Source organism: Pseudomonas sp. D3, from assembly GCF_029320995.1.
Taxonomy (GTDB): Bacteria; Pseudomonadota; Gammaproteobacteria; order Pseudomonadales; family Pseudomonadaceae; genus Aquipseudomonas; species Aquipseudomonas paraveronii.
In genome coordinates this window covers 1943995-2405367 of the sequence record NZ_CP119772.1, presented here as the reverse complement: position 1 = coordinate 2405367, position 461373 = coordinate 1943995, and the positions used below count along the sequence as shown (strand labels likewise).

Sequence of the window (461373 nt, the reverse complement as noted above, 5' to 3'; positions counted from 1 at the left end):
AATGATGTCGGATTCATCGTCCACACCTGATTCGGTAGATGAAGACACCGATAGCCATTCAACGGCTGACGGCAATGTCCTCGTGGTAAAACCTCGCAAGCGGTTCCTGCCTGGTTGAAGTGGTGCTTCCTGCTCAACACGCTTGCCAACCTATGCCGCGGGTGACGCGGCATTCGGCTGTGCCAGAGTTAACGCAGTTGTTGCAGCAGTTGCAGCAATTCGCGTCGCGAAACCTTGCCGTCACGCTGCCACTCGTCAACATTATCCATCCGCCCCTGCAGAATCGAACGGGACATGACTTCCTTGACCAATTCGATGAGATGGTCAGTGGCCGGATTGCCCGTCAACGGTTGCTTCGCAAGTTCTTCGAGTTTGTCGAGCGTGATGCTGTTGCCCCGGCCTTTCCTCTTCAACTCTTCGAAATGGCCGAGCATTTCTTTGACCAGTTCTTTGTCATCTTTGAGTTTAAAGGGGTTATCGGAACGAATGACGCTCAGAATATCCTCCCTGGACAAGCGGCCATCCGAAGCACCGGTACTCATGTTTCGATCGAGCGCCCGAATCAGATCGGGACGCCGCAGCAGTTCCTTCGCCAGACGAACATTGGCGTCCACCGGCAATTGATCTGCCATCTTTTGCAGGCTTTCGCGCGTGACTTGCCGCGAATACTGTCCACCCTTGAACGCGCCATAATTGGTCAGCAGCGCCTGGGCCAGTTGTTGGTTGCTTAGCTTCGAATAATACGGGTCCGGCCGCTCGGGAGTCGGGCGCGGAGGTGGGCCTGGGTTCGGGCACACACCATCAGGCAGCGGACGTGGCGGCGGCCCCGGGTTAAAATGACCGTGGCCAAGGTGCGGGCGTGACGGCGCGCTGCCGAATGCCGAGCCGAAGTGATACGAATCCCAGAACAAGCTCTGGCTGGCAGACGAGGTCGTAGACCGCTCGGCATTGGACATGGAGCCTCTGAGAGACTTCTCATCAGAGGAATGAGCGACAGACTGATGGAATACTGATACCGACATTTAGTTCTCCAGTTCGGTTTGATCAGACGCCTTACCTCACCGTCCCAGCCGCCCGACGATCAACAAATCGTGAAGGAAACCAGCGGAAGCAGGCTTATCCTGTGTGGCAGAACTGTGGGAGTCGGTTCCTGAGAGAGCTGAAAGTTTCCAACTGCCGGGTAGGAAGAGCATCTGCCGGGATAAGGAACTCATCCCCCTCCCAAGCGATTTCGGCGCAACCCGCACCGTCGCCGCCCGACCCGGTCAGCGAGCGCAAAAGTGCCTTGCTTCAGAAATCTGAAGAATCAGCGTGGCTGGGTAAATGACGTTGCCGAACGGGTACGTGGGCAAGTGAGATCGAAGAGCGTCTACCTCATATGTGGAGCGCATCACACCCGGACTGGATGGGTGAACGCTACGCCCCGAATAAGGCCATTCCATGCGATGGGTGAGAGTAGGAAGACGACGACAAGGAAAGCTACCTGGGACAGGTAGAACGGCTCCAGCCACTGCTGCTTCAACGCCACGTAAAAAGTGTTATGAGCGACGTCGACCAAAATAATCACCGCCGTCAGCACGATTCCGGCTCTTGGCTTGATGAACAGTAGCAATGCTGCAAGCGGGTCAAAAAACGTAAGCGCCGCCCAGAAAATACGGCTAGCCAAGTAAGTGCTAGGCCCGTATCCGTAGTCCCAGAGCAAGCCATGCGAAACGTCCGCACGGATGTGATTAACGGTTGCGATGAGAAGGCAGCAGGCGAACAAAACTCTGACGGCGAATGACAATCTTGGCATAGCGTTATCTACATTCGTGATCTGTGCCCTGCATGATAGCGGGATCGACCAACGACGCACACCGCGCCGGGCTCTGACCGGCGACAGAGTGTAGGAGATACCCTCCGGCTCGCCGGGGGTAGGCGTAAAAGCTCAGTCATCAAGCGCGCGCTCAATCGGCGAATGCCAGCCGGCTGGGCTGACGGGCTTTTTTACGTGAACTTGTGCGGCGCCTTGCCAGTCAGCTAACTGAACGCAACTCAAAGGTGGGTAGCTGATGCATCTCTCGCTGGAGCAACAAGTCGCTCAGGTCACCGCTGCCCGTTCCGGCAGCACCTTGTTTGTCGAGGGCGGCTTGCGCCTTTTCCCGGAGTATCGCGGCAATGGTTGATTTCAAGAACGAGCCTCAGAGCGCCATCGATGCCCACGGCATCATCGGCGACATGCGCAGTGCCGCATTGGTGAACGACAAGGGCAGCATCGACTTTTTCTGCTGGCCGGAATTCGACAGCCCCTCGATTTTCTGCGCGCTGCTCGACACCCCCGACGCCGGCATTTTCCAGCTGACGCCGGACCTGCCCAACGCCCGCCGCGAGCAGATCTACCTGCCTGACACCAACGTGCTGCAAACCCGCTGGCTCAGCGATGACGCCGTGGTGGAAATCACTGACTTTTTGACCATCAGTGAGGAGGTCGACGACCTGCCCCTGTTGATTCGCCGCGTGCGTGCGGTCAGCGGCCGGGTGACGATTCACCTGCGCTGCGCCGTGCGTCACGACTATGCGCGCACGCCCACCCACGCCAGCCTCGACAACGGCACCGTGTGTTTCGCCGCCGACGGCCAGCCCGGCCTGCGCCTGTCGAGCAGCCACCCCATGCAGATCGACGACAACGCCGCAGTGGCCAGCTTCGTCCTGGCCCAGGAAGAAGGCGCCGAATTCGTCCTCGGCGGGCAAGACGACCCGCGCGTCGACAGCCGTTGCACCGACCTGGCGCTGGCGCATAGCTTGAAATTCTGGCGTGGCTGGATCGCGCAATCGAACTACCGTGGGCGCTGGCGCGAAATGGTCAACCGCTCGGCCCTGGCCCTGAAACTTTTGACCTCGCGCAAACATGGCGCGATCATCGCCGCCGCCACCTTCGGCCTGCCGGAATCGCCCGGCGGCGAGCGCAACTGGGACTACCGCTACACCTGGATCCGCGACGCCTCGTTCACCGTCTACGCCTTCATGCGCCTGGGTTTTGTCGAAGAAGCCAATCACTACATGCGCTGGCTCAGAGGCCGGGTCAGCGACTGCTGCGACCAGCCCGCCAAGATCAACATCCTGTATGGCATCGACGGCCGCCAGGAACTGCCGGAAGCCCAACTGACGCACTTGCGCGGGCATGGCGGCGCGACGCCGGTGCGTATCGGCAACGAGGCGTTCGACCAGGTTCAACTGGACATCTACGGCGAGTTGATGGACGCGGTTTACCTGGTCAACAAATACGGCGAAGCCATTTCCCACGAAGGCTGGAAACACACGGTAGAACTCGCGGATCAGGTCTGCGATATCTGGAACCGCAAAGACGTGGGTATCTGGGAAATGCGCGGCGAGCAGCATCACTTCCTGCACTCGCGGCTGATGTGCTGGGTCGCGCTGGACCGTGCGATTCGCCTGGCGTCCAAGCGCTCGTTGCCGGCGCCGTTCGCGCGCTGGGACCAGACGCGCCAGGCGATCTACGCGGATATCTGGGGTAACTTCTGGAACGAAGAACGCGGGCACTTTGTGCAGCATACCGGCAGCACCGCGCTGGACGGTTCGATGCTGCTCATGCCGCTGGTGCGCTTCGTCGCCGCCACCGATCCGCGCTGGCTCTCGACCCTCGCAGCGATCCAGAAAAGCCTGGTGCGCGACGGCATGGTCTATCGCTATCGCAACGACGACAGCCAGATCGACGGCCTGCAAGGCACCGAAGGCGCGTTTGCCGCCTGCTCGTTCTGGTACGTCGAATGCCTGGCCCGCGCCGGGCAGGTGGAAAAGGCGCATCTGGAGTTTGAACAGTTGCTGCGGTATGCCAACCCGCTGGGGTTGTACGCCGAAGAGTTCGACAACCAGGCGCGGCACTTGGGCAATATGCCTCAGGCATTGAGCCATTTGGCGCTGATCAGCGCGGCGACGTTTCTGGACCGCAAATTGAGCGGCGAGAAGACGGTGTGGCAACCTTGAACACCACCCGTCGAGGCCGTGACGGCGGTGAGTCAGCCAACCTGAATGCAGGACACACTTGATCCTCGACGCTCTCAGACTTGTGGCTTTAGCGGATCGGCATTAGTTTCATCAGCAGTCATCGCCCAGCCGACAGGAGCCCACCATGCGCATCGCCCCTCCGCTGCTTCACATACGCACCTCTATGCTCGATGTGGCGTATGAAGCCCACGGCCCCGTCGGCGGTGAGCCGGTAATCCTGCTGCATGGCTTCCCCTACGACCCTCGCGGCTATGACGACATCGCCCCGGCCCTGGCCGAGCGCGGTTGCCGGGTGTTGGTGCCGTACTTGCGCGGCTATGGCCCGACGCGGTTTATCAACGCGCACGTGATGCGCTCCGGGCAACAAGCGGCGTTGGCCAAGGACCTGTTGGACTTCATGGATGCGCTGAGTATCCCGCGGGCCACCCTCGCAGGTTATGACTGGGGCGGGCGCGCGGCGTGTATTGTCGCGGCGCTGTGGCCGGAACGGGTGCGCGGGTTGGTGAGCGGCGATGGCTATAACATCCAGGACATTGCCAAGTCTCTCGAACCCAGGTCGCCGGAAACGGAGCATCTGTTGTGGTACCAGTTCTACTTCCACACCCCGCGTGGCGTGGATGGGTTGACCGCCAATCGCCGGGCGTTTTGCCAATTGCTGTGGTCACTGTGGTCGCCCTCCTGGGCCGCAGGGCCAAGCCTGTACGGCCAAAGCGCGCCATCGTTCGATAACCCGGACTTTGTCGACGTGGTGATTCACTCCTACCGTCACCGCTTCATGTACGCGCCGGGCGATCCCGCACTGGCGTCCATCGAACAGGCGCTGGCGCTGCAACCGACGATCACGGTGCCGACGATTTCGCTGTGCGGCGCCGACGATGGCGTGGGCCCGCCGCCGCTGGAGGATGACGATGCGCAGCACTTCAGCGGCGTCTATCGGCGGCAGGTGCTGCCCGGCGTGGGCCACAATATTCCTCAGGAAGCGCCGCAAGCGACCCTTGCGGCGCTCCTGGAACTGCTCGCCTAGGCCACTGGCGAAAAGCGCTCGCGATAGGCCTGCGGCGTCACTGACAAGACCCGCAGGAAGCTGCGCCGCAAGGTCTCTTCGCAGCCGAACCCGCACTGCACGGCGATGCGTTTGATCGATGCGCTGCTGTCCGCCAGTTGCCGGCGGGCGGTTTCGACGCGGATCAACTCGACGGCACGCGCGGGGGTCTGGCCGGTTTCGGCGCGGTAATGGCGCACGAAGCTGCGCTCGCTCATGCCGGCCTGGGCGGCCAGGGTGGCGAGGGTCAGGTCGAGGGTCAGGTGTTCCGCGATCCACGCGTGCAACTCGGCGAAGCGGCTGTCGCCTTTTTGCAATGACAAGGTCACGCTGAATTGCGATTGCCCCCCGGGACGCTTGAGGAACACCACCAGGTGCCGCGCCACTTCCAGCGCCACGGCACGGCCCAGGTCTTCTTCCACCAGGGCCAGGCACAGGTCGATACCGGCGGTCACACCGGCCGACGTCCACACCGCACCCTGCTGGATGAAAATCGGGTTGGACTCCACCGTCAGCGCCGGGAATTTGCGCGCCAGTTCTTCACAGCGCGTCCAGTGGGTCGCCACGCGGCAACCGTCAAGCAAGCCACTGGCCGCCAGCAAAAAAGCCCCGGTACACACCGACGCCATACGCCGGGTGTGCCGGGCTTTTTCGCGCACCCAGTCCACCAGCGCCGGGTCTTCGGCGGCGCCGTACACGCCCCAGCCACCGGCGATGATCAGGGTGTCGCAAGGCGTGTCGACGGCCGGCAACGGCTCGGCCACCAGCGCCAGGCCGGCGGAGGTCATCACCGGCGCCGTCTGGGCGGCGATCACCGCGACCGCGTAGGGCAACGGCGCACCGCGCTGGCGCGCCAGGTCGTTGGCGGACGCGAACACCTGCAAGGGCCCGGTCACATCGAGCACTTGGGCATTATCAAAAGCGAGTACGTGAATGAGTCGAGGCATGATTGGCGTGATGTGTGGGTTCAATGGCGTATTCGCCAAAGCCTAGGCCTCTAGAGTGAAGCCGTCCACCCTTTATCGGAGCTTCGTTCATGACCTTGCAGATCGGTTTTCTGTTGTTCCCCGGCATCCAACAACTGGACCTCACCGGCCCCTATGACGTGTTGGGTTCGCTGCCGGATGTGAAATTGCACCTAGTGTGGAAAGACCTCGCGCCGGTCACGTCCAGCACCGGATTGGTGTTCACGCCGACCATGACTTACGCCGACTGCCCGACCCTGGATGTGCTCTGCGTCCCCGGCGGCAGTGGCGTCGGCCCGTTGATGGAAGACCCGCAAACCCTCGACTTCCTCAGGGCCCAGGCGCTCACCGCGCGTTATGTCACCTCAGTGTGTACCGGTTCGCTGGTGCTCGGTGCGGCCGGCTTGCTGCGCGGTCGCAAGGCCACCACCCATTGGGCGTACCACGACCTGCTCGCCCCGCTCGGCGCCATCCCGGTACAAGCACGCGTGGTGCGTGACGGCAACCTGTTCACTGGCGGCGGGATTACTGCAGGGATCGACTTCGCCCTAACCCTGGCGGCTGAGCTGTACGACGAAGCGACCGCGCAACTGGTGCAGTTGCAGATCGAATACGCACCGGCGCCGCCGTTCAATTCAGGCCGGCCGGATACCGCGCCCACGTCGGTGTTGGAAGAAGCCAACAAGCGCACGGCCGAGTCGCGCAAGGTCCGGGGCGAGATCACTGCGCGGGCGGCCGCTCGACTGGGTTGACACTGGCCGATGTTCGTCGTGGGCGGTCGCGCTGAACGGCAACCCGCTCTTCGACGCCGCGCTCTCGCACAGCGTTTCAGCGACGTGGACGGCATCCTGATGCTCAACACGTCACAGTTGCCGCTGCGCGGCTAGTCGCCGATGATGCGGGTCACCGCGATTGCGATCAGGCTTGATCCCAAAGGCGTGGGCCGTCCTTTCCACCCAAGAAGTCCATTGATGAATACCCACGACGGATTAATTCCCTGCATCATTTCCGGCGGTTCGGGTACCCGACTGTGGCCAGTGTCCCGGCAGAACATGCCCAAGCCGTTCATGCACATGCGCGATGGCCAGAGCCTGCTGCAGAAAACCTTCCTGCGCGCCAGCCGCCTGCCCGGTGTGGAAAACGTGCTCACCGTCACCAACCGTGACCTGCTGTTTCGCACCCTGGATGACTACCGTCTGGTGAACAAGGCCCAGCTGCCCCTGGACTTGTTGCTGGAGCCCTTCGGCCGCAACACGGCAGCGGCGATTGCCGTGGCGGCGCTGCATGTGCAGGAGCACTTTGGCGACGATGCCCAGTTGCTGGTGATGCCCGCCGACCATTTGATCCTCAATGAAACCGCGTTTGCCGTGGCCGTGAGCCAGGCCCGCGAACTGGCCGAAGCCGGCCATCTGGTGACCTTCGGTATTGAGCCTGATCGCCCCGAAACCGGCTTCGGCTATATCGAACAAGGTGCCGCGCTGGGGGCGGGAAACCGGGTCAACCGCTTTGTCGAAAAACCCGACCGGGCCACCGCGCAAGGCTACCTCGACGGCGGCAAGCACCTGTGGAACGCCGGCATATTCTGCTTCAAGGCCAGCACCCTGGTGAACGAGCTGACCACCCATGCCCCGCAGGTGATGGCGGCCGCCAAGGCTGCGCTGGCGCACAGCCAGAGTTTGCAGAATACAACCTCGCGCCAGCGTGAACTGGATGCCGAAGGCTTCGGCAGCGCACCGGACCTGTCCATCGACGTGGCGCTGATGGAGAAGTCCGCGCAGGTGGCCGTGGTGCCCTGCGACATCGGCTGGAGCGATATCGGCTCCTGGGAAGCCCTGCGCCAGCTCACCCCCAGCGATGCCCAGGGCAACCAGGTCAATGGCGAAGCGATTCTGCATGACGTACACAACTGCTACATCGACTCGCCCAAGCGCGTACTCGGCGCGGTGGGCGTGCGCGATCTGATCATCGTCGACACCGCCGACGCCCTGCTGATCGCCGATGCCAATCGCAGCCAGGATGTGCGCCACATCGTGGCCGAGCTCAAGCGCCAGAACCATCCGGCGTACAACCTGCACCGCACAGTGACGCGACCATGGGGCACCTACACCGTGCTGGAGGAAAGTGCGCGCTTCAAGATCAAGCGCATTGTGGTCAAGCCGCTGGCGTCACTGTCGTTGCAGATGCATCACCACCGCAGCGAACACTGGGTGGTGGTCAGCGGTACCGCACAGATCACCAATGGCGAGCGGGAATTTCTGATCAACGCCAACGAGTCCACCTACATTCCGGCCGGGCACAAACACCGCCTCACCAACCCCGGCATCATCGAGTTGGTGATGATCGAGGTGCAGAGCGGCGAGTACCTGGGCGAAGACGACATTGTGCGCTTTGACGATATCTACGGGCGCGCGCCCGCAGAAGGATAGGCCTCAGTCATCCAATGGCTGAGGGGCCGGTTTGCTGCCAGGTTTCGCCGGCTTGGCGGGCTTGGCGCCCTTGGCCGGAGCGGGTGCGACAGGTTCGGGCTCTGCAGCGGCGGCGGCTTCTTTCTCGGCCATCGGCATCTGATCGATGGCGCTGAAGAAGTCCTTCAAGTCGAGGGTATCCGGTGGCACGGTCTTCTCAACTTTCTTCTCACCATCCTTGCCCACCAGGATCACTTTGGTGCCGCTGCCGGCGCCTAATTTGAGGGCGCGGATCAGCGCGTTGGTTTCAGGCGGTGTGAGCTTCTTGTTGTCCTTGGGGTCCTTGGCGAACTTCTCCCCTTCGGCACCGATGCTGCCAAACTTCACGGTGTACAACACCATGCCGCGCTCTTCAAAGGACTGCTTGGTGGCAGGCTCGTCCAGCTGTTTCTTGAGCTTGACCAATGTTTCATTGCCGGAATCAAGCTCCACCACCACCAGCGGTCGGGCCTTGCCCAAATCCTGCTTGAGCGGGTTGATATCAGCAGCAGCCAACAGCGGCCCCGTAAAAGCCATCAAGGTAGCCAGGGTCAGCGACCGGATGAGCATGCGCACCTCCTTTGAATTCCATGCAGGGTTCTTGAGTTTCATGTCTGCGACAGCCAAATTCAAGGATGATTCCTACACCACCTTGAGAAAGCGTAGGCCAGGACACCTGCTACGCAAGGGATTGGGTCGGTTTGGCGGCCATTGTTTCTTTTGGTTGCCGAAATATTAAGAGACCTCGCACTCCGGCCAATGCCGAGCAAACACAGGCGCCACGAGCGGATCGGCATCCACCCTGTCCAGGGTCTGCGCAAACGCCGACCGCGAGGCGTGCAACGCCTCTCGCGCCGCATCCCAGCGCGACACCGCCGCCGCCATGATGCCCAGGGCATTCGGCTGCTGATCGGCGGCGAACAATTGGTCGGCAAACTGATCGGCGAACACCAACCAGGCCCGGTGCAGGTAGTGGCGCGTGCCGCTGATCAATTGTGCTTGCGCGGCCTCATCGGCGTCGCCCAGCCAGCGCGTCGGGTAGTCGATGATGCCGATTGCCGAGTAGCAATTGGCGGCGATGTACACCAGGCCGCGGAGGATCTGCGCACGGTTGTCGGCGAGTAGATTGGCGGCAGGGAATTCCAGGCCCAGGTGGATCAGGATCGCCGCGCTTTCCGTCAGCACCTGGCCATCGGGCGTTACCAGCGTGGGGATCTGTTTGAGCGGGTTGATACGCGCGAGCGCTTCGCTGCCCTCGCCGTCCTGCCAGGAGCTGGCGTCTACCCGATGCCATGGCACCGCGCAACGCTGCAGGGCAATTTCGATCATGCATGAGCCGGAGTCGTCGGTGCCGTAGAGCGTGTACATGGGGGACCTCCTTGGTATCACGTAGCAATTGCCGAGCACGCCAACAGCGTAGACGCTCACCCGCGCGAGGCAAATAGTTTAGAACAGGCCCATTTGCCCGCCGACCAGGGTGCCGAAGTCGTCATTCACAAACGGCAGGATCGCATCGGCCACTGGCTGCAATTGCCGGGTGACGTAGTGGTCATAGTCGATCGGTGCCTGGCGCACTTCCAGCGGTTCCGGGCCGTTGACGCTGATCACGTAGCTGATCCAGCCACCGCGCTGGTACTGGCGCGGGCGGTTCATGCGGTCGTTGTAGTCGTCGGCCAGGCGCGCAGCGCGCACGTGCGGCGGGACGTTGCGCTCGTAGTCGTCCAACCGCCGGCGCAGGCGCTTGCGGTAGATCAGCAGCTCGTCGAATTCGCCGCTCAAGGTGCGCCGCACGTAGTCGCGCACGTAATCCTGATAGGGCTGGCGGTGGAAGATACGATGGTAGAGCTCCTGCTGGAATTGCCGGGCCAGGGGCGACCAGTCGCTGCGCACGGTTTCCAGGCCCTTGTAGACCATCTCTTCGCTGCCGTCGCCGCGCACCACCAAGCCGGCGTAACGCTTCTTGCTGCCCTCCTCGGCGCCGCGAATGGTCGGCATGAGGAAGCGCGTGAAGTGGGTTTCGTATTGCAACTCCAGGGCGCTGTGCAGGCCGAATGCAGTGTGCAAATGCGCGCGCCACCAATCGTTGACGTGTTGCACCAGCGCCTGGCCGATGCGGCTGGCGTCCTCCTGGGAGTGCGCGCCACCGAGCCAGACGAAGGTGGAATCGGTGTCGCCGTAGATCACTTCATAGCCCTGGGCTTCGACCAGTTCGCGGGTCTGGCGCATGATCTGATGGCCGCGCAGGGTGATCGACGACGCCAGGCGCGTATCGAAGAACCGGCAACCGCTGGAACCGAGGACGCCGTAGAAGGCGTTCATGATGATTTTCAGCGCTTGGGACAACGGCGCATTGCGTTCGCGCTTGGCCTCTTCGCGACCTTCGGAGATGCGCGCAACAATGGCCGGCAGGCAGTGCCGGGTGCGGGAAAACCGGGCGCCGCGAAAGCCTTCCACTGACTCGCTGTCATCGGGGTGCTTGAGGCCTTCGATCAGGCCCACGGGGTCGATCAGGAAGCTGCGGATAATCGACGGGTAAAGGCTTTTGTAGTCCAGCACCAACACCGATTCGTAGAGGCCGGGGCGTGAATCCATGACAAATCCGCCGGGGCTGGCCTGGGGCGGTTTGTCGCCCAGGTTCGGCGCGACGAAGCCTTGGCGGTGCATCAGCGGCAGGTACAGGTGGGTGAATGCGGCCACGGAGCCACCGTTGCGGTCGGCCGGCAAGCCGGTGACGCTGGCCCGTTCCAGCAGGAATTTAAGCAGCTCGGTCTTCTCGAAAATCCGCGTGACCAGCTCGCAGTCCTTGAGGTTGTAACGCGCCAGGGCCGGCTTGTCCTCGGCGAACATGCGGTTGATTTCGTCCATTCGCTGGTAGGGCGTGGAGATGTCCTTGCCTTCGCCGAGCAGGGTTTGCGCGACGTTTTCCAGGCTGAAGGATTCAAAACTCCAGGTGGCCGAGCGCAGCGCTTCGATACCGTCGATGATCAGCCGCCCCGCCGCGGCCGCGAAGTAATGATTGCGGCTGCCGTGCTCGCGCCAGGCCATGGGCTCATCGCCCCGGCCGAGCAAGAGTGGCACGTTGAGACGCTGGGCGTGTTCGTGGAGCACGCGCAGGTCGAACTGCACCACATTCCAGCCGATGATCGCGTCGGGGTCATGCGTGGCGAGCCATTGGTTGAGGCGCTCGAGCAATTGGCCGCGGGTGTCGCAATAGTCGAGTTTGAAGTCCACCGCATCGGTTTTGTTCGGCGGGCCGAGCATGTACACCTGGCGCTCGCCACAGCCTTCGAGGGCGATGGAATACAGATCACCCTGGGCGGTGGTCTCGATGTCCAGGGACACCAGCTTGAGCGGCGGGCGATAGTCGGGCGCGGGTTTCATCTGCGCGTCGAGCAGCGCGCCCGTGGCGTCGGGGGTGCCGTCGAACCACACGGGGGCGGTGATGAAACGCTCCATCATGTAACGCTCGGGCGGGCGCACGTCACCTTCGTAGACATCGACACCGGCGGCGCGCAGGCGTTTTTCCAGGTCCATCAGTTGCCGATGCTGGCGGGTGTAGAGGCCCAACACCTTGCGGTGATGGAAATCGCACAGCTCCAGCGGGCGCAATTCGACATCGCGCTCGCCCTTGAGCAGCCAATCCAGCGGCTTGCGATGGGCTTCGGGGATGAACATCACCGAGGTTTGCACAGGGAGGCGGATAAACCTCGGCCCCTGGTCGGTGGCCAGCCAGAAACTGACCTGCGTCCCCGCCGGGGTATCGCGCCAATGCCGGGTCAGGACAAAACCCTGCTGTAAATCCACCGTGACGCACCTCAGGAATCGCTTTCAGGGCGTGATTCTACTCGGCATCCGGCCAAACGCGGCACGTTAACGCGCACACAGCGCGCAATCGCCTCAGGCGATGCCTTGGTGGAAGTGGCTCAGGTAGCCTTCGATATTGCGCATTTGCTCGTCCCATCCGCGGGAATTCATTTTGAAGGCTTTCAGGCGGCGGGCTTCGGGCACTGCGTCGAAGCCGGATTCAACGACCCGCAGCAAAATGCCCGGGGCGCGGTCTTCAACGGTGAACTCCACCAGCGTCGGTGTTTCCTTGTCGTAGTCGATGCCTTTTTCTACGGCGAAGGGGTGCCACGAGAACGAAAACCGCGTCTGCGGCAAGATGTGTTCGATCCTGGCCTTCCAGATCACGTGTTCGTAACCTGGGTAAGTGATCGGCGCTTCGATCGTTTCCCCGGCGACAAAGGTCTTGCCCTTGAGGGCGATGCCAAACCAGCGGCCGAATTGCTCGGCATCGGTGAGCGCCTCCCACACCTTTTTGCGTGGAGCGTTCAGTAGGACTTTCCGTTCGATTCGATCTGATACGTGCATACGTCACCTCCTCCATTGACAGTAGGCGACATCGACCAATGCGCAACCTTGGGTTCTGCGCGATGATGATGCCCCCATCGTTGACCCGGCCATAGGTTATGACTGACCCGTTGAATGGAAGTTGCTTCTGTAAAGCCGTGCGCTACCAGGTGGACAGCCTGGACATGCCCATCAGCCACTGCCACTGCGATAGCTGTCGCAAGGTGCATGCGGCGGCGTTTGTGAGCACCGCCGGCGTGATGCGTGAACATTTTCGCTGGACGCAGGGCGAGGAACTGTTGGCGGCCTTCGAATCTTCGCCAGGCAAATTCAGGCGTTTCTGCTCACGCTGTGGCTCACATCTGATGGCCGAGCGTGGGCATCAGCCCCATGTGATTGTGCGGGTGGCGACGCTGGACGATGATCCGGGTGTCAGGCCCACCGCGCATATCTGGACGGCCCATGATGTGCCGTGGCTGGCACATGAGGGCGTGGAGCAGTGGGACGAATGGCAGGTGTGAGTCAGACGTGAGGGTCGCCGGGGGCTTTGCTCGGCGTCGCATATTGCGGCTTCAGGTGGCCTTCGTGGTCGAGCAGCCAGGCGTCCATGATCTGGCGCACCACCGGGCCTGCGACGCGGCCACCGGCCTCGCCGTTTTCGATCATCACCGAAATCACGATTTGAGGGTGCTCCGCCGGCGCAAACCCGACAAACAGCGCGTTGTCACGGTGGCGCTCCAGGGTTTTGTCGCGGTTGTAGCGCTCACCCTGCTTGATCGCCACCACCTGCGCGGTACCACTCTTGCCGGCAATCCGGTATTGAGCACCCTGCGCGGCCGCCCGAGCGATCCCGCGGGGGTCGTGCATCACCAGTTGCATCCCGTGGTTGACCTGTTCCCAGTCACGCGGGTCCTTGAGGACCACGTTAGGCATCGGGTGCTCATCCACTGGCGCCACGCCGTTGATAGTCTTGGCCAGGCGCGGTCGATTCCATACGCCTTTATTGGCAATCAACGCGGTGGCCTGGGCCAATTGCAGCGGCGTGACCTGCATATAACCCTGGCCGATGCCGAGGATCACCGTTTCGCCCGGGAACCAGGGTTGGCGCCGTGTCGCGCGCTTCCAGGCCTGGGACGGCATCAGGCCAGCTGACTCTTCGAACATGTCCAGGGAGACTTTCTGGCCGAGGCCAAATTCGGCCAGGTAGTCATGTAGGCGGTCGATGCCCAGCTTGTGGGCCAGGTCGTAAAAATAGGTGTCGTTGGAGCGCATGATGGCCGCGTCCATATCCACCCAACCATCACCGCTGTGGTTCCAGTTGCGGTATTTGTGGTCAAAGTCGGGCAATTGGTAGTAACCGGGGTCGAACACACGGGTCTGGGCGGTCACTACCCCGCTGTCGAGACCCGCGATGGCCACTTCCGGCTTGATGGTCGAGCCCGGCGCATAGAGACCGCGCAGGACGCGGTTGAACAGCGGACGGTCGATAGAATCATGCAGGGCCGCATATTCCTTGAAGCTGATGCCGGTGACGAACAGGTTGGGGTCGAAGCTGGGCTTGCTGACCATAGCCAGTACTTCGCCGGTTTGCGGGTCGAGTGCTACCACCGAGCCACGGCGATCGCCCAAGGCTTCTTCAGCCGCTTCCTGGAGTTTGACGTCGAGGCTCAGCACGATGTTTTTGCCGGGGATCGGGTCGGTATGCTTGAGCACGCGCAGTACGCGTCCCTGGGCGTTGGTCTCGACTTCTTCATAGCCGACATGGCCATGCAGCTCTGACTCGTAGAACCGCTCGATGCCAGTCTTACCGATGGACTGCGTGCCGCGGTACTCCACCGAGTCGAGGGTCTTGGATTCTTTTTCGTTGATGCGGCCAACGTAACCGATGGAGTGAGCGAAGTGCGCGCCCAGGGGATAGTGGCGAACGAATTGCGGTTCGACGTCTACGCCGGGCAGACGGAACTCATTGACGGCGAGTTCGGCGATCTGTTCTTCGGTCAGCTCATAAAACAACGTAACCGGCACAAAAGGATGCCGCGCCTGCTTCAGCGCCTTGTCGAACACGGCGCGGTCTTCTGCCGGTAGGTGCAGCAGACTGACGATCTCGTCCAGCTCGCCCTTGAGGTCGGTGGTGCGCTCACGGGTGATGATCAGGTTGTAGCTTGGGCGGTTGTCAGCCAGCACAACGCCGTTGCGGTCATAGATCAAGCCACGAGTCGGCGTGATGGGCAGTACGTGGACACGGTTGTTTTCAGAAATCGTCGAGTGATAGTCGAATTGCACCACCTGTAGGAAATACAGGCGGCCCACCAGAGCACAGGTGATGCCGATCACCAACAAGGCGCAGGCGAACAGGCGTTTGTTGACCAGGCGGTTTTCGTTTTCGTGGTCTTTGATCGGTATCGGTTCAGGCATTTCTACAGCATCTCGTTGAAAAAGGTCGACGCCGCGTCCTGCGGATGAAAGATCAATCCTTGTGAAAATGTGCTGCACCATAGCAAAAATGCAGAAACACTTTGCATCGATTTCCCAAACGGTAGCCTGGAAGGGTCGTGTGGTGCAGGCGGTACCGAGCGTCGGGGGACGAGGCCACTGTTGCCAGATGGCGACGGTGGCCTGGAACAGCAGGATGGATTTCAGATCCACTGGTCGTTCATGGCGGTGCGGTCTCCCCCTTCATGGCCGGTGTTCAAGATGCCGCGAGGTTCGATCATCATCAGTTTGGCTTCGCCTTCGGCGGCCGTCCGGTGTTCTATTCCGCGAGGAACGACATACAACTCCCCCGGCGCCACATACACGGGACCTTCCGGAAGGTCGATACGCAGTGTCCCTTCAAGCACGAGAAACGCCTCGTCGGTTTCTGGATGTGAGTGCCAGATGAACTCGCCTTCGATGCGTACAACCTTGAACTGGTAGTCGTTCATCTCGGCTACGACTCTTGGGCTCCACTGTTCACTGATGAGTGAAGCTTTTTGCGCGAGATTTACAGGTTGTGCTGAGTGCTGTTGCTGAGCCATGACCAATCCTCTGGTAGATGAGAGTTGTCAGACTATCGAAGGAAGGGGCAACCGTTCTTGTATGATCTTGCAGTTTGAGGATCGCGGCACAAACACTCAAAGAGCCGTTACTAAACCACGACAAGGACGCACCGAAGACCACCGCAGTGGCGCTCTTCGCACTTTTCGAGCGGACAAACAAAACCCCTGTCTGCGTAAGCAAACAGGGGTTCTGGAATTTAATCTTGACGATGACCTACTCTCACATGGGGAAACCCCACACTACCATCGGCGATGCATCGTTTCACTGCTGAGTTCGGGATGGGATCAGGTGGTTCCAATGCTCTATGGTCGTCAAGAAATTCGGGTACTGAGTCGTGGCCAGCTGGCCTCGCTTCAGCAAATTGGGTATGTGATAGCTTTCGGTGTTTTGTGAGATTCGAACTTTCGGTTCGTTTCGTCTTCACACACCGCAATCTGATGCTCTTTCGAGTAGTCAAATTGCTTGGGTGTTATATGGTCAAGCCTCACGGGCAATTAGTATTGGTTAGCTCAACGCCTCACAGCGCTTACACACCCAACCTATCAACGTCGTAGTCTTCGACGGCCCTTCAGGGGACTCAAGGTCCCAGTGAGATCTCATCTTGAGGCTAGTTTCCCGCTTAGATGCTTTCAGCGGTTATCTATTCCGAACATAGCTACCCGGCAATGCCACTGGCGTGACAACCGGAACACCAGAGGTTCGTCCACTCCGGTCCTCTCGTACTAGGAGCAGCCCCTCTCAAATCTCAAACGTCCACGGCAGATAGGGACCGAACTGTCTCACGACGTTCTAAACCCAGCTCGCGTACCACTTTAAATGGCGAACAGCCATACCCTTGGGACCGGCTTCAGCCCCAGGATGTGATGAGCCGACATCGAGGTGCCAAACACCGCCGTCGATATGAACTCTTGGGCGGTATCAGCCTGTTATCCCCGGAGTACCTTTTATCCGTTGAGCGATGGCCCTTCCATACAGAACCACCGGATCACTAAGACCTACTTTCGTACCTGCTCGACGTGTCTGTCTCGCAGTCAAGCGCGCTTTTGCCTTTATACTCTACGACCGATTTCCGACCGGTCTGAGCGCACCTTCGTACTCCTCCGTTACTCTTTAGGAGGAGACCGCCCCAGTCAAACTACCCACCATACACTGTCCTCGATCCGGATAACGGACCTGAGTTAGAACCTCAAAGTTGCCAGGGTGGTATTTCAAGGTTGGCTCCACGCGAACTAGCGTCCACGCTTCAAAGCCTCCCACCTATCCTACACAAGCAAATTCAAAGTCCAGTGCAAAGCTATAGTAAAGGTTCACGGGGTCTTTCCGTCTAGCCGCGGATACACTGCATCTTCACAGCGATTTCAATTTCACTGAGTCTCGGGTGGAGACAGCGCCGCCATCGTTACGCCATTCGTGCAGGTCGGAACTTACCCGACAAGGAATTTCGCTACCTTAGGACCGTTATAGTTACGGCCGCCGTTTACCGGGGCTTCGATCAAGAGCTTCGCGTTAGCTAACCCCATCAATTAACCTTCCGGCACCGGGCAGGCGTCACACCCTATACGTCCACTTTCGTGTTTGCAGAGTGCTGTGTTTTTAATAAACAGTCGCAGCGGCCTGGTATCTTCGACCGGCATGAGCTTACGGAGCAAGTCCTTCACCCTCACCGGCGCACCTTCTCCCGAAGTTACGGTGCCATTTTGCCTAGTTCCTTCACCCGAGTTCTCTCAAGCGCCTTGGTATTCTCTACCCAACCACCTGTGTCGGTTTGGGGTACGGTTCCTGGTTACCTGAAGCTTAGAAGCTTTTCTTGGAAGCATGGCATCAACCACTTCGTTAACTAAAAGTTAACTCGTCATCAGCTCTCGGCCTTAGAATCCCGGATTTACCTAAGATTCCAGCCTACCACCTTAAACTTGGACAACCAACGCCAAGCTGGCCTAGCCTTCTCCGTCCCTCCATCGCAATAACCAGAAGTACAGGAATATTAACCTGTTTTCCATCGACTACGCTTTTCAGCCTCGCCTTAGGGACCGACTAACCCTGCGTCGATTAACGTTGCGCAGGAAACCTTGGTCTTTCGGCGTGGGTGTTTTTCACACCCATTATCGTTACTCATGTCAGCATTCGCACTTCTGATACCTCCAGCAAGCTTCTCAACTCACCTTCACAGGCTTACAGAACGCTCCTCTACCGCATCACCTAAGTGATACCCGTAGCTTCGGTGTATGGTTTGAGCCCCGTTACATCTTCCGCGCAGGCCGACTCGACTAGTGAGCTATTACGCTTTCTTTAAAGGGTGGCTGCTTCTAAGCCAACCTCCTAGCTGTCTAAGCCTTCCCACATCGTTTCCCACTTAACCATAACTTTGGGACCTTAGCTGACGGTCTGGGTTGTTTCCCTTTTCACGACGGACGTTAGCACCCGCCGTGTGTCTCCCATGCTCGGCACTTGTAGGTATTCGGAGTTTGCATCGGTTTGGTAAGTCGGGATGACCCCCTAGCCGAAACAGTGCTCTACCCCCTACAGTGATACATGAGGCGCTACCTAAATAGCTTTCGAGGAGAACCAGCTATCTCCGAGCTTGATTAGCCTTTCACTCCGATCCACAGGTCATCCGCTAACTTTTCAACGGTAGTCGGTTCGGTCCTCCAGTTAGTGTTACCCAACCTTCAACCTGCCCATGGATAGATCGCCCGGTTTCGGGTCTATTCCCAGCGACTAGACGCCCTATTAAGACTCGCTTTCGCTACGCCTCCCCTATTCGGTTAAGCTCGCCACTGAAAATAAGTCGCTGACCCATTATACAAAAGGTACGCAGTCACCTAACAAAGTAGGCTCCCACTGCTTGTACGCATACGGTTTCAGGATCTATTTCACTCCCCTCTCCGGGGTTCTTTTCGCCTTTCCCTCACGGTACTAGTTCACTATCGGTCAGTCAGTAGTATTTAGCCTTGGAGGATGGTCCCCCCATATTCAGACAAAGTTTCTCGTGCTCCGTCCTACTCGATTTCATGACTAAGAGATTTTCGCGTACAGGGCTATCACCCACTATGGCCGCACTTTCCAGAGCGTTCCGCTAATCTCAAAGCCACTTAAGGGCTAGTCCCCGTTCGCTCGCCACTACTAAGGGAATCTCGGTTGATTTCTTTTCCTCAGGGTACTTAGATGTTTCAGTTCCCCTGGTTCGCCCCTTACACCTATGTATTCAGTGTAAGGTAACCATCTTATGATGGCTGGGTTCCCCCATTCAGACATCTCCGGATCAAAGTCTGTTTGCCGACTCCCCGAAGCTTTTCGCAGGCTACCACGTCTTTCATCGCCTCTGACTGCCAAGGCATCCACCGTATGCGCTTCTTCACTTGACCATATAACCCCAAGCAATCTGGTTATACTGTGAAGACGACATTCGCCGAAAATTCGATAATACTCAATTAAGAGCAACTCACAAATTTTACCTTAGCCTGATCCGTTACCAGTGAAAGTAACGTTCAGTCTATCTTTCTATCACATACCCAAATTTTTAAAGAACGATCTAATCAAAGACTAGAAATCAACATTCACCATCATCACGATGGAATGCTCATTTCTAAGCTCTCAAACTTCAGAAGCAGTAGTGGTGGAGCCAAACGGGATCGAACCGTTGACCTCCTGCGTGCAAGGCAGGCGCTCTCCCAGCTGAGCTATGGCCCCGTATTTCTACAGGTTCCCACACAAAATTGGTGGGTCTGGGCAGATTCGAACTGCCGACCTCACCCTTATCAGGGGTGCGCTCTAACCAACTGAGCTACAGACCCAATTTCGGGCTGCTTCTTATCGTCTTCTTCAATGAATCAAGCAATTCGTGTGGGAACTTATGGAGCAGCTGATGTCGTCGATTAAGGAGGTGATCCAGCCGCAGGTTCCCCTACGGCTACCTTGTTACGACTTCACCCCAGTCATGAATCACACCGTGGTAACCGTCCTCCCGAAGGTTAGACTAGCTACTTCTGGTGCAACCCACTCCCATGGTGTGACGGGCGGTGTGTACAAGGCCCGGGAACGTATTCACCGCGACATTCTGATTCGCGATTACTAGCGATTCCGACTTCACGCAGTCGAGTTGCAGACTGCGATCCGGACTACGATCGGTTTTCTGGGATTAGCTCCACCTCGCGGCTTGGCAACCCTCTGTACCGACCATTGTAGCACGTGTGTAGCCCAGGCCGTAAGGGCCATGATGACTTGACGTCATCCCCACCTTCCTCCGGTTTGTCACCGGCAGTCTCCTTAGAGTGCCCACCATTACGTGCTGGTAACTAAGGACAAGGGTTGCGCTCGTTACGGGACTTAACCCAACATCTCACGACACGAGCTGACGACAGCCATGCAGCACCTGTCTCAATGTTCCCGAAGGCACCAATCTATCTCTAGAAAGTTCATTGGATGTCAAGGCCTGGTAAGGTTCTTCGCGTTGCTTCGAATTAAACCACATGCTCCACCGCTTGTGCGGGCCCCCGTCAATTCATTTGAGTTTTAACCTTGCGGCCGTACTCCCCAGGCGGTCAACTTAATGCGTTAGCTGCGCCACTAAGAGCTCAAGGCTCCCAACGGCTAGTTGACATCGTTTACGGCGTGGACTACCAGGGTATCTAATCCTGTTTGCTCCCCACGCTTTCGCACCTCAGTGTCAGTATCAGTCCAGGTGGTCGCCTTCGCCACTGGTGTTCCTTCCTATATCTACGCATTTCACCGCTACACAGGAAATTCCACCACCCTCTACCATACTCTAGTCAGTCAGTTTTGAATGCAGTTCCCAGGTTGAGCCCGGGGATTTCACATCCAACTTAACTAACCACCTACGCGCGCTTTACGCCCAGTAATTCCGATTAACGCTTGCACCCTCTGTATTACCGCGGCTGCTGGCACAGAGTTAGCCGGTGCTTATTCTGTCGGTAACGTCAAAACAATCACGTATTAGGTAACTGCTCTTCCTCCCAACTTAAAGTGCTTTACAATCCGAAGACCTTCTTCACACACGCGGCATGGCTGGATCAGGCTTTCGCCCATTGTCCAATATTCCCCACTGCTGCCTCCCGTAGGAGTCTGGACCGTGTCTCAGTTCCAGTGTGACTGATCATCCTCTCAGACCAGTTACGGATCGTTGCCTTGGTGAGCCATTACCTCACCAACTAGCTAATCCGACCTAGGCTCATCTGATAGCGCAAGGCCCGAAGGTCCCCTGCTTTCTCCCGTAGGACGTATGCGGTATTAGCGTCCGTTTCCGAACGTTATCCCCCACTACCAGGCAGATTCCTAGGCATTACTCACCCGTCCGCCGCTCTCAAGAGAAGCAAGCTTCTCTCTACCGCTCGACTTGCATGTGTTAGGCCTGCCGCCAGCGTTCAATCTGAGCCATGATCAAACTCTTCAGTTCAAACATCTTTGGGTTTTTAAGAAACCCTAAACTTGGCTCAGCAATCGTTGGTTACATCTTTGATTTCTCGCGGAGTAACTTGTGATGCTGATAATCTTGTTGACTATCAGTCTGACTCCACAAGCACCCACACGAATTGCTTGATTCAGTTGTTAAAGAGCGGTTGGTTAAGATCTTTCGTCTCAACCGAGGCGCGCATTCTACAGCAGCCTCATTTGCTGTCAAGTGATTATTTTCAGAAGTTTTCAAAGTTTCCTTTGTAACTTCAACCACTTGCGCTTCCGATCTCTCGTTAGCGGGAGGCGAATTCTACAGCGTTACACGCTGCTGTCAACACCTCTTTTTCTCCGCTTTCGACCGAGAAGATCGAAACGTTAATAGAGCCAAACAACACTGCTCTACCAACTCCCTCCAGGCTTCGATGAACTGAAGCAGGCCGCTGTCGAATCTCGCATAACTCTTTGTTTACCAAGGAGTTTTCCGTTTCGACTGCGCCGGAAGTGGGGCGAATTATAGACGTACAGGATTTGCCGTCAACCCTTAATTTGGTTTTTCTATCAAACAGCCGAAAATCTCAAAATCCCCTCTATATAGAGGGCCGTCGATTGATAATTGAGCAATATATTGCTCAATATTGCACAGTTAAGCATCATAGGGCTTCTGCTACTCAAATATGACCTCGGACGAACACCCCCAATGACCACCTCCCCCCGCAGCCTGACCTCGGCACTGTTTCCCGTCGGCCTGCTGTTGATCGCCATGGCTTCCATCCAGTCCGGCGCCTCGCTAGCCAAGAGTATGTTCCCTATTGTCGGCGCCCAAGGCACCACCACGCTGCGCCTGATTTTCGCCAGCGTCATCATGTTGCTTATATTGCGCCCGTGGCGCGCCACGCTGACGACCAAATCCCTGCGCACCGTGATCGTCTACGGAATGGCCCTGGGCGGCATGAACTTCCTCTTCTATATGTCGCTGCGCACAGTTCCCCTTGGTATTGCGGTAGCCCTGGAATTCACCGGGCCGCTCGCCGTCGCCCTCTACGCATCGCGCCGGGCGGTGGACTTTCTGTGGATTGCCCTCGCAGTCGTCGGTCTCCTACTGTTAATTCCCATGGGAGAAGCCAGCACTAGCATTGACGTAGTCGGGGCGGCTTATGCATTAGGCGCAGGTGTTTGCTGGGCGCTCTACATTCTGTTCGGCCAAAAGGCGGGGAATGATAACGGCGTACAAACGGCCGCCCTGGGCGTCATGATCGCTGCCTTGTTCGTCGCCCCCATCGGCATCGTCCATGCGGGTGTGGCGCTGCTGACGCCCTCGCTGATTCCGGTCGCCATCGGCGTCGCCATCCTGTCCACCGCGCTGCCCTACACCCTGGAGATGGTCGCGCTGACTCGCCTACCCGCCCGTACTTTTGGCACGTTGATGAGCATCGAACCCGCATTCGGCGCGCTCTCGGGCCTGTTCTTCCTGCAGGAGCATTTGTCGCTTGCACAGTGGATGGCCATCGCCTGCATTATCCTGGCCTCCGTTGGCGCCACATTGACCATGCGAAACGAGGCTAAACCTCTGGTACCAGCCGATTAATCATCTTTGACGGTAGCTCTGGTATTTGCCGCTCATTTAGGCCATGTTTAGGCCGCAAACAGATGTCATTCATGGAGAGTTTCGACAAGGACAGCGCGAACGCTACAATCGAGAGCGAGTAAAGCTGGCTTCATGCATTTTTTCGAAGCCGCTATTAAGGATGGGAATGAAGCGAATTTTGATACTGTTAATGGTCATGGCCATTGCTGGCTGTGCCGCGACCACCAAGACAGAAGTGAAACGGGGCAAAAAAGGGCTGCATATCAACTGTTCCGGCCTGTCCTCCTCCTGGGACCAGTGCTACACCAGTGCAGTCAATTCATGCGGTGCCAAGGGCTACCGGGTTATCGCCAAGTCCGGTGACAACTCCGAGGAGCCTGGGGACTATCCCTTCGGCCTCAACCCTGCCGGCTACACCAGCCGGAGCATGATCGTCATCTGTAAATGACGGCCCGAGCAGTCCACTTCCGACTGCTCCGCACCGCCCACCTTGAACGCCTCGAACTGACGCAGCCCTTCGCGACGCTGCGGCTAACCGCTTGCGCGCAGATCGCAAGCGGCACCTGCCGAGCAGCAACCGATCAAATCGCCGCAGTCCGCACCTGCAACCACTCCAACGCGGCGCCACTGAGCAATGGGCTCAAACGCTGACGCACCTCTGCATGGTACGCATTGAACCACTGGCACTCCTCGGCCGTCAGCAACGACGGCTCCAGGCAACGGGTGTCGATCGGGCACAAGGTCAAGGTTTCGAACTTGAGAAACTCACCAAACTCGGTCTTGCCTGCTTCGCGATTCAACACCAGGTTCTCGATACGCACGCCCCAACGCCCCGGGCGGTACGTACCCGGCTCAATGGAAGTGATCATGCCCGGCTGCATCGCAGTTTGCGGCGCAGTGGCCGCCTGGTAGGCGATCACCTGCGGACCTTCATGCACATTGAGGAAATAACCTACGCCGTGACCTGTGCCGTGCCCATAGTCGACACCTTCGGCCCAGATCGGCGCTCGCGCGATGGCATCCAGCAATGGCGACATAATGCCCTTGGGAAAGTGAGCACGGGACAGCGCAATCACCCCCTTGAGCACGCGGGTGCAATCACGTTTCTGCTCATCACTCGGCGAACCGATAGGCACCATCCGCGTGATATCGGTGGTACCACCCAAGTACTGGCCGCCCGAGTCGATCAACAGCAGGCCGTCACCTTCGATCAGCGCATGCTCTTCTTCGGTGGCGTGATAATGCGGCATCGCGCCATTGGCGTTGAACGCGGCAATGGTGTTGAAACTCAGCGACACATAACCGGGCCGGCGGGTACGTGCAGCCGTCAGGTGTTCGTCGATGGTCAGTTCGGTGATGCGTTCACGGCCCAGCGCACTCTCCAGCCAGGCGAAAAATTCGCACAGGGCCGCGCCATCCTGTTCCATGGCCTGGCGGATATGTTCCGCGTCGGCCAGGCTCTTGCGGGATTTGGCAAGCGTAGTCGGATTCATCCCTTCCAGCAGCTTGACGCTGGCATCCAGGTGTTCCAACAAGCCCGCGGTCACGCGTGCCGGATCAACCTGCACACTCGCGCCCGACGGCACCGCCCGTAGCGCACCGGCGACTTCGCTGTAATCGCGCAAGGTCACGCCATCCTGCTCAAGCACAGCGCGCAGCTCGGCATCGACTTTGCTCAGCGCCACAAACAAAGTGGCCTGTTGTGCACTGATCAGGGCGAAGGACACAAACACCGGGTTGAACGATACATCGGCACCGCGCAGGTTAAACAACCAGGCGATGTCATCCAGGGTCGCGATGAAATGCCAGTCGGCGCCCTTTTCTTTCAAACTGGCGCGCAGCGCCGCGAGTTTTTCCCCACGGCTGACGGTGGCCTGCGGTGGCAGATGCTGGTAGATAGGCTGATTCGGCAACGTCGGGCGATCTTTCCAGACTTCATTCAACAGGTCGATATCGGTACGCAGGCGTGCGCCGCGCTCTGCCAGCTTGCCGCCCAAAGTACGCGCCGAAGCCACGGCCATTACCGCACCATCAACCGCCACCACACCGCCATGCGGCGTCTGCTCGGCCAGCCATTCCAGCGGACCAGGTTGACCCGGCTGCAGTTTCACCAGTTCGATACCGCTGCCCTTGAGCTCCTTGGTCGCTTGTTCCCAGTAGCGGCTGTCGGCCCAGACACCGGCGAAATCCGCGCTGACGATCAGCGTCCCCACTGACCCGTGGAACCCCGACAACCATTGACGCCCCTGCCAGTAGCCCGGCAAGTATTCGGACAAGTGCGGGTCAGCCGACGGCACCAGCAAGGCGTGAATGCCCTCGCGGCGCATCAGTTCACGGGTATGCGCCAGGCGCTGGGGAACCGTTCCATGGGTCAAAAGCTGCGTACTCATTGTGTCTCCTGCTAACCACTAATAATTGTTATGGGTTACGAATGAGGAATCAAACCGCCCAGAACGCCGGCGCACTGGCAAGGGCGGCCTTGATCAATTGCACGGCCTGGTCGATGTCCTGTTCGGTGGTGAACCGCCCCAGGCTCAAGCGAACGGTACGACCGGCGCTGCGGGCGTCATGCCCGAGCGCCAGCAGCACGTGGGAAGGCGCATTGCTTGCCGAATTGCAGGCCGAGGTCGCGGAAAAAGCCATGCCCACGCTTAAGGCCGCAGCGTCGAACTCGCCTTCACCGAACGTGAGGCTGAGGGTGTGAGGAATGCGCTGGGTGGCGCTGCCATTGAGACGCACACCGGCAACCGTCGTCAGTTGATCCAGCAAACGCCGGCGCAAGGCCACGATCGCCGCCTGCTCCTCGCTGAAAGCCTGCGCCGCCAGGGCGAACGCCGCGCCCATGCCCGCGATCTGGTGAGTCGCCAGGGTGCCTGAGCGCAAGCCGCCCTCGTGGCCACCGCCGTGAATCTGCGCCATCACCTTCTGCTGCGCCCGCGGCCCGACATACAACGCGCCGATCCCCTTGGGGCCATACACCTTGTGTGCGGAAAACGACATCAAGTCCACCGGCCATTGCGCCAGGTCGATTGCCACCTTGCCCGCGCCCTGTGCCGCGTCCACATGCAACAACGCGCCGTGTTCACGCACCCGCGCGCCGATGGCGGGGATGTCGTTGAGCGTGCCCAACTCGTTGTTCACCAGCATCAGCGAGACCAGGAAGGTGTCTTCACGCAGTGCTTCACTCACCGCTTCGGCACTGATCAACCCATCGGCGTCCGGCACCAGGTAGGTCACGGCTACACCGGCTTCCTGCATCTGCCGCGCGGTGTCCAGCGTGGCCTTGTGCTCGATCTGGCTGGTGATGATATGCCCCCCCGCGACGCCCCGTGCTTGAGTTACACCCTTGATCGCGAGGTTGTTGGATTCAGTCGCGCCGGACGTCCAGACGATCTGCTCCGGCTCCGCACCGACCAACTCGGCCACCTGGCGACGCGCCCGCTCAACCGTTTGCCGGGCCGCTTGGCCGAATGCGTGGGAACTGGACGCAGGGTTACCGAAATTGGCATGGAAGCCCAGACACTCGACCATCACCTGGATGACTCGCTCATCCACCGGGGTGGTGGCGGCATAGTCGAAATACAACGGACGTTTATTCATAACCTTGGGGACTCGCAGAGCTGGTTCCCGAGAGCAACGTCTCAGGGGCATCGACCGGAACAGAGATCGTCAGGTTTACCCGATCGAATGCCATTAAAAAAGGACCACTTGACGTAAATGTGCGTAGGAACGCTCCTGAAATTCAGCTTAACAGGCTGAAGTAGCGCCATGGCAAACAAAAAGCCCGAGGGTTCTTGAGAAACCTCGGGCTTTTTGGCACTGAGCAACGGCTCAACTGGGACGACCATGCAGGGTCACATTACGTTCGGCGTTCATTTCGCCCTGGCGATCAAAGCCGAAAGGCTTCTGTGCCTGGGTCAGGGCAGCCCGCTGCTGTTGATACTCGTCAAACGACAACCCGCGACGGCTCAACGCCTCCAGCGCCAGTTCCCGGGTTTCTTGTGCCGTGTAAGGGCGCAATTCAGGCGAAGGATGGGTCGCACAACCGGCAACGACAGAAGTGACAAGTAATACGCAAACAGCAAGAAATCGGTTCATGGCGGTGGCTCTGCGAAGGAGGTCTCAAGTCAATGAACACAGGCTACTCCCGACCTTGAACGGTGAAAAATCATCATCCGTGATAGTCGCTATCAACCGAGGTCGCACCCTCGATAGGGCAGCACGCATATTCCTATAAGATCTATAAATATAGAAATACGTTAATTTACGGAATAAACATAACCCTCTATAAATGGCTGCACGCGAGCTCAACACTGTTCGCCACGCAACTGTTGTCCAGGCAACAGCCATTCAACAAAACACCAGGCAGACAACAGCAACGTTTTCAGCAGTGAGCCCGCAGCCCAAGCGATTCAAGGCCTGCAGCCGTTGGTACAGCTCTTGCTCAGACCGACTCACTTCTCCTGCGATGAACCACTGTTGAAAAAGGAACTGTTCATGACCCGTCCCCTGAATGTCGTTGCCCTCTCCGGCGGAACCTGGCGCCCGTCCCGCACCCTGGTGTTGACCCAGGCCGTGCTGGCCGAACTGGCAACTGTATTGCCGATCCAGACCACTCTTATCGAACTCGGCGATATCGCCCGGCCACTGGGCGGCGCACTGTCGCGCGATGAGTTGCCGGCCGAGGTCGAATCCCAACTGTTGGCCATCGAACAGGCCGACCTGCTGATCGTCGCCGCACCGGTCTATCGCGGTTCTTATCCAGGCCTGCTCAAACATCTGTTCGACCTGGTTGGCCTAAATTCGTTGATCGACACCCCGGTGCTGCTGGCCGCCACCGGCGGCAGTGAACGTCACGCGCTGGTACTCGATCACCAGTTACGCCCGCTGTTCAGCTTCTTCCAGGCCCTGACCCTGCCGATCGGCGTGTATGCCACCGAAGCCGATTTCACCGATTACCAAATCACCAGCGAAGCCTTGAAGGGCCGTATTCGCCTTGCGGCAGAACGCGCAGCACCTTTGTTCGCCGCGCACTCCCCCTCTCTGCTGAAAATCGCTTAAGGATTCGTCATGGATGTTTTCTGGTTTCTGCCCACTCATGGCGACGGTCATTACCTGGGCACCACCCAAGGTGCTCGCCCGGTCACCCTCAATTATCTGAAGCAAGTCGCCCAGGCTGCTGACAGCCTTGGTTACTACGGCGTGCTGATTCCTACCGGGCGCTCGTGCGAAGACTCCTGGGTGATCGCCTCGGCGCTGGTGCCGCTGACGGAGCGTTTGCGCTATCTGGTTGCAATTCGCCCAGGCATCATCTCGCCCACGGTGTCGGCGCGCATGGCGGCGACCTTGGATCGCCTGTCGAACGGCCGCCTGCTGATCAACGTCGTGACCGGCGGTGACCCCGACGAAAACCGAGGCGACGGCAGCTTCCTCGACCACAGCGAACGCTATGAAGTCTCCGACGAATTCCTCAGGATCTGGCGCCGCGTGTTGCAGGGCGAATCGGTGGACTTCGAAGGCAAACACCTGCGCGTACAGAATGCCAAAGCGCTTTACCCACCGGTGCAGAAGCCTTATCCGCCACTGTACTTCGGCGGTTCTTCCGACGCTGCCCACGACCTCGCCGCCGAACAGGTGGATGTGTACCTGACCTGGGGCGAACCACCTGCCGCCGTCGCCGAAAAGCTCGCGGATGTGCGTGAACGTGCCGCGCGCCACGGGCGGACCGTGAAATTCGGCATCCGCCTGCATGTGATCGTGCGCGAGACCGAAGAAGACGCCTGGAAAGCCGCCGACAAACTGATCGAACACATCAGCGACGAGACCATCGCCGCCGCGCAAAAATCCTTCTCGCGCTTTGACTCCGAAGGCCAGCGCCGCATGGCCGCCTTGCACGATGGGCGCCGCGACAACCTGGAAATCGCCCCCAACCTCTGGGCCGGTGTCGGCCTGGTACGTGGCGGCGCCGGTACGGCGCTGGTGGGCAACCCGCAACAAGTGGCTGAGCGGATCAAGGAATACGCGGACTTGGGCATCGAGAGTTTCATCTTCTCCGGCTACCCGCACCTCGAAGAAGCCTATCGCTTCGCCGAGTTGGTGTTCCCGCTATTGCCGGAACCCTACGCCAGCCTGGCCGGACGCGGCGTCACCAATCTGACGGGGCCGTTTGGCGAAATGATTGCCAATGATGTGCTGCCAGCCAAGGCCTGAGAACGCTGAGATCCGGCTTAGGTGGGAGCGCACAAGCCCGCTCCCACCTTTGATCTTCATTGCCCAATAGATAGCACACGGCATTAGAGCCCTATGAGGAATACCGCGTGACAGCCAAACCCCACAGCGTCCTGCCCTCACCTTTGCAGACCGCCAGACAGCTCGCCGCCGAATTCGCGCTCACCGCCGTCGAACGCGACGAGCGCGGTGGCACGCCAAAAACCGAACGGGATGCCCTGCGCCAAAGCGGTCTGCTGGCGCTGAGCATTCCCGCTCAATACGGCGGCCTCGGTGCGCGCTGGAGCGACACCCTGGGCATCGTGCGTGAATTCGCCAAGGTCGACAGCTCCATCGCCCATGTCTTCGGTTTCCACCACCTGATGCTCGCCACTGTCCGTCTGTTTTCGCGCCCGGACCAATGGCAACCCTGGTTCGAACAGACCGCGCGCAAAAACTGGTTCTGGGGCAATGCCCTCAACCCGCTGGACACGCGCACGTTGGTCAAGGATTTTGGCGGCTGGCGTGAGTTCTCCGGCAAAAAGAGTTTCTGCTCCGGCGCCAGCGATTCGGAAATGCTGATCGCCTCGGCGGTGGATGAGAGCGCCGGCGGCAAGTTGCTGATCGCCGCCATCCCCAGTGGACGCAGCGGCATCACTTTGCACAACGACTGGAACAATATCGGCCAGCGCCAGACCGACAGCGGCAGCGCCAGTTTCGAACGGGTACGCGTCGAGGAATCGGAGTTGCTGCTCGACCCGGGTCCACTGAGCACACCCTTCGCCGGCCTACGCCCACTGATCGCACAGTTGACCTTCACGCACATGTTCCTCGGCATTGCCGAAGGTGCCTTTGACGAAGCGCGCAACTACACCCTCACCGAAACCCGCGCGTGGCACAAATCCACCGCCGAGGATGTGCGCCAGGACCCCTACGTACTGCACCACTACGGCGAATTCTGGGTGGCCTTGCAAGGTGTGCGCCTACTGGTGGAACGCGCCGCCACGCAGCTCGATCAAGCCTGGGCCAAGGGGCCGAACCTCAGCGAAAACGAACGCGGCCAACTGGCCATCGCCATCGCCACCGCCAAGGTCGCCGCCAGCCGCCAGGGCCTGGAGTTGTGCAGCCGCTTATTTGAAGTCACTGGCGCGCGCTCCACCCATGCGTCACTGCGCCTGGACCGCCATTGGCGCAACCTGCGCACGCAAAGCCTGCACGATCCGGTGGACTACAAACTCCACGAACTGGGGGACTGGGCGTTGAACCAGTCCCTGCCGATTCCTACGTTCTATTCATAAAGAGGTGCCCATGCAGCTTTTAACCTTACCGCCCTCGCCCGCCCTCGCCACCTCGATCCGCGCCACGGCCCAGGTCTTCGAAGACCCGAAATCCCAGGCGCTGCTCGACCATATCCAGCAAGTGGCGCCCAGCGAAGCCAGCGTGTTGATCATCGGCGAAACCGGGACCGGTAAAGAGCTGGTGGCGCGCCACATTCATAACCTCAGCGCACGGCGTAACCGGCCCTTTGTGGCGGTGAACTGCGGGGCGTTTTCCGAATCGCTGGTGGAGGCCGAACTGTTCGGCCATGAAAAAGGCGCCTTCACCGGTGCCCTCAGCGCCAAGGCCGGCTGGTTCGAAGAGGCCGACGGCGGCACCTTGTTCCTCGATGAGATCGGCGATTTGCCGATGGCGATCCAAGTCAAATTGTTGCGCGTGTTGCAAGAGCGGGAAGTGGTGCGCCTGGGCTCGCGCAAGAGCATTCCCATCGATGTGCGCGTGCTGGCGGCAACCAACGTGCAGCTGGAAAAAGCCATCAACGCCGGGCATTTCCGCGAAGACCTCTACTACCGCCTCGACGTGGTCAGCCTGGAGCTCAGCCCGTTGCGCGAGCGTCCCGGCGACATCCTGCCGCTGACCCGACACTTCATCCAAGCCTACAGCCAGCGCCTGGGCTACGGCCCGATCACCCTCAGCCGCGAGGCCGAACACAAGCTAAAAAGCTACAGCTGGCCGGGCAATATCCGCGAGCTGGAAAACGTGATTCACCACACCTTGCTGATCTGCCGTAATGGCCTGATCGAACGCGACGATTTGCGCCTGTCGAACCTGCGCATAGAGCGTCAGGACGACAGCCAGCACAGCACCGATAACAGTGCCGAAGCCTTGCTTGAACGGGCCTTTCAAAAGCTGTTCGAGGAACAGGCCGGCGCCCTGCATGAAAAAGTCGAGGACGCATTGCTGCGTGCCGCCTACCGCTTCAGCCACTACAACCAGGTCCACACCGCCAACCTGCTGGGCCTGAGCCGCAACGTCACGCGCACGCGCCTGATCAAGATCGGCGAGCTGGCGGTGAACAAGCGCCGTCCGGGGGAAAACGTACAGGGTGAGCGTATGCTGCACCTATCCATTTAGACGGCAGTGCAACGCATTGTCATGGCTGCGCTCGAAACTGCGCAGCACCTGGAACGAACCGAAGGTCACGGCCGTGGCCTGGTGGGCGCGTATCAGTGCCCAGAAATCTTCCTCGCCGTGCTCAAAACGCTGGAAGGCCGCCTCGCCGTCCTCGCGCGAGCGCCATTGCAGGTAATTGAGTACCCGCCGCCCGTCATCGCTGACCTGCACACTCGCGTTGAGAAAGCCGCCGTGCCCCTGCGCCAGGCGCTCACTCTGGGTGGATAACGCCGCGACCAGGGCGAGCTGTTGTTGGGGCTCGACCTGAAACTCGATCAATTGAGTGAAACTGAGATTCTTCTCTGATACCTGCATGAACACTCCCCTTTCTACGTAGGCAGAATCTTGCGATTCGATGCCACGCAGGGTAAAACCTCTAGTTAAGTCAAGGTCAAGCGTCTATCTGGAGTTTTTCATGGTTACCAAGGAGCTCACTGTCGGCCAACTGTCGGCCCGCAGCGGCGTGGCGGTCACGGCGCTGCATTTTTACGAAACCAAGGGGCTGATTAAAAGCAATCGCAATGCCGGCAATCAACGGCGCTACCCCCGCGACGTCCTGCGCCGGGTGGTGGTGATCAAAATCGCCCAGCGCCTGGGAATTCCGCTGGCGACGATTGGTGAAGCATTGCAGACCTTGCCGGATGGACGCACGCCTACCGCTAAAGATTGGCAGCGTTTGTCGGCATCGTGGCGGCAGGATTTGGACGAGCGCATCAACAAGCTGATGCTCCTGCGGGACAAGCTCAATGGCTGTATCGGTTGTGGGTGTTTGTCGCTGGAGGCATGCCCGTTGCGCAATCAGGATGATCAGCTTGGCGAGCGTGGGCCAGGGGCTCAATTGCTCGAACCCACCACGCGCCAATAGGCTCTGACCGACGCATAAACCCACCAGCCAATACCGACTGCAATGAAAGGCCACATGCTCACTTGATGCGTCGGTATCCGCGCAAGCAACAGCCTCGACCAAAGTCCGCCCCGCCAAGGTGCCACGTCCGACAGCGCGCGGAAAAAAGGGATACCGAACAAACGGGCGGTCATCCCCATCCCCCCGACCATCGTCCCGCCTGAATGTGAACCTGAAACATTTACTTTCATATCTAAGTTAGGGATTTCTCATTCTCATCCGTCTTAACTTAGATACAGCCCGTCGCGTCAGCAAAAGCTACGACCGGCCTTTTTCGGGCCCTCATTGCCCCCTCCGATCAAGACCCCCATTCACATGTCGAAGAAGTCACGCTCAAAACTCTGGTTCCTCGTACACGGCTGGCTGGCATTACCCATCTGGTTCTTTGTACTGATTGTCTGTGTCACCGGCACCCTGGCGGTGGTCAGCCAGGAAATCGTCTGGCTGGCCAACCCGGAAATTCGCGCAAGCAAGCCGTCGGATGATGCCGAGCCGCTGAGCTATGACCAGGTGATCAGCGCCATCAAACGCGCCGATCCCCAGGTCATCGTGCAATCCATCGTCCGCCCGGACGAGTCGCACTTCGCCCTGAGTGTCGACCTCAGCTACCCCGACGGGCGCTCGGTGGAGGTCTACGTCAACCCGTACACCGGGGCGATCCAGGGCATCAGCCCGGCGTTCGACTTCAAACAATTCACCCGAGCCCTGCATGGTTGGTGGCTGGTGCCGTTCAGCAATGGGTTCAGTTGGGGCTGGTACCTGGTCTCCGCGCTCGGCCTGCCGTTACTGGCGTCGTTGATCACCGGGCTGGTGGTGTACAAACGCTTCTGGAAGGGCTTTTTGCGCCCGACCCTGCGCGTCCGCCATGGCGCGCGAATCTTCTGGGGCGACTTCCACCGCCTGAGCGGTATCTGGTCGATCTGGTTTATCGCGGTCATTTCCATCACCGGCACCTGGTTCCTGATTCAAGCGATCCTGGGGGATAACCAGATTTCCATCTCCAGCGAACCCATCGTGCCGGTGATTGCCCGGGAGAACGTGCCAATGTCCGCCCCCGGTGTGCCGGCGCCGATGATTGCCCTGGACGACGCGATCGAAATCGCCAGCCAACGGATTCCGGGGCTGGAGACCAGTTTTGTGTTCCTGCCACTCAACGCCTACAGCCATCTGCAGATCGGCGGGCGGGGCTGGTACCCGTTGATGTACCAGACCGCACAGATCAACCCCTACACCGGCGAAGTGGCGGTTTCGCACCTGCTGTCCAACCGCTCGACACTCGAGTTCGTCACCGAGTCCATGCGCCCGCTGCACACCGGCGACTTTGGCGGGCTGTGGATCAAGCTGATCTGGGCATTCTTCGGACTGGTGCTGAGCATGATGGTCTTGAGCGGCCTGCTGATCTGGACCAAGCGCACAGCCCTGGCCACCCTCCACGCCTTCAAGCGCAGCCACAAGGCGCCACGCCAAGCGGCATCCATCCCGGCCATGCAGGCTGAAACTTCGGAGGGCAACCGATGAGCAAGCTCGCTGCTGCAACGCCTTCGCCGCTGCGGGCCGTTTGGCTGAAATGGCGGTTCCACATAAACGTCCTGCTGTTGCTGGTGCCCCTGGGTTTCATGCCCAAGTACTTTGCCGACGCCGCGCTGTTTCGCGGTGACAGCGGCATCGGCGAGCGGGTGGCCGGCGAGGTGCAGGTAGGCCCCTGGAGCCTGACCCTCGCCGAGTTCCGCAACGAAGGCCCGCGCCCGGACCCGGCCGGCCCGATGAAATTCTTCAACGCAGCCCTGTGCGCCGCCTGCGCCGACCAGGTCAAGGCAACCTACCTGCGTATCGGCAAACCCCGCAGCCTGCGCGCCGCCGGGGTGATCTTCTTCGGCACGCCATACCGCATGGGCGCGCTGCTGCCGGTGCCCGAACGCACGCCGGCCAACGCCGAACTGTGGGTCACCATGGAAGGCTGGGACGGCACGATGCACCAGGGTTCCATTTCGCTGAGCCAGGCCTCGCCTGCCACCATTGCCTGGCTGAACAAGCAAGGAGTCAAACCATGACGTTGATACGCCTGAACCGCGCCTGCATCGCGCTGTTGCTGTGCGCCGGTTTCTGTCCCACCGCCCTGGCCCACAACCCGATGTGCGAATGCAAGGAAATCCCCGGCGAACAGATCCAATGTACCGGCGGTTTTTCCGACGGTAGCGGCGCCCCCGGCGTGACCCTGGATGTGATCGGCTACGACGAAACCATCCTGGTGCCCGGAAAACTCGGCGCGGATTCGACGCTGACCTTCAAGAAGCCGTCCGCTGAGTTCTATGTGCTGTTCGATGCAGGCCCCGGTCACGTCGTTGAAATCGACCAAGCGGATATCCAGCCTCAATGAGCACGACACAGGTTGTACGCCCCGCCGGTGCCGGCCACGAAACCCTCTATGTGCTGCTGCTGTGCCTGATCATCCTGGCGGTGGCCGGTACGGTGGTGGCCCTGCACGGTGAAACCCAAACCGTGGTCGCCGTGCCCAGCCACCAGTTGGACGCTCGCCGCGACCTCAGCGCCGCCGAGCAAGGCATCTACGCCGACCTGCGCGTGACCTTGGATGAAATCCACTGGCTGCAGCAGGAACACAGCGCCCTGCCGACGCCCGCACAACTGGCCGAAGAAGGCTTTGCCCCGTTTGCCCAGGACGCCAGTTCGGTCAGCCGTGGCGACCATCGCTGGCAGTTGCTGGCGCCGTCAGCCTACCTGGGCGTGAGCCAGACGCCGGCCAGCAGCGGCTCGCTGCTGATGCGGGTGACGGGCGCCGAGCCAGACATCTGGCTCAACCGCCGCCCAGACCTGGCCGCCCCCTCCGACCTCACTGACCAGGCACTGATCGCGGCCGGCTGGCAGCAAGTGATCGCGCAATTCGATGCCGGCGTGACCCGCCAGCACCGTCACTGACCGAGAAGACCGAGTGCCCATGTCTATTTCATCGCCCCTTGTACGCCTGCTGCTGGTCAGCCTGATCAGCCTGCTGCTCACCCCGCTGGCGAATGCCGAGACGGCAAAGCGCCTGCGGATCGGCATCACCCTGCATCCTTATTACAGCTACGTCGCCAACATCGTCGGCGACAAGGCCGAGGTGGTGCCGCTGATTCCGGCCGGCTTCAACCCCCACGCCTACGAGCCACGCGCCGACGACATCAAACGCATCGGCACCCTGGATGTGATCGTGCTCAACGGAGTCGGCCACGACGACTTCGCCGACCGCATGATCGCCACCAGCGAGCGGCCGGACATCCCGGTGATCGAAGCCAACGCCAACGTGCCGCTGCTGGCCGCCACCGGTAATGCCGCACGCGGCGCCGGCAAGGTGGTCAACCCGCACACCTTCCTGTCGATCAGCGCGTCGATTGCCCAGGTCAACAACATCGCCCGCGAGCTCGGCAAGCTCGACCCGGACAACGCCAAGGCCTACACCCAGAACGCCCGCGCCTACGGCAAGCGCTTGCGCAAGATGCGCGCCGATGCCCTGGCCAAGTTGACCAGCGCGCCCAACCCGGACCTGCGCGTCGCCACGGTCCACGCGGCCTATGACTACCTGCTGCGCGAGTTCGGCCTGGAAGTCACCGCCGTGGTCGAGCCGGCCCATGGCATCGAACCCAGCCCGAGCCAGTTGAAGAAAACCATCGATGAGTTGCGCGCCCTGGATGTGAAAGTGATCTTCTCGGAGATGGATTTCCCATCCACCTACGTCGAGACCATCCAGCGTGAATCCGGGGTCAAGCTCTACCCGCTGTCGCATATTTCCTACGGTGAATACAGCGCTGAAAAGTACCAAGTGGAAATGACCGGTAACCTCAACACCGTGGTGCGGGCGATTCAGGAGTCGGGGGCATGACGGCCGCGCAACGCTTGAGCCTGGGCAGCATCGGCCCGAGGATTGAGTTCGACACGGTGGCGCTGACCCTGGGCCGCACCGTGATCCTCGATGGCGTGAGCTTCCAGGTGCAGCCGGGCAGTATCCACGCGCTGGTGGGCCCGAATGGCGGCGGGAAAAGCTCGCTGATCAAAACGCTGCTGGGGCAAACGCCGCACCAGGGGCAACTGCGCCTGGTGTGGCCGAGCACGCCCGGCACCATCGGTTATGTGCCCCAGGCGCTGGAGTTTGACCGGGGCCTGCCGATGACCGTGGATGACTTCATGGCGGCCATGTGTCAGCGGCGCCCGGCGTTTCTCGGGCTGTCCAGGCATTACGCCGGCGCCATCGGCGAGGCCCTGGAACGGGTCGGCCTGCAGGACAAACGCAAGCGCCGCATGGGCGCGTTGTCGGGCGGTGAACGCCAGCGCGTGCTGCTCGCCCAGGGGCTGATCCCGGCCCCGCAATTGCTGGTGCTGGATGAGCCGATGTCGGCCCTCGATGAAGCCGGTATCCAGGTGTTCGAACGGCTGCTCAATGACTGGCGCCGCGCCGGGATCACCGTGCTGTGGATCGAGCATGACCTGGAAGCCGTGGGCCGCCTGGCCGACCGCGTCACCGGGCTGAACCGCCGCGTGCTGTTCGACGCCACGCCCAAGGAGGCGCTGACCCCGGACCGCCTGCTGAGCCTGTTCTCCACCCACCCTCGGAGCCCGGCGCCATGAGTTATGAAGCGTTTCGCTTGATGGTCCAGGGCTGGGCCTCTTCCGGCTATCTGCCGGAGGCGCTGGCCTATGGTTTTGTGGTCAACGCCCTGCTCGCCGGCCTGCTGATCGGCCCGGTGCTCGGCGGCCTGGGGACGCTGGTGGTGGTCAAGCGCTTTGCGTTTTTCTCCGAAGCGGTCGGCCATGCCGCACTGACCGGCGTGGCCGTGGGCATTTTGCTCGGCGAACCCTACACCGGGCCCTATGGCGCGCTGTTCGGCTACTGCCTGCTGTTCGGCATCCTGCTCAATTACCTGCGCAACCGCACCGGCCTGGCGCCGGATACCTTGATCGGCGTGTTCCTCTCGGTGTCCCTGGCGCTGGGCGCGAGCCTGCTGTTGATTCTGGCGGGCAAGATCAACGTACACATCCTGGAAAACGTGCTGTTCGGCTCGGTGTTGACGGTCAATGGCAACGACCTGCTGGTGCTGGCGATTGTCGGCGCCCTGGTGATGGCCCTCGCCCTGCCGCTGTACAACCGCATCATGCTCGCCAGCTTCAACCCGCAATTGGCGGCGGTGCGCGGGGTGGCGGTGAAGACCCTGGATTACCTGTTCGTGATCCTAGTGACGTTGATCACCGTGGCGGCGGTCAAGGTCATCGGCGCGATCCTGGTGGGCGCGCTGTTGGTGATTCCGGCAGCGGCGGCACGCCTGCTGAGCCAGTCGCTCAAGGGCTTCTTCTGGATCTCCGTAGGGATCGCCAGCGTCAGCACGTTGTGCGGCATCCTGCTGCCGATCATCTTCGACCTGCCCATCCCCTCCGGCGCCGCAATCATCCTGGTCGCCGGTATCGCCTTCGCCCTAGCCGCCATCGCGCGCGGCACCGTGCCCAGCCTCAAAGGAAATCTTGGATAATGCGCACCGTCTTTCGCCCACTGGCCCTGGCCCTCGCTTGCTTGATCAGCACCTCGGCGCTGGCCGTCGACGGGTTTGATCCCAAGGACTTCAAAGTCAACCTGGGGCTGGGCCATGCGGCCCTGACCAAAGCGAAAAAACCGCTGAAGGTCCTGGCCTCGTTGCCCATCACCCATGGGCTGGCAGACCTGCTGCTTAAAGGTAGCGATGTGCAGCTCGAACGCGCCGCACCGGCCAACCTGCCCGGTTCGCGGCAGGTGTCCTACTTCACCGGCCGTGGCGCCCCGGCGCTGAGCAAGTTGGCGTTGGACGCCGATGCCGTCATCGGCCTGCGCTCGCTGTGGGCCGATGACCCGCTATACCCGGTGGCGCGGCGCAGCAATATCCGCATCGTCGAAGTGGACGCCGCACGCCCGGTGGACGGTGGCTTGCCGGGGATCGCCGTGCTACCGGGCGTCAGCGATGGCTTGAACAGCCAGCCGTGGCAATCGAGCAACAACATGGGGCGCATGGCCGATGTGATGGCCGCCGACCTAAGCCGCCTGGCACCGCGCGCGAAGGCACACATCGACGCCAACCTGGCGGCCCTCAAGCAGCGCCTGCTCAAGCTCAACGCCGACAGCGAAGCACGGTTGGCCCAGGCGGATAACCTGAGTGTGATCAGCTTGAGCGATCACTTTGCATATCTGCTCAGCAGCTTGAACCTGGAAGTGCTCGACACCGACGCACGCCCAGATGCCGATTGGACGCCCGAGGCCTTACAGCAATTGAGCACCCGCCTGAAGGACAACGAGGTGGCCGTGGTGCTGCACCATCGCCCGCCAAGCGCGGCGGTGAAAACCGCAGTGACGGCCGGCGGCGCGCAACTGCTGGTATTGAACGTCGACGGCGCCGACCCGGTGACGGCGCTGGAAACCAATGTGGATCAACTGATCACAACCCTCACGCGCTGATATCGGTTTGTGGCGAGGGCGCTTGCTCCCGCTGGGCTGCGAGCAGCCCCAATAGAGTCAGCGGGTTTTTCCAGATGCAACTCCATGGCAGGTTTTAGGGCCGCTTCGCGACCCAGCGGGAGCAAGCGCCCTCGCCACAGGGTTAAACCACGTCTACCCCTACGTGGATGGCATCATGCCGCCAGAACTCCAGGTCGCAGTCGATCAAGCGCTGATGCTGGTCATAGTTGACCCGGGCGATGCGCAAACCCGGGCTGCCCACCGACACGCGCAACGCGGCGGCGGCTTCCACCGGCAGTGAGGTCGGCACAATCTCGAAACGTACCCGCCCGTAGTGCAAGTCGTACTTGCGGGCGTACAGCTCGGTCATCGACTGGTTCAGGTCGCAGGCCAGAATCCCCGGAAAATACTGCGGGTTCAGGTAGTGCTCCACATACAACACCAGACGCCCATCGATCCTGCGCCGGCGGCAAATCTGGATCACGCTGGACAGCGCCGGCAATTGCAGCCACGCGCACACCGCCGCCGACGCCGGTTGCAGCCGTGCGCTGATCACCTCGGTCGACGCCACGCGCCCCTGGTCACTGACCATTGCGTGAAAGTGGCTGCGCTGCATCAGGTTGTAGGCCAGGCGCGGCGGTGAGACAAACCAGCCACGGCGCTCCTCGCGATAGATTTGCCCTTGGGCCTCCAGTTGTAACAAGGCTTCCCGCACCGTAATCCGGGTGGTACCAAACAACTCGCTGAGCTTGCGCTCGGCGGGCAGTTTGCTGGATGGCGGCAACAGGCCGTGATCGATCTGCTCTTGCAGCGCCAGGCCGATGGATGTCACCGCCTTGATTGCCTCATCACGCATCAACGTTACCTACCTGGACTAGACCAGCACCGTTCAGGTGCATAAATCGCTCGACATTTGGGCTTGTGCTTCTGCGTGCCAGCCTAGGCATTGCAGATGACCGACAGATGACAGCCCCTGTCGAGCCTTGCGACGAACCCTGCAATCCATCGGCCAAGTCCAAGGCCTGCGGGCGCTTTGGCATGGTCTACGCTAAACCTGCGCTGAGCGACATCGGCGCGCTAAAAACGACATCGACACGAAACTGTCATCCATCCCGCCTAGATTGGCTCAGGTATTGCTGACCTAGACCAACACCACCGCTAACGTTCGTATAAAACGCCGCGTTGAAAACGCCCAAAGGAGCTTCGGATGAAACAGCTTTTCCTGGCATCACTGTTAGGCTCGACCATTGCCATGTGCACCGCCGCCATGGCCGCTGATACCGATCTAAAAACGCTCGAAGCCGCCGCGAAAGCGGAAGGCGCCGTCAACAGCGTCGGCATGCCCGATGACTGGGCCAACTGGAAAGGCACCTGGGACGACCTGGCCAAGACCTACGGCCTCAAGCACATCGATACCGACATGAGCTCGGCCCAGGAAATCGCCAAGTTCGCCGCCGAGAAAGACAACGCCAGTGCCGATATCGGCGACGTCGGCGCCGCCTTCGGCCCGATCGCGGTGAAACAGGGCGTGGTTCAGCCTTACAAGCCAAGCACCTGGGCCCAGGTCCCGGATTGGGCGAAAGATAAAGACGGCAACTGGGCGCTGGCCTACACCGGCACCATCGCCTTTATCGTCAACAAAAAACTGCTGCACGGCTCGGACGTGCCAACCAGTTGGGCTGACTTGAAGACCGGCAAATACAAGGTCTCCATCGGTGACGTGAGCACCGCCGCCCAAGCCGCCAACGGTGTCTTGGCCGCCGCCATCGCCAACAAGGGCGACGAGAAAAACCTGCAACCCGCCCTGCTGATGTTCGCCGACATCGCCAAGCAAGGTCGCCTGTCCCTCGCCAACCCAACCATCGCCACCATGGAAAAAGGCGAAGTGGAAGTCGGCGTGGTCTGGGATTTCAACGGCCTGAGCTACAAAGCCAAGATGGCCAACCCGGATGACTACGTGGTGCTGATCCCATCGGACGGTTCGGTGATTTCCGGCTACACCACCATCATCAACAAATACGCCAAGCACCCGAACGCCGCCAAACTGGCCCGCGAATACATCTTCAGCGACGCCGGCCAGATCAACCTGGCCAAGGGCAATGCACGGCCGATTCGCGCCGAACACCTGACGCTGCCAAAGGAAGTACAGGACAAGCTGCTGCCGAACGAGCAATACAAGCGCGTCACCCCGATCAAGGATGCCGATGCTTGGGAGAAGAGCTCCAAGGCACTGCCGCAGAAGTGGCAGGAAGAAGTCATCATCAATATGCAGTAATGCCTGAGCTGTAGATGCGGTCAGTGTGGGAGCAGGCTTGCCTGCTCCCACATGTGTTCCGGTTCCAACCGCAAACCCGATCCAAACCCATCTGTTGCGGAGCGTCTCCCCCTATGAAGCACAACGTCATCCTTGTGGTGCTCGACGGCCTGAACTTCGAGGTTGCCCGTCACGCCATGGGGCATCTGCAAGCCTACGTCGGCGCAGGACGCGCAGCACTGTACAAACTCGAATGTGAACTGCCGTCACTCTCCCGGCCGCTCTACGAATGCATCTTCACCGGCGTGCCGCCGATCGACAGCGGCATCGTCCACAACCATGTCTCGCGCCTGTCCAACCAGCGCAGCCTGTTCCATTACGCCCGCGACGCCGGTCTCACCACGGCGGCGGCGGCCTATCACTGGGTCAGCGAGTTGTATAACCGCACACCCTTTATCGCCGCCCGCGACCGTCATACCGACGACAAGACGCTGGCGATCCAGCACGGGCACTTCTACTGGCAGGACCACTACCCGGATTCGCACCTGTTCGCCGACGCCGAAAGCCTGCGCTGCAGACACGCACCGAACCTGCTGGTGGTCCACCCGATGAACATCGACGACGCCGGCCACAAGCACGGCCTCGACAGCGCGCAATACCGCAACAGCGCACGCTCGGCCGACATCCTCCTCGCCGACTACCTGCAAGGTTGGCTCGACGCCGGCTATCAAGTGCTGGTGACCGCCGACCACGGCATGAACAATGACCGCTCCCACAACGGCCTGCTGCCGGAAGAACGCGAGGTGCCGCTGTTCGTGCTGGGTTCGGCCTTCACCTTCGATGCCAACGCCACGCCCAAGCAAACCGAGCTGTGCGGCACCGTCTGCGCGTTGCTGGGCGTGCCCCACGACAAACCTGTCTGCCGGGAGCTGTTGAAGTGAGCGCCATGACCCGCAGCAAATGGCTCGCGATCCTGTGCCTGGTGCCCTTCGCGCTGTTCTTTATCGTGTTTGAAATTGCCCCGCTGGTGTGGGTGATGATCAACAGCCTGCAGTCGGAAGAGTTCGGCTGGGGCCTGGCCAACTTCAGCAAGATCTTCAGTTCGAAGTTCTACCTGCAGGCGATCCAGTACAGCCTGGAGATCAGCTTCTACTCCAGCGTGTTCGGCATCATCATTTCGGTGCTCGGCAGCTATTCGCTGCGCCGCGTGGATTCGCCGCTGCGCAACTTCGTCACCGCCTTCGCCAACATGACCAGCAACTTCGCCGGCGTGCCCCTGGCCTTTGCTTTCATCATCCTGCTCGGTTTCAACGGCAGCATCACCCTCATGCTCAAGCAAGCCGGGATCATTCAGGACTTCAACCTGTATTCCAAGACCGGCCTGATCATTCTCTACACCTACTTCCAGATCCCGCTGGGCGTGTTGCTGCTCTACCCGGCCTTCGATGCGGTGCGCGAAGACTGGCGCGAGTCCGCCGCCCTGCTGGGTGCCAACGGCTGGCAGTTCTGGCGCCACATCGGCCTGCCGGTGCTGACCCCGGCGCTGCTCGGCACCTTCGTGATCCTGCTGGCCAACGCCCTCGGCGCCTACGCCACGGTTTACGCGCTGACCACCGGCAACTTCAACGTATTGCCGATCCGGATCGCGGCGATGGTCTCCGGCGACATCTCCCTGGACCCGAACATGGCCAGCGCCCTGGCCGTTGTGCTGGTGGCGCTGATGACCGTGGTCACCGTGGTCCATCAACTGCTGCTCAAGAGGAGCTACCATGTCTCGCGCTGAAGCCGGCCCGGCCTCCCTCTACCACCGGGTCGTGGTGTACCTGTTGTTCGCGATCCTGGTGCTGCCGCTGATCGGCACCTTTGTCTACTCCATTGCCAGCAGTTGGTCGGCAACCATCCTGCCGGCCGGCTTCACCGTGAAATGGTACGTGCAGCTATGGAGTGACCCGCGCTTTCTGATGGCTTTCGGCCAATCCCTGTTGGTCTGCGTCGGCGCGTTGATTTTGTCGGTGGTGCTGATCCTGCCGCTGCTGTTCGTGGTGCATTACCACTTCCCCAAGCTCGACGCGCTGATGAACATTCTGATCCTGCTGCCCTTTGCGGTGCCGCCGGTGGTGTCGTCGGTGGGCCTGCTGCAACTCTATGGCTCCGGGCCGCTGGCGATGGTGGGGACGCCGTGGATTCTGATCGGCTGCTACTTCACCGTGGCGCTGCCGTTCATGTACCGCGCGATCACCAACAACCTGCAAGCCATCAACCTGCGCGACCTGATGGACGCCGCGCAACTGCTCGGCGCCAGCACCTGGCAGGCGGCGATCCTGGTGGTGCTGCCGAACCTGCGCAAGGGCCTGATGGTGGCGTTGCTGCTGTCGTTTTCGTTCCTGTTCGGTGAGTTCGTGTTCGCCAACATCCTCGTGGGCACCCGCTACGAAACCCTGCAGGTGTACCTCAACAACATGCGCAACAGCAGCGGCCACTTCACCAGTGCCGTGGTCATTTCCTATTTCTTCTTTGTGCTGGTGCTGACCTGGGCCGCCAACATCTTGAACAAGGACAAAAGCCAATGAGCTTCGTCAGCGTCCAACACCTGCAAAAAGGCTACGCCGGCACCCCGGTGTTCAGTGACATCAATTGCGAGATCGCCAAGGGCGAATTCGTCACCCTGCTCGGCCCGTCCGGCTGCGGCAAATCGACCTTGCTGCGCTGCATCGCCGGCCTGACGTCGGTGGACAGTGGCCAGATCCTCCTCGACGGCCAGGACATCGTGCCCCTGAGCCCGCAGAAACGACAGATCGGCATGGTGTTCCAGAGCTATGCGCTGTTCCCCAACATGACCGTGGAACAGAACGTCGCCTTCGGCCTGCGCATGCAAAAGGTCAACGCCGACGACAGCCACAAACGCGTGCAGGACGTGTTGCAACTGGTGGAACTCAAGGACCTGGCCGGGCGCTACCCGCACCAGATGTCCGGCGGCCAGTGCCAGCGCGTGGCCCTCGCCCGCTCCCTGGTCACCCGCCCGCGCCTGTTGCTGCTGGATGAACCGCTGTCGGCGCTGGATGCGCGCATTCGCAAGCACCTGCGCGAGCAGATCCGCCAGATCCAGCGCGAACTGGGCCTGACGACGATCTTCGTGACCCATGACCAGGAAGAAGCGCTGACCATGTCCGACCGGATCTTCCTGATGAACCAGGGCAAGATCGTCCAGAGCGGCGACGCCGAAACCCTCTACACCGCGCCGGTGGATGTGTTTGCCGCCGGGTTTATCGGCAACTACAACCTGCTCGACGCGGACAAGGCCAGCCAACTGCTGCAACGGCCGATCAGCGGGCGCATCGCGATTCGCCCGGAAGCCATCGAACTGAGCCGCAGCGGCGAACTCGACGCCCTGGTGCGCAGCCACAGCCTGCTGGGCAACGTGATTCGCTACCGCATCGAAGCGCGCGGCGTGGAATTGGTGGTGGACGTGCTCAACCGCTCGGCGGACGATCTGCACCCTGACGGCCAGCGCCTGGCACTTTCCATCGACCCAAGCGCACTGTGTGAAGTAGCCTGAGCGGCATTGCATTAATGAGAGAGCGTAACGGATGGCATTGGTAATTTTTGATTTGGACGACACCCTGATCCACGGCGACTGCGCCACCCTGTGGAGCGAGCAGATGGGCCGCCTGGCCTGGGTCGACCCCGAATCGTTCATGCGCAAGAACAACGAACTGATGGACGCCTACAGCCAGGGCAAGCTGGCCATGGAAGCGTTCATGGACTTCAGCCTGGAGCCGATGATCGGCCGCACGCCGGAGGAAATCGAGCATCTGGTGGAGCCCTGGGTGGAGGACGTCATCGAACCGCTGATCTACAGCGACGCCACCCGCACCATCGCCCGCCACCGCGCGAACGGCGACCGGGTTCTGGTGATTTCCGCGTCGGGCACCCACTTGGTCACACCGATAGCGGCGCGTATCGGTATCGATGAAGTATTGGGCATTGAACTGGATGTCAGCCACGGCGTGTACAGCGGCCGTACCGTCGGCGTCCTGACCTACCGCGAAGGCAAGATCACGCGCTTGCTCGAATGGCTGGAACAGGAAGGTGAAACCCTGGAAGGCGCGTACTTCTATTCAGATTCGCGCAATGATTTGCCGTTGCTGCTGAAGGTGGATCATCCGCAGGTGGTGAACCCCGACCCGGTATTGCGTGAGCACGCCGAACAGGCAGGCTGGCCGGTCCACCACTGGGTCTGACTCGACCGAGATCCAAATGTGGGAGGGGGCTTGCCCCCGATGGCGGTGGATCAGTGAAGAATTCTTCATCTGACACACCTCCATCGGGGGCAAGCCCCCTCCCACATTGACCTTATTCCAATTCGAGGTCAGGTCAGGCTGGCGTCGATCACCAACACCAATTTCCCGGAAATCTGGTTGGTCGCAAGCTCAGCAAACGCCGCCTCGGCATCCTTGATCGGGAAGGTCTTGGCCAGTTGCGGGCTCAAGCGACCTTCGGCAAACAACGGCCAGACATGCTGGCTTAGATCACTGCACAGGTCGGCCTTGAACTGATCGTCGCGGCTGCGCAGGGTCGAGCCGAGCAGTTGCACACGCTTGCCCAGTACTTGCGCCAGGTCCAACTGCGCCTCGCGCCCGCCCATCAGGCCGATCAACACCCAACGACCGTCCAGGGCCAGCAGCTTGAGGTCCAGCGCCGCGTAGCTGGCGCCGACCGGGTCGAGGATGACATCGAACGGCCCGAAATCGCGCAGCCCTTCAATACCGTCCGTGCGCACCACACCGCCCTGGGCGCCGAGCGCTTGGCAGTAGGCGAGCCGCTCCGCCGAGCCGACACTGACCCAGCACGGGCTGCCAAAGGCCTTGCACAGTTGGATCGCCGCCGAGCCCACGCCACTGGCGCCGGCATGCAGCAACACCTTTTCACCGGGCCTGAGGCCCGCCAGTTGGAACAGATTCAACCACGCGGTGCTATATACCTCGGGCAAGGCCGCCGCTTCGGTCAACGACAGGCCTTCCGGCACCGGCAGCACATGGCGGGCGTCCACCACCACTTCCTCGGCCATGCCGCCCCCGGCCAGCAGCGCGCAGACGCGGTCGCCGACCTGCCAGGACGAGCCCGCGCCGACCTCGCTGATCACCCCGGAACACTCCAGGCCCAACACCTTACTGACGCCCGGCGGTGGCGGATAAAGCCCCGCACGCTGCAGTAAATCGGCACGATTGAGCCCCGCAGCCGCCACACGAATGCGAACCTGACCTACATCGCATGTAGGACTTGGCTCATCCAACCACTCCACATGACCTTCAACGCCTTGCAATGCTTTCACAGTGCCTCCATAGTGAGTCTGGACTGAGCCCGTAGCTGTATCGCCGGGCTTTTTGCATTATGCGACCGGCCCATATGGAACCGGCGACTTCAAAGACGGCCTAATATGCGTTATCAATTGCCCCCGCGTCGAATCAGCATGAAGCATTTGTTCCCAAGCACCGCCCTAGCTCTTTTCATTGGTCTCGGCTTGTCGTCGATGTCGACCAATACGTTCGCAGCCAACAGCTGGGACAATCTTCAGCCTGATCGCGATGAGGTGATTGCGAGCCTTAACGTCGTCGAGTTGCTCAAGCGCCATCACTACAGCAAGCCGCCGCTGGACGACGCTCGCTCGGTGATCATCTATGACAGCTACCTCAAGCTGCTGGACCCGTCGCGCAGCTACTTCCTGGCCAGCGATATCGCTGAGTTCAACAAGTGGAAGACCCAGTTCGACGACTTCCTCAAGAGCGGCGACCTGCAGCCCGGCTTCACCATCTACAAGCGCTACCTGGACCGCGTCAAAGCGCGTCTGGACTTCGCCTTGGGTGAGTTGGACAAAGGTGTCGACAAGTTCGACTTCACCGAGAAGGAAAGCCTTCTGGTGGATCGCAAGGACGCCCCTTGGCTGACCAGCACCGCCGCCCTGGATGACCTGTGGCGCAAACGCGTCAAGGACGAAGTGCTGCGCCTGAAGATCGCCGGCAAAGAGCCGAAGGCCATTCAAGAGCTGTTGACCAAGCGCTACAAGAATCAGTTGGCACGTCTGGACCAGACCCGTGCCGAAGATATCTTCCAGGCCTACATCAACACTTTCGCGATGTCCTACGATCCGCACACCAATTATCTGTCGCCGGATAACGCGGAAAATTTCGATATCAATATGAGTCTGTCGCTGGAAGGCATCGGTGCCGTCCTGCAAAGCGACAACGACCAAGTGAAGATCGTGCGTCTGGTTCCGGCAGGCCCGGCGGACAAGACCAAGCAGGTTGCACCTGCCGACAAGATCATCGGCGTGGCCCAGGCCGACAAAGAGATGGTCGATGTGGTCGGCTGGCGCCTGGACGAAGTGGTCAAGCTGATCCGTGGGCCGAAAGGCAGCGTGGTGCGCCTGGAAGTGATTCCGCACACCAATGCACCGAACGACCAGACCAGCAAAATCGTGTCCATCACCCGTGAAGCGGTGAAGCTCGAAGACCAGGCCGTGCAGAAGAAAGTCCTCAACCTCAAGCAGGATGGCAAGGACTATAAGTTGGGCGTGATTGAAATCCCGGCCTTCTACCTGGACTTCAAGGCCTTCCGTGCTGGCGATCCGGACTACAAGAGCACCACGCGCGACGTTAAGAAAATCCTGACCGAGCTGCAGAAAGAAAAAGTCGACGGCGTGGTCATCGACCTGCGCAACAACGGCGGCGGCTCCCTGCAGGAGGCCACCGAGCTGACCAGTCTGTTTATCGACAAGGGTCCGACCGTGTTGGTACGCAACGCTGACGGCCGTGTCGACGTGCTCGAAGACGAGAACCCAGGTGCCTTCTACAAAGGCCCGATGGCATTGCTGGTCAACCGCCTGTCGGCCTCGGCTTCGGAGATTTTCGCCGGCGCCATGCAGGATTATCACCGCGCATTGATCGTCGGTGGCCAGACCTTCGGCAAAGGCACCGTGCAGACCATTCAGCCGCTGAACCATGGCGAACTGAAACTGACGCTGGCCAAGTTCTACCGGGTTTCCGGGCAGAGCACCCAGCATCAGGGCGTACTGCCGGACATCGACTTCCCGTCGATCATCGACACCAAGGAAATCGGCGAGAGCGCCCTGCCCGAAGCCATGCCGTGGGACACCATTCGTCCTGCGATCAAGCCGGCGTCGGACCCGTTCAAACCGTTCCTGGCGCAGTTGAAGGCTGACCACGACACCCGCTCCGCCAAGGATGCCGAGTTCGTGTTTATCCGCGACAAGCTGGCCCTGGCGAAGAAGTTGATGGAAGAAAAAACCGTCAGCCTCAACGAAATCGATCGCCGCAAGCAGCACACCGACATCGAGAATCAGCAGCTTGTACTGGAGAACGTCCGCCGCAAGGCCAAGGGCGAAGACCCACTCAAGGAACTGAAGAAAGAAGATGAAGACGCGCTGCCGACCGAGGCGGACAAAACCAAGCCGGAAGACGACGCCTACCTGGCCGAGACAGGCCGGATTCTGCTGGACTACCTGAAAGTGACAAAACAGGTGGCCAAGCAGTAAATGATGGCGATTTAATGTGACCTCTCTGCGGAGTGTCATCATATAGACATCATTCTGTCGTGAAATATAGGACCGCTGGCTCACCGCCTGCGGTCCTTTTTTTTCGATCGAGATCGAGATCGCCATGACCATGACCGAACAGCTGAATGCATTGGGCTCTATCCTGGCTCAAGGCAGTTTGCACAGCCTGTTCCAACCGATCATCAGCCTGTCCGAACGGCGCATCCTCGGCTACGAGGCCCTGAGCCGTGGCCCGTCCAACAGCCCACTGCACTCCCCCGTCGCCTTGTTTGCCGTGGCCAGGCATGCCGGGCGCCTCAGCGAACTGGAAATAGCCTGTCGCGAAAGCGCGTGTCGGCGGTTCAGCGCGCAGAAGTTGCCGGGCAAGCTGTTTCTCAACATCTCGCCGGAATCCCTGATGGAAACCGCGCACCAACCCGGCCGCACCCTGCAACTGCTGCGGGACTTCGGCATCCCACCGAGCCAGGTGGTGATCGAACTCACCGAGCAGACGCCCACCGACGATTTCGACCTGCTGCAAACCGCCCTGCATCACTACCGCGACATGGGTTTCGCCATCGCGCTCGACGACTTGGGCGCGGGGTATTCCAGCCTGCGCTTGTGGTCGGAACTGCGTCCGGACTACGTGAAGATCGATCGGCACTTTATCGACGGCATCCACCAGGACGCGCTCAAGCGCGAATTTGTCGGTTCTATCCTGCAGATCGCTCGGGCGTCGCGCGCCCAGGTGATTGCCGAAGGCATCGAGCTACCGGAAGAGTTGGCGGTGTTGACCGAGATGGGCGTCGATCTGGTCCAGGGTTACTTGCTCTGTCGTCCCCAAGAACACCCGTCGCAGGAAGCGCGCCTGATGCTACCCAAACCCGACAACGCCAACATTGCCCTCAGCGAAGAAGGCAGTGACCTCAGTGCCCTGCTCAACGAGCAGCCGGCAGTGGATCAGGACACCGCCACCGCCCTGGTGCTGGAGTCCTTCCGCCGCCAGGCCAACCTCAACTCCCTGGCAGTGCTGGATAGACACGGCCGGCCGGTCGGCATTGTGCATCGCCATTCGTTGTCCGACGCCCTGCTCAAGCCGTTCGCCACCGACCTGTTTGCGCGCAAGCCGATCAGCCGCTTGATGAGCGATGATTTTCTCGCGGTGGAGTTGAGCCAGTCCCTGCAACAGGTCAGCCGGCTGCTGACCAGTCGCGCCCGGCAACGCATCGAAGAAGACTTCATCATCACGCTGAACGGCGATTACCTCGGCCTGGGCCGGGTGATCGATGTGCTCAAGCTGATCACCGAGCTGAAGATCCAGCAGGCGCGCTACGCCAACCCGCTGACCCTGCTACCCGGCAACGTGCCGATCCAGCAATGCCTGACGCGGCTGTTGCAACAGCAACGCGAGTCGGTGATTTGCTACGTGGATATCGACAGCTTCAAGCCCTTCAATGACATCTATGGCTACGGGCGTGGCGACGAAGTGTTGCTGTGCCTGGCGCAATGCCTGAACGACCGGGTCGACCCCAGCCGCGACTTTGTCGGGCATATCGGCGGCGATGATTTTTTGCTGGTGCTCGGGCCGCAGGATTGGCGCAAACGGCTCAATCAACTGCTGGATGATTTCCACACCCAATGCCGACGCTTCTACCGCGCAGAACATCTGGACGCCGGCTGTTTTGTGGCCTCGAACCGCCAGGGTGTGCGCCAGGAATACGCACTGCTGTCGCTGTCCATCGGCGTGGTGCATTTGTATCCACAGGCCTGTGGACAACTCGATGCCAGCCAGTTGGCGGAGCTGGCATCCCAGGCCAAACACCATGCAAAGAATGTGGCCGGTTACAGCATCCATGTAATCGACAGCCTGGACATGCTGCCCCTGCCGGTTTAAGCCTCGGCGGATTCCGGATACTCGTACTCGAACACGCGCACCACTTCCGAAGCGTGCCAGGACGCGGCGGCCACGCCATCGGAAGGCCCGCAAAAGCGCCCCAGGCGCTCCACGCATTCAAAGAAACCGGTACGCGGCAGGCGGCTGGCGCCTTGGCTGATCACCAGGGAACTGCGCAATGGCTGCTCGGCTTTGGCGTCCAGCGCCGCCAGGTGTTCCAGGGCCGCAGTGAGTGTCTGCATCGCCGGCGTGGGAAATTGCAGGCGTTCCAACAGCGCACGGTAGGTCAGTAAGTGGCGCTGGCGGCGCGCCTGGTCCAGTTCGTTGAGTAACCCATCCCAGTGTTGACGGCTGATACGTAGGCTCAAGATTCATCCCTCCAACCTGCCACGCCCAATTCCCAGGCCAGGCTGCGACGGATCGCGGCATCCGGCTGGCGTTCACCCCTTTCGATCAATCCGAGGTACGAGGGGCTGATCCCCACGGTGCGGGCTAGGGTTTCGATGGCCAAGCCCTTGGCTTCGCGCAAGCCGCGCAGGTCTGCGAGCGGGTGCAGGTCCTGAGGAGGTGCGGCTTGGGCAGTAGAAGAAGGTACTGGCACGGGTTGCTGCTGACCGGCGGCTTTTAGCAGCGCCTGGTACTGATCCCATGGCAACACCGCGTACTCGGGCTCGCCATTCCGTGAAATTATCTGAATATCCATAACAGCCCCGTAGGATAACAACACTTACTAAGTAAGCACTTTCTTAGGAGTGTAATCCTAACAGCCACAAAGGTCGCAGGGGGATATCCGTGTCATGAGGCTTTTTGCGGGTTTTCCTGGGCCAGCAGCGCGGGCGTCGCCGGCAGGCGCTCAACCACGGCGAGCTTTTCCGGACGCTGTGCCTCCCGCCAGGCGCGAAAGGCGCTCAGTTCGGCGCTCAGGCTCTTCATGACCCAGGCCAGCACGGCGATGTCGTCGAGCATGCCGAATACCGGGATAAAGTCCGGTATCGCGTCGATCGGGCTGAGGAAATACATCAGTCCTGCCACGACCGACACCAGCGCCTTCGGGCTGATCGCCCGGTACTCGCCCCGCCAGTAGGCCAGGCATAGGGCCTGGAGCAACTTGAGGTCATCCTTGAGCTTGCCGAGGCGGTTGCCCTGGCTTGCGCCCTTGGCCGCCACGGCGAACAACAACGTCGGCAAGCGCCCACGCCCCAGCAGGCGCGCGGCCATGGGCAGGAAACGGGCGAAATTGAAGGGTGGTTTCATTCGGCACTCCAGTTCCATGGGTCAGAGAAGGTTATCCACACAAATTGTGGATAACCTTGTGAACAGAGCCTGTTTTCATGGCTGAAAGCCACGGTTTACAAGGCTCGTAGTCAGATCGGGCGTTTTTTGCGCACATCAAAAAAACCCAAGAATTCATTGACTTGGCGCTTGCGTCCGGCTACCCGCACTCGAGTCTTTTATCAGACTGTTGCAAGTGGCGGTTGTTCGTTTGGATTTGCACAGGCTGAGTGTGGAAGCACCCTGCACAAACAACAACGCCCCGTCGAGACGGGGCGTTGGGTGTTCAGGCGCCGATTACTTCTTGGCGGCTGGTGCGTCAGGGGCTTCAGCCTTGGCTGGGTCCTTGATGGCCAGCAGTTCCAGGTCGAATACCAGCACGGAGTTGGCCGGGATCGCCGGGCTCGGGCTCTGGGCACCGTAGGCCAGGTCGGATGGGATGTACAACTCGACCTTTTCGCCGACGTGCATCAGTTGCAGGCCTTCGACCCAACCCGGAATCACGCCGCTGACCGGCAGGTCAATCGGGCTGCCGCGATCCACGGAGCTGTCAAAGGTAGTGCCGTTGGTGAGCTTGCCGGTGTAGTGCACAGTGACCACGTCGGTCGGCTTAGGCTGAGGGCCGTCGGCTTTCTTGGTGATCTTGTACTGCAGGCCGGAAGCCGTGGTGACTACGCCATCTTTCTTGGCGTTGTCTTCGAGGAATTTCTTGCCGGCGGATGCCGACTCTTCGCTCATTTTGGTCATGCGTTCTTCAGCACGCTTCTGCAGTGCGGCAAACGCTTCAACCAGTTCGTCGTCTTTCAGCTTCTGCTCTTTCTTACCGACGGCATCTTCAATGCCCTGGGCTACCGCTTTGGAGTCCAGATCGTCCATGCCTTCTTGGGCAAGGCTTTTGCCCATGTTCAGGCCGATACCGTAGGAAGCTTTCTGCGCCGGGGTTTTCAGCTCTACGCTGGTCTGCGAATCACAACCCGCAAGTACCAGGCTAACCAGGGCCACCGCCGCCGCCAACCGATGCTGTTTCATGCTATTTCCTTGTTCATGCGCCAAAAGGGCAATCGAATAAAGTCGCGAGCTTATCAGGCGGCCACGACCAATGGCTACCGGCATCTGAGCAGGAAACTTCTGATAAGTTCACGTGTTTAAAAGCATTTTCATTCATGATGGACGCCCGCGACGGATCGCGGGACCGCCTGTCCGCAGGACCATGGCCACTTGCCGCACCCGTGGCGTAGTGGCATAACAACGCAATCACTCGACAAGGATAGTTATCTTGCGCATTTTTTCCCGTGTTTTACTGCTGATCCTCGCCCTGCTGGGCCTGATCCTGGCAGTGGTGCTCTATTACACCGCCAACCCCAGGCTGCCGGACTACGTCCCCGTGGAGCACGTGCATTACCAGGATCAATGGAGTGCCGCCGACCGCCAGACCTACTACTTCACGCCCCAGGGCACCCAGGTAAAAGGCCTGCATTACGACTGGTTCACCGCGCTGGAACTGCCGTTTTCCGAACAGCGCTTCGCCACGCCGGAGTACCTGGCACGCTTCGGTTTCCTGATCGACCCCAGGCAAGTGCCCAGCCCACAAAACCCCGGCAACCTGCCGGTCGGCTTCGCCCGGCACAAGAACGCCGGCAGCAACACCGAATACCTGGACATCACCTGCGCCGCCTGCCACACCGGCGAACTGCATTTCAACGGCCAGGCCTTGCGCATCGACGGCGGTTCGGCCCAGCACGTGCTGCCCTCCAGCGTGCCGACCTTGCGCGGCGGCAGTTTCGGCCAGGCCCTGGTGGCCAGCCTCGCCGCGACGTATTACAACCCGTGGAAATTCGAACGCTTCGCCCGCCAGGTGCTCGGCCACGATTACGATGACCACAATGAAGACCTGCTGCGCCAAGACTTCAAACAGTCGCTGAACCAGTTCATCAAAGTCGCCTGGAACGATACCCACCGTGGCCTCTACCCCACCGAGGAAGGCCCGGGGCGCACCGATGCCTTCGGCCGCATCGCCAACGCCAGCTTTGGCGACGCGATTTCCCCGGAGAATTACCGAATTGCCAACGCGCCTGTGGACTACCCGCAGTTGTGGGATATCTGGACGTTCGACTGGGTGCAATGGACCGGTTCGGCGCAACAACCGATGGCCCGCAATATCGGCGAAGCCCTCGGTGTGGGGGCGACTCTGGACTTCTTCGACAGCGCCGGCCAGCCGCTTCAGGGCGACGCACGCTACCCGTCGAGCGTGCGGGTGCGCGACCTGAACCTGATCGAAGAAACCCTGCAGCGCCTCAAGCCGCCGACCTGGCCGGAAGACCTGTTCGGCGCCATCGACAAGCCCCTCGCCGCCCAGGGCCGCACGCTGTTCGCCGAAAACTGCGCCGGCTGCCATGTGCCGGCCGTCACCCAGCAAAATGGCCGCCCGGTGCAACAACTGAAAATGCTCCCGGTGGACTACATCGGCACCGACCCCAGCACCGCCAGCAATATCGCCGACCAGCGCTATGACCTCAGCGCCTTGAAGTGGGACCCGGCAGAATTGGCCCAGTTGAACGTCGAGTTGCACCCCACGCCCACCGAACCGCTGGACCTGAAAAAAATCTCCGTGGCCAAGGGGCTGGCCTACGTCACCGCGTTCGTTGAGGACCACGCCTACCGCGCCGCCGGCGTCACCCCGGCCGAGCGCCCGCGCCTGGACGGTTACGGCCTGCCCATCGGCGTGCGCGAGTTGCGCGCCTACAAAGCGCGGCCGCTGGCCGGCGTGTGGGCCACCCCGCCGTTTTTGCACAACGGCTCGGTGCCGACGATTTACCAGTTGCTCTCGCCCCAGGACGAGCGCAACACCACCTTCTATAAAGGCACCTTCAACTACGACCCGCGCCACCTGGGCTTTGAGACCGGCGCGTTCAACAATGCCTTCCTGTTCGATACGCGCATCACCGGCAACCACAACAGCGGCCATGAATTCCGCGCTGGCCAACGTGGCAACGGCGTCATCGGCCGCGGCTTGTTGCCGCAGGAACGCTGGGCACTGCTGGAATACCTCAAAGTCCTCGGCGGCCCGCTGGAGCAACAACTGCCATGATTATCCACTCGCACAACTCGCAACCTTCCATGCTCGCTCGCCTGTGGCTGCGCCTCGGCGCCGTGCTCGGCAAAACCCTGCTATGGCTGACGGCCCTTGGCCTGCTCGGCTGGCTGGCGGCCACCGCTTGGTACGCCTGGCAGCACAGCGGCCCGGTGTCGCCGGACGAGCAGATCCCGTCCGGTGAAGCGGCAATGACCCAGGGCATTATCCAGACGGCAGTGCGTATCGTTGACCAACACCGCGAAGGCACGCGTTACCTACGCGATGCCCATGCCAAGGCCCACGGTTGCGTGAAGGCCGAAGTCAAGGTGCTGGCCGACCTCGACCCCGCACTGCGCCAGGGTGTCTTTGCCGAACCGGGCAAGACCTGGCAAGCCATGATGCGGCTGTCCAACGGCAACGCCTACCCGCAATTCGACAGCATCCGCGATGCGCGCGGCATGGCCATCAAGCTGCTCGACGTGCCGGGCACACAGTTGCTCGCCGACCAGCAAGCACGGGCCGAGCAGGACTTTGTGATGTTCAGCCACCCGAACTTCTTTGTCAGCAACGTGGCCGAGTACGCGCAGAACATCGGCGCCCAGGCGGACGGCAAGAAAGTCCTGGCGTTTTTCCCCAAGCTCGACCCCCGCAGTTGGCAGGTGCGCCACCTGTTCATCGCCCTGGCGACCCTGGCCCCCGCACCGGCCAGCCCGACCCAGACCACGTACTTTTCCGTCTCGCCCTACAAGTTCGGCGCAGCCAACGCCAAGTTCCGCGTCGCGCCCGACCCGCAGAACTGCCCGGACTATGTGCTGCCCAAACAGAATCAGGACCTGCCGAACTTCCTGCGCAGCGCCCTGAACCAGCAACTGTCCACCGACCGCGTGCCCGCGTGTTTCGTGCTGCAGATCCAGCGACAGAACCCGCAGAAGTTCATGCCGATCGAAGACACCAGCATCGAATGGAAAGAAAGCGATGCGCCCTATGAAACCGTGGCCAGGGTGAAGATCCCCGCTCAGGATTTCGATACGCCGGCGTTGAACCTGGCATGCGACAACCAGTCGTTCAACCCGTGGTTCGGGCTGGAAGCGCACCGTCCCATCGGCGGGATCAATCGGTTGCGTAAAGCGGTGTATGAGGCAGTCAGCGATTACCGGCACAGCCGCAACTTGTAAGGCCGGGGGCTGTGTGGGAGGGGGCTTGCTCCCGATGGCGGTGGGTCAGTTATAAATAAGCTGACGGTTTCACCGCCATCGGGAGCAAGTCGAATCGTCGCACCGCCCCTCCCACATTCAGAGTTCATTACATCAGGCAGATGCTGTGTTGTTCTGCTTTTCGTAAAGAGTTCGTATAGTTTGCCGATTCGCCATAACGATTACGTTGCCTCTATTGAGTCACTAAGCCCGAACACTTTACCGTCACTTCCTACCCCCAAACACCCGTAGGAAGTCATCGTGGAAAGTTCAACTTTAGGCATGCTCGTCCTGTCAATGATTGCGCTCTTCGGCACCGCCGCGTTTTGCTTCGAACACCTCTCTACCCGTAGCGAGAAGAAAAAGAAAGCCAAATAAGCGGCGCGTCAACATCAGCAGAACCCCAGTTTTCAAAGGGATACCCGGGCGGCGGGCTATCCCTTTTTTTCGTTCGCCCCGGATAAAGCCGTCTATATACCGTCTTAATACCGCCACCTGTAATCAGTGCCTGGGCTTGATACCCCAGCGATTAACCTCCCCGCGTCCGCCATTGCGGCTTATTCATTCAGGGGAGTTACACCGTGCTCACACTCACGTTCATTTATATCGCCAGCGGCCTCTGCGCCGTGGGGCTGTTCGCTTACTTGGGCTACGCCCTTATTCGCGCAGAAAAATTCTAGGGAGTTCGCCATGTACGACCTGATGTTTATTGGCCTTTCCCTGGTGTTTTTTGTTGCGACTGCCATGGCCATTGTCGCCATGGGCAAGATTTGAACGGAGCCACGACATGTTAAGCACGCTGCTGGAATTTGCGCTGGTCCTGGGGGTAATGACGGGACTCGCAGTACTGATGGGCAAATGGCTGACCCGGGTGTTCACCGGGGCTCACCATGCCTTGCCGGAACGTTATACCTATCGCCTGCTGGGCATTGACCCACGGGAAACCATGGGCTGGGCCCGCTACGGTTCGGCGCTGTTGTTGTCGAACGCGGCGATGATGCTGCTCGGCTATGTGGTCCTGCGCCTGCAGGCGGTGATGCCGATCAACCCGTTGGGGCTGGCCGCACAAACGCCGGACCTGGCGTTCAACACCACCGTTTCCTTTATTACCAACACCAACTGGCAGGCGTACTCGGGCGAGAGCAGCCTGTCGAACTTCAGCCAGATGGCGGTCATCACCTTTCTGATGTGCGTCGGCGCCACCTCCGGGGTGGTCGCCGCAGCCGGTTTCATTCGCGGTTTGAGCCGCTCCAGCTCGGGCGATATCGGCAACTTTTGGGTCGACTTCACTCGCACGCTCTACCGCGTGATGCTGCCGCTGTGCGTGGGTATGGCGCTGGTGTATGTCTGGCAGGGCATGCCGCAGACCTTCGCCTCCCAGGTCTTGGCCACAACGCTGGAAGGCGCGCAGCAACAGTTGATTGTCGGCGCGGTGGCCAGCTTTGAATCGATCAAGCACATCGGCACCAACGGCGGCGGTTTCTTCAGCATGAACGCCGCGCACCCGTTCGAAAACCCGACGCCGCTGACCAACGCGCTGCACATCCTCAGCATGTTGCTGATCCCTTCGGCGTTGACCTACACCTTTGGCAGCATGCTGTTGCAACGTCGCCAGGGCTGGGTGTTTTTCGGCACCTTCCTGGTGATGTTCATCGGCTTCCTCGCACTGGTCTACGGCGCCGAGCAAAACGGCAACCCGCTGCTGACCCAGGCCGGCGCCAACCAGAGCCTGTCGCTGGAACAAAGCGGCGGCAACATGGAAGGCAAGGAACTGCGCTTCGGCATCGCCGACAGCAGCCTGTTCATCGCCACCACCACAGCGGCGACCACCGGTTCGGTCAACACCATGCACGACTCGTTGACCCCCATGGGCGGTTTCGTGCCCCTGGCGCAGATGATGCTCAACTGCGTGTTCGGCGGCGACGGCGTGGGCTTTATCAACCTGATCCAATACGCCCTGCTGACGGTGTTCCTGGTGGGCATGATGATCGGCCGCAGCCCCGAGTTCCTCGGCAAGAAAATCGAGGCACGGGAGATGAAACTGGTGATGCTCTCGGTGCTCGCGCACCCCATCAGCATCCTCGGTTTCACCGCCCTCGCCGCCCTGTGGCCCGACACCCTGGCCAGCCTGAACAACCTCGGCCCCCACGGTTTCAGCGAGGTGCTCTACGCCTACACCTCCGGCACCGCCAACAACGGCTCGGCCTTCGCCGGCTTGAACGCGAATACGCCGTTCTTCAACACCACCATCGGCCTGGCGATGTTGATCGGGCGCTTCTTCACCCTGCTGCCGATGCTCGCCGTGGCCGGTTCCCTGGCAATGAAAAAAACCGTACCTGCCGGTGCCGGCACCATTCCCACCGCGACCCCGCTGTTCATGCTGCTGGTGGTGTTCGTGGTGCTGGTGGTCGGCGGCCTGACCTTTTTGCCGGCGCTCGCGCTCGGCCCGCTGGTGGAGCAACTGCAGTTGCTGTCCGGCCAGACGTACAACTGAGGACACGTGGATGACGACTCAATCGATATTCAAAGGGCTGTTGCGCCCGGTGCTGGTTTCGGCGGTGTTTTTCATGCTGTTGACGGGGTTCGCCTACCCGGCGTTCACCACCGTGACCGCACAAATGATGTTCCCGTTCCAGGCCCGTGGCTCGCTGATTGAACGCGACGGCCTGGTCATGGGCTCGGCCCTGATCGGCCAACACTTCACCCGGCCGGAGTACTTCCATGGCCGCCCGAGCATGACCCTCGGCGCCGACCCGCAAGACCCGAGCAAAAGCGTGTCGCAGCCGTACAACGCCGGTTCCAGCGGCGCCAGCAACCTGGGGCCGACCAGCCAGAAACTACTGGACCAGGTCGCCGCACGCGTCCACGCCTATCGCCAGGACAACGGCCTGGGCGCAGACGCCCAGGTGCCAGTGGACGCAGTCACCGCTTCCGCTTCAGGCCTCGACCCACATATCTCGCTGGCCAATGCGCGGCTGCAACTGCCACGGGTGGCGCGCCTGCGGCAGATCCCCGAAGCCGAGTTGCTGCAACTGGTCGACCAACACACCCGTGCGCGCACCTTCGGCCTGCTCGGCGAACCACGGGTCAATGTGCTGCAACTCAACCTTGCGCTAGACGCCCGCCTGCCATCGCGTCAGCCCCCTATTGCGGCCAGTGAGTAAGAGATTTCCCTCATGAAGAATGCTCGTTTACCTCTGTTTGATCGCACCATCGTGCTCACCGCGTGTGGGGATGCGCTGAAGAAACTGCTGCCCCAGGCGCAATGGAAAAACCCGGTGATGTTCGTGGTTTACCTGGGCAGCATCCTCACCACCCTGCTGTGGTTCCAGTCCCTGGGTGGCCAGGGTGAAGCGCCCAGCGGTTTTATCCTCAGCATCACCTTGTGGCTGTGGTTCACCGTGCTGTTCGCCAACTTCGCCGAGGCCTTGGCCGAAGGTCGCAGCCGGGCCCAGGCGGCCAGCCTGCGTGGGATGAAGCGCCAGACGTTGGCCAAGTTGCTGCAACAACCCCAGCATGGCAGCGCCTGGTTACCGCTCGAAGCCAGCCTGCTGCGCAAGGACAGCGTGGTGCTGATCGAAGCCGGCGACCTGGTGCCGCTCGATGGCGTGGTGATTGAAGGCGTGGCGTCGGTGGACGAAAGCGCGATCACCGGCGAATCGGCGCCGGTGATTCGCGAGGCCGGTGGCGACTTTTCCTCGGTCACCGGCGGCACACGCGTGCTGTCGGACTGGCTGGTGGTGCGTATCAGCGTCAACCCCGGCGAGTCGTTTCTGGACCGCATGATCTCGATGGTCGAATCGGCCAAGCGCCAGAAGACCCCGAACGAAGTGGCCCTAAACATCCTACTGGTGGGCCTGACCCTGTTGTTCCTGCTGGTGATCGCCACGCTCAGCCCTTACTCGATCTTCGCCGTGGCCATGAGCGGCAGCGGCAGTGTGGTCAGCGCCACGGTGCTGGTGGCGTTGCTGGTGTGCCTGATCCCCACCACCATCGGCGGCCTGCTCTCGGCCATCGGCGTGGCGGGCATGAGCCGGATGATGTCGGCCAATGTCATCGCCACCTCCGGGCGCGCGGTCGAAGCGGCGGGCGACGTCGACGTGTTGCTGCTGGACAAGACCGGCACCATCACCCTGGGCAACCGTCAGGCCAGCAGCTTTTTGCCGGCGCCGGGGATAAAAGAGGCCGAGTTGGCAGACGCCGCGCAACTGGCGTCCCTGGCCGATGAAACCCCGGAAGGCCGCAGCATCGTGGTATTGGCCAAACAGAAGTTCGACATCCGCGCGCGGGACATCAACCAGCTCGGCGCCAGCTTTGTCCACTTCACCGCGCAAACCCGCATGAGCGGCGTCGACCTGCCCGAAGGCCGGGCGATTCGCAAGGGCGCGGCGGACGCGATTCGCAACCATATCGAGGCTTTGGGCGGCAGTTTTCCGACAGCCTTGCAGGCCAAGGTCGATGAAGTCGCGCGGCGCGGCAGCACGCCGCTGGTGGTCAGTGACGGCGCCAAGGCGCTGGGTGTGGTGGAACTCAAGGACGTGGTCAAGGGCGGCATCAAGGAGCGCTTCGCCGAGTTGCGGCGCATGGGCATCAAGACCGTGATGATCACCGGCGACAACCGCCTGACCGCCGCCGCCATTGCGGTGGAGGCTGGCGTGGATGACTTCCTCGCCGAGGCCCGCCCGGAAGACAAACTGCAATTGATCCGCGACTACCAGGCCCAGGGCAAGCTCGTGGCCATGACCGGCGACGGCACCAACGACGCACCGGCGCTGGCCCAGGCTGACGTGGCGGTGGCGATGAACAGCGGCACCCAGGCCGCCAAAGAAGCCGGCAACATGGTCGACCTCGACAGCAACCCGACCAAGCTGATCGAAGTGGTCGAGGTCGGCAAACAGATGCTGATGACGCGCGGCGCCCTCACCACCTTCAGCGTGGCGAATGACGTGGCGAAGTACTTCGCAATCATCCCGGCGGCGTTTGTCGCGACCTATCCACAGCTCGGCGCATTGAACGTGATGCACCTGACCAGCCCCAACTCGGCGATTCTCAGTGCGGTGATTTTTAACGCGCTGATCATTGTTGCGCTGATTCCACTGGCCCTGCGCGGCGTGACTTACCGCGCGATCGGCGCGGCGGCGTTGCTCAACCGCAACCTGCTGATCTATGGCCTGGGCGGGGTGCTGGTGCCGTTTGCCGGGATCAAGCTGATCGACCTGTTGCTGACGGGGTTGGGCCTCGTATAACGCGCCAACCACTGTAGGAGCGAGCTTGCTCGCGAAGGGCGTTAACGCTAACGCGGGAAACCTGACACCCAGCGGCACCCTCAGGTTTTTCGCGAGCAAGCTCGCTCCTACAGACAACCAGAGGAATGACATGCCCGCCTTAAACGACGAACGCCCCGACCCCGACGCCCTGCTGGCCCGGGTACAACAGGAAGAACAGGCCGCCTTGCGCGGCAAATTGCGTATCTACTTCGGCTCCAACGCCGGGGTGGGCAAGACCTGCGCCATGCTCGCTGCAGCGCAACGCGAAGTCGCCCTGGGCCGCGACCTGCTGGCCGGGGTGGTGGAAAGCCACGGCCGCACAGAAACCGCCGAGCTGCTGCATGGCCTGGAACAACTGCCCCGCGCCGCGCTGCAGCATCGCGAGTTCGCACTCAGTGAATTCGACCTCGACGCCGCCCTGCGCCGCCACCCCGCCGTGGTGCTGGTGGACGAACTGGCCCACAGCAACGTGCCCGGCTCGCGCCACCCCAAACGCTGGCAAGACGTGGAAGAACTGCTCAGCGCCGGCATCGATGTCTGGACCACCCTCAACGTCCAACACCTGGAAAGCCTGAATGACCTGGTCAGTGGGATCATCGGCATCCGCGTGCGGGAAACCGTGCCCGACCATGTGTTCGACAACGCCCACGAAGTGGTGGTGATCGACCTGCCGCCGGACGATCTGCTGCAACGCCTCAAGGACGGCAAGGTGTACCTGGGCCCGGCAGCCGCGCGTGCGTCGCAAAATTTTTTCCGCAAGGGCAACCTGCTGGCGCTGCGCGAGCTGACACTGCGGCGCACCGCCGACCGGGTCGACGCGCAGATGCGCGTGTACCGCCGCGAACAATCGATCAAGACCCTGTGGCCGGCCCGCGAACGGCTGCTGGTCGGCGTGGCCGGTGACGCCGGCGATGAACGCCTGGTGCGTGAAGCGGCGCGCCTGGCGCAAAAACTGGAAGCGGACTGGATTGTCGTCCACGTCGCTTCGGCCCAAGGGCGCGGCGCCAAGCGCTACCTGAACGCAATGAAAACCCTGGCCCTGGCCAGCGAATTCGGCGCCGACACGGCCACACTGCCGGGCATGGACGTCGCCGAAGCCCTGGTTGCCTGCGCCCGCGAGCACAACGCCAATCGCCTGGTACTCGGCCATCATCCGCGCCGCAGGTGGCAGTTCTGGCATCAGTCGGTCAGCGACCGGATCAGCCGCCACCATCCGCAAATCGATCAGATCGTGATCGCCCACGGCCTGCTGCCGGGCAAGCCCGCCGCGCTCGAAAAACCCACGGCACGGCCCGGCACTCGACTGGCCTACGTCTGGGCCAGCCTCGCCTGTTTCGCCGCCAGCGCCGTCGCCGCCCTGCTGTTGCAGGTGTTCGACCTGGCCAACGTGGTCATGCTGTTTTTGCTCACGGTCGTGCTGGTTGCGCTGCGCTATGGACGCGGCCCCGGCGTGTGGGCCGCGATGCTCGCGGTGCTGTGTTTTGACTTCTTTTTCGTACAGCCGCGCTATTCATTCACCGTCAACGACACCCAGTATTTTTTCACCTTTGCGTTGATGCTCGGCATCGCCCTGATCACCGGCCAACTCACCGCGCGCCTGCGCCACGAAGCGCGCACCGCCGCCGCGCGCGAACGCCGCGCAACCTCCCTGGCGCGCTTGGCCCGCGACCTGTCGGCCGCGCTGACCGTGGAGCACATCAGCGAAGTCGCGCTACGCACCTTCAGCGGCGTCTTCGAAGCACGGGTCGGCCTGGCCTTGCCGGACGCCGCCGATGGCGTACACAGCGTCAGCGCGGGCGGGTTGCCGATCGACGACAGCATCGCCCAATGGACCTACGACCACGGCCACCCCGCCGGCCACGGCACCGACACCCTGTCGGCGGCCAAGGGCTGCTATTTGCCGCTCAAAGCGCCGATGCGCGTGCGCGGTGTGCTGGTGCTGGAACTGGCCCAGAGCGAACGCTTGAACGATCCGCAGGAACGCCGCCTGCTGGAAGCCTGCATGAGCCAGTTGGCGATTGCGCTGGAGCGCGTGCATTTCGTTGAAGTGGCGCAAAGCACGTTGGTGCAGATGGAAGGCGAAAAAATGCGCAACACCCTGCTCGCGGCAATTTCCCACGACCTGCGCACACCGCTGACCACGCTGATCGGCGCCGCCGACACCGCCCTGCCCCACGCCCCGCCGGGGCCACTGACCGAACTGCTGCACGGCATTCACGAACAAGCCACGTCCATGCAGCGCCTGATCGAAAACCTGCTGGACATGGCACGCATGCAAGAGCGCGGCGTGCGCCTGAACCGCCAATGGCACTCGCTGGAAGAAATCGTCGGCAGCGCACTGCGCCAATTGCGCGAGCCATTGGCGCAGCACCGCGTAAACACCACACTCGACGCGCACTTGCCGCTGGTGGAAGTCGACGCGCTGCTGATCGAGCGGGTGCTGGTCAACCTGCTGGACAACGCCGCCAAGTACACCCCGCCGGGCACGCTCATCAGCGTGGCCGCCAGCCAGGTCGGCGAGAGCATTGTGCTGGAGGTCAGCGACACCGGCCCAGGTAGCGCCCCGGCCAATCTGTTCGAACCCTTCACGCGCGGCCAGCAGGAATCGTCCGTCGCCGGCATCGGCCTGGGCCTGGCGCTGGCCAAACGCATCGTCGAGGCCCACGGCGGACGCATCGACGCCAACCCCGGCCGCGTGTGCGGCATGCATTTCATCATCACGCTACCGGCGGGCACCCCGCCATCCATGGAATTCCTATGAGCACTGCACGCATTCTGATTGTTGAAGACGAGGCCAACATCCGCCGCTTTGTCGGCATTGCCCTGCAAGATGAAGGTTTTCAGGTGTTCGAGGCCGACAGCGTCAAACGTGCGCTGATCCATGCCGCCAGCCGTCAGCCGGACCTGGTGATCGTCGACCTCGGCTTGCCGGATGGCGATGGCAAACAACTCATCAGCGAGCTGCGCGGCTGGCTCGCGGTGCCGATCCTGGTGCTGTCGGCGCGTGACCGCGAAGAAGAAAAAGTCGCCGCCCTGGACGCGGGTGCCGATGACTACCTGACCAAGCCGTTCGGCGTGCCCGAGCTACTGGCACGCATCCGCGCCCAACTGCGCCGGCATGGGCAGACCGGCACCGTGGTGGCGACCAGCAAGGTGACGTTTGGCGAGATCGAGGTCGACCTGGCCACCCATGAAGTGTCGCGCTCGGGCCAGCCGGTACACCTGACGCCCATTGAATACCGCCTGCTCTGCGCGATGATTCGCGGTCAGAGCCGAGTACTGACTCACCGGCAACTGCTGCTGGAAGTGTGGGGCCTGGATTACGTCGACCGCGCCCACTACCTTCGCGTGCATATGGCGCATTTGCGGCAAAAGCTGGAGGAGGACCCGGCGCAGCCGCAGTACTTCATTACCGAGTTGCAGGTGGGCTACCGGCTGGTGGGGTGGTGAACAGGCGTGCGGCGGCGAAGTCCAGGAACATCGCCGCCATTGCGTCTTGAGTTGGCAGCGATCCGAGGAAAATGGAAAAATGCCAGCATGAATATTCCAAGAAAGTGGCGTGAGCAATTCCCCTTCGCGCTCATCGAACCCCAAACCATTGGCGAGTCCGGCGCCAATGTCTTTCGCCTGCGCGGTGGTGAGCTCGGGGATTTGTTCCTGAAATCAGAGCCCATCGGGCCTTTGGAGGAACTGGCGGGCGAGATCGAGCGGCTGCGCTGGCTCCAGCAATGCTACGTGCCCGGGCCAACCGTGCTCGATGTGCTGAGCGAAAACCATCGGCGCTGGCTGCTGATGAGCGCCGTCCCGGGACACGATCTGGCCAGCGACGGCCACTTGTCTGCGCTTGAAGTCATTGCCATCGTGGCGAATGCACTGCGTACCCTGCACCAGATACCCGTTACACGATGCCCCTTCGACCACTCACTGGAACAACGCATAGCGGTCGCGAGCCAGCGTGTCCGAGCCGGCGAGGTGGATGAGACTGACTTCGACGATGAGCGCCTGGGCCGGACGGCCGCCGACGTGTTCGCCGAGTTGCTGTCGACGCGGCCCAGCACCCATGACTTGGTCGTGACCCACGGCGATGCGTGCCTGCCGAACTTCATGGCTGAAGGGAATCGTTTCAGTGGTTTTATCGATTGTGGTCGCCTGGGTGTCAGTGACCGCTACCAGGACCTTGCGCTGGCCGCGCGAAGCATCGCGCGTAATTGCGGGCCTGAGTGGGTGGCGCCTTTCTTTGACCAGTACGGCGTCAAGCCCGATGAACAGCGCATTGCGTTCTACTGCTTGCTGGACGAACTCTTCTAACCCGTGCAGGCCGTTGATGTACGCCTACTCCTCAACTGAAAATGTGCGCACCGCAGCGTCTTGATGCAATGCCCGAGCGTCTATCGGAACCTCACATTATCAAACTCAACCGTGCGCACGATGACCCGGTGTAATCGAAGCATCTGGACATGCAAGCAGACGTTCGGGGTGTTCAGCGCCCCTAGTGAAAACTTGGATCACTTCATCATTCGTGAGGCGCCGGGGTTGGCGGGCCGATAGTGACTGGCTCGGCTGTCGCGCTCAATAAAGCCCTGTTTAATAAGGTGGTATTGGCATGCTTATGGGGCATGATGGGCCGCAGTGCTTTGCCTGATATTCAACGCCGATGAGTGCCAATCTTTTGTCAGTGATTCCCCTACTAGTATGTGACGACTCCATCATGGCCCGTAAGCAGGTATTACGGGCTCTACCGGCGGACTGGCCGGTTTCGGTCACAGAGGCGGGGAATGGGCGCGAGGCCATGGATGCCATACGCAGGGGTTTGGGGCAGGTGGTGCTGCTCGACCTGACCATGCCGGAAATGGATGGTTATCAGGTATTGAGCGCCTTACGCGCGGAAGGATTGAAGGCGCAAGTCATCGTGATCTCCGGCGACATTCAGGAAGAAGCGGTGCGCCGCGTGCTTGAGCTGGGCGCGCTGGCGTTCCTGAAAAAGCCTTTCGACGAAAGCGAGCTGCGCCAGACACTCAGTCAGTTGGGGCTCCTGACAGAACCCGGCAACGCGTCGCCGGGGAATCGTCGGATAGCGAACACGGCCATCAGTTTTCACGATGTGTTCCGCGAAACGATCAACGTTGCCATCGGCCGGGCGGCCGCCCTGATAGCCAAGGTGTTGGGCGTCTTTGTGCAGTTGCCAGTACCGAACGTGAACATACTCGAAGTCGGCGAGTTGCACATGGCGCTGACCGATGCCAGCAGTTGCAACGAACTCACAGCCATTTGCCAGGGTTTTATCGGCAGTGGCATCGCTGGCGAAGCCCTGCTGATGTTTCACGACTCGGAAATCACCGACATAGCGCAATTGATGAAGCGCCACAGCAGCGACTATTCGGACATGGAAATGCTGCTAGACCTCTCCAGCGTTCTGATCGGTGCCTGCCTGAGCAGCATTGCCGAACAGATCGATGTGGTGTTTTCTCAAGGTCACCCGCAGATCCTCGGCCAGCACGCAAGCATCGATGAGCTGATCCAGGTCAACCGCAAGCGCTGGAAAAAGACCCTGGCCGTGGAAATCAGCTACAGCCTGGAAGGGCACGATATTCGTTTCGACCTGTTGTTGCTGTTCACAGAAGACTCAATCGAACGATTGACCCACAAACTCGCCTACTTGACGAACTAAGCCATGAACGATTCTCTCGATCTGAACGAGTTTCACTGGTTGCTGGCAATCGTCCAGAACATCGACGTCGGTGTTGTGGTGCTCGACCGCAACTATTGCGTGCAGGTCTGGAACACCTTCATGGAGAACCGCTCCGGGTTGCAGCCCAAGGACGCCCAAAATCAGAATTTCTTGAGTCTGTTTCCCGAAATCGACCCGCAATGGTTCAGCCGCAAGGTGGAAAGCGTCGCGACCCTGGGCACACCCGCGTTCACTATCTGGGAGCAGCGCCCGTATCTGGTGCGGTTCAAGAACTACCAGCCGATCACCGGCCAGGAAGAGTTCATGTACCAGAACACCACGTTGTTACCGCTGCGCTCCACCGACGGCAAAATCAAGCATATTTGCCTGGTGATCTATGACGTCACTGACGTCGCCACCAACCGGCATCAACTCCAGGCCGCCAATGCGCAATTGCAGCAACTCTCCAGGACCGATCGGCTGACGGGCTTGTACAACCGCGGTTACTGGGAAGAAAGCCTGAAAGGCGCCTATGCGCGGCACCAGCGTTATGGCAATGCCACCAGCCTGGTGATGCTGGATATCGACAATTTCAAGCGGATCAACGACACCTATGGTCACCTGGCGGGCGACAAGGTCATCGAAGAAATCGCCAGGCTGATCCATGAACATGCGCGCGAAACCGATATGGCTGGGCGTTATGGCGGTGAAGAGTTCGCCGTGGTGCTATCGGACACCGATAAAACCAATGGATGGGTGTTCGCCGAGCGTCTGCGTAAGGCAGTCGAAGGGCTGGAAGTGCTGCACAACGGCCAGAGCATCCGTTTCACCATCAGCCTGGGGGTGGCCGACCTGAGCCAGCCCTCGATCAACTATGCCGACCTGATCGCCTGGGCGGACCATGCGCTGTTTGCGTCGAAGAAGGCCGGGCGCAATCGGGTGTCGGTGTATGAGTAGCGTGATCGTAGTGCCTGGTTTTACGACGACTGAGCGGCCTCTCTGCGCTGACTAGCCGACTTGAGGCGCGCGTCGGCGATAGGCGCCCAGGGAAATACGCAAGTGCTTGTCCCGCCAATAAACGATGGGATCGCCGAGCTGAATCCCAGGCACAAAAAAGCCCGCTCAATGAGCGGGCTTCCTGTGGTGACCTGGCGTTCAGCGTTCCAGGTAACCGAATATGGCGCAGCGGACGGGACTCGAACCCGCGACCCCCGGCGTGACAGGCCGGTATTCTAACCGACTGAACTACCGCTGCGCGTAACACATAAAGCGAATGGTGGGTGATGACGGGATCGAACCGCCGACCCTCTGCTTGTAAGGCAGATGCTCTCCCAGCTGAGCTAATCACCCTTCACTTTCGGTGTGGGCCGCATCATATACGAAAAATCCGCAATGTGTTGATTTAAATGCAATTTATTTAGAATATTTTCCAATGAGCGGCGCGCCCCGGTAAAAACGGGGTTCTTCTGGGCCAAACGCGGCGCTATTACGCTTACCTGACGCTTGGCGGCGGCGTGGGCTGGTGGACCTGATGACCCGTTATCAGGCCACCCCGCACCGGGTTTTCCAAAGCCCAGACAGCAAAAAGCCCGCTCAATGAGCGGGCTTTTTGGAGTGATCCGTCAGAAGTCGAAGAACACCGTTTCTCCTTCGCCTTGTATCCGGATATCAAAACGATAAGCCAACTTGCCATCAACCGTGCAACGCTTGGCGACCAGCGTCTCCCGACGTTGCGGCTGCTCGATCAGATTCAGCACCGGATCGACCGCATTGGCCTGGGCTTCGTCGTCGAAGTACACACGGGTCTGCAAGTGAATATTGATACCCCGCGCGAACAGCGAAACATTGACGTGCGGCGCCATCCCTACACCCGCAGCGTTCTTCAGGGTGCCCGGCTTGACGGTATGGATCTGCCACTCGCCAGTCTCCGTGGTCGCCGTGCGGCCAAAACTGTTGAAGGGCTTTTCCAGGTTGTAGTCGCTGTCGTAAACGCCTTCGTGGTCAGCCTGCCAGCATTCCAGGAACGCATCGCGGATCAGGTGACCGTTGCCGTCATAGACATGGCCCAGCAACAGGATGTGCTCACCCGGCGCACCGGGTTTGGCCATTTCGTTCCAGATTTCCTGCTCGCGCGGCGGGTTGCCCGCCGCCTCCAGCGCCAGGCCGATATGCACGTAAGGACCGGCGGTTTGCGACGGGGTTTCAGGCAGAAGTTCAACGGGCATGGGCGTGCCTCCTCAACGGTTTTCGAAGTGGGTCTTGCGCTGACCGCGCAGAACGATATCAAAGCGATAAGCCAGGCAATCCATGGGATTGGCCATGCTCATATCAAGCTTTGCGATCAGGCTCTGCACCGCATCCGGATTGGCGATCGACTTGACGATCGGGCACATCGAGATGAGCGGGTCACCTTCGAAATACAGCTGGGTGATCAATCGCGTGGCAATCGACGGGCCGCTGATTGAGAAGTGAATATGCGCCGGGCGCCAGTCGTTGGGACCATTGCGCCACGGATACGGGCCAGGCTTGACCGTGCGAAAACTGTAGTTGCCCTCGCGGTCGGTCAAGGCACGGCCGACGCCACCGAAGTTAGGGTCGATGGGGGCCAGATAGCTGTCTTTCTTGTGCCGATAACGACCACCGGCATTGGCTTGCCACATTTCCACCAGGGTATGGGGAATCGGCTTGCCGTACTGGTCACAGACCCGACCGGCGACGATGATGCGCTCGCCGATGGGCAAACCCCCTTGATTGAAGTTCAGCAGCAGATCGTTATCGTGCTGACCCATCTTCAGGTGGGAAAAGTCCGGGCCGCTGGTTTCCGACTGGGAGAGAGGGATGCTCACCAACGCCTGACGCGGGGAACGCAGGATTGAGGTTTTGTAGTCAGGCGTCAGGGCTTTGGGGTGCCAATTACGGTCACGAATGACGAAACGGCTGTTGTCCGCATCAGACATGTCGGTTTCCTTTTTTGTTATGGATAAAAATCAGCGGTTAACGCTGCCTAAACAGCAATCAACGACCCAGTCTCCCTTGATAAGACGCCATCCAAAACTGAAAAAACCGAGCCTATCCATATCCAAATGGTTATGGATAGCAACCCTCGCGATATTCCTCGCCTACCTCGCGCAACACCTCCACGCACCATTGAGCCGCCATGGACATCGTCAACGCAGGATTGCTGCACAGCCCCACAGAACCACCGGGTTCGCGAATACCCAACTGCAACTCAACCAGGTCACCTCGACTCAGGTCCTGCCTGACCGCGTCAAAAGGCGCGACCCAGATCGCCTGACTGCACTGCACATAACGCCGACTCAAGATCAACGACAGGGTTTCCAGACGCTGGCGCGGTGGGCTGATGCTGTGCTGCACAAACAGGCTGTCGGCGAATTTGCGAATCGTCGTCCCCGCCAGCGGCAACACCAGCGGATAATTTTCGATGTGTTCATGCGCGTGTGGGTCAGCCAATAGCGGATGGCCGTTACGCACCACCAGGGTCATGGACTCGCTGTACAGATGCTCGAACATCAGCCCAAGGATCTGCGGGCTATCCGTCATGCGTCCGACCACCAGGTCCAGCTCCCCCACACGCAATTGCGACAACAGGTACGCGCTTGGCCCGGTCACCACGCTCACGACCAACGCGGGATGTCGGGCATGCAAACGACAGACGACTTCGGGCACCAGCAAACTTTCCACGGTGGACAGCACGCCGAGCCGCGCGGTGAAGGGCTCATGCTCGCCGGAACGCAGGCTATTCACCCCTTCACGCAGCGCTTGTACGCTCGGCCCGGCATAACGCAGGAAAGCCACCCCGGCCTCAGTCAACGCCGCGCCACTTTTACTGCGCACGAATAAAGTGGCGGTCAGCAGGGTTTCGAGTTCTTTGAGGGTCTTGGACAGCGCCGGTTGGCTGATCGCCAGTTTTTCCGAGGCGCGCGCCAGGCTGCCCTGGCGCGCCACTTCGAGAAAGCACACCAGATGACGGAATTTGATTCGGGTATCGATATTCAACGTATTTTGCTGCCTTCGAGGTGTGCCGTGCCGCGAAAGTGTACGCCCGATGTCCGGGCGACGCTGCCGATCAGCGCCGTTGCAATACGTGATGAGCCTTGTCGAGCGCCCTCTTCGCCCGGTCGAACGCGCTAACGCCTTGCTCCAACAACTGCCGAGAGGGGGTCTCCAGGCTCAGCGGGATACCGGCGGGCAGCGCGCTCAACAGGCCATCCAGGTCACAGTCGCCGTCACCCGGGAAACGTCGTTCATTGCGCGCCTGACGCAGGATTTCATCCATATCGTCGGGGCGCGGTCCCGCCACGTCGCACAGCTGTGCGTAGCGGAAACGATGCGGCGCCTTGGCCGTGACGGCGGCCAGTTCCGTGAGCGATGAGCCAGACCGATCGAAGTGGAACGCGTCAATCAGCACCCCACCGTTGCGACGTGCAGCGCTCTCGACGATGCGCCATGCCTGCGAAAGATCGCGTGCGTCTGTCCAAGGCATGAACTCCAGGTGCGGATGGATGCCGAGCGGCGCCGCCATGTCGCACAGCGCCGCGAAGTTGTCGCCCAGGCGGGCTTCGTCCGGGTCGTTGCCGGCGATCAACAATTCCGTCGCGCCAAACTCGGCACCGACTTCCAGAAGGCCAAGGAAATCCTGCACGCGGGTTTCCGGCTTCAATCGCAGGATCTCAATGTCCAGCACCTTGATCCCGGTGTCCCGCAGACGCTGGCGCGTTCGATGCCGCAACTCGGCATCTGCCATCAAGGGGAAGTGATGTTCTTGCGGCGTTGCCGGTTCCAGCCGCAAGCCGACATGGCTATATCCGGCGCGGGCAGCGACCTCGACCATGTCCGGAGGCGACAGCTCCAGCACGGTCAGGGCAGCCAGGGAAAATATCTGTTCGCTCATGGTCGACTCTCGTTCTCGAATTCCAAAAAAAGCGACGTGCTTCGGTCACGAAAAGTGACGACCTGAGCCGCTGTGTTTTTTTAGTTAGAACTGAGTTCCAGTTTTAAATCAAGTGGAAAAAACACGCAGAAAGGAAAGCAATTTGCGCGGTTGGTTTGTGTTCGATAACCGCACAAAAGCCTGATTTTCCGATTGATCATTCTTCCTTAAAAACCGAACACTGAATAAGACTCCCCCCCGAAGCCCCCGTAATCCGGGACTTGCGCCCTGTCGGCGTAACCGGGCGAATTGACACTGCTGGCGTAACTGGAATAGTTTTCCAGAATTATCGAAAGCCAATTCCAGCGAAACGACGGGCGTCACAAAACCACTGAGGAGCCAGGTTATGCCAAGTGCAGCGAGTCACACCGAAAGCAGTTACGTAGGGCGCTTTGACCGTGGTCTGGCCATTCTGGAAATGCTGGCCAACAGCGGTGAAGGGATTCCGCTGACCGCGATTGCGGAACAGCTGCGTATCCCTCGTAGCGCAACCCATCGCCTGCTGAACACCTTGTGTGAAACCGGCTATGCACGCCAGGAGCAGGAACGTGGCACGTATGTGCTGACCTCCAAGTTGCAGGTCCTCGCCTTCACCCACCTGAGCGCGGACGGGACGGTTGATGCGGTGCAGCCGGTGCTCAATCGTCTGGCGGCAGAAGTCGGTGAGCTGGTGCGGTTGTCCGTGGTGGACGAGGATCGGCTGACCTGGGTTGCGCGTGCGCAAGGCGCACGTTCCGGGCTGCGTTATGACCCGGACATGGGCATGGCGGCCAAGCTCTCATGCTCCGCGAGCGGCTATGCCTGGATGGCAACCCTGGATAACGAGCGGGCGTTGGCACTGGTCGGCCGACAGGGCTTCGGTCTGGCCCAAGACTATGGTCCCTCCGCCCCGCAAACCGTTGAGGCATTGCTGCCAAGAATCGAATCGGCACGGACCCTCGGCTATGCGATGGCCATTCAGACATTTGCCGACTGGATGTCAGCCATCGCTGTCCCCCTGTTTCACCCAATCAGCCGCAAGGTGATTGGGGTGGTCAGTGTTGCGGGCCCGGTTTTCCGGCTTTCCGAAGCGCGGCTGCATCAAATCGCCCCGTCACTCATCGCTGCTGTAGCAGAAATCCAGCAGTTGATTCCGGGGTCTCCCGCCCTGATGAGTCCAGGGCTCACCGCAATGAATATCAGTCAAGGTGACTCAGTGTGAACACCCAGAACAACGCCAGGTCAAGACGTCTCGATTGTGATCTGTTAGTGATCGGCTCCGGCGCTTCCGGCCTTGCCGCCGCCGTGACCGCCGCGTCCCAGGGCCTTAAGGTCATCGTGGTGGAAAAGCATGCAACATTCGGCGGCGCGACGGCATGGTCGGGTGGATGGCTGTGGGTTCCCGGCAACCCATTGGCCAAGCGCGCGGGTATTGATGAAGATCCACAGCAACCGCGCACCTATTTGAAGAATGAACTGGGTTCACGCTACAACGCCGAACGGGTCGATGCTTTTCTGGACAATGCGCCACGGATGGTGGCGTTCTTTGAAGAAAACACCGCGTTAAAATGGGTCGATGGCAACGGCATCCCCGACATTCATGGGCATGTTCCCGGCGCCGCCGTTCAAGGCCACCAGGTGATCGCTGCGCCCTACGATGCAAGACACATGGGGCGGTTAATCCGGCGCATGCGCAAACCCATGAGAGAGACGTCTTTCCTCGGTATGCCGATCATGGCCGGCCCCGATCTGGCGGCCTTTTTGAGCATGACCCAATCGCTCAAATCCTTTATCCATGTCAGCAAGCGTTTTCTACGCCACCTGCGAGATCTGGCCCTCCACGGTCGGGCCATGCACTTGGTCAACGGCCAGGCGTTGGTCGCACGCCTGGCCAAATCGGCGGTCGATCTCGGTGTGACGCTGATCGAGTCCGCCCCCGCTCGCCAATTGATCCTGGATCAAGGCAAGGTCTTGGGGGCTATCGTCGACACGCCAGACGGCACGACGCACATCTATGCCACCCGAGGCGTCGTGTTGGCAGCCGGTGGTTTCCCCAACGACATGCGTCGGCGCAAGGCGCTTTTCCCGCGCACGCCGACAGACAACGACCACCTGGCCTTGCCCCCTGTCGATTGTTCGGGCGATGGCATTTCGCTGGGCGAATCTGCCGGCGGCGTGCTGGAGGTAGACGTTGCATCACCCGCCGCATGGGCTCCGGTTTCGTTGCTCCCGCACGCGGACGGCAGCACGGGGCATTTCCCCCACATCATCGACCGCGCCAAACCCGGCCTGATTGGCGTGCTGTCCACTGGCAAGCGCTTCGTCAACGAAGCCGACGGCTACTACGATTACACCGCTGCCATGATGACCGCGGCGCCTGAAGGTGAAGAAGTGGCGTCCTGGCTGATCTGCGATCACCGCTTCCAGCGCCGCTTCGGGCTGGGTCATTCGCGGCCGTTCCCGCTACCTGTGGGGCCGTCGGTACGCAGTGGGTATTTACACCGCGCCGCATCCATCCATGCGCTGGCCGAAGCCTGCGGTATCGATCCTGCTGGGTTGTCTGAAACGGTACGCAACTTCAACGAGCACGCCCGCAACGGTCAGGACCCAGCGTTCGGTCGTGGCTCCACGCCTTACAACCGCAAACAAGGCGATCCCCTTATTACCGAAGGCAACCCCTGCGTGGCCCCGATCGAACACGGCCCTTTTTATGCCGTGAAGGTCCGCCCTGGCAGCTTCGGCACATTCGCGGGCCTCAAGACCAATGGCCATGCCCAGGTAGTGGACCGCAGTGGAGCCGCTATCACCGGTCTTTACGCAGTCGGCACCGACATGGCGAGCGTCATGGGCGGTTACTACCCTTCCGGAGGGATCAACCTCGGGCCAGCCATGACGTTCGGCTATATCGCCGGGCTTCATGCGGCCGCTGCGCAGCATTCAACCGATGCGAGTTCGAACGCCCAGGACGTCGCGTAACGCCGTTCAACTGAAGCCTGTTCTGACATTCAAAGTGTCATGATCGGCCGCAGCAGCGCCTGCCCTTCGTACAGCGGCGACAGATACCGCTCGCGCATGTCCTCAACCGTCATGCGCGACGCGTGAGTCGTCAGCGTCAGCGTTGCCTGCAATTGCCCTTCCCGATCCAGCAGCGGCACGCTCAGCACCCGCATGCCCACTTCATATTCCTGATCCACCATCACGTAACCACGCTCGCCCGCCAGGGCGATTTCGCGGCGGATCAGTGCTTCGTCGGTGAGCGTATAAGGCGTGATGGCTCGAGGCGGGTTGCGTTGGAAGTAAGCGCACAGCGCCTCCTGCGAAAAACTCGCCAACCACAGCCGTCCGCTGCCGGTGCAATACATCGGCACCCGTGAACCGGGACGAATCGACATCGAGGTGATGTGGCTATAGCGACTGCGCACCACATGCACAATGTCATCACCGTCGCGAACACCCACCGACACATGCTCCTGGGTGGTTCGCGCCACCTGCTCGACGATGGGCCGCAGCATGCGCGGCAGTAGCGCGGAATCGACATAAGCCTGGCCAATACGCAAGGCCTTCGCGGTCAGCCAGTAATGGCGGCCATCGGTCTGCGCAAAGTCGTCATGCACCAAGGTCAGCAAAAAACGCCGCGCGGCGCTTTGGGTCATATCGGCCATGCGCGCCACTTGCGGCACGCTCAGGCGCGGATGCTCCTGGGAAAACAACTGCAACAGCGCCAGGCCTTTTTGCAGGCCGACGATCAAATCGCGCGGGTGGATGGTGGGTTTTTTCATCACTCGGATTCTTTATCGTGCATAGACTGCGATTATCGCACTGACACTGCGATTATCAACCTAATCCCTCACAAGCTCGATTGTTCGCTGCCTTCACCGCTTGCAGTATCAGCGGCACAACACAGCTAATAAGCGAGTACCTCCCATGATTCAGGGTTCGACTGAACTGGTCGCCATCGTCGGCTCACCTGTAGCCCAGGTGAAATCGCCGGAAAACTTCAATCGCTGGTTCGCCGACCACCAGCAGAACGTCGCCATGCTCGCCATCGACCTTGCACAGAGCGCCCTGGATGATTTCGTCCAGACCCTGCGCGGCTGGCAAAACCTGCGCGGATGCGTGGTCACCGTTCCTTACAAGCAACTGCTGGCCAGCCGCCTGGACGGCGTCAGTGAACGCTCGGCGGCGCTGTGCTCGGTCAATGTGATCCGCCGCGAGACCGACGGTCGACTGGTGGGCGATATCGTCGACGGCGAAGGCTTTCTCAACGCTGCGCGCAAGCACGGTTTCAACCCCAAGGACAAACAGGTTCTGGTGATCGGTACCGGCGGCGTCGGCAGCGCGATTGCGTATTCGTTGTGCCAGGCCGGGGTCAGCCATTTGGTCATCAGCGACATCAACCATGCGCGCGTCGAGGTGCTCGGCGACCTTCTACGCAGTGCCTTCCCGCAGATTGTGATCAGCGCCAGCCCGGCGTCGCTCGAGCACTTCGACCTGGTCGTCAACGCCTCGCCCGTCGGCATGAGTGCAACCAATGACAACGGCCCGATGCCGTTGCCGACTGCGCTGATGGAAACCCTGAACGCCAAAACCCTGGTGGCAGATGTCGTGACATCACCGGCGGTGACCCCGTTTCTCGCCATGGCCCGACGCCTCGGCTGCCCGATCCAGACCGGGCCGGAAATGGCGTTGGCGCAGTTGGGCAACCTCGGTCACTTCATGGGCGTGACGCCGCTGGAGATCTGACTCTCCGGGGCCTCCCTAACAGGCGATAACAATAATGAACACGAAGACTTCCCTGCCCTCTGCCCATGCCGAGTTGACCTATGACGTGATTGTCCTGGGCAGCGGCGCGGCCGGATTCGCCGCGGCGGTGACTGCCAGTTGCCGCGGCCTCAAGGTGTTGTTGGTGGAAAAGACCGAGGCCTTCGGTGGTACGTCGGCGATTTCCGGTGGTGCAGTGTGGCTGCACGATACCGACCAGGCCCGGGCTGCCGGGCATTGCCTGCCCGCTGAACAGATGCGCCGTTATCTGAAAGAGGTGATCGGCAGCGGCTACAACCCGCCATTGATCGATGCCTTCATCGAACACGGCCGCGAAGCCCTGCGCTACCTGGAAACCCACAGCGAACTCAAGTACAGCCTGCGACCGTTGTCGCCCGACTACTACCCGGACTTGCCGGGTGGCACGCAAACAGGTCGCGCGCTGGAAATCGACGAGTACGACGGTCGCCACCTCGGAGAGCATTTCAAAGACCTCAAACGCCCCCCGGACGGCATGCTTCTTTTCGGCGGCATGATGGTCAATCGTGTCGATATCCAGCACTTCCTCAGCTTCAAGCGTTCGCCAAAATCCCTCTGGCACTGCCTTAAACTGATAGGACGTTACGCCATCGACCGCCTCAACCATCCACGCGGCACCCGCCTGACCGTGGGCAATGCCTTGATCGCACGCCTGGCCACCACTGCGCTGGCCAAGGGTGTCGACCTGTGGCTGCAAGCAACCCCCGAGGCCTTGATCGTTGAACAGGGTTCGGTCAAGGGCGTGCAGATTTCCAGGCGCGGAACAACTCATTCCGTGTTCGCGCGTGGCGGTGTGGTGCTGGCCATGGGGGGGTTTGCCGCAAGCGCACACGCCGCCGAACAGCGGCCATCGACTGATTCGGAGCACTGGAGCATGTCGCCGCCGGCCAACGTCGGTGACGGGCAACGCCTGGCGGCCTCGGTCAACGCGGCAATCGGCGACAACCTGGCGGCGAATTTCTTCTGGGCCCCGGTTTCGGTGCTGCACAAGAGCGACGGCAGCGTGGAGCGCTTTCCGCATCTGGTCACCGACCGCGCCAAACCCGGCGTTATTGCGGTCAACCGTGCCGGGCGGCGCTTCGTTAATGAATCCAACTCCTATCACTGTTTCGTCGAAGCCATGTTCGCCAATGGCGGCGCCAATGCGCCCTGCTGGCTGATCTGTGACAGCGAAGCGATGAACAACTACGGCATGGGCCTGGCGCGTCCGCGCCCCGTCGACAACCGCGCACTGATCGACGCCGGTTATCTGCTGCGTGCCGACAGCCTCGGCGAATTGGCGCTCATCGCCGGCCTGGAGGCGAACACGCTGGAGCAGACCGTGGTGCAGTACAACGCGGATGCCGATCAAGGCGTCGACCGCCAATTCGGCAAGGGCAGTACGGCCTACAACCGCTACATGGGTGACCCGCTGCATCAGCCCAATCCCTGCCTGAAATCCCTGCGCAAGGCGCCCTTCTACGCCGTGTGTTTATTTACCGGCGACCTCGGTTCGGCACGCGGGCTGGTCACCAACGGCCAGGCCAACGTGCTGGATCGCAGCGGCGCACCAATCCCCGGCCTCTACGCGGCGGGCAACGAAATGAATTCAATCATGGACGGCACTTACCCCGGCCCCGGTATCACCCTCGGCCCAGGCATCACGTTCGGTTACCTCGCCGCCAGCGACATCGCTCACCGGCTCGACCACAGCCGCGCACACCCATCCCACACTGGAGAACAGCATGTATTACGAACTGCGCACCTACACGATTAAACCCACCAAGCTCGGCGACTGGCTGGCTCTGTACAAAAGCGCCGCCTTAGCCGTGCAGCAAGAGCACTTGGGCAATCTAGTCGGTTTTTTCACCACCGAAATCGGTGAAGTCAATCAAGTGGTGCACATCTGGGGCTACGCCAGCCTTGACGAGCGCATGACCCGCCGCAACGCCATGGCGGCCGATCCACGCTGGCAGGACTTCGCACGGCAGAACAAGGAGCTGGATGCCGTGGTGACGCTGGAATCACGACTGCTGCGCCCAACCGATTTTTCGCCGCTCAAATAACCCCATCGCAGCGTTGCGCCGCTTCTGATCGGGAGCGGCCAACCTCATTTCTTCTCGCGGTAATGCCTATGTCCATCAGCGCCCCCCTACTGTGTGATGTTCTGGTCGTCGGCTCCGGCGCTTCCGGCCTGGCAACGGCGGTGACCGCTGCGCACCTGAACCTCGACGTCATCGTGGTGGAAAAGGAGCCGCAGCTAGGCGGCACCAGCGCCTGGTCGGGCGGTTGGCTGTGGATTCCGCGCAACCCATTGGCCGTCGCCGACGGTATCGTTGAAGACCTGGAACAGTCGCGGATTTACCTGCGCCATGAACTGCGCAGCAAAGTGCTCGACCCGCGCGTGGAGATGTTCCTCGCACAAGGCCCGCAGATGGTCGATTTTTTTCAACGCCATACCGAGGTGCAGTTTTTCTCCGGCAGCAAAATGCCTGATTTTCACGCCAGCGAAGGCCACGCAAACGGTGGCCGCTCGGTCTGTGCGCAACCGTTCGACGGTCGTCGCCTCGGCCCTTGGATCAATAAACTCCGACGCCCGCTCGACGTGATCAGCCTGGCAGGAATGGGCATCGCCGGCGGTGCCGACCTCAATCATTTTCTCAACGCCCGCCAGTCGCCGTCCTCATTGCTCTACGCCGGCAAGCGCCTGTTACGCCACGCCCGCGACCTGCTGTTTCATGGCCGCGGCCTGCACTTGGTGAACGGCAACGCGCTGGTTGCCCGGCTGCTCAAAAGCGCGCTGGATCGCAAGGTGCGCCTGCTGACTGACACGCCCGTGCGCGAACTGCTGCGTGACGGCGAGCGCGTGCTCGGGGCTCGCGTCGAATCTGCCGGGCGCCTGATCGAGATCCGCGCTCGACGTGGCGTGGTGCTCGCTTGCGGTGGGTTCCCCCACGACCAGCAGCGCATCGCCGATATGTTCAAGCATGCTCCCAACGGCACCGAACATTTGAGCGCAGCGCCCAAGGGCAATACCGGCGATGGCCTGCGACTGGGCGAACGCGTCGGGGCCTGCGTGGCGTCCGACCTCGCCCATGCGGCCGCGTGGGCGCCAGTGTCCCGGGTGCCGCGCGAAGACGGGGGTTTCAGCGGTTTTCCGCACCTGATGGAACGCGCCAAACCCGGCTTCATTGCCGTGCGCCAGGATGGCCGACGCTTCGTCAACGAAGCGGACTCCTATCACGACTACATGTGCGCACTGTTTAACGCCACGGGGCCCGCAGAAACGCCGATGTCCTGGCTGATCTGCGATCACCGCGCCCAACGTCGCTATGGCCTGGGCTGGTCCAAACCCTTTCCGTTTCCGACGACAAAGTACGTGCGCGCGGGCTACCTGTTCAAGGCGCCGACGTTGATCGAACTGGCACACAAATGCGGCATCGATGCGCAACAGTTGGAAGTGACCGTCAGCGCCTTCAATCTGGGGGCGGAACAAGGTCACGACCCGCTCTTGCAGCGCGGTGAATCGCTGTACAACAGAGCACAGGGCGACGCTCTACACGGACCGAACCCGTCCCTCGGCAGCCTGCACAAAGGCCCGTTTTATGCAGTAAAGCTGGTGCCCGGCAGCCTCGGCACCTTCGCCGGCCTGAACACCGACGCCTATGCCCGCGCACTCGACGAACACGGCACGCCGATTCCGGGGCTGTTCGCTGTGGGCAATGATATGAACAGCATCATGAACGGCCATTACCCCAGCGGCGGCATCACACTCGGTCCCGGCATGACCTTCGGTTATATCGCCGCACGCGTTCTTGCCGGCCAGGCCGTCGACGGAAAGCCAGCCGGTCAACCGGACCCTTTCTAAAGGGAAACAGATCGCCGGGGTAGATGAACGCACGTGAAGTCATCGAGAAAAGTCATCGGGAGTCAGTCATGAGCGCCACGAGAGAAAAGACCATTGCTTCGCGCCTGGCCTCCAGCTACCCCGATGTCCAACACGCGTTGAACGCTGGCACCCCGAGCGAAAAAATGGAGGTGGCAACGCGTATCGTCTTGTGGGCGGCCAGCGAAGCCGGCCTGGACAGGGCCGATATCGTCGTCGCGCTGTCAAAAAGAGACCCCACGCTATTCGACGAGCTTTGCGCCGACATGGAGGAGCAACAATTCAAACTGTTTGAGCGTGGAGACGAGACGCACCTAGTGTTTTTCAACAAGGCGCGGGTCTACAACGCAAGCGCTTGGTTAGCGCGTGAAGTTCCACATGAAGCGATATATGAGTCACTTTTCGCCACGGAAAAAATCTTGGTGATTGCTGATTTCTTCTAGATCCAATAAACGGCGATGACCTGATCTTGAGATTGCCGAGCCGACTCCCAGGCCCAAAAAAAGCCACTCAATCAGCGGGCTTTCTGTGGTGATCTGGCATTCAGCGTTCCAGGCGACTGAAATAACGATACCAATCCGTACCGAAATATATTTTGACAGACCTTTTGTGCCAAGCAATACTGTACAGGCTGGTATCGAATAGACCGCCTCTTGCGTGTACTCACCGAAATCAAACGGGACGCCACTCTTCAGGCCGCCGCCAAGTCAACGTTGTATCGCCACTACCGCTCCAAGGAGGAACTCTTCCAGGCGATAAGTCATGAAAACCCTCAATCCGATGAATACTTTTTCTCACTTGATCATCTGTCAGCATTGCGACTCACTGTTCGAGTCGGTGTCGCTGAACAGATGGCAGAAAGCTGAGTGCACACGCTGTGGCGCAGTGCTCAAACGCGGGCAGCGGATGAGCGTGCAGACGCTGTTAGCGCTGTCCATTACCGCCGCCCTGCTCTTCGCCTTTGCCAACGCCTTCCCGGTCATCAGCATCAGCATGGAAGGCTTGAACAACGAAGCCACCTTGTGGGCATCCGTAGAAGCACTGGCTCACGGTCGGATTACGCCGATGGCTGCGGTGGCCGGACTGACCATAATCCTCGCGCCGATGTTGCAGATTGCACTGCTGTGCTGGTTATTGGCGTTTGCCAACGCTGGCCGCGCGGCTCCCGGTTTCAGGGCCTGTATGCGCACACTGGAGCACTTACGTCCGTGGAGCATGCTGGAGGTCTGTTTACTCGGGATATTGGTCGCGATCGTCAAGCTGGCCGGCATGCTGAATGTGCATCCGGGCTTGGGACTGTGGGCACTCGGCATGCTCACCGTGTTGCTCATTTTGATATCGGGCAAGGACATTCACCGTCTTTGGGACGACCTGGCGGACCAACTTATATGAGCCAGCCAGCCTACGCCCGCGAACTGAACCTGATGCCTTGCCACACCTGCGCACAGATTTGCCGGCGGGATGAACACCGCTGCCCCCGCTGCAATGGCCCTGTGCATGCGCGCAAACACAACAGCATTGCCCGCACCTGGGCATTGCTGCTGGCGGCGCTGATGCTCTACATCCCGGCCAATCTGCTGCCGGTCATGCGCACCAACATGTTAGGCAACGCCAGCGACAACACCATCATGAGCGGGGTCATCGAGTTCTGGAAAAGTGGGTCCTGGGATATCGCCGCCCTGATCTTCTTCGCCAGCATCGTGGTGCCGTGTATGAAGTTCCTGATTCTGGGCTTGCTGCTCGTGACCTGCCAGCGCAAGAGCCGCTGGGCCATGCGAGGAAGAAGCCGGCTGTATCGCATGGTCGAGTTGATCGGCTACTGGTCCATGCTTGACGTGCTGGTGGTGGCACTGGTCGCCGCGCTGGTGCAGTTTCGCTCGCTGAGTTCCATCGACCCGATGTTGGGTATCGTCTTTTTTGGTCTGGTGGTGGTGCTGACCATGCTGGCCGCCATGAGTTTCGATCCCCGGCTTATCTGGGATGCAGAGGTTGAAGATGTCTGATCATCACGTTTCCACCGATTCGCCCGCAGCCAAACCCTCAATCAAGACGCGACGCTTCAACGTTTCCCTCGTGTGGATTGTGCCCATCGTCGCGGCGTTGGTTGGCGCGTCGATGTTGATCAACAACGCACTGTCGGCGGGCCCGCAGATCAGTATCAGTTTCCAGACCGCAGAAGGTCTTGAGGCCAACAAGACTCAGGTCAAATACAAGAACGTGGTGATCGGCAAAGTCACGGCCATTGCCTTGAGCAGCGACCGCAGCCACGTGGTCGCGAAAGTCGATCTCGATGCTTCGGAGCGTGCCTTCACCGACGAAAACTCGATGTTCTGGGTTGTCCGTCCGCGCATCGGTGCCAATGGGATTTCCGGGGTCGATACCCTGTTGTCCGGCGCCTTTATCGGGGCCGATGCGGGCAGCTCGGGGAAAACCGGGAAAAACTTCGTCGGTCAGGAAACGCCGCCGCCGATCACTTACGGCGAACAAGGCAAGCGCTTCACCCTGCACACCACCGACCTCGGCTCCCTGGACATCGGCTCGCCGATCTACTATCGGCGTATCCAGGTCGGCCAGGTGGTGTCCTACCAGCTCTCGGAAGACGGTAAGGGTGTCGACGTAGAAATCTTCGTGCGCTCGCCCAATGACCGGTTCGTCAGCACCGATACGCGGTTCTGGAATGCCAGTGGCATTGACCTGACAGTGGGGGCAAACGGCCTGAAGGTTAACACCCAATCGCTCTCGACCATCCTTTCAGGCGGTATCGCGTTCGTTGAACCCAAGTACAGCCCCACCACCCAACCTGCGACCGAGCATGCTCGCTTCGAACTGTTCGGCGACCAGGAGGCGGCCTTGGCGCAGCCCGATGGCGAGCCTCGTTATATCCGCATGAACTTCAATCAATCACTACGCGGCTTGGAGGTGAACGCGCCCGTGGAGTTCATGGGGGTAAACATTGGTCATGTGGTGTCCGTAGATCTGGACTACGACACTAAAACCATGACCTTTCCCAGTATGGTCGGGGCGGTGATCTACCCAAACCGCTTGGGTCATGCCAACGAAACACTCCTCAAGGATCAGGGCTCGGAAGACGAAAACAGCATGGCGCGCCTAATGGCCACCTTCGTCGAGCACGGCCTGCGCGCTCAAGCTCGCAGCGCCAACCTGCTGACCGGCCAGTTGTACATTTCCCTGAGCTTCATCCCCAAGGCAACCCCGACTCCGTTCGACCTCGCGGCGCGACCATTGGTGATCCCCACGGTGCCAGGCAGCTTAGACAAAGTGCAGGGGCAGCTAGAGGGCCTGGTCGACAAGATCAGTAAACTGCCGCTGGAAGACATTGCCAAAAACCTCAACGGCAGCCTCAGCGAAATGCAGAAGACCTTGAAGCAGGTCAACGGCGAGGTACTACCGCAGATGCACGGCGCCTTAGCACAGACACAGAAGACCCTGGACACCGTCAATTCAAGCTTTGCCGAGGACTCGCCCGCACGCCTGCAAATCAGCAATGCCATGGACGAAGTTCAGCGTACAGCCCGCTCAGTGCGAGTGTTGAGCGACTTCCTCAGCCGCAACCCAGAAGCACTGATACGTGGCCGAACAGCGCAGGGCAAACCCGACAGCTACAAGGCCTCGATTCATTCTTCACGTGACGTCGAACCGGAAATACAACCATGAAGACCCCGCTCTTGATCCTGATCACCAATGTTTGCCTAACGGCTTGTAGCGCCCCGGTCATGCACTCCTACACCTTGCAAGGCAGTACCCCGCCGTCAGAGACCCCGGTGGCGGCTCCGGCCTTCCAGCTCGAGATTCGCCCCATACGCGTACCGGTGCAGGTCGACCAACCGCAACTGGTCGTGCGCCTGAACCAAGCCAGTCTGGCCATCATGGAAAACGACCGCTGGGGCGCGCCGCTGGCAGAAGAGTTCCATGACGCGCTCACCGATCGACTTGAATCGCGACTGGGCACCCACGACCTCGCCGGGATGGGCAAAGACGCTAAGCGCCCAGTGCTGTCGATTCAGGCCGAGGTACGCCGCTTTGACTCTTTGCCGGGGCAATATGCGCTAGAGGAGGTGGTGTGGAGCCTTGAGCTGCGCGGTAATGGCCAGGTACGTCGCACACTGACCTGCGCCACCCAGATTCGCCAACCGGCAGGGGTTGAATTGAAAAGCCTGGTGTTGGCCCATCAACACTTGATTGATCTGTTGGCGAAAACTATCGCCGATACCGCTAATGGCTGGACGAAAGACGCAGCCCTTAAATGCCCATCAGAGACATCAACCTGATGTACACCCTGAATAACTTTACCGAGTGCGATCAGTATGGGGATCAGCCGCAGCTAAAACTTACGCCGATGCGGGGCTTTTTGTTTGGACAGGCTCAATCATGGGTGCGTGCCGCACTCATGTGACGCTTCACGATGAATGGACGAACAAAACCGCCACCGCCAGGCGCTGCCGTATTGTTCAATGTTTGAATAGTCGAACGTAATGAGCCGACCGTCCCAACGTAGGCCGCCAGGAACGTGCAAGTCTTCCCGACAAGGGTGAAGCGCAACTCAGTCGAGCGCTTGCAGAAAGTTATGCACGCCGTGGGCGCCGAGGTGTGGCCATTGCGCTGCGCAAGCAGCAGCGCATGGATCACCCGCGCAAGCCATAACACCTCAGCCGTTCACGGATAGGCTCGTTGCGGGTGCATGATTGCTGCATACCGGCGCCGGTCAAAAATCGACAGTTGCCGACAGTTGCAAGGTGCGCGGAGACCCCGGGGAAAATGCACCATAGGAGGCCACGCCCGACCAATACTCACGGTCGAAGACGTTCTGCACCGTGGCGCGGAAGGTCGTCGGCCGCCCTTCAATTTTGGTGGCATAGCGCGCGCCTGCATCGATACGGGTCCAGGCGTCCAGCTCTTGGGTGTTGGCCTGGTTGACGTACTGGCTGTCGGTATAGATTGCACCGCCGGTGAGGGTAAAACCTTCCAGCCACGGGGTGTCGTATTCTGCCCACAGGTTGGCCTGGATATCGGGCACGCCCACCGGTTTATTGCCGCGGTTGGCGGCAGTGGCCGAGTCCGTCAGCTCGCCATCCAGGAAGGTCACACCGCCCATCAAGCGCGTGCCCGGCGCCACCTCACCGAACACGCTCAGTTCGACGCCACGGTTACGCTGTTCTGCCTGCACCGAAAATAGATTGTTCGCGCCCACCTCGCCGCTGGGCTTTTCTATCTGGAACAGCGCCAGGGTGGTCATGAACGTTCCGTGTTCGTACTTCACACCGATCTCATGCTGTTTGGACTCGTAGGGCGCGAAGGTTTCCCCAGAGTTGGCAGCCGTGCCCGGGGCGATATCGCCTTTGCTCAAACCTTCCACATAGTTGTAGTAAAAAGACACGTCGTCCCACGGTTTGACCACCACGCCCACCAGAGGGGTGGTTGCGTTGTCTTTATAGCGGGAGCTGACCGCACCGGCCGCATTGTAGTTACGCGACTCGATGTCCTGGCGGCGCACGCCCAAGGTCAGTTGCAAACGATCATCCAGAAAACCCAGGGTGTCGGTCAGCGCCACGCCGGACAGCTCCGACTCGGAGATGCGCAGCACCTTCGGGGCATTGATGTATTGCTGGGGCGTGTCCACCGGGTGGTAGATGTTGGAGAGAACCTCCATGCCGTTATTGATACCCCGAGACAATTCATCCTGGTAACGGGTGGCCATCAGCGTGGTGATATGAGTCACCGGGCCGGTGGCGAACTGCCCCCGAACCCCCACATCGGCGGTAGAACGATCAACATTGAACTTGTAATAGCCTGGGGTATTGCTGGTGTCGCCAGCGTCATTGAGGATGCGCGGCACCTGGTCGGACATGCGCTTTACGTCCGACCTGCCACCCCCCGCATGGGCGAACACGGTGAGGTTGTCGTTCAGGTCATATTCACCGCCGAGCAATGCGGACTGCTCCTTGGTGTCCGACCAGCCCCATTTTTGCGGCAGACTGGTGCGGCCATTGGGGGCGGATGGCACCTCTACGCCCGGCGCGATGGTGAACGGGCGTGAGGCGCCTTCGAAGCTTTCTTTCTGGCTGATGTAGTCCAGGTTCAGCCGCAACCGCTCGCCGCGATAATCCAGGGCAATCGCACCGATCCCCACGTCGCGATGCTGGTCGTTCACGGCAGTATCACCGCCCTGCAGGCTGCCGTTGAAGCGCACGCCGAACTGGTTCTCCTCGCCAAAACGCCGACTGATATCCAGGTGCCCGCCCGCTTGGGAGTCCGACGCGTAGCTGCCGGTGAAACGGGTCAAGTCTTCCTCCAGTGGCCGCTTGGGGACGATGTTGATGACACCGCCGACGCCACTGTTGGGCGAGATGCCATACATCAGCGCGCCCGGCCCCTTGAGCACTTCGACGCGCTCGGCGTACTCGGTAAAGACCCGGTAATTGGGCGCTACGCCATACACACCGTCGTAGGCCAGTTCACCCAGGTTGCCTTCGCCAATCGCAAAGCCGCGAATGAAAAATGAATCGACGATACCGCCCGTCTGACCGGTCGAGCGCACCGACGGGTCGCGCTCCAGGGCATCGGCAACGGTGACGGTTTGCAAGTCGGCGAGGGTTTTGGCGGTGTAGCTGGTGACGTTGAACGGCGTGTCCATCACGTCTTTGTTGCCCATCATGCCCAGCCGCGCTCCGCGAGCCACTTGCCCACCGGAGAGTACCTCCGGCAGCGCCGTCGGGCCGTTGTAGCGGCCGTCAACCGTGGTGGCGTCCAGGATCAGGCTGGGTGTACTGGTGTCCGTGGCGCCAGGCGTTTGCGTCTCAGCCCAGGCATTGGCGCCTGCTGCGACCATCACAAAATTCAACAGGGCGGTCCGGATGGCGAGTGCTAACACGCGCTCACCGCAAGGTCGGCTGGCAACAGGCATGACGAGAGGATCCTTTCAACGAGAGAAAATGGGAATCACTCCTAATGCCAGTCGACGTGCGAAAAAGTATCACCGCCTAACATGTTTTTTTTGCACAGCTCATTCGTACAGGCGCTCCAACGGTATCGCGATGACCGGTAGCGCCGGGTCAAACACATGCCGCGTGGTCTTGTACGCAAAGATCTCGCCACGTGCGATGGTGGCGAAAATTCGCGCCACCTCGAACGCTTGCCCCGTCTGCCAGTGCCTTACGCACACCCGTGGGTCCGCATAGTCGAGTTGGATGCACGGCACCCGATGCAAACCCAATTGCAACGCCGCGTTCAGGCGATGGTTACCGTCCATCACAATGCCTTGCGAGCGCTCGACGATGATTGGCGCCAGCCAATGCCCTGTGCGGATGATCGAGTCGCATAGCCACTGCACATTGGCCGGGTCCACCTGCTCCGATTGCAGTACTTCGCACACAGGTCGCAGAGCAATCTGATAGGCCTGTTCCAGGGTTCCCCCCTGCCCTGGCGGCATTTTCAGCAGGCCCCGGTCTTGGCGACCGCTGCGTAGCGGTGGGCCATATCCAGCAGGCGTTGCGCCTGTTCGATCAGCGGCAGATCGACCATTTCGCCGTCAACTTGCACCGCGTGGCTACCGCCGGCCACAGCACTCATCACCCGATCCGCCCAGGCCAATTGGTGCGCATCGGGCAGGAAGGCGCGCTGCACCGTCGCCAACTGCGCGGGATGGATGCACAGCTTGGCCCCGAACCCGAGGGAGCGCGCGTATAGCGCGTCCCGGGCGACCACCGCCAGGTCGTTGATCGCAGGGGTCACCCCGTCGATCGGCGCCGGTAAATCCGCCGTGCGGGAGGCCAGCACGATGCGGTTGCGTGCATACACAAACGCCTCAGGCACCTGGCCGCAATTGATATCCAGGGAAAAATCCAATGAGCCAAATGCCAGGCGTGCCAGGCCGGGAATCGCGGCAATCGCCTCCACTTGCTGCAAACCTTTGGCCGTCTCGATGATCGCGACGATGTGCAATTGGGGATGCCACGCCAGCAACTGCTCGACCACCCGTGCCAACGCTTGCGGAGCCTCGGCCTTGGGCAGGAATACCCCGGTGCAACGCTCGGGGTAACGCATGTCGCGCAGCCATGTCAGGTCCTGGCGGAACGATGCGCTGCCGACACTGTTGAGCCGGATAAACCGCTGGCACGCAACGCTCTGCGTACTCTCCTGCCACGCCCAGACGGCGCCTCGGGCAGCGGCTTTGCTCTCGGGATGAACCGCATCCTCAAGGTCCAGAATGATCGCATCCGCCGCGGCCTCAACCGCTTTGGCAAAGCGCTCCGGACGGTTCCCCGGAACGAACAGGTAGCTGATGGGAAGCATCGCAGTGGTGCTCGGACGATCAGTGTTCATTGCATCTCTCCTTGGCGTGCATCAGTCGTGGTTTTTGCAAAATTTTCGGGGGCCTCGGGCGAGTAAATTGCGCCTCTGGCGCCGCCCTCGCCGATCAACGTTTAACCCCTTATTGATCAATGAATTAACGCCGCTTTTAAACTAGGGATGAACGCCCGTAAGCGCAGGCAAATACACGGTCGCGCACTGACCTTCAGCGGGTATTAATTTGGAATATTTGAAAACCTTACTTGATAATCGTTCTCGATAGCAATATTGTTCACGCCGTCGAGAGAAACTTTTCTCGTATACATGCAACTCTTAACGTTCACCGCAAGTGTGGCCTAGCGATATCATTTGCCCATCACTCATCGGTGAATCAGATCAAGAAAACCAGCAGTTAGTGGCCGGTCGCTACATCCGTATAAACCTTAGGGAATTGGGTTCTTATGCAATGGTTTTGTGAACCGATTATCGCCATCAAAGCCACAGTTTCGCCTACTGGGTTCGTGTGGCATCCACCGCCAAACGCATAAACGCTGAAAATACGACGAGTGACAAGACCACATTCATCGATCTCTTTTAATGATCGACATATGAATGGCGATGCTATAAGCGCCAGGGGATAGTTATGTCTATTGCAACGACACGCCTCAATGAAGTGCGGACCGAAGTCCATATTTCGCACATGCTTAATCCATTATTGGACGCCAGCATCGCACAACTGCTACATAGCCAACCCGACAAACTTCTTGAACTTGTCGCACAGCATGGTTCGCCGCTTAATCTTGTATGGCCACATGCCTTTGCGCTGAACACGTGCGCATTGCAATCAGTGCTGGAACAGCATGAGGTTCAGTATTCGATCTTCTATGGCGCCAAAGCCAACAAGTCACACTGTTTGCTGGAAGCGGCTAAAGCGTCCGGGATCGGCGTCGACGTTTCCAGCATTTACGAAATGCGAGCGGCACTGCGCGCCGGTGTGCCCGCCGATCAGTTGTGCGCCACTGGCCCTGCCAAAACCCAGGATTTTCATCGAGCGCTGGTGCATGCCGGCGCACTGATCTGCGTCGATTCACTGGAGGAATTCGACCATTTGAAAACACTGCTCGAAACGCGCGCCGAGGCCACCAAAGCCAGGGTTTTACTGCGTTACAGACCCAAAAGCTGTGCGACCAGCCGCTTCGGAATGGGCCCTTCGGACCTGTTGGTGTGCTTGCACTTACTGACTCGATTTCGGGCCTTTATTGACTTCGAGGGCTTCCATTTCCACCTCGGTGGCTACGGGTTCGACTCTCGCGCACAGGCCTTTCGTGAGGTGGCCGACTTCATCGATGCCGCTCGGGAGATGGGATTGAACCCGAGCATGATCGATATTGGCGGAGGCTTGCCCATCCGCTATATCGAGCCGCAAGCCTACGAGCGCTTTCTACAAAACGACAATACGCCAAGTCACTATTACAACCAGTCAGTACCAAAGTCTTATTACCCTTACGGCAGTAACTTGACGGCAAGCCAATGGTTGACGTTATTCCTGGAAAGCTCATTCTCGCCGCGACAGAGCATTGCCCAGTACTTAAAGGCCAACCGCATCATACTGGCATTGGAGCCGGGTCGAAGCCTGGTGGACCAAGCCGCAATCTCGGTGTTTCGTATTACACGCAGCAAAAAATTGGCCAACAATAAAACCGTCTTATTTGTCGAAGGCAGCAGCTTCAGCGCCTGTGAAACATGGTTCGCGTCCGAATACCTGGTCGACCCGATTTTAATCAGCACGGCGCCCACTTCAGCCACACCGATGCAGGCCTATATTGCCGGGCATAGTTGCCTGGATGATGACGTCATCACCCAACGGCTGATCAACTTCACTGTTTCCCCCAAGGCCGGTGATTTATTGATTTATGCCAATACCGCCGGTTATCAAATGGACTTGCTGGAGAACGAGTTTCATCGTCACCCCCTGCCCCGGCGAATGGTGGCGACCTGTTGCACGCAAGGTAACTACGCGTTTTCACCTGACTACTAAAGGCAGCACTTCATATGATACTGACTAAGGTTTCCGAGCTGATTGGCAATACGCCCATGTTGGGTATTTATATCCCGGGCACTGACGCCCGACTGTTATTAAAGATAGAGAAGAATAACCCCGGCGGCAGTATCAAAGATCGTATGGCGCGCAATATGGTGCTCGCCGCGCTCAAGTCCGGACGTTTGAAACCGGGCGGCGTGGTGGTTGAGTCATCTTCGGGCAATACCGGTATCGGCCTGGCCATGGCCGCCGTCGAATTTGGCCTGCAATTTATCGCCGTGGTCGACCATCACGCGGCACAGGACAAGATCGCAGTGATGAAGGCGCTGGGCGCCGATATTCGGTTTGTCGCGGGGACCTATCGCGAAGACGAAGTCGCGGTGGTGGAGCGCCAGCGCTTGGCGGCCGAACTCGCCGAGCAGATTCCGGGCGCCGTCTTCATGAACCAGTCCGACAATGCTGCCAACGCCGGCGGCTACAGCGACTTTGTGCGGGAAACCATCGTGCAGGCCGAAGGTGTTATCGGAGCGTATGTCGGTTGCGTCGGTACCGGCGGGTCGATGACCGGGATTGCCCGGGGCCTCAAACAGCACAACCCCAACATCGTGACCGTGGCCGTTGAGCCCGCCGGCTCCATCGTCTTTGGGCACCCCGGCTATCCGTACTATCAGTCGGGCACCGGGACGCCCGCCGGGGATACGGTGGGGCTGGTGCTCGACTACAGCTGCATCGATCTGGGCGTGCAGGTTACCGACTCACAAGCCTTCGAGACCTCCCGCTATATCGCCCGCCACCTCGCCCTGCTGGTGGGCGGCTCAACCGGTGGCGCGATTTTCAAGGCCCTGGAGCTGATTCACAAAGGCGTACTGAGCGGCAATGTGGTGGTGCCGATTGCCGACGGCGGCGAAAAATACCTGCACACGGTGTTCGACGATAAGTGGCTTGACGAACGTGACTTGCTGGACCCCGGCGTCGCCTCGCAACTGGATGCCTGGCTGGGCAAGAACCACTGGCAGGAGTCCAGCTCCGCCCCGCTGCAACTCAGCGTCGCATGACCCTCTTTCGACTAAGGAACGCCTCTTAATGAAACCGCTGAAAGTCGCCATTTGTGGCGGTGGCCGGACCGGTCATCTCAACGCCATCCTGTTCAAACAGCTGCCCGACGTCCTGGTTTCGCTGCTGACCAGCAACCTGGAAGTCGTTGACCATCACGCCCGGCAGGTACCGCTCCAGGCACTGCTGCCGGACGGTCGCACACTAAACGCCCGACTGGATCGGGTGACCACCGAGGCCAGGCCCGCCGTCGAAGACGCCGATATCGTCATCATCACGGTTCCAGCCCATGCCCGCGCTAAAACGTTGCAGGCCATCGCGCCGCATCTGAGCACCAGTAAACCGGTGTATATCGGTGCGATCCCGGGCTTCTGCGGGTTCGACTGGCTGGCCGAGGCCACACTGGCCAACCATCCGAACCTGGTGATCTGGGGTATGAAGGACGTGCCTCATACGGCCTTCGAGCTCAAACCTGGCCGGTCGATAAAAATGGGCGGCGGCAAAAGCCAGTTGTATGTCGCAACCCATGCCCGCGAATCCCAGGCGTCGCGCCAGCAACTGCACGATATCCTCACGCGGCTTTACGGCCCTTGCGTCACGCTGCTCGATCACTACCTGGAGATCACCCTGACACCCGGTAACCCGATCATGCACAGCTCGGTGATCTACGGGTTGATCGGCCCCTACGGCCAGTGGCACCGCAAGATTTTCCCGCAGCGCCTGTGCTGGTGGACAGAGTGCCCCGAACTGGGCGCTTACTTCCTGGAGCGCATGGATCAGGAGAGCCAGGCACTGTGCGCGGTCATCAGTGAGCGCATGGGCGTCGACCTGTCGTCCGTCAAATCCTTGAAACAGGAAATCGTCGAGGCTTACGGCGATCAGATTCGCGACCAGAGCAGCATGCTGGCCATTCTGCGCACCAACCAGGCCTACAACGACATCCTCGCGCCCATGGTACCTGCCGGTGATAACCGCGCCGGGTATGTGATCGAGCGTGAGAGCCGCGCGTTCAACGAAGACGTCGCCTACGGCCTGGTGCTGCTGGTGGAAATGGCCAGGCGTTTCGAACTGAAAGTGCCCTATATCGAAGAAGTCTTGCACTGGAGCGTTGCCTATATGCAAGGCCTGCGCGACTCGGCGCTGGATTACTTCCCGAGCCAATGGCCACGCACGGCATAACCCTTTTACTGAATGACTCAACGAGCAGATAGCTGATATGGATGACCTCAAAACCTTGATCGCCTACTCCCGCAAGAACGCCCTGCGCCGGCTGATTCGTTGCTTGTTTGCGGAAAATATTCTGGATCGTGCAGCGCTGGCGTTTACCCACGGGGGCCACCAGGCCACCTACCCGCTCAAGCAGAGCGGTGCGCAGCTGTTTTTCTCCGAGATTGCGCTGGGGCCGGCCGACACACTGGTCAATGACGGTGACGTGGTACTGCTGACGGCCGAGGGCGTGCGCCAGGTGATCACCAGCCACCAGGACCTGCTGGATGTACTGCGTGACAGCTTCGACTTCGAGCCCAGCGACGAAGGCGTGGCCGGGCTCAAGTCGGATATGGAAAACAGCCTGCTGAACGACGCCCACGCACGCCAGTATCGCCAACACTGGAACGCACGCCTGGCCCAGGCCGCTCAAAACCAGGGGCTCACCAGCCTGACCGATTACCTGCGCCACCACTCGAGTACCAAGGACGCCGCCATCCTGCTGGATCAGTGGGGCTCGCTGGAAGGCCACCCCTACTACCCGACCTGGAAAGCCCGCCCCGGGTTGAGCGACGCAGAGGTCGAGCAGCTGTCTCCGGAGTTCAACGCCCAGGTTCCCCTGAGGATTGCCGCCTTGCGAGCCGACATGGCCAAAAGTGAAAGCATGCCTCACGTGACCAGCTACCACAGCTGGTTCGCCAGCAACTTCCCGGCGCACTGGGAACAATGGAAGGCGGCGCTCAACGGTAAAGGCTTGGATGAAACGCAATGGCTGCCACTGCCGATTCATGCCTGGCATTTGCAGGCGTATGTGCTCAAGACGTTTGCTGCGGAAATCGAAGAAGGCCTCCTGATCACTGAGGGGCCGGATATCCAGACGCTGCCGACCATGTCATACCGCACGATGATGCCGGTGTTGGACCACGCTGCGCCGCTGATCAAGTTGCCCATCGCGTTGTGGATGACCAGCGAGTTGCGCAGCCTGCAAGCCAAGTCGATCCATATGGGACCGCGCATCAGCATGCTGATCACGCAAATTTTGGAAGCCGAAAAGGGTTTCGACCAGCAGCTGGAAATCTTCCCGGAAGAAATCGGCGTGCGCTACAGACACGCGATCACCCAGGACGACGTACCGGGCAAACACCTGTCCGTGGTGTTTCGTGCCAGCCGGCAAGCGTTCGAACGCAGCGATGATCGATTGCCAATTACAGTGGCTTCGTTGTTCACCCGTTTGCCGGGCAGCGGTCGGCCACTGTTTACCGACCTGATCGAACGTGACGGGGTGCGTGCCAGCGCCTCCAACGTAGAGAACTGGTTTCGCCAATACGCCAAAGTCGTCACCCATCCCGTGGTGGCGATCTATCTGCTGTACGGTATCGGCCTTGAAGCGCACCAACAGAACACCATGGTGTTGTTCTCGCCCGACGGCCTGCCACGTAGCCTGCTGATCCGCGATTTTGGCGATGGCCGGACCTACGCTCCGCTGCTGGAAGAGCGCGGCTATACCTTACAGCCGCATGTGCAGCCTGGCATTCTGCCGACGGTGTTTGTCGGCGATATCGAACCGGTGCGCATGTTTGTGCTCGATGCCGCGTTTCTCACGCACCTGCATGAAATGGCCCTGTGGCTGACCAAGGAGTACGAAATGGACAACACACGCCTGTGGACGGTATTGCGCGAGGAAACCGAGAACGCCTTTGCTGCGGTGCGCGAGCGGGTATCGCCGCAGCTGTGGGAAGTGGAGCGCCAGGCCTTTGTCGAGGACCCGTGGCCGACCCGTTCGTTGTTACGCATGCACCTGATGCAGTATGCCAACTACCGTTTGCAGCACACCCTGACCAACCCGCTAGCTGCCGTTTAATCGCCGAGGCCGTCTCATGTCCCAAGCAGGTGCCGTCCAGGGTTCGAGTGTAAGAATCCTTATTTACCTTCTGTTCGCGATCCAACTGGTCTCTATGGGCGCGATGGAAATGAGCGGGCCGTTCTGGCCCGTGCACCTGCGCGGGCTGGCCGCCTCGGAGTCGGTATTCAGCTTCGCCAGCATCGCCGTGTACGTCGGGCCGATGCTGGGCATCATGCTGACCAGCGCATTCTGGGGCCGTATCGGCGATCGCTACGGCCACAAATTGATGATGATCCGCGCACTCGCGGGGTTGTCCTTGACCCAGCTGGGGCTAGCGCTTTTCAGTGACATATGGGTAATCCTGGTCCTGCGTTTTCTGCAGGGCGCATTTGCCGGCTACATCGCCCCCGCGCAGGCTTACGGGGTCAGTATCGAAGCCCCGTCGCGGCGGGCCCGGTTGTTTGCGATCCTGCAAATATCGACCAATGTGGGCTCACTGTTGGGTGCGGTCGTTGGCGGCATGATCCTCGATTACGCGACGTTTTTCTGGATCAACATCGTCGCCTCGGTGCTATGCGCCCTCTGTACCGTAATAGCCGCCGTGACGTTACCGGATGTGCCCCCGGTGCAAAAAACCCCGACGGTCAGCGCCAGCACTCCAGCCGCAGGCACCGGCCGCGTGTGGCGCGGTTCTCCGCTGCTGTCGCTGCTGTGCGTCATGGGGATTTTGCTGCTGGCACGCATGCTGCCGCAGACGTCATTCTCGCTGTACGTCAGCTCGACGTTCGAGGTCAGCAACTCAGTGGTCGGCCTGTGCTACGGGCTGCTGGCGCTGGGCTTCATCCTGTCGGCGACGGCATGGTCGCGCTACTTCGAGCATCGCTCGCAACAAGAAACGCTGCAACGCATCACCTACATCGTCATGGGCTGCATCGCATTGACCGCCGTGGCAGGCGTTACGCGCAATCCCGTGGTATTTATCGTCGCCTACTTCATTTGGGGGGTACTGCTGGGAGCGACCACCCCCGTGCTGATGGCATTGATCTCGAAAACCGCCGACAGCTCGCGGCAAGGCTACGTTCTGGGCATTGCGCAAAGTACCGCGCAATTCGCCTCGATTGCCGGCATTTCCATCGGTGGCTTGCTGAGCCAGGTCTACGGCCTGCAATACACCTATCTTTTCGTGTGCCTGGCCTATGCAGTGGCGCTGATACCCATGCTTGCGTTGCGGTACTGGTCGGTGGCCGCGCCCTCCAATCGCATTGCGGGCAGCGACTGAACAAGGAGTTGTGTTTTGAACGTTGAACAACTGCGCGCTGACACTCCGGGTGTCGAGCAACTGATCCATTTCAATAATGCCGGTGCAGCGCTGATGCCTGACCCGGTTATCCAGGTCATGACCAGGCACCTGCAACGGGAAGCCCGCATCGGCGGGTATGAAGCGGCCGCCCAATGCGCACCTGAACTGGAGAATGTCTACGGCGCCATCGGACGCCTGATCAATGCACGCCCCGATGAAATCGCGGTGGTCGAAAACGCCACCCGAGCCTGGGACATGGCCTTCTATTCACTGGCGCTGAAGCCCGGTGACGTCGTGCTGACATCAATGACCGAATACGCCGGCAACTACATCCCGTACCTGCAATTGAGGCAGCAGCGCGGGATCGAGATCCGGGTACTTCCCAACGATGAACAGGGCCAGGTGTGCCTGGTGGCCTTGGCGGCAATGCTCGAAGACGAGCACGTCGCGCTGGTATCGCTGCCGATGATCGCCACCAACGGTGGGCCGGTACAACCCGTCGAACAGATCGGCGCCCTCGCCCGGGCGGCGGGTGTGTTGTTCTTGCTGGACGCTTGCCAGGGGGTGGGGCAGGTGCCGATCGATGTGCAAAAAATCGGCTGCCACATGCTCGCCGCCACCAGTCGAAAATACCTGCGCGGCCCCAGGGGCATGGGGTTCCTGTACGTCGAGCAGTCCCTGTGCCAGCGCCTGGAGCCGGCGTTTCTTGACCTGCATGCGGCCTCGTTGCTCACGGCGGATAGCTTTAAAATTCGCACGGATGCCCGACGCTTTGAAAATTGGGAGTGCAACGTCGCGGCCAAGCTGGGCCTGGGTGCGGCAGTGGAGTATGCGTTGGCGCAGGGCATCAAACCGATGTGGCAGCGCATCCAGCACCTGGCGGGCTACTTGCGCCACCGAATGACCGAAGTAGCGGATATCACCCCGCAGGACCTGGGCCGTGTAAAGTCCGGCATCGTCACCTTCAGTCACCGGCACAACAGCGCCGCGCAGGCTCAACAGTGGCTCGCGGCGCAACCCAAACGCATCAACGTGAGCACCTCGACGGCGGGCTCGACCCTGCTCGACATGCAGCATCGGGGCTTGCTTGAAGTCAGCCGTGCGTCACTTCACGCCTACAACACCGAAGCTGAAATCGACACACTGATTGACGCCTTGATACGCCTGTCATACGCCTGATCACGGGATACGATCGCGCTTGCGCTCAAGTCGGTTTGTCAATTAGCATTGGGAATACTTCTCAATTACAAACAAACCTGCCGCCATGAGCGAAACCTCCTCCGCGAATCACCTCAATCACCTGCGCGCCATCGAGGCCCTGTACAGCGGGCATCACGGCTGGCTGTACGCCACGCTGAAGAGAAAACTGGGGAACGCCATGGACGCGGCGGATCTGGCGCAGGACACCTTCACCCGGATCCTGGCCTCACACATCACGGTGATCGACCAGCCACGGGCTTACTTGAGCTGCGTGGCCAAGGGCATTCTGATCAACTGGTACCAGCGCAAGGCACTGGAACGCGCCTACCTGGATGCACTGGCGAACGTGCCCACCCACGAAGCGCCGTCGCCCGAGGCACACTTCGTGGTGCTGGAAACCCTGTACGAAATCGACGCCATGCTCGATACCCTTGCGCCGCAGGTCAAACGCGCCTTCCTGCTGTCGCAGATCAACGGCCTCAAGTACGACGACATCGCCGAGCAATTGGGTGTATCGCTGATCACCGTCAAGCGCTACATGAAGCAGGCCTTCATACAATGCCTGATGCTGGTGGAGTGAATGCTCGGCCTGCGCAAGGAACCGCCCCTGGCCCCTCAGGTACTCGAAGAAGCCGCCGAGTGGCTGATGCGCTTGAGCGAGCGCGAATTGAGCGAACACGAACGCGCCGAATGGGAACGCTGGAAGGTCAGCAGCCCCGAGCATGATCGCGCGTGGTCGCGTGCGCAATTGCTGCAGAGCAAGTTAGGCGGCCTGCCGCCCTCCCTGGCGATGTCGGCGCTGGACCGGCCGAACAGCCCGGAGCGTCGCGCGGCCTTGGGCAAGCTGGCGATCCTGCTGGCGGTGATGCCTGTGGGTTGGGGAAGTTGGAAGCTGGCGCAATCGCAGCAATGGTCAGCGGACTACCGCACCGACGTTGGCCAGCGCCGCGAACTGACCCTGGCCGATGGCTCGCGTATCACCCTGAACACCGAAACCGCCATCGACGTAGTGTTCGACGACCGCCAACGGCTTATTCACCTGCGCGAAGGCGAAATCCTGGTGCAGACCGCCGTGGACACGGCCACCCTGCCCCGACCTTTCCTGATCAGCACTCGCCAGGGGCGCATGCAGGCGCTGGGTACACGCTTTACCGTTCGGGAATTGAGCCCACGCACTCACCTCGCGGTGCTCGACGGCGCGGTGAGCGTGATATTGGCCGATAACCGCCAGACCCCGCCGCTGATCGTCAACGCCGGGCAGCGCACAGACTTCTCCTCACAGACCTTTGGCAGCCTGACGCCCACGGATCGCGACATTGGCTCATGGACCCGAGGCATGTTAATGGCTGACAAGATGCGCCTGGCCGATTTCGTCGCGGAACTGACGCGCTACCGCAGAGGCTTCCTACGCTGTGATCCCTCGATCGCCGACCTGCGCATTTCCGGGGCCTTTCCAATCAGTGATACCGATCGCACCTTGAACATGCTGGTACACACCTACCCCGTGCTGGCGAGCAGCCATTTGCGCGGTTATTGGGTCACCCTGTCTCCTGCCTGATCTCGCGTAAAAATAAACTGCAGCCGGGGTGATACTTTTTTCGATTTCGGCTGGCAAAGGTAGGAACAGCCTTTTCCTCTCGTCCACTGGGTCATCCTTTCATGCTCGTAGCACGGCCCCAGCGTCCGGCTCGTCCGTTCAAACCGATGGTGCGTGGCGTATTGCTCAGCCTGTTGCTGGCCGGTGCCGTGTGCCTGCAGGCCTTGGCGGGTGCGCCAGCACCATTGGACTCGGTCGCTCTGCGTGCCTACCACATTGCCCCAGGCCCACTCGGCGCGACGCTCTCAAACGTTGCCGTGGACGCCGACATTGCCCTGTCATTCCAGCCGTCGATCACCGAAGGCCTGGTCAGCCCTGAGCTACGCGGCACCTACTCGACACAAGAAGCCGTCACGCGTTTGCTCGAAGGCAGTGGCCTGGAGATGGTGTTACGCAGCGATGGCAGCTACACCCTGGTACTGCGCAGGGTAACGCTATCGGCTACCACGGTGGATGCTCCAGAAAAGCATACCGATAGCCTGCCGCCGGTGTATCCGGGCGGCCAGGTGGCCGAGGGCGGGCGTCTCGGCCTGCTCGGCAATACGGATGTGATGGACGCCCCCTTCAGCCTCAGCACCTATACCGCGTCATTGATCAAAGACCAACAGGCGACCACCGTGGGCGACGTGCTGGAACGCGACGCCTCAGTCCGCTCCACCGGCCAGACGGGGGGCATAGTCGATTCATTCTTCATCCGCGGCTTTCCGGTGGGCGAAGGCAACCTCGGGGAACTGGCGTTCGACGGGGTGTACGGCGTGGCCTCCAATTACCGGGTGTTCACCGACTACGCCGAGCGCATCGAAGTGGTCAAAGGCCCCGGCGCCCTCCTCTACGGCATGTCACCCAACAGCGCCGTCGGTGGCGTGATCAACGTAGTCCCCAAGCGCTCCCTGGACGATGACCTGACTCGGGTCACTGCCAGTTATGCCCAAGACCTACAATTGGGCACCCACATCGACCTGAGTCGACGGTTTGGCGAGGACCGTCGATTCGGCGTGCGCGTCAATGGCAGTGTGCAGCAGGGTGACACCGTGATCGACGAGCAATCACGGGACATCGGTGTAAGTGCCATCTCCCTGGATTACCAGGGAGATCGCCTGCGCACCAGCCTGGACCTGATCGCCCAGAAAGAGCAATTTGACGCGGCCTCACGGCCTTTTCTGATCGATCCTGGGGTACCTATTCCCCACGCCGCCAACGGGCGGACCAACGTCAGCCAGGATTGGGGCTGGTCCAAAACCCGCGATGAATCGGCATTGCTGGGTGGCGAGTATGACGTGAGTGACACACTGACTTTGTTCGCCCATGCCGGCGGTGGGAAGTCGAACGTGGCACGCCTGTCCGACCAGACCCCGACCATCATCAACGCCGCCGGTGACACCTCGTCGATCCCCGGCTATTACACATTCAAGGTCCGGCGCTACACGGTCGACACCGGCGCGCGACTGCGCTTCGACACCGGGCCGATCAGCCACAACACCACGCTGCAAGTCACCCGCTATCGCGATGAGTTGTCGCGCGGCATCATTTCCGGCTCGCCGGTGCTGTCGAACATTTACCACCCGATCGCGCGACCCGAGGTTGATATTGCCACGCCTGCAACGCCAAAAGTCTCGGCGACCGAATTGTCCGGCGTCGCGGTTGCCGACACCTTGTCGATGCTCGATCAGCGCCTGCAGGTGACTGCCGGCCTGCGCAAACAGACCATCCGTTCCAACAACTACAACGAGGCAGGTGCGGTGACCACCGCTTACGACGACGGCAAGACTACGCCGCTGTTCGGGGTAGTTGTCAGGCCTTGGGATCATGTGTCGTTCTACTACAACTACCTCGAAGGCTTGAGCAAAGGCGATATCGCCCCGGCCACGGCCTCGAACGCAGGCCAGATCTTTGCCCCCTACGTCTCACGCCAGCATGAGGTCGGGGTCAAGCTCGACTACGGCACGGTCATGTCCACACTCGCGCTGTTCCAGATCACCAAACCCAGCGGCGAGCTGTCAGGCACAACCTTTTCGGTACAAGGCGAACAGCGTAACCGGGGCCTGGAGCTGAACGTGTCCGGCGAGGCCAGCCCGGGCACGCGCCTGCTCGGCGGCGTGATGCTGTTGGATGCGCAACTGACCGAAACCGGGGTTGCGGCCAACCGGGGCAATCGGCCGGTGGGGGTGCCCAAGGTTCAAGCCAACCTCTGGGCCGAGTGGGACGTGCCCTGGGTCGAGGGGCTGACGCTGACCAGCGGCGCGCTGTACACCGGCAGCCAATACGTGGACCAGGCCAACACCCAACAGCTGGATCCCTGGACCCGCTTCGACGTGGGTGTGCGCTACAGCACGCGCATCGTCCAGCGGCCGACAACCTTCCGCGCCACGGTACAGAACGTGTTCGACCGTGAATATTGGTCGGGCGTCGCCTCGTATGGTGCGTTCTCTCAAGGCTCGCCACGCACCCTTCTACTGTCGACCACGGTCGATTTCTGAAACCTTCGGCCCGGCACGCTGACCCGCCACCCGGCCCGACCACTGCAAAGGCTTTAACCATGGTTACCATTGTTCGACGCAGCCACGCCTTCGCCGCGCTGCTGTTTGCTGGTTTGTTGGGGTGGGCGCTGCCGTCGACGGCGGCCGAGCCGGATACGACGCGCAGCACCGTCACTGATTTGCTTGGGCGCCAGGTCAAGGTGCACCTGCCGGTGCGGCGGGTCATTCTGGGGGAAGGCCGCCAGCTGTACCTGGTCGCCGCGCTGGATACGCAAAACCCCATCGAACGTATCGTTGGCTGGCGCAAGGACTTGATCCAGTCCGACCCGGACACCTATGGCGCTTACCTGCAAAAATTCCCCGCCATCGCCAACATCCCCACCTTTGGCGGTTTTGAAGACGGCACCTTCGACATCGAGCAGGCCATCTCCCAGCACCCTGACGTGATCATTCTCAATATCGAGGCCCAGCACGCTACCGAGGATGCCCGTTATATCGAGAAACTCGACGCCCTGGGGATTGCGGTGGTGTACGTCGACTTTCGCAACCATCCGATGCAAAACACCGAGCCCACCATGCGCCTGTTCGGCCAACTGTTTGGCAAAGAGGCGCGGGCCGAGGCCTTTATCGACTTTCGCAACCAGCAGATTCGCCGAGTCACCGACGTGATCAACGCGCAGCAGCCTTCTCGACCCGCCGTATTCATCGAGCGCATAGGTGGCTACACCGACGATTGCTGCCTGAGTTTCGGCAATGAAAACTTTGGTCTTTTCGTCGATATGGCGGGTGGCAACAATATCGCCAGAAACGTCATCCCCAGCACCTTCGGCCAGTTGAACCCCGAGCAGGTGATCGTCGCCAACCCGGAACAGGTGGTGATCACCAGTGCCAACTGGGAAGCGTTTGCCCCCGGTGGCCATTGGGTCGGTGTGGGTCCCGGCGCCGACATGGCGCAAGCCCGGCGCAAATTGGCCTGGTACACCCACCGCCCGGCCTATGCCGGCATCAAGGCGCAAGATAACCAGGCGTTCCATGCGATCTGGCATCAGTTCTACAACAGCCCTTATCAGTTCGTGGCCATCCAGCAGTTGGCCAAGTGGTTCCATCCGACACTGTTTGCCGACCTGGACCCCGAAGCCTCGTTTCGCGAGTTGCACGAGCGATTCCTGCCCGTACCCTATGAGCCGGGTTACTTCGTGAGCCTCAAGCCATGAGCACCGTGACCCAACGTGACACCTACCGTCACCTGATCCTGCGCAAACGCCTGATCCTCGGCGGCCTGGTCCTGCTGTTGCTGTGCAGTGTGCTGCTTGACCTGGCCCTGGGGCCGGCAAGCTACAGCTTCAGCGAAGTGCTCGGTGCGCTATTGGCGCCCGACACTGCGCCGGCGCAGGTTCGCGTGGTGATGTGGGATATCCGCCTGCCGATCGCCCTGATGGCGGTTGCAGTCGGCGCGGCATTGTCACTGGCCGGGGCACAGATGCAGACCATCCTCAATAACCCGCTGGCCAGCCCCTTCACCCTGGGCATTTCCGCCGCCGCCAGTTTTGGCGCCGCCATGGGCCTGGCGTTTGGCGTGGCCCTGTTTCCGTTGGCGGCGCAGTACATGGTGCCGGTGAACGCGTTCATCATGGCCATGCTCTCGGCGCTGCTGATTCACTTCCTGAGCATGCGTCGCGGGGTCACCGCTGAAACCATCGTGCTGCTGGGTATCGCCCTGGTGTTCACGTTCAACGCGTTATTGGCCCTGGTGCAGTTTTTCGCCACCGAGCAAGCCGTGGCGGCCGTGGTGTTCTGGACCATGGGCAGCCTGACCAAAGCCACCTGGCCCAAACTTGGGGTGATCTGCCTGGTAATCGTGATCACCCTGCCTATCTTTGCCAAACGCGCCTGGGCCATGACCGCGCTGCGACTGGGTGACGACAAGGCGGCCAGTTTCGGCATCAACGTGCGCAGCCTGCGCTTTCAAACGCTGATCATGGTCAGCCTGCTCGCCTCGTTCCCCGTGGCCTTTGTCGGCACCATCGGCTTTATCGGGCTGGTCGGCCCGCATATTGCGCGGATGTTGATCGGCGAGGATCAGCGCTTCTTCCTGCCGGCCTCACTGCTGACCGGCGCACTGATTCTGTCCGCCAGTTCGGTGGTGAGCAAAACCCTGATCCCGGGCGCGATCTTCCCGATCGGGGTGGTCACCTCATTGATCGGCGTGCCGTTCTTCATATCTCTGATCCTCAGCGGGAAGAAAAACTCATGGTGACGATTCAGCTGGAAGACCTGGGTGCCCGCTACGGTGAGCGCACGATCATCCGTGGCGTTACCACCGCCACGTTCACCGGCGGTCAAGTGGTCGCGGTGGTGGGGCCCAATGCCGCAGGCAAGTCCACGCTGTTCAAGCGCATGGCCGGGCTGATCGACGGACCTGGGCAGGTGATCCTGCAAGACGCGAAAAAGGGTAAGCAGGGCATTTGCTACATGCCCCAGGGCTTGAATGCCAGTGCGCGGTTGACGGTCTACGAGTCGGTGCTCCTGGCCCGCAAGCAATTGTCACCGCAATGGACCGTCCACGATGACGAACTGAACCTGGTGGACGAAATGCTCGACGCCCTTGGCATCAGCGACTTGTCCTTTCGCAACCTGGGTGAACTCAGCGGCGGCCAGCAGCAACTGGTGTCCATCGCCCAGACATTGGTGCGCGAACCGGAAATCCTGCTGATGGACGAGCCCACCAGCGCCCTCGATATGCATCGCCAGGTGCAAGTGTTGAACTTCATGGGCGCATTGGCCCGCAAACAGCAGGTCATCGTGTTCATCGCCCTGCATGACCTGAACCAGGCATTGCGCTTTGCCGACCAGGTCTTGGTGATTGCCGACGGCACCGCACAGGGCAGCGGCGCGAGTCATGAGGTGATCACCGAACGCATGCTGCGCGAGGTGTACCAGGTTGAGGCGCGGATTGAGCAGTGCAGTCAGGGACAACGACATATTTTGATCGACGGCATTACTTGACGACGTATCCAACGCTAACCATCTGCAGAACGGCGAGCGGGTGTGCGAAGGCCATCCCCATCAGTCAACGGATAAGGCTGTGCCAGCGGTGTACTTAAAAACCGTGGCGGGCGTTGGGATCGCCGAGCTGAATCCCAGGCACAAAAAAGCCCGCTCAATGAGCGGGCTTTCTGTGGTGACCTGGCGTTCAGCGTTCCAGGTAACCGAATATGGCGCAGCGGACGGGACTCGAACCCGCGACCCCCGGCGTGACAGGCCGGTATTCTAACCGACTGAACTACCGCTGCGCGTAACACATGAAGCGAATGGTGGGTGATGACGGGATCGAACCGCCGACCCTCTGCTTGTAAGGCAGATGCTCTCCCAGCTGAGCTAATCACCCTTCGTTTCGGTGTGGCGCGCATTCTACGGAGCGACCTAAGGTCTGGCAAGCACTTTCTTAAATCTTTTTTTTCAGCCCTTCCAATGGCTTAGGCAGGGTTGGCCTCAGCCGCTATCAAGACAATAATGCCCCCCTTTGTATAAAGGAGAGACTCACCCCATGTGGTTCAAGAACCTGCTTATCTATCGCCTGACCCAAGATCTGCCTGTTGATGCCGAGGCGTTGGAAACTGCAATGGCCACCAAACTGGCGCGCCCTTGTGCAAGCCAGGAGTTGACCACTTACGGTTTCGTCGCGCCTTTCGGTAAAGGCGAAGACGCTCCCCTGGTCCACGTCAGCGGTGACTTCCTGCTGATCGCTGCGCGCAAGGAAGAACGCATCCTGCCGGGTAGCGTGGTGCGTGACGCACTGAAAGAGAAAGTCGAAGAGATCGAAGCCGAGCAAATGCGCAAGGTCTATAAAAAGGAACGGGACCAGATCAAGGATGAAATCATCCAGGCCTTCCTGCCGCGTGCGTTTATCCGTCGCTCGTCGACCTTCGCCGCGATCGCGCCGAAACAGGGCCTGATCCTCGTCAACTCGGCCAGCCCGAAACGCGCCGAAGACCTGCTGTCGACCCTGCGCGAAGTGATCGGCACCCTGCCGGTGCGTCCACTCACCGTGAAAACCGCGCCAACCGCGATCATGACCGACTGGGTCACCACCCAGAAACCGGCCGATGACTTCTTCGTCCTCGACGAATGCGAACTGCGCGACACCCACGAAGACGGCGGCATCGTGCGCTGCAAGCGCCAGGACCTGACCGGCGAAGAAATCCAGCTGCACCTGACCACCGGCAAAGTGGTGACCCAACTGTCGCTGGCCTGGCAGGACAAGCTGTCCTTCATGCTCGACGACAAGATGACCGTCAAGCGCCTGAAGTTCGAAGACCTGCTGCAGGACCAGGCTGAACAGGACGGCGGCGAAGAAGCCCTGGGCCAACTGGACGCCAGCTTTACCCTGATGATGCTGACCTTCGGCGAATTCCTGCCGGCGCTGATCGAAGCCCTGGGCGGCGAAGAGACCCCACAGGGCATCTAAACCTTGTGAAGATCACATTGTGGGAGGGGGCTAGCTCCCTCCCACATTTGATCGCATAGCGATTCAAAAACCGCACAAAAAAGGACCTCCCCATGCGCGCACTCGCCACCTTGAGCCGCTTCGTCGGCAATACCTTCGCCTATTGGGTGCTGATCTTTGCCGTGCTGGCCTTCGTCGAACCCGGCTGGTTCATCGGCCTGAAAAGCGCCATCGTCCCGCTGCTGGGCCTGGTGATGTTCGGCATGGGGCTGACCCTCAAACTCGAAGACTTCGCCGAAGTCGCCCGCCATCCGTGGCGCGTGGCCCTGGGCGTGGTCGCGCACTTTGTGATCATGCCGGGCGTGGCTTGGTTGCTGTGCCAGGCCTTCAACCTGCCGCCCGAAATTGCCGTCGGCGTGATCCTGGTCGGCTGCTGCCCAAGCGGCACCTCGTCGAACGTGATGACCTGGCTGGCCCGTGGCGACTTGGCGCTGTCGGTGGCCATCGCCGCCGTCACCACCCTCCTCGCCCCGCTGCTGACCCCGGCGCTGATCTGGCTGCTGGCTTCGGCCTGGCTGCCGGTGTCGTTCATGGAGTTGTTCTGGTCGATCCTGCAAGTGGTGCTGTTGCCGATCGTGCTCGGCGTCGTCGCACAACGGCTGCTCGGCGAGCGGGTCCGCCATGCGGTGGAGGTGCTGCCGCTGGTGTCGGTGGTCAGCATCGTGATCATCGTCGCCGCCGTGGTGGCCGCCAGCCAGGCGAAGATCGCCGAGTCGGGCCTGCTGATCATGGCCGTGGTGATGCTGCACAACAGCTTCGGTTACGTGCTGGGCTACTTCACCGGCCGCCTGTTCAAGCTGCCGTTGGCGCAACGCAAGTCGCTGGCGTTGGAAGTGGGCATGCAGAACTCCGGGCTCGGCGCTGCCTTGGCCAGCGCGCATTTTTCACCGCTGGCTGCGGTGCCGAGTGCGCTGTTCAGCGTCTGGCACAATATTTCCGGGGCGCTGCTGTCGACGTACTTTCGCCGCATGAGTGAAAAGGAAGACCGCCGCGCACTGGAGAACACCGCGAAAACTTGATCGACCGATCAATCTTCGGCACTCTACCGAGCGCTGCGGGGACGACCCCGCGACGCTATCGCGTACACATCAGGGGACGACCCCGCTTTTATAGAGGAAGGTCATCATGTCCTGGATCATTCTGTTTTTCGCCGGGCTGTTTGAAGTCGGCTGGGCCGTCGGTTTGAAGTACACCGACGGTTTCAGCAAGCCACTGCCCACCGCCCTGACGATTGCCGCCATGGCCATCAGCCTCGGCCTGCTGGGGCTGGCCATGAAGGAATTGCCGCTGGGCACCGCCTACGCCATCTGGACCGGCGTGGGTGCAGTGGGCACGGTGATCGCCGGGATTATCCTGTTTGGGGAATCCATGGCGTTGTTCCGGCTGGCCAGTGTGGCGTTGATCATTTGCGGGCTTGTGGGGCTTAAGATCAGCGCTTAGGCCGCTACCGCCATCGGGGGCAAGCCCCCTCCCACATTTGACCGAGTTGTTCTGACGAGCGCGGTCTAGTGTGGGAGGGGGCTTGCCCCCGATGAGGCCAGTACCTCCAGCACAGAACTACCTGACACCCCCACGCAAAACACCGACCACAGCCTGCAACTGCGCAGGTGTCGCCTCCTCTACCCGAACAGGCTCACCCGCCACCAACACCACCCGCGACCAGATCCGATGAAAGACGCCCTTGTTAGGATCGCGGCTGAAAAAACTCCCCCACAACCCCTGCAACGCCAACGGAATCACCGGCACCGGCGTCTCCTCAAGGATGCGCGTCACGCCGCCACGGAATTCGTTCATCTCACCATCGGCGGTCAACTTGCCTTCCGGGAAGATGCACACCAACTCGCCGTCCTTCAGGTACTGCGCAATCCGTGTGAAGGCTTTTTCGTAGATCTGGATGTCTTCATTGCGCCCGGCAATCGGAATCGTCCCGGCGGTGCGAAAGATAAAGTTGAGCACCGGTAAGCGGTAGATCTTGTAGTACATGACAAAGCGAATCGGCCGACGCACCGCGCCACCAATCAACAGCGCATCGACGAACGATACGTGGTTGCACACCAGCAAGGCCGCGCCCTCGTCCGGGATCAGCTCCAGGTTGCGATGCTCGACGCGGTACATGGAATGGCTGAGCAGCCAGATCATGAAGCGCATGGTGAACTCGGGGACGATCTTGAAGATGTAGGTGTTGACCGCGACGTTGAGCAGCGACACCACCAGGAACAGCTCGGGGATCGACAGTTTGGCCACGCTCAGCAGCAGGATCGACACAATCGCCGAGACCACCATGAACAACGCATTGAGAATATTGTTGGCGGCGATCACCCGCGCCCGTTCGTTCTCGGCGGTGCGCGACTGAATAAGCGCGTACAACGGCACGATATAGAAGCCGCCGAACACCCCCAGGCCCAGAATATCGAACAACACCCACCAGGCCTGGCCGTAACCGAGCACCGCCAGCCAATCGTTGGCCTGCACGTTCTGCGGCATACCGCCGGAATGCCACCACAGCAGCAGGCCGAACACCGTCAGGCCGAAGGAGCCGAACGGCACCAGGCCGATTTCCACCTTACGCCCGGAGAGTTTTTCGCAGAGCATCGAACCCAGCGCGATACCCACCGAGAACACTGTGAGGATCAGGGTCACCACGGTTTCGTCGCCGTACAACCATTCCTTGGCGTAGGCCGGGATCTGCGTCAGGTAGATCGCGCCGACGAACCAGAACCACGAGTTGCCGACAATCGAACGCGACACCGCTGGGGTCTGCCCCAGGCCCAGGCGCAGGGTGGCCCAGGACTGGCTGAAGATGTTCCAGTCCAGCTGCAGTTGTGGCGTAGACGCCGCGGCCCGCGGAATGCGGCGGCTGGCCAGGTAGCCCAACACCGCCACGCCGACAATCGCCCCCGCCACCACGGGCGCGTAATGGGTGGACGACATCATGATCCCCGCGCCGATGGTACCGGCCAGGATCGCCAGGAACGTGCCCATTTCCACCAGGCCGTTGCCGCCCACCAGCTCATCCTCGCGCAGGGCCTGGGGCATGATCGAGTACTTCACCGGGCCGAACAGCGCGGAGTGGGTGCCCATGGCAAACAACGCCAGCAGCATCAGTTCCAGATGATTGAACAAAAAGCCCGTGGCGCCGACGGCCATGATCACGATCTCGCCGACCTTGATCGCGCGGATCAACGCGTCCTTGTTGAATTTCTCGCCAAACTGCCCGGCCAGCGCCGAGAACAGGAAGAACGGCAGGATAAACAACAAGGCGCACAGGTTGACCCAGATGGCGCGGTCACCGTCGATGGTCAACTTGTAGAGAATCGCCAGGATCAGCGATTGCTTGAAGATGTTGTCGTTGAAGGCACCCAGCAATTGGGTAATGAAGAACGGCAAAAAGCGCCGCGTGCGCAGCAAGGTGAATTGTGAGGGGTGGCTCATCGTCCGTGTTCCTGCGTGGCCTGGTTTTTTTTGAGGCCACGACTTTACCTAATCCCGCTTACTTATTCCCTAATCCTGCAATACACGGTGAAACAAAAAGCTCACCTTTATAGGCGCCCTGCACCGTGCGCTTGGCGACGATCAGCCACATCAGCGCCAACGCCAGCACCAGCACACCGCCAAATACGCTGAAGAACCCCAGGTGCAACACGCTCGCCAGCTTCAACGTGGCCAGGGCGTAGACCCCCAACGGAAAGGTGAAGCCCCACCAGCCCAAATTGAACGGGATACCGGCGCGCAAGTAACGCAGGGTAATCAGCACCGCGATCAGCATCCACCACAAACCGAAGCCCCACAGGGTAATACCGGCTATCAGGCCCAGGCCGTTGGCGATTTCACCGACAGCGGGCAAGCCATTGGCAGCGAAGATCGCCGGCGCATCGCCGCCCAGCAGCAACATACCGAGGGCACCGGTGCCGATCGGGCCAAGCGCCAGCCAGCTCGACGCCGCCATGTTGGCGTGGGGCAGCTTATGCAGGGCCATGCGCAGCATCAGGATGGTCAGAATGCTGAACGCCACCGGCAGGGAAAACGCCCACAACACGTAGCTGGTCACCAGCATCACCAGTTGCCCGTGGGCATCCGCCAGGTGCGGCGCCAACAGGCCACCGCTGGCGGCGGCGACTTCGGCCGCGACCACCGGCAACAGCCAGACGGCGGTCATCTGGTCGATACTGTGTTCCTGGCGCGTGAACATCATGAACGGGATCAGCACGCCGCAGGCCACTGCCATCGCCACGTCCAACCACCATAGCGCTTCGGCCAGCGGCACCACGCCAGCGCCCCAGCGCGGCAGGCCGAACAACAGCAAACCGTTGATAAGGGTGGCCAGGCCCATGGGAATGGTGCCGAAGAACATCGACACCGTAGAGTGCCCGAAGATCCGACGCGCCTCGTCGAAAAACATTACCCAGCGCGCCGCATACAAGGCGCTGAACAGGATGAACAGGCCGATGGTGAACAGCCACAACGCTTCGGCGATGGCGTACACCCCCGGCAGATTGACCGGCAGTTGCGCCAGGGCCAGCGCCAACACCCCGGTGCCCATGGTGGCGGCGAACCAGTTCGGGGTGAACTGGCGAATCACTTCCCGCGGTCGGGTCAGGTGGCTGAAGGGTTTGTAGTTCAGGGTGGTCGAGCAGGTCATGATGGCAATCCTCTTCCTCGCATGAGGTTGAGGCCATGGTAGAACCTGAGCACATATCTATATAACGGGTAATATCTCTAACTGTTATCTATTTTACCAATATACCGTCAGGCGCTGCCCTTGCACCCGACCCGCAATGCATCCTGGCGTAGCAACCCGGCCAGGGCGCCGAGGGTCAGCACGATCAGCACGGCGCCGTAGCCGTCCGTGGTAGCGATGAGCCCAAAACTGCGGATCAGATTGCCCGCCAGCAAAGACGGCAGGCAGAACGCCAGGTAGCTCAGCACGTAAAATGCCGACATCAACCCCGCCCGCTCATGGGGTAAGGCCAGCGGCACCACGCTGCGCAAGGCCCCGAGAAAGCCGGCACCAAAACCACTGCCGGCGATCAACGTCGCGATGAAAAACAGCGGCAGGCTGGCGCTGTGAACCGCCACGAGGATCAGCGCCACACCAACGGCCAGCAGGCTCGCGCCCAACCGCAGGACCTTATTGGCCGGGCGATTGCGCAGGCTGAAGATCATCAGCGCGCCGCTCAAGGTCAGCACCGCCACCAAGCCGCCACCGATCAGGTTGGAGGTCGAGCCGGTCGCCGCCCGCACCAGCGACGGCGCCAGGGACAGATAGAAGCCGCCCATGGCCCACACCGCCACGTCCACCGGTAACGACAGCCATAACGCGCGGCGCGCTTGCGGCGGCACGTGCAGGGTCGGACGCAATGACGCCAGCGCGCCGGGGATGCGGCTGACGGTCTCCGGCAGGCGCCACACATACACGGCCTGCCCGAGCATCAGCGCGAGCAGCGTCGAGTAGATCAACTCGGTGGGCAGCGGCGCGAATTCCACCAGCAGGCTGCTGCCCATCGCGCCACAGGCCATGCCCAGCAAGGGCGCAACGCTATTGACCAGCGGTCCCTGTTGGCGGTCGGTGTCGAGCAAAGCCGCGCCCAACACCGCAGTGGCCATGCCGGTGGCGAAACCTTGCAGCGTCCGCGCGGCGATCAGCCAGGCCACGCCGCTCTCATTGATAAACAGCAACATCGCCAGCATATTCAGGACCAGCGCGGCAAAAATCACCGGCTTGCGCCCCAGGTGATCCGACAGCGAGCCCACGGTCAACAGCGCCGCCAACAAGCTCAAGGCGTAAACGCCGAAGATCAGCGTGAGCATGCCCGAGGAAAAATGCAGGCCTTCCTGGTACAGGTGATACAACGGCGTCGGCGCGCTGGACGCCGCCAGGAATGTCAGCAAGGTGATCGCGAGGAACACCAGGCTGGAACGATGAGAAGTGAGGCTGGACATGGGCACGCTCCGCTAAAGCTAATATTTTGCTTTTGTGCAGTGTGCTACTGGCCGCCGCTTAAAGCAAATTCTTTGTGTTAAGGTCGCACGCATGGCGATAAAAGAAGGCCTCCGCCCGGGGGGTCGTAGTGCCCGGGTACAAGAATCCGTCCATTCGGCGGTACGCGAACTGCTGGAAGCTCATGAGCGTTCCAGCGTGACTGTGCCGATGATTGCGGCGCGTGCGGGTGTCACACCTTCGACCATCTACCGCCGCTGGGGCGACCTCTCCGTGCTGCTCGCCGATGTGGCCCTGGCGCGCATGCGCCCGGACAGCGAGCCGGCCCACACCGGCAGCCTGCGCGGCGACCTGCAGGCGTGGGCCGAGCAATACCTGGATGAGATGAGCTCGGAGCCGGGGCGCAACATGATGCGCGACGTGCAATGCAGCCAGACACCGGGGTATTGCGTGAGCATCCTGAGCGGGCAGCTTCAAGCGATTGTCGAGCGCTACCCGAACACCACGCCGTCACCGCCGAGTGTGGACCGCCTGGTCAACCTGCTGGCGGCGCCGACGGTGTTTCGCCTTCTGTTCTCCACCGCACCGCTGGCGGTGGATGAGCTGCACGTGCTGATCGAGTTGGCGCTGCAGGGATAAAGGCGGTACTCAGGACCCAATGTGGGAGCGGGCTTGCTCGCGATTGCGCTAGGTCAGTCACTGTATCGCTGACTGATCCATGGCTATCGCGAGCAAGCCCGCTCCCACATTTTTTCCGCGTGCAATCCGGCGTTACGTGCGCATCCCGCGCCCGCTCACCAGCAACCGCGTACAACCGATGTACAACACCGCCGTGGCCACGACCATGAAGGTGATCGCCACGCTGATCCGGATATCCGACACCCCAAGGATGCCGTAGCGGAAGGCATTGACCATGTGCAGCACCGGGTTGGCCAGCGATACGGTCTGCCAGAACGGCGGCAGCAAGGTGATGGAGTAGAACACCCCGCCCAGGTAGGTCAGCGGCGTCAGCACGAAGGTCGGGATGATCGAGATGTCATCGAAGTTGCGCGCAAACACCGCGTTGATGAAGCCCAGCAACGAGAAGATCGTCGCCGTCAGCACCACCACCACCAGCGTAATACCAAGGTGATGCACTTGCAGGTGGGTGAAGAACAGCGACAACAAGGTCACGATCACGCCGACCATCAAGCCACGCAGCACGCCGCCCAGGGTGTAGCCGATCAGAATGGTGTGCGGCGAGACCGGCGAGACCATCAGTTCTTCAATGGAGCGCTGGAACTTGCTACCGAAGAAACTCGAGACCACGTTGCCGTAGGAGTTGGTGATCACCGACATCATGATCAGGCCCGGCACGATGTACTCCATGTAGGTGAAACCGCCCATGTCACCGATCTGCCGACCGATCAGGTTACCGAAGATCACGAAGTACAGGACCATGGTGATCGCCGGCGGCAGCAGGGTCTGCGGCCAGATCCGGGTAAAGCGTTTCACTTCGCGGTAGACGATGGTTTGCAGCGCGATGAGGTTGGGTTGCAGTTCAGAACTCATACCGCCACCTTCGCCAGGTTTTTTTCCACCAGGGACACGAACAACTCCTCAAGGCGATTGGTTTTGTTACGCAGGCTCAGCACTTCGATGTCCTGTGTGGCCAACTGGCCGAACAGCGCGGTGATCCCCATGGCTTTATCCACCTGGACTTCCAGGGTGCGGCTGTCCACCAGGCGGCACGGATAGCCGAGCAACTGCGGCGGCGCCGACCGTTCGTTCTTCAGGTCGAGCAGGAAGGTTTCCACATGCAACTGGCCCAGCAGGTTGCGCATGCTGGTGTTCTGGACAATGGTGCCGTGGTCGATGATGCCGATGTTGCGGCACAGCTGCTCAGCCTCTTCCAGGTAGTGGGTGGTGAGGATGATGGTGATGCCTTTCTCATTCAGCTCGGTGAGAAAAGTCCACATCGAGCGACGCAGTTCGATATCCACCCCGGCGGTCGGCTCATCGAGGATCAGCAGGCGCGGTTCGTGAACCAGCGCGCGGGCGATCATCAAGCGTCGCTTCATGCCGCCGGAGAGCGAACGCGAAGGCACGTCGCGCTTGTCCCACAGGCCCAGTTGGGTCAGGTACTGCTCGGCGCGTTCCTTGGCGATTTTCGCCGGGATGCCGTAGTAGCCGGCTTGCGTCACGATGATGTCGAAGGTCTTTTCGAACTGGTTGAAGTTGAATTCCTGGGGCACCACACCGATGCAACGCTTGAGCGCCGCCGGGGATTTGTCCAGGTCATGCCCGAAGATATTCACCGTGCCGCTGGTCTTGTTGACCAGGGTCGAGAGAATGCCGATGGTCGTGGATTTGCCGGCGCCGTTGGGGCCGAGCAAGGCGAAGAAATCACCTTCGGCAACGTCCAGATCGATACCACTCAGGGCCTGGAAACCGTTGCCGTAGGTTTTGGTTAGCTGCCGGATGGACAGAGCGGAACTCATATCGGAATACGCACCAAAGAAGGGAATAGAAACAATAGATGAGGCTACACCGCACGTCGTTCAACGGCGGCGCAAGACAAGCATGGTGCTTGCCCGCGCCGCACAAGTACAGTCACCTGTATTAATAGTCAGTATCAGGTCAACGCGGTCATCACCGTTTTGCGGTAGGCCGGCCGCTGTTGCAGGCGCTGGTACCAGGCCTCTAGATGGGGCATGGCAGGCCGTTCGATGGGCATTTCAAACCAGGCGTAAATAAAGCTGCCCAAGGGGATATCGCCCATGCCGATGTCGTCGCCCGACAGGTAGGGCTGTGCGGCGAGCGCCTTCTCCACCGTGCCGAGCGCATCGATGCAGGCCTGGCGCCCGGCGTTGATGGTGTCCCAATTACGCTTTTCCGCCGGGGTGCGCACCATGCCCCAGAACACCGCCTTGAACGGCTCGGCGAGGGTCGAGGTGGTCCAATCCATCCATTTTTCGGCGCTGGCCCGCGCCTTTACATCGCTCGGGTACCAGTTCGACGCCTGCTTGGCGCAGAGGTAACGCACGATGGTGTTGGATTCCCACAGCACGAAGTCGCCGTCTTCGATCATCGGCACCCGACCATTGGGGTTCAATGCACGGTATTGCGGCGTGTCGACCACACCAAAAGCGCCGCCCGCATCGATGGCCTCATAGTCCAGGCCGAGTTCCTCGGCGCACCACAGGACTTTCCTGACGTTCGATGAATTTTTACGCCCCCAGATCTTCAGCATGACCGCGCCTTATTGTTGATGAACATGGCTTGATGAACGCAGCAGCATACGCCGGTTCATGGGCGGCTTAAATCGCCCTGCATATCGCCCAGCACGCTCGGCATCTGCTCGCCAAACAGGTGCGGGTAACATTTCTCCAGGTGGGCAAAGAAGAAATCTTCGGGCACGTCCGCAAATTGCCCATGGTCCACCACGTACTCCATCGAGCGCTTGCCCTGGCGATTGAACGCGTGGAACACACTGTCGTTGATCCCATCGAACGCCAGCGGCGGCACATCGAACAGTTCGCACAATTGCTGGTTGAACGCCGGCGTGGCTTTGACCCAGCGACCGTTCAGGTACAGCTCGGTATAACCGTGCATGGCGAACACATCGCTTTTGAGCAATGCGATCAGGCGCGGCGTCGACAGGTGATTGCGCACATCCGCCAAACCGATGCGCGCCGCAATGCCGCAGTGCCGCGCACACGCAGCGAGCAAGGTGGCCTTGGGCACGCAGTAGCTCTGGCCGGCAGCCAGGGCGAAGCTGGCGTTCAGGGTGTTGGGGTCGCGGCTGAAGGTGTAGGGGTTGTAGCGCACCGCCTCACGCACGGCGTAATAAAGACTGACTGCCTGGTCACCTGAATCCGCGCTGGAACCGCGATGTTTTTCGGCGAACTCCACCACCGCTGGGTGGTCACTATCGATGAAGCGGCTGGGATTCAGGTAGGTTTCCATGCGTTTGATCTCCGGGGGAAGCCTTAAGTCTAACGACAGGTCTGCCACAGAGATAACGACGATTCGGCCAAATGCCGGCGCCTGGTGATCGGTGATCCCAAGGTGCTCCCAGTGCAACGCGTCACACCCTGATCACCGCGCTTTCTCGGATGCCGACTAAGCTCTTTGGTGGTTTCGCCCCTGGTTTCATGGAGGATTGAATATGTTGTTGTTGTGGATATTGGTTCTGGTGGTCGGCATTGCCTATTTGGCACACCGGCGCACCGCGCCCCTGCCCGCCCTGGGCGTGGTCGCCGTTTACCTGCTGGCGATGGGCGCCTGGAGCCACGCACCGGGTTGGCTGCTGCTGATCTTCTGGGTGTTGATTGCGATCGTGGCCGCGCCCCTGCTGCTGCCCGACCTGCGCCGCCAATACTTCACCAAACCGCTGTTCAGTTGGTTTCAGAAGGTCTTGCCGCCAATGTCCGAGACCGAGCGCGATGCCATCGACGCCGGCACCGTCTGGTGGGACGGCGAGCTGTTCAGCGGCCGCCCCGATTGGGACACGTTGCTGGCCTATCCCAAGGTACGTTTGACCGAAGAAGAACAGGCGTTTATCGACGGTCCTACCGAAGAACTGTGCGCGATGGTCAGCGACTGGGAAATCGGCCAGGCCATGGACCTGCCGCCCGCCGCCTGGGAACACATCAAGACCCACGGTTTCTTCGCGCTGATCATTCCCAAGGAGTATGGCGGCAAGGGCTTCTCCGCCTATGCCCACTCCCAAGTGGCGATGAAACTCGCGACGCGCAGCGGTGACCTGGCGTCCACCGTGATGGTCCCCAACTCCCTCGGCCCCGCCGAGCTGCTGCTGCATTACGGCACCGATGAACAACGCAACCACTACCTGCCGCGCCTGGCCCGTGGCGACGATATTCCGTGCTTCGCCCTGACTGGCCCACTGGCCGGCTCCGACGCCGGCGCCATGCCCGACACCGGAGTGATCTGCAAAGGTGAATGGCAAGGCAAGGAAACCCTCGGCCTGCGCCTAAACTGGGAAAAACGCTACATCACCCTGGGCCCGGTCGCGACCTTGCTCGGCCTGGCGTTCAAGGCACATGACCCGGACCACTTGCTGGGCGAAAAAGAAGACCTGGGCATCAGCCTCGCGCTGATCCCCACCGACACCCCCGGCGTCCACATCGGCCGTCGCCACCTGCCGCTCGGCGCCGCGTTCATGAACGGGCCCAACTCCGGCAAAGACGTGTTCATCCCCCTGGACTACCTGATCGGTGGCCAGGACATGCTCGGCAAGGGCTGGATGATGTTGATGAACTGCCTATCGGTCGGCCGCTCGATTTCCCTGCCGGCGGTCGGCACCGGCGCGGCCAAGTTCACCAGCCTGGTGACCGGCCAATACGCCCAGGTGCGTGAGCAGTTCAACGTCCCGCTGGCGGCCTTCGAAGGTATCCAGGAAGCCCTCGCCCGCATCGGCGGCAACGCCTGGCTGATGGACAGCGCGCGCATGCTCACGGCCAACGCCGTCGACCTCGGCGAAAAGCCGTCGGTGCTGTCGGCGATCCTCAAATACCACCTGACCGAGCGCGGCCGCGAGTGCATCAGCCACGCCATGGATGTCCACGGCGGCAAGGGCATCATCATGGGCCCGAACAACTACCTGGGCCGTAGCTGGCAAGGCGCGCCGATTTTCATCACCGTGGAGGGCGCGAATATCCTCTCGCGCAACCTGATGATCTTTGGCCAGGGTGCGATCCGTTGCCACCCCTTCGTGCTCAAGGAAATGGCCCTGGCCAGTCGCGAAGACCACGACCAGGCGCTCAAGGAATTCGACAGCCTGCTGATGCAGCACATCGGTTTTGCCGTGAGCAACGCCGCCAGCACCCTGGTGCTCAACCTGGGTGTCGGCCGCTTCGAAAAAGCCCCGGGCAACCGCTTGAGCCAGGCTTACTTCCGCGCGTTGAACCGCCAGGCTGCCGCGTTCGCCCTGCTCGCCGACCTGAGCATGATGCTGCTCGGCGGCGAGTTGAAACGCCGCGAACGCCTGTCGGCACGCCTGGGCGATGTGCTGAGCCATATGTACCTGGCATCGGCGGCGCTCAAGCGTTATCACGACCTGGATTCGCCGGATCACCTGGAACCGTTGTTCGCCTGGGCCATGGAAGAAAGCCTGGGAGAATCGGAACGCGCGCTGGATGAACTGCTCAGCAACTTCCCGAACAAGCTGCTCGGCTGCTTGCTGCGGGTCATCGTGTTCCCGTTCGGGCGTCGCCATACCGGGCCGTCCGATGCACTGGATGCCGAAGTGGCCGCCGTTATGGGCCGCGCCAAAGGCGACCCGACCCTGGAAGAAATGCTCGCCGGCTGCTACCGCCCGCAAGCGCTGGAAGACCCGGTGGGCGCCCTGCAACATGCCTACGACTTGCTCGGCGCCAGCCATCCGCTGCAGAAAAAACTGCACGTTGCCCTCAAAAGCGGCCAGGTCAAACCGGCTGCCGGCGAACATGCGATCGACGCCGCCCTGCACGCAGGCGTGCTGCAACCGGCCGAAGCGCAAAGCCTGCGTGAGGCCGAAGCGGCAAGGCGCAAGGTGATCGACGTGGATGATTTCAGCAAAGAAGCGCTGACCCAGGCCGAGGGTAAAGTCCGCTGATCCCCTAGGCCATATAATTACGGGCGCTTGGGCTATATACTCTCGCGCCCGTTTTTGCTTTGAGGACTTATCTCGTGTCCAACGTCGTTGCCGATCATCTCGTCTTGCTCGACCACCTGCGCAGCATCCTGGTTGCCGTCGGCGAAGCCGAACAGGTGCCCGAGGAAAGCCACCTGCTGTTCCTGGAACGTTTCGATGAACTGCGCGCCCTGCTGCCGATCGATCCGATCGAGAGCCAGTACCTGGGCCAGGACATGATGAGCCAGGTCATCCTGCGCTACCCGCAAATCGCCCACCTGGTGCCGCGCGACCTGCTGTGGTTCTTCGGCGGCGACTGCCTGCACTTCATGCCCGACGACGAACTGGACCTGTACCAGGCCCTGGAAGAGCGGCGCTTTGAAGCCGAACAGAACGACGAACCGTTCGACTGGAACCAGGAAAAGCAGCTGCTGGCCATGCCTCAGGACCAGAGCAAGCACTGATCATTCAGACGCTGCAGAACCCAATGTGGGAGGGGGCTTGCTCCCGATGGCGGTGTGTCAGCCAATACATGCATGACTGATCCACCGCTATCGGGGGCAAGCCCCTCCCGCACTACCGTCGGCGCAACGTCGGCTCCGTGGCCATGCACGCCACCAGATAATCAATGAACACCCGCACCTTCGGCGGCAGGTAACGCGTCGGCGAATGCAGCAACCAGGCCTCGCCATGGTAGGACGCAATAAAATCCCACTCGGGCAACACCTGCACCAAGCGCCCCTCATCCAACGCATGCCGCGCCGTGAAATACGGCAAGCTGCCAATCCCCACATGCTGCAACACCGCATCCAGGCGCACGCCGGTGTGGTTCGCTGCATAACGCCCACGCACGGCCACGGTGACTGCCTTGCCCGCCCGGCGAAACTTCCAGCGCGAGTCCCCCGGGGTTTCGCCCAGGTAGATGCAGCTGTGCGCGAGCAAGTCATGGGGGTGACTCGGTGTGCCATGCTCGGCCAGGTACTGCGGCGTCGCACACACCACGTGTTCGATGGGCAGTAATTGCCGCCCCACCAGGCCCGGCGGCGGGCTGTCGGTAATCCGGATGCTCAGGTCGACATTGTCATCGATCAGGTCCACCTGCCGATCCTCAAGGATCAGTTGCACATCGACCTTGGGATAGCGCCGCAGAAACGCCGGCATATGCGGATGCACCACGAACCGCCCCACCGCCTTGGGCACGCTGACCCGCACCAGGCCCTCGGCCTCGTGGGTGAACTGACCGCTGACTTCCATCACCGAACGCGCCGCGTTAACCATCTCCTGGCAGCGCTTGAACACCTCTTCGCCGCCCTCGCTCAAACGCAGTTTGCGCGTGGTGCGTTGCAGCAGGCGCGTGGCCAACGCCTGTTCGAGACGCGAGATGCTGCGGCTCACCGCCGACGGCGAAACGCTCAGTTGTCGCGCCGCGGCGGAAAAACTGCCAGCTTCCACCACTCTGACGAAAATCGCCATTTCACCCAGCAGCGGCAAAGGAAGATTGATGCTCATCACGCACAGGTCCATTGATAATTGAACGGATTATCACCCATCGGCGCACTATTTATACTGCCCGCAGAACCTTGATGCGGATGTAGACGATGACCGAGCGCCTGTTTTTCACCCACGACCACCTGACCGCCGAGCTTGAAGTGCTGAGCTGCACCGCCCACGAAGAGCAGTTTGCGGTCACGCTGCAGTCGACGATTTTCCACCCCCAGGGCGGCGGCCAGCCATTCGACACCGGCTGGCTGGGCGACAGCCGGGTGCTGCGGGTCACCCAAGAGGCGGAGCGCGTGGTGCATTACCTCGACCAACCCGTAGAACCGGGCCCGGTCAACGCACGAGTCGATGCACAGCGCCGCGCCTTGCACACCCGCCTGCATTCCGCCGGGCATCTGATCGGCAACGCTGGCGAGGCCTTGGGCTGGATGCCGATCAAGGCCCACCACTGGCCTGGCGAAGGCAAGATCACCTTTATCCGCAGCGAAACCGCACACGCGATGGACGCCGACGCGATTCAACAGCAGATCAACCAATGGATCGCCGCCGACTACCCGCGCCAGATGCGCCTGGAAGACGGCACCCGCGAAGTCGGCTTCGGTGAATTGCCCGCGTATGCCTGTGGCGGCACGCATGTGCAGGCGTTAGGCGAATTGGGCCAGGTGACGATCCTGGCCCTGTCGGAGAAAAAGGGCACGCTGTCGGTGCGTTATAGCCTGGATTAAACCGCGCTCGCCCCGGCTAACCCTGACCTGAACACCATTGAAAACCCACCAAAAACCCATGTGGACGGTTCTCACCAACTGGGCAGCTTGACTAAGAAATTTCCTACACCAACGTCTGCCACTCTCAAGCAAGGTGATGGTAGTGTGTGGAAATATTTCTGACTTAATGATCAGAAACTTCCTACTCACTACCAGCAAAGGAATGCGTCCCGCCATGTACTTTCCACTCAAGCAATTGGCTGCCGCCAGCGTGTTCGCCGCGAGCCTCTCGACCTTCGTCAGCCCCGCTTTCGCCAACATCACCCCACAGCAGAGCACGGCGATTCTCAAGGGCTTCAGCGAAACCTCGGTCACTGACTTCAACAGTTTCCTCGGCACCCTGGCCCAGGGCGAGCTGGGTAAAACCAGCGATGTGGACCCGGCGATCAGCGCCTTTCTCGAGCACAAACCCCTGAGCGCCGAGCAACAGAACGAAATCAATCGCCTGCTGGGCATCTATGCGCGGGTGAAATACGCCAAGGCCGCCACGGAGACCCTGCGCGAGCTGGTGGAAATTCCGACGTTCAACGTCGACGGCCTGCCGCAGTACAAAAACCCGCAATTCCTCAAGATCGCCGACAAGCTCCAGGGCCTGGCGAAAGACTTCAACCTGAACTTCCGTAACATCGACAACCGCGTGTACGAAATCTCCCTGGAAGGCAGCGGCGATGAAGTGGTGGGCATCCACGCGCATGCGGATGTGGTGCCGGTGACGCCGGAAAACTGGGTATTGAAAGACGGCACCCGGCTCGATCCGTTCAAGGTCACGCTGATCGGCGACCGCATGTATGGCCGTGGGACTGAAGACGACAAAAATGGCATCGTGGTGGCGATGTACGCCATGAAGGTGATCAAGGAAGAGAAGCTGCCGCTGGCGCGCACCTTCAAGCTGCTGGTGGACACCACTGAGGAAACTTCCGGCGACGCGATCCCCTATTACTTCGAACGCAACCCGACGCCGCCGTACAACCTGGCGCTGGATGGCGGCTACCCGGTGGTCATTGCCGAAAAAGGCTACGGCACGGTCATGGCCACTTTCCCGCGCCGCAAAGGTGAAGGCAAAGGCGCGGAAATCATCGCCATGACCGGCGGCAAAGCGACCAACCAGATTCCCTCGGCGTCGGTCGCCACGTTGCTCAGCGACACACCCGCCGAGTTGGCGGCCAGCCTGCAAGAGGCCGGTGCGCAATACGCCCAGCGCAATGGCGCTGACTTCCAGGTGAGCGCCAAGGTGGTCGGCAAAGAGGTGCAGTTGACGGTCACCGGGGTCTCCGCGCACTCGTCCGAACCGGAATCCGGCGTGAACCCGGTCGCGCGCATGCTGGATCTGATCCACAGCGTCGACGGCAAGATCGCCCTCAAGCACAACCACATCACCGACGCGGCGCGTTATGCCGCCGACAACTGGGGCCTGGATTACCTGGGCGGCAAATTGGGCGTGGGGTTCGCCGATGACTTCATGGGGCCGCTGACCACCTCGCTGACGTTCGTCGACCTGGACGACAAAACCTTCAAGCTGGCGGTGAACCTGCGCGTACCCAAGGGTAAATCGCCGGAGAAACTCAAAGCGCAAATTGCCGACAAGCTCAGCGCCTGGGACAAGAAAACCAAGGTCAACGTGAACTTCGCCTACTCGGTCGCCGAACCGATGTACCGCAACCCGGAAGGTGAGTGGGTCAAGGCCTTGTTGGCGGTGTCTACGGAAAACCTGGGCATGAAACACGCGTTCGGCAGTTCGGCCGGCGCCACCTCCGTGCATGAACTGCCCAACGGCGTGCAATTCGGCCTGGCACGCCCGGAAGTGAAGTACACCGGGCACACCGACAATGAGTTCAAGACGGTCGAGCAGTTCCTCCTGGACCTGCAGATCGTCACCGAAATGATGGGCCGTGTCGGTCAGCTACCGAAGCTCTAAGTGCAGCAGGAGCCCGCCGCAATGGCGGGCCCCTCACACTGATCGCCTGGCCCGACACCCACAAAAACGCCGCTCACAGCCGAGCGGCTTTTTTACATTGGAAGGCATGCGTAGGAAACATCGGATTCTGCACAGCCTCCGCGTTTATTGGCGATAGAGCCTACTTCTGAACACCTCTCCCCCTACCTCGCAGTGTTAGCTTCGACGGGCAATCACCAACCGCCTACGAAGATAGGAGTGTGACAATAATGAACCCATCACTTACCTGCCTGCTCACCGCCGCTCTGGTAGTCACCAGCCTTGCAACATTCACCCAACCCGCGCATGCCACTATTTCCCCGCCACAGAGCTCGGCCATCCTCGCGAGTTTCAGTGATTCATCGGTCACGGACTTCCGTGAATTCCTGAGACAGCTACGCGTGAGCCGCCAGCCCATGAGCAGAGAACTCGGCCCGGCAATCAGCGGTTTTCTGGACAACGATGAGCTTTCCATCGAGCAGAAAAACCAGATTTATCGCCTGCTTGGCCTCTATACCCGCTTGAAGTACGGCGACGCGGCCATCGAAACCCTGCGCGAACTGGTGGCTATCCCGACCTTCCGGGTCGAAGGCATTGCCCAGCACGACAATCCCGAATTCATCAAGCTCGGCAACACACTCAAGGGCCTGGCCGAGGCATTCAACCTGGCCTTTCGCAACATCGACAACCGCGTGTATGAGATCACCCTCAACGGCGCTGGCGATGAAGTGGTGGGCATTCACGCGCATGCCGACGTGGTGCCTGCCAACCCGCAGAACTGGGTGCTGGAAGACGGCACCCGACTCGACCCGTTCACAGTCACCCAAGTCGGCAACCGCTTGTATGGCCGCGGCACCGAGGATGACAAGAACGGCATCGTGGTGGCGCTCTACGCAATGAAGGTCATCCAGGAGGAGCGACTACCGTTGGCCAGAAACTTCAAGCTGCTGGTCGATACCACCGAGGAAATCGCTGGCGATGCGATCGCCTACTACCGCGAACGCAACCCAACGCCCCACTACAACGTGGCACTGGATGGCGGTTATCCGGTGGTGATTGCCGAGAAAGGCTATGGCACCGTCACGGCAACCTTTGCCCGGCGCGATGCACAGGGCAAGGGCGCCGAAATCATCTCGATGACCGGAGGCCTTGCAGCGAATCAGATTCCGCTGACGTCGGTCGCCATGCTGGTGGCTGAGCACCCCGCTGAATTGGCCGCCAGCCTGCAAAAGGCCGGTAGCGACTATGCCAGGCGCAAGGGTGGCAACTTCAACGTGACCGCCGAGGTCGTCGGCAGGAACGTCAAACTCACCGTTACCGGCGTGTCCGCACACTCTTCCGAACCCGAATCGGCTGTAAACCCCGTCGCCAGGCTGCTGGGCTTCATCCATAGCCTGGACGGAAAAATCGCGCTCAAGTACAACCACATTACCGACGCGGCACGTTACGCCGCCGACAACTGGGGCCTGGATTACCTGGGAGGGCCACTGGGCATCGGCTTTTCCGATGCGTTCATGGGGCCGCTGACCACGTCACTGACCTTTATCGGGATGGACGAAAATACCTTCACGCTGACGGTCAATCTGCGTCTACCGAAGGGCAAGTCTGCAGACGCACTCAAAGCCGAAATGGCAGACAAGCTGGCTGCCTGGAGTGAGCAAAGCGGGGTTGCGGTGGCCTTCGACTACTTGGTCACCGAACCGATGCACCGTGACCCTAAGGGTGAATGGCTTAAGGCTATGTTGGACGTGGCCAGTGAAAACCTCGGCATGGAACGCAAGTTCGGCGCCTCTGCTGGCGCAACCTCGGTGCATGACCTGCCCAATGGCGTGCAGTTCGGCCTGGCCAGGCTCGAGGGCAAGTACACCGGCCACACCCACCATGAGTTCAAGACGGTCGAGCAGTTTCTCCTGGACCTGCAGATCGTCACCGAAATGATGGCGCGGGTCGGTCAGCTAGCGAAGCTCTGAGTGCAGCAGGAGCCCGCCGCAATGGCGGGCTTGTTTCAAGTACAAACCCAGCCTAGACGCCGACGGCGGCCGCCTGCATGGAACCGGTTTCCTGCAGATTGATGTGCCAACTCAAGGCCTTGCTCAACACATGCGGCGTATGCCCACCCTTGGCGCACGCGGCCTTGAAGTAGCTGCGCAACGCCTCGCGATAGTCGGGGTGCACACAGTGGTTGATGATCAACTCGGCCCGTTCTTTCGGCGCCAGGCCACGCAGGTCCGCCAGCCCTTGTTCCGTCACCAGGATATCGACGTCATGCTCGGTGTGGTCGACATGGCTGACCATCGGCACCACGCGGGAAATCGCACCGTCCTTGGCGATCGACTTGGTCACGAAAATCGACAGCAGCGCGTTACGGGCGAAGTCTCCCGAGCCACCGATGCCATTCATGATCTGTGTACCGCAAACGTGGGTGGAGTTGACGTTCCCGTACAGGTCGAACTCCAGCGCGGTGTTGATGGCAATCACGCCTAACCGTCGAATCACTTCCGGGTGATTGGAGATTTCCTGTGGCCGTAACACCAGGCGGTCGGCGTATTTCTCCAGGTTGCCGAACACCCGCTGGCCACAGGGGCCGGACAGGGTAATCGAACAGCCGGAGGCGAACTTCAGCTTGCCCGCGTCGAGCAATTCAAAGGTCGAATCCTGCAGCACCTCCGAGTACTGCACCAGGTCGGTGAACGGAGCATCGATCAGCCCGCACATGACGGCGTTGGCAATGGAGCCGACGCCGACTTGCAGCGGCGCCAGGCTTCTGCCCAAGCGTTTGTGTTCCACTTCCTGCTCGAAAAAAGCCACCAGATGATCGGCAATCGCCTGGGTCTCATGATCGGGCGGCAGCATGGGAATCGCAGATTCCGGCGTATTGCACAGCACGATGGCGACGATCTTGGCAGGGTCAATCGCGATGGCCTGGGTGCCGATGCGATCATCCGCGCTGATGACCGGAATCGGCCCCCGGCCAGGGCGCCCGTGGGGCTGATAAATATCGTGCATCCCTTCAAAATAAGGGCTGCTGGCCAGGTTCAGCTCAACGATGACCTGCCGCGCCGCCTGGGCGAAACTGGCCGAATTGCCGACCGACGACGTCGGCACGATATGGCCCTGCTCGGTGATCGCTACCGCTTCAATCACCGCAATATCCGGATTGGGCAGGCTGCCGTCACGCAGTTGTTCGACCACTTCGCTCAGGTGCTGGTCGATAAACACCACGCGGCCTTCGTTGATCGCCTTGCGCAGCACCGGGTCGCCTTGAAACGGCATGCGCCGCGCCAGCAGCCCGGCCTCGGCCATCTGCCCGTCCAGGCCACGCCCGAGGCTCGCGCCGGTGATCAGGTTGATCTTGAGCGGATGCTCCCGGGCCCGCTCAATGAGCGCCAGTGGCACGGCCTTGGCGTCCCCTGCGCCACCGAAACCACTCATGCCCACGGTCATGCCGTCTTGAATGAACGCGGCGGCCTGCGCCGCGCTCATGATTTTTTCGTGCAAGGAATCCAGGCGGATGCGCTGGTGATGCATGGGGTGAACCTCAAAAAAGTTAGGCACAAAAACCAACGCGGTGTCAGAACTGCTCTTCATCCAACGCCATGATGCTCGCGCTCCCAGCGCTGATCGCCGCCAACAACGCGTGTACCCGTGGCAACAATTGCTCTGCGTAGAAGCGTGCGCTGACGCCTTTGGTCTTGAGGAAGGCTGCATCGCCCGTGCCGGCTTGCAGCTGGGCGTGCGCCTGCAGGGCAGAACGCGCCATGAGCCAGCCGCCCGACAGGTAGCCGAAGAGCATCAGGAAGTTGACGCTGACGCTGCCGGCCCAATCCGCATCGTGCTTGGCGTTGTCGAGTAACCGCGACAAGGCCTCGCGCCCGGCGCCAAGCGCGGCGGCCAACGCCACTGCCTGATAGTCGAGGGCGTCGATGTGACGCAGTTGCTCGACGGTTTGATCCATCTCCTCGAGCAGGCTGTTGAGTAACGCGCCTTGGTTCAGCAGGGTCTTGCGCCCCACCAGGTCAAGCGCCTGAATGCCGGTGGTGCCTTCATAGATGGTCAGGATGCGCGCATCGCGATAATGCTGCGCCGCGCCGGTCTCTTCGATGAAGCCCATACCACCGTGGATTTGCACGCCCAGAGAGGTGACTTCCTGGGCCAGTTCGGTCAACCAGCCCTTGACGATCGGGGTGAACACATCGACCCGCCCCTGATGATGGTGCGCAAGCTCCGGCGTGGGCGCATGCGCGGCACGGTCGACTTCAGCGGCGGCCACCAGCGACAACGCGCGCATCGCTTCGATGGACGCTTTCATCTGCAACAGCATCCGGCGCACATCGGGAAAGCGGATGATCGAGAAACGGCTGCCGTCCTTGCGCGTGCCCTGCAGACGCTCTTTGGCGTATTGACGGGCCTGCTGGTAAGCGCGCTCGGCAATCGACAAGCCCTGTAGGCCAACACTCTGACGGGCGTGGTTCATCATGGTGAACATGCAGGTCAGGCCCGTGTGCGGCTCGCCGAGCAGATACCCGACCGCCCCCTCGGGGTCGCCGAAATTCATCACGCAGGTCGGGCTGCCATGAATGCCCAATTTGTGTTCCAGGGAGAGGCACTGCACGCGATTGCGCACGCCCGGCTGGCCTTGGGCATCCAGCAGGAACTTGGGCACCACGAACAGCGAAATGCCTTTGACGCCCGTCGGCGCATCCGGCAGGCGCGCCAGGACCAAATGCACGACGTTGTCGGTCATCTGGTGATCGCCCCAGGTGATGAAAATCTTCTGGCCAGTGATCAGATAGTGGTCGCCCTGGGGCACGGCGCGGCTCTTGATGGCCGCCAGATCGGAGCCGGCATCCGACTCGGTCAGGTTCATCGTCCCGGTCCACTCGCCACTCACCAGTTTTTCCAGGTAGGCGGCTTGCAGTTCGGCCGAGCCGTGATGGGCGATGGCTTCGATGGCGCCCTGGGTCAACATAGGGCACAAGGCGAATGCCATATTGGCTGAGTGCCAGATTTCATTGACGGCCGTGCCGATCACGTTCGGCAGGTTCTGCCCGCCGTGTTGTTCTGCAGCGGTCAACGAGGGCCAGCCGCCTTCCTGGAATTGCCGATACGCCTCGGCAAAACCCGGTGCTTCTTGCACGCCCTGTTCCCCCAAGTGCGTACCTTGGGTATCACCGACCCGGTTGAGCGGCGCCAGCACGCCGGAACCCAAGCGGCCTGCCTCGCTCAAGATGGCGCTGACCAGTTCGCTGTTGACATCCTGAAGCTGGGCGCTCGCGCACAACTGCTCAAATCCGACCAACGCCTCCAGCACAAATTCGGTGTCGCGGTACGGATGGGCATAACCACTCATTGTTATTTTCCTCATTCACTTGTTAAACAGGCCGCTACACCCTTCGCCCACTCCACCAAGCTGAGCAATTAACCAAAACGGCCACTACTCAAAAAACCTGGGACGGTCGCAAGCAGGGACGGAGCCCGCAGCGCATAGCTCTATTCAGCTTCCTCCGATCCAGCCCTGGGTAGCAATTACCAAATCAGTCTAAAAACAGACATAAACGGACAGCCACTTTTGGCTAAACTAGCCTGCCCTGCTGCCGGACTGCTGAACGATGGGCATCGAGCGCTATTCCATTTCCATGTACTTCGCCCACATCCTGATGACGGCCGCACGCCGCCTCGCGCTGGACGAAGACGTCTTGCTCAAGGAAGCCGGCATCAGCCGAAAGCGCCTGGATAACCTGCACCTGCGCATCACCCCCGACCAGTTCAGTCGCTTGATGCAGGCCGTGTGGCGCTTGAGTGATGACGAGTTTTTCGGCGCGGGTTCACAGCGCTGTCCGAAGGGCTGCTTCGCGATAATGGCCAAGCAAGTGATCCACTCGCATAACCTGCATTCGGTGTATTACAAGCTCAGCCATTTCTACAACGTGATGAACGACTCCCTGCACCTGGAGCTGAAAGTCGTCGGTGATGAGGCCCTGTTTTCAATGGCTTTGAGTGACCCGAGCCTGGACGCCGGCTACCTGCTGAGGGGGTTTTTACTGTTGCTCTGGCATCGGTTCCCAAGCTGGCTGATTGGCCAGCGGATCACACTCAAGCGGGTGACGTTCGATCATCCCGAGCCCGCCCATTCAGCGGAATACCGCTTGATGTTTCCGTGCCCCGCGCATTTTGACCAACCCGAGACTTGCCTGGTGTTCGACGCCGGGATTCTCACCGCGCCGCTGGTGCAAACCGCAGAAACCCTGGCCTATCACCTGCAGCGAGCGCCGGTGGACTGGTTCACCCGTCCCGCCTATTACCCGGTTTACACGCGGCGGGTGCTGGACCACCTGGAGAACGTCGACGATCTCGCCAAGGCCACCATCCAGAGCACCGCCAGCGAGCTGCACCTGACGGAAAGAACACTGCGGCGCAAGCTCTTGGCCGAAGGCAGCAAGTTTCAGAAACTCAAGGACGGGGTACGCCGCGACATGGCCATTCATTACTTGAGCCAGACGTCGATGTCGATCAACCAGACGTCGCAACAGCTGGGGTTCTCAGACCCGTCGGCGTTCACCCGGGCCTTCCGCCAATGGACCGGCGAGTTACCCAGGACTTACCGCGACGCAGCGCTCAACCGCAAATGACTCAAGCGCCCAGGCGCGCAGGCCGAGACACTTTACCCTGGACCCGCTCGCGGTAACGCCCAGGGCTTTCGCCGGTCCACTTCTTGAACGCACGATGGAACGCGCTGGGCTCCTGAAAACCGCATTGCGCGGCGATTTCACCGATGCTCGCCCGCGTCTGACAGAGCAGTTCCAGCGCCAGGCTGCGGCGCACTTCGTCCTTGATCTCCTGAAACGAGCAACCTTCACGCTCCAGACGCCGGCGCAAGGTGCTGGGGCTCATGTGCAAGTCCACGGCCAAGTCCTCCAGCGCCGGCCACTGGCTGTAGTGGCTGCCACGCAGGCGTTGATAGACCTGGGTCGCCACGCCGTCCTGGTTGCGAAACCGGATCACCAGCCATTGCGGCGCGCTGCGCAGAAATACCTTGAGCGACGCCAAGTCCTGCACCACGGCCAGACGCAGGTAGCTGCTGGCGAATTCGATTTCGGTGCGGGCCGCACCAAACGTCAGGTTGTAGCCCCACAGCAACTGATCGTCGCTGAGCGGCGCACGCGCGTGGCGAAAGTCGGCGCGATCGATCGGCACGCGGCGTCCACCCAGCCAGCACAGCAGGCTGATCATCAGCACCAGAAAGGTTTCCTCACCGTAACGCCGTGTGTCCTCATCGCCGCCGCCGACTTCCAGGCGGAGTACCGCACGCTTGCCATGCACGCAGAGGCTGCCGCGAAAGTCGCGCAGGAACAGGGCGAAACTGGCCAGGCACTGGGTGAGCGCTTTGCCCAGGTTCGGCTCCTGGATCAGGCCACGGCAGATCAGGGCAAAACTGCCCGGCGGCATGCCATGGGAATCCAGGCGGAAGAACTCATCGTTCAACTCACGAATCTGAATCAACCATAACGCCGCAAACGCGCTGGCCGGCACCCGGGCCTCGGGCTGGGTCAACAGCGCCGGCGCGATGCCCGCTTCGCACAGCACGGCGGCCAGCCGCTGCGGCTGATCGCGCAGCGCATGGATCATGACCTGCACGAAGTAGACGGCAACCGAATCCTTTTCCCGCGTGGGCTTCATTCTGAGTTCCTGTCGCGTACACATGGTAATAAACGCCAATACAACTGACAGGTTTCGGCATAGGCCGCCCCACTGCCGGGCCCTAGACTCTCGCCCAATAGACCGTATTGCAAGGCATGTCTGCCGTGCAACGGCAGCGCACATTTGAAGAGAGACTGACGATGAATCTGCAGAATATCGGCGTGATCGGCGCGGGCACCATGGGTAACGGCATCGCCCAGATCTGCGCCGTGGCCGGCATCAACGTGACCTTGCTGGACATCTCCGCCGGCGCCCTGGAAAAAGCCCTGGCCACCGTGAGCAAGAACCTCGATCGCCAAGTCAGCAAGGGCATCCTCAGCGAACCCCAGAAGCATACGGCCCTGGACAAGATCCGCACCAGCACCGACTACACCAGCCTGGCCAATGCCCAATGGGTCATCGAGGCGGCCACGGAAAACCTCGACCTGAAACGGCGCGTGCTGCAACAGATCGCCGCTCACGTCGATGAGCAGTGCGTGATTGCCTCCAATACGTCTTCGCTGTCCATCACTGAACTGGCGGCGGGCGTTAACGCCCCCGAGCGCTTTATCGGCCTGCATTTTTTCAACCCGGTGCCGGTGATGGGCCTGATCGAAGTGATTCGTGGCCTGCAGACCAGCGATAAGACCCACGCCCAGGCCATTAAGCTGGCACAGCACCTGGGCAAAACCGCGATCACCGCCGGCAACCGCCCAGGTTTTGTGGTCAACCGGATTCTGGTGCCGATGATCAACGAAGCGATCCTGGTGTTCCAGGAAGGCCTGGCCAGCGCCGAAGACATCGACGCCGGCATGTGCCTGGGTTGCAACCAGCCTATCGGCCCGCTGGCCCTGGCCGACCTGATCGGCCTGGACACCTTGCTGGCGATCCTCGAGGCGTTCTATGAGGGCTTCCAGGACAGCAAATACCGCAGCGCGTCGCTGCTCAAGGAAATGGTGGCCGCCGGTTACCTGGGGCGCAAGAGCGGGCGCGGCTTCCACACCTATGGCTGAGTATCGCTCGCGCTTGTGCGAACACCGCAACAAGGCCCTGGAGTTGCTTGCCAGCAAAGGCTTCGGTCAAGTCGGCATGCGCGAGCTGGCCAGCAGCCTGGGGTTGACCCCGGGCTCGCTGTACCACCACTACCCCAGCAAGCAGCATCTGCTGCTGGATTGGATCGAAGAGTTCTACGAAGAACTGCTGACCACCCTGGGGCGCGTCGAGCAACGGCCGCGCTCACGCCAGGACAATCTGCAACGGCTGATTCATGCCCACCTGAATTTGCATCAAGAGATGCCGTGGCATTTCCGCCTGGTGGAGCGCGATTGCGGCTGCCTCACGGAGGACCAGCAACTGCGGGTCCGGCAGTTGCGCGAACAATACGAGCATCGACTGCTGCAAATGCTCGGGCGACCGCGGCGGCTGAGTGTCCATGCCCTGCAAGCGGCCGGCCACGCCATCGCCACGCTGCTGAACAATGCGCCGAGCTGGCTGGCCGGGCAGACGCTGGATGATGCAGAACGCACCGAGTTACTGGAAAACCTGCTGACCGGCGCCATCGAGCGCGTACTGGCAACACGGGCCAGCGAGCGGCCGAGCCTGCAGATTGCCGTGGCCTGAGGCCGATCAGCGCAATTGCAGGGGGTCTACCAGGCCGGCGGCAATCGCCATGCCCACCAGCTCCGGCAAATGGCTGGCCGCCATGCGTTTCATGACCCGCGCGCGATACAGGTCGATGGTCTTGACGCTGACGCCCAACTGCTCGGCAATTTCCCGATTGGTATAACCCTTCACCAGCGGGAGCAATACATCACGCTCGCGTGGCGTGAGTTGCTGCAACCGCGCCTGCACCCGCGCCGGTCCTTCACCGAGGCTCTGGCGATGATCGGCCTTGCTCAGGGCCTGCAGGACACTGTCGAGCAGCAACTGCTCGTTGTAGGGTTTTTCGATAAAGTCATGCGCCCCGGCCTTGAACGCGCGGACCACAATCGGCACATCGGCGTGGCCGCTGACGAAAATCACCGGCAGGTGCAGGTCGCGGCTGCGCATGTGCTCCTGCACATTCAGGCCGCCCATCCCCGGCATGCGCACATCCAGCAGCACGCAGGCGTTGAGGCGGCTGTCGCAGGCGTCGAGAAACTCGCGGCCACTGGTAAACGGCAGCGCCTTGAGGCCCACCGACTCCAGCAACCAGACGGTCGAATCGAGCATCCCCTGGTCGTCATCCACCACATACACCACCTGTTCCGTCACGCTCACCATCGCTTGATTCCTCTTCTTATTGTGGGGCACCGCTCTGGGCGAGTGCGGGCAAGCGGCAGCACATTTGCAGCCCGACCGGCATCGGCTCGGCCTGCAACTCGCCACCGAAGCCTTCGATGATGCTGCGGCTCATGGACAAGCCCAGGCCCAGGCCATTGGCCTTGCTGGTATAGAACGGGGTAAATATCTGCTCCAACTGCGCCGGCGAGACACCGGGGCCCTGATCGCTCACGTCGATTTGCACCCACCCGTCACGTTGTGCCAGCGCACTCATGACGATGAGCGAAGGCTGGCCGGGATGGGCTTCACGATTCGCATCAATGGCATTGCGCAGCAGGTTCAGCAGCACCTGCTCCAGCAGCACCCGGTCGGCGTAAATCAGCGGCAGATTATCCGGCAAGCGATCCTCGATCGTCACCTGACAATCGCTGGCCTCCCAGGCACACAGGCGGACGGCTTCGCGGGCCACCTCGCCGGGGTTCAGCGCCTCCATGCGCCTACGTCCCTTGCGCAGAAACGCACGCAAGCGCTTGATCACTTGCGCGGCGTGATTGGCATGCACCGAGATCCGCTCCAGGCCTTGAGCCACTCGCTCGGCCGCCGGCGAATCGCTGCCCAGGGCAGCCAGATAACGCTGGCTGGCATTGGCGTAGTTAACCACCGCCGCCAGCGGCTGATTCATTTCATGGGCGATACCCGACGCCAGCTCACCCAGGGTCACCAGGCGCGCAGTGTGCGCCAGTTCGTCCTGGTGATGACGCTGCTGGGCCTCGCGCAACTTGCGCTCGGTCAGGGTGGTTTCCTCGGCCTGGACCCTGGCGGTAATGTCGCGGGACACGCTGACCACCTCCACCACCGCGCCGGTGTAGGTCTCGCGGATCGCCCGGCAGGCGGTTTCGAACCACAGGTAATGGCCCTCGCGATGGCGGATGCGATAGGTCATGGTGTAATAACCGTCCTGCTCCAGGCCCTCCCAGGCACGCCGCACCAACCCCGCCAAGCCCTGCCGATGGAACAGGCGTTGTGCCAGGGTCCCGCGCAATTCCTCCGGCCAGTAGCCCAACAACGCCCAGGAAGCCGGCGAGGCATCGAGAAAACCGCCATCCGGGGTGTGCCGGGAAATCAGGTCGGTGGTGTTTTCGATGATCAGCCGATACAGGCGCCGGGCCTTGGTGGATTCGCGCTCGGCGACAATCTGCGCGCTGGCCTCCCGGCAACGCGCCAGCACGCGGTTTTCGCCAGGGTCAGGAATAAACGTCCACACCAGAATGCGCTCGGCGAACTGCGCCTCGACGTTTTCGATCGCCCGCTGCTGCCCCAGGCACGCCTGCACCAGCGGCAAGCAATTGACCGGCAACAGGCTCACACAATCGGCCAGGGACAACTGCTCAAGCAACGCCTGCAGCGCCGCGTTGAGCTCCAGCGGCCGAGCCTGGGCATCCAGCAGCAGACTCGGCTGCGGGTCATGCCCGAGCAGCGGCGAGCCGCTTGGTAAGCGCACGGAATTGCCGATCATCTTGAAACCTATACAGGGAGGACGACGTCGAGGTCAGCGGAAGCGTTTAAGCAAGATATAGTACATATACTATACAACACAGGTAGTACTTCCATATATCCGCACGAACAGTATATAAAAGCCGCCGGAGAAGTCATTGCGCTTTTCCCGCAGGGACCGGCGCGCCAACGATAAAGCCTCAAGGCCGGCACCGTCAGCTTAACTGCCGTTACCAGCGTCTCGAACAATAGAGCTAATAATCAGCCACCGGGTATCCGCACCATGTCCATTTTCGACCAAGGCCTCGAGCCGACCAGCGTTAATCACATTGCTCTTTCGCCTTTAAGCTTCATTGAGCGCACTGCCAGCGTCTATCCCGATTACCCTGCCGTGATCCACGGATCGATACGCGCCACCTGGGCGCAAACCTACAGCCGTTGCCGGCGTCTGGCCTCGGCCCTGGCCGGTCGCGGGATCGGCAAAAACGACACCGTGGCCGTCATGCTGCCCAACATCCCGGCCATGCTCGAAGTGCATTTTGGCGTGCCGATGATTGGCGCAGTACTCAATGCGCTCAACGTGCGCCTGGATGCCGAGGCCATCGCCTTCATGCTCGCGCACGGCGAAGCCAAGGTATTGATCGCCGACCGTGAGTTCCACGATGTGGTGCATGCAGCCATCGGCATGCTTGACCATCCGCCCCTGGTCATCGACGTCGATGACCCGGAATACGGCGAAGGCCAGCCCGTCAGCGACCTGGACTACGAGGCGTTTCTCGCCGAGGGCGATCCGGACTTCGCCTGGCAGTGGCCTGAAGATGAATGGCAGGCCATCTCGCTGAACTACACCTCAGGCACGACCGGCAACCCCAAGGGCGTGGTCTACCACCACCGCGGCGCCTACCTGAATTCCCTGGGCAACCAAATGATCTGGGCGATCGGCAACCACCCCGTGTACCTGTGGACGCTGCCGATGTTCCACTGCAACGGCTGGTGCTACCCGTGGATCATCACGGCCCTGGCCGGGGTCCATGTGTTTCTGCGCCGCGTCGACCCACAGAAAATCCTCAACCTGATCCGCGAGCACCAGGTCACTCACTTGTGCGGTGCGCCGATTGTGCTCAACGCCCTGGTGAACATGCCCGACTCGGCCAAGGCCACCATCGACCACCCGGTGAACGCCATGGTCGCCGGCGCGGCGCCACCCGCCAAGGTCATCGGTGCCGTGGAAGAAATGGGCATCAAGGTGATCCACGTCTACGGCCTGACCGAAGTGTATGGCCCTGTGACCCTGTGCGCCTGGCACTCGGAATGGGATGCACTGCCCCTGGACGAACGTGCGCAGATCAAGGCTCGCCAGGGCGTGCGCTACCCGACCCTGGAAGGCGTGATGGTCGCCGACCCGAAAACCCTCGAACCCACCCCCCATGATGGCCACACCATCGGCGAGATTTTCATGCGGGGCAATACGGTGATGAAGGGCTACCTGAAGAACCCGACGGCGACGGCTGAAGCGTTCGAAGGCGGCTGGTTCCACACCGGCGACCTGGCGGTGACCCATCCCGACGGCTATGTCGAAATCCGCGACCGGCTCAAGGACATCATCATCTCCGGCGGCGAGAACATCTCCACCATCGAACTTGAAGGTGTGCTGTACCGGCACCCGGCAATCCTGGAAGCCGCCGTCGTCGCCCGCCCCGACGAAAAATGGGGTGAAACGCCGTGCGCCTTTGTCACCCTCAAGGCCGACCACCAGAACATCCGCGAAGCCGACATCATCGGCTTCTGCCGCGAACACCTGGCAGGCTTCAAGGTGCCGCGCACGGTGGTTTTCACTCAGCTACCGAAGACTTCGACCGGTAAGATCCAGAAGTTTTTGCTGCGTGACATGGCGAAAAAGCTCTAGGGCTCTTTCACCAAGCCCGAACGCTGCGCGTACACGGTCGTGTCTGATTGAACGACATGGACGCTAGTTGATAGGGTTGTGCAGCCAGCCTCAAACCGATGCCCTCCTTTATGGAGGGCATTGTTTTTTGGGGTGGCTTCGTGGAGGCGCGCCGGATAGCCCGAGAAGATCAAGCAAGCATCAGGCGCACTGGCTCGCACCGGGACGCAATGTTTATCGCAGAAACGAAAAAAGACGCCGAAGCGTCTTTTTTTCGCTGACCCCCAGGCCCAATGGACACTGCGAATCAAAAATTGGAGCGGGAAACGAGACTCGAACTCGCGACCCCGACCTTGGCAAGGTCGTGCTCTACCAACTGAGCTATTCCCGCAAATGGCGTCCCCTAGGGGACTCGAACCCCTGTTACCGCCGTGAAAGGGCGGTGTCCTAGGCCACTAGACGAAGGGGACACGCTACTGAAACACATGGTGTGTATTTCAGTGCCCAGGGGCCTTGTCCGAAGACTTGGTCCTGGTTTCACTCAATGCCGCCCGAGGGCAACACTGCTTAAAAATGGAGCGGGAAACGAGACTCGAACTCGCGACCCCGACCTTGGCAAGGTCGTGCTCTACCAACTGAGCTATTCCCGCATTGGCGTCCCCTAGGGGACTCGAACCCCTGTTACCGCCGTGAAAGGGCGGTGTCCTAGGCCACTAGACGAAGGGGACACACGTACAACATTCACTCCCTACCGCGTTTCGCTGTGTGCTTTACGCTGTAAGTGGCGCGCATTCTATGGATGGATTGAAAGGTCGTCAACCCCCAAGGATAAATTTATTTAAATCAATGACTTCGCCCCCGTTTTCCGGCCCTTGCGGGCATTCTGCATGTCCGCGCCTTGACGCCTATATTCTGGCGCCCGACAAGACGCTATAGTTCATCCAGCAACTGATGGCATTGTGCATCTACGCAGGGAATGCTTACGTATATAGAAGAAACTACCTGGGCAACTGGTCGAACAGTCCTATCCGACAGATGTCTCAGTCACTACACTTAACAGCAAACCCTATAAAGAGGTCACACCGGTGACACCACTCATGATCACCCTGCTGGTAATAGCCGGGATCGTAATACTGATCGCCATTGGCTACATGAACCACGCGGTGGAAAACAACAAACTGGAAAAGCAACGCACCGTGATCGAGCTTAATGACCGGCTGCGTCGCTGTGGTGAGATCACCGAGACCTTCCCTGGCCAGTTGATGACGCCTGCGCTCAAGCTGCTGTTGACCCGCCTGGAGCTCAACGTCAACCAACGCTTGTTGCACCTCAACAAGACCAGCGCACCGCTCAAGGCGCGGATCGCCGAACTGAATGCGCTGGTGGCCCAAGGCGAATCGATCCCGATCAACAACCCGCCCGGCCCGATCCAGACCGAAGCCAAGGCCAAGGACGTGCGGTTCCTGCTCGAAGCCCTGCACGGCCAAGTCACCCGCGCCGCCCAGGACGGTTTCCTACCGACCAATGAAGCCAAGCACTGGATCAGGGAAATTCGCCACATCCTGGTACTGCTGCACATCGAGTTCTTCAACAACCTCGGCCAGCATGCCCTGCAACAGAACCAGCCTGGCCAGGCGCGCCTGGCCTTCGAGCGCGGCGTGCAGTACTTGCGCAAGCAGCCCGAGCCCGCGCTCTACAGAGAGCAACTGCAACTGCTGGAGAGTCAATTGGTGCGCGCCAACTCTACGGTGCTGACCAACAGCAAGCCTGCGGAAGACGAAGTCAACGAACTGACCGAAGGCCTGAAAGTCGCCGAAACCGACGCCGAGTGGAAGAAAAAAGTCATCTACGACTGACCCTCCCTCCCCATGTGGCGAGCCCTCCCTCGCCACATGCCATCATTTAGTACCTATCCGCTGGCCGTCGACTCGCGTACAAAAGTGTCCCTCACTTCGTGAAGTTGGAGGCCTGTTATGCCTGTCGCCGTGATTGATGGACAACCGTTGCACTATGTTGACCAGGGCTGCGGCCCGGTCGTCCTGCTGGGTTCGAGTTACCTGTGGGACCGAGACATGTGGGCACCGCAGATCGAAGCGCTGTCGCACCAGTATCGTGTGATCGTCCCCGAGCTCTGGGGCCATGGCGAGTCCGGGCCGCTGCCGACACACACGCGATCCCTGGACGACCTGGCGCGCCAGGCCCTGGCACTGCTCGACCAGTTGCACATTACCCGGGTCAACCTGGTGGGCTTGTCGGTCGGCGGCATGTGGGGCGCGCGCCTGGCCCTGCGGGCACCCGAGCGGGTCAACAGCCTGGTGCTGATGGACACCTACCTCGGCGCCGAGCCCGAGGCCACGCGCCAGCACTACTTCTCGCTGTTCAAGATGATTGAAGACGCCGGCGCTATCCCGGAGCCGCTGCTGGATGTGGTCGCACGGATCTTTTTCCGTCCGGGCATCGACCGCGAATCGGCGCTGTACCAAAATTTCCGCAAGGTCTTGCAGGACTACCCCGCGGCGCGCCTGCTAGACAGCATCGTGCCCCTGGGCCGGCTGATCTTCAGCCGTGAAGATGTATTGGAGCAGTTGTCACGCCTGGACGCCGACACCACCCTGGTGCTGTGCGGCGAACAGGACACACCGCGCCCGCCCGCCGAGTCCGAGCAGATGGCCAGCCTGATCGGCTGCAGCCTGAGCCTGATTCCCGACGCCGGGCATATCTCCAGTCGCGAGAACCCGGACTTCGTCAATGAAGCGCTGCTGACCTTCCTCGCCAACCATGCCTGATCGCCCGCCAGCCCTTTGATCGCGGCCTGCCAGCGGCGATCAAAGGCGGAAGTGCCCCACCATGCCCTTGAGTTCCGTGCCCAACTGCGCCAGTTCAATACTCGACGCGGCATTGCCTTGCATGCTCAACGCCGATTGATCGGCACTCGCCCGAATGCTGGTGACGCTGCGGTTGATTTCTTCGGCCACCGAACTCTGCTGCTCGGCCGCCGCCGCAATCTGCTGATTCATTTGTTGGATCAATGACACCGCGGCCGCAATGCTGCCCAGGGCGCTTTCGGTTTCCAGCGCATCACTGACGGCCAGCTTCACCAACTCGCCGCTCTGCTGGATCTGCTGCACCGACGATTGCGCCGCGCTGCGCAAGGCGCCGACCAGGCGTTCGATTTCCTCGGTCGATTGCTGGGTGCGCTTGGCCAGGGCCCGCACTTCATCGGCCACCACTGCAAAACCACGGCCTTGCTCACCGGCGCGCGCGGCCTCGATGGCCGCGTTGAGTGCCAGCAGGTTGGTCTGTTCGGCCACGCTTTTGATCACGCTCAACACGCTACCGATGTTCTGGATTTCGACGCTGAGGCTTTCGATGCTGGCACTGGCGCGGGTACTGGAGGTCGCCAGCAATTCGATGCGCTGCAAACTCTGGCGCACCACCTGCTGGCCGCTGTCGACTTTGTCATCGGCAGTCTGCGCCGCTTGTGCAGCCTCTTCGGCGTTGCGCGCCACATCATGGACCGTGGCGGTCATCTGGTTCATCGCCGTGGCAACCTGTTCGGTTTCTTCCTTCTGGCTGCTGACCTCGATGTTGGTCTGCTCGGTGACGCTGGACAGCGAATGGGCCGAACTGGCCAATTGCTCGATACCCGCTTGCAGCCCGCTGACCATTTGGCTCAAACCGCTGCCCATCTGTTGCATCGCCAGCATCAACTGGCCGATTTCATCGCGGCGGCTGACTTCCATGCGCCCGCTCAAGTCGCCGGCCGCAATCTGCTGGGCCACCGCGATCACACGGCGCAGCGGCGCGACGATCAACCGGGTAATCACCCACGCTGCAATCAACCCCATCAACAGCGCCAGGGCCGACGAGCCGATGATCAGCAGCGCGCTTTTCTTCAGTTGCGCTTGCATCGACTGGTCTTCAGCGGCATACGCCTGGTCGACCCGGCTGACGACTTGGTCGGCGCGATCATGCAATTGTTTGTAGACCACTTTTTCCTGGGCCAGCAGGCCGGTGTATTCGCCGAGTTTTTCGCTGAACGCGGCGATATGCCCGGCGACCTCATTGAGCACCGTCTGGTAACCGGAGTCCTTGACCGAGGTTTTCAGTAGCTCAACTTGGGCCAGCGCCTGCTCGGCCTGTTCGATCTTGCCCTGTTCGGCGCTGTCTTCCTCGCCTTTGCGGCTCTGATCAAGGCGCACATGAGCTTCGTTCATGGCTTGCAGCATCAACCGTGAAACCTGACTGACCTGCCCCGCCTGCTCGATAAACTCGGCGCCCTCCTTGCCCTGGCTTTCCTTTAGGCCATAGGCGCCATCGTCGGCCAGGCCGGCCTGCAACACATCGAGGTTATTGGCCACGCTGGACACCGACCAACTGGCCATTTCCAGCGCCAGGTCCTTGGTCTGGGTCAGCTCGACGAACTCATCGAACGCCTTGCGGTAGGCGGCCAAGGCCTGCTCGACCTCGGTCATCAGCGGCACGTTGGCCGCAGACCCGGCCTTGAGGCTGCCGGCCAGGGCAGCCAAGGCGTCGACACGTTCATGCAGGGCGTCGACGGACTTGGGGTCGGCGTGCAGCGCGTAGTCCTGCTCGATCAAACGCACCTTGAGCAGCCCGCTGTTGAGCGCAGACATGCTCTTGAGGCCCTCGAAACGCAGGCCAACGGTTTGCAGGGACCACACGCCGATCGCTGCCACCAACGCAGTCAACAGCAGCACCAGGCTGAAGCCCAAACCCAGTTTTTTCGCCATACCAAGGTTGGCGAAACGTCGTTGCACGGCCGAAATCATGCGCTTGAATCCTCTTGCAATGGCGGATGCCATCAAGCCCGGTTTCCCAGCAGCGAGATTCGCAACCACGAGGCACTGAACACAAGTCGTTGGCGCCACAATAATGGCAAAAAGCTACATCCGCGTCGTTTTCAGAATGGTCGAGGTCGATCTGGCAGGCCCGGCAGCGCGGAACAACGCCAGGGCCCGCTGATCAGCAGCATAGGCCACATTGATGCGCTGCCACTCGCTGTGTTCACCCGTTGGGCTGAACAGCGCCCCCGGTGACATCAGCACACCCAGTTGCCGTGCATACGCCTGCAACCGCGAACGGTCGCCCACGCAGGGCCGCGCCCAGACAAACATGCCGCCGGCGGGCACGGCGAACACCTGCCATTCCTCATCCTCCAATACCTGCAAGGTCGCGGCCATTTGCGTGTTCAGGCGTTTGCGCAGGCGTTGCACCCATTTGCGATAGGTGCCGTTGGCCAGCAACGTGGCCATCACCGCTTCGGCAAACCGCGAGGTGCCGATGCCGGTGAGGGTCTTGAGGTGTACCAATTGCGCAATGATCGGCGAACTGGCGCTGAGGTAGCCGACGCGCAAGGCACTGCTGAGGGTCTTGGAGAAACTCGAGACATAGATCACCCGATCTTCATGGGGCAGCGCCGACAGTCGCGTGCAACTGGCGTGTTGCAGGTCGGCGTAGACATCTTCTTCGATAATCAGAAAGTCTTCGCTGTGCGCCAGCTCCAGCAAACGTTCGGCCACCTTGCGACACAGGCTGGTGCCGGTGGGGTTGTGATACAGGCTGTTGATAAACAGGCATTTGGGACGATGACGGCGCAGCAGGGCTTCCAGCGCCGGGATGTCCGGGCCGCCCTGGGTGCGCGGCACTTCCAGCAGCGTGACGCCGTGGAAGGCCAACTGACGAAACAGGTTGCCATAACCAGGGGTTTCTACGACCACAGTGTCGCCGGCCTTGAGCAACGTGCGGATCAACAGGTCCTGAGCGTGGCTGGCGCCATGGGTGGTGAGGATGCGGTCGAGGCTGGTGACCACGTGAATTCGGGTCAGGCGCTTGAGCAATTGCTCGCGCAGCGCCGGCAACCCCAGTGGCGTGCTGTAGTTGAACAGGCCTCCGGTATCGGTGCGGCTGACTTCGCGGATCGCGTAGCTGATGTCATCGCTTTCGCGCCAGGCGTCCGGCAACCAGCCGCAGCCCAATTTCAACTCGCCCAACGGGCTGTCGGTAAAAGCGCCCCACTCTCGCTCCGCGCCTTCATACCAGTGGCGTTCCTGAGCCACCGGCGGCTGCGCCACCATAAACCCAGAGCCCTGCTTCGAGGTCAGCAGGCCTTGGGCCTCCATGCGCTCGAATGCCTCGATCACACTGGACTGGCTGAGCAGGTTGTCGAGGGCCAGTTGGCGGATGGACGGCAATCGTGTGCCGGGGCTGACCCCGCTCTTGCGAATCCATTCCGCCACCGCGCTGACGATTTGCTGCACCACCGGTACAAGGGCTTGTCGATCGATCCCTAAATCCATGACCCACTCACTTAACTATCTGTTATTCAACCCAAAACAGTTAAGCACAGAAGCCCGCCAAAACAGGTCGTCAACAGTTACTAAAGTATTGATTTTATTGACTTATTTACCTCCTGATACACATTGGATCACGGCGTTTTGCCAGCTATGGAAACGCCCCACAGCACCTCAAACTTTTTCGAGAGCGGTGCGGCTTGGAGTCCTAGATCGCGGTGGCGCCGCCGTCCACCGCCAGGGCCTGGCCGGTGGTGAAGGCCGCACCGTCGCTGCACAGGTACAACACGGCACTGGCGATTTCCTCGACCTTGCCAATGCGCCCAACCGGGTGCATGGCGGCGGCAAATTCAGCTTTGCGCGGGTCAGCTTCATAGGCACGGCGGAACATGTCGGTATCGATCACTGCCGGGCATACCGCGTTGACGCGGATTTTCTTTTTCGCGTATTCGATGGCCGCCGATTTGGTCAAGCCGATCACGGCGTGTTTGGACGCCGCGTAGATGCTCATCTTTGGCGCGGCGCCCAGCCCCGCCACCGACGCGGTGTTGACGATCGCTCCGCCGCCCTGGGCCAGCAGCAACGGTAATTGGTATTTCATGCACAACCACACGCCCTTGACGTTGACGCCCATGATGGCGTCGAACTCATCGAGGGTGCCGTCCGCCAGCTTGCCTTTCTCGATCTCGATCCCGGCGTTGTTAAAGGCGTAGTCCAGGCGGCCATATGCGGCAATGGTCTGCGCCATCAATTGCTGCACGTCGGCTTCCTGCGTGACGTTGCAGCGCACGAACTGCGCTTCGCCACCGGCCTCGCGGATCAGCGCGACAGTGCCTTCGCCGCCCGCCACGTCGAGGTCGGCAACCACTACCTTCAAGCCTTCGGCAGCAAACGCCAGCGCGGTGGCGCGGCCAATACCGGCGGCGGCGCCGGTGACCAGGGCGACCTGGCCGGAAAACGTCATGCTCATGGGGGATGTCCTATGGGAGAAATAGCCGTGGCGCGAGTCTAGCCAACTCCGGGACGGGCGCGTCAGCACTATCAGAAGGCCGGTTAGCGCTGCATGAATCACAATGATAATACCGGCCGCGCCACTATCATCGAGGCCTATCGACGAGCATTCGCAGCCCTCCGCCGACCTTGCCCGCAAGCCAGTATGGGTCTATCAATCAGGCTTCATTTCTCAAGAGTCCTTGCCATGACTGCCCAGACCAACCGTCAGTTCCTGCTTGCCAAACGCCCGGTCGGCGCGGCCACGCGGGAGACCTTCACCTACCAGGAAGTGCCGCTGGGCACCCCACAAGACGGCCAGGTGCTGGTGCGCAACGAATACCTGTCCCTCGACCCTGCGATGCGCGGCTGGATGAATGAGGGCAAATCCTACATTCCGCCGGTCGGCATCGGCGAAGTGATGCGGGCGCTGGGCGTGGGCAAAGTGATCGCCTCGAACACCCCGAAATTCGCGGTCGGGGACTACGTGAACGGCGCCCTTGGGGTGCAGGATTACTTCCTCGGCGAGCCGCGGGGTTTCTACAAGGTCGACCCCACGCTTGCGCCCCTGCCGCGCTACCTGTCGGCGCTGGGCATGACCGGCATGACCGCCTATTTCGCGCTGCTCGACACCGGCGCACCGAAAGCCGGTGAAACTGTGGTGATCTCCGGCGCAGCGGGGGCGGTGGGCAGCATTGCCGGACAGATCGCCAAGATCAAAGGCTGCCGTGTGGTGGGCATTGCCGGTGGCGCCGACAAGTGCAAGTTCCTGGTCGATGAGCTGGGCTTCGACGCCGCCATCGATTACAAGCACGAAGACCTGCCGGCCGCGCTCAAGCGCGAGTGCCCTAAGGGCGTGGATGTGTATTTTGATAACGTCGGCGGCGACATTCTCGACGCAGTGCTCAGCCGCCTGGCGTTGAAAGCCCGCGTGGTGATCTGCGGCGCGATCAGCCAGTACAACAACAAGGAAGCCGTAAAAGGCCCGGCCAACTACCTGTCATTGCTGGTCAATCGCGCACGCATGGAAGGCTTCGTGGTGATGGATCACGCGGCGAACTTTGCCGCCGCCGGGCAGGAAATGGCCGGCTGGATGGCGCAGGGCAAGCTCAAGAGCAAGGAAGATATCGTGGAGGGGCTGGAGACGTTCCCGGAGACGTTGATGAAACTGTTCAACGGGGAGAACTTCGGCAAGCTGGTGCTGAAAGTCAGCTGATACACAGCAGATGTAAATGTGGGAGCAAGCCCCCTCCCACATTATTGATCGGTGATCGATCAGGCGATCTCGGCGACAACTGCGGCCAACGCTTTGGCTGGATCGGCCGCCTGGCTGATCGGGCGACCGATCACCAAGTAGTCCGAGCCCGCGTCCAGCGCCTGACGCGGCGTGAGGATACGGCGCTGGTCATCCTGGGCGCTGCCCGCCGGACGAATCCCCGGGGTGACCAATTGCAGCGACGGGTGGGCGGTCTTGAGGGCCCGGGCTTCCAGCGCCGAGCAGACCAGGCCGTCGAGGCCGGCTTTCTGCGCCAGGGCCGCCAGGCGCAGCACTTGCTCCTGAGGTTCGATATCCAGGCCGATCGCTGCCAGGTCCTCGCGTTCCATACTGGTCAGCACGGTCACACCGATCAGCAAGGGTTTAGGGCCGCTGCGCTGTTCCAGCACTTCACGGCAGGCGGTCATCATGCGCAGGCCGCCGGAGCAGTGTACGTTAACCATCCACACGCCCATCTCGGCGGCGGCCTTGACCGCCATCGCGGTGGTGTTGGGGATGTCGTGGAATTTCAGGTCGAGGAACACCTCGAAGCCTTTGTCACGCAGGGTGCCGACGATGTCAGCGGCGCAACTGGTGAACAGTTCCTTGCCGACCTTGACCCGGCACAGCTTCGGGTCCAACTGGTCAGCCAGCTTCAGTGCGGCGTCACGGGTGGGGTAATCCAGGGCGACGATGATAGGAGTCTGGCAGACGGACATTGGAATGGGCTCTCAGGCAAGTCGAAATCGGCGCGGATTGTAGCGCAAGCGACGCCGTTGCGGGATCCGATGATCGGTAAATACTGACCAAGCGCGCCCAAGCGGACATTTCGGGCATTTGTATCAAAACAGATACATTCACGACATGCCCTCAACACGCCCTACCGCTAGCCTCGCCCGCACGACCCAACGACCAGCACTTCCAGCCATGTGGCTGGGCGCCTATGCTGACCGCCACCACCAGGCAGATGATCGCACTATGCATACCCCTTCCGTCCCGCTGAACGACGAGCAAAAAGGCGCGGTGAGCGCCGATGAAAAGCGCTGGAACACCCGCGCGCTGATTGTCGACGACGATGTGCCGATCCGCGAACTGCTGATCGACTACCTGGCACGCTTCAATATTCTCGCCACCGGCGTCACCGACGGCGCCGCGATGCGCGTGGCGATGCAAGCCGAAACCTTTGATGTGGTGGTGCTCGACCTGATGCTGCCGGGCGAAGACGGCCTGACGCTGTGCCGCTGGCTGCGCGCCGAGTCGGACATCCCGATCCTGATGCTCACCGCCCGCTGCGAGCCCACCGACCGCATCATCGGCCTGGAACTGGGCGCCGACGACTACATGTCCAAGCCGTTCGAGCCGCGTGAATTGGTGGCGCGCATCCAGACTATCCTGCGCCGGGTGCGTGACGACCGCACCGAGCAGCGCGCCAATATCCGCTTCGATAACTGGCGGCTCAACAGCGTGTTGCGCCAACTGGTGGCCGACGACGGCCTGGTAGTGCCGCTGTCCAACGCCGAGTTCCGCCTGCTGTGGGTGTTTATCGAGCGGCCGCGCCGGGTATTGAGCCGCGAGCAGTTGCTGGATGCTGCCCGTGGTCGTTCCATCGAGGCCTTCGATCGCAGCATTGATCTGCTGGTCTCGCGGCTGCGCCAAAAACTGGGCGATGACCCGAAAGCACCGCAGTTGATCAAGACCGTGCGCGGTGAAGGCTATCTGTTCGACGCACGGGATATCGGCTGATGCGCAATGCCTTCAACACGCTGTTCGGGCGGCTGTTCGGTGTGTTGCTAGTGGCGATTGTACTGGCCCATGCGTTGGCGTTTTTCTGGTTCCACCACTACGACCCGCCTCCGCCGCCGACCAAAGACACCTTCGTCGAGCAACCGGACGGCACGCTGAGACCTCTGCAGAAACGTCCTCGCCCATGGTTTGGCGGGCCGGTGGTGCCCCTGACGTTTCAGTTTTTCTCGCTGATCATCGCCGCCTGGTATGGCGCCAAATTGTTGAGCCGGCCGATCCAGCGCCTGAGCGAGGCCGCCGAGCGCTTGAGCCTTGACCTCGACAGCCCGCCTCTCGACGAATCCGGCCCCCGTGAAGCAAAGCAGGCCGCGTCGACCTTCAACCTGATGCAAAAACGCATTCGCGAACAAGTCGGCCAGCGCGCGCGCATGCTCGGCGCGGTCTCCCATGACCTGCGCACTCCGCTGTCGCGCCTGAAGCTGCGCCTGGAGCAGATCGAAGACACCAAGCTGCAAGGCCAGATGCGCCAGGACCTGAACGACATGATCGGTATGCTCGACGCCACCTTGAGCTACCTGCACGAACAACGCACCAGCGAAAGCCGGCACTGGCTGGATGTGCAGGCGCTGGTGGAGTCGATCAGTGAGAACGCCCAGGACCAAGGTGCCGATGTGCAATGTGCCGGCACCAGTGCGCCGTTGCAGGTACAACCGATGGCGTTGCGCTCGTGCCTCAATAACCTGATCGACAACGCCTTGCGCTACGCCGGCGCCGCCCGCGTGGAGCTGGAAGACGGCCGCGAGGCCCTGGTCATCCGTGTGATCGACCACGGTCCCGGGATTGCCGCCGACAAGCGTGAGGCGGTGTTCGAGCCGTTCTATCGGCTGGAAGGCTCGCGCAACCGCAACTCCGGCGGCGTGGGCCTGGGCATGACCATCGCCAAGGACGCGGTCGAGCGCCTGGGCGGGCGCTTGAGCCTGGAGGAAACCCCAGGCGGCGGGTTGACCGCCGTGATGTGGTTGCCCCGCGCCTAGAAGGCCAACACCGGTCACTGTGGGAGCGGGCTTGCTCGCTCCCACACCGGCCTTCGCCCATCAGCTACAGAATGTTGTCTTCGCGGCGGCCCTGGGCCTGGGTCGCACTCCAATCCATCAGCAGGCTGTATGCCACTGCGAGCAAGGTCGGGCCGATAAACAGGCCGATGAAACCAAATGCGATCAAGCCGCCGAACACCCCGAGCAGCACGATCACCAGCGGCAGGTTGCCGCCACGGCTGATCAGGTACGGCTTGAGCACGTTGTCCACGCCGCTGATGATGAACGTGCCCCACACGCCGAGGAACACCGCGTGGCTGTAATCGCCCTTCCACGCCAGCCAGGCCGTGGCCGGAATCCACACCAGCGGCGGCCCCATGGGGATCAGGCTGAGCAGGAACGTGACCATACCCAGCACCAGCGCGCCCGGCACACCGGCGATCAGGAAGCCGATCAACGCCAGCACGGCCTGCGCGGCCGCCGTACCGATCACGCCATTGACCACCCGTTGCACGGTGCCGGCCACCAGCTCGATGTAGTAACCGGCACGTTCGCCGATCAAGCGCTCCAGCAAGCGGTGTACGAACAGTGCCAGGCGCGGTCCGTCACGGTAGAAAAAGAACACGAACACCAGGCTGAGGGTCAACTCCAGGATGCCACCGCCGATCTGCGCGCTGCGCGCCAGCAGCCAATTACCCATCTGCCCCAGGTACGGCTTGAGGCTGACCATCAGCGCCGCGCCCTGCTCGTCGATGCTCCCCCACATCGCCACCAGCCGTTCTCCGACAAAAGGAATCGACCCCAACCAGGCCGGCGCCGCAGGAAAACCGTCGACCTGAATATCCTTGATCAACGCCACAGCATCGCGCACATGGTCCGCGAGGTTGAACCCCAGCCATACCAGCGGCACCGCCACCAGCAGCATCCAGCCCAAGGTCAGAATGCCGGCGGCCAGGGATTCTCGGCCGCCCAGCCAGCGGGTCAGCAACACCATCAGCGGCCAACTGGCAAACGCCAGCACCGCGCCCCAGAACAGCGCCGACCAGAACGGCGCCATCACCCAGAAGCTGGCACCAAACAGCACCAGCAGCAGGATTTGCACCAGCAGGCGATCGTTATTGAGCATGGATTTTCTCTAGGATAAGGCTGTAGGCAGCTAGTTTAGGCGAACGGCGCGGGTCCGTTCGCCCTGTTACGGTCAGCGTATCAGATGCAGGTGCAGGCCTTTGGCTGGCTCAGTGCCGGTTTCCAGGCGTGCGGCCCGCACCCCCTTGTCAACCAGGGCCTGGCGCCACGCTTCGGCATGGGGTCCGGTCAAGCTGACACGCAGGGTGGTGTCGAGGTTCAACCCGCGGGAAATCAGGGTCAACCAGGTGGCATCCGGGTCCGCGCCCAATGCCGGAAAGTCCAGCTCGCCGGTGCTTCTGAGTTCGCGCAACAGGGTGGCGGAGGTCGGCAGCAGCTCCCCGAGCGGTGCGCTGGCATCAATCTGTTCGACATGCAGGTAAGCCCGTCGATTACCGCGGGTGATGCCGTACAACGCCACCAGGGAATTGTCCTGCGGGGCGGCCAGACGCAGCAGCAGGTATTCCTGCTGGCCATCGGCGCCGACCAGCTTGGCGTTACCGAACACTTCATTGGCCCACAGGCTGCTTTCACCGCAGTCGCGGGCCTGGCACCAGAACAACAGTTGCGCGCCCTGCTGCTGCAACGCTTCACGCGTGGCGGTGAACGCAGCGCTGGATGTGTGCTCGGCGGGCAGTTCATAGGTGATGGCGGTGACCTGGCCACGTGCGGTGGCCTGGGCCTCGTAGCGCAACTGGCCGCTGATCTTGCGGATCGCGCCCATGGGGTAAATGCGCTCTTTTGCTTCGGCGGGGCGGTAGTCGACAATTTGCGCGTCAACCTCGCGGGCCACGGCGGGCAAGTCCTGGCTACCCGGCACATCGGCGGCGAACACCAACGGGCTGAACACACACAGCCCCAGAACACGGATACAGCCTTTACGCACGCTCATCGGATAGTTGAGCCCTGGCCATCGGAGGTCGCAGCAGTTTCAAGATCGGTGTTGAGATCGTTCATGGTTGACTCCCTTTCAATCCGCCCAGCCTCGGCAGTTGACCGCGCCAAGTCAAGGCGCAGAGAAGAACCGATTGAAACAGTCTGCAACAAGGACCGCGCCAGCCTCGTCATTCAAGTGCAAATGATGGCCACCGGGCAGGGTCGTCACCGTAAAGGGTAGCTGGGAAAGCAACTCGGGATGTCTCGCCAGCATGCCATCAGCGGCGACCACCAGTTGTGTAGGGCAACCTACGCGGCGCACGAAAGCCATGGCTTGTTCGTCGGTCAGACGCATCGGCGATGCCAGGGTCAAGCGGCTGTCCGTGCGCCAGGTGTAACCGCCCGGCACTGGCATCAAACCGCGCAGGGCCAGCAGTTCAGCGGCTTCGCGGCTGACCGCCACCAGCCCTTTCATCCGCGCTTCGACGGCGCGATCAAGGCTGCTGTAGACCGGCTTGCGCTTGCCCTGCAGGTTCAATTGCGCCTGCAACGCCATGCCCAGCCGCTCGGCGGCGTTCTCGCCGGTGGCGGTCGGCGGGATCACACCGTCGATCAAACCGAGGTGCGTCACTCGCTCCGGCAAGGCACCGGCCAATACCAGGGAGACAATGGCGCCGAGGGAGTGGCCAAGTAATGCAAAACGTTTCCAGCCCAGTTGTTCAGCGACGTGCAGCACATCGTAGGCGTAATCCCACAAGGCATAACCGGCCCCCGTCGGACGATGCGCCGAATGCCCGTGGCCGGCCATGTCGAGGGCGACGATACGCATCCCCCGCAGTTTCGGCGCCAACCGCGCGAAGCTGTTGGCGTTATCCAGCCAGCCATGCAGGGCGATCACCGGCAGACCGTCTTCGGGACCGAACAGATGCGCGGCCAATTCGATATGCGGCAGGCTCAGGCGCACTTCTTCGACCGGCGTACTCATGCGCAACTGCGCTCACGAGCTTCCCAGCGGGCGAACAGCTGCTTGAGCAAGGTCGCGGTGTCCTGGGGGCGTTCGAGGGGAAACATGTGCCCACCGGGCATGGTGAGCATTTCCCCCATGGGCAGGCGACCGACGCCGCTGGCGTGGTGGCGCATCACCACCCGGCTCTGACGTCCGCGCACCACCGCCAGCGGCACTTTCAACTGGCGTACCTGGCCTGGACTGGTGTGGGGCACGCCCCGGTAGATGCTGATCTCAGTGGCCGGGTCGAAGCGCAGGCGCAAGCGATCACCGACCTGATGCAGGCCATGTTGCAGGTAAGCGTCGAAGCATTCCGGGTCGAAGCTGCGAAACAGGGTCTTGCCGGCGAAGTAACTGCGCGCGGCGTCCAGGTCGGCGAACTCTTCACGGCGGCCCAGGGTGCGCCCGGCCGGGGTGAGGCGGTCGATAAAACCAAAGCGCTTGGCGGCGCGAATCACCCAGCGGTCGGCCCGGGTCAGCACCGGTGAGTCGAGCATCACCACGCCGCGATACAACTGCGGGCAACGCATGGCCGCATGCAAATGCAATACACCGCCGAGGGAATGGCCCACGCCCCACACCGGCTCGGGCTGCTGCTCCAGATGGTGGATCAGTTCGTCCACCAGGTTCTGCCAGTTATCGTCCACCGGAAACCTCGGGTCGTGGCCGTGCTGCGGCAGGTGCGCGACTGCATATTCCGGGGCCAGGCCGGCAAACAGCTTGCCGTAGGTGGCCGAAGGGAAGCCATTGGCGTGGGCAAAAAACACGTGCTGCGACATACCGGTTCCATCTATAAAAACAGACACTGATTGTCACCACGCCCGGCCGTTACAGCAATGACCGTAACCGCCAGGAATGATGACACTCACGCCACGCCTATCGCGCCGGCGGGTTCTCGCCCAGGGGCACCACAGCCATGGTCAGGCGCGAGACGCAGCTGGACTTGCCATCATCATTGGTCAGGCGGATGTCCCACACTTGGGTGGTGCGGCCGATATGAATCGCCTTGGCCACCGCCGTCACCCGCCCGCTGCGCACCCCGCGCAAGTGGTTGGCGTTGACCTCCAGGCCGACGCAATAGAACTTACTCGTATCGATGCACAGGTAGGCCGCCACTGAGCCAACGCTTTCGGCCAGGACTACCGACGCGCCGCCGTGCAGCAGGCCGTAGGGCTGATGGGTACGGTGATCGACGACCATGCTGGCGGTCAGGGACTCTTCGTCGAAACTTTCGAAGCGAATATCCAGCAGCTCACCGATGGTGTTTTTCTGCTGGGCATTGAGTTGCTCGATATCGGGTTGGGTGCGCCACAGGCTCATACCGTTGTCCTATTGGTTTTATGATGGCCCTAATCCTGCCACAGAATGACTTCGGTGCGCTCGCTCCACGCCTGAAACAGTGGGCCATAGGTCGATTCGATCACGTTGCGCTTGATCTTCAAGGTCGGCGTCAGAAAGCCGTTCTCCACCGCCCAACTGTCTTTCACCACCACCAATTGACGCAGGCGCTCATGCTTGTCCAGCGCCGCGTTGACCTGTTCCAGCCAGCGCTCAAGGCTGCTGTGCAAAGCCTGGCGCACATCCGCCGGCCCCACCACCGACAGCACGCACAGGCCCATCGGCGCGGGCAGGCCGTCGCCGACCACACACACCTGTTCGATCCGCGCATGTTCGGCCAGGCGGTTTTCAATCGGCGCCGGGGCCACGTACTTGCCCTTGCTGGTCTTGAAGATTTCCTTGAGGCGACCGGTCAGGCGCAGCCGGCCCTCGGCGTCCTGCTCGCCCTTGTCGCCGGTGCGCAGGAAGCCGTCGGGGGTGAGGGCTTCGGCGGTTTTTTCCGGGTCCTTGAAGTAGCCGAGCATGGTCGCGCCACTGCGCACCTGCACTTCGCCCTGCGGGTCGATCCGCACTTCAACGCCCGGACACGGCAGGCCGATCCAGCCGATCACCTGCTGGCCGGGACGACACACATGGGAATAGCCGCAACTCTCGGTCATGCCATACACCTCCAGCACATCCAGCCCCAGACGCTGATACCAGCGCAGCAAGGCTTCAGGCACCGGCGCCGCGCCGGACAGCGCAATGCGTACCGCGTCCAGGCCCAGACCGGCGAGCACCTTGCGGCCCACGCGCTTGCCGATGAAGGGCAGCCGCAACAGGCGGTCCAGGCGCGTTGCCGGGATCTTGCTGTAGACGCCCATCTGGAATTTGGTCCAGATACGCGGCACCCCGAACAGCGCCGTCGGCCGCGCCCGACGCAGGTCTGTCAGAAAAGTCTCGAGGCTTTCGGCGAAATACACGGTTTGCCCGGTATAGATCGCAGCCATCTCCACAAACATCCGTTCCGCCACATGGCACAAGGGCAGGTATGACAGCAGCCGGTCACCCTCCCCCAGGCCGAACAATTCGGTGCCTCGCGTGGCGGCAAAGCCCAAGGCATCGAAGCTGTGCATCACGCCTTTGGGCAGACCGGTGGTGCCGGAGGTGTAGATGATGGTGGCCAGGTCCGAAGCGGCAGGTAGCGGCTCATCCGGGATCGGTGAGTAGGCTTGCAGGTCGGCCCACCTGAAATCAAAGTCGCCCGCCGGGCACAGCGGCAGGCTGATGGTTGGCACGTCGGCTGGAACCCCGGGCGCCATGGCGGGCCAGTCATCGAGCTTGCCGATCAATACCAGCACCGCCTCGGAGTGCTTCAGCACATGGGCGATGGAATCGGCAGTGAGGTTGGGATAGAGCGGCACCGAGACATGCCCGGCCATCCAGATGGCCAGGTCGGCAATGATCCAGTGCGCGCAGTTTTTCGAGATCAGGGCAATGTGCGAACCCTGGGGCAGCTCCCTGGCGCGCAGCCAATGGGCGGCGCAACGGGCCTGGTGGCCGACCTCGCCCCAGGTCAGGGTCTGCACCTCGCCGCCGCCGACGGGCTGCACCAGGAAGGGTTTGCGCGGATGCCGCGCTTCACGTTCAAAGAAGACCTGCAACGGCAAACGAAAAGCGACGGGCATGGGACGCGCTCCTTTGTGATCCGATGATAGCCAACCAAGCACTTGCTCGGTTGACTATATAGCACACACAAAGCAGCGAAAGAGCCTACGGATGCTTCACGCTGACCAGGCTCATCAGCCCCGCCAGCGGGAATTCCCCCTCCAACTCCGCCAGGCTGGCGGTGTACATCGGCGACGGCTGACGCTGATGGCCATGCTGCAAAAAGCTGATCAGGCTGCCGACCAGCGGCTGATGGCTGACCAGCAGCACATTGTCATCCGTGTCGAGTTTTTCCAGCACCTGCTGCGGATTGCAGTCCGGCGTCAGCCAGGGCACGGTGCGGATGTCCGGCGCGAAGCCCAGCGCCTCACGCACCAGGTGCGCGGTCTGCTGCGCCCGTACATACGGGCTGGCAATGATCGCACTGATGGGCTGGCCGATCAGGTGCGCCGCGCTGCGCAAGACTTCGGCCCGGCCCTGCTCGGTCAGCTTGCGCTCAGCATCGGTGCGTGCGTGCCCTTCGGCTTCGCCGTGGCGCAAAATCCACAGTTTCACAGTTTTGGCTCTTCATCACGTACCGGGTGCGGTGCCGGCGGCACGCTGTGGGCGGCTTCGCCTTCCGGCGCACGCGGCGTCGGCCAGTCAGCGAATGGCCAAGGCTTTTGCTCAGTGTGAAAGCTGCCGAAGCGGCCGATCTGCGCGAGGAACTGGCTCAGGCTGTCGCCAACATTCATCAGGCCCAGGTTCGGCGCGCCGTAGACCAGCCGGTAAATCAGTTGCACCACCACCAGCGCACCGAGCAGGAACTGCGCCACTTGCCACACCAGGGCAAACACCAGCATCCACAGGATGCGCAGGACAATGGACTCGTACTTGGGGGCTGCTTTCGGATCGTTCATGACGCGTTCCTCAGTTGAAACCACTGGTGGAAATAAAGTCGACATCGGTTTTCGGCTCGGCGCGCATCAGCAATTCGATGACCTGGTTCAGGGTGCGCCCTTCAAACAGGATCGCATGCAGCCCGGCGACCAGCGGCATGTACACACCCGCTTCCTGGGACTTGGCTTTGAGCACCTTGAGGGTATTGACCCCCTCGGCCACTTCGCCCAGGCGCGTCACCGCGTCTTCCAGGCTCAAGCCCTGGCCGAGGGCAAAACCGACCTGATAGTTGCGGCTTTTCGGCGACGAGCAGGTGACGATCAGGTCGCCCACGCCCGCCAGCCCCAGGAAGGTCATAGGGTTGGCGCCCTGGCTCACCGCGAAGCGGGTCATTTCCGCCAGGGCGCGGGTGATCAGCATGCTCTTGGTGTTCTCGCCCATGCCCAACGCCACTGCCATGCCGGCAATGATCGCGTAGACGTTTTTCAGCGCACCGCCCAGCTCGACGCCGAAGCGATCGCCACTGGCGTACACGCGAAAGGTACGCCCATGCAGCACGGCCTGGACCCGCTCGCACAGTGCTTCGTCTTCACTGGCGATCACGGTGGCGGTCAGCGCATGTTCGGCCACTTCCCGCGCCAGATTCGGCCCGGACAGCACGCCAATGCGCGCCTGTGGGGCGATCTCTGCGAGGATTTCGCTCATAAGCTTGAAGGTGTGCGCCTCGATGCCCTTGGTCAAACTGACCAGCAGCTTGCCCGCCAGGCGTTCGGCGTGGGGTGCGAGCACCGAGCGCAAGGCACTGGAAGGCAGCGCGACGAAACACAGCTCGCAGGCCTCCAAGGTCGCCTGCAAGTCGGTGACCGGCTCAACCGCCGGATGAATCTTGATGCCTTTAAGGTAGCGCGGATTTTCTCGATGGACGCGAATGGCCTCGGCCTGTTCGGGATCGCGCATCCACTGGCGCACCGGATGACCGTTCTCAGCCAGCAGGTTAGCCACGGCGGTACCAAAACTTCCGCCTCCCAGGACCGCAATAGGGCGCTGTTCAGTCATATGCAATCCGTTAATCCATACCAGTGGCGATGGCAGCATTATACGGAGCCCCCCGCTTGCGGCCAGCCCCCGTATCAATTCACACGCCTGTCGGAAAATGCCATATCGGCGCGGGGGAATTGCAAAGGCGACGACTGGCAAATGGCCCAGCCTCGGTTAACATGGTCGGCTATTCGTAATTATCAAGGCCGTGTCGTGTATTTGGGCCCTCCTCCCCGTTCATCTCTGTGGTTGATGTTGCTGTGCAGCGGCGCGGTGCTTGCCGACGACCTGTTCCTTGACAACCAACCGCTGCCGCAGGTGCTGACCGCCACACGCCTGAAACAATCGGCCGCCGCCGTACCCGGCAGCATGACCGTGATCGACAGCGAACTGATCAAGGCCAGCGGTGCACGGGACATCGCCGAGCTGCTGCGGCTGGTGCCGGGCATGATGGTCGGCTACACCAGCGGCAATCAGGCGGCGGTGAACTACCACGGCACCAGTGCCAGTGATGCGCGACGCATGCAGGTTTTGATCGATGGCCGCTCGGTTTACCGCGCGGGCCTGGCCACGGTGGACTGGAGCGATATTCCAGTGGCCATGGAAGACATCGAGCGGATCGAAGTGTTCCGCGGGCCCAACACCGTCAGCTACGGCGCCAACGCGTTGATGGCGGTGGTGAATATCCTCACGCGCTCACCGGCTAACAGCCACGGTTCAAGGATAAAAGTGGTACGCGGCGAACGCGGGATCAATGATTTCTATGCCAGCCAGGGCGTGGGCTGGGAAACCGGCGACCTGCGCCTGTCCATGTCCGGGCAGCAGGACGATGGCTTTGACAGCAACGCGGTGGGCGCCGACCGCCGTGACGGTCGGCGTCTCAACCGCTTCAGTCTGGCGGTGAGCCAGACGCTGAACGCGCAACAAAGCATCGACTGGCAACTGAATGCCAAGGAAGGGACCAATCAGCGTCCTTATACCTACGTGCCAATATTCGCGGGGGTTACCGAAGGCGGCAACAATTCCGACGTTGCCGCCAAGGACTATGCCGGTTCCCTGCGTTGGAATTTCGATTTCAATCCCGAACACAGCCTGTATATCCAGGGCTCCGCCCAGCAATGGGACCGCCGGCAGATCTGGAAAGCCTGTGATGCCAAGGTGTCGTTCAGCCCGGAACTGACCCGACTGTGGCAGCTCAACCCCAATTACGCCGAACGATTGGCCCGACACATGGACACCTACAGCCAAGGTGTTGCGCCCCCCGGCAGTGTCGACGAACAAGCACTGGGCAACCAAGTACTGGACCAATGGCGCAACGGCGCCAGCCAGAGCGTGTGCGGTGACATCGACCAAAGCACCCGCGAAAGCCGCTACGACCTGGAGGTCCAGGACACCCTGAGCCTGTCCGACAGCCTGCGCCTGGTCAGCGGTATGAACTATCGCTATGACCGCGCCGACTCCGACACCTATTTCAACGGCACCCAGAATGACACCACCTGGCGCCTGTTCGGCCAGCTTGAATGGCGCGCCAGCGAGCATTGGTTGCTGCAGGGCGGCACCATGTACGAAGACACCCACCTGAGCGGCAACTCGCTGACGCCGCGGGTGGCGGTCAACTACCTGATCAACCCGCGCCACGGCCTGCGCGCGGTGTACTCCGAAGCGATCCGCTCGCCGGACATGTTCGAGAACAACGTCAACTGGAGCTACCGCGTCACCAACCTCAGCTCGCCGGCCTACGGACAAAATTCCGGACAGTACTTCGTGGCGACACGCGGCCCGGGCAACCTCGATAAAGAGCTGATGAAATCCCGCGAATTGGGCTATAACGGCTTTTTTGCCGACATCGGGCTGAACATGGACGTGAAACTGTTCTACGACGAAATCACCGACATGATCAGCTCGCCGCTGCGCAATAATCAGTACATTGCCAGCAACGCCAACAGCTCGCGCTTTACCGGCGCGGAATCCCAATTCGACTGGCGCATGAGCAACGCCGACCGCCTGCGGCTGACCTATGCTTACGTCGACGCCAGCTCCAGCAACCCGCTGGACAAGGCGCAAACCGCACGCAACAGCGGTTCGGCCGGCTGGTTGCGCGAATGGGGGCACGGCTGGTCTAGCGCCTTGTTCTACTATGGCGACGACGCCCTTAACCGCTATCGCTTCGAACGGGTCGACCTGCGGGTCGCCAAGCGCATCGCCTTGGGCAAAGCCAACGTGGAGCTGGCCGGCATGTTGCAACAACGCCTGGATGACCAGCCCACCACCTGGGCCGACAACAACTACGACCATCGCCAAGTGCTCTACTTCAGCGCGGAGTTAGAGTTCTGACATGGGCGATCAGTCACGGATGCCCCTCCTCTCTCCCCCCAGACGCTGGCAGCGCGGCCTGCTGCTGCTGTGCCTGCTGCTAAGCATACCGGCCTGGAGCGCCGATATCCTGCTGACCGCCGCCGAAGACGGCGCCGGGGTGCAGGCGTTCGTCCAGGCGCTTGCCCTGCAGCGCCCCGACGACCACGTGACGTTCACGCCGCTCACTGACCTACCCGCGCCAAGCCAATTACCCGCCGGTACGCGCCTGATCCTGTTGGACCTGCCCAGCCTCGACTGGCGCCTGCAGGATGCCCAGGGCCCGTCGACCCTGGTGTTGCGCATCAGCCGCCTGCAGGCCCGCCAGCGCCTGGGCCAGGGCATACCGGCCAAAATCAGCCTGTTGTGGAGTGATCCGCCGCTGGAACGCCAACTGCGGCTAATCGCCACAATCCTGCCCCAGGCCAGGCGCATCGGCGTGCTCTACGGCGCCGACAGTGAATTCCTGCTCCGCGAGTTGCGCCAGTACGCCGCGCCGATGGGCCTGGAGATCGTGCCCCAACGCTGGGACGACATTAACGACAGCCGCCCACTGCTGCATTTGTTCAGAAACAGCGATGTGCTGCTCGGCCTTGACGACCCACAGCTATACAACCCGAAAACCGCGAAGAACCTGCTGCTGAGCAGTTACGCCCGGCAACTGCCGCTGGTGGGGCCCAATGCCGGGTTCGTCAAGGCCGGCAGCCTAGCCAGCACCTACAGCGACCAGACCGACTGGCTGGCCGTGCTCGACCGCCTGCTCGATCACCCGCCAACCGGCTGGGCGCGCACGTTGTACCCGGAACAGTTCAAAGTCATGGGCAACCCGCAAGTCGCACGCTCACTGGGCATCGAACAGGTCGACGAAGCCAACGTCGCCGCCCGCCTGGCCGAAGGAGAAAAACGCCCATGACCTTGCGTCGTCGTTGGGACATCAACACCCGCACCCAGCTCATCACCCTGGGCCCGGCACTGTTACTGACACTGCTATTGATCAGTTTCTTCACCTTCGTGCGCATCCAGGACCTGCGCCAGGAACTGGACCACACCGGCCAACTGATCGCCAACCAATTGGCACCGGCCACCGAATATGGGGTGATCTCCGGCAACAACGACGTGCTCGACAGCCTGCTGCGCGCGACGCTGGCCACGCCCCATGTGCGTTTTCTGGAGATTCAGGACAGCGCCGAGAACATCCTGGTGTACGTCGAGCAACCCTCGGAAAATCACGACCGTTCGCTGTCGGTCAAAGTGTTCCAGGCACCGATCCGCCTGCAACATATCCAACTGGGCAATGACTTTTTCCAGGACAACCTCAACGAACCCAAGGCGCCGCGTGCCGACTACCTGGGCCGGGTGATCGTCGGCATGTCCAACGATGCCTTCAGCCAGCGCCAGCAGGAGATTCTGTTCAAGGCCGGCGTGCTCGCGCTGTTCGCCCTGCTGTTTACCTTCCTGCTCGCGCGGCGCCTGGCCGCCAGCCTGTCGCAGCCGATCAGCGCCATGGGCCATGCGGTCAAGGCGATCCAGCAAGGCGACTACAAGACCCCGCTGCCGATTGTCGATGACTCAGAGCTCGGCGACCTCTCGCGACACATCAACAACCTTGCCGAAGGCCTCAACCAGGCCAGCCGCGAACAGCAGCAGGCTATGGCCCAGTTGATCCAGACCCGCGAGGAAGCCGAGCGGGCGAACAACGCCAAGTCGGATTTCCTGGCGATGATGAGCCACGAGTTGCGCACGCCGATGAACGGTGTGCTGGGCATGCTGCAACTGCTGGAAACCACCGAGATGACCGAAGAGCAGACCGAATATGCGGCGCTGGCCTCCGAGTCCACGGAACATTTACTCAAGGTCATCAATGACATCCTCGACTTCTCGCGCATCGAACGCGCGGCCCTGGAGCTGGAACACATTCCGTTCAACCTCGCGGACCTGATCAACAGCTGCGCCCAGGCCTTCCAGCACAGCGCCCAGCAGCGCGGGCTGAGCCTCGAATTACCGATCCCGCAGGGCCTGGACACGTTGCGCGTGAAGGGCGACCCGACGCGTATCCGCCAGATTCTGGTGAACCTGATCGGCAACGCGCTCAAGTTTACCGAACACGGCAGCGTCAGCGTCGAGCCCCATTGGCAACCCCTCGACCCTGAACTGGTGTGGTTCACCTGCACCGTGCGCGACAGCGGCATTGGCATTTCCGCCGAGCGCCTGGAACGGATGTTCGATGCCTTCCAGCAGGCCGACAGTTCCATTTCAAGACGTTACGGCGGCACCGGCCTGGGCCTGCCCATCGCCCGGACCCTGGCCGAACGCATGGGCGGCACCCTGCGCGCGCAGAGCGAAGAAGGCCGTGGTTCGGAGTTCACCCTGGAAATCCCGCTGGCCATCGACCAGCACAGCGTGCCGGCCATTGCCGCCAACGCCGAAGGCAAAGCCAGCGCGGGCAATGGCCGGCATGTGTTGCTGGTGGAAGACAACCCGGTCAACCGTACCGTGGTCGAAGCCATGCTGCGCAGCCTGGGTTTTGAAGTGAGCCTGGCCACCGACGGCGCCGAGGCGATCCGCAGCGCCGAGAGCCTGATTTTCACTGCGATCCTGATGGACTGCCGGTTACCGCTGATCGACGGCTACGAAGCCACCCGGCAGATTCGCCACCTGCCGGGCTGCGCCGACCTGCCGATCATCGCCCTCACCGCCAACGCCTTGCAGGGCGATCGCGAACTCTGCCTGGCCGCCGGAATGAACGATTACCTGGCCAAGCCGTTCAAACGCACGGATTTGCAGCAAATCCTGCAGCGCTGGGTGCAATAGCGCCGCGCCATTAGCCAACTGCGACTGGCGTGAAAGACGAAAGTGCGGCAGTCTTAGGCACCCGAACGGACCGCTAAACAGGCCCGGTTTATAATTTCAGTGAACAAGTGTACATTGAGTGCCTTGACGCTGTGACTTTCACTACAACGCAATAGTCTATGTGTAGGCTGCCGATATGAGGCATGAACGCGTCGTCGGTATCGGGAAGATTTGCCCTACCCTGCCGCATGGGATTATTGAGGAGCTCGCATGACCAAACAAAACGCCTTTACTCGGGAAGACCTGCTGCGCTGCAGTCGCGGTGAGCTGTTCGGCCCAGGTAACGCGCAACTGCCCGCCCCGAACATGCTGATGGTGGATCGCATCACCCATATCAGCGAAGAGGGTGGCAAGTACGGCAAAGGTGAATTGGTCGCCGAGCTGGATATCACTCCGGACCTGTGGTTCTTTGCCTGCCATTTTGAAGGTGACCCTGTCATGCCGGGCTGCCTGGGCCTCGACGCCATGTGGCAACTGGTCGGCTTCTACCTCGGCTGGCAAGGCTTGCCCGGCCGCGGTCGCGCCCTGGGTTCGGGCGAAGTGAAGTTTTTTGGCCAGGTTCTGCCAAGCGCCAAGAAAGTCACCTACAACATTCAAATCAAGCGCGTCCTCAAGGGCAAGCTGAACCTGGCCATCGCCGACGGTTCGGTGACTGTCGACGGTCGCGAGATCTATACTGCCGAAGGCCTTCGGGTCGGCGTATTCACTTCCACTGAAAACTTTTAAGGGTTATCCGCATGCGCCGCGTCGTTATCACTGGTCTGGGCATCGTTTCTTGCCTGGGCAATGACAAAGAGACCGTCACCGCTAACCTGCGTGCAAGTCGCCCTGGCATCCGCTTCAACCCGGAATATGCCGAAATGGGTCTGCGTAGCCAGGTTTCCGGCTCCATCGACCTGCCCCTCGAAGAATTGATAGATCGCAAGATCTACCGCTTCGTCGGCCACGCTGCCGCCTACGCCTACTTGGCCATGAAGGACGCCATCACCGATTCCGGCCTGAGCCACGATCAGGTCTCGAACGTGCGTACCGGCCTGATCGCCGGCTCCGGCGGCGCGTCCACCCTGAACCAGATGGAAGCGCTGGACATCCTGCGCGAGAAAGGCGTGAAGCGCGTTGGCCCGTACCGTGTCACGCGGACCATGGGCAGCACCGTTTCCGCCTGCCTGGCCACGCCGTTCCAGATCAAGGGCGTGAACTACTCGATCTCCTCTGCCTGCGCCACCAGTGCTCACTGCATCGGTAACGCAGTTGAGCAGATCCAGCTGGGCAAGCAGGACATCGTGTTCGCCGGCGGTGGTGAAGAAGAACATTGGAGCCAGTCGTTCCTGTTCGACGCCATGGGCGCCCTGTCCACCCAGTACAACGACACCCCGGAAAAGGCCTCCCGCGCCTACGACGCCAAGCGTGACGGTTTCGTCATCGCCGGCGGCGGCGGCATGGTGGTGGTCGAGGAGCTGGAACACGCCTTGGCCCGTGGCGCGAAGATCTACGCGGAAATCGTCGGCTACGGCGCCACTTCCGACGGCTACGACATGGTTGCGCCAAGCGGTGAAGGCGCCATCCGCTGCATGCAGATGGCCATGTCCACCGTGGATACCCCGATCGACTACATAAACACCCACGGCACCTCGACTCCGGTCGGCGACGCCAAGGAAATGGAAGGCGTGCGCGCGGTATTCGGCGACAAGGCACCCGCCATCAGCTCCACCAAGAGCCTGTCCGGTCACTCCCTGGGGGCCGCAGGCGTTCACGAAACGATCTACTGCCTGCTGATGATGGAAGGCAACTTCATGGCTGGCTCGGCTAATATCGAAGAGATCGATCCGGTCGTCGCCGATATGCCGATCCTGACCAAGACCGTTGAAAACGTAAAAATCGACACCGTGATGAGCAACAGCTTCGGCTTCGGTGGCACTAACGCCACCCTGGTGCTGAAACGCTGGCAGGGCAAGTAAGCCCCGCAGGTTGATCACATGAAAAAGCCCCGACTGGTTCGGGGTTTTTTTATGGATTTTTGCTGAATCCCGCCGATCATCTGTTCGATTTACTGGCGCTGCCGGTGCAACCCGCGGGTGGCGTCTTCGATCACGCAACTGAGCTCTTCGGGGGCCGACGCGAGCGGGCTGGATGATTCGGAAATGCGCCGCAGGGTATCGCGAAGGTTTTCCTGCATGCCCTTGAGCGCTTGTTGTAGACGCGCCGCCTCATCCCGGCCACTCGGGCTGATCTCGCCGGCCAGATCGCCACCGACGACGTTCTGGGCGGCTCTCAGCGACCGCCCCAGCGACAGCACGATGCTGCAGGCTGTTTTTGACCTGAATGATTTCCTGCTCGTTCTGCGCGAGCGCCTGAAGCTCGCGAATGCTGGGAATCATGCCCGCAGCTTCCTGGAAAAAATCCTGGAACGCCTGAGTGCCAGCATGTTCTATAACTGCATGACTTTCTTCCTGCCACGCTTGTGAGGTTCGCCATGCCTGTTACCGTCAACACCCTGAATGCCGACAACTTCCGCCACAGCCTCAACATCGATAACCACGAGTTGTTCACCGACCTGCCCAAAAGCCTCGGCGGTGACGACTCCGCCCCCTCGCCCCATGGCTATTTCGATGCGGCCCTGGCGTCATGCAAGGCCCTGACCCTGAAGCTGTATGCGCAGAAAAAGGGCATCCCGCTGACCGGCGTAACCGTGGAAGTCACCCACGACGACAGCGAAGAGCAAAAGGGCAAGTACGTGCTCAACGTCAAACTGACGCTCAAGGGCGTGCTCACCGATCAGCAACGCGACGAACTGCACCGCATCGCCGACCGTTGCCCGATACACAAACTGATGACCACCGCCGAGGTGAGCATCGAGACAAAATTGGCGGAAGGTGCCTTCAGCCAGTAGCGGCAACCTCTGGTCGAGCGGGTTATGCTCTGGGCTATCCAACCCGCTCAGACTGGGACGCACCATGACCACCCTCACCGTGATCCGCCCTCGCCTCGAAGATGTCGAAGGCCAGCCCATCCTGCGCCCGCTGCCATCGCGGGAATGTCGCAGCGTCGGGCCGTTCGTGTTTTTCGACCATATGCTGCCGACCCGCTATGCGCCGGGCAGCGGTATGAATATCCGCCAGCACCCGCATATCGGCCTGTCGACCCTCACCTACCTGTTTGAAGGCGCCTTGCAGCACAAGGACAGCCTCGGTTCGGACCAGTTGGTGGAGACCGGCGACGTGAGCTGGATGACTGCCGGCAGCGCGATTGCCCACGTCGAACGTACGCCCGAGGCACTCAAGGCCAAGGGGTTCAGCCTGCATGGGCTGCAAGTGTGGCTCGCCTCACCCAAGGACCACGAGACCGGGCCTGGGCACTACAGCCACCATCCGGCGGCTAGCTTGCCGGCCAGTGACAACCTGGGCGTGCAGATCCGCCTGATCGCGGGCAATGGCTTCTGCCTCAAATCACCGGTGCCGGTCCTGTCGCCCACGCTGTATGCCAACGTGCAGATGCAGACGGCCACCACCCTGCTGATCCCCGACGAGCATGAGGAACGCGCGGTGTACGTGCTGGAGGGTGACGTGCAGTTGGACGGTGAACCACTTGAGGTACACAGCCTGGTGGTGCTGCCGAGCGGACAGGAGATGACTCTGTCTGCCGAGACCGATTGTCACCTGATGGTGTTCGGCGGCGCGCCGCTGGATGGGCCACGCCGGATCAACTGGAATTTTGTGGCGAGCGATCCGGCCGTGATCGAGCAGGCCAGGCAGCGTTGGGCGGCGGCGGATTGGCCGACGGTGCCCGGTGAAACCGAAAGAATTGAGTTGCCTGTGAGATAGCATTCGCGAGCAAGCCCGCTCCCACATTCGACCGCATAACGCGGTTAAATGTGGAAGTGGGCTTGCTCACGATGAGGCCAGGACAGACGCTAGAGACTTAGCCCTTGAACACTTCATCCAACAAGTTATGCATCGACTGGAACGCCCGCGCAGCGGTCTTCGCGTCGTACATCATCATGCCTGGCACATTGGCATGCGGGTCGGTGAAGGAATGCACCGCACCGCCATAGCTCAGCAGCTGCCAATCCACAACGGCCGCGTTCATCTCATCTTCGAACGCCGGCAGTTGCTCTTTCGGCACCAGCGGGTCGGAGGCGCCATGCAACACCAACACTGAACCCTTGATGTTCTTCGCATCCGCCGGGTTTGGCGTGTCGAGGCTGCCGTGGAACGAAACCGCCGCCTTCAACGGTGCGCCGGTGCGCGCCAGCTCCAGCGAGCAGCAACCGCCAAAGCAGAAACCGAAGGTGGCCAATTTGGACGTGTCCACCGCAGCTTCGGTCTGGCCTTGCAGTTGCTCAAAGGCCGCCTGCATGCGCGTGTTCAACAAGGGACGGTCGTTCTTCAACGGCATCATTGCCGCAGCGGCTTCATCGTTATTCGACGGGCGCACGGTTTGCCCGTACAGGTCGGCGATCAGTACCACGTAGCCTTTACTGGCGACGCTCTTGGCGATCTCTTCGGCACCTGCACTCACCCCCATCCAGTTCGGCGCCATCAGCAGGCCCGGTAGCGGGCCGGTTTGGCTGGCATCGAAGGCCAGGCGGCTTTCATAGGACTGGCCATCAATCTGATAGACCACGGAACGCACAGTGACTTGGCTCATCATTTACTCCAGTTAAGGTGCACAAGAACGAAAAAACCCGCCGAAGCGGGTTTTTCTACAACGGGTTTAAACTGACAGTTCAACCAACAGCTTGTTCAGTCGGCGCACATAGGCGGCCGGGTCTTTCAAGCTGTCACCAGCGGCCAGGGCCGCCTGATCGAAGAGGATGTGCGACAGGTCGCCAAAACGCTCTTCGCTCTGTTCGCCGTCGAGTTTCTCGATCAGCGGGTGAGCCGGGTTGAATTCGAAGATCGGCTTGGAGTCCGGCACCTTCTGCCCGCTGGCTTCGAGGATCTGACGCATCTGCATGCCCAGGTCCTGCTCGCCAATGGCCAGGATCGCCGGGGAGTCGGTCAGACGGTGGGAAACCCGCACTTCGCTGACGGCATCGCCCAGGGACGCCTTGATCCGCTCAACCAGGCCTTCCTTAGACTTGGCCACTTCTTCAGCGGCTTTTTTGTCTTCTTCGGAATCCAGGTTGCCCAGGTCCAAGTCACCACGAGCCACGTCGACGAAGGTCTTGCCGTCGAATTCGCTGAGGTAGCTCATCAGCCACTCATCGATACGGTCAGTCAGCAGCAGCACTTCGATGCCTTTCTTGCGGAAGACTTCCAGGTGCGGGCTGTTCTTGACCTGAGCGTAGGTTTCGCCGGTCAGGTAGTAGATCTTATCCTGACCTTCCTTGGCGCGTGCCAGGTACTCGGCCAGGGACACCACCTGCTCGCCGTCTTCGCCCAGGGTGGACGCAAAGCGCAGCAGGCCAGCGATTTTTTCCTTGTTGGCGAAATCTTCAGCCGGGCCTTCTTTCATGACCTGGCCGAAGTTTTTCCAGAAGCCTTTGTATTGCTCAGGCTCGTTCTTCGCCAGTTTTTCCAGCATGTCGAGAACGCGCTTGGTCAGCGCCGACTTCATGGAGTCGATGATCGGGTCTTTCTGCAGGATTTCCCGCGATACGTTCAGCGACAGGTCGTTGGAGTCGACCACGCCTTTGATAAAGCGCAGGTACAGCGGCAGGAACGATTCCGCCTGGTCCATCACGAACACGCGCTGCACGTAGAGCTTCAGACCCTTTGGCGCTTCGCGCTGGTACAGGTCGAACGGAGCGCGGGCCGGTACGTAGAGCAGCGAGCTGTATTCCAGCTTGCCTTCGACCTTGTTGTGGCTCCAGCTCAGCGGGTTTTCGTAATCGTGCCCGATGTGCTTGTAGAACTCCTGGTATTCCTCGTCCTTGATCTCGGTACGCGGACGGGTCCACAGGGCGCTGGCACGGTTGACGGTTTCCCACTCAACGGCCGGCGCTTCTTCGCCTTCGGCGGCTGCTTGCTCTTTCGGCAGCTCGATCGGCAGGGCGATATGGTCGGAGTACTTCTTGATGATATTGCGCAGGCGCCAGCCATCGGCGAATTCATCTTCAGCGGCCTTGAGGTGCAGCACGATACGCGTACCACGATCAGCCTTTTCGACGGTGGCAATTTCAAACTCGCCCTCGCCTTTCGAAGACCAATGCACACCTTCACTGGCAGCGAGGCCCGCGCGGCGGCTGAACACTTCAACCTTGTCGGCGACGATGAAGGCCGAGTAGAAGCCCACACCGAACTGGCCAATCAGGTGCGAATCTTTCTTCTGGTCACCCGAAAGGTGCTTCATGAAGTCGGCGGTGCCGGATTTAGCGATGGTCCCCAGGTGGGTGATCGCATCGTCACGGCTCATGCCGATACCGTTGTCTTCGAGGGTAACGGTCTTGGCGTCTTTGTCGAAGCTCACGCGGATTTTGAGTTCTGCGCCGCCTTCCAGCAACTCCGGCTTGGACAGGGCTTCGAAGCGTAATTTGTCGACAGCGTCAGAGGCGTTCGAGATCAATTCGCGAAGGAAAATTTCCTTGTTGGAATACAGCGAATGGATCATGAGGTGCAGCAGTTGCTTCACCTCGGTCTGGAAGCCCAGGGTTTCCTTTTGAGTTTCCACACTCATGGTCATCAAACTCCAATTGGATGGCAGTGGCCGCGCCCGAGAGGGTTGGCGGCGGGTTGTCATCAAAGTTGGGGGCTAAGACCAGAATTTCAAGGGCGGGGCACTTCCTCGATCTTGAAATGCGCGCGGGCGGTGGCAATGGGTTCGGCCGCAGTGGTTTGCCAGGCGGTGATCGCCACATTTGCCACCCGTCGACCTTGGCGCCAGACCTGGCATTTGGCGTATGTGTCGCGAAACTGGCCGGCACGCAGGTAATCGAGAGAAAAGTCGATGATTTTCGGCAAGCCCGGAGCGCCGGTGAACACCAGCAGGTGCAACGCGGCGCAGAGTTCCATAAAGCCTGCAATCACGCCGCCGTGCAGCGCCGGCAATATCGGGTTACCAATGTTGTCCTTGTTGGCCGGCAGGCGGAACAGCAGCTCATCGCCTATCCGCGTGCATTCGATGCCGATCAGCTTGGCATAGGGGATCAGGTCGAGCAGCGCCTCATAGTTGCCGCACTCATGGGCCTGCTCCAGACGCGTCTTGAATGAGTGAGTCATGCCTGCTCTCCCTTGATCGTGCTGCCCAACCCTTGCGTGCCCTTGAGGCGCTTGCCCATGCGCATGAACGTGCCCACCGCGTGAGCGACGGGTTGTTGCGGGTCGTCCTGGTAAGCGAAACCACGGGTAAAAATCACGTCGCTGGTCACGCGGTAACACTGGGCGAAGCCATATACCGGCTTGTGCGGTTCGGCGGGATGCATGTAGTCGATGCGCAGGTCCAGGGTCGGGCACACCTCGAACTCCGGCAACACACATAGGGTGGCCATGCCGCAGGCGGTGTCCATCAATGAAGTCAACGCGCCACCATGGATGACACCCGTCTGGGGGTCGCCAACGATCGTCGGGCCGTAGGGCAGGACCAGGGTGATCCCCTCCTCGCAGGCGTGATGAACGGTAATGCCCAGCACCTGGCAATGGCGCAGAGCCGAAATAAAGCGTTTGGCACGCTCCAACAAGGAATTTTCGGTCATTCGGTTCAGACTCTTATGAGTGTGGGTCCGGCGGAGTATGGACCGTCGGGGAAAGTTCCTTGGAAAAATGCTTTATATATCTGTGGGATAAAAGGAACTAATGCTGGCCCCATATGCTCGAAAGGCCAGTAGATATCTTCACTAAGGAGAAACACCCATGCGCAAGACTTTAGCTATTTCCATGATGTTGGCCGCCGCCCTCGGTCTGGCTGCCTGCGATAAAAAATCCGAAGACAAAGCCCAAGATGCTGCCGCGCATTCTGAGCAAGCTCAGAAAGATATGGCGAAAGCACAAGATAAAGTGAACGACGCTGCGAAAGAAAACGCCGATGCTGCCAAAGCTCAGGCCGAATCGAACAAAGCCGCAACACAAGAAGCAGCACCGGCTACCCCAGCAACCGGTTCTTGATACCGGGGCTTGAAATAGCTTGGCTGCAAAAAGAAAGCCCGCTTAGATAGCGGGCTTTACTTTGCCTGAGGTATTTAGCCCTTGGGCGAGGCGCGATAAGTCGGCCAAAACCCGCAGCGTTCTATACCAGCGGTTCTTTCGCCAGGTCCGGCAGCGGCGTGTCGGTCTGCGTATACACCATCACTTGCAGTACGTCGGAATGAAACTCCCGGCGATACAGCACCAATACCACCCCGGCACTCATCAACATGAACAGCCAGGGGCTGACAAACCACGCCAGCATGGTCATGCCGAAGTAATAAGCGCGCAGGCCAAAGTTGAACTGGTTGGCCGCCATCGAAATGACCCGCGCCGCCCGCAGGGCAAACGCCTTGCGCTCCTGCTCCGACACGTGCCGCTCACCGATCATCGGCGCCGACCCCACCAGCACGGCCGCGAAGTTGTACTGGCGCATGCACCAACTGAACGTGAAGAACGCGTAGACAAACGCCAGCGCCAGGCATAGCAGCTTGATCTCCGACATGCCCTGGGACGCCTGCTGCACCATGGGGATGTCCGCCAACAACGACACGGCTCGCTCGGACGCCCCCAGCACCGTGAGAATGCCGGCAAGGATGATCAAGGTGCTCGAAGCGAAGAACGAGGCGTTACGCTCCAGGTTGCCGATCACGCTGGCGTCGGCGATGCGGTTGTCGCGCAGCAGCATGCGACGCATCCAGTCTTCGCGATACAGGTGCAGCACACTGGCCAGGCAGGCGGTGTCGCGGGCTTTCCAGGTCGCGTAACGGGTGTAGCCGCCCCAACAGATAACAAACCAGAGTGCGGCAAGCAGGTGGATCAGGTTGGCTTCGATAAACGGCATGCGGGTCCTTATACACAGTAGAGGGAAACTGTGGGAGCTGGCTGGAGCTTTTCGTTACCCCTTCGACGTTAGCCCACTGGAAAAGACACTGCCCGTCACGCAAAAAAATGCCCCATATCGATTGATACGGGGCATTTCGGTACAACGTGAAGCGTGCGTTACGCGATGGCTTCGCTGCGCTTGCCGAGCATCCGGTCCACCACCACAGCAACCACCAGGATCATCACCGATGGCACCAGCCACGCCAGGCCCTGCTCGCTCAACGGCAGGTTAGCCAATTGCGACGGCATCCAACCCGCCAGCCCGGCGCCCTTGAGCGCATCGATGCAGCCAAAGATGAACGAAACCAGCATCACCGGGCCAACGATACGGCTTTGCTCCTGCCAGAAGTCTTTGCAGAAGCTCAAAGCCACCAGCACGATGCACGGCGGGTAGATTGCGGTGAGCACCGGGATCGAGAACGCGATCAGCTTGGTCAGGCCCAGGTTGGACACGAACAGCGAGAACAGCGCCAGGATCACCACCAGGGTCTTGTAGGACAGCGGCAGGATTCGGCTGAAGTATTCGGCGCAGGCACAGGTCAGGCCGACGGCGGTGACCAGGCAGGCCAGGGAGATCAGCACAGCCAGGAAACCGCTGCCCAGAGAGCCAAAGGTGTGTTGCACGTAGGCATGCAGAACAGCGGCGCCATTGGCGGCACCGGCAGCGACTTCATGGCTGCCCGCCCCAAGGCGGAACAGGCTGATGTACACCAGCGCCAAGCCGACGCCGGCGATCAACCCGGCAATGATCGCGTAACGGGTGATCAGCTTAGGCGATTCGACCCCACGGGAACGGATCGCGTTGACGATCACGATGCCGAACACCAGCGCGCCCAGGGTATCCATGGTCAGGTAACCATTGATAAAGCCTTGGGAGAACGGCGCAGCCACGTATTCCGGGGTGGCAACCCCCACTTCACCGGCCGGCAAGGCAAACGCGGCGATGCCGAGGATGGACAGCGCGAGAATTTTCAGCGGTGCCAGGAAACGGCCCACGGTGTCCAGCAGGCGGCCGGGGTACAGGGAGACGAAAAACACCACCAGAAAGTACACAGCGCTGTAGAGGAACAGGGCCAGCGGGCTTTCGCCGGTCAACGGCGCCAGGCCCACTTCAAAGGACACGGTCGCGGTACGCGGGGTGGCGAACAGCGGCCCTACCGCCAGATACGCGGCCGCCGCCAGCACGCCACCGGCGATCTTGCCGATCGGGCTGCTCAACGCATCCATACCGCCGCCGACCTTGGCCAGGGCGATTACCGTGACCACCGGTAGCCCGACTGCGGTGATCAGGAAACCCAACGCCGCCATCCAGACATGGGGCCCGGACTGCAAACCAACGATCGGCGGGAAGATGATGTTGCCGGCGCCCACGAACAGGGCAAAGGTCATAAAGCCCAACGCCAGGATGTCCTGGCTTTTCAACACTTTCATTTGAGGAAATACCACACTACTGAATCGGAATTTAGAGAGGGCTTCCCTATGGATGAGGGAAATGCTGTCGGCCCTTATGGGCACCAACCGGCCTAGCGCGCGGCTTCCTTTTGGGATGCGGGCGCTTTAAAGAGGCGGCAAGGGTACAGAATTTGGCCGATAAACGCACTGTTGCAGGGCGGACTGTCCGATAAGCGACATCCGAATGTCGTGTTTTCATACTTAATTTGGCAATACAGATAAAAATGTGGGAGGGGCTTGCTCCCGATAGCGGAGGCTCAGTCACTGCTGATGTGACTGAACCGCTATCGGGAGCAAGCCCCTCCCACATGGAACCGAGTACATTTCAATAAATGGGCCGCCCAGAATGCACAAAGGCCACCCGAAGGTGGCCTTTGCCTGGTGAAGCGTCAGTTAAGCGCGAGGCTTACTTGACAGCCCAACCGGTCAGCTCGGACAGAGCCTTGCCGATGTCTGCCAGCGAACGCACGGTTTTCACGCCTGCGTCTTCCAGGGCAGCAAACTTCTCGTCTGCAGTGCCCTTGCCGCCAGAAATGATTGCGCCAGCATGGCCCATGCGCTTGCCAGCAGGGGCAGTCACACCAGCAATGTAGGAAACAACCGGCTTGGTCACGTGTGCCTTGATGTAGGCAGCCGCTTCTTCTTCAGCCGACCCGCCGATCTCACCGATCATGACGATCGCTTCGGTCTTCGGGTCTTCCTGGAACAACTTCAGGATGTCGATGAAGTTCGAGCCTGGGATCGGGTCACCGCCGATGCCGACGCAAGTCGACTGACCGAAACCGGCGTCAGTGGTCTGCTTCACAGCTTCGTAGGTCAGGGTGCCGGAACGGGAAACGATACCGACTTTACCTGGCAAGTGAATGTGACCGGGCATGATGCCGATCTTGCATTCGCCTGGAGTGATCACGCCTGGGCAGTTAGGGCCGATCAGGACCACGCCCAGCTCGTCGCACTTGACCTTGGCGTCCAGCATATCCAGGGTAGGAATGCCTTCGGTGATGCACACGATCAGCTTGATGCCGCCGAATGCCGCTTCCAGGATCGAGTCCTTGCAGAAAGGAGCTGGAACGTAGATCACGCTGGCGGTGGCGCCAGTGGCAGCGACTGCGTCTTTCACGGTGTTGAACACGGGCAGGCCCAGGTGCTCGGTGCCGCCTTTGCCCGGAGTTACACCACCCACCATCTTGGTGCCGTATTCGATGGCTTGCTGGGTGTGGAAACTACCTTGCGAACCGGTAATACCCTGGCAGATAACTTTGGTGTCTTTATTGATCAGGACGCTCATTATTTGCCCTCCGCAGCTTTAACAACTTGTTGAGCAGCGTCGGTCAGGCTGGTAGCCGCGATGATGTTCAAACCGCTTTCTGCCAGTACTTTAGCGCCCAGTTCAGCGTTGTTACCTTCAAGGCGAACAACCACCGGGATTTTCACGCCGACTTCTTTCACTGCACCGATGATGCCTTCGGCAATCATGTCGCAACGAACGATGCCGCCGAAGATGTTGACCAGTACTGCAGCGACGTTGGAGTCGGACAGGATGATCTTGAAGGCTTCGGTTACGCGTTCTTTGGTAGCACCACCGCCCACGTCGAGGAAGTTGGCTGGTTTGCCGCCATGCAGATTGACGATGTCCATGGTACCCATGGCCAGGCCAGCACCGTTGACCATGCAGCCGATGTTACCTTCCAGGGCTACGTAGTTCAGTTCGAACTTGGCAGCGTGCGCTTCGCGCGGATCGTCTTGCGACGGATCGTGGAAAGTCTTCAGCTTAGGCTGACGGTACATGGCGTTGGCGTCGATGTTGATCTTGGCGTCGAGGCAATGCAGATCGCCGTCAGCCTTGATCACCAGCGGGTTCACTTCCAGCAGGGCCAGATCGTGATCCTGGAACAGTTTGGCCAGACCTACGAAGATCTTGGCAAACTGGGCAACTTGCTTGCCTTCCAGGCCCAGCTGGAAAGCCAGCTCGCGCCCCTGGAATGGCTGAGCGCCAACCAGTGGGTCGATGGTGGCTTTGAGAATTTTTTCTGGAGTGTCGTGAGCGATCTTCTCGATGTCCACGCCACCTTCGGTGGAAGCCATGAACACGATGCGACGGCTCGAACGGTCAACGACAGCGCCCAGGTACAGCTCTTTAGCGATATCAGTGCACGATTCAACCAGGATCTTGGTGACTGGCTGGCCATTGGCATCAGTCTGGTAAGTCACCAGACGCTTGCCCAGCCACTGTTGTGCGAAGGCCTTGGCGTCTTCTTTGCTGCGAACCAGCTTAACGCCGCCCGCTTTACCGCGACCACCTGCGTGAACCTGGGCTTTTACAACCCATTCGGTCCCGCCGATTTTATCGCAAGCTTCTGCTGCTGCTTCCGGGGTGTCTACTGCGTAGCCCTGGGATACTGGCAGGCCGTATTCAGCGAACAGCTGCTTACCCTGATACTCGTGAAGATTCATGCTTTTTACCGTCTTCGTTAGGTACTGCGCATTCGGCGCTGCGCTCATTATGAGTGCCGCGCCACCTGTGACTGCTGCTTACGCAACTTGCCGGACTTAAGCCCGGTCAAGCTGCGCAAGACTGCGTCCAGCGGACATTCCGCGGTGAGTCTTGCGCACAAGGCTCACGACGGGCAGCCGCCGTGGTTTCTTATTATCTCGTTTTAGCGCTTCTTCTTGTTCGCGATGTGAATGGCATGACCATTCACTGCCAGCGCGGCTTCGTGCAACGCTTCGGACAGGGTCGGATGGGAGAAAACCATCATGCCGATGTCCTCGGCACTGGTGCCGAATTCCATACCGATTGCGCCCTGCTGGACCAGTTCTGCAGCGCCTGGGCCAATCACATGGACGCCCAATACGCGGTCAGTCTTGGCATCAGCGATGACTTTGACAAAACCACCGGTGTCGTTGGCTGCCATGGCACGGCCAGAAGCAGCGAACGGGAAGGTGCCGACGTTAACTTCAACGCCTTCAGCTTTCAACTGCTGTTCGTTCTTGCCAACCCATGCAATTTCCGGGTGGGTGTAGATAACCGATGGTACCAGGTCGTAGTTCATCTGGGTTTTGTGGCCCTTGATGCGCTCGACAACCATGATGCCTTCTTCGGAAGCCTTGTGCGCCAGCATCATGCCGCGAACCACGTCGCCAATGGCGTAGACGCCTGGAACGGTGGTAGCGCAGTGATCGTCAACGTGGATGAAACCACGCTCGTCGATGTTCACGCCGCAGTCGGAAGCCAGCAGGTCGGTGGTCACTGGGCGGCGACCAACGGCTACGATCAACTTGTCGAAAGTAATGGTCTGCTCGCCATCCTTGTCAGTGTAGGTCACGACGACTTCTTCGCCGTTAACCTTCGAGCCGGTCACGCGAGCGCCCAGCTTGATGTCCAGACCTTGTTTAGTCAGGGTTTTCAGCGCTTCTTTGGACACTGCGGTGTCAGCAGCCAGCAGGAACGTATCCAGGGCTTCGAGAACAGTGACTTGGGAACCCAGACGGGACCAGACCGAACCCAGTTCCAGGCCGATCACGCCAGCGCCGATCACGCCCAGACGCTTAGGAACTGCCTGGAATTCCAGGGCGCCGGTCGAATCAACGATCACGTTCTGATCAACAGGTGCTGGTGGAATGTCGATTGGACGCGAACCTGGGGCCAGGATCACGTTTTCGGCTTCGATGATTTCTACCGAACCGTCCGGCTTGGTGATTTCAACTTTCTTGCCGGCCAGCAGTTTGCCGTGACCTTGCAGGGAAGTTACGCCGTTGGCCTTGAACAGGGTCGCAACGCCGGAGGTGAGGCCTTTAACGATGTTGGCTTTACGGCCGACCATCGCGGGTACGTCCATGGTCACGCCAGCGTGGTTGATGCCGTGGATGGCAAAACCGCTTTGCGCTTCGTGGAATTTCCAGGAGCTGTCCAGCAGCGCCTTGGAAGGAATGCAACCAACGTTCAGGCAAGTACCGCCCAGTGCCAGTTTGCCTTCCTTGTCGGTGTATTTTTCGATGCAAGCAGTCGAGAGGCCCAGTTGTGCAGCCTTGATGGCGGCAACATAGCCGCCAGGACCTGCACCAATCACTACAACGTCAAATTTCTGCGACATGAAAATAGTTCCTCTATTTAGCAGCAAGCTTTCAAGCCGCAAGCCCCAAGCCCGACTGCCGTTTCCGGCAGCCTGTCACTTGAGGCCGGCAGCTGCTTCTATCAGATATCCAGCAGCAGACGAGCTGGGTCTTCCAGCAGGTTCTTGATGGTCACCAGGAAAGTCACGGCTTCTTTACCATCGATCAGGCGGTGATCGTAAGACAGCGCCAGGTACATCATTGGGCGGATCACGACTTGGCCGTTGATGGCCATCGGACGCTGGATGATGTTGTGCATGCCCAGGATCGCGGCTTGCGGCGGGTTGACGATCGGGGTCGACATCATCGAACCGAAGGTACCACCGTTGGTGATGGTGAAGGTACCGCCGGTCATCTCGTCGATGGTCAGCTTGCCGTCACGGGCTTTCTTGCCGAAGCCGGCGATGCCGCCTTCGATTTCAGCCAGGCTCATCAGCTCGGCGTTACGCAGAACCGGAACCACCAGGCCACGGTCGCTGGACACGGCAACGCCGACGTCTGCGTAGCCATGGTAAACGATGTCGCTACCGTCGATGGAAGCGTTGACTGCCGGGAAGCGTTTCAGCGCTTCGGTGGCCGCTTTCACGAAGAACGACATGAAGCCCAGGCGCACGCCGTTGTGGCTCTTCTCGAACAGATCCTTGTACTTCGAACGCAGGGCCATGACTTCGGTCATGTCGACTTCGTTGAAGGTGGTCAGCATCGCCATGTTCGACTGGGCTTCAACCAGGCGCTTGGCCACGGTGGCACGCACGCGGGTCATCGGAACGCGCTTCTCGGTGCGGTCGCCAGCGGCGAACACAGGAGCAGCGGCAGCAGGCGCTGCTGCCTTGGCAGGTGCAGCTGCTGGAGCGTTTTTCTTGGCTTCAACTGCAGCAACCACGTCTTCCTTGGTCACACGGCCGTCTTTGCCGGTGCCTTTGATGGAAGCCAGGTTAATGCCGTTTTCTTCGGCCAATTGACGAGCAGCCGGTGCGGCGATTGGATCTTCGCCACCAGCAGCCGGAGCAGCAGCTGGAGCAGAAGCAGCAGCCGGTGCGGCGGCTGGAGCAGCAGCAGCGCTGCCCGCTTCGATCGAGCCCAGTACCTGGTTGGACAGGACGGTATCGCCTTCATTGGCGATGATCGCGCCCAGCACGCCGTCAGCTTCGGCCAACACTTCCAGAACGACTTTGTCGGTCTCGATGTCGACGATCAGTTCGTCACGTTTTACAGCCTCGCCGGGTTTCTTGTGCCAAGTGGCAATGGTGCCATCGGCAACCGATTCCGGGAATGTCGGGGCTTTGATTTCAATAGCCATTATCTATGGGTCCTTAAAATTCGGTTTCAGTCAGCGCGAAGGCGTTAAACAGTGAAAGCATCTTGCAGGAGTTTTTCCTGCTGCTCGGCGTGCATCGATGCATAGCCACATGCAGGTGCGGCAGAAGCATCGCGGCCGGCGTACTCCAGGCCCAAGCCCTTGATGTGGTTACCCATGCTGCGACGCAGATGATGCTGGCTGCTGTACCACGCGCCCTGGTTCATCGGTTCTTCCTGACACCACACTACATGAGTGAGGTTGGTGTAAGGCGCGATGATCTCCATGAGGTCATCTTCCGGGAACGGGTAAAGCTGCTCGATACGCACGATGGCGATGTCTTCGCGGCCTTCGGCACGGCGTTTTTCCAGCAGATCGTAGTAGACCTTGCCGCTGCACAGGACCAGGCGAGTGACCTTGGCCGCATCCAGTGCATCGATTTCTGGAATCACGGTCTGGAACGAACCGTCAGCCAGATCTTCCAGGGTCGAGATGGCCAATTTATGACGCAGCAGCGATTTCGGCGTCAGCACTACCAGCGGCTTGCGCAGCGGGCGAATGACCTGACGACGCAGCAAGTGGTAGATCTGGGCCGGGGTAGTCGGCACGCATACCTGGATGTTGTGCTCGGCGCACAGTTGCAGGTAACGCTCCAGACGGGCCGAAGAGTGCTCCGGACCCTGACCTTCATAACCGTGTGGCAGCAGCATGGTCAGACCGCACAGACGGCCCCACTTGTGCTCACCGCTGGTGATGAACTGGTCAATAACCACCTGGGCACCGTTGGCGAAGTCGCCGAACTGGGCTTCCCAGATCACCAGCGCCTGAGGCGTGGTGGTCGAGTAACCGTATTCGAACGCCAGCACGGCTTCTTCGGACAGGAACGAATCGTACAGGTCGAAACGTGGCTGACCTTCGTACAGGTGTTGCAACGGGATGTAGGTACCCGCGTCTTTCTGGTTGTGCAGAACCGCGTGACGGTGCGAGAACGTACCACGGCCGATGTCCTGGCCGGTCATGCGGATCGGGTGACCTTCGAACGCCAGGGTCGCGTACGCCATGGTTTCAGCGTAACCCCAGTTGATCGGCAGGCCGCCGGCTTGCATTTTTTGACGGTCTTCGTAGATCTTCGCAACCTGGCGCTGTACGACGAAGCCATCCGGAATTTCCAGCAGCTTGGCAGACAGTTCCTGCAGGGTCTTCAGATCGAAAGACGTATCGTGACGTGCAGTCCAGGCGTGGCCCAGGTACGGACGCCAGTCGACGAACAGCTCTTTGTTCGGCTCTTTAACCAGGCTTTTTACAACATGCAAACCATTGTCCAGAGCGTTGCGGTATTCGTCGACTTTCGCCTGAACACGCACTTCGTCAACCACACCGGCCTTGGTCAAGCTTTCGGCGTACAGCTCACGGGTAGTGCGCTGCTTGGTGATCTGCTGGTACATCAACGGCTGGGTGCCGCTTGGTTCGTCCGCTTCGTTGTGACCGCGACGGCGGTAGCAAACCAGGTCGATCACCACGTCACGCTTGAACTGCATGCGGTAGTCGACCGCCAGTTGGGTCACGAACAGCACGGCTTCCGGATCATCACCATTCACATGGAGGATCGGTGCCTGGATCATCTTGGCAACGTCGGTGGCGTACTCGGTGGAACGCGCGTCCAACGGGTTGCTGATGGTGAAGCCCACCTGGTTGTTGATGACGATGTGAACGGTACCGCCAGTCTTGAAGCCGCGGGTCTGCGACATCTGGAAGGTTTCCAGAACCACGCCTTGACCGGCAAATGCCGCGTCGCCGTGGATGGAAATCGGCAGAACCTTCTCACCAGTGGTGTCGTTACGACGATCCTGGCGAGCCCGCACCGAACCCTCGACCACTGGAGAAACGATTTCCAGGTGGGATGGGTTGAAGGCCATGGCCAGGTGAACTTCACCGCCGGTGGTCATCACGTTGGACGAGAAGCCCTGGTGGTATTTAACATCACCGGAACCCAGCTCGACCTTTTTCTTGCCTTCGAACTCGTCGAACAACTCGCGCGGGTTCTTGCCGAAGGTGTTGACCAGCACGTTGAGACGGCCACGGTGGGCCATGCCGATCACGATTTCCTTGGTGCCGTAGGAGCCGGAACGCTGGATCAGCTCATCGAGCATCGGAATCAGGCTCTCGCCGCCTTCCAGGCCGAAACGCTTGGTACCCGGGTATTTGGTGCCCAGGTATTTTTCCAGGCCTTCGGCTGCGGTCACGCGCTCAAGCAGGTGGCTGCGCACATCGGCGGACATAACCGGACGGCCACGCACGCCTTCCAGGCGATGCTGGAACCAGTGACGCTGTTCGGAGTCGGTGATGTGCGTGAACTCAGCGCCAATGGTGCGGCAATATGTCTGCTGCAACGCTTCGTGAATTTCACGTAGGCTCGCTTCCTCTTTGCCGATGAACAGGTCGCCGGCACGGAAGATCGTATCAAGATCGGCATTGGTCAAGCCGTAATGATTGATCGACAGGTCTGCAGGTGCAGGACGCTTCCAGAGCCCCAGCGGATCGAGCTGGGCCGCCTGGTGGCCACGCATACGGTAGGCCTGGATCAGTCGCAATACTTCAACTTGCTTCTTCTCATGCTCACTGCTCACGCTTCCGGCAGAAACCGGTTGGGCGCGGCGCTGGTTCTTTGCCAGCAGCACGAACTGATCGCGAATTGTTGCGTGCGATACATCGGTGGCAGCGTTGCCGTCTGAAGACAACGTCTGAAATTTGGTGCGCCATTCTTCTGGCACAGCGTTAGGGTCGTGCAGGTAGAGCTCATAAAGCTCTTCCACATAGGCAGCGTTACCACCTGAAAGATAGCCGCTGTTCCACATGCGCTGCATCACGCTTTCTTGCATGCTTGGTCACCCTCGATTTGGGGACACCACCGGCGGCGACACCGAGTTTGCTTGCAAAAGGCCCAGTGCAGCGACCAAAACAAGCCACTTAGGATCACGCTGATAGTTCGGGTACCAACCCGAATGCCCCTGCTTGTCTCATTTCTTCAAAATAAGAGCCGCGGCTTTGTAAGTCGCTGCTCAAGTTAAGACTACGGCGCCGGTTGAAGCCTGCGCCGTAGCATTTACGGGCACAACGGTCCTGCTTTGCTACAACGTCAATTACACGCCGCTTTGCAGCAGCATATTACGGATGTGACCAATGGCCTTAGTCGGGTTCAGGCCTTTGGGACATACGTTGACGCAGTTCATGATCCCGCGGCAGCGGAATACGCTGAACGGGTCATCCAGTGAAGCCAGGCGCTCGGACGTATAGGTGTCACGGCTGTCTGCCAGGAAGCGATACGCTTGCAGCAGAGCGGCTGGACCCAGGAACTTGTCCGGGTTCCACCAGAAGGACGGGCAGGAAGTCGAGCAGCAAGCGCACAGGATGCACTCGTACAGACCGTCGAGCTTTTCGCGTTCTTCCGGGGACTGCAGACGTTCGATGGCCGGAGCCGGCGTGTCGTTCTGCAGGAATGGCTTAACCTTCTCGTATTGCTTGTAGAAGATGCTCATATCGACGACCAGGTCACGGATAACCGGCAACCCTGGCAGAGGACGAACGATCAGCTTATTGCCCTTAACCACGGCGGACAGTGGCGTGATGCACGCCAGGCCGTTTTTGCCGTTGATGTTCATGCCGTCGGAACCGCACACACCTTCACGGCAAGAGCGACGATAGGAGAAACCTTCGTCCTGCTCTTTGATCAGGGCCAGCACATCCAGCACCATCAAGTCTTTACCACCGGTATCGACCTGAAAATCCTGCATGAACGGCGCAGCGTCCCGATCAGGGTTGTAGCGATACACACTGACTTTCAACATGGCAGCCACCCTTAGTAAGTCCGAATTTTCGGTTCAAACATCGGAACCGTCTTCGGCGAGAAGTTAACGGCACGCTTGGTTACGCGCTTGTCACCCGGGAAGTACAGGGTGTGGCACAACCAGTTTTCGTCATCGCGATCTTCAAAGTCTTCACGAGCGTGAGCACCACGGGATTCTTTACGAACCTCGGCGGCGATCGCAGTCGCTTCAGCCACTTCCAACAGGTTTTGCAGTTCAAGGGCTTCGATACGAGCGGTGTTGAACGCCTGGCTCTTATCGTTGATCTTGACGTTGGCGATGCGCGTGCGCAGGTCGGCCAACTGGGCGATACCCTTCTGCATGTATTCGCCGGTACGGAATACACCGAAGTAGTTCTGCATGCAGCTTTGCAGCTCGCGACGCAGGGTAGCCACGTCTTCGCCATCGGTACGCTCGTTCAGAGCGTTCAGACGGGCCAGGGCGGTTTCGATGTTGGCGTCAGTGGCGTCATCGTATTCGATGCCGTCGGTCAGCGCCTTCTCGAGGTGCAGGCCGGCAGCGCGGCCGAATACCACCAGGTCGAGCAGCGAGTTGCCGCCCAGACGGTTGGCGCCGTGTACCGATACGCAAGCCACTTCGCCTACTGCGAAGAGACCATGAATGATCTCGTCCACACCTTCGGCGTTCTGGGTGATCGCCTGACCATGAATGTTGGTCGGCACGCCGCCCATCATGTAGTGGCAAGTCGGAACAACCGGAACCGGAGCAACCACCGGGTCAACGTGAGCAAAGGTCTTGGACAGCTCGCAGATACCTGGCAGGCGGCTGTGCAGCACTTCCTCGCCGAGGTGATCGAGCTTCAGCATTACGTGGTCGCCATTCGGGCCACAGCCGTTGCCGGCGATGATTTCCTTGACCATGGAGCGAGCAACAACGTCACGACCAGCAAGGTCTTTCGCGTTCGGAGCATAACGCTCCATGAAACGCTCACCGTGCTTGTTGATCAGATAGCCACCTTCACCACGGCAACCTTCGGTGACGAGTACACCGGCACCGGCGATACCGGTTGGGTGGAACTGCCACATTTCAATGTCCTGCACCGGCACGCCAGCACGCAGCGCCATGCCAACGCCGTCACCGGTGTTGATCAGGGCGTTGGTGGTCGATGCGTAGATACGACCTGCACCGCCAGTCGCCAGAACAGTAGCCTTGGCGCGGATGTAGGTGGTTTCACCGGTTTCGATGCAGATAGCGATCACGCCGACGAATGCGCCGTCCTGGTTTTTCACCAGGTCAACCGCGTAGTACTCGTTCAGGAACGTGGTGCCAGCTTTCAGGTTGCCCTGATAAAGGGTGTGCAGCAGCGCGTGACCGGTACGGTCGGAAGCAGCGCAGGTACGGGCAGCCTGGCCACCTTTACCGTAATCCTTCGACTGACCGCCGAATGGACGCTGGTAGATACGACCTTGCTCGGTACGCGAGAACGGCAGCCCCATGTGGTCCAGCTCGAACACGGCGGCCGGGCCTTCCTGACACATGTATTCGATAGCGTCCTGGTCACCGATATAGTCGGAACCCTTGACGGTATCGTACATGTGCCAGCGCCAGTCATCGTTCGGGTCGGCGGAGGCGATGGCGCAGGTGATGCCACCCTGAGCCGATACGGTGTGGGAACGCGTCGGGAACACCTTGGTGATCACGGCAGTCTTGTGACCGCCCTGAGCCAGTTGCAGCGCTGCGCGCATGCCGGCGCCGCCGCCACCAATGATGATGGCGTCGAAGGAAATAGTTGGAATGTTAGCCATGGATCAGATACCCCAAAGAATCTGCACACCCCAGACGAAGTAAGCGAACATCATGACGCCGCATACTGCCTGGAAGAGAAACCGTACTGCTGTCGCAGACTTGCCCAGCGCCATTGGCGTCAGGTAGTCGGTCGAGATGGTCCACATGCCGACCCAGGCGTGAGCGCCCAGGGCTACAAGGGCCAGCAGACTGAAGATTCGCATCGCGTTATGGGAAAACAGGCCATGCCACTGCTCATAGCCGATGCCCGGATTTGCGACGAGGTATCCGATCAGGAAAATGAAATAAGCCGCGAGAACGACCGCAGACACACGCTGTGCCATCCAGTCATAGAGGCCCGAACGCGACAGATTCGTTACGCTGGTTACCATATCCAAACTCCTGCCAGAACGATCAGCACCACGGAAATGGCGATGACGATTTTCGAGCCCAGGCGGCCGCCTTCCAGCGTCTCACCGATGCCCATATCCATGATCAAGTGGCGCACGCCGGCTACCAAGTGATACAGCAGAGCGGACAAGAGACCCCATGCTACGAACTTGGCCAGCGGACTGGTCAAGCATGCCTTCACCTCGGCATAACCTTCCTCGGAACCCAAGGATTTGCTCAATGCATAAAGCATGAAGCCCAAGCCCAGGAAGAGGATGATGCCGGAAACACGGTGCAGGAACGACGTAACGCCGGTGATGGGGAGTTTGATGGTCCTTAGGTCTAGGTTTACAGGTCGTTGGCTATTCACGGCTTTTTTTCACACTGAAGAGCCCCTAACAATCAGGGCAAAGTTGTTGGGGAGTGTACTGGTCAGGTAACGCCACCCAGGGAGTGCGACCCCCAATGAAAGCAAGCCCAAAAGCCCTTGGCGGTCGGTGGCCGAGTATAGACAGTTAGGCTACTAATGACAACGCGCTGACCTCACGCTAATAGCGCATTGCGCTGGCGGAATAAAAGGCGTAAATGGCGGTAAATTTCGAGGAAAAAGTCCTGTGAAAGCCTTCTGGAGCAAGACTTTAGGCAAATTGACATCTGAATTTATCTCACTATAGTGGTCCGGGCCCTGCGTGGGGGGTCTGTCTGATGATTTGAAGCATAAATAGGAGGCCACATGGCTGACAAAAAAGCGCAGTTGATCATCGAGGGCGTAGCCCCCGTCGAGCTGCCCATTTTAACCGGCACCGTTGGTCCTGATGTTATCGACGTACGGGGCCTTACGGCCACGGGCCGTTTCACTTTCGACCCAGGCTTCATGTCGACCGCTTCATGCGAGTCGAAGATTACCTATATCGATGGCGACAATGGCATTTTGCTGCATCGGGGCTACCCGATTGAGCAACTGGCTGAAAAATCGGATTACCTGGAAACCTGCTATCTGCTACTAAATGGCGAGTTGCCAACCGCCGAGCAGAAAGCCGAGTTCGTCAGCACCGTAAAGAACCACACCATGGTTCACGAGCAGTTGAAGACTTTCTTCAACGGCTTCCGTCGCGACGCCCACCCAATGGCCGTCATGTGCGGCGTAGTCGGTGCCCTGTCGGCTTTCTATCACGACTCCCTCGACATCAATAACCCGCAGCATCGCGAAATTTCCGCGATCCGCCTGGTTGCCAAGATGCCGACCCTGGCCGCAATGGTTTACAAGTACTCCATGGGCCAACCCATGATGTACCCGCGCAACGACCTGACTTACGCGGAAAACTTCCTGCACATGATGTTCAACACCCCGTGCGAGATCAAACCGATCAGCCCGGTGCTCGCCAAGGCAATGGACCGGATCTTCATCCTCCATGCCGACCACGAGCAGAACGCCTCCACCTCTACCGTGCGTCTGGCAGGTTCTTCGGGTGCCAACCCGTTCGCCTGTATCGCCGCCGGTATCGCCGCACTGTGGGGCCCTGCCCACGGTGGTGCGAACGAAGCCGTATTGACCATGCTCGATGAAATCGGCGATGTCTCGAACATCGACAAATACATCGCCAAGGCCAAAGACAAGAACGATCCGTTCAAGTTGATGGGCTTCGGTCACCGGGTCTACAAGAACCGCGACCCGCGCGCCACCGTCATGAAGAAAACCTGCGACGAAGTGTTGAGGGAACTGGGCATCAAGAACGATCCGCAACTCGAACTGGCCATGCGCCTGGAAGAGATCGCCCTGACCGACCCTTACTTCATCGAACGCTCGCTGTACCCGAACGTCGACTTCTACTCGGGGATCATCCTCAAGGCGATCGGCATTCCAACCAGCATGTTCACCGTGATCTTCGCCCTGGCGCGGACCGTGGGCTGGATCTCCCACTGGAAAGAAATGCTCTCCAGCCCGTACAAGATTGGCCGCCCGCGCCAGCTGTACACCGGCTACGCGTCGCGTGACATTACCAAGTTGGAAGATCGCAAGTAAGCATCTGACTGACGCGTAATAAAAAAGCGGCCTCCTTCATGGAGGCCGTTTTTACTTGTGCAGGAACCGAGAAACTGTTTTGTCTGAAATGCCGCTATCGGGAGCTTGCTCCCGATGGCAATACCCTAGCCAACACAAAGTTCCAGGCAAAAAAATGCCCCAGCCTGTCGACCGGGGCATTTCCTATTGAGCTACAACCTCTCACACTTGACTGCATTCCAAGGCGGGTACTCGGTCAAATGTGGGAGGGGGCTTGCTCCCGATGGCAATGCCCCAGCCAACACAAAGTTCCAGGCAAAAAAATGCCCCAGCCTGTCGACCGGGGCATTTCTTATTGAGCTACAACCTTAGTGAGCAACCGCCCCACTCGCCCCCAGGCCAGTCTGCGAACGCACAAACTGCGGGAAGTACAGCGCCCGTTCCTTGACTGCCGCCGCCGACTTGTCGGTGATGGAGAAGAACCAGATACTGACGAACGCGATGATCATCGAGAACAGCGCAGGGTACTCATACGGGAAGATGGCTTTTTCGTGATGCAGGATCGACACCCAGATGGTCGGCCCCAGGACCATCAGGCCCACGGCACTGATCAACCCGAGCCAGCCACCAATCATTGCGCCACGGGTGGTGAGGTTCTTCCAATACATGGAAAGCAGCAACACCGGGAAGTTACAGCTAGCCGCGATGGAGAAGGCCAGGCCAACCATGAACGCAATGTTCTGGCTTTCAAACAGGATACCCAGACCGATTGCCAGCACCGCCAAAGCGATAGTGGTGATCTTCGAGACGCGAATCTCATCCTTGTCGTTGGCCTTGCCTTTCTTGATCACGCTGGCATATAGGTCGTGGGACACCGCCGAAGCACCGGCCAGGGTCAAGCCCGCAACCACCGCAAGGATGGTGGCAAACGCCACAGCCGAGATGAAGCCCAGGAAGATACTGCCACCCACCGCGTTGGCCAGGTGAACCGCTGCCATGTTGTTACCACCGAGCAAGGCGCCTGCAGCATCCTTGAACGCCGGGTTAGTGCTGACCAACAGGATCGCACCAAAACCGATGATAAAGGTCAGGATGTAGAAGTAGCCGATGAAGCCAGTAGCGTACAACACGCTCTTACGGGCTTCCTTGGCGTCGCTCACGGTGAAGAAGCGCATCAGGATGTGCGGCAGGCCGGCGGTACCAAACATCAGTGCCAGGGCCAGGGAGAACGCGGAGACCGGATCTTTCACCAGGCCGCCGGGGCTCATGATTGCCTCACCTTTAGGGTGAACCTTGACTGCCTCGGCGAACAATGTGCTGAAGTCGAAGTTGACGTGCTTCATCACCATGACCGCCATGAATGTAGCACCAGCCAGCAGCAAGACTGCCTTGATGATCTGCACCCAGGTGGTTGCCAGCATGCCGCCGAACAGCACGTACATGCACATCAGGATACCCACCATGATCACTGCCACGTGGTAATCGAGACCGAACAGCAACTGGATCAGCTTGCCCGCGCCAACCATCTGCGCGATCAGGTAGAACGCTACCACCACCAGCGAGCCACAGGCCGACAGGCTGCGGATCTGGGTTTGCCCGAGGCGGTAGGACGCCACGTCGGCAAAGGTGTATTTGCCCAGGTTACGCAAGCGCTCGGCGATCAGGAACAGAATGATCGGCCAGCCCACCAGGAAGCCGATCGAGTAGATCAGGCCGTCGTAGCCGGAGGTGTATACCAGTGCGGAAATACCCAGGAAAGACGCGGCAGACATATAGTCGCCGGCAATCGCCAGACCGTTCTGAAAACCGGTGATCTTGCCGCCGGCCGCGTAATAGTCGGCCGCCGAATTGTTGCGCTTGGACGCCCAGTAGGTGATGCACAACGTCGCGCCGACAAAGACCACGAACATCAGGATCGCTGGAATATTCAGCGGTTGTTTTTGCACTTCACCCGTTAATGCCTCCGCCGCCCATACAGCAGGCGCGAAGACCGAAGCACCGAGTACAGCCAATAGACGACGGATCATTGCGCAGCCTCCTTGAGAATCGCATTGTTCAGGTCGTCGAATTCGCCGTTGGCGCGTCGCACGTAGATCGCAGTGAGGACAAAGGCCGAAAGAATCAGCCCGACACCAATAGGGATTCCCCAGGTGATGGACGAAGTGGGACTGATCTTAGTCCCCAGCAATTGTGGCCCGTAGGCGATCAACAGGATGAATCCGGAGTAAAGCCCTAGCATGATCGCCGAGAGAATCCAGGCGAACCTTTCCCTTTTCCTAACCAGCTCCTTGAAGCGCGGGCTGTTTTGAATCGAGAGGTAAATGCTGTCGTTCATTGTTTTTATCCTCGCAGCACAGCTTTGTTATTATTGAAACAATATCCACTGTATGCGACTGCTGGACACGTTCCAGACGACCTTAGTATTAGGAGGGAGTGTAGCGAGGGTTTGCGAGGGCGCAGAAACATTTACGGGTGACGAAAATAATGCGGGAGGGAGCTTGCCGCCGAGAGCGGTAGACCAGTCAGATCATCAGCGACTGACACACCGCAATCGGGGGCAAGCCCCCTCCCACAGGGGAGTTACATCAAAGGGGGTTACTTACCGGTCCATTCGGCAACCCGCTCAGGGTGCTTGGCGACCCAGTCCTTGGCGGCTGCATCAGGCTTGGCGCCTTCCTGAATGGCGAGCATGACTTCACCGATTTCGTCCTTGGAAGCCCATTGGAATTTCTTCAGGAACGCCACAACTTCCGGCGCTTTCTTCTCCAGGCCCTTGCTGCCGATGCTGTTGACGGTTTCAGCAGCGCCATAAATCCCTTTTGGATCGTCCAGGAAACGCAGTTTCCACTTGGCGAACATCCAGTGTGGCACCCACCCGGTGACCGCAATGGATTCCTGTTTGTCTTCGGCACGGGTCAGTTCGGCGATCATCGCGGCGCCGGAACTGGCTTGCAGCTTGTAGTCCAGGCCATAGGCCTTGATCGCTTCGTCGGTCTTGAGCATCACGCCTGAACCGGCGTCGATACCGACGATCTTGTTCTTGAAGGTGGTATCGGTCTTGAGGTCTTCAATGGACTTGGCCTTGACGTACTCCGGCACGATCAGGCCGATCTTCGCATCCTTGAAGTTGGGGCCGTAGTCGACCACCTTGTCCTTGTTCTTGGCCCAGTATTCACCGTGGGTCACGGGCAGCCAGGCAGAGAGCATGGCGTCGAGCTTGCCGGTGGCAACGCCTTGCCACATGATCCCGGTGGCGACCGCTTGCAGTTTGACGTCATAACCGAGCTTTGCCTTGATCACCTCTGCCGCCACATGGGTGGTGGCAACGCTGTCGGACCAACCGTCCACATAGCCGATGCTCAGGGTTTTGCTGTCGGCGCTGGCCAGTGTGGAGCTCATCGCAACTACCAGAGTGGCAGCTGCGCCCAAGAGTCGTCGCATCTTCATCGTACTTCCCCGAAAGTGCTGCGCCCGACGGATGTCGAGCGACGTCAACCTGTTGTTATGTGGTGCGCCGCGCCCCCTTCACGCGCATCTTTCCGGCCGCTACGACATCAGTGGAGTGCTGATACTTCGATCATCAACCTGCCGGGGCCTTTGTCCTGCTCTGTCAGCGACCTCAGGTAAGCAAGAAACGACATCACATCGCCAGCTAGCGCTTTTATGGGACACTCGCCTCATACCCCGCCCGAACTTTGCATGTCTAAATCATGCAGCCCCACTGGGACGCGACAAATCCGGGTAAGATGCGCGCCTTTGCTCCCCAGATAAGCCGACCATGCCCGCGACTGCCCGCTTCCCTGCCCTGCCCTATTTTTTCGCCTCGATCCTCGGCCTGCTCGCGCTGGTCGGGTACTGGTACGGCCTCGGCCGGCCGGTGGTGTTGCCGGACGTGGCCAGCGCCAGCCATAAGCTGCAATGCGCCTCCTACACGCCCTTCGACAAGGACCAATCGCCGTTCGACCAGCCGTTCACGCTGCGTCCCGAGCGCATGGACGCCGACCTGGCCCTGCTGGCCACTCGCTTCGAATGCATCCGCACCTACTCCATGACCGGCCTGGAAGCCTTGCCGGACCTGGCGCGCAAACACGGGCTAAAACTGATGATCGGCGCCTGGGTCAACGGCAACCCACTCGACACTGAAAAAGAAGTTGACGCCTTGATCGCCTCGGCCAACGCCAACGCCGACGTGGTCACCTCGGTGATCGTCGGCAACGAAACCCTGCTGCGCAAGGAAGTCACGGCCGCACAGTTGGTGAAGCTGATCCATAAGGTCAAAAGCCAGGTCAAGCAGCCGGTCACATATGCCGACGTCTGGGAATTCTGGCTGCAACACCCGGAAATAGCCCCGGCGGTGGACTTCCTGACCATCCACTTGCTGCCCTACTGGGAAGACGATCCTTCGGGGATCGACCAGGCACTCAAACATGTCGGCGATGTGCGCCAGACCTTTGGCAACAAATTTGCGCCCAAGGACGTACTGATCGGCGAGACCGGCTGGCCCAGCGAAGGCCGCCAGCGCGAAACAGCAGTGCCGAGCCGGGTCAATGAGGCCAAGTTCATGCGCGGCTTCGTGGCCATGGCCGAAGCCAATGGTTGGCACTACAACCTGATCGAAGCCTTTGATCAGCCGTGGAAGCGTGCCAGTGAAGGCGCTGTCGGGGGTTACTGGGGCTTATTCGATGCCGACCGCCAGGACAAGGGCATCCTCGCCGGCCCGGTGACCAACGTGCCGTACTGGCCGCTGTGGCTGGGGGTGGGCGGAATCATCCTGCTGGGCACGCTAGCGCTCGGTGGGCGGGTGCGCAGCCCGCGCGCCGCCTGGCTGCTACCGCTGCTCGGGGCCGTCGCCGCCTGCTCCATCGGCACCTGGGCCGAACTGACCCGCGTAACTGCACGCTTCAATGATGAACGGGTGTGGGCGGGGCTGCTGGTCGCGTTGAACCTGCTGGTACTGGCGCACGCGGCCCTGGCCTTGAGCGACCGCCAGGGTTGGCGCGAACGAGCATTCAACTGGCTGGAGCAGCGCGCAGGCTGGTGGGTGGCAATCGCTGGGTTCGCGGGTGCGGTCATGATGCTGGCGCTGGTGTTTGACCCACGTTATCGCAGCTTCCCAAGTGCGGCGCTGGTACTGCCCGCCCTGGTCTATCTGGTTCGCCCCGTGACCGGGCCACGTCGGGAAATCGCGCTGCTGACCTTTATCATCGGTGCCGGCATTGCGCCCCAGCTGTTCCGCGAAGGCCTACTGAACCAGCAGGCGTGGGGTTGGGCGCTGGTCAGTGGGTTGATGGTTGTGGCTTTGTGGCGGTGCTTGCGGATGCGCAAGGCTTAAGAGCGCCATCGGGGGGCAAGTCGAATCGTCGCACCGCCCCCGATTGGCCCTATCAGGCGCCCCGTGGCTTGCGGACCAACCGCAACCCCGCAATCACCACTGCAAACACCGCAAACGTGGTGTTGTACAACGCCAGCGCTGGCAACCCGAACACCAGTCCCAGCACCGCCAACCCCCACCCCGCGCGCCCCGGTACGAAAAACGCCAGCACCGACGTCATCAGCGCAGCCCAGCCCATCATCTTGAAGTGAATCATCAAACCGAGGTTCGAACGCACCTGGCATTCCCAGCGGCTGGCTTCATCCGCGCAAATACCGACCCAGCGGCCATCCTCCATAAAGCCGTAACGCGCGGCATAACTGGCGGCCAGCCATAACGGCAGGGCAATAAGCAGCAAGATCAGCGGAAAGCGGCGGGACATGGAGCACTCCGATAGGCAAAAACGGCGCTCAGCTTAATCCCCCGGCGGCCGTTAGCAAGATATGTACGCAGATAAGTGTTCATCAATGCGTCGCAAAGTGTATCTTCTGGCGACTATCACCCCGATTCCGACGTTTTTTTCCGATTTTTCGTGCCGAAGGCTGGCACTTCGGTGGCAACGCGGTGGTCATAGCCTGCGAACTTCATTCAGCACGTTTCCTCTTAGGGATTAAGTCATGCTCCGTTCCTTGCGCTGCGCTGCCTTGCTAGGCAGCCTTTTTTTGAGTGCGTCAGCACTGGCCGTCGACATCGACCAGGCCAGCTATGGCTTCCCTTTGACCAACCCGTTCGAAGCGACCATTGCCACCACGCCGCCTGACCTTCGGCCCAGCTTGCCGAGCAACGACGAAATCAACCAGTCGGACTACACCCTGAACATGCGCCCCGAGCGCGAATTCAGCCTGCCCGACAACTTCTGGGCGGTGAAGAAACTCACCTACCGCATCGCCAAGCAAGACCACGCCGCGCCGCTGATCTTCTTGATCTCGGGCACCGGTGCGCGGTTTGACAGCAGCATCAACGAATACCTGAAAAAACTCTACTACCAGGCCGGCTACCACGTCGTGCAACTGTCATCGCCCACCAGCTTCGACTTCATGAGCGCAGCCTCGCGCTTTGCCACGCCTGGCATCACCCAGGAAGACGCCGAAGATATGTACCGCGTGATGCAAGCAGTGCGCGCGCAGAACGCCTCGCTGCCGGTCACCGACTTTTACCTCAGCGGCTACAGCCTCGGCGCGCTGGATGCGGCGTTTGTCAGCAAGCTCGATGAAACCCGCCGCAGCTTCAACTTCAAGAAAGTGCTGCTGCTCAACCCGCCGGTCAACCTCTACACCTCGATCACCAACCTCGACAAGCTGGTGCAAACCGAGGTCAAGGGCATCAACAACACCACAACCTTTTATGAGCTGGTGTTGAACAAGCTGACCCGCTACTTCCAGCAAAAAGGCTACATCGACCTTAACGACGCTCTGCTCTACGACTTCCAGAACTCCAAGCAGCACCTGACCAACGAACAGATGGCCATGCTGATCGGCACCACGTTCCGCTTTTCGGCGGCCGACATTGCGTTCACCTCGGACCTGATCAACCGCCGTGGCCTGATCATCCCGCCGAAGTACCCGATCACCGAAGGCACCAGCCTCACGCCGTTCCTCAAGCGCGCGCTGCAATGTGACTTCGATTGCTACCTCACCGAACAGGTCATTCCGATGTGGCGCGCCCGTTCCGATGGCGGCAGCCTGTTGCAACTGGTCGATCAGGTCAGCCTGTACGCCCTCAAGGACTACCTGCACGCCAGCCCGAAAATCGCCGTCATGCATAACGCCGACGACGTGATCCTCGGTCCGGGCGACCTCGGCTTCCTGCGTCAAACCTTCGGCGATCGCTTGACCGTCTACCCGCTGGGCGGCCACTGCGGCAACCTCAATTACCGCGTCAACGCCGACGCCATGCTGGAGTTCTTCCGTGGCTAAATATCTTCTGCTGCTTGCCGCCCTGATGTGCGCAAGCGTGGCCAATGCCGACAACAGCAAGGCTCACGCGCCCACCGTGGTGGGTGCCGACGGTTTCAAGGAGCCACTGAGCAAGCTCAAGTTCAATCCGGGCCTGGACCAACGCGAATTCGAACGTTCATCACTGACCGCCCTCAACGTGTATGACCCGTTGGAGTCGTGGAACCGCCGCGTGTACCACTTCAACTACCGCTTTGACCAATGGGTGTTTCTGCCGGTGGTCGACGGTTACCGCTACGTCACGCCGAGCTTCCTGCGTACCGGCGTGAGCAATTTCTTCAACAACCTGGGCGATGTGCCCAACCTGTTGAACAGCCTGCTGCAACTCAAGGGTCACCGCTCCCTGGAAACCACCGGGCGCCTGCTGCTCAATACCACCCTCGGCGTCGCCGGGTTGTGGGACCCGGCCACCTCCATGGGCCTGCCGCGCCAAAGCGAAGACTTCGGCCAGACCCTAGGCTTCTACGGCGTGCCTGGCGGCGCCTACCTGGTGTTGCCGATTCTGGGCCCGTCGAACCTGCGCGATACCGGCGGCCTGCTGGTCGACTACAGCGCCGAATCGCAGATCAACTTCTTGAACGTCTCCGAAGTAAGCTCCAACCATCCGGAAATCTGGGCCCTGCGCGCGGTCGACAAGCGCTACCAGACCAGCTTCCGCTACGGTCAGATGAACTCGCCATTCGAGTACGAAAAAGTGCGCTACATCTATACCGAATCGCGCAAGTTGCAGATTGCCGAGTAACCGATCCACGCTGTAAAAAAGCCATTCGACGCGCTCGAGTGGCTTTTTTTTGGTTCTTCACGGATTACCGGGAAAGACGCTCTTGATCTTCATGAAAAAGAATTCGCTATCCCGGTAACCATACGCCATACGCTTGATCACCTTTATTCGATTGTTTATTCCTTCCAACTGACCGGTGTGCATTGGCCAGCGAACCCGACTGACGATGCCTCGCCAGTAACCCTTTAGTCTTTTGGCAAACTGCATCAGGGCAGGTATCTCGCTTTCATGGGCGTGACGCAGCCATTGGTTCCAAGCTGATCTCCAGTCCCAGGCGGTGCTCGGCGTCCAGAGCGTTTTGAGTTCAGCCTTCATTAAATAGACCGTCATCAGCGACTGGTTGGCCGCCAGCAGATCCTGCAAATGAACCTGTTGCTCTGGGTTTTTCAGGTTCTCAGGATTGCGCAGCAGTAACCATCGCGCCTGCTTGATGACTTTGCGTGCAGGCCTGTCATGGCGCAGTCGATTGGCTTCGTCGACACGAACCCGGTCAATTACCTCTCGACCATATTTGGCCACCACATGAAAGAGGTCGTAGACCACTCGCGCTTTGGGGCAGTGGTGACGAACCTCCAGATCAAAAGCGGTGTTCATGTCCATCGCCACCGCTTCGATTAGCGCGCAGCCCTCGGGCCCCAGCTCTTCAAAAAAGGGTCTAACCGCCGCCCGACTACGGCCTTCGCCGATCCACAGCACCCGTCGCGTATCCGCATCCAGGACAACGGTGGCATAACGATGACCTTTGAAGAGTGCGAACTCGTCCATGACCAAGCGTCGCGGTTTCGCCTTTGGCAAAACGCTTAATGCTGCTTGCAGGGCTCGACGCTCCAGTAAACGAACGGTCTCCCAATGCAGGCCAAACATCTGCGCCACGTGCAGCGTTGGAAGGCGCTCGCACGCTTGAATGACGGCCTCTGCCAGGCGCCGGGTCATGCGGGCATAGCGATCCAGCCAACTAACGGCCTCCATACGCTTGCCACAATCGCGGCAACCAACGCGCCGGAGCAAAACGCTCAAGCGCACCGCATGGCCGAGAATAGGCAAATCACGAATGATGCGCTCGCAATACTCATGAGTGGTTGAGCAGAGCTTTTGACAGCCGCCACAACATGGGAACCGGGTGGCATGGGGGATCAGGTCGATCTGAAGGGCATCGCCGTCAGGCTTGATGTTGACGACAGAAAAGCCCTCCCAAAAGGGAAGGAAAGTATTAATATCTCGCATAAGAACGCCGGTTTGTTAGATGTGTTTGCTCGCACGAACATCATCAACCAAATCGGCGTTCTTGTTTCTGTGTTTCCCGAGATTCCGTGAAGAACCTTTTTTTTGCCTGCTCGATACCTGACGCCTACCCCAGCACCTGCGCCAGAAATGCTTGGGCGCGTGGCGTTCGCGGCGCAGTGAAAAACGCCTCCGGCGGCTGGTCTTCGATAATCCGCCCGCCATCGAGAAACAGCACACGCCCGGCCACTTGCCGGGCAAAGCCCATTTCGTGAGTGACGCAGAGCAGGGTCATGCCGCTTTCGGCGAGCATGACCATCACGTCCAGCACCTCGCCGACAGCCTCCGGGTCCAGCGCTGACGTCGGCTCATCGAACAGCATGATTTTTGGGGCCATGCACAATGCCCTGGCAATCGCGACCCGTTGCTGTTGGCCGCCCGACAGTTGCGACGGGTATTTTTTCCAGTGTTGATCAATCCCGACTTTTTTCAGCAGCGCCATGGCCTGCTCCTGTGCGCTGTCGCGGGGCATGCCGCGCACGGACATCGGCGCCAGCACGCAGTTTTGCAAGACGGTCAGGTGAGGAAACAGGTTGAAGCCCTGAAACACCATGCCGACCTCACGCAAGGCCGCCCGGCAGTGTGTCGGCGATGCGCTCACGTCGGCTCCCAGCACCTGGATTCGGCCCTGCTGCGCAGGTTCCAGACGATTGAGGCAACGGATCAACGTGGACTTGCCGGAGCCCGAGGTACCGCACAGCACAATTCGTTCGCCCTGCACCACCCGCAGGTCGATGCCGTGCAACACCTGATACGGGCCATACCATTTGCTCAGCCCTTCGACGTCAATCACCACCGGCGCAGGTGGACAGATCAACCGCTTTAACTGCATTGATGACCCCATGTGTGCCCTCTCCTATCATTCGTCAGTTGGCCGCAGATGCTGGGTAAGTCGACGATCAAGACGGTTCACCCCACGCCGGACACACTCGACCACCAGCAGGTAAACCAGCGCCACCCACACATACACCTGGAAATCAAAAGTGCGTGAAAACGCCAGCTTGGCCACGCCCATCAAGTCCAGCAAGGTGACCAGCGACACAATGGCGCTGGCCTTGATGATCAAAATCAGTTCATTGCCCAGCGGCCCTACCGTCACGATGAGCACCTGCGGCAAGGTCACCTTGAAAAACGTGGTGGTGCGATTCAACCCCAACGCCGTCGCGGCTTCATAGTGGGCACGCGGCACAGAGAGCAATCCGCCGCGAAAGATCTCGGCCTGGTAGGCCGCCGTATTCAAGGTGAACGCCAGCAAAGCGCAAAACCATGGGTCGCCGAACCACCCCCATAGGCCCAGGTCGCGCCAGAAACCGTGGAAGGAACCCAAGCCGTAATAAATCAGGAACAGTTGCGCCAGCAGTGGAGAGCCCCTGAAAAAGTAGACATAGGCCCTGCACCCGTACTGCAACGAGCGCCAGCGCGAAGTCCTGCCCAACGCCAACAGCACGCCGAGCACCATCCCGACGCTGCTGGATAGCGCCACCAATTGCAGGGTAAGCAACAAACCATCAAGCAACTGCGCCCCATAGCGCTGAAACAGTTCAAGCCCGAGCCACTCGGCAAAGCGCTCGCCCGCCGTCATGAGGCACGCTCCCGGCCCTGGCCGTAGTGCTTTTCAAGCTGCGCGATGCAAAACCCCGAGATCGATGACAGCAGCAGGTACAGGCAACACGCCGCCAGATAAAACAGCATCGGCTCCTTGGTGGCATTCACCGCCAGGCTGGTCTGGCGCATCAAGTCCACCAGGGAAATGGTCGACACCAACGCCGTGTCCTTGAGCAGGCTCAACCAGTTGTTCGACAGCCCCGGCAAGGCAACGCTCATCACCTGCGGCAGCACCACCTTGAAAAACGTCTGCCTGCGACTCAAGCCCAGTGCCTGGGCGCCTTCATACTGACCGCGTGCGACGGTCTTCAGCGCACCCAGCCACACCTCGCTGGAAAAAGCCGCCAGCACCAGGCTGAACGCGATCACCGCCGCCACAAACGCATTGATGGAAAACTCGGCCGAACCGCCCCAATACGCCTGGAATTTCTGCAGCGCAATCTGGATGCCGTAATACACAATCAATAACGTCAGCAACTCCGGCAGACCACGAAAACAGGTGGAGAACAGTGCCGCCATCGCCCTCACCGTTGCGCTGGGCGATTTGCTGCACAACGCCACCAACAAGCCCAATGGCAACCCCAGCGGCACACACGCCAATGCCAGCGCCATCGTGACCCCAGCGCCCGCCAGCAGCGAGCCGCCCCAACCGCCCGCGCCCAACGAAAACAACCCCAATGACTCGAACATGGAAGACACTCCCGCGCTTAATCATCCTCAAGGCCATGGGCCAACTTGAGCTGTCGATACGTACCGTCGGCGATCACATCCGCGATGGCCTGGTTCAGCCTGGCGCGCAACGCGTCATCGGCCTTGCGCACGGCAATACCGGCGTCGCTTTGCGTACCGGGAATAGCCAGCACCCGGCAACACTGCGGGTCGGTGCTCTTCAACCACTCCTGCATCGGCGCGCTGTCGTTGACCACCGCATCCAGGCGACCATTGAGCAGGTCACTGTTGGCCTCGTCCTGCCCGACATACAACTTGACCCGCGCGCCATTGGCGCCATAGACATCCTGGTTGTAGATGCCCTGGGTCGAGGACGATTGAGCGCCGACCGTCTTGCCGGCCAACGTGGCCGGTGCCGTGTCCTGAATGTCGCTGCCCCTGGGCACTGCCAGGACCATGCGCGTGCGGTTGTAGGGCTGGGTGAAGCTGACGGTCTGCTGGCGCTCTTCGGTGATGGCCATCGAGGCGATGATTGCGTCGTACTTTTTGGCAAGCAGGCCCGGGATAATGCCTTCCCAGTCCTGGGCCACGATCGAGCATTCGACGCTCAGCCTGGCGCACAGGGCGTTCGCCATATCGACGTCAAAACCACGCAGTTGGTTATTCGAGTCCACGTAGTTGAACGGCGGATAAGCGCCCTCCGTGGCGAAACGCAGCGGTTGCGCGTGGGCCACCGACAGCAGCCCGAGGGTGATCGTTACGGCATAGAGCGTCTGTTTGACGTGTTTCATGAAGGCACCTACCGAATTATTTTTATTCTGGGTAGTGCCTGAGGCCTGGTTAACCTGAAGGGACACGGGTAATTGACGCAGGCTCAGTCACTGACCAAGCGGACACTACGCCAACCTGCACAAATAATCTATTTTTTACATACAGTCTATTTCTGAGTTTTTTGTAGGCAAAACCCTGAATGCCCAATCAACCGCGCACGGCCCGCCAGGTTTTGCCCGCCACAGTGACCAGTGCTAACACCAGCGCCCCGGCAATAATGCCGGCCACCGCGTTGAGCAAGGTCGGCATCAACCACGCCAGGCCACCGGTGCTCTGGCTGACCGTCTCGACCCAGTGATGCGCCACCGGCACGCCGTGGGTGAGGATGCCGCCGCCGACCATGAACATCGCCGCCGTACCGATCACCGACAGGCTTTTCATCATGTACGGTGCCGCGCGCAAGATCGCGCCACCGATACTGCGCGCCATCTGCCCAGGCTTCTGGGTCAGCCACAAGCCCAGGTCATCGAGCTTGACGATGCCGGCCACCACGCCGTAAACGCCGATGGTCATCACAATGGCAATGCCCGATAGCACGATCACCTGCTGCGTCAACGGCGCATCGGCAACGGTGCCCAGCGTGATGGCGATGATTTCGGCCGAGAGGATGAAGTCCGTGCGGATCGCGCCTTTGATCTTGTCCTTTTCGAACGCCACCAGATCGGTCGCCGGGTCCACCACGGCGGCGACCAACTGGGCGTGTTCGGCCTGGTCTTCGGCTTTGCTGTGCAGAAACGTGTGAGCGAGCTTCTCAAAGCCCTCGAAACACAAGTAGGCGCCGCCGAGCATCAACAACGGCGTCACCGCCCAGGGCACAAACGCACTGATCAACAACGCCGTCGGCACCAGGATCAGCTTGTTGAGAAACGACCCCTTGGCCACCGCCCACACCACCGGGATCTCCCGCTCGGCGCGCACCCCGGAGACTTGCTGGGCATTGAGCGCCAGGTCATCGCCGAGCACGCCGGCGGTTTTCTTGGCGGCCATCTTTGTCATCAGTGCAACGTCATCGAGTACTGCGGCGATATCGTCGATCAAAACCAACAAGCTGCTTCCTGCCATGAATCGGGCTTCCATAAGGGTGAGATGGCGCGAGCATAACGCGGCCATGGGCGTTGCGGGCACATTGTTGAGGCTCGCGGATGGCCGGTGCTACCATGCGCAACCGCCTGTCATGGCAAGGAACCCTCTGGTTTATGAGCAGCATTCGCGAGCGCAATAAAGAAAAGATCCTGCGGGCGGCGAGCGAGGAGTTTGCCGACAAGGGCTTCGCCGCGACCAAAACCAGTGACATCGCCGCCAAGGCCGGGCTGCCCAAGCCCAACGTCTACTACTACTTCAAGTCCAAGGACAACCTCTACCGCGAAGTACTCGAGAGCATCATCGAGCCGATCCTGGCGGCCTCCACGCCGTTCAACCCAGAGGGCGAGCCGGCGGTGGTACTGAGCAACTACATCCGCTCGAAAATCCGCATCTCCCGCGACCTACCCTTCGCCTCCAAAGTGTTCGCCAGCGAAATCATGCACGGCGCCCCGCACCTGAGCGCCGAGCAGGTCGAGCAACTCAACGCCCAGGCCAAGCACAATATCGACTGTATCCAGCATTGGGTCGATCGCGGGCTGATCGCTGCGATTGAGCCCAATCACTTGATGTTCAGCATCTGGGCGGCGACCCAGACGTATGCGGATTTTGATTGGCAGATTTCGGCGGTGACGGGTAAAGCCAAGCTGGATGAAGCGGATTACGAGGCGGCGGCGCAGACGATTATTCGGTTGGTGCTTAAAGGCTGTGCGCCGGACTGAGATGCCGAGGTGCCTGTGCCAATCGGGAGCAAGCTCCCTCCCACATTTGACGGTATTCACAAATAGAAATGTGTGAACACAGTCAACGGTGGGAGGGAGCTTGCTCCCGATGAGGCCCTGGCAATCATCCAATAATCAGGCTGACACCCCCGCATCCGCCCACAACCCCACCCCCTCAATCGCCGTAATCGCACACTGCTCATCAATATCCGACGTATCCCCGCTGATCCCGATCGCCCCCAGCACCGCCCCATCCTGACCCCGAATCAACACACCACCCGGCGCCGGCACCACGCTGCCCTGCCCCAGGCTGTTCAACGCCGCAATAAATGCCGGGCGCTGCTGCGCATCCAACGCGAGCAAGCGCGAGCCTTTGCCCAGGGCAATCGCGCCCCAGGCCTTGCCGATGGCGATTTGCGGGCGTAGCAGGCTGGCGCCGTCTTCGCGTTGCAGGGTGATCAGGTGACCACCGCTGTCGAGCACGGCGATGGTCAGCGGTGCCGAGGCGATGGTACGGCCTGCGCCGATGGCCTGGCTGGCCAGGTTGACTGCGACTTTCAAGGTTAAAGCGCTCATGGGTGCCGTCCTTATCTTGTTATGGGAAAGCCGTTGGCTCTTCTTTAGCAGCCACAAAACACAACAAATAGAACACAATATTTATATATCATGTATACAGTTTTTTTCGCATACGCCTGCATATCGTCGGAAATCGCCGTTAAAACACGCTAAGACCAACGCAAAGACCGCCGAATAAAATGCATTGACCTACGCCGCTCGCCATGAATACACTTTGCACAGACGCAACTTGTATACAATTATAAAACGCAAGAGGCCGCAAAATAATGAGCAAAATGAGAGCAATCGAAGCCGCCGTTCTGGTGATGCGTCGCGAAGGGGTCGACACCGCGTTCGGTATCCCGGGCGCCGCGATCAACCCGCTGTATTCGGCCTTGCAGAAGGTGGGTGGCATCGATCACGTCCTTGCTCGCCATGTGGAAGGCGCCTCGCACATGGCCGATGGCTACACCCGCACCAAGGCCGGCAATATCGGCGTGTGCATCGGCACATCGGGCCCGGCGGGCACCGACATGGTCACCGGCCTGTACAGCGCCTCGGCCGACTCGATTCCGATCCTGTGCATCACCGGCCAGGCCCCCCGGGCGCGGATGCACAAGGAGGATTTCCAGGCCGTGGACATCACCAGCATCGTCAAGCCGGTGACCAAGTGGGCAACCACCGTCCTCGAACCCGGCCAGGTGCCGTATGCGTTCCAGAAAGCCTTTTATGAAATGCGCTCCGGCCGCCCTGGCCCGGTGCTGATCGACCTGCCGTTCGACGTGCAGATGGCCGAAATCGAATTCGACATCGACGCCTACCAGCCACTGCCCCTGGCCAAACCGCTGGCCACACGCATCCAGGTCGAAAAAGCCCTGGCCCTGCTCGACCAGGCCGAACGCCCGCTGCTGGTGAGCGGTGGCGGCGTGATCAATGCCGATGCCAGCGACTTGCTGGTGGAGTTCGCCGAGCTGACCGGCATCCCGGTGATCCCGACCCTGATGGGCTGGGGCACCCTCCCCGACGATCACCCGCAGATGGTGGGCATGGTCGGCCTGCAAACCTCCCACCGTTATGGCAACGCGACGCTGCTGAAATCGGACGTGGTGCTGGGCATCGGCAACCGCTGGGCCAACCGCCACACCGGTTCGGTGGAGGTGTACACCGAGGGGCGCCGATTTATCCACGTCGACATCGAGCCGACGCAAATCGGCCGCGTGTTCACCCCGGACCTGGGCATCGTTTCCGACGCCGGTGCCGCGCTGAAGATGTTCATCGAAGTCGCCCGTGAGTGGAAAGCCGCCGGCAAACTCAAGGACCGCAGCGCCTGGCTGCATGACTGCCAACAGCGCAAGGCCACCCTGCAGCGCAAGACGCACTTCGACAACGTGCCGGTCAAGCCGCAACGGGTGTACGAAGAGATGAACCAGGTGTTCGGCAAAGATACCTGCTACGTCAGCACCATCGGCCTGTCGCAGATTGCCGGTGCGCAATTCCTGCACGTCTACAAGCCACGTCACTGGATCAACTGCGGCCAGGCCGGCCCGTTGGGCTGGACCATCCCGGCGGCGCTCGGCGTGGTCAAGGCCGACCCGAGCCGCAAGGTGGTGGCGCTGTCCGGCGACTATGACTTCCAGTTCATGATCGAAGAACTGGCCGTGGGTGCGCAGTTCAAGCTGCCGTATATCCACGTGGTGGTGAACAACGCCTACCTGGGATTGATACGCCAGGCCCAGCGCGGGTTCGAAATGGACTACTCCGTGCAGTTGTCTTTCGACAACCTCAACGCCCCGGAACTCAACGGCTATGGCGTCGACCACGTCGCGGTCGCCGAAGGCCTGGGGTGCAAGGCCCTGCGCGTGTTCGAGCCGGGCCAGATCCAGCCGGCACTGCGCCGCGCCCAGGAAATGCTCGAAGAATTCAAGGTTCCGGTGATCGTTGAGATTATTCTGGAGCGCGTGACCAATATTTCCATGGGCACCGAGATCAACGCCGTCAACGAATTCGAAGACCTGGCCCTGGTCGGTAACGATGCGCCGACTGCCATTTCCCTGCTCGATTAAGGAGAACTTTATGCCGCGCTTTGCCGCCAACCTGTCCATGCTGTTCACCGAACAGGCTTTTCTCGCTCGTTTTAAAGCGGCCGCCGATGCCGGTTTCGCAGGCGTCGAGTACCTGTTCCCCTACGCATTCAACTCCGCCGAAATCAAGGCGCAGTTGGACGCCAATGGCCTGACCCAAGTGTTGTTCAACCTACCGGCCGGCGACTGGGCCAAGGGCGAACGGGGCCTGGCGTGCCACCCGGACCGGGTCGAGGAATTCCGCGCTGGGGTCGACCTGGCCATCGCCTACGCCCAGGTGCTGGGCAACACTCAGGTCAACTGCCTGGCAGGCATCCGGCCACAAGGCGTGGACGATGCCGCCGTGGAAAAGACCTTTGTCGCCAACCTCAAATACGCCGCCGACAAGCTGCAAGCGGCGGGTATCAAGCTGGTGATGGAAGCAATCAACACCCGCGACATCCCTGGGTTCTACCTGAACAACACCGCGCAGGCCCTGGCGATTCGCACGCAGGTGGGCAGTGACAATCTGTTCCTGCAATACGACATCTATCACATGCAAATCATGGAAGGTGATCTGGCCCGGACCCTGGCCGCGCACTTGAGTGAGATCAACCATATCCAACTGGCGGATAACCCGGGGCGCAACGAACCGGGGACTGGGGAGATCAACTATCGGTTCCTGTTCGAGCATTTGGATCGCATCGGTTATCAGGGTTGGGTTGGCTGTGAATACAAGCCGTTGACCACCACCGAAGCGGGTTTGGGTTGGCTCAAGACCCACAACGCGATCTGACAGGCACCACACGAAACCAAAAAGTGGAAGGGGGCTTGCTCCCGATAGCGGTGTATCCGTCAACACACAGGTTGAATGAAAGACCGCTATCGGGAGCAAGCCCCCTCCCACATTTGGACCCCATGTGTTTGGCAGACCGCGCTTTATCGAATAAAAAGAGGATTTCTTCATGGCTAAAATCGGATTTATCGGCACCGGCATCATGGGCCAACCCATGGCCGCCAACCTGCAAAAAGCCGGTCACCAACTGTTCCTGTCCGAACACCACGGCAAGGCGCCACACGCGCTGCTCGCGGCCGGCGCCATCGCGCTGGCCAACCCGCAGCAAGTCGCCCAGGAAGCAGAATTCATCATCGTCATGGTGCCCGACACCCCGCAGGTCGATGACGTGCTGTTCCGCACCGATGGCGTAGCCGCCGGTCTGTCGCAGAACAAAGTGGTGATCGACATGAGTTCGATCTCCCCCACCGCGACCAAGGCGTTCGCCGCGAGGATCAACCAGTCCGGCGCGCAGTACCTCGATGCGCCGGTGTCCGGCGGTGAAGTCGGGGCCAAGGCCGGCACCTTGAGCATCATGGTCGGCGGCGAGCCGCAGACCTTCGAGCGTGCCTTGCCGCTGCTCCAGAGCATGGGCAAGAACATCACCCTGGTCGGCGGCAACGGCGACGGCCAGACCGCCAAAGTGGCGAACCAGATCATCGTCGCACTGAACATCCAGGCGGTGGCTGAAGCGCTGCTGTTCGCCGCGAAAAACGGCGCCGACCCGGCCAAGGTGCGTGAAGCGCTGATGGGCGGCTTCGCCGCGTCGAAGATCCTTGAAGTGCACGGCGAACGTATGATCAAGGGCACCTTCGATCCAGGCTTTCGCATCAATCTGCACCAGAAGGATTTGAACCTGGCGCTGGCCGGGGCCAAGGAGCTGGGGATCAACCTGCCGAACACCGCCGGCACCCAGCAAGTGTTCAGCACCTGCACCGCCCTCGGTGGCGGTAATTGGGACCATTCGGCGCTGATCAAGGGGCTGGAGCATATGGCGAATTTTTCGATTCGCGATCAGTAAGCGCGCGATGAAATGCGAGCCAGTGTGGGAACTGGCTTGCCTGCGATGAGGACAACTTGCGCTCATTGACTTACGCATCATGCGCAACCCCTCCTACCCCGACCGGGCCGAAGCCCCGCTCGGCGGGTTCAGCCAGATTATCCTGCAGCGCCGGTCGCCGAATGCGGCACAACGCCTGCGTGGACAGCCCGTTCGAATCCCCCTAGGCTTGCCCGATATCCGACATGGGCGAGAGTTATGGACAGCAACAACGACTGGCACCAGCGTCTCTACGTCATGGTGTTCCAGAGCGACACGCCCGCCGGGCGGCGTTTCGACAGCACCCTGCTGCTGATCATTCTCGCCAGCCTGGTGGTGGTGATCCTCGACAGCATTCAGGAAGTCCACGACAACTACGCGAACGTGCTGGCCTACATCGAGTGGGGCTTCACCGTCATCTTCGCCATCGAGTACGGCCTGCGGCTGTACTGCTCGCCCAAGCCGTTGCGCTATGCCTTCAGTTTCTATGGCTTGGTGGACTTGCTCGCCATCGTCCCCGGCATCCTCGCGCTGTATTACAGCGACGCCCAGTACCTGCTGATCATCCGCATCATCCGCATGCTGCGGATCTTCCGGGTGCTGAAACTCGGGCCGTATCTCAAGCAGGCCAACTACCTGATGTCGGCGTTGCGCGGCAGCAAGCAGAAGATCGTGGTGTTCCTGCTCAGCGTCTGCACCCTGGTGACGGTGTTCGGCACCTTGATGTATGTGATCGAAGGGCCGGAGCACGGCTTTACCAGTATCCCCAAGGGCATCTACTGGGCGATCGTGACCCTGACCACCGTGGGCTTTGGCGACATCGTGCCCAAGACCCCGCTGGGCCAAGTGATTTCGTCCCTGGTGATGATCACCGGTTACTCGATCATCGCCGTGCCTACCGGGATTTTTACCGCTGAACTGGCCAATGCCATGCGCGGTGAACAGTTGCAAACGGACTGCCCGGTGTGCAAGAAAAACACCCATGACGCGAACGCGGCGTTTTGTTCGCGGTGTGGCAACGCGCTGTTTAAGAAACAGGAATAAGCAAAGTTCTTTTTAATCTTTAAACGACTATGCACCCCCGGCTATAGTCGCTGGCACAGTGCCTCTCTCTACTCTCGAACAACAAGGAATGAGCAGTGAAAAAACTCGTTAGCGCCTCTCTCCTGGCCGCAGGCCTCGCACTGGCCGGCGTCGTCCAGGCCGCACCGACCACTCTGCTCAACGTCTCCTACGACGTGATGCGCGATTTCTACAAGGACTACAACGCCGCCTTCCAGAAACACTGGGAAGCCGAGCACCCGAACGACAAGCTGACCTTGCAGATGTCCTTCGGCGGCTCCAGCAAACAAGCGCGCTCGGTGATCGACGGCCTGCCGGCTGACGTGATCACCATGAACATGGCCACCGACATCAACGCCCTGGTCGACAACGGCAAACTGGTGCCGGACAACTGGGTCAGCCGCCTACCGAATAACAGCGCGCCGTTCACGTCGGCCACCGTGTTTATCGTGCGCAAGGGCAACCCGAAAGCCCTGAAAGACTGGCCGGACCTGCTCAAAGATGGCGTGCAAGTGATCGTGCCCAACCCGAAAACCTCGGGTAATGGCCGCTACACCTACCTGTCGGCCTGGGGCTATGTACTGAAGAACGGCGGCGACGAAGACAAGGCCAAGGCCTTTGTCGGCAAGCTGTTCAAACAAGCGCCCGTGCTGGACACCGGCGGCCGCGCCGCCACCACTACGTTCATGACCAACCAGATCGGCGACGTGCTGGTGACCTTTGAAAACGAAGCAGAAATGATTGCCCGCGAATTCGGCCGCGATCAGTTCGAAGTGATCTACCCAAGCGTCTCCGCCGAAGCCGAGCCGCCGGTCACGGTGGTGGACAAAGTGGTCGAGAAGAAAGGCACGCGTGCAGTCGCCGAAGACTACCTGAAGTACCTGTGGTCGCCGGAAGGCCAGGAAATCGCAGCCAGCAACTACCTGCGCCCGCGTGATCCGAAAGTGCTGGCCAAGTACACCGATCGTTTCCCGAAAGTCGACTTCCTGTCGGTCGAGAAGACCTTTGGCGACTGGCGCACCGTGCAGAAAACCCACTTCAATGATGGCGGGGTGTTTGACCAGATCTACAGCGGGCAGTAAGCCGCGCCCACTGAAGGAAGGCGAGCACGTGTGGGAGCTGGCTTGCCTGCGATAGCGTCGCCCTGGTGTGTCTGATACACCGGGGGGTCCACATCGCAGGCAAGCCAGCTCCCACATTTGTTTGGTGTTCAGCGTGATCCTCAGGCTGCCGGATGGCCTGTTTCGGCAGGTGTGTCTGAATGTATCATGGGGGCTCGAAGCCAACGCCAAGGCTTCAGTCATCATTTCACGGCATGAGTGATATCACCGCCAACAGCCTACTCGCCGCCGAGTCTTGTCTTTACTCTCGCTCGCCATCTTCCTTCGCTTTTATGAGAACACCATGAACGCTACTCCCCACGCTACAAGCACCATGACCCGCGGGATGGTGATGCTGTTTGCGTTTTGCTGCGGCGCCATCGTCGCCAACATCTACTACGCGCAGCCGATCATCGAACTGATCGCACCGGACATCGGCCTGACGCTTGCGATGGCCAGCCTGATCGTATCGCTGACACAAATCGGCTACGCCCTGGGCCTGTTTTTCCTGGTGCCCCTGGGTGACTTGCTGGAAAACCGCAAGCTGATGATCAGCACCACGGTGATCGCCATCGCCAGCCTGCTGGCCGCGGCGTTTACCGAGCAACCGAACCTGTTCCTGCTGGTGTCGTTGTTGATCGGTTTCAGTTCGGTGTCGGTGCAGATCCTGATCCCGTTGGCGGCGCACCTGGCACCTGCCGAGTCCCGTGGCCGAGTGGTCGGCAGCATCATGGGTGGCCTGTTGCTGGGAATCCTGCTGGCACGGCCGGTGTCCAGCGTCGTCGCCGACCACTTCGGCTGGCGTGCAATGTTCATGGCCGCTGCCGCGTTGATGGCCGTTATCAGCGTGGTCTTGCTGATGACCATCCCCAAGCGCCAGCCCGACCACAGCGCCAGCTATGGCCAATTGCTGCGCTCCCTCGGCACCCTGCTGCGCGAACAACCGCTGCTGCGCCAGCGCGCCTTTTATCAAGGTTGCATGTTTGCCACCTTCAGCCTGTTCTGGACCGCCGCTCCGCTGGAGCTGGTACGTAACCATGGCCTGAGCCAGACCCAGATTGCCATCTTCGCCCTGGTCGGGGCCATCGGCGCCATCGCCGCGCCCATCGCCGGGCGCTTGGCCGACGCCGGCCACACCCACCGCGCGTCGCTGCTGGCCATGGTGTTTGCGGTGTTGAGCTTCCTGCCGGCCTTCGTACACCCGCTGTACAGCGTGATCGGCCTGGCAGTGACCGGCGTGGTCCTCGACTTCTGTGTGCAGATGAACATGGTCCTCGGCCAACGCGCCATCTACGCCCTCGATGCCAACAGCCGCAGCCGCCTGAACGCGCTGTACATGACCAGCATCTTCATCGGCGGTGCCTTCGGCTCGGCGATTGCCAGCAGCGTGTACGAACACGGCGGCTGGCTGGGCGTGATGCTGGTGGGCAGCGCGTTCCCGCTGGTGGCGTTGCTGCGCTTTCTCAGTGCTTCGCGCCACACCTCGGTGGTCACTGCCTGACGGCATGATGCGCCGCGATCGTGGGTGGGGTTACGACCGCGGCCTTCCACTGGACGATGGGGCGATAAGCTGCATCATCTGTAACAAGAGCGCTGACAGTGTCTTGGCAAGCATTTCGAACAGTGCAGATGGCACGATTGGGGTTTCACCAGGCTGTGGGGTTGGGGTTGGGGTTGGTGTCGGTGTCGGCACAGGCTGAACTTCATGCTGCGGTCCACCCCACCGTACATCGCCCGGTTTGATCTGCCCTTTGCTGTTGATCACCATGTCCGCGTTGCCCGTTCCCTTCAGATCAATGGCCAGGCTCGACCGGCCCGTACTTGCATCGTGCTTGAGCACCGCTTCACCGGCGCGACCGCTGAACCGATCGGTGAACACAAGGGCACGCACACCCGACGCGATTAATGCTCCAGAAACGTCGATCTTATCGGTGCCGCTGGTGAAGTCCTCGATCAGGTCGGGGCTCTGCGCGGTGGAGTCGCTGGCGTTATCGTAGGCAAACGTATCCGCCCCGCCTCCGCCTCTCAACGTATCAGCACCGGCACCGCCCTTGAGCCGATTGGCCGCGTCATTGCCAATCAAAGCATCACGGCCGGCACCGCCGATCGCATTCTCAATAATGCACCCCTTGGCGATGGACACATTGCCCTTCAAGCCGCCCACGTCAGAGAACGACTCCGCATTCAGATCGATCTTCTGATCCTGGGAAAACCCGGAAAAATCCAGCGTATCTTTACCGCCACCATCCCATACGCAGAAGACCGGTTTGTCTTTGGCGCTGCTAAGGCTCATCACTTCCCGCTCGGTATTGGAATTGAAGCCATAGGTGGTGTCGGTCTTGCGGGTCTGGTGATTGGCCCCATACAAGCGTTGGACCGCGGCGATATCGTCCATCATCGGAGCGGACGGATTGAGCGACTTGAAGTCGTGACCGGATTGATGGCGTTCCGACCAGTAACTCATCACAGTGCGTGCCTTGGTGTCCTGCGCATAGACCGCGCCGTTTTGATAGTTGGCGCCGCCGTTATAGTCTCCCGGATGTTGCAGGCCGATGGCGTGACCGATTTCATGAATAGCCGTGACCGAAAAGTGACTGCCCAGCGCCGGCGAACTCGCACTTCCCCCGGTGCCGATCGTGGCCGATGCACGGGTCGTGGCGCCATGAGGCATGTCGGCAACTCCCCGGTCGCCGCGAGGGTTGTTGTGGATACTGAGCGTTCCGTCCGTACTGCCTGACTGCTCGCGGAAGTTGATAGCGGCCACATCCTGCCAGGCTTGAACCGCCTGGCGCACGCGTTGTTGCTGCTGGGCGGTGAAGCTCGCGTCTACCGTGTAGTGCAAATCGATCTTCTGATCGCCGTTACGGTCGCGAAAACGAAGATTTTCCCGGGTGATTTGTTTGGCTGCCTGATCAGTTGTAAAGGACGGTTTCTGAATGGCGCCCGCACCAAACGGGCCGGGGTCCGATATCGGTAAACCAGCACGGGAAGTAACAGAACGCAGATCAAATCCATTCATTGTGCGGCACTCGCTTTGTTAACGAATAAATAAAGAGACCGAATCAAACCGACCCGGAAATTAAGTATCGATAGACGCAAACTAGTAGAGCCAGGCTCATCGTCATCGCTGACAATCTCGCACAGTGAAAAATATCAGACCAACTCCATTTTAGTTTCAGCCGAAACATCCCCACGCCACGTAACACGCGGTTAGACAACCACGATTTCATTTGCAATTTAAACATTCAACTACACAAAAACTTCGCAAATACCGGGTTGTTTTTACACTAAAAAAATACTATCTAAAAAATACCCGAAGATGAGTTACTCCAATCTTCGACTGACAAAGACATAACCCTTTAACCTTCTTCAATACGATAAACGCCGTTTAGGACCGGATGACAAGTCATGACCATTCCTCGTAGGCTTGTGCGCCGCACTGCGTCGCGATGCGCTCAATCAAGCAAGCAAGGGAGACCCGATGGACCGCCTTAGCGCCATGGAAACCTTCGTCCACGTTGTCGAAACCGGCTCGTTTTCCGCCGCTGCCAAACGCCTGGGCATCGGCCAGCCCGCCGTGTCGAAGAGCGTCGCGCAATTGGAAGCGCGCCTGGCGGTGCGGTTGGTGTTGCGTTCAACCCGAGGCCTGACACCGACCGAAGCGGGCCTGGCGTTTTTTGAAAAAGCCAAGCGTGCTATCGATGAAGCCAACGAGGCCGACGACGCCGCCCGAAGCGCGGGCGCCGGGCTGTCGGGTAACCTGCGCATCAGCGCCGCCGTAACCTTTGCCAGCCTGCATATCCTTCCGCACCTGGGGCCGTTTCTGGAGCAGTACCCTGGGATGAACATCGAAGTGGTGCTCGACGACCGCAGCCTAAACCTGGTGGAAGAAGGCATCGACGTCGCCCTGCGCATGGGCAACCTGAGCGATTCAGGGCTGACCGCGCGCAAGATCGGTGAGTCGCCCTGCCATATCCTGGGCACCCCTGCCTACTTCGAACGCTTCGGTGAACCCGCCACGCCAACTGATCTGTTGCAGCACCAGGCGGTCATCTACACCCAGGGCGAAGGCCCGCGCTGGACCTTTACCCAAGGCGCCCGCGAATACCCGATCGTCGCCCGTGGCCGCTTGAACGTCACAGCGGCTGAAGGGGTACGCGCTGCCGTGCTGAACCACCTGGGCCTGACCCTCGCATCGGCCTGGATGTTCACGCAGGAACTGGCCAGTGGCGAGGTGAAACCGGTGTTGACCGACTGGCGTTTACCGGCGCGGGACTTATGGGCCGTCTTTCCGACAGGCCGGATGGCGAGTGCCAAGGCGCGGGCGTTTGTGGAGTATGTGGAACGGTTGTTAAACCCCTGACGGGTGCAGGCAGCGCAGCAAACGCTCGACCGTATGCTCCAGCGGGCCGGAGTTATCCAGCACGAGCAACCCCGCCCCCATGCCGGCCAGCAACTGCGCCGTAAACCGCGCATTACGCGCCAGGCGCGCATCGATATCCGCCACCGACTCACGCCCCCGCGCCAGCAAGCGCTGGCGCAGTGCCGTCTGATCAACACTCAGCAATACCACCAGCAACGTCGGATAGCGCTCGCGGGCCTGCGCCAGGTGGGCACGAGAGCCGTTGACCAGCACATCCGTCCCCGCCGCCATCCACGCACCGATCTCCTTGGGAATGCCATAGGACAAACCATTGGCCTGCCAACTCAGCGCAAACGCACCTTCGGCTTGCATCGCGACAAACTGCTCGGCGCTCACCCCCTGCGCCGCCTCGCCCAGCGCTTCCGCCGAGCGGGTAATCACACGACGCACAATGCGGCAGCCACGCTCGGCCAAACGTGATCGTGCAGCGTCCAACAGGCTGTCCTTGCCCGAACCCGATGGCCCGATGAGATAGATCAACCTGCCCGCCATCAATACACCCTCTTCGCTTATCTGCAGATTTGTTACATAGCCGGCTACGCATCACGGCGCCTGGCCTAGACCAGCCCGGCGGCGGCCACATTATCGGATTACGATGCGCCACGCACCCGGTCAGGCGTGCCCGTCAGCACTTTCATGTTCGGTTGCAGGCAACTGCGTACGATTTCCCGAATGGCAGAGGATCAGCCTCCTGACTAAATGCGCGCACATTGCCAGACCGCAAAGCCAATCAATAATCCACCGCTGATAAAATTGATCACATCCAGATCAGGATGATCGTCCAGCCGGGTCCTGATGATGCTGCCACCCAGCGCATATAACCGCTGGCCTGAAAATGAGCCCACCAGAAAACCCGCCAGGTTCAGGTAGAGTCCAGCCCCGGCATTGGCTCTCCAGTATTTGAAGGCCCACATTACGAAGCCACGAAAAAGGCGACCCAAAGGTCGCCTTTTGTCACTGCGCGTAGTGCTTGCTCAACCCCGGCGGCACGCCCTGCACGTCGGTCTCTTCCCACGGTCCGTCCGGGCTTATGGAGCGGCTCCAGCCGTTGCTCCAGCGGTAGTAAGTGCGCTGGCGGTAGAAGGTGTCGGGCTGGTCTTCCAGCACATACACCTGCATCTTGCCGTCCCAGTGGCTGGCCGCGCCCGGTGGCGGGGCGAAGGTTGACGACTTGCTCGGTGGCGCTTTCGTTGGGGCGGTGACCGGGCTGGAAGGTCGGGTGCCGGGTTGGGTCGACGGGCCCGACGGTGGGATGGTCGGGCCGGTGGGCGCGGGAGGTGGGCGGTGGACCGCACAAGCGCTCAAGCCCACTACCAGGCTGAGCAGGGTGATGCGTGCAAGGGCGGTCATAGGCGTTTCCTCGAATTACTTGTCCGGACTGTCGATGGTCAGCTGCTGCAGCGCAGTGGTGGTGCTGGCCAAGGGTTGGCTGCGGCCGATCCACTCGCCACGGGTCGGTTGACCGGCCCGGGATATGCGCGCAACCAGTTGGACTTCGGGGAAGTTGGACAGTTTCAACTGCGGCATCATTGCGTCGGCATCGCCCAGTTCGACGGTGACGGGCAGGTCGGCGACGGTCACGCGCTTGGCCGCGAGCGGCGCCGGCGGGCCGGAGACGGCGCGGGCAAAGATGAACACGCTGTCGCCAGGCAGGGCCTTGGCCTTGATGTCGGCGGACAGGTCCACACGCACTTTCATCACGGCCTTTTGGGCGACGGTGCCACCGTTCGCTTTCAGCCTTTCTGCCGCGCGATCGATCCCGCCTTGCAGGGCGACGCGGGAATTGTCTTGCGGTGGCAATTGCGCCAGCAGGCGGCTCCAGTAATCGATCGCCTCTTGGTAGCGCTGGCCTTCAAAGGCCACGATGCCGAGCAGGCCGAGGCTGGTGACTTCTCTCGGGTCGAGCTTGAGGGCTTCGTCGGTCAGGGCCTGGACCTTGGGCGACCACTGCTTGTTGTCGGCAAAGTACTGGGCCTGGGCCCACTGGCCCAACAGCTCCGGCTGGCGTCCGGCCAGGGCCACGGTGCGTTCGAAGACCTTGGCGGCATCGGCGGAACGGTCCTGGGCCATGTACGCACGGCCGAGGAAGTACAAGCCTTCCGCCGAATCCGGTTGAGCGGCCGCAGCGCGTTCCAGGCGGTGGGTCATGTCTTCCATGGACACCGGCGGCTGGGAGAATTCGCGGGTCAGTTCGACCTTGTCGCTGGCGCCGAAGTGCATGTACAAGCCAAGGCCCAGCACCGGCACTAAAACCGCAGCGAGCAACGGCAGCGGCTTGCCCAGACGCGATTCGCGAGGTTTTTCTACGCCTTCGGTGTCGGCCAGCAATTCGCGCGCGGCTTCGGCGCGGCCAGTGTCGAGTTGGGCGGCGTTGAGTACGCCTTCGTCCTGCTGGGTTTGCAGTTCGGCCACGCGTTCTTGATAGAGCGCCACGTTCAGCGCGGTGCGATCCTCTTCACGCTGGGCACGACGGCCACGCAATACAGGGATCAACAGGAAACTCAGGGCAATCAGAAGCAGCAAGCCGGCTGCGAGCCAGAAATCAATCATCAGTCTTGGTGTCCAGCAATTGGTCGAGGCGTTGGCGCTCTTCGGCGGATAGCGCGTCGGAACCATCGGTAGGGGCGGCGCGGCGACGGCGGACGATCACCACCATCACCACAATGCCGGCCAGCAGCAGCCCGGCGGGGCCGAACCAGAGCAGCGCGGTCTTGCCGGTGAGCGCCGGTTTGTAGCGAACAAAATCGCCATAGCGGTCGACCATGAAGTCGATGATCTGCTGGTTGTCCTTGCCCTCCCCCAACATGCGAAAGATCTCTTTGCGCAGGTCGGCGGCGATGGGCGCGTTGGAGTCGGCGATGTCCTGGTTCTGGCACTTGGGGCAGCGCAGTTCCTTGGTCAGGTCGCGGAAACGCTCGCGCTCGGCGTCATTGGCGAATTCGTAGGTGTCGATGGCGGCGTGGGCCACGCCCACCAGGCCCAAGGCTAATACGGCAGCAGCTAACCAGCGCTTCATGGCTTGGCCTCGTCGACCAGGGCCTGGTACTTGGCGGCCAGTTGTTCGCGCCAGACCACTTCATCGATCACGCCGACGTACTTATCGCGGATCACGCCCTTGGCGTCGATAAAGAAGGTTTCCGGGGCACCGTAGACGCCGAGATTCAAACCGAGGTTGCCGTCTTCATCGCGGATATCCAACTGGTACGGGTTGTGGAATTCCGCCAGCCACTTCAAGGCCGCCGCGTTGTCGTCCTTATAGTTGATGCCGTAGATCACCACGCCCTTCTCCGCCAGCTTGTTCAGCACCGGGTGCTCGACACGGCAGGAGATGCACCAGGTGCCCCACACGTTGACCAGCGCCGGTTTGCCCAGCAGGTCAGCCTGGGTCAGGGTTTTGTCGCCCTGCACCGTCGGCAGATTGAAGGCGGGGAACGGCTTGCCGATCATGGCCGAGGGCAACTCGGCCGGGTCCAGGTACAACCCGCGATACAGGAACACCGCCATCAGCAGAAACAACCCCAGCGGCACGACCATCAACCAACGCTTCATACCGCCGCTCCTTGCAGACCCAGCGCTTCACGCACCCGGCTCTTGACCTTGACCCGATAGCGCCGGTCCAGCGCCGCGAGCACACCACCAAAAGCGGTGATCAAACCGCCGAACCAGATCCAGCGCACGAACGGTTTGACATGCACGCGCACCGCCCAGGCGCCTTCGCCCAGCGGCTCACCCATGGCGACGTAAAGGTCGCGGGTGAAACCGGCGTCGATCCCGGCTTCGGTCATCATCGAGCTCTGCACGGTGTACAGGCGTTTTTCCGGGTGTAGCACGGCGATTTCCTTACCGTTGCGTACTACGCGCACGGTGCCTTTGTCGGACGTGAAGTTCGGCCCTTCGAAGTGCTTGGCGCCTTCGAAGATGAAGTGGTAACCGGCCAGGTCCATGGACTCGCCGGGGGCCATGCGCAGGTCGCGCTCGGCGCTGTTCTGGCTGGAGAGCACCACGCCGAGGGCACACACGGCGATGCCGATATGCGCGACCTGCATGCCCCAGTAGCTGCGGGTCAGGGTGGGCAGGCCCTTGATCAGGCCTTTGTGGCGGGTCTTGTCGACAATGTCGCGCATACCGGCCAGCAACACCCAGGCGGCGAGCATGAACGTGGCGAGGACCGCCCAGTTGAAATCGCCATAGGCAATACCGGCGATCACGGCCAAGGCCGCGCTGCCCAGCAGCACCGGGGTCAGCATGCCCACCAGCCATTTCACCGGGGTGTCTTTCCAGCGAACCAGCATGCCGATAGCCATTACCACCATCAACAAGCCCATCAACGGGATGAACAAGGCGTTGAAATACGGCGGGCCGACCGACAGCTTGGCGCCGGTCAGCGCGTCCAGCACCAGCGGGTACAGGGTGCCGAGCAGGATCATCGACGCAGCCACCACCAGCACCAGGTTATTGCCCAGCAGCAGGGTTTCCCGCGACCACAGGTTGAAGCCGACCTGGCTCTTGACCACCGGCGCGCGCAGGGCGAACAGGGTCAGCGAACCGCCGACCACACACAGCAGGAAGATCAGGATGAACACACCGCGCGCAGGGTCGGACGCAAACGCGTGAACCGAGGTCAGCACGCCCGAACGCACGAGGAAAGTGCCGAGCAGGCTCAGGGAAAACGCCGCGATGGCCAGCAACACGGTCCAGCTCTTGAACACGCCGCGTTTTTCGGTGACGGCCAGCGAGTGAATCAGCGCGGTGCCCACCAGCCAAGGCATGAAGGACGCGTTTTCCACCGGGTCCCAGAACCACCAACCGCCCCAGCCAAGTTCGTAATAGGCCCACCACGAACCCAGGGTGATACCGATGCCGAGAAAGGCCCAGGCGACGATGGTCCATGGCCGCGACCAGCGCGCCCAGGCTGCATCGAGGCGCCCGCCGAGCAAGGCGGCGATGGCGAAGGCGAAGGCCACGGAGAACCCGACATAACCCATGTAGAGCATCGGCGGGTGGACGATCAGGCCGATGTCCTGCAGCAGCGGGTTGAGGTCATGCCCGTCCACCGGGATCTGCGGCAGGATGCGGCTGAACGGGTTGGAGGTCATGATCAGGAACAGCAGGAAGCCGATGCTGATCATGCCCATCACCGCCAGCACCCTAGCCAGCATGACTTGCGGCAGTTGCCGGGAGAAGATCGACACGGCGAAGGTCCAACCGCCGAGGATCAGGGCCCACAACAGCAGCGAACCTTCGTGGGCGCCCCACACGGCGCTGAATTTGTAATACCAGGGCAAGGCGCTGTTGGAGTTGCTGGCCACATAGGCGACGGAAAAATCGTCGGTCATAAAGGCGTAGGTCAGGCAGCCGAACGCGAACACCAGGAAGGCAAACTGGCCCCAGGCGGCCGGCTGCGCGAGGCTCATCCACAGACGGTCGCCACGCCACGCGCCGAGCAACGGCACCACGGCCTGGACGATGGCGAAGCACAGGGCGAGGATCATCGCCAAGTGGCCCAGCTCCGGAATATACAGTGCGGACGTCATCACTTAGCCCTCCTTGGCTGGAGTTGGGGCGGATTGGCCGCTGTCTTTCAACGCTTTGGTGACTTCCGGCGGCATGTATTTCTCATCGTGCTTGGCCAGTACTTCATCGGCCACTACCACACCGTCGGCATTGAGTTTGCCCAGGGCGACGATGCCCTGGCCTTCACGGAACAGGTCCGGGAGGATGCCGCGATAAGTAATGGTCACGGCCTTGTTGAAGTCGGTGACCACGAAGGTGACGTCCAGGGAATCGCCGGAACGCTTCAAGGAGCCCTTCTCCACCATGCCGCCGGCGCGGATGCGCGTGTCCAGCGGGGCTTCGCCATTGGCGATCTGGGTCGGGGTGTAGAACAGGTTGATGTTCTCCCGCAGGGCGCTCATCGCCAGGCCCACGGCGATACTTACGCCGGCCAGAATGGCAAGGATGATCAACAGACGCTTTCTACGCAGCGGATTCACTTATCGGTCTCCCGGCGCAGACGACGCGCCTCTTGTTGCAGGTAACGCTTGCGGGCCAGGATCGGCACGGCGACGTTGAGGGCCAGTACGGCCAGGCAGATGCCATAGGCCGTCCAGACATACAGGCCGTGGTGGCCCATGGCGAGAAAATCACTGAAAGAAGCAAAACTCATCCACGCGCTCCCAGGCTGGTTTGCACTTCGGCCTTGACCCAACTGGCGCGGGCTTCACGCTTGAGCACTTCGAGGCGCATGCGCATCAGCAGCACAGCGCCAAAGAAGCAGTAGAACCCCAGCACCATCACCAACAGCGGCGCCCACATTTCCACGGGCATGGCCGGCTTTTCGGTCAGACTGAAGGTGGCGCCCTGGTGCAGGGTGTTCCACCACTCCACCGAGTATTTGATGATCGGGATGTTGATCACGCCGACAATCGCCAGCACCGCACAGGCCTTGGCGGCGCTGTCACGATTGCTGATCGCATTGCCAAGGGCAATAAGACCGAAGTACAGAAACAACAGGATCAGCATGGACGTTAGTCGCGCATCCCACACCCACCACGAACCCCAGGTGGGTTTGCCCCAGATCGCGCCGGTGACCAGCGCCACGGCGGTCATCCACGCACCGATGGGCGCAGCGCATTGCAGGGCGACGTCCGCGAGCTTCATCTTCCACACCAGGCCGACGATGCCGCACACCGCCAGCATCACGTAGCAGGACTGGGCCAGCATCGCGGCAGGCACGTGGATATAGATGATGCGAAAGCTGTTGCCCTGCTGGTAATCCGGCGGTGCGAAGGCCAGGCCCCAGACCAGGCCGAGGCCGATAAGCAATACGGCGGCGACGCTCAACCACGGCAGCAGCTTGCCGCTGATGCCGTAAAACCATTTGGGCGAGCCGAGCTTGTGAAACCAGGTCCAGTTCATTGCTGTTTCCATCACGGTTGCGTCTTGTGGTTGCAAGAAGCGTAGGGTCTTTCTTATGTTGAAGAACCGGTTACACGTAACCAGACTTCATTATTCGCCGACGCTGATCTTCAGGCCGGCCGCTATGGCAAAGGGTGTCAGGGTTACCGCCAGGGCGGTCAGGCTGCCAAGCCACAAGAGGTAACCGGTCGCCGGCATGCCCATGAGCGCGGCTTGCAAAGCGCCGCTGCCCAGGATCAACACCGGGATATACAAAGGCAGAATCAACAAGGCCAGCAGCAGGCCGCCGCGCTTCAAACCTACCGTCAGCGCCGCGCCCACCGCGCCCAACAGGCTGAGCGCCGGCGTGCCGAGCAACAAGGACATGAGCAACACCGGCAGGCATTCGCTGGGCAACCCTAGCATCATTGCCAGCAACGGCGAGAGCAACACCAGCGCCAAGCCGGAAAACGCCCAGTGTGCCAGTACCTTGGCCAATACCAGAAGCGGCAGGGGGTGCGACGAAAGGACCCACTGTTCCAGGGAACCATCCTCGAAATCACTGCGAAACAGCCCGTCCAGCGAGAGCAGCACGGACAAAAGGGCCGCCACCCACACCAGTCCCGGAGACAAGGTTTGCAACAGTTTAGTCTCGGGGCCGACCGCCAGCGGGAACAACGCGATGACAATCGCGAAGAACACCAACGGATTGGCCAGCTCGGCCGGGCGACGGCACAACAGCCGCGCCTCGCGGGCCACCAACAGGGCGAACACACTCATACCGACCACCGCCCCAGGTCCAGGTCGCGGTAACCGGCGGGCAGGCGCGTCAGGCTGTGGTGCGTGGTCAGCACGACGAGGCCGCCCTGCTCGCAATGCCGGGCCAGGTGTTCTTCCAACTGGGCGACGCCTTGTTTGTCGAGGGCGGTGAAAGGTTCGTCGAGAATCCACAGCGGCGGGCCGGGCAGATACAGGCGCGCCAGGGCCACGCGGCGCTGCTGGCCGGCGGACAGGGTGTGACAGGGCACGTCTTCGAAGCCCTTGAGGCCGACGGCGGCCAGTGCCTGCCAGATCGCCTCGCGGCTGGCCGGATGATGCAGGGCGCTGAGCCAACTGAGGTTTTCTTCGGCGCTCAGCACGTCCTTGATCCCGGCGGCGTGGCCGATCCAGGTGAGATTGCGGGCCAGCTCGGTGCGTTGTTCGTTCAACGGTTTGCCGTTGAGCCGCACTTCGCCCGCCGTAGGCTGCATCAACCCGGCCAGCAAACGCAGCAGGCTGGTCTTGCCGCTGCCGTTGGGACCACTGATCTGCACCATGTCACCGCCCGCCAGGCACAGGTCGAGGTGCTCGAACAGCAGGCGCAGGTCGCGTTCACAGGCAAGCGCTACGGCTTCAAGAAGAGGGCTGGTCAAAAGATCGCGGGCCTTTACGGTTCAAGTCGGCGGTGCGGCGGCCGTTATAGAAAGAAGCACAATAACGACTTTGGCGACCGATTTTAGAGAGCTGGATCAAATAGTTGTGAGGTTTTTACCGCTCTCATGGCAGACGGGCCGCATTATACATGCGATGCCCTACGCTAAAGAGGGCTATTTCCCCAGAGACGACGCGCACGATGACCGGTGAGATCAACCTTCCTACGCTTCCTCCTGCCCCGACAGCCGGGCCGGCCCCTGCGCCGGCGCCAGCGACCGGTGAGTTGCTGAAACTGCTGGAGCCGCAGATCGGCTTGATCGACCCGGGAAAAACCGCGAACGCCGAAGTCATCGCACTTAAACAAGGCGATGAATCCTTTCAGTTGCTGCTCAAATTGACCCTCGACGGTGGCCGCCAGACGCTGGTCCAGGCCAGCAGCCCGCAACCCTTGCCGCTGGGCAGCAATGTGGCGGTGAGCCAGACGCCTGCCGGCAACCTGACCCTCAGCCTGCAGCAAGCCTTGAGTGCCAACGTCGCCGCCCTCACTCGCATCGACACCACGCAAATGCCGGCAGGCACCTTGCTGCAAGCCAAAGTTCTGACCAGCCAAATGCTGCCCCAAGGCACCACGCAACCGACGATCTACCGCTCGTTGGTGACGGTGCTCAACAACGCCCTGGCCGGTACGACCCTGACCGTGGAGAGCCCGCAACCCCTGCGTATCGGCAGCCTGCTCAGCGCCGTGGTGCAGGATGCGCAGACCCTGAACTTCGTGCCCTTGAGCGGGCTCAAGGATCAACTGGCCGTGACCCAGCAACTCGCCACCCAGCAAAGTCGCCAGGGCTCGCTGGATGCAGTGTTCACCGCGTTGCAAACCCTGCCCCAGGACGACAGCACTTCCGTCGAGCTGCGCGCGGCCGCCGACCGTTTGCTCGCCGCGCTGCCCGACCTGGCACAGGTCAGCAATCCCAAGGTGCTGGCTCAAGTGATCCAGAACAGCGGCGCGTTTCTTGAAGCCAAATTATTGATCGGGCAAACCCCGCAAATTCCACCGCTGGATATAAAAGGTGCCCTGCTGCGCCTGGTCGCCGATCTGCTGCCCGCCCTGCCCGCCAGCACCAACCTCAATGCCATACTCGCCGCCAACACCCTGGCCCAGATGCTGCCCAACTTCGTGCGCAGCCCGCTGAACACCCTCGGGCAAGTCAGCGCGCGCCAGGCACCCGTCGGTTTTCCATTGCCGCAGCGGCTGATGCAACGCCTGGAGGGCGAAGGCGACCTGGAAAACCTGCTGCGCCTGGCCGCCGGTGCCATCTCGCGACTACAGAGCCATCAACTGTCGAGCCTGGAACAGACCGGCACCACTGCCGATGGCCGCCTGCAAACCACCTGGCAGCTGGAAATTCCCATGCGTACCCTGCAGGACATCGTGCCGCTGCAGGTCAAGTTCCAGCGCGAAGACCCCGCGCCGGACAAGGACCAGCCCGAACGCAAAGACAAAAGAGACCCCAAGCAGATGCTCTGGCGCGTGGAACTGGCCTTCGACATGGAGCCGCTGGGCCCGTTACAGGTCCAGGCGCAATTGTCTCAGAGCAAACTGTCGAGCCAGTTGTGGGCGACTCGACCGTTCACCGCCAGTTTGATCGAAAGTCACTTGGGCAGTTTGCGCGAGCGCCTGGTGACGTCGGGCATCAATGTCGGCGACCTCGACTGCCACCTCGGCACCCCGCCACGCGGGCCGAAAACCGGATTGGAGCAACGTTGGGTGGACGAAACCGCATGAACAACGCCAACCCGCCGCGCCAGGCCATCGCGCTCAAGTATGACGGCCAACAAGCGCCGACCCTGACCGCCAAGGGCGACGATGCCCTGGCCGAAGCGATCCTCAAGCTGGCGCGGGAAAATGAAGTGCCCATCTATGAAAACGCCGAGCTGGTGAAGCTGCTGGCGCGCATGGAGTTGGGCGACAGTATCCCGGAAGAGTTGTACCGCACGATCGCCGAGATCATTGCGTTTGCCTGGACGTTGAAGGGCAAGTTTCCGGTGGGGTATGACCCGGACGCCGCGCCGGTGGAGCGCGATGTGACCGAGCGTGGCGACGATTACTGAGTAGCCCCAGACAGACAACAATCCAAATGTGGGAGGGGGCTTGCCCCCGATGGCGGTGTGTCAGTCACTTATTTGTTGGCTGATCCACCGCTATCGGGAGCAAGCCCCCTCCCACACTTGAATCGGTGTTTAGTTGAGGACTTCGCTCAGGGGAATGAAATTCACCCGGTCGCCGATCGCCAGCGTCGTCCCTTCCAACACCTCCACCAACCCTTGCGCCCACGCCGCGCTGCGCAGCACGCCGGAGCTCTGGTTGCGATAGATGATCGCCTTGCCCTGCTCGATACGCCCGCGTAGATACTCGCGGCGATTGCCCGGTTTGGGCCAGACGAACCCTGCCGGCACCTCAAACCGTAGCGGTTCGACTTCAGCCACACCTTGGCGGCGCAGCAGATAGGGGCGCGCCAACAGGGCAAACGTCACCAACGTCGATGCCGGATTGCCCGGCAGGCCGATCACCGGCACGCCACGAAAATGGCCGAAGGTCAGCGGTTTACCGGGCTTGATCGCCAGCTTCCACAAGGCCAGCTCGCCCTCTTCACGCAGGGCAATGCCGAGAAAGTCCGCCTCGCCTACCGACACACCGCCGGTCGACAGGATCAGGTCAACTACGCCCAGGCCGGCCAAGCGCACGCGCGTCTGTTCCAGGTCATCCGGAAGAATGCCCGCATCGATCACTTCACACCCCAGGCGCTCCAGCCAACTGCACAGCACGCGGCGGTTGCTGTTGTAGATCTGCCCCGGGCCGAGGGGCAAACCGGGCTCGATCAACTCATCGCCGGTGGACAGCACCGCGACCTGCACGCGGCGTACCACGGCCAAATGGTCGAGACCGAGGGATGCGGCCAGGCCGAGCTCGATCGGGCCCAGGCGCGTGCCCGCTGCCAACACCAATTCGCCGACGGTGGTTTCCTGCCCTTGCGGGCGAATGTTCTGATCGATATGCAACGGCTCGGTAAAGCTCACCCGCTCATCGGCGTGGACCACGGCGTTTTCCTGCATTTCCACACAGTCAGCGCCTTCCGGCACGGGCGCCCCGGTGAAGATACGCGCGCAGGTGCCGTCGGCCAATGGCGCGGGTGCTTGGCCGGCGAAGATGCGCTGGCTCACCACCAACGGCTCGCCGGCCCAGTCGCAAAGGCGCAGGGCGTAACCGTCCATGGCGCTGTTGGGCCAGGGCGGCAGGTCGAGGGTGGAGATCAGATCCTGCGCCAATATGCGGCCATCGCACGCGGCCAGGGGCAACACCTGCCGCTCACGAATCGGCGCGGCCTCGGCTATCTCGAGCAAGCGTTGCAGGGCTTCTTCCACCGGCATCAAGGCGCCGGTCTTGCCCGGCTTATCCACGGGATTCACAGGGTTCGGCCTGTTTCAGGTGCGGTACGAAGTTGCAGGGGCGGTGACGGTTGTCCAGTTGCTCGGCGAGGATGCCGTCCCAGCCGGTGCGCACGGCGTTGGTGGAACCCGGCAGGCAGCACACCAGGGTGCCGTTGGCCAGGCCGGCCAGGGCGCGCGATTGCACGGTGGAGGTGCCGATGTCGGCCACGGAGATCTGACGGAACAGCTCGCCAAAGCCATCGACCTGCTTGTCCAGCAGGCAGCTCACCGCTTCGGGCGTGCTGTCGCGGCCAGTGAAGCCGGTGCCGCCGGTGATCAGTACGACCTGCACCACGTCTTCGGCGATCCAGTGGGCCACCTGGGCGCGGATCTTGTAGAGGTCGTCCTTGAGCAGCACGCGCTCGGCCAGGAGGTGGCCGGCGGCGATCAGGCGGTCGACAAAAACCTGGCCCGAGGTATCGGTGTCCAGGGTGCGGGTGTCACTGACGGTCAGTACAGCGATATTCAGAGGTACGAAGGGCGCATCTGCCTTGGCGTTCATGGCACGGTCCGGTTGTCGAAGGAACAGCCCGATGTTATATCACAGGCCCCTATTTACCTGCCGCAGCGGAACCCACATGCCCGACGACTCTTCGACCCTACCCTGTTCAATTCTGCTGTTGGCCGGTGGGCGCGGCCAACGCATGGGCGGACAAGACAAGGGCTTGCTGGAATGGCACGGCCAGCCGCTGATTGCGCACTTGCAACACTTGGTGCGCCCACTGACCGACGACCTGATCATCTCGTGCAACCGCAACCTGGAGCGGTACGCGCCCTATGCCGACCAGGTGGTGAGTGACGACAGCGTGGATTTCCCCGGACCGCTGGCCGGTATCCGCGCAGGATTGAGTACCGCCCGCCATGGGCACGTGCTGATCTTACCGTGCGATGTACCGCACCTTGACGCCCGACTGCTCGCCGATCTGCGCGAGACGGCGCAGCGCAATCCGCGGCTGCCGGTGATGGTACGCCACGGAGAATTCTGGGAACCGTTGATCTGCATCATCCCCACCTACCTGCAAAGCGCGGTAGAACAGGCCTGGCAAGCCGGTGAGCGCAGCCCGCGCAAGATTTTCCTGCAGTTGGGTGGCGTCGGGCTGGAATGCCCGGCAGATGATCCGCGCCTGGCCAACCTGAACACGCCTGCGCTGTTACACACAGGGCCTGGCATGTCAGAATGAACCTCGCACAAGGAACTTTGTCGACGCGCCACGCGTCACACTGTCAGCACTCAAAAAGAATTCTCTCGGAGACACACTCATGACTCAACGGACCATCGCCGCTCTCATGCTTGCACTGGGCCTCGCTACCCTTGCCGGTTGCGCCTCGCCAACAGTGATCACCCTGAATGACGGTCGCGAAATCCAGGCTGTCGACACCCCACAATTCGACAAGGCTTCGGGCTTCTACGAATTCGAACAGCTTGACGGCAAGCGTACCCGCATCAACAAAGATCAAGTGCGTACCGTTAAAGACCTGTAAGCCGCAACGCTTGCACACAAGGCCCGCCTCGCGCGGGCCTTGTCGTTTCCGGGGTTACCAGTCGAGGGTGATTTGGCTGCGGAAACTGCGTTCTTCACCCGTTACCGGATCGATAAAACGCACGCCTTGGGCGAGCAGCTTCAAGGGATTGGCGTAGTCGTCAACGGCATCCTTGATTACGTCGGGGTAGAACGGATCATTGCAGATACTCGCCCCGAGGGCCGTCATGTGTACCCGCAACTGGTGCTTCTTACCGGTCACGGGGAACAGGCCATAGCGCCATAAATCGCCGTGGGTTTCGCGCACTTCCACGGCCGTTTCGGTGTTGCTGGTGCCTGGCCCTTCCTGCATGCGAAAGAATGGCTCGCCATCCACCAGGCGGCTTTTATGGACCAGGGGGAAGGTCAGGTTCGACAAGGCTGGGGCGATAGCCTCGTAGAATTTGTCGATTTTGCGAGTGGGAAATAACTGCTGATAGGCCGAGCGGCTTCGCGGGTTAGCCGAGAACAGCACCAGCCCCGCCGTGTGCCGGTCGATGCGGTGCAGGGGCACCAGGGACGGGTTGTCCAGGCGGCGAATAAGGCGGCGCAACAGGGTTTGCTCGACGTACTCACCGGCTGGGGTGACGGGCAGAAAGTGCGGTTTGTCCGCCACCACCAGGTGCTCGTCGGCGTACAGGATGGTTTCCTGCACCGGGATGACTTTTTCGTTCGGCACTTCGCGGAAGTAGTAGATGCACAGGCCTTCCTTGTAGGCCAGGTCCAGGCGGATCGGACTGCCCTGCAGATCCAGCACGCGGCCACGGGCGATGCGGTCCAGCCACTGCGCGCGGCCGATCGCCGGGAAATGCTCGCACAGGCAATCGAGCACCGTCGCCCAAGGGCCAGGCGGCAAGTACAAGGTGCTGGCTTGATGCTGGGACGCAGAAAAACCGGAAGTGGACATGCAGATGCTCGAAGCCTGGGAAACAGGCCGGCATTATCCCGCATGGAGCGGGATTGAGCCTAGGGCGGATCTCAGGCCTTGGCCAATTGTGCCCGCAGGATCGGCGAAGCACTGGCGGCGTCGGTAAATTCCTTGAGCCAGCGCAATACGTCCACCGCTTCCCAACGGCCCGGATCATACAGCGCGTACAGCAAGCCCTGGTAACCCACCACATCCAACTGCCTGTGATAACCGGCGCGCTGGAACAGCGCCTCGATCTCGGCAAAGCAGGTATTGAAATGCACTTTGTTAAACGGCGTCTTGCCTTCCGTGACCAGGCCATCGAGGCGCAGCTCGTTCACCGCGTCGCGCACGACATCGGCGGACATGCGATTAACGCTGCTTTTCAGTTGTTCAACATTCACCACGGGCGTTCCCTCTATTCAATCGCTGTACAAACATACAGTAACCCAATATTGAGAAAGCTGCCATCGCCCAAGCGCTAGAGTAGGAAGGACACGACTTGCTCGGTGTCGAACGGCCAAGCCAGTTCAGCCCCCGTGTCTACCCGGCGCAGCACCGGAATCGTTAGGCCGTAGGCTTCGAACAGGGCTTCGGAATCGGCGATATCCACCAGTTCCACCATCAACCCATGTTCGACCAACGGCATGATTTCTTCTTCGGCGAGCTCACACAGATGGCAGCCCAGAGTAGTGAACAACTGGCATTCAGGAGGCATGACGATAGAACCTGATCAGGAATAGGCGCCCATTTTAGGCCGACTCAATAGCGCTGGCGAGCCGATAAACCCTGACCCAGGTCACCACGTCCTATAACTGATTCAGCGACTCTCGCGGCTTTTTGTCCGCCCCCCCTACAACGGAGATGCTTGTGTTCGCCAACCTGCTGATCATTCTGGCCTCATCCCTGGTGGTGATTGCGCTGTTTCGCCGGCTGCAATTGCCGCCCGTGCTGGGCTACCTGTGCGTGGGCCTGGCTGTGGGGCCGACCGCCCTCGACTGGGTGAATGACAGCGAAGACCTGCCCGACCTCGCCGAACTGGGCGTGGTGTTCCTGCTGTTTTCCCTGGGCCTGGAGTTCTCGCTGAGCAAAATGTTTGCCCTGCGCCGCGTGGTGTTTGGCCTGGGCAGCCTGCAGGTGCTGGGGTGCGGGGTGCTGCTGGGGGGCATGCTGATGGCCTTTGGCGTGTCGCCGAACATCGCCCTGCTGCTCGGTGCGGGGCTGGCGTTGTCGTCCACGGCCATCGTCAGCAAAGAGCTGGGCAGCCTCGGGGAAATCTTCAGCAGCCATGGCCAGAACGCGATTGGGGTGCTGCTGTTCCAGGATGTGGTCGCGGTGTTGCTGCTGACCCTGGTCCCGGTGTTCGCCGGCAGCAGCGAGCAGGCCTGGTATTGGGCCCTGCCGTTGACGCTGGGCAAGACGCTGTTGTTGTTCGTCGGCCTGCTGCTCGCCGCCCGCTGGTTATTGCCGCGTTTGTTCCGTGAAGTCGCCGCCTCCCATTCGGCCGAGCTGTTTGTGCTGCTGGCGCTGGTGATTGTGTTGCTGACCGCCTGGCTCACTCACCTGCTGGGCCTCTCCCCCGCGCTTGGCGCGTTCCTGGCCGGCATGCTGCTGGGGGAAAGCCATTACCGGCATCAGATCGAAGCAGATATCCGACCGTTTCGCGACATTCTGCTGGGGCTGTTTTTCGTCAGCATCGGCATGCTCATCGACCTGCAATTGTTCATCAGCCACAGCCTGCTGATCCTCGGCCTGACCCTAACGCTGATGCTGACCAAGGGCTGCGTGGTCGCGGCACTGGTCAAACTGCGCGGCAGCGACCGAGAAACTGCCTGGCGCAGCGGCCTGGCCCTGGCCCAGGGCGGCGAGTTCTGTTTTGCGCTGATGGCGCAGATGCAGCAGAGCCGGCTGATACCAGATGAGCTCAACGGGTTGCTGCTGGCCGCCACCTTCTGCTCGATGCTGCTGACCCCGCTGTTACTGCGGGCGGCTCCGAGCATTGCCCTGCGCCTGCACCGCAAGCCCAACCAACAGGTGCAACTCGAAGCCATCACCGCGCTCAACGCTGAGTTACGTGATCATGCGGTGATCTGCGGTTATGGCCGCGTCGGGCAATCGATCGGGCGCTTTCTGCACCGTGAACAACAGGCGTTTATTGCACTGGATGACAACCCGGAACGGGTGCAAGAAGCCGCCACCGAAGACAGCAGCGTGCATTATGGCGACTGCCGTCGTGGCGCCCTGCTCAGTGCGGTCGGCCTGGAACGTGCGCGCCTGGTGGTGATTGCCGTGGATAACACGGAGGTCGCTCTCGTGGTACTGAAGGAGGCCCGCCGGATCAACGCCGACGTACCGATCCTTGTGCGCACACGCGACGACAGCCAATTGGCCGAGCTGAAAGCCGCGGGCGCCAGCGAAGTGGTGCCCGAACTTCTGGAGTCGAGCCTGATGCTCGCCTCCCACGCCCTGATCCTGCTGGGCATACCAGACCAGCAGGTGCAAGCGCGGGTCGATGACGTGCGGCATAACCGCTACCGTCTGCTACACGGCTTTTACCCGCGGGCGACCCCTGACGAAGAGGCGCCGATCAATCCTGACTGATCGCACCGATCTTATGGATCGACAGGTCCGCGCCGTAGTACTCCTCTTCCTGGCTCAGGCGCAGCCCGTGTACGCGCTTGATCACGCCGTACACCAGCAGGCCGCCGGCAAACGCCACACCCACACCCAACGCGGTGCCGATCAATTGACTGATCAGGCTGACCCCGCCCAACCCGCCAAGGGCGGTCTGGCCGAAGATGCCACAGGCAATCCCGCCCCACACGCCACACAGGCCATGCAGCGGCCAGACACCCAGCACGTCGTCGATCTTCCAACGATCCTGGGCAGCAATGAAGCACCACACAAACAGGCCGCCGGCGACAACGCCCGTGACCAATGCACCCACCGGATGCATCAGATCGGAGCCGGCACAGATCGCCACCAGCCCGGCCAGCGGGCCGTTATGCAGAAAACCCGGGTCATTGCGGCCAATCACCAGCGCCGCGACTGTGCCGCCGACCATGGCCATCAACGAATTAACCGCCACCAGGCCGCTGACGCCATTCAGGGTCTGCGCGCTCATCACGTTAAAGCCGAACCAGCCGACAATCAGAATCCACGAACCCAGCGCCAGGAACGGAATGCTCGACGGCGCAAAGGCCACCAGGCGACCTTCGCGATAACGCCCGTTACGTGGTCCGAGCAACAGCACCGCCGCCAACGCCAGCCAGCCGCCCATGGCATGTACCACCACGGAACCGGCGAAGTCATGGAAGCTGGCACCGAAGGTCGCGAGCAACCAGGCCTGCACGCCGAAATTGCCGTTCCACACCAGGCCTTCGAAAAACGGGTAGATAAACGCCACGATCAGCGCGGTAGCGCACAGTTGCGGAACAAATCGTGCACGCTCGGCAATGCCCCCGGAAATAATCGCCGGAATCGCCGCGGCAAAGGTCAACAGGAAGAAAAACTTCACCAGGCCGTAACCGTGATCGGCACTGATCACCGCCGCCGGTTGCATGAAGCTCACGCCATAAGAGATCCAATAGCCTATAAAGAAATAGGCCAGGGTGGAGATCGCGAAGTCACTGAGGATTTTCGACAGGGCGTTGACTTGGTTCTTCTGGCGCACGGTGCCGACTTCGAGGAAGGCAAAGCCGGCGTGCATGGCGAGGACCATGACCGCACCGATCAGAATAAATAGGGTGTTAGAACTGTGGACGAGGGTGTCCACTGCACTTTGCAGATTTTCCATGGAGGTTGGCAGGCCTGCGATAAAGGCAAAAAGCACCAAAGCGGTTCAAGCCAGCGTTTCGCGCACTAAATTGGCACCACCGGTCCCACCCCTCTTCAGAGGGCGTGAACCGCTTTAGCGCAGCGATCAGCACAGACGGCCATTCCCGACAGGGTTTTTCCGCGAGTTTCAGTTATATAGGGTAAGGTTTTCACCGGCTTGCGGCCCAACCGCCCAGATTCAGCGCAGGCCTCGGGGTCTGCGCACCAAGACAAAGCAAAAGCTGTACCAGACAATTGCAATGAACCTTCACCGATGCCGGTGACTCGAAACCACACGTACCGATCAGCCACTCACGGAGATAACCATGGCCGGCAAAACAGCACAGACTGCTCAAGAAATACTGATGGCGGATTTTCAGACCCTGGTCAGTGACACCGAAAAGTTGCTGGACGACACCGCCATCCTGGCCGGCGACCAGGCCGACGAGCTGCGCGCCAAGATCCACGACAGCCTGCTCAAGGCCCGTGAAACCCTGCAACTGACCGAAGATTCCTTGCGCGACCGCAGTCAGGCAGCCGTCACCGCGACCGAAGATTATGTGCAGGCCAACCCTTGGCAGTCGGTGGGCATTGCCGCCGGCGTGGGCTTTTTGATCGGCCTGCTTGCTACAAGGCGCTAATCCTATGTCTATCGGCGAATCCGGCTCGTCCACGGGCCCAAGTTCAACGTCCCGACGCCTGGGCGCAGCCGTACTGGGCTTGCTGCACAGCCATGTCGAACTGTTCGGCATCGAGTTGCAGGAGCAGAAGGCCCGCACCGTCAGCCTGCTGCTGTTTGCCGGGCTGGCCTTGGTGTTTGCCCTGCTGTTGCTGGTGGGGTTGTCGACGTTGGTGATGATTCTGGTATGGGACACTGGCTACCGCCTGACCGGAATCATCTGCCTCTGTGTGTTCTATACCCTGGCCGCTGTGTTCTGCGGTGTGCGCTTGAAGGCGGCGGTGTTCGATGAATCCACGCCGTTCCACGCCACGCTCGAAGAGCTGGCCAATGACCGGGAGCGCCTGCTGCCATGAGCCTGACTGAATTCCCGCACACCCACTCGCGCCAGGAAATGCGCAAGGCGCTGATCCGCCTGCGCATGGAAATGCACCGTCAGGAAATCCGCCATGAGTCCCAGCAACTGATGGCGCCCCTGCACAAAGTGCGCAACATGGGCCAGAACTGGCAGGACAGCCTGGGTATCAAGCACGCGCCGCTGTGGGGCGTGGCGGCAGTGACGCTGATAGGTTTTTTCACTGGCAAGGGCGCCAAGGGCGGTAGTATCAGCAGTCTGACCCGCCTGGTGCGGCTGGGCGCCGGCTTGATCCCGCTGATCAAATTGGCCATGCAGGGCGCCTCACGCAAAGGTTGAGGCCTGCTGGCTGCATTCTTGCAAACACCATCGGTCCGGCCCTCGTCAGCGAAGGCCGGGCCTTTTCTTACCAACGTTTTAAGGAGGCCCCGTGATCGACGGGCAACCGCTCGCCTGCTTCCAGCCATTCATTGACACCGCCACCGGGCGCATTGCCGGCGTCGAAGCCCTAGGCCGCCTGCGCCAGGCTGACGGCCGCCTGCTGTCCGTGGGCCCGTTGTTCGCTGACCCGCGCACCCCAGGCGTGGCCTTGCGCCGCCTGGATCGGCAGATCCGCGACGACGCCTTGAGTCGTCTGCACGAGGCGCCGCAGGACTGGTTTCTGAGCCTGAACATCTCGCCGCGCTGGATCAATCGCCTGCGTGCCGGCCAAGCCTTGCCCAGCCTGCAACAAGTGCAGGCCCACGGCGTCGACCCACAGCGCATCGTGTTCGAGATCACCGAACTGGGCGGCGATATCCAACGCCTGGCCGACGTGGTGGCGCGCTATCGCGAGGCCGGCGCACGCATCGCCATCGATGACTTCGGCGCCGGCTATTCGCAACTCGATCGCGTACTGGCGTTGCAGCCGGACATTCTCAAGCTGGACATGCGCCTGTTTCAGGAAGCTGCAAAAGGTGGCCCCAGCAGTGAGGTCGTGCGGGCACTGGCGCAAATGGCGGAAAAAACCGGCTGCTGGATCATTGCCGAAGGCGTGGAAACCGAGGCGCAGTTGAGCTTTGCGCTGGAGTGCGGCTCGCGGTACGTGCAGGGTTATCTGTTTGCCCAGGCGCAATTGGACTGGTTCGCCACCGATGCTTTCGTGCCGCGCTTTGCCCAACTGCGTAGCACCTACGTGCAGAAAAAGCTCGCCGAACGCGGACGCGTCATGCAGCTGCGCCAGCAATTGACCGAACTGATGAAAATCCTCCAGACCTGGGCCCAGGGCCAGGCACCGCTAAGCGATTTGCCGCAATTACCGGATTTTCCCTGGCTGCTGCGCTTCTACCAGTGCGACCGGCACGGCACCCAACTGACCCCCAACTTCGAATGGCGCCAGGATGCCTGGCAAGCTGACAGCCGCTACCTAGGCCACAACTGGTCATGGCGCCCATACTTCTACCATCTGCTGGCCGAAGGCTGGGATGAGCGTCGCCTGACGCTGTCTTCAACCTACCGCGATGCCACCACCAACCAGTATTGCCTGACCGCCGGACAATTTTTCGATAACGGCCAGCGCTTGCTGTTAATCGATATCGACGCGGTCGGCCTGTAGATTTTCGCTTGCCCCGCCCACCCGGTACCGGGAAGCTGGGCGGGTCATTCAGCACAGAGAAGCGTTAAGCCGTAGCCCGTTTTACAAGGACCACGACCGCATCATTTTCTCCGGCACGTTCCACCGCTAGATAGCGATAACAAAATAAATAGATCAGTACTCACACCTCAACGCTCCCCACCCATTCCACTGAATTGGCGAGCCAAGTGGATAGCATAGTTATCCGTCATACCACTCACGTAATCCAAAACCTGCATAATTGCGCCGTACTCTTTTGACACGCCAACATTATCATCTAGCACTTTCAAATCCAGGCCAATAAGCTCAGCCACCCTTCTAGTCTTAGAATCAGCTACACCGCCCTTTTTGACGTAATCCAAAGCAGCAGAGCAGATAACGCTAAGCAACGTAGAGATCGTGCTATAAGCTCCAATTTCCAACTCGACTTTCCGTGGATGTTGGAAGATTTCATCACGAGCAAGACCTTTGGCGGCGGTGACACAATCACGCACGTTCTTATCGCAAAGATCCAAGATGCCTAACACCTTGCCATTCATGATTTCGTTGTGGTTGTTCATGAACGCTGTCGCTCCGGCATCTACAAAAGCTGAAATGACTTTTCCACGCACCATAGAGAGTCTTCGGCCAACCTTCATGCCCTGGATTTCTTTGACAAGCTGATCCTTCTGGTGGTCACCAAGGACAAGGCACAAGATTTCAAAGACCTTATCCCACTCAAGTATCCCCATTTCCACACCATCTTCTAAGTCAAGAATGGCGTAACAGAAGTCATCAGAGACCTCCATCAAGTTAGCCAGAGGATGGCGGCACCGCCAACTTTCACCCAACTTTATCAAACCAGTCGCATCGGCCACTTCATTGAACAACTCCAACTCAGAGCAGTAAATACCATATTTGTTCTGGATAGGCCTTTGCAAGTTAACAGCATCACCCGCCAGCCAAGGATACTTAATGAAAGCCCCGAGTGACGCATAGGTCAGACGCATCCCCCCTTCATTGGGATGATACTCCGAGGTCGTTAAAACCCTGAATCCTTGGGCATTACCTTCAAACCTGCGCAAGTCGGTAGCCTCATGGAATGGCAACTGCTCAATCATCTTTGCCCCCACATCATTGGAGAACCAGTGACGAATAGCCTCTTCACCGGTATGTCCAAAGGGAGGATTGCCAATGTCATGAGCCAGGCAAGCAGTTTGGACAATATCACCAATATCGGCAGCTGAATGTTGCTCGGGGATAAGCCTTTCATTTAGAAGCTCTTGGCCTACTCTCACGCCCAGCGTCCGACCGACACAAGCGACTTCCAAGCTATGTGTGAGGCGATTATGAACATGGTCATTAGTGGCGAGAGGATGAACCTGTGTCTTTCTTGCAAGGCGCCTGAAAGCCCCGGAGAAGATGACCTTGTCATGGTCTGAGTGGAAAGGTGAGCGGCCTAGCTCAGATTTAGGAGGCCGACCACCCAGGCGAGTATTATTCAGCAACCTGTCCCAACTCATGCTTCCCATAGAACCCCCACAAAAACCTCAACATTATAGTTATCTTCCGCAAATAGCAAAAACTCAACGATTCACAAAAATTCAGTCTAAAAAATCGAGCTAAAATGGCCGCAACTCTAAGAACCCAACAGTGTAATATTGCGACAGCGCGAAATACTCAACGCGGTCACACATGACACAAGCCAAATCAGCCTGATAGTTGATTCGTAAACTGCCCAACTGCACTTACGCGCTTTGGCTTTGTGCATAAACACCACGACTATTTATTCAGTCGACTTAGTAGTTCGTAACGCAAACTGTCTAACCTCCCTTGATGTACTTGATGGCGGCTGCGGACGACATCTGCTACGCACTAATCGACCGGGCGATCCTGCCCGCAATAGATGACTGATCCAGCGGCCTGTTCCCTGAACAGAATCTACCTACGAGGGGAACAGAGCGGCCTGATCGAATCAGTACAAACACCCGATGAATAATCACGCACGCTCTTAAAAGGCATGGGGCACCTTCCTACGCCCCGCCCAATCGCCGCTTGACTCACCGTGTGCCCTTCCTATGTTCAAGAATTGCCTTCGCATCCTGCTGGTGGAGGATCACCCCTTTCAGCTCCTGGCAACCCGGTGTCTGCTCAACAGCTTCGGCTTCGAGCACCTGACACTGGCGGAAAACGCCGAACAGGCGATCCGGTTGATGATCCAGTCTGAGCGGCCCTTCGACCTCATGCTGTGCGACCAATGCCTGCCTGATCTGCCCGGGCTTGAGTTAGTCGAGATCGCCAGTCGTCGAGGTTTTATCGCAGGGGCTATCTTGCTGAGCGGGCTGCCCCTACTCGAACTGGCGAATCTGAAGGCTCAAGCATTAAAACGCAACTTACCGTTACTTGGCTATTTATCAAAACCATTAAACCGGGACGAATTAATGACACTGATAAACCCGCTAAACATGTAGGAATTTAAACACCCACCTATAGGAAAAACTTACCAGAAAAAGCGCCTAAAACGTGGACAGAGGTCGTGTTCCTCGCTGCAGACCGAATTCTGACACAAACGCCCACAAAGCCTTGACAGATCGTAAGGCAATACTTTTTTTGATGTAGGAATTTTCCTGTTCTGTACTTACACCCCCTGACCTTCATGCTACCCCCTCGCCTTCTGAGCTAATGTGCCCGCTTTATTTGCACTTGCATGGAATGTAATTATGAACACAGTTTTCATCATTGACGACCATCCTGTTATCAGGTTGGCGATTCGAATGTTGTTGGAACACGAAGGCTATAAAGTCGTCGGCGAAACGGATAATGGTTGTGATGCGATACAAATGGTTCGCGAATGCCTTCCAGACTTGATCATTTTGGATATCAGTATTCCGAAACTTGATGGCCTCGAAGTGCTGTGCCGTTTTAACGCAATGAACACATCGATGAAAACCCTCATTCTGACGGCTCAATGTCCAACGCTGTTCGCCACACGCTGCATGCGCTCGGGCGCCGATGGCTATGTGTGCAAGGAGGGCGACCTGAGTGAACTGCTGAGTGCGATACGCGCGGTATTATCCGGCTACAACTACTTCCCCAGCCAGGCATTGAATGCCGGCGGCCCGGAAGGCAACTCCCAGGAACTGGAATTATTTAAGGCAGTGAATGACCGTGAGTTAATGGTTTTGCAACTTTTTGCACAAGGTCGCACCAACAAGGAAATTGCAAAGGGTATGTTTCTCAGTAACAAAACGGTCAGCACCTATAAAAAGAGGCTTATGCAAAAACTCAAAGCCAAGTCCTTGGTAGAACTTATCGAGTTGGCAAAACGAAACGCGCTAGTGTGAGAAAGCGGATGCCCAGGCGTATAAAGGACTATCTGATCATATTGAGCGCAGGCGTGTGCTTGAGCACCTCTGTGCTCGCTGTTCAAACGGAACCGGAACACTTCACCTTATTGAGCCGCGCAGGCGCCGTTCAACTGGACACTCAACTCGACAAGACGCAACGCCAGTGGCTGCAGAACAAACGCGAACTGGTGCTCGGCACTGCGGCTCCCGACTACCCGCCCTTCGACCTCACGTCCAGCGGACGCGACTATGAGGGGCTCACCGCCGATTACGCCGGGCTGTTGGCCAAGGCGCTGGCGTTACCGGTCAGAGTGCTGCGCTACCCCAACCGGGAAGCGTCCATCCAGGCGCTCGAAGCCGGTGAAATAGACCTGTTGGGCTCGTCCAATGGCTTTGAGGCCGCCAACCCGCTGCTCACCCTTTCAGCACCGTATGCCGTGGACCAGCCAGTGCTGGTGACGCGCGAAGGTGAAACCCGCAGCCTCAGTGACGGCCTGGCGGGGCTGCGTCTGAGCCTGGTCTATCACTACCTGCCCCTGGGCGAAGTCGAGAAGTTGTATCCCGAAGCGATGATTCGCGCCTACCCGTCTTATCAGAACGCCCTGAATGCGGTGGCGTTCGACCAGGCGGACGTGTTTCTTGGCGACACCATTTCCACCCACTACATGATCAACAAGGGCTACCTGAAAAATATCCGCATGGCCAACTTCGGCAAGCACGAGGCCTATGGCTTCAGCTTCGCCGTGCGCCAGGACCAGCACACCCTCTTGAGCATCCTCAACGCCGTGCTGGCGGCAGTGCCGACCAATGAGCAGGACAGCATTGCCAAACGCTGGAGTGCGGGCAGCGATATCCTGCTCACTGCGCAAAAACTGCAACTGACGCAACGCGAGGAGCGCTGGCTGAAGGCGCACCCGGTGGTCAGGGTGATCGCCAACGAAACTTTCGCGCCATTGACCTTTTTCGATGCCGACGGCAACTTCCGCGGTATCACAGCCGACCTCCTGGAGCTGATCCGCCTGCGCACCGGGTTGCGCTTCGAGGTCCAGCGCGCGCGTGATGTCAACGCGATGATCGAGCAAGTCGACGCCGGCAAAACCGATCTCATCGGCGCCATCATTCCCAGCACGGAACGGGAAGCTCAACTGAACTTCAGTCGTCCCTATCTGGAAAACTCCTACGTACTGCTGACGCGCAAAGAGCCCGGCGCGCCATCGAACCTTGAACAGATGGCAGGCAAGCGTCTGGCGATCACCCAGGGCAACCCCCTGGAAACCATTCTGCGCAAGGAGTTCCCGCACATTCACCTGGTGGAAACCAGTGACACCTTCAAGGCCTCGGAACTGCTGGCCCAAGGGCACGTGGAAGGCGCAGTGAATTCGCTGGTGATCGCCAACTATTTCCTGTCCTCCCAAGTGTTTCAGGACAAACTGCAGATCAGCAGCAGCATCGGCACCCTCCCCGCGACCTTCGCGCTGGCCACGTCACGGCGCGCCACCGAGTTGAGCTCGATCCTGGACAAGGCACTGCTCAGCATCGCCCCCGATGAACTCGGTGTGATCAACAGCCGCTGGCGAGGCTACACCGCCGCCTCCGACAGCTACTGGCGCAATTACCACCACCTGATTGCCCAAATCATCATCGTCACCGGCCTGCTGCTGCTGATTTCCCTGACCTGGAACGCGTACATGCGCAGGGAGATCAAACACCGCAAGATGGCCGAGCGCGCCCTCAACGACCAGTTCGAATTCATGCGCGCGCTGGTCAATGAAACCCCGCATCCGATCTACGTGCGCGACCGCGATGGCCTGCTGCAAACCTGCAACGACAGCTATCTGCAAGTGTTCGGCGTCAAGCGCGAAGAGGTCATCGGCAAAAGTGCGATGCAGATGAGCACGGCCCTGGAAACCGAAGCGGCTCAGTATCACGCCGACTATCTGCGCGTGGTCGCCGAGGGCAACCCGCTGATCCTTGATCGCACCCTGCTGATCAATGGCAAAAAACTGACGATCTACCACTGGATACTGCCCTACCGCGACTCCACCGGCGAAGTCCAAGGCGTCATCGGCGGCTGGATCGACATCAGCGAACGACGCCAGTTGTTCGATAAACTGCGGGCCGCCAAGGAGCGTGCCGACGAAGCCAACCGCGCCAAGAGCACCTTCCTTGCGACCATGAGCCACGAAATCCGCACGCCCATGAATGCGGTGATCGGCATGCTGGAGCTGACCCTCAAGCGCGCTGACCAGGGACACCTTGACCGTCCGGCGATCGAAGTGGCCTACCACTCTGCCAAGGACCTGCTGGAGCTGATCGGCGATATCCTGGACATTGCACGGATCGAATCCGGTCGCCTGAGCCTCGCACCGGAACGCGTGAACCTGCGGGAAGTGATTGAGTCGGTGGTGCGGGTATTCGACGGCCTGGCGCGCCAGAAAACCCTCAGTTTGCTGTTGGAGTTCCAGCCTGAGCTCGATGACACCGATGTGCTGATCGACCCGCTGCGCTTCAAGCAGGTGCTGTCCAACCTGGTGAGCAATGCGATCAAGTTCACCGAGCGCGGGCAGGTGAAGATCAAGGTGCAGGTGCAAGCCACCGAATTGCCGCAGCAGGTCGAAATGAAGCTGGTGGTTGAAGACACAGGGATCGGTATCAGCCGCGACGACCAGTTGCGCCTGTTCGAACCCTTTGCCCAGGCCGATAATTCCGGGCACCTGGCCCGCAGCGGCGCGGGCCTGGGGCTGGTGATCTGCCGCAGCCTGTGCGCGATGATGGGCGGGCAACTCAGCCTGAGCAGCGTGCCCATGGTCGGCACCCAGGTGCATGTCAGCCTGAAGATGAACCGCCTGCAGCCCATCCAGGCCGCGGACGAACCCAAGCCGGCCGCGCCCGCACCGGCGCCGGTGCTCAACGTGCTGGTGGTGGATGATCATCCGGCGAATCGCCTGCTGATGTGCCAGCAGCTAGGTTACCTGGGCCACCAGTTCACCGCTGCCCAGCATGGTGCCGCCGGGTTCCAGGCCTGGCGCCAGGCGCGCTTCGACCTGGTGATCGCCGACTGCAACATGCCCATCATGAACGGCTACGAGTTGAGCCGCTCGATCCGCGAGTACGAACAGCGGGAACAGCTGACACCCTGCGTGGTGCTGGGGTTTACCGCCAATGCCCAGCCCGAAGAGAAACTGCGCTGCGCCGAAGCCGGGATGAACGACTGCCTGTTCAAACCGATCAGCCTCACAGCGCTGGAACGGCAACTGGCGCAGATCGCGCCCCAGCCGTCCGGCTCGCGGCTAGACCTCAGCAACCTGGATGCGCTGACGGGCGGCGACCCACAACTGAGTCGGCGGCTGCTTGAGGAACTGCTGAGCAGCAGTTGTCACGATCGCCAGATATTGGTCACGCTGTGGGCCCAGCAGGCCTCACCGCAGGACATCATCGAGCAGGCCCACAAGATCAAGGGCGCCGCGCGCATCGTCCAGGCCGGTGTGCTGGCGGCGCAATGCGAAGCGCTGGAGCAGGCCTGCGCCCGCGACGATGATCGGGCGGTGATCGAAACCGGCATCAAGACCCTGGAAAAGTGCATGCTGGAACTGGAGCGCCTGCTGCACATGCAACTCAACGGCCGGGGTTCTCCAGGATAGGCAGGGGCGAACCGGCCGGCTCGCCCCCGCAACGGTCGATCAGCAGTCGGTCAAGCGCAGGAAAATTGCCGCCAACTGCTCGATACCGGCCTGGTCCTGCGCGGTAAATCGGGCCAGCGACGGACTGTCGAGGTCAAGGACGCCAATCAGTTGGCCATCCTTGACCAGCGGCACCACCAGTTCGCTGTTCGACGCACTGTCACAGGCGATATGCCCGGGGAACGCATGCACATCCTCCACCCGCTGGGTCTGGCGCGACGCGGCCGCCGCGCCGCACACGCCACGACCGAACGGAATGCGCGCACATGCGATCTGGCCCTGGAACGGCCCCAACACCAACTCTTCATGACGATTGAGGTAGAAACCGGCCCAGTTCAGGTCATCCAACTGGTTGAACAAAAACGCAGAGAACTGCGCGCTGTTGGCGATGAAATCCCGCTCGTCGGCCAGCAGCGACTCCAACTGCGCGCACAACATGGCATACCCATCCAGGCCGGTGCCGGCCTGTTGCAAATCGATCATGGTTGACGCTCCAGCAATTTGAGGCCCACCCAGTAACGGGCGAATTGATACGCGCAACGGCCGTTGCGGTTGCCACGCCCGGTGGCCCAGCGCACGGCGAGAATATCGAGGGCTTCATCACGCTGCCACTGCAGGCCGGCCTTGCGCGCCAGCTCGCCGATCCAGTGCTCCACCACGTCGAGGAAATGTTCCTGGGTGAACGGGTAGAACGACAGCCACAAGCCAAAACGGTCGGACAAGGCGATCTTGTCTTCCACCGCCTCACTGGGGTGCAGCTCGCCATCCACACGCTTCCAGTTGTCATTGTCGCTCTGGTTTTCCGGCACCAGGTGACGACGGTTGGACGTGGCATACAGCAGCACGTTTTCCGGCGCCTGTTCCAGGGAGCCGTCCAGCACGCTCTTGAGCACACGGTAATCGCCTTCACCGGCCTCGAACGACAGGTCATCGCAGAACAGGATGAAGCGCTGCGGCAGCTTGAGCAGTTGTTCGACCACACGCGGCAGATCGGCCAAGTGATCGCGTTCGATTTCAATCAGGCGCAAACCGGCGCTGGCATGCTGGGCGAGCAAGGCGCGTACCATGGACGATTTCCCCGTGCCCCGCGAGCCCCACAGCAGCGCATGGTTGGCGGGCAGGCCGTCGAGGAACTGTTGGGTGTTGCGCGCCAATGTTTCACGCTGCTTGTCCACACCGATCAGATCGGACAGGCGCATGTCCAGGCTGACCTCCAGCGGCAACAGGAAGCCGCTGCGGCCTTCGCGCTGCCAACGGGCGGCGAGACACTGGTTCCAGTCAATGACTTGGCGTGGGGCGGGCAACAAGGGTTCCAGGCGGGCGAGTACGGCGTCAGCACGCTCAAGAAAGGCATTCAATCGAGAATCCACGACTATTCCTCTGGCAACTTCTTGCAAAAGATGGCGTATTGGCAACCCTGTGGCTAAGCGCTCCGGGCTACCCTCCAAAAAACTGACGATTCGTGCCGGGCAAGCGTGAGCTTGTGGATGTTCAACTATGCTTGCCGGGCGAAGGGAAACGTGAAGTGGTTCAACACTCGATGGATATCAAGTTCGCCCACCGCTTGTCTTATAAACAAGCCAGATCGACTGTGCTGGTCGGTCTCGTCTTGGGAACCTTGCTCAGCCTGATCCAGATCGGCATTGATTATGCCAGCGAAGACGCGTCCATCAACCGTGAAATTCGTTCACTGATTGAAATCAGCCACAACCCGGCGTCGCGCATCGCCTACAACATCGACGCCGAACTGGCCCAGGAATTGACCCTCGGCCTATTGCACTCCCCCGCCATCATTCACGCACAGTTGACCGACAACAACGGCACGGTGCTGGCCGACGTCGAACGGCCGAGCAAGGAAAGTCCCTACCGGCCCCTCAGCGATTTCCTGTTCGGCGCCAACCGCCAGTTCGAAGACCGGCTGTTTCTCAGCCATATGCCCAACGAGTCCCTTGGCGTACTGCACCTGGACGTAGACACCTACGCTTTTGGCAGCCGCTTCCTGCGCCGCGCCGAGATAACCCTGCTCAATGGGTTTGCGCGCAGCCTGCTGCTGAGCGGCATCTTGCTGGGCCTGTTCTACGTGATGCTGACCCAACCGCTGGTGCGCATCATTCGCGAGCTGAGCACGCGCAGACAGACACGCCTGGATTGCCCGCCTGGGCATGAACACGATGAAATCGGCGTGCTGGTCAGCGTTGCCAACCAGCAATTCGACAGCATGGAAACCGAGATCCAGCAACGCCGCCATGCCGAAGACCGCCTCACCGAATACCTGGGGCAACTGGAAGACATCGTCTCGGCGCGCACGCTGGAGCTCAAGGCCAGCAACCAACGCTTGAGTCAGTCCAACGATGAGCTGGAAGCGGCGAAAATGACCGCCCTCGGCATGGCTCAAGCGCGGGCGGCGTTCCTGGCCAATATGAGTCACGAAATCCGCACGCCACTCAATGGGTTGCTGGGCATGATCGCGCTGTCGCTGGACAGCCCGCTCAACGCCGAACAGCGCCAGCAACTGTCGATCGCCCACGACTCCGGCAAGGTGCTGGTGGAACTGCTCAACGATATCCTCGATCTGTCCAAGTTCGACGCGGGCCAGTTGGAGCTGGAACGCATCCCGTTCGACCTCGGCTCGCTGGTGGAAGACACCGCCAACCTGTTGTCGCAGAACGCCGCGCCGAGTGTCGAACTGACGTGCCTGATCGATCCGCAGTTTCCGGCCCAAGTGCTCGGCGACCCGACACGTGTGCGACAGATCGTCAGTAATCTGCTGTCCAACGCCTTGAAGTTCACGCGCTTCGGCCGCGTGGATGTGCGCCTCAGCGCCCAGGACGGCCGAGTGAAAGTCGAAGTGTGCGACACCGGGATCGGCATTGCCCAGGACGCGCAGGTGAAGATCTTCCAGCCGTTCACACAGGCCGGCGCGGGCATCACCCGCCAGTTTGGCGGCACCGGCCTGGGCCTGGCGTTGACCCATAACCTGTGCGAAGCAATGCACGGCCGGCTGAGCATCAGTTCCGAAGTCGGCTTCGGCAGCCAGTTCTGCGCCGACCTGCCGCTGCCCGCCCATTCGCCCGTGACCCGGCTCGCGCCGTTGGTGGGCGAAGTCATTGTAATCACCAACGGCGACAATGGCCTGACGGAGCTGCTCAGCACCCTGCTACCTCACTGGGGGCTGACGCCCCATTGCTATTCTCTTGATGAGGACTTGAGCGGAAAAACCCCTGATTTGCTAATCACAGATTGCCCGGAGTGCCTGTTTCGCCTGCGGCCGGCCATCACGGCGCCGATCCTGCTGGTGACCGCCTATGGCAATTTCATGCCCAGCGAGGAAGTCGCGGCCTTCGCGCCGTTGCAGCAACAGGCACGCCCTTTGAGCCGCAACGCGCTGTACCAGATACTGCAACGCAATCTGCGTAGCGATCCGCGCTTGATCCAAGATCCGATCCCGCTGGACGCCGCGCCACTCGCCCACCGGGCACGCATCCTGCTGGTGGAGGACAACCCGGTCAATCAACTGGTGGCCAAGGGCATGCTCAGCAAGTTGGGCTGCGAAGTGATCGTCGCCGCCCATGGTGGCGAAGCGCTCAAGTTCCTCGAAGAACAGCGCTTCGACATGGTGCTGATGGACTGCAACATGCCGGTGATGGATGGCTATGAGGCCAGTCGGCAGATTCGTCGCAGCGGGCGTTGGCCGGACCTGCCCATTGTGGCTTTGACCGCCAACGCGCTGTCGGAAGAACGCGAGCGTTGCCGGGCAGCGGGGATGAATGACTACCTGGCCAAGCCGTTTCGCCGCGAAGAACTCAACGCGTTGCTGGACCTGTGGGTGCCTAAGACGACAAGTCTCTGATCTGCGCCAGCAATTGATCCAAGCCCTCGCGCAGGGCGTCTGCCTGGTTGAGGTCGACACCGCTGTCGCACAGCAAGCGGGTTTTCAATTGATGGGCCTGGTCGCGCCGTTGCACACCGGCTTGGCTCAGGCTCAAATGCACTTCACGCTCATCCTGCGCGCTGCGCTGGCGCCTCACTAACCCAAGCTGCTCCATGCGCTTGAGCAGCGGCGTCAACGTGCCCGAATCGAGCATCAGGCGCTCGCCCAGGGCCGTGACCGTGGGTTGGTCCGGGGTTGCGTGGTGCCATTCCCACAACACCAGCATCACTATGTATTGCGGGTAGGTCAGGCCCAACTGATCGAGCATTGGTTTGTACGCGCGGGTCACCGCCCGCGACGCGGCGTAGAGCTTGAAACACAGCTGGTTGTCCAGGGCCAGAGACACGGTGGGCAGGTCGGTCATTTGAGCAGGGCTTCGATCTCTTGGGTCAACTCCTGGGGCTTGGTGGTTGGCGCAAAGCGCTTGACCACCAAGCCGTCGCGACCAATGAGGAACTTGGTGAAGTTCCACTTGATGCCCTTGGAACCCAGCAGACCCGGGGCCTGCTTTTTCAACTGCACGAACAGCGGGTGGGCAGCGCTGCCATTGACGTCGATCTTCTTGAACAACGGAAAGCTGACGCCGAAATTCAGCTCACAGAACTCGGAAATCGCACCTTCGTTGCCCGGTTCCTGCTTGCCGAACTGGTTGCACGGAAACCCCAGCACCACCAGGCCCCGGTCCTTGTACTGCTGCCAGAGTTGCTCCAAGCCTTTGTACTGCGGGGTGAAGCCACATTTGCTGGCGGTGTTGACCACCAGAATGGCCTTGCCGGCGAAGTCGGCCAAGGTCTTTTGCTCACCCTTGATGGTGGTGCAAGGGATGCTCAGCAGGTTGTCGCTCATGGCAATGCCTCGAATATGGGGAAAGAAGGGAAAACATAGCGAGCAATTTAATTGTGCGCAATTGAATTGATCAAACTGATAACCCGGTATACATCGCCCCTGCACAAGACACAGGGGCGACTCATGCTCAGCGCGGTACGAGGTCCAGGCACACCGAATTGATGCAATAGCGCAGGCCGGTCGGCTGCGGGCCGTCCGGGAACACATGCCCCAGGTGTGCATCGCACTTGGCGCAGGTGACTTCGGTGCGGATCATGCCGTGGCTGATATCGCGGATCTCGATCATCGCGTTTTCGCCAATCGGTGCGTAGAAGCTAGGCCAGCCGCAGCCGGAATCGAATTTGGTCGTAGAGTCGAACAGCGGCTCATTGCAGCAGACGCAGTGATACACACCGTCGGTCTTGGTGGCATTGTACTTGCCGGAAAACGGCCGTTCGGTGCCCTTCAGGCGGCACACGTTGTATTGCTCCGGATCGAGCATCGCTTTCCATTCATCAATGGTTTTCTGCAGCTTTTCCATCAGTACACCTCGGCAACTGAAAAACCCTGATCTGTGTCTTTTCCAGGGATCAGGCGGCACGTATGATTGCGCCTCTTCAACCCGGCAGTCTGGCACCCGCGTTAGCTGCATTCAAACGTATTTATGGGTGCGACCAACGCAGGATTCTCAGCACGGTAGGCGCCGCACCGTCTGGATCGTTCATTTTCAGGATCACATCGCCATGCAGGTCAGCAAATCGAACAAGCTCGCCAACGTCTGCTACGACATTCGCGGCCCAGTGCTCAAGCACGCCAAACGCCTGGAAGAGGAAGGCCATCGCATCCTCAAGCTGAACATTGGCAACCCGGCGCCCTTTGGTTTCGAAGCGCCGGACGAAATCCTCCAGGACGTGATCCGCAACCTGCCCACCGCCCAGGGCTACAGCGATTCCAAAGGCCTGTTCAGTGCGCGCAAGGCGGTGATGCAGTATTACCAGCAGAAGCAGGTCGAAGGTGTCGGCATCGAGGACATCTACCTGGGCAACGGCGTGTCCGAACTGATCGTGATGTCGATGCAGGCCTTGCTCAACAATAGCGACGAAGTGTTGGTGCCGGCACCGGACTATCCGCTGTGGACCGCTGCGGTGACCCTGGCCGGTGGCCGCCCGGTACACTACCTGTGCGACGAAGGCGCCGACTGGTTCCCGGACCTGGCCGACATCAAGGCCAAGATCACCCCGAACACCAAAGCCCTGGTGATCATCAACCCGAACAACCCGACCGGCGCCGTGTACTCGCGGGAAGTGCTGCTGGGCATGCTCGAACTGGCGCGCCAGCACAACCTGGTGGTGTTCTCCGACGAGATCTACGACAAGATCCTCTACGACGATGCCGTCCACATCTGCACCGGCTCCCTGGCGCCGGACCTGCTGTGCCTGACCTTCAACGGCTTGTCCAAGTCTTACCGCGTGGCGGGTTTCCGCTCCGGCTGGGTCGCCATCTCCGGGCCTAAGCACAACGCCCAGAGCTACATTGAAGGCATCGACATGCTGGCCAATATGCGCCTGTGCGCCAACGTACCGAGCCAGCACGCGATCCAGACTGCCCTGGGTGGTTACCAGAGCATCAACGATCTGCTGTTGCCTCAAGGCCGCCTGTTGGAGCAACGCAACCGCACCTGGGAACTGCTCAACGATATTCCCGGCGTCAGCTGCGTGAAGCCGATGGGTGCGCTGTACGCCTTCCCACGCATCGACCCGAAAGTCTGCCCGATCCTCAATGACGAGAAGTTCGTGCTCGACCTGCTGCTGTCGGAAAAGCTGCTGGTGGTCCAAGGCACGGCGTTCAACTGGCCGTGGCCGGATCACTTCCGCGTGGTGACCTTGCCGCGTGTGGATGACCTGGACATGGCCATCGGTCGCATCGGCAACTTCCTCAAGTCCTATCGCCAGTAACGACTATGCCGCTGTACGACTGGGATCTGGTCGTACAGCGATTATCTGGCAACACTTCTCTGCCCATTCTCCCGCGCAGCACTGCGGTTGCCCCTCTCCCAGCGCTTGCCCCCTATAATCAAAGGGCCGCGGGGCGACAAGAGGCTGATCAGACGGAGGATTGCAGGTGGGAAATTCCCTTCAAGACTCTACCTTCAGGCTGTAGGACACAGTTTGAAATAGTCGCTCGGTTGAATCACCCCAAGCTGCACCTTATATACCCCGCAGTACGCGACATATTTAGCATGAGGAGAACTCTACAACCATGATGCGCATCCTGCTGTTCTTGGCCACTAACCTGGCGGTCGTGCTGATTGCCAGCATCACCCTGAGCCTTTTCGGCTTCAACGGGTTCATGGCGGCCAACGGGGTTGATCTAAACCTCAATCAGCTGCTGATCTTCTGTGCGGTCTTCGGTTTTGCCGGCTCGCTGTTCTCGCTGTTCATCTCCAAGTGGATGGCGAAGATGAGCACCAGCACCCAGGTCATCACTCAGCCACGCACCCGGCATGAGCAATGGTTGCTGCAGACCGTCGAGCAGTTGTCCCGCGAGGCCGGTATCAAGATGCCCGAGGTCGGGATCTTCCCGGCCTATGAAGCCAACGCCTTTGCCACCGGTTGGAACAAGAACGACGCGCTCGTTGCAGTGAGCCAGGGCATGCTGGAGCGCTTCTCTTACGATGAAGTGAAGGCGGTGCTGGCCCACGAGATCGGCCACGTGGCGAACGGTGACATGGTCACCCTGGCGCTGGTCCAGGGCGTGGTGAACACCTTCGTGATGTTCTTCGCGCGGATCATCGGCAACTTCGTCGACAAGGTGATCTTCAAGAACGAAGAAGGCCGCGGTATTGCCTACTACGTGGCGACCATCTTCGCTGAACTGGTGCTGGGCTTCCTGGCCAGCGCGATCGTGATGTGGTTCTCGCGCAAACGGGAATTCCGCGCAGACGAAGCCGGCGCCCGCCTGGCCGGCACCGGGGCGATGATTGCAGCCTTGCAGCACCTGCGCTCCGAACAGGGCCTGCCGGTGCATATGCCGGACAGCCTGACCGCCTTTGGCATCAACGGCGGCATCAAGCAGGGCCTCGCACGCATGTTCATGAGCCACCCACCGCTGGAAGAGCGGATTGACGCACTGCGTCGTCGCGGCTGACCGCTTGGCAGCAAAACGGAAAGGGGCGATCTGATCGCCCCTTTTTTGTGCGCGCCTCGCCAGCCCCCTAATCAGCGCCTTGTGAGTTGGTAGGCTCGCTCTTCCAACCGGGTTACGCCGTCCTGAACGAACTTCCAGCTCTCACCCAGGACGTCCTGCTCCTCAAGGACTTCAAGGGCCCAGTGCGCCCCCAGCAGCAAGTTCACCTCATCCTCGGTCACCGCAAACGGTGGGCCGGCCTTTTGCGTCTGATCATAGTCGAGGGTAATCAGTAACCCCTTACAACCAGCACCGAGAAGAACATTGAGGTGCTCGGTGTAGCGCGCCCGCATCAGCGGCGGCAACGCGATCAACGCCGCGCGGTCATACAGCGCCGTGCAATCGCGCAACGCATCCGCGTCCAGCGCGAAAAAATCACCGCACCATACCTCGATCACATCCGCCTGGTACACCTTGAACACGCCGCGCTGGCTGATACGCGGTGTCAGCCCCTGCTCGCTGAAGAATGCCTCAACCGCCTGCTCCGACAGCTCCACCCCGAGCACACGATGCCCTTGGCTCGCCAGCCATACCAAATCCAGGCTCTTGCCACACAAAGGCACTAGCACCTTTGCCCCTTGCGCAAGGGCCAGCCGCGGCCAGTGCCGTTGCAGGTACGGGTTGACCTCGGGCAAGTGAAAGCCGATCTGGTTACGCGCCCAGCGCTCCCGCCAAAACTGAGAATCCATACATCACCCTAAAAATTCGATCAAAAAGCGCTAAAACTTATATTAGATTTAGATCATTGATCTGATTGAAGATAGGGCATGTTAACCCTGAGGGCCCTTCCTATGCTCCCCACTCTGTTTATCTCCCATGGTTCGCCCATGCTCGCCCTGCAACCTGGCGCCAGCGGCCCGGCCCTTCAGCGCCTGGCGGCTGAACTGCCACGGCCGAAGGCGATTGTGGTGGTGTCGGCGCACTGGGAAAGCCAGGAATTGCTGGTCAGCGGTAGCGCCACACCGGAAACCCTGCACGACTTCGGCGGCTTTCCCGCCGAATTGTTTGCCGTGCAGTACCCTGCGCCGGGCGACCCGCAATTGGCGCGCAACATCGTCGAGTTGCTGCATGCCGATGGTTTGAGTGCGCGCATCGATGACCGCCGCCCCCTAGACCACGGCACCTGGGTGCCGCTGTCGCTGATGTACCCGGCGGCGGATATCCCGGTGGTGCAAGTGTCCTTGCCCAGCCGTATGGGCCCTGCCCTGCAGACCCGGGTCGGACACGCCCTCGCCGGCCTGCGCGAACACGGCGTGTTGCTGATCGGCTCCGGCAGCATCACCCACAATCTCGGCGAGCTGGACTGGCACGCCGGGCCCGAAAGCATCGAACCGTGGGCGAGGGCGTTCCGTGACTGGATGGTGGACAAGCTCGCGACCAACGACGAGGCCGCATTGCACGATTATCGCCGCCAGGCGCCCAACGCCGTGCGCAGCCATCCCAGCGATGAGCATTTGCTGCCGCTCTACTTTGCGCGGGGCGCCGGAGGCGACTTCAGCGTGGCGCACCAAGGCTTCACCATGGGCGCGCTGGGCATGGACATCTATCGCTTCGGCTGAAAACCAAGGCAAAAAAAATCCCCAAACCAGTCGGGGATTTTTTATGTGCGATCAATCAGCCCAGAGGCAGATCAATCTTCGCGGTAGCGACGCAGCTTGAGCTGCTTACCGGCAACGCGAGTGTCTTTCAGCTTGGTCAGCAGTTTTTCCAGACCGTCTTCCGGCAGCTCCACCAGGGAGAAGCTGTCACGGACCTGGATGCGACCGATGGCTTCACGTGCCAGGCCACCCTCGTTGAGGATAGCGCCCAGCAGGTTCTTGGCGGCGATACCGTCACGCGCGCCCAGCGCGGTACGGCAGCGAGCACGGCCTTCGGCCAATGGCACCGGAGCGCGGCGCTCACGATCACCACGGTCCGGACGGTCGCCAGTACGCTCTGGACGATCACCGCGCGGAGCGTTGTTCGGTACCAGTGGGCGTTCTTTCTCGATCGCTGCCAGGGTCAGGGCCTGACCGTTGGTCGCCTTGCGCAGCAGGGCTGCAGCCAGGGCACGCGGGGTGCAACCGATATCGGCAGTCAGACGATCCAACAGCTCGCCGTGGGTCGATTCAGCGTCAGCCACCAGCGGCGACAAGCTGTTGGTCAGTTTCTTGATGCGGGCATCGAGAACGGCCTGGGCATCCGGCAGGCGGACCTCAGCAACCTTCTGACCGGTCACACGCTCGATCACTTGCAGCATGCGACGCTCACGTGGCGTCACCAGCAGCAGTGCGCGACCTTCGCGACCGGCACGGCCGGTACGGCCGATACGGTGAACGTAGGACTCTGGATCGTAAGGCATGTCAACGTTGAACACGTGGGTGATACGCGGAACGTCGAGGCCACGCGCAGCAACGTCGGTCGCCACAACGATGTCCAGACGGCCATCCTTGAGCGACTCGATCACGCGCTCACGTTGGTTCTGGGCGATGTCGCCGTTCAGCGCAGCGGCTTTGTAGCCTTTGGCTTCGAGGGCACTGGCCAGGTCCAGGGTCGCTTGCTTGGTGCGCACGAACATGATCAGGGCGTCGAAGTCTTCAACTTCCAGCAGGCTCAATACAGCCGAGGTCTTCTGGTCAGCGTGAACCAACAGGTGAGCCTGTTCGATCGCGGTAACGGTCTGAGTCTTGGTCTGGATCTTCACATGTTGCGGATCGCGCAGGTGGCGTTCGGCAATGGCGCGGATCGACTGCGGCAGGGTGGCCGAGAACAGCACGGTCTGACGGGTTGCTGGCAGCGCTTTGAAGATGACTTCCAGGTCATCCATGAAGCCCAGTTTCAACATTTCGTCAGCTTCGTCCAGAACCAGGTGGTTCACGGTCGACAGGACTTTCTCGTCACGACGCAGGTGGTCGCACAGACGGCCCGGGGTGGCGACAACGATCTGTGCGCCGTTACGGATAGCCTTGAGTTGTGGACCCATCGGCGCGCCGCCGTAAACGGCAACAACGGTTACACCCGGCATTTGCTTGGCGTAGGTTTCAAAAGCGGTTGCTACTTGCAGCGCCAACTCACGAGTTGGCGCCAGGATCAGGGCTTGCGGTTCGCGCTTAGCAGGATCGATGCAGTGCAGGATAGGCAGGGCGAACGCGGCGGTTTTACCGGTACCGGTTTGCGCCTGGCCAATCATGTCATGGCCGGCCATGATGATCGGGATCGATTGCTGCTGAATCGCCGAAGGTTCTTCGTAGCCAGTCGCAATGACGGCAGCAAGAATGTTCGGGTTAAGATTAAAAGCGGCGAAGCCGCCGGTTTCCTGGGTCATGGGTCTGCCTCTAAGTGCATCCGCAAAGACCCATGCTCCAAAGCTGCGCGTGCCGTGTTGAGACTCAAGAGTCGCCCTGGCTGCTTTGTCGGCGGGGATTTGCGAAAACGAATGAATGAAAAAGATTCGTCAAGGAAGAGTCCGCTGTACGGACGTGCAGCCGAAGCTGACTTCGGGGAATTGCGCTACCTAAACGCGGCCAGGTTAAAGGCCGGCGCGCACTATACCGGAAATAGCTGAAAAAGGGAGCTTTTTTTATCGCAAAGCGCCGATAAACCGCGCTGCTTCACCGTCTTTGCGCAGATGAGCGCCAAGGTCTATTTTTCAAGTGCCCGGCCTTGTTGGTTAAAACGCTTAAACGGTTCACCCGTCCACTCAGACCCTTTGGTCCGAAACCCTTCCCTGCGCCCGAGGGCACACCCGATGAATCAAGCCAGCAGCAGCCTCGTCAGCCGTGAATACAAGGATCATGTCCTGCTGTTGGGCCTGGATCGAGTCGCCAAGCGCAATGCCTTTAACCTGGAGCTACTCAACGAACTCAGCCGGGCCTATGGCGAATTTGATCGAAATGACGATGCGCGCGTGGCCGTGGTGTTCGCCCACGGCGACCACTTCACCGCCGGACTGGACCTGGCCAACGTCAGTGGGGTGATGGCGGGAGGTTGGCAACCGCCGCTCGGGGGCTGCGATCCCTGGGGCGTGTTCGCCGGCCCACGGGTCAGCAAACCGGTGATCGTCGCCGCCCAGGGCTACTGCCTGACCCTTGGTATCGAGCTGATGCTGGCGGCGGATATCAATCTCTGCGCGAGCAACACCCGCTTCGCGCAGATGGAAGTACAACGTGGGATCTTTCCATTTGGCGGTGCGACGTTGCGCTTTCATCAGATTGCCGGCTGGGGCAACGCAATGCGCTGGCTGCTCACCGGCGATGAGTTCGATGCCCACGAAGCCCTGCGCCTAGGGTTGGTGCAGGAGGTGATGGCCAGCGAAGACCTGCTGCCGCGCGCCATCGAACTGGCCAGCCGCATCGCACGCCAGGCACCGCTCGGCGTGCAGGCCACCTTGATGTCGGCCCGCCTGGCGCGCCTGGAGGGCGAAGCCGTCGCGGCGGCCGCATTACCGCCAGTGGTCGAGCAATTGCTCAACAGCGAAGACGCCAAGGAAGGCGTGCGCGCCATGCTCGAGAAGCGCCCAGGGGTATTCAGGGGAATTTGAGTTGTCTGCGCGGGCGTCATCGCGAGCAAGCCCGCTCCCACATTTGACCGAGCACATCCTGAAGGAATGCGGTCGATGTGGCAGCGGGCTTGCTCGCGATGACGCCCGCGCAGACAACTAGGTGGCTGGCCGAATAGCCTTGATCAGCGCCTGCAACGAATAGCCCAGTCGCGGCGCCAGCGCCTCGGCGCGAGCTGAGAGCGCGGCATGGTCCAGCTCCTGATCCAGCTCCGAAGGCACCAGCAGGATCACATTGCCCTCTTTCACCGGCAGCTCCCAATAATGCCGGTGATACAACCCGCGCAACAAGGCCGCACCCAAGGGCTTGCCATCGTCGGTGGCCCACTGGTTGATCACCAGCCAACCGCCGGGGTTGAGTTTCTTCTGACAATTTTCCAGGAAGGTCCAGGCCAGGTGCCCGACGCCGGGGCCGACGTCGGTGTACAGGTCGACGAAAATCAGGTCGGCCGTTTCAGCGGTTTCGAGCAATTCCAGAGCGTCGCCAATGCGGATGTACAGGCGTGGATCGTCGTCCAGCCCGAGGTACTCAATGGCCAGACGCGGCACGTCGGGGCGCAACTCGATGGCTTCGACATCCTCCAGCGGCAGGAATTTGAGGCACGCCTGGGTCAGCGTGCCGGCGCCCAGGCCGAGGAACAACGCGCTCTCCGGCTGCTCATGGCACAACGCACCGATCAGCATCGCACGGGTGTAGTCGTACTCCAGCCAGCTCGGGTCGGCGGTGAACACGCAGCTTTGCTCGATGGCGTCGCCAAACTCGAGAAAACGGTAATCGGCCACTTCGAGCACACGGACAATGCCGAAGTCATCATGGACCTCGGCCAGCAGGCGCTCGACACGCTCCTCGGTCATCTCAACTCCTAAAGGGTCTAACCCCACGGCAAAGGCGCGATTGTCGGCCAACCAGCGGCAACAGGTCACGCACTAATTGCTGATAACATTGACGCCCGACCGTCAATCACCCTATCGAGTTCACGATGAGCCAACCCTGGAGCCCCGACAGCTGGCGCGCCCTGCCGATCCAGCAACAACCCCAGTACCCGGACGCTGCGCACCTGTTGCAGGTGGAGCAGAGCCTGGCCAGCTACCCGCCGCTGGTGTTTGCCGGGGAGGCCCGCGAGTTGCGCCGTCAGTTTGCCGAGGTGACCCAGGGTCGCGCCTTCCTGCTGCAAGGTGGCGACTGCGCCGAGAGTTTTGCCGAGTTTTCCGCCGCAAAAATCCGCGACACCTTCAAGGTGCTGCTGCAGATGGCCATCGTGATGACCTTCGCCGCCGGCTGCCCGGTGGTGAAAGTCGGGCGCATGGCTGGCCAGTTCGCCAAGCCGCGCTCGTCCAACGATGAAACCATCGATGGCGTCACCCTGCCGGCCTACCGTGGCGATATCGTCAACGGTATCGGCTTCGACGAAAAAAACCGCGTGCCAGACCCCGAGCGCCTGCTGCAGTCCTACCACCAGTCCACCGCCACCCTGAACCTGCTGCGCGCCTTCGCCCAGGGCGGGTTTGCCGACCTGCATCAGGTACACAAGTGGAACCTGGACTTCATCGCCAACTCCGCACTGGCCGAGAAGTACAGCCAACTGGCGAACCGCATCGACGAAACCCTGGCCTTCATGCGCGCCTGCGGCATGGACAGCTCGCCGCAACTGCGCGAAACCAGCTTCTTCACCGCCCACGAAGCGCTACTGCTCAACTATGAACAAGCCTTCGTGCGCCGCGACAGCCTGACCAACGACTACTACGACTGCTCGGCCCACATGCTGTGGATCGGTGATCGCACCCGTCAGCTGGACGGCGCCCACGTCGAGTTCCTGCGCGGGGTACACAACCCGATCGGGGTCAAGGTCGGCCCGAGCATGAACCCGGATGACCTGATCCGCCTGATCGACATCCTCAACCCGGACAACGACCCCGGCCGCTTGAACCTGATTGCACGCATGGGCGCCCACAAGGTCGGCGACCACCTGCCGGCGCTGATTCGCGCCGTACAGCGCGAGGGCAAGCAGGTGCTGTGGAGCTCCGACCCGATGCACGGCAACACCATCAAGGCCAGCAGCGGCTACAAGACCCGCGACTTTGCGCAGATCCTCGGCGAGGTGAAGGCGTTCTTCCAGGTACACGAGGCCGAAGGCAGCTATGCCGGCGGGATTCATATCGAGATGACTGGGCAGAACGTCACCGAATGCATCGGCGGCGCGCGGCCCATCACCGAAGACGGCTTGTCGGACCGCTACCACACCCACTGCGACCCGCGGATGAATGCCGATCAGTCGTTGGAGCTGGCGTTCCTGATCGCCGAAACGTTGAAGCAAGTAAAAAGATGACCCCATTCTGTAGGAGCGAGCTTGCTCGCTCCTACAGTTGTGTGAGCATCGCCGCCCTTAGTCGGCCGCCACTCGGCCGCTGGCAATTCAGCTGCACCTGTTCCAGGCCCAGCCAGTCGGCCATTTGCCGCAAGTTCAGCGCCAACGCACGCATCCCCTCCTCATCCAGCCCCGGCTCTTCTTCGTGTACCGCATGCACGGCCAGGCGCCCGTGCGCACGTTCGGCGCGCAGGTCGACGCGCGCGGCAATGCGCTCGTTGTGCAGAAACGGCAGCACGTAGTAGCCGTACACCCGTTTGTCTTGAGGGGTGTAGATCTCCAGCCGATAACGGAAATCGAACAGTCGCTCGGTGCGGCTGCGCTCCCAGATCAGCGAATCGAACGGCGACAGCAGTGCACTGGCCGGCACCTTGCGCGGTACTTTCGGCTCCGGCAGGCAATAGGCAGGCTGCTTCCAGCCCTGCACCCGGCACGTCAGCAATTGGCCGTCTTCGACCAGCTCGGCCAAGCGGCTGCGAGTGTCGGCAGGCTCCAGACGGAAGTAATCGCGCAGGTCTTTTTCGCTGCCGACGCCCAGCGCGGTCGCGCTGTGCAGCAGCAAACCGCGCTGAGCCTCGGCCTCGCTCAGCGGGGCCTGGTGAAGCCGGTCGCCGGGAATGACGCGCTCAGGTAAATCGTAGAGCCGCTCAAACCCGCGCCGACCGGCAACCGTGACCAGGCCAGCAGCGAACAGCCATTCCAGCGCGTGCTTTTCATCACTCCAGTCCCACCAGGGGCCGGCGCGCTCTTCGCGGGTCGACAGACTGCCCGCGCCCAGGGCGCCCTGTTGTTCGACGGTCTTCAAGACGCGCTGGATGATGACCTGCTGCTCGCGACCAAAGCGCGCCATCTGCGCATAGATGCCCTGGCCCTGTTTTGCCCGTTCCATGCGCCAGCGCATCAAGGGGTACAGTGCCATCGGCAACAACGAGGCTTCATGCCCCCAATATTCGAACAACGAACGCTGTCGACCCTGGCTCCAGGCCGCCTGCTCAAGCAATGACGGGGCGTACTGGCCCAGGCGCGAAAACAACGGCAGGTAATGGGAACGCACCACGGCATTGACCGAATCGATCTGCACCACGCCCAGGCGTTCGATCAAGCGGTTGAGGTGCGTGGCCTTGATCAACGCGGGCGCCTGGCGCCCGGAAAACCCCTGCGCGGCCAGTGCCATGCGCCGCGCTTGTTTGAGGGAAAAAGACAGGTCGGCGAGCATGGGCATCTCCCTATGAACTTGGCGACTACCCTACTGCATCTTCGGTCATTTTCGCAGCGGGTCTTCCCAGAAATGCCGATGGGTTTCGTGCTCCACGTCGGCGCGGTTGAGCCCGATATCCTTGAGCGCCGCATCGCTCAGTGTCGCCAGTAACCGACGCTCATGATGCAATGCCTGCCACCGCGCAACCGCCTGGAGCAGCCCGCAAAGCGGCCGCTTTGCCAATCCTGCAAAACCTGTTTGACCTTTCATCTTCTCGCCCTCCCTTGGGGATGACGCGAGTGTGTGCCGGGGGATATGATCAATCCAACGAATGTTTCTTATGTAATACATCTCAAGGATTGATCAATTGACCGCGTACCCGAGCATCGACACCGATGTGCTGCGCACCTTCGTCGCCATCGCCGATCAGGGCGGGTTTACCCGTGCCGGCGAGCAGGTAAACCGCACCCAATCGGCGGTCAGCATGCAGATGAAGCGCCTGGAAGAAGACGTGCTGCAGCGCAAGCTGTTCGAACGCGACGGCCGGCAAGTGCGGCTGACGCCCGAGGGCCAGGTGCTGCTGGGGTATGCGCGGCGCATCCTGAAACTGCACAGCGAGGTGTTCAACACCTTGCGTGAACCGCATATGGTCGGGCTGGTGCGCATCGGCACCCCGGACGACTATGTGATGCGCTTCCTTCCAGGGATTCTGAAACAGTTTTCCAAGGCATACCCGTTGATCCAGATCGAAATGCACTGCGAGGCGTCAACGGTGCTGATGCAACGGCGCGACCTGGCGTTGACGGTGATCAGCCGCGAGCCCGGCAATGATCTCGGCGAACTGCTACGCACCGAGCGCATGGTGTGGGCGGCGGCGCCGTGCTTCTGCGTGGACGAGCACGATGCCCTGCCGCTGGCGATGTCCGGCTCCGACTGCCTTTACACCCAATGGGCGCGTGCCGCACTGGATGCGGCCGGTCGGGATTATCGCCTGGCCTACCACAGCTCCAACGGGGCGGCGATCCAGGCCGTGGTCAGCGCTGGCCTGGCGGCGATGGTCAGCATGGAAAGCCTGGTGACCGATGACCTGCGCGTGCTCGGCAGCGACGACGGTTTCCCACCCTTGCCGTCGATGAATCTGCGCTTGCTGCGTAACCCGCTGATGACATCGCCCATCACCGACTGCCTGGCGGAGTACATCATCGAAGGCTTCAAACTTTAAACGTCAGCATCACCGCGCACACCACCAGGAAACCGCAGAACAAACCGCGCAACAGGCGCTCCGGCAGGGCGTGGGCGACTTTCACCCCCCAACTGATACTGAGCAGGCCGCCGACCGCCAGGGGGACGCCGACCATCCAGTCCACCTCGTGGTGCCAAGCGTAGGTGACGAGGGTCACCCCGGTGCTGGGCAACGCCAAGGCCAGGGACAAACCTTGGGCCACCACCTGGGTGGTGCCGAACACGCTGGTCAGCACCGGCGTGGCGACCACCGCACCACCGACACCGAACAAGCCGCCCATAGAGCCGGAGACCGCACCCAATACGCCGAGCCACGGCCAGGGATACCGCATCTGTGCCGTCGGCGGTGCATTGCGCGTGAACATGCGCAACAGGTTGTAGGCCGACAGCACCACCAGGAAAGCGATAAAGCCGATGCGCATCGCGCCGGCGTCCAGGCCCACGGCCCAGATCGAACCGAGCCAGGCAAAGCTGAAACCCATCACCCCCAGCGGCAATGCGTGGCGCAATTCAATGCGATTGCGCTGGTGATAACGCCACAGCGCGAGCATCACGTTGGGCACCACCATCACCAGCGCAGTGCCTTGAGCGATCTGCTGATCGAGGCCGAACAGCACGCCGAGCACCGGGATGGCAATCAACCCGCCGCCAATGCCAAACAGGCCGCCCACCGTGCCCAATGCCGCGCCTAATACCAGGTACATCGCTAAATCCAACACCACGCATTACTCCACAATCCCAGGCCTTGCATGCTACGCAGTCCGCTCTGGCGCGGATACGCACAGCAACGCACAATGGCTGTGCCAATCTCGCATAAGCGTCGACCGATGAACCCGAATATCCTGACCGATCAACTCAGCCTGTTTCTCGATGTGTTGGAAACCGGCAGCTTTTCCGCCGCCGCACGTCGCCATCCGCTGACGCCCTCGGCCGTGGCCCGGCGCATCGACAGCCTGGAAAGTTCGGTGGGCAGCCGCTTGTTTCAGCGCAGCACCCATGCGGTGCTGCCGACACCGGCCGGCCTGGCGTTCGCCGAGCGTGCGCGGCGCATCGTCACCGAGTTGCAGTTGGCACGGGCGGAAGCGGTGTCCTTGAGCCATGCGCCGGAGGGCTTGATACGCGTGGATGCACCGGCGGCGTTCGGTCGACGGCATCTGGCGCCGGTGATCGCCGACTTCCTGAACGTCTACCCTGGGCTGGATGTACACCTGCATTTGATCGACAGCTTTGTGGACATGCAGGGCGCACACCTGGGCAAGGTCGACCTGGTGCTGCGCGCCGGGCATATCGTCGACACCCGGCTGATCGCCACGCCGCTGGCCAGTATCGTGCGCATTGCCTGTGCCAGCCCGGCCTACCTGAAAAACCGTGGCACGCCGACCCATCCGCGAGACCTCAGCGAACACGACGGGCTGGACTGGGATGGCTTGGCGCCAATGTTCGCCTGGCGCTTCGAACTGGACGGGCGCCGCGCCACCTATCGCCCGCAACGCATCCGCATGAGCGCCAACAACGCCGAAGCCCTGCTCTCCGGCGCCCTGGCCGGGCTGGGCATCGCGCACCTGCCCACCTGGCTGGCCAGTGAATATCTGGTTCGCGGCGAACTCTTGCCGCTGTTTTGCGAAAACGGCCTGCCCAGTCCGGAAACCACCGGCATCTACGCGCTGCGCCTGGAACAACAGCCGAATGCGCGCAGCCGCTTGTTGCTCGAATACCTTAAATCCCGCTTCAGCCCGGTGCCGCCCTGGGACCTGGCACTGCAAAGCGGCTTGGTCTGACCTATCCGCAGTAACTGGCCATGTTGATGCTGTGGGAAGAGGATGGTTTGACCGTCGGCGAAATCAGCAATCCGCACTGCCTGCCCCCTTGCTCAAGCACCTGGAAGCCGAGAGCTTGCTCAGTCACGCGCAAAGCCTGGGCGACACTGCCACCAAGTCTTCCCGTGGCAACGTCGACGTGCGCCTGCACGTCACCGTCTGACCCGTACTGCTCGTCAACTGCGCGCCGTCCAGCCAAGTGCCGGCGGTGCGGCAAGCATCGGATGATGCTGAAGCCACACCTGAAGTGACAACTAAACGCCCACAAAAAAGCCCGACTCAAGGTCGGGCTTTTTTTCGTATCGGAGGGGCCAGAATTACTTCTTGGCGCGACCTTTGTACGAACCACCTTCACGGGTGTCGATCTCGATCAGGTCGTCGATTTCGATGAAATCGGCCACTTGCAGTTCAGTACCGTTAGCCAGCTTGGCAGGCTTCATGACCTTGCCCGAAGTGTCGCCGCGAGCGGAACCTTCGGTGTAGGCAACCTTACGCACGATAGTGGTCGGCAGCTCTACGGAAACCAGGCGGTCTTCGAAGAAAATAGCTTCGCAGACGTCGGTCATGCCTTCTTCGATGAACGGCAGAACGGCTTCGATATCTTCAGCGTTCAGCTCGTACATGGTGTAGTCGGTGGTGTCCATGAACGTGTAAGCGTCGCCGCTGATGAAGGACAGGGTCGCTTCTTTACGGTCGAGGATCACGTCGTCCAGCTTGTCATCGGCGCTGTAAACGGTTTCGGTCTTGTAACCAGTCAGCAGGTTTTTCAGCTTGGTCTTCATGATCGCGCTGTTACGGCCCGACTTGGTGAACTCAGCTTTCTGAACCAACCAAGGATCGTTGTCGATACGGATTACCATACCGGGTTTCAGTTCTTTACCAGTTTTCATTGCGTATATCCGAAATTTGGATGGGGTTTACAAAAATCAAGGTGGCGTATCATATCCAACTTTCATAAAACTGTACCAGCGCCGTCGCAAGATCCGCCTGCAAGCCCTGTTCCAGACACCATGTTTCGGCGTGTGCAGCCACTTCCGGCCAGTGTGCCAGCAGCATTTTCCAAGGTTGGTCCATATCGCCCTCGGTGTTCCAGGCCTGCCAAAGAGCCACCACTGCGGCTTTTGCCTCCAGCGAGAGGGCTGCTGTGTAGAGCTCCAGAAAGGCGTCGAGCTTGTCCAGGTGGATGTCTTCGTCCTGACGATAGATGTGCCACAGCAACGGGCGCCCGGCCCATTGAGCGCGAACAAAGGAGTCTTCGCCGCGCACGGCGTTGAACTCGCAACACCACAGCAGGCGGTCATATTGCTCCTGGCGCACGAACGGAAGCACCTGCACGGTCAGGGCGTCGCGCTGATAAACATCGCCCGCCGCCAGCCGATCCACGCCGAGCCAGCGCTGCATGTCGCCGAGGATGCGCCCTTCCGGCACCAACAGATGAGTCGCACGCCCGTCCGTCGCCAACACGTCCAGCCAACCGGCAAGCGCGGCATTTTCGTAGGCGAACAGCGACATCAACCGCGCATCGGCTGCGGGAAATACGCCCAGGCTTTGCAGGAATTGTTGCTGTGCGCGCGCATCCTGTTGAAACGCCTGGCGCTGTTGCAGCAACCCCGCCTCACGCAACAGGCCACCGGTGCCCGACCGAAAGCCGGGAAAGAAGAAGTACTTCTGCACGCCCTTGAACTTCACCGACGGCAGGCGATGGCACCCCACCACCCAGTCTTCGGCACTCAGGTAGTCCAGGTTCATCCACAACGGCGCACGCTCGCGCTCGGCCATCGCCTCCATATACTCAGGCGGCAACTGGCAGGCAAACGCGGCGATCACCACATCCGCCGATGGCGTGGACGACCACTGCGCTGGCCAATGACGCACGTCGACGCCCTCTTGCCATTGCTGCTCCCGTTGCACATCAATCTGCGGGCACATGCGCTCGAAGGCCCGCAGGTCATCGACCCACAAGCGCACATCACACGCGTGCTCCACTACCAATTGCCGGGCCAGACGCCAGGTCACGCCAATGTCGCCGTAGTTGTCGACGACGCTGCAAAAAATATCCCAGCGGGCTTTCATTCCGGGCTCCAACGCTCAAAGGCTCGATTGTCCGCATAAATGCCCCGATGCAGAAGGCTTGATCGCGATTATTCTGCACGGTGGCTGTGCGACAATCGCCGCCACACCGCAAATGCCCCCCAGGAGACCGCCATGTCTGACCGCCCGCTGTCGCTGTTCAAGCTTTGTCTCGCCATCGCCCTGGGCGTGTGGCTGGGGTTTATCGCCATTGCGCTGACCACCTGGCTGGCGTCTCGTTATCTGTTCCCGCAAAGCCTGGCGCCCGTCGCCCAGGCCGTTCAACAACTCGGCAAACCCACGCCGGTTGCACCGGAACCGCCGAACCGCATGTTTGAGCAGTATCAAGAGAACCTGCGCAAGCAGGAACAACAGCAAACCCTGGATCAGGCTCGCAACAACGCGCGCAACCTGTCCAACCCCAAATGCCAGTTCTGGCTGCAACAGGACCAGAACGCGCCCAATGAAAAGAGCCGGGCGAATGTCCTGCAATTTTGCGAATGATCAAACCCAACCATGAATAAACACGCCGTCCTCCAGTTGATCCTGGAAAAACTCAGCGTCGACCTCGACATCGCCCAGCGCGCCGCGCAGACCGCCTACGAAACCGCGACCCATGAAGAAAACATCGCGGAAAACAAATACGACACCCTCGGGCTGGAAGCGTCATACCTGGCGGCCGGACAGGCCAAGCGGGTCGAGGAGATCAAGCAGTCGCTGACGCTGTGCCAGAACCTGCAACTGCAGCTGCGTGCATACGATGCACAACGGGGGATAGAAGTCGGCGCGCTAGTGGGCCTGGAAGACGAAAACGGTCGCCAGCAATGGTTGTTCCTGGCGCCGGATGCGGCGGGCTTGAAAGTGGAGGTGGTGGGGCAACCGGTCACCGTCATCACCCCGCGCTCGCCCCTGGGCAACAGCCTGCTGGGCAAGTTCGAAGGTGATGAGGTGGAGATTCTAGTGGCGGGCGCCCGGCAACACTTTACGGTTACCGAGGCCAAATAAACCACTCAGTGGACGGGCAGTTCTACGCCGTCGAACAACTCTTCCAGTTCCTGCTTGTTGTGGCACTGGATCGCCTTGGCCATGACTTCGCGCGTCAGGTGCGGGGCGAATTTCTCGATGAAGTCGCACATGAAACCACGCAGGAACGTGCCGCGACGGAAACCGATCTTGGTCACACTGGACTCGAACAACTCGCTGGCGTCGAGCACGACCAAGTCTTTATCGAGCTGGGTGTCGACCGCCATCTTGGCGACGATCCCCACGCCCAGGCCCAGGCGGACGTAAGTCTTGATCACGTCGGCGTCGGCTGCGGTGAACACCACTTTGGGCGTGAGACCACGATGGCTGAAGGCTTCGTCGAGCTTGGAGCGGCCGGTAAAACCGAACACATACGTCACGATCGGGTATTCCGCCAGGGCTTCCAGGGTCAGCTTCGGCAGCTTGGCCAGTGGGTGGCCTTGCGGCACCACCACACAACGGTTCCAGCGATAGCACGGCATCATTACCAAGTCGCCGAACAACTCCAAGGCCTCAGTCGCAATCGCGAAGTCGACGGTGCCGTCGGCGGCCATTTCAGCAATCTGCATCGGCGAACCCTGGTGCATGTGCAGGGCCACATCCGGGTATTGCTTGATGAAATCGCGGATCACCGGCGGCAATGCATAACGGGCCTGGGTATGGGTGGTGGCGATCGACAGGGTGCCCTTCTTCTCGTTGGAGAACTCCTGGGCGATCTGCTTGATGCTCTCGACTTTGCGCAGGATCTCGCCGGCGGTGGTGATGATGCGTTCACCGGCTGGGGTGACGCGGGTCAGGTGCTTGCCGCTGCGGGCGAACACTTCGACACCCAGCTCGTCTTCGAGCAGGCGGATCTGCTTGCTGATACCCGGTTGCGAGGTGTAGAGGCTTTGAGCGGTAGCGGAAACGTTGAGATCGTGGTGCGCCACTTCCCAGATGTAGCGCAGTTGTTGAAGCTTCATATGTGTCCCTCAAAGCAGATAGACGCCACGGGTATCAGCGACGGTATATAACTATATTAAAGGTTAGACAGATAAATCTAGAACTTTTTATCGACCCTTCCCTTCACACGTCATCACTGCGTTGACGTTGTAACGACGGCACCAGGTAAACCGGCACCGGAGACAGCTGCAACACCCGTGCAGCGGTGCGCCCAAGGGGGGTGGCCGCGGCAGTTGCGTGGCTGTGACTGCCTACGATCAACAGATCCACGGAAAGTTTACGCAGTTGGTCGAGAATCACCTCGCACGGGTCACCCTGGATCACCCGCACCGAGTGGATCAATTGCAAGTCTTGTTCGCCGTCCACCAGCTCCTCGCGAAAACTGTCGAGCACCCGCTGCTCGATCGTCGCCATCACCGTGCTCAGGCCCTGGCTCTGCCATTCGTTCAGGGCCTTTTCATCAAGGTAGCTCTGCAACACCGATTCGGCGAACAGCCCCATGGGTTCGACCACATGAATCACCGACAGCTCAGCCTTGAACGTTCGCGCCAGTGCCAGCGCATGTTGCATCACATAAGGCGCATACAGACCGAGGTCCGTGGCATACAGCATCGACCGGATCATAAAACCTCCTGGACAGCCAGGATGGCGGAGATTGAATGAGCTTAGCAGCGCCTCGGGGAATCCGACTGACTTAGCTCGACGTCTGAATCTTCACCTCATTGCTGATGCCATGGGGCACATGCCCGGTGGCCACCACCTCCCTGGCTTTCTCGCAATGGCCGGCCTGGTCATCGAAAAAAACGTCGGCGGCGAACGCCTCCAGGAACGCAGATTTTTCCAGGCCGCCGAGGAACAACGACTCGTCCAGGCGGATATCCCACTCGCGCAAGGTGCGAATCACCCGCTCGTGGGACGGCGCCGACCGGGCGGTGACCAGCGCGGTGCGGATCGGGCACGCCTCTTCCGGGAACTCACGCTGCAACAAGTTAAGCGCCGCGAGGAAGCCCTTGAAGGGGCCGCCATGCAACGGCTGGCGTGCCGATTCGCGCTCGCTGGCCTGGAACGCTTCCAGCCCACCCAGTTGATAAACGCGCTCCGACTCGTCGGAAAACAACACCGCATCGCCATCAAATGCGATCCGCAGCTCCTCGCTCGATGCCCTGCGCGCGCCGCCTGACAGAATCGTCGCTGCCGCAAACCCGGCATCGAGCGCACTGCGCACGTCTTCAGCATGGGTCGAAAGGAACAGATGGCATCCAAACGCCGCCAAATAAGGATATGGACTACGCCCTCCTACGAAAGCGGCGCGGGAAATGTCCAGGCCGTAATGCTGGATCGAATTGAACACGCGCAGGCCGGTGTCAGCACTGTTGCGCGACACCAGCACCACCTCGACCCGGGCCCGGCCCAGGCTGGCGTTGAGGCTCAGGAGTTTCTTGACCAGCGGGAAGGCATCGCCCGGCTCGAGCGTTTCTTCTTCGTGCTCGATCTGGTATTTGCGGTAGGCCTCCACGCCTTGGGCCAGGTAGACCTTGTGGCTGTCACTCAAGTCGAACAGCGCCCGCGATGAAATCGCCAGTACCAGCTTGTCGCCCAATCCCTTTGCCATGGTGGTTCCCCCCAATCAGCGGTTATGCCGATCAATAAAACTCAAGGCCTGATACAGCGCCTGCATTCGCGGCAACTCGCAGCCGGCGGCCTTGGCGGCGGCGAGTGGGCGGGCGTAGATCGCCGCCAGTTCCAGCGGGCGTTTATGGAGATGGTCGTGGTACATGCTGGGCAGGTAGTCGTCCATGGTTTCGGTCATGGCGAACATTTGCTCGGCATAGCTGGCCGCAATGTCGTGGCCACAGGCGTGGGCGCCCTTCACCACTTCGGCCATCAGCGCCTGGATCAGTTCGCGGCTGGACTCATCCGCCATCATCGCTGTGGTGCCGCTGCCCAACAGCACGGAGAGGCCGTTGTAAGGCACGTTCCACACCAGCTTGTGCCAGCGCGCCTGGTGTACGTTGGCCATGGCCTGAGACTCGATGCCGGCCTGATGAAACAACGCGGCGCCGGCTTCGACAATCGCCTTCTGGCGCGCTTCGTCGTTGGCGGCGGTGCCGCTGTGATAACCCAGGTTGACCCGGCCCAACGCCTGATGCTCGACGACGCCGGGGGCAGAACGGTGTACGCCGATATAGCACAGCCCGCCGAGCAGATGCAGGGAAGCCGGTAGGTGTTCACGCAGGCTGTCTTCGACGTCGAGGCCATTTTGCAGCAACACCACCTTGGCGTCGGGCGCCGCGACCTGAGCGATGGTCGGGGCCAGGTCGACATTGCCCGTGGACTTGGTCCCCACCAGCAGCCAGTCGCACGGCGGCATGTCGGCGGCGCGGGCGTAGGCCTGCACGGGGTTCAGGTGCAAGGTGCCATACACGCTGCTGTTGAGACGCAGGCCGCGCTCACTGACCGCTGCGTATTCGCTGCGCAGCAGGAAATGCACATCGAAGCCGGCTCGCGCCAGCATCAGGCCGTAGAAACCACCGATGGCGCCGGTGCCGATAATGCCAATGCGTGGTGACAATGCGGTCATGGCAAATCCTCTGGAGTACGGGTAAGCGCTTGATGAATAGCGTTGGTAAGGTCGGAAGGCGTAAGGCGTGTCTGTATTTGCCCAAGGAATTGACCCTCGCACACCACGAACAACGCCGGCAAATGAAAGACCTGGTAACGTTCCACCGCACCACCGTTGTGCCCGGCATCCACCCAGCACAGCCGATCCACCGGCAAATGCCAGCCCGGTAGTTGCTGATGCGCCCAACGGCAACTGGAACAGCCCACGCTGGTGAACACCACGAGCGAAATGCCTGGCAATCCCAGCAATTGCTGGTCAATATCCAGGTCGGTCAATGCCTGTTCCTTCACTATACTGCTGCCACCGCCGTCGACTGGACGGTGCTCGGAGTCCGTGTACATGGGTCGTTTTTTACCTCATCCTGATGATGTCGCTGCCCTATTGATCCAACGTCCCTCCCCTCCCATTCCCCGCCAACGCCTGCACACTATCGGCCTGGGTGGCATCGCCTGCAATTGCCCGCGTGCCTGGCGCAAGGGTACGGCGGTTGATCTGCATATCCCATCCCTGGGCGCCGGGGCCCGCTATCCGGGCTATGTGGCATGGTGCCGCAAGGTGGAAAACGGCTATCGTGTCGGCATCTCGTTCACCGATGAACATGCGTTGTTCGGCGCACGCATGGGTGAGCAAGCATGCCGGATAGAACGTTACTGCCGCCAGCACGAAGACGCCGAGTCGACGCCCGAGCAGTTCGAAAGCATGGCCCGCGAGTGGGTAGCGCGGCACGCCGGTGAGTTCTCCCATGAGGCGTTTGTGGCGCCGGCGCTGGATTAAAGCGGGCCTTGCCCATTGTCGCGGGCCGGTATTACGCGCTAAGGTTCCTCCCCCCTGCATTCAAATCATGCTGTGCTCCGCCGCACGGGAATGGCTGGCGGCCGGCACCCGTGACCCTGACGAGTAACACGATGGCTGATTTACCGATCAACGACCTGAACGTCGAATCCAACGAGACCCTGATCACGCCCGATCAGCTCAAGCGCGAAATACCCCTGAGCGACGCTGCACTGCAGACCGTCACCAAGGGTCGCGAAGTCATTCGTGACATTCTCGACGGCACCGACCACCGCCTCTTCGTGGTAATCGGGCCGTGCTCGATCCACGACCTCAAGGCTGCCCACGAATACGCCGAGCGCCTCAAGGCGCTGGCCGAAGAAGTGTCCGACACCTTGTACTTGGTCATGCGCGTCTATTTCGAGAAGCCGCGCACCACCGTCGGCTGGAAAGGCCTGATCAACGATCCGTACCTGGACGACTCGTTCAAGATCCAGGACGGCTTGCACATCGGTCGCAAGTTGCTGCTGGACCTGGCCGAAATGGGCCTGCCCACCGCCACCGAAGCCCTTGATCCGATCTCCCCGCAGTACCTGCAGGACCTGATCAGTTGGTCGGCCATCGGCGCGCGCACCACCGAATCCCAGACCCACCGCGAAATGGCGTCGGGCTTGTCCTCGGCCGTGGGCTTCAAGAACGGCACAGACGGCGGCCTGACCGTGGCGATCAACGCGCTGCAATCAGTCTCCAGCCCGCATCGCTTCCTGGGTATCAACCAGGAGGGCGGCGTTTCCATCGTCACCACCAAGGGCAATGCCTACGGTCACGTGGTATTGCGCGGCGGCAACGGCAAGCCCAACTATGACTCCGTCAGCGTTGCGCTGTGCGAACAGGCGCTGAACAAGGCCAAGATCAAGCCAAACATCATGGTCGACTGCAGCCACGCCAACTCCAACAAGGACCCGGCCCTGCAGCCGCTGGTGATGGAAAACGTCGCCAACCAGATCCTGGAAGGCAACCAGTCGATCATCGGCCTGATGGTCGAGAGCCACCTGAACTGGGGCTGCCAGGCGATTCCAAAAAACCTGGCCGATTTGCAGTACGGCGTGTCGATCACCGATGCCTGCATCGACTGGTCGACCACCGAGACCACTCTGCGCAGCATGCACGCCAAGCTCAAGGAAGTATTGCCCCTACGCAAACGTACCTGAGTCTGATCTGGGCATACAAAAACGCCGGGCTAAGCCCGGCGTTTTTTATGCTGCGGTTGATGCCTTACAGCTTGGCGGCATGGCGCTGGTGGCGCTCCATGTAGCGTTCGACGTAAGAGCACGACGGGATCACCGTGTAGCCGGCCTCTTCGGCAAACTTCAAGGCTTCCTCGGTCAATGCGGCCGCAATACCACGGCCTCGCAGTGCGTTGGGCACGAAAGTCCGGTAGATGTCCAAGGTTTGTTTCCCGAGGTCCATATACGTCAGGTAGGCACGATGACCGTCCACATTGGTCTCGAACTGATGACCAGCCTGGTCATGGTGGATGGACAACGCCTCGCTCATCACTACTCCTCGCGGGTCTTGGATTCTGACCCCTACCTTACCGATGTTTTTCCGGCGAAGGAACATCTACGCCACCCCGTGCCGGTTTCGACAACGAGAAAACCTTGAGCGCTTACAACCAGCACGTAGAGAATAGTAGGCAGCAATCCTGAAATTGCTCAAGACGCACTCGTCCTCCCGGGCGCTGGCGGATATAGAAAGGGCCTCGATCAATCGGTGACCGAAAGCCTGAACATTGCCGGCAGTTGAAGCTTGAGACGAACTGGCGCTGTTAAAGTCACCTCTACATGCGCAAAAGATGCAGGGTTTGGCAAAGTCAACCTGTACAAAAGTGTTAGCCCCGATATATAGATTTTCATCTATTTAGGAGGCTTGACACATGCGGGCCGGCCCTTTCAGGCGGGGTCCAATCTTCAGCAGACTGCAAAAAACCGAACACTTTTTATACAATCCTCCAAAAGATTAGCTAAAATAGATTCGGCACGGCATTTTTTTTTGCTTCTTGCGCTAGGTCAGTTTACTTACTACAAGTAATGAGTAGTATGTACGCCGGCTATTAGCTCACTCTGAGATAGTAGCTATCTAATTGAAATTCCTTGAAGGGGAACACGATGAACAACGTTCTGAAATTCTCTGCTATCGCCCTGGCCGCAGTTCTGGCTACCGGTTGCAGCAGCGTCTCCAAAGAAACCGAAGCTCGTCTGACTGCAACTGAAGACGCAGCAGCTCGCTCCCAGGCTCGTGCAGACGAAGCCTACCGTAAAGCTGATGAAGCTCTGGCTGCTGCTCAAAAAGCACAACAGACTGCTGACGAAGCTAACGAGCGCGCTCTGCGCATGCTTGAAAAAGCTAGCAAGAAGTAATAATCCTTCGGGGTTGTTATCAAGCCGATCCATTTTTGGATCGGCTTTTTTATTGCCGGAATTTCGCGAGCCCTGCGGCGGCAGGCAATAAAAAACCCGCCGCGGCGCAAGGCCGAGGCGGGCTTTGGATCAAGCAGGCTTACTGCTGCAGGTCGATCGGCGTACTCGACACCATCGGCGCCGGGCCCGGCATACCGATTTCAGTCGGCAGGCCATCTTCGGCAGCCACCACGTCACGCACCTGATCCCAATTCACCCGCAGATGATTGGCCAGGTCTTCACGCTTGAGCAGGGCGTTGATCACTGCCGTGTGCTTGTCGACCACCGAGGGGGTGCCGTCATCGTTCAGAGGCGTATGCGCTTCCAGGTAAACCTTGCCACCACTGTTACCGAACTTGTAGGCATCGTTGATGATCCGCACCGACGTCCCCACCGGCACCATACTGGCCATTTCCAGCACGTTATTGTTGAACATGCGGAAGCAGCCGTGGCTGGTACGCGTGCCAATACCGAACTTCTTGTTGGAACCGTGGATCAGGTAACCCGGCGTGCCCAACGAGAACTTGAACGGGCCCAAAGGGTTGTCCGGGCCAGCAGGGACGACATTAGGCAACGGGTCGCCCTCAGCGGCATGCTCAGCCTTGATCGAGGCTGGCGGGGTCCAGGTCGGGTTCGGCGTTTTTGCGACAATGGTGGTATGGGCGACCGGCGAACCCCAGCCCTCACGACCAATCCCCAGCGGGAAGGTGTAGACCACGTTCTGGCCCTTGGGGAAATAGTAGAGCCGGTACTCGGCAAGGTTGATCACGATGCCTTCGCGGGGGCCCGGTGGCAGGATAAACCGCGTCGGCAAAACGATCTCGGTGCCAGCGCCCGGCAACCAGGCATCGACGCCCGGGTTGGCGGCGACCATCTCCGAGTAGCCCAGGTCGTAGGTGCTGCCCAGGTCGGCAAAAGTATCTTCGTACTTGGCCTTGATCACCTGGACCTGGCCAACGATGTCTTCACCCGGTGGCGGCAAGGGCAACTGCAAGGCTGCCGCGGAACCCGCCGCACACAGGGCGGCAAGAGACAGGCAGCAGGTGACGACGGAAAGGCGCGACAACATCCGGAAAATCCTTCGCAGAACAACGTGTAGGTAAAAAACGATTGTATACGTGAAGTGGACTTCTAGCTGCAAGCTCTTAGCCCCCCTTACAACTCGAAGCGCAGTTCCGGCCAGATCGGCGGCGTGCCACGCTTTTGCGACTCCAGAATGGCACGGCACAGGGGGCACAGGCGCTGGTCCTGGAAGATCGAGCGGTCCACCGCCGACCAGCGTGGCTGAGCCGGCAACAACGTGCCACAGAGCGTGCGATCGATCGTGCCGCCCAGCTCCAATTGACGCGTGACCAAATGCACCCGGACTTCCTGGCAGGCGAACAGATCCAGCTGTTCGTCCGGCTCGATCAGTTGGTAATTAAACAGGGACCAGGCAGGACGCGACATCGAGGGCTCCAAATCGGGGGGGCGCCACCTTAGCCGAAAGCCTGCCGGTAGAAAAGCGTCATAACAGCGGTTTTAGCGTCGGCCAGACATTTTCCAGCAACTTGCCCTGGGCGCCGACCGCAGGATGCAGTTGATCGGCCTGCATCAGCTCGGGATGACCGCCCACGCCTTCGAGAAAAAACGGCACCAACGGCACGCTCTTCTCCTTGGCCAGCGCCGCGTAGACCCCGGTAAACGCCGTGGTGTATTTCGGACCGTAGTTAGGCGGCAACTGCATGCCCAGCAGCAACACCTTGGCGCCGACCGCCTGGGACTGCTCGATCATCGACGCAAGATTTTGTTTCAATTGCGCCGGCGGCTGTCCGCGCAGGCCGTCATTGCCGCCCAGCTCGATAATCACCAGGACTGGCTTATGCTCTGCAAGCGCCGCCGGCAGTCGCGCGAGGCCTCCGGCACTGGTGTCGCCACTGATGGACGCGTTGACCACTTCATCGTCGAAACCTTCGTGCTTGAGCCGTTGTCCCAGCAAGGCTACCCACCCTTTACTGGTATCCAGTCCGAAACCGGCACTGATACTATCGCCAACGATCAGGACCGTACCCGCCGCTGCGTTCTGGGCCATGCACATCAAGGCCAGGCCAGCACTCAAAAACCACATTCGCATCGGATTCTCCATGGGCGCAAGCATTCTCACCGCGCGGAACCTTAGCAAAGTGGTTCCCAGCGCGGAAGGTGAACTGACTATCCTGCACGAACTGAGCCTGGAACTGAACAAGGGCGATAGCCTGGCTATCGTCGGTGCCTCCGGTTCCGGTAAATCCACCCTCCTTGGCCTGTTGGCCGGCCTCGACCTGCCCAGCAGTGGCGAAGTCACGCTCGCGGGGCAAGCCCTGAGCACCCTCGACGAAGACCAGCGCGCACGCATACGCGCCGAACACGTGGGCTTCGTCTTCCAGTCATTCCAACTGCTCGACAGCCTCAACGCGCTGGAAAACGTCATGCTGCCGCTGGAACTGGACGGCCGCAAAGACGCCCGCGAACGTGCCAGGCACCTGCTCGAACGGGTCGGCCTGGGCCAACGCCTGACCCACTCGCCACGCCAACTCTCCGGGGGTGAGCAACAGCGGGTGGCGATCGCCCGCGCATTTGCCGCCGAACCTGACGTGCTGTTTGCCGATGAACCCACCGGCAACCTCGACAGCCATACCGGCGAGCGCATCAGCGACCTGCTGTTTGAACTGAATAAAGAAAGCGGCACGACACTGGTCCTGGTCACTCACGATGAGCGCCTGGCCCACCGTTGCCGACGCCTGATCCGCCTTGAAGCCGGCCTGATGGTCGCGCCCCTGGAGCCTTGATGGCACGTTTGCCGCTGCTGCGCCTGTTCAGCCTTGCCATGCGCCAATTGCTGCGCGATGCCCGCGCCGGCGAATTGCGCGTGTTGTTCTTCGCCCTGCTAGTGGCCGTCGCCTCCAGCACCGCCATCGGCTACTTCGGCGCGCGCCTGAATGGCGCCATGCTGTTGCGCGCCACCGAGTTTCTCGGCGCCGACCTGGTGCTCGAGGGCAGCTCACCCGCGCGCCCCGAGCAAATCAGGTCCGGGACCGAACTGGGCCTGGATCACGCGCGCGTCGTCGAGTTCTCCAGCGTTATCGCCACCGATAACGGCATCCAGCTGTCCAGCATCAAGGCGGTCAACGAGCAGTACCCGTTGCGCGGCGAACTGAAAAGCGCAGCCGCGCCGTTCGGTGACGAAACCCCAGGCGGCGGCCCGAAACCCGGCGAAGCCTGGGTGGAGGCGCGGCTGCTCACGGCACTCGACCTGAAAGTGGGTGACAGCATCGACGTGGGCATGAAGCCCCTGCGCCTGACGCGCGTGCTGACCTATGAACCGGACCGCGCCGGCAATTTCTACAGCCTCACGCCAAGGGTGATGATCAACCTGGCCGACCTCGACGCCACCGGCGTGGTCCAGCCTGGCAGTCGCGTCAGCTACCGCGAACTGTGGCGCGGGGCCCCAGCCAGTACGGCACTGCAAACCTATCGCGACCTGGTCAAGCCGGGCCTCGCGGCCAACCAGCGCCTGCAGGATTCCCGGGATGGCAACCAGCAGATCGGCGGCGCCCTGGGCAAGGCCGAGCGCTACCTGAACATGGCCAGCCTGGTGGCGGTGCTGCTGGCCGGTGTGGCCGTGGCGCTGTCCGCCAACCGTTTCGCCAGCCGACGCTTTGATGCCAGTGCGCTGTTGCGCTGCCTGGGTTTATCGCGGCGTGAAACCATGCTGTTGTTCAGCCTGCAACTCAGCGTACTCGGCCTGTTGGCGAGCCTGGCCGGCGCCCTGCTCGGCTGGCTCGCGCAATTTGGCCTGTTCTATTTCCTGCACGACCTGCTGCCGGCGGACGTACCACCCGGTGGGCTACTGCCGGCCATTGCCGGGATCGGCACCGGGCTGGTGGCCCTTGCCGGTTTCGCCCTGCCGCCGTTGGCGGCACTGGGCCGCGTACCACCGCTGCGCGTACTGCGACGCGACCTGCTGCCCATCCCGTCCAGCACCTGGATGGTCTACGGCGCGGCGCTGCTTGCCCTGGGCCTGATCATGTGGCGCCTGAGCCTCGACCTGGTGCTGACCTTCGCCCTGCTCGGCGGCGGCGTGGTCGCGGCCTTGATTCTCGGTGGCCTGCTCCTGCTGCTGTTGCAGAGCCTACGCCGCCTGCTGGCCCGGGCGTCCCTACCCTGGCGCCTGGGCCTGGGCCAATTGCTGCGCCACCCGCTGGCGGCGGCAGGCCAGTCCCTGGCGTTCGGCTTGATCCTGCTGTCCATGGGTTTGATCGCCCTGCTGCGCGGCGAATTGCTGGACACCTGGCAAAACCAGTTGCCCAAGGATGCGCCCAACTACTTTGCGCTGAATATCCTGCCCGCCGACAAAGACGCCTTTGGTGCTCGCCTGCTCGAGCTGCAGGCGCAATCGGCGCCGCTGTATCCAGTGGTGCCCGGCCGGCTGATCAGCGTCAACGGCGAGCCGGTGCAGGAGATTGTCAGCAAGGACTCCAGTGGCGACCGTGCGGTACAGCGCGACCTGAGCCTGACCTGGGCCGCCGACCTGCCGCCGGGCAATGCCCTGACTGCGGGGACTTGGTGGGCGCAGCAACCGGGTGATGAAATACCGGGCGTGTCGGTGGAAGCCAAGGTCGCCGAAAGCCTGAAACTCAAGCTCGACGACCATCTGGTGTTCACGGTGGCGGGCGAAAATCGTGAAGCTCGGGTCACCAGCCTGCGCACCATCAATTGGGATAACTTCCAGCCCAACTTCTTCATGATTTTCCAGCCTGGCACCTTGAAAGACCTGCCAGCCACCTACTTGACCAGCTTCTATCTAGCCCCCGGCCATGACCGGCAGATCGTCGACCTGTCCCGGGCATTCCCGGCGGCCACGATCCTGCAGGTCGAGGCCCTGCTGGAGCAACTGCGCAGCATCCTCGCCCAAGTGACGCTGGCGGTGGAATATGTGCTGCTATTTGTGCTGGCGGCAGGGATGGCGGTGCTGTTTTCCGGCCTGCAGGCCACCCTGGATGAGCGCATTCGCCAAGGTGCGCTGCTGCGGGCGCTGGGCGCCGAGCGCAAGCTGCTGGTAAAGGCCCGACGCATCGAGTTCGGCCTGCTGGGCGCGGTCAGCGGTTTGCTCGCAGCGCTGGGTACCGAGCTGGTGACATGGGTGCTGTACCGCTACGCCTTTGACCTGGCCTGGCACCCGCACGTGTGGTTGCTACTGCTGCCGGTGATCGGTGCGGTGCTGATCGGCGGTGCCGGGGTATTCGGGACGCGCCGCGCGCTGAATGCCAGCCCGCTGACGGTATTGCGCGAAGGTTGAAAGGACGATGGCCCGCAGCTTCAAAGACTGCGGGCCATGATTGCCTATTTCACATACTCGATACCGGTGATCCACCAGCACACCTCGCCGTTTGGTGTCTGCACGATGGCCTCGTCGTCGACTTGCTTGCGCAACAGCGCCCGTGCCATCGGTGAGTCGATGGAGATGTAGTCCATCCGCTCATAGATCTCGTCATAGCCGACGATACGAAAACGCTTGGTCTCGCCCTGCTCGTTTTCAATATCGACCCAGGCACCGAAAAATACCCGCCCCTCCTGCTCGGGCATGTACTCCACCACGCGCATGTCTTCCAGACGCTTGCGCAGGTAGCGTACCCGCCGATCAATCTCACGCAGCAGCTTCTTGTTGTACTGGTAGTCCGCGTTCTCGCTGCGATCCCCCAGGGAGGCGGCCCAAGTCACCTTGCGCGTGGTGTCCGGACGCTTTTCGCGCCACAGGTAATCCAACTCCTTCTTCAGCGCTTCATGACCTTCTTTGGTAATCAGCTTGGTACTCAAACGCGTGCATCCCCAGGCAATGTCCATTGATTCCAATACGCCGCAGCTTGAAGGCCCGGCGTCGACGAACAGAGAGTGATGATAAATGAACGGGCGAAAGTAGCCAGACCCGCCGACGCCTCGCATCACAAGTGGATTGCACCAAGATCGCTGCTGGGTTGAAACGGCTCATTTCTCGCCAGGCCGTCCAACGCCTGGTCGAGTTCAAAGAGGACGGCCTGCACATTCTGGCGCAACCCAGGTAACTGCACGAGCAACGCCGCCAACGTCTCACCCTTCTGGCGCGCCCGTAATTCTTGCACCTCGACTTGAGTGACCCGCTCCTCCAGGACGCGGGCGCGTTCATCCATTTGGCGCTGCCCTTGCTGCTGCGCACCCAAGGCATTTGCCAACTGTGCCTCACGCCCCTCCAGCGCCTGAGCCTGCAACTGCAGGGCGCCCTCCTCCTGCGCCATCCGACGGGTCAGCTCCTGGCGTTTTTGCTCAAGCTCCGCCAGCCCTTGCTGCAGCTGAACCTGGCGCTGCTCAAGCACCTCTTCGCGCTTTTGCATCGCGAGTTTTTGCTGGGTCAGTTCCTGGGCGACGCGCGCGAGGTTGGTCAAGGTGCTATCCACCTCGAACAGCGAATTTTGCTCCGCCTGTTCGCTCAATGCCGGCGGCGCACTGGGTGCAACCACAACGGCCAGCGATTCATTTGGCGCCAAGACCTCTGGCGCCTGCTGCGGAGGTTGAGCCGGCCCCTGGATCATCACGGGCGAGACCTTTTCAGGCTCCTTCGTCACTTTGGGAGCCGAGACCATTCGAGAAGAAAAACGAATGGACGGGACAATCAGCGTAGGACTTTCAATAGCCTCTGACGCTGGGGAAGACGTCCCCAAGGTAATCACCTTCATCACCAAGGCTTTCTTGATGTTCATTGAATGATGATCTTCGGGCCTGGCGGGCGGCAACTTGCAGCCTTTCAAATCGACAAAATGATAAGGAACCTGGCCGTCACCTACACTCCCCGATTTGGTACCGGACGCCGCCAGGGTCAGTATTTGTTTAAATACCCGCATCGCAACTTGCAGATCTTCCTGAGCATCCACCCCGCCCAAGAAGTACCGTTCAACTTTCCTACGTAATGCTGCGACATATACCCGGGAACTACCCGGCTCTATTTCTTCATCCAGACTGTACACAAGAAAGTTCGACGCGATCTGGGGTATAGCAAAACCACAGAGCAGAGCGCCGTTGACCGGCGTATCCTCACCCGAGCGTTCAAGAACTAGGGTACGTAGAAGCATCATAGTAATCGGGCCTCATAACAACAAGCAAAGCGTATATAAACATCAGATAAACATCCGACCATCAACATGCATTTATCACTCAACGATTGTTTCAGCGCGCTAATCGACTGAACGTAGGACTTCTCTTATTAATATACTTCAGTGCTTCCAAGCACGATGCATTGAACGTACCATTTTTAAACCCGAGCCCTGTATCACTCAATAAAGGCGCTTGCCTCTTCATTCTTCTTGCCTTACCCACCGAATAGAAAAGCATAATGATCGAGATAAGCAACCTCACAAAATACTTGAACAAAAAGAGTGTAATCAACGATGTCTCATTTTCTGCCAAACGCCAAGAGTGCCTTGGGTTATTTGGATTGGAGGGGGCAGGTAAAACTACACTTTTGAAGATGATCGCCGGCGCCACCCAGCCCTCCTCGGGGCAGGTGCGGATTTTGGGGCTGGATACACAAACCCATGGGTATCAGGCACGCAAGGCAATAGGCTATCAACCCGAATCCGGCGTCAACCACCCGACCCTGTCAGTCAAGAACTTGCTCAGCTTCATCGCCACCGTTCGTGGATTCCAGGGCGCGGAGAAGCGCAGGCGGGTGGATCGCGCCGCCAGCCGACTCGAACTCTGGCCAGTCCTCGGTTACCCGATCAACACGCTTCCGCCAGGCCTGAAACGCAAAGTCGCATTTGCCCAAGCCCTGCTGCACGACCCCGACGTGCTACTGCTGGACGAACCCGGCGAAGGCTTGGCGCCCCATCAGCAAGGGAAGATCAGCACGCTTATCCAGTCATTGGCCGACGAGATGACGATTATCGTCGCCTCACGCGATTGCGAAGCACTGGCCGGCGTCTGCACCCGTGCCCTGGTCATTGGCGGCGGTCGCCTGCTGGCGGACACCCCAATGCCCGAGCTACAGCGCAGCTCCCGGCACTTCCGGGCGGTCACCCTGGCGGCGAAGTCGGCCCTGGATTTGTTGGCACTCGCCGTGCTGCCCGGCGTGGCAGGTATCGAAGAAGACCGGCACGGTCCAGGCACGGTGACCGTTCTCGCCATGCCGGGACACTCCATCTACCCCGCCATCTGCGCATTGATTGCCAACCGGCGCTGGGAAATACACTCACTGAATCTGGAGCCAGGTCGCCTGAACGATGTCGTTCACCACCTGAGCCAGGAGGCATCCCATTGAACCTGCTGCCACCTGTTTTCAAACGCCAGCTTGCCAGCTATCTATCGGCACCTGCCACCTACCTGAGCATTGCGCTATTCCTGGTGCTGTCCGCCTTACTGGGATTGCACACAAGCCCATTGCTGGAGCGAAGCAGCAGCGACTTGCAGGGCTTTTTTCAATGGCACCCTTGGTTGTACCTGTTACTGATCCCTGCCCTGTCGACTCAACTTTGGGCGGATGAGAACGAGACCGGCTTTGGCGATTTCATGAAAACCCTGCCTGTCAGGCCCGCGGAACTGGTTATTGGAAAATTCCTCGCTGCCTGGGTCGTGGCGGGCCTGGCACTATTGCTGACATTTCCCATCGTGACAGTTGTCAACTTGCTCGGCACTGCGGACAACGCGGTCATTGCCTCACAATTTCTGTCCAGTTGGTTATTAGCCGGGAGCTATCTATCGGTCGGTGTTTTTATTTGCGCACTGACCCGCCAACGCCTGGCCATTTTCATATTGACGCTGAGCTTGCTGTTATTGGCCAGCGGTGTGTCTTCGGTGTTGGATGCACTTGAGCGTCAAGCGCCCATCTGGATCATCGATAGTTTGACGTCTCTCAGCCCACTCCTACGTTTTGGCCTGATTGACCACGGGACACTTACCTTTCAGGACTGCGCGTATTTCATCAGCATGATCATTGCTTTTCTTGCTGCGACGACCGCAATCCTCAACTACAAGAACAGCTGAGAAGGAACACTCTCGATGCGATATCCATTGCGCACCGGCATGACACTTAGCGTCATACTGCTTTTGTTCCTCGCATTCAACTTGGTATGGGCAGTCAAATTTCCCGATCTACGCCAGGATTTTTCTCAACAAAAAACCAACACATTGTCACCCGAGGTAGTGCACTTACTCACCACACTGGAAAGCCCACTGGACTTCTACTATTTCAATTCAAGCCTACCGGCACAAAAAAGCAGCATCCTGAAACACTATGCTAAACGCGTTGAAGAAAAACTGAGGGCTTTCGAACACGCAGCAAACGGCAGGATCAATCTGCACATTATCGATCCTGCTCCCTTTTCAGAGGATGCCTACAAAGCAGGATTATATGGACTACGCGATCAACCGGGATTCTTCGGTCTTATCGGCACGCGGGAGGGCCAAGCCGCACAACGCATCGAATCGTTCAACCCAGAGAACGAACCGTTGCTGGAGTATGAAATCAGCCACCTGATCACCCAGTTGCTGCATCCCGAGCCTGCGGTCATTGGACTGTTATCCGGGTTACCGGCAGACGCGTCCATCGAACCGTTGGTGCTGGAATTGCACCGACATTTCGACCTACTGGAGTTGGAGCCGACTGCAGATCATGTCCCCTCGCGGATCAAAACCCTGATGCTCATAAACCCCCGCGAGCTGCCGGAGAAAACGCTGTACGCGATTGACCAATTCGTCCTTAACGGCGGCAAACTGCTGATGTTTATCGACCCCCTCGGTAAAGGCGACTCAAAGGCAACACCCTCGGCGACCAGACTAGACGGGTTACTCGCCGGCTGGGGGGTCAGCATGCCGAGCAATAAGGTACTGGTCGACCGCACCTATGCCCCATCGGAACATCAACCGGCCACCTTCACCCTGCCACGCCAAGCGATGAATACCGATGATGTCAGCACCTGGAAGCTGGACACGGTGACCGTGTCGAACAGCGGCGCCCTGTTCTCCCTGGATAAAAGCCGGGCCACCTTCACGCCACTGCTGCGCAGTTCCAGACAGTCGTTACTGCTGGATTCAAGCGCCGTAGACAGCGCGTTCCCCACGCGTGGCGAGCGTCATGTGATCGCTGCCCGACTCGAAGGGCCAGCCTATTCAGCGTTTGCTGACGGATTTGGCGGGCAGCCGCCGGGGCGGCAGAAGGCGACGCAGATCCAAGTGGTAGTGGTGGCCGATACGGATATGTTGAGCGAGCCACCCAGCGGTTCCGCGCAAAACGCTAACAAACTGTTTGTAGTAAACACTCTGGATAACCTCGCAGCACCGCAGGCCCTTGCGAATATTCGCCCGCGTGCAGTGGCGGGCCACTCATTGAACCTGCTGGAGAAGCGCCGCGAGGCTGCCGAGCGCGCCTACCAGGATCAGGCCACCGAGCTGGAACGGCGCCTGGTACAAACGGAAAAGGAATGGCAGCGCCTCAACCCTGAGGGCACGACCCTGGGCACCGAGGCTGTCGATACCAACACCCAGTTGCAAGCGCTCAACAAAGAGCGCCTGCGTTTACCGATGGAACTGCATGCGCTGAAAAACGCCCTTCACGCGCCGGTGCAGCGCCTGGAGCGCAACATAAAACTGCTGGTGATTGTGCCGTTGCCGGCACTGCTGGGCCTGATTGCCTGGGGGCTATTTCAATGGCGTCGCCGTCGTTGTCCGGTGCCACCGTCGGCGTTCTATTGAGGGCTCAGCGCCGCGCGATCAAGCCTTGCCGGGCAATGCGCGTCAGTTGATGAATCACCTCGGCAGCATCTCTGGCGCTGGGCGCCTGGATCACCGCAAGGTCAAAGCTGTTGCTGGCAAAGCGCCCCAGGGAATCGCCATCTTCGACAAACTGGATCAGGAACGCCGAAGGCCGCCCGCCACGCCGCGGCCAACCATCCAGGTAACGCAACAGCGTCGGCTGGTGCTTGCCGCCGAGGAGAATTCTTGGATTGCGTTGATTCAGGTCCGCAGTGATCGGGGCCAGGCGTATGAGGGGGTGTGGTGCATTCATCGTGTCGTGTCTCTGCCTCAAAAGTCTGCGGGCAGGTGAGAGGCAACACCGAACCAGCGCTTTAGCGGTATTTCGAAGCCTGCGTCTTCAGTCAGAGCTGGCTTCTGTCGGGCTGCATCGAGTCCCAGTGGCGCCCCGCAATTAGCTGTTTAAATCGGCGCATAACCAACATCCTAGAGAAGCCGATGGGGCGGTGTCAAGAATCCCGCGCAACGAAAAGGCCCGCGCATGGCGGGCCTTCTCCAGGGGATACAGGGCGATCAGTTGGCGATGGCGCGGTCGGCAGACAGTTTGCCAGCACCTTCGAACAGGACGGCCAGGGAGCCGCCGAGCAAGGCCAGGGCGAACTCATAACCGTTGTTCGCCATGAACAGACCGTTATGGATATGCACCGAGAAGATCGCCACCAGCGACAGAAAAGTCAGGCCCAATGCCGCAGGGCGCGCCAGCAGACCGATGATCAGGGCCAGGCCGGCGAAGAACTCGGTACCGCCCGACAACAAGGCCATCAAGGTGCCCGGCGCCAGGCCAATGCTTTCCATCCACTGCGCGGTGCCCGCCAGGCCGTAGCCGCCAAACCAGCCAAAGAGTTTTTGCGAACCGTGGGCGGCGAAGATGATACCGACAACAATGCGCAGAACGGTCAGGCCATAGCCGGCGCGGGTGGACAGGATGCTTTTGATCAGTGGGCTCATGGTGATAATCCTTTTCAAAGTAGGGGTTGGTTGGCCGCTATATTAATCAGTTTATACAATGATAAAAGCCGAAAAATCGCCTGATTAATATCAATAAAATCGATCACTTGCGTGAGGCGATTTTCGGCTCCAACGCCGAAGGCTCCAGGGAGTCCCGTTCCCGATCAAACGCCAGGTAGTACTTATTGACGCTATTCACATAGCTGACGGCGCTCATCCCCACCTGCTCCATGGCAATGCGCTCCACCTGGAAGAACCACTGATTGGGATTAAGCCCACGGCGCTTGGCTTCAGTACGCATGCCTTGCACGCGTTCCGGCCCCATGTTGTAGGCGGCCAGCACGAAAGCCATGCGCTCGCGCTCGTTGAGCTTGGGGCTGGCGAAAAACTTGCGGCGGATCATCGACAGGTAACGCGCGCTCGCCTGCACATTGCTGTCGAGATTCTCGATATTGTTCACGCCCACCCGCTGCGCGGCCGAAGGTGTGATCTGCATCAGGCCGGTCGGCCCACCGCTGCTGCGCGTACCTGGGTCGAGGGCGGACTCTTTGAAGGCCAGCGCAGCGAGGTTCAACCAATCCATGCCTTGCTCGCGCGCATGTTTTTGCAGGACCGGACGCAGTTTCTCGAGGCGCTGGCGGTCGATGCGGGCCAGCGGGTTGCGCACTTGGTAAAGGCGTCGATAAATGCGCTGAAACGCCACGTCCTGGTCGGAGGGCGTGCGGTAGGTCTTGAGAAAGCGATCAATACTTGCCCGCAGCATCGCGGCGTCCTGCCGCACGAACCAGTACTCTTCGCCCGGCTCATTGATCGCCACCTGTTTGTCGAAGCGCAGTTTGGGCAGGATCTTCGACCAACGTTCAGCGATGGGCTTCTCGACAATGGTCAGGTGAAAGATGCCGGCCTGGACCATCTCCAGCACATCCTCCACCGCCAGGCTCGGGTCGACCCATTCCACCTTTATTGGCGGCTGCTTGTGCAGGGCCAGCTTCTGGTTGACCTGATTGATCGCATCCGCCGCCGCGCTGCCGGTGGTCAGCGCCAGGGTGCGCCCGGATAGCTGCTCCAACTTGGTAAACCGCCGCTCACCCTTGACCCCCACCAGCCATAACGGCACGCCACTGGCGATCGGGTCGCTCGCGCTGATCTTGTGCGCGGCCTTTACTTCCAGCAATTCTCCGGGAGCCACCAAGTCGCCTTCGCCACGCGCCAGCGCGCCGAGCAGTTGCCCCTTGGCCTTGGGGATGATCTTGAGATTGATGTTCTGGCCATCGCGGGCTTGGTCGTTGAGGTACTGCTCGAACGCACGCAGGCGATGGTATTCGACACCAATGGCCTGGCCCTGAATTTCACCGGAACTGTTGCGGCTCTGGTTGACCAGTACGCGCAGGGTACGACTGGAGCGAATCTCGGCCAGGTCGCGGACCTTGCTCGGCTTGGTCACTTCCAGCGGCCCGTCCAGCCGCGCGACCGCCGCCATGGGCAGCAATAACGTCAGGCACAACATAAGTAACGCCGAGGGTCGGATCATCCGCTCTCCGGAAAGAATACTGGCCAGCACCTTCGCGAAAAACGAGGGACTGGAGGTCAGAAACAGAGCGCTTTATGCGCTGACAAAGCACGCAACGGCGGCACCAGGGCAGGCGATAGACCCACCACAATGTCGCTTGCGACGTTCAAAGACAGCTATAACTCGTTGTAGTTCTAGGTTTTTCTTATAAATCTACAGCTCTGATATGCTTTCCGTCCGCAGGCGGAGATAGCACCATGCAACTCATTGATATCGGCGTCAACCTGACAAACCCAAGTTTCGACGAGAAGCACCAGGCCGTTCTCGAGCGCGCCTATGCCGCCGGCGTGCAACAATTGGTGCTCACCGGCACCCGTGTCGACGGCAGCGAACAGGCCCTGCAATTGTGCGAAAAACTCGATGAAAGCGGCCAACGGCTGTTCTGCACCGCCGGCATCCACCCCCACTCCGCCAGCGACTGGAACGGCGACAGCGCCCAACGCTTACGCGGTTTGCTCAACGACAGCCGCGTGCGTGCAGTGGGCGAATGCGGGCTGGATTTCAACCGCGATTTTTCCCCGCGCCCGCAGCAGGAAAAAGTCCTCGAAGAACACCTGGCCCTGGCCGTCGAACTGAAACTGCCGGTATTTCTCCACGAACGCGACGCCAACCAGCGCCTGCTGGAGATCCTCAAGGATTACCGTGATCACTTGTCCGCCGCCGTGGTGCATTGCTTCACGGGCGAGCAGCAGGCGCTGTTCAGCTACCTCGACCTTGACTTGCACATCGGCATCACCGGTTGGATCTGCGACGAGCGCCGTGGGACGCACCTGCATCCACTGGTCAGGGAAATTCCTCGGGGCCGCCTGATGTTGGAAAGCGATGCGCCTTACCTACTGCCGCGCACCCTGCGGCCCAAGCCGAAAAACGGCCGCAATGAACCGGCCTACCTGCCGGAGGTGCTGCGCGAAGTTGCTCTGCACCGCAACGAAAGCCTGGAAGACCTGGCCCAACACAGCACCGCCTGCGCCCGCGCCTTTTTCGGGCTGCCCATCGTGGTTTGATGCGACGCATTGACCCATATCAAAGTGACTTTTCTGAGTAACGGCACAATAATGGCACCTTGCCAATGCTGTTTCCGCGATCAGAGAAAACCTTCCATGGGTGCCTGGCTTAGCAATATCTCGCTGAAGTACAAATTCTGGGCCGTCAATGCGGTCGCTTTTATCACCACGCTGCTGTTGGTGTTATACGCCGTGCATCTCGAACAGCAGTCGCGCAGCCAGGCGTCCCAGACCTCTGCACAAGCTCAGGCGCGCTTGCTCAGCGCCTGGCCGACCGACAAGGCGTTGCCCAAGGGTGAGGCTTGGCTGACGTTTGCCCGTGGTCAAGTCCCACAGTTGGCCGATCTAGATCTGTCAGACCTGAGCAGTGCCAGCGGCTGGGTCGAACTCAATCACCTGCCATTGTTCGGCGAAAACCCGTTGATGGGCGCTGAAGTGGTCGCCCGCGCCGACGGGCAACAGATCGCAGTGCTCGCTTACGCGCCAAGCCTGAGCCAGGTGTTCAGTGAACGCTTCACCCACTACGCCGTAGCGGTGCTGATCCTGATGCTGGCAATGCTCTGCGCGTCGCAGTTGCTGATCCGCTTCCTGCTCAGCCAACTCAACACCCTCAAGGACGTGATGCTGCATGTCGAGAAAACCGGCGACCTGTCGGCGCGTGTCCCACTGGCCTGCAAAGATGAAGTCGGCCAGATGGCCAGCGCGTTCAACGCCATGCAAGCCGGCTACCAGCGGGTGGTCAACACCGTGGCCCGCACCGCCAAGCAGTTGGATGAAGGCGCCGCACGGCTGGCCAGCAGCATGAACGAGGTGCAGCACGGCATGCTCGGCCAGCAAAGCGAAACCGACCAGGCCGCCACTGCCATCAACGAGATGACGGCCACTGTCTACCACATCGCCCAGCACGCCGGCGCCACTCGCGATTTGTCCCAGACCGCCGACACCCTCGCCGGCAGCGGCCGCGAAGTGGTAGACCGGGTGCAACGTTCGATCGCCGGGCTGTCCAGCGGCGTGCAACAGACCGCCGAAATGATCCAGAAACTGGCCGAAGACAGCCAGAAAATCAACAGTGTGGTCAGCGTGATCCACAGCATCGCCGAACAGACCAACTTACTCGCGCTTAACGCCGCCATCGAGGCCGCCCGCGCCGGGGAAATGGGCCGCGGTTTCGCGGTGGTCGCCGACGAAGTGCGCAACCTGGCCAAGCGCGTGCAAACCTCCACCGACGAAATCACCCACATGGTCTCGGCGCTGCAAGCCGGCACCCGCGATGCGGTGGACTTCATGCAGGAAAGCTCGTTCAAGGCCGACGACTGCGTGCAACAAGCCCAGGAAGCCGGCGCCGCACTGGCCGAAATCACCGGCGCCGTGGCGCAGATGCGCGAAAGCAACACCCAGATCGCCGTCGCCGCCGAGCAACAGAGCCATGTCGCCGAAGAGATGAACCGCGCAGTCGTGAGTATTCGTGATGTGACCGAAAACACCGTGCAACAAACTGTCGATTCCGCAACCACCAGCAATGAACTGGCCACGTTGGCCGGGGAGCTAAGCAAAGCGATCGGGCAGTTGAAGCTATAAGCAATACAAGGCGAGGCTATGACCCCCATAGCCAGCCTTGATTCGCCGCGCCACCCTACCCGACCTAAACTCTGTTCAAGTTGTTTCAACGGACAGAGGATTCACCATCATGGGCAAACGTCATCCCAATCTCCCCGCCTGGCAATGGCGTCAGTACCCGCAAAACCACCAGCACCCGACCAACCTGGCGTTGCACATGATCGCGGTGCCGCTGTTTATCATCGGGTTTCTGTTGGTCGTTTCCGGGGTGTTCAGCCTGAGCCTGGCCAGTTTGGCCGTGGGCGTTGTCGGTATCCTGGCCGGCCTTGCGCTGCAGCGGCATGGCCACAACCTGGAAGCCCAGGCCAGTGAACCCTTCAGTGATCGTAAAGATGCCGTCCAACGCCTGGTGGTCGAGCAGTTCGTGACCTTCCCGCGCTTTGTGTTGAGCGGCGGCTGGTGGCGCGCCTGGCGTAAGCGCCACCAGCACTGAGGGTCAGGCGAAGACCACCACGGTCTGGCGGCTGATGGCGATCAACTCGCCGGCCGGGCTCCATAGCGCGGCGGCGGCATGGCCGTAGCCGTCGCGGGCGTGTTCGATGGTGACGTGGTACTGGCACCAGTCAAGTGTGCTCAGGTCTTGCAGCGGCTGGATAAACTCGATGGTCCAGGTCAGCGTGCTGCCCGGCGCGGGCTTTCTAAGGTGCGGCAGCACGGCCGGCGGCCAGGCATCCACCAGGGCGAGGATGTGCGACTCGGTCAGCGGCTCTTCTTTCACATCGCCGCGCAACCGCACCCAACCGCCCATGTCGCGGGAGGTGTTGCCGGTAAACGGCAAGCCGCCGACACTCCAGCGCATCGCCAGGTGCCGCATGAACTCCGGGGTGACGCCCTGGATGTAAGGCAGCTCCTGGCATTCCTCCCAGTGTTTGAAGGTCGGCGGCGGTTCGCTCGCCACCACGACTTGCGACTCACGGGAGGCACCGAAACTGGCCTGGACCAGGGTCGCCACTTCGCCGTTCTGCACCACCCGGCCAAGCAATTGACTGACGGCCTTGCCTTCGCGCAACACTTCGACTTGGTAACTGGCGGGCACACCCGGTGCTACCGGGCCGACGAAGGTGATTGCCAACGAGCGCAAAGGCCGGTCGGCGGGGACTTGGGCACGCAGCGCCTCGTATTGCAATGCGGCCACCAGGCCACCAAAGCTCGCGCGGCCCTGTGCCCATTCGGCGGGGATGGTGACCGCCTGAGGGTGGCTACGGGCGGCGTCGAGCAAATCACTAAAGCGCATGGCGACCTCACATCAAAAAGACCAGAGGTGCGATCTTAACCAGCGTGCCCGCCAGGTACAGCGCCTATTCCGGCCAAAAACCGGACCGGTTCAGAAACAATCCTCGCTGAGTTTGTCCAGCACCCGATCCGCCTCGCCTTCGGCCTGGGCCATGGTGCGACGCCATACCGTGACACACGGCTGCAGATCGGCTTGATGTTCAGCCTGGACCAGCCACTGCCAGCAATCATGCCAATCGCCCAGGGCGCCTTGGGCTTCTTTCAAGCGCGACATGGCCTTGGCCGGGAGTTTGTCCAGCTCGGGGTAGGCTTCGGCGGCGTAGCGCACGCGCTTGATCAACAAACGCAGACGATGGCGATCGTGGCTTGGGTCCTGCAGGGCGTCATCGAGTTTGCGCCATTGCTTGACCAGGCGTTTGTCGATACGCAGGCGCAGGCCCTTGAGCAATTTCTGGTGTTGCGACGCACGGATAAAACGCGGGAATGCATCGAGGATTTGCAGCAGGTGGGCCAATTCCGGGCCCTGCGCGACGTGGCGATAGGCATCGGGTTGCAGGCGCAGGCGACGGTCGGCGGCGGCAGGGTGACCATGCTGGAGCAGATACGCGGCCAGCACTTCACGATCACGCAACGGCGTGGTCAATTGGCCGACGGTGCGGGCGGCCAATTCGAGTTGTTCGACGCCCGGCAACCCGCGCAAAGGCCGCAATAGGCTGCGCAGGCGCCGCACGGTGGTGCGCAAATCATGCAGGGCCTCATCGTCGGTGACGGCGGCGAGCCGAGCCTGGCAGCTCAGTAACCCAACTTCCAGGCCGATGACCTGAGCGACTAACTGATCTACCAAAGCTGACATGCTTTACTCCACTGACGACGAATAATCCCTGCATCACTCAAGACCTGTGACGCAGCCTCATTGCACTCGGCAACGGCTACGAATCAGCGGCCGGCGCGAGACTCACGAATATAGAAACGCGCCTTTTCGGCTTTGTTGGCACAGCCTTCAAAGGCTTCGAATTGCTGCTGGGTCTTGGCGCCGGTCAGCAGGGACAAGGCCTTGGAGTAGCTCACGGTACCGGCAAAGCCTTCGGCCTTGGCCAAGTCCAGTTCTTTCCACGCGGCGTCCAGTTGGCTGCCGCAGCTGTCGCGATAGGCGCTTTTCCCGGCACAACCGGCCAGAGCCAACATGATCACAGGCACACACATCCAGGCTTTCATCGATGACACCTCAAAATAAAGAAAAACAGTCGGATTCTGTAGACGTTGCCTACAAAGAAAAGTGCCTTGTCCACTACCTGAAATCAGAAGCGCCTATTGCCAGAGCATACCCGAGCGCGGCCGTTATTCTGGAAAAATATTGCGCGGTTGCGCGAAGATTGAAGCCGCCCCCTCATTGGGTGCATTGTGGGCGCCTGCTTAACGAAGGACATCGACCATGAAGAAGCGTGTTGCCTTGGTGCTGGGCTCCGGTGGAGCTAGGGGCTACGCCCATATCGGGGTGATCGAGGAAATCGAACGGCGCGGCTACGACATCGCCTGTATCGCCGGCTGTTCCATGGGCGCGGTGGTGGGCGGAATCTACGCCGCCGGTAAACTCGACGAGTATCGGAACTGGATCGAAAGCCTGGATTACCTCGACGTATTACGCCTGGTCGATGTGAGCTTTCGCCTGGGTGCGATTCGCGGCGAGAAGGTCTTCGGACAGATCCGCAAGATCGTCGGCGAGATCAACATCGAAGAGCTGCGCATCCCCTACACCGCCGTGGCCACCGACCTCACCAACCAGCAGGAAATCTGGTTCCAGGAAGGCTGCCTGCACCAAGCCATGCGCGCCTCGGCGGCGATTCCGAGCCTGTTCACCCCGGTGATGCAAGGCAACCGCATGCTGGTGGACGGCGGCCTGCTCAACCCGCTGCCGATCGTGCCGGTGGTGTCGAGCCATTGCGACTTGATCATTGCGGTCAACCTCAACGCGACCAACCAGAAGCACTATCACTTGCCGGTGATCCAGCGTCCGCCGGCGTTCAAGAGCCGCTTCAACAGCTTGGCGAAGTCGCTGGGTTCGCACTTGCCGTTTCGCCGCAAACAGGCCGAGCAGTTGATGAAGCTCGAACAGGAAGCCTTGCAGGCCCACGCGGCCGAGATCAACCCGTGGCTGGAGTCGGCCGAACCCGAAGCCCAGCAACCCGCCGCCGCACCGGAAACCGCCGGGGCGCCGAAGTCAGCGACCGGTTCGTTCATCATCGATAACGTCGGCCCGGCATCGTTGCTGGACCTGATCAACCAGAGCTTCGAGGTGATGCAGACATCGCTGGCGCAGTACAAGATCGCCGGCTACCCGCCGGACGTCCTGATCAACGTGCCGAAGCGGGTGTGCCGGTTTTTCGAGTTCTACAAGGCGCCAGAATTGATCGCCCTGGGGCGCGAGATTGCCAGTGATACGTTGGATCGGTATGAAAGTGAGCAGCACTGAGATTGGCGGTGCGACGATTCGACTTGCCCCCGATGAGGCCCTGACAGCCAACGAAAATCCATCAGGCCTTAAGCCCCCAACAACCGATACCCCACCCCCGCCTCGGTCACGATAAAACGCGGCTGGGTCGGATCATCCGCCAGCTTCTGGCGCAGGTGGCCCACCACGATGCGCAGGTAGTGGCTGTCCTCGGTATGGGTCGGCCCCCAGATATCCTTGAGCAATTGCTGCTGGGTAATCACCCGCCCCGGATGACGCGCCAATTGCGCCAGCACCGCGTACTCCTTGCGGGTCAGCGCCACTTCGATGCCGTCCAGCAGCACCCGGCGATACGCCAGGTCGACTGTCAGCGGGCCGAAACACAGCGCCGCTTCCTGGGCCTCCCCCGCTGGCGCCTGGCGCAGCAAGGCGCGCACGCGGGCGAGAAACTCCTGGATGCCAAAGGGTTTGGTGACGTAATCGTTCGCCCCCCCATCCAGCGCTTCGACCTTCTGCACCTCGCTGGCGCGCACCGACAGCACCAGCACCGGCACCGTCGACCACTCACGAAACTCGCGCAGCACCTGCTGGCCGTCCATGTCCGGCAGGCCGAGGTCGAGTACCAGCAGATCCGGCTTGCTCAAGGCGGCCTGGGCCAGGCCTTCGTTGCCGCTGCCGGCCTCGATCACTTTGTAGCCCTGGGAGGCCAGGCTGATGCGCAGGAATTTGCGGATCTGCGGTTCGTCGTCAATGACCAAAATCGTCGCGGTCTGGCTCATGGTGTCCAATCAAAATCCATAAAAAAAAGAGAGTAGCTCACGCCTCGCGTTCCAGGCCAGGCTGTGTCGGCAACGGCAGGAACAGCGTGATGCAGGTGCCCCGCCCGCCAATCCCATCGGCGACGCTGATATGCCCGCCATGGGCGCCGACCATGCCCTGGCAGATCGCCAAGCCAAGGCCAGTGCCCTGCCCGCCGCGGTCACCACGGGCAGCGGTGTAGAACATATCGAAAATCTTCGCGCGCTCGTCTTCAGGAATTCCCGGCCCCTCATCGGCCACGGCGAAGAACAATTGGTTATCCAGCACCCCGGCGCTCACTTGCAAATGGCCTTGGGCCGGCGAGAATCGGGCGGCGTTTTCCAGCACGTTGACCAGCGCCTGCTCGATCAACGCGGCATGCACATACAGCAACGGCAATTCAGGCGGTACATCGATGCTCACTTGCAGCGGCGCCAGCACCGCACGTAAGCGGCCGAGGGCGCTGCCGACGATATCACCGGGCGAGACCCAGTCCCGCGCCAGCTTCAACGCGCCGTGGCCCAGGCGGGTCATGTCCAACAGGTTCTGGATATAGCGATCGAGGCGCTCGGCTTCGTCGCGGGTGCCTTCGAGCAACTCGCGGCGATCCTCCAGCGGGATGGCTTCGCCGAGCGCCAGCAGGCTGTCGATACTGCCGCGCATGGACGTCAACGGCGTGCGCAAATCGTGGGACACCGACGCGAGCAAGGCACTGCGCAGTTGCTCGGTCTCGCCGTGCAGCCGCGCGGACTCCAGTTCCTGCGCCAATTGCGCGCGTGCCAACGCCTGGGCCAGCGGCTGGCTCAAGGCGATCAGCAAGCGACGGCGCTGGCCGCTCAGCTCCTGGCCCGGTTTCGCACTGACACCGAGCAACCCCAGCGGGCCCTCTTCGCTCGACAGCGGCCACCACCACCAGCCCCCAAACGGCAACGTGCCGGTGCCCTTGCCTGCCGGCTGATCGTGCTGCCAGGCCCAGTCGGCGGCGGCGCGTTCGGCTTCGGTGAAGGTCAGCGGTCCGCCGGTCTCGACTTTCCAGCCGCCGTGGCCATCGCGGTTGACTAGGCACAGGTCGAGGTCGCTCCAACCTTCCAGGTGATGCGCCGCCGCGCTGATCACCGCCTGGCGATCGGTGGCCGCGGTGAGCTTGCGCGACAGGTCGAGCAGCTCGCTGGTTTCTTCCTGGGTGTCACGCAACGCCTGCAACTGCCGACGCTGGCGTGCGGCGAGGTTGCCGGTGAGTGCCGCCATCAGCAGAAAAAACAACAGGGTCAGCACGTCTTCTTCACGCTGGATGGCGAAGGAGAATTTTGGCGGAATAAACAGGAAGTCATACGTCAGAAACGACAGCGCCGCGCACACCAGGGACGGCCCCAGACTACTGCGCACCGCCACCAGCAATACCGCCGCGAGAAATACCAGCGAGATATTCGGCAACGGCAACACGCTGGCGACCGCCCAGGCCACCGCCGCCGCAATCACGGTCGCCACCACCGCCAGCGCATAGTCGAACCACACCAGCCCGCGTACATCCGGCAGGCGCGGCGGTGCAGGCACGTCGTCGCTGTCGAGGATGTTGATTTCCAGGCCGCGTGCATTGCGCAACAGGCGCTCGGCCACGCCACCACCGAACAGCCGACGTCGCCAGTTCATCCGCGACTGCCCGACCAACACGAGGCTGGCGCGGCGCTCAGCGGCATGATGGATCAGTGTCTTGGTCACCTCCCCCGCGCGCAGCAGCACCACTTCACCGCCGAGGCGTTCGGCCAGTTGCTGGGCGTTTTGCAGGCGCAGGCGCGCTTGTTCATCGCGCACGCGACCGTTATCGATATGCACCAGGCTCCACGGCAGGTGGCGTCGCTGCGCCACGCGGCTGGCATGGCGCACCAGGCGTTCGGCTTGCGCATCGCCGTCGACGCCGACCAGCAAGCGACCGCGCACCGCCGGCGCGGCCTGGCCGAGTTGGCGATAGCCCTGAGCCAAGTCATCGTCGACGTGGGCGGCGGCGGTCTGCATCGCCAGCTCGCGCAGGGCCGTCAGATTAGTCTGGGTGAAAAACGCATCGATGGCGGCGCGGGCCTGTTCCGGCACGTACACCTTGCCGTCGCGCAAACGCTCCAGCAGCTCGCGGGACGGCAGGTCGATCAGCAGCAGCTCATCGGCCTCCTGCAGCACCCAATCCGGCAGGGTTTCGCGCACCAGCACGCCGGTGATGCCACGCACCTGATCGTTGAGGCTTTCCAGGTGCTGGACGTTGACCGTGGTGAACACGTTGATGCCGGCGGCGAGCAGTTCCTGAATATCCTGCCAGCGCTTTTCATGGCGGCTGCCAGGCGCGTTGCTGTGGGCCAGTTCGTCCACCAGCACCAGTTGCGGCTTGGCGCCGAGCAGGCCGTCGAGGTCCATTTCTTCGAGCATCACGCCACGGTATTCACTGCGCAGCAACGGTTGCTGCGGCAAGCCGCTGAGCAACGCTTCGGTCTCCGCGCGGCCGTGGGTTTCGACCACACCGGCGAGCAACCTGACGCCCTGGCGCAACTGGGTATGGGCAGCCTGGAGCATGGCGTAGGTCTTGCCTACGCCGGGGGCGGCGCCAAGGAAGACTTTGAGCCGGCCACGGCCGTCCCGGGGCAGATCGGCTAACAGGGCATCGGCACGGCCGGAGTCGCTCATGCGCGGGGGTTCCTTCAGGGGTTTATAAAGTCGCAGGCAGATTCACTGAAGATCAAATGTGGGAGCGGGCTTGCTCGCGATGCAAGCGACTCGGTCTAACAGTAATACCGAGGTGATGCTATCGCGAGCAAGCCCGTTCCCACAGGCTGATCAGAGTTTTTCCAGGGCCATATTCAGCGCCAGCACATTCACCACCGGCGGGCCCACCAGCGGGCTTTCGATGTGCTCATCCAGCAAGCGCTGCAGGGTGGACACCGGCACATTCCGTGCGGCGGCTACCCGCGCCAGTTGATAGGCAATCGCCGACGGTGGCAAGTGTGGATCAAGACCGCTGCCGGAGGTCGTCAGCAAAGCTAACGGCACCGGGCCTTGAGCGGGCACGAACTGTTTATTCGCGTCATCGAACACGCGCGTGGCCAGCGCCGGGTTGCTTGGCCCCAGGTTGCTCGCGCTGCTGGAAACGGTCGCGAACGCGCCCGCCGAAGGACGCGGGTGGAACCAGCTGTCACCGGTAAAGTCCTGGGCGATCAGGCTGGAGCCGCGCACCTTGCCGCTGGCGTCGCGCACCAGGCTGCCGTTGGCTTGGTCCGGGAAGGCGACCTGGGCGACGCCGGTCACCACCAGCGGGTAGGCGACGCCGGTGATCAGGGTCATGAGGACCAGCAGGCTCAGGGCCGGGCGGATGATGTTGGACATTTCAATTTCCTCAATTCGGTCATTGCAACCTGTGGCCACCGCTTTGCCGGTGCCCACAGGAATCGGGTCAAACCAGGTGCAGCGCGGTCAGCAACATGTCGATCGCCTTGATGCCCACGAACGGCACCAGCAGGCCGCCCAGGCCGTAGATCAACAGGTTGCGCCGCAGCAACGCCGCCGCACTCGCCGCCTGCACTCGCACACCGCGCAGCGCCAGGGGAATCAGCACGACGATGATCAGTGCGTTGAACACGATGGCCGAGAGGATCGCGCTCTGCGGGCTCTGCAAGTGCATCACGTTGAGCACACCCAGTTGCGGGTAGATCGAGGCGAACAGCGCCGGCAGGATCGCGAAGTACTTGGCCACATCGTTGGCGATGGAAAAGGTGGTCAGCGCGCCGCGCGTCACCAGCAATTCCTTGCCGATCTGCACCACGTCCAGCAGCTTGGTCGGGTCGCTGTCGAGGTCGACCATGTTGGCGGCTTCGCGGGCCGCCTGGGTGCCGTCGTTCATCGCCATGCCGACGTCCGCCTGGGCCAGCGCCGGAGCGTCGTTGGCGCCGTCGCCGCACATCGCCACCAGTCGACCGTCGTTCTGTTCGTGACGAATCCGCGCGAGTTTTTTCTCCGGGGTGGCTTCGGCCAACACGTCATCCACGCCGGCTTCAGCCGCAATCGCGGCCGCCGTCAGCGGGTTGTCGCCGGTGACCATCACGGTACGAATCCCCAGCTTGCGCAGCTCGGCAAACCGTTCGCGGATGCCGGGCTTGACCACGTCCTTCAGATGGATCGCACCGAGCAACTTGCCATCGGCGCACACCAGCAACGGCGTGCCGCCGCTCTGAGCGATCTTGTCGATTTCCCGCGACAGGGCCGGTTGCAGGTCGCTGCGGGGTTGACCGATAAACGCCAGCAGCGAGTCCACGGCGCCTTTGCGAAATACGCGGCCCTGATAGTCGACGCCAGACAAGCGGGTTTCGGCGGTGAACGGTACGGCGGTCAATTCCTCCAGTGAAGGTTCGGCCTGCGGGTGCAAGGCACGCAGGTATTCGACGATGGATTTGCCTTCGGCGGTGTCGTCCGCCAGGGACGCCAGCAGCGCGCCCTCGGCCAATTCCCGACCGCTCACACCCGGCGCCGCAACCACTGCCGAGCAGCGGCGGTTACCAAAGGTGATGGTGCCGGTCTTGTCCAGCAGCAACACATGCACGTCCCCCGCCGCTTCCACGGCGCGACCGGACTTGGCGATCACGTTGAGGCGCACTAGGCGGTCCATGCCGGCAATACCGATGGCCGACAGCAAGCCACCGATGGTCGTAGGAATCAGCGTCACCAGCAGTGCGACCAGGAACACCAAAGGCAAGCTGCCATTGGCGAAGTGGGCGAACGGCTGCAGGGTCACGACCACCAGCAGGAAGATCAGCGTCAGGCCGATCAGCAGGATATCCAGCGCCACTTCGTTGGGGGTTTTCTGGCGTTTGGCGCCTTCGACCAGCGCGATCATGCGGTCCAGCGTGGACTCGCCGGGGTTGGCGGTGATGCGGATCAGCAGCCAGTCCGAAACCAGGCGCGTGTTGCCGGTGACGGCCGAGCGATCGCCGCCGGATTCGCGGATCACTGGCGCGGATTCGCCGGTGATCGCCGCTTCGTTGACCGCCGCGATACCTTCGATGACCTCGCCGTCGCCGGGGATCATTTCCCCGGCGGCAACGCGTACTACATCGCCTTTGCGCAGGCCGGTGGCCGGCACGACCTTGAAGCTGCCATCGGCCTCCTTGCGACGTGCGCTGAGGCCTTCGCTGCCGGCCTTGAGGCTGTCGGCGCGGGCCTTGCCACGCCCTTCGGCCAGGGCTTCGGCGAAGTTGGCAAACAGCACGGTGAACCACAGCCACACGGCGATTTGCGCGGCAACGAAGGTCGGCACGGCGGTGTCGGGTACGAAGCACAGCACGGTGGTGAGGATCGCGGTCAGCTCGACCACCAGCATCACCGGCGAGCGTTGCAGTTGGCGAGGGTCGAGCTTGACGAACGCCTGGACCAACGCCGCGCGCCACAGCGCGGAGATCGCGGTTTTGGCGGGCTCGTGGGTTTTGACCGGCGTCGCGTTTTTTGCAGGCATATTCATTTTCATATCCCTCAGAAGCCCATGCTCAGGTGTTCAGCAATAGGGCCCAGTGCCAGTGTCGGCAGGAAGGTCAGGCCGCCCACCAGCAAAATGGTCACGGTCAACAGGGTCACGAACAGCGGGCCATGGGTGGGGAAGCTGTTCTGGCCAATCGGAGCGGTCTTCTTCATCGCCAGGCTGCCAGCCAGGGCCAGTACCGGGAGGATGTAGCCAAAGCGCCCAATCAACATGCCCAGGCTCATCATCAAGTTGTGGAACGGGGTGTTGCCACTGAAGCCGCCGAACGCCGAACCGTTGTTGGCACTGGCCGAGGTGTAGGCATAGAGCAACTGGCTGAAGCCGTGGGGACCAGGGTTGCTGATCGCACCGGCCGGGCCAGGCAGGCTGGCAGCAATGGCACCGAGCACCAGCACACCCACCGGCATCACCAGCAAGGTCACCACCAGCAATTGCACTTCCTTGGCCTGCAGCTTCTTGCCCAGGTATTCCGGAGTGCGGCCGATCATCAGGCCGGCGAGGAACACCGCGATCAACACGTTGAGCAACATGCCGTACATACCGGCACCGACGCCGCCGAAGATCACTTCGCCGACCATCATGTTGACCAGTGCCACCATCCCGCTGAGGGGGTTGAGGCTGTCGTGCATGCCGTTGACCGAACCGTTGGATGCCGCAGTGGTGGTCACCGACCACAACACGGTGCCGGTGGTGCCGAAGCGCGCTTCTTTACCTTCCAGCGGTGCGGTTTGCTCAACCACCGGGTTGTTCAGGCTCGGGTTGGGCTGGTATTCGGCCCACAGCGAGGTTGCGCCGCCGATCAGGAACAGGGCCAGCATGCAACCGAGGATCGCCCGGCTTTGACGCAGGTCCTTCACGTAATGGCCGAAGGTAAACACCAGCGCCACCGGGATCAGGATGATCGCCGACAACTCGAACAGGTTGGCCCAGGCCGTCGGGTTTTCAAACGGGTGCGCCGAGTTCACGCCAAAGAAGCCACCGCCGTTGGTGCCCAGTTGCTTGATCGCAATCTGGCTGGCCGCCGGGCCCAAAGGGATCACCTGGTCAACGCCCTGCAGGGTCACGGCCTCAACGTAATGCGCGAAGGTTTGCGGCACGCCCTGCCACACCAGGAACAACGCCATCACCAGGCACAACGGCAACAGGCCATAAAGCGTGGCGCGGGTCATGTCGACCCAAAAGTTGCCCAAGGTCTTGGTGGATTTGCGACCGATCCCACGGCACAGCGCGACCAGGACGGCAAGGCCGGTGGCGGCACTGACGAAGTTCTGCACGGTGAGGCCGGCCATCTGGCTGAGGTAGCTCAGGGACGCTTCACCGCTGTAGGACTGCCAGTTGGTGTTGGTGATGAAACTGACTGCTGTGTTGAAGGCCAGGGTCCACTCCAGGCCCGGCAACTTCTGCGGGTTCAGTGGGAAGTAGCCCTGGAACAACAGGATCGCGAACAGCAACACAAATCCGGCGAGGTTGAACGCGAGCAAAGCCAGCATGTATTTCTGCCAGCTCTGTTCCTGCTGCTCGTCCACGCCCGAGAGGCGATAGCACGCGCGCTCCACGGGACCGAGCAGCGGCGTGAGCCAAGTGCGCTGGCCTTCCATGACCTTGTAGTAGAACCGCCCCAGGAAGGGGGCCGGCACCAGCACCAAAGCGAAGAAGGCGATGATCAGCCAATAGTCATAACTGTGCATAGCCTGCTCCTAGTTCCGATCCGCGCGTAACAGCGCAACCAGCAGATAAATGAACAGCGCCACGGCCAATAGCAGTGACACCCCGTCCAGAACGCTCATGGAAGTCTCTCCGTTTAGCGGCGAGTGCCGCGTGTGGGGCAATTGTCGGCAGGAGTGGTGTAAAGGAACGAGAGCGAGGGGGTGGGCGAGGCGTAAAGATGGCGTAAAGAGTGGGTTTATGCGGGGTTTACAGGGGGATTTGTGGCAGCTGGACGGGCGCTATCGGGAGCAAGCTCCCTCCCACACTTGACCGAGTTGTCATGCCGAGCGCCGATCAACCTGTGGGAGGGGGCTTGCTCCCGATAGCGCGAGAGTGTCAGATTTTTTGTGTGCGGGCCGTTAACGGCCTGCCGTTAGGCAGGCCGTAGTTTTACCAGGTCGGCCTGATAAATCGATCTCCATACAAGATCGCAAATTGATTCATCGCACTCTTCCAGTCGTGTGCCGGCTTGCCCCAGTTTGCGGTGATATTGCGTAAGCCCAACCAGATTAGCTTCGTCGCGGCATCGTCCGTTGGGAAATGGCCTCTGGTCTTGATGATCTTGCGCAACTGAGCGTTGATACTCTCGATGGCGTTCGTTGTGTAGATCACTTTACGTATGGCCGGAGGAAACACGAAGAAGGGGATAACTCGATCCCACGCACGCTTCCAGGCCTTTGCGACCGTTGGATATTGCTTGCCCCAAGGGCCGGTTTCGAAGGCTAACAGCGCTTGTTCAGCGGCGTCAGCGTTGAGTGCCTGATAGATCGGCTTCAACGCTTTCGCCAGCTCGCGGCGCTTATCCCAAGGCGCGTAATCAAGACTGTTACGGATCAAATGCACAATGCAGGTCTGCAACGTCGTCTCGGGAAATACCGCGCTCAGCGCTTCAGGCATACCTTTGAGGCCATCAGTTACTGCGATCAAGACGTCCTCGACACCTCGGGTTTTGAGGTCGTTGAAGACCTTCATCCAAAACTTCGCACCTTCGGTTGTTTCAATCCAAATGCCCAAGATGTCTCGGGTTCCATCCGGCAAGACACCCAGCGCCAGGTAGATTGCCTTGTTGCGAACCAAACCTTCGTCGCGAATTTTGACTCGCAACGCATCGAAGAAAATCACCGGGTACATCGGCTCAAGCGGTCGTTGTTGCCAGGCAGTGACTTCGTCTAAAACCGCATCGGTCACTGAGCTGATGAAATCGTGAGAGACCTCTGTTCCGTACTGTTCGGATAGAAATGCACGGATCTCACGGACCGTCATGCCTCGGGCATACATCGCAATGATCTTGTCATCAAAGCCCGTAAATCGGCGTTCGTGTTTTGGGATCAGGATCGGCGCAAAACTTCCATCGCGATCTCTGGGGATGTCCAGGCGAAGCGGGCCGTCATCGGTGAGCACCGTTTTGCCGCTCTTGCCATTGCGCTGGTTACTCGACTCCTCAGGGCGCTCCGCGCCCTGAGGATAGCCAAGGTGGTGACCCAGTTCGGCACCAAGGGCTCGCTCGATCAGCGCCTTTTTGAACGCCATCGACGCATCCTGAATGGCTTCGGCACTCATCGGACCGCTGACGAACTGGTCGATCAGCTCTTTGGGAATGGTTGGAAGATCACGCGGGGCCTCACGGGCCGGTTTCTTTTTGGTCGGCATATATGCACCTCTTCTGCAATGTTATGCCCGAACACAAAATTTATGACAGTCCCGATAGCGCCGGCACAGTCACCGCCGCACCTATCTGGTGCAACGCTGGGAAATTTCAAACGCCAAACCATCCCCCACACGACAGTTGCGCATCTTTACGACACGGTTTTCTGGAGTGGCATGGCCGCTGCAACACCTTGAATCATTCCAAACCGTTCAGGGAGCGCAGCACGATGAACACACAACTCAAACCCACCTTGGGCACCCTGCATTTGTGGGGCATCGCGGTCGGGCTGGTGATTTCCGGGGAATACTTCGGCTGGAGTTACGGGTGGGGCGTGGCGGGAACGCTGGGCTTCCTGGTGACCTCGTTGATGGTCGCCGCGATGTACACCTGCTTTATCTTCAGTTTCACCGAGCTGACCACCGCCATTCCCCACGCCGGCGGGCCTTTTGCCTACAGCCGCCGCGCGTTCGGTGAGAAAGGCGGCCTGATCGCGGGCCTGGCGACGCTGATCGAATTCGTGTTCGCCCCGCCCGCCATCGCCTTGGCCATCGGCGCTTATCTGAATGTGCAGTTTCCCGCACTGGACCCGAAACACGCAGCCGTCGGCGCCTACATCGTGTTCATGGGCCTGAACATCCTCGGCGTAAAACTCGCCGCTACCTTCGAGCTGGTGGTGTGCGTACTCGCCGTCGCCGAGTTGCTGGTATTCATGGGCGTAGTTGCCCCAGCGTTCAGCTTCAGCAACTTCGCCCTGAATGGCTGGGCCGGTTCCGACACCTTTGGCGCGCCGGCGATTGCCGGGATGTTTGCGGCGATTCCCTTTGCGATCTGGTTCTTCCTCGCCATCGAAGGCGCAGCCATGGCCGCAGAGGAAGCGAAAGATCCCAAGCGCACCATTCCAAAAGCCTACATCAGCGGCATCCTGACCCTGGTGGTCCTGGCCATGGGCGTGATGTTCTTCGCGGGTGGCGTGGGCGACTGGCGCACCCTGTCGAACATCAACGACCCGCTGCCGCAGGCCATGAAAACCGTGGTCGGTGAAAGCTCCGGCTGGTTGCACATGCTGGTGTGGATCGGCCTGTTCGGGCTGGTGGCGAGCTTCCACGGCATCATCCTGGGCTACTCGCGCCAATTCTTCGCCCTGGCTCGGGCCGGCTATCTGCCGTCGTTCCTGGCCAAACTGTCGCGTTTTCACACACCACACCGGGCAATCATCGCCGGTGGAGTGGTCGGCATTGCCGCCATCTACAGCGACGGCCTGATCAATCTGGGCGGCATGACCCTGACTGCAGCAATGATCACCATGGCCGTATTCGGCGCCATCGTGATGTACATCATGAGCATGCTCAGCCTGTTCAAACTGCGTAAGACCGAACCGCTACTGGAACGCACCTTTCGCGCACCGGGCTACCCGATCGTGCCGGGCATCGCGCTGGTGCTGGCGGTGGTGTGCCTGGTAGCCATGGCCTGGTTCAATGCGCTGATCGGGATGATCTTCCTCGGTTTCATGGTGGTCGGTTTCATCTACTTCCAGCTGACCGCGCAAGACCGTGCCGATGCACCAGCGGATGCAATGTTGACCGGGCTCTAAGGTTTTGAGGCGGAACAGGCCTACACTGAACTACTCAGAAAGCCTGTAACTCAAAGCAGTTATTACCGTGGGAAAAACCTCCCACGGCAATCTGCCTCAAGGAGAGCGTTATGCCGTGGTATGCATGGTTGATTATGGTGGTTGCGATCGGGTCGATCGTCGGCGGGCTGATGATGTTGCGTGACAGCGCCAACAAAGTGGAACTCACCGACGAACAGCGCAAACGCGTGGCCGAGCGCAACGCCCAGGCGGATGCCAAGGATGGGCAAGACCGCTGATCCAATGGGTGAGACCTATCCTGTGGCGAGGGAGCTTGCTCCCGTCGGGCTGCGAAGCAGCCCTCTCCCCCGGTTACTCCCAATCCGCCTTGGCAATCTGCAACCCGTGCTGTCCCTTATAGGCAGCACGCTCAGGCTGGCGCCAGCCTTGCAGCAACCCCTCCTCCAATTTATAGATCTCAACCCCTAGCGGACGGCACACCGTCAGTGGGTCCTGCGCCTCCGGCCCCCACATCGGCAGCGATAAATCCCCACCCGGGCAGGTCGACAGCGCACATAGCAAATCAATCTCGGCAAAAAATTCCAGGTAATCGCCCTTCTGCGCCGGGCACGCCTTCATGAAATACATGTCGTCGTGATTCAGGCCCGTGCATTGGAAAATATTCAGCACGTCATGCACATCAAACTCCGTCAGACCGTGAGGCAATACCGCGCGGGTCAGGTTCGAGTGGCAGTGATGATGGAAATCTTCGCCGGTGAGCATGCGGTTCACATACGGATCGCAGCGCGTACCGAGTAAATCGTGCAGGCGCCCGCCGTGTTCATCAATGCCGTAGCTGGCCAGGCTGTCGTCGGTAATGGTCACCAGCGGCCGCAGGAACGGCAGGTTGGACCACAGCCGGTCATGGGTGCTGACATGCGCGCCCTGCAACTGGCGCGTGCGCGCGGCCCACAGGCGTTCGCGCGGGTCGTTGGCGTTCCACACGTTGAAGTCACCGACCTGGGGGCCGACCGGCGTGGTCACGCGGAACACATGCCCGGCCGGTACCTTCCACGCCCTGCCCGTGCGAATCGGCACCTCGAACTGTTCGATCAAAGTGCGTTGATCCTTGCGCTCACGAATACGCTCATAAAACGCTGTGTCGACCTGCAACGCCGAACCTTTGCTGACCTGGTAAGCGGCCGGATAGTCTTTGTACATGCTGCGGATCCTCGATCAAGGGTGCGTAAACAGGGCTAACGAAAGGCGTTCGGAATCATCCAGGTACAGGCTCATCGCCTCGCCTGCCGCCGGTTTATTTCCGTGGATCAGTAACTCGTATATTTCACGATCACGCTCCAGCCAGGGCGACTGAAAGCGCTGCTCATCGGGCGCGGCGCAAAACACCAGACGCAATTGCGCGATCACCTGGGCGAAAAACTCATCGAACAACGGGCTGCGCATCAGCCCGACAATCTGCTGGTGAAACAACAGGCTGTGGGTGGCCACGGAGCGCCAATCCTCCCGCTCCCGAGCCAGCGCGGTGGCCTCGATGGCGTTTTGCATACGCTCGGATTGGTCATGGGTCAGCGCACCGCTCTGGGCAATGGCCTGCAATTCAAGGGTGCGACGAACGACAAATAAATCCCGCACCTCTTCGCGTTCCAACCGACGCACCATCACGCCCTTGTTACGCACATACCGCGTCAACCCTTCCTGCCCCAAACGGTGCAACGCCTCACGAATCGTATTGCGCGACGCGTTATAGGCCTTGACCAACTCCGCCTCGACCAGCGCCATTCCCGGCAACAGTCGCCCACCGATGATGTCGGCACGCAGTTCCAGGGCGATCTGGTCGGCTAAGGACAAGCTAAGCGTCATAATTACCTCACGATTGTTGAACAATCCTCCCTGTGTGAGTAATCACTTTTCATGCCAAGAGCTGCGCGGTGTGAAAAGATTCAGTTTGGTTAACATGCATCGTGGAAATCGTGCGTGACGGTTTGAAAGCGCAGAACCCGGATGAAAAAAAGGCCGGTCACTGACCGGCCTCTCTATACTTATTTGATCTCTAACCTGCCCCGATTTTTCTCCAGCAACGCCTTGCCGATACCCTTTACTTCCAACAACTCATCCACCGCCATGAACGGACCGTTGCTTTCGCGATAGGCGATGATTGCGTTGGCCTTCGCGGCACCGATGCCGAAGAGGTCACGACGCAGGGTCTCGGCGTCGGCGGCGTTGAGGTTGACCTTGGTGGATTGTTCGGTTTTGGTCATTTGGGTGGTGATGGGGGTTGGGGGTTCGGGTTTGATCGATGGGGCTGCGGTGGTGGCAACAGAAAAGGTGGCGAGGAAGGCGAAGATTAGCGAGGTTAGGTGGGTGTTTTGCATTGGTGAGGCTCCATGACATCGATGAGGTAGAAAGGCAGCTTTTCCGGAGCTGCTTTTCTACGTTAGGCGATGGATGGAGGGTGTCAAAAGTGGGTGGGTTACAGAGTGTTAACTCATGGTTCCAAGCGACGTTGCTGATAGATCCAGTCGACGATTTCGCCTTCGGGGGAGTAACCACTTACAGTTTCGCGCAAGAGTTGGCGGACGCGGGTGTAGTCGTCCTCCTCCACGGCAGCCAACAAGTCGTCCAGTCTGGCCTTGAGTACGTCCCAAGACAGATGATCTTCATTCGCACTCATGATCATCGGGTGCTGGGTGGCAACGACGTTGTCGCCGATGAGTAACTCTTCGTAAAGTTTTTCGCCAGGACGGAGGCCGGTGAACTCGATGGCAATGTCTCCATGAGGGTTTTTGTCTGAGCGAACGCTCAAACCGGACAGGTGAATCATCTTCTCAGCCAGTTCGACAATCCTCACGGGCTCGCCCATGTCCAGAACAAACACATCACCACCGAGCCCCATAGAACCCGCCTGAATAACCAATTGGGCCGCTTCCGGAATTGTCATAAAGTAGCGTGTGATCTTTGGATGAGTGACCGTCAATGGCCCACCGGATTTGATTTGCTTATGGAATAGTGGAATCACCGAGCCGGAGGAACCGAGCACATTACCAAAGCGAACCATTGTAAAACGCGTTTTGTTGACAAGCGAAATATTAGCTGCATCGCCGAACAAAACAGGAGCCAACTCGCGACTGAGGGCCTGCAGCGTCAACTCGGCCAGACGTTTTGTACTCCCCATGACATTAGTGGGACGAACTGCCTTGTCGGTTGAAATCAAAACGAAGTTGGCCACACCCGCCTGAAGAGCGGCCTGAGCAGTATTCAGCGTCCCGAGCACGTTGTTCAATACACCCTCAGCAATATTGTGCTCAACCATTGGGACATGTTTGTACGCTGCCGCGTGGTAGACAGTGTCCACATGCCAGCTTTTCATAAAATCCAGCAATTGAGTTTGATTGCGAACAGAGCCAAGTATGGGCAACAGCCGAATAGGCAGAGAATCCCGGGAAATCCGCTGCTCCAGCTCAGACAGGATAGTGTAAAGGTTAAATTCACTGTGCTCAAAAAGCAAAAGTGTAGTCGGTCGCAATTCAATGATCTGCCGACACAACTCAGAACCAATAGAGCCCCCTGCACCAGTTACGAGAACGCTTTTTCCTTTAATGCAATGTTCCAGCAGCTTCTCTTGCGCAGGGACCGTATCACGGCCAAGCAAGTCAGCAATATCAACTTCCTGAATATCGTCAACCTTTACTCTCCCGCTGGCGAGATCCATGAAGCCTGGCACGCTTCGAACATGCAGAGGGAACCCCTCAAGAAGCCCAAGAATTTCCCGGCGTCGGCCTCGGTTGGACGAAGGAATTGCTAAAAGAATTTCCTGAGCCCCTGTCAAGGCGATCATCTGTTGAATATGTTTGGGTTTGTATACCTGCAGCCCGGAAATCACTCGGCCGGAGATGTCGATGTCATCATCAATAAAAGCGACCGGCCGCATAACTCGCCCCATACGCAATGCAGCAACCAACTGATTGCCCGCAGCACCTGCTCCATAGATAGCGACCTTACGTAAACCGTCATCCCTGCTGGTGAAAGGAACATGTTGGGTTGCCGCGAACCAGTCTCCTAGAAAATACTGACGCATGGCCAAGCGCAGCCCGCCAATCATGATCATGCTCAACCACCAATAGTTGAAAATAATGGAGCGTGGGACCACATTTTGGTGATTACTGTACCAGTACACCACTACAGCTAAAATCAAAGAAGAAAGACTTACAGCTTTAATAATTACAATGAGCGCATCATTCCCAAAATAACGCATGACAGCGCGGTACATACCGAAACGAATGAACAAGGGGATGGCGACAATCGGGGCAACGATGAAAAGCCAAAAATGCATTTTGACTGGATTGATCATTTCATCAATGCCCAACCGGACGACGAAAGCGAACCACAGCGCGAGCCAAACCAACAACACGTCAGTGGCTACCTGAAGCACGCGCTTTTCTCGCCGTGAAAGGCCGAGTAGGTGCGCTCGTATTTTATCCATGATCCTTTTTACCACCTTCGCCACTCCAGAAAACGACCCGACGCGCTTAACTTGGTTCAACACACTATGATTGCAAATTAGGCAGCTATAATACAGTGGCTTTGCTAAAAATCTCCGCCAAGACTTCACAAGTCAAATTAATTTCTTGCTCCGTCAATGTCGGGTGAACTAAAAACATTATACTCGTGTCACCCAGTTCCCTTGCATTAACCAAGCGCTGTGTGGGCCTCCAACCGGTATCATCAAACGCTTTTTCAAGGTATACCTCTGAGCAAGATCCAGAAAAAGCCGGAACTCCGCGCGAATTGATTTCCTGAAGAATACGATCACGAGACCAGCCTTCCTTCAAACGTTGCGGACGCACAAATACATAGCACTTATACGCAGCGTGGTCGATACCTTCTGGAATAACCGGGACCCTTAGTGCTGGCAACTGTTGCGCAGCGGTCCAAATACGCTCCGCATTTTTAATCCGAGACGTCCGCCAATCCTGCATACGACGCAGCTGAATTCGGCCTATCACTGCCTGAACCTCAAGCATTCGCCAATTGGTGCCGAAGCTCTCATGCAACCAACGGAAACCAGGAGCGTGCTCACGCTCATAAACCGCATCCCAACTCTTACCATGATCTTTGTAAGCCCACATATCGGCCCAGAGCTGCCGATCATTGGTAGTAACCATGCCACCTTCGCCGCCAGTGGTCATTATCTTGTCCTGACAAAACGACCAAGCCCCAACGTGACCTATTGAACCAACCGGGCGCCCATTGTAATAGGCTCCGTGGGCTTGAGCGCAATCCTCAATAACCTTAAGACCGAACTCATTAGCCAGCTGCATAATAGGGTCCATATCACAAGGCCAACCAGCCAAGTGCACGCAGATTAATGCCTTAGTACGAGGTGTAATAACGACCTTGATAGATTGCGCAGTAAAATTCTGAGAGGCCAGGTCTACATCCGCAAAAACGGGGATCGCCCCCGCGTTTACGATGCTTGAAACGGAAGCGAGAAAAGTACGCGACGTAACAATTACCTCGTCTCCGACACCTATTCCGAGAGATTTCAGGGATAGATCCAACGCCACCGTACCATTAGCCAATGCAACAGCGTATTTAGTCCCTGACCACTCCGCGAACTCCTTCTCAAAGGAACGCGCCTCCTGGCCAGTCCAGTAGTTAACCCGATTGGACAAAAGAACATCTCGGACAGCACCTGCCTCTTCTTCAGTAAAAGATGGCCAAGGAGAAAATTGAGTGTTCAGCACAGGTAAACCTCTATAAAAAATCTAAAATCAGATATAAATCTGAAAACTTACCACTTGATTACGCAACCCGCCCAAGAATAACCGACACCAAAGCCTATACCGACAACCGTCTGCCCTTCAGATAATACGCCCTTATTCATTGATTCCTTGAGGGCGATTGGAATACTTGAAGAGACTGTATTACCGCAGTGTTCGAACTCAGAAATGAATTTTTCGATCGGCAGCTTTATACGTCGACGCAGCGAATCCAGCATAAACTTGTTTGCTTGATGGAAGGCAAACAAATCAACGTCGTCAACAGTAAAAGTCTCGTCAAAAATGGAACTGAATAGTTGAGGAATTCGGGTCATCGAAAACTCGAATATTGCGGACCCGTTCATATAAAGATTCGCGTCAGTGCGTGAGTTACCACTAGCATCCGAATAGAGCTCAGGTGATTCATTCATCGCAGAAGGATTACGTGAGCCACCGATAGGAACTATTAAGTTCTTTGCGCCAGAACCGTCGGTTCCATAGCGGAAACGGTCAATATAGGGCCCGTCTGCGGCACACTGAACTAAAGTTGCAGCAGCTGCATCACCAAACAAAGTACGAACACTTTTATCTGCAGGATTAATATATTTACTGTAGGTCTCTGCGGTAACCAAAATAATATTTTTGGCCTGGCCAGTTTCGATTAAGCCCTTAGCAAGTCCAAGTCCATAGATGAAACCAGAACATCCTTGATTGTAATCAAACGCACCACAGTGCGTAGAAAGACCCAATCGATCCTGAAGTATGCAGGCCGTAGAAGGCAAAAAATAGTCAGGACTTTGTGTACAAAGAATAATAAAATCTATTGATGAGCGCTCAAGATCTATAGTGCTGAATAGCTTTTCGCACGCCTGAAACGCCAAGTCGGAAGCGCACTCATCCACCCCGGCGATCTGACGGTTGTTGATACCAGTCTTGCCGAAAATTTTATCCACGTCCCATTCAGGAAAATCCCGGGCCAGATCTTCATTCGACAATGTTTTAATGGGCAACACATATTCAATTGCAGTGATTCTAGCGGACTTTTTCATTTTTCTATCCCGAAATGCGTTTGGCTGGAACACCAAATACCGTAACCCCAGGCGCAACTTTTCTTATCACAACACTGCCCGCACCAACGACCGCGTACTCTCCCACAGTCACGTTCGGGACAATAACTGCTCGAGAACCAAGAAAGGCCCCCTCAAGCAACTTCGCACCGCCGGTAACGTCACAATTTCCACTCAAGGTACAATAACTTGCTATGGAGGTATCATGTCCAATGGTACAGCCTGAGTTAATTGTTACAAAATCCCCGACGACGAGGTCAGTAGACAGCACGGTGAAAGGGCAAATAACACTGCCAAAACCAATAGTCACATTGGTTCCCACCACAGCGCTGGGATGAATAAGAGTAAAAAAAGCAGTTCCTTTCGTAAGCAGCTTGCTAGTTAAAAGTTTTTTTGCAGCAGGATTGGCTATCGCGCAGACAACATATTCATTCAGCGCGGGCATGTAATCTTCTATTTTCGACAAAATCGGCGGAAGCCCTGGAAAAACATCAGGTGCATTGCTGACATCATCAATAAATCCAGCAATTTCCCAAACAACCTTACTTGTCGGCTTACAGGCACCATTCCGAATCGAGTCGATCAGCCAGGCGTGAACCTCACGACCAAAACCTCCAGCCCCCATTATGATGAGTTTCTTAGTCATCATGCCAGATAACCTCCATCGACAACCAAAGCGGTACCGGTAACCCAACGTGCGGCAGGCGACAATAGATAGTTCGCAGCATACGCAACATCTTCAGCCTTACCAAAGCCCAAAGGGTGGCGCTGCTCAATAGCTTTCATCGAGTCGGCTCCCACTAAACTTTCTAAGCTATCGACAAGCTCAGTTTGTACTACGCCCGGCGCAATAGCATTGACACGGATACCTTCACGGGCCAGCTCCACAGCCGCGGCTCGGACCATAGATTCTACTGCCCCCTTACTCGCACAATATCCCAAGAGCGCAGGCTCCCCAGCTTGAGCCATGACGGAAGAAATGAGGACAATACTAGCATCTGGATTACAAACGCCTTTTTGTCGGAACGCCTTGATAAGCGAAAAACCAGAGGTCACATTGGTCGACATGATTTTTTCCCAATGCGCCACGCTAGTTGCACGAATAGGCATTGGTAACTGCACACCAGCCGCGTGAACCAGTCCGTCAAAAGGAGAAGATGACTTCGCAACTGCTTTGAGCCATTGCGGGATATCAGTACCATCCAAAAAATCAACAACCTCAACTGTATGACCACTCCCCTCCATCATACTAAGTGTAGATTTCAACCGCCCTGAGTCACGCGCGGCTAATGTAATTTTTGCGCCCTGTTTACTAAGCCAAACTGAAACTTCACGGCCAATACCCGAAGAGGCACCGGTCACCAGAATATGCTTATCGGTTAGAGAGAAAGGATTAGCCATTATCACTTACTCGTCTCCTTCCCAAAAGTTGAAGTCACAGTCAACGGGCTAACCCAGACGTGATCAAACTCTGCAACACACCCCGCCCATGAGTAACCTACTCCAAACCCCGCTAGCATATAGCGACCAGATACAAAGGCACCTTTTTTACCCTGATGCAAGCTAATTGCCAGTGGAATCGACGCACAGCTAGTATTACCTACATCCTTTATATCAAGCACCACTTTCTCACGATCAAGCTTCATCCTTTTCACAAGGTGATCAAGCATGAAACGATTGGCTTGATGGAAAACATATTTATCAATAATCTTTGAATTTTTTTGATCCGCTTCATGTAATGCCTTTACTAATGCAGGAACGCGAGCCAATGTAAACGCAAAAATTTCAGCACCATTCATATACAAGTCAAAGGGACCACGAACACCTTCCTCGGTAGTTTGCGTGAAGCTACCGTCTGGGTCCCTAAAACCTCCTGATGGCACGACCAGATTTTGTGCACCGCGGCCATCTGTTCCCATAACAAATGGAATGACAGGAGCCCCCGGCTCATAATCGAGCAAAGTGGCAGTTCCCGCATCACCGAACAAAGCAGCCACAGAACGATCGTTAGGAGACACAATTTTGCTTATGGTATCGCCCACCAATAACAAAGCACGCTTACTTCCACCACCCGAAAGTAAGGAAGCGGCCATCCACAAACCGTAAACGTAACCAGAGCATCCTAGGGCCACATCAAACGCAGCCGTATGCATTGACAAACCGAGACGTTCCTGTAAGACACACGCGGTAGCAGGGAGGCTGTAATCATGGGTTTGCGAAACAAATATGAGAGTATCAATGGTATCTTTATCGACTCCCAAATCTTCAATAAGACGCTCTGCAGAGGACAAACAAAGATCAGAAGAGCACTCATCCGAAACGACATGGCGGCGCTCGACTCCTGTACTACCAATAATTTTATTAACACTTTGGGCGCCAAAAATATCACTCAGGAATGCTACCTCTTCAACCTTTCCAGGTATAGAACAGGCGATACCCTTGATACGAACATCTTTGACTAATCGAACCTGACTATTGGCCGCCATCCTACTCTCCTATTTTTAACCCTACAGCTTTATGAAAAACCGAGACTGCCTACTTAATCCATTTTGCACAAGATTCACGAAAGTGAATTAATTTTTCCTCTAGCGTACTTGTAAATCTGGGTGGCAAGATTGACCAGGCTTTGCTTGGAATTCTTTTACAAATTTGATGATCCTCATCAAATATCCTTCGGTTCATCTCGGCACTTGAATGCACAAACCCTTGAGTCATGTCCTTGTACCGAGATTCACTATTTCTGGTCGGGTAAAGACGGCTCGTAAAGAAAGTCGATTCATTCGAAGCAGAAGGAAAAAAATTCTGAATTGAAAAAGAATAACCAAACGTAGAAGAAACCATCGAAAACGGAAATATAAATATACTCATATAACCCTGAAACGCATCGGTTGTCGAATAAAAACGATTCAGGCTTTTAAGACGTTTTTCCACTTTTTCATTTTCAACAGGAGAGTACCAAATAGAGTTTTCACCGTGAAACTCGTTCACTCCCACCCCCAGCTGAAGCGATGCCAACGTGTCAGTATGAATCAAAGGGATATGATAGGGCTCCAAAGCATTTTCAAGTGCAATAGTCCAGTCACATTCGAATGGATAACGATTAAAATCAGCACGAGATTCAATATCAGAACCAATTTTCCGCAAAAGTTCGTATACTTTTACACCTAACTGCTCCTTGAGCTTTGCTTTAGGCGCAATGGAAAAAAACAAGAAATCACCACAAGCTTCCAAATTAAATTCATTTAAGGCAGCATGTTCGATACCACATCCTTGAAAATTTTTTACTCCGGCAACATTGACTTTACCACGAGTATAACTCCAACCATGATAAAGGCACTTTACTACCTCATTACCAAAATCCTCGACAAAAAACCGCGCACCTCTATGAGGACACAAGTTATCAAATGCAACAAAGTTCCCCTTATCATTTATTACTACCACCTCGAAATTTTTTATATTGAAACGAATAAAATCTCGATCACTGGAAAGTTCGGACTTGTGCGCAATAGGGTGCCAGTAACAATTAATTAAATCTTCAGAAATTTTAGTAGATTCCAAAGTAATCATACTTATCCAGGTCTCCCGTCACTCGAAAAAAAATGACCACATTACAAAACGTTCTGTGCCCGCACTTCGGAAACGTCACTGACTTACGTAAGCCAGAAATGCAAATGCCCAGCAGGAAAATCCAGCTGAGCGTTCACACACCTATTTATCCGCTATAGATATATAGTTAAGCCGCAACAAGCTCTACAACCTGATCTACGGTTTCGCACTTATTCAACCGATCGGCGGAAATTGTTTTACCTAGACGCTCATCAACCAACGCCATAAATGTTACGATCGCAATCGAGTCCCAATCTAATTGTTGACCGAAAGAAATAGTATTTTCGTCAGCTTCCATTGACTCTTCTATCAAGCGCAAAATTGTCTCATTCATTACTGCCTCCTATCACATTAGATTTCTTATGTTTCATAACTTCAGCCCCTGTAAAGGGCTCCATAGTCTCATTGCCGCGTTGGGAAATGCCGTCTCTTACTAGCACTTTTTTTACTGTAAGAAAAATAATTTTCACATCAAGCCAAAAAGATTTATTATCGACATACCATGTATCCAGCTCAAACTTTTGATCCCAACTTAACAGGTTTCGACCATTGACCTGAGCCCAACCCGTTAAGCCAGGTCTGACCTCATGACGACGACTCTGTTCTATGGAATACAAAGGAAGGTATTGCATTAACAAAGGACGAGGACCGACCAGACTCATCTCCCCCTTCAAAACATTCCAAAGCTCTGGCAGCTCATCAAGGCTAGTCGATCGTAATGCTCGGCCAAATTCGGTCATCCTCTCACCGTCCGGAAGGGGCTTTCCATTTTTATCAACACCGTGCCTCATTGTGCGAAATTTGATCATTTTGAATGGTTTACCATTCAGTCCAGGCCGAAGCTGAGTGAAAAAAACAGGTCGACCCAGCTTGACTCGAACTAAAATCGACAGCAATAGGATAACTGGTGAAAGCACAAGCAAGCCGAAAATTGCAAGGACTATATCAAATATTCGCTTCAATGCAAAACCCCCCATCATCCCAGACCATGAAATCTGAGAGAATGTCGTTCAGAACTTTTAGCGTCAAAATAATGTTCCCTTTAAACTTTCGACGCGCGTATTTTTAAAACATCCACATCAAATAAAGTAAAGCAAAAATACAAATACGGTAGAAAATTAGCACTGTCCCTCTAGATTTCTGATACTTCAAAACTATGCTGAGGCTACGCACCATTTAGTGCTTTACAAGCGATTTAAATAGTGATCCAAATTTTTCTACACCGCGTTCCATTGAAAGATTTTTTTCATAATAACTCACTCCGTTTTGCCCCATCGCATGTCGTTCGTCAGTCGGTGTATTAAACAGCTGAATAACAGCTTCCGCGATAGAATTCGCATTACCCGACTCAGCGACTAAACCGCTACCGCTGAGTTTGACGAGGTCCGCGGCATCACCATCAACAGCCATAAGCAACGGCCGCCCTGCAGCCATATAAGCCTGGGTCTTGGAAGGGATTGTAATCCTGAACAGCTCATCCTTTTTAAGATGAACTAACAGTGCATCTGCAGAACTCAGATAAGATCCAACCATTCCCATAGGAACAGGGGGAAAAAATTCAACGTTATTTAATTCAAGTTCTTGAGCTAAACGCTTAAGATTATCGACCTCCAACCCTCCTCCCAAAAAAACAAATTCAATGGTAGGAACCTTAGTCGATACGATTCTGGCAGCGTGCAACACTACATCCAGTGCTTGAGCACGCCCCATATTCCCCGCAAAGAGAACACGAAATTTATTATTTACCTTGAACACAGGCTTATTCAAATCCTGTGATTGGCTTACATAATCTTCGGCACACCAGTTATAAATAATTTCAATTTTTTCAGAAGGAACATCTCGCTCTATTAGAAGCGTTTTAAATCCAGGTGATAATACAACTATCTTTGTTGACCGCTTATAGACCCAAGCACACACACTCCCAACTACCGAAAGTACAGACTTGTTAGAAATCATGCCGGTTGACCTCAACGTATCAGGCCACATATCCTGGACATCGTTGACGACTGGCACACGCCGACAAAGCCCGATAATTGCAGCTCCGACACCCACCGTTAAAGGTGGATGATAAGAGTATATAACGTCTGGCCTCTTGCAAAATAGACTATATAAGATCAACGAAATAGAAAAACTGCAATAATTTAAAATTCGGCCGAACTTACTCTTATCATGACTTGGATACAATGGCACTCGAGTTACATTAACGCCATCAATCATTTCTTTCTGCAACATCCTCATTTTATATCCAGGGTAAATTTTCCCACCTGGGTAGTTTGGAAACCCCGTAACAACCTCAACGTCAAATCCTTGACTAACCAGTTCTCGAGCAAAAACCAACCCTTTGAATGTCGGCTCAGGGTCAAACCACTGGGTCATCAATAAAACACGAATCGCCATACTACTTAGTACCTTTTCCAGACTGTACGCATTACATAGTCTCTATAACTGTGAATAATTCGAACAACCTTCTCTGAGACATTAGGCATACTGTAGTCACCTACGAGCCGTAATGATCGGAACTCACCTCGAGCTTGACTTTTTAACACACCAAGAGCCTGCATTACACGCTCCACTTCCAACCCCACCATCATTACCGATGCTTCCTCCATTCCCTCCGGACGCTCATGCGCTTCGCGAAGATTCAGTGCAGGGAAATTTAGAATGGAAGATTCCTCATTAATTGTCCCACTGTCAGACAAGACAGCCTTAGCTTCTATTTGAAGCTTGTTGTAGTCCATAAAACCTAAAGGCTTTAGTAAACGCACATTACGATGGAACTTAACACCCATCGAGTCAACACGTTTTTGAGTTCGAGGGTGAGTAGAAACAATGACTGGATGGCCATAGACCTCAGCAACCTCGTTAAGGATACTCACTAACTTGGTAAAATTATAATCCGAGTCGATATTTTCTTCACGATGGGCGCTGACGGTAAAAAAATTATCTGATTCAAGGCCCAGTCGTTCTAAAATATCAGAGGACTCAATAGCTCCTTTGTAATAACTCAGCACTTCAAACATCGGACTACCGGTCTTGATAACCATGTCCGGGGGAAGTCCCTCGCGCAGCAAGTAATCCCTCGCGATCGTACTATAGGTCAGATTTATATCTGAAGTATGATCCACAATCCGACGATTAATCTCCTCAGGAACTCTCATATCAAAGCAGCGATTACCGGCTTCCATATGGAACGTTGGAATTTTACGCCGCTTAGCTGGAATAACCGCCATACAGCTATTGGTATCACCCAGGACCAGAAGCGCCTCCGGTTGGATTTCCGCAAGCACCCGATCAACCGCAATGATTACATTACCTATAGTTTCCGCACCGCTTTGACCTGCTGCGTTTAAAAAATGATCTGGTTTGCGAATACCCAAATCATCAAAAAAAATCTGATTGAGTTCATAATCATAATTTTGTCCAGTGTGAACCAATACGTGCTCACAGTGCTCGTCAAGACTCGCCATCACGCGCGAAAGACGAATGATTTCAGGGCGCGTGCCAACCACGGTCACGACTTTCATTTTTTTCATGAGCACCTCCGACGGCGGTAGCTTATTTAATGGAAAATAGGTGATTGAAAAGTATCAGGCCGAGCTCGATCAAAAATCTCATTAGCCCAAAGCATTACTACCATCTCACAATCACCAACATTTGTGATGTCATGTGTCCAGCCTGGCACAGTTTCGACTATTTGCGGAGTTTCTCCATTAGTAAATAATTCGTAATATTCATTAGTTACTATGTGACGAAATCGAAAGCATGCCTCACCCTTGATTACGAGAAACTTTTCGGTTTTAGTATTATGGTAATGCCCGCCCCGAGTAATACCGGGGTGGGCGGTAAAATATGAAAACTGCCCTGAATCTTTAGTCTTCAACATTTCAACAAAAGTTCCTCGGGGATCCTCATATTTTTTTACCGGATAAGAAAAAGACTCTGGCGAAGCAAAGCTTAGATACGTAGAATATAGAGCCCGCGACAAACCCACGCCAACTTTTTCAGACAACAGTGTTTCACGGGATTTTTTGTATTTATAAATTTTTTCAGCCAGCGCGCCCACGGTTATCTGGTATTGAGGATTAATACTAAGCCGATGGAGCCCTGCCGTAGGGACATTCATTGCATTAATAAATGACTCGACAACATCATCTACATATACCAAATCGATAATCGAGTCAGGATTATTGATAATAATAGGTATCTCATGAAAAATATTGTGGCAGAAGGTCGCAACAACCGAATTATAATTTGGACGCGACCATTTCCCAAAAACATTCGGCAATCGGTAAATCAATACAGCAGAGCCACTCAAGCGAGTATGCAACTCGAGTACTTTCTCGGCTTCATTTTTACTTACTCCATAAGCATTTTCCTGAGACACTTGTGTCGAAGACGTATAAAGTATCGGAATATTACGTCCGGACTTGCTTACCAACTCACAAATCGAGGCAGTTAAATCAACATTACCAACCGCAAACTCACCAATACTTTGGGGACGATTAACCCCAGCCAAATGAAAAATAAAATCCAACTGAGGTGTATGAACTTCTATATCTGAAAGATTATCCCCCCTGCAAAATTTCACAATTTCGACATCGGGAATTTCGTTCAAATGAGTTGTTAAATTACGACCTAGGAAGCCGTCTGCACCCGTAATTAGAACCTTCATTTTCATTCCTCTGGGGTTACCTGCTCACCATTCCGAATAGCGCGCATAAAATCGAGCTTGAGAAGTAGGGTTTCCATTTCCTTAATCTCCAACCTGGTGGTGTTATGAGAGTTGTAATCCTCCGCACGGGAAATTTTCTCCTCACCTTCTTCCACAAATTTAGTGTAATTCAAGTCTCGAAGATCAGGTGGAATACGGTAATAATCACCCATATCCTCCGCACATGCCATTTCTTCACGACTTAAGAGCGCCTCGTATAGCTTTTCACCATGGCGTGTACCTATCACATGCACCGGATGGTCAGGAACTCCAAGCAAAGAGCACAAGGCTTTTGCTAGCGTCTCGACGGTAGCTGCAGGAGCTTTCTGTACAAAAAGGTCGCCATTATTGGCATGCTCAAATGCATAAATAACTAGATCAACCGCATCAGAAAGCGTCATCATGAAGCGCGTCATATTGGGATCGGTAATAGATAGAGGCTTACCAGCCCTAATTTGGTCAATAAACAAAGGAATGACCGACCCCCGAGAAGCCATTACGTTTCCATAACGAGTACCACAAATAACTGTTTTAGACTCATCGACAGTACGGGACTTAGCTACCATGATTTTTTCCATCATGGCCTTGGAAATCCCCATCGCATTGATCGGGTAAACGGCCTTATCGGTACTTAAACAGACGACTCGCTGTATATCATTTAGTATTGCAGCTTCCAAAACGTTATCTGTACCGATAATATTAGTCTTGACCGCTTCCATTGGATGGAATTCGCAAGACGGAACTTGTTTGAGTGCCGCAGCATGAAAAACATAATCGACTCCTCGCATTGCACTAACTACACTTTGCAGATCGCGAACATCACCGATGTAAAATTTCAACTTAGGACTGTTGTATTTCTTTCGCATATCATCTTGCTTTTTCTCATCCCGACTAAATATTCTAATTTCAGAAATTTCGGTTTTGAGAAACCGAGCAAGAACAGCATTTCCAAAAGAACCCGTACCACCGGTCAAGAGCAAAACTTTATCTTTAAACATAAATACCTCATAAAACTATCTGAAACTATAAATTTGCAGGAAGCTAAATTCAGCCGTGTAACTCATGCCTTATCAAACTCAAATATGATTCTGCTCTATCTTCAGCAGAAGGATATGAACTCACAAAGCGCCGCGCCTGCCCCACAAAATCCGCCTGCTCGTCGGAGGTCTTTAAAAAATATTCCGCAATTACAGCAGCTGCAGACCTGCAATCCTCGGATTTAAAATAATTAGCATAGACCTTACAGCAGTCTTTTATAAATGGGAGATCTGCCGCAAAAAGAGGCTTTTCCATCAACATACTTTCTATTGGAACAGCAGAGAAACACTCCAAAAGACTAGGAAAAACCACACCGTCTAGCGAATTATAGAATGTAGGACATTGCGCAAGCGTCAAAGGCCCTACATTGTTAATGTTAGATCTGAAAAACTCAGAGCATCTATTCCACTCTTCAGGCACAAAAGTCACAAAAAATTCCGCATCAAGATCATGCTCGCTTTTTAATGACTGCTTAATATAAGGGAGGATATCAAGATTTTTATGCACGTAATTTCGGGAAATGACACCCAACTTAAGTACTTTTTTAAATTCCATGGTGCTGTCAATTGATACCCAACGACTGGGCTCAGTAAAAACAGAATCAACTGCGCTATTGACAACATAAATATCTTTTCCGCGGAAGGACGATTTACGTTCCAACCCAACCTTGACATGATTTAGCTCTACGACAAGAGCGTCGGCCTGAGCAAAAAAGTACTCTTGAACCTTGAGTTTCAACCTTAGTAAAACTCGCTTTAAAAAGGGAACCTTAAAAAAAGCTCGACTCTTAGGATAAATTATTGATGGCTGGGCAAACCCTACAAGATGCTTATTCACTTTGTAAATCGAATACGCAGGACCAAATACAGTAAACACCAATTCATACCCGGTCAGATGACGCGACATTCCACTCCAGAGAGCCTCTATTCCTAAAAAGTCGAAAACTGCGACGGTTTTAAACCTTGAAAAATCGACGTCCAACTCATTGAGATTGTTCATCACCTTGGTAGAGGTCAAGATTGAAACATCAAACTCCAGATTATCTTTTAAACTCAAAGACCTAATAAAAGAAGTTGCTACGGCGACAGCACCACCGACATGCAAATTGGAACAATTTATTAGAACATGCATCCTACGATTAATATTCATAGAAGCCCTTCAGAATATTATTTCTCATTTGTGCAACATATTTATCAAGCACTTTGCTCCAATAAGAGCGCGCAAATATAGTATCCTCACGACCAATAAAACCCATGATATCTTGCAGATCTATATCATAAGATTCGCCAGAGTCGAGCAACTCATAGCGCGGACGCGTCGAAAGGATAAGTGCAATATGTTCAACTATCTCCACTACAGAAACCGAATAAGATGGCGCAATGTTTTGAACTGTATTAATACCCTTATCCGAATTTAGCAGAAGCTCGCACACTCGCACAACATCATCTATATCTATCAAACGTCTGCGTGCTTTAACATGGAGTGTCAAAACTGATTTATCTAATATAGCCCTAACCAGATAACTAATTAATGTTGTATTGTTAACCAATCCGACCACCTGTGGAAGCCTGTAGATACACCACTCTTCCGCCAGCGATGAAATCATACTCTCCATAGCAATCTTATGATTGACGTAAGGGGTCTTTATCGATTGATTTACACTACACGTAGAAAAATAAACTACCCGCAAAGCACGGTATTTATATAGCAAGGACTCGACCAGCTCCTTCTCGCGAAGAAATTCGGACGCTCGCGTCTCACCCGAATTAGAAACGCCAGCACCAATTATAAGGCAGCCCGCATCCGTCTTCAGATTGACCATGCTCTTACCAATCAATCCACTGCCAATTATTCTATTCATTGAGAACACTTATCGAAATGATTGCACAAAATCAACGGAACCGATTAGAAATTTATCTCAACCGGCAAGCTAGAGCTCGAAGTTGTCGCTTGGCCACGGCTAAAGCTTGCTTTACAAATGGCCGATCACAACGTATATAGCTTAGCGCACATTTGAGGTCTAGTTTTTTAAGAAAGTAAATGAACATATTATGTGCATATGCAGATTTTAGCTCTTCCCGTCCAACAATACCACCAAAGCGTTTATTGAAGAACACCGAAACCTTATAGGCACTCCTCTCAAACCTTATCTTTCCACTGTGCTCTGAGAAATGCGACGCACTTTGCGAAAGCACCCGATAAGTAGCAGTGCTTTCGTTCAAATAACCTATCTTATAATTACTTGCAACGTGCAGCCAAATAATATAATCAAGCATTTTTGATTTCAGAAAGTTGGCATGCTCACAATAACCGGTCACCGCTTCCAGTCGCAGCAACGCGGTACACGACTTGTAAGGATTCCCTCGAACTAACTTCTCCCTTACATCACCGCTCGCAGGAAAGAAACCTCTCGATGCGTCATGATTTAACGTTAAAGTTTTTGTTGCTTGAACAAGAACATTAGCATCAGTAAATACCGCGCCATAGTCACTATTTTTTTGTAAATAGCTTAGTTGTTTAGATAATTTTAATGGGTCGCACCAAAAATCGTCTCCCTCACAGGGCGCAATGAAAGCGCCCCTGGCATAAGAAAGTGCCACATCAAAAACCCGTTTACCCGTCGAATAGATATTTTGATTCTGTTGAACTACGCGGATAATTTGTGGGTATTGTTCAGCATAAGAGCTCAATATCTCACGTGTGCCGTCAGTAGAAGCATCATCATGGATAATTATTTCATAAGGTACGTTTAACTTCTGTGCGAGAAACGATTCGATTGCCTCAACAATATACTCTCGCTGGTTGTAAGTAGTACATACAACACTAACAATAACAGAATCATTCATCTGCGCACCCTACCTTACTTAATATAACTTTGCTCGCACCGCCTGATAGCTTACTCACGCCCGCCAGAGCAAGAAGACTTAATATATAGAAGAAAGAAGAATATTGCCTATAATAGAAGACCCCCCATGAAACTATCTGAAACACTAAAACAAACAATATAAGGTCAGAGAATTTGATAAAACCATGTCTTTTCACATCACGTAAAATGCAATATACAAAACCACTGAGGAAAACAACCACGCCAAAACCACCGGCTCTGCCGAAATCGTACATAAAAGAGCCAATGAGGGTAGTAAACACCCATGGCATTACACCTTTATCCAAGAACACCTGATTCCAAGCATCCTTATCGAAATGCAAAGAGTCAGCACCCAAAAAATAGGATTCAAATGTCACTATTGGAGCAAACGAAATTGCCCCGTGGGCGAGCGGAGCATCAACTAGATAATGATCGTTAAAATTAAGTAATTGTTGACCTGCATAATCTAATAGAGCGAGCACCACATGTCCCGCACCGCCCCCCCCAAAACGATAAATAGAAATCATCATAAACATCGATACAGCCGGAACGGCTAGCACCATGGCTGAGCGCCTTAGATATCTTCGATTACCTTCAACAATAAAATCCTTGAACAAAAGATAGAAAAAAATCAGAGACATTCCCCAAAATACTACGCCATCTCTGCCAACATACGCCATGATATAAAAAATATAAACAGTACTTAACATCAAGTGCATGAATGCCTTACCAGTGCTGGCACCGGGATAGGACTCCGTTAAATTCAGGAAAGAATACAACATATTCAAAAGAAACAAGTTAGCAACTAGCGAGAAGATAGAGTTAATAACACCCATCCCCCCCAAGTAATTTTCTTCCCCTGCAACCACCGCGTATCTGTTCGCCTCTATATCTCCGCTTAAAACCGTCAGAGCATGCAACATAAAAAAGACTATCGCACCAATTGTAAAAGGGATAATGGCCAACTCTATAAATTTAATAAGTCTTATATTATTCAAAACAACTTTCTTTAATCGATAATCCCGAAACCGAAAAAAACCTATAAGTAAGACACACAAACCTGACGAAAAATAGAATATCGGTTCAAATTCCAAAATATAACTTTCACTGTAATCAAAAAATAAATACAGCACTAAAGAGCAGACTATAGAGCAGAAATAAACAAATATCAAATAGCTAACAACTCCAACCTTAAACTTATTCAGAGCTTGATAAAGGAACAACAGCAGAGCTGTAGCGAACAACGGAAAAAGTATCATCTCAGCCCCTTCATTTTATCAAAAATTGACAATTTCAAAACCCGATGAGAAAACAAAACCATTGCCAACAAAATTGACAGCCCTGCTCCTGCTACAAACAACAAATTTTGTATCACCCCAACAGCCTTGAAGTCCCATAAGCTTATCAATAAGCTAACGGTTATTCCGGGAGTTAATATTTTCAAAACATCATTCAGCAGCCACTCCTTATGCAAGCCCGGCACTAGTTTATGATGCACATATGCAACCCAAAATAACAAAAACAATAGATTAACAACCAACCATACACACCCCGCTCCCACAGGGCCATACAGAGTTGCAGAGAAATACGTCGCTGGTAAGATTGTTACTATCATTATTAAGTTCCCTATTAAATGATAGCTCAAGTCCCCCTTCGCATATTGCATATAATAAGGGAACGCTCCAATTGCTAGAAATCCATTCCCGAGAGCGTAAAGCTTTAATACTAATGCAGTGTTATCTTCCAACTGTGCCCCGCCTGTCCATGCGTATAACAGTTGACTTGAAGCACACATCAGAGTCAGGGTTACAGTACCCGCCAGCAGACTCACTAACTGAGTACAGTTCCGGTACAAATCAATAACTTCGTTATTTTTTTCTTGAGAATATAAGTTGGCCATTCTTGGCATAATCGCAGAGCTTATAGGACCACTAATAACCATCACTACACTTGCCACTAACACTGCGAGAGTAAAAAAACCATACTCTTTCAAAGCCATCAACTTAGACAATAATAATTTGTCTGTTTGAGTCGCGAAAACCCAGACCGATGAGGTGAATGCGATAGTCATTGAAAACCTCAATATGGCCCTGACTGGTTTCATTGACCAACCAACATCTCGCATATCACACTTATAACCACCTATAATATTTTTCGACTTGCACAACAACCCCAAAACCTCCAACAATGCAACAACAAGTTGATAAATAAAAAATATTTCAGCGGCATACCCAAAATACCACATGACAGGGAGTACAACTACAAATCGCAGTGTAGTAAATACAACATTAAAAGCCCCCAGCCACACTTGCTCCTCTACACCACTTATAACACCTCGATACAAGCCACCAATCCAACGCAGCGCCACGCAAATACTCATAATTTGAACGGCTAATGTCACTTGCTTAATTGAAAGAACTTCTACTTTCAACCAACCCGTTGAGATATAGGGGGCAAGTATAAATATGCATCCACCGCCGGCGACTGCGACACCAAAAAAAAGGACACTAAGCCCTCGAAATAGCCGTTTGAATTCGAGAATACTAAGTGCCCGCGCCTTCAGACGTGCTGCTTCTCGACTTATAGTCGGTGTCAAGCCCAGATCTAGTAAATTAAACCAAGCTTGAAGCATCGTAAAGAAACCCAGCAGCCCGTATGTTTCTGCACCCATGTATCGAAGATACAAAGGCAACATAATTATACCCGCGAGTGTCACATAAATTTGGCTGACGTAGTTCGCAATTACATTTTTTTTGACTGACACTTCCTCACCCGCAAGTATAGCTAACAAGTTCTTATTACTGTTACAATACGTTCTAGATCTTCTAAATCAAGCTCCGTATGTATTGGAAGACAAATAATTTGTTTTGCTATTTCTCCAGCCACAGGTAAATTTTGTTTAGATGATGACTCCAAATGATTATACATTGGAAAATCGCTAATCAACGGATAGAAATAACGGCGACTAAAAATATTGACTTCTTTAAAGCGCTGATACAGCTCATCACGCGATACAGGGAAATCCGACATAATTAACAGTGGAAAATACGAGTTATTAGAACGCTCAAAGCTCGCCTGCTCCGTTAACTTGATGCCTTTCACATCTGAGAGCTCGGCCCTATAATAACAGGCAACATTCTTTCTTTTGCTTAGTACAGAATCTATGGTTTTAAGTTGCAACAATCCAAAAGCCGCATTAACTTCGCTCATCTTCCCATTGATACCAGGTGCTGCGACCGTTACCTCATCAACAAATCCGAAATTTTTCAGCTGGTCTATTCGCGCCTTCATTTCTTTAGTTCTACAAACAATTGCCCCCCCTTCAAAAGTATTAAAGACTTTTGTCGCATGAAAGCTCAGCACACTTAAGTCACCATGATTTAAAAGACTGCGGCCATCATGATCCTTAACGGCAAATGCATGTGCAGCATCATAAATAACCTTCAGACTGTGCTTTCTGGCAATATCGCCTATTGCAACAATATCGCACGCATTACCATAACAATGTACCGGCATAATAGCTGTTGTTGCAGGCGTAATTGCTTCTTCAATTTTATTGGGATCCATATTCATACTGATAGGATCAATGTCTACAAAAATCGGTTTAATTCCATTCCACAATAATGAGTGCGCGGTCGCTACAAAAGAGTATGGAGTAGTAATAACGTCCCCTTTTATCCCAAGTGCCTGAATCGCGGTTAAGAGGGCTATAGTTCCATTATTAAATAGCGACACATACTCCACACCAAGATAGTCACACAGCTCTCTCTCCAGAGCCTGGTGCATTTCGCCGCCATTGGTTAGTATCTTACTGCTCCAAATTTTCTCCAGATAGGTATTAAACTCTGCTAACAACGGCAGCGACGGCTGAGTTACGTATATTGGTTTATTGTTCACATCGCATCCTTAATAATATTATTAACATACGCATTAACCTGATTAGAACCTGGCATTAACACAGCAATAAATAGTAACAATGCACTCAAAAAACATACTGAAAATACTCCAGAACTCACCGTTCTAACACTTTTAAAAACTCGACAACCCCCTGATTGACACTCTACGCACTTCGGGCAACACCAGAGATCGCGAAAATCGAGAGTTCATTGAATTACCCAAAATTTATCACCACAGCGTTGACAGTTCCCGCACAGAGGTCACTCGCACGTGAGCGATCGCCGTCAAAAAGGACGGTTCCTCCACAGTCAGTACCAATGATGTCTAAAAAATTCATTTTTCACCAGAGTATTTATATTTGACGTCTGAATACCCACGGCAACGATACCCGTTTAGGATTCACCTGCCTATACAGACTGCTCTTGCTGACTCACCGGAGGCTGCGAGGCCCTACGCGGGTCGCAACCTCAGCCCAAAGAAATCCAAATTTCCCAATTTGGATCGAATGCAACAGCGTCCCTCCCGGATTCTACGAATTGTTCCATCCCGTGTCATGCGTTCAAAATTTCTCTGGCTAAACGGCGCCCATACTTTCGGCCCTAATCACAGCCGCTCCCTCAGGATTACTCACGTCGGTGTCCTTGAGGCCCATCGGTTACCTCAGCCTCGATAGATAAAAATTACAACAGCTAGTTTCCAGTAGAGTGGTAATTTTCAATCCATCAGAGATGCACTGAGGAATATTATAACTAAACTTCTTGGTGGTTTTTTTGTAGATTTTTTTTGCTACCCGTCGACGCTGGCCTATCACATTGCGCTAGTATATCCTTAGCCTGCGCTATATCTTGGTATTGACGCACACTATTAAAATATCGCATTAGGACAAATCCAATCCCTAACAAAGCGCCTAACATAAGCCCGATAAACATAATAAATGTCTTTTGGGGCTTCACCGAATTCAAAGGCTCCAAGGCCTGCTTGTCAATGGTTACTAGTTTAAGCTGACTCATATCCATATTGAGATTTCTCAATCTCGCCTCTTCGGCACGCAGAGGCTCAACACCCGCCAGGAACAAGTCCTCATTCTCACGCTGACCAAGCACCTCAATCTCGCGATTTTTCTGAAGCAATTGAAGCTCTCTGGCTATTTGAGCTATACGTTGTTCAGTGAAATCGTCTGACTTACGCTGAAGTAATGCACTACGTTCAGCTTCGAGCGCGTCAACGCCCATAAAGTAGAGTGGGATTTGTTGGTTATTTATTTCGGCTCGCATAACAGTTGAAGAACCGGTATGGCTAGCGTCCCCAAGAAGAGAAGGGGTACTCGGTTTTTTTATACCCAAAGACTTTGCGATGCCAATGGCTTCATTCAGTTGAGCTATGCGGTTAGCACGCAACATACGGAGTTGTGAGCGTAAGGCCATTAGCTCATCCTGTAATTGGGTACGCCGTACTTCATCTCTCTCTTTTAAATCCGCAATTCTTGCCTCTTTACGAATTTCATAATCCGCTCGCGCAGAGTCGAGTTTTCCTTTTATCTCATCAAGTCGGTTTTGTACGATGACTTTGAGATCAGCTGAAATCTGCTCTCTCTCACTAGCAATAGCATAACCAACGAAATTATTGACGATATCGACACCATCAATACCCTTAGGGTAGCTCATCTCTAGCTTTATGAAAGAGCTCAGAGAATCAACTTTTTTCGGATCGGGTAAAACTAATTTTATCGAGTTACGATTAAACTCTTCGAAGCTTTGCTCTAACGTCCGTCCCGGCCGCTCGAACTTGGCAAAAAAGTTTTGATTAGCGCGAAAAAAACCTAGGCGGGTATCATACGACTCTAAGGCAGCACCAACCTTGAGAAGCGCCTGTCCGGGAGGAAGATTATATATTTCAGAACGATTCAACGCATCTAATTCATTAATGGCGGGGGGGCGTAACACACTACTGACTTGATACTCCGGAGTAACCGAAAAGGCATACGCCGCAGCTATAACACCAAAAGCGGCGGCTATAAAAATTGCGGTTATCTTCTGCTTCCATATGACTTGAATAAGTGCGAAAAGGTCGACGTCATCGGAACAGATGGCTGGGGGTGCACGGAAACTACTACTCACAACAAAAACCTGCCTTCAAAAAAGAAACTGCGGGCTCGTTATGCAGACAAAATTGTGTCTTTTTTATTCTAGTTAGATGACCGTCAAAACCCAGCGTCTCTGCCAAATTTTGAGCGCACAAAATGCCCGTTATCGAGAACAGATTTCATTTTGCCATCTCTCTGACATATTGCAAGTATTGACATAGCCATCAGGTTTTCTTTCGCGTATAGCGCCAAACCTCATGGAACACGTCCGAGGAATCTGAAAACAGAAAGAAAATTCCGAATCATCGAGCTAAAACCCAATGAATCCGAGGGATTTCTACTTGAGGGTGGCCGCATCATTACAAGGCAGTGCTGAAATTGATGGGCTATTTTGATGCTATTTTCTGACGAGCGGTTGCCTCAGCATGCACACGACTTTTGCAGAACGGCAGAGCCCCCTCCTCCTAGCCACGCCCTACAGGAACCGACTTATGACGCCGAGTGCGCACCAATACGCCTAACAATGGCCCTATCAGCATGCCGACAATCAACGCCACGATCACAAATACCGACACCGGCACCTGCCCCGTCGCCAGGCCAAGGAACGAGAGAGACACGCCCTGCTGGTTTTCGAGCACAAACGCTATAACCACCAGTGCAACCACCAGCACTGTCAGCAACACTACGGCGCGCTTAATCCCACGCATACTTTTCTCCTACCCCAAAGACACTCAGACGTTTTCTTCTTCGTCTTCGTTCACTCGATCACGTAATTCCTTGCCCGGCTTGAAGTGAGGCACGAACTTGCCATCCAGGCTGACGGACTGTCCGGTTTTAGGGTTACGGCCTACGCGTGGGGCGCGGTAGTGCAACGAGAAGCTACCGAACCCTCGGATCTCAATGCGATCGCCTGTGGCCAGGCATTGGGACATTTGTTCAAGCATGGTCTTGATGGCCAGCTCCACATCCTTGGATGAGAGCAGCCCTTGATGGGTGACAATTCGTTCGATCAACTCCGACTTCGTCATATTTTTCCCTTCTTTTTCAAGCAGCTAGGAAAAGCGCTTCAAAGGTTTTAGCATGACTTGATGAATTTGAACAGCCCATGCAATAACTTATCTACGCGCTAGATCGACTCCACTATCAAGCGCTTACACGCTCAATTGCAGATCACCAGCATCGTGCGGGTAACTGCGCCTGCCGGGTTCCAGCCGAACAAGTAATCGCCCTCCTCGTCCTTAGCATCACTGGACTTGGTGATGACCTTGTACCCCTGCATCTTGCACTCTCGAGCCGCACGCTTCTCGCACTTCTCCCAATTGGAACCCAAGCCTGAGCAGTCGATCTCGATGCCGCTGACGCCATGCCGGGCGTAAGTCTTGGCATTGGTGGCGGCGCAACCCGCAAGCATTGCGATTGAGAACACTAAAATGAGCCTGTTCATTGAAAATCCTTACTGAATCAGCAACACGTGAATAGCTTCTCTGAAGACTATAATCAGTTCTGACATCAGTCGGCTCTACGTCGTTCTAAGTTGTTGATTCAACAAATTTCAGGCACAAAAAAGGGCGACCGAAGTCGCCCTTTTTCTATGGTCTGACAGAACTTAGTTCTGTTTTTCCATTTGTGCACGCAGCAGGTCGCCCAGAGTGGTCGGACCCGAAGCGATGTCAGAGGTAGCTGGCTTGTCGCGCAGGCTCTGGATAGCTTCTTTCTCTTCGATCTCGTCCTTGGACTTGATGGAGAGTTGGATCACGCGGCTCTTGCGGTCAACGCTGATGATCTTGGCTTCTACTTCCTGGCCTTCTTTCAGAACGTTGCGCGCGTCTTCAACGCGGTCACGGCTGATTTCGGAGGCTTTCAGAGTCGCTTCGATATCGTCGGCCAGGGTGATGATGGCGCCTTTAGCGTCAACTTCTTTCACGATGCCTTTAACGATTGCGCCTTTGTCGTTCTCTTGAACGTACTCGGAGAACGGATCGCTTTCCAGTTGCTTGATACCCAGGGAGATGCGCTCGCGCTCTGGGTCAACCGACAGGATAACGGTGTCCAGCTCGTCGCCCTTCTTGAAGCGACGAACAGCTTCTTCGCCCACTTCGTTCCAGGAGATGTCGGACAGGTGAACCAGGCCGTCGATGCCGCCGTCCAGACCAATGAAGATACCGAAATCGGTGATCGACTTGATGGTGCCGGAGATTTTATCGCCCTTGTTGAACTGGCCAGAGAAATCTTCCCATGGGTTAGATTTGCACTGTTTGATGCCCAGGGAGATACGACGACGCTCTTCGTCGATGTCCAGAACCATAACTTCCACTTCGTCGCCGACTTGTACGACTTTCGAAGGGTGGATGTTTTTGTTGGTCCAGTCCATTTCGGAAACGTGTACCAAGCCTTCAACGCCTTCTTCCAGCTCAGCGAAGCAGCCGTAGTCAGTCAGGTTGGTAACACGCGCGGTGACGCGGGTGCTTTCTGGGTAACGGGCTTTGATAGCGACCCATGGATCTTCACCCAGTTGCTTCAGGCCCAGGGAAACACGGTTGCGTTCGCGATCGTATTTCAGAACCTTGACATCAATCTCGTCGCCAACGTTGACGATTTCGGAAGGATGCTTGATACGTTTCCAAGCCATATCGGTAATGTGCAGCAGGCCATCGACGCCACCCAGATCGACGAATGCGCCGTAATCGGTGAGGTTTTTGACGATACCTTTGACTTGTTGGCCTTCCTGCAGGGATTCCAGCAGAGCTTCACGCTCGGCGGAGTTCTCTGCTTCCAGGACGCTGCGACGGGAAACGACAACGTTGTTGCGTTTCTGATCGAGCTTGATGACCTTGAATTCGAGTTCCTTGCCTTCCAGGTGCGTGGTGTCGCGCACTGGACGGACGTCGACCAAAGAACCTGGCAGGAACGCACGGATGCCGTTAACGTCGACAGTGAAGCCGCCTTTAACCTTACCGTTGATAACGCCCTTGACCACTTCTTCAGCTGCGAAGGCTGCTTCGAGAACAATCCAGCATTCAGCGCGCTTGGCTTTTTCACGGGACAGCTTGGTTTCACCGAAACCGTCTTCAACCGAGTCCAGAGCAACGTGAACTTCGTCACCGACATTGATAGTCAGATCGCCAGCGTCGTTGTAGAACTGCTCAAGCGGGATGAGTGCTTCAGACTTCAGACCAGCGTGAACGGTTACCCAGCGAGCTTGGTAATCGATATCAACGATAACACCGGTGATGATGGAGCCTGCCTGAAGGTTCAGGGTTTTTAGGCTTTCTTCAAAGAGTTCCGCAAAGCTTTCGCTCATTTTAATTCCTGTTGATAAGGGCGAAGAATACGCCCATCTCCACGCCCCAGACGGTGTGGGTTAGTTTCAATTAAAAGAAGCACCGCAGGACTATGACTGGTCCCCTGCAGACTTCTTGGTCACCCGGCGATATCGCGAAGGGCGATTTCACTCAAGATGCGTTCCAGCACCTGCTCGATGGACAACTCCGTGGAATCCAGCTGTATGGCATCAGCCGCCGGTTTGAGCGGGGCTACTGCGCGCTGGGTATCACGCTCGTCGCGTGCACGGATCTCATCTAGCAGACTCGACAGACTAACACCATCGACTTTGCCCTTCAACTGCAAGTAGCGGCGACGCGCACGTTCCTCGGCACTGGCGGTCAGGAAAATCTTCAGCGGCGCCTCGGGAAACACCACCGTGCCCATGTCGCGGCCATCGGCCACCAGGCCCGGCGGCTCCTGAAACGCGCGCTGGCGCTGTAGCAGCGCATCACGCACGGCGGGCAGCGCGGCAACCTGGGAGGCCCAGGAACCGACTTGCTCGTTACGCAGGTCATCGGTCACATCATCGCCTTCCAGGATAATGCGCTGGGGATGACCTTCTGTCGCACCGACGAACTGCACGTCAAGGTGCGCCGCCAGCAGCTTCAGGGATTCTTCGTTGGTCAGGTCGACGCCGTGGTTGCGGGCAGCAAATGCCAGCAGACGGTACAGCGCGCCGGAATCCAGCAGGCACCAGCCCAGGCGCTTGGCCAGGATGCCGGCGATCGTGCCTTTGCCCGAGCCGCTTGGCCCGTCGATGGTAATCACCGGTGCTTTGATATTCACAATTGAGCCTCTTGGGCAACACGGATGCCGACGTGGGCACACAGTGTAAGAAAGTTCGGAAAAGACGTAGCAACATTGGCGCAGTCACGGATACGAATCGGCGCCGTTGCTCGCAGCGAAGCCACGCTGAACGCCATCGCAATCCGATGATCGCCATGGGCATGGACCTCACCACCGCCCATCAGGCCACCGTCAATGATAATCCCATCAGGGGTGGGTTCACACTTCACGCCCAGCGCCAGCAGACCGTCGGCCATGACCTGGATACGGTCAGACTCCTTGACGCGCAGCTCTTGCGCACCACGTAAGACGGTTCGCCCTTGGGCGCAGGCCGCAGCAACAAACAGCACGGGAAACTCATCAATCGCCAACGGCACCAGCGCTTCGGGGATCTCGATCCCTTTCAGCGCGGCAGCACGTACCCGCAGGTCGGCCACCGGCTCGCCGCCTACTTCGCGCGGGTTTTCCAGGGTGATATCCGCGCCCATCAGCCGCAGGATGTCGATTACCCCGGTGCGCGTCGGATTGATCCCGACATGTTCCAGCAACAGTTCGGAACCTTCGGCAATCGAAGCCGCCACCAGGAAAAACGCCGACGAGGAAATATCCCCCGGCACTTCAATATGGGCGGCAGTCAGCGCATGACCCGACTCGACCGTCGCCGTTGCGCCTACCACCTCCACCGGATACCCAAAACCGCGCAACATGCGCTCGGTATGATCGCGGGTCGGGGCCGGCTCGGTGACAGAGGTCTTGCCCTCGGCATACAGACCCGCCAGCAGCAGGCAGGATTTGACCTGCGCGCTGGCCATCGGCAGCGTATAGGTCAGGCCTTTCAGCTTCTGGCCACCACGAATGGTCAGCGGCGGACGCCCTTGCGGGCCCGTCTCGATCACTGCGCCCATTTCCCGCAGCGGCTCGGCCACGCGATTCATCGGGCGCTTGGACAGCGACGCATCGCCGGTCAGCACGCTGTCGAAGCGCTGTGCGGCGAGCAAGCCGGACAACAGGCGCATGGACGTGCCGGAGTTGCCCAGATAGATCGGCCCCGGCGCAGGCTTCAAACCGTGCAAGCCGACACCATGAATGATCACGCGCCCGTGGTGCGGCCCCTCGATCACCACGCCCATGTCGCGAAACGCCTGCAAGGTCGCCAGGGCATCTTCGCCCTCAAGGAAACCCTCGACTTCGGTCACGCCCTCAGCCAACGAACCCAGCATGATCGACCGATGGGAGATCGACTTGTCGCCCGGCACCCGAATACGCCCGCTCAAGCGGCCGCCCGGGTTGGCGAGGAAGGTCAGGTCATCGGCGTTCACAGCGGTTTCCATGTAGGCCCGGCGCGCCAGGATCTTGCTGAAATGTTCACGCGCCACCCGCGCACGGGTAAACACGCCCAATAACTGGTGCCCATCCCCGGCATCGACCGCGTCGCGCAAGGCGTCAAGGTCGCTGCGGAAGGTGTCCAGGGTGCGCAACACAGCCTCGCGGTTGGCGAGGAAGATGTCGTGCCACATCACCGGGTCGCTGCCAGCAATCCGCGTGAAATCGCGAAAGCCACCGGCGGCATAGCGGAAAATCTCGAGATTTTCGTTGCGCTTGGCCAACGAATCCACCAGGCCGAACGCCAGCAGATGGGGCAGATGACTGGTCGCCGCCAGCACTTCATCGTGGCGCTCGACCTGCATATGTTCCACATCCGCGCCCAGCTCGCGCCACAGACGATCGACCACGGCCAAGGCTGCCGGATCGGTTTGCGCCAGGGGTGTCAGAATCACTTTATGCCGACGGAACAACTGCGCATTAGACGCCTCCACCCCGCTCTGCTCGGAACCGGCAATCGGGTGGCCCGGCACAAAACGCGCGGGCATGCCGCCAAAGGCCTGCTGCGCCGCACGCACCACATTGCCCTTGGCACTGCCGACGTCGGTGAGGATCGCCTGGCCGAGGTCCATGCCGGCCAGCACCGTCAGCAACTTCTCCATGGCCAGGATCGGCACGGCGAGCTGGATCACATCGGCGCCCTGGCACGCGAGCGCCAGGTCGGCTTCACAGCGATCAACGACCCCCAGCTCAACCGCCAGCTTGCGCGATTGCGGGTCCAGGTCCACGCCGACCACTTCGCCACACAACCCGCTCTCACGCAGGCCTTTGGCGAAGGAACCACCGATCAAGCCCAGACCGACCACCACCAGGCGACCGATCATAGGCACAGCAGGTTGCAATGCAGTGACATCAACCACGAGCCAGAACCTTGGCCAGCGCCTCCAGGAAGCGACTGTTCTCAGCCGGCAGACCGACGGTGATGCGCAGGTGGTTCGGCATGCCGTAGTTGGCCACCGGACGCACGATCACACCTTCGCGCAGCAAGCCCTGGAACACCGGGGCCGCCACCTGGCCGAGATCGACGCAGATGAAGTTGCCCTTGGACGGAATCCAGCCCAGGCCCAGATCACCAAAGCCGGCCTGCAACTGCAGCATGCCGCTTTCGTTGATGCGACGCCCTTCTTCCAGGTACTCGGCATCCTGCAACGCCGCACAGGCCGCCGCCAGGGCGAGGCTGTTGACGTTGAACGGTTGGCGCACACGGTTGAGCACATCGGCCACCACCGCCGTCGACAGGCCGTAGCCGACGCGCAGCGATGCCAGGCCATAAGCCTTGGAGAACGTGCGCGAAACCAGCAGGTTCGGGTAGGCCGCGAGGAAATCCAGGCCGTCGGGCATGTCGCTGCCTTCGGCGTACTCGATGTAGGCCTCGTCCAGCACCACCAGCACATGCTCCGGCACATCCTGCAGGAAGTCGTTCAATGCCTGCGCATCAAACCAGGTGCCGGTCGGGTTATTCGGGTTGGCGATAAAGACGACACGGGTCTGCGCATCGATCGCCGCCAGCATGGCCGGCAGGTCGTGGCCCCAGTCCTTGGCAGGAATCACCCGCGCTTCGGCACCGACGGCTTGGGTGACGATCGGGTAGACCGCAAACGCGTGCTCGCTGAACACGGCGTTCAGGCCCGGCGCCAGATAAGCACGGCCGACCAACTCAAGAATGTCGTTGGAGCCATTGCCCAGGGTCACCTGATTCAGCTCGACCCGACACTTTTGCGCCAGCAGGGACTTGAGTGCAAAGCCATTACCATCCGGATAACGGGTCAGCTCGGCCAGCTCTTCACGAATCGCCGCCAGCACCTTGGGGCTTGGGCCCAGCGGGTTCTCGTTACTGGCCAACTTGACGATCTTCGACGGGTCCAGGTTCAACTCACGCGCCAGCTCGTCCACAGGCTTGCCTGGCACGTAAGGCGACAGTTGTTGCACGCCCGGCTGCGCCAGGGCGAGGAAGTTGCCACTCATGTTAACGCCTCACAAAACCGCTTTCGGGTAAGAGCCCAGCACCTTGAGTGCCACGGCTTCCTGACTGATTTTCTCGAGCACGCTTTTGACCAGCGGGTCGCGGTGATGGCCGACGAAGTCGATAAAAAACACGTAGGTCCATTTACCGCTGCGCGAAGGACGAGTCTCGATGCGCGTCAGGTCGATCCCGTTGTCGTGGAACGGCACCAGCAGTTCATGCAGCGCGCCGGGCTTGTTGCTCATGGAGACGATGATCGAGGTCTTGTCGTCGCCAGTGGGCGGCACTTCCTGGCTGCCGATCATCAAGAAGCGCGTGGAGTTGTCCGGGCGGTCCTCGATTTTCTCGGCCAGGCGCGTCAGGCCATACAGGCCCGCAGCCATATCGCCGGCAATCGCCGCCGAGTTCCACTCACCCTTGACCCGCTTGGCCGCCTCGGCGTTGCTGGACACCGCCACGCGCTCGACATTCGGGTAATGCGCATCCAGCCACTTGCGGCACTGGGCCAGGGACTGGGCGTGGGAGTAGATGCGGCTGATGCTGTCGGTCTTGGTGTTTTCACCCACCAGCAAGTGGTGGTGGATGCGCAGCTCGACTTCGCCGCAGATCACCATGTCGTGCTCAAGGAAGCTGTCCAGGGTGTGGTTGACCGCGCCTTCGGTGGAGTTTTCCACCGGCACCACGCCAAAGTTCACCGCACCGGCCGCCACTTCACGGAACACTTCGTCGATCGCCGCCATCGGCTTGCTGATCACCGCGTGACCGAAGTGCTTCATGGCCGCCGCCTGGGTGAAGGTGCCTTCCGGGCCGAGGTAAGCCACTTTCAGCGGCTGCTCCAGCGCCAGGCAGGAAGACATGATTTCACGAAACAACCGCGCCATCTCTTCGTTGCCCAACGGCCCCTTGTTGCGCTCCATCACGCGTTTGAGCACCTGGGCTTCACGCTCCGGACGGTAGAACACCGGCACTTCGCCTTCCGCCAGGGACGCCATCTTCACCCGCGCCACTTCCTGGGCGCAGCGCGCGCGCTCACTGATCAGCTCCAGGACTTTCTCGTCCAGGCTGTCAATGCGCACGCGCAGGGCCTTGAGTTCTTGCTCAGACATTAGCCGTGTTCCTTTTCGAACGCTGCCATGTAGGCCACCAACGCGTTGATGGCGCTGATATCGACAGCGTTATAGATGGAGGCGCGCATGCCGCCCACCGAACGGTGACCCTTGAGGTTCAGCAGGCCACGCGCCTCTGCACCCACCAGGAACGGCTTGTCCAGGCGGTCATCGGCCAGGCGGAACGGTACGTTCATCCACGAGCGGTCGGTCAGGTTGATCGGGTTGCTGTACAGGCCGCTGGCGTCGATGAAGTCGTACAGGGTGCGCTTCTTCACTTCGTTGAGCTTGCCCATGGCAGCAACACCGCCCTGCTCCTTGAGCCACTCGAACACCAGGCCCGAGAGGTACCAGGCAAACGCCGGCGGCGTGTTGTACATCGAGCCGTTATCGGCCGCGACCTTGTAGTTGAGCATGGTCGGGCACAGCGAGCGGGCGCGACCCAGCAGGTCTTCACGGACAATGTTGACCACGACGCCGCTCGGGCCGATGTTCTTCTGCGCGCCGGCGTAGATCATGCCGTAGCGGGACACATCGATCGGCCGCGAGAGAATGTCCGAGGACATGTCGCACACCAGCGGCACATCACCCACTTCAGGCACCCAGTCGAATTCCAGGCCGCCGATGGTTTCGTTGGCCACGTAGTGTACGTAGGCCGCATCCTTCGACAGCTTCCACTCGTTCTGACCTGGAATCGCGAAGTAATCGTAAGGCTTGGCGGTACCGGCGATGTTGACGTTGCCGTAGCGCGCGGCTTCTTCGATGGCTTTCTGCGACCAGATACCGGTGTCGATGTAATCGGCGGTGCCGTCTTCCGGCAGCAGGTTCAGCGGCAACTGGGCGAACTGCTGGCTCGCGCCGCCCTGCAGGAAGAGCACCTTGTAGTCGGAGGGGATGTCCAGCAAGTCGCGCAGGTCCTGCTCGGCCTTGGTGGCGATGGACACGAACTCATCACTGCGATGGCTCATTTCCATCACAGAGAGGCCTTTTCCATGCCAATCGAGGAGTTCACCCTGCGCGCGCTGCAGGACTGCTTCAGGAAGCGCCGCGGGACCGGCACAGAAGTTATAGGCTCTCTTGCTCACATCCAATCTCACTCTGATCTGGTGGGGTGGTGCAATAAATCGGTTTTTAATACTTTCACAAGGGACAAACAACAAGGGGGCGAATCTTCATCCGCCCCCTGCTTGTCCGCTTATTCCTGCGGTTCTTCTTCGTCTGCGGCAGCGTCGAGGGTCGGTTCGTCGACGTTGTCATCGCCGGTTGCGATCACCTCGCCGTCAAATCCCTCGCCTTCCAGTTCTTCGCCTTCGACTTCCGACGGTTCCTGAACGCGTTCCAAACCTACCAGCGTCTCGTCGCTGGCCAGCTTGATCAGCGTCACGCCCTGGGTGTTACGACCCAGGCTCGACACTTCGGCGACACGGGTACGCACCAGGGTGCCCTGGTCGGAAATCAGCATGATCTCCTCGCCATCGAGCACCTGGACCGCGCCAACCAGACGGCCGTTGCGATCGTTGCTGACCATGGCGATAACACCCTGGCCGCCACGCTTGTACTCCGGGAACTCGCCGATGGCAGTACGCTTGCCATAACCACGCGCCGAAGCGGTGAGGATCTGACTGCCTTCTTCCGGGATCAACATGGAAATCAGCTTCTGTCCTTCCGGCAGACGCATGCCGCGCACACCGCGGGCGGTACGGCCCATGGCTCGCACGTCGGACTCTTTGAAGCGCGTCACTTTGCCGCCATCGGAGAACAGCATGACTTCACGCTCGCCATCAGTGATGGCCGCGGAGATCAGTACGTCGCCTTCATCCAGCTCCAGGGCGATCAGGCCCACGCTGCGTTGACGGCTGAAGGATTCCAGCGGGGTCTTCTTCACGGTGCCCTTGGCGGTGGCCATGAAGATGAAGTGACCTTCGGTGTATTCATCGACCGGCAGCATGGTGGTGATGTATTCATCACTGTCCAGCGGCAGCAGGTTGACCAACGGACGACCACGGGCGGCGCGGGAGGCTTCCGGGATTTCGTAGGTTTTCAGCCAGTACACCTTGCCCTTGCTGGAGAACAGCAGCAGCGTGGTGTGGCTGTTGGCGACCAGCAGGTGAGCAATGTAGTCCTCATCCTTCACGCCGGTAGCCGATTTACCTTTACCGCCACGACGCTGGGCCTGGTACGCAGCCAATGGCTGGGTCTTGGCGTAGCCACCGTGGGAGATGGTCACGACGCGCTCTTCTTCCGGGATCATGTCACCCAGGGTCAGGTCGAGACGGGCATCGAGTATTTCGGTGCGGCGCACGTCGCCGTATTCGGCGCGGATCACTTCCAGTTCTTCGCGGATCACTTCCATCAGGCGCACGGCGCTGTTGAGGATGCGGATCAGCTCGCCGATCTGGTTGAGGATCTCCTGGTACTCGGCCAGCAGCTTCTCGTGCTCCAGACCGGTCAGGCGGTGCAGGCGCAGTTCCAGGATGGCCTGGGCCTGTTCCGGCGATAGGAAATACTTGCCCTCGCGCAGACCGTATTGCGGGTCCAGGGTCTCGGGACGGCAGGAATCGGCGCCGGCACGTTCAACCATCGCCACGACGGCGCTGGATTCCCACGGCATCTTGATCAGCGCTTCTTTGGCTTCCGACGGGGTCGGCGAAGCCTTGATCAGGGCGATGACCGGGTCGATGTTCGACAGCGCAACCGCCTGGCCTTCCAGGATGTGGCCGCGCTCGCGGGCCTTGCGCAGTTCGAATACGGTACGGCGGGTCACGACTTCGCGACGGTGACGGACGAAGGCTTCCAGCAGATCCTTGAGGTTCAGGATGCGCGGGCGACCGTCGATCAGGGCCACGACGTTGATACCAAACACGCTTTGCAGCTGGGTCTGGGCGTAAAGGTTGTTGAGGATCACCTCAGGCACTTCGCCACGACGCAGCTCGATCACGACGCGCATACCGTCCTTGTCGGACTCGTCGCGCAGCTCGGTGATGCCTTCGAGCTTCTTCTCCTTGACCAGCTCGGCGATCTTCTCGATCAGACGCGCCTTGTTCAACTGGTAAGGGAGTTCGGTGATGACGATTTGCTGACGGCCACCGACCTTGTCAATGTCTTCGATCATCGAGCGGGCGCGCATGTAAATGCGGCCACGACCGGTGCGATAGGCTTCGATGATGCCGGCGCGACCGTTAATGATCGCGGCGGTCGGGAAGTCCGGACCGGGGATGTATTGCATCAGCTCATCGATGGTCAACTCAGGGTTGTCGATGAGGGCCAGGCAACCGTCGATGACTTCACCGAGGTTGTGCGGCGGGATGTTGGTGGCCATGCCCACGGCGATACCGCTGGAGCCGTTGACCAGCAGGTTGGGAATCCGGGTCGGCATGACCGCCGGGATCATTTCGGTGCCGTCGTAGTTCGGCACCCAGTCCACGGTTTCTTTGTGCAGGTCGGCCAGCAGTTCGTGCGCCAGCTTGGTCATGCGCACTTCGGTGTATCGCATGGCCGCGGCGTTGTCGCCGTCGACAGAACCGAAGTTGCCCTGGCCGTCTACCAGCAGGTAGCGCAGGGAAAACGGCTGGGCCATCCGAACGATGGTGTCGTACACCGCAGTGTCGCCGTGAGGGTGATACTTACCGATCACGTCACCGACAACACGGGCAGATTTCTTGTACGGCTTGTTCCAGTCGTTACCCAGCTCGCTCATCGCGAACAGCACACGCCGGTGCACGGGCTTCAAGCCATCGCGCGCATCAGGCAGTGCCCGACCGACAATTACGCTCATCGCGTAGTCGAGGTAGGACTGTTTCAGCTCGTCTTCGATATTGACCGGGAGGATTTCTTTGGCCAGTTCGCCCATGAGAAGCCTGATTCCTTTTTCGGGTGAAACCTCGTCACATCCATATGGGACGAACGAAGCTCGCCGCTGCCGGCATGGTGCCTGGCAACGACTTACGACAAATCAACGAGTTATGACACGGATCTGCACGTTAAGGGCAGCCCCTCGGGGCGGCCCTGGAAACCGCCGGATGTTATCACAATCGCCGCCACGCACCTATCCCCCTGACGGGCATGGAGCGTAGTAAGTTGACGGATGACAGGCTTGAGGACGACGAGAGGGCCTCAGAGCTAGGGTGGTGCTGTTTTTGCGGTGCAGATCCGAAGGATTTATGGCCTTTTAACGCCAATCGGCAGCAAGCGCCCTCCCACACTCCAATTGTGAACACCGTCAAAATGTGGAAGGGGCATGCCCCCGATAGCAATCTGGCAGGCACCAACGCCCTCAATGCAGCCGCTTACGGCACATCAACTGGGCGATTTTGGCGGTGTCCGGCCGTTCGACAATGCCCTTTTCAGTCACGATCACATCGATCAAGTCGGCCGGGGTCACGTCAAATACCGGGTTGAAGGCATTCACATCGGCGGCGAAGCGCTGGCCGGCGACTTCCAGCAACTCGCCCGCATCGCGCTCTTCCAGGGCCACGTCGTCGCCCGCAGCCATCATCAGGTCCAGGGTCGAACTCGGCGCCACCACCATGAAACGCACGCCATGGTGCATGGCGCACACCGCCAATTGATAGGTGCCGATCTTGCCGATCACATCACCATTGGCCGCAATGCAGTCGGCGCCGACGATCACCCAGGTCACGCCCTTGGTCTTGAGGATATGCGCGCCCGCCGAGTCAGCGTTGACCGTGACAGGGATGCCCTCGCCCGACAGTTCCCAGGCGGTCAGCCGCGAACCTTGCAGCCAGGGCCGGGTTTCGTTGGCGTAGACCTGCTCGACCAATCCCTCCAGAAAGGCAGCACGAATCACCCCGAGGGCCGTACCGAACCCTCCCGTCGCCAGGGCGCCGGCGTTGCCGTGGGTCAGGATCGCCTGAGCGTTGCCCTGGTGCTTGCGAATCCGCTCGACGCCCAACTGGGCCATGACGAGGTTGGCTTCGCGGTCGCTTTCATGGATCGCAATCGCTTCGGCTTCCAGCATAGCCAGCGGATTGGCGTGTTTCTTGAGGCGGTCCAGGCGGTCGCGCATGCGTTTGAGGGCCCAGAACAGGTTCGCAGCGGTCGGGCGAGTATCGGCCAGAAGTGCGTAGTCTTCTTCCCATGCGGCCTGCCAATCGCCGCCTTCGGCGATCCGTTCGCGGGCGGCGAGTACCAGGCCGTAGGCTGCACTGATGCCGATGGCCGAGGCGCCGCGCACGACCATCGAACGAATCGCCGTGGCCACCTCCTCGACCGTGGTGCAGATCACCCAGCTTTCCCGGGACGGCAAAACACGCTGGTCGAGCAGGTGCAGTGCGCCATCGCGCCAATCGATGGCCTTCACTTTCTCCGCAGCCAACAGTCGATCGCGCATCCCTCACCCCGCACTCATGAACAAAAGCCGCCGATTATAGCGATCCGCCAGCCAGGACGCTCGGGTATACTTCGCCCTTCTTTTATAGCTGCCCGGGAAGAAGCCTGCGATGACCTCCACTGCCGCCCCGCTCGACTTATTGCTACTGCCGACGTGGCTGGTACCTGTCGAACCCGCCGGCGTGGTGCTCAAAGAGCATGGCCTGGGCATCCGCGATGGGCGCATTGCCTTTATCGGCCCACGGGCCGCGGCGTTGAAACTTTCCGCCGGCGAAGTGCGCGAGCTGCCGGGCATGCTGCTCAGCCCCGGCCTGATCAACGCCCACTGCCACGCGGCGATGAGCCTGTTTCGCGGAATGGCCGATGACCTGCCGCTGATGACCTGGCTGGAAAAGCACATCTGGCCCGCAGAGGCCAAGTGGGTCGATGAAGCCTTCGTGCGCGACGGCACCGACCTGGCCATCGCCGAACAGCTCAAGGGTGGCATTACCTGCTTCTCGGACATGTACTTCTACCCCAAGATTGCCAGTGACTGCGTCCACAACAGCGGGATGCGCGCGCAGATCGCCATTCCGATCCTCGACTTCCCGATTCCCGGCGCCAGCACCGCCGATGAGGCGATTCGCCAGGGCATCGAGCTGTTCGGCGACCTCAAGCATCACCCGCGCATCAAGATCACCTTCGGCCCCCACGCGCCCTACACCGTGAGCGATGCCAACCTGGAAAAGATCCGGGTGATCGCCGAGGAGCTGGACGCCGCGATCCATATGCATGTGCACGAAACCGCGCTTGAGGTACAACAGGCTGTCGAGCGGACCGGCGAACGCCCGTTGGCGCGCCTCGGTCGCCTCGGCCTGCTGGGCCCACGCTTCCAGGCCGTTCACATGACCCAAATCAGCGAGGACGACCTGGCTTTGCTGGTAGAAAGCAACACCAGCGTCATCCATTGCCCGGAATCGAACCTGAAACTGGCCAGCGGCTTCTGCCCGGTGGAGCGTCTGTGGCAGGCTGGCGTCAATGTGGCCATCGGCACCGACGGCGGCGCCAGCAATAATGACCTCGACCTGCTGGGCGAAACCCGCACCGCGGCGATGCTGGCCAAGGCCGTCGCCGGCTCGGCTACCGCCCTGGATGCCCACCGCGCCTTGCGCATGGCGACGCTCAACGGTGCCCGTGCCATGGGCCAGGAGAGCGAGATTGGCTCGCTGGAGGTCGGCAAAGCGGCCGATATCGTCGCCTTTGATCTTTCAGGGTTGGCGCAACAACCGATCTACGATCCGGTCTCACAGCTTATATATGCCACCGGACGCGATTGCGTGAAACACCTTTGGGTCGCCGGCAAGCAGTTGCTCGACAACCGGCAATTGACCCGCATGGATGAACAACAGTTGACCGCCACGGCCATTGCCTGGGGCCAGCGCATCAGCGGGCACCGCGAATAACGCCGGTCCTGAACCCGTGTTCAGGGCCGACAAACCGATTTATCAGATTTAGAGGAACCACCATGAGCAACGTCGACCACGCCGAAATCGCCAAATTCGAAGCCCTGGCCCACCGCTGGTGGGACCGCGAAAGCGAGTTCAAACCCCTGCACGACATCAACCCGCTGCGGGTCAACTGGATTGATGAGCGCATCAACCTGGCCGGCAAGAAGGTGCTGGACGTCGGTTGCGGCGGCGGCATCCTCAGCGAAGCCATGGCTCAGCGCGGCGCTACCGTGATGGGCATCGACATGGGCGAAGCGCCGTTGGCCGTGGCCCAGTTGCATCAGCTGGAATCCGGGGTGAGTGTCGAATACCGCCAGATCACCGCCGAAGCCCTGGCCGAGGAGATGCCCGAGCAGTTCGACGTGATCACCTGCCTGGAAATGCTCGAACACGTGCCGGACCCGTCTTCGGTGATCCGCGCCTGCTTCCGCATGGTCAAGCCCGGCGGCCAGGTGTTCTTCTCCACCATCAACCGCAACCCCAAAGCCTACCTGTTCGCGATCATCGGCGCCGAATACATCATGAAGCTGCTGCCGCGCGGCACCCACGACTTCAAGAAATTCATTCGCCCGTCCGAGCTGGGTGCCTGGAGCCGTCAGGCCGGGCTGACCGTCAAGGACATCATCGGCCTGACCTACAACCCGCTGACCAAGCACTACAAGCTGGCCAGCGACGTCGACGTCAACTACATGATCCAGACCCTGCGCGAGGAGTAAGCCTGTGAAGTTGCGAGCGGTTCTCTTCGACATGGACGGTACCCTGCTGGACACCGCGCCGGACTTTATCGCCATCTGCCAGGCCATGCGCGCCGACCGCAACCTGGCACCGATCAACGACCAGCATATCCGCGATGAAATCTCCGGCGGCGCACGGGCGATGGTCGCCGTGACGTTCTCGATGGACCCCGAATCCCCAGGTTTTGAAGAACTGCGCCTGGAGTTCCTCGAGCGCTATCTCAAGGGCTGCGCGATCCACAGCGTGCTGTTCGACGGCATGGCCGAGCTGCTGGAAGACATCGAAAAGTCCAAGCTGATCTGGGGCGTGGTCACCAACAAACCGCTGCGTTTTGCCGAGCCGATCATGCAGCAGTTGGGCCTGGCCGAGCGCTCGGCACTGCTGATCTGCCCGGACCATGTGACACACAGCAAGCCGCACCCGGAGCCGCTGATCCTGGCGTGCCAGATGCTCAACCTGGACCCGGCCAGCGTGCTGTTTGTCGGCGATGACCTGCGCGACATCGAGTCCGGCCGCGACGCCGGAACCCGCACGGCGGCGGTCACCTATGGCTACATCCACCCGGACGACAACCCGCGTCACTGGGGCGCGGATGTGGTGGTGGACCACCCGCTGGAATTGCGCAAGGTGCTGGATAACGCGCTGTGCAGTTGCTGATGGTCTACCGGTCTTGCTGACCTATGAAGATCCAATGTGGGAGGGGGCTTGCTCCCGATTGCAGTGTGTCATTCAACACATTCATTGACTGAACCACCGCAATCGGGAGCAAGCCCCCTCCCACAGGGGATCTTCAGTGTTTTCCAGCTCCGTGTTGGTCACCTACTGAATTTTGTCGAGGCTATTTATGTTTGATTACTCTGCACGTCCCGAACTGCTAAAAGGCCGCGTCATCCTGGTGACCGGTGCCGGTCGCGGGATTGGCGCGGCGGCGGCGAAAACCTATGCCGCCCATGGCGCGACCGTGCTGTTGCTGGGCAAGACCGAAGCCAACCTGGCCCAGGTGTACGACGAGATCGAAGCCGCCGGCCACCCGCAACCCGTGGTGATCCCGTTCAACCTGGAGACGGCCCTGCCCCATCAGTACGATGAGCTGGCGGCGATGATCGAAAAGGAGTTCGGCCACCTCGACGGCCTGCTGCACAACGCCTCGATCATCGGCCCACGCACGCCGATCGAGCAGCTGTCCGGTGAGAACTTCATGCGGGTGATGCACATCAACGTCAACGCGATGTTCATGCTGACCAGCACGCTGTTGCCGCTGCTCAAGCTGTCCCAGGACGCCTCGGTGGTATTCACCTCCAGCAGCGTCGGGCGCAAGGGCCGGGCGTATTGGGGGGCCTATGGCGTGTCGAAATTCGCCACCGAAGGCCTGATGCAAACCCTGGCTGACGAGCTCGACACCGTTGCGCCGGTAAGGGCCAACAGCATCAACCCCGGCGCCACGCGCACCAGCATGCGGGCCCAGGCCTATCCGGGGGAAAACCCGGCCGACAACCCGGCGCCGGAAGACATCATGCCGGTGTACTTGTACCTGATGGGGCCGGACAGTACCGGGATCAACGGACAGGCGTTCGACGCGCAGTAACCGCTGACACAACCGGAATAAAATGTGGGAGGGGGCTTGCCCCCGATGGCAGGGTGTCAGTCACTGTATCTGTGACTGACCCACCGCTATCGGGGGCAAGCCCCCTCCCACATTTATTTAGCAGTGTTCTTTAGTTTTTCACCACGTCCTCGAGGGTGAAACGGCCCAGCGGGTTTTGCAGGAAGTTGCTCACATTCTTGCGTGAGATGTTGATGTACGGGCTGTAGTACAGGTCGATCCAGTTCACATCCTGTTTCGCCAGTTTCTGCAGTTCGACATACATCTGCTCACGCTTGGCCGGGTCGGCCTCGATACGCGCCGCCGTCACCAACGCCTTGACCTTGTCGTTCTTGTAGCGGGTCATGTAGTTCTGGTTGGTGTCGTGGCCCAGTACGAAGGTGGTCTTCTGGTCCGGGTCGAGGATGTCGTTGGTCCAGTACATCACCGAAATATCGTACTCACCGTCCACCAGCATCTGCCAGCTTTGGGTCGGGTCGACTTTCTGCAGGTTGGCCGTCACGCCGACCTTGGCCAACTGGTCCTTGATGATCACCGCAATCTGCTCGTCGGCTTCGTTGCCAGCGTTGACCACGTAGTTCAGCTTCAAGTCCTTGGCACCGGCATCGGCCAGCAGTTTCTTCGCGGCGGTTGGGTCATACGGGCGTTGCAGGTTGTTGGCGTAGTGGTACAGCGAGCCTTTGGGGATGTAGGAATAGGCCACGGTGCCTTGACCGTAAGTGGCCGTCTTCACCAGCGATTGTTTATCGATGGCCATGTCCAGCGCCTGGCGAACTTCCGGTTTGGCCAGCAGGCCGTGCTCATGGTTGATCAACAGGTGATCTTCACGGGTGGACGGGTCGGAATGGATCACCACGTTTTTGTCTTTTTTCAGCTCTTCAACCCGCGAGAACGGCACGAAGATCGCCGTGTCCAGTTCGTTGTTCTGCACCATGCGCATGCGCGTGTTGTCGTCGGTCACCGAGACCCACTCCACGCCATCCAGGCTGACGTTCTTGGCCTGCCAGAAGTTCGGGTTTTTCTTCAGGATCACCCGATCGCCCTTGCGCCATTCGTCCACGGTGAACGCACCGGAGGTCACCGGGTTTTGCGCGTAGGCGTCTTCGCCCATTTTGGTCATGGCCTTTTCCGACAGGATCGACACCGTCGGCGACGCCAGTTGCGAGAGGAAGGCCACCGCCGGGGTCTTCAGCGTCACCACCAGGGTCTGCGGGTCGGCGGCCTTGGCCGTGTCGATCAGGCTGAATGGGTCGCTCCACAGCGAGGCCTTGTTGTCGCGGATGCGCAACAGGCTGAACGCCGCATCCTCTGCCGTGATCGGCGTGCCATCCGAGAACTTCGCCGCACGCAGCTTGAAGGTGTAGGTCAGGCCGTCCTTGGAAATCTCCCAGTTTTCTGCCAGCCCCGGCTCCATCTTGGTGCCCAGGTTATCCACGCGTACCAGGGTGTCGTAGACGTTGGCAAATACCCAGGTGTCGCGGTTTTGCGCGCTTTTGATCGGGTCGAACGTGGTGCTGTCTTCACGGCAACCGATGGTGAGGACACCGGCGGCCTGGGCAAGACCGGCGGTCAGCGACCAGGCGGTCAATGTCGCGGCGGCGAGCAACTTCAAGTGGTGTGATTGCATGTCATAACTCCTTGTTTATAACGGCGGTTGTTCAAGAATGGCAGGGGTGGGCTGAAGCAAAGGTTCTTCAAGCACGCAACTGTACCGATGCTCGTGCAGGAAATGAGTAGGCGGCAATACCACGGAACACAGGGTTTGGGCATACCGGCAACGCGGGTGAAACGCACAGCCTGTAGGCAAGTTCAGCGGGCTCGGTGGCTCGCCGGGTAACGGTTCTGTGGGCAACGGCCGATGCGGATCGATCTCGGGAATCGCCTGGATCAGCGCCGCCGTATACGGATGACGCGGTGAGGTGAAGACCGCTTCCACCGGCCCCTCCTCGACGATCTTGCCCAGGTACATCACCGCTACCCGGTCACACAGGCGGCGCACGATGGCCAGGTCATGGGCGATAAACAGGATCGCCAGGTTCATGCGCTGTTGCAGTTCCAGCAACAGGTTGATGATCTGGCCCTGGATCGATACATCCAGGGCCGCCACGCACTCATCGGCAATGATCAAGCGCGGTTCCACCGCCAGCGCCCGGGCGATGCCGACCCGCTGGCACTGGCCGCCGCTGAGGGAGCCGGGCTTACGAGCGGCCAATTCAGGGCGCAGGCCGACCAGCTCGAGTAACTCGTCGACACGCCGCGCGATCTGCTGCGGCGCGACTTTGCGCTGTACCCGTAACACTTCGGCAAGGGTTTCGCCGACCGTGTGGCGTGGGTTGAGCGCGGCATACGGGTCCTGGAAGATCATCGCGGTTTCATGGCGCAGGCGGGCGATGTCGATGGCGCTGCCGTGTGCCATGTCGATGCCGTCGAACAGCACCTGCCCGGCGCTGATCGGGTTGAGGTGCAAAATCGCCCGGCCAAGGCTGCTTTTGCCGCTGCCGGATTCGCCCACCAGGCCCAGGGTCTCGCCCGCCGCGAGGTTCAGCGACACACCGTTGACCGCCCTAACCCACTGCTTGTTCAGGCCGAACATGCCGCTGCCGGACGCGGCAAACCGCACCTCCAGGTCCTTGATCTGCAACAGGCTCATGGGCGACCTCCCAACGGATAGTGACAGGCCACCCGCGCACCTTCCGGCAACACTTCGGTACACACGCTGCCGGCCTGCGGACAACGCGGGTGGAAGCGGCATCCGGCGGGCAGCGCATCCAGCAATGGCGGCTGACCCGCGATGGTGCGCAGCAAGGCGTGGCCGCTGCTGTGGGCTGGCTGGCAGTCGATCAGGCCTGCGGTATACGGGTGCCGGGGATGGGCGAGCAGCTCGTATTTACTGCCGTGCTCGCACAGGCGCCCGGCGTACATCACCGCGATGGCGTCGCAGGTTTGCGCCACCACGCCGAGGTCGTGGGTGATCATGATGATCGACAGGCCGCGCTGGTCGCGCAGGTCGAGCAACAGCCGCAGGATTTGCGCTTGCACGGTCACATCGAGGGCCGTGGTGGGTTCGTCGGCAATCAGCACTCTCGGGTTGCAGCCCAATGCCACGGCGATCATGGCGCGCTGGCGCATGCCGCCGGAAAACTCATGGGGGTAGTTGTCGACCCGTGCCTGGGGATCGGGAATGCCCACTTGGCGCAATACCTCGATGGCTTGCCGGCGCGCGTCTTTTTTCGACGCCTCTTGATGCAGGCGAATGCCCTCGGCGATCTGCTCGCCGATGCGCATCAGCGGGTCGAGGTGACTGCTGGGGTTCTGGAAAATCATGCCCAATTGCCCGCCGCGTATTGCGCGCATGCCCGCGTCGTCCAGTTGCAGCAAGTCCTGGCCGGCCAGACGCACCGCCCCGCCCTGCACGCGCAGGTTGGGCGACGGCAACAGACGTATCAGCCCGCGACAGGCCATGGTCTTGCCCGAACCGCTTTCGCCCACCAGACCGAGGATTTCGCCTTCGGCCAAGTCGAAGGAGACGCGGTCGACCAGGGTCACCTCGCGCCCGGCATTGTTGGCAATTACGCTCAGGTCGCGCACTTGAAGCAGGCTCATGCGCGCGCTCCCAGCACTTGCGCCACACCATCGGCCAGCAGGCTGAAGCCCATGGCCAAAGTCACGATGGCCAGGCCCGGGAAGGTGCAGATCCACCAGGCAGTGGTGATAAAGGCTTGCCCTTCGGCGACCATCGTCCCCCACTCGGCGGTCGGCGGTTGCACGCCCAGGCCCAGGTAACTCACGGCCGCGCCATTGAGCAGCACCAGCACCGCGTCAGACATGGAAAACACAATCGAGCCAAACATCGCATTCGGCAGCAAATGCCGGAACAGAATGCGCCCGTGACCAAAGCCGAGGCTTTTCGCCGCCAGGGCGAAGTCACTTTCCTTGAGCACCAGGATCTGCGAACGGATCAACCGCGCATACGACACCCAGCCCACCAGTGCCATGGCGATATAGAAACTCTTCAAGCCCGGACCGAGGATGGCCATGATTGCCAGCATCAACACCAGGAACGGGAACGCCAGGATCACGTCGATGATGCGCATGCAGACGCTGTCGAAACGCCCGCCGATATAGCCGGAGACCGCGCCGATAAAGGTGCCGATCATGAGCGGGAAGATCACCCCGACAATCGCCAATTGCAGATCGATGCGTGCGCCCCAGATCACCCGCGAGAGAATGTCGCGACCGTAATTATCCGTACCGAAGGGATGGCCCAGACTCGGCCCGAGCAAGCTCATATCGGTGTTCTGCGCAATCGGGTCGAACGGCGCGATCCACGGCGCAAATAGCGCCAGGCCTAGCCACGTCAACAGAATCAGTAAGCCCCACGCGGCGGTCAGCCGACCGTCGCGAAAGCCAAAGCGCAGGCGCAAGCGCCATGGGGCAATCAGCGGACGGCTGCTCATTGCATCTTCACCCGCGGGTCCAGGGCGACGGTCACTACATCCGCCACGAAGTTGACCAGCACCGTCGCACAGGCCAGCACCATGGCCACGCCCTGCACCACCATGTAGTCGCGGGTAAAGATGCCGCGCACCAGCAACTGGCCGATGCCGGGAATGGCGAACAGGCTTTCGATGACCACCGTGCCGCTGATCAGCCAACCGATATTCACCGCCAGCAGGTTGACCGCCGGCACCAGGGAATTGGGCAGTACATGCCGGCGAAACACCGCCGCTTCCGACAACCCGCGCGCCCGGGCGGCGGTGACATGGTCCGCCTGCAACTCCATCAACATGCTCGCCCGCAGGTTGCGCACCAGCACCGCCGACAGGGCCAGGGCAATGGTCAGGCACGGCAGGACCATATGGTGCGCCTTGTCCAGCCAGGTGCGACCGTAGCCGGACACCGGAAACAGACCCCATTGCACACTGAACAGCAGGATCAGCATCAACCCCAGCCAAAATGCCGGCATGCCCAGGCCGACGGTGGTGAACACGCGGATCAGGTTGTCCGTCCAACCGCCTTTGTGACGCGCCGCGACGGTGGCCAGCGGCACTGCAATCAGCAGCGCCAGCAGCACACTGCCGAGCACCAGCACCAGAGTCGGCTCGATACGGGTGACGATCAGCTTCAACGCATCGACCTTGTACAGCAGCGACTGGCCGAGGTCGCCCTTGAGTAGGTTTTTCAGGAAGTAAAAATATTGCAGCCACAGGGGCTGGTCGAGTCCGAACTGTGCGCGGATCTTCAGTAACGCATCCGGCGTGCTGCGCGAGCCGAGCAGCGCGCGCGCCGGGTCACCGGGAATCGAGCGCACCAGCACGAAGGTGATCAGGCTGATGCCAAACAGCACCGGCAGCAATTGCAGCGGCCGGGACAGCACGAAACGGTAGCGCGCCAGGTTCATCCGTCAGCCTCGGTGACGCGCGAGGAAGTCCAGCAGTACCGGAAAGTACGCCTGGGGTTCTTCATAAAAGGGCATATGACTGCTGTTGGGGAACACATGCAGCTCGGCGTGCCGGGCGGCCTGCTTCATGCGCAGGGCGCAGGCCGGGGTGAGTTCGTCGTGCTGGCCTGTGGTGATGAGCATCGGCATGTTGAAGTCGGCCATCTCGGCGATGCGGTTCCAGTCCTTGAGGTTGCCGATATACAGAAATTCGTTGGGGCCCTGCATGGTTTCGTAGGGGCCCATGTTCCAGTCGTCGAGGGAGCGCCGGAGCGGCGCCGGCCATTCGTCCAGGCGGCACACGTGGCGGTAGGTGAGCAAGGTGATCGCGGCCTGGTACTGCGGGTGATCCAGCGTGCCCATCGCTTCATGGCGCTGCATCATCGCCACGGTTTCGCTGCCGAGGGCGCCGCGCAGGCGTTCAAGCTCCCGGGAAAGGTGCGGAATGTCGCCGACGGTGTTTTCCAGGATCAGGCTTTTCAGCGCATCGGGGTAACGGATGGCGTATTCGATGCCCAGCCAGCCGCCCCAGGAATGCCCGAGCAGATGCACACGGCCCAGGCCCAGGGTTTGGCGCACGGTTTCGACTTCTTCGACATAACGGCCGATTTCCCACAGGGAAACATCGGTCGGTCTGGCTGAAGCACCGGTGCCAAGCTGGTCGAATGCAACCACTCGCAGGTCATGCTCTTTGAGCCAGCCATGGGCGTCGCGCAAGTAGTCACACGGCAGCCCCGGCCCGCCGTTGAGGCACAACAGCACCTCATCGCCTGCGCCAAAGCTGTAGACCATGAGGTCATGGCCATCGACTTGCACGGTGTACTGCTGGTCGGGGGCAATTTCACGCCACATCCATACATTCCTTGTGTTGTATCAGCCTGGCGGGGTGCGGCCGCTTATGAGGCCAACACTACCGAGGATGCCGTGTATCCATAACCTAGTATTTCTTATAGGTTTGGCCTGGCAGTCCTTCGCCGGGGCGTGGCATTCTACTTGCAGGAAGTCGAGATTCAAATGAATTCGGGAGCAGAACGGATGCTGGCCAAGCTAACTGCCTTCAATCACCGTCTCATGCCGGGCAGGAGCCTGGATGAGCAGATGGACAATACGTTTATCCTCGCCCAACAGCTGGGTTTCGATGCGCTGGTGTATGACTATTCGCCGGTGCCCATCGACCTCAACGGTGCGCTGATCACACCTTCGGTGCTGCAATTGCGCAACACCCCTTCCGATTGGCACGCCTTATGGTGCAGCGAAGGGTTTTACCAGATCGATCCGGTGCAGCACCTGGCCTTGAGCACGGTGTCGCCGTTTGTCTGGTCCTACGAGGCCAAGGCGCAAACCGCGCTGCAGAAGATCATCGACCCGTGCCACGCCCCTGTCTCGTCTTACCTGCATGATCAGCAACTGACCTGCGGCGTCAGCGTGCCGATTCATCTGCCCCGGGGCGGCTTCGCATCGTTGACCGGCTTGCGAACCGGCAAGGCGCACACGGTGCTGGAGGATGCGCAGCAAACCTTGTCGGATTTCAACCTGATTTCCCATGCATTGCAGGAAGCGGCCTACCCGCTGTTCAGCAATGAACTACGCACCTACCCACATATCCGTCTGACCAAACGCGAGCGCGAGTGCCTGAAATGGGCCGCCGACGGCCTGACCGCCGCCGAAATCGCCACGCAACTGAGCCGCTCACTGGCGGTAGTCACCCTGCATCTCGCCTCGGCGATGCACAAACTGGGGGCAAAAAATCGCGTACAGGCCGTGGTGCGCGCCACCCATTACCGCTTGCTGGAGGGTTGACCCCTCGGCAAAACCTAGCTGTTTTGCTAGTTACCTAAACGTTCCGTGCCGATTATCGTGTCCTGATCCTTTTTTTTCAAAGCAGGGTACGAAATGGAATTCATCGAGAAAGTCCGCGAAGGGTATGCGCCCTTCGGCCCCTATCAGACCTGGTACCGCATCACCGGCGACCTGACCTCCGGCCGTACACCGCTGGTGATCATCCACGGCGGTCCCGGCTGCACCCATGATTATGTCGACGCCTTCAAGGACGTTGCCGCCAGTGGCCATGCCGTCATTCACTACGACCAACTGGGCAACGGCCGCTCCACCCATTTGCCCGACAAAGACCCGTCCTTCTGGACTGTCAGCCTGTTCCTCGACGAACTGAACAACCTGCTGGACCACCTGCACATCAGCCAGAACTACGCAATTCTCGGGCAATCCTGGGGCGGCATGCTCGGCAGCGAACATGCGATTCTGCAACCCAAGGGCCTGCGTGCGTTTATCCCGGCCAACTCGCCCACCTGCATGCGCACCTGGGTCAGCGAAGCCAACCGCCTGCGTAAGCTGCTGCCCGAAGGCGTGGATGAAACCCTGCTCAAGCATGAAGCCGCCGGCACCTACCAAGACCCAGAGTATCTCGCCGCCTCGCGAATGTTCTACGACCAGCACGTCTGCCGGGTCAACCCATGGCCGGACGAGGTCGCGCGCACCTTCGCCCAGGTCGATGCAGACCCGACCGTGTACCACGCCATGAGCGGCCCGACCGAGTTTCATGTGATCGGCAGCTTAAAGGACTGGAACGTGATTGGCCGTTTGTCGGCAATCAAGGTACCGACCCTGGTGATCTCCGGCCGGCATGACGAAGCCACACCGTTGGTGGTCAAGCCGTTTCTGGATGAAATCGCGGATGTGCGCTGGGCGCTGTTTGAAGACTCCAGCCACATGCCCCATGTGGAAGAACGCCAGGCGTGCATGGGGACCGTGGTGAAGTTTTTGGACGAGGCGTGTTCAGTACCGCACAAAGCCCTTAAGGCTGGCTGAGGTCCACTGTGGGAGCGAGTTTGCTCGCTCCCACCCATTCAGGCCTCGCTGGTCTCGGCCTTCGGCGCTTTTTTCGACACCTCGGCCAGCAGCGGAATCTCCTTCCCTTCGGCATCAAACAGCTTGCCACCCCTGAAGTAATCGCCTTCGCGCAAGACTGCCACGTCCTGGAAACACAGGCTGCGCTCGGTCCCCGCCACAAACACCGACTGCTGGTCCGAGTTGCCGGCAGTGAAGTGGTTGAACGTCAGGTTCAGCAGAATCGCCATGATCGCCGACGAGCTGATGCCCGAATGAAAAATGGTCGCGAACCAGCCGGGAAAGTGATCATAGAAATTCGGCGCGGCAATGGGGATCATGCCGAAGCCGATCGAGGTGGCAACGATGATCAGGTTCATGTTGTTGCGGTAATCCACCTTGGACAAGGTGCGAATACCGCTCGCCGCCACGGTGCCGAACAACACGATCCCGGCACCGCCCAATACCGAGGTCGGCACTGCCGCAATCACCCGCCCCATAAACGGCAGCAGGCCGAGGATGACCAGGAACAATCCGCCCGTCGCGACCACAAACCGACTTTTCACCCCAGTAACCGCGACCAGGCCTACGTTCTGGGCGAACGCGCTCTGGGTAAACGAACCAAAAATCGGCGCAAACACGCTCGACAGCATGTCGGCACGCAAGCCGTTACCCAGGCGTTTGGAGTCGACTTTGGTGTCGATGATCTCGCCCACGGCCAGGATGTCCGCCGAGGTCTCCACCAGCGTCACCATCACCACAATGCACATGGAAATGATCGCCGCCACATGGAAGGTCGGCACGCCGAAATGAAAGGGCGCAGGGAAGCCGAACATCGGCCCCTGGCTCACGCCGGAAAAGTCCGCCATGCCGAGGAACACCGCAATCACGGTGCCGATCACCATCGCCAACAGGATTGATAACCGCGAGATCGCCGCGCTGCCGATTTTGCTCAGCAACAACACCAGCACCAGCGTCAGCGCGGCCAGGCCAACATTCGCCATGCTGCCGAAATCCGCCGCGCGGCTGTTGCCGCCCATGGCCCAGCGCGCGGCCACCGGCATCAGGGTCAGGCCGATGGTCGTGATCACAATGCCGGTCACCAACGGCGGGAAAAACCGGGTGATCCGCGAGAACACCGGCGTGATCAGTAGCCCGATAAACGACGCAGCCATCACCGCGCCGAGAATCGCCGGCACCCCACCGGCGCCATCACTGCCGACAATCGCCACCATCGTCGCCACCCCGGAAAACGACACCCCCTGCACCAGCGGCAACTGACAGCCAAAGAACGGCAGGCCAAGGGTTTGCAACAGCGTGGCCAGGCCGCCGGCAAACAGCGACGCGGCGATCAACAGGCCAATATCCGCAGGCGACAACCCGGCCGCCTGGCCAACAATCAACGGCACGGCAACGATGCCGCCATACATAGTGAGCACATGCTGCAGGCCGTAAGCCATGTTGGCGGCGACGCCGAGATTCTCATCTTCGGGCCGTTGCGGTGACGCCTTCGGGATAGTCATGGTGAGCGGGTCTCTGTTTTTGTTGTGGGGCCACTGTATGCAATACCGAGACTATATGTCCATAGAGTTGTATACAATCAACCGAACAAGATCCCATCCCACGGCGTTACAAAAACCGCAATCGCACGTCGACGACCACGCTGAATCTGGACGTGACGTTCCAGGGCATATCGCTCAAGACGCTGAAGAAAGCGCAAACACATGTGGGCGCTGGCTTGCCTGCGATGCAGACAACGCGGCGCATCAGGTTCACCGAGCCGCTGCCAGCGCAGGCAAGCCAGTGCCCACATGCTGGAATGCATAGTCAACTCAAGCGTTTTCCAGCTGCGAATGATCGGTTTTCGGCCGCGCCAGCCAATAGCCCAGCACCGCCAGCGGTGCGGTCGCCAGCATCACCATCACGGTGATCAGCAGCGGCTGCTCGAGCATCGACGACACCAACAGGCTGCTGAGAAAACACAGGCCCAGTTGCAGGGTGTTTTGCAGCGCCGCCGCCTTGCCGGAGTTTTCCGCAAACGGCATCAGCGCATTCGCCACCACGATGGGGTAACTGGCACCGTTGACCAGGGCCATCAGGCAGAACGGAATCAGCAAGGTGGTCAGGGTCGGCACGCTCAAGGTGGCGACCAGGTACAACGCAAACATGCTGATGCAGTAGGCCACCAGCAGCCAGGGCAACAACGTCTTGCCCTGAAAACGCTGCAAAGCGCTGCGGCAACTGTAGCCACCGATCAGGAACGCGAGGGTCGGCAGCACATAACTCAGGCCAATGTCATTCGGGCTGTAACCCATGTCGCCAAGGATGAACGGCGAGGCGGTCAACCAAGCGAAAAAACTGGCGGAGCAGGCGGCAAAGATCATGACGTTGCCGGTGAACACGCGGGAGCTGAGCAACTGCCCATAACCGAGGCGCGTAGGTTCGCCCTCCTCCGCCAGCCGTTTCGGCGCAGAACGCAGGAATAGAGTCGGCAGCAGCAACAGCAGCGACACGCCCAGCAACACCGCGAAAATCGCCTGCCAACCAAAATGATTCAACACCATGGCCCCCAGCAGCGGCGCCAGGGCTGGCGACAACGACATCAGCGGCATGATGCTGGCAAACACGCGGTGAGCCTTGTCGGCCGGGTAGCGGTCAATCACCAGCGCCTGCCAGCTCACAGCGGCGGAACACACGCCAATCGCCTGGATAAAGCGCAGTGCCAGCAACTGCGCTGCGGTCTCGACCCAGAACATGCCGATGCAACCCAGCACGAACAAGCTCAGGCCCGCGAGCAGGATCGGTTTGCGGCCCAGTCGGTCAGACAACGGCCCCCACAACAACTGCCCCACGGCAAAGCCGGCGAGGAAAATACTCAAGCTGGCGCCCACTGCGCCCGCGCCGATGTGTAATTGCTCGCCCATGGCGCCGAACGCCGGCAAGTACATGTCCATGGCGAGATAACCGAGCATGCTCAGCCCCGCCAGGTACCAGGTGAAACCAAAAGAATTTTTCATTGAAGCCTTGTAGATCTTGCCATCAAACAATTTGCTGACTACTACCCATTATGAAGCTGACAGTTTCGCTGTGAAGCGATAATAATTGGACACTTCTATCAATTAATTTGAAGGCAGCCGCCATGTGGTCCGAATATTCCCTGGATGTGGTCGATGCCGTCGCGCGCCATGGCAGCTTCAGCGCCGCCGCCCAGGAATTGCACCGGGTGCCGTCAGCCATCAGCTACACGGTGCGTCAGTTGGAAGAATGGCTGGCCGTGCCCCTATTTGTGCGGCGCCATCGTGACGTAGAGCTCACCCCCGCCGGCCGTCTATTTATAGACGAAGCCCGTAGCGTGATGAAAACCATGCTCGGCACACGGCGCCTGTGCCAGCAAGTGGCCAATGGCTGGAGCGGCCAGTTGAAGGTCGCAGTGGACTCCATCGTCAAGCCGCAGCGCTGCCGGCAGTTGGTGCTGGATTTCTATCGGCAGTTCCCAGACGTGGAATTGCTGCTGGAGTACGAGGTGTACAACGGCGTGTGGGATGCCCTCGCCGATGAGCGCACCGACATCGTGATCGGCGCCACCAGCGCGGTGCCGGTGGCGAGTCACTTCACGTTTCGCGATATGGGCCTGTTGAACTGGTTGTGTGTGGTCAGCGCGAAACACCCGCTGGCGGCGCTGGACGGTTTGCTCAGTGACGATCAACTGCGCCCGTTCGCGTCCCTGTGCATGACCGACACGTCGCGCAACCTGCCCAAGCGCGATACCTGGACCCTGGACAACCAGCGCCGTCTGGTAGTGCCGAACTGGGCCTCGGCCATTGACTGCCTGCGCGACGGTCTGTGCGTCGGCATGGCGCCGGCGCATCAGGTGTTGCCGTGGATCGAACGTGGAGAGTTGGTCGCGCTGCAACTGCGCCGGCCGTTCCCGGCCAGCCCGTCGTGCGTGGCGTGGGCGCAGAACAAACTGTCACCGGCGATGAGTTGGTTGCTGGAATACCTGGGGGATAGCGAGACGATGAACCAAGAGTGGTTGAATGGGAGTGACCTCTGAAGATCAGCGGAATCCCTTGTGGAAGGGGGCTTGCTCCCGATCGCTGTGTCAGTCGGCCAATCTGCAACTGACACACCGCCATCGGGGGCAAGCCCCCTCCCACAGGGGCTCTCATTTCAATCCAGCAAGCGGGTGATGGCCCGCACGATCATGTCTACCTCCTTGGCCTCCAGGGTCAGCGGTGGCAGCAGGCGAATCACCTTACCCCGGGTCACGTTGATCAGCAGCCCGTGCTCCTGGGCGGCGCGCAGGGCCAGGTCGCGATAAGGGCTGGCCAATTCGATCCCGATCATCAAGCCTTGCCCACGAATCGCCAGGACCTGCGGGTGCTCACTCAATTCCACCCGCAGCCGCGCCAGCAAGCGTTCGCCTTGTTGCGCGGCGTTCTGTAACAGGCCTTGCGCCTCGATAATGTCCAGCACGGTGCAACCTACGCGGCAGGCCAATGGGTTACCGCCGAAGGTGCTGCCGTGACTGCCCGGCGTGAACAACTCGGCCACGGCGGTCCTGGCCAGACAAGCGCCGATGGGCACGCCGTTGCCGAGGCCTTTGGCCAGGGTCATCACGTCCGGCACGATGCCCTCGTGCTGGAAGGCAAACCAGGCGCCGGTGCGGCCGATGCCGGTCTGGATTTCATCGAGCATCATCAGCCAACCGTGGCGCGTGCAGTGAGCGCGCAGGGCCTTCAGGTAACCGGCTGGCGCCATCTGCACCCCGCTTTCGCCCTGGATCGGTTCCAGCAAGACCGCCGCAATGCGCGTGCCAAACGCTCGCGTGATCGCCTCCAGCGCCGCCAGGTCGCCAAAGCCGACCTTGAGAAAATCCCCCGGCAAGCGCTGGAACCCCAAGCGGACCGAGGGCCCGTCGCTGGCCGCCATGGTGCCCAGCGTGCGGCCGTGGAAAGCGTTCTCCATCACCACCACCAACGGCACCTCAATGCCCTTTTTCCAGCCGTGCAGCCGCGCCAGTTTTAGCGCGGTCTCGTTGGCCTCGGCGCCGGAGTTGTTGAAGAACGCGCGATCCAGCCCGGACAGTTGGGTCAGACGCAGGGCCAAGCGTTGTTGCCAATCGATGCTGTAGAGGTTGGAGGTGTGCAATAGCAACCCAGCCTGTTCGCTGATGGCAGCCACCAGTTTCGGATGCGAGTGGCCGACGTTGGTCACGGCCACGCCTGCCACGGCGTCCAGGTATTCGCGGCCCTGCTGGTCCCACAGGCGCGTGCCCAGGCCACGCACAAAGCTCAAGGCCAAGGGTTGGTAAGTGGTCATCAGGCAAGCGGCGGTCATGGTGGCAAGCTCCAGTGCAGGTTGGGATGGGGACAGTATCGTTAGCCACCCAAGCTGGATAAACTGCGCTTTCATGCAATGACTTTAAACCAGGGTTTGATAATGGACCTGTTCCAGGCGATGTCGGTGTACGTAAAGGTGGTCGAGACCGGCAGCATGACCGCCGCGGCCCAGGCCTGCGGGATGTCGACCACCATGGTCGGCAACCACTTGCGCGCCCTGGAGCAACGCCTGGGGGTCAGCCTGCTCAAGCGCACCACGCGCAAGCAAAGCCTCACCGAATTCGGCGGGCAGTATTACCAGCGCTGCCTGGAAGTGCTGGGGCTGGTGGCCGACTCCGAGCAATTGGCCGAACAGGCCCACAGCGACGTGCCCAAGGGCACCCTGCGCATCACCGCACCGCCCGCCTTCGGCACCGAACGCCTGGCGCCGGCCTTGAGCGAATTTTCCCAGCGTTACCCGCTGATCAAGTTGTACGTGGTGCTCAGTAATCAGCGCATGGACCTGGTCGACAGCGGCTTTGACGTGGCCATCCGCCTGGGCGAGTTGGAACCCTCAAGCCTGATCGCCCGGCCCCTGCAGGACTACACCATCACCCTGTGCGCCGCGCCGGATTACCTGGCGCGACGCGGCACGCCGCAAACGCCGGAAGATCTGCAACAGCACGACTGCCTGGCATTCGCCTACCCCTCAAGCGACGATTGGCGTAACGCCGACAAACTGTGGCGCATGAGCGGCGCGGACGGCGAAGTGGAGATCCCCGTGTCCGGCTCGCTGACCATCAACAGCTCGCAAGCCCTGCGCCAGGCGGCGGTGCAAGGCATGGGCATCGTCATGCTGCCCGATGCCCTGGTGCAGCCCGACCTGCAGAGCGGGAAGCTGGAGGCATTACTGACCACCTATCAACTGCCCTGCCGCCCCATGCATCTGCTGTACGGGCAGGATCGTTATCGCCTGCCTAAACTACGGGCTTTCGTGGATTTCGCCCTGGAGAAGTGGGCGCGCTAAAAGCCCACGCCCAATTCGCGCAGTCGCTCAGCGGTACGCTCGGCGCAAACGTGGTGAATGCCTTGCCAGCCCAGGGCAATGGCCGCGTCGATATTGCCCGCGACATCATCGATAAACACCACTTCGCCAGGCTGGATATCCGGCAGGTGAGCGCGCACCTGGCCAAGGCTGGCGTGATAAATCGCTGCGTCGGGCTTGATCAGCTTCAACTCGCCGGAAACCACAATGTCGCGAAAACACTGCAGGAACGAGTAGTTGGCCCGCGCATAGGGGAACGTCTCGGCCGACCAATTGGTGAGCCCGAACAGCGGCATGTCGGCGTGATGCAGCGCCTTGAGAATAGCCACGCCCTCCGGCAATGGCCCGCGCAGCATTTCATGCCAGCGGTCGTAGTAGGCCGTGATCAAGGTTTCGTGATGGGGGTATTGCGCGACCAGGCTGCGCGTCGCCTCGGCCAGGGTGCGCCCGGCGTCTTGCTCGGTGTTCCAGGCCTGGGTGCAGATGTTGTCGAGGAACCATTGCCGTTCCTGATCATCGGCGATCAGCTTGCGGTACAGGTGCTGCGGGCTCCAATCGAACAGAACACCGCCAAAATCAAAAACGACTGCACGAATCGTCATCAGATCCTCCGTTAGCGTGAGTTGATAGCGGACGGAGTCTGGCAGATCGAGGGCGGCAGCGGGAGCGCGATGGAGTGTAGGAAGACTCCGAAATAGGGAGGCTTATGCAGAACCAATGTGGGGCGGGTTTGCCCGCCCCCACATTTTTTTCGAACGTACTTAGGCTTGCACCAGACCGTTGATCTTCACGGTCGGATTCACGTCAGCCTCGTAGTCCACGCCGTCGATCTCAAAGCCGAACAAGCGCAGGAACTCAGCCTTGTAGCCGGCAAAATCGCTGATTTCGTTGACGTTGTCGTCGGTGACTTGGTTCCACAGCGCGGCCACGGCGTCCTGGACTTTCGGCTCCAGCTCGGCCAGGTCGGCACGCAGGCGGCCGTCGGCGTCGAGCGTCGGCTCGCGGCCGTACAGGCTGTCCTTGAACAGGCCATAGACCTGCTCGATGCAACCTTCGTGGGTGCCCTGCTCTTTCATCACTTTGAACAGCAACGACAGGTACAGCGGCATGATCGGGATCGCGGAGCTGGCCTGGGTGACCACTGCCTTGAGCACCGACACCCGGGCGTCGCCCTTCAATGCAGCCAGATTGTCGCGCAGGGTCAGGACTTTTTTGTCCAAGTCCTTCTTGGCTTCGCCGATGGAACCGTTCCAGTAGATATCCTGGGTCAGCTTCTCGCCGAGGTAAGTGAATGCCGTGGTCTTGGCGCCTTCGGCCAACACGTCCGCATCACGCAGGGCGTCGATCCACAACTGCCAGTCTTCGCCGCCCATGACTTTCACGGTGCCGTCGATTTCTTCCTGGGTGGCTGGCTCAAGGGTGGTGTCGACGACGACGCCCTTGTCGGTGTTGATTCCGCGCAGGGTCACGGCTTTGCCGATCGGCTTGAGGGTGGAGTTGTGCACCACGCCCTGCGGGTCAGTCCTGCGTGGCGCGGCCAGGCTGTAGACCACCAGGTCGATCTTGCCCAGGTCTTTCTTGATGGTCTCGATGGTCAGGCGCTTGATCTCGTCGGAGAACGCGTCGCCATTGATGCTCTTGGCGTACAGGCCTTTTTCGACGGCAAACTTCTCAAACGCGGCGCTGTTGTACCAGCCGGCGGAGCTCAGCTTGCCTTCTTCGCCTTCTTTCTCAAAAAACACGCCCAGGGTATCGGCGCCGCAGCCAAACGCGGCACTGATGCGCGCGGCCAGGCCATAACCGGTGGAAGCACCGAGGACCAGCACCTTTTTCGGGCCGCCTTCGATGACGCCGTGTTGAGTCACGTAGTCGATCTGTTCCTTGACGTTCGCTTCACAGCCAACAGGGTGAGCGGTCACACAGATAAAGCCACGAACCCGCGGTTTGATGATCATAAAATTTCTGCCTCTTCCAAGGTGCCGAAGGCCAATGGTGGCCATTCAACGTAATCGTACCGGTCTATGACGTCCAAAAAACCGAAGCGTCACGATAGTCGCAAATCTTCTGTTTACAAAATCCAATCCAAAACTCGCCGAATAAGCCTCGTCTTGGGTGAAAAACCGTGTCAATTCTTCACAATTTCGCAATATTTAACACGCCCATCTAGCTGAGAACGCCTTATCATGACGGGGTTATTTCAATATGTTTCGCCACCCCACCACTCGCAGCCACGGACCTGGATCTGTCGAATGGCGTCCAGCTGGAGCTGAGTTTCATGAACAAGTCTGCCTTACGCAAAAAAGCCGTGTCGATCGCCTGGGCACTCGGCGTTTTGCTGATTATTTACCTCTTCCCCCTGACCACCGTGGTGTTCCTCGGCCTGGTACTGGTCTGCGGGGTCTATGATTTCCTGCGCAACGGTCTGTATGACGGCGACACGTTCAAGAAATATTTCATCGGCAGCGGCCGCAATACCTGGCTGCTGGCACCGTTCAACACCCTGTTCGACCTGCTGAGCAACCGCAACCGCCACGTCTACACGATGCGCGACCTGCCGCCCGCCTGGCGTGAAGACCTGCAACAGGTGATCGACGACGCCATGGCCCACAAGGATGAAATCATCGGCTACCTGGACGAGCGCATGGCCGAAAAGAAACGCGGCATGCTGTTTTTCCAATGGTACGGCCGACCGATCGAAACCACCCTGGATATCCCGGAGCTGCGCAAGAAGTTGCCGTTCGTGAAGACCATCGGCGTGTCGGTGTTCAACGAAAACCGCTCGACGTCCTTCCACTTCGGCCCACTGCGCATGATGTTCCGGGTGCTCTACAACATGGCCCCGGCGCCCCACCACGAGGGCGTGTACATCCAAGTGGGCAAGCACAAACATTACTGGCACGACGATCCGCTGTTTATTTTCGATGACACGCTGATGCATGCATCCTTCAACAAGAACGACGCCAAACGCTACTGCCTGTTCATTGATATCGTGCGGCCGACCGTGTTGCCCTCCGTCCTCAATGCCGTGATCGCAGGTTTTGCAGGCGTGGTGTTCACGCTGCGGCGGTTTTTCTACAAAAACTGGAAGCTGATTCAGTAGGTTCTGCGGCATGATGGTGCTGGACGGTGTTTGCGCCCTGCCCGCGAGGCGGCCAGAATAACCGTCTCGTGCGACCGAATTCGGCGCCCACCATTCTCAAGCCATCGCGCCACCCTGAAGGGCGCGGTGGCTGCGTTTTCAAGGAATCAGAATGCCCCAACGTCAAGTCATCAATGCCTCCGTCAGCCCCAAGGGCAGCCTCGAAACACTCTCCCAGCGTGAAGTCCAGCAACTGAGCGAAGCCGGCTCCGGCAGCATCTATACCCTGTTCCGCCAGTGCGCCCTGGCCATCCTCAACACCGGCGCACACATCGACAACGCCAAGACCATCCTCGACGCCTATAAAGACTTTGAAGTGCGTATCCACCAGCAGGATCGCGGCGTGCGCCTGGAACTGCTGAACGCGCCGGCCGACGCCTTCGTCGATGGCGAAATGATCGCCAGTACCCGCGAAATGCTGTTCAGCGCGCTGCGCGACATCGTCTACACCGAGAACGAACTGGACAGCCAACGCATCGACCTGAGCAACTCCCAGGGCATCACCGACTACGTGTTCCACCTATTGCGCAACGCCCGCACGCTGCGCCCGGGTGTCGAGCCGAAGATTGTGGTGTGCTGGGGTGGGCACTCGATCAACACCGAAGAATACAAATACACCAAGAAAGTCGGCCACGAACTGGGCCTGCGCAGCCTCGACATATGCACAGGCTGCGGTCCCGGCGTGATGAAAGGCCCGATGAAGGGCGCGACTATTTCCCACGCCAAGCAACGCATCAGCGGCGGGCGCTACCTGGGCCTGACCGAGCCGGGCATCATCGCCGCCGAAGCGCCGAACCCGATCGTCAATGAGCTGGTGATCCTGCCGGACATCGAGAAGCGCCTGGAAGCCTTCGTGCGCGTCGGCCACGGCATCATCATCTTCCCGGGCGGCGCCGGCACGGCGGAAGAGTTCCTCTACTTACTCGGCATCCTGATGCACCCGGACAACCGCGACGTGCCGTTCCCGGTCATCCTCACCGGGCCAAAACACGCGGCGCCGTACCTGCAACAGTTGCACGCATTCGTCGGCGCCACGCTGGGCGAAGCGGCGCAGGCGCACTACCAGATCATCATCGACGATCCAGCCGAAGTGGCCCGCCAGATGACCGCCGGGCTCAAGGCCGTGAAGCAGTTCCGCCGCGAGCGCAACGATGCGTTCCACTTCAACTGGCTGTTGAAGATCGACGAAGGCTTCCAGCGCCCGTTCGACCCGACCCACGAAAACATGGCCAGCCTGCAACTGAGTCACGCGCTGCCGCCCCATGAACTGGCGGCCAACCTGCGTCGCGCGTTCTCGGGGATCGTGGCGGGCAACGTCAAGGACAAGGGCATTCGCCTGATCGAACAGAACGGCCCTTACGAGATCCATGGCGACCCGGCCATCATGAAGCCACTGGATGAACTGCTCCAGGCGTTCGTCGCCCAGCACCGCATGAAGTTGCCGGGCGGCGCGGCGTATGTGCCGTGCTACCGCGTGGTGCAGTAAGTCAGCCCACACATGCTGTAGTGCTTTAACCTTGTGTTCAGGCTTGTCGGCGGGAAGCGTCGGGCTATCGTTTTTACGAAGCCCGACTGACCCACACCCGAGGAGCGACCTATGGACCAACGGATCTTGTTCTCCCACACTCCTTACCCTAAGGTAAGGAGCATCACGCTGGAGACCTTCAACATGGCGACCGCCACGCTTACTTCAAAAGGACAAATCACCATCCCCGTCCAAGTCAGGACCGCCCTGGGCCTGGAAACGGGAGACCGGGTCGAATTCGTCGAAATGGAAGACGGCAAATTTTCCATTATTGCCGCGAGCAAAACCGTTCACGACCTCAAGGGGTTGATCAGCAAGCCTGCCCAGGCCATCTCCATCGAGGACATGAACCGCGCCATTGCGGCACAGGGAGCAAAAGCCCAATGATCGGCCTGGATACCAATGTGCTGGTGCGCTATGTCACTCAGGATGATCCGGTCCAATCCGCCAAGGCGTCCGAGCTGATCGAATCCCTCACCACCCTGTCGCCAGGCTTTGTCAGCCTGGTGTCGGTGGTGGAGTTGGTATGGGTTTTACAAAGTTGCTATCAGTGCGCCAAGAGCGACGTGGTGACGGTGCTGGAAACGCTGCTGCGTACCCGTGAATTGATCATCGAACATGCCGAGATCGTCTGGCAGGCGCTCCGGCGGTTCTCGGCAAACAAAGCCGATTTCGCCGACTGTTTGATCGCGCGCTGCGCCCACGCAGCCGGCTGCGAGTACACCGCCACCTTTGACCTCGACGCGGCCAAGGCCCCGGGCATGAAGCGATTGGCCTGAGCGGGGTTCAGCGAACCCAGCCACCATGCTGCCAGTGGTAACCATCATTTCGCTGCACCCAGTGCGGATGCACATAGCGGTAGCCCTCACGCACCGCCTCCCAATGGCCATGTACAGCCACATAGCGTCCACCTTCCCAACGCCAATACCCGCGTGACCATACATAACCTTCGCGTACAACCGGCTCGACTTCGATCACTTGCATCGGCGGCGGTTGTGGGGCGACCACTTCGACGTACTCACGTTGCACCGGTCGCCGCTCATGCACGACACGCTCTTGCACACAGCCGGATGCCGCGACGACCATGGCCACCAATGCTGCATAACGTAGCAACATATAAACCCCTCGGGCGCTAACGCCCAACACCTGCATCAGTAAAAAATCCCCCTTTGTTGCAGCCGCGCTCCTGCAAGGCCTGGGTACTTTTTAACAGGTGGTGTCTGTCAGGTTGCTGAACCTGCTGACAGTGCATCCACAGGAACAGACGGGAGGCAGCGTCGCGGTTTGAACACTCAAGCCGGGCCGAAACGCTCCAGCACAGCCTCGACAAAGCCTCGCAACTTGGCGGTACGCTGGCGGTTGGCGGTGTAGACCAAATGCATGGGCCGGCTCGGCGCCTCAAAGTCCGGCAGCACCTGTACCAACTCGCCCCTGGCTAGGGCGGGGCGCAGAAAATCTTCCGCTCCGAGCACAATGCCAAACCCGTCCAGCGCAGCCGACATCAAGGCCCTGCTTTCGTTGATCTGCAAACGGCTGGCAACCTGTACGGTGTGCGGGACCGAGCCCTGGTGGAACACCCATTCGCGATCCGCCGGACGTGACCAGAAGGCATAGCCCAAGCATTCATGCTGTTGAAGGTCCGCCGGCCGCAGCGGTGTGCCCCGTGCCGCCAAGTAGGCAGGCGCCGCGCAGGCCACCAGACGATACGGCGCCAGGGGTCTGGCGGTTAACCCCGTGATCGCTGGGGGGCCAATGCGGAAGGCGGCTTCGTAGCCTTCTTCCACCAGATCGACGAAACGATCGGTGAGGTGCAGGTCGATGCTTACCTCAGGGTTGTCACGCAAAAACGCGGTCACCAGAGGCATCAGGCTGTAGGAGCCGAAGGTCACCGGGGCGGTAATTTTCAGCTTGCCGCGTGGGGTGTCATTCATGATCTGCGCCAGGGAGTCGGCGGCCTCGGCCTCCGTCAGGATATGTTTGCAACGCTCGTAGTAAGCGCTACCCAACTCCGTCAGGCTCTGCCGGCGCGTGGTGCGATTGAGCAAGCGCGCGCCCAGGCGCTGTTCCAGCGCGGCGACATGCTTGGCCACCATCTGCGCTGACATGTTCAAACGCACCGCGGCTCGCGCGTAAGAGCCCAACTCAGCGGCAGTCACAAAGGCATTCATGCTCGAAAGACGGTCCATCATTCCCCACTCCCAGTAATAACAGCCACGTCACAACGCTCATTTATCACCCATTGGCTACCAATCATCATAACCGCTCCCCTACTTTGCAGGAGCTAGGCCATGAAGATTGGCGTGATTGGAGCAGGTTTCATCGGGCGCGCGGTGGCCCAACTGGCGCTGGCGGCCGGGCATGAAGTGATGTTGAGCAACTCCCGTGGCCCCCAGACCATGAGCAGCGTACTCAGCGGCATTTGGGGCGTTCAAGTGGGCAGCGCGCAAGACGCGGCACAATTTGGTGACGTGGTGCTCGTGGCGATCCCCCTGGAACATTACCGCAGCGTGCCCGCGCAGTGGCTGGAAGGCAAAACAGTGATGGACGCCAACAATTACTACCCCGATCGCGACGGGCACATCCCTGAGCTGGACCGTTTTGAAACCACCACCAGCCGGTTGCTCGCCGAGCATTTGCCGCATTCGCACGTGGTGAAGGTGTTCAACGCGATCTTCGCGCCAGACCTGGCGCAGGATGCCCGCCCTCACGGCGCCCCCGACCGCCGCGCACTGCCGGTGGCTGCGGATGACGCTGCGGCAAAAGCGCAAGTGATCCAGTTGCTCGATGAGCTCGGCTTTGACGCCGTGGATGCCGGTGGGCTGGATGAAAGCTGGCGGTTTGAGCGGGCCAAACCGGCGTATTGCGTGGCGCTGGACCAGGCCGATCTGAGGGTGGCCCTGGCTGCGGCCGAACGCACCGTTGAGCTGCCTGCGGTCAACCGGGCGCACACCCTGACTTAAACAGCCGCCCACTAAAAAGCTCGCTGACCGTTAACGGTTCAGCGAGCTTTTTATTGGGTGTTTCTTACAGCGCCAGATCAGACGCCGGCTTGCTCGGCTCAGCCGCAGGCTTGGCGGCCTCGGTGGCCTTGGGAGCGGTCATCTGCGGAATCGCAGGTGGTGGGGTCAGTTGCAAGATACCGGCGGTGTAGGCCCATTCTTTGGCAACAGCCTCAGGACTGTCGTTCAGCTTAGTGCCATAGCTTGGCACGATCTGATGCAGTTTTTCCTGCCAGGCCGGGGTCGCCACCTTGTCCTTGAACACTTTCTGCAGCACGGTCAGCATGATCGGCGCCGCGGTCGACGCGCCTGGCGATGCGCCCAACAGGCCGGCGATGGTGTTGTCAGCAGAGCTGACCACTTCGGTGCCGAGTTTCAGCACGCCGCCCTGCTCTTCGTCACGCTTGATGATCTGCACGCGCTGACCGGCTTGCCACAGGCGCCAGTCTTCTTTCTTGGCGTTCGGGAAGTACTCTTTCAGGGCGTTGTAGCGGTCGTCATCCGACAGCATCAACTGGCCAGCAAGGTACTCGACCAGTGGGTATTCACGCACACCGACGCGGGTCATTGGCCAGATGTTGTGGGTGGTAGTGCTGGTCAGCAGGTCCAGGTACGAGCCCTCTTTCAGGAACTTGGTCGAGAAGGTCGCGAATGGGCCAAACAGAATCACGCGCTTGCCATCCAGCACACGGGTGTCCAGGTGCGGAACCGACATCGGCGGCGCGCCAACCGAAGCCTTACCGTAGGCCTTGGCCAGGTGCTGCTCGGCGATGGCTGGGTTATCGGTCACCAGGAACGAACCGCCAACCGGGAAGGCAGCGTAGTCCTTGGCTTCAGGAATGCCCGACTTTTGCAGCAGGTGCAGTGCACCGCCGCCCGCGCCGATGAACACGAACTTGGCGTCGGTTTCGGTCTTGGTGCCGTCTTTCAGGTTTTTGTAGCTCACACGCCACGAACCGTCGGCGTTGCGGGTGATGTCCTGCACTTCGCTCGACAGTTTCAGGTCGAACTTGGGCGTGGTTTGCAGGTGAGCGACGAACTGGCGGGTGATCTCGCCGAAGTTCATGTCCGTACCCAGCGGGCTCCAGGTGGCCGCGATTTTCTGGTTCGGGTCACGCCCTTCCATCATCAGCGGAACCCACTTGGCGATCTGCGCCGGGTCTTCGGAGTACTGCATGCCGGCGAACAGCGGGCTCGCTTGCAAGGCTTCGTAACGCTTTTTCAGGAACTTGATGTTGTCATCGCCCCACACAAAGCTCATGTGCGGTGTGGAGTTGATGAACGAACGCGGGTTCTTCAGCACGCCCTGCTGGACCTGCCAGGACCAGAACTGACGGGAGATCTGGAACGCTTCGTTGATTTCGACCGCTTTCGGGATCTCAACGTTGCCGTTCTTGTCTTCCGGGGTGTAGTTCAGCTCAGCCAGGGCCGAGTGACCGGTACCGGCGTTGTTCCAACCGTTGGAGCTTTCTTCGGCGACGCCATCGAGGCGCTCGACCATTTCCATCGACCAGCTCGGTTCCAGCTCGTTAAGCCAGACACCCAGGGTCGCACTCATAATGCCGCCGCCGATCAGCAGCACATCGACTTTCTTTGCCTCTTCCGCGTGAACGGACGTGATCCCCATCGACAAAGCCAACCCCAGCAGGGCAGTGTTTACTTTCTTAAACATCAGTAGCACCTATGATAAAACGCCATCCGCCCCACTGCCCCTGAGCCTGGCGAACCCTCGATCACGCTGCGCCAGGCAACGCACCGTGGGGTTTGCACATTCATTCAAGGACCGCAGGGTGGGCACACAAGGCCGACGTATCGACCTCACTTTTATGTCCCTTCTGCGCTGACTTCTTATCATTATTGGCTTCAGCTACCTGGGCGACCGCCAGCCGCCGGGACGTATACGGGTGTACGTTCCGGAGAAAGACTAGACCAAGATGGCGCGCAGAATATCACGCCATACCGCCGATATGCGCTGTTTGGCTAATTGACAGCTCTAAAACAGGGGTTTTGACAAGGTTGATCAGGGTTAGTGTCAAGCCCGACGGGCGCGACGTGGGGTCACAGGGTTGTCAGCGGCAGGGAACTCTCGTGTAAAAGGCGGTTCTAGACACCCTCACTGCCGCTTGCGTAGCATCGGCGGCTCCCCCTCGTACACCCTTCAACACAGAGCGATCCATGTCTATCCACCAAACACCCGGGCACGTCCTGCCCGCGCGCAGCGCCGCCAAAATGGAAGCTGCCATGGCCGTGGGCGCTTTCGCGATCGGTACCGGCGAATTCGCCATCATGGGACTGATGCCCGACATCGCCCACAACCTGGGTTTAAGCGAACCCCAGGTCGGCCATGCCATCAGCGCCTACGCGCTGGGCGTGATGGTCGGCGCGCCACTGCTGGCCATCCTCGGCGCCAAGTTGCTGCGCAAACACATGCTCCTGCTGCTGATGGGCCTGTATGCGCTGGGCAACCTCGCCACTGCGTTCACCCCGACCTTCGGCTCACTGGTAGCCTTCCGCTTTATCAGTGGCCTGCCCCACGGCGCCTACTTCGGCATCGCCGCCGTCGTCGCCTCCAGCATGGTGCCCACCGACAAACGCGCCGGCGCCGTGGCACGGGTGATGATGGGCCTGACCCTGGCCATGTTGCTGGGCAACCCAATTGCCACCTTCCTAGGGCAACACCTCGGCTGGCGCTCGGCCTTCGCCCTCGTCAGCGTGCTCGCCCTGTGCACCATCGCCCTCGTCTGGCAGTTCGTCCCCGACCGCCGCGACGAACCGCGCAGCGACCCACGCAAAGAACTGCGCGCGTTCACCAAACCGCAGGTGTGGATGGCCCTGGCCATCGGCGCGATTGGTTTTGCCGGGATGTTCTGCGTGTTCAGCTACCTGGCCCCGACCATGCTCGAAGTGACCAAAGTCACGCCGCAATGGATTCCCTTTGGCCTGGCCGCGTTTGGCGTGGGCGGCATCATCGGCAACATCGCCGGCGGCAAGCTGTTCGATCGCCTGCAGTTTCGCGCGGTGGGTTTGATATTGGTGTGGTCGATGGCGGTGCTGCTGTTCTTCCCCTTCGCCGCCGGCTCGCTGTGGAGCGTGCTGCTGAGCATGGGCCTGGTCGGCACCATGGTGTCCCTGGCCGCCCCGTTGCAGATCCGCCTGATGGACATCGCCCACGAAGCGCCAAGCCTGGCGGCAGCGTCCAACCACGCGGCGTTCAACCTGGCGAACGCGCTGGGGCCGTGGTTTGGCGGGATGGCGATCACCGCTGGGCTCGGCTGGACAAGTACCGGTTATATCGGCGCAGCCACAGCGCTCGTCGGCCTAGTCATCTACCTGATCGCCCGCCGCATGAAAGGCGGCCACTAACCCCACACTTGCGAAACCACTGCACGCGTCAATGTGGGAGAGGGCTTGTTCCCGATAGCGGTGGGTCAGTCAACACATCAATGACTGCCCCGCCCCATCAGTCATCATGCAACAACCCCGAACCGTACTCACCATAACTACTCCCCAGCCCGCTGCCGCCAAAATTCATCTTGGCGGCTTTGTTGGGACTGTGGTCACCAAAAGCCTGGCATCCCCCTGAAAAGCAAGGGTCGCTACTCACGCCCGACGAACCCGACGAACAAGCACCCAGCAACAACGTGCCAGCGATCATCACGACTTTGACGAGGTTCGAGATCATTTTTCAGTTCCCTATGGGCTGGAAGCGCGGGGGGCTTCCCGTGGAGATGATCGTAGGCCTCAAAGGCGCGGGGAATGATGAAACTTCGCCAGGGGACAGGATGGGTTCAGGTTGCCGCCTTGGGGTAAGGCGGCGGGAGGGGGTTGTCAGGCCGTAGCCGGGCGAATGACACGAGCGACTTGGTCCTGGGCTCGGTCAACGAGTAGAGCGCTCAGGTCGATCAGTTGCTGAATGCCCAAGACAATGGCGCGCTGGGAGTCGTCGAGGTTAAAAGCCACTGTAGCGGCCATTTCGCTGGCGGACGCGAGGTTTTCGGAGGCGTTGGCCAGGAGGGTTTCGGTGTCTATGTCGGGGCTGACGAGGAATAGGTTGTGGGTTGGGTGTTCGACCGGTGATTCGTCTTCAGAGGGTGGCAAATAATGAGGAATCGCTCGTTGAGCCGCAGCATGAAGTTTGGCGTCAGCGGGTAAAGCGTTTGAAGCATAAGGCGGATTAGGTGTGACCTTATACATGGCGAAGCTCCTTTAGCGTTTCAGGAACTGCCCATCTCACTTCCACATGAGGGTGGCAGCTGTACGCAGGTGTGGAAGACCAGGGCTAAAGGACCCGGCGCACCGAAGTGCCCCGCGCACAGCCGCCATAACGCAATCATACAGACGTAAAAAAACGCCGGTAGGTGTTTATGGGCGATTGAGCGCCTTCAGCTTGATCGGACTTCCACATCCGGCCGCTGGGTTGGCAGCGGCTTGAGGAGGTTAGCTATGGGAAGTCTGAGGGGCAAGCTGAGAAAAGTGTGGGATATTTCCCGGGGGGAGATACTGGTCTGCCTCCGTAATACTGGGGGTCTGAGCCCGATATTCCCGGCATATGCCACACCCGCCCCCCGCTAGAAGTGTTGAAGTGCACTAAATACACCTCCCCGACACCTAAGAGACATCCCTGATAAACTGCGCCATTCGCCTCGCTGACTCAGATCGCCAATGTCCCTACAAACCGCTCCACTTTCCCGCCGCTTTTCTGTCGCCCCGATGATGGATTGGACCGCCTAAACCCATAAGCCTCACAACGCAAGCTCTACAGCACGACCTTCAATCATCCGTACCACTTTCGTACCAACGCCGCTCGCCCATAACCTCACATCACAAACTTTCCGCCACTTGACGTAGTAGATATCAACTCCGTCCAGCTCAAAGTGCGGGCATTATCACTGCTACGCTTGGCATGATCGTAAGGACCTGGAATCTGCCCAGCAGCAGTATCCGTAGCTTGCAGTCGTTTTCGAATCGATTGACACTGGCCATTGCAATAGGCTTTGCTCCTCTCGGCTCCTTGAGAATCAGGAAAAACTAATGTCTTGTGGGGGGGTATCTGACCGGTCTACAGAGACACAAATGTCAGGCTTTGTTTCGAGGCCGCTATACAAATCTAAAATGGAGAAATAACTTTGCAAAACTCATACATTGAAAGCTTGCACGTAAAAAATGTGAGGCAATTCAGTGAGCTAAATGTAAAGTTCAATAAGGGCTTTAATTTCATAGCGGGACCAAACGGGTGTGGAAAGACATCGATTCTTGCATGCATCTCACACTGTTTTAATTACAACAACATCCTATACTCTCGAATAGGAGAAGGAGCAGAATTCTGGACAGACTTAACATCCAAGGATGAGAAACTTAGATTCGGCTTTGGCACCGGAACTTTTGAGGTAAAAGGTTACAGAAACACTTCCCTTAAGTCATGGAATCACGCCCCTTCGGATGAGGGAAGAAAAACAATACTAAGTCATGACGTAAGCAATTCAGCTGAAATCTTTTGCCCTCTTTTTCTAGGTGCTAATCGAAGCATAAAGTACAAGCAAATTTCTGGAATGCAACGTGAGCAAACAAGAGATCAAACGCTCAACGCTTATAGCAACAGCAGCACACAACAACTCCATGGCGACCATCAACAAGACATTAAGCAATGGTTTGTCAATCGCTACTTCATGATAGATAAACCTTGGGCAATCGAGGAGCGAATCAACTGGGAACACATGGTAAACAGTTTACCTAAGATAGGACCATTCGACAGCGACTTCTCCTATATAAGAACGGGAAAAGATTTAGAGCCTATCTTTTCAATTTATGGTGAAGAGTGTTACTTAGAGGAGCTATCATCAGGCTTTCAGGCCGTGCTTTCTATAATCGCTAACATATTTGAATGGGTGGAAGGTAGTCGACCCGATGGTGATCGTAAAGTAACAGAAGCCTCAGGAACAGTGCTGATCGATGAGCTAGACCTCCATTTACACCCAGAGTGGCAATTCACTCTGAGAAATGGATTGGAGAAGATCTTCCCCAATATCCAATTCATTGTCACCACACATTCGCCACACCTCTTAGCTTCGGCACAGCAAGGAGAGGTCATAGTAATGCCGAAAACATACGGCAGAGAGATATACAACCTCGAGCCTTCTTCAAAAATGTATTCCGGCTGGAATACTGATCAAATTTTATCTGAAGTTATGGGTGTGAGAAGCTTAGACAACAAACAATATGAGCAACTGGTATCTAAAGCTTTTGAATGTGTTGAAAATGGCTTAGTACTCGAGCTTGAAACAGCTATAGATAACCTCTTACTGGTGGCACATCCCAGCGATACGATTGTGATGGTGCTGCAAGCAAAGCTAGCAGCAATGGTGGCGACTAAAAATGATTAAACTCGAAAGAGCCGCCAAACCGAGCATTCTTTATGACAACCAAGAAAAGTGGCAGCAAGCATTGGACTTGGCAATTACTAAGTACGGCAGCTATAGCGCTATCCCCCCAAAAGAAAAAGAAAGTTTAGTTTCCCACTATCGTAACGCGCTAATCAAAGAAGCTCTTTTTGAAAGCACCGGAGAAAAGTGCGCATTTTGCGAATGTAAACCTGGAGAAGGTGGAAACATTGAAGTTGAACACTTCAAACCAAAATCCTTATACCCCAAGTTAACTTTCGACTGGGCCAACCTCTTACCATCCTGCAGAAAGTGCAATGGTAGCAAATCAGACCACGACACAGGTTTATCACCTATAATCAACCCATATGATACTGACCCAGAGTCAGTGTTTTACTATGACGATATCAGAATCTTACCAATCTCTAAAAACAAGTTAGCTGAGAATACAATCACAGTATGCGGACTAAACTCAGTTCGATTAATGCGACCAAGGGCTGAAATCCTAGTGAGCCTTCATGACTTTTCAGATGCGATTCGCACCGCTCTCGAAGACTACGCAAGCTGTACCACTAATTTACAAAAATCCAATAGATCGAGAAGAATTGCGGAGTCCGTCGAACGGATAGAGTTACTTGCAAAACAAAGCGAGCGATACTCAGGCTATTGTAAAAAATACTTAGAAAAATGCGATCCGTACAACGCAGCGAAGCAGTTGATATCCGACGTAAATCTGTGACATGCGCAATACTAATTAAAGTTACTAATTGTCGCCCATGATAAAAGGCATCGACTGATTAGCATTTGGCCTATCTAGCCGTGAATATCTACCTCGTTATCAGGTTCACGCGCCGATAACGAGGGTTCCACCCTCCTCTCAGCTCTTGGAGCTTTATGCTTATGCACTGCTGACCGGGGCTTGCTTTACACTGTTGGCGAAAATGCAGGTCATTTCCCGCAATACGAGGAGTCAACATGGCAAATGAAGGCAACGTAGGTGTGGCGTATTTGATTGAGTGCGCCGAGCGCGCGACGACCGACCGTCAACGTAGTGCGATCTATGCAGCACTCGCCGAGGCCGGGGGCGATGCAGCGCAGGAGTATCTGGTCGAGCTGGCTCGCTATGAAAAGTCAGATACCAAAAAGGCTACGCTGATCAGGCTGATCGGAAAGGCCAGCCGGGAGTAATTGCGTTACCAATAACGCCTTTTTTGTGCCGGCGCCCCCCCCCCCGCTAAACTGGTATGCCAACACCCCCTACAGTGGTTTTACGCAGGCACCGACCCTCAATCAAAAAGGAATCGCCCCTATGACGACGCCATTTGAATTTCCTGGCCAGCCCATCCTGCCCAATGAAGTGGTTCAAGGCACGTGGTTCAACATACTGACCCATATCATGGTAGCCCGAACTCTCGCCGACGTGCGCGCGAACTACCATCAGGCCCTGGGTTATATCACCGCGCTGGGCGATACCAATGCAATCGACGCAATGGGGGTCAAACAAATGTCCACCACCGCGCTGCGCGCCCTAAATGAGGCCTTAGAAGCCCAGCACCGGGACGAAGATGGAAAGCGGCCATGAGCGCGCGCGACCGTAACGCTCCAAACTATGCCGTCACCGCCGCCCTGGAGGAATGGACCCGTGACTGGGAGCTGGGTAAGACGTTTTTGCACTGCCGGCACTGCGGCGCCCTGCAAACCTTCCACGGCGGCGGCGGTGGCCAACCCTTTCCCGCGCATAAAGATAAATGCCTAATAGGCAAGCGGGGTGAGCATTTCCCGCTGTACGAACTGCGCGCCGCCCTGGATACGCTTAGCCCGATGACGCCATGAACAGCCACGCGCCTGGTCGTGTATAGCGCTTGTCGTTAGAGAATGTCGCTCCAATCCCACCCCCACATGTAAACGTCAATATCTGACGCTGTGTGAGTGGGAGTGCGGGCGTGCGAATCAAAGGTCGTGAGACTGCGCAATATCGCACGCAGCTTCAAAATTGGCCCGCTCTAGGCACCTCTTGCGTTTTCATGTTGACCCACGGGAAAGAGGTTAGGAGAGTTATTTTTTTGCAGAGCGCCCTGAAAGCCTGGTTTGTTATGGCTTTTCGAAGGGTTGGCAAGGTTAGCTTTTTGGTTAGGTCAGGTTATTCCCTAACCTTTATTAGTGTTAAATAATCAATATATTAATTCCTTTAAAAACAGCTATTTACGAACCACTAACCTTTAGCCTAACCCAACCTAACCCATCAAAGTTAGGTCTCAAGCCCAACAAGCATGGGCCTTCCAAGTCACAACACCCCCCTCAAAAAAAAACTAACCTTTTTCCCGAGGCACCTACTGAATTCAGCTGTCTGTGCGTGCTTATAATCGTTGCGAAAAACATCCATCCTCGCAGGGTTCCGCAGGTTTCTGCTTCCACCAAAACGCCAAGTAACCGCCCAGCCTGGGCCGCCGAGAGTGGTCCGCAGGGGCGCAGAAAAAAAGCCCCATTTAGCCCGCAGGCGAGGTGGGGGGACGACGGCGCGCGCCAGGGTGAAGCACGCCATTCCCCCGAACGTGTGGCACGCTAACTCCCCCCATCCTGGATTCTGTGGCACGCCACACGCCCGGACGACGGATGCCTCCACGGGGTAGCGCTGATCACCTTCCCTCTACCGCCATCGCCCCGTATTTACTGAGCCGAACAGCTCTTCATGTTTGTCGTGACACCCCGAAAATGCTATGTTGGCGTGGGTTTTTTCATGCTAAAGAACGACAGACTTTCGTTCATCCGAGCGGAATTTTTCTATCCCAAAGACCCCTTTCACGAGCAGCAAAAAGCCGCCTCATGGGCGGCTCAATGTTTTGCAGTGAAAGTATCGGAGAGTATCGAGGCGATTTGCAGTTAAAGCCTGCCGCGCGATTGCCAGCCGGGGTCTATGACCCGTATGCGCAAGCCGCGATGCTCTACCAATGCAGTCTGGTCAGAACAGCCCCCCCAGTGCCGCCGGCTCCCAGTTCATGATGATCAGCTCTCCGCTGACCTCGGCTTTCCCCTGCCGCTGATTCGTCGTGCTGTAGCGAATGTCCACCGTCTCAAAGTGGAATCCCTCAAACACCCGTCGGATGTCTGGGTGGTCGTTGATGCTGACCATGACCTTGCCCTTGCACCGCCGCATGAAGTCGGCCATCCGCTCATAGTTCTCAAACGAAAAGTCCACTCCATAGCCTGCGGTCTGCCAGTAAGGCGGGTCCATGTAGTGGAAGGTGTGCGGCCGATCGTACCGCTCTGCGCATTCCAGCCAGCCCAGGTTCTCAACATAGGTCCCGGAAAGGCGCTGCCAAGCGGCAGATAGGTTCTCTTCGATCCGTAGCAGGTTGATCGCCGGTCCAGTAGTGGCAGTACCAAATGTCTGTCCGCTGACCTTCCCCGCGAATGCGTGATGTTGCAGGTAGAAAAACCGCGCTGCCCGCTGGATGTCGGTGAGTGTTTCCGGCCTGGTCATCTTCTGCCATTCGAACACCTGGCGGGAGCTGAGTGCCCACTTGAACTGGCGCACGAACTCTTCCAAGTGGTTCTGCACCACGCGGTATAACGTCACCAGGTCGCCGTTGATATCGTTGAGGACTTCAACCCGTGCAGCCTGAGGCCGCATGAAGTAAAGCGCGGCGCCGCCGGCAAAGACCTCGACGTAACATTCATGCGGCGGGAACAACGGAATAAGACGATCTGCCAGGCGACGCTTGCCGCCCATCCACGGGATTATTGGTGTGCTCATAAGTGATCCTTGTTTCGACAATTGGATTCGCTTAGGCTTCGCACCCCCTGCGCAGTGGGGCGAGGCCTTGGTTGGAGCACTCGGCTGGTTCGAGTGTTTCAGCGTCGAACCGGTGTTGACGCACCGGTTCGTCGCCTCGTTTGCTGCGCAGGGGGTTTTAGGCCCCCACAGGAATTTCATAGGGTTTGAAGCGCACAACCTCCTCCCCGAGCCAGTCATTCACCTGCGCCATGCGCGCCTGAATCGGCTCCAGTTCATTGGCCGCATAGATCTGTGCCGCTTCCCTGATTGACCCAAACCCGCCCGCGTTCTGCGGCACGATACCCATCAGCTGCGGCGGAATGCGTAAGCTGGCCAGCACGTCGTCGCGGGTCTGATTTTTGATCGAATTGAATTCGTCCTTGGCCGTCACTTCGCTGACCGGGATGATCTGCAACCCATCCTTTTTACCGTTCGGTGAGTACACGAACAGGTTGCGGAAGTTGCCTGGCCCTTTGGAATCCTTGAGCGCCTTGCGCAGGGAGTCGACGTCCGCTTCGTTCTGCGCGGCGTCGGTCATGTAGAGGATGAAGCCGGCATGACTGCCGTTCTCGTAATACTTGCGCCGAAAGAGCGTGGCCGACTCGTTCAGCAATGCCGACTGCAAGGCGCTGATCCACTCAGGCAGGCCGTACACTTCCTGGTGAAGATCCGCCTCCCGCAGGTGGAAAACGGTGCCCGGCTCAAATTCGTGCTCTTCCTTCCAGCCCTGCACCATGAACTGCCGACCATCCTTGCCCGAGCGCATATACTTCGCCAACGGCGGCACGAGCTCGCGCACCGGGCCGAGCAGCGAGCGCCGCCCTTCCAGATAGCCGTTGCCCAGGCACAGAAAATCCAGAGCAAACTGCTCAAACGCTGCCCGCGACAGCAGTCGGTGTGGGATAAACGTCTTGCTCAGCAGGTTGCGCTTGAACATCAACCCCGAATGCAGATGCACGCTGGAGCCCACAGACCGTGCCAGGCCGTCCAGCGACAGCGGCGGCTCGTACCAGCGCCCGTTAAACCAGCACTCGAGATAATCGAACACCTCACGGCCGCTCAGCACCGGTGACGGGTCGCCAAAACTGAACGCCTCCATCTTGGTGTCACTGCGCGGGATAAATTCCTGCGTCGCCACGACGGGCGCCTGGGCCAACTGCTTGGTATTTCTGCGGCGGTTCGACATCAAAAAATCTCCATCCGCCCGGTATTGGCAGTGGTCTGCCCCTCCAGCGGTTCGTTGTGCAGTGCGTGAAAGAGCGCCCATGCCAGGTCGGCGTGGCCGGTGTTGTCGTTGCGGCCGGCGGTGTAGGTGAATTGGCGACCGCCTGCGGTGATGGTCTTGCGGATCGCCATCAGCGACTGCGCCATGTCGGTCCAACCGGCGTCGAACTCCAGCCGGCCTCGGTGGATCACGTCGTAGGCCTTCAGCACCAGGCGGGTCTTGACCTCGGGCGAGTAGCTGAACGTGGTGACGTTGGGGAAGAATTGACGCACCAGCTGCGCCACGCCGCTGCCCAGGCCGGTGACATCGATCCCGATGTACGTCACCCAGTAGCGGTCGCATACAGCTTTGATGAAGCTAGCCTGCGCCGCGAAGTCCATGCCGCGAAACTGATGCCGCTCCAGCACCCGGAACTTGCCCCCTGGTACCAGAGGCGGCGCGACCACCACCAGGCCCGAGCAATCGCCGGTTTCCGCCGGGTCATATCCCACCCACACCTGGCGATCACCAAAAGGCCGCATGGCAAACGGCTTGTAGTCCTCGGCCCACTCGACCCAACTGTCGACCATGCACGGCTGCAATACCGTCAACGGGAAGATGCTCGCGCCGTCGTCGACGAACTCACACATCAGCAGGTTGGCGAACGCCTCGGGGCTGTACTCGCGGCGCAGTTCTTCAATGTCGAACAGGTCGCAACCGCCCTGCTCCGCGTCGAGGATGGTGACGATCTGGCGCCACAACCGGTCCTCGCAGAACCGCCCTTGCTGGAGCGCTCCATGGGAAACGTCGACCTTGGTGTGTTGCGCCGCCGGTTTGCCCTTGTTGAAGCGCTCACCCGTCCAGAATGTGTAGGCTTCGTGAGCCATGGTCGAGGGCGTGGAGAAGTAGGTTTTTCGCCACTTCTTGTGCATCGCCATACCCGACGCGACCTTGTTCAGTTCCTCAAACTTGAACGTCCAGAAGAACTCGTCGAAGTAGAAATTACCGTGGTAGCCCTGGGCGGTGCGCGCATTGGTCCCGAGGAAGAACAGCTCGGCGCCGTTCGGCAAGACGATGGGATCACCGGTCAGCTCGACGCCAATGACCTCTCGGGCAAACGCCTGGATGTACCCACGAAACAGATAAGCCTGGTTCTTCGACGCCGACAGGAAGATCTGATTGCGCCCGGTCTCCAGCGCATCAATGAACGCCTCCCGGGCAAAGTAGTAAGTGGCACCGATCTGCCGGCTCTTGAGGATGACGCGGGTGCGCTGATTGCCCGCCCGGTACCAGTCTTTCTGGTAGTCGAAGCACCCGTCGATAAACGCTTCGCGCAGCAGCTCGATCTGGTCTTCGCTGATGTCATTTTTCGGCGTTTTCTTCTTCGGCCCCTCGTTGCGCTTGGCGAGGTTGGGGTTGAGTTCGGTTTCGGTACCGCCGCCTTGAAAACGCTGGATTCTGGCCTGACGCTCCAACTGCCGGTGCAGCAGGTCGATCTCTTTGAAATCACCGCCGCTCTTGCCTTCCTTGAGGATCAGTTGCACCAGCCGCGCTTCCAGCGCCCCGCCGATTCGCTCGACGTTATCCGCCCGGTCCCACTCGTCGCGGGCCTTCCAGCTGTGTAGTGTTTTTTCCTTTTCGCCCGTAGCCTCGGCAATCTCGCAGATGCGCCAACCCATCCAATACAGAAACTTGGATTGTCGTCGGGGATCGATTGGGAGCAGTTCAGTCGTAGTCATGGCCGCGATGCTGCCGCCCGCGCTTGCGAGTCAGTAGCGCCGCCCCTTGTAGTCCCGCTCTCTACAATCCCGCCCCGTTGCCGCAACTCGCGCGCGTCACGACCATGCCCCTCATTGCAACGCACTTAGCGCCCAACGCATTGAGGATTCCCGGCATGAAGAAATTTCGCAGCAACTGGTTCCGCGTCGCCGTCGAGGGCGCTACCTCCGACAAGCGCACCATCAAACGCAGCTGGCTGGAACAGGCCGCGAAGAACTTCAACCCGTCCACCTACGGCGCCCGCATCTGGCTGGAGCATTTCCGCAGCCTGCTGCCCGACAGCCCCTTCAAAGCCTACGGCGACGTGCTCGCGGTCAAGACCGAAGAAGTGGAAATCAACGGTGCGAAAAAGCTGGCCCTGTTCGCCCAGGTCGAACCGACGCCCGACCTGATTGCCATGAACAAGGCCAAGCAGAAGATTTACACCTCGATCGAAATCGACGACAGCTTCTCGGACACCGGCGAGGCCTACATCGTCGGCCTGGCGGTGACCGACTCCCCGGCCAGCCTGGGCACCGACGTACTATCTTTCTCTGCGCAGAAGCCCGAATCCAGCCCATTCAAAGACCGCCATTATTCCGCGACGTCGATGTTCACCGAGGCGGTGGAAACCGAGCTGCAGTTTGAGGAGATCGAAGACAAGCCCAGCCTCGGCGCCCAGCTTTTCAGCAAGGTGCAGGCGCTCTTGGGCGGCAAACAGGCGAAGGACGATGCCGAATTCGCTCAGATGGGCCAGGCCGTGGAAGCGATTGCCGACCACGTCAAAGACCTGCCCGACCTACTGGACGCTGAGAAGAAATTCTCCGGCGAGCTGAACACCAAGGTTGAGCAGCTCAGCAAAGACTTGGTCGATCTGAAAACCACCCTCGGCAAGACCCAAGACCACTCCCAAACCCAGCGCCCACCGGTAACCGGCGGCGGCAAACAAGCCCTGGCTGAGTTCTGACCTGCGGCCTTCACCGCCCAGCCCACTATCGGAGATACCCATGCGTAACGACACTCGAAAACTCTACACCGGCTACCTCAGCCAGGTCGCACAACTCAACGGCGTGGAATCGACCACCGCCACGTTCAGCGTTGACCCAACCATCCAGCAGCGCTTGGAAACCAAGATCCAGGAGTCGAGCGAGTTCCTGACCAAAATTAACGTCATCGGCGTCGACGAGCAGGAAGGCGAAAAGGTCGGTCTGGGCGTGGGCGGCACCGTTGCCAGCCGTACCAACACCAACGTCAAAAAACGTGAGCCGCGCAGCATCGGCACCCTGTCGAGCGACAAGTACAAGGCCGAACAAACCGACTTCGACACCTTCGTCAGCTACAAACAGCTCGACGCCTGGGCCAAGTTCCCGGACTTCCAAACCCGCCTGTCCAGCGCCATTGCTCAACGCCAGGCGCTCGACCGCATCCAGATTGGTTTCTATGGCGTTTCGGCCGCAGAGCAAACCGACCGCACGGCGCACCCGCTGTTGGAAGACGTCAACATCGGCTGGCTCCAGCAGTACCGCACCCACGCACCCGACCGCGTGCTGAAGGAAGGTGCCGTCGCCGGCAAGATCACCATTGGCAAAACCGGCGATTTCAAAAACATCGACGCCCTGGTCTATGACGCCATCCAGTTGCTGGACCCGTGGTATCGCCGCAACCCCGGCCTGGTGGTACTGACCGGCCGCGAGCTGGTCCACGACAAGTTCCTGGCTCTGGTCAACAAGGATCAGGACTCCGTCAACACCCTGGCAAGCGACCTGATCATCTCGCAACGCCGCGTCGGTGGCCTGCCGCTGTACGAGGTGCCGTACATCCCCGAAGGCACGATCCTCATCACCACCTTCGCCAACCTGTCGGTGTACTGGCAGATCGGCGCCCGTCGCCGCTACCTCAAGGAAGAGCCGGAGTGGAACCGCGTCTCCAACTTCGAATCGTCGAATGAGGCCTATGTGGTTGAGGAATACGGCCTGGGTTGCCTGCTGGAAAACATCACTCCGGTCGAGGGTTAACCCATGGCACTCAGCATCGCCCAAGCCCACCAACGCCGCGCTCGCGCGGCAATGGAGGCGGCCAAAACGGCGCCGCAGCAGTCTATGGCCGGTGCGACCGCCTACGAGCATCAGTTGAATCAGTTGCTGCAGGACCGCTTGCGCTTGAAAGCCATCCAGTCCAACGAAGGCAAGGCCGCGCTCAAGCTGCAACTGCTGCCCGAGTACATCCCGTATGTCGAGGGTGTGCTTGAAGCCGGCAACGGCGCCCAAGACGACGTCATGACCACCGTCATGGTCTGGCGCATTGATGTCGAGGACTACAGCGGCGCCCTGGATATTGCGGACTACGTGCTCAAGCACAAGCTGATCATGCCTGACCGTTTTGAGCGCACCACCGGTTGCCTGGTGGCCGAGGAAATTGCCACCGCCGCGCTGAAAGCCCAGAAGGCCAACGGCAGTTTCGACTTGAGCATCTTGCACCGCACCGTCGAACTGACCGAAGCCGAGGACATGCCCGATCAGGCCCGCGCCAAGCTGTTCCTGGCAACAGGCCGCGCGACCTTGCATGGCATCACCGCCGAAGAGCCAGGCCAGCCCGGGCAGATTCAAGCCGGTATCGATCTGCTCAAACGCGCCATCGAGCTGCACGACGGCTGCGGCGGCAAGAAGGATTTGGACGGCGCCGAACGCCTCCTGAAAAAACAGGCTGCCCCCAGCAGCTAACCGAGCGTCCCCACGCAGCCCGCCGGCTCGGGGCGGATCGGCCAGGCCGCTCCTCCTGAACGTGAAGCCCCGACCACCGGCGACCTATTTTCGAGTGCAGTCATGAGCGCATTTGTAGCCAGCGGCACCGTTGACAGCGGCCATATCAACACCGACCCGTTCTGGCCGTCGATTGACCTGGACGGCTTGCGCGCCACCCTGCGCATCGACGGCAGCGTCACCCCGGCCCGCCTGGAAACCGCCGTGATCGCCGCCGCAATCAACCTGAACAACGAACTGAGCGAATGGCGAGCCGCGCAACAAGCCGCAGGCTACACCACCCTGGCCGAGGTGCCGGGTGATCGCATCAAGGACGTGTCGGTAAAGGTCCACCTCTACCGCCGCGCGATTGAGGCCGGAACCGGCGCCGAAGTCTGCGAGCGTTACCGCGACTACAGCGCGACCAACACCGGCAGCGACAAAGCGGAAGCACTCACCCCGAACATCGACGACTACCGTCGCGACCTGCGTTGGGCGGTGCGCGACTTTCTCGGCCGCACCCGCACCACCGTGGAGCTGATCTGATGCCCGTCGCCGTCCGCGCCAATCAAAACGACACCGTCGACGCCCTCTGCTGGCGGCACTACGGCCGCACCGCTGGCGTCACCGAGGCCGTGCTTGAAGCCAACCCCGGCCTGGCCGACCACGGCCCCATCTTGCCGCAAGGCCTTGTCGTCAACATGCCCGAAGCCCAAACCAGCGCGCGCCAGCGGCAGATGGTGAACCTATGGGACTGACACTGCAGCACCAAGCCCTTGAACCCACCAACCTTGGACAACGGAATGAAGCGCATGCCTGAACGTCCTGACACCTGGGCCTGGCTCGCCGCCTGGCTCGAACAGAACTGGCCGACTCTGTACGCCGGAGTCCTCGCCTTGATCATCGCGGCCCTGCGGATCATGTACGGCGGCGGCACCCTCCGGCGCATGCTGATCGAGGCCCCGCTGTGCGGCACGCTGGCCCTGGCCGCGAGCCATGGCCTGGCCCTGCTTGGCATTCCGACATCCACAGCACCGTTCTTCGGCGGTGTAATCGGTCTGCTCGGCGTCGAAGGTACCCGCGCCGCCGCCAAGAGGTTTTTCAACCGTAAGGTGGAGCAGCTATGACCACTCTTCGCCACGGCGACCGCTCGCAAGCGGTGCTGATCCTGCAAAAGAACCTCAACCGGCACGGCGCCAACCTCGTGCCGGACGGTGATTACGGCGACACCACCGAAGCCGCTGTCCGCGCCTATCAGGTCAAAGTCGGCCTGGTAGCCGATGGCATCGCCGGCACCAAGACCCAGACCAGCCTGGCCGGTGGCGACTGCGCCGCTCTGTTACACAACCACGATCTGGTGGCCGCTACCGAACGCCTCGGCGTACCGCTTGCGGCCATCTACGCGGTCAACGAAGTGGAATCCAAGGGCAAGGGCTTTCTCGACAACGGCAAGCCGGTGATCCTGTTCGAACGGCACATCATGTACCGCCAGCTCGCCACGGCCCGAAACGCAGGCGACGACACGGCCGAACTCAAGCGTCACGCCGACCAGCTCGCCACGGCCAACCCTGCCCTGGTCAACCCAAAGCCCGGCGGATACATCGGCGGTACCGCCGAACACCAGCGCCTGGCCATGGCCCGCTTGATCGACGACACCGCCGCGCTGGAGTCGGCGTCCTGGGGCGCGTTCCAGATCATGGGCTTTCACTGGAAGCGTCTCGGCTATGCCAGCGTGCAGGCTTTCGTGGCGGCGATGAGTGCCGACGAATCACAGCAGTTCGACGCCTTCACTCGCTTTATCGAGACCGCCCCAGCGCTACACAAGGCCCTGAAAGCCCGCAAATGGGCCGAATTCGCCAAGCTCTACAACGGACCGGACTATCTGCGGAATCTCTACGACACCAAGCTCCAGCGCGCCTACGAGCGGCACGCCGGCTGCGATTGCGGGCAAGAGGTGGCGGCATGATCTACTTCGAAGCGGTGCAGAAACTGCAGGTGCAGGACGGTGACTTACTGGTGGTGCCGGAGTCGACCGAACAGGACGACATGCAGTTGTTGGGCGAAGCCATCCAGTTGATGAACGGCGCCAGGGCAGTGATCGTGCGCGGCCCCATCAAGCAACTCGACTCCGCAGCCATGAACAAACTCGGCTGGTACCGCGCATGAGCACCCTGCGCCAGGCGCTGTACGGAATCGCCCTGCTCGGCGCCCTGGCGCTGCTGATCTGGGGCCAGCAACTACGCATCGACGTCGCCGAAAGCAAAACCGAACTGGCAAAGGCTGCGGCCAAGACTGCCCGCGAAGACGCTCACCGCAACCTTGCCACCGCCAAAACCCTCACCGACACCCTGAAGCAGGAGCGTGATGCTCAGAGTCTCCTGCGCAGCCAGCAGGACCAACTGCGCCTGGGCCTGGCGAAGCGCGAGCGAACCATAGAGGAGCTGAAACGTGAAAACGACGAACTACGCAACTGGGCTGACCAGCCTCTGCCTGACGCTGCTCGCCGGTTGCGCGAGCGCCCCACCCTCACCGGCGCCGCAGCTTACCGTGACTGGCTGTCCGGCCGTGGTGCCGTGCCACCTGCCGGCGACCAGCCCCCTCAACAACGGTGACCTACTGACCGACGAAGACCGCGCCGAAGCCGCCTGGGCCGACTGCGCGGCTCAGGTCGACATGGTCTACAAACACCTGCAGGGCAACCCATGAACAAGCCGGAAAGCCTGCGCGCCCACCTTTTAGCTACCGTTGCCGAGTTCAAGCACAACCCCGACCACCTGCTGATCTTCATCGACAACGGCAAGGTCCGTTGCACCGCCGCACACACCCTGTCGTTTGAATACAGCTTTGACCTGCAGATCATCCTCACCGAGTTCGCCGGCCACCCCGACAGCGTGATCTTACCGATCCTTGGCTGGCTCAGCGTCAACCAATCCGAGCTGCTGGAGAGCCTCGACAAGGTCAAGAACGGCATCCAGTTCGAAGCCGACATACTCGACAAGAACAAGGTGGACCTCAGCATAACCCTGCCGCTGACAGAGCGGGTGGTGGTCGGAAGGGATGACCAGGGCAACACCACCGTGAAGCACCCGAACGAACCACAATACGTGGCGGGCTACCTCGACCCGAACTGGAAGCCTGGAGCCCAGGGCAATACCAGTGAATGGATAGTGCCTGATGGCAAATAACCTAGAAGCGCTGGAGACCTGGGCGGCGGTGCTGCTGGATCGGCTGGAGCCAGGGGAGCGCAGCAAACTCGCCCGGAACATTGGACAGGAGCTGCGACGCAGTCAGCAAAAACGAGTAATTGCGCAGGAAAACCCGGATGGGAGCAAATTTGCGCCTCGTAAGCAGCGGAACCTGCGCGGGAAGCAGGGGCGTATTCGTCGGAAGCTGGCGATGTTCAAGAAGCTGCGGACTGCGTCATACCTGAAGGTCCGAGGCGACAGCAACGCTGTGACAGTCGGATTTTCCGGGCGCATTGCCCGGATTGCCAGGGTTCACCAGTACGGTTTGAAGGATCGTGCGGTGCGTGGTGCTCCCGAAGTGCGCTACGAGGAGCGAGAAGTGCTTGGCTTCACCGAAGGAGATCTTGACTTGATCCGCGACGAGCTACTGAAGCATCTAGCAGCATCAAATTAAACCACAGCTCCTTTTGGATGAACCCGTAACCTCAAGAAAGCGCCAGTATCTAGACCATGTTCAAACACCTTCATAAAAGCTTTAAAAAACTCATCATCTCCATGAATAAACCGAGTGTAGTTGTGAAGCTCACCATAGGATAATGGAATGCAAGGCACCTCAGTTTTTTTGTACAGCTCAATCATCTGAGGCGTATATGATTCGTAACTATCATCAAAAAGCTCCTTCACTACAACAAGTCCATACACCTTCTTTCCTTCCACATCAACCTCAACCTCCCGACCGTCTATAATTACGACAAAAGGCGAGGCTCTTCGCAAATAAGATATTGCACCCTTAACTTGCCCAACTCCCGACTTCAAAGCTTTGACTGCCGCCGATTTTTTCCTCTCTATCGTTTTATTCACATTACTTTCAAGATTTTGATTATCCTTCGCCTGAATCAAAAGCACGCTCTTTTCTGTTACGACAAGAATATCAACCATCTCTTCTTTATCATACGTCCGCTTCGGTGCCAAATAAATCTCATTGGACTTAAACGTCCGCTCAAGCAGCGAGATAATTTCTAATTCTTGTGGAAGCCCTGGTACCTCACGCTCTAGCGTGAACGAGCTAAAACCAGGACTACCATGATAACTATGGTTTTCAGGGCGCATATCGAAATAGATAATATCTTCAGGCATCAATGGCTCGTCAAAAGTAACATTTATCGCACGCTCATCATCCTTGGGACCACTTAGTTTAAACCATTCTGTTAACGACCTTAGTATCTCAGCCTGGTTTAGATTCACCGCGCTAGGTAGGATGGCGCTTCGAAGAGCATCGCGATGATCTTTAGTCGCTTTAAATGTTGCTCTATAGGACAACATCTCCCTGCCAACCTCATCAAAAAAATGCACATCTACTTTCGGGGATAGAAATAGCTTCGAAAGCTCTCTGCCGGACAACTCTTTTATCAAACCACCCCCCGTAGTATACGGATGTTGAGGATCATCAAAAAAACTCGCAAGAAACCCGACAGATTTAAAACCCTTCAGCTCATATGGAACTAGATAAATCAAAAAACCCTGACGCACCTTCGCTGTTAGGATCGCCTCTTTCGAAGTCTTCACAATCAACTTGGGAATTGAGTCAGCCTTAATCGTAATAGGCCACAGCCCAATTGGTAATTCCTTCACCGTATGCATAACGCTCGGATAACGAATTGAAAGCATCTTATTCACTCCTTTGAAGTTCACTTAGGTAAGACTTGCAATAGCCACACTAACGCACATCGCTTCACCTGTAACCCCCGCACTTACAAGCCTAAGTTACTGCGGCCACGCACGCGCGACGCCACCATCGGCGCCATGAACGACTTCGCCGCCCTCTCCCGTATGCTCGAAAACCTCATCCGCTTCGGCGTCATCGCCGCCGTGCAGATGGAGCCCCCGCGCGTGCAGGTAAAAACCGGAACACTGACCACCGCCTGGCTGCCATGGCTGGCCCTGCGCGCTGGCTATGACCGCGAATGGGACCCGCCCACCGTCGACGAACAAGTGATCCTTTTTAGCCCATCCGGCCAGCTCGCAAACGGCATCGTCGTAACCGGCCTGTTCAGCGACCACATCCCCGCCAACGGTAATCGCCCCGGCCTGCACCGTCGCACCTACGCCGACGGCGCGGTGATCGAGTACGACAGCGTCGCCCATCACCTGAACGCCACCCTGCCCGAAAGCGGTACCACCAGCCTGGTCAGCAAGGGCGGGATCAACATCATCGGCCCCATCAATCACCAGGGCGATTACAACCAAACCGGCAACCAGAACGTGGTCGGCCTGGTGACGGTCTCCGAAGACGTGGTGGCGGCCACTATCAGCCTGGTCAAGCACCTGCACGGCGGCGTGCTGGTGGGCAGCGCGAAGACGGGGATACCAGAATGAACCGAGAAACCGGCGCAACCATCAGCGATCTGGACCACATAGGCCAGAGCATCACGGACATCCTTACCACGCGCATTGGCACCCGTGTGATGCGCCGCGAATACGGCAGCCTGCTGCCTGAACTGGTAGACCATCCCTTCAATGACGCCACGCGCCTGCGCGTTTACGCGGGCACAGTCATGGCGTTGATGCGTTGGGAGACCCGTATCAGCCTCAGTCGCGTGCAGTTCCTCGGCGCGAACCTGCAAGGGCAGTCCGTGCTCGAGCTGGAGGGCTCCGTCGTCGACACCAATGAACCCTTGAGCCTGAGCCTGCCGCTGCAACTGGGGGGAAGCGTATGAATTCCTTTGCCGCAATTGACCTCAGCCAACTCCCGGCGCCGCAGATCGTCGAGCAGATCGATTTCGAATTGATCCTGGCCGAGCGCAAGGCCTACATGATCAGCCTGTGGCCGATCGAGGAACAGGAACAGATTGCCACGCGCCTCGACATGGAATCGGAGCCCCTGGCAAAGCTGCTGCAGGAGAACGCCTACCGCGAAACCATCTGGCGTCAGCGGGTGAATGAGGCGTCCATGGCGAACCTGCTGGCCTTTGCCAAAGGCCCCGACTTGGACCAATTGGCGGGCAACTTCAACGTCCCGCGCCTGGTGGTTCAGGAAGCCAAGCCCGTGTCCGTACCGCCTGTGGCGCGGATCATGGAAGGCGACGACAGTTTGCGTGAGCGGGCGCAAATGGCCTGGGAGGGGCTGAGCACCGCCGGCCCGCGGCAGAGCTACATTTTCCATGCCCGTGGGGCTGATGGCCGCGTTGCTGATGCGACCGCTGAAAGCCCATCACCCGCCGTGGCAGTGGTCACCGTGCAGGCCCTGCTCGGCGACGGCACCGCGTCTCCCGACCTGGTCGCCGTTGTCCAAAAGTACCTGAGCGACGATGACCGCCGCCCCGTGGCCGACCGCCTGACCGTCCAGGGCGCGGAGATCATCAGTTACCAGGTCAAAGCCAAGCTGTACCTGCTGACCAGTGGCCCCGAGTCGGAACCGATCCTTGCTGCGGCTGAGCAACGCTTACTGGCCTACGTCCACCAACGCCGACGCCTGGCAATGGAAGTGTCGGAATCTGCCCTGCACGCCGCGCTGTTCGTCGAGGGCGTGCGCAAGGTCGAGCTGGAAAACTGGGTCGATATCGTCGCCACCAAGGCCCAGGCGCCCTACTGCACCAGCGTCACCATCACGCGGGGTGCCGAGTAATGGGCGCCCAGCAGCTGCTACCGAAAAACTCCACATCGCTTGAGAGCCTGGCGGCGAAGGCCCTTGCGGAGATCAAGCGCGTACCTATCCCGCTGCGGCAGCTGTGCAACCCGAACACCTGCCCGGTGGTGGCCCTGCCCTACCTGGCCTGGGCCTTCTCCGTCGATCGCTGGGACGGCAACTGGAGCGAAGCCACCAAGCGCGCTGCAATCCGTTCATCCCGCTACATCCATGCGCACAAAGGCACCATCGGCGCCCTGCGCCGCGTGGTCGAGCCGTTGGGTTACCTGATCGAAGTGATGGAGTGGTGGCAGACGGTGCCGGAAGGCGTGCCAGGCACCTTCGCCTTGAAAATCGGCGTACTGGATACCGGCATCACCGAAGAAATGTACCTGGAGCTGACTTGGCTGATCGATGACGCCAAGCCGCTCACCCGCCCACTGACCGGCCTGGCAATCAGCCTGGAATGCACCGGCACCGTGTTCATCGGTGCGTGCGTTTACGAAGGCGACGAACTCAGCGTTTACCCACCGACCCAGCGCGATATCGACGTCAGCGGCGTGTACCGCATCGGTGGCCGCGAACACCATATCGACACGATGGACATCTACTCATGACCGATCAAAACACCCAGTTCTTCGCGATCCTCACCGCCGTCGGCGAAGCCAAACAGGCCAACGCCTCTGCCCTCGGCACGTCCTGGACCTTTGCGCAGATGGCCGTGGGGGATGCCAACGGCACAGACCCAATCCCCAGCCGCACCCAGACCAAGCTGATCAACGAGCGCCGTCGTGCACCACTGAATCAGGTGAAGGTGGACCCGAGTAATGCCAGTGTGATCATCGCCGAGCAGATCATTCCAGAAAGCGTCGGCGGTTGGTGGGTGCGTGAATTGGCGCTTTACGACGCGGATGGCGACATGGTTGCGGTCGCTAACTGCGCCCCCACCTACAAGTCGCTGCTGGCACAGGGCTCCGGCCGAACCCAGGTGATTCGGATCAACCTAATCGTCAGCAGCACGGCCAATATTGAGTTGAAGATTGATCCGAGCGTCGTCTTGGCAACTCGCGAGTACGTCGACACCTCGGTTATGGAAGCTATCGCGAAGTTGGACTTCAAGCACTCGGTGCTGGTGGCCACTACGGCAAACATCGTGCTGAACGGCATCCAGGCCATCGACGGTGAAATGCTGACAGCTGGTGCCCGCGTGCTGGTGAAAGATCAAGCACAGGCCAAAGACAACGGCATCTACGTCGTACCCGCATCGGGTGCGTGGAAGCGAGCGCAGGATGCGGACACGAGCGTCGAGGTGACGCCGGGGCTGTTCGTCAGCGTTGAAAAAGGCACGCTCAATAGCGACAGCGTCTGGCAGTTGGTGACGGATGCGCCGATTGTCCTAGGCACCACCGCCCTAGCGTTCGAAATGGTCGCAGGACGCACGGGCGTGAACACCGGAACCTATCGCAGCATAACCGTGGACAAATACGGACGCGTCATTGCGGGTACCAACCCGACCAGCCTGGCGAACTACGGCATTGAAGTCCCAACGCAGGCCGAGGCTGAAGCGGAGTCGGATCAAGACAACACTAAGCCGATGACCGTTTTACGTGTCTGGCAAGCCATTACAAAACGAGTAATTCAGGCAACAACTGCCATTGCTGGGATCGCGAAAATTGCAGGTACAGCGATGGCTAGCGAAGGTACAGATGACAGCTGCATCATGACTCCACTCAAGACGGCGGTTGCAGCCCCATCTGTTCGCGGTGCGAGAAGCAAACTCAGGGTGCTGACCACCGGGTTTGATCAATACGTGACCGTCACCGCCGACCAGTTGGTGCTGCAGAGTGCATCAGGCGTGCACTCAAGGCTTAGAAACGCGACGTTCCAAGTGTCCACAGCAGTCCAAGGTGTTGGCGGCCTGGATGCTGGGGTGATTGCGGCGAACAAGTGGTACAGCGTTTGGGCTATTTACAGTCCAGAGGACGGTACGCTGAGGGGGATGCTGTCTGAGTCGGCGACAGCTCCAACAGTTCCAAATGTCACATATCGGTATTGCCGGGTCTGCTGGATTTTCACCGATGCCACAAATAAATGGCCACTGGGCTGTACATATTCGGGTAATAAGGCGACTTGGAAGGTGGCTGCGGGCAGTAACGTGCCGACTGCTCGAATTATGGCTAGCGGTGTGAATGGCCATCCAAACACAACAACGTGGGTTCCAATTCCATGGGCTAACTTTGCGCCACCAAGTGCAATTTCCTTGTATGTCGGAATCCATGTTTCAAACTCCGGATTGGGAGCTGTAGCGGCTCCTAATAGTTCCTACGGCGGCTATGCTTCAACGACAAATCCGCCGCCTCTGAGCTTGACAGTTACAGCAAATGCGGCTGCTCAAAACATGAACTCTTCCGGGGTTATTCACCTGGAAACTTCGAACATCAGTTTCGCCTGTAACGATTCAACCGGCGTGCTAGCAGCTTACGGCTACGAGGATAATCTATGAGCGGTTTCGCTATCAGAACTGACGGTCAAGGTTGGCGTGTAGTAGACGGCCCTAAGCCAGACGCCGATGACGTTTCAAAGACCTATCCCGATCCTGCGATCGAAGTTTTCTCTACCCTACTTCCTCAACCCAATAGCGACGTGAGCTGGGCATCGGTTGACGTGGAGCGAGACCGGCGAATCGACATCGGTATCACGTTCGATAATGTGCTGTTCCAGTTCAGATCAGCCGACAGGGAAAACATCACTGGCGCCGCCCAACTGGCGTTCATGGCGGTTATTCTGAATAACGCACAGCCAGGAAACCTACGCTGGTCCAATCCTGACGTGGACTTCGATTGGATTGCGGCAGACAACAGTCGTATCCCTATGGATGCTCAGACGGTCATTGCTTTCGGCAAGGCCGCAGCGCAGCGCAAAGACGACATGATCAAGGCCGGCCGAACACTCAAGGACATGCCTGTTATTCCAGCGAACTACACTGACGACGAGTGGTGGCCAGTGTGAGCAAATTCCTAAACACATTGAAAACCGAACAGGACGGCAAGTGGGACCGCACCCTGCTGGCGGAGCTGTCGCTACAAGATGATGACCACGGCCTGATCACTGTTCCGGCTGGTTTCAGAACCGACTTCGCCAGCATCCGCTTCCTGCACAACATCTTCCTGTTCGTGCTGTACGCCCTGCTCGCCGGCTACGGCAATTACGCGGCCACCGTGCACGACTGGCTCTACACCACCGGCCCGCTCACCCGCAAACAGGCCGACGACGTGTTGTACCGAGGTTTGCGCGCCGAAGGGATCGCACGCTGGCGGGCCTGGCTGTTCTGGGTCGGGGTTCGCATTGGCGGCGCCAAACGCTACAAGCTCACCCCCCGCCTGATCATCTGCCACCTGTAACTCCCTCTCCTACAAGTCCCCGCGCTCGCCCATCCGGCGCGCGCGCGGCAGCCTGTGCACTGTCATTCCATCACAGCGCAGGCAACCACCCATGGCCGGTTCAGACTATCTCCACGGCGTGCGGGTTCTCGAACTCAACGACGGCACCCGCCCCATTCGCACCATCGCAACCGCAGTCATCGGCCTGGTATGTACGGCTGAAGATGCAGACCCGCTCGCTTTCCCGCTGGACACCCCTGTCCTGCTGACCAATGTGCAAACTGCCATCGCCAAAGCCGGCGTCAAAGGCACCCTGGCGAAGAGCCTGCAGGCCATTGCCGACCAGACCAAGCCCTACACCATCGTGGTACGGGTAAAGGAAGGCGCTGATGCAGCTGCTACCACCACCTCCCTGATCGGCACCACCACCGCCGACGGCAAATACACCGGCATGAAGGCCCTGCTCGCGGCCAAGGCCCGTGTGGGTATGACGCCACGCATTCTCGGCGTGCCAGGCCTCGACAGTCAGCCGGTGGCCACCGCACTGGTATCGATTGCCCAGGACCTGCGCGCCTTCGCCTACGTCAGTGCCTGGGACTGCAAAACCAAGGAAGAGGTGGTCGCCTATCGCGAAAACTTCGGCGCCCGTGAAGTCATGGTGATCTGGCCGGAGTTCCAGAACTGGGACAAGGTCACCAGCGCAACCGTTACCGCGTCGGCAGTTGCTCGCGCCCTGGGCCTGCGGGCGAAGATCGACAAGGAAACCGGCTGGCACAAGACCCTCTCCAACGTCGCGGTCAACGGTGTGACCGGCATCAGCGCCGACGTGTTCTGGGATCTGCAAAACCCTGCCACCGATGCCAACTACCTCAACAGCAACGAGGTCACCACTCTGATCAACGAGGGTGGCTTCCGCTTCTGGGGTAGCCGCACGTGCAGCGACGATCCGCTGTTCGCGTTCGAAAACTACACCCGTACCGCGCAGATCATCGCCGACACCATGGCCGAGGCACACATGTGGGCCATGGACAAGCCGATGCACGCGTCCCTGGTCAAAGACATCATTAACGGGATCAACGCCAAGTTCCGTGAGCTGATCACCCAGGGCTACCTGATCGGTGGGCAGTGCTGGTACCCGGAAGACATCAACGACAAGGACACCCTCAAGGCCGGCAAGCTGACCCTCGACTACGACTACACCCCTGTGCCGCCCCTGGAAGACCTCACCCTGCGTCAGCGCATCACTGACCGTTACCTGATGCAGTTCGCAGCCGCCGTCAACGCTTAAACCGGGCCTCCCCGCGAGGGGAGTTAACCCCGTGCCATAACCCCGGAGATTCCCGCCATGGCCATGCCTCACAAACTGAAAAACATGAACTTGTTCAACGACGGCGGCAGCTACGCGGGCAAGGTCAAGACCGTCACCCTGCCCGCCCTGGGTCGCAAAATGGAAGCCTGGCGCGCCGCCGGCATGAATGGCCCGGTCAAAGCTGACCTGGGCATGTCCGACGACGGCATCCAGCTGGAATGGAAACTGGGTGGCCTGGACCTGATCGTGCTCAAGCAGTTCGGCGCCGTTAACGCAGCGGGGATTGCCCTGCGCTTCGCCGGTGCTTTCCAGCAGGACGACACCGGCGAAATCAGCGCCGTAGAAGTGACTGTTCGCGGACGTCACGAAACCATTGAGATGGGTGATGCGACACCTGGTGAAGACACCGAGCACTCCGTCACCACCACCTGCACCTACTACAAGCTGACCGTCGACAACGAAGACATCATCGAAATCGACCTGCTCAACTTCATCGAGAAGGTCGGCGGCGTCGACATGCTGGAGAAACAGCGCTCCGCCATCGGCCTTTGATCCTCGACCTCGATCGATAACCACATTCCTCATCACTAGGAGCTTTGCCCATGAAACCCGTATCCACAGAACAAGCCGACGTCAAACCACTGGACGACGACAACACCGTCATCCTCGACACGCCGATCCGCCGTGGCACCACCACCATCAACAGCATCACCCTGCGCAAACCCAACGCGGGCGAGCTGCGCGGTGTGAGCCTGGCCGAACTGCTGCAAATCGACGTCAACAGCCTGGTGAAGGTCGTGCCGCGCATCAGTAACCCGACACTCACTGCCGTCGAAGTCACGTCGATGGACCCTGCCGATCTGTTCGCACTCGGCACCAAGGTGTGCGGTTTTTTGCTACAGAAATCGATGAAGACGGACGCATCCCTCGTTGCGTAGACGACGCCATGGCCGACCTGGCGGTGGTTTTTCACTGGGCACCGGCTGATATGGATCAGTTGGGCCTGCAAGAGCTGATGGAATGGCGCGAGCGCGCCCGGGTGCGGAGTTCGACCGATGGCAAATGATCTGCGACTACAGGTGCTGCTCAGTACCATCGACAAGGCCACCCGCCCGCTGAAGCACATCAGCGAAGGGGGCATTGAGACCGCACGCGCCCTCAAGGCTGCTCGCGACCGCCTGAAAGAACTCTCCTCCCAGCAGAAAGACGTCAGCGCCTGGCGGGCTCAGCGGGCAGCCGCTGAACAAACCGGCGCGTCACTCACCGCTGCACGCGATCGAGTCAAATCCCTCAGCCAGGAACTCGCCGCGACCGACGCGCCGACCAGGGCGATGACCAGGAGCTTTCAAGCAGCGGTGCGCGAGGCCCAGCGGCTCAAGCAGCAGCACCAACAGCAGAACGTGCAGTTGCAAGGGCTGCGATCGAAGCTCTACGACGCCGGCATCAGCACTAAAAATCTCGGCACCCATGAGCGCCAGCTGCGCGAGCAAATCAACGCCACCAACGCCAGCATCAGCACGCAAGGCAAGCGCATGGCCGAGCTGAGCGCCCAGCACAAGCGCGCGGCGTTGGCTCGTAGCCAGATGGAAAAGTCCCAGAGCGCCGCCGGCAACCTCGCCGTGAACGGCGCCGCAGGGCTGGGCGTGGGCTACGCGGCGACCCGACCGATTGCCGCCGCAGTCAAAGCCTTCGCGCCCAATGAGGATTCCGCCACACAGCTCAAGGTGTCGATGATGGACGACACCGGCAAGGTCTCGGAGGACTTCCAGAAGATCACCAACCTGGCCACCAAGCTGGGCGACCGCTTGCCAGGCACCACGGCTGACTTCCAGAACATGATGACCATGCTTCGGCGCCAGGGCTTGAGCGCGCAAAGCATTCTCGGCGGCACGGGCGAGGCAGCCGCGTACCTGGGCGTTCAGCTAAAGATGGAGGCCACCGAGGCAGCGGAATTTGCCGCCAAGATGCAGGACGCCACGCGCACCACTGAAAAAGACATGATGGGCCTGATGGACACCATCCAGCGCGGGTTCTATGCCGGTGTTGACCCAGGCAACATGCTCCAGGGCTTCAGCAAAATCGCCCCAGTGATGGACGTCATCAAGAAGTCAGGGATCGATGCAGCCAAGGAACTGGCGCCGCTGTTGATCATGATGGACCAGGCCGGCATGGAGGGCGGTTCCGCCGGCAACGCCTTCCGCAAAATCTTCCAGGCAGGGCTGGACGGGGACCACGTCAATAGCGCCAACAAGATCGCGGCCGGTGGCAATACCGGCGTGTCCTTCAAGTTCACCGACGACAAGGGAAACTTTGCCGGCTTGGAGAACCTGTATGCCCAGGTTGAAAAGCTCAAGGCCTTCAACGACGTCGACCGCAACGCCATCATCAAGAAGCTGTTCGGGGATGACGCTGAAACCCTGACCACGTTGAACACCATGATGAACAAGGGGCTGGCCGGATACCAGGAGGTCCAACAGAAGCTGAAAACTCAGGCCGATCTGCGTACCCGCGTCAACGAACAGCTCAACACCCTGACCAACATCATGGAAGCCGCTGAAGGCAGCTTCACCAACGCCATGGCAGAGTTCGGCGCAGCCGTTGCGCCGGACCTGAAAGACCTGATCAAAACCCTGGGCGAGATCGCAAACAGCATCGGCGCCTGGGCCCGGGAGAACCCGAAGTTGGCCGGCGGCCTGGTCAAAGTCGTGGCCGCGATCGCTGCGCTGGCATTCGTGTTCGGTGGCCTGGCGTTGACCATGGCGAGCATGCTGGGACCGTTCGCAGTGCTGCGCTACGGCATGACAATTTTCGGTCTCCAGGGTGGCGGCATCACCAAAATGCTCGGCCGGTTGCTCCCCACGCTGACCGGGCTGGCTCGTAACGTGTTCCCGATGTTTGCACAGGGCGTGCGTATGCTCGCCATGACAATGGGCGGCGCGCTGGTCACCGCCTTGCGTACCGTAGGCATCGCGCTGTGGGGCCTGGCAGCAAACCCGATTGTCCTGGTTATCGCAGCCGTTGTTGCGGCGCTGGCTGGCGGCGCCTACCTGATCTACAAAAACTGGGACGCGGTGAAGAACTACTTCGCCAACGCCTGGACAGAAATCAAGGCAGGCTTCGACGGAGGAATCGGCGGCATCATCACCACCTTGGTCAACTTCAGCCCTCTCGGCCTGCTCTACCAGGCCTTTTCCGGCGTACTGGGTTACCTGGGCATCGAACTGCCCAGCCGCTTTACCGAGTTCGGCAGCATGATCGTCAACGGCCTGGTCAATGGGCTGACAGCCGGACTCGGCGCCGTCAAAGACACCATCAGCTCGATTGGCGACGCAAGCATCGGTTGGTTCAAGGAAAAGCTCGGCATCCACAGCCCGTCACGGGTGTTCGCGGAGCTGGGTGGGTTCACCATGGCCGGCCTCACCCAAGGCCTGGAAGGTGGGCAGAAAGGCCCGCTGAACGCGCTGACCAGCATGAGCAAACAGCTGACCGCCGCCGGAACCTTGGCCCTGGGCGCAACCGCCATGCCGGCGTTTGCCGTGGATAACACGCCCCCCATCAGCAGTGCGCCCGCCGCAACCGTTTACGACAGCCACGACACCTACGAATTCTCCATCACCGCCGGGCCTGGCACAGACCTGCAAAGCCTGGAAAAGAGCGTGCGCGCCATGCTGGCCCGCATCGAAAACGAAAAGAAAGCGCGTCAGCGCAGCAAACTTTCGGACCTGGAATAACCACCATGATGATGGCCCTCGGCATGTTCGTGTTCAGCCTCAGAACCGCCGCCTACCAGGAGCTACAACGCCAAACCGATTGGCGTCACGCCAGCAACAACCGCGTCGGCGCCGCTCCCGCGAGGCAATTCGTCGGCCGTGGCGAAGACGCTATCACCCTCCCCGGCATCATCCTGCCGGAGCTGGCCGGCAGCGCCCTCAGCCTCGACGCCCTGCGCCTGATGGCAAACACCGGCAAGGCCTGGCCCATGGTCGAAGGCAGTGGCCGGATCTACGGCCTGTGGGTGATCGAAAGCATGAGCGAGACCAAGACCATCTTTTTCAGCGACGGCACCCCACGGCGCATCGAGTTCACCCTGAGCCTGAAGCGCACCGACGACGACCGCATTGACCTGCTCGGTGCGGCAACCAGTACTGGCATCAACATCCTGCGAGGCCTGCTGTGATCGAATCGGTCATCTCCAAAGTCACCGGCTACGTGCGCAGCACCGCCGAGCAGTATGTCCGTGACGCGGCCTATCCCGTGCCGGCCTTCAGGCTCACCGTCGACGGCCTGGACATCGCGCAACTGGTCAGCCCGCGCCTGATGAGCCTGGAGCTGACCGACAACCGAGGCGTCGAGGCGGATCAACTCAGCATCACCCTCAGCGACCACGACGGCCTGCTGGCGATCCCGCCAAAGGGCGCGGTGCTACGGTTGTGGCTGGGCTGGAGCGATACCGGCCTGGTGGACAAGGGCACCTATACCGTCGACGAAACCGAACACAGTGGCGCTCCGGACGTGCTGAGCATCCGCGCTCGATCGGCAGACCTGCGCAAGGGCCTAAAAACCAAACGCGAGCGCAGCTGGAGCAACAGCACCCTCGGCAAAGTCCTGGGCGATATCGCCATCGGCAACGGCCTCACCGCCACCATTGCCGGCGCGCTCGACGGTTTACCCATCCTGCAGCTCGACCAGGCCAACGAATCCGACGCCAACTTGATCAGCCGCCTGGGCGAAGAATTCGATGCGGTGGCCAGCATCAAAGCCGGCTGCCGGCTGTGCCTACCGGCCGGCGGAGGCAAGACCGCCAGCGGCCTGGATCTGCCACACATCACCCTCACCCGCGCCGACGGTGACCAACACCGATACCTGCAGGCCGACCGCGACAGCTACGACGGCGTGCGTGCGTACTACTACGACGTGAACAGTGCAAAAAAACAGGAAGCCATTGCCGGCGGCGGCGACAACCTCAAAGACCTGCGCCACACATACAGCGACCAGCAGTCAGCCCTGCGCGCTGCCCGGTCTGAGTTCCGACGCCTGCAACGCGGTAGTGCCACGCTCAGTTACAACCTGGCCATGGGCCGGCCGGATCTGATCCCTGAGCTGACGTACACGTTCCAGGGCGTGAAAGCGGAAATCGACGAGATCATCTGGTACGGCGGCAACGTACAGCACAGCCTGAGTGCGGACGGCGGGTATACGGTGAGCCTGGAGCTGGAGAGCAAGCTGCCGGAGGACAATGTTGAAGACTTGGCAGAAGAGAACAAAGGGGATTACACGGGCATCATCGCGTATTACCGCGACCAGACAACGGGGAAGGAGAAGACGATTACAGCGGGGGATCAGACGAAGCCGAAGCGGTTGCGGTGGCTGTATGCGAGCGAGAAAACGGCAAAGCGGGCGGTGGATAGAGAGTGGGGTAAAACTCGAAAGACCTAAACTCTAACTCGATAAAAAACAAATTAGTTTAGGCACCCACATATACGAGAACATACCTATCATTACTAGGGTAGGAATCACAGCCAAAACCAAAAATGAACACAATGTAAACTTAAGAACTTTTCTCTGAGACCGTATTTCATCTCTACTTTTATTTATTAGTCGTTGCAAACTACCAGGATAAGTACTCAACCGCTTATCAAATAGCTCAAACGTAATATTCAGACTACTATCCAAACGGCGGACATTCAAATGCTGATTCCATAATACACCGCAAAAAATCAAGGTCACCATAAGAACACCAATAGCGATTGAAAAAACCTCGATGGGATCTACGGCTTTATTCAATAGCACTAGTGCCCCAAAGGATATTGGCAACGCCAACATCTTACCAGCCATATCACTCAAAACGCCGCTCAGTTTTGACCCATACTCTAGTTCCGCCTTAGCCAACTCCGTCCTTACTTTATCAAAAGAAAAACCATGCACATAAGCTTGTAAATTTTGCCAATATTTACGCAACACCTCGTCCCAATGCCTCAACACAAAAGAGAATACTGGCCCATCTCCTGCTGACTCTATGACATCAGCAATCGCAGAACTGAAAATCAGTTTGCGCTCTTCTAAATGAATTGTATGCTCATCTTGCGATGACGCTAAGAGCTTAATTAACTTCACGTGACGCAAGTTAACGTCTAAGACAACCTCATCAACTTTGGTTTTCAGAACAAAGGTTTTAGGCTTGCGATTGTCGTCAGCAGGAAGGGCAAAAAATATATTCTCGTAAGAATCTGAAGACTTACGATCCGCAACGGCAACTAAACCACAGAGCCCGTCAATAAGCTCACAGCAACGCTTTATCGAGCTATGATTAGCATTTTCAACACCATCCGTTGTGGACCAATCCTCATCAACAATATAGAAATCAATGGGTAACTTACCTTTACCTAAAGTAGGGGTCGACTTTATGAAACTCTTGAAGTTAGAATGAAACCTCCCATAATCTGATGTAGGCAGGTCAAATTCTATATCTATCTTACCCCCTGACTCATCGGCATCTACCAGCCTTCCATATTTCCCAGGCAATACCCTACATTCGCTGATACAGCTTCTTATTGCTGAAGTGCAAACGCCGCTATATATGATCCTATCATCATCTAGCGCCGGCCGACCTAATAGTCGATATAACTGCACTACTACAGAGAACACTTTATTTAACCTCATCCGCCGCGAGAGCAGCTTCAATCAGACGGCACATTTTCTCAGTAGGTTCAGAGAGAATAATTTGTTTAGCATCCTGATTGTAGCAAACCTTACTATTAGTTGTCCTTCCCAGTGAACCTTTTTCAAATTGTAACGCCCAGTGCCGACCCGAATCACCTTTAATCCTTATGCGTTGATTAAGTGCAATCTGATTAACAGAGAATTCTTCTGGTACTTGATTAACCTCATCATTCAGGAACTCCTTAAGTTCTTCAACATACACAGTCAAATCAGCTTGCTCAGGCTGTATACATGAAGTAGCAGCAGCATGGATACCTTCAAGAGTGGCATGATGCCCATCCTCAATTTTTTGCTGTAGATAACGAACTACACCTTCTCGTGCCGAGACTTTAAGATGTTTAATAGGATCTCGATTTTTGAAAAAAATCTCCACCATATCCATGGCATTCCTCGTTGCCCTAGCGGATGCGACGCCCTTTTCACAACCTAGAGCCTCAACAAAATAACCCGAAGCTTCGCTCGCTTTCCCTTTACTTATGAAACACAAATAAGTCTTTTCTTTCTCCATTTCTATTTCTGCTAACTGCTCCTCGTCCAAACCCTCCAAGTCCTCGACTATAGCTACAGGATTCAAAAACTCAGATAGCCTTGACAAATTAATTCGCGCTGCCTGCTGAATCTTCGACATGTCAATATCAGTCGTCTCCTCAGGTATATAATCAGCATTGAGTTTCAACCCATCACGCTGCTTAATACTCGTAACAAGAAGAAATGGCACATTATCATTTAGATACTGCGCAAAAAGAATATATCCACCTGTAGAAAGGGCTTCACTTAAAGATTTACCCACAAGCTCATCAAGAGCAGTATGAGTTAGATGTTCAAAACTAGCAGCACTAGAATTTATTATATAGGACGCTACTTCTGGAGGAAAAGCACCCTGCCTCCCAACTTCTGAGAACTGCCCCCAAACGACATTATTTCCTATTTTTCCTAATGCTCCATGAATGCTCGAAACTAGCTTTACTACAGTTGGCTTAGCCACATCAAAAAGCGGCTTCTTTACGATCTTCTCGGGATCTACATTAGTCGCATGTTTCTCCTTATCAAAACTATGTATAACTGCATACTTCAACTCAAAAGCCATATATCACTCCCCTGCGAATATATAAAAACCCATACCCTCACCATTTAACTCAAGAATACAGCCCGAAATTCTCAACAGAAACTCACACACGCATAATCGCATCCACACTAGCGACGTAGAGAGTTTTAGTTACGAGAGATATTTGAGCATCACCATATCCTTATGTTTTTTTGAGAGGGTACAAAAAACCCACCACCTCCTTCTTTTTTAGGAGGTGGGTGAGCGGTGACCAGATGCTTCCCTGCTGATGATCAGTTCTTAATTGGTACAGATTATGCTGGCCGTTTGGTATCAGCAAGGGCTTCCGTCAAATCCTTTAGGCGCTGCTCTATGTCCCTTATGCGTTTCTTTTCCTCAGCAGCGCTCTGTATCTCCCGCCTATCGGTCTCTTCCAATGACCGGAATAGAGCCAGGATCGCGTCCTCTTGCGGGCTGGTAGGCGGCGAAACGTCCGGCGCCACTGACACACCCCGCAACATTGCACCCTCTCCCGTGAGCAACCAATCCAGAGAAACGCCTTCGGACTCGCTCACGTTTACGCATAACGCATAAGGAATTGATTGGCGGCTACGCCAACTCCCCAGCGTCTGTCGATTCACGCCCAGCTTACGTGCCAACTCACTGTCGCTATCAACGGCAAAGACCGTCATCAAGCGTTCAAGCACGGCGTCCAAGGACTTTTTCTGCATTTTGAGTAAATACCGCTTGATTTATTTAAATAGAATAAATAGGCTTATGCGCAATGAGTACATCTTAACCAACTAGGAACACATCAACCATGAGCCAAGCCATGGAAAAGCGCCACATCCAAGCACGGCTGATTGAACGCGGCAGCAACTTCCGTCAGTTCGCCCTGAGCCACGGCTATGAGGTTCGCACGGTGACGCAAGTGGTTCAGCGCTGGGCAGGTCACGACAAGCTGCCCCGTGGCCGGTTGACGTTCCAAATCCTGCGTGACCTTTCCCGGGTAATCGGCAAGGAAGTGCTGCCGGGAATCCTTGCGGAAAGCGCTGAGAAAATCACAGCACAGGCTGTATGAAATGACTGTAGGGGCGATGACTCCAGGGAGAAACCAGAAGATGAAACGCCCAGTTCTAGCGACCAAGCGGCAAGTCATGAGCGCAGTGATTAACGACTACAAAGGTGGTCGCGAATGCGCAGCCGCTCGCCTCGGTTACGAACTCAAGAAGTTCGATAACCACATCTACGAAAACGCCGGTAGCCGGCCTTTGACGGACGAGCAAATCCACTGCCTGGAACAGGACGCGGGAACTACGCACCTGCCGGAGTATATCGCGGCGCTGTATGGCGGCATGTTCGTCCCCCTGGCTAAGCCAGAGAAACTGGACAACGTCGACCTCTACAGCCGCTCCGTCAACGCAGCTGCCAAACGGGGCGTCGTCGACCAGATCATCGCCAAGGCCCTGGACGATGGAGTGATTGAGCCAGATGAAGCCGGGGCAATCATCGCAGCCCATAACCGCTATATGTCTGCCCGCCACTCAGAAGTACTTGCCACGATCCAGCTGCACAGCAAGGGGACCGTACAGTGAGCACCTACAAACTTGTCTGCCCCCATTGCCACGGCCGCATGCGTATCCGTACCAGCGAAGGCCAACACATTTTCCTGCGCATCACCTACCTGCAATGCACCAACGAAGCATGCGGCTGGGCTGGCCGCGCCGAATTTCAAATGACCCACGAACTCAGCCCCAGCGGAATGCCCAACCCGGCGGTAAAGCTGCCGATTGCCGACGTGGTCATTCGTCGCCAGGCAATGAAAAACGCCAACGATCAACCCGATCTGCTGGATCAACTGGAAATGGAGGCCGCAAGCATATGAACACAATCCCCCTGACTACAAACCCCACAAGTGACTACCGCGCTGCGATGCAACAAGCGGCAGTGGCCTACCTCTACCGCCACCGTTGTGAGCATCTGACCGGTGACAGCCAATTGCTCGACAACTGCGCCCGGTACCTGACGCTGTCTCTTGAAGTCCCTCAGCACTTGGTGCAGCGCATCGCGGAGTTGGCCGTCGCCGAATTCGAGAGCATGACCTGCAAGCGTATTGCCTGGCTGGGCGTTCATCCCAACAGCGGCGCGTACCGGCCTGTCATCTGGCTGCTCGATAACTGCACCCAACAGCGACACCCCGTTTCAGCACGTTTGCTCCCCACACGGCTGCTGCTGACTCGCAACCTCCCGCACTAATCCGAACCCCATCCCTGATTGATGCCCGCGCCGCGTGGGTAGGGGGAATTTGCAACTTACTGGTGGCCGAAATGAGCAAAATCACCATAAAACTGGAGCTGGACGAACAGCAGGCGCAGCAATACCTGCTGTGGTTGACCACTCAGTACGAAGTCACCATGGCTGATATTTGGTACTCCGATCGCTACCGGAATGTGCCGAGCGGTCAGCGGGCACCGAAGGTGCTTGAGGACTTGCCCTACCTGGCCGGCATCTGCAAGACGCGCAGCGAGCTGAAAAAGCAGCTCGTCGTGGCTGTTGCGGAGCATGCGCAGTGAATCGCAAGCCCATGGAGCAACAGATCCGCGCTGATGTACTTCAGCGCCTGGAATCTGATTACGGCCTGCAGCACATGGTCGGCACGCACTACATGCGCAAGGGCACCTGCCCGCAGTGCAATCAGAAACGCCTGTTTTCCCGCCACGACGAACCTTGGTTCATACGCTGTGGCCGCGAGGAAAAATGCCGGTATATGGCTCCGACCAAGGAGCTGTACCCGGACCTGTTCGACGACTGGAGCAAGCGTGCGCCGGCCACCAGTGATCAGCCTGCTGCCAGTGCCAAGGCGTACCTGTCGTTTGCCCGAGGCTTTCGCGTCGAGCTGATTGAGGGCTGGTACACCCAGGAGAGCTACTTCGATCGCGATCTGAACATCGGCTCAGCAACCGTCCGCTTTCCCCTGGAGCATGGTGGGTACTGGGAGCGCTTGATTGACCAGCCTACCCGCTTCGGCAAGAAGAAGGCCCGCTTCCAGCCTCTCAAGAGCTATAGGGGGCATTGGTGGTGCCCGCCGTGCCTGGACCTGCTGGAGGTAGACGAGCTGTGGATTGTTGAAGGCATTTTCGATGCCATCGCGCTCGTTCAGAACGGTATATCTGCTGTTGCCGCCCTGTCGTCAAACGCGTTTCCAGAAGAGTCGCTGAAGGCACTCTTCACCGCGCGCGGCAGTAAAACACCCAAGTTGGTTTGGGCCTTGGACAACGAGCCAGGCGCTCACAAATACACACGTAGCTGGGTCAAACGTGCCCGCGAACTCGGCTTTACCTGCGACGCCGCCCAGGTCTCACAGCCGGACGCACGCAAGGTCGATTGGAACGATCTGCATCAGCGCTGGGCATTTATTGACGACGAAAAAACCCGTGCAGAGCGTATCGAAAAAGACCTGAAAGAGGCCCGCCACCAGGGCGCCCTGCTGATTGCAGAGAGTGCCAGCGACAAGGCATTGCTCATGTACCAGTGGCGGGAGCGGGAGGAGTTCCACTTCTGTTTCGACTCCCGCCTGTATTGGTGGAAATTGGATCTCGCGAAATACAACAGCGCCAAACAAGCGCTGGAGAAAAGCGATGACCAAGAAGCCCAGGTGTTGAACGAAAAGCAGCTCCGGGAGAAAGCACTGAACGTGGCCGGCTGCGTCGTCGAAATCGCCAACTGCTACCCCAAGGCCCTCTATTTCCAGCGCAACGAGATCACCGACGAGTCTTGGTACTTCTTCCGCGTCGACTTCCCGCACGACGGTGGCTCCGTGAAAAACACCTTCACCGGCGGCCAGGTCGCCGCCGCCAGCGAATTCAAAAAAAGACTTCTCGGCATGGGCGCTGGGGCCGTGTTCACCGGCAGTGGACAACAGTTGGACAAACTCATGAAAGACCAGCTTTTCGGTATCAAGACCGTTCAGACCATCGACTACGTGGGCTACAGCAAGGAATACCACTGCTACGTGTTCAACGACGTCGCCGTCCGCGAGGGCCAGGTCATCCACATCAACGAAGAGGAGTTTTTTGAGATGGGCAAGCTGAAACTCAAAACCCTGCAAAAGGGAGTGAAGATCGATCTGGAGAAGGACCGTAAAACCTACGATCCGCAGTGGCTGGGCCTCCTATGGCAGTGCTTCGGCGCTCAGGGCATCGTCGCACTGACTTTCTGGTTTGGCTCACTGTTCGCCGAACAGATCCGCGCCCGGTACCAGTCGTTTCCCTTCCTTGAGGCCACGGGTGAAGCCGGCGCCGGTAAGACCACCTTGCTCACCCTCCTATGGAAACTGGCGGGCCGGGATGGTTACGAAGGGTTCGACCCGTCCAAATCCACCAAGGCCGGCCGTAGCCGCTTGATGGGCCAGGTCTCCGGCATGCCCATCGTGCTGCTGGAATCTGACCGCAGTGGCGACGACAAGGCCCACGCCAAGACCTTTGAGTGGGACGAACTCAAGGACTACTACGGCGGCGGCACGCTGGCGACCAAGGGCGTTAAAACAGCCGGCAACGAGACCTACGAGCCCCCATTTCGCGGCACGATCGCCATCAGCCAGAACGCACCTGTCGTGGCGTCTGAAGCGATCATGACCCGGATCGTGAAACTGCATTTTGTGCGCCCGAACGTGACGCCTGAGAGCCGTGCGGCGGCAGACCGACTGAACGCCCTGGAAGGCTCGACACTCAGCAATTTTGTTCTACAGGCAGTTCGCAAAGAGCTGGAAGTGATGGACCTGTTCGCCCAGCGCATCCCAGGCTACGAGGCGAAATTGCGCAATCTGCATTCGCATTGCTTCGCCTGCGAGACGCCGTTTCACGACGAGCAAAGCGATTGCCACCACTGTGGCAACAAGCTGCGCGGTTACATCCGCGTGGAGCGGATCAACAAGAACCACGCCCAGTTGCTCGCCCTGCTCGACTGCCTGTGCATGGTGGTGCCTCTGACTGAACCGCAGATCAGCCACACCCGCACGCAGATTATTCGCATGGCGATCGAGCGCCAGTCTTCGATCAGCTCCGACCACCCGGTAGTGGCTGAATTCTGGGAAGTGTACGAGTACCTCGAAGGTCTCGACGCCGACGGCCCGGTGGTCAACCACAGCAAGAAAGACAACATAATCGCCATCAACCTCAACGACTTCGTGAAGTGCGCCGCCGAGCATCGCCAGAAGATCGCCGACGTCAGCGAGCTGCGCGAGCGCCTGAAAGACTCCCGCTCCCGGAAGCTGCTCGACATCAACAAAGCCACTGACAGCGCGGTACGGGCTCATCAGGCCAAGACCAGCAGCGCAGTCATCACCAAGCAACCCATCGTGAAGTGCTGGCACTTCCAGGCCTGACCAATCAACAGCAACACCCGCCAGGCGCTGCAACGCCGGCCACCACCCAAAGGAGAAGCACCATGCACGTACAAGTCATCACCGGTGACGGCGAAAAGGGGGAAACCAACCGCCTTCGGCATCTGAAGGAGCTGAAGGACTGGTTCAACGAGTCCGGGAAGATTGTTCACGCTGAAGCCTACGACCCCGCCGGATTGATCGCGATCCTGGAGGTTCGTGCGGTAAGCGATAAAGAAATCCTGGTGCTGGAGTGCAGCCGGGAACAGATCCAGGCAGTCCTGGAATGGCAGTCAGCAACTGATGAGGTTGTTGAGTTTGAGAATCTGCTGCTGCACCTGGTGCGGAAGCAAAACCCAACCGGCTAAAGCCGTTAAGAAGGTGGTGTCGAGGGGCTGCAACCCCTCGACACCGACCACCCAAAGGAGAAGCACCATGCAAGTGAATCAACCCCAAGGCGGCATCGCAAAGGCTACCACAACCCCGTTGGCTATCGGCGACACGGTCAGCTACGTTGAAATGAGCGGTGGCGGTCGGGAATATCGTTTGAGCGCTCGTACAGGCGTGATCGTCGCCATCGAAGGCAATGTTGCAACCCTGCGCGCCGGGAACGGCCGTAGTGTCACACAACCACTCCACAAGCTGACTCCAGACGGCCAGCCCAACGCACTGACGCGCATGCTCATGGGAGGGAACTGATGGACCCAAGACTCCGAACCCGCCCCGCTATGGCGAGCCACCGGTTGGACTTGCCCAGCCGCTGCGACATCTGCGGCAAGGCACGCTCCACCCGCAAGCATGGTGCCTGTAGCCGCATCCGTCAGCAGAGCAAATCGGCGGAATGGGCTGCATTCATGGCCGAGTGCGAAGCAGCCAAACAAAACAAACCGCGTCGATACGCGCGCTGATACCCAACACAAGCGGGACACGGGGAGCTGCAACTCCCCAACCGCCAGAAAGGAGAAGCACCATGCATTCAGATAAAAATCCGAGCCTCCCTCGTACTCTCGACCCTTTTGAGCCAGCAACACCGATATTGGAGCCGCTGGAACTGACCGCCGATCTGCGCTACATCCTTGGTCTTCCTCATACCAAGTTAGCCAATACAGCCGAGCTATTGCGGCAGCAAGGTCACTGCATTGGGGAACGCAGTGAAGATGAACAGGCCGCTGTCATCCACTGGATGCTCGGCCATTACCTTCGGCGTGGCTCGCATTGGAAGGTATTCGCTTACGCCGAACTCGATGCCAACGATGCCTTTCCAGGTTTTCCGGGAGACGGAATATGACGGTCTTCCTAATTCTGTATCTGTGCGCAGATGCAACGCGCACGGACTGCCAGGTGATAAGGGTAGAGAGCTGGACAGGACCTTACGCCTATGAGCGGTGCATCGACGTCGCCAATGAACTGACCGAAGCACTTACTGCGCCCAACCGTGAACGGCACCGGTTCGTGTGCGAGATTCAGGCGGACAGGGCAAAACCCGCAGAACATAAGGCTCAGCCAGCGCTCATTCACCAATCGTTTCGGATGTGAGGGGGTCCATCATGAACACAGCCTTTATCCTGATGGCCCAATACGACGGCCTAGCAATCATCTCGCTGGAGCAGGTTTGCCGGGATTACTTCACGCACCTGACGCCGGAAATGTTCCAGCGCAAGGTGATGAGTGGTCAGATCAAGATCCCCATCACACGCCTGGAGCCGAGCCAGAAGTCGGCCAAGGGCGTCCATCTCACTGACCTGGCCGCATATCTAGATCGACAGCGCGCCGCCGCGGTTAAAGAGCACAACCAGCTCAACGGGTTAAAACACGCCTTTTAAGCCACTTCTGTGATGCGGCGCCCAGCTGGACGGGCGCCCTCAGGATTTTCTCGTGCCATTCCCAGCCCACATAGCGGTCACCCTTGCCGCGCAGGTGGGTGTATCGACGCATCGAATTCCAATCCCGGTGGCCGGAAACACTAGCCACACGCGGAATGTCCCAGTCCATCTCAAACAGGCGGCTGACGCCTTCATGTCGAAGGTCGTGAAAGTGCAGGTCCGCGATGTTCAAAAACTTGCAGGCTTTCGCCCAGGAGGTGGAGATAGATTCAGGGCTGTAGGGGAATATGTCTTCGCCGGCCTTCGGCATTGTTTGGAGGATCTGCCACGCCTCGTCCGGCAGGTAGCACCAAACGTCGTTGCCGATCTTCTGCCCAGGGTTCTTCATGTCGCGCACCAGAACCCTCTGGCCGGGCTCGTCGACGTCCGCCCAACGGATACGGGTTATTTCATCCAGCCGGCGCGTGGAGAACAGGGCAAAACCCACGACCTTAAGCATATTAGTGACGGTCGGGCGCCGAGCCTGCATGGCTTGGTAGTGTGTCAGCACCTTTCCCAGCTCGTCCAACGTCGGCCGGCGTTCACGCTCACGGCTTTTGAGGTTGTAGCCGAGTTTCCGTAGCACTCGTCGGGCGCCGCTCATCGCGAGTGGATCGACCTGGTAACCCCATGCGTCTTTGGCAATCGCCAGAACAGCACCGAGGTGCGCCAGGTCGTTGCCAGCGGTCTGTGGCTGGACCCCGCCACCCTCCTTGCTCATCCGCCAAAGAGCAAAGTTGACCAGGCATTGGGTATTGATGTCTGTATCGTTCAGCTTGCCGATGTCCATCTTGCCGATAGCTTCGAGCGTGGCCTTCTTGGTTTTGCCCAACGGCCGGGCCTTTTCCACTTCCAGCAGGTACTGCTCGATCATTTCCCTGACTGTGACGTCCTTGCGGTTCGCCCGCTCGATCGCGCCTGGCTCATCGAGCTCCGACTCGCGCTTACGCGCCCAGGCCTGGGCGGCCTGTTTTCGGGCGAAGGTCTGGCTCTCTTGGTAGACTTGCACTCCGTCGCGCTTGATGCGGATCTGAGCCGTGTAGCTCACAGTCCCATCCGCCAGTTTTCTTGCCCTGATAGTCGCCATATCGAAAGTGGTACGCGTCAGTTTTTGGGTGGTACATCGTACCACCGAGCCTTAAAAAAGGCCTGAAAACGCCCTAAAACCTGCCGAATACACGTTGAGTAAAATGATTCAAAAACAGAGCTTTAGCCCAGCAGAATCAAGCCCCGCACTGTCTCGGCGCTTTAGCGTTGCACCCATGATGGATTGGACCGACCGCCACTGCCGGTTCTTCCTACGCCTGCTCTCCAAACACGCCCTGCTCTACACCGAGATGGTCACCACCGGCGCGATCCTCCACGGCGATCATGACCGCTTCCTGCGCCACAACGACGCCGAGCACCCGCTTGCGCTTCAATTGGGCGGCAGTGTTCCCGCCGATCTGGCCGCCTGTGCCCGAATGGCCGAGGCTGCCGGTTACGACGAAGTGAACCTGAACGTCGGCTGCCCCAGCGATCGGGTGCAGAACAACATGATCGGCGCGTGCCTGATGGGCCATCCGGCGTTGGTGGCGGATTGCGTGAAGGCGATGCGCGATGCGGTGTCGATTCCGGTGACGGTGAAGCACCGGATCGGGATCAATGGGCGGGACAGTTACGCCCAGTTGTGTGATTTCGTCGGGCAGGTGAAGGATGCGGGGTGTACCAGTTTTACCGTGCATGCGCGGATTGCGATTCTGGAGGGGTTGTCGCCGAAGGAGAATCGCGACATTCCGCCGTTGCGGTATGACGTGGCGGCGCAGTTGAAGCGGGATTTTGCCGAGTTGGAGATTATTCTCAACGGTGGGATCAAGACGCTGGAACAGTGCCAAGAGCATTTACAGACGTTTGACGGGGTGATGCTGGGCCGGGAGGCTTATCACAATCCGTATGTGCTGGCGGAGGTGGATCAGCAGTTGTTTGGCAGTGCGCGGCCGGTGATCAGTCGGGCAGAGGCGTTGGCGCAGTTGCGGCCTTATATCGCGGAGCATTTGGCGAGCGGTGGCTCGATGCATCACATTACGCGGCATGTGCTGGGGTTGGGGACGGGTTTCCCTGGGGCGCGCAAGTTCAGGCAGTTGTTGTCGGTGGATATTCATAAAGCGAGTGATCCGTTGGCGTTGCTGGATCAGGCGGCGGGGTTGCTGGAGGGCCGGTGAAACCGGCGCCCACCTGTTTATCGCGGTGTTCATTGGGCTGTTGGGTTGAACCTGCGGGCGATCTTGCCCTCCTATTTAGCAGCAAGGCCAGTCATTCAAACGGCTGTTTTCAGGTTGTTGCCCTCGCAAACGATCGAACGCATTTGCGCCCTTGAGCGCCTGCCAGCGCTCGGGTAATGTCATCAGACCCATAGGACAGAGCACGCCCATGACTTCCAAGCTGGAACAACTCAAACAGTTCACTACCGTCGTCGCCGATACCGGCGATTTCGCGGCCCTCGCCAATCTCAAGCCGCAAGATGCCACCACCAACCCTTCCCTGCTGCTCAAGGCCGCGTCGATTCCGGGCTATGCCAAGTTGCTGGATGAATGCGTGAAGGACTGCAACGGTGATGTTGGCCTGGCCAGTGACCGTTTTGCGGTGGCGGTGGGTCAAGAAATCTTGAAAGTGGTGCCCGGCCGTATCTCCACCGAGGTGGATGCACGCCTGTCGTTCGACACTGACGCCGTACTCAAGCGCGCGCACCGTCTGATCGACCTGTACGACAAAGCCGGGGTTGGCCGTGATCGCGTACTGATCAAGATCGCTTCCACCTGGGAAGGTATCCGCGCGGCGGAGAAGCTGGAAAAAGAAGGCATCCAGACCAACCTGACCCTGCTGTTCTCCTTCGCCCAGGCCGTGGCCTGTGCCGAAGCGGGTGTGTTCCTGATTTCGCCGTTCGTGGGCCGTATCTACGACTGGTACAAGAAAGCCAACGGCAACGACTACACCGGCGCCGATGATCCCGGCGTGCAATCGGTGACGCGCATCTACAACTACTACAAGGCCAATGACTACAAAACCGTGGTGATGGGTGCGAGCTTCCGCAACCTGAGCCAGATCGAAGAGTTGGCCGGCTGTGATCGCCTGACGATCAGCCCGGACCTGCTGGAGAAACTGGCGGCCGATACCGGCAAGCTGGAGCGCAAGCTGTCGCCAGGCCATGCCGGTGAAGCGCGGGTGCATCTGACTGAAGCGCAGTTCCGTTGGGAGTCCAACGAAGATGCGATGGCGACTGAGAAGCTGGCCGAGGGGATTCGTCAGTTTGCTCGGGATCAAGAGAAGCTCGAAGCGTTGTTGTCTGCCAAGCTGTAAAAGCGGCGGCAGCAAAAAGGGCGGCACCTGTGAGGGTGCCGCCCTTTTTTTCAGTTAGGAACTCGGTCAAATGTGGGAGGGGGCTTGCCCCCGATGGCGGTGCATCAGTCAGCAAATCTGTAGCTGGCCCACCGGCATCGGGAGCAAGCCCCCTCCCACACTTGGAGAGTGAGGTCAGTGGCGTTCGAGGGCGTTGACGAGGTCGTGGAAGGCTTCGCGATTGGACTCGTTCAAGCCCATCAGGATTTTGTGCGCTTCCAGCACCTTGATCCGCACGATTTCCTCGGATTGGTCCTGGGACGGCAGGTCGGTCAGGCATTCCGGGCAGGGGATCGGGCGGTCAACGATGTTGAACACTTGATCGAAGCCCATGGACTGCAGCAGACGGGTGATGTCTTCGTGGGTGGTGACGACGGTGGGCAACAGGCCGACCTTCTGCCGAGACAGAATGGACAACTTGGCCAACAACCCAAGGGTGGTGCTATCGATGCTGCGGGTTTCGGTCAGATCGATCACGATCGCCGAGAAATTCAGTGCTGTGAAAATCCGCTCAATCGTTGCATCCAGCGCCGAACACAAGGTCAGGCGCACTTCACCGACAAACTTCAGGACGAAGGTCCCGTCTTGCTCGGCGAATTGGATTCTTCCGGTACTCATCAAAGATTCCTGCTCAACACCAATAGGGCGATATCATCCGGCATCTCCCCTAGCGTGGCCAATCCAAAAACCTGCCGCAGACCATCCAGGCTGCCGCCCGCCGACTTGACCCGTTGGGGCAAGGCGGCTTCTTTCTCTTTGAGTGTAGGCTCTGGAAGAAGGTCCAGGATGCCATCGGACATCAGCGTCAGGCTGAAGGTCGGCGGCAGCTCCAGGATGTGGTCTTCGTAGGTGGCTTCATTGAACAAGCCGACGGGCAGACCACGCCCTTCCAGGTAGCGCACACTGTCAGGAGTGTACAAAACCGGCATCGGCAGGTGACCGCCGATGCTGTAGGTCAAAAGACCGGTTTCTTCATCAATCACGCCGCCCACCATCGTCACGTGCTTGCCCAGCTTGCAGCTGATCAGGCCTCGGTTGATGTGGCCCAGCACCTGGGAGGGGGTGAATTCCGGCAAGGTGCCACTGCGCTTGGATTCAAACAACAGCCGTGTGGTCATAAACTTCAACAACACGGTGACAAACGCCGAGGATGCACCATGGCCGGACACGTCGGCCAGGTAGAACGCAACCCGCCGCTCGTCTACGCGGAAATAGTCGACAAAATCACCCGACAGGTACAGCGACGGGATGATCTGGTGCGCGAACTTGAATTCATCGATGGTCCACGGGCTGACCGGCAGCATGTTCATCTGCACCTGGCGACCGGCGTTCTGGTCTTCCTGGAGCAGATTCAGGCTGGCTTCGAGTTCGCGGTTGGCGGTTTCGAGCTTTTCGCGGTAGCGCTGGTTTTCCACCAGTAGGCGTGCACGATCCAGGGCACGGCGCACCGAGTGCTCCAGCACCGCCAGGTCTTGCAGGGGCTTGATCAGGTAGTCGGCGGCGCCCAGGCGCAGGGCCTCGACGGCATCGTTCATCACCCCGGCACCGGACACGACAATCACCGGCGTCTGCGGAGCAAGCTCGGTCACCTGGCGAATCAACTCGAGGCCGCCCATCTGAGGCATGCGCAGATCGCAGATCACGAGGTCGGGCTTATCGCGCTCGAATACCTGGAGACCCTGTTGGCCATTGCTGGCCTGCAGGACGCTGAAGCCACTGTCTTCCAAATAGGCCGCAAGGCTTGCGCGCACTACTTCGTCGTCATCGATTATCAGCAGCGTGGCACTGGTTTTTGGCATGTGGGCAAACGGCGCCAGAATTAGGTTGGCGTAGGCGGCTCGGCAATGGCCGTGCTCACGCTACTGGATTCGCTTTCTAGCCTCTCTGTCCTACAAAGCATAGGCTTTTTGCCCACGCACAACTGTAAAGCAGAGGTGCCCTTCTAAGGCGCAGACGGTACTCCCATCCGCCAGGGGTTTCAAGCTCATGCCGATGGTCGCCGGGCGTCTTTACATCGCAAATCACAGGGAGTTATAAGAACAGCCATCACCACAACACAAAGTAAGGATGGAAGCTGTGAGCGAACACGAGCGCGACTACGCTGAAAAGCGCGATTTCATCCGCATGCGAGTGGATGCCGATGTCTCTTTGATCCACGCCGGGCAGGAAATTGACGGGGTTTGCGTGGACCTTTCCAGCTCCGGCATGCAAGTGCAGGCACCTCGCCAGTTCACCGTGGGCGACCTGCTGACCGTGCGCATCGAGTCAGAACATGCCGCCCTCACGGGCCTGGAAGCGGACACCCAGGTGGTATGGGCGAAGAACGAGGGCGATAAACAACATTTGGGGCTGAAGATCCTGAAAATGCGCTAATACCTGCGCACAAAAAAGGCGACCATGCGGTCGCCTTTTTTCGTTTCAAGACGTCTCGACTTAGAAGTCGTCGACGACCTTCCCATCCTTGACCTTGAACTCGCGGTTCTGCAGGTAGGCGTTGCGAATGAAGGTGTACTTGTCGCCGGTGATCAGCTTCTCGCTGTCGAGCAGGCTGGCACGGGTGTCGACAATGTTCAGGCCAAAGGTGCTGTTGCGCCAGCCGATGTCGTTCATGTAGCGGTACGGTTGGGTGTAGCTGTCCACGTATTTGGACGGTGCGTCGCGCAAGGTGCTTGGACCCAGCAACGGCAGCATCACGTAAGGACCGCTACCCACGCCCCAGTAACCGAGGGTCTGGCCGAAGTCTTCATCGCTGCGTTGCAGCCCCATTTTGGTGCCTACGTCGACGAAGCCCAGCACGCCTATGGTGGTGTTCATCAACAGGCGGGCTGTATCCACACCGGCGGCGTGAGGTTTGAGTTGCAGCACGTTGTTGGCCAGGTTGCCGACATCGCCGATATTGCGGAAGAAGTTGTGAACGCCGTTCTGCACGAATTGCGGGGTCACAAACTGATAGCCTTGGGCCAATGGTTTTAGGGCGTAGGTATCAACGGTGTCGTTGAACGTAAAGATCGGGCGGTTGACGCTTTCCCATGGATCATCTTCCGACGCAGCGTTTACGGCGAAAGGGGCCAGCAGGACAGTGGCACACACCGAAAGCTGAGCGAAGTAGTGGCTCCAGCGCATAGCTTTTGCTCCTTGAATAGTCTGTCATGGGCGCTATGCCCTGAATAAGGCGCCAGTATATGACGGAAGTGTCCTTTTAGGCATCTGCCAAGAAACGACATACAGAAAATGTACAAAATTCCTACAATTACTCGAGAGTGTCATCGACTTGTCACACCACCCCGATAGCGTCACAGCTATTTCAGGGATGTCGAAATGCCTCACGCCGAGATTGCCATCGCCACTGCCCCCACCTTGACCGCCGTGTTGTTTGGCCTGAGTGGCTGCCTGGTGGATTTTGGTTCCCAGGCGCGCACCGATTCACCCTCCCCGCATTCCGAGGCCACGCCAGGAGCATTGAAGAGCCTGCGCAGCCTCAAGGAACAAGGCGTGCCCTGCGCCTGGCTGGATGAGCTGCCGCCCTCGGTGACAACCCCGCTGGCCGCTGCGCTGCCCGACTGGCTCAAGGCGACGTCACCGTCTTCCATCCGCTGGCCCGCGCCCCATGCGTGCTGGCAAGCCTTGATGGAATTGAACATCGAACGCCTGGAAGGCTGCGTACTGGTCAGCGGCGAGCCGCGCCTGCTGCAATCGGGCCTGAACGCTGGGCTGTGGACTATCGGCCTGGCGTCCTGCGGTTCGCTGTGCGGCCTGGCGCCAGAGCAATGGCAGGCACTGACCGAGCAACAGCGCGAATACAAACGCGGCAAGGCCACCGTGGCGCTGTATGGGTTGGGGGTGCATTCGGTGATCGATCACCTCGGCGAGCTCGGTACCTGCTTGGCGGACATCAGCCTGCGCCAGCTCAAAGGCGAAAAGCCCTGATTGAGATCATGCACAGACGGCGCCGGTAGATTAATCTACAGCTCCTCTCGTAGACCTTTCTCGGCGTGCCGTGGTCTACGCCAGTGCCTATCGATAAAAGGAAGAACACCATGCCTGCCCGCGAAAAACTGCAAGAACAGGTCAACATCCTGCGCGAGCAACTGGAACAAGAACCACCGCTGCCGTCCGAAAAACGTGAAGCGCTGGAAGCCTTGCTTGCCAAGTTTGAAGTGCAACTTGAACTGGAACCGGCCACTCAGCCGCCGAGCATCGCTGATGATGTGAACCGGGCGGTAGAAAGTTTCGAGTTGGACCATCCGGGCATTGCCGGGACGTTGCGCAATATTGTGATCACCTTGGGCAACATCGGCATTTAACCCGAGCCCAAGCCAAGCACAGAACCAAAATATGGGAGGGGGCTTGCTCCCGATTGCAGTGGGTCAGGCACAGATACTGTGACTGACACTCCGCTATCGGGGGCAAGCCCCCTCCCACATTTTGGTTTGTGTGAAGGTTACTGGCGGGCCAGGCGCAGGTTTTGGAACTCCACATCCTCAGTACTGCGATACGGGTTGATATCCAGCCCACCCCGCCGCACATAGCGCGCAAACACCGTCAACTTCTCCGGTTTCAGCAAGCGCTGCAAGTCCAGGAAGATCCGCTCCACGCACTGTTCATGGAAGTCCGAGTGCTGGCGAAAGCTCACCAGGTATTCCAGCAGGCTGGCGTGATCCAGTTGTGCGCCGCGGTATTGCACCGCCACGCTGCCCCAATCGGGCTGGCTGGTGACCGGGCAGTTGGATTTGAGCAGGTGGCTGTGCACGCTCTCCTCGACAATGCGCGAGTCATCGCAACGCAGCAGTTCCGGACGCGGGTGTTCGTAGTTGCTGACGCTGATATCCAGGTCATCGATGCACACCCCCGGCAACGTCACCACGCCTTCGGCCTCAACCTCGGCCAGGCTGCGGATGCGCACGCCCACCGGCTTGCCGGCAGCAGCGCTGAGGTCGGTGCGCAACGTCGCCTCCAGGCTTTGCGTATCGGCAAACGCGGTCTGGTTCAGTGAGTTGAGGTACAGCTTGAAGGACTTGGACTCGATGATATTCGGCGAGTCGGCTGCAATGCTGAATTCACCGATGGCCACCACCGGCTTGCCCGACGGCAGCAACCAGGACAGTTCGAAGCAGTTCCAGAAATCCACGCCTTTGTAAGGCAGGGTCTCGGCGCTCAGGCCCAGCTCGGCCCATTTCGCGGCGCGAGGGATCGGGAACAGCAACGAGGGGGTGTAGGTGCTGATGTATTCACTGGACTTGCCCAGCGGCGAATGTTCGGCTGCGGGATGCATGGCGGAAACCTGGCTAAATAAACCCTGGCAGTCTACCAGCCTTTGCCCCCGCCCCTAAGAAACACAGCACGCGCGCCCTCGCAGGCTCAATGGACGTTGAGCTTGCCGACCATGCCCGCCTGGTAATGCCCGGGAATATTGCAGGCAAACTCAAGGCCGGAGGCCTTGGTGAACGTCCAGGTCAATTCGGCGGTTTTACCGGGTTCTACCAGTACGCTGTTGGGGTCATCGTGCTTCATGCTGGCCATAGCACCGTGATCCATGGCGCCGTGGTCCATCTTGCCCATACCGGTGGCGTTCAGCATGCCGCTCGACTGCATCTGCATCATTTGCTTCTGATGCTCAGCATGCATGGCCGCATCGCCCAGGTTGAACTCGTGGAGCAACTGGCCTTTGTTGACCAGCACAAAACGCACGGTCTCACCGGCCTTCACATCCAGGGACTTGGGCGAAAAGGACATATCCTGCAGCACCACTTCCACGGTGCGCGTGGCCTTATCGGCAGATGCCGGCTGGCCGAATGCATAGGTGTGGGCCGTGTCAGCCATTGCCCCGACACTCAACGCCAACAGGCAGCCTGCCAACAACAGGGGGGTACGCAATGCCATCTCAATTCTCCAAAGGTGTGGGATCGGTCTGAGGACCACTCTAAGATTGCACCCCTGCCAGCTAGCTGACTGCTAGATTACAACTTTGTCAGGTTGCGCCCCTCCCCTGGCCACCACGGTATAAAGTCCGACGTGACCCGCCGCCAAGAGCTGCCCATGAAACTGCTGATCGTCGAAGACCAACCCAAAACCGGCCAGTACCTGCGCCAAGGCCTGGCCGAGGCCGGCTTTACCACCGAACTGGTGGCCGACGGCACCAGCGGCCAACACTTGGCGCTGACCGGCGACTACGACCTGCTGATCCTCGATGTGATGCTGCCCGGCCGCGACGGTTGGCAGATCCTCCAGGCCGTGCGCAGCGCCGGACTCGACATCCCGGTGCTGTTTCTCACCGCCCGCGACGCCGTGGAAGACCGCGTACACGGCCTGGAACTGGGCGCCGACGATTACTTGGTCAAGCCGTTCGCCTTTTCCGAACTGCTCGCGCGGGTGCGCAGCCTGTTGCGCCGTGGCAGCAGCGCACCGCAGGAAACCGCGCTGCAACTGGCCGACCTGCGCCTGGACCTGATCCGCCGCCGCGTCGAGCGCGACGGCCAGCGCATCGACCTCACCGCCAAGGAATTCGCCTTGCTCGAACTGCTACTGCGGCGCCAGGGCGAAGTGCTGCCCAAGTCGCTGATCGCGTCCCAGGTCTGGGACATGAACTTCGACAGCGACACCAACATCATCGAAGTGGCGATCCGCCGACTGCGCCTGAAAGTCGACGACAACTTCCCCAATAAGCTGATCCACACCGTGCGCGGTATGGGTTATGTGCTGGAGGAACGATGCAGTTGATCAAGCACCTGTCCCTGAGCAGCCGCCTGGCTCTGCTGTTTGCGGCCTGCACCGCCGTGGTCTCGTTGCTCGCCGGCGTGCTGTTCAACCGGGCCAGCGAGGCGCATTTTGTCGAACTGGACCAGCAATTGCTAGAGAGCAAACTGGTGGCGCTGCGCAGCACCTTGCAGGGCGTCGACTCGCCGCAGTTATTCGCCCAACGCGAAGCACAACTGCGCGCCGAGCTCAATCGCCAGCCTGACCTCGCATTACGCATCACCGCCGCCGGCCAGCGCTGGTTTGACGGCGCACCGAACATCAGCCTGCCCGAATCGCCTGGCCTGCACGGCCTGCAGAACGCCGGCACCGACTACCGCGTGTACAACGCGCCGTTAAGGCCGGGCCAACCCGACTCGCCGCAACTGAGCCTGATGCTCGACATCACCCACCACCAACACTTCCTGCAACGCATGCAGCATTTGATCTGGCTCACGGTCAGCTTCTCGGCCCTGGCCACCGCGCTGCTCGGCGCCTGGGCAGCGCGCAGCGGGCTGCGGCCGTTGCGGCGCATGGGCGAAGTGGCGGCCGGCGTGTCGGCCCATTCCCTGACCCAGCGTTTGCCCGAGCAGGGTATGCCGGTGGAACTGGCAGAACTGGCCCAAGCCTTCAACGCCATGCTGGGCCGACTGGACGACGCGTTCCAACGCCTCTCGGCGTTCTCCGCCGATATCGCCCACGAACTGCGCACCCCCCTGTCGAACCTGTTGACCCACACCCAAGTCATCCTCACCCAGCCGCGCCCGCTGGAGGATTACCGCGAGGCGCTGCACAGCAACCTGGAAGAGCTGCAATGGATGGCGCAACTGGTGAACGACATGTTGTACCTGGCCAAGGCCGATCACGGGCTGCTGGCGCCCACGCGCGAACCGTTGAAGCTGGCGGATGAAGTGGACGCGCTACTGGAGTTCTTCGTCTTGCTGGCGGAAGACGCGCACGTCAGCCTGGTGCGCGAGGGTATGGCCCACACCACTGGCGATCGCGGCATGTTGCGCCGGGCATTGTCCAACCTGTTGGATAACGCGCTGCGCTTTACTCCGGCGGGCGGCGAGGTGCGGGTGCATCTGACGGAAGGGGCACACGGCGTGACGCTGACGGTGGAGAACAGCGGGGAAGGCATCCCGGCGGACGTGTTACCGAGGTTGTTCGACCGCTTCTACCGGGCCGACCCGGCGCGCCATGAAGGCAGCAGCGAGCATGCGGGGCTGGGGTTGGCGATTACCCAGTCGATTGTGCGGGCGCATGGGGGGCGGATTTATTGCGAGTCTGAGCCGGGGTGGACGCGGTTTGTGATCGAGTTGCCACGGGGAGTTTGATGCAAGCTGTGTTGGCGCTATCGGGGGCAAGTCGAATCGTCGCACCGCCCCTCCCACATTTTGATCTGTGAACACCTTCAAAATGTGCGAGGGGCGGTGCGACGATTCGACTTGCTCCCGATAGCGGTCTTAAATCCTACGAATACCTGAGGGCATGCGCCGGCTCAATCTTCGCCGCCCGATACGCCGGGTAAATCGTCGCCAAAAAGCTCAACACAAACCCGGCCGAGCAAATCAGCAGCACATCCCCACCCTGCAATTGCGAGGGCAGGTTGCTGACGAAATACACGTCCGAACTGAAGATATGCTGCCCGCTCACCCGCTCCAGCCACCCCACCAGTTCACTGACGTTCAGCGCCGCAATCACCCCCAGCACGCCGCCGATCAGGGTGCCGACGATACCGATCACCGTGCCCTGCACCATGAAGATCGCCATGATCTGCCGTGGCGTGGCGCCGATGGTACGCAGGATCGCGATGTCCGCGCCCTTGTCGTTCACCACCATGATCAGCGTGGCGATGATGTTGAACGCCGCTACCGCGACGATCATCAGCAACAGCAGGCCGATCATGGTTTTTTCCATCTTCATCGCGCTGAACAGGCTGCCCTGGGTGTGGGTCCAGTCATCCGCCTTGTAGGCCGCACCGAGGCTGGCGGCGATGTCCGCCGAGACCTTGGGCGCCGCATACAAGTCCTTCACCGCCAGGCGCACGCTCTGCACCTGGTTCGGCTGCCAATGCTGAATTTCTGCGGCGTCGGCCATATGGATCAACGCCATGGAGCCGTCCAACTCGGCGCCGACCTTGAAGATACCGACCACGTTCAAACGCTGCATGCGCGGGGTAATGCCGCCCGGCGCGCTGCTGATTTCCGGGACAATCAGGGTCAGCTTGTCGCCCACGTTCAGGCGAAAGCGCCGTGCGGTGATTTCGCCGACCACCACGCCGAACTCACCGGGCTTCAAGTCTTCGAGTTTGCCCTGCACGATATGCTGGGCCACGATCGACACCTTGCCTTCCTGGGCCGGGTCGACGCCGCTGATCTCGATCGGCTGCATCGCGCCCTTGTAGGAGAACATGCCGTCCATCTGCGTGAACGGTACTGCGGCGGTCACTTCGGGATTCTTCATCGCGGCGGCGGCTACCGGCTGCCAATCGTCGATCGGCTTCACACCGACGACGGTGGCGTGAGGCACCATGCCGAGGATGCGCGAGCTCATTTCGCGTTGAAAGCCATTCATCACCGACAACACCACGATCATCGCCAGCACGCCCAGGGCGAGGCCGATCATCGAGGTCATCGAGATAAACGAAACAAAACGGTTGCGGCGCTTGGCGCGGGTATAGCGCATGCCGATGAAAATCGATAACGGTCTGAACATTCGCGTACACCGCCTGAAAAAATGAAAAAGCCCGGCGTCATGCCCCGGGCTTGAAACAGGTCAGATGGCGACCAGATGACCTTCCTGCAGGTGCAATACGCGGTCCATCTGCCGGGCCATGCTCATGTCATGGGTCACCACCAGGAACGCGGTGCGCATCTGGGTGCTCAGTTCCAGCATCAAGTCCTTGATGCCCTGGGCAGTGTGGGAGTCGAGGTTGCCGGTCGGCTCGTCGAGCATCACCAGGCCCGGGTTGTTCACCAGCGCACGGGCAATCGCCACACGCTGGCGCTCACCACCGGACAATTCGGCCGGTTTGTGCTCCAGGCGGTGACCGAGGCCGACGCGCTCCAGTAAGGCCTTGGCACGCTGGCGCGCCTCCGGGATCGCGGTCTTGCCGATCAGCAGCGGCATGCACACGTTTTCCAGAGCGGTGAACTCCGGTAACAGGTGGTGGAACTGGTACACGAAGCCCAACGAACGGTTACGCAGTTGGCCACGAGCCTTTTCACCGAGGGCCGACAGCTCTTCGCCGGCCAGCCACACGCTGCCCTGGGACGGCGTATCAAGGCCGCCCAACAGGTTGAGCAAGGTACTTTTGCCGGAACCGGAACTGCCAACGATCGCCACGCGCTCGCCGGGGTGCAGCTCAAGTTGCAGGTTGGACAACACCACTACCGATTCCGGGCCTTCCTCGTAGGATTTGCCCAGGTTGCGGCAGCTCAGGATTGCTTTTTCACTCATGCCCGATTCACTCATAACGTAAGGCCTGTGCTGGCTGGGTACGTGCCGCGCGCCAGGCTGGATACAGGGTGGCAAGGAAACTCAGGACCAACGCAGCGCCGCCCACCATCAGCACGTCCTGGGCCTGAACCTGGGACGGCAAGTAGTCGATGAAGTAGACGTCGGCGTTGAGAAACTTGTGGCCGATCAGGGTTTCGAGGCCAGCGATGGCCGCGCTGACATTGAGCGCAGCCAGAATGCCCACTGCGGTGCCGATCAAGGTGCCGACCACGCCGATCACCGTACCCTGCACCATGAAGATCGCCATGATCTGCCCCGGCGTGGCCCCCAGGGTGCGCAGGATGGCGATGTCACCCTTCTTGTCGTTCACCACCATCACCAGTGTGGAAATGATATTGAAGGCCGCCACCGCGACGATCAGCAGCAACAGCAGGCCGATCATGGCTTTTTCCATGCGGATGGCCTGGTACAGGTTGCCGTGGGTACGGGTCCAGTCGCGGGCGTAGAACTGGCTTTCACCCAGGTGCTGGGCGATTTCCCAGGCGCCGCGCGGGGCGTCGAACAAGTCGTTGAACTTCAGGCGCAGGCCCTGCACCTGGTCCGGCTTCCAGCGATGCAGGCGCGCGAGGTCGGTGAGGTTGGTCAGGCCAAGGTAGCCGTCGATCTCGCCGGCGCCGACGTGGAAGGTGCCAACCACGGTAAAGCGTTTCATGCGCGGGAACATGCCGGCCGGGGTCACGGTGACTTCCGGGGCGACGAAGGTCAGCTTGTCGCCGATGCCCACGCCGAGCTTGGCCGCGGCTTTGTCGCCGATCACGATGCCAAAGCTGCCGGGCGCCAGATCGTCGAGTTTGCCCTGCAGCATGAACTTGTCGATGATCGAGACGTTGCGCTCCTGAACCGGGTCGATGGCGTTGAGCAGGATTTTCTGCACCTTGCCATCATGCGTCAGCAGCCCTTGCATCTGGGTGAACGGTGCCACGGCCACGACCTTGGGGTTCTGCTTGACCTTGTCGGCCAGGCTTTGCCAGTCGCTGATCGGTTCACCCGACTCGATGGTCGCGTGGGGCACCATGCCCAGCACGCGGGTGCGCATCTCATGATCGAAGCCGTTCATCACCGACAGCACCACGATCATCACGACCACGCCAAGGGCGAGACCGATCATCGAGGTCAAGGAAATGAACGACACAAAATGATTGCGACGCTTTGCACGGGTATAACGCGTGCCAATAAATACGAAGAGAGGTCTGAACATGTCGGGGCTTGTTCGGAGGAAAAGAAGACGTCCCGGTGGCGGGGTCTGGTAAGCAGCTTTACACTCAGACCATTACCGCTACCTTGGGTTCGCCATGTCGACATTAGATGAAGAAGAACGCCGCGAATACTACCGTATCGACGACATGATCGCACTTCAAATCAAAAGCCTGTCCGCCCCCGAAGCGGCGAGCAAGGAAGTGCTACTGGATGATTCGCCGCTGTTCAACCTGCTCAGTGAACTGCACCTGAGCGAATTCGAAGCACAGCACCTGTTGCGCCAGCTCAGCGAGAAAGATCGCAGCCTGGCCGCCCTCCTCAGAGTCCAGAACAAACGCCTGGATCTGCTCAGCCAGATCATGGCGCGCGGCCTGCTGGACGAAGTCGGCGCCCCGCAGCCGGTGATCATTTCCGAAGGTGGCATCGACTTCCAGCACCCGACCGCCCTGACACTCGGTACCCACCTGGCGGTCAAGCTGGTGCTGATGCCCCAGGCGCTGGGCCTGTTGTTGCGGGCCCGGGTCACCCATTGCGATGCCAAGGGCGCCGCGTTTGCCATCGGCACGGAATTCGAATCCATGACCGACGCCCAACGCCAATTACTGGCGCGCTACATCCTGCAGAAACAGGCGCAGGAACGGCGCCTGGCGCGGGAACAGAGCGATGACCAAGACACCTGAATTCGTATTCACCCCGCCAGACGACCTGGCGTAAAGGAGCAACTGTGACCCTGATCTACGGCCACCGCGGTGCCAAAGGCGAAGCACCGGAAAACACCCTGACCAGCTTCCAGCAGTGCCTCAAGCACGGTGTACGCCGTTGCGAACTGGATTTGCACCTGTCCATGGACGGCGAACTGATGGTCATCCACGACCCGACCCTCAAGCGCACCGCCGACCGGCGCGGCAAAGTCGTCGAGTATTCGGCGGCAGACTTGATGAAGATGGACGCACGCAAAGGCGGCCCCGGCTGGGTCAGCCCCTGCCCGATCCCGCGCCTGGAAGAGCTGTTCGAAAAGTGCGACTTCGATCACTGGCAACTGGAAGTCAAAAGCGCCTCGCGCACCCGTGCCGCGACCACCGTGCTGGCGATTCGGGAAATGGCCGTGCGTTTCGGCATCATGGACAAGGTCACGGTGACCTCAAGCTCACGGGAAGTGTTGAAAGCGGCCGTGGAACTCACCCCGGACCTGTCGCGCGGGCTGGTGGCCGAATACGCCTGGCTCGACCCGCTGAAGGTCGCGCAAAACTACGGCTGTGAGTATCTGGCCTTGAACTGGACGCTGTGTACCCCTGAACGTCTGGAAAAAGCCCAGCGCCAGGGATTGCACGTGTCGGTGTGGACAGTCAACGAACCTGCGCTGATGCGCAGGCTCGCCGACTTCGGCGTAGATAGCCTGATTACAGACTTTCCCGGTTTGGCCACTGCCACCCTCGAGAATTACTGAAATCGGTCTCCCCGGCCGGCTCAGGCCACCGGCCGGAGCCGCTCAAAAAAGCCGGTTGAGGCCGTCGTAGGCCGCTACCCGATAGGCTTCGGCCATGGTCGGGTAGTTGAACGTGGTGTTGACGAAATACTTGAGGGTATTTTGCTCGCCCGGCTGGTTCATGATGGCCTGACCGATGTGTACGATCTCCGAGGCCTGGTAACCGAAGCAATGCACGCCGAGGACTTCCAGGGTTTCACGGTGGAACAGAATCTTCAGCATGCCTTGCGGCTCACCGGCGATCTGCGCACGCGCCATGCTCTTGAAGAACGCCTTGCCCACTTCGTAAGGCACCTTGGCCTTGGTCAGTTCGTGTTCGTTCTTACCGATCGAACTGATCTCCGGAATCGTATAGATACCGGTCGGCACGTCGTTCACATAGCGCCAACTGCCATTATCGACAATGCTGCCAGCGGCCGAACGGCCCTGGTCATGAGCGGCACTGGCCAGGCTTGGCCAGCCGATCACGTCACCGGCACCGTAGATATTCGGCACACAGGTGCGATAGTTCTCGTCCACTTCGATCTGGCCACGGCTGTTGACCTTGACCCCGACATTCTCCATGCCCAGCTTGTCGGTGTTACCGGTACGGCCGTTGCACCACAGCAAGGCGTCGGCCTTGATCTTCTTGCCGGACTTGAGGTGCAGGATCACACCGTTGTCCAGGCCTTCGACCCGCTCGTACTCTTCGTTGTGGCGCACGGTGATGTTGTTGTTACTGAAGTGGTAACTCAACGCCTGGGAAATTTCCGAGTCGAGGAAGCTCAGCAACTGCTCGCGATTGTCCACCAGCTCTACCAGCACACCCAGGCCGCTGAAGATCGAGGCGTATTCGCAGCCGATCACGCCGGCGCCATAGATGATCAGTTTGCGCGGGGTGTGGCCCAGGCTGAGGATGGTGTCGCTATCGTAGATACGCGGGTGGTGGAAATCGAGATCCACCGGGCGATACGGGCGCGACCCGGTGGCGATGATGATGTGCTTGGCCACCAGCTTCTCGACCACACCGTTGGGGCAGACCACTTCGATGGTTTGCTCGTCGGCGAAGCTGCCGGTGCCGAAGAACAGGTCGACACGGTTACGGGCGTAATAGCCGGTCCGCGACGCCACCTGTTTGGAGATGACTTTTTCCGCGCTTTTCAGCACGTCCGGGAACGAAAACCAACGCGGCTCGCCAATGGCCCGGAACATCGGGTTGGTGTTGAACTGCATGATCTGGCGCACTGAGTGACGCAAGGCCTTGGACGGGATGGTACCCAGGTGGGTGCAGTTACCGCCGACCTGACGACGGCTATCGACCATCGCCACCTTGCGCCCTGCCTTCGCGGCGTTCATCGCCGCACCTTCTCCAGCCGGGCCGGAACCCAGTACTACCACGTCGTAGTTGTAGACAGCCATGCATACTCCTCAGAACAGGCCAGGCCCACGGTTGGACGCCTGGCTAAATCATGCCGCGGCCAGCGGTCATGAAGGACAATTTGGCTCAAGTGTGTGAACCGGGGCACAGTCTATATAAGGCTCAATGCCGCGCACATTAACCCTTGGTCGCGTCGTAGGCCAGTTTTGCCTTTACTACATGGCGCGGATTACGGTTTCACCGCAGTCAGTTGCTCGAACGCCTGATTACTGCGCGTGACGAAAGCATCGCCCTCGCGAAGCACAAAAAACGCAGCGATCTGGTGCTGCTCAGCGTAATCCCAGCCTTGCTCCGGCCCAAGGATCAACAGCAACGTCGACACCCCATCGGCCATCAGCGCCGACGGATGCAACACCGTCACCGATGCCAGTTGATGGGTAATCGGCGCACCGGTCCGCGCATCCAGGGTGTGGGAATAGCGCCGACCATCCTGCTGGAAATAATTACGATAGTCACCAGACGTGGACACACCAAAGCCGTCGACGTTGATGACTCTTTCGGCGACCCGTTGATCGTCACGGGGTTCTTCCAACGCCACGCGCCAGGGCGAGCCGTCAGGTTTGTGACCGGCAGCCTTGAGTTCGCCGGTGGCTTCGGCGAGGTAGTGATGAATACCCAGGCCGCTCAACAGCTCGGCGATGCGATCCACCGCGTAACCGGCAGCAATGCTGTTGAAATCGACTTCGACGGCGGCGTCCTTGCACAGTTGCTCGCCGTCGATACGCAGATGCTGATGACCGACCCGCTGGCGCACCTGCGCCAGCGTCGCGGCGTCCGGCACCCTGAGTTGCCGGGCCTGAGGCCCGAACCCCCACAGGTTCAGCAGCGGTTCCACCGTCAGGTCAAACGCACCCGCGCTGGCCTGGGACAGCTGCTCGCCGGTACGCACCAGTTGCAGAACCGGCGCCGGCATCGGCTGGCAGCTATTGGCCGGCAGGTTGTTGAAACGCTCGATATCGGAGTCGCTGCGGTAGGTCGACATCTGTCGGTCGACGTCCGCCAGGATATTTTGCACCTTGCGTTGGAGCTCTTTCGGCGCGGGTGCCGTCGAGCTTCTGACATACTGAATCGAATAGGTGCTGCCCATGGTCGGGCCACCAAACTGCTCCAGCGTATCGCCGCCACAGCCGGCCAGCGCCGCAAAACCGCACACCATCGCTATCTGTCGCAGGCTGCCCATAAACTTAATCGCCGTCGAAAATTGAATTACCCTGTAGGCACACACCTTTGCAGGACCCACCATTATGCGGCATGCAGTTATCTGTTTATGGCTGATGTTCTCGATCCCGGCGTTCGCCAATGAGGCGGATCGTCTCACCCAGGCGAACTTTCCGGCGCAGTCCGAGCAGTTGGTACTGAAAAACCAGGCGCTGCTGACTTACCTCTGGGCGGATGTGTATGCCGCGGCGCTGTATGCCCCGGCCGAGATCAGCGCAAAGCAGTCCTGGGATCGGCAAAAAGACCTGCGCCTGGTGCTGTATTACTTTCGCGATATCGACCGCAACGATGTGATTAAAGCCGCGAACGCCACCCTTGAACGCCAGCAGGCCAGCGCCCGCCTGAAACCAGAGCTTGCGCAACTGCATGCGCGTTTTCGCAACATCCGCAGCGGTGATCGCTACGCCCTGGATTTTCGTCCGGGACGCGGCCTGAACCTAGAGATCAATGGCCAGGTGGTGTTCAGCAGTCGCGATGAGGAACTGGCGAGGGCGTACCTGGGCATCTGGCTGGCGCCGAAGGGGCTGTCCGATAGTTTGCGCAGCAAGTTGCTGAACTGATGGCGTCGGGGCCGTGGCAAAGGCTGCGACTGATCCACCGCTATCGCGGGCAAGCCCGCTCCCACATTTGACGGCGTACCGCCTGACGCACTGCACTCCCCAGTGGGAGCGGGCTTGCCCGCGATGAGGCCTGTGCAAACAACATAAATCCCCAGCCAGAAAAAAGCCCCGAACCAGTCGGGGCTTTTTCATTCAACCTGAACGCTTAGCGCGGGAATGCAGGCGGGTTGACCCCGGCCATGTCTTCCATCACGCGAACGACCTGGCAGCTGTAGCCGAACTCGTTGTCGTACCACACGTACAGCACAACGCGGTTGTCCTGGGAAATGGTCGCTTCCGCGTCCACCACGCCGGCGTGGCGCGAGCCAACGAAGTCGGTGGAGACCACTTCCTGCGAGTTGACGAAGTCGATTTGCTTATGCAGATCGGAGTGCAGCGCCATGTAGCGCAGGTACTCGTTCATCTCTTCACGGGTAGCGGCTTTCTCAAGGTTCAGGTTGAGAATCGCCATCGATACGTTAGGCGTCGGCACGCGGATCGCGTTGCCGGTCAGCTTGCCGGCCAGCTCAGGCAGGGCCTTGGCGGCAGCGGTGGCGGCACCGGTCTCGGTGATCACCATGTTCAACGCGGCGCTGCGGCCACGGCGATCGCCCTTGTGGAAGTTGTCGATCAGGTTCTGGTCGTTGGTGTACGAGTGAACGGTCTCGACGTGGCCGTTGACGATGCCGAACTTGTCATTGACGGCCTTCAGCACCGGCACGATGGCATTGGTGGTGCAGGAAGCGGCGGACACGATCTTGTCGTCAGCGGTGATTTCCGCGTGGTTGATGCCGTGAACGATGTTCTTCAGCTTGCCTTTACCAGGCGCAGTCAGGACAACGCGGGCAATACCCGGGCAGGTCAGGTGCTGGCCCAGGCCTTCGGCATCACGCCATACGCCGGTGTTATCCACCAGCAGGGCGTCCTTGATGCCGTACTGGGTGTAATCCACCTCAGTCGGGTTCTTCGCGTAGATCACCTGGATCAGGTTACCGTTGGCGGTGATGGTGTTGTTTTCTTCGTCGATGACGATGGTGCCGTTGAACGGACCGTGTACCGAGTCGCGACGCAAGAGGCTCGCGCGCTTGGCCAGGTCGTTCTCGGCGCCTTTGCGCACCACGATGGCACGCAGGCGCAAGCCATCGCCGCCACCGGTTTTGCCGATCAGGATGCGTGCCAGCAGGCGGCCGATACGACCGAAGCCGTAAAGCACAACGTCAGTGCCTTTGCGGGCGGAGGCGTTCTGCTTGCCCACCACGTCGGCCATTTCTTCACGCACGAACTGCTCGACGGAACGGCCGTTGGCTTCAGCGCGGAATTTGGCGGCCAACTTGCCCAGGTCTACCGAGGCCGCGCCGAGCTTGAGCTCGCTCATGGCTTTGAGCAGAGGGAATGTTTCGTGGACGGAGAGTTCGCTGTCGTTGGCAGAACGATGGCGAGCAAAGCGATGCGCCTTGAGAATCGCGATGACTGATTGGTTGATCAGGCTGCGGCCATAGATCGAGCTCACCACATTGTTATTGCGGTATAGCTGACCGATAAGCGGGATCATCGCTTCAGCGAGTGCTTCACGGTCGATCCATTCACCAAGACACTGGTCGGGCTTCTGAGTCACGGGAACCTTCCACATGTAGGGGCTGAAAAAAGGGGCTACATTATGCCGCCCGACCGCCCCAGGAGCAATGCGCGTCCCACAACAAAAAGCCCTTATCCAAAAAAGCCACCCCGCTGCAGCCCAGTAAATACGCGGGTTCCAGAAGGCCACTAGTGGAGCAGGCGGGACGACTTGTCCGTAACCCTCCGAAAACTATGTGTATTTCAGCACTACATATTGAGTCAAAACACGCCATTGTTTGTCTTAGCCACTACATTTCCCACAAACCGTAATAGGCTCAGTCAGCAACTGACAGGCGGCACCTCGGGCCGTTACAATTACCGACTTTGTCGCAACGCTTGGAGCTCAACCTTCCGTGCCCGTTCTGCGTCTACCGTTACTCCCTGCCGCGGCAGGTAAACAGCACTGGGGTAACTTGCCCGGTGCCGCCCTGAGCCTGGCCATCGCCGAGGCTGCCAGCGCAGCCAAGCGCTTTACCCTGCTGCTTACCGCCGACAGCCAAAGTGCCGAACGGCTGGAGCAGGAGCTGAGCTTCTTCGCCCCCGATTTGCCGGTGCTGCACTTTCCCGACTGGGAAACCCTGCCCTACGACCTGTTCTCGCCGCACCAGGACATCATTTCCCAGCGCATCGCCAGCCTGTACCGCCTGCCGGAACTGGCCCACGGCGTGTTGGTGGTGCCGATCACCACGGCGCTGCATCGCCTGGCGCCGACCAAGTTCCTGCTGGGCAGCAGCCTGGTGCTGGATATCGGCCAGAAGCTCGACGTGGAGCAAATGCGCACGCGCCTGGAAGCCAGCGGCTACCGCTGCGTCGACACGGTATATGAGCACGGCGAATTCGCAGTGCGCGGTGCGCTGATCGACCTGTTCCCGATGGGCAGCAAGCTGCCGTACCGCATCGACCTGTTCGATGACGAAATCGAGACCCTGCGCACCTTCGATCCGGAAAACCAGCGTTCCATCGACAAGGTCGAGTCGGTCAAACTGCTGCCGGCGCGGGAGTTCCCGCTGCAAAAAGACGCGGTGACGCGCTTCAAGGCGCGCTTTCGTGAGCGCTTCGACGTGGACTTCCGGCGCTGCCCGATCTTCCAGGACTTGAGCAGCGGGATTACCCCCGCCGGTATCGAGTACTACCTGCCGCTGTTCTTCGACGAAACCTCCACCCTGTTCGACTACCTGCCCCAGGACACCCAAGTGTTCTCGCTGCCGGGCATCGAACAAGCGGCGGAAAACTTCTGGAACGACGTGCGCAACCGCTATGAAGAGCGTCGCGTCGATCCGTCCCGGCCTTTATTACCGCCCGCCGAACTGTTCCTGCCGGTGGAAGAGTGCTTCGCCCGCCTGAAAAACTGGCCGCGCGTCGTCGCCAGCCAAGAGGATGTGGACGCTGGCACGGGCCGCGCGCGCTTCCCCGCGCAAAACCTGCCTAACCTGGCGATTGAAGCCAAGGCCAGCCAGCCGCTCGAAGCGCTGTCCAACTTCCTCGGCGATTTCCCCGGTCGCGTGCTGTTTACCGCCGAATCGGCCGGGCGCCGCGAAGTGCTGCTGGAGTTGCTGGAACGCCTGAAGCTGCGACCGAAAACCGTCGACAGTTGGCCGGACTTCATCGCCAGCAAAGAGCGCCTGGCGATCACAATCGCGCCGCTGAATGAAGGCCTGCTGCTGGACGATCCGGCCCTGGCACTGATCGCCGAAAGCCCGCTGTTCGGCCAACGGGTGATGCAGCGTCGTCGCCGCGATAAACGCGCCGACGCCAACAACGACGCCGTGATCAAGAACCTCACCGAGCTGCGCGAAGGCGCGCCAGTGGTGCATATCGACCATGGCGTCGGCCGCTACCTCGGCCTGCAAACCCTGGAAATCGACAACCAGGCCGCCGAATTCCTCACCATGGAGTACGCCGAAGGCGCCAAGCTGTATGTGCCGGTGGCCAACTTGCACCTGATCGCCCGCTACACCGGCAGCGACGATGCCCTGGCGCCGTTGCACCGCCTCGGTTCCGAGACCTGGCAGAAAGCCAAGCGCAAGGCCGCCGAACAGGTGCGCGACGTCGCGGCCGAGCTGCTCGACATTTATGCCCGGCGTGCAGCGCGCGAAGGTTACGCCTTCGCCGACCCAAAAGCCGACTACGCCACCTTCAGCGCCGGCTTCGCCTTCGAAGAAACCCCGGACCAGCAAACCACCATCGACGCCGTGCGCGCCGACATGCTCGCGCCCAAGCCGATGGACCGCCTGGTGTGCGGCGACGTGGGCTTCGGCAAGACCGAAGTGGCGATGCGCGCAGCCTTCATCGCGGTGCATGGCGGCAAGCAAGTGGCGATCCTGGTGCCGACCACCCTACTCGCCCAGCAGCACTACAACAGTTTCCGTGACCGCTTTGCCGACTGGCCGGTGACCGTGGAAGTGATGAGCCGCTTCAAGTCCGCCAAGGAAGTGAATGCCGCCGTCGCCGACCTGGCGGAGGGCAAGATCGACATCGTGATCGGTACGCACAAGCTGCTGTCGGACGATGTGAAGATCAAGAACCTGGGCCTGGTGATCATCGACGAAGAACACCGCTTCGGGGTGCGCCAGAAAGAACAGCTCAAGGCCCTGCGCAGCGAAGTCGACATTCTGACCCTCACCGCCACGCCGATTCCGCGCACGCTGAACATGGCGGTGTCGGGCATGCGCGACCTGTCGATCATCGCCACCCCGCCGGCGCGGCGCCTGTCGGTGCGCACCTTCGTGATGGAGCAGAACAACAGCACGGTCAAGGAAGCGCTGCTGCGTGAATTGCTGCGCGGCGGGCAGGTGTATTACCTGCACAACGACGTGAAGACCATCGAGAAATGCGCCGCCGACCTCGCCGAACTGGTGCCGGAAGCGCGCATCGCGATCGGCCACGGGCAGATGCGCGAGCGCGACCTCGAACAGGTGATGAGCGACTTCTACCACAAGCGCTTCAACGTGCTGATCGCCTCGACCATCATCGAGACCGGCATCGACGTGCCAAGCGCCAACACCATCATCATCGAGCGCGCCGACAAGTTCGGCCTGGCACAACTGCATCAACTGCGTGGCCGCGTCGGACGCAGTCACCACCAGGCCTACGCCTACCTGCTGACGCCACCGCGCCAGCAAATCACCGGCGACGCGGAAAAACGCCTGGAAGCCATCGCCAACACCCAGGACCTGGGCGCCGGCTTTGTGCTGGCCACCAACGACCTGGAAATCCGTGGCGCCGGCGAACTGCTCGGCGACGGCCAGAGCGGGCAGATCCAGGCCGTGGGCTTCACCCTGTATATGGAAATGCTCGAACGTGCGGTGAAAGCCATCCGCAAGGGCGAGCAACCGAACCTCGACCAACCGCTGGGCGGCGGCCCGGAGATCAACTTGCGCTTGCCGGCGTTGATTCCCGAAGACTACCTGCCGGACGTCCACGCACGGCTGATCCTGTACAAGCGCATCGCCTCGGCCACCGACGAAGAAGGCCTCAAGGACTTGCAAGTAGAGATGATCGACCGCTTCGGCCTGTTGCCGGAACCGACCAAGAACCTGGTGCGTCTGACCCTGCTCAAATTGCAGGCCGAGCAACTGGGCATCAAGAAGGTCGACGCCGGGCCGCAGGGCGGGCGCATCGAGTTCGAAGCGCAGACGCCGGTGGACCCGCTGGTGCTGATCAAGCTGATCCAGGGCCAGCCCAACCGTTACAAGTTCGAAGGGGCTACGCTGTTCAAGTTCATGATTCCGATGGAACGCGCCGAAGAACGCTTCAACACCCTGGAGGCGCTGTTTGAGCGCCTCATCCCGAAATCTGCTTGAAGGACGCCCCAATGCGCGTGTTCCGCATTCTGAGCTTGTTATTAGTGGTACTCGCACCCTCCGCGTTTGCCGACAGCCTGTACCAAGTGGAAATGGTTCTGGTGCGCCAGAACATGGAGCCGGTGATCAACAGTCGCGCCGCGCCGGAAGACTGGGATGCCGGTGCCGTGCGCCTGGGCGACAGAAAGAGCCCGCCGCGCCTGGGTACGATCGTCGACAAACTTCGCGCAGACACCAACTACACCGTGCTCGCACACAAGGCCTGGGAACAGAACCTCGGTGAGCTGCCGGTAAAAATCGCGATCACCGACGGCCAGGAGCAGTTCGGCCAGTTTCCCATCGAGGGCGTGCTGAACCTGCAACTGGGCCGTTTTACCGATATCGACGCCGACTTCTGGATCAACCAGTTCGACGGCAACGGCAGCGTCATCGCCAGCGAGCACCTGGCGCAGAAAGACGTGCGCACCAAGAACAACCAGCTCAACTACCTGGATGGCGGCCACCTGGCGCTGCTGATCAAGATCACCTCGTTGACCGCCAAGCAGCCCAGCGCACCGCCCACCGACCTTCAGGACTGATCCAGCGCCATGCCCCTGACGTCGCCGCTGACCAAGCCCTTGGCCCCTTCGTGGGCCAATCGCTTTAAAGAACAAAGCCTGGAGCGCGGGCGGCGCTATGCCCTGGAAAACCGCGTGCGCATCGTCGAGTCGGGCGACAGCACCATCATCGCCAGTTGCGAAGGCTCGGGTAGCAACGTCTACCGGCAGACCATCTCGTTGCGCGAATCGGCCAAGGGCATGCTGATCTTGGTGGACAGCCGCTGTACCTGCCCGGTACACACCAACTGCAAACACATCGCGGCGGTGCTGCTCAAGGTCCAGGAAACCCTGGCCTACCCGGCGGCGGCCCAGGACGCCGAACTGCTGGAAAAACTCCAGGCCGTGCTGGACAACCGCGTAGTGCTGCCGCAAGTGGTGATGGACGATGTGCTGCCGGTGCCACGCTTGTGGCTGGCGAGTGTCGAGTTCAGCGCCTTCGAGCCGCGCAACGGCAAGATGCAGCGCTATATCCAGCACCGTGCGGCGCTGTCGTTCAATTATCTGGGCAACTACGTCAGCGGGCAAAAGAACGCCGACATCATCGTCCGCCAGGAAACCCAGAGCCTGCGGATCAAGCGGCACCCCGAGCAGGAACAGCGCTATCGCGAGCAACTGCGCCTGCTCGGCTTCAAGATCGCCACGCGCCAGAGCAAAGCGCTGCCGGAAAGTGCCGGCGAGCTGTTCGAGATGGTCAATGACAGCGCCTGGTTGAACTTCACCCTCAACGCATCGCCGACACTGCGGGCAGAAGGCTGGGAGTTGCAGATCGACGACGACTTCGGCTTCGACCTGAGCCCGGTGGACGACTGGTATGCCACCGTCGACGAAGGGCCGGAGCGTGACTGGTTCGACCTGGAACTGGGGATCATCGTCAACGGTGAGCGCCTGAGCTTGTTGCCGATCCTGCTGAACCTGATGCGCTCCCACACCGAGATCCTCAACCCGGAAAAACTCGCGCGGCGCCGCGATGACGAACTGATCCTGGTAAACATCCCCGGCCTGCCCAACGGCGGCCATGGCCCGCTGCAAGTGGCACTGCCCTACGGCCGCTTGAAACCCGTACTGGCCACCCTCGGCGAGTTTTACCTGCAGGAACCCGGCACCACCACGTTGCGCCTGGCCAAAGCCGACGCGATCCGCCTCAACCCGCTGGAAGACCTGCCCCTGCAATGGGAAGGCGGTGAGAAGATCCGCAACTTCGCCCAGCGCCTGCGCGACATCAAGGACTTCACCTGCGTCGCGCCCGAGGGCTTGAACGCGACCTTGCGCCCCTATCAGTTGGAGGGTTTGAGCTGGATGCAGTCGCTGCGCCAACTGGATGTGGGCGGCATTCTTGCGGACGACATGGGCCTGGGCAAAACCTTACAGACCCTGGCGCATATTCTCAGCGAAAAGATCGCCGGACGCCTGGACCGCCCGTGCATGGTGGTGATGCCCACCAGCCTGATTCCCAACTGGCTCGACGAAGCCGCGCACTTCACGCCGCAACTCAAGGTCCTGGCGCTGTACGGCGCCACGCGCAAAAAGCACTTCGCGAACTTGCAGGACTACGACCTGCTGCTGACCACGTATGCGTTGCTGCCCAAAGACATCGAGCACCTCACCGCCCTGCCCTTGCATGTACTGATCCTCGACGAAGCGCAGTACATCAAGAACCCTTCGAGCAAGGCGGCGCAGGCGGCGCGTGAGCTCAACGCACGGCAGCGCCTGTGCCTGAGCGGCACGCCGTTGGAAAACCACCTGGGCGAGCTGTGGTCGCTGTTCCACTTCCTGCTGCCGGGCTGGCTGGGCGAAGTGAAGAGTTTCAACCGCGATTACCGCGTACCCATTGAAAAACGCGCCAGTGATGTGCGACTGCAGCACCTGAACGGTAGGATCAAACCCTTCCTGCTGCGTCGTACCAAGGAACAGGTGGCAACGGAATTGCCGCCGAAGACCGAGATCATCCACTGGGTCGAGCTCAATGAAGCCCAGCGCGACGTGTACGAAACCATGCGCCTGGCCATGGACAAAAAAGTCCGCGACGAGATCACCCGCAAAGGCGTGGCGCGCAGCCAGATCATCATTCTCGAAGCGCTGCTCAAGCTGCGTCAGGTGTGCTGCGACTTGCGCCTGGTCAACGACGCCACCCTACCGGCGCGCGGCAGCAGCTCGGGCAAGCTCGACAGCTTGATGGAGATGCTCGAAGAGCTGTTTGCCGAAGGTCGCCGGATTCTGTTGTTTTCCCAGTTCACCTCGATGCTGAGCTTGATTGAAGTCGAGCTGAAAAAACGCGGCGTCGCCTACGCGCTGCTGACCGGCCAGACCCGCGATCGGCGCACGCCGGTGAAGGACTTCCAGAGCGGCAAGCTGCAGATCTTTCTGATCAGCCTGAAGGCAGGTGGCGTGGGCCTGAACCTGACCGAAGCCGACACCGTGATCCACTATGACCCGTGGTGGAACCCGGCCACGGAAAACCAGGCCACTGACCGTGCGTATCGCATCGGCCAGGAAAAGCCGGTATTCGTCTACAAGATGATTGCGCGGGGCACGGTGGAGGAGAAAATCCAGCACCTGCAGAAGGAAAAGTCCGACCTGGCAGCAGGCGTGCTGGACGGGCGGACCACCGGGGATTGGCAGTTGGGCAACGAGGATATCGAGGCGCTGTTTGCGCCGTTGCCCAATAAACAAGAAAAGCGCTGACGGTTAGATCGCCTATCGTGGGCAAGGCCGCCCCCACATTCGACCGCGGTTCTACAGGATGCACGCAATCAAGTGTGGGAGCGGGCTTGCCCGCGATAGATGCGCCGCCGTCTCAATCGATCAACTGCGCCTCGCGCAGCGCCCCAAGCGCCACCCGCCAACGCGGATCTTGCTTATAGTCCGTCGACGCAATCGCTTGCCCACGCATCCGCGCAATCCGCGCCGAGGGAATGACCTTCATGCGCTGGGCCGCACTCAGTGCCAGTTCGGCAGCCGCCCGATCGTTGCACACCAGGCCCATGTCGCAACCTGCCGTCAGTGCGGCTTCAATACGGCTGGCCGCATCCCCGACAACATGGGCACCGGCCATGGACAGGTCGTCGCTGAAAATCACCCCGTCAAACTGCAGCTCGCCGCGCAGGATGTCCTGCAACCAGCGGCGCGAAAAACCGGCAGGCTGGGCGTCGACTTGCGGGTAAATGACGTGTGCCGGCATCACCGCCGCCAATTGCTGACTCAGGCGTGCGAAAGGCACCAAGTCATTGGCGCGAATCTGTTCCAGGCTGCGTTCGTCATTGGGAATCGCAACGTGGGAATCCGCCTCAGCCCAACCGTGCCCCGGGAAATGCTTGCCCGTGGCGGCCATGCCCGCGCTGTTCATGCCGCGGATGAACGCACCGGCAAGCACTGCAGCGCGCTCGGGGTCGCCCTCGAAGGAGCGGGTGCCGACCACGGCGCTACGCTGGTAGTCCAGGTCCAGCACCGGGGCGAAGCTCAGGTCCAGGCCAACGGCAAGGACTTCGGTGGCCATGATCCAGCCACACTGCTCGGCCAGATATTCGGCGTTGGGGTTATCCGCCAGCGCGCGCATGGCCGGCAGACGCACAAAGCCCTGGCGCAGGCGCTGCACACGACCGCCTTCCTGGTCGACCGCCAGCAGCAGGTCCGGGCGCACGGCACGAATCGCCGCGCTCAGTTCCCGTACCTGGCGCGGATGCTCGATATTGCGTGCAAAAATGATCAGGCCGCCCACCTCAGGCTGGCGCAACAGGTGGCGATCCTCGGCCGTCAGCCAGGTACCGGCAACGTCGACCATCAAAGAACCTTGCAGGGCAGCAGTCATAAACCTTCCTTATATAACGCACACAGCCCGTTACTCTCGCGGCGCGACGGGCGCGGCGAGAACAACGGGTTGCGAGTAAATAGCTGAATTCGGCATGGGCGGCTAGCTTAGCGGATGCCAGCGGCCGCGCACACCCGGGGCGGTCAAACCTTCGCGGGGATTGGCGTGGATTTGCTGCGCGGACGCAATTGGGCGGCGGCCATGGCCTGGTCGGTCACGCCGGTTTCGGCGCGCATGCCCGCAGCGAGGAACGGCACCATCAGGCGCATCACCTGTTCGATGGAGGTGTTGACGCCAAAGTCAGTCTCGGCAATCGCCCGCAACGCTTTGATCCCGGACATACTGAATGCCGCTGCACCGAGCATGAAGTGCACGCGCCAGAACAATTCGATCGGCGGGATGCGCGGGGCGGCTTCGTTGACCAGCAACATATATCGGCGGAACACCTTGCCGTACATGTCTTCCAGGTAACGCCGCAGGTGACCCTGGCTCTGGCTGAACGCCAGGCCCAACAGGCGCATGAAGATCGACAGGTCGTTGCCGCTGCGGGGCTGTACCACCAGCGCTTGCTCAACGAGGATTTCCAGCAGTTCTTCAAGGCTTGGCTTATGGTCAGCCTTGGCCTGGCGGCGCTCGAGTTCACGGTCGAGACTCGCACAGAACGGCCCCAGGAAACGCGAGAAGACCGCCTGGATCAGGGCTTTTTTCGAGCCGAAATGGTAGTTCACGGCGGCGAGGTTGACCCCGGCCTTGCTGGTGATCAGCCGCAATGAAGTTTCAGCAAATCCTTTTTCCGCGAACAATTGCTCGGCAGCATCGAGAATGCGTTCAACGGTTTCCGACTGGGCCATGGCTACTCCGCCTGACAAACACTTGTTTGAAACATACGTTTCAGGTTGTGTCTTGTCAAGCCTGTGGGTTCGCTTTCCGGCCGGGCAGTCATCTATTTGAGCGCTATTAAATCACATCCGTTCAACTCTGTAGGCAGCGCTGTCTCTACCTTGTAAGAGGGATAACGAATGACCGTCCAGCGGACGCAAAAAAAAGGATGATTGCCAAGCGCAGTTCACTGTATATAATCCCAGTCACTGTATAAAAAGACAGAGCGATCAACATGATAAAACTGACGCCACGCCAAGCTGAGATTCTGGCTTTTATCAAGCGCTGCCTCGACGACAACGGCTACCCGCCGACGCGCGCGGAAATTGCGCTGGAACTGGGGTTCAAATCCCCCAACGCCGCCGAAGAACACCTCAAGGCCCTCGCTCGCAAAGGCGCGATCGAGATGACCCCGGGCGCTTCGCGGGGCATTCGTATCCCCGGTTTCGAAGCCAAGGCCGACGAATCGACCCTGCCGATCATCGGCCGCGTCGCTGCCGGTGCGCCGATCCTGGCGCAGCAGCACGTCGAGGAGTCCTGCAACATCAACCCGACCTTCTTCCATCCTCGCGCCGACTACCTGTTGCGGGTCCATGGCATGAGCATGAAGGACGTGGGCATTTTCGACGGAGACCTGTTGGCTGTCCACACCACTCGTGAAGCCCGTAATGGCCAGATCGTCGTCGCCCGTATCGGTGACGAAGTCACCGTCAAACGCTTCAAGCGCGAAGGCAGCAAGGTCTGGCTCCTGGCCGAGAACCCTGAGTTCGCCCCGATTGAAGTCAACCTGAAAGACCAGGACCTGGTGATCGAAGGCCTGAGCGTCGGCGTCATTCGCCGCTAAAGGAGGCATCATGCAGCTCGTGCACACACCCCAACACACACAACTGTCGCTGTTCGAGGCCTTTATGGCCCAACCCCTTGCGCCCATCCTCAAGGAAACGGTCGAAGCGCCCTGGTGCGCCGAGCCTGAGGCGTTCAGTGAACTGTCGTTGCGCGGTGCGGCCGGGAGCTGCCTGAGCCTGCTGGCGCCGATCCTTCGCGAACTGAGCCAGGAACAGGATGCACGCTGGTTGACGCTGATCGCCCCGCCCGCCAGCCTGACCCAAGCCTGGTTGCGGGATGCCGGTCTCAACCGCGAGCGCATCCTGTTGCTACAACCACGCGGAGCGCAAAGCGCGCAGCAGTTGACCTGCGAAGCCCTGCGCCTGGGCCGCAGCCATACGGTCGTGAGCTGGTTGAACCCGCTGAATGCGAACGCCAAGCAGCAGTTGATCAGTGCAGCGCGCACTGGCGATGCACAGAGCTTGAATATTCGTTTGGGGTAAATGCAACAGTCAGACTCGCGGCTAGCTGACCTTGGTCAGTGCCCGCGATCGACGCGAGGCTTCTTCAGGCTGAGAAGCCGATCTGCAACATACAGCCAAAAAAGCGACCAGCGAGACTCAGTGCAGAACCCGTGGACCGTCGTCCTTCTCCGGTTCGCCTTCCGCCAGGCGGCCAGCCATCTGCACACCAACGCTCAACATGGCTTTTGCCACTTCCACGTGCTGGCCTTGCAGGAACGCCTTGGCGTCCTCGGAAAAGTCCAAGATAACCAGAGAACCCTCGTCCTCAGCCCGGCGCAGCTCGATTCGGCCGTCAGGCAATTCAACAATTTCCAGAAAGGACGTCGGCATAAAAGTCTATTCTCCACGAAAGGCCGGGATTATATCAGTCATCTGCCGGACCTCGCAGAGGATCTGGCGAGGTTTCTTTACGGCTGGATGAATGGTGTCCGTTGGATCACCGCTACCGCGGTGGGAGCTGGTTTGCCTGCTCCCACATTGCCCAGAGCAATTGGCAGATAACTTAGCTCAGCACTCGTTCAAACCTTCGCGAAAACGCAGCGCCATCTTTTTCAGCGCTTGGCGCCAGCCTTCCAGCTCTTCGCGGCTCAACGGCTTCGGCTCATCCTCTTCCAGCGCCAGCGCCACGATCAACGGCTGGGTCACATCGCCCTTGGGGACATGAGGAACACGTGGCGGCTGGAACATATCGGCATGCGCTTTGAGCAGGCGCGCTACCCAACTGTCGGGGCTTTGCGCCATTTCCACCAGCTCGGCGAGCTCAGGAATCGCCATGGCGTCCAGCACTTCGCGATTCATGATCATTTCCGCACGCGGCGAACCGGCCTGGGGTAAACGGTAGAACCCGGCGATTTCATGACACAGCCCCAGCAAGGCGCCGTAGAGGTGAAACAAGGCCGCCTCACGCCCCGCCTGGACCAGCGCAATGGCGTTCATCTCCTTCCCTTCCTCGGCACGGCCAAGGGCTTCCAGGGACAAACCCGCGAAGTAAATTTTCTGATTGGTACGGGTATAGAGTTCGTTGGCCATGACGGCAATCTCCACAACGAATAGGCGTGATGCTGGCTCAACAGTGTCACGGATCAGCCAAGCCCACTGCAAGGGCAAAAAAAGGCCGCCTGGGCAGGCGGCCTTTGTTTTTCGCAGCTTAACGGATCAAGCGCCCTGGCGCTTGTCCTCGACCTTCCACTTGCCGCCGTCGTAGAACGCCTTCCAACCGGTAGGCTTACCGTCCACTTCGGACTGTATGTACTGCTCCTTGGTCTTGCGGCTGTAGCGGATCACGGCCGGGCGACCGTCCGGGTCCTTCTTCGGCGCTTCACACAGGAAGTGGTACTTCGGATCGATCTCATCCTTGTGCGGCGCGATCTCCAGCACCAGCGGCGCACGGGTCTCGCGGTTTTTCGGGAACTGGCTGGCAGCCAGGAACAGCCCCGAAGCGCCATCACGCAGGATGTAGGTGTCGTTGACCTTCTCGCACTTGAGCTCAGGCATCTTCACCGGGTCCATCTTCGGCGGCGCCGCATCACCGCTTTTCAGCAGTTTGCGGGTGTTCTTGCACGTCGCGTTGGTGCACCCGAAGAACTTGCCGAAACGGCCGGTCTTGAGCTGCATCTCGCTGCCGCACTTGTCGCATTCCAGGCTCGGGCCTTCGTAGCCTTTGATGCGGTAGCTGCCCTCTTCGATCTCGTAGCCGTCGCAATCCGGGTTGTTACCGCAGATGTGCAACTTGTGCTTCTCGTCCAACAGGTAGGCATCCATCGCCGTGCTGCAGATCGGGCAACGGTGCTTGCCACGCAGGACCAGCGATTCGGATTCACCCTCGTCGTCGGCGGCGATTTCATCGCCCGGCACCAGGTTGACGGTGGCCTTGCAGCGTTCTTTCGGCGGCAGGCTGTAGCCCGAGCAACCGAGGAATACGCCGGTGGACGCGGTACGAATCTGCATCGGCCGGCCGCAGGTCAGGCACGGGATGTCGGTCATCACCGGCTGGTTGGCACGCATGCCGCTGTCCGGGCTTTCGGCCACTTCGAGCTTCTTCTTGAAGTCGCCGTAGAACTCGTCGAGTACGCTCTTCCAGTCGCGCTCGCCGTGGGCCACGTCGTCGAGGTTCTCTTCCATGCCGGCAGTGAAGCCGTAGTCCATCAGGTTGGAGAAGCTCTCGGACAGACGCTCGGTGACGATGTCGCCCATCTTTTCCGAATAGAAACGACGGTTGTGCAGCGCCACGTAGCCACGGTCCTGGATGGTGGAGATGATCGCCGCATAGGTCGAAGGACGACCGATACCGCGTTTCTCCATCTCCTTCACCAGGCTGGCTTCCGAATAACGCGCCGGCGGCTTGGTGAAATGCTGGGACGGGTCGAGCTTGATCAGCTTCAACGTGTCACCCTGGGCCATGTCCGGCAGCACATCGTCGTCGCCTGGCTTGGCGATTTGCGGCATCACGCGGGTGTAGCCGTCGAACTTGAGGATACGGCCTTTGGCACGCAGCTCGAAGTCGCCTGCGCCCACACTGACGGTGGTGGACAGGTATTGCGCCGGCAGCATCTGGCAGGCCAGGAACTGGCGCCAGATGAGCTCGTAGAGACGCTCAGCGTCACGCTCCATGCCGGTCAGCTTACTCGGCTCGGTGTTGGCGTCGGAAGGACGAATCGCTTCGTGAGCCTCTTGGGCGCCTTCTTTGCTGCTGTAGACGTTCGGGTTTTCCGGCAGGTACTTCTTGCCGAACTCGCTTTCAATATAAGTGCGCGCCATCGCCACCGCGTCTTGCGACAGGTTGGTGGAGTCGGTACGCATATAGGTGATGTAGCCGGCTTCGTACAGACGCTGGGCCATCATCATGGTTTTCTTCACGCCGAAGCCCAGGCGGTTACTGGCGGCCTGTTGCAGGGTGGACGTGATGAACGGCGCCGACGGCTTGCTACTGGTCGGCTTGTCTTCGCGCTTGACGATGCTGTAGCTGGAAGACTTGAGCTTCTCCAGCGCAGCCATGGCCTGGGCTTCGTTCAGCGGCTTGAAGGCCTCGCCTTTCTCGCGGGCCACTTCGAAACGCACGTTGTTGCCCTTGGCGGTACCGAGGTCCGCGTGGACTTCCCAATACTCTTCGGGGTTGAACGCACGAATTTCGCGCTCACGCTCTACCACCAGCTTGACCGCTACCGATTGCACACGGCCGGCGGACAGGCCACGGGCAATCTTGGCCCACAGCAGTGGCGAAACCATGTAACCCACGACGCGGTCGAGGAAACGACGGGCCTGCTGGGCGTTGACACGGTCGATATCCAGTTCGCCCGGCTTGGAGAAGGCTTCCTGGATGGCTTTCTTGGTGATTTCGTTGAACACCACACGCTTGTAGCGGCTGTCATCACCGCCGATGGCTTCCCGCAGGTGCCAGGCAATGGCTTCCCCTTCGCGGTCCAAGTCCGTTGCGAGATAGATGGTGTCGGCATCTTTGGCGAGCCGGCGCAGCTCTTCGATGACCTTTTCCTTGCCCGGAAGGATTTCGTACTTGGCCTTCCAGCCATGTTCCGGGTCCACACCCATGCGCGAGACCAGCTGCTTGCGCGCTTTCTCTTTAGGCGTGAGTACCGGACCTTCGCCCGCAGCCGCCTTGCCGCGCTTGGCGGCTGGCTCCTTGCTGGCGCTAGCCGAACCGCTGGTGGGCAGGTCTCGGATATGGCCGATACTCGACTTCACCACGTACTCGTTACCCAAGTACTTGTTGATGGTCTTGGCCTTAGCCGGGGATTCCACAATGACCAGCGATTTGCCCATGGATCGGAAAATTCCTGAATTCGAGAAGTGAAAGGCAGTTGGCGCCTGACGCGGCAACGCTATATATAGTGGCAACAGGGTGAGGTCAAGCGCAGCATTCTGCGCGGCCTGCCGTTATTGCCCTGAAAAAAGACTGGGTTCGGCCTGTACCAAAGCAAAGCGCGGGACCTGTTCGCCGTCAACTTCGACGGATTCGAGGAACATGCTCAAAGGGCGCACCCAAAAGCCGTAATCGCCATACAGTGCTTGGTAGAACACCACTTCTTCTTCGGTCTCGGAGTGCCGCGCCACATTAAAAACGCGGTACTGCGGACCTTTATAATGTTGGTAGAGCCCTGGTTCGACTTTCATGCTCTGGCCACCTTACAAATTTTGTTAAAAAAAAATAATAAACATACCGAAAAACAAAAACCGGGGCACTGGGCCCCGGCTTCCGTCAACTAAACGCTTAGAGGCGTTCGAAGACGGTGGAAATGCCTTGGCCGAGACCAATGCACATGGTTGCAACCCCAAGGTTGCCGCCATTTTGCTTCATCACGTTGAGCAAAGTGCCGGAGATACGCGCACCGGAGCAACCGAACGGGTGGCCCAGGGCAATCGCGCCGCCGTGCAGGTTAACCTTCTCGTTCATCTTGTCGAGCACTTTCAAATCTTTCAGCACTGGCAGGGCCTGTGCGGCGAACGCTTCGTTGAGCTCGAAGAAGTCGATATCGGCGATGGTCAGGCCTGCGCGTTTCAAGGCTTTTTGTGTCGCCGGTACTGGACCATAGCCCATGATCGCCGGGTCCACACCCGCGACTGCCATCGAACGAATCACCGCCATCGGCTGGATACCCAGGTCCTGGGCACGCTGCGCCGACATCACGATCATGCACGAAGCACCGTCGGTGATTTGCGACGAAGTACCCGCTGTCACGGTGCCGCCCTTTGGATTGAACGCCGGTTTCAAGGCGGCCAGGCTTTCCAGGGTGGTGTCCGGACGAATGGTTTCGTCGTAATCGAACAGTTTCAGGAAACCGTTCTCGTCGTAGCCGTTCATCGGGATGATTTCATCCTTGAACTTGCCTTCCACGGTCGCCTTGTGGGCGAGTTGGTGGGAGCGCACGGCGAACGCGTCCTGGGCTTCACGGGTAATGCCGTGCATCTTGCCGAGCATTTCCGCGGTGAGGCCCATCATGCCCGAGGCTTTTGCCGCGTACAGCGACATGTGCGGGTTAGGGTCGACGCCGTGCATCATGCTGACGTGGCCCATGTGCTCCACACCACCGATCACGAATACATCACCGTTGCCGGTCATGATCGCCTGGGCGGCAGTGTGCAGCGCGCTCATCGACGAGCCACACAGGCGGCTGACCGTCTGGGCGGCCGCAGTGTGCGGGATCTGGGTCAGCAACGAGGCCATACGCGCGATGTTCCAGCCCTGCTCCAGGGTCTGGTTGACGCAACCCCAGATCACGTCTTCGACTTCGTTCGGGTCGACCTTGACGTTACGCTCCAACAATTTGCTGATCAGGTGCGCCGACATGTCTTCGGCGCGGGTGTTGCGGTGCATGCCGCCCTTGGAGCGGCCCATCGGCGTGCGACCGAAGTCGACAATCACGACGTCTCTTGGATTCAAGCTCATAAATATTCTCGCTCAAGTGTATGGGACGCTTAACCGAAGAAGCTCTGGCCATTCTTGGCCATCTCACGCAGCTTCGCGGTCGGGTGGTACAGCGGGCCCAAATCAGCGTATTGATCAGCCAGGGCAACGAACTCGGCCACACCGATCGAGTCGATGTAACGCAGCGCACCACCACGGAATGGAGGGAAACCAATACCGTACACCAGGCCCATGTCGGCTTCGGCTGCGGTTTCAACGATGCCGTCTTCCAGGCAACGCACGGTTTCCAGGCACAGGGCGATCATCATCCAGTTGATGATGTCCTCGTCGGACACCTCACGCTGCTCGTAGATGACCGGCGCGAGTACTTCGTGAACCGACGGGTCGGCCACTTTCTTCTGCTTGCCCTTCTTGTCGGTCTCGTAGGCGTAGAAACCCTTGCCGTTCTTCTGGCCCAGGCGCTTGGCCTCGTAGAGCGCGTCGATCGCCGAGCGGCGGTCGTCTTTCATGCGGTCCGGGAAGCCTTCAGCCATCACGTCGCGGCCATGGTGGCCGGTGTCGATGCCGACCACGTCCATCAGGTACGCCGGGCCCATGGGCCAGCCGAATTTTTCCATGACCTTGTCGATACGCACAAAGTCCACACCGGCGCTGACCAGCTTGGCGAAACCGCCGAAGTACGGGAACAGCACGCGGTTGACCAGGAAGCCCGGGCAGTCGTTGACCACGATCGGGTTCTTGCCCATTTTCTTGGCGTAGGCAACGGTGGTGGCGACCGCCAGTTCGCTGGACTTCTCGCCACGGATCACTTCCACCAGCGGCATCATGTGTACCGGGTTGAAGAAGTGCATGCCGACGAAGTTTTCCGGACGCTTAAGGGCCTTGGCCAGCAGCGTGATGGAAATGGTCGAGGTGTTGGACGCCAGGATAGTGTCGTCTTTAACATAGGCCTCCACTTCAGCCAGCACCGCTTGCTTGACCTTCGGGTTTTCGACAACCGCTTCGACCACCAGATCGACGTGGCCGAAATCGCCGTAGGACAGGGTAGGACGAATGCCGTTGAGCACTTCAGCCATTTTCGCAGCGGTCATGCGACCTTTATCAACGCGACCCACCAGCAGCTTGGCCGCTTCTGCCAGGCCCTGCTCGATGCCGTGCTCGTTGATGTCTTTCATCAGGATCGGCGTGCCTTTGGACGCCGACTGATAGGCAATACCGCCGCCCATGATACCGGCGCCGAGTACGGCGGCCTGTTTCACGTCTTTGGCGACTTCATCGTAGGCCTTGGCTTTTTTCTTCAGTTCCTGATCGTTCAGGAATAAGCCGATCAGGCTGCGGGCAGCAGAGGTCTTGGCCAGTTTGACGAAACCCGCCGCTTCCACTTCCAGGGCTTTGTCGCGACCGAAGTTCGCGGCTTTCTGGATGGTCTTGATCGCTTCAACCGGTGCCGGGTAGTTCGGGCCGGCCTGGCCGGCCACGAAACCTTTGGCGGTTTCGAACGCCATCATTTGTTCGATGGCGTTGAGCTTGAGTTTTTCCAGCTTCGGCTGACGCTTGGCCTTGTAGTCAAATTCGCCGTTGATGGCGCCCTTGATCAGGTTCAGTGCCGCTTCGGCGAGTTTGTCCGGAGCAACCACGGCATCGACAGCACCGACTTTCAGCGCGTCTTCAGCCTTGTTTTCCTTGCCGGAGGCGATCCACTCGATGGCGTTATCGGCACCGATGATGCGCGGCAGGCGCACGGTGCCGCCGAAGCCTGGGTAGATGCCCAACTTGACTTCTGGCAGGCCGATTTTCGCAGTGGCCGACATGACGCGGAAATCCGCGGCCAGGCACATTTCCAGGCCGCCGCCCAGCGCGATGCCGTTGATCGCGGCAACGGTCGGCACGTTGAGGTCTTCGAAATCGCTGAAAATCTTGTTGGCTTCGAGGTTGCCAGCCACCAGCTCGGCATCGGGCAGCTTGAAGCTCTCGACGAATTCGGTGATGTCGGCGCCGACGATAAACACGTCCTTGCCGCTGGAGACGATCACGCCCTTGACCGAAGCATCTGCTTTGATGGCGTCTACGGCCTGACGCAGTTCGTTCAGGGTTAGACGGTTGAACTTGTTGACGGACTCACCCTTGAGGTCGAATTTCAGTTCGACGATGCCACTTTCAAGAGCCTTAACCGTGATGGCTTTACCTTCGTAAATCATCAACTGATCTCCACGATATGGAAGCTGAACAGTACACATTGGACGCTGGCCTCTGGATGGACATTGAAAATTTCGTCAATGCTCACCCCAATGCGCCAGGCACACCCGCCAATGCGATAGTCGGGATTCTGTATGAGACATCTGACAGACAAACGCTCAATTCATACGCCCGTTTGATTTGGGTACGCCACCTTCATCCAATTCCGGGCAATTGTCAATCGCTCGAAAGCGCTAGGAAAAACGCGACTTTCCAGTCATTTCAGAACCCCAACCCGCACCACATGCCTCGCCAATATTCAATTATTCACAAAATCAATAATCAACACGATGTTGAAAATGGCTGTACAGATCCGGATATCCGGCTAGGCTTGCGGCAGCCATGAAAGAATAGTCAAAGCGCCTGGATGAATACCCGGCGTGGAACACGCAGAGTTACCGGCCTGCCTGGCCAACCCCGCCCGATGATGATGTCGGGCTTTTTATTGCCTGGCGTTCAGGCCAGGGCCTTGAGCAACGCATCAATAGCCTGCAGATCACTCACCTCGCCCTTCTCGCCCCAGCACAACGCGATCATTTGCCGGTCCGCCTCGACTTTGTAGACGTTGGCCGGCAGCGTCGCAAAATGCGCCAACAACTTCTCATCGACGCACTGTTCCTGCCATTGGTTGACCCACACCCCAGGCTCCAACTGCCAGTAACTCCATAGCGCAGGAACCTTGCCGCGCCGTGGCCGGTGGTATTGCGCACATGGGCTCGGTGGCTCCTGCTTGAGCCAGTGCGGCCACTGCTGAGGCGACAGTTGCATCGCCAGGCCCATGCGGCGCGCCTCCATTCGCAGGGCCATGCGCCCGCTCTGATGACGCGACGGGCGCAGCCATGCCAGGGGGCTCAAAACCACCGCGAGGATTGACACCACTATCCAGACCGTCATATGTGTACTCCCGAATTTCTAGATGAGCGGATTTGACCTGACGCAACCCCATCCGCCTGAAAGCAGCCATACTGAACTTATTGCAGTCCCCTGGAGGAACGCCCCATGTCATACGAACATATTCTGGTCGCCGTCGACCTGACCGAAGAGTGCGATCCAGTGATCAAGCGCGCCGTGGACCTGGCTGGCAACACTGCGACGCTGTCCCTGGTGCATATCGTCGAACCGATGGCCATGGCCTTTGGCGGCGACGTGCCGATGGACCTGTCTCAATTGCAACAGCAGCAATTCGATCAAGCCAAGGAACGCCTTGAGCGCCTGATCGCCAAGTACCCGAGCCTGAAAAAAGATCAGAGCCACCTGACCTATGGCCAGCCGCGCCAGGAAATCCATCACCTGGCCAAGGAACAGGGCTGCGACCTGATCGTCGTCGGCAGCCATGGCCGTCACGGGCTGGCATTGCTGCTGGGTTCCACCGCCAATGACGTACTGCACGGCGCACCGTGCGATGTGCTGGCGGTGAAGCTGGTAAAAAGCTCGTAAGACCGGTGGAGATCCAATGTGGGAGGGGGCTTGCTTGCTCCCACATTTGAACTCATCTCCTATAAAAAACCCGGTGTTCATCAGATGAACACCGGGTTTTTTAATGCACTGGAATCAATCAGGCATCCAGCTCGGCCCAACGCTCAACCAGCCCTTCCAGCTCCTGGTTCAATGTCTCCAGGGATGCGATGACCTTGGCGGTTTCCGCCGCCGGACGCAGGTAGAAACCCGCGTCAGCCATTTCCGCCTCGACCGCGGCGATCTGCTGTTCCTTGGCGTCGATGTCACCCGGCAAGGCTTCCAGCTCACGCTGCAGTTTGTAGCTGAGTTTCTTCTTCGCGGCAGGCGCGGCTTCCGCAGCCGGTGCAGCGGCGGCCACAGGGGCCACGACAGCGGAGCTCAAGTCGGCCTTGCCGGACTTGCTCTCGGTCACGCCCAGCAGGCGCGGCGAGCCGCCCTGGCGCAGCCAGTCCTGGTAACCACCGACGTACTCGCGCACCTTGCCTTCACCTTCGAAGACCAGGGTGCTGGTGACCACGTTGTCGAGGAATGCCCGGTCGTGGCTGACCATCAGCACGGTGCCGTTGAAGGTCAGCAGCACCTCTTCCAGCAGTTCGAGGGTTTCCACATCGAGGTCGTTGGTCGGTTCGTCGAGGACCAGCAAGTTGGCCGGCTTACTGAACAGCTTGGCCAGCAGCAAGCGCGCGCGCTCACCACCGGACAAGGCCTTGACCGGCGTTCGGGCGCGCTGCGGGCTGAACAGGAAGTCGCCCAGGTAGCTCAGCACATGGCGGCTCTGGCCGTCGATATCGATAAAGTCGCGGCCTTCGGCGACGTTGTCGATCACGGTTTTTTCCAGGTCCAACTGGTGACGCAACTGGTCGAAGTAGGCCACATCGATGCGCGTGCCTTCTTCCACTTTACCGCTGGTCGGCTGCAGGCCGCTGAGCATCAGCTTGAGCAACGTGGTCTTGCCGGTGCCGTTGGCGCCGAGCAGGCCGATGCGGTCGCCGCGCTGCAGGACCATGGAGAAGTCCTTGATCAGGAACGGACCGTCCGGGTGATGGAAGCTGACGTTATCCAGCACCATCACCTGCTTGCCGGACTTATCGGCGGTTTCCAGCATGATGTTAGCCTTGCCGGTGCGCTCGCGACGCTCACCGCGCTCAACGCGCAGGGCTTTCAGTGCGCGTACACGGCCTTCGTTACGGGTGCGGCGCGCCTTGATACCCTGGCGAATCCACACTTCCTCCTGGGCCAGACGCTTGTCGAACAAGGCGTTGGCGGTATCTTCGGCGGCCAGGGTGGCCTCCTTGTGCACCAGGAAGCTGGCGTAGTCGCCGTTCCAGTCGATCAGGCCACCACGGTCCAGTTCGAGGATGCGTGTCGCCAGGTTCTGCAGGAAGGACCGGTCGTGCGTGATGAACAGCACGGCACCCTGGAAATCCTTGAGGGCTTCTTCGAGCCAGGCAATCGCGCCGATGTCCAGGTGGTTGGTCGGTTCGTCGAGCAGCAGCAGGTCCGGCTCGGACACCAGGGCCTGGGCCAGCAGCACGCGACGACGCCAGCCGCCGGACAATTCGGCGAGGGTCTTGTCGGCCGGCAGTTGCAGGCGGCTCAGGGTGCTGTCCACCAGTTGCTGCAAGCGCCAGCCGTCACGGGCTTCGAGGTCTTGCTGGACGTGCATCAGCTTGTCCAGGTCTTCTTCGGTGACGCAGTTCTGCGCCAGGTGATGGTACTGGGCGAGCAACTCGCCAACGCCGTCGAGGCCTTCGGCGACCACGTCGAACACTGTCCGTCCGTCGGCCACCGGCAATTCCTGCGGCAATTCACCAATCTTGAGGCCGGGGGCACGCCAAACAGAGCCTTCATCGGGCTTCTGGTCGCCCTTTACCAGCTTCATCATGCTGGATTTACCGGTGCCGTTGCGGCCGATGATGCACACCCGCTCACCACGGGCGATCTGCCAGGACACCTTGTCCAACAACGGCATAGCGCCGAAAGCAAGGGACACATCGCTGAATTTGAGCAGGGTCATACGCTTCTCCAAAAACTGGGCGCGCATTCTACCTGAGTTGAGGGTGGGATGCGGCCGGCATTTTCGCTACTGACGCGTTCTGTAGGACAATTTCGGCGAACTTGAACGAACCGGTCAGCAAAGCTTTCACCGGCCGCAGGCAAAAGGCTAAGCTAGGGGTAATGAGTGTCGGCAGTGCCGGCGCTAGTCGTGATTTCTCTGCACGGACGTCTCATGCGCAGTCGCCTTTTCAACTTTTTATCTTGTCTGCTTCTTACCGCCACTGCCGCTCAATCCGCCCTGGCCGTGGACATCACCACCCAACGTCAATATTACGATGAGGCCAAACGCGCCCTGGCCAAGGGCGATACCGGGCCGTACATGCAATACAGCCAGGCCCTCGCCGATTATCCGCTGACGCCATACCTGGCCTACGACGAATTGACCGCCCGCCTGAAGACCGCCAGCAACGAGGAAATCGAACAATTCCTCGCCAAAAACGGCGACCTGCCCCAAGCCAACTGGATGAAGCTGCGTTGGTTGCGCTGGCTGGCCGACCGTGGCGACTGGCAGACCTTTGAAAAGTACTACGACCCCAAGCTCAATTTCGTCGAACTGGATTGCCTGCATGGCCAGTTCCAGCTCACGCACAATCTGAAGGCCGAAGGCTACAAGACCGCCGAGAAACTCTGGCTGACCGGCAAATCCCAACCGGCGGCCTGTGATGCCACCTTTGCGCAGTGGGCCTCAGATGGCCAACTCACCGAACAGAAAATCTGGGACCGCGCCAAGCTCGCCGCCGAAGCCCGCAACTACGCGCTGGCCAACAGCCTGGTGAAAAGCCTGCCGACCCTCGGCGCCCAAGGCCGCCTGATGGTGGACGTGGCGCAAAAGCCCGAGATGCTCAGCGACCCGTCGCGCTTCCTGCCAGCCACCGAGGCGATGTCTGACGCCGTGGGCCTGGGCCTGCGCCGCCTGGCGCGCCAGGACCCGGACAAGGCCATGGCCATGCTCGACGGCTACGCCACCAGCATGCACTTCTCCCGTGACGAAAAAGTGGCGATTGCCCGCGAGATCGGCCTGACCCTGGCCAAGCGCTTTGACCCACGCGCCCTTGAGGTGATGACCAAGTACGACCCCGAACTGCGCGACAACACCGTGTCCGAATGGCGACTGCGCCTGCTGTTGCGCCTGGCTCGCTGGGAAGACGCCTACCAACTCACGCGCAAACTCCCACAAGACTTGGCCACCACCAACCGCTGGCGCTACTGGCAGGCCCGCAGCCTTGAATTGGCCGAGCCGAAAAACCCGCAAGCCCTGGTGCTGTACAAAAACCTGTCGCGGGAGCGGGACTTCTACGGTTTCCTCGCCGCTGACCGCTCCAAAGCACCCTACCAGTTGATCAACAAGCCGCTGTTGATGAGCCCGGCGCTGATCAACAAAGTGCGCAATACCCCCGGCGTGCGGCGGGCCCTGGAATTCTATGCACGTGGCCAGGTGGTGGACGGCCGGCGCGAGTGGTACCACGTCAGCCGTCACTTCAACCGCGACGAAATGGTCGCCCAGGCCAGGCTGGCCTACGACATGAAGTGGTACTTCCCGGCGATCCGCACCATCAGCCAGGCGCAGTACTGGGATGACCTCGACATCCGTTTCCCGATGGCCCACCGCGACACTCTGGTGCGCGAAGCCAAGGTCCGCGGCCTGCATTCAAGCTGGGTGTTTGCCATCACCCGCCAGGAAAGCGCGTTCATGGACGACGCCCGCTCCGGCGTCGGCGCCAGCGGCCTGATGCAACTGATGCCCGGCACCGCCAGAGACACCGCGCGCAAGTTCAGCATCCCGCTGGCCTCCCCGGCCCAGGTGCTCGACCCGGACAAAAACATCCAGCTCGGTGCTGCTTACCTGAGCCAGGTGCATAGCCAATTCAACGGTAACCGCGTCCTCGCTTCCGCCGCCTACAACGCCGGCCCCGGCCGCGTGCGCCAGTGGCTGCGCGGTGCCGATCACCTGAGTTTCGACGTGTGGGTGGAAAGCATCCCGTTCGACGAAACTCGCCAGTATGTGCAGAACGTGCTGTCTTATTCGGTGATCTACGGGCAGAAGCTCAATTCGCCACAGCCGTTGGTGGACTGGCATGAGCGGTATTTCGATGATCAATAAAGCCTGACGCACACACAAAAATGCCCGCATCGAACGATGCGGGCATTTTTTATGCACGGTGATTTCAGTGTGAAGCCTGTTCCTCCACGCCATCGCTGAACTGCAACGCCGCCAACCGCGCATACAGCGGGTTACTCGCGATCAACTGCTGATGCGTGCCGATCGCCACCAGCTTGCCCTGGTCCATCACCGCGATCCGGTCCGCATGCTTCACCGTCGCCAGGCGATGCGCGATAACCAGCGTGGTGCGGCCGTGCATCAGTTGCGGCAGCGCCTGCTGGATCAGGTGTTCACTCTGCGCGTCGAGGGCGCTGGTGGCTTCGTCCAACAGCAGGATCGGCGCGTCCACCAGCAACGCGCGGGCGATCGCCAGGCGTTGCCGTTGGCCGCCGGAGAGGCCCATGCCGGCGTCGCCGAGGTGGGTCTGGTAACCATCCGGCATTTGCAGGATGAAGTCGTGGGCATGGGCGATGCGCGCGGCGGCTTCGACCTGCTCGCGGGTGGCGGTCGGGTTGCCGTAGCGGATGTTGTCCTCAACGCTGCCGAAGAACAGCGCCGGGCTCTGGGACACCAGGGCGAAGTGGCGACGCAGGTCCTGGGGGTCGAGCTCGGTCAGCGGGTGGCCTTCGAGCAGGATGCGACCGTGCTGGGGATCATAAAAGCGCAGCAGCAGATCAAAAATTGTCGACTTGCCAGCCCCCGACGGCCCCACCAGCGCCAGGGTTTCACCGGGATTGATGATCAGGTTCAAACCGTCGATGGCGTAAGTGTCCGGCCGCGAGGGGTAGGAAAAGCGCAGGTCTTGCAGCTCCATGCGGCCGCTGACGCGGTCTGGTAACTGCACGGTGCCGCTGGCGGGCGCCTGGATCTCGTTATTCGACTGCAGCAACTCGCCGATTCGCTCCGCCGCACCGGCGGCGCGCTGCAACTCGCCGAGCACTTCGCTCAACGTGCCGACGGCGCTGCCGACGATCAGGCTGTAAAACACAAACGCCGCCAGCTCGCCGCCGGAAATGCGCCCGCTGATCACGTCCATGCCGCCGACCCACAGCATCACCCCAACAGCACCGAGCACCAGCATGATCACCAGGGTGATCAGCCAGGCGCGCTGGGCGATGCGTTTGCGCGCCGTGGCGAAAGCGTCCTCTACGGTCACGGCAAAGCGTTGTTCGTCCTGTGCCTGGTGGTTATAGGCCTGCACGGTCTTGATCTGGCCGAGCGTCTCGGACACGTAGCTGCCGACGTCGGCAATGCGGTCCTGGCTCAAGCGCGACAGGCTGCGCACGCGGCGGCCGAAAATCAGGATCGGCGCCAGCACCAGCGGTAGCGCCACCACGACGATGCTGGTGAGCTTGGGATTGGTGACGAACAGCAGCACGATGCCGCCGATGACCATCAAGGCGTTGCGCAGGAACAGCGACAACGAGGAGCCGATCACCGATTGCAAGAGGGTGGTGTCGGTGGTCAACCGCGACTGGATTTCCGAGCTGCGGTTGTTTTCATAAAAACCCGGATGCAGGTAGATCAGGTGATTGAACACCTGCCGACGAATGTCAGCCACCACCCGCTCGCCGATCCACGACACCAGGTAAAACCGCGCAAACGTGCCGACGGCCAGGCCCAGCACCAGGATCATGAACAGGCCGATAGACTGGTTGAGCAAGTGCGGTGACTGGGTCATGAACCCCTGGTCCACCAGCAGGCGAATGCCCTGCCCCATGGACAAGGTGATACCCGCGGTGACGATCAGCGCCACCAACGCACCGAACGCCTGCCAGCGGTAGGGCGCAATGAAGCGGCTGGCCAGGCGAATCGCGCGGCGTTGACGGACTGAGAACATGGAGGGCATCACCTGATGATGGGAGATAGGAACCTGCAGATAACATTGGGGGAACTTGGGTAAATAACAATGAGTCAGGTTAATTATGCCCGCCCACCCTGCGCCCTAGAGGTTATCGGTCTAACGCCCGTCTGGAAATTTGTAACGGTTTCTGGTGGACTGGGTATTCGAAGCGATGATCTTGCAAGGAGTTGTAACAGCTTGGTCACGCAGGGGGGTTAAAGTTGGTACACAACCTGATGAGGAGACAGGCCATGACCTTGCAAAACAGCAGCGATGCCAAGATTGAAGTAATCCGCCAACCGCAATACCTGCCTTGCTCCGTCATCGACGCCCAAGGCCGCGAAGTGCAGATTACCGAAGAGATGATCCAGCAAGCGTGCCGTGAGCTGGAACAGCGACTGGTCAAGCCTGCCCCGCAAGGCTGAAGTGTCCACGCTCTTTCAGAACCGGCCTTGATGGCCGGTTTTTTGTGGACTCGTTCCTACAACAGTTCAGCGCCCAATGCCTCAACGATGCCCGACAACCGCGCCGATTGCCCATGGATGCGCACCTTCAAGCCATCGATCTCACGGCGCTCCGGATAATGCTTGCGCAGCAGGTCGAATGCCTTGCGTTGCTCATCCACCGTTCCCACGAGGCTGCGACGGAAATCCGCATCGTCGCGACGCGGGTCGTACACGCTGCGGCATAACGTCGCCAGCGCCCAGGCCGGGTCGGTAGACGCATTCAAGTGGACCTCGGCCAGCCACGGCGGCGGCAGCAAATCGCTCAATTCAATCGCGGGCTCCTGACCCAGATGCGCACAAAACGCCTGGTAGATCTGCGCCGTGCCACGCTGCTTGCCATCCAGGCTGTAACCGGCGATATGCGGAGTGGCCAGCACGCAGAGGTCGGCCAGGTCGACATCCACTTCGGGCTCGCCTTCCCACACATCCAGCACCGCTTGCAGGTCTTCACGCTCCAGCAACGCGTCGCGCAGGGCGGCGTTATCCACCACCGGGCCACGGCTGGCGTTGATCAGCCAGGCACCGGGCTTGAGGCGGTTTAGGCGGTCGCGATCGAGCAAGTGCCAGGTGGAACCATTGCCGGACTTGGTCAACGGCGTGTGCAGGCTGATCACGTCGCATTGCTCGATGATCTGCTCCAGGCTGACGTAGTCAGCGTCTTCGGCGATCTGCCGGGGCGGGTCGCAGACCAGCACGTTCCAGCCTAGGCCCTTGAGCACCTTGACCAGGCGCCCGCCCACTTCACCGGCGCCGACGACACCGTAAGTCCGCTGATTGAGGTCGGCCCCTTCGATTTCGGCCAGGGTCTGCAAGCTGCCCAGCACATAGTCCACCACGCCACGGGCATTGCAGCCGGGCGCGCTGGACCATTGAATGCTGGCCCGCTTGAAATAATCGAGGTCCAAATGATCGGTGCCGATGGTGCAGGTGCCGACAAAGCGCACCTTGGAACCTTCGAGCAAGGCTCGGTTGACGTTGGTCACCGAGCGCACCAGCAGCACATCAGCCTGTTCGACGGTGGCGCGGTCAATGGAACGGCCGGGCACCCGGCGGATTTCGCCAAATCCTTGGAAGAAAGCATCGAGTAGCGGAATATTTTCGTCGGCAACAATCAGCATGGCAGGCTCCTTTGGCGGATCAGCAGTGTACAGGGATGCGATCGGTGTTCCACCGCAGATCGAAGGTGGTAGCCGGCTTGCCAGCGCCCACAGGGAATTGCGCTGCCTGGAAGATTGCTTACAAATCGTTAACACAGGTTTTTTCCTGACCGCTGTGTCAACGCGTAGAATCCGCCGTCCTGCGCTCTTTTCTTGGACATCTGTACGTGAACACTGCCACCGCCACCCTCACCCGTCCCGCCCGCATCAGCCGGGAAGTGCGCGGCCTGATGAGACTCGCCCTGCCGATCATGATCGGCCAACTGGCAACCACCGCGATGAGCTTCGTCGATGCGGTGATGGCCGGACGCGTCAGCCCGCAAGACCTGGCGGCGGTGGGCCTGGGCAATTCGATCTGGATTCCGGTGTACCTGCTGATGACCGGTACCTTGCTGGCCACCACGCCGAAAGTCGCCCAGCACTACGGCGCCGGCCAGCACAGCGAGATCGGGCCGCTGGTGCGCCAATCCCTGTGGCTGGCGGTGGTGGTCGGCATCACCGCGTCGCTGTTACTGCTCAGCGCCGAACCCATCCTGCACGCGATGAAGGTTGAACCCGACCTGATCAAACCTTCCATGGGCTACCTGCACGGCATCGCTGCGGGCATGCCGGCCGTTGCGGTGTATTACGTGTTGCGTTGTTTCAGTGATGGCCTGGGCCGCACACGACCGAGCATGGTCATGGGCCTGTGCGGGTTGGCGCTGAATATCCCGCTGAACTACATCTTCATCTATGGCCATTTGGGCGTGCCGGCCATGGGCGGAGCGGGCTGCGGCTGGGCCACGGGCATTGCGATGTGGGTGATGATGCTCGGCCTGGCAGGCTGGACGCGCTGGGGGCCGGCGTACCGGAGCAGCGAACTGTTCAAGCGTTTCGATTGGCCGCAATGGGCGGTGATCAAGCGCGTATTGGGCATTGGCCTGCCGATCGGCATCGCGATCTTTGCCGAATCGAGCATCTTCGCGGTGATCGCCCTGCTGATCGGCAGCCTGGGCGCCACGGTGGTCTCCGGCCATCAGATCGCCCTGAACGTCAGCTCCCTGGTGTTCATGATCCCCTACTCCCTGAGCATGGCCGTCACCGTGCGCGTCGGCCAGGCCCTCGGCCGTGACCAGCCGCGCGAAGCGCGCTTTGCCGCCGGCGTCGGCATGGGCACAGCGCTGGTATATGCCTGCCTGTCCTGCAGCCTGATGCTGTTGTTCCGCGAACAGATCGCGACGATCTACACCCCGGACCCCGTGGTGATCCACCTGGCGTCGACGCTGATCGTGTTTTCAGCGCTGTTCCAGTTTTCCGACTCGATCCAGGTCACCGCCGCCGGTGCGTTGCGCGGCTATCAGGACACCCGGGTGACCATGGTGCTGACCCTGTTTGCCTACTGGGGCGTGGGGTTGCCGGTGGGTTACGCCCTGGGGCTGACCGACTGGCTGGGCGAGCCGAGCGGCCCCAGCGGTTTGTGGCAGGGGCTGATCGTGGGCCTGAGCTGCGCGGCGGGGATGTTGCTGGTGCGCCTGGCGCGCAGCGCACGCCGACGCATTCGCCGGGACAAGGCGCGGAGTTAAGCGGACTTCTTGCGAATCCAGTACAGGTACGTACCGGCCTGCTCCTGCTGAGCCACCAGTTCGTGGTCGAGGAACACGCAGAACTTGGGAATATCGCGGCGGGTCGACGGGTCGGTCGCGATCACCTTGAGCAGACCGCCAGGCGGCAGGTCGCGGATGTGCTGGTGCAGCATCATCACCGGCTCCGGGCAGTTGAGGCCCGTGGCATCAAGGGTGCCGTCGACGGCGGTGTCGGTCATATCGCTCATTGATTACTCCTGCAGCAGGCGCTCAGTTTAACGGGCCTTGGTTTTCTTCACATCTACCAGGCGGCGCAGGTGGCAGGTCACTTCTTCGCGGTCGTGGTACAGCTGCTTGCAGCCGATCTCCACGCGAATACCACGCGCCTTGAAGCCGTCTTCGATGCGCTCGAGCAAACGCTTGACCTCGGCGTAACGCTGTTTCATCGGCAGTTTCAGGTTGACCACCGCTTCACGGCAATAACCTTCGCCGATCCAGGTTTCCAGCAAGGCGGCGTTGCGTGCCGGTTTTTCGACGATGTCACACACCATCCAGTCCACCGGCTGCTTGGGCACGAAGGTGAAGCCGTCGGCCATCAAATGCTGCACCAGGCCAGTGTCCATCAGGCTTTCGGCCATGGGTCCGTTGTCGATGGCGGTCACCAGCATGCCCCGGTTGACCAACTGCCAGGTCCAGCCGCCGGGCGCGGCGCCCAGGTCGACGCCCGTCATGTCGCCGTGCAGGCGCTCGTCCCACTGGTCGCGGGGAATGAAGTGGTGCCAGGCCTCTTCCAGCTTCAGGGTCGAGCGGCTAGGTGCGTCGCGGGGGAATTTCAGGCGCGGGATGCCCATTGGCCACATCGCCGAGTTGTTCGATTCGGCCAAGCCGATGAACGCTTCGCGACCGCTCTTGAAGGTCAGCAGCAGGCGTGGCTTGCTCGGCTCGTCCACCAGCTTGCCGGCGTTGAGCAGGGCTTTGCGCAGGTGGACTTCGAATTTCTTGCAGAAATTCGACAGTTCCTTGCCGTCGTTGGTGTCGACCATCTCCAGCCACAGGCTGCCGCACACCGGAAAATCGCGCAGGTGCGCGAGGATCACGCTGATGCGGTCGGTTTCCGGCAGGTCGATGAACACCCCACGTGCCCATTGTCGCGGGAAGATCAGCTCGGCAAAACGCTGGCCGTGCATCAGGCGCTGGGCGCCATCTTCTTCGGTGCAGACAAATTCGGCGCAAGCGCTGCCGGTCTTGGCCTTGGCGTAGCCAGAAACGTTCAGGCGCGCGGCGTGTTCCGCGATCTCGGAACAGACCTCGCCTTCAAAACCCGGGCGGCAGTGCATAAAAAGGGTGTTCATCAATTCTCCTGGCGACTCAACGGACGTGCGCTATCGCAATGTCTGTCATGAAAACGCGCGCATGATAGCTGACTTCGGAACCTTGGATCTGTCCATAGAGTCCAGTAATTAGCCAGCTACTGAAAACAGCGCTAGTTTGATAGCTCCGTTCGTCCCGTCAGGTCCGTAGCCGTGCGGACCATAAGGAGTCATGTAATGTCATCCATTGATAGCCTGAGAACCCTTAAAACCCTGCAAATCGACGACAAGACTTATCACTATTTCAGCCTGCCCGAAGCCGCCAAGAGCCTGGGTGACCTGGATAAGCTGCCGATGTCCCTCAAAGTGCTACTGGAAAACCTGCTGCGCTGGGAAGACAACAAGACCGTCACCGGCACCGACCTCAAGGCCATCGCCGCCTGGCTCAAAGAACGCCAGTCCGACCGCGAGATCCAGTACCGCCCGGCCCGCGTGCTGATGCAAGACTTTACCGGGGTGCCCGCCGTGGTCGACCTGGCCGCCATGCGCGCCGCCATGGCCAAGGCCGGTGGCGACCCGCAACGCATCAACCCGCTATCGCCGGTGGACCTGGTGATCGACCACTCGGTGATGGTCGACAAGTTCGGTACTACCGGCGCGTTCGAGCAAAACGTCGACATCGAAATGCAGCGCAATGGCGAACGCTACGCCTTCCTGCGCTGGGGCCAAAGCGCCTTCGACAACTTCAGCGTGGTGCCGCCGGGCACCGGTATCTGCCACCAGGTCAACCTCGAATACCTCGGCCGCACCGTGTGGACCAAGGATGAAGACGGCCGTACCTACGCCTTCCCCGACACCCTGGTCGGCACCGATTCCCACACCACCATGATCAACGGCCTCGGCGTGCTTGGCTGGGGCGTGGGCGGGATCGAAGCGGAAGCGGCGATGCTCGGCCAGCCGGTGTCGATGCTGATTCCGGAAGTGATCGGCTTCAAGCTCACCGGCAAACTGAAAGAAGGCATCACTGCCACCGACCTGGTGCTGACCGTCACCCAGATGCTGCGCAAGAAAGGCGTGGTCGGCAAATTCGTCGAGTTCTATGGCGACGGCCTCGCCGACCTGCCCCTGGCGGACCGCGCCACCATCGCCAACATGGCTCCGGAATACGGCGCAACCTGCGGCTTTTTCCCGGTGGATGAGGTAACCCTGGACTACCTGCGCCTGTCCGGCCGCCCGACGCAGACCGTCAAACTGGTCGAGGCCTACACCAAGGCCCAGGGCCTGTGGCGCAACGCGGGCCAGGAGCCGGTGTTCACCGACAGCCTGGCCCTGGACATGGGCAGCGTCGAAGCCAGCCTCGCGGGGCCGAAACGCCCGCAAGACCGCGTGTCGCTGCCAGATGTCAGCCAGGCGTTCAGCGACTTCCTCGACCTGCAATTCAAGCCGACCAACAAAGAAGAAGGCCGCCTGGAAAGCGAAGGCGGTGGCGGGGTCGCCGTGGGCAATGCCGACCTGGTGGGCGAGGCCGACTATGAAGATGACGGCCAGACCTATCGCCTGAAAAACGGCGCCGTGGTCATCGCCGCCATCACCTCCTGCACCAACACCTCCAACCCCAGCGTGATGATGGCGGCCGGGCTGGTGGCGAAAAAGGCCGTGGAAAAAGGCCTGACCCGCAAACCCTGGGTGAAAACCTCCCTGGCCCCCGGCTCCAAAGTAGTCACCGACTACTACAAGGCCGCCGGCCTCACTCAATACCTGGACAAGCTCGGCTTTGACCTGGTGGGTTATGGCTGCACCACCTGCATCGGCAACTCCGGACCGTTGCCCGAGCCGATTGAAAAAGCCATCCAGAAAGCCGACCTGGCCGTGGCGTCGGTGCTGTCCGGCAACCGCAACTTCGAAGGCCGCGTACACCCGCTGGTGAAAACCAACTGGCTGGCCTCGCCGCCGCTGGTGGTGGCGTATGCGTTGGCCGGTACGGTGCGCATCGATATCAGCCGCGAACCGTTGGGCAACGATCAGCAAGGCAATCCGGTGTACCTGAAGGACATCTGGCCGAGCAGCCAGGAAATTGCCGAGGCCGTCGCCCAGGTCAGCACCAGCATGTTCCACAAGGAATACGCCGAGGTGTTTGCCGGTGACGCACAGTGGCAAGCGATTGAAGTGCCGCAGGCCGCGACCTACGTGTGGCAGAAGGACTCCACCTACATCCAGCACCCGCCGTTCTTCGACGACATCGCCGGCCCGCTGCCGGTGATCAAAGACATCAACGGTGCCAACATCCTGGCCCTGCTGGGCGATTCGGTGACCACCGACCACATCTCCCCCGCCGGTAACATCAAGGCCGACAGCCCCGCCGGTCGCTACCTGCGCGAACAAGGCGTGGAACCGCGTGACTTCAACTCCTACGGCTCACGCCGGGGCAACCATGAAGTGATGATGCGCGGCACCTTCGCCAATATCCGTATCCGCAATGAAATGCTCGGCGGCGAGGAAGGCGGCAACACGCTGTATATCCCCACCAGCGAGAAAATGCCGATCTACGACGCGGCCATGAAATACCAGGCATCCGCCACACCGCTGGTAGTGATTGCCGGCCAGGAATACGGCACCGGCTCAAGCCGCGACTGGGCGGCCAAGGGCACCAACCTGCTGGGGGTCAAGGCGGTGATCGCCGAGAGTTTCGAACGGATTCACCGCTCCAACCTGGTGGGTATGGGCGTGCTGCCCTTGCAGTTCAAGCTGGACCAGAACCGCAAGGCGCTCAATCTCACTGGTAAGGAGAAGATCGACATCCTCGGTTTGACCGCTGTGGAGATCGTGCCGCGCATGAACCTGACCCTGGTGATTACCCGTGAGGATGGCAGCAGCGAGAAGGTCGACGTGCTGTGTCGGATCGATACCCTCAATGAAGTGGAATACTTCAAGGCCGGGGGCATTCTGCACTATGTGCTGCGCCAGTTGATCGCCAGCTAAAGGTCGCTGGAGGCCAAATGTGGGAGGGGGCTTGCTCCCGATGGCGGTGAATCAGGTACAGTTATTCAACCTGACACACCGCCATCGGGAGCAAGCCCCCTCCCACATTTTTGACCGAGCTCAACCTTTCAGATCAGCCGAAGAGCCACTTCCACAGCAGTACCAAGACGACAACCGCCAGCACCGGCCGCGCAATGCGGTAGGCCTTGGGATGCTTGCGCTTCCACTGCTTGACCACACCGCTGATCTTGTCGCTGAACGACTTGCTCCAGGCATAGGCCTGGTTGATGCCGCCGACGCGTTCGTCATCCAGGTTCTGCGGCGCGGTGGCGCGGCCCAGTTGCGCGCTGACCCAGCGGTTGACGCGGGTCATCAGGGGACTGCTCAGGGGGCGCTCGATGTCGCAGAACAGGATCACGCGAGTCTTTTCAGTCTCGTTCTTTACCCAGTGTACGTAGGTCTCGTCGAACATCACGTCTTCACCGTCGCGCCAGGCGTATTCCTGACCATCGACGAAGATGCGGCAGTCGTCGGAGTTCGGCGTGGACAGCCCCAGGTGATAACGCAGGGAGCCGGCAAACGGGTCGCGGTGCGGGTTGAGGTGACTGCCGCCCGGCAACAGCGCGAACATCGCGCCCTTGACGTTGGGGATGCTGCTGACCAGCGCCACGGTTTTCGGGCACAGGGCCTCGGCCGACGGCAGCGGTTTGTCGTACCACTTGAGGTAGAAACGCTTCCAGCCCTTCTTGAAGAACGAACCGAAGCCGGCGTCGTTATTCTTTTCAGCAGCGCGGATGTAACCCTCGTCGAACAGGTGCATGGCCTCTTCGCGGATCACTTCCCAGTTGTCCTTGAGCACGTCCAGTTCCGGGAACTTGCTGCGGTCCAGGTACGGCTTGGACGGCACCGCCGAGAACAGGTACATCAAGGCGTTATACGGGGCAAACAGCGCCGAGTGGTTGACGAACTGGCGCAACATCGGCAAACGGGCCTTGCCGCGCAGGTGTACGTAAAGCGTACTGCCGATAAACACCAGCAACACCGACAGTTTGGCGGCCAAAGAAAAGGTCATGCAGCAACTCCTGGAAATAAGCGCCTGGCCAACAACCTCCCGTCGAGGGGAAACCAGACGTAGCAGCCGGCCATGATAAACACTTGGGCCATTATGCAGAAGGCCTTGGCCGACCGGCTGACATACATCAAACCTTGTGGCGAGGGAGCGTGCGCCCGCTGGACTGCGCAGCAGTCTCACTCTTTTAAACAACGTACAGGGCCACTTCGCGCCCCAGCGGGAGCAAGCTCCCTCGCCACATGTGCATCAAGCCTGGTTTTCTTGATCGGTAAACAAATCACTGAACAGCATGCTCGACAGGTAGCGCTCGCCGGAGTCCGGCAGGATCACCACGATGGTCTTGCCCTGCATTTCCGGCTTCTCGGCCAGGCGCACGGCGACCGCCATGGCCGCGCCGCAGGAGATCCCGCACAGAATCCCCTCTTCCCGCATCAGGCGCAGGGCCATGGCCTTGGATTCTTCGTCGCTCACCAGTTCCACGCGGTCGATCATCGACAGGTCGAGGTTCTTCGGCACGAACCCGGCGCCAATGCCCTGGATCTTGTGCGGGCTGGGCTTGATCTCTTGACCCGCCAGCGCCTGGGTGATCACCGGCGACACGATCGGCTCGACGGCCACCGACAGAATCGGCTTGCCCGCGGTGTTCTTGATATAGCGTGACACCCCGGTAATCGTGCCGCCGGTGCCCACGCCCGCCACCAGTACATCTACGGCACCGTCGGTATCGTTCCAGATTTCCGGGCCGGTGGTTTTTTCGTGGATCGCCGGGTTGGCCGGGTTTTCGAACTGCCCCGGCATATAGTAGCTGGCCGGGTCGCTGGCGAGGATTTCCGCAGCTTTGTCGATTGCGCCCTTCATGCCCTTGGCCGGCTCGGTCAGCACCAGTTCGGCGCCCAGGGCCTTGAGCACTTTGCGGCGTTCGATGCTCATCGACGCAGGCATGGTCAGCAACAGCTTGTAGCCACGGGCGGCGGCGACAAACGCCAGGCCGATACCGGTGTTGCCCGAGGTGGGTTCGACAATGGTCATGCCTGGCTTGAGTTTGCCGGTGCTTTCCGCGTCCCAGATCATGTTTGCGCCAATGCGGCACTTCACCGAATAACCCGGGTTACGCCCTTCGATCTTGGCCAGGATTGTCACGCCGCGCGGTGCGATGCGGTTGATCTGAACCAGGGGCGTGTTACCGATGGAGTGCGCGTTGTCTGCAAAAATGCGGCTCATAACGGGTCCTTGAGGCGGTTTGAAGAAAGCCCCAAGGGTATGCCT

General features: G+C 59.6%; 434 protein-coding genes, 10 tRNA genes, 3 rRNA genes and 3 pseudogenes (1 of these 450 only partly in view). 214 read left to right on the top strand and 236 right to left on the bottom strand.

What is annotated here, in order from left to right:
- The 3 genes from P3S72_RS11120 to P3S72_RS11110 form a co-directional block, all read right to left on the bottom strand.
- A protein-coding gene (locus P3S72_RS11120) for a hypothetical protein (protein WP_276197364.1) crosses the window boundary here: on the bottom strand, positions 1-17 show its start. Its footprint begins 268 nt before the window's first position; only the first 17 of its 285 coding nucleotides appear in the window; the start codon lies at positions 15-17; the stop codon falls past the left edge of the window.
- Between the two features lie 171 nt (positions 18-188).
- Complete coding sequence (locus P3S72_RS11115) at positions 189-956, bottom strand: hypothetical protein (RefSeq protein ID WP_247407584.1); 768 nt, start codon at positions 954-956, stop codon at positions 189-191.
- A gap of 434 nt (positions 957-1390) precedes the next feature.
- Complete coding sequence (locus P3S72_RS11110) at positions 1391-1666, bottom strand: hypothetical protein (protein ID WP_276197363.1); 276 nt, start codon at positions 1664-1666, stop codon at positions 1391-1393.
- Positions 1667-2157: 491 nt separating this feature from the next.
- On the opposite strand from P3S72_RS11110, the gene P3S72_RS11105 reads away from it, so the two are divergent.
- Entirely contained in the window at positions 2158-3984 is a 1827-nt protein-coding gene (locus tag P3S72_RS11105) for a glycoside hydrolase family 15 protein (protein WP_276197362.1), read from the top strand.
- A 145-nt stretch (positions 3985-4129) separates the two neighbouring features.
- Positions 4130-5029: an alpha/beta hydrolase gene (locus P3S72_RS11100; RefSeq protein ID WP_276197361.1), complete on the top strand. Its 900-nt coding sequence runs from the start codon at positions 4130-4132 to the stop codon at positions 5027-5029.
- On the opposite strand, the gene P3S72_RS11095 is transcribed toward P3S72_RS11100, so the two are convergent.
- Positions 5026-5994, bottom strand: coding sequence for a helix-turn-helix domain-containing protein (locus P3S72_RS11095; protein WP_276197360.1), 969 nt, complete (start codon positions 5992-5994; stop codon positions 5026-5028). The genes P3S72_RS11100 and P3S72_RS11095 overlap by 4 nt on opposite strands.
- A gap of 89 nt (positions 5995-6083) precedes the next feature.
- Here P3S72_RS11095 and inhA point away from each other — a divergent pair, with 89 nt between their 5' ends.
- The gene (gene inhA, locus P3S72_RS11090) at positions 6084-6764 is read left to right on the top strand and encodes an isonitrile hydratase (protein ID WP_276197359.1); all 681 of its coding nucleotides are present in this window, start codon (positions 6084-6086) and stop codon (positions 6762-6764) included.
- A 219-nt stretch (positions 6765-6983) separates the two neighbouring features.
- Complete coding sequence (locus P3S72_RS11085) at positions 6984-8438, top strand: mannose-1-phosphate guanylyltransferase/mannose-6-phosphate isomerase (RefSeq protein WP_276197358.1); 1455 nt, start codon at positions 6984-6986, stop codon at positions 8436-8438.
- A gap of 3 nt (positions 8439-8441) precedes the next feature.
- Here the strand turns inward: P3S72_RS11085 and P3S72_RS11080 are convergent, their stop codons facing one another.
- The 4 genes from P3S72_RS11080 to P3S72_RS11065 all read right to left on the bottom strand — a co-directional run bounded on the left by P3S72_RS11080 (position 8442) and on the right by P3S72_RS11065 (position 12827).
- Entirely contained in the window at positions 8442-9026 is a 585-nt protein-coding gene (locus P3S72_RS11080; RefSeq protein ID WP_276197357.1) for a DUF4174 domain-containing protein, read from the bottom strand.
- 165 nt (positions 9027-9191) lie between these two features.
- Positions 9192-9824: a glutathione S-transferase gene (locus tag P3S72_RS11075; protein ID WP_276197356.1), complete on the bottom strand. Its 633-nt coding sequence runs from the start codon at positions 9822-9824 to the stop codon at positions 9192-9194.
- Between the two features lie 78 nt (positions 9825-9902).
- Positions 9903-12260, bottom strand: a complete 2358-nt coding sequence (locus tag P3S72_RS11070) for a DNA polymerase II (protein WP_276197355.1) — start codon at positions 12258-12260, stop codon at positions 9903-9905.
- Positions 12261-12353: 93 nt separating this feature from the next.
- Complete coding sequence (locus tag P3S72_RS11065; RefSeq protein WP_253394586.1) at positions 12354-12827, bottom strand: SRPBCC family protein; 474 nt, start codon at positions 12825-12827, stop codon at positions 12354-12356.
- 98 nt (positions 12828-12925) lie between these two features.
- Between P3S72_RS11065 and P3S72_RS11060 the strand changes: the two genes are divergently transcribed.
- Positions 12926-13327, top strand: coding sequence for a GFA family protein (locus P3S72_RS11060; RefSeq protein ID WP_276197354.1), 402 nt, complete (start codon positions 12926-12928; stop codon positions 13325-13327).
- 1 nt (position 13328) lies between these two features.
- Here the strand turns inward: P3S72_RS11060 and mrdA are convergent, their stop codons facing one another.
- From mrdA to P3S72_RS11025, 7 genes are all read right to left on the bottom strand, one after another.
- Positions 13329-15221, bottom strand: a complete 1893-nt coding sequence (gene mrdA, locus P3S72_RS11055; protein ID WP_276197353.1) for a penicillin-binding protein 2 — start codon at positions 15219-15221, stop codon at positions 13329-13331.
- Between the two features lie 221 nt (positions 15222-15442).
- Positions 15443-15823, bottom strand: a complete 381-nt coding sequence (locus tag P3S72_RS11050; RefSeq protein WP_276197352.1) for a cupin domain-containing protein — start codon at positions 15821-15823, stop codon at positions 15443-15445.
- Positions 15824-16045: 222 nt separating this feature from the next.
- Positions 16046-16161: ribosomal RNA gene (gene rrf, locus P3S72_RS11045) — 5S ribosomal RNA — on the bottom strand.
- Between the two features lie 157 nt (positions 16162-16318).
- A 23S ribosomal RNA gene (locus P3S72_RS11040) occupies positions 16319-19210 on the bottom strand.
- 249 nt (positions 19211-19459) lie between these two features.
- A tRNA-Ala gene (locus P3S72_RS11035) sits at positions 19460-19535 on the bottom strand.
- Between the two features lie 27 nt (positions 19536-19562).
- Positions 19563-19639, bottom strand: a tRNA-Ile gene (locus P3S72_RS11030).
- A gap of 82 nt (positions 19640-19721) precedes the next feature.
- Positions 19722-21258: ribosomal RNA gene (locus tag P3S72_RS11025) — 16S ribosomal RNA — on the bottom strand.
- The 16S, 23S and 5S rRNA genes sit together here with 2 tRNA genes alongside, the layout of an rRNA operon.
- A 696-nt stretch (positions 21259-21954) precedes the next feature.
- Here P3S72_RS11025 and rhtA point away from each other — a divergent pair.
- Both rhtA and P3S72_RS11015 read left to right on the top strand, forming a co-directional pair.
- Positions 21955-22842 carry a threonine/homoserine exporter RhtA gene (gene rhtA / locus P3S72_RS11020; RefSeq protein ID WP_276197351.1) on the top strand — a complete coding sequence of 296 codons (888 nt, stop codon included), beginning with the start codon at positions 21955-21957 and terminating at the stop codon, positions 22840-22842.
- 166 nt (positions 22843-23008) lie between these two features.
- A complete protein-coding gene (locus P3S72_RS11015; protein ID WP_253394578.1) occupies positions 23009-23290 on the top strand; it encodes a hypothetical protein in 282 nt (93 codons plus the stop codon).
- A gap of 133 nt (positions 23291-23423) precedes the next feature.
- Here the strand turns inward: P3S72_RS11015 and P3S72_RS11010 are convergent, their stop codons facing one another.
- The 3 genes from P3S72_RS11010 to P3S72_RS11000 all read right to left on the bottom strand — a co-directional run bounded on the left by P3S72_RS11010 (position 23424) and on the right by P3S72_RS11000 (position 26940).
- On the bottom strand, positions 23424-25232 hold the full coding sequence (locus P3S72_RS11010) for an aminopeptidase P family protein (protein WP_276197350.1): 1809 nt from the start codon (positions 25230-25232) through the stop codon (positions 23424-23426).
- 49 nt (positions 25233-25281) lie between these two features.
- Positions 25282-26442 (bottom strand): aminotransferase class V-fold PLP-dependent enzyme, encoded by a 1161-nt coding sequence (locus P3S72_RS11005; protein WP_276197349.1) that lies wholly within the window; start codon positions 26440-26442, stop codon positions 25282-25284.
- 231 nt (positions 26443-26673) lie between these two features.
- The gene (locus tag P3S72_RS11000) at positions 26674-26940 is read right to left on the bottom strand and encodes a hypothetical protein (protein ID WP_276197348.1); all 267 of its coding nucleotides are present in this window, start codon (positions 26938-26940) and stop codon (positions 26674-26676) included.
- Positions 26941-27339: 399 nt separating this feature from the next.
- Here P3S72_RS11000 and msuE point away from each other — a divergent pair, with 399 nt between their 5' ends.
- The 4 genes from msuE (at position 27340) to P3S72_RS10980 (ending at position 31461) form a co-directional block, all read left to right on the top strand.
- Entirely contained in the window at positions 27340-27903 is a 564-nt protein-coding gene (gene msuE / locus P3S72_RS10995; protein ID WP_247402600.1) for an FMN reductase, read from the top strand.
- A gap of 9 nt (positions 27904-27912) precedes the next feature.
- Positions 27913-29052 (top strand): FMNH2-dependent alkanesulfonate monooxygenase, encoded by a 1140-nt coding sequence (ssuD, locus tag P3S72_RS10990; RefSeq protein WP_078833079.1) that lies wholly within the window; start codon positions 27913-27915, stop codon positions 29050-29052.
- A 107-nt stretch (positions 29053-29159) separates the two neighbouring features.
- Complete coding sequence (locus P3S72_RS10985) at positions 29160-30347, top strand: acyl-CoA dehydrogenase family protein (RefSeq protein ID WP_276197347.1); 1188 nt, start codon at positions 29160-29162, stop codon at positions 30345-30347.
- 10 nt (positions 30348-30357) lie between these two features.
- Positions 30358-31461, top strand: a complete 1104-nt coding sequence (locus P3S72_RS10980) for a sigma-54 dependent transcriptional regulator (RefSeq protein ID WP_247402608.1) — start codon at positions 30358-30360, stop codon at positions 31459-31461.
- Here the strand turns inward: P3S72_RS10980 and P3S72_RS10975 are convergent.
- Positions 31450-31815: an antibiotic biosynthesis monooxygenase gene (locus P3S72_RS10975; RefSeq protein ID WP_276197346.1), complete on the bottom strand. Its 366-nt coding sequence runs from the start codon at positions 31813-31815 to the stop codon at positions 31450-31452. The two genes, P3S72_RS10980 and P3S72_RS10975, sit on opposite strands and share 12 nt — an antisense overlap.
- Before the next feature lie 100 nt (positions 31816-31915).
- On the opposite strand from P3S72_RS10975, the gene soxR reads away from it, so the two are divergent.
- From soxR to P3S72_RS10930, 9 genes are all read left to right on the top strand, one after another.
- Positions 31916-32365 carry a redox-sensitive transcriptional activator SoxR gene (gene soxR, locus P3S72_RS10970; protein WP_276197345.1) on the top strand — a complete coding sequence of 150 codons (450 nt, stop codon included), beginning with the start codon at positions 31916-31918 and terminating at the stop codon, positions 32363-32365.
- Positions 32366-32719: 354 nt separating this feature from the next.
- Positions 32720-33922 carry a PepSY domain-containing protein gene (locus P3S72_RS10965; RefSeq protein WP_276197344.1) on the top strand — a complete coding sequence of 401 codons (1203 nt, stop codon included), beginning with the start codon at positions 32720-32722 and terminating at the stop codon, positions 33920-33922.
- Positions 33919-34455 (top strand): thiamine pyrophosphate-binding protein, encoded by a 537-nt coding sequence (locus P3S72_RS10960; protein ID WP_276197343.1) that lies wholly within the window; start codon positions 33919-33921, stop codon positions 34453-34455. The genes P3S72_RS10965 and P3S72_RS10960 overlap by 4 nt, the downstream gene beginning before the upstream one ends.
- Positions 34452-34781 (top strand): hypothetical protein, encoded by a 330-nt coding sequence (locus P3S72_RS10955; protein WP_276197342.1) that lies wholly within the window; start codon positions 34452-34454, stop codon positions 34779-34781. The genes P3S72_RS10960 and P3S72_RS10955 overlap by 4 nt, the downstream gene beginning before the upstream one ends.
- Positions 34778-35338 (top strand): DUF6162 family protein, encoded by a 561-nt coding sequence (locus P3S72_RS10950; protein WP_276197341.1) that lies wholly within the window; start codon positions 34778-34780, stop codon positions 35336-35338. The genes P3S72_RS10955 and P3S72_RS10950 overlap by 4 nt, the downstream gene beginning before the upstream one ends.
- Positions 35339-35357: 19 nt before the next feature.
- A complete protein-coding gene (locus P3S72_RS10945) occupies positions 35358-36278 on the top strand; it encodes a metal ABC transporter substrate-binding protein (RefSeq protein ID WP_276197340.1) in 921 nt (306 codons plus the stop codon).
- Entirely contained in the window at positions 36275-37021 is a 747-nt protein-coding gene (locus tag P3S72_RS10940) for a metal ABC transporter ATP-binding protein (protein WP_276197339.1), read from the top strand. The genes P3S72_RS10945 and P3S72_RS10940 overlap by 4 nt, the downstream gene beginning before the upstream one ends.
- A complete protein-coding gene (locus P3S72_RS10935; RefSeq protein ID WP_276197338.1) occupies positions 37018-37917 on the top strand; it encodes a metal ABC transporter permease in 900 nt (299 codons plus the stop codon). Before P3S72_RS10940 ends, P3S72_RS10935 begins: the two co-directional genes overlap by 4 nt.
- Complete coding sequence (locus tag P3S72_RS10930; RefSeq protein WP_276197337.1) at positions 37917-38870, top strand: zinc ABC transporter substrate-binding protein; 954 nt, start codon at positions 37917-37919, stop codon at positions 38868-38870. The genes P3S72_RS10935 and P3S72_RS10930 overlap by 1 nt, the downstream gene beginning before the upstream one ends.
- A 142-nt stretch (positions 38871-39012) precedes the next feature.
- Here the strand turns inward: P3S72_RS10930 and P3S72_RS10925 are convergent, their stop codons facing one another.
- A complete protein-coding gene (locus P3S72_RS10925) occupies positions 39013-39726 on the bottom strand; it encodes a UTRA domain-containing protein (RefSeq protein ID WP_276197336.1) in 714 nt (237 codons plus the stop codon).
- Positions 39727-40077: 351 nt separating this feature from the next.
- Here P3S72_RS10925 and P3S72_RS10920 point away from each other — a divergent pair, with 351 nt between their 5' ends.
- From P3S72_RS10920 to P3S72_RS10895, 6 genes are all read left to right on the top strand, one after another.
- Positions 40078-41145: an ABC transporter substrate-binding protein gene (locus tag P3S72_RS10920; RefSeq protein ID WP_276197335.1), complete on the top strand. Its 1068-nt coding sequence runs from the start codon at positions 40078-40080 to the stop codon at positions 41143-41145.
- A gap of 113 nt (positions 41146-41258) precedes the next feature.
- A complete protein-coding gene (locus P3S72_RS10915; protein WP_276197334.1) occupies positions 41259-42065 on the top strand; it encodes an alkaline phosphatase family protein in 807 nt (268 codons plus the stop codon).
- Between the two features lie 5 nt (positions 42066-42070).
- Entirely contained in the window at positions 42071-42907 is an 837-nt protein-coding gene (locus P3S72_RS10910; RefSeq protein WP_276197919.1) for an ABC transporter permease subunit, read from the top strand.
- Positions 42894-43694, top strand: a complete 801-nt coding sequence (locus P3S72_RS10905; RefSeq protein WP_276197333.1) for an ABC transporter permease — start codon at positions 42894-42896, stop codon at positions 43692-43694. The genes P3S72_RS10910 and P3S72_RS10905 overlap by 14 nt, the downstream gene beginning before the upstream one ends.
- Positions 43691-44680 (top strand): ABC transporter ATP-binding protein, encoded by a 990-nt coding sequence (locus P3S72_RS10900; RefSeq protein WP_276197332.1) that lies wholly within the window; start codon positions 43691-43693, stop codon positions 44678-44680. Before P3S72_RS10905 ends, P3S72_RS10900 begins: the two co-directional genes overlap by 4 nt.
- Before the next feature lie 31 nt (positions 44681-44711).
- Positions 44712-45365 (top strand): HAD family hydrolase, encoded by a 654-nt coding sequence (locus P3S72_RS10895; protein ID WP_276197331.1) that lies wholly within the window; start codon positions 44712-44714, stop codon positions 45363-45365.
- Positions 45366-45493: 128 nt separating this feature from the next.
- On the opposite strand, the gene P3S72_RS10890 is transcribed toward P3S72_RS10895, so the two are convergent.
- Complete coding sequence (locus P3S72_RS10890; protein ID WP_276197330.1) at positions 45494-46456, bottom strand: zinc-binding dehydrogenase; 963 nt, start codon at positions 46454-46456, stop codon at positions 45494-45496.
- 138 nt (positions 46457-46594) lie between these two features.
- Here P3S72_RS10890 and P3S72_RS10885 point away from each other — a divergent pair, with 138 nt between their 5' ends.
- Positions 46595-48676, top strand: a complete 2082-nt coding sequence (locus P3S72_RS10885; RefSeq protein WP_276197329.1) for a carboxy terminal-processing peptidase — start codon at positions 46595-46597, stop codon at positions 48674-48676.
- Between the two features lie 124 nt (positions 48677-48800).
- Positions 48801-50570, top strand: coding sequence for a bifunctional diguanylate cyclase/phosphodiesterase (locus tag P3S72_RS10880; RefSeq protein ID WP_276197328.1), 1770 nt, complete (start codon positions 48801-48803; stop codon positions 50568-50570).
- Here the strand turns inward: P3S72_RS10880 and P3S72_RS10875 are convergent.
- The 4 genes from P3S72_RS10875 to P3S72_RS10860 all read right to left on the bottom strand — a co-directional run bounded on the left by P3S72_RS10875 (position 50567) and on the right by P3S72_RS10860 (position 52871).
- The gene (locus P3S72_RS10875) at positions 50567-50938 is read right to left on the bottom strand and encodes a hypothetical protein (protein WP_247404699.1); all 372 of its coding nucleotides are present in this window, start codon (positions 50936-50938) and stop codon (positions 50567-50569) included. The genes P3S72_RS10880 and P3S72_RS10875 overlap by 4 nt on opposite strands.
- Positions 50935-51273: a helix-turn-helix domain-containing protein gene (locus tag P3S72_RS10870; protein ID WP_276197327.1), complete on the bottom strand. Its 339-nt coding sequence runs from the start codon at positions 51271-51273 to the stop codon at positions 50935-50937. The genes P3S72_RS10875 and P3S72_RS10870 overlap by 4 nt, the downstream gene beginning before the upstream one ends.
- A 92-nt stretch (positions 51274-51365) precedes the next feature.
- Positions 51366-51824: a YkvA family protein gene (locus tag P3S72_RS10865; RefSeq protein WP_276197326.1), complete on the bottom strand. Its 459-nt coding sequence runs from the start codon at positions 51822-51824 to the stop codon at positions 51366-51368.
- A 315-nt stretch (positions 51825-52139) separates the two neighbouring features.
- A complete protein-coding gene (locus P3S72_RS10860; RefSeq protein WP_276197325.1) occupies positions 52140-52871 on the bottom strand; it encodes an FKBP-type peptidyl-prolyl cis-trans isomerase in 732 nt (243 codons plus the stop codon).
- A 247-nt stretch (positions 52872-53118) separates the two neighbouring features.
- On the opposite strand from P3S72_RS10860, the gene P3S72_RS10855 reads away from it, so the two are divergent.
- The 11 genes from P3S72_RS10855 to P3S72_RS10805 all read left to right on the top strand — a co-directional run bounded on the left by P3S72_RS10855 (position 53119) and on the right by P3S72_RS10805 (position 68000).
- Positions 53119-54930 (top strand): di-heme-cytochrome C peroxidase, encoded by a 1812-nt coding sequence (locus P3S72_RS10855; protein WP_276197324.1) that lies wholly within the window; start codon positions 53119-53121, stop codon positions 54928-54930.
- Positions 54927-56090, top strand: coding sequence for a catalase family protein (locus P3S72_RS10850; RefSeq protein ID WP_276197323.1), 1164 nt, complete (start codon positions 54927-54929; stop codon positions 56088-56090). The genes P3S72_RS10855 and P3S72_RS10850 overlap by 4 nt, the downstream gene beginning before the upstream one ends.
- 599 nt (positions 56091-56689) lie before the next feature.
- Complete coding sequence (kdpF, locus tag P3S72_RS10845; protein ID WP_074851717.1) at positions 56690-56788, top strand: K(+)-transporting ATPase subunit F; 99 nt, start codon at positions 56690-56692, stop codon at positions 56786-56788.
- Between the two features lie 107 nt (positions 56789-56895).
- Positions 56896-58602: a potassium-transporting ATPase subunit KdpA gene (gene kdpA, locus P3S72_RS10840; protein WP_276197322.1), complete on the top strand. Its 1707-nt coding sequence runs from the start codon at positions 56896-56898 to the stop codon at positions 58600-58602.
- A 10-nt stretch (positions 58603-58612) separates the two neighbouring features.
- A complete protein-coding gene (kdpC, locus tag P3S72_RS10835; protein WP_276197321.1) occupies positions 58613-59272 on the top strand; it encodes a K(+)-transporting ATPase subunit C in 660 nt (219 codons plus the stop codon).
- A gap of 12 nt (positions 59273-59284) precedes the next feature.
- Positions 59285-61354, top strand: coding sequence for a potassium-transporting ATPase subunit KdpB (gene kdpB, locus P3S72_RS10830; protein WP_276197320.1), 2070 nt, complete (start codon positions 59285-59287; stop codon positions 61352-61354).
- A 130-nt stretch (positions 61355-61484) separates the two neighbouring features.
- Positions 61485-64136 (top strand): sensor histidine kinase KdpD, encoded by a 2652-nt coding sequence (locus P3S72_RS10825; RefSeq protein ID WP_276197319.1) that lies wholly within the window; start codon positions 61485-61487, stop codon positions 64134-64136.
- Entirely contained in the window at positions 64133-64825 is a 693-nt protein-coding gene (locus tag P3S72_RS10820) for a response regulator (RefSeq protein WP_276197318.1), read from the top strand. The genes P3S72_RS10825 and P3S72_RS10820 overlap by 4 nt, the downstream gene beginning before the upstream one ends.
- Positions 64826-64912: 87 nt before the next feature.
- On the top strand, positions 64913-65683 hold the full coding sequence (locus tag P3S72_RS10815; RefSeq protein ID WP_276197317.1) for an APH(3')-II family aminoglycoside O-phosphotransferase: 771 nt from the start codon (positions 64913-64915) through the stop codon (positions 65681-65683).
- 346 nt (positions 65684-66029) lie between these two features.
- The gene (locus P3S72_RS10810) at positions 66030-67043 is read left to right on the top strand and encodes a response regulator (protein WP_276197316.1); all 1014 of its coding nucleotides are present in this window, start codon (positions 66030-66032) and stop codon (positions 67041-67043) included.
- 3 nt (positions 67044-67046) lie between these two features.
- Complete coding sequence (locus P3S72_RS10805) at positions 67047-68000, top strand: diguanylate cyclase (protein WP_276197315.1); 954 nt, start codon at positions 67047-67049, stop codon at positions 67998-68000.
- Positions 68001-68221: 221 nt separating this feature from the next.
- Here the strand turns inward: P3S72_RS10805 and P3S72_RS10800 are convergent.
- The 6 genes from P3S72_RS10800 to P3S72_RS10775 all read right to left on the bottom strand — a co-directional run bounded on the left by P3S72_RS10800 (position 68222) and on the right by P3S72_RS10775 (position 71955).
- A tRNA-Asp gene (locus P3S72_RS10800) sits at positions 68222-68298 on the bottom strand.
- Between the two features lie 19 nt (positions 68299-68317).
- Positions 68318-68393 (bottom strand) — tRNA-Val (locus tag P3S72_RS10795).
- Positions 68394-68665: 272 nt separating this feature from the next.
- Positions 68666-69268, bottom strand: coding sequence for a protocatechuate 3,4-dioxygenase subunit alpha (gene pcaG, locus P3S72_RS10790; protein ID WP_276197314.1), 603 nt, complete (start codon positions 69266-69268; stop codon positions 68666-68668).
- Positions 69269-69280: 12 nt separating this feature from the next.
- The gene (gene pcaH / locus P3S72_RS10785; RefSeq protein ID WP_276197313.1) at positions 69281-70000 is read right to left on the bottom strand and encodes a protocatechuate 3,4-dioxygenase subunit beta; all 720 of its coding nucleotides are present in this window, start codon (positions 69998-70000) and stop codon (positions 69281-69283) included.
- Between the two features lie 130 nt (positions 70001-70130).
- Positions 70131-71060: a pca operon transcription factor PcaQ gene (gene pcaQ, locus P3S72_RS10780; RefSeq protein ID WP_276197312.1), complete on the bottom strand. Its 930-nt coding sequence runs from the start codon at positions 71058-71060 to the stop codon at positions 70131-70133.
- Between the two features lie 70 nt (positions 71061-71130).
- Positions 71131-71955, bottom strand: a complete 825-nt coding sequence (locus P3S72_RS10775; protein WP_276197311.1) for a sugar phosphate isomerase/epimerase — start codon at positions 71953-71955, stop codon at positions 71131-71133.
- 385 nt (positions 71956-72340) lie between these two features.
- Between P3S72_RS10775 and P3S72_RS10770 the strand changes: the two genes are divergently transcribed.
- Positions 72341-73195, top strand: coding sequence for an IclR family transcriptional regulator (locus P3S72_RS10770; RefSeq protein WP_276197310.1), 855 nt, complete (start codon positions 72341-72343; stop codon positions 73193-73195).
- Positions 73192-74949, top strand: coding sequence for an FAD-dependent oxidoreductase (locus P3S72_RS10765; RefSeq protein WP_276197309.1), 1758 nt, complete (start codon positions 73192-73194; stop codon positions 74947-74949). The genes P3S72_RS10770 and P3S72_RS10765 overlap by 4 nt, the downstream gene beginning before the upstream one ends.
- A 29-nt stretch (positions 74950-74978) precedes the next feature.
- Here P3S72_RS10765 and P3S72_RS10760 read toward each other — a convergent pair whose 3' ends face one another.
- Positions 74979-75752, bottom strand: coding sequence for an IclR family transcriptional regulator C-terminal domain-containing protein (locus tag P3S72_RS10760; protein ID WP_247401664.1), 774 nt, complete (start codon positions 75750-75752; stop codon positions 74979-74981).
- Between the two features lie 145 nt (positions 75753-75897).
- Here P3S72_RS10760 and P3S72_RS10755 point away from each other — a divergent pair, with 145 nt between their 5' ends.
- The 9 genes from P3S72_RS10755 to P3S72_RS10715 all read left to right on the top strand — a co-directional run bounded on the left by P3S72_RS10755 (position 75898) and on the right by P3S72_RS10715 (position 84927).
- Positions 75898-76716: a shikimate dehydrogenase gene (locus P3S72_RS10755; RefSeq protein ID WP_276197308.1), complete on the top strand. Its 819-nt coding sequence runs from the start codon at positions 75898-75900 to the stop codon at positions 76714-76716.
- Positions 76717-76750: 34 nt separating this feature from the next.
- Positions 76751-78529 carry an FAD-dependent oxidoreductase gene (locus P3S72_RS10750; RefSeq protein WP_276197307.1) on the top strand — a complete coding sequence of 593 codons (1779 nt, stop codon included), beginning with the start codon at positions 76751-76753 and terminating at the stop codon, positions 78527-78529.
- Positions 78498-78818: an NIPSNAP family protein gene (locus tag P3S72_RS10745; RefSeq protein ID WP_079443204.1), complete on the top strand. Its 321-nt coding sequence runs from the start codon at positions 78498-78500 to the stop codon at positions 78816-78818. Before P3S72_RS10750 ends, P3S72_RS10745 begins: the two co-directional genes overlap by 32 nt.
- 68 nt (positions 78819-78886) lie before the next feature.
- Entirely contained in the window at positions 78887-80620 is a 1734-nt protein-coding gene (locus P3S72_RS10740) for an FAD-dependent oxidoreductase (protein ID WP_276197306.1), read from the top strand.
- 68 nt (positions 80621-80688) lie between these two features.
- Complete coding sequence (locus P3S72_RS10735; RefSeq protein ID WP_276197305.1) at positions 80689-81081, top strand: hypothetical protein; 393 nt, start codon at positions 80689-80691, stop codon at positions 81079-81081.
- Positions 81082-81400: 319 nt separating this feature from the next.
- Positions 81401-82030 (top strand): paraquat-inducible protein A, encoded by a 630-nt coding sequence (locus P3S72_RS10730; protein WP_276197304.1) that lies wholly within the window; start codon positions 81401-81403, stop codon positions 82028-82030.
- Positions 82027-82641, top strand: coding sequence for a paraquat-inducible protein A (locus P3S72_RS10725; RefSeq protein WP_276197303.1), 615 nt, complete (start codon positions 82027-82029; stop codon positions 82639-82641). Before P3S72_RS10730 ends, P3S72_RS10725 begins: the two co-directional genes overlap by 4 nt.
- Complete coding sequence (locus P3S72_RS10720) at positions 82634-84313, top strand: MlaD family protein (RefSeq protein ID WP_276197302.1); 1680 nt, start codon at positions 82634-82636, stop codon at positions 84311-84313. Before P3S72_RS10725 ends, P3S72_RS10720 begins: the two co-directional genes overlap by 8 nt.
- The gene (locus P3S72_RS10715; RefSeq protein WP_276197301.1) at positions 84310-84927 is read left to right on the top strand and encodes a PqiC family protein; all 618 of its coding nucleotides are present in this window, start codon (positions 84310-84312) and stop codon (positions 84925-84927) included. Before P3S72_RS10720 ends, P3S72_RS10715 begins: the two co-directional genes overlap by 4 nt.
- A 434-nt stretch (positions 84928-85361) precedes the next feature.
- Here P3S72_RS10715 and P3S72_RS10710 read toward each other — a convergent pair whose 3' ends face one another.
- The 3 genes from P3S72_RS10710 to P3S72_RS10700 form a co-directional block, all read right to left on the bottom strand.
- Positions 85362-87560 carry a TonB-dependent siderophore receptor gene (locus tag P3S72_RS10710; protein ID WP_276197300.1) on the bottom strand — a complete coding sequence of 733 codons (2199 nt, stop codon included), beginning with the start codon at positions 87558-87560 and terminating at the stop codon, positions 85362-85364.
- 99 nt (positions 87561-87659) lie between these two features.
- Positions 87660-88085 (bottom strand): ParB N-terminal domain-containing protein, encoded by a 426-nt coding sequence (locus P3S72_RS10705; protein WP_276197299.1) that lies wholly within the window; start codon positions 88083-88085, stop codon positions 87660-87662.
- 2 nt (positions 88086-88087) lie between these two features.
- Positions 88088-88978 carry a CoA ester lyase gene (locus P3S72_RS10700; protein WP_276197298.1) on the bottom strand — a complete coding sequence of 297 codons (891 nt, stop codon included), beginning with the start codon at positions 88976-88978 and terminating at the stop codon, positions 88088-88090.
- Positions 88979-89588: 610 nt separating this feature from the next.
- Here P3S72_RS10700 and P3S72_RS10695 point away from each other — a divergent pair.
- The 12 genes from P3S72_RS10695 to P3S72_RS10640 all read left to right on the top strand — a co-directional run bounded on the left by P3S72_RS10695 (position 89589) and on the right by P3S72_RS10640 (position 104668).
- Complete coding sequence (locus tag P3S72_RS10695) at positions 89589-90983, top strand: Y4yA family PLP-dependent enzyme (RefSeq protein ID WP_276197297.1); 1395 nt, start codon at positions 89589-89591, stop codon at positions 90981-90983.
- Positions 90984-90997: 14 nt separating this feature from the next.
- Positions 90998-92041, top strand: a complete 1044-nt coding sequence (locus tag P3S72_RS10690) for a cysteine synthase family protein (protein ID WP_276197296.1) — start codon at positions 90998-91000, stop codon at positions 92039-92041.
- 28 nt (positions 92042-92069) lie between these two features.
- Positions 92070-93218 (top strand): NAD/NADP octopine/nopaline dehydrogenase family protein, encoded by a 1149-nt coding sequence (locus P3S72_RS10685; protein ID WP_276197295.1) that lies wholly within the window; start codon positions 92070-92072, stop codon positions 93216-93218.
- Between the two features lie 37 nt (positions 93219-93255).
- The gene (locus P3S72_RS10680) at positions 93256-95106 is read left to right on the top strand and encodes an IucA/IucC family protein (protein WP_276197294.1); all 1851 of its coding nucleotides are present in this window, start codon (positions 93256-93258) and stop codon (positions 95104-95106) included.
- A 16-nt stretch (positions 95107-95122) separates the two neighbouring features.
- The gene (locus P3S72_RS10675; RefSeq protein ID WP_276197293.1) at positions 95123-96367 is read left to right on the top strand and encodes an MFS transporter; all 1245 of its coding nucleotides are present in this window, start codon (positions 95123-95125) and stop codon (positions 96365-96367) included.
- A gap of 15 nt (positions 96368-96382) precedes the next feature.
- The gene (locus P3S72_RS10670; protein WP_276197292.1) at positions 96383-97567 is read left to right on the top strand and encodes an aminotransferase class V-fold PLP-dependent enzyme; all 1185 of its coding nucleotides are present in this window, start codon (positions 96383-96385) and stop codon (positions 97565-97567) included.
- A gap of 85 nt (positions 97568-97652) precedes the next feature.
- Positions 97653-98168, top strand: a complete 516-nt coding sequence (locus P3S72_RS10665) for a sigma-70 family RNA polymerase sigma factor (protein WP_276197291.1) — start codon at positions 97653-97655, stop codon at positions 98166-98168.
- Positions 98169-99146: a FecR domain-containing protein gene (locus P3S72_RS10660; protein ID WP_276197290.1), complete on the top strand. Its 978-nt coding sequence runs from the start codon at positions 98169-98171 to the stop codon at positions 99144-99146.
- A 101-nt stretch (positions 99147-99247) separates the two neighbouring features.
- A complete protein-coding gene (locus tag P3S72_RS10655; protein ID WP_276197289.1) occupies positions 99248-101662 on the top strand; it encodes a TonB-dependent receptor in 2415 nt (804 codons plus the stop codon).
- Positions 101663-101721: 59 nt separating this feature from the next.
- Positions 101722-102876 carry an ABC transporter substrate-binding protein gene (locus tag P3S72_RS10650; protein WP_276197288.1) on the top strand — a complete coding sequence of 385 codons (1155 nt, stop codon included), beginning with the start codon at positions 101722-101724 and terminating at the stop codon, positions 102874-102876.
- Complete coding sequence (locus tag P3S72_RS10645; protein ID WP_276197287.1) at positions 102873-103919, top strand: iron ABC transporter permease; 1047 nt, start codon at positions 102873-102875, stop codon at positions 103917-103919. The genes P3S72_RS10650 and P3S72_RS10645 overlap by 4 nt, the downstream gene beginning before the upstream one ends.
- Positions 103913-104668 carry an ABC transporter ATP-binding protein gene (locus P3S72_RS10640; protein WP_276197286.1) on the top strand — a complete coding sequence of 252 codons (756 nt, stop codon included), beginning with the start codon at positions 103913-103915 and terminating at the stop codon, positions 104666-104668. The genes P3S72_RS10645 and P3S72_RS10640 overlap by 7 nt, the downstream gene beginning before the upstream one ends.
- Before the next feature lie 210 nt (positions 104669-104878).
- On the opposite strand, the gene P3S72_RS10635 is transcribed toward P3S72_RS10640, so the two are convergent.
- Together P3S72_RS10635 and P3S72_RS10630 are read right to left on the bottom strand one after the other, a co-directional pair.
- A tRNA-Asp gene (locus P3S72_RS10635) sits at positions 104879-104955 on the bottom strand.
- 19 nt (positions 104956-104974) lie between these two features.
- A tRNA-Val gene (locus P3S72_RS10630) sits at positions 104975-105050 on the bottom strand.
- Positions 105051-105209: 159 nt separating this feature from the next.
- Between P3S72_RS10630 and rdgC the strand changes: the two genes are divergently transcribed.
- The 3 genes from rdgC (at position 105210) to sugE (ending at position 107609) form a co-directional block, all read left to right on the top strand.
- Positions 105210-106130, top strand: a complete 921-nt coding sequence (gene rdgC / locus P3S72_RS10625; RefSeq protein ID WP_276197285.1) for a recombination-associated protein RdgC — start codon at positions 105210-105212, stop codon at positions 106128-106130.
- 92 nt (positions 106131-106222) lie between these two features.
- Positions 106223-107188: a bile acid:sodium symporter family protein gene (locus P3S72_RS10620; protein WP_276197284.1), complete on the top strand. Its 966-nt coding sequence runs from the start codon at positions 106223-106225 to the stop codon at positions 107186-107188.
- Between the two features lie 106 nt (positions 107189-107294).
- Positions 107295-107609 carry a quaternary ammonium compound efflux SMR transporter SugE gene (sugE, locus tag P3S72_RS10615; protein ID WP_017136389.1) on the top strand — a complete coding sequence of 105 codons (315 nt, stop codon included), beginning with the start codon at positions 107295-107297 and terminating at the stop codon, positions 107607-107609.
- A 117-nt stretch (positions 107610-107726) separates the two neighbouring features.
- Here sugE and P3S72_RS10610 read toward each other — a convergent pair whose 3' ends face one another.
- The 3 genes from P3S72_RS10610 to P3S72_RS10600 form a co-directional block, all read right to left on the bottom strand.
- Positions 107727-109601: an MFS transporter gene (locus P3S72_RS10610; protein ID WP_276197283.1), complete on the bottom strand. Its 1875-nt coding sequence runs from the start codon at positions 109599-109601 to the stop codon at positions 107727-107729.
- Between the two features lie 58 nt (positions 109602-109659).
- On the bottom strand, positions 109660-110808 hold the full coding sequence (locus P3S72_RS10605) for a TDT family transporter (RefSeq protein ID WP_276197282.1): 1149 nt from the start codon (positions 110806-110808) through the stop codon (positions 109660-109662).
- Between the two features lie 107 nt (positions 110809-110915).
- The gene (locus tag P3S72_RS10600) at positions 110916-112109 is read right to left on the bottom strand and encodes an MFS transporter (protein WP_276197281.1); all 1194 of its coding nucleotides are present in this window, start codon (positions 112107-112109) and stop codon (positions 110916-110918) included.
- 91 nt (positions 112110-112200) lie between these two features.
- Between P3S72_RS10600 and P3S72_RS10595 the strand changes: the two genes are divergently transcribed.
- Complete coding sequence (locus P3S72_RS10595; RefSeq protein ID WP_276197280.1) at positions 112201-112746, top strand: TetR/AcrR family transcriptional regulator; 546 nt, start codon at positions 112201-112203, stop codon at positions 112744-112746.
- A gap of 132 nt (positions 112747-112878) precedes the next feature.
- Here P3S72_RS10595 and P3S72_RS10590 read toward each other — a convergent pair whose 3' ends face one another.
- The 4 genes from P3S72_RS10590 to P3S72_RS10575 form a co-directional block, all read right to left on the bottom strand.
- Positions 112879-113658 (bottom strand): ABC transporter permease, encoded by a 780-nt coding sequence (locus P3S72_RS10590; RefSeq protein ID WP_276197279.1) that lies wholly within the window; start codon positions 113656-113658, stop codon positions 112879-112881.
- Positions 113655-114587 (bottom strand): ABC transporter ATP-binding protein, encoded by a 933-nt coding sequence (locus P3S72_RS10585; protein WP_247402100.1) that lies wholly within the window; start codon positions 114585-114587, stop codon positions 113655-113657. The genes P3S72_RS10590 and P3S72_RS10585 overlap by 4 nt, the downstream gene beginning before the upstream one ends.
- A 134-nt stretch (positions 114588-114721) precedes the next feature.
- Entirely contained in the window at positions 114722-115339 is a 618-nt protein-coding gene (locus tag P3S72_RS10580) for a glutathione S-transferase (protein ID WP_276197278.1), read from the bottom strand.
- 56 nt (positions 115340-115395) lie between these two features.
- Positions 115396-116055: a transglutaminase family protein gene (locus tag P3S72_RS10575; protein ID WP_128192615.1), complete on the bottom strand. Its 660-nt coding sequence runs from the start codon at positions 116053-116055 to the stop codon at positions 115396-115398.
- 202 nt (positions 116056-116257) lie between these two features.
- Here P3S72_RS10575 and P3S72_RS10570 point away from each other — a divergent pair, with 202 nt between their 5' ends.
- Both P3S72_RS10570 and P3S72_RS10565 read left to right on the top strand, forming a co-directional pair.
- Positions 116258-118705, top strand: coding sequence for an acyl-CoA dehydrogenase (locus tag P3S72_RS10570; protein ID WP_276197277.1), 2448 nt, complete (start codon positions 116258-116260; stop codon positions 118703-118705).
- 74 nt (positions 118706-118779) lie between these two features.
- The gene (locus P3S72_RS10565; RefSeq protein WP_276197276.1) at positions 118780-119187 is read left to right on the top strand and encodes a PA2817 family protein; all 408 of its coding nucleotides are present in this window, start codon (positions 118780-118782) and stop codon (positions 119185-119187) included.
- Positions 119188-119299: 112 nt separating this feature from the next.
- Here the strand turns inward: P3S72_RS10565 and P3S72_RS10560 are convergent, their stop codons facing one another.
- Positions 119300-120232: a LysR family transcriptional regulator gene (locus P3S72_RS10560; protein ID WP_276197275.1), complete on the bottom strand. Its 933-nt coding sequence runs from the start codon at positions 120230-120232 to the stop codon at positions 119300-119302.
- Positions 120233-120321: 89 nt separating this feature from the next.
- Here P3S72_RS10560 and P3S72_RS10555 point away from each other — a divergent pair, with 89 nt between their 5' ends.
- From P3S72_RS10555 to P3S72_RS10545, 3 genes are all read left to right on the top strand, one after another.
- Positions 120322-120948, top strand: a complete 627-nt coding sequence (locus P3S72_RS10555; RefSeq protein ID WP_276197274.1) for an alanyl-tRNA editing protein — start codon at positions 120322-120324, stop codon at positions 120946-120948.
- Positions 120949-121162: 214 nt separating this feature from the next.
- A complete protein-coding gene (locus P3S72_RS10550; protein ID WP_276197273.1) occupies positions 121163-122902 on the top strand; it encodes a dipeptidase in 1740 nt (579 codons plus the stop codon).
- 248 nt (positions 122903-123150) lie between these two features.
- Positions 123151-124890, top strand: coding sequence for a dipeptidase (locus P3S72_RS10545; protein ID WP_276197272.1), 1740 nt, complete (start codon positions 123151-123153; stop codon positions 124888-124890).
- A 52-nt stretch (positions 124891-124942) separates the two neighbouring features.
- Here the strand turns inward: P3S72_RS10545 and P3S72_RS10540 are convergent, their stop codons facing one another.
- Complete coding sequence (locus tag P3S72_RS10540; protein WP_276197271.1) at positions 124943-126448, bottom strand: acetyl-CoA hydrolase/transferase family protein; 1506 nt, start codon at positions 126446-126448, stop codon at positions 124943-124945.
- Between the two features lie 43 nt (positions 126449-126491).
- On the bottom strand, positions 126492-128270 hold the full coding sequence (locus tag P3S72_RS10535) for an acyl-CoA dehydrogenase (RefSeq protein WP_276197270.1): 1779 nt from the start codon (positions 128268-128270) through the stop codon (positions 126492-126494).
- A 259-nt stretch (positions 128271-128529) separates the two neighbouring features.
- Between P3S72_RS10535 and P3S72_RS10530 the strand changes: the two genes are divergently transcribed.
- Positions 128530-129549 carry an AraC family transcriptional regulator gene (locus P3S72_RS10530; RefSeq protein WP_276197269.1) on the top strand — a complete coding sequence of 340 codons (1020 nt, stop codon included), beginning with the start codon at positions 128530-128532 and terminating at the stop codon, positions 129547-129549.
- A 1-nt stretch (position 129550) separates the two neighbouring features.
- Here P3S72_RS10530 and P3S72_RS10525 read toward each other — a convergent pair whose 3' ends face one another.
- Positions 129551-130597: an AraC family transcriptional regulator gene (locus tag P3S72_RS10525; protein ID WP_276197268.1), complete on the bottom strand. Its 1047-nt coding sequence runs from the start codon at positions 130595-130597 to the stop codon at positions 129551-129553.
- Positions 130598-130758: 161 nt separating this feature from the next.
- Here P3S72_RS10525 and P3S72_RS10520 point away from each other — a divergent pair, with 161 nt between their 5' ends.
- Entirely contained in the window at positions 130759-131610 is an 852-nt protein-coding gene (locus P3S72_RS10520) for a 3-hydroxybutyryl-CoA dehydrogenase (protein WP_276197267.1), read from the top strand.
- Positions 131603-132217, top strand: coding sequence for a TetR/AcrR family transcriptional regulator (locus tag P3S72_RS10515; RefSeq protein ID WP_276197266.1), 615 nt, complete (start codon positions 131603-131605; stop codon positions 132215-132217). The genes P3S72_RS10520 and P3S72_RS10515 overlap by 8 nt, the downstream gene beginning before the upstream one ends.
- A gap of 6 nt (positions 132218-132223) precedes the next feature.
- Here P3S72_RS10515 and P3S72_RS10510 read toward each other — a convergent pair whose 3' ends face one another.
- Entirely contained in the window at positions 132224-132859 is a 636-nt protein-coding gene (locus tag P3S72_RS10510; RefSeq protein WP_276197265.1) for a response regulator, read from the bottom strand.
- Positions 132860-132875: 16 nt separating this feature from the next.
- A complete protein-coding gene (locus P3S72_RS10505) occupies positions 132876-134375 on the bottom strand; it encodes an ATP-binding protein (protein ID WP_276197264.1) in 1500 nt (499 codons plus the stop codon).
- A 261-nt stretch (positions 134376-134636) separates the two neighbouring features.
- Between P3S72_RS10505 and P3S72_RS10500 the strand changes: the two genes are divergently transcribed.
- A complete protein-coding gene (locus tag P3S72_RS10500; RefSeq protein WP_247398764.1) occupies positions 134637-136259 on the top strand; it encodes an acyl-CoA synthetase in 1623 nt (540 codons plus the stop codon).
- A 294-nt stretch (positions 136260-136553) separates the two neighbouring features.
- On the opposite strand, the gene P3S72_RS10495 is transcribed toward P3S72_RS10500, so the two are convergent.
- From P3S72_RS10495 to P3S72_RS10480, 4 genes are all read right to left on the bottom strand, one after another.
- Positions 136554-136629: transfer RNA gene (locus tag P3S72_RS10495), tRNA-Gly, on the bottom strand.
- A gap of 3 nt (positions 136630-136632) precedes the next feature.
- Positions 136633-136708 (bottom strand) — tRNA-Glu (locus tag P3S72_RS10490).
- Positions 136709-136812: 104 nt separating this feature from the next.
- Positions 136813-136888: transfer RNA gene (locus P3S72_RS10485), tRNA-Gly, on the bottom strand.
- A 2-nt stretch (positions 136889-136890) separates the two neighbouring features.
- Positions 136891-136966: transfer RNA gene (locus tag P3S72_RS10480), tRNA-Glu, on the bottom strand.
- 357 nt (positions 136967-137323) lie between these two features.
- Between P3S72_RS10480 and P3S72_RS10475 the strand changes: the two genes are divergently transcribed.
- Both P3S72_RS10475 and P3S72_RS10470 read left to right on the top strand, forming a co-directional pair.
- The gene (locus tag P3S72_RS10475; RefSeq protein ID WP_276197263.1) at positions 137324-138094 is read left to right on the top strand and encodes a hypothetical protein; all 771 of its coding nucleotides are present in this window, start codon (positions 137324-137326) and stop codon (positions 138092-138094) included.
- 117 nt (positions 138095-138211) lie between these two features.
- A complete protein-coding gene (locus P3S72_RS10470; protein WP_276197262.1) occupies positions 138212-139024 on the top strand; it encodes an alpha/beta fold hydrolase in 813 nt (270 codons plus the stop codon).
- Positions 139025-139063: 39 nt separating this feature from the next.
- Here the strand turns inward: P3S72_RS10470 and P3S72_RS10465 are convergent, their stop codons facing one another.
- From P3S72_RS10465 to P3S72_RS10455, 3 genes are all read right to left on the bottom strand, one after another.
- Positions 139064-141031 carry a methyl-accepting chemotaxis protein gene (locus P3S72_RS10465; RefSeq protein WP_276197261.1) on the bottom strand — a complete coding sequence of 656 codons (1968 nt, stop codon included), beginning with the start codon at positions 141029-141031 and terminating at the stop codon, positions 139064-139066.
- Between the two features lie 114 nt (positions 141032-141145).
- Positions 141146-142558 (bottom strand): PLP-dependent aminotransferase family protein, encoded by a 1413-nt coding sequence (locus tag P3S72_RS10460; protein ID WP_276197260.1) that lies wholly within the window; start codon positions 142556-142558, stop codon positions 141146-141148.
- A gap of 202 nt (positions 142559-142760) precedes the next feature.
- Positions 142761-143522, bottom strand: coding sequence for an SDR family oxidoreductase (locus P3S72_RS10455; protein WP_276197259.1), 762 nt, complete (start codon positions 143520-143522; stop codon positions 142761-142763).
- A 228-nt stretch (positions 143523-143750) separates the two neighbouring features.
- Between P3S72_RS10455 and P3S72_RS10450 the strand changes: the two genes are divergently transcribed.
- On the top strand, positions 143751-144758 hold the full coding sequence (locus P3S72_RS10450; protein ID WP_276197258.1) for an NADP-dependent oxidoreductase: 1008 nt from the start codon (positions 143751-143753) through the stop codon (positions 144756-144758).
- Positions 144759-144817: 59 nt separating this feature from the next.
- Here the strand turns inward: P3S72_RS10450 and pyrF are convergent, their stop codons facing one another.
- Entirely contained in the window at positions 144818-145516 is a 699-nt protein-coding gene (gene pyrF / locus P3S72_RS10445) for an orotidine-5'-phosphate decarboxylase (protein WP_253394462.1), read from the bottom strand.
- A gap of 259 nt (positions 145517-145775) precedes the next feature.
- Between pyrF and P3S72_RS10440 the strand changes: the two genes are divergently transcribed.
- Entirely contained in the window at positions 145776-146540 is a 765-nt protein-coding gene (locus tag P3S72_RS10440; RefSeq protein WP_276197257.1) for a response regulator transcription factor, read from the top strand.
- On the top strand, positions 146540-147574 hold the full coding sequence (locus P3S72_RS10435) for an ATP-binding protein (protein WP_276197256.1): 1035 nt from the start codon (positions 146540-146542) through the stop codon (positions 147572-147574). The genes P3S72_RS10440 and P3S72_RS10435 overlap by 1 nt, the downstream gene beginning before the upstream one ends.
- Before the next feature lie 64 nt (positions 147575-147638).
- Here P3S72_RS10435 and P3S72_RS10430 read toward each other — a convergent pair whose 3' ends face one another.
- The 9 genes from P3S72_RS10430 to P3S72_RS10390 form a co-directional block, all read right to left on the bottom strand.
- Positions 147639-148700: an AI-2E family transporter gene (locus P3S72_RS10430; RefSeq protein ID WP_276197255.1), complete on the bottom strand. Its 1062-nt coding sequence runs from the start codon at positions 148698-148700 to the stop codon at positions 147639-147641.
- A 72-nt stretch (positions 148701-148772) separates the two neighbouring features.
- Entirely contained in the window at positions 148773-149591 is an 819-nt protein-coding gene (locus P3S72_RS10425) for a DUF4892 domain-containing protein (protein WP_276197254.1), read from the bottom strand.
- A 114-nt stretch (positions 149592-149705) separates the two neighbouring features.
- Positions 149706-150560, bottom strand: a complete 855-nt coding sequence (locus P3S72_RS10420; RefSeq protein ID WP_276197253.1) for an alpha/beta fold hydrolase — start codon at positions 150558-150560, stop codon at positions 149706-149708.
- Positions 150557-151360 (bottom strand): alpha/beta hydrolase, encoded by an 804-nt coding sequence (locus tag P3S72_RS10415; RefSeq protein WP_276197252.1) that lies wholly within the window; start codon positions 151358-151360, stop codon positions 150557-150559. The genes P3S72_RS10420 and P3S72_RS10415 overlap by 4 nt, the downstream gene beginning before the upstream one ends.
- A 97-nt stretch (positions 151361-151457) precedes the next feature.
- Positions 151458-151901 carry a hotdog fold thioesterase gene (locus tag P3S72_RS10410; RefSeq protein WP_247408308.1) on the bottom strand — a complete coding sequence of 148 codons (444 nt, stop codon included), beginning with the start codon at positions 151899-151901 and terminating at the stop codon, positions 151458-151460.
- 29 nt (positions 151902-151930) lie between these two features.
- Positions 151931-153586, bottom strand: a complete 1656-nt coding sequence (locus tag P3S72_RS10405) for an AMP-binding protein (protein ID WP_276197251.1) — start codon at positions 153584-153586, stop codon at positions 151931-151933.
- 85 nt (positions 153587-153671) lie between these two features.
- Positions 153672-154121, bottom strand: a complete 450-nt coding sequence (sixA, locus tag P3S72_RS10400; protein WP_276197250.1) for a phosphohistidine phosphatase SixA — start codon at positions 154119-154121, stop codon at positions 153672-153674.
- Positions 154118-154465, bottom strand: coding sequence for a DUF4389 domain-containing protein (locus P3S72_RS10395; RefSeq protein WP_276197249.1), 348 nt, complete (start codon positions 154463-154465; stop codon positions 154118-154120). The genes sixA and P3S72_RS10395 overlap by 4 nt, the downstream gene beginning before the upstream one ends.
- A gap of 10 nt (positions 154466-154475) precedes the next feature.
- Entirely contained in the window at positions 154476-155501 is a 1026-nt protein-coding gene (locus tag P3S72_RS10390; RefSeq protein ID WP_276197248.1) for an NAD(P)H-dependent glycerol-3-phosphate dehydrogenase, read from the bottom strand.
- 195 nt (positions 155502-155696) lie between these two features.
- On the opposite strand from P3S72_RS10390, the gene P3S72_RS10385 reads away from it, so the two are divergent.
- From P3S72_RS10385 to fabB, 5 genes are all read left to right on the top strand, one after another.
- A complete protein-coding gene (locus P3S72_RS10385; RefSeq protein WP_346429964.1) occupies positions 155697-157817 on the top strand; it encodes a TonB-dependent receptor in 2121 nt (706 codons plus the stop codon).
- Position 157818: 1 nt separating this feature from the next.
- Complete coding sequence (locus P3S72_RS10380; protein ID WP_276197246.1) at positions 157819-158748, top strand: ABC transporter substrate binding protein; 930 nt, start codon at positions 157819-157821, stop codon at positions 158746-158748.
- Positions 158745-160646: an ATP-binding protein gene (locus tag P3S72_RS10375; protein WP_276197245.1), complete on the top strand. Its 1902-nt coding sequence runs from the start codon at positions 158745-158747 to the stop codon at positions 160644-160646. The genes P3S72_RS10380 and P3S72_RS10375 overlap by 4 nt, the downstream gene beginning before the upstream one ends.
- A gap of 249 nt (positions 160647-160895) precedes the next feature.
- The gene (gene fabA / locus P3S72_RS10370) at positions 160896-161411 is read left to right on the top strand and encodes a 3-hydroxyacyl-[acyl-carrier-protein] dehydratase FabA (protein ID WP_247396474.1); all 516 of its coding nucleotides are present in this window, start codon (positions 160896-160898) and stop codon (positions 161409-161411) included.
- Positions 161412-161422: 11 nt separating this feature from the next.
- On the top strand, positions 161423-162643 hold the full coding sequence (fabB, locus tag P3S72_RS10365) for a beta-ketoacyl-ACP synthase I (RefSeq protein ID WP_276197244.1): 1221 nt from the start codon (positions 161423-161425) through the stop codon (positions 162641-162643).
- A 92-nt stretch (positions 162644-162735) separates the two neighbouring features.
- Here fabB and P3S72_RS10360 read toward each other — a convergent pair.
- Positions 162736-162987, bottom strand: a pseudogene (locus P3S72_RS10360) (methyl-accepting chemotaxis protein); the annotation flags it as partial.
- Between the two features lie 171 nt (positions 162988-163158).
- Between P3S72_RS10360 and P3S72_RS10355 the strand changes: the two are divergent.
- Together P3S72_RS10355 and P3S72_RS10350 are read left to right on the top strand one after the other, a co-directional pair.
- Complete coding sequence (locus tag P3S72_RS10355; protein WP_276197243.1) at positions 163159-163575, top strand: OsmC family protein; 417 nt, start codon at positions 163159-163161, stop codon at positions 163573-163575.
- A gap of 64 nt (positions 163576-163639) precedes the next feature.
- Positions 163640-164506: a pirin family protein gene (locus P3S72_RS10350; protein ID WP_276197242.1), complete on the top strand. Its 867-nt coding sequence runs from the start codon at positions 163640-163642 to the stop codon at positions 164504-164506.
- A gap of 97 nt (positions 164507-164603) precedes the next feature.
- Here the strand turns inward: P3S72_RS10350 and P3S72_RS10345 are convergent, their stop codons facing one another.
- From P3S72_RS10345 to P3S72_RS10330, 4 genes are all read right to left on the bottom strand, one after another.
- Positions 164604-165332 (bottom strand): dienelactone hydrolase family protein, encoded by a 729-nt coding sequence (locus tag P3S72_RS10345; protein ID WP_276197241.1) that lies wholly within the window; start codon positions 165330-165332, stop codon positions 164604-164606.
- 66 nt (positions 165333-165398) lie between these two features.
- Positions 165399-167303 (bottom strand): molecular chaperone HtpG, encoded by a 1905-nt coding sequence (htpG, locus tag P3S72_RS10340; protein ID WP_276197240.1) that lies wholly within the window; start codon positions 167301-167303, stop codon positions 165399-165401.
- 89 nt (positions 167304-167392) lie between these two features.
- Entirely contained in the window at positions 167393-167845 is a 453-nt protein-coding gene (locus P3S72_RS10335; RefSeq protein WP_276197239.1) for a PaaI family thioesterase, read from the bottom strand.
- Positions 167842-168318, bottom strand: a complete 477-nt coding sequence (locus P3S72_RS10330) for a PaaI family thioesterase (protein WP_276197238.1) — start codon at positions 168316-168318, stop codon at positions 167842-167844. Before P3S72_RS10330 ends, P3S72_RS10335 begins: the two co-directional genes overlap by 4 nt.
- Positions 168319-168475: 157 nt before the next feature.
- On the opposite strand from P3S72_RS10330, the gene P3S72_RS10325 reads away from it, so the two are divergent.
- The gene (locus tag P3S72_RS10325; RefSeq protein ID WP_247396461.1) at positions 168476-168727 is read left to right on the top strand and encodes a hypothetical protein; all 252 of its coding nucleotides are present in this window, start codon (positions 168476-168478) and stop codon (positions 168725-168727) included.
- Between the two features lie 121 nt (positions 168728-168848).
- Here P3S72_RS10325 and P3S72_RS10320 read toward each other — a convergent pair whose 3' ends face one another.
- From P3S72_RS10320 to sdhC, 11 genes are all read right to left on the bottom strand, one after another.
- Positions 168849-169589 carry a DUF599 family protein gene (locus P3S72_RS10320; RefSeq protein ID WP_276197237.1) on the bottom strand — a complete coding sequence of 247 codons (741 nt, stop codon included), beginning with the start codon at positions 169587-169589 and terminating at the stop codon, positions 168849-168851.
- A gap of 158 nt (positions 169590-169747) precedes the next feature.
- Positions 169748-171061: a branched-chain amino acid transport system II carrier protein gene (brnQ, locus tag P3S72_RS10315; RefSeq protein ID WP_276197236.1), complete on the bottom strand. Its 1314-nt coding sequence runs from the start codon at positions 171059-171061 to the stop codon at positions 169748-169750.
- A gap of 427 nt (positions 171062-171488) precedes the next feature.
- A complete protein-coding gene (gene sucD, locus P3S72_RS10310) occupies positions 171489-172370 on the bottom strand; it encodes a succinate--CoA ligase subunit alpha (protein WP_003210566.1) in 882 nt (293 codons plus the stop codon).
- Entirely contained in the window at positions 172370-173536 is a 1167-nt protein-coding gene (gene sucC, locus P3S72_RS10305) for an ADP-forming succinate--CoA ligase subunit beta (RefSeq protein ID WP_017846770.1), read from the bottom strand. The genes sucD and sucC overlap by 1 nt, the downstream gene beginning before the upstream one ends.
- 203 nt (positions 173537-173739) lie before the next feature.
- The gene (lpdA, locus tag P3S72_RS10300) at positions 173740-175176 is read right to left on the bottom strand and encodes a dihydrolipoyl dehydrogenase (protein WP_276197235.1); all 1437 of its coding nucleotides are present in this window, start codon (positions 175174-175176) and stop codon (positions 173740-173742) included.
- A 101-nt stretch (positions 175177-175277) separates the two neighbouring features.
- Entirely contained in the window at positions 175278-176495 is a 1218-nt protein-coding gene (gene odhB / locus P3S72_RS10295) for a 2-oxoglutarate dehydrogenase complex dihydrolipoyllysine-residue succinyltransferase (RefSeq protein ID WP_276197234.1), read from the bottom strand.
- 44 nt (positions 176496-176539) lie between these two features.
- Positions 176540-179371 (bottom strand): 2-oxoglutarate dehydrogenase E1 component, encoded by a 2832-nt coding sequence (locus P3S72_RS10290; protein ID WP_276197233.1) that lies wholly within the window; start codon positions 179369-179371, stop codon positions 176540-176542.
- 261 nt (positions 179372-179632) lie between these two features.
- Complete coding sequence (locus P3S72_RS10285; protein ID WP_276197232.1) at positions 179633-180337, bottom strand: succinate dehydrogenase iron-sulfur subunit; 705 nt, start codon at positions 180335-180337, stop codon at positions 179633-179635.
- A gap of 11 nt (positions 180338-180348) precedes the next feature.
- Positions 180349-182121, bottom strand: a complete 1773-nt coding sequence (sdhA, locus tag P3S72_RS10280; RefSeq protein WP_276197231.1) for a succinate dehydrogenase flavoprotein subunit — start codon at positions 182119-182121, stop codon at positions 180349-180351.
- Positions 182122-182124: 3 nt separating this feature from the next.
- The gene (gene sdhD / locus P3S72_RS10275) at positions 182125-182493 is read right to left on the bottom strand and encodes a succinate dehydrogenase, hydrophobic membrane anchor protein (protein WP_247396440.1); all 369 of its coding nucleotides are present in this window, start codon (positions 182491-182493) and stop codon (positions 182125-182127) included.
- A complete protein-coding gene (sdhC, locus tag P3S72_RS10270; RefSeq protein ID WP_247396437.1) occupies positions 182487-182861 on the bottom strand; it encodes a succinate dehydrogenase, cytochrome b556 subunit in 375 nt (124 codons plus the stop codon). The genes sdhD and sdhC overlap by 7 nt, the downstream gene beginning before the upstream one ends.
- A gap of 363 nt (positions 182862-183224) precedes the next feature.
- Here sdhC and gltA point away from each other — a divergent pair, with 363 nt between their 5' ends.
- Positions 183225-184514, top strand: coding sequence for a citrate synthase (gltA, locus tag P3S72_RS10265; RefSeq protein WP_247396434.1), 1290 nt, complete (start codon positions 183225-183227; stop codon positions 184512-184514).
- 347 nt (positions 184515-184861) lie between these two features.
- Here the strand turns inward: gltA and P3S72_RS10260 are convergent, their stop codons facing one another.
- The 3 genes from P3S72_RS10260 to P3S72_RS10250 form a co-directional block, all read right to left on the bottom strand.
- Entirely contained in the window at positions 184862-186520 is a 1659-nt protein-coding gene (locus P3S72_RS10260) for a cation acetate symporter (protein WP_276197230.1), read from the bottom strand.
- A complete protein-coding gene (locus P3S72_RS10255; protein ID WP_276197229.1) occupies positions 186517-186828 on the bottom strand; it encodes a DUF485 domain-containing protein in 312 nt (103 codons plus the stop codon). Before P3S72_RS10255 ends, P3S72_RS10260 begins: the two co-directional genes overlap by 4 nt.
- 260 nt (positions 186829-187088) lie before the next feature.
- Complete coding sequence (locus P3S72_RS10250; RefSeq protein WP_276197228.1) at positions 187089-187940, bottom strand: glycine betaine ABC transporter substrate-binding protein; 852 nt, start codon at positions 187938-187940, stop codon at positions 187089-187091.
- 331 nt (positions 187941-188271) lie between these two features.
- On the opposite strand from P3S72_RS10250, the gene P3S72_RS10245 reads away from it, so the two are divergent.
- Entirely contained in the window at positions 188272-189825 is a 1554-nt protein-coding gene (locus tag P3S72_RS10245) for a glycosyl hydrolase family 17 protein (protein WP_276197227.1), read from the top strand.
- A gap of 52 nt (positions 189826-189877) precedes the next feature.
- Here the strand turns inward: P3S72_RS10245 and P3S72_RS10240 are convergent, their stop codons facing one another.
- Positions 189878-190246, bottom strand: coding sequence for a hypothetical protein (locus P3S72_RS10240; protein WP_247404579.1), 369 nt, complete (start codon positions 190244-190246; stop codon positions 189878-189880).
- Positions 190247-190481: 235 nt separating this feature from the next.
- On the opposite strand from P3S72_RS10240, the gene P3S72_RS10235 reads away from it, so the two are divergent.
- Positions 190482-191780 (top strand): serine/threonine protein kinase, encoded by a 1299-nt coding sequence (locus tag P3S72_RS10235; protein WP_276197226.1) that lies wholly within the window; start codon positions 190482-190484, stop codon positions 191778-191780.
- Positions 191773-192561 (top strand): VacJ family lipoprotein, encoded by a 789-nt coding sequence (locus P3S72_RS10230; protein WP_276197225.1) that lies wholly within the window; start codon positions 191773-191775, stop codon positions 192559-192561. Before P3S72_RS10235 ends, P3S72_RS10230 begins: the two co-directional genes overlap by 8 nt.
- A 57-nt stretch (positions 192562-192618) precedes the next feature.
- Here the strand turns inward: P3S72_RS10230 and P3S72_RS10225 are convergent, their stop codons facing one another.
- From P3S72_RS10225 to P3S72_RS10200, 6 genes are all read right to left on the bottom strand, one after another.
- Positions 192619-193824, bottom strand: a complete 1206-nt coding sequence (locus P3S72_RS10225) for an ISL3 family transposase (RefSeq protein ID WP_276192863.1) — start codon at positions 193822-193824, stop codon at positions 192619-192621.
- Positions 193825-193948: 124 nt separating this feature from the next.
- Positions 193949-194725: an amino acid ABC transporter ATP-binding protein gene (locus P3S72_RS10220; protein ID WP_276197224.1), complete on the bottom strand. Its 777-nt coding sequence runs from the start codon at positions 194723-194725 to the stop codon at positions 193949-193951.
- A 15-nt stretch (positions 194726-194740) separates the two neighbouring features.
- Positions 194741-195463 carry an ABC transporter permease subunit gene (locus P3S72_RS10215; protein ID WP_276197223.1) on the bottom strand — a complete coding sequence of 241 codons (723 nt, stop codon included), beginning with the start codon at positions 195461-195463 and terminating at the stop codon, positions 194741-194743.
- Positions 195460-196176 (bottom strand): ABC transporter permease subunit, encoded by a 717-nt coding sequence (locus P3S72_RS10210; protein WP_276197222.1) that lies wholly within the window; start codon positions 196174-196176, stop codon positions 195460-195462. The genes P3S72_RS10215 and P3S72_RS10210 overlap by 4 nt, the downstream gene beginning before the upstream one ends.
- 17 nt (positions 196177-196193) lie before the next feature.
- Entirely contained in the window at positions 196194-196946 is a 753-nt protein-coding gene (locus P3S72_RS10205; RefSeq protein ID WP_276197221.1) for a transporter substrate-binding domain-containing protein, read from the bottom strand.
- 187 nt (positions 196947-197133) lie between these two features.
- Positions 197134-198048 (bottom strand): DUF808 domain-containing protein, encoded by a 915-nt coding sequence (locus tag P3S72_RS10200; RefSeq protein ID WP_276197220.1) that lies wholly within the window; start codon positions 198046-198048, stop codon positions 197134-197136.
- Positions 198049-198182: 134 nt separating this feature from the next.
- Between P3S72_RS10200 and P3S72_RS10195 the strand changes: the two genes are divergently transcribed.
- Entirely contained in the window at positions 198183-198788 is a 606-nt protein-coding gene (locus tag P3S72_RS10195) for a TetR/AcrR family transcriptional regulator (protein WP_276197219.1), read from the top strand.
- Positions 198789-198923: 135 nt separating this feature from the next.
- On the opposite strand, the gene P3S72_RS10190 is transcribed toward P3S72_RS10195, so the two are convergent.
- Positions 198924-199364 carry a heme-binding protein gene (locus P3S72_RS10190; protein ID WP_276197218.1) on the bottom strand — a complete coding sequence of 147 codons (441 nt, stop codon included), beginning with the start codon at positions 199362-199364 and terminating at the stop codon, positions 198924-198926.
- A 266-nt stretch (positions 199365-199630) separates the two neighbouring features.
- Between P3S72_RS10190 and gcl the strand changes: the two genes are divergently transcribed.
- The 6 genes from gcl to P3S72_RS10160 all read left to right on the top strand — a co-directional run bounded on the left by gcl (position 199631) and on the right by P3S72_RS10160 (position 206940).
- Positions 199631-201406: a glyoxylate carboligase gene (gene gcl, locus P3S72_RS10185; protein ID WP_276197217.1), complete on the top strand. Its 1776-nt coding sequence runs from the start codon at positions 199631-199633 to the stop codon at positions 201404-201406.
- Between the two features lie 10 nt (positions 201407-201416).
- Complete coding sequence (hyi, locus tag P3S72_RS10180) at positions 201417-202199, top strand: hydroxypyruvate isomerase (protein ID WP_276197216.1); 783 nt, start codon at positions 201417-201419, stop codon at positions 202197-202199.
- A 169-nt stretch (positions 202200-202368) separates the two neighbouring features.
- Positions 202369-203259: a 2-hydroxy-3-oxopropionate reductase gene (locus P3S72_RS10175; RefSeq protein ID WP_276197215.1), complete on the top strand. Its 891-nt coding sequence runs from the start codon at positions 202369-202371 to the stop codon at positions 203257-203259.
- 237 nt (positions 203260-203496) lie between these two features.
- Positions 203497-204321 (top strand): ion transporter, encoded by an 825-nt coding sequence (locus tag P3S72_RS10170; protein ID WP_247405189.1) that lies wholly within the window; start codon positions 203497-203499, stop codon positions 204319-204321.
- A 95-nt stretch (positions 204322-204416) separates the two neighbouring features.
- The gene (locus tag P3S72_RS10165) at positions 204417-205421 is read left to right on the top strand and encodes a sulfate ABC transporter substrate-binding protein (protein ID WP_276197214.1); all 1005 of its coding nucleotides are present in this window, start codon (positions 204417-204419) and stop codon (positions 205419-205421) included.
- A gap of 322 nt (positions 205422-205743) precedes the next feature.
- Positions 205744-206940 carry an MFS transporter gene (locus P3S72_RS10160; RefSeq protein WP_276197213.1) on the top strand — a complete coding sequence of 399 codons (1197 nt, stop codon included), beginning with the start codon at positions 205744-205746 and terminating at the stop codon, positions 206938-206940.
- Between the two features lie 30 nt (positions 206941-206970).
- On the opposite strand, the gene P3S72_RS10155 is transcribed toward P3S72_RS10160, so the two are convergent.
- The gene (locus P3S72_RS10155; RefSeq protein ID WP_276197212.1) at positions 206971-208458 is read right to left on the bottom strand and encodes a M57 family metalloprotease; all 1488 of its coding nucleotides are present in this window, start codon (positions 208456-208458) and stop codon (positions 206971-206973) included.
- 462 nt (positions 208459-208920) lie between these two features.
- On the opposite strand from P3S72_RS10155, the gene P3S72_RS10150 reads away from it, so the two are divergent.
- Positions 208921-209802 (top strand): LysR family transcriptional regulator, encoded by an 882-nt coding sequence (locus P3S72_RS10150; protein ID WP_276197211.1) that lies wholly within the window; start codon positions 208921-208923, stop codon positions 209800-209802.
- Here P3S72_RS10150 and phnN read toward each other — a convergent pair.
- From phnN to ccmA, 12 genes are all read right to left on the bottom strand, one after another.
- Positions 209791-210354, bottom strand: coding sequence for a phosphonate metabolism protein/1,5-bisphosphokinase (PRPP-forming) PhnN (phnN, locus tag P3S72_RS10145; protein WP_276197210.1), 564 nt, complete (start codon positions 210352-210354; stop codon positions 209791-209793). The genes P3S72_RS10150 and phnN overlap by 12 nt on opposite strands.
- 203 nt (positions 210355-210557) lie before the next feature.
- Complete coding sequence (locus tag P3S72_RS10140) at positions 210558-210776, bottom strand: hypothetical protein (protein WP_276197209.1); 219 nt, start codon at positions 210774-210776, stop codon at positions 210558-210560.
- A gap of 40 nt (positions 210777-210816) precedes the next feature.
- Positions 210817-211212 (bottom strand): hypothetical protein, encoded by a 396-nt coding sequence (locus P3S72_RS10135; RefSeq protein WP_276197208.1) that lies wholly within the window; start codon positions 211210-211212, stop codon positions 210817-210819.
- Positions 211213-211227: 15 nt separating this feature from the next.
- Complete coding sequence (gene ccmI, locus P3S72_RS10130; protein ID WP_276197207.1) at positions 211228-212412, bottom strand: c-type cytochrome biogenesis protein CcmI; 1185 nt, start codon at positions 212410-212412, stop codon at positions 211228-211230.
- Positions 212405-212878, bottom strand: coding sequence for a cytochrome c-type biogenesis protein (locus tag P3S72_RS10125; protein ID WP_276197206.1), 474 nt, complete (start codon positions 212876-212878; stop codon positions 212405-212407). Before P3S72_RS10125 ends, ccmI begins: the two co-directional genes overlap by 8 nt.
- On the bottom strand, positions 212875-213411 hold the full coding sequence (locus tag P3S72_RS10120) for a DsbE family thiol:disulfide interchange protein (RefSeq protein ID WP_276197205.1): 537 nt from the start codon (positions 213409-213411) through the stop codon (positions 212875-212877). The genes P3S72_RS10125 and P3S72_RS10120 overlap by 4 nt, the downstream gene beginning before the upstream one ends.
- Positions 213408-215396, bottom strand: coding sequence for a heme lyase CcmF/NrfE family subunit (locus P3S72_RS10115; RefSeq protein ID WP_276197204.1), 1989 nt, complete (start codon positions 215394-215396; stop codon positions 213408-213410). Before P3S72_RS10115 ends, P3S72_RS10120 begins: the two co-directional genes overlap by 4 nt.
- Positions 215397-215399: 3 nt before the next feature.
- Complete coding sequence (gene ccmE / locus P3S72_RS10110; protein WP_027607026.1) at positions 215400-215855, bottom strand: cytochrome c maturation protein CcmE; 456 nt, start codon at positions 215853-215855, stop codon at positions 215400-215402.
- The gene (ccmD, locus tag P3S72_RS10105; protein ID WP_253394359.1) at positions 215852-216028 is read right to left on the bottom strand and encodes a heme exporter protein CcmD; all 177 of its coding nucleotides are present in this window, start codon (positions 216026-216028) and stop codon (positions 215852-215854) included. The genes ccmE and ccmD overlap by 4 nt, the downstream gene beginning before the upstream one ends.
- Complete coding sequence (locus P3S72_RS10100; RefSeq protein ID WP_276197203.1) at positions 216025-216780, bottom strand: heme ABC transporter permease; 756 nt, start codon at positions 216778-216780, stop codon at positions 216025-216027. Before P3S72_RS10100 ends, ccmD begins: the two co-directional genes overlap by 4 nt.
- A 90-nt stretch (positions 216781-216870) precedes the next feature.
- Positions 216871-217539 (bottom strand): heme exporter protein CcmB, encoded by a 669-nt coding sequence (gene ccmB / locus P3S72_RS10095; RefSeq protein ID WP_017849435.1) that lies wholly within the window; start codon positions 217537-217539, stop codon positions 216871-216873.
- Positions 217536-218171: a cytochrome c biogenesis heme-transporting ATPase CcmA gene (gene ccmA / locus P3S72_RS10090; RefSeq protein ID WP_276197202.1), complete on the bottom strand. Its 636-nt coding sequence runs from the start codon at positions 218169-218171 to the stop codon at positions 217536-217538. Before ccmA ends, ccmB begins: the two co-directional genes overlap by 4 nt.
- Before the next feature lie 200 nt (positions 218172-218371).
- Here ccmA and P3S72_RS10085 point away from each other — a divergent pair, with 200 nt between their 5' ends.
- Both P3S72_RS10085 and P3S72_RS10080 read left to right on the top strand, forming a co-directional pair.
- Complete coding sequence (locus tag P3S72_RS10085) at positions 218372-219955, top strand: flagellar hook-length control protein FliK (protein ID WP_276197201.1); 1584 nt, start codon at positions 218372-218374, stop codon at positions 219953-219955.
- The gene (locus P3S72_RS10080) at positions 219952-220281 is read left to right on the top strand and encodes an EscU/YscU/HrcU family type III secretion system export apparatus switch protein (RefSeq protein ID WP_276197200.1); all 330 of its coding nucleotides are present in this window, start codon (positions 219952-219954) and stop codon (positions 220279-220281) included. The genes P3S72_RS10085 and P3S72_RS10080 overlap by 4 nt, the downstream gene beginning before the upstream one ends.
- A 129-nt stretch (positions 220282-220410) precedes the next feature.
- On the opposite strand, the gene glp is transcribed toward P3S72_RS10080, so the two are convergent.
- Both glp and moaB read right to left on the bottom strand, forming a co-directional pair.
- Entirely contained in the window at positions 220411-221637 is a 1227-nt protein-coding gene (glp, locus tag P3S72_RS10075) for a gephyrin-like molybdotransferase Glp (protein ID WP_276197199.1), read from the bottom strand.
- Positions 221621-222160: a molybdenum cofactor biosynthesis protein B gene (gene moaB, locus P3S72_RS10070; protein ID WP_276197198.1), complete on the bottom strand. Its 540-nt coding sequence runs from the start codon at positions 222158-222160 to the stop codon at positions 221621-221623. Before moaB ends, glp begins: the two co-directional genes overlap by 17 nt.
- 76 nt (positions 222161-222236) lie before the next feature.
- On the opposite strand from moaB, the gene mobA reads away from it, so the two are divergent.
- Both mobA and P3S72_RS10060 read left to right on the top strand, forming a co-directional pair.
- Complete coding sequence (mobA, locus tag P3S72_RS10065) at positions 222237-222839, top strand: molybdenum cofactor guanylyltransferase MobA (RefSeq protein WP_276197197.1); 603 nt, start codon at positions 222237-222239, stop codon at positions 222837-222839.
- Positions 222840-222918: 79 nt separating this feature from the next.
- Positions 222919-223140, top strand: a complete 222-nt coding sequence (locus P3S72_RS10060) for a YgdI/YgdR family lipoprotein (protein WP_247397306.1) — start codon at positions 222919-222921, stop codon at positions 223138-223140.
- Positions 223141-223194: 54 nt separating this feature from the next.
- On the opposite strand, the gene P3S72_RS10055 is transcribed toward P3S72_RS10060, so the two are convergent.
- The 3 genes from P3S72_RS10055 to P3S72_RS10045 all read right to left on the bottom strand — a co-directional run bounded on the left by P3S72_RS10055 (position 223195) and on the right by P3S72_RS10045 (position 224803).
- Positions 223195-224085, bottom strand: a complete 891-nt coding sequence (locus P3S72_RS10055; protein ID WP_247397304.1) for a pseudouridine synthase — start codon at positions 224083-224085, stop codon at positions 223195-223197.
- 71 nt (positions 224086-224156) lie between these two features.
- Positions 224157-224492 carry a transcriptional regulator gene (locus tag P3S72_RS10050; protein ID WP_247397301.1) on the bottom strand — a complete coding sequence of 112 codons (336 nt, stop codon included), beginning with the start codon at positions 224490-224492 and terminating at the stop codon, positions 224157-224159.
- A 74-nt stretch (positions 224493-224566) separates the two neighbouring features.
- Complete coding sequence (locus tag P3S72_RS10045) at positions 224567-224803, bottom strand: glutaredoxin family protein (RefSeq protein WP_247397298.1); 237 nt, start codon at positions 224801-224803, stop codon at positions 224567-224569.
- Positions 224804-224949: 146 nt separating this feature from the next.
- Here P3S72_RS10045 and P3S72_RS10040 point away from each other — a divergent pair, with 146 nt between their 5' ends.
- Positions 224950-226686: a monovalent cation:proton antiporter-2 (CPA2) family protein gene (locus P3S72_RS10040; protein WP_276197196.1), complete on the top strand. Its 1737-nt coding sequence runs from the start codon at positions 224950-224952 to the stop codon at positions 226684-226686.
- Here the strand turns inward: P3S72_RS10040 and P3S72_RS10035 are convergent.
- Positions 226673-227881 (bottom strand): ammonium transporter, encoded by a 1209-nt coding sequence (locus P3S72_RS10035; protein WP_276197195.1) that lies wholly within the window; start codon positions 227879-227881, stop codon positions 226673-226675. The two genes, P3S72_RS10040 and P3S72_RS10035, sit on opposite strands and share 14 nt — an antisense overlap.
- A gap of 346 nt (positions 227882-228227) precedes the next feature.
- On the opposite strand from P3S72_RS10035, the gene P3S72_RS10030 reads away from it, so the two are divergent.
- From P3S72_RS10030 to P3S72_RS10015, 4 genes are all read left to right on the top strand, one after another.
- Positions 228228-228542: a YqjD family protein gene (locus P3S72_RS10030; protein WP_276197194.1), complete on the top strand. Its 315-nt coding sequence runs from the start codon at positions 228228-228230 to the stop codon at positions 228540-228542.
- Positions 228543-228546: 4 nt separating this feature from the next.
- Entirely contained in the window at positions 228547-228936 is a 390-nt protein-coding gene (locus P3S72_RS10025; protein WP_276197193.1) for a phage holin family protein, read from the top strand.
- Positions 228933-229274 (top strand): hypothetical protein, encoded by a 342-nt coding sequence (locus P3S72_RS10020; RefSeq protein ID WP_247407241.1) that lies wholly within the window; start codon positions 228933-228935, stop codon positions 229272-229274. Before P3S72_RS10025 ends, P3S72_RS10020 begins: the two co-directional genes overlap by 4 nt.
- A 91-nt stretch (positions 229275-229365) precedes the next feature.
- A complete protein-coding gene (locus P3S72_RS10015; RefSeq protein ID WP_276197192.1) occupies positions 229366-230529 on the top strand; it encodes an EAL domain-containing protein in 1164 nt (387 codons plus the stop codon).
- A 167-nt stretch (positions 230530-230696) separates the two neighbouring features.
- On the opposite strand, the gene P3S72_RS10010 is transcribed toward P3S72_RS10015, so the two are convergent.
- The gene (locus P3S72_RS10010) at positions 230697-232049 is read right to left on the bottom strand and encodes a deoxyguanosinetriphosphate triphosphohydrolase (RefSeq protein ID WP_276197918.1); all 1353 of its coding nucleotides are present in this window, start codon (positions 232047-232049) and stop codon (positions 230697-230699) included.
- A 555-nt stretch (positions 232050-232604) separates the two neighbouring features.
- On the opposite strand from P3S72_RS10010, the gene P3S72_RS10005 reads away from it, so the two are divergent.
- The 3 genes from P3S72_RS10005 to P3S72_RS09995 all read left to right on the top strand — a co-directional run bounded on the left by P3S72_RS10005 (position 232605) and on the right by P3S72_RS09995 (position 237514).
- Positions 232605-232997: a response regulator gene (locus P3S72_RS10005; RefSeq protein ID WP_276197191.1), complete on the top strand. Its 393-nt coding sequence runs from the start codon at positions 232605-232607 to the stop codon at positions 232995-232997.
- Positions 232998-233246: 249 nt separating this feature from the next.
- The gene (locus tag P3S72_RS10000; RefSeq protein ID WP_247398450.1) at positions 233247-233870 is read left to right on the top strand and encodes a response regulator transcription factor; all 624 of its coding nucleotides are present in this window, start codon (positions 233247-233249) and stop codon (positions 233868-233870) included.
- 8 nt (positions 233871-233878) lie between these two features.
- Entirely contained in the window at positions 233879-237514 is a 3636-nt protein-coding gene (locus P3S72_RS09995) for a transporter substrate-binding domain-containing protein (protein WP_276197190.1), read from the top strand.
- A gap of 39 nt (positions 237515-237553) precedes the next feature.
- Here P3S72_RS09995 and P3S72_RS09990 read toward each other — a convergent pair whose 3' ends face one another.
- Entirely contained in the window at positions 237554-238036 is a 483-nt protein-coding gene (locus tag P3S72_RS09990; RefSeq protein ID WP_276197189.1) for a GAF domain-containing protein, read from the bottom strand.
- Entirely contained in the window at positions 238033-238923 is an 891-nt protein-coding gene (locus tag P3S72_RS09985; RefSeq protein ID WP_253394336.1) for an ATP-binding protein, read from the bottom strand. The genes P3S72_RS09990 and P3S72_RS09985 overlap by 4 nt, the downstream gene beginning before the upstream one ends.
- A 170-nt stretch (positions 238924-239093) precedes the next feature.
- On the opposite strand from P3S72_RS09985, the gene P3S72_RS09980 reads away from it, so the two are divergent.
- Positions 239094-241403 (top strand): response regulator, encoded by a 2310-nt coding sequence (locus P3S72_RS09980; protein ID WP_276197188.1) that lies wholly within the window; start codon positions 239094-239096, stop codon positions 241401-241403.
- Here P3S72_RS09980 and P3S72_RS09975 read toward each other — a convergent pair.
- The 3 genes from P3S72_RS09975 to msrB form a co-directional block, all read right to left on the bottom strand.
- Entirely contained in the window at positions 241384-241848 is a 465-nt protein-coding gene (locus P3S72_RS09975; RefSeq protein WP_276197187.1) for a MarR family transcriptional regulator, read from the bottom strand. The genes P3S72_RS09980 and P3S72_RS09975 overlap by 20 nt on opposite strands.
- Positions 241845-242330: a glutathione peroxidase gene (locus tag P3S72_RS09970; RefSeq protein WP_276197186.1), complete on the bottom strand. Its 486-nt coding sequence runs from the start codon at positions 242328-242330 to the stop codon at positions 241845-241847. Before P3S72_RS09970 ends, P3S72_RS09975 begins: the two co-directional genes overlap by 4 nt.
- 127 nt (positions 242331-242457) lie before the next feature.
- Positions 242458-242850 carry a peptide-methionine (R)-S-oxide reductase MsrB gene (gene msrB, locus P3S72_RS09965; protein ID WP_247398432.1) on the bottom strand — a complete coding sequence of 131 codons (393 nt, stop codon included), beginning with the start codon at positions 242848-242850 and terminating at the stop codon, positions 242458-242460.
- A gap of 202 nt (positions 242851-243052) precedes the next feature.
- Here msrB and P3S72_RS09960 point away from each other — a divergent pair, with 202 nt between their 5' ends.
- Positions 243053-244264, top strand: a complete 1212-nt coding sequence (locus P3S72_RS09960) for a pyridoxal phosphate-dependent aminotransferase (RefSeq protein WP_247398429.1) — start codon at positions 243053-243055, stop codon at positions 244262-244264.
- Positions 244265-244568: 304 nt separating this feature from the next.
- Positions 244569-245456: a protease HtpX gene (gene htpX, locus P3S72_RS09955; RefSeq protein ID WP_017849408.1), complete on the top strand. Its 888-nt coding sequence runs from the start codon at positions 244569-244571 to the stop codon at positions 245454-245456.
- Between the two features lie 71 nt (positions 245457-245527).
- Here the strand turns inward: htpX and P3S72_RS09950 are convergent, their stop codons facing one another.
- A complete protein-coding gene (locus P3S72_RS09950; RefSeq protein ID WP_276197185.1) occupies positions 245528-246184 on the bottom strand; it encodes a thiopurine S-methyltransferase in 657 nt (218 codons plus the stop codon).
- A 102-nt stretch (positions 246185-246286) separates the two neighbouring features.
- Here P3S72_RS09950 and P3S72_RS09945 point away from each other — a divergent pair, with 102 nt between their 5' ends.
- Positions 246287-247054 (top strand): class III extradiol ring-cleavage dioxygenase, encoded by a 768-nt coding sequence (locus tag P3S72_RS09945; protein ID WP_276197184.1) that lies wholly within the window; start codon positions 246287-246289, stop codon positions 247052-247054.
- Positions 247055-247125: 71 nt separating this feature from the next.
- Here P3S72_RS09945 and P3S72_RS09940 read toward each other — a convergent pair whose 3' ends face one another.
- Complete coding sequence (locus P3S72_RS09940) at positions 247126-248799, bottom strand: DEAD/DEAH box helicase (protein ID WP_276197183.1); 1674 nt, start codon at positions 248797-248799, stop codon at positions 247126-247128.
- Between the two features lie 423 nt (positions 248800-249222).
- Between P3S72_RS09940 and P3S72_RS09935 the strand changes: the two genes are divergently transcribed.
- Complete coding sequence (locus P3S72_RS09935; RefSeq protein ID WP_276197182.1) at positions 249223-250014, top strand: crotonase/enoyl-CoA hydratase family protein; 792 nt, start codon at positions 249223-249225, stop codon at positions 250012-250014.
- Between the two features lie 117 nt (positions 250015-250131).
- Here the strand turns inward: P3S72_RS09935 and P3S72_RS09930 are convergent, their stop codons facing one another.
- Positions 250132-250887 (bottom strand): spermidine synthase, encoded by a 756-nt coding sequence (locus tag P3S72_RS09930; RefSeq protein WP_247406229.1) that lies wholly within the window; start codon positions 250885-250887, stop codon positions 250132-250134.
- Positions 250888-251012: 125 nt separating this feature from the next.
- Here P3S72_RS09930 and P3S72_RS09925 point away from each other — a divergent pair, with 125 nt between their 5' ends.
- Positions 251013-252359 carry a 3-deoxy-7-phosphoheptulonate synthase class II gene (locus tag P3S72_RS09925; RefSeq protein WP_276197181.1) on the top strand — a complete coding sequence of 449 codons (1347 nt, stop codon included), beginning with the start codon at positions 251013-251015 and terminating at the stop codon, positions 252357-252359.
- A gap of 31 nt (positions 252360-252390) precedes the next feature.
- Here P3S72_RS09925 and P3S72_RS09920 read toward each other — a convergent pair whose 3' ends face one another.
- Both P3S72_RS09920 and P3S72_RS09915 read right to left on the bottom strand, forming a co-directional pair.
- Positions 252391-253614: a winged helix-turn-helix domain-containing protein gene (locus P3S72_RS09920; protein ID WP_276197180.1), complete on the bottom strand. Its 1224-nt coding sequence runs from the start codon at positions 253612-253614 to the stop codon at positions 252391-252393.
- A 45-nt stretch (positions 253615-253659) separates the two neighbouring features.
- Positions 253660-253866, bottom strand: coding sequence for a DUF1127 domain-containing protein (locus P3S72_RS09915; protein WP_276197179.1), 207 nt, complete (start codon positions 253864-253866; stop codon positions 253660-253662).
- 97 nt (positions 253867-253963) lie between these two features.
- Between P3S72_RS09915 and P3S72_RS09910 the strand changes: the two genes are divergently transcribed.
- Entirely contained in the window at positions 253964-254818 is an 855-nt protein-coding gene (locus P3S72_RS09910; protein WP_276197178.1) for a LysR family transcriptional regulator, read from the top strand.
- On the opposite strand, the gene P3S72_RS09905 is transcribed toward P3S72_RS09910, so the two are convergent.
- Complete coding sequence (locus P3S72_RS09905) at positions 254808-255557, bottom strand: sulfite exporter TauE/SafE family protein (protein ID WP_276197917.1); 750 nt, start codon at positions 255555-255557, stop codon at positions 254808-254810. The two genes, P3S72_RS09910 and P3S72_RS09905, sit on opposite strands and share 11 nt — an antisense overlap.
- 108 nt (positions 255558-255665) lie before the next feature.
- Here P3S72_RS09905 and P3S72_RS09900 point away from each other — a divergent pair, with 108 nt between their 5' ends.
- Both P3S72_RS09900 and P3S72_RS09895 read left to right on the top strand, forming a co-directional pair.
- A complete protein-coding gene (locus P3S72_RS09900) occupies positions 255666-256616 on the top strand; it encodes a LysR family transcriptional regulator (protein ID WP_253394318.1) in 951 nt (316 codons plus the stop codon).
- Positions 256601-256752: pseudogene (locus P3S72_RS09895) on the top strand (MarR family transcriptional regulator); the annotation flags it as partial. The gene P3S72_RS09900 and the pseudogene P3S72_RS09895, both read left to right, overlap by 16 nt.
- A 220-nt stretch (positions 256753-256972) precedes the next feature.
- On the opposite strand, the gene P3S72_RS09890 reads toward P3S72_RS09895, so the two are convergent.
- A complete protein-coding gene (locus tag P3S72_RS09890) occupies positions 256973-257545 on the bottom strand; it encodes an elongation factor P (RefSeq protein WP_017849516.1) in 573 nt (190 codons plus the stop codon).
- Positions 257546-257594: 49 nt separating this feature from the next.
- Entirely contained in the window at positions 257595-258728 is a 1134-nt protein-coding gene (gene earP / locus P3S72_RS09885; protein WP_276197177.1) for an elongation factor P maturation arginine rhamnosyltransferase EarP, read from the bottom strand.
- 132 nt (positions 258729-258860) lie between these two features.
- Here earP and P3S72_RS09880 point away from each other — a divergent pair, with 132 nt between their 5' ends.
- Both P3S72_RS09880 and P3S72_RS09875 read left to right on the top strand, forming a co-directional pair.
- The gene (locus P3S72_RS09880) at positions 258861-259229 is read left to right on the top strand and encodes a hypothetical protein (RefSeq protein WP_276197176.1); all 369 of its coding nucleotides are present in this window, start codon (positions 258861-258863) and stop codon (positions 259227-259229) included.
- 12 nt (positions 259230-259241) lie between these two features.
- On the top strand, positions 259242-259730 hold the full coding sequence (locus P3S72_RS09875) for a transcription elongation factor GreAB (protein WP_276197175.1): 489 nt from the start codon (positions 259242-259244) through the stop codon (positions 259728-259730).
- Positions 259731-259735: 5 nt separating this feature from the next.
- On the opposite strand, the gene cysB is transcribed toward P3S72_RS09875, so the two are convergent.
- From cysB to P3S72_RS09850, 5 genes are all read right to left on the bottom strand, one after another.
- Complete coding sequence (cysB, locus tag P3S72_RS09870) at positions 259736-260710, bottom strand: HTH-type transcriptional regulator CysB (protein WP_017849520.1); 975 nt, start codon at positions 260708-260710, stop codon at positions 259736-259738.
- Between the two features lie 103 nt (positions 260711-260813).
- A complete protein-coding gene (locus P3S72_RS09865) occupies positions 260814-261314 on the bottom strand; it encodes a universal stress protein (RefSeq protein ID WP_276197174.1) in 501 nt (166 codons plus the stop codon).
- 70 nt (positions 261315-261384) lie between these two features.
- Positions 261385-262302 carry a 5'-nucleotidase gene (locus tag P3S72_RS09860; RefSeq protein ID WP_276197173.1) on the bottom strand — a complete coding sequence of 306 codons (918 nt, stop codon included), beginning with the start codon at positions 262300-262302 and terminating at the stop codon, positions 261385-261387.
- A gap of 15 nt (positions 262303-262317) precedes the next feature.
- Complete coding sequence (locus P3S72_RS09855) at positions 262318-263271, bottom strand: putative 2-dehydropantoate 2-reductase (RefSeq protein ID WP_276197172.1); 954 nt, start codon at positions 263269-263271, stop codon at positions 262318-262320.
- Positions 263268-263654: a thioredoxin gene (locus P3S72_RS09850; protein WP_247401692.1), complete on the bottom strand. Its 387-nt coding sequence runs from the start codon at positions 263652-263654 to the stop codon at positions 263268-263270. The genes P3S72_RS09855 and P3S72_RS09850 overlap by 4 nt, the downstream gene beginning before the upstream one ends.
- Between P3S72_RS09850 and P3S72_RS09845 the strand changes: the two genes are divergently transcribed.
- Both P3S72_RS09845 and P3S72_RS09840 read left to right on the top strand, forming a co-directional pair.
- Positions 263653-264087 (top strand): PilZ domain-containing protein, encoded by a 435-nt coding sequence (locus P3S72_RS09845; protein ID WP_247401694.1) that lies wholly within the window; start codon positions 263653-263655, stop codon positions 264085-264087. The two genes, P3S72_RS09850 and P3S72_RS09845, sit on opposite strands and share 2 nt — an antisense overlap.
- 131 nt (positions 264088-264218) lie before the next feature.
- Positions 264219-265295 (top strand): 3-deoxy-7-phosphoheptulonate synthase, encoded by a 1077-nt coding sequence (locus P3S72_RS09840; protein WP_276197171.1) that lies wholly within the window; start codon positions 264219-264221, stop codon positions 265293-265295.
- A 64-nt stretch (positions 265296-265359) separates the two neighbouring features.
- On the opposite strand, the gene P3S72_RS09835 is transcribed toward P3S72_RS09840, so the two are convergent.
- On the bottom strand, positions 265360-265641 hold the full coding sequence (locus P3S72_RS09835) for a GNAT family N-acetyltransferase (protein ID WP_003189869.1): 282 nt from the start codon (positions 265639-265641) through the stop codon (positions 265360-265362).
- A gap of 611 nt (positions 265642-266252) precedes the next feature.
- On the opposite strand from P3S72_RS09835, the gene P3S72_RS09830 reads away from it, so the two are divergent.
- Entirely contained in the window at positions 266253-266504 is a 252-nt protein-coding gene (locus tag P3S72_RS09830) for an Lpp/OprI family alanine-zipper lipoprotein (RefSeq protein ID WP_247401697.1), read from the top strand.
- A 139-nt stretch (positions 266505-266643) separates the two neighbouring features.
- On the opposite strand, the gene P3S72_RS09825 is transcribed toward P3S72_RS09830, so the two are convergent.
- From P3S72_RS09825 to P3S72_RS09815, 3 genes are all read right to left on the bottom strand, one after another.
- Positions 266644-267612, bottom strand: coding sequence for a L,D-transpeptidase family protein (locus P3S72_RS09825; RefSeq protein ID WP_276197170.1), 969 nt, complete (start codon positions 267610-267612; stop codon positions 266644-266646).
- Positions 267613-267698: 86 nt separating this feature from the next.
- On the bottom strand, positions 267699-267992 hold the full coding sequence (locus P3S72_RS09820) for a hypothetical protein (RefSeq protein WP_247401699.1): 294 nt from the start codon (positions 267990-267992) through the stop codon (positions 267699-267701).
- Between the two features lie 58 nt (positions 267993-268050).
- Complete coding sequence (locus P3S72_RS09815) at positions 268051-268656, bottom strand: arylesterase (RefSeq protein ID WP_276197169.1); 606 nt, start codon at positions 268654-268656, stop codon at positions 268051-268053.
- Between the two features lie 10 nt (positions 268657-268666).
- Here P3S72_RS09815 and P3S72_RS09810 point away from each other — a divergent pair, with 10 nt between their 5' ends.
- Both P3S72_RS09810 and P3S72_RS09805 read left to right on the top strand, forming a co-directional pair.
- The gene (locus P3S72_RS09810) at positions 268667-269350 is read left to right on the top strand and encodes an ABC transporter ATP-binding protein (protein ID WP_010176179.1); all 684 of its coding nucleotides are present in this window, start codon (positions 268667-268669) and stop codon (positions 269348-269350) included.
- Positions 269350-271860 carry an ABC transporter permease gene (locus P3S72_RS09805; protein WP_276197168.1) on the top strand — a complete coding sequence of 837 codons (2511 nt, stop codon included), beginning with the start codon at positions 269350-269352 and terminating at the stop codon, positions 271858-271860. Before P3S72_RS09810 ends, P3S72_RS09805 begins: the two co-directional genes overlap by 1 nt.
- A gap of 44 nt (positions 271861-271904) precedes the next feature.
- Here the strand turns inward: P3S72_RS09805 and greB are convergent, their stop codons facing one another.
- Together greB and P3S72_RS09795 are read right to left on the bottom strand one after the other, a co-directional pair.
- Entirely contained in the window at positions 271905-272378 is a 474-nt protein-coding gene (gene greB, locus P3S72_RS09800) for a transcription elongation factor GreB (protein ID WP_177033332.1), read from the bottom strand.
- 125 nt (positions 272379-272503) lie between these two features.
- On the bottom strand, positions 272504-273667 hold the full coding sequence (locus P3S72_RS09795; protein ID WP_276197167.1) for a hypothetical protein: 1164 nt from the start codon (positions 273665-273667) through the stop codon (positions 272504-272506).
- 257 nt (positions 273668-273924) lie between these two features.
- Here P3S72_RS09795 and P3S72_RS09790 point away from each other — a divergent pair, with 257 nt between their 5' ends.
- The 3 genes from P3S72_RS09790 to P3S72_RS09780 are packed head-to-tail and all read left to right on the top strand — an operon-like array spanning position 273925 to position 277280.
- Entirely contained in the window at positions 273925-274851 is a 927-nt protein-coding gene (locus tag P3S72_RS09790; protein WP_276197166.1) for an ABC transporter ATP-binding protein, read from the top strand.
- Positions 274848-275573 carry an ABC transporter permease gene (locus P3S72_RS09785; protein ID WP_276197165.1) on the top strand — a complete coding sequence of 242 codons (726 nt, stop codon included), beginning with the start codon at positions 274848-274850 and terminating at the stop codon, positions 275571-275573. Before P3S72_RS09790 ends, P3S72_RS09785 begins: the two co-directional genes overlap by 4 nt.
- A gap of 15 nt (positions 275574-275588) precedes the next feature.
- Positions 275589-277280, top strand: coding sequence for a Gldg family protein (locus P3S72_RS09780; protein WP_276197164.1), 1692 nt, complete (start codon positions 275589-275591; stop codon positions 277278-277280).
- 4 nt (positions 277281-277284) lie between these two features.
- On the opposite strand, the gene P3S72_RS09775 is transcribed toward P3S72_RS09780, so the two are convergent.
- From P3S72_RS09775 to P3S72_RS09765, 3 genes are all read right to left on the bottom strand, one after another.
- Positions 277285-277593, bottom strand: a complete 309-nt coding sequence (locus P3S72_RS09775; protein ID WP_276197163.1) for a class I SAM-dependent methyltransferase — start codon at positions 277591-277593, stop codon at positions 277285-277287.
- Positions 277594-277853: 260 nt separating this feature from the next.
- The gene (locus P3S72_RS09770) at positions 277854-278288 is read right to left on the bottom strand and encodes a DoxX family protein (RefSeq protein ID WP_276197162.1); all 435 of its coding nucleotides are present in this window, start codon (positions 278286-278288) and stop codon (positions 277854-277856) included.
- 103 nt (positions 278289-278391) lie between these two features.
- Positions 278392-279819: a transglycosylase SLT domain-containing protein gene (locus P3S72_RS09765; protein ID WP_276197161.1), complete on the bottom strand. Its 1428-nt coding sequence runs from the start codon at positions 279817-279819 to the stop codon at positions 278392-278394.
- 236 nt (positions 279820-280055) lie between these two features.
- Between P3S72_RS09765 and P3S72_RS09760 the strand changes: the two genes are divergently transcribed.
- The 3 genes from P3S72_RS09760 (at position 280056) to P3S72_RS09750 (ending at position 282912) form a co-directional block, all read left to right on the top strand.
- Positions 280056-280862 carry a TatD family hydrolase gene (locus tag P3S72_RS09760; RefSeq protein WP_276197160.1) on the top strand — a complete coding sequence of 269 codons (807 nt, stop codon included), beginning with the start codon at positions 280056-280058 and terminating at the stop codon, positions 280860-280862.
- Positions 280863-280958: 96 nt separating this feature from the next.
- Entirely contained in the window at positions 280959-282440 is a 1482-nt protein-coding gene (locus P3S72_RS09755; protein ID WP_276197159.1) for a methyl-accepting chemotaxis protein, read from the top strand.
- A 109-nt stretch (positions 282441-282549) separates the two neighbouring features.
- Positions 282550-282912, top strand: a complete 363-nt coding sequence (locus P3S72_RS09750; RefSeq protein ID WP_276197158.1) for an Mpo1-like protein — start codon at positions 282550-282552, stop codon at positions 282910-282912.
- Positions 282913-282915: 3 nt separating this feature from the next.
- Here the strand turns inward: P3S72_RS09750 and P3S72_RS09745 are convergent, their stop codons facing one another.
- The 3 genes from P3S72_RS09745 to P3S72_RS09735 all read right to left on the bottom strand — a co-directional run bounded on the left by P3S72_RS09745 (position 282916) and on the right by P3S72_RS09735 (position 284927).
- Positions 282916-283713, bottom strand: a complete 798-nt coding sequence (locus P3S72_RS09745) for a thioesterase family protein (RefSeq protein ID WP_276197157.1) — start codon at positions 283711-283713, stop codon at positions 282916-282918.
- A gap of 90 nt (positions 283714-283803) precedes the next feature.
- Positions 283804-284565 carry a CHAD domain-containing protein gene (locus tag P3S72_RS09740; protein ID WP_247401550.1) on the bottom strand — a complete coding sequence of 254 codons (762 nt, stop codon included), beginning with the start codon at positions 284563-284565 and terminating at the stop codon, positions 283804-283806.
- Positions 284566-284648: 83 nt separating this feature from the next.
- On the bottom strand, positions 284649-284927 hold the full coding sequence (locus tag P3S72_RS09735; protein ID WP_177033358.1) for a hypothetical protein: 279 nt from the start codon (positions 284925-284927) through the stop codon (positions 284649-284651).
- A 217-nt stretch (positions 284928-285144) separates the two neighbouring features.
- Between P3S72_RS09735 and P3S72_RS09730 the strand changes: the two genes are divergently transcribed.
- A complete protein-coding gene (locus P3S72_RS09730; protein ID WP_177033360.1) occupies positions 285145-286182 on the top strand; it encodes a patatin-like phospholipase family protein in 1038 nt (345 codons plus the stop codon).
- 68 nt (positions 286183-286250) lie between these two features.
- On the opposite strand, the gene P3S72_RS09725 is transcribed toward P3S72_RS09730, so the two are convergent.
- From P3S72_RS09725 to P3S72_RS09695, 7 genes are all read right to left on the bottom strand, one after another.
- The gene (locus P3S72_RS09725; protein ID WP_276197156.1) at positions 286251-286940 is read right to left on the bottom strand and encodes a response regulator; all 690 of its coding nucleotides are present in this window, start codon (positions 286938-286940) and stop codon (positions 286251-286253) included.
- Between the two features lie 37 nt (positions 286941-286977).
- Positions 286978-289629: a sensor histidine kinase KdpD gene (locus P3S72_RS09720; RefSeq protein WP_276197155.1), complete on the bottom strand. Its 2652-nt coding sequence runs from the start codon at positions 289627-289629 to the stop codon at positions 286978-286980.
- Positions 289630-289779: 150 nt separating this feature from the next.
- Positions 289780-290325, bottom strand: a complete 546-nt coding sequence (gene kdpC, locus P3S72_RS09715) for a potassium-transporting ATPase subunit KdpC (RefSeq protein ID WP_276197154.1) — start codon at positions 290323-290325, stop codon at positions 289780-289782.
- Between the two features lie 67 nt (positions 290326-290392).
- On the bottom strand, positions 290393-292456 hold the full coding sequence (kdpB, locus tag P3S72_RS09710) for a potassium-transporting ATPase subunit KdpB (RefSeq protein ID WP_276197153.1): 2064 nt from the start codon (positions 292454-292456) through the stop codon (positions 290393-290395).
- A 5-nt stretch (positions 292457-292461) separates the two neighbouring features.
- Positions 292462-294156 carry a potassium-transporting ATPase subunit KdpA gene (gene kdpA, locus P3S72_RS09705; protein WP_276197152.1) on the bottom strand — a complete coding sequence of 565 codons (1695 nt, stop codon included), beginning with the start codon at positions 294154-294156 and terminating at the stop codon, positions 292462-292464.
- Positions 294157-294165: 9 nt separating this feature from the next.
- Positions 294166-294255, bottom strand: a complete 90-nt coding sequence (gene kdpF, locus P3S72_RS09700; RefSeq protein ID WP_003218754.1) for a K(+)-transporting ATPase subunit F — start codon at positions 294253-294255, stop codon at positions 294166-294168.
- Between the two features lie 310 nt (positions 294256-294565).
- A complete protein-coding gene (locus P3S72_RS09695) occupies positions 294566-295825 on the bottom strand; it encodes an IS256 family transposase (protein WP_276194114.1) in 1260 nt (419 codons plus the stop codon).
- 224 nt (positions 295826-296049) lie between these two features.
- On the opposite strand from P3S72_RS09695, the gene eat reads away from it, so the two are divergent.
- On the top strand, positions 296050-297414 hold the full coding sequence (gene eat, locus P3S72_RS09690; RefSeq protein ID WP_276197151.1) for an ethanolamine permease: 1365 nt from the start codon (positions 296050-296052) through the stop codon (positions 297412-297414).
- 110 nt (positions 297415-297524) lie between these two features.
- A complete protein-coding gene (locus P3S72_RS09685) occupies positions 297525-297692 on the top strand; it encodes a DUF2897 family protein (RefSeq protein ID WP_177033373.1) in 168 nt (55 codons plus the stop codon).
- 73 nt (positions 297693-297765) lie between these two features.
- On the opposite strand, the gene P3S72_RS09680 is transcribed toward P3S72_RS09685, so the two are convergent.
- The 34 genes from P3S72_RS09680 to mtnA all read right to left on the bottom strand — a co-directional run bounded on the left by P3S72_RS09680 (position 297766) and on the right by mtnA (position 336353).
- Positions 297766-298614, bottom strand: a complete 849-nt coding sequence (locus P3S72_RS09680; protein WP_276197150.1) for a DUF1989 domain-containing protein — start codon at positions 298612-298614, stop codon at positions 297766-297768.
- 15 nt (positions 298615-298629) lie between these two features.
- Positions 298630-299274: a GntR family transcriptional regulator gene (locus P3S72_RS09675; protein ID WP_276197149.1), complete on the bottom strand. Its 645-nt coding sequence runs from the start codon at positions 299272-299274 to the stop codon at positions 298630-298632.
- Positions 299275-299453: 179 nt separating this feature from the next.
- A complete protein-coding gene (locus P3S72_RS09670; protein WP_276197148.1) occupies positions 299454-299786 on the bottom strand; it encodes a ComEA family DNA-binding protein in 333 nt (110 codons plus the stop codon).
- 113 nt (positions 299787-299899) lie between these two features.
- The gene (locus P3S72_RS09665; protein ID WP_276197916.1) at positions 299900-301897 is read right to left on the bottom strand and encodes a nucleoside-diphosphate sugar epimerase/dehydratase; all 1998 of its coding nucleotides are present in this window, start codon (positions 301895-301897) and stop codon (positions 299900-299902) included.
- An 82-nt stretch (positions 301898-301979) separates the two neighbouring features.
- Entirely contained in the window at positions 301980-303158 is a 1179-nt protein-coding gene (locus tag P3S72_RS09660; RefSeq protein WP_276197147.1) for a DegT/DnrJ/EryC1/StrS aminotransferase family protein, read from the bottom strand.
- Between the two features lie 47 nt (positions 303159-303205).
- Positions 303206-304222, bottom strand: a complete 1017-nt coding sequence (locus P3S72_RS09655; protein ID WP_276197146.1) for a ketoacyl-ACP synthase III — start codon at positions 304220-304222, stop codon at positions 303206-303208.
- A 4-nt stretch (positions 304223-304226) separates the two neighbouring features.
- Positions 304227-304889, bottom strand: coding sequence for an acetyltransferase (locus P3S72_RS09650; protein WP_276197145.1), 663 nt, complete (start codon positions 304887-304889; stop codon positions 304227-304229).
- Positions 304886-305644 (bottom strand): SDR family oxidoreductase, encoded by a 759-nt coding sequence (locus P3S72_RS09645; protein WP_276197915.1) that lies wholly within the window; start codon positions 305642-305644, stop codon positions 304886-304888. Before P3S72_RS09645 ends, P3S72_RS09650 begins: the two co-directional genes overlap by 4 nt.
- Complete coding sequence (locus tag P3S72_RS09640) at positions 305644-306726, bottom strand: ketoacyl-ACP synthase III (protein ID WP_276197144.1); 1083 nt, start codon at positions 306724-306726, stop codon at positions 305644-305646. Before P3S72_RS09640 ends, P3S72_RS09645 begins: the two co-directional genes overlap by 1 nt.
- Before the next feature lie 49 nt (positions 306727-306775).
- Positions 306776-307807, bottom strand: coding sequence for a Rieske 2Fe-2S domain-containing protein (locus tag P3S72_RS09635; RefSeq protein WP_276197143.1), 1032 nt, complete (start codon positions 307805-307807; stop codon positions 306776-306778).
- 166 nt (positions 307808-307973) lie between these two features.
- Positions 307974-308180 carry an acyl carrier protein gene (locus tag P3S72_RS09630; RefSeq protein WP_276197142.1) on the bottom strand — a complete coding sequence of 69 codons (207 nt, stop codon included), beginning with the start codon at positions 308178-308180 and terminating at the stop codon, positions 307974-307976.
- Positions 308173-308808, bottom strand: a complete 636-nt coding sequence (locus P3S72_RS09625) for a sugar transferase (protein WP_276197141.1) — start codon at positions 308806-308808, stop codon at positions 308173-308175. Before P3S72_RS09625 ends, P3S72_RS09630 begins: the two co-directional genes overlap by 8 nt.
- A gap of 214 nt (positions 308809-309022) precedes the next feature.
- Positions 309023-310243 carry a glycosyltransferase family 4 protein gene (locus P3S72_RS09620; RefSeq protein ID WP_276197140.1) on the bottom strand — a complete coding sequence of 407 codons (1221 nt, stop codon included), beginning with the start codon at positions 310241-310243 and terminating at the stop codon, positions 309023-309025.
- Between the two features lie 5 nt (positions 310244-310248).
- On the bottom strand, positions 310249-311379 hold the full coding sequence (gene wecB / locus P3S72_RS09615; protein ID WP_276197139.1) for a UDP-N-acetylglucosamine 2-epimerase (non-hydrolyzing): 1131 nt from the start codon (positions 311377-311379) through the stop codon (positions 310249-310251).
- A 26-nt stretch (positions 311380-311405) separates the two neighbouring features.
- Positions 311406-312518, bottom strand: a complete 1113-nt coding sequence (locus P3S72_RS09610; RefSeq protein ID WP_276197138.1) for an NAD-dependent epimerase/dehydratase family protein — start codon at positions 312516-312518, stop codon at positions 311406-311408.
- A gap of 2 nt (positions 312519-312520) precedes the next feature.
- Positions 312521-313555, bottom strand: coding sequence for a polysaccharide biosynthesis protein (locus tag P3S72_RS09605; protein ID WP_276197137.1), 1035 nt, complete (start codon positions 313553-313555; stop codon positions 312521-312523).
- 49 nt (positions 313556-313604) lie between these two features.
- Positions 313605-314744, bottom strand: coding sequence for a glycosyltransferase (locus P3S72_RS09600; RefSeq protein ID WP_276197136.1), 1140 nt, complete (start codon positions 314742-314744; stop codon positions 313605-313607).
- Positions 314734-315456, bottom strand: a complete 723-nt coding sequence (locus tag P3S72_RS09595; RefSeq protein ID WP_276197135.1) for an NAD-dependent epimerase/dehydratase family protein — start codon at positions 315454-315456, stop codon at positions 314734-314736. The genes P3S72_RS09600 and P3S72_RS09595 overlap by 11 nt, the downstream gene beginning before the upstream one ends.
- A gap of 52 nt (positions 315457-315508) precedes the next feature.
- Positions 315509-316441: a glycosyltransferase gene (locus P3S72_RS09590; RefSeq protein ID WP_276197134.1), complete on the bottom strand. Its 933-nt coding sequence runs from the start codon at positions 316439-316441 to the stop codon at positions 315509-315511.
- Positions 316434-317720 (bottom strand): O-antigen polymerase, encoded by a 1287-nt coding sequence (locus P3S72_RS09585; RefSeq protein WP_276197133.1) that lies wholly within the window; start codon positions 317718-317720, stop codon positions 316434-316436. Before P3S72_RS09585 ends, P3S72_RS09590 begins: the two co-directional genes overlap by 8 nt.
- Positions 317717-319225 (bottom strand): oligosaccharide flippase family protein, encoded by a 1509-nt coding sequence (locus tag P3S72_RS09580; RefSeq protein ID WP_276197132.1) that lies wholly within the window; start codon positions 319223-319225, stop codon positions 317717-317719. The genes P3S72_RS09585 and P3S72_RS09580 overlap by 4 nt, the downstream gene beginning before the upstream one ends.
- A gap of 20 nt (positions 319226-319245) precedes the next feature.
- On the bottom strand, positions 319246-320358 hold the full coding sequence (locus P3S72_RS09575) for a DegT/DnrJ/EryC1/StrS family aminotransferase (RefSeq protein ID WP_276197131.1): 1113 nt from the start codon (positions 320356-320358) through the stop codon (positions 319246-319248).
- A gap of 749 nt (positions 320359-321107) precedes the next feature.
- Positions 321108-322475 (bottom strand): Wzz/FepE/Etk N-terminal domain-containing protein, encoded by a 1368-nt coding sequence (locus P3S72_RS09570; protein WP_276197130.1) that lies wholly within the window; start codon positions 322473-322475, stop codon positions 321108-321110.
- Between the two features lie 430 nt (positions 322476-322905).
- A complete protein-coding gene (locus P3S72_RS09565) occupies positions 322906-323148 on the bottom strand; it encodes a LapA family protein (RefSeq protein WP_177031806.1) in 243 nt (80 codons plus the stop codon).
- A 24-nt stretch (positions 323149-323172) separates the two neighbouring features.
- Positions 323173-323469, bottom strand: a complete 297-nt coding sequence (gene ihfB / locus P3S72_RS09560) for an integration host factor subunit beta (protein WP_017848846.1) — start codon at positions 323467-323469, stop codon at positions 323173-323175.
- 131 nt (positions 323470-323600) lie between these two features.
- Positions 323601-323885: a hypothetical protein gene (locus tag P3S72_RS09555; protein ID WP_276197129.1), complete on the bottom strand. Its 285-nt coding sequence runs from the start codon at positions 323883-323885 to the stop codon at positions 323601-323603.
- A gap of 162 nt (positions 323886-324047) precedes the next feature.
- Positions 324048-325742 (bottom strand): 30S ribosomal protein S1, encoded by a 1695-nt coding sequence (gene rpsA / locus P3S72_RS09550; RefSeq protein ID WP_253394215.1) that lies wholly within the window; start codon positions 325740-325742, stop codon positions 324048-324050.
- A gap of 119 nt (positions 325743-325861) precedes the next feature.
- Positions 325862-326551 carry a (d)CMP kinase gene (gene cmk, locus P3S72_RS09545; protein WP_177031808.1) on the bottom strand — a complete coding sequence of 230 codons (690 nt, stop codon included), beginning with the start codon at positions 326549-326551 and terminating at the stop codon, positions 325862-325864.
- Positions 326548-328758, bottom strand: a complete 2211-nt coding sequence (locus P3S72_RS09540; RefSeq protein WP_276197914.1) for a bifunctional prephenate dehydrogenase/3-phosphoshikimate 1-carboxyvinyltransferase — start codon at positions 328756-328758, stop codon at positions 326548-326550. Before P3S72_RS09540 ends, cmk begins: the two co-directional genes overlap by 4 nt.
- A 28-nt stretch (positions 328759-328786) precedes the next feature.
- Complete coding sequence (gene hisC, locus P3S72_RS09535; protein ID WP_276197128.1) at positions 328787-329899, bottom strand: histidinol-phosphate transaminase; 1113 nt, start codon at positions 329897-329899, stop codon at positions 328787-328789.
- Between the two features lie 9 nt (positions 329900-329908).
- Entirely contained in the window at positions 329909-331003 is a 1095-nt protein-coding gene (gene pheA, locus P3S72_RS09530; protein ID WP_247403410.1) for a prephenate dehydratase, read from the bottom strand.
- The gene (serC, locus tag P3S72_RS09525) at positions 331003-332088 is read right to left on the bottom strand and encodes a 3-phosphoserine/phosphohydroxythreonine transaminase (protein WP_276197127.1); all 1086 of its coding nucleotides are present in this window, start codon (positions 332086-332088) and stop codon (positions 331003-331005) included. The genes pheA and serC overlap by 1 nt, the downstream gene beginning before the upstream one ends.
- A gap of 110 nt (positions 332089-332198) precedes the next feature.
- The gene (gene gyrA / locus P3S72_RS09520) at positions 332199-334853 is read right to left on the bottom strand and encodes a DNA gyrase subunit A (protein WP_276197126.1); all 2655 of its coding nucleotides are present in this window, start codon (positions 334851-334853) and stop codon (positions 332199-332201) included.
- Between the two features lie 423 nt (positions 334854-335276).
- On the bottom strand, positions 335277-336353 hold the full coding sequence (gene mtnA, locus P3S72_RS09515) for an S-methyl-5-thioribose-1-phosphate isomerase (RefSeq protein WP_276197125.1): 1077 nt from the start codon (positions 336351-336353) through the stop codon (positions 335277-335279).
- Positions 336354-336462: 109 nt separating this feature from the next.
- On the opposite strand from mtnA, the gene P3S72_RS09510 reads away from it, so the two are divergent.
- From P3S72_RS09510 to P3S72_RS09495, 4 genes are all read left to right on the top strand, one after another.
- Positions 336463-337794 (top strand): TRZ/ATZ family hydrolase, encoded by a 1332-nt coding sequence (locus P3S72_RS09510; RefSeq protein ID WP_276197124.1) that lies wholly within the window; start codon positions 336463-336465, stop codon positions 337792-337794.
- Between the two features lie 62 nt (positions 337795-337856).
- A complete protein-coding gene (gene ubiG / locus P3S72_RS09505; RefSeq protein WP_276197123.1) occupies positions 337857-338555 on the top strand; it encodes a bifunctional 2-polyprenyl-6-hydroxyphenol methylase/3-demethylubiquinol 3-O-methyltransferase UbiG in 699 nt (232 codons plus the stop codon).
- Between the two features lie 4 nt (positions 338556-338559).
- Positions 338560-339231 carry an N-acetylmuramic acid 6-phosphate phosphatase MupP gene (gene mupP / locus P3S72_RS09500; protein WP_276197122.1) on the top strand — a complete coding sequence of 224 codons (672 nt, stop codon included), beginning with the start codon at positions 338560-338562 and terminating at the stop codon, positions 339229-339231.
- Positions 339232-339418: 187 nt separating this feature from the next.
- Positions 339419-340159, top strand: coding sequence for a YciK family oxidoreductase (locus P3S72_RS09495; protein ID WP_128192170.1), 741 nt, complete (start codon positions 339419-339421; stop codon positions 340157-340159).
- A 130-nt stretch (positions 340160-340289) separates the two neighbouring features.
- On the opposite strand, the gene P3S72_RS09490 is transcribed toward P3S72_RS09495, so the two are convergent.
- From P3S72_RS09490 to P3S72_RS09465, 6 genes are read right to left on the bottom strand one after another with little or no spacing between them, the layout of a single operon-like run.
- Entirely contained in the window at positions 340290-341804 is a 1515-nt protein-coding gene (locus P3S72_RS09490) for an ABC transporter substrate-binding protein (RefSeq protein WP_276197121.1), read from the bottom strand.
- Positions 341805-341819: 15 nt separating this feature from the next.
- Positions 341820-342827 (bottom strand): ABC transporter ATP-binding protein, encoded by a 1008-nt coding sequence (locus P3S72_RS09485; protein ID WP_276197120.1) that lies wholly within the window; start codon positions 342825-342827, stop codon positions 341820-341822.
- On the bottom strand, positions 342824-343780 hold the full coding sequence (locus P3S72_RS09480) for an ABC transporter ATP-binding protein (RefSeq protein WP_276197119.1): 957 nt from the start codon (positions 343778-343780) through the stop codon (positions 342824-342826). Before P3S72_RS09480 ends, P3S72_RS09485 begins: the two co-directional genes overlap by 4 nt.
- The gene (locus P3S72_RS09475; protein WP_276197118.1) at positions 343777-344634 is read right to left on the bottom strand and encodes an ABC transporter permease; all 858 of its coding nucleotides are present in this window, start codon (positions 344632-344634) and stop codon (positions 343777-343779) included. The genes P3S72_RS09480 and P3S72_RS09475 overlap by 4 nt, the downstream gene beginning before the upstream one ends.
- On the bottom strand, positions 344631-345578 hold the full coding sequence (locus P3S72_RS09470) for an ABC transporter permease (protein ID WP_276197117.1): 948 nt from the start codon (positions 345576-345578) through the stop codon (positions 344631-344633). Before P3S72_RS09470 ends, P3S72_RS09475 begins: the two co-directional genes overlap by 4 nt.
- A gap of 3 nt (positions 345579-345581) precedes the next feature.
- Complete coding sequence (locus tag P3S72_RS09465) at positions 345582-346469, bottom strand: proline iminopeptidase-family hydrolase (RefSeq protein WP_276197116.1); 888 nt, start codon at positions 346467-346469, stop codon at positions 345582-345584.
- A 183-nt stretch (positions 346470-346652) separates the two neighbouring features.
- Here P3S72_RS09465 and P3S72_RS09460 point away from each other — a divergent pair, with 183 nt between their 5' ends.
- Together P3S72_RS09460 and P3S72_RS09455 are read left to right on the top strand one after the other, a co-directional pair.
- On the top strand, positions 346653-347417 hold the full coding sequence (locus P3S72_RS09460; protein WP_276197115.1) for a LuxR family transcriptional regulator: 765 nt from the start codon (positions 346653-346655) through the stop codon (positions 347415-347417).
- 93 nt (positions 347418-347510) lie between these two features.
- Positions 347511-348443 (top strand): proline iminopeptidase-family hydrolase, encoded by a 933-nt coding sequence (locus P3S72_RS09455; RefSeq protein WP_276197114.1) that lies wholly within the window; start codon positions 347511-347513, stop codon positions 348441-348443.
- A gap of 38 nt (positions 348444-348481) precedes the next feature.
- On the opposite strand, the gene P3S72_RS09450 is transcribed toward P3S72_RS09455, so the two are convergent.
- Entirely contained in the window at positions 348482-349984 is a 1503-nt protein-coding gene (locus tag P3S72_RS09450) for a nucleobase:cation symporter-2 family protein (RefSeq protein WP_276197113.1), read from the bottom strand.
- 309 nt (positions 349985-350293) lie between these two features.
- Positions 350294-351478 carry a purine nucleoside transporter PunC gene (gene punC, locus P3S72_RS09445; RefSeq protein WP_276197112.1) on the bottom strand — a complete coding sequence of 395 codons (1185 nt, stop codon included), beginning with the start codon at positions 351476-351478 and terminating at the stop codon, positions 350294-350296.
- Positions 351479-351600: 122 nt separating this feature from the next.
- Between punC and punR the strand changes: the two genes are divergently transcribed.
- On the top strand, positions 351601-352515 hold the full coding sequence (punR, locus tag P3S72_RS09440) for a DNA-binding transcriptional activator PunR (protein ID WP_247395832.1): 915 nt from the start codon (positions 351601-351603) through the stop codon (positions 352513-352515).
- 116 nt (positions 352516-352631) lie between these two features.
- On the opposite strand, the gene P3S72_RS09435 is transcribed toward punR, so the two are convergent.
- On the bottom strand, positions 352632-353801 hold the full coding sequence (locus P3S72_RS09435) for an aspartate aminotransferase family protein (RefSeq protein WP_247401556.1): 1170 nt from the start codon (positions 353799-353801) through the stop codon (positions 352632-352634).
- Positions 353802-353903: 102 nt separating this feature from the next.
- Between P3S72_RS09435 and P3S72_RS09430 the strand changes: the two genes are divergently transcribed.
- Positions 353904-354809, top strand: coding sequence for a LysR family transcriptional regulator (locus P3S72_RS09430; RefSeq protein WP_276197111.1), 906 nt, complete (start codon positions 353904-353906; stop codon positions 354807-354809).
- On the opposite strand, the gene P3S72_RS09425 is transcribed toward P3S72_RS09430, so the two are convergent.
- Together P3S72_RS09425 and fabV are read right to left on the bottom strand one after the other, a co-directional pair.
- Positions 354806-355429: an HAD family phosphatase gene (locus P3S72_RS09425; protein ID WP_276197110.1), complete on the bottom strand. Its 624-nt coding sequence runs from the start codon at positions 355427-355429 to the stop codon at positions 354806-354808. The genes P3S72_RS09430 and P3S72_RS09425 overlap by 4 nt on opposite strands.
- A gap of 159 nt (positions 355430-355588) precedes the next feature.
- A complete protein-coding gene (gene fabV / locus P3S72_RS09420; RefSeq protein WP_276197109.1) occupies positions 355589-356782 on the bottom strand; it encodes an enoyl-ACP reductase FabV in 1194 nt (397 codons plus the stop codon).
- A 320-nt stretch (positions 356783-357102) separates the two neighbouring features.
- On the opposite strand from fabV, the gene P3S72_RS09415 reads away from it, so the two are divergent.
- The 4 genes from P3S72_RS09415 (at position 357103) to P3S72_RS09400 (ending at position 360270) form a co-directional block, all read left to right on the top strand.
- A complete protein-coding gene (locus P3S72_RS09415) occupies positions 357103-357927 on the top strand; it encodes an aspartyl/asparaginyl beta-hydroxylase domain-containing protein (protein WP_276197108.1) in 825 nt (274 codons plus the stop codon).
- Positions 357928-358078: 151 nt separating this feature from the next.
- Positions 358079-359452 (top strand): nucleotide 5'-monophosphate nucleosidase PpnN, encoded by a 1374-nt coding sequence (ppnN, locus tag P3S72_RS09410; RefSeq protein WP_276197107.1) that lies wholly within the window; start codon positions 358079-358081, stop codon positions 359450-359452.
- 111 nt (positions 359453-359563) lie between these two features.
- On the top strand, positions 359564-359878 hold the full coding sequence (locus tag P3S72_RS09405) for an AbrB/MazE/SpoVT family DNA-binding domain-containing protein (protein ID WP_276197106.1): 315 nt from the start codon (positions 359564-359566) through the stop codon (positions 359876-359878).
- Positions 359875-360270: a type II toxin-antitoxin system VapC family toxin gene (locus P3S72_RS09400; RefSeq protein WP_276197105.1), complete on the top strand. Its 396-nt coding sequence runs from the start codon at positions 359875-359877 to the stop codon at positions 360268-360270. Before P3S72_RS09405 ends, P3S72_RS09400 begins: the two co-directional genes overlap by 4 nt.
- 7 nt (positions 360271-360277) lie before the next feature.
- Here the strand turns inward: P3S72_RS09400 and P3S72_RS09395 are convergent, their stop codons facing one another.
- Both P3S72_RS09395 and P3S72_RS09390 read right to left on the bottom strand, forming a co-directional pair.
- A complete protein-coding gene (locus tag P3S72_RS09395) occupies positions 360278-360607 on the bottom strand; it encodes a hypothetical protein (protein WP_276197104.1) in 330 nt (109 codons plus the stop codon).
- A 176-nt stretch (positions 360608-360783) separates the two neighbouring features.
- Complete coding sequence (locus tag P3S72_RS09390; RefSeq protein WP_276197103.1) at positions 360784-361680, bottom strand: LysR family transcriptional regulator; 897 nt, start codon at positions 361678-361680, stop codon at positions 360784-360786.
- A 99-nt stretch (positions 361681-361779) separates the two neighbouring features.
- On the opposite strand from P3S72_RS09390, the gene P3S72_RS09385 reads away from it, so the two are divergent.
- Complete coding sequence (locus P3S72_RS09385; protein ID WP_276197102.1) at positions 361780-362451, top strand: NAD(P)-binding domain-containing protein; 672 nt, start codon at positions 361780-361782, stop codon at positions 362449-362451.
- Between the two features lie 64 nt (positions 362452-362515).
- Here P3S72_RS09385 and mqo read toward each other — a convergent pair whose 3' ends face one another.
- Entirely contained in the window at positions 362516-364162 is a 1647-nt protein-coding gene (gene mqo / locus P3S72_RS09380; protein WP_276197101.1) for a malate dehydrogenase (quinone), read from the bottom strand.
- A 503-nt stretch (positions 364163-364665) separates the two neighbouring features.
- Here mqo and P3S72_RS09375 point away from each other — a divergent pair.
- On the top strand, positions 364666-365853 hold the full coding sequence (locus tag P3S72_RS09375; protein ID WP_276197100.1) for an MFS transporter: 1188 nt from the start codon (positions 364666-364668) through the stop codon (positions 365851-365853).
- Between the two features lie 97 nt (positions 365854-365950).
- On the opposite strand, the gene P3S72_RS09370 is transcribed toward P3S72_RS09375, so the two are convergent.
- Both P3S72_RS09370 and P3S72_RS09365 read right to left on the bottom strand, forming a co-directional pair.
- Positions 365951-366172, bottom strand: coding sequence for a hypothetical protein (locus P3S72_RS09370; RefSeq protein ID WP_276197099.1), 222 nt, complete (start codon positions 366170-366172; stop codon positions 365951-365953).
- A gap of 146 nt (positions 366173-366318) precedes the next feature.
- Positions 366319-366684 (bottom strand): DUF6124 family protein, encoded by a 366-nt coding sequence (locus P3S72_RS09365; protein ID WP_276197098.1) that lies wholly within the window; start codon positions 366682-366684, stop codon positions 366319-366321.
- A 932-nt stretch (positions 366685-367616) separates the two neighbouring features.
- Here P3S72_RS09365 and P3S72_RS09360 point away from each other — a divergent pair.
- The 5 genes from P3S72_RS09360 to P3S72_RS09340 all read left to right on the top strand — a co-directional run bounded on the left by P3S72_RS09360 (position 367617) and on the right by P3S72_RS09340 (position 370700).
- Entirely contained in the window at positions 367617-368870 is a 1254-nt protein-coding gene (locus P3S72_RS09360) for an AAA family ATPase (RefSeq protein ID WP_276197097.1), read from the top strand.
- Complete coding sequence (locus P3S72_RS09355; RefSeq protein ID WP_276197096.1) at positions 368863-369606, top strand: HNH endonuclease; 744 nt, start codon at positions 368863-368865, stop codon at positions 369604-369606. Before P3S72_RS09360 ends, P3S72_RS09355 begins: the two co-directional genes overlap by 8 nt.
- A gap of 236 nt (positions 369607-369842) precedes the next feature.
- Positions 369843-370055, top strand: coding sequence for a hypothetical protein (locus P3S72_RS09350; protein WP_276197095.1), 213 nt, complete (start codon positions 369843-369845; stop codon positions 370053-370055).
- Between the two features lie 121 nt (positions 370056-370176).
- Positions 370177-370449 (top strand): hypothetical protein, encoded by a 273-nt coding sequence (locus P3S72_RS09345; RefSeq protein ID WP_276197094.1) that lies wholly within the window; start codon positions 370177-370179, stop codon positions 370447-370449.
- Entirely contained in the window at positions 370446-370700 is a 255-nt protein-coding gene (locus P3S72_RS09340) for a hypothetical protein (RefSeq protein WP_276197093.1), read from the top strand. Before P3S72_RS09345 ends, P3S72_RS09340 begins: the two co-directional genes overlap by 4 nt.
- A 1126-nt stretch (positions 370701-371826) precedes the next feature.
- Here the strand turns inward: P3S72_RS09340 and P3S72_RS09335 are convergent.
- The 3 genes from P3S72_RS09335 to P3S72_RS09325 all read right to left on the bottom strand — a co-directional run bounded on the left by P3S72_RS09335 (position 371827) and on the right by P3S72_RS09325 (position 375585).
- On the bottom strand, positions 371827-372621 hold the full coding sequence (locus P3S72_RS09335; RefSeq protein WP_276197092.1) for a DNA adenine methylase: 795 nt from the start codon (positions 372619-372621) through the stop codon (positions 371827-371829).
- A 157-nt stretch (positions 372622-372778) separates the two neighbouring features.
- A complete protein-coding gene (locus P3S72_RS09330) occupies positions 372779-373828 on the bottom strand; it encodes a phage portal protein (protein WP_276197091.1) in 1050 nt (349 codons plus the stop codon).
- A complete protein-coding gene (locus tag P3S72_RS09325) occupies positions 373828-375585 on the bottom strand; it encodes a terminase ATPase subunit family protein (RefSeq protein WP_276197090.1) in 1758 nt (585 codons plus the stop codon). The genes P3S72_RS09330 and P3S72_RS09325 overlap by 1 nt, the downstream gene beginning before the upstream one ends.
- Positions 375586-375740: 155 nt before the next feature.
- Between P3S72_RS09325 and P3S72_RS09320 the strand changes: the two genes are divergently transcribed.
- The 12 genes and pseudogenes from P3S72_RS09320 (at position 375741) to P3S72_RS09265 (ending at position 381981) form a co-directional block, all read left to right on the top strand.
- Entirely contained in the window at positions 375741-376571 is an 831-nt protein-coding gene (locus tag P3S72_RS09320) for a GPO family capsid scaffolding protein (RefSeq protein ID WP_276197089.1), read from the top strand.
- A 40-nt stretch (positions 376572-376611) separates the two neighbouring features.
- A complete protein-coding gene (locus P3S72_RS09315; protein ID WP_276197088.1) occupies positions 376612-377619 on the top strand; it encodes a phage major capsid protein, P2 family in 1008 nt (335 codons plus the stop codon).
- 3 nt (positions 377620-377622) lie between these two features.
- Positions 377623-378324 carry a terminase endonuclease subunit gene (locus P3S72_RS09310; protein WP_253398031.1) on the top strand — a complete coding sequence of 234 codons (702 nt, stop codon included), beginning with the start codon at positions 377623-377625 and terminating at the stop codon, positions 378322-378324.
- Positions 378325-378426: 102 nt separating this feature from the next.
- On the top strand, positions 378427-378888 hold the full coding sequence (locus tag P3S72_RS09305; RefSeq protein ID WP_079443113.1) for a head completion/stabilization protein: 462 nt from the start codon (positions 378427-378429) through the stop codon (positions 378886-378888).
- On the top strand, positions 378888-379100 hold the full coding sequence (locus tag P3S72_RS09300; protein WP_276197087.1) for a tail protein X: 213 nt from the start codon (positions 378888-378890) through the stop codon (positions 379098-379100). Before P3S72_RS09305 ends, P3S72_RS09300 begins: the two co-directional genes overlap by 1 nt.
- A gap of 45 nt (positions 379101-379145) precedes the next feature.
- A complete protein-coding gene (locus tag P3S72_RS09295; protein ID WP_174630454.1) occupies positions 379146-379469 on the top strand; it encodes a phage holin, lambda family in 324 nt (107 codons plus the stop codon).
- Entirely contained in the window at positions 379466-380308 is an 843-nt protein-coding gene (locus P3S72_RS09290; RefSeq protein WP_276197086.1) for an N-acetylmuramidase family protein, read from the top strand. Before P3S72_RS09295 ends, P3S72_RS09290 begins: the two co-directional genes overlap by 4 nt.
- Entirely contained in the window at positions 380305-380508 is a 204-nt protein-coding gene (locus P3S72_RS09285) for a hypothetical protein (protein ID WP_276197085.1), read from the top strand. The genes P3S72_RS09290 and P3S72_RS09285 overlap by 4 nt, the downstream gene beginning before the upstream one ends.
- A pseudogene (locus P3S72_RS09280) lies at positions 380505-380870 on the top strand (LysB family phage lysis regulatory protein); the annotation flags it as partial. The gene P3S72_RS09285 and the pseudogene P3S72_RS09280, both read left to right, overlap by 4 nt.
- Entirely contained in the window at positions 380791-381048 is a 258-nt protein-coding gene (gene lysC / locus P3S72_RS09275) for an Rz1-like lysis system protein LysC (RefSeq protein ID WP_276197084.1), read from the top strand. The pseudogene P3S72_RS09280 and the gene lysC, both read left to right, overlap by 80 nt.
- Positions 381045-381527, top strand: coding sequence for a phage tail protein (locus tag P3S72_RS09270; protein WP_276197083.1), 483 nt, complete (start codon positions 381045-381047; stop codon positions 381525-381527). Before lysC ends, P3S72_RS09270 begins: the two co-directional genes overlap by 4 nt.
- Positions 381517-381981: a phage virion morphogenesis protein gene (locus P3S72_RS09265; protein WP_276197082.1), complete on the top strand. Its 465-nt coding sequence runs from the start codon at positions 381517-381519 to the stop codon at positions 381979-381981. The genes P3S72_RS09270 and P3S72_RS09265 overlap by 11 nt, the downstream gene beginning before the upstream one ends.
- On the opposite strand, the gene P3S72_RS09260 is transcribed toward P3S72_RS09265, so the two are convergent.
- Positions 381978-383195 carry a hypothetical protein gene (locus P3S72_RS09260; RefSeq protein ID WP_276197081.1) on the bottom strand — a complete coding sequence of 406 codons (1218 nt, stop codon included), beginning with the start codon at positions 383193-383195 and terminating at the stop codon, positions 381978-381980. The genes P3S72_RS09265 and P3S72_RS09260 overlap by 4 nt on opposite strands.
- A 135-nt stretch (positions 383196-383330) precedes the next feature.
- Here P3S72_RS09260 and P3S72_RS09255 point away from each other — a divergent pair, with 135 nt between their 5' ends.
- From P3S72_RS09255 to P3S72_RS09190, 14 genes are all read left to right on the top strand, one after another.
- A complete protein-coding gene (locus P3S72_RS09255; protein ID WP_276197080.1) occupies positions 383331-383903 on the top strand; it encodes a phage baseplate assembly protein V in 573 nt (190 codons plus the stop codon).
- Positions 383900-384244, top strand: a complete 345-nt coding sequence (locus P3S72_RS09250) for a GPW/gp25 family protein (RefSeq protein ID WP_141605797.1) — start codon at positions 383900-383902, stop codon at positions 384242-384244. The genes P3S72_RS09255 and P3S72_RS09250 overlap by 4 nt, the downstream gene beginning before the upstream one ends.
- Positions 384241-385152, top strand: coding sequence for a baseplate J/gp47 family protein (locus tag P3S72_RS09245; RefSeq protein WP_276197079.1), 912 nt, complete (start codon positions 384241-384243; stop codon positions 385150-385152). The genes P3S72_RS09250 and P3S72_RS09245 overlap by 4 nt, the downstream gene beginning before the upstream one ends.
- Entirely contained in the window at positions 385152-385769 is a 618-nt protein-coding gene (locus tag P3S72_RS09240) for a phage tail protein I (RefSeq protein WP_276197078.1), read from the top strand. The genes P3S72_RS09245 and P3S72_RS09240 overlap by 1 nt, the downstream gene beginning before the upstream one ends.
- Entirely contained in the window at positions 385766-387655 is a 1890-nt protein-coding gene (locus tag P3S72_RS09235; RefSeq protein ID WP_276197077.1) for a phage tail protein, read from the top strand. The genes P3S72_RS09240 and P3S72_RS09235 overlap by 4 nt, the downstream gene beginning before the upstream one ends.
- Complete coding sequence (locus P3S72_RS09230) at positions 387652-388161, top strand: DUF4376 domain-containing protein (protein ID WP_276197076.1); 510 nt, start codon at positions 387652-387654, stop codon at positions 388159-388161. Before P3S72_RS09235 ends, P3S72_RS09230 begins: the two co-directional genes overlap by 4 nt.
- Entirely contained in the window at positions 388158-388553 is a 396-nt protein-coding gene (locus P3S72_RS09225) for a DUF1353 domain-containing protein (RefSeq protein ID WP_276197075.1), read from the top strand. The genes P3S72_RS09230 and P3S72_RS09225 overlap by 4 nt, the downstream gene beginning before the upstream one ends.
- 91 nt (positions 388554-388644) lie before the next feature.
- Positions 388645-389820: a phage tail sheath protein gene (locus tag P3S72_RS09220; protein ID WP_276197074.1), complete on the top strand. Its 1176-nt coding sequence runs from the start codon at positions 388645-388647 to the stop codon at positions 389818-389820.
- A gap of 57 nt (positions 389821-389877) precedes the next feature.
- A complete protein-coding gene (locus P3S72_RS09215; RefSeq protein ID WP_276197073.1) occupies positions 389878-390393 on the top strand; it encodes a phage major tail tube protein in 516 nt (171 codons plus the stop codon).
- 50 nt (positions 390394-390443) lie between these two features.
- Positions 390444-390779, top strand: coding sequence for a phage tail assembly protein (locus tag P3S72_RS09210; protein WP_276197072.1), 336 nt, complete (start codon positions 390444-390446; stop codon positions 390777-390779).
- Between the two features lie 8 nt (positions 390780-390787).
- Complete coding sequence (locus tag P3S72_RS09205; RefSeq protein WP_078049802.1) at positions 390788-390907, top strand: GpE family phage tail protein; 120 nt, start codon at positions 390788-390790, stop codon at positions 390905-390907.
- Positions 390897-393572, top strand: coding sequence for a phage tail tape measure protein (locus tag P3S72_RS09200; RefSeq protein ID WP_276197071.1), 2676 nt, complete (start codon positions 390897-390899; stop codon positions 393570-393572). The genes P3S72_RS09205 and P3S72_RS09200 overlap by 11 nt, the downstream gene beginning before the upstream one ends.
- 5 nt (positions 393573-393577) lie before the next feature.
- Positions 393578-394018: a phage tail protein gene (locus P3S72_RS09195; protein ID WP_276197070.1), complete on the top strand. Its 441-nt coding sequence runs from the start codon at positions 393578-393580 to the stop codon at positions 394016-394018.
- On the top strand, positions 394015-395277 hold the full coding sequence (locus P3S72_RS09190; protein WP_276197069.1) for a phage late control D family protein: 1263 nt from the start codon (positions 394015-394017) through the stop codon (positions 395275-395277). Before P3S72_RS09195 ends, P3S72_RS09190 begins: the two co-directional genes overlap by 4 nt.
- Positions 395278-395280: 3 nt before the next feature.
- Here P3S72_RS09190 and P3S72_RS09185 read toward each other — a convergent pair whose 3' ends face one another.
- From P3S72_RS09185 to P3S72_RS09175, 3 genes are all read right to left on the bottom strand, one after another.
- Positions 395281-396363: a hypothetical protein gene (locus P3S72_RS09185; RefSeq protein ID WP_276197068.1), complete on the bottom strand. Its 1083-nt coding sequence runs from the start codon at positions 396361-396363 to the stop codon at positions 395281-395283.
- Between the two features lie 124 nt (positions 396364-396487).
- Positions 396488-397648: a nucleoid-associated protein gene (locus P3S72_RS09180; RefSeq protein WP_276197067.1), complete on the bottom strand. Its 1161-nt coding sequence runs from the start codon at positions 397646-397648 to the stop codon at positions 396488-396490.
- A 272-nt stretch (positions 397649-397920) separates the two neighbouring features.
- Positions 397921-398337: a helix-turn-helix domain-containing protein gene (locus tag P3S72_RS09175; protein ID WP_276197066.1), complete on the bottom strand. Its 417-nt coding sequence runs from the start codon at positions 398335-398337 to the stop codon at positions 397921-397923.
- A gap of 101 nt (positions 398338-398438) precedes the next feature.
- On the opposite strand from P3S72_RS09175, the gene P3S72_RS09170 reads away from it, so the two are divergent.
- From P3S72_RS09170 to P3S72_RS09120, 11 genes are all read left to right on the top strand, one after another.
- The gene (locus P3S72_RS09170) at positions 398439-398687 is read left to right on the top strand and encodes a hypothetical protein (RefSeq protein ID WP_276197065.1); all 249 of its coding nucleotides are present in this window, start codon (positions 398439-398441) and stop codon (positions 398685-398687) included.
- A gap of 40 nt (positions 398688-398727) precedes the next feature.
- Positions 398728-399201 (top strand): YmfL family putative regulatory protein, encoded by a 474-nt coding sequence (locus P3S72_RS09165; protein ID WP_276197064.1) that lies wholly within the window; start codon positions 398728-398730, stop codon positions 399199-399201.
- Positions 399198-399491: an ogr/Delta-like zinc finger family protein gene (locus tag P3S72_RS09160; protein WP_276197063.1), complete on the top strand. Its 294-nt coding sequence runs from the start codon at positions 399198-399200 to the stop codon at positions 399489-399491. The genes P3S72_RS09165 and P3S72_RS09160 overlap by 4 nt, the downstream gene beginning before the upstream one ends.
- Positions 399488-399862, top strand: a complete 375-nt coding sequence (locus P3S72_RS09155; protein ID WP_276197062.1) for a hypothetical protein — start codon at positions 399488-399490, stop codon at positions 399860-399862. Before P3S72_RS09160 ends, P3S72_RS09155 begins: the two co-directional genes overlap by 4 nt.
- Positions 399863-399933: 71 nt before the next feature.
- The gene (locus P3S72_RS09150; RefSeq protein WP_079443088.1) at positions 399934-400179 is read left to right on the top strand and encodes a hypothetical protein; all 246 of its coding nucleotides are present in this window, start codon (positions 399934-399936) and stop codon (positions 400177-400179) included.
- 11 nt (positions 400180-400190) lie between these two features.
- Complete coding sequence (locus P3S72_RS09145; RefSeq protein ID WP_276197913.1) at positions 400191-402989, top strand: toprim domain-containing protein; 2799 nt, start codon at positions 400191-400193, stop codon at positions 402987-402989.
- Between the two features lie 62 nt (positions 402990-403051).
- Positions 403052-403354 carry a hypothetical protein gene (locus P3S72_RS09140; RefSeq protein ID WP_276197061.1) on the top strand — a complete coding sequence of 101 codons (303 nt, stop codon included), beginning with the start codon at positions 403052-403054 and terminating at the stop codon, positions 403352-403354.
- 67 nt (positions 403355-403421) lie between these two features.
- Positions 403422-403685, top strand: coding sequence for a hypothetical protein (locus tag P3S72_RS09135; protein ID WP_276197060.1), 264 nt, complete (start codon positions 403422-403424; stop codon positions 403683-403685).
- Positions 403685-403894, top strand: coding sequence for a hypothetical protein (locus P3S72_RS09130; protein ID WP_276197059.1), 210 nt, complete (start codon positions 403685-403687; stop codon positions 403892-403894). Before P3S72_RS09135 ends, P3S72_RS09130 begins: the two co-directional genes overlap by 1 nt.
- A 62-nt stretch (positions 403895-403956) precedes the next feature.
- Positions 403957-404274, top strand: coding sequence for a hypothetical protein (locus P3S72_RS09125; RefSeq protein WP_276197058.1), 318 nt, complete (start codon positions 403957-403959; stop codon positions 404272-404274).
- Between the two features lie 259 nt (positions 404275-404533).
- The gene (locus tag P3S72_RS09120) at positions 404534-404809 is read left to right on the top strand and encodes a pyocin activator PrtN family protein (RefSeq protein ID WP_079443081.1); all 276 of its coding nucleotides are present in this window, start codon (positions 404534-404536) and stop codon (positions 404807-404809) included.
- Here the strand turns inward: P3S72_RS09120 and P3S72_RS09115 are convergent.
- A complete protein-coding gene (locus P3S72_RS09115; protein WP_276197057.1) occupies positions 404784-405935 on the bottom strand; it encodes a site-specific integrase in 1152 nt (383 codons plus the stop codon). The genes P3S72_RS09120 and P3S72_RS09115 overlap by 26 nt on opposite strands.
- Positions 405936-406038: 103 nt before the next feature.
- Here P3S72_RS09115 and dusA point away from each other — a divergent pair, with 103 nt between their 5' ends.
- Together dusA and tal are read left to right on the top strand one after the other, a co-directional pair.
- Positions 406039-407049, top strand: coding sequence for a tRNA dihydrouridine(20/20a) synthase DusA (gene dusA, locus P3S72_RS09110; RefSeq protein WP_276197056.1), 1011 nt, complete (start codon positions 406039-406041; stop codon positions 407047-407049).
- A 208-nt stretch (positions 407050-407257) separates the two neighbouring features.
- Complete coding sequence (gene tal / locus P3S72_RS09105; protein ID WP_247402250.1) at positions 407258-408184, top strand: transaldolase; 927 nt, start codon at positions 407258-407260, stop codon at positions 408182-408184.
- A gap of 174 nt (positions 408185-408358) precedes the next feature.
- Here the strand turns inward: tal and rssC are convergent, their stop codons facing one another.
- Together rssC and rssB are read right to left on the bottom strand one after the other, a co-directional pair.
- Entirely contained in the window at positions 408359-408841 is a 483-nt protein-coding gene (gene rssC / locus P3S72_RS09100; protein WP_017848891.1) for an anti-sigma factor antagonist RssC, read from the bottom strand.
- Positions 408841-410022: a two-component system response regulator RssB gene (gene rssB, locus P3S72_RS09095; RefSeq protein ID WP_247402248.1), complete on the bottom strand. Its 1182-nt coding sequence runs from the start codon at positions 410020-410022 to the stop codon at positions 408841-408843. The genes rssC and rssB overlap by 1 nt, the downstream gene beginning before the upstream one ends.
- Positions 410023-410299: 277 nt before the next feature.
- Here rssB and P3S72_RS09090 point away from each other — a divergent pair, with 277 nt between their 5' ends.
- On the top strand, positions 410300-410596 hold the full coding sequence (locus P3S72_RS09090; RefSeq protein ID WP_247402245.1) for a PilZ domain-containing protein: 297 nt from the start codon (positions 410300-410302) through the stop codon (positions 410594-410596).
- A gap of 60 nt (positions 410597-410656) precedes the next feature.
- On the opposite strand, the gene P3S72_RS09085 is transcribed toward P3S72_RS09090, so the two are convergent.
- Positions 410657-411346, bottom strand: coding sequence for a VacJ family lipoprotein (locus tag P3S72_RS09085; protein WP_276197055.1), 690 nt, complete (start codon positions 411344-411346; stop codon positions 410657-410659).
- 195 nt (positions 411347-411541) lie between these two features.
- Here P3S72_RS09085 and P3S72_RS09080 point away from each other — a divergent pair, with 195 nt between their 5' ends.
- Together P3S72_RS09080 and P3S72_RS09075 are read left to right on the top strand one after the other, a co-directional pair.
- A complete protein-coding gene (locus P3S72_RS09080; RefSeq protein ID WP_276197054.1) occupies positions 411542-412150 on the top strand; it encodes an HAD family phosphatase in 609 nt (202 codons plus the stop codon).
- Positions 412151-412260: 110 nt separating this feature from the next.
- The gene (locus P3S72_RS09075) at positions 412261-412527 is read left to right on the top strand and encodes a DUF4404 family protein (RefSeq protein ID WP_247402236.1); all 267 of its coding nucleotides are present in this window, start codon (positions 412261-412263) and stop codon (positions 412525-412527) included.
- A 137-nt stretch (positions 412528-412664) separates the two neighbouring features.
- On the opposite strand, the gene queF is transcribed toward P3S72_RS09075, so the two are convergent.
- Positions 412665-413495: an NADPH-dependent 7-cyano-7-deazaguanine reductase QueF gene (queF, locus tag P3S72_RS09070; protein ID WP_276197053.1), complete on the bottom strand. Its 831-nt coding sequence runs from the start codon at positions 413493-413495 to the stop codon at positions 412665-412667.
- A gap of 86 nt (positions 413496-413581) precedes the next feature.
- Complete coding sequence (locus tag P3S72_RS09065; protein WP_276197052.1) at positions 413582-414103, bottom strand: cupredoxin family protein; 522 nt, start codon at positions 414101-414103, stop codon at positions 413582-413584.
- A gap of 156 nt (positions 414104-414259) precedes the next feature.
- Between P3S72_RS09065 and P3S72_RS09060 the strand changes: the two genes are divergently transcribed.
- Both P3S72_RS09060 and P3S72_RS09055 read left to right on the top strand, forming a co-directional pair.
- Complete coding sequence (locus tag P3S72_RS09060) at positions 414260-414940, top strand: heavy metal response regulator transcription factor (protein WP_253394144.1); 681 nt, start codon at positions 414260-414262, stop codon at positions 414938-414940.
- Positions 414937-416292: a heavy metal sensor histidine kinase gene (locus tag P3S72_RS09055; protein WP_276197912.1), complete on the top strand. Its 1356-nt coding sequence runs from the start codon at positions 414937-414939 to the stop codon at positions 416290-416292. The genes P3S72_RS09060 and P3S72_RS09055 overlap by 4 nt, the downstream gene beginning before the upstream one ends.
- 136 nt (positions 416293-416428) lie before the next feature.
- Here the strand turns inward: P3S72_RS09055 and P3S72_RS09050 are convergent, their stop codons facing one another.
- The 3 genes from P3S72_RS09050 to P3S72_RS09040 are packed head-to-tail and all read right to left on the bottom strand — an operon-like array spanning position 416429 to position 419675.
- Positions 416429-417673 (bottom strand): lipoprotein-releasing ABC transporter permease subunit, encoded by a 1245-nt coding sequence (locus P3S72_RS09050; protein ID WP_276197051.1) that lies wholly within the window; start codon positions 417671-417673, stop codon positions 416429-416431.
- A 60-nt stretch (positions 417674-417733) separates the two neighbouring features.
- Positions 417734-418417, bottom strand: coding sequence for a lipoprotein-releasing ABC transporter ATP-binding protein LolD (gene lolD / locus P3S72_RS09045; protein WP_017477213.1), 684 nt, complete (start codon positions 418415-418417; stop codon positions 417734-417736).
- 7 nt (positions 418418-418424) lie between these two features.
- Positions 418425-419675, bottom strand: coding sequence for a lipoprotein-releasing ABC transporter permease subunit (locus P3S72_RS09040; RefSeq protein WP_247399978.1), 1251 nt, complete (start codon positions 419673-419675; stop codon positions 418425-418427).
- A gap of 94 nt (positions 419676-419769) precedes the next feature.
- Between P3S72_RS09040 and P3S72_RS09035 the strand changes: the two genes are divergently transcribed.
- Both P3S72_RS09035 and P3S72_RS09030 read left to right on the top strand, forming a co-directional pair.
- A complete protein-coding gene (locus P3S72_RS09035; RefSeq protein WP_276197050.1) occupies positions 419770-420354 on the top strand; it encodes a PilZ domain-containing protein in 585 nt (194 codons plus the stop codon).
- Positions 420355-420398: 44 nt separating this feature from the next.
- Complete coding sequence (locus tag P3S72_RS09030; protein ID WP_276197049.1) at positions 420399-421121, top strand: glycerophosphodiester phosphodiesterase family protein; 723 nt, start codon at positions 420399-420401, stop codon at positions 421119-421121.
- A 42-nt stretch (positions 421122-421163) separates the two neighbouring features.
- Here P3S72_RS09030 and sthA read toward each other — a convergent pair whose 3' ends face one another.
- Both sthA and P3S72_RS09020 read right to left on the bottom strand, forming a co-directional pair.
- On the bottom strand, positions 421164-422558 hold the full coding sequence (gene sthA / locus P3S72_RS09025; RefSeq protein ID WP_247399972.1) for a Si-specific NAD(P)(+) transhydrogenase: 1395 nt from the start codon (positions 422556-422558) through the stop codon (positions 421164-421166).
- Positions 422559-422746: 188 nt separating this feature from the next.
- Positions 422747-423757, bottom strand: a complete 1011-nt coding sequence (locus P3S72_RS09020) for an FAD:protein FMN transferase (RefSeq protein ID WP_276197048.1) — start codon at positions 423755-423757, stop codon at positions 422747-422749.
- A 64-nt stretch (positions 423758-423821) separates the two neighbouring features.
- Between P3S72_RS09020 and P3S72_RS09015 the strand changes: the two genes are divergently transcribed.
- Positions 423822-424355 (top strand): chalcone isomerase family protein, encoded by a 534-nt coding sequence (locus P3S72_RS09015; RefSeq protein WP_276197047.1) that lies wholly within the window; start codon positions 423822-423824, stop codon positions 424353-424355.
- 205 nt (positions 424356-424560) lie between these two features.
- Here P3S72_RS09015 and P3S72_RS09010 read toward each other — a convergent pair whose 3' ends face one another.
- Complete coding sequence (locus P3S72_RS09010; RefSeq protein ID WP_247399966.1) at positions 424561-426024, bottom strand: glyceraldehyde-3-phosphate dehydrogenase; 1464 nt, start codon at positions 426022-426024, stop codon at positions 424561-424563.
- Between the two features lie 340 nt (positions 426025-426364).
- Between P3S72_RS09010 and mfd the strand changes: the two genes are divergently transcribed.
- Genes mfd through P3S72_RS08995 form a run of 3 tightly spaced genes read left to right on the top strand, consistent with a single transcriptional unit; the run spans position 426365 to position 433095 of the window.
- A complete protein-coding gene (gene mfd, locus P3S72_RS09005; protein ID WP_276197046.1) occupies positions 426365-429814 on the top strand; it encodes a transcription-repair coupling factor in 3450 nt (1149 codons plus the stop codon).
- An 11-nt stretch (positions 429815-429825) separates the two neighbouring features.
- A complete protein-coding gene (locus tag P3S72_RS09000) occupies positions 429826-430392 on the top strand; it encodes a CsiV family protein (RefSeq protein WP_276197045.1) in 567 nt (188 codons plus the stop codon).
- Between the two features lie 9 nt (positions 430393-430401).
- Positions 430402-433095 carry a DEAD/DEAH box helicase gene (locus P3S72_RS08995; protein ID WP_276197044.1) on the top strand — a complete coding sequence of 898 codons (2694 nt, stop codon included), beginning with the start codon at positions 430402-430404 and terminating at the stop codon, positions 433093-433095.
- 112 nt (positions 433096-433207) lie between these two features.
- Here P3S72_RS08995 and nagZ read toward each other — a convergent pair whose 3' ends face one another.
- Complete coding sequence (nagZ, locus tag P3S72_RS08990) at positions 433208-434218, bottom strand: beta-N-acetylhexosaminidase (protein WP_276197043.1); 1011 nt, start codon at positions 434216-434218, stop codon at positions 433208-433210.
- A 143-nt stretch (positions 434219-434361) separates the two neighbouring features.
- Positions 434362-435069, bottom strand: coding sequence for a TetR/AcrR family transcriptional regulator (locus P3S72_RS08985; RefSeq protein ID WP_253394130.1), 708 nt, complete (start codon positions 435067-435069; stop codon positions 434362-434364).
- Positions 435070-435332: 263 nt separating this feature from the next.
- Between P3S72_RS08985 and lexA the strand changes: the two genes are divergently transcribed.
- The gene (gene lexA, locus P3S72_RS08980; protein WP_247401992.1) at positions 435333-435941 is read left to right on the top strand and encodes a transcriptional repressor LexA; all 609 of its coding nucleotides are present in this window, start codon (positions 435333-435335) and stop codon (positions 435939-435941) included.
- 10 nt (positions 435942-435951) lie between these two features.
- Positions 435952-436425 (top strand): SOS-induced cell division inhibitor SulA, encoded by a 474-nt coding sequence (gene sulA, locus P3S72_RS08975; RefSeq protein ID WP_276197042.1) that lies wholly within the window; start codon positions 435952-435954, stop codon positions 436423-436425.
- Positions 436426-436542: 117 nt separating this feature from the next.
- On the opposite strand, the gene P3S72_RS08970 is transcribed toward sulA, so the two are convergent.
- The 6 genes from P3S72_RS08970 to fadB all read right to left on the bottom strand — a co-directional run bounded on the left by P3S72_RS08970 (position 436543) and on the right by fadB (position 444024).
- Positions 436543-436776, bottom strand: a complete 234-nt coding sequence (locus P3S72_RS08970) for a hypothetical protein (protein ID WP_053255041.1) — start codon at positions 436774-436776, stop codon at positions 436543-436545.
- Positions 436777-436953: 177 nt separating this feature from the next.
- Positions 436954-437475: a DUF6586 family protein gene (locus tag P3S72_RS08965; protein WP_276197041.1), complete on the bottom strand. Its 522-nt coding sequence runs from the start codon at positions 437473-437475 to the stop codon at positions 436954-436956.
- A gap of 126 nt (positions 437476-437601) precedes the next feature.
- Positions 437602-440223: a type I DNA topoisomerase gene (gene topA, locus P3S72_RS08960; protein ID WP_276197040.1), complete on the bottom strand. Its 2622-nt coding sequence runs from the start codon at positions 440221-440223 to the stop codon at positions 437602-437604.
- Between the two features lie 114 nt (positions 440224-440337).
- Entirely contained in the window at positions 440338-440574 is a 237-nt protein-coding gene (locus tag P3S72_RS08955; protein WP_010563748.1) for a DUF1653 domain-containing protein, read from the bottom strand.
- Between the two features lie 97 nt (positions 440575-440671).
- Positions 440672-441847 carry an acetyl-CoA C-acyltransferase FadA gene (gene fadA / locus P3S72_RS08950; RefSeq protein WP_276197039.1) on the bottom strand — a complete coding sequence of 392 codons (1176 nt, stop codon included), beginning with the start codon at positions 441845-441847 and terminating at the stop codon, positions 440672-440674.
- A gap of 29 nt (positions 441848-441876) precedes the next feature.
- Positions 441877-444024: a fatty acid oxidation complex subunit alpha FadB gene (fadB, locus tag P3S72_RS08945; RefSeq protein WP_276197038.1), complete on the bottom strand. Its 2148-nt coding sequence runs from the start codon at positions 444022-444024 to the stop codon at positions 441877-441879.
- 17 nt (positions 444025-444041) lie between these two features.
- Between fadB and P3S72_RS08940 the strand changes: the two genes are divergently transcribed.
- Positions 444042-444407, top strand: a complete 366-nt coding sequence (locus tag P3S72_RS08940; RefSeq protein ID WP_247402008.1) for a hypothetical protein — start codon at positions 444042-444044, stop codon at positions 444405-444407.
- 110 nt (positions 444408-444517) lie between these two features.
- On the opposite strand, the gene P3S72_RS08935 is transcribed toward P3S72_RS08940, so the two are convergent.
- Entirely contained in the window at positions 444518-444955 is a 438-nt protein-coding gene (locus P3S72_RS08935) for a hypothetical protein (RefSeq protein ID WP_276197037.1), read from the bottom strand.
- 105 nt (positions 444956-445060) lie between these two features.
- Between P3S72_RS08935 and P3S72_RS08930 the strand changes: the two genes are divergently transcribed.
- Complete coding sequence (locus tag P3S72_RS08930) at positions 445061-445498, top strand: universal stress protein (protein ID WP_276197036.1); 438 nt, start codon at positions 445061-445063, stop codon at positions 445496-445498.
- A gap of 118 nt (positions 445499-445616) precedes the next feature.
- Here the strand turns inward: P3S72_RS08930 and P3S72_RS08925 are convergent, their stop codons facing one another.
- Entirely contained in the window at positions 445617-447536 is a 1920-nt protein-coding gene (locus P3S72_RS08925; RefSeq protein ID WP_276197035.1) for an ATP-binding cassette domain-containing protein, read from the bottom strand.
- 213 nt (positions 447537-447749) lie between these two features.
- On the opposite strand from P3S72_RS08925, the gene P3S72_RS08920 reads away from it, so the two are divergent.
- Positions 447750-449678 carry a transglycosylase SLT domain-containing protein gene (locus P3S72_RS08920; RefSeq protein ID WP_276197034.1) on the top strand — a complete coding sequence of 643 codons (1929 nt, stop codon included), beginning with the start codon at positions 447750-447752 and terminating at the stop codon, positions 449676-449678.
- Positions 449679-449742: 64 nt separating this feature from the next.
- Here P3S72_RS08920 and P3S72_RS08915 read toward each other — a convergent pair whose 3' ends face one another.
- Positions 449743-451527 carry an ABC transporter ATP-binding protein/permease gene (locus tag P3S72_RS08915; protein ID WP_276197033.1) on the bottom strand — a complete coding sequence of 595 codons (1785 nt, stop codon included), beginning with the start codon at positions 451525-451527 and terminating at the stop codon, positions 449743-449745.
- A gap of 245 nt (positions 451528-451772) precedes the next feature.
- Here P3S72_RS08915 and P3S72_RS08910 point away from each other — a divergent pair, with 245 nt between their 5' ends.
- Positions 451773-451946, top strand: coding sequence for a PA1571 family protein (locus P3S72_RS08910; RefSeq protein WP_276197032.1), 174 nt, complete (start codon positions 451773-451775; stop codon positions 451944-451946).
- Between the two features lie 56 nt (positions 451947-452002).
- Here P3S72_RS08910 and pdxB read toward each other — a convergent pair whose 3' ends face one another.
- Positions 452003-453145 carry a 4-phosphoerythronate dehydrogenase PdxB gene (gene pdxB / locus P3S72_RS08905; RefSeq protein WP_276197031.1) on the bottom strand — a complete coding sequence of 381 codons (1143 nt, stop codon included), beginning with the start codon at positions 453143-453145 and terminating at the stop codon, positions 452003-452005.
- Positions 453146-453351: 206 nt separating this feature from the next.
- On the opposite strand from pdxB, the gene P3S72_RS08900 reads away from it, so the two are divergent.
- Positions 453352-454746 (top strand): MATE family efflux transporter, encoded by a 1395-nt coding sequence (locus P3S72_RS08900; RefSeq protein WP_276197030.1) that lies wholly within the window; start codon positions 453352-453354, stop codon positions 454744-454746.
- Here the strand turns inward: P3S72_RS08900 and tusA are convergent.
- Complete coding sequence (tusA, locus tag P3S72_RS08895) at positions 454743-454985, bottom strand: sulfurtransferase TusA (protein WP_247401514.1); 243 nt, start codon at positions 454983-454985, stop codon at positions 454743-454745. The two genes, P3S72_RS08900 and tusA, sit on opposite strands and share 4 nt — an antisense overlap.
- 36 nt (positions 454986-455021) lie before the next feature.
- Positions 455022-456098 carry a 23S rRNA (cytidine(2498)-2'-O)-methyltransferase RlmM gene (gene rlmM / locus P3S72_RS08890; RefSeq protein ID WP_253394109.1) on the bottom strand — a complete coding sequence of 359 codons (1077 nt, stop codon included), beginning with the start codon at positions 456096-456098 and terminating at the stop codon, positions 455022-455024.
- A gap of 195 nt (positions 456099-456293) precedes the next feature.
- Between rlmM and acnA the strand changes: the two genes are divergently transcribed.
- Positions 456294-459035, top strand: coding sequence for an aconitate hydratase AcnA (gene acnA / locus P3S72_RS08885; protein ID WP_276197029.1), 2742 nt, complete (start codon positions 456294-456296; stop codon positions 459033-459035).
- Positions 459036-459168: 133 nt separating this feature from the next.
- Here the strand turns inward: acnA and P3S72_RS08880 are convergent, their stop codons facing one another.
- Both P3S72_RS08880 and cysK read right to left on the bottom strand, forming a co-directional pair.
- Entirely contained in the window at positions 459169-460107 is a 939-nt protein-coding gene (locus P3S72_RS08880) for an aspartyl/asparaginyl beta-hydroxylase domain-containing protein (RefSeq protein WP_276197028.1), read from the bottom strand.
- Positions 460108-460353: 246 nt separating this feature from the next.
- Positions 460354-461328, bottom strand: coding sequence for a cysteine synthase A (gene cysK / locus P3S72_RS08875; protein WP_276197027.1), 975 nt, complete (start codon positions 461326-461328; stop codon positions 460354-460356).
- Positions 461329-461373 lie beyond the last annotated feature (45 nt).

Bases quoted from the DNA above. Each gene is read 5' to 3' on its own strand.
- P3S72_RS10530 (WP_276197269.1), top strand. From the start codon at position 128,530: ATGGGCATCGAGCGCTATTCCATTTCCATGTACTTCGCCCACATCCTG.
- mtnA (WP_276197125.1), bottom strand. From the start codon at position 336,353: ATGCGCGATCGACTGTTGGCTGCGGAGAAAGTGAAGGCCATCGATTGG.
- P3S72_RS09415 (WP_276197108.1), top strand. From the start codon at position 357,103: ATGAACAAGTCTGCCTTACGCAAAAAAGCCGTGTCGATCGCCTGGGCA.
- odhB (WP_276197234.1), bottom strand. From the start codon at position 176,495: ATGGCTATTGAAATCAAAGCCCCGACATTCCCGGAATCGGTTGCCGAT.
- P3S72_RS10955 (WP_276197342.1), top strand. From the start codon at position 34,452: ATGACGTTGATACGCCTGAACCGCGCCTGCATCGCGCTGTTGCTGTGC.
- eat (WP_276197151.1), top strand. From the start codon at position 296,050: ATGAACACACAACTCAAACCCACCTTGGGCACCCTGCATTTGTGGGGC.
- P3S72_RS09970 (WP_276197186.1), bottom strand. From the start codon at position 242,330: ATGAGCGACAACCTGCTGAGCATCCCTTGCACCACCATCAAGGGTGAG.
- P3S72_RS10430 (WP_276197255.1), bottom strand. From the start codon at position 148,700: ATGCTCAATAACGATCGCCTGCTGGTGCAAATCCTGCTGCTGGTGCTG.
- P3S72_RS09540 (WP_276197914.1), bottom strand. From the start codon at position 328,758: ATGATCGGTCGCCTGGTGGTGGTCGGTCTGGGCTTGATCGGTGGTTCC.
- P3S72_RS09230 (WP_276197076.1), top strand. From the start codon at position 387,652: ATGAGCGGTTTCGCTATCAGAACTGACGGTCAAGGTTGGCGTGTAGTA.
- P3S72_RS09250 (WP_141605797.1), top strand. From the start codon at position 383,900: ATGAACCGAGAAACCGGCGCAACCATCAGCGATCTGGACCACATAGGC.
- P3S72_RS09035 (WP_276197050.1), top strand. From the start codon at position 419,770: ATGTCGACATTAGATGAAGAAGAACGCCGCGAATACTACCGTATCGAC.
- P3S72_RS10935 (WP_276197338.1), top strand. From the start codon at position 37,018: ATGAGTTATGAAGCGTTTCGCTTGATGGTCCAGGGCTGGGCCTCTTCC.
- P3S72_RS08965 (WP_276197041.1), bottom strand. From the start codon at position 437,475: ATGGCCAACGAACTCTATACCCGTACCAATCAGAAAATTTACTTCGCG.
- P3S72_RS10240 (WP_247404579.1), bottom strand. From the start codon at position 190,246: ATGTCCCGCCGCTTTCCGCTGATCTTGCTGCTTATTGCCCTGCCGTTA.
- pcaH (WP_276197313.1), bottom strand. From the start codon at position 70,000: ATGTCTGATGCGGACAACAGCCGTTTCGTCATTCGTGACCGTAATTGG.
- P3S72_RS09335 (WP_276197092.1), bottom strand. From the start codon at position 372,621: ATGAGCACACCAATAATCCCGTGGATGGGCGGCAAGCGTCGCCTGGCA.
- P3S72_RS10815 (WP_276197317.1), top strand. From the start codon at position 64,913: ATGAATATTCCAAGAAAGTGGCGTGAGCAATTCCCCTTCGCGCTCATC.
- htpG (WP_276197240.1), bottom strand. From the start codon at position 167,303: ATGAGTGTGGAAACTCAAAAGGAAACCCTGGGCTTCCAGACCGAGGTG.
- P3S72_RS09300 (WP_276197087.1), top strand. From the start codon at position 378,888: ATGCCCGTCGCCGTCCGCGCCAATCAAAACGACACCGTCGACGCCCTC.
- P3S72_RS09485 (WP_276197120.1), bottom strand. From the start codon at position 342,827: ATGAGCCTGTTGCAGATCAAGGACCTGGAGGTGCGGTTTGCCGCGTCC.
- kdpB (WP_276197320.1), top strand. From the start codon at position 59,285: ATGAAGAATGCTCGTTTACCTCTGTTTGATCGCACCATCGTGCTCACC.
- fabB (WP_276197244.1), top strand. From the start codon at position 161,423: ATGCGCCGCGTCGTTATCACTGGTCTGGGCATCGTTTCTTGCCTGGGC.
- htpX (WP_017849408.1), top strand. From the start codon at position 244,569: ATGATGCGCATCCTGCTGTTCTTGGCCACTAACCTGGCGGTCGTGCTG.
- P3S72_RS10140 (WP_276197209.1), bottom strand. From the start codon at position 210,776: ATGTGGGCCTTCAAATACTGGAGAGCCAATGCCGGGGCTGGACTCTAC.
- dusA (WP_276197056.1), top strand. From the start codon at position 406,039: ATGATTCAAAAACAGAGCTTTAGCCCAGCAGAATCAAGCCCCGCACTG.
- P3S72_RS09435 (WP_247401556.1), bottom strand. From the start codon at position 353,801: ATGACCGCCGCTTGCCTGATGACCACTTACCAACCCTTGGCCTTGAGC.
- P3S72_RS11060 (WP_276197354.1), top strand. From the start codon at position 12,926: ATGACTGACCCGTTGAATGGAAGTTGCTTCTGTAAAGCCGTGCGCTAC.
- P3S72_RS11010 (WP_276197350.1), bottom strand. From the start codon at position 25,232: ATGAGTACGCAGCTTTTGACCCATGGAACGGTTCCCCAGCGCCTGGCG.
- ihfB (WP_017848846.1), bottom strand. From the start codon at position 323,469: ATGACGAAGTCGGAGTTGATCGAACGAATTGTCACCCATCAAGGGCTG.
- moaB (WP_276197198.1), bottom strand. From the start codon at position 222,160: ATGAACGCCAAGGCAGATGCGCCCTTCGTACCTCTGAATATCGCTGTA.
- P3S72_RS09340 (WP_276197093.1), top strand. From the start codon at position 370,446: ATGAGCGCGCGCGACCGTAACGCTCCAAACTATGCCGTCACCGCCGCC.
- P3S72_RS10680 (WP_276197294.1), top strand. From the start codon at position 93,256: ATGGATGACCTCAAAACCTTGATCGCCTACTCCCGCAAGAACGCCCTG.
- P3S72_RS10700 (WP_276197298.1), bottom strand. From the start codon at position 88,978: ATGAACACTGATCGTCCGAGCACCACTGCGATGCTTCCCATCAGCTAC.
- P3S72_RS09395 (WP_276197104.1), bottom strand. From the start codon at position 360,607: ATGTTGCTACGTTATGCAGCATTGGTGGCCATGGTCGTCGCGGCATCC.
- P3S72_RS10195 (WP_276197219.1), top strand. From the start codon at position 198,183: ATGAGCAGCATTCGCGAGCGCAATAAAGAAAAGATCCTGCGGGCGGCG.
- kdpA (WP_276197322.1), top strand. From the start codon at position 56,896: ATGTTAAGCACGCTGCTGGAATTTGCGCTGGTCCTGGGGGTAATGACG.
- P3S72_RS10355 (WP_276197243.1), top strand. From the start codon at position 163,159: ATGCCTGTTACCGTCAACACCCTGAATGCCGACAACTTCCGCCACAGC.
- sucC (WP_017846770.1), bottom strand. From the start codon at position 173,536: ATGAATCTTCACGAGTATCAGGGTAAGCAGCTGTTCGCTGAATACGGC.
- P3S72_RS10740 (WP_276197306.1), top strand. From the start codon at position 78,887: ATGTCCATCAGCGCCCCCCTACTGTGTGATGTTCTGGTCGTCGGCTCC.
- P3S72_RS10755 (WP_276197308.1), top strand. From the start codon at position 75,898: ATGATTCAGGGTTCGACTGAACTGGTCGCCATCGTCGGCTCACCTGTA.
- P3S72_RS08935 (WP_276197037.1), bottom strand. From the start codon at position 444,955: ATGACGGTCTGGATAGTGGTGTCAATCCTCGCGGTGGTTTTGAGCCCC.
- punC (WP_276197112.1), bottom strand. From the start codon at position 351,478: ATGAAAAATTCTTTTGGTTTCACCTGGTACCTGGCGGGGCTGAGCATG.
- P3S72_RS10225 (WP_276192863.1), bottom strand. From the start codon at position 193,824: ATGCGAGATATTAATACTTTCCTTCCCTTTTGGGAGGGCTTTTCTGTC.
- sucD (WP_003210566.1), bottom strand. From the start codon at position 172,370: ATGAGCGTCCTGATCAATAAAGACACCAAAGTTATCTGCCAGGGTATT.
- P3S72_RS11085 (WP_276197358.1), top strand. From the start codon at position 6,984: ATGAATACCCACGACGGATTAATTCCCTGCATCATTTCCGGCGGTTCG.
- mqo (WP_276197101.1), bottom strand. From the start codon at position 364,162: ATGTTTAAGAAAGTAAACACTGCCCTGCTGGGGTTGGCTTTGTCGATG.
- P3S72_RS10570 (WP_276197277.1), top strand. From the start codon at position 116,258: ATGTTGTTGTTGTGGATATTGGTTCTGGTGGTCGGCATTGCCTATTTG.
- kdpB (WP_276197153.1), bottom strand. From the start codon at position 292,456: ATGAAAATGAATATGCCTGCAAAAAACGCGACGCCGGTCAAAACCCAC.
- P3S72_RS10960 (WP_276197343.1), top strand. From the start codon at position 33,919: ATGAGCAAGCTCGCTGCTGCAACGCCTTCGCCGCTGCGGGCCGTTTGG.
- P3S72_RS09945 (WP_276197184.1), top strand. From the start codon at position 246,287: ATGCTCCCCACTCTGTTTATCTCCCATGGTTCGCCCATGCTCGCCCTG.
- P3S72_RS09450 (WP_276197113.1), bottom strand. From the start codon at position 349,984: ATGACTATCCCGAAGGCGTCACCGCAACGGCCCGAAGATGAGAATCTC.
- soxR (WP_276197345.1), top strand. From the start codon at position 31,916: ATGGTTACCAAGGAGCTCACTGTCGGCCAACTGTCGGCCCGCAGCGGC.
- P3S72_RS10915 (WP_276197334.1), top strand. From the start codon at position 41,259: ATGAAGCACAACGTCATCCTTGTGGTGCTCGACGGCCTGAACTTCGAG.
- P3S72_RS10425 (WP_276197254.1), bottom strand. From the start codon at position 149,591: ATGAGCGTGCGTAAAGGCTGTATCCGTGTTCTGGGGCTGTGTGTGTTC.
- P3S72_RS09790 (WP_276197166.1), top strand. From the start codon at position 273,925: ATGATCGAGATAAGCAACCTCACAAAATACTTGAACAAAAAGAGTGTA.
- pcaG (WP_276197314.1), bottom strand. From the start codon at position 69,268: ATGCCCGTTGAACTTCTGCCTGAAACCCCGTCGCAAACCGCCGGTCCT.
- P3S72_RS10320 (WP_276197237.1), bottom strand. From the start codon at position 169,589: ATGCCGTTTATCGAAGCCAACCTGATCCACCTGCTTGCCGCACTCTGG.
- P3S72_RS09935 (WP_276197182.1), top strand. From the start codon at position 249,223: ATGAATCAAGCCAGCAGCAGCCTCGTCAGCCGTGAATACAAGGATCAT.
- P3S72_RS09290 (WP_276197086.1), top strand. From the start codon at position 379,466: ATGACCACTCTTCGCCACGGCGACCGCTCGCAAGCGGTGCTGATCCTG.
- P3S72_RS09915 (WP_276197179.1), bottom strand. From the start codon at position 253,866: ATGAAAGGTCAAACAGGTTTTGCAGGATTGGCAAAGCGGCCGCTTTGC.
- P3S72_RS09865 (WP_276197174.1), bottom strand. From the start codon at position 261,314: ATGATCCGGTCGATGCTGTATGCCACGGACCTCGGTCTGTATGCGCCT.
- P3S72_RS10210 (WP_276197222.1), bottom strand. From the start codon at position 196,176: ATGTTCGAGTCATTGGGGTTGTTTTCGTTGGGCGCGGGCGGTTGGGGC.
- P3S72_RS10715 (WP_276197301.1), top strand. From the start codon at position 84,310: ATGAAGACCCCGCTCTTGATCCTGATCACCAATGTTTGCCTAACGGCT.
- P3S72_RS10020 (WP_247407241.1), top strand. From the start codon at position 228,933: ATGAGCCTGACTGAATTCCCGCACACCCACTCGCGCCAGGAAATGCGC.
- P3S72_RS09370 (WP_276197099.1), bottom strand. From the start codon at position 366,172: ATGATCTCGAACCTCGTCAAAGTCGTGATGATCGCTGGCACGTTGTTG.
- ssuD (WP_078833079.1), top strand. From the start codon at position 27,913: ATGGATGTTTTCTGGTTTCTGCCCACTCATGGCGACGGTCATTACCTG.
- P3S72_RS10135 (WP_276197208.1), bottom strand. From the start codon at position 211,212: ATGACCGCCCTTGCACGCATCACCCTGCTCAGCCTGGTAGTGGGCTTG.
- P3S72_RS09315 (WP_276197088.1), top strand. From the start codon at position 376,612: ATGCGTAACGACACTCGAAAACTCTACACCGGCTACCTCAGCCAGGTC.
- P3S72_RS10640 (WP_276197286.1), top strand. From the start codon at position 103,913: ATGGTGACGATTCAGCTGGAAGACCTGGGTGCCCGCTACGGTGAGCGC.
- P3S72_RS10415 (WP_276197252.1), bottom strand. From the start codon at position 151,360: ATGTCGCAGCACGTGTTTTTTGCCCACGCCAATGGCTTCCCTTCGGCC.
- P3S72_RS09295 (WP_174630454.1), top strand. From the start codon at position 379,146: ATGAAGCGCATGCCTGAACGTCCTGACACCTGGGCCTGGCTCGCCGCC.
- P3S72_RS10390 (WP_276197248.1), bottom strand. From the start codon at position 155,501: ATGACTGAACAGCGCCCTATTGCGGTCCTGGGAGGCGGAAGTTTTGGT.
- P3S72_RS10710 (WP_276197300.1), bottom strand. From the start codon at position 87,560: ATGCCTGTTGCCAGCCGACCTTGCGGTGAGCGCGTGTTAGCACTCGCC.
- P3S72_RS11050 (WP_276197352.1), bottom strand. From the start codon at position 15,823: ATGGCTCAGCAACAGCACTCAGCACAACCTGTAAATCTCGCGCAAAAA.
- P3S72_RS10760 (WP_247401664.1), bottom strand. From the start codon at position 75,752: ATGAAAAAACCCACCATCCACCCGCGCGATTTGATCGTCGGCCTGCAA.
- P3S72_RS09175 (WP_276197066.1), bottom strand. From the start codon at position 398,337: ATGCAGAAAAAGTCCTTGGACGCCGTGCTTGAACGCTTGATGACGGTC.
- mrdA (WP_276197353.1), bottom strand. From the start codon at position 15,221: ATGCCTGAACCGATACCGATCAAAGACCACGAAAACGAAAACCGCCTG.
- P3S72_RS10035 (WP_276197195.1), bottom strand. From the start codon at position 227,881: ATGGAAAATCTGCAAAGTGCAGTGGACACCCTCGTCCACAGTTCTAAC.
- P3S72_RS09855 (WP_276197172.1), bottom strand. From the start codon at position 263,271: ATGACCGCATTGTCACCACGCATTGGCATTATCGGCACCGGCGCCATC.
- P3S72_RS10330 (WP_276197238.1), bottom strand. From the start codon at position 168,318: ATGACCGAAAATTCCTTGTTGGAGCGTGCCAAACGCTTTATTTCGGCT.
- kdpC (WP_276197321.1), top strand. From the start codon at position 58,613: ATGACGACTCAATCGATATTCAAAGGGCTGTTGCGCCCGGTGCTGGTT.
- P3S72_RS09630 (WP_276197142.1), bottom strand. From the start codon at position 308,180: ATGAATGAGACAATTTTGCGCTTGATAGAAGAGTCAATGGAAGCTGAC.
- P3S72_RS10735 (WP_276197305.1), top strand. From the start codon at position 80,689: ATGAGCGCCACGAGAGAAAAGACCATTGCTTCGCGCCTGGCCTCCAGC.
- hyi (WP_276197216.1), top strand. From the start codon at position 201,417: ATGCCGCGCTTTGCCGCCAACCTGTCCATGCTGTTCACCGAACAGGCT.
- pyrF (WP_253394462.1), bottom strand. From the start codon at position 145,516: ATGTCCGTCTGCCAGACTCCTATCATCGTCGCCCTGGATTACCCCACC.
- topA (WP_276197040.1), bottom strand. From the start codon at position 440,223: ATGGGCAAATCGCTGGTCATTGTGGAATCCCCGGCTAAGGCCAAGACC.
- P3S72_RS09170 (WP_276197065.1), top strand. From the start codon at position 398,439: ATGGAAAAGCGCCACATCCAAGCACGGCTGATTGAACGCGGCAGCAAC.
- P3S72_RS10880 (WP_276197328.1), top strand. From the start codon at position 48,801: ATGACCATGACCGAACAGCTGAATGCATTGGGCTCTATCCTGGCTCAA.
- P3S72_RS10255 (WP_276197229.1), bottom strand. From the start codon at position 186,828: ATGAACGACAGCATTTACCTCTCGATTCAAAACAGCCCGCGCTTCAAG.
- P3S72_RS09400 (WP_276197105.1), top strand. From the start codon at position 359,875: ATGATCGGCCTGGATACCAATGTGCTGGTGCGCTATGTCACTCAGGAT.
- P3S72_RS08925 (WP_276197035.1), bottom strand. From the start codon at position 447,536: ATGACCCTGCTCAAATTCAGCGATGTGTCCCTTGCTTTCGGCGCTATG.
- P3S72_RS08940 (WP_247402008.1), top strand. From the start codon at position 444,042: ATGGAAGCTGAACAGTACACATTGGACGCTGGCCTCTGGATGGACATT.
- msrB (WP_247398432.1), bottom strand. From the start codon at position 242,850: ATGGAAAAGCTGCAGAAAACCATTGATGAATGGAAAGCGATGCTCGAT.
- P3S72_RS09270 (WP_276197083.1), top strand. From the start codon at position 381,045: ATGAACAAGCCGGAAAGCCTGCGCGCCCACCTTTTAGCTACCGTTGCC.
- P3S72_RS11075 (WP_276197356.1), bottom strand. From the start codon at position 9,824: ATGTACACGCTCTACGGCACCGACGACTCCGGCTCATGCATGATCGAA.
- P3S72_RS09610 (WP_276197138.1), bottom strand. From the start codon at position 312,518: ATGAAGGTTCTAATTACGGGTGCAGACGGCTTCCTAGGTCGTAATTTA.
- P3S72_RS10250 (WP_276197228.1), bottom strand. From the start codon at position 187,940: ATGAAGATGCGACGACTCTTGGGCGCAGCTGCCACTCTGGTAGTTGCG.
- P3S72_RS10645 (WP_276197287.1), top strand. From the start codon at position 102,873: ATGAGCACCGTGACCCAACGTGACACCTACCGTCACCTGATCCTGCGC.
- P3S72_RS10235 (WP_276197226.1), top strand. From the start codon at position 190,482: ATGCTCCGTTCCTTGCGCTGCGCTGCCTTGCTAGGCAGCCTTTTTTTG.
- P3S72_RS10170 (WP_247405189.1), top strand. From the start codon at position 203,497: ATGGACAGCAACAACGACTGGCACCAGCGTCTCTACGTCATGGTGTTC.
- P3S72_RS10345 (WP_276197241.1), bottom strand. From the start codon at position 165,332: ATGAGCCAAGTCACTGTGCGTTCCGTGGTCTATCAGATTGATGGCCAG.
- P3S72_RS09740 (WP_247401550.1), bottom strand. From the start codon at position 284,565: ATGTCAGCTTTGGTAGATCAGTTAGTCGCTCAGGTCATCGGCCTGGAA.
- P3S72_RS10325 (WP_247396461.1), top strand. From the start codon at position 168,476: ATGCGCAAGACTTTAGCTATTTCCATGATGTTGGCCGCCGCCCTCGGT.
- P3S72_RS09140 (WP_276197061.1), top strand. From the start codon at position 403,052: ATGCACGTACAAGTCATCACCGGTGACGGCGAAAAGGGGGAAACCAAC.
- P3S72_RS09120 (WP_079443081.1), top strand. From the start codon at position 404,534: ATGAACACAGCCTTTATCCTGATGGCCCAATACGACGGCCTAGCAATC.
- P3S72_RS09165 (WP_276197064.1), top strand. From the start codon at position 398,728: ATGAAACGCCCAGTTCTAGCGACCAAGCGGCAAGTCATGAGCGCAGTG.
- P3S72_RS10865 (WP_276197326.1), bottom strand. From the start codon at position 51,824: ATGAAACCACCCTTCAATTTCGCCCGTTTCCTGCCCATGGCCGCGCGC.
- P3S72_RS10720 (WP_276197302.1), top strand. From the start codon at position 82,634: ATGTCTGATCATCACGTTTCCACCGATTCGCCCGCAGCCAAACCCTCA.
- P3S72_RS08920 (WP_276197034.1), top strand. From the start codon at position 447,750: ATGCGCAGTCGCCTTTTCAACTTTTTATCTTGTCTGCTTCTTACCGCC.
- rlmM (WP_253394109.1), bottom strand. From the start codon at position 456,098: ATGAACACCCTTTTTATGCACTGCCGCCCGGGTTTTGAAGGCGAGGTC.
- P3S72_RS10550 (WP_276197273.1), top strand. From the start codon at position 121,163: ATGTACTTTCCACTCAAGCAATTGGCTGCCGCCAGCGTGTTCGCCGCG.
- P3S72_RS10525 (WP_276197268.1), bottom strand. From the start codon at position 130,597: ATGAAGCCCACGCGGGAAAAGGATTCGGTTGCCGTCTACTTCGTGCAG.
- P3S72_RS09745 (WP_276197157.1), bottom strand. From the start codon at position 283,713: ATGCGCTTTAGTGATTTGCTCGACGCCGCCCGTAGCCACCCTCAGGCG.
- P3S72_RS11000 (WP_276197348.1), bottom strand. From the start codon at position 26,940: ATGAACCGATTTCTTGCTGTTTGCGTATTACTTGTCACTTCTGTCGTT.
- punR (WP_247395832.1), top strand. From the start codon at position 351,601: ATGTGGTCCGAATATTCCCTGGATGTGGTCGATGCCGTCGCGCGCCAT.
- kdpA (WP_276197152.1), bottom strand. From the start codon at position 294,156: ATGCACAGTTATGACTATTGGCTGATCATCGCCTTCTTCGCTTTGGTG.
- P3S72_RS10100 (WP_276197203.1), bottom strand. From the start codon at position 216,780: ATGAACTGGACCTGGTTTCACAAGCTCGGCTCGCCCAAATGGTTTTAC.
- P3S72_RS09810 (WP_010176179.1), top strand. From the start codon at position 268,667: ATGGGCGCAAGCATTCTCACCGCGCGGAACCTTAGCAAAGTGGTTCCC.
- P3S72_RS10605 (WP_276197282.1), bottom strand. From the start codon at position 110,808: ATGACCTGCTCGACCACCCTGAACTACAAACCCTTCAGCCACCTGACC.
- P3S72_RS10045 (WP_247397298.1), bottom strand. From the start codon at position 224,803: ATGCCTCCTGAATGCCAGTTGTTCACTACTCTGGGCTGCCATCTGTGT.
- P3S72_RS10150 (WP_276197211.1), top strand. From the start codon at position 208,921: ATGGACCGCCTTAGCGCCATGGAAACCTTCGTCCACGTTGTCGAAACC.
- P3S72_RS09010 (WP_247399966.1), bottom strand. From the start codon at position 426,024: ATGTGGAAGGTTCCCGTGACTCAGAAGCCCGACCAGTGTCTTGGTGAA.
- P3S72_RS10920 (WP_276197335.1), top strand. From the start codon at position 40,078: ATGAAACAGCTTTTCCTGGCATCACTGTTAGGCTCGACCATTGCCATG.
- P3S72_RS10175 (WP_276197215.1), top strand. From the start codon at position 202,369: ATGGCTAAAATCGGATTTATCGGCACCGGCATCATGGGCCAACCCATG.
- P3S72_RS09650 (WP_276197145.1), bottom strand. From the start codon at position 304,889: ATGATGACTAAGAAACTCATCATAATGGGGGCTGGAGGTTTTGGTCGT.
- P3S72_RS10695 (WP_276197297.1), top strand. From the start codon at position 89,589: ATGTCTATTGCAACGACACGCCTCAATGAAGTGCGGACCGAAGTCCAT.
- P3S72_RS10055 (WP_247397304.1), bottom strand. From the start codon at position 224,085: ATGTCCACTTCCGGTTTTTCTGCGTCCCAGCATCAAGCCAGCACCTTG.
- P3S72_RS09310 (WP_253398031.1), top strand. From the start codon at position 377,623: ATGGCACTCAGCATCGCCCAAGCCCACCAACGCCGCGCTCGCGCGGCA.
- rdgC (WP_276197285.1), top strand. From the start codon at position 105,210: ATGTGGTTCAAGAACCTGCTTATCTATCGCCTGACCCAAGATCTGCCT.
- P3S72_RS08985 (WP_253394130.1), bottom strand. From the start codon at position 435,069: ATGGCCCAGTCGGAAACCGTTGAACGCATTCTCGATGCTGCCGAGCAA.
- P3S72_RS10005 (WP_276197191.1), top strand. From the start codon at position 232,605: ATGTTCAAGAATTGCCTTCGCATCCTGCTGGTGGAGGATCACCCCTTT.
- P3S72_RS09305 (WP_079443113.1), top strand. From the start codon at position 378,427: ATGAGCGCATTTGTAGCCAGCGGCACCGTTGACAGCGGCCATATCAAC.
- P3S72_RS09080 (WP_276197054.1), top strand. From the start codon at position 411,542: ATGCCTCACGCCGAGATTGCCATCGCCACTGCCCCCACCTTGACCGCC.
- P3S72_RS10060 (WP_247397306.1), top strand. From the start codon at position 222,919: ATGACTCAACGGACCATCGCCGCTCTCATGCTTGCACTGGGCCTCGCT.
- P3S72_RS09205 (WP_078049802.1), top strand. From the start codon at position 390,788: ATGGCCGACCTGGCGGTGGTTTTTCACTGGGCACCGGCTGATATGGAT.
- P3S72_RS09920 (WP_276197180.1), bottom strand. From the start codon at position 253,614: ATGCTCGCCGACCTGTCTTTTTCCCTCAAACAAGCGCGGCGCATGGCA.
- P3S72_RS09755 (WP_276197159.1), top strand. From the start codon at position 280,959: ATGGGTGCCTGGCTTAGCAATATCTCGCTGAAGTACAAATTCTGGGCC.
- P3S72_RS10000 (WP_247398450.1), top strand. From the start codon at position 233,247: ATGAACACAGTTTTCATCATTGACGACCATCCTGTTATCAGGTTGGCG.
- P3S72_RS09750 (WP_276197158.1), top strand. From the start codon at position 282,550: ATGGGCAAACGTCATCCCAATCTCCCCGCCTGGCAATGGCGTCAGTAC.
- P3S72_RS08915 (WP_276197033.1), bottom strand. From the start codon at position 451,527: ATGCCCTCCATGTTCTCAGTCCGTCAACGCCGCGCGATTCGCCTGGCC.
- P3S72_RS10825 (WP_276197319.1), top strand. From the start codon at position 61,485: ATGCCCGCCTTAAACGACGAACGCCCCGACCCCGACGCCCTGCTGGCC.
- P3S72_RS09150 (WP_079443088.1), top strand. From the start codon at position 399,934: ATGAGCAAAATCACCATAAAACTGGAGCTGGACGAACAGCAGGCGCAG.
- P3S72_RS10080 (WP_276197200.1), top strand. From the start codon at position 219,952: ATGAACAACGCCAACCCGCCGCGCCAGGCCATCGCGCTCAAGTATGAC.
- P3S72_RS10750 (WP_276197307.1), top strand. From the start codon at position 76,751: ATGAACACGAAGACTTCCCTGCCCTCTGCCCATGCCGAGTTGACCTAT.
- P3S72_RS09115 (WP_276197057.1), bottom strand. From the start codon at position 405,935: ATGGCGACTATCAGGGCAAGAAAACTGGCGGATGGGACTGTGAGCTAC.
- P3S72_RS09460 (WP_276197115.1), top strand. From the start codon at position 346,653: ATGCTGGCCAAGCTAACTGCCTTCAATCACCGTCTCATGCCGGGCAGG.
- P3S72_RS09925 (WP_276197181.1), top strand. From the start codon at position 251,013: ATGAGCCAACCCTGGAGCCCCGACAGCTGGCGCGCCCTGCCGATCCAG.
- P3S72_RS10030 (WP_276197194.1), top strand. From the start codon at position 228,228: ATGGCCGGCAAAACAGCACAGACTGCTCAAGAAATACTGATGGCGGAT.
- P3S72_RS09355 (WP_276197096.1), top strand. From the start codon at position 368,863: ATGATTAAACTCGAAAGAGCCGCCAAACCGAGCATTCTTTATGACAAC.
- P3S72_RS10685 (WP_276197295.1), top strand. From the start codon at position 92,070: ATGAAACCGCTGAAAGTCGCCATTTGTGGCGGTGGCCGGACCGGTCAT.
- P3S72_RS08955 (WP_010563748.1), bottom strand. From the start codon at position 440,574: ATGAAAGTCGAACCAGGGCTCTACCAACATTATAAAGGTCCGCAGTAC.
- P3S72_RS10675 (WP_276197293.1), top strand. From the start codon at position 95,123: ATGTCCCAAGCAGGTGCCGTCCAGGGTTCGAGTGTAAGAATCCTTATT.
- ccmD (WP_253394359.1), bottom strand. From the start codon at position 216,028: ATGAGTTTTGCTTCTTTCAGTGATTTTCTCGCCATGGGCCACCACGGC.
- P3S72_RS11100 (WP_276197361.1), top strand. From the start codon at position 4,130: ATGCGCATCGCCCCTCCGCTGCTTCACATACGCACCTCTATGCTCGAT.
- P3S72_RS10575 (WP_128192615.1), bottom strand. From the start codon at position 116,055: ATGGAAACCTACCTGAATCCCAGCCGCTTCATCGATAGTGACCACCCA.
- ccmI (WP_276197207.1), bottom strand. From the start codon at position 212,412: ATGATTGATTTCTGGCTCGCAGCCGGCTTGCTGCTTCTGATTGCCCTG.
- P3S72_RS10420 (WP_276197253.1), bottom strand. From the start codon at position 150,560: ATGAGTACGCCGGTCGAAGAAGTGCGCCTGAGCCTGCCGCATATCGAA.
- P3S72_RS09455 (WP_276197114.1), top strand. From the start codon at position 347,511: ATGGAATTCATCGAGAAAGTCCGCGAAGGGTATGCGCCCTTCGGCCCC.
- P3S72_RS09330 (WP_276197091.1), bottom strand. From the start codon at position 373,828: ATGTCGAACCGCCGCAGAAATACCAAGCAGTTGGCCCAGGCGCCCGTC.
- P3S72_RS10690 (WP_276197296.1), top strand. From the start codon at position 90,998: ATGATACTGACTAAGGTTTCCGAGCTGATTGGCAATACGCCCATGTTG.
- P3S72_RS09130 (WP_276197059.1), top strand. From the start codon at position 403,685: ATGGACCCAAGACTCCGAACCCGCCCCGCTATGGCGAGCCACCGGTTG.
- P3S72_RS10435 (WP_276197256.1), top strand. From the start codon at position 146,540: ATGCGCAATGCCTTCAACACGCTGTTCGGGCGGCTGTTCGGTGTGTTG.
- P3S72_RS09480 (WP_276197119.1), bottom strand. From the start codon at position 343,780: ATGAGCCTGCTTCAAGTGCGCGACCTGAGCGTAATTGCCAACAATGCC.
- P3S72_RS10600 (WP_276197281.1), bottom strand. From the start codon at position 112,109: ATGTCCAGCCTCACTTCTCATCGTTCCAGCCTGGTGTTCCTCGCGATC.
- P3S72_RS10610 (WP_276197283.1), bottom strand. From the start codon at position 109,601: ATGAGCCACCCCTCACAATTCACCTTGCTGCGCACGCGGCGCTTTTTG.
- rpsA (WP_253394215.1), bottom strand. From the start codon at position 325,742: ATGAGCGAAAGCTTTGCGGAACTCTTTGAAGAAAGCCTAAAAACCCTG.
- P3S72_RS10775 (WP_276197311.1), bottom strand. From the start codon at position 71,955: ATGAGCGAACAGATATTTTCCCTGGCTGCCCTGACCGTGCTGGAGCTG.
- P3S72_RS10930 (WP_276197337.1), top strand. From the start codon at position 37,917: ATGCGCACCGTCTTTCGCCCACTGGCCCTGGCCCTCGCTTGCTTGATC.
- P3S72_RS09655 (WP_276197146.1), bottom strand. From the start codon at position 304,222: ATGAAAAAGTCCGCTAGAATCACTGCAATTGAATATGTGTTGCCCATT.
- phnN (WP_276197210.1), bottom strand. From the start codon at position 210,354: ATGGCGGGCAGGTTGATCTATCTCATCGGGCCATCGGGTTCGGGCAAG.
- ccmB (WP_017849435.1), bottom strand. From the start codon at position 217,539: ATGAGTGTGTTCGCCCTGTTGGTGGCCCGCGAGGCGCGGCTGTTGTGC.
- P3S72_RS10555 (WP_276197274.1), top strand. From the start codon at position 120,322: ATGACCGAGCGCCTGTTTTTCACCCACGACCACCTGACCGCCGAGCTT.
- P3S72_RS10655 (WP_276197289.1), top strand. From the start codon at position 99,248: ATGCTCGTAGCACGGCCCCAGCGTCCGGCTCGTCCGTTCAAACCGATG.
- cysK (WP_276197027.1), bottom strand. From the start codon at position 461,328: ATGAGCCGCATTTTTGCAGACAACGCGCACTCCATCGGTAACACGCCC.
- P3S72_RS10200 (WP_276197220.1), bottom strand. From the start codon at position 198,048: ATGGCAGGAAGCAGCTTGTTGGTTTTGATCGACGATATCGCCGCAGTA.
- fadA (WP_276197039.1), bottom strand. From the start codon at position 441,847: ATGAGCTTGAATCCAAGAGACGTCGTGATTGTCGACTTCGGTCGCACG.
- P3S72_RS10620 (WP_276197284.1), top strand. From the start codon at position 106,223: ATGCGCGCACTCGCCACCTTGAGCCGCTTCGTCGGCAATACCTTCGCC.
- P3S72_RS10515 (WP_276197266.1), top strand. From the start codon at position 131,603: ATGGCTGAGTATCGCTCGCGCTTGTGCGAACACCGCAACAAGGCCCTG.
- P3S72_RS09255 (WP_276197080.1), top strand. From the start codon at position 383,331: ATGAACGACTTCGCCGCCCTCTCCCGTATGCTCGAAAACCTCATCCGC.
- P3S72_RS09795 (WP_276197167.1), bottom strand. From the start codon at position 273,667: ATGATGCTTCTACGTACCCTAGTTCTTGAACGCTCGGGTGAGGATACG.
- P3S72_RS10505 (WP_276197264.1), bottom strand. From the start codon at position 134,375: ATGATCGGCAATTCCGTGCGCTTACCAAGCGGCTCGCCGCTGCTCGGG.
- P3S72_RS09235 (WP_276197077.1), top strand. From the start codon at position 385,766: ATGACCGATCAAAACACCCAGTTCTTCGCGATCCTCACCGCCGTCGGC.
- P3S72_RS09430 (WP_276197111.1), top strand. From the start codon at position 353,904: ATGGACCTGTTCCAGGCGATGTCGGTGTACGTAAAGGTGGTCGAGACC.
- P3S72_RS09820 (WP_247401699.1), bottom strand. From the start codon at position 267,992: ATGTCGCGTCCTGCCTGGTCCCTGTTTAATTACCAACTGATCGAGCCG.
- P3S72_RS09155 (WP_276197062.1), top strand. From the start codon at position 399,488: ATGAACACAATCCCCCTGACTACAAACCCCACAAGTGACTACCGCGCT.
- acnA (WP_276197029.1), top strand. From the start codon at position 456,294: ATGTCATCCATTGATAGCCTGAGAACCCTTAAAACCCTGCAAATCGAC.
- P3S72_RS10560 (WP_276197275.1), bottom strand. From the start codon at position 120,232: ATGAGCATCAATCTTCCTTTGCCGCTGCTGGGTGAAATGGCGATTTTC.
- msuE (WP_247402600.1), top strand. From the start codon at position 27,340: ATGACCCGTCCCCTGAATGTCGTTGCCCTCTCCGGCGGAACCTGGCGC.
- P3S72_RS09860 (WP_276197173.1), bottom strand. From the start codon at position 262,302: ATGGCAAAGGGATTGGGCGACAAGCTGGTACTGGCGATTTCATCGCGG.
- P3S72_RS09600 (WP_276197136.1), bottom strand. From the start codon at position 314,744: ATGAATATTAATCGTAGGATGCATGTTCTAATAAATTGTTCCAATTTG.
- P3S72_RS09675 (WP_276197149.1), bottom strand. From the start codon at position 299,274: ATGACGCTTAGCTTGTCCTTAGCCGACCAGATCGCCCTGGAACTGCGT.
- P3S72_RS10465 (WP_276197261.1), bottom strand. From the start codon at position 141,031: ATGATTTCGGCCGTGCAACGACGTTTCGCCAACCTTGGTATGGCGAAA.
- P3S72_RS10770 (WP_276197310.1), top strand. From the start codon at position 72,341: ATGCCAAGTGCAGCGAGTCACACCGAAAGCAGTTACGTAGGGCGCTTT.
- P3S72_RS09495 (WP_128192170.1), top strand. From the start codon at position 339,419: ATGTTTGATTACTCTGCACGTCCCGAACTGCTAAAAGGCCGCGTCATC.
- P3S72_RS10450 (WP_276197258.1), top strand. From the start codon at position 143,751: ATGACTGCCCAGACCAACCGTCAGTTCCTGCTTGCCAAACGCCCGGTC.
- mobA (WP_276197197.1), top strand. From the start codon at position 222,237: ATGCCCGACGACTCTTCGACCCTACCCTGTTCAATTCTGCTGTTGGCC.
- P3S72_RS10975 (WP_276197346.1), bottom strand. From the start codon at position 31,815: ATGCAGGTATCAGAGAAGAATCTCAGTTTCACTCAATTGATCGAGTTT.
- P3S72_RS09835 (WP_003189869.1), bottom strand. From the start codon at position 265,641: ATGAGCGAGGCGTTGTCCATCCACCATGACCAGGCTGGTCATCAGTTC.
- P3S72_RS09940 (WP_276197183.1), bottom strand. From the start codon at position 248,799: ATGACCCAGGAAACCGGCGGCTTCGCCGCTTTTAATCTTAACCCGAAC.
- P3S72_RS09930 (WP_247406229.1), bottom strand. From the start codon at position 250,887: ATGACCGAGGAGCGTGTCGAGCGCCTGCTGGCCGAGGTCCATGATGAC.
- P3S72_RS09845 (WP_247401694.1), top strand. From the start codon at position 263,653: ATGGGTCGTTTTTTACCTCATCCTGATGATGTCGCTGCCCTATTGATC.
- P3S72_RS08970 (WP_053255041.1), bottom strand. From the start codon at position 436,776: ATGCCGACGTCCTTTCTGGAAATTGTTGAATTGCCTGACGGCCGAATC.
- P3S72_RS10805 (WP_276197315.1), top strand. From the start codon at position 67,047: ATGAACGATTCTCTCGATCTGAACGAGTTTCACTGGTTGCTGGCAATC.
- ppnN (WP_276197107.1), top strand. From the start codon at position 358,079: ATGCCCCAACGTCAAGTCATCAATGCCTCCGTCAGCCCCAAGGGCAGC.
- P3S72_RS10260 (WP_276197230.1), bottom strand. From the start codon at position 186,520: ATGATCCGTCGTCTATTGGCTGTACTCGGTGCTTCGGTCTTCGCGCCT.
- P3S72_RS09490 (WP_276197121.1), bottom strand. From the start codon at position 341,804: ATGCAATCACACCACTTGAAGTTGCTCGCCGCCGCGACATTGACCGCC.
- P3S72_RS10410 (WP_247408308.1), bottom strand. From the start codon at position 151,901: ATGAGCCTGTGGCGCACCCAACCCGATATCGAGCAACTCAATGCCCAG.
- cysB (WP_017849520.1), bottom strand. From the start codon at position 260,710: ATGAAGCTTCAACAACTGCGCTACATCTGGGAAGTGGCGCACCACGAT.
- hisC (WP_276197128.1), bottom strand. From the start codon at position 329,899: ATGAGTGGCAACTTCCTCGCCCTGGCGCAGCCGGGCGTGCAACAACTG.
- P3S72_RS09075 (WP_247402236.1), top strand. From the start codon at position 412,261: ATGCCTGCCCGCGAAAAACTGCAAGAACAGGTCAACATCCTGCGCGAG.
- P3S72_RS10885 (WP_276197329.1), top strand. From the start codon at position 46,595: ATGAAGCATTTGTTCCCAAGCACCGCCCTAGCTCTTTTCATTGGTCTC.
- P3S72_RS09215 (WP_276197073.1), top strand. From the start codon at position 389,878: ATGGCCATGCCTCACAAACTGAAAAACATGAACTTGTTCAACGACGGC.
- P3S72_RS09980 (WP_276197188.1), top strand. From the start codon at position 239,094: ATGGATATCAAGTTCGCCCACCGCTTGTCTTATAAACAAGCCAGATCG.
- P3S72_RS11115 (WP_247407584.1), bottom strand. From the start codon at position 956: ATGTCCAATGCCGAGCGGTCTACGACCTCGTCTGCCAGCCAGAGCTTG.
- P3S72_RS09990 (WP_276197189.1), bottom strand. From the start codon at position 238,036: ATGATCGATTTGCAACAGGCCGGCACCGGCCTGGATGGGTATGCCATG.
- rssC (WP_017848891.1), bottom strand. From the start codon at position 408,841: ATGAGTACCGGAAGAATCCAATTCGCCGAGCAAGACGGGACCTTCGTC.
- P3S72_RS09730 (WP_177033360.1), top strand. From the start codon at position 285,145: ATGAAGAAGCGTGTTGCCTTGGTGCTGGGCTCCGGTGGAGCTAGGGGC.
- P3S72_RS10520 (WP_276197267.1), top strand. From the start codon at position 130,759: ATGAATCTGCAGAATATCGGCGTGATCGGCGCGGGCACCATGGGTAAC.
- P3S72_RS09015 (WP_276197047.1), top strand. From the start codon at position 423,822: ATGCGGCATGCAGTTATCTGTTTATGGCTGATGTTCTCGATCCCGGCG.
- P3S72_RS10745 (WP_079443204.1), top strand. From the start codon at position 78,498: ATGTATTACGAACTGCGCACCTACACGATTAAACCCACCAAGCTCGGC.
- P3S72_RS09950 (WP_276197185.1), bottom strand. From the start codon at position 246,184: ATGGATTCTCAGTTTTGGCGGGAGCGCTGGGCGCGTAACCAGATCGGC.
- P3S72_RS11095 (WP_276197360.1), bottom strand. From the start codon at position 5,994: ATGCCTCGACTCATTCACGTACTCGCTTTTGATAATGCCCAAGTGCTC.
- P3S72_RS10375 (WP_276197245.1), top strand. From the start codon at position 158,745: ATGACCTTGCGTCGTCGTTGGGACATCAACACCCGCACCCAGCTCATC.
- P3S72_RS09200 (WP_276197071.1), top strand. From the start codon at position 390,897: ATGGCAAATGATCTGCGACTACAGGTGCTGCTCAGTACCATCGACAAG.
- lolD (WP_017477213.1), bottom strand. From the start codon at position 418,417: ATGAGTGAAAAAGCAATCCTGAGCTGCCGCAACCTGGGCAAATCCTAC.
- P3S72_RS09780 (WP_276197164.1), top strand. From the start codon at position 275,589: ATGCGATATCCATTGCGCACCGGCATGACACTTAGCGTCATACTGCTT.
- P3S72_RS10160 (WP_276197213.1), top strand. From the start codon at position 205,744: ATGAACGCTACTCCCCACGCTACAAGCACCATGACCCGCGGGATGGTG.
- P3S72_RS09040 (WP_247399978.1), bottom strand. From the start codon at position 419,675: ATGTTCAGACCTCTCTTCGTATTTATTGGCACGCGTTATACCCGTGCA.
- P3S72_RS10545 (WP_276197272.1), top strand. From the start codon at position 123,151: ATGAACCCATCACTTACCTGCCTGCTCACCGCCGCTCTGGTAGTCACC.
- sugE (WP_017136389.1), top strand. From the start codon at position 107,295: ATGTCCTGGATCATTCTGTTTTTCGCCGGGCTGTTTGAAGTCGGCTGG.
- P3S72_RS09180 (WP_276197067.1), bottom strand. From the start codon at position 397,648: ATGGCTTTTGAGTTGAAGTATGCAGTTATACATAGTTTTGATAAGGAG.
- ubiG (WP_276197123.1), top strand. From the start codon at position 337,857: ATGAGCAACGTCGACCACGCCGAAATCGCCAAATTCGAAGCCCTGGCC.
- P3S72_RS09405 (WP_276197106.1), top strand. From the start codon at position 359,564: ATGGACCAACGGATCTTGTTCTCCCACACTCCTTACCCTAAGGTAAGG.
- P3S72_RS10335 (WP_276197239.1), bottom strand. From the start codon at position 167,845: ATGACTCACTCATTCAAGACGCGTCTGGAGCAGGCCCATGAGTGCGGC.
- P3S72_RS10440 (WP_276197257.1), top strand. From the start codon at position 145,776: ATGCATACCCCTTCCGTCCCGCTGAACGACGAGCAAAAAGGCGCGGTG.
- P3S72_RS09685 (WP_177033373.1), top strand. From the start codon at position 297,525: ATGCCGTGGTATGCATGGTTGATTATGGTGGTTGCGATCGGGTCGATC.
- P3S72_RS10190 (WP_276197218.1), bottom strand. From the start codon at position 199,364: ATGAGCGCTTTAACCTTGAAAGTCGCAGTCAACCTGGCCAGCCAGGCC.
- P3S72_RS10905 (WP_276197333.1), top strand. From the start codon at position 42,894: ATGTCTCGCGCTGAAGCCGGCCCGGCCTCCCTCTACCACCGGGTCGTG.
- fabV (WP_276197109.1), bottom strand. From the start codon at position 356,782: ATGATCATCAAACCGCGGGTTCGTGGCTTTATCTGTGTGACCGCTCAC.
- tal (WP_247402250.1), top strand. From the start codon at position 407,258: ATGACTTCCAAGCTGGAACAACTCAAACAGTTCACTACCGTCGTCGCC.
- P3S72_RS09320 (WP_276197089.1), top strand. From the start codon at position 375,741: ATGAAGAAATTTCGCAGCAACTGGTTCCGCGTCGCCGTCGAGGGCGCT.
- P3S72_RS09000 (WP_276197045.1), top strand. From the start codon at position 429,826: ATGCGCGTGTTCCGCATTCTGAGCTTGTTATTAGTGGTACTCGCACCC.
- P3S72_RS11015 (WP_253394578.1), top strand. From the start codon at position 23,009: ATGAAGCGAATTTTGATACTGTTAATGGTCATGGCCATTGCTGGCTGT.
- P3S72_RS10580 (WP_276197278.1), bottom strand. From the start codon at position 115,339: ATGCTGAAGATCTGGGGGCGTAAAAATTCATCGAACGTCAGGAAAGTC.
- P3S72_RS09815 (WP_276197169.1), bottom strand. From the start codon at position 268,656: ATGCGAATGTGGTTTTTGAGTGCTGGCCTGGCCTTGATGTGCATGGCC.
- P3S72_RS10460 (WP_276197260.1), bottom strand. From the start codon at position 142,558: ATGGATTTAGGGATCGATCGACAAGCCCTTGTACCGGTGGTGCAGCAA.
- P3S72_RS11080 (WP_276197357.1), bottom strand. From the start codon at position 9,026: ATGCTCATCCGGTCGCTGACCCTGGCTACCTTGATGGCTTTTACGGGG.
- P3S72_RS09805 (WP_276197168.1), top strand. From the start codon at position 269,350: ATGGCACGTTTGCCGCTGCTGCGCCTGTTCAGCCTTGCCATGCGCCAA.
- P3S72_RS10850 (WP_276197323.1), top strand. From the start codon at position 54,927: ATGATTATCCACTCGCACAACTCGCAACCTTCCATGCTCGCTCGCCTG.
- P3S72_RS09995 (WP_276197190.1), top strand. From the start codon at position 233,879: ATGCCCAGGCGTATAAAGGACTATCTGATCATATTGAGCGCAGGCGTG.
- P3S72_RS10810 (WP_276197316.1), top strand. From the start codon at position 66,030: ATGAGTGCCAATCTTTTGTCAGTGATTCCCCTACTAGTATGTGACGAC.
- P3S72_RS09695 (WP_276194114.1), bottom strand. From the start codon at position 295,825: ATGCCGACCAAAAAGAAACCGGCCCGTGAGGCCCCGCGTGATCTTCCA.
- P3S72_RS10245 (WP_276197227.1), top strand. From the start codon at position 188,272: ATGCCCGCGACTGCCCGCTTCCCTGCCCTGCCCTATTTTTTCGCCTCG.
- fadB (WP_276197038.1), bottom strand. From the start codon at position 444,024: ATGATTTACGAAGGTAAAGCCATCACGGTTAAGGCTCTTGAAAGTGGC.
- P3S72_RS09770 (WP_276197162.1), bottom strand. From the start codon at position 278,288: ATGAGCCCACTGATCAAAAGCATCCTGTCCACCCGCGCCGGCTATGGC.
- P3S72_RS10665 (WP_276197291.1), top strand. From the start codon at position 97,653: ATGAGCGAAACCTCCTCCGCGAATCACCTCAATCACCTGCGCGCCATC.
- lexA (WP_247401992.1), top strand. From the start codon at position 435,333: ATGATAAAACTGACGCCACGCCAAGCTGAGATTCTGGCTTTTATCAAG.
- P3S72_RS09475 (WP_276197118.1), bottom strand. From the start codon at position 344,634: ATGAGCAGCCGTCCGCTGATTGCCCCATGGCGCTTGCGCCTGCGCTTT.
- P3S72_RS09020 (WP_276197048.1), bottom strand. From the start codon at position 423,757: ATGGGCAGCCTGCGACAGATAGCGATGGTGTGCGGTTTTGCGGCGCTG.
- P3S72_RS10350 (WP_276197242.1), top strand. From the start codon at position 163,640: ATGACCACCCTCACCGTGATCCGCCCTCGCCTCGAAGATGTCGAAGGC.
- P3S72_RS09465 (WP_276197116.1), bottom strand. From the start codon at position 346,469: ATGTGGCGTGAAATTGCCCCCGACCAGCAGTACACCGTGCAAGTCGAT.
- P3S72_RS09775 (WP_276197163.1), bottom strand. From the start codon at position 277,593: ATGAATGCACCACACCCCCTCATACGCCTGGCCCCGATCACTGCGGAC.
- P3S72_RS10725 (WP_276197303.1), top strand. From the start codon at position 82,027: ATGAGCCAGCCAGCCTACGCCCGCGAACTGAACCTGATGCCTTGCCAC.
- P3S72_RS09725 (WP_276197156.1), bottom strand. From the start codon at position 286,940: ATGAGCCAGACCGCGACGATTTTGGTCATTGACGACGAACCGCAGATC.
- P3S72_RS09735 (WP_177033358.1), bottom strand. From the start codon at position 284,927: ATGAAAGCCTGGATGTGTGTGCCTGTGATCATGTTGGCTCTGGCCGGT.
- P3S72_RS08995 (WP_276197044.1), top strand. From the start codon at position 430,402: ATGCCCCTGACGTCGCCGCTGACCAAGCCCTTGGCCCCTTCGTGGGCC.
- P3S72_RS09285 (WP_276197085.1), top strand. From the start codon at position 380,305: ATGATCTACTTCGAAGCGGTGCAGAAACTGCAGGTGCAGGACGGTGAC.
- P3S72_RS10945 (WP_276197340.1), top strand. From the start codon at position 35,358: ATGTCTATTTCATCGCCCCTTGTACGCCTGCTGCTGGTCAGCCTGATC.
- P3S72_RS09605 (WP_276197137.1), bottom strand. From the start codon at position 313,555: ATGTTTAAAGATAAAGTTTTGCTCTTGACCGGTGGTACGGGTTCTTTT.
- P3S72_RS09065 (WP_276197052.1), bottom strand. From the start codon at position 414,103: ATGGCATTGCGTACCCCCCTGTTGTTGGCAGGCTGCCTGTTGGCGTTG.
- P3S72_RS10510 (WP_276197265.1), bottom strand. From the start codon at position 132,859: ATGGTGAGCGTGACGGAACAGGTGGTGTATGTGGTGGATGACGACCAG.
- P3S72_RS10470 (WP_276197262.1), top strand. From the start codon at position 138,212: ATGCCTGTCGCCGTGATTGATGGACAACCGTTGCACTATGTTGACCAG.
- P3S72_RS09875 (WP_276197175.1), top strand. From the start codon at position 259,242: ATGAATAAACACGCCGTCCTCCAGTTGATCCTGGAAAAACTCAGCGTC.
- sdhD (WP_247396440.1), bottom strand. From the start codon at position 182,493: ATGGTAACCAGCGTAACGAATCTGTCGCGTTCGGGCCTCTATGACTGG.
- P3S72_RS10940 (WP_276197339.1), top strand. From the start codon at position 36,275: ATGACGGCCGCGCAACGCTTGAGCCTGGGCAGCATCGGCCCGAGGATT.
- P3S72_RS10205 (WP_276197221.1), bottom strand. From the start codon at position 196,946: ATGAAACACGTCAAACAGACGCTCTATGCCGTAACGATCACCCTCGGG.
- P3S72_RS10650 (WP_276197288.1), top strand. From the start codon at position 101,722: ATGGTTACCATTGTTCGACGCAGCCACGCCTTCGCCGCGCTGCTGTTT.
- P3S72_RS10535 (WP_276197270.1), bottom strand. From the start codon at position 128,270: ATGAGTGGTTATGCCCATCCGTACCGCGACACCGAATTTGTGCTGGAG.
- P3S72_RS09350 (WP_276197095.1), top strand. From the start codon at position 369,843: ATGGCAAATGAAGGCAACGTAGGTGTGGCGTATTTGATTGAGTGCGCC.
- P3S72_RS09975 (WP_276197187.1), bottom strand. From the start codon at position 241,848: ATGACCGACCTGCCCACCGTGTCTCTGGCCCTGGACAACCAGCTGTGT.
- P3S72_RS09085 (WP_276197055.1), bottom strand. From the start codon at position 411,346: ATGCGCTGGAGCCACTACTTCGCTCAGCTTTCGGTGTGTGCCACTGTC.
- P3S72_RS09765 (WP_276197161.1), bottom strand. From the start codon at position 279,819: ATGATCCGACCCTCGGCGTTACTTATGTTGTGCCTGACGTTATTGCTG.
- P3S72_RS09375 (WP_276197100.1), top strand. From the start codon at position 364,666: ATGTCTATCCACCAAACACCCGGGCACGTCCTGCCCGCGCGCAGCGCC.
- brnQ (WP_276197236.1), bottom strand. From the start codon at position 171,061: ATGAAAGTGTTGAAAAGCCAGGACATCCTGGCGTTGGGCTTTATGACC.
- P3S72_RS10500 (WP_247398764.1), top strand. From the start codon at position 134,637: ATGTCCATTTTCGACCAAGGCCTCGAGCCGACCAGCGTTAATCACATT.
- kdpF (WP_003218754.1), bottom strand. From the start codon at position 294,255: ATGAGCGTTCTGGACGGGGTGTCACTGCTATTGGCCGTGGCGCTGTTC.
- P3S72_RS09060 (WP_253394144.1), top strand. From the start codon at position 414,260: ATGAAACTGCTGATCGTCGAAGACCAACCCAAAACCGGCCAGTACCTG.
- P3S72_RS09425 (WP_276197110.1), bottom strand. From the start codon at position 355,429: ATGACGATTCGTGCAGTCGTTTTTGATTTTGGCGGTGTTCTGTTCGAT.
- P3S72_RS09260 (WP_276197081.1), bottom strand. From the start codon at position 383,195: ATGCTTTCAATTCGTTATCCGAGCGTTATGCATACGGTGAAGGAATTA.
- P3S72_RS09510 (WP_276197124.1), top strand. From the start codon at position 336,463: ATGACCTCCACTGCCGCCCCGCTCGACTTATTGCTACTGCCGACGTGG.
- P3S72_RS10115 (WP_276197204.1), bottom strand. From the start codon at position 215,396: ATGACGTCCGCACTGTATATTCCGGAGCTGGGCCACTTGGCGATGATC.
- sdhA (WP_276197231.1), bottom strand. From the start codon at position 182,121: ATGGCTAACATTCCAACTATTTCCTTCGACGCCATCATCATTGGTGGC.
- P3S72_RS10215 (WP_276197223.1), bottom strand. From the start codon at position 195,463: ATGACGGCGGGCGAGCGCTTTGCCGAGTGGCTCGGGCTTGAACTGTTT.
- P3S72_RS10595 (WP_276197280.1), top strand. From the start codon at position 112,201: ATGGCGATAAAAGAAGGCCTCCGCCCGGGGGGTCGTAGTGCCCGGGTA.
- P3S72_RS09880 (WP_276197176.1), top strand. From the start codon at position 258,861: ATGTCTGACCGCCCGCTGTCGCTGTTCAAGCTTTGTCTCGCCATCGCC.
- nagZ (WP_276197043.1), bottom strand. From the start codon at position 434,218: ATGACTGCTGCCCTGCAAGGTTCTTTGATGGTCGACGTTGCCGGTACC.
- P3S72_RS10155 (WP_276197212.1), bottom strand. From the start codon at position 208,458: ATGAATGGATTTGATCTGCGTTCTGTTACTTCCCGTGCTGGTTTACCG.
- P3S72_RS09720 (WP_276197155.1), bottom strand. From the start codon at position 289,629: ATGAGCGACTCCGGCCGTGCCGATGCCCTGTTAGCCGATCTGCCCCGG.
- earP (WP_276197177.1), bottom strand. From the start codon at position 258,728: ATGAAAGCCCGCTGGGATATTTTTTGCAGCGTCGTCGACAACTACGGC.
- P3S72_RS09145 (WP_276197913.1), top strand. From the start codon at position 400,191: ATGGAGCAACAGATCCGCGCTGATGTACTTCAGCGCCTGGAATCTGAT.
- P3S72_RS10540 (WP_276197271.1), bottom strand. From the start codon at position 126,448: ATGCATCACCAGCGCATCCGCCTGGATTCCTTGCACGAAAAAATCATG.
- P3S72_RS08880 (WP_276197028.1), bottom strand. From the start codon at position 460,107: ATGACCTTTTCTTTGGCCGCCAAACTGTCGGTGTTGCTGGTGTTTATC.
- P3S72_RS09840 (WP_276197171.1), top strand. From the start codon at position 264,219: ATGGCTGATTTACCGATCAACGACCTGAACGTCGAATCCAACGAGACC.
- P3S72_RS09050 (WP_276197051.1), bottom strand. From the start codon at position 417,673: ATGTTCAGACCGTTATCGATTTTCATCGGCATGCGCTATACCCGCGCC.
- P3S72_RS10965 (WP_276197344.1), top strand. From the start codon at position 32,720: ATGTCGAAGAAGTCACGCTCAAAACTCTGGTTCCTCGTACACGGCTGG.
- P3S72_RS10125 (WP_276197206.1), bottom strand. From the start codon at position 212,878: ATGAAGCGCTGGTTAGCTGCTGCCGTATTAGCCTTGGGCCTGGTGGGC.
- P3S72_RS08930 (WP_276197036.1), top strand. From the start codon at position 445,061: ATGTCATACGAACATATTCTGGTCGCCGTCGACCTGACCGAAGAGTGC.
- P3S72_RS09345 (WP_276197094.1), top strand. From the start codon at position 370,177: ATGACGACGCCATTTGAATTTCCTGGCCAGCCCATCCTGCCCAATGAA.
- P3S72_RS09245 (WP_276197079.1), top strand. From the start codon at position 384,241: ATGAATTCCTTTGCCGCAATTGACCTCAGCCAACTCCCGGCGCCGCAG.
- P3S72_RS09890 (WP_017849516.1), bottom strand. From the start codon at position 257,545: ATGAAAACTGGTAAAGAACTGAAACCCGGTATGGTAATCCGTATCGAC.
- P3S72_RS10660 (WP_276197290.1), top strand. From the start codon at position 98,169: ATGCTCGGCCTGCGCAAGGAACCGCCCCTGGCCCCTCAGGTACTCGAA.
- rhtA (WP_276197351.1), top strand. From the start codon at position 21,955: ATGACCACCTCCCCCCGCAGCCTGACCTCGGCACTGTTTCCCGTCGGC.
- gcl (WP_276197217.1), top strand. From the start codon at position 199,631: ATGAGCAAAATGAGAGCAATCGAAGCCGCCGTTCTGGTGATGCGTCGC.
- P3S72_RS10405 (WP_276197251.1), bottom strand. From the start codon at position 153,586: ATGCCCGTCGCTTTTCGTTTGCCGTTGCAGGTCTTCTTTGAACGTGAA.
- P3S72_RS10950 (WP_276197341.1), top strand. From the start codon at position 34,778: ATGAGCACGACACAGGTTGTACGCCCCGCCGGTGCCGGCCACGAAACC.
- P3S72_RS10380 (WP_276197246.1), top strand. From the start codon at position 157,819: ATGGGCGATCAGTCACGGATGCCCCTCCTCTCTCCCCCCAGACGCTGG.
- P3S72_RS10040 (WP_276197196.1), top strand. From the start codon at position 224,950: ATGCTTGTGTTCGCCAACCTGCTGATCATTCTGGCCTCATCCCTGGTG.
- pdxB (WP_276197031.1), bottom strand. From the start codon at position 453,145: ATGCTGATTGTTGCCGACGAAAATATTCCGCTACTCGATGCTTTCTTC.
- P3S72_RS11005 (WP_276197349.1), bottom strand. From the start codon at position 26,442: ATGAATAAACGTCCGTTGTATTTCGACTATGCCGCCACCACCCCGGTG.
- tusA (WP_247401514.1), bottom strand. From the start codon at position 454,985: ATGACCGACACCGCCGTCGACGGCACCCTTGATGCCACGGGCCTCAAC.
- P3S72_RS09325 (WP_276197090.1), bottom strand. From the start codon at position 375,585: ATGACTACGACTGAACTGCTCCCAATCGATCCCCGACGACAATCCAAG.
- P3S72_RS10290 (WP_276197233.1), bottom strand. From the start codon at position 179,371: ATGCAAGAAAGCGTGATGCAGCGCATGTGGAACAGCGGCTATCTTTCA.
- P3S72_RS09555 (WP_276197129.1), bottom strand. From the start codon at position 323,885: ATGAACAGGCTCATTTTAGTGTTCTCAATCGCAATGCTTGCGGGTTGC.
- P3S72_RS09385 (WP_276197102.1), top strand. From the start codon at position 361,780: ATGAAGATTGGCGTGATTGGAGCAGGTTTCATCGGGCGCGCGGTGGCC.
- P3S72_RS09390 (WP_276197103.1), bottom strand. From the start codon at position 361,680: ATGATGGACCGTCTTTCGAGCATGAATGCCTTTGTGACTGCCGCTGAG.
- P3S72_RS09220 (WP_276197074.1), top strand. From the start codon at position 388,645: ATGGCCGGTTCAGACTATCTCCACGGCGTGCGGGTTCTCGAACTCAAC.
- P3S72_RS10910 (WP_276197919.1), top strand. From the start codon at position 42,071: ATGACCCGCAGCAAATGGCTCGCGATCCTGTGCCTGGTGCCCTTCGCG.
- gyrA (WP_276197126.1), bottom strand. From the start codon at position 334,853: ATGGGCGAACTGGCCAAAGAAATCCTCCCGGTCAATATCGAAGACGAG.
- P3S72_RS10395 (WP_276197249.1), bottom strand. From the start codon at position 154,465: ATGAACGATCCGAAAGCAGCCCCCAAGTACGAGTCCATTGTCCTGCGC.
- sthA (WP_247399972.1), bottom strand. From the start codon at position 422,558: ATGGCTGTCTACAACTACGACGTGGTAGTACTGGGTTCCGGCCCGGCT.
- P3S72_RS10120 (WP_276197205.1), bottom strand. From the start codon at position 213,411: ATGAAGCGTTGGTTGATGGTCGTGCCGCTGGGGTTGTTTCTGCTGATG.
- P3S72_RS10025 (WP_276197193.1), top strand. From the start codon at position 228,547: ATGTCTATCGGCGAATCCGGCTCGTCCACGGGCCCAAGTTCAACGTCC.
- P3S72_RS10900 (WP_276197332.1), top strand. From the start codon at position 43,691: ATGAGCTTCGTCAGCGTCCAACACCTGCAAAAAGGCTACGCCGGCACC.
- P3S72_RS10925 (WP_276197336.1), bottom strand. From the start codon at position 39,726: ATGCGTGATGAGGCAATCAAGGCGGTGACATCCATCGGCCTGGCGCTG.
- P3S72_RS09265 (WP_276197082.1), top strand. From the start codon at position 381,517: ATGGCAAATAACCTAGAAGCGCTGGAGACCTGGGCGGCGGTGCTGCTG.
- P3S72_RS10010 (WP_276197918.1), bottom strand. From the start codon at position 232,049: ATGAGTTGGGACAGGTTGCTGAATAATACTCGCCTGGGTGGTCGGCCT.
- P3S72_RS10870 (WP_276197327.1), bottom strand. From the start codon at position 51,273: ATGGATATTCAGATAATTTCACGGAATGGCGAGCCCGAGTACGCGGTG.
- P3S72_RS10820 (WP_276197318.1), top strand. From the start codon at position 64,133: ATGAGCACTGCACGCATTCTGATTGTTGAAGACGAGGCCAACATCCGC.
- P3S72_RS09125 (WP_276197058.1), top strand. From the start codon at position 403,957: ATGCATTCAGATAAAAATCCGAGCCTCCCTCGTACTCTCGACCCTTTT.
- P3S72_RS10085 (WP_276197201.1), top strand. From the start codon at position 218,372: ATGACCGGTGAGATCAACCTTCCTACGCTTCCTCCTGCCCCGACAGCC.
- lpdA (WP_276197235.1), bottom strand. From the start codon at position 175,176: ATGTCGCAGAAATTTGACGTTGTAGTGATTGGTGCAGGTCCTGGCGGC.
- P3S72_RS09585 (WP_276197133.1), bottom strand. From the start codon at position 317,720: ATGATACTTTTTCCGTTGTTCGCTACAGCTCTGCTGTTGTTCCTTTAT.
- P3S72_RS09195 (WP_276197070.1), top strand. From the start codon at position 393,578: ATGATGATGGCCCTCGGCATGTTCGTGTTCAGCCTCAGAACCGCCGCC.
- queF (WP_276197053.1), bottom strand. From the start codon at position 413,495: ATGCATCCCGCAGCCGAACATTCGCCGCTGGGCAAGTCCAGTGAATAC.
- P3S72_RS09595 (WP_276197135.1), bottom strand. From the start codon at position 315,456: ATGAATAGAATAATTGGCAGTGGATTGATTGGTAAGAGCATGGTCAAT.
- P3S72_RS10980 (WP_247402608.1), top strand. From the start codon at position 30,358: ATGCAGCTTTTAACCTTACCGCCCTCGCCCGCCCTCGCCACCTCGATC.
- P3S72_RS09900 (WP_253394318.1), top strand. From the start codon at position 255,666: ATGAACCCGAATATCCTGACCGATCAACTCAGCCTGTTTCTCGATGTG.
- P3S72_RS10860 (WP_276197325.1), bottom strand. From the start codon at position 52,871: ATGAAACAGCATCGGTTGGCGGCGGCGGTGGCCCTGGTTAGCCTGGTA.
- P3S72_RS11065 (WP_253394586.1), bottom strand. From the start codon at position 12,827: ATGCACGTATCAGATCGAATCGAACGGAAAGTCCTACTGAACGCTCCA.
- P3S72_RS09680 (WP_276197150.1), bottom strand. From the start codon at position 298,614: ATGTACAAAGACTATCCGGCCGCTTACCAGGTCAGCAAAGGTTCGGCG.
- P3S72_RS11105 (WP_276197362.1), top strand. From the start codon at position 2,158: ATGGTTGATTTCAAGAACGAGCCTCAGAGCGCCATCGATGCCCACGGC.
- P3S72_RS09590 (WP_276197134.1), bottom strand. From the start codon at position 316,441: ATGAATGATTCTGTTATTGTTAGTGTTGTATGTACTACTTACAACCAG.
- P3S72_RS09960 (WP_247398429.1), top strand. From the start codon at position 243,053: ATGCAGGTCAGCAAATCGAACAAGCTCGCCAACGTCTGCTACGACATT.
- P3S72_RS10220 (WP_276197224.1), bottom strand. From the start codon at position 194,725: ATGGGGTCATCAATGCAGTTAAAGCGGTTGATCTGTCCACCTGCGCCG.
- rssB (WP_247402248.1), bottom strand. From the start codon at position 410,022: ATGCCAAAAACCAGTGCCACGCTGCTGATAATCGATGACGACGAAGTA.
- P3S72_RS09760 (WP_276197160.1), top strand. From the start codon at position 280,056: ATGCAACTCATTGATATCGGCGTCAACCTGACAAACCCAAGTTTCGAC.
- P3S72_RS09135 (WP_276197060.1), top strand. From the start codon at position 403,422: ATGCAAGTGAATCAACCCCAAGGCGGCATCGCAAAGGCTACCACAACC.
- P3S72_RS09850 (WP_247401692.1), bottom strand. From the start codon at position 263,654: ATGTACACGGACTCCGAGCACCGTCCAGTCGACGGCGGTGGCAGCAGT.
- P3S72_RS09635 (WP_276197143.1), bottom strand. From the start codon at position 307,807: ATGATTACTTTGGAATCTACTAAAATTTCTGAAGATTTAATTAATTGT.
- P3S72_RS08910 (WP_276197032.1), top strand. From the start codon at position 451,773: ATGACCTTGCAAAACAGCAGCGATGCCAAGATTGAAGTAATCCGCCAA.
- P3S72_RS10705 (WP_276197299.1), bottom strand. From the start codon at position 88,085: ATGCCGCCAGGGCAGGGGGGAACCCTGGAACAGGCCTATCAGATTGCT.
- wecB (WP_276197139.1), bottom strand. From the start codon at position 311,379: ATGAAAAAAATGAAAGTCGTGACCGTGGTTGGCACGCGCCCTGAAATC.
- P3S72_RS09825 (WP_276197170.1), bottom strand. From the start codon at position 267,612: ATGTTGTCGCGCCTTTCCGTCGTCACCTGCTGCCTGTCTCTTGCCGCC.
- P3S72_RS09620 (WP_276197140.1), bottom strand. From the start codon at position 310,243: ATGGCGATTCGTGTTTTATTGATGACCCAGTGGTTTGACCCTGAGCCG.
- P3S72_RS09565 (WP_177031806.1), bottom strand. From the start codon at position 323,148: ATGCGTGGGATTAAGCGCGCCGTAGTGTTGCTGACAGTGCTGGTGGTT.
- fabA (WP_247396474.1), top strand. From the start codon at position 160,896: ATGACCAAACAAAACGCCTTTACTCGGGAAGACCTGCTGCGCTGCAGT.
- P3S72_RS09830 (WP_247401697.1), top strand. From the start codon at position 266,253: ATGAACAACGTTCTGAAATTCTCTGCTATCGCCCTGGCCGCAGTTCTG.
- gltA (WP_247396434.1), top strand. From the start codon at position 183,225: ATGGCTGACAAAAAAGCGCAGTTGATCATCGAGGGCGTAGCCCCCGTC.
- P3S72_RS10455 (WP_276197259.1), bottom strand. From the start codon at position 143,522: ATGAGCATGACGTTTTCCGGCCAGGTCGCCCTGGTCACCGGCGCCGCC.
- P3S72_RS09670 (WP_276197148.1), bottom strand. From the start codon at position 299,786: ATGCAAAACACCCACCTAACCTCGCTAATCTTCGCCTTCCTCGCCACC.
- P3S72_RS10730 (WP_276197304.1), top strand. From the start codon at position 81,401: ATGAAAACCCTCAATCCGATGAATACTTTTTCTCACTTGATCATCTGT.
- P3S72_RS09640 (WP_276197144.1), bottom strand. From the start codon at position 306,726: ATGGCGGCCAATAGTCAGGTTCGATTAGTCAAAGATGTTCGTATCAAG.
- P3S72_RS10590 (WP_276197279.1), bottom strand. From the start codon at position 113,658: ATGAGTTCTGAACTGCAACCCAACCTCATCGCGCTGCAAACCATCGTC.
- kdpC (WP_276197154.1), bottom strand. From the start codon at position 290,325: ATGTCCAACATCATCCGCCCGGCCCTGAGCCTGCTGGTCCTCATGACC.
- inhA (WP_276197359.1), top strand. From the start codon at position 6,084: ATGACCTTGCAGATCGGTTTTCTGTTGTTCCCCGGCATCCAACAACTG.
- P3S72_RS10585 (WP_247402100.1), bottom strand. From the start codon at position 114,587: ATGAGTTCCGCTCTGTCCATCCGGCAGCTAACCAAAACCTACGGCAAC.
- P3S72_RS10285 (WP_276197232.1), bottom strand. From the start codon at position 180,337: ATGTTGAAAGTCAGTGTGTATCGCTACAACCCTGATCGGGACGCTGCG.
- P3S72_RS09210 (WP_276197072.1), top strand. From the start codon at position 390,444: ATGAAACCCGTATCCACAGAACAAGCCGACGTCAAACCACTGGACGAC.
- sulA (WP_276197042.1), top strand. From the start codon at position 435,952: ATGCAGCTCGTGCACACACCCCAACACACACAACTGTCGCTGTTCGAG.
- P3S72_RS09365 (WP_276197098.1), bottom strand. From the start codon at position 366,684: ATGTATAAGGTCACACCTAATCCGCCTTATGCTTCAAACGCTTTACCC.
- P3S72_RS09240 (WP_276197078.1), top strand. From the start codon at position 385,152: ATGGGCGCCCAGCAGCTGCTACCGAAAAACTCCACATCGCTTGAGAGC.
- P3S72_RS09470 (WP_276197117.1), bottom strand. From the start codon at position 345,578: ATGAACCTGGCGCGCTACCGTTTCGTGCTGTCCCGGCCGCTGCAATTG.
- P3S72_RS10895 (WP_276197331.1), top strand. From the start codon at position 44,712: ATGGCATTGGTAATTTTTGATTTGGACGACACCCTGATCCACGGCGAC.
- pheA (WP_247403410.1), bottom strand. From the start codon at position 331,003: ATGTCTGAGCAAGAACTCAAGGCCCTGCGCGTGCGCATTGACAGCCTG.